General features: G+C 46.6%; 367 protein-coding genes, 3 tRNA genes and 1 CRISPR repeat array (1 of these 371 only partly in view). Of the genes, 185 read left to right on the plus strand and 185 right to left on the minus strand.

The annotated features are described in order from the left end of the window. Together MYF79_RS11295 and MYF79_RS11300 are read right to left on the minus strand one after the other, a co-directional pair. Positions 1 to 132 carry the 5' portion of a hypothetical protein gene (locus MYF79_RS11295; protein WP_247813978.1) on the minus strand. Its footprint begins 159 nt before the window's first position, so only the first 132 of its 291 coding nucleotides appear in the window; it begins with the start codon at positions 130 to 132; its stop codon lies beyond the left edge, outside the window. 77 nt (positions 133 to 209) lie between these two features. Further along, positions 210 to 848: a peroxiredoxin family protein gene (locus MYF79_RS11300; protein ID WP_247813979.1), complete on the minus strand. Its 639-nt coding sequence runs from the start codon at positions 846 to 848 to the stop codon at positions 210 to 212. A gap of 346 nt (positions 849 to 1,194) precedes the next feature. On the opposite strand from MYF79_RS11300, the gene MYF79_RS11305 reads away from it, so the two are divergent. Then, positions 1,195 to 2,061: a DUF1266 domain-containing protein gene (locus MYF79_RS11305; RefSeq protein ID WP_247813980.1), complete on the plus strand. Its 867-nt coding sequence runs from the start codon at positions 1,195 to 1,197 to the stop codon at positions 2,059 to 2,061. 211 nt (positions 2,062 to 2,272) lie between these two features. Here MYF79_RS11305 and MYF79_RS11310 read toward each other — a convergent pair whose 3' ends face one another. From MYF79_RS11310 to tssD (MYF79_RS11340), 7 genes are all read right to left on the minus strand, one after another. Beyond that, entirely contained in the window at positions 2,273 to 3,400 is a 1,128-nt protein-coding gene (locus tag MYF79_RS11310; RefSeq protein ID WP_247813981.1) for a hypothetical protein, read from the minus strand. An 11-nt stretch (positions 3,401 to 3,411) separates the two neighbouring features. Then, positions 3,412 to 7,539 carry a DUF6531 domain-containing protein gene (locus tag MYF79_RS11315; RefSeq protein WP_247813982.1) on the minus strand — a complete coding sequence of 1,376 codons (4,128 nt, stop codon included), beginning with the start codon at positions 7,537 to 7,539 and terminating at the stop codon, positions 3,412 to 3,414. A gap of 9 nt (positions 7,540 to 7,548) precedes the next feature. Further along, a complete protein-coding gene (locus MYF79_RS11320) occupies positions 7,549 to 8,928 on the minus strand; it encodes a hypothetical protein (protein ID WP_247813983.1) in 1,380 nt (459 codons plus the stop codon). Between the two features lie 9 nt (positions 8,929 to 8,937). Further along, positions 8,938 to 10,791 carry a type VI secretion system Vgr family protein gene (locus MYF79_RS11325; protein WP_247813984.1) on the minus strand — a complete coding sequence of 618 codons (1,854 nt, stop codon included), beginning with the start codon at positions 10,789 to 10,791 and terminating at the stop codon, positions 8,938 to 8,940. A 73-nt stretch (positions 10,792 to 10,864) separates the two neighbouring features. Beyond that, positions 10,865 to 11,674, minus strand: a complete 810-nt coding sequence (locus tag MYF79_RS11330; RefSeq protein ID WP_247813985.1) for a hypothetical protein — start codon at positions 11,672 to 11,674, stop codon at positions 10,865 to 10,867. Positions 11,675 to 11,682: 8 nt separating this feature from the next. Then, on the minus strand, positions 11,683 to 12,180 hold the full coding sequence (locus MYF79_RS11335) for a type VI secretion system amidase effector protein Tae4 (protein ID WP_199658205.1): 498 nt from the start codon (positions 12,178 to 12,180) through the stop codon (positions 11,683 to 11,685). Between the two features lie 83 nt (positions 12,181 to 12,263). Continuing rightward, a complete protein-coding gene (gene tssD, locus MYF79_RS11340; protein ID WP_247813986.1) occupies positions 12,264 to 12,656 on the minus strand; it encodes a type VI secretion system tube protein TssD in 393 nt (130 codons plus the stop codon). A gap of 826 nt (positions 12,657 to 13,482) precedes the next feature. Between tssD (MYF79_RS11340) and MYF79_RS11345 the strand changes: the two genes are divergently transcribed. The 5 genes from MYF79_RS11345 to MYF79_RS11365 all read left to right on the plus strand — a co-directional run bounded on the left by MYF79_RS11345 (position 13,483) and on the right by MYF79_RS11365 (position 19,860). After that, positions 13,483 to 15,936, plus strand: coding sequence for an AAA family ATPase (locus MYF79_RS11345; protein ID WP_247813987.1), 2,454 nt, complete (start codon positions 13,483 to 13,485; stop codon positions 15,934 to 15,936). A gap of 54 nt (positions 15,937 to 15,990) precedes the next feature. Further along, on the plus strand, positions 15,991 to 16,437 hold the full coding sequence (locus MYF79_RS11350; RefSeq protein ID WP_247813988.1) for a hypothetical protein: 447 nt from the start codon (positions 15,991 to 15,993) through the stop codon (positions 16,435 to 16,437). A gap of 24 nt (positions 16,438 to 16,461) precedes the next feature. Further along, positions 16,462 to 17,838, plus strand: a complete 1,377-nt coding sequence (locus MYF79_RS11355; protein ID WP_199658202.1) for a DUF5458 family protein — start codon at positions 16,462 to 16,464, stop codon at positions 17,836 to 17,838. 90 nt (positions 17,839 to 17,928) lie between these two features. Further along, the gene (locus MYF79_RS11360) at positions 17,929 to 18,798 is read left to right on the plus strand and encodes a hypothetical protein (RefSeq protein ID WP_247813989.1); all 870 of its coding nucleotides are present in this window, start codon (positions 17,929 to 17,931) and stop codon (positions 18,796 to 18,798) included. A 12-nt stretch (positions 18,799 to 18,810) separates the two neighbouring features. Beyond that, the gene (locus tag MYF79_RS11365; RefSeq protein WP_247813990.1) at positions 18,811 to 19,860 is read left to right on the plus strand and encodes a lytic transglycosylase domain-containing protein; all 1,050 of its coding nucleotides are present in this window, start codon (positions 18,811 to 18,813) and stop codon (positions 19,858 to 19,860) included. Between the two features lie 421 nt (positions 19,861 to 20,281). Here the strand turns inward: MYF79_RS11365 and MYF79_RS11370 are convergent, their stop codons facing one another. Genes MYF79_RS11370 through MYF79_RS11380 form a run of 3 tightly spaced genes read right to left on the minus strand, consistent with a single transcriptional unit; the run spans position 20,282 to position 23,607 of the window. Then, complete coding sequence (locus MYF79_RS11370; RefSeq protein WP_247813991.1) at positions 20,282 to 22,111, minus strand: hypothetical protein; 1,830 nt, start codon at positions 22,109 to 22,111, stop codon at positions 20,282 to 20,284. Between the two features lie 9 nt (positions 22,112 to 22,120). Further along, the gene (locus MYF79_RS11375) at positions 22,121 to 22,552 is read right to left on the minus strand and encodes a GPW/gp25 family protein (RefSeq protein WP_199658198.1); all 432 of its coding nucleotides are present in this window, start codon (positions 22,550 to 22,552) and stop codon (positions 22,121 to 22,123) included. A 17-nt stretch (positions 22,553 to 22,569) separates the two neighbouring features. Continuing rightward, positions 22,570 to 23,607 carry a PKD domain-containing protein gene (locus tag MYF79_RS11380; protein ID WP_199658197.1) on the minus strand — a complete coding sequence of 346 codons (1,038 nt, stop codon included), beginning with the start codon at positions 23,605 to 23,607 and terminating at the stop codon, positions 22,570 to 22,572. 182 nt (positions 23,608 to 23,789) lie between these two features. Between MYF79_RS11380 and MYF79_RS11385 the strand changes: the two genes are divergently transcribed. From MYF79_RS11385 to tssD (MYF79_RS11405), 5 genes are all read left to right on the plus strand, one after another. After that, positions 23,790 to 24,743, plus strand: a complete 954-nt coding sequence (locus tag MYF79_RS11385) for a type VI secretion system baseplate subunit TssG (RefSeq protein WP_247813992.1) — start codon at positions 23,790 to 23,792, stop codon at positions 24,741 to 24,743. A 74-nt stretch (positions 24,744 to 24,817) separates the two neighbouring features. After that, on the plus strand, positions 24,818 to 25,678 hold the full coding sequence (locus MYF79_RS11390; protein ID WP_247813993.1) for a TssN family type VI secretion system protein: 861 nt from the start codon (positions 24,818 to 24,820) through the stop codon (positions 25,676 to 25,678). Positions 25,679 to 25,756: 78 nt separating this feature from the next. Beyond that, the gene (locus tag MYF79_RS11395; RefSeq protein WP_247813994.1) at positions 25,757 to 26,932 is read left to right on the plus strand and encodes a hypothetical protein; all 1,176 of its coding nucleotides are present in this window, start codon (positions 25,757 to 25,759) and stop codon (positions 26,930 to 26,932) included. A 21-nt stretch (positions 26,933 to 26,953) separates the two neighbouring features. Beyond that, on the plus strand, positions 26,954 to 27,466 hold the full coding sequence (gene tssO / locus MYF79_RS11400; protein ID WP_247813995.1) for a type VI secretion system TssO: 513 nt from the start codon (positions 26,954 to 26,956) through the stop codon (positions 27,464 to 27,466). A gap of 115 nt (positions 27,467 to 27,581) precedes the next feature. After that, entirely contained in the window at positions 27,582 to 27,968 is a 387-nt protein-coding gene (tssD, locus tag MYF79_RS11405) for a type VI secretion system tube protein TssD (RefSeq protein WP_199658192.1), read from the plus strand. Between the two features lie 159 nt (positions 27,969 to 28,127). Here the strand turns inward: tssD (MYF79_RS11405) and MYF79_RS11410 are convergent, their stop codons facing one another. Both MYF79_RS11410 and MYF79_RS11415 read right to left on the minus strand, forming a co-directional pair. Then, the gene (locus MYF79_RS11410; RefSeq protein ID WP_247813996.1) at positions 28,128 to 28,523 is read right to left on the minus strand and encodes a DUF4407 domain-containing protein; all 396 of its coding nucleotides are present in this window, start codon (positions 28,521 to 28,523) and stop codon (positions 28,128 to 28,130) included. A gap of 8 nt (positions 28,524 to 28,531) precedes the next feature. Beyond that, positions 28,532 to 29,065, minus strand: a complete 534-nt coding sequence (locus MYF79_RS11415) for a YceI family protein (RefSeq protein ID WP_247813997.1) — start codon at positions 29,063 to 29,065, stop codon at positions 28,532 to 28,534. Positions 29,066 to 29,236: 171 nt separating this feature from the next. Between MYF79_RS11415 and MYF79_RS11420 the strand changes: the two genes are divergently transcribed. Further along, positions 29,237 to 29,686, plus strand: a complete 450-nt coding sequence (locus tag MYF79_RS11420; RefSeq protein ID WP_247813998.1) for a DoxX family protein — start codon at positions 29,237 to 29,239, stop codon at positions 29,684 to 29,686. Here the strand turns inward: MYF79_RS11420 and MYF79_RS11425 are convergent. From MYF79_RS11425 to MYF79_RS11440, 4 genes are all read right to left on the minus strand, one after another. Next, complete coding sequence (locus tag MYF79_RS11425) at positions 29,679 to 30,254, minus strand: Crp/Fnr family transcriptional regulator (protein WP_247813999.1); 576 nt, start codon at positions 30,252 to 30,254, stop codon at positions 29,679 to 29,681. The two genes, MYF79_RS11420 and MYF79_RS11425, sit on opposite strands and share 8 nt — an antisense overlap. 17 nt (positions 30,255 to 30,271) lie before the next feature. Continuing rightward, positions 30,272 to 31,213 (minus strand): type I pantothenate kinase, encoded by a 942-nt coding sequence (gene coaA, locus MYF79_RS11430; protein ID WP_247814000.1) that lies wholly within the window; start codon positions 31,211 to 31,213, stop codon positions 30,272 to 30,274. A 48-nt stretch (positions 31,214 to 31,261) separates the two neighbouring features. Continuing rightward, a complete protein-coding gene (locus tag MYF79_RS11435; protein WP_247814001.1) occupies positions 31,262 to 32,620 on the minus strand; it encodes an NAD-dependent succinate-semialdehyde dehydrogenase in 1,359 nt (452 codons plus the stop codon). Positions 32,621 to 32,726: 106 nt separating this feature from the next. Further along, positions 32,727 to 33,728, minus strand: a complete 1,002-nt coding sequence (locus tag MYF79_RS11440) for a helix-turn-helix transcriptional regulator (RefSeq protein WP_247814002.1) — start codon at positions 33,726 to 33,728, stop codon at positions 32,727 to 32,729. A 503-nt stretch (positions 33,729 to 34,231) separates the two neighbouring features. Between MYF79_RS11440 and MYF79_RS11445 the strand changes: the two genes are divergently transcribed. Beyond that, the gene (locus MYF79_RS11445; protein ID WP_247814003.1) at positions 34,232 to 37,078 is read left to right on the plus strand and encodes a TonB-dependent receptor domain-containing protein; all 2,847 of its coding nucleotides are present in this window, start codon (positions 34,232 to 34,234) and stop codon (positions 37,076 to 37,078) included. Positions 37,079 to 37,159: 81 nt separating this feature from the next. On the opposite strand, the gene pyk is transcribed toward MYF79_RS11445, so the two are convergent. Both pyk and pfkA read right to left on the minus strand, forming a co-directional pair. Continuing rightward, positions 37,160 to 38,650 (minus strand): pyruvate kinase, encoded by a 1,491-nt coding sequence (pyk, locus tag MYF79_RS11450; RefSeq protein WP_176842283.1) that lies wholly within the window; start codon positions 38,648 to 38,650, stop codon positions 37,160 to 37,162. Between the two features lie 11 nt (positions 38,651 to 38,661). Beyond that, complete coding sequence (pfkA, locus tag MYF79_RS11455) at positions 38,662 to 39,642, minus strand: 6-phosphofructokinase (protein ID WP_089832908.1); 981 nt, start codon at positions 39,640 to 39,642, stop codon at positions 38,662 to 38,664. Between the two features lie 402 nt (positions 39,643 to 40,044). On the opposite strand from pfkA, the gene MYF79_RS11460 reads away from it, so the two are divergent. Together MYF79_RS11460 and MYF79_RS11465 are read left to right on the plus strand one after the other, a co-directional pair. Continuing rightward, complete coding sequence (locus MYF79_RS11460) at positions 40,045 to 42,102, plus strand: prolyl oligopeptidase family serine peptidase (protein ID WP_247814004.1); 2,058 nt, start codon at positions 40,045 to 40,047, stop codon at positions 42,100 to 42,102. A 233-nt stretch (positions 42,103 to 42,335) separates the two neighbouring features. Continuing rightward, complete coding sequence (locus MYF79_RS11465) at positions 42,336 to 43,229, plus strand: SDR family oxidoreductase (RefSeq protein WP_247814005.1); 894 nt, start codon at positions 42,336 to 42,338, stop codon at positions 43,227 to 43,229. Positions 43,230 to 43,594: 365 nt separating this feature from the next. Here MYF79_RS11465 and MYF79_RS11470 read toward each other — a convergent pair whose 3' ends face one another. From MYF79_RS11470 to MYF79_RS11480, 3 genes are all read right to left on the minus strand, one after another. After that, positions 43,595 to 44,698, minus strand: a complete 1,104-nt coding sequence (locus MYF79_RS11470; RefSeq protein ID WP_247814006.1) for a hypothetical protein — start codon at positions 44,696 to 44,698, stop codon at positions 43,595 to 43,597. Positions 44,699 to 44,831: 133 nt separating this feature from the next. After that, positions 44,832 to 46,481, minus strand: coding sequence for a hypothetical protein (locus MYF79_RS11475; protein WP_247814007.1), 1,650 nt, complete (start codon positions 46,479 to 46,481; stop codon positions 44,832 to 44,834). 17 nt (positions 46,482 to 46,498) lie between these two features. After that, complete coding sequence (locus tag MYF79_RS11480; protein WP_247814008.1) at positions 46,499 to 49,570, minus strand: tetratricopeptide repeat protein; 3,072 nt, start codon at positions 49,568 to 49,570, stop codon at positions 46,499 to 46,501. A 534-nt stretch (positions 49,571 to 50,104) separates the two neighbouring features. Between MYF79_RS11480 and MYF79_RS11485 the strand changes: the two genes are divergently transcribed. The 4 genes from MYF79_RS11485 to MYF79_RS11500 all read left to right on the plus strand — a co-directional run bounded on the left by MYF79_RS11485 (position 50,105) and on the right by MYF79_RS11500 (position 53,732). After that, a complete protein-coding gene (locus MYF79_RS11485) occupies positions 50,105 to 50,512 on the plus strand; it encodes a DoxX family protein (protein ID WP_247814009.1) in 408 nt (135 codons plus the stop codon). A gap of 88 nt (positions 50,513 to 50,600) precedes the next feature. Then, the gene (locus MYF79_RS11490) at positions 50,601 to 51,020 is read left to right on the plus strand and encodes an acyl-CoA thioesterase (RefSeq protein WP_247814010.1); all 420 of its coding nucleotides are present in this window, start codon (positions 50,601 to 50,603) and stop codon (positions 51,018 to 51,020) included. 3 nt (positions 51,021 to 51,023) lie between these two features. After that, positions 51,024 to 52,280, plus strand: a complete 1,257-nt coding sequence (locus MYF79_RS11495) for a CinA family nicotinamide mononucleotide deamidase-related protein (protein WP_247814011.1) — start codon at positions 51,024 to 51,026, stop codon at positions 52,278 to 52,280. 42 nt (positions 52,281 to 52,322) lie between these two features. Further along, the gene (locus MYF79_RS11500; RefSeq protein WP_247814012.1) at positions 52,323 to 53,732 is read left to right on the plus strand and encodes a dihydrolipoamide acetyltransferase family protein; all 1,410 of its coding nucleotides are present in this window, start codon (positions 52,323 to 52,325) and stop codon (positions 53,730 to 53,732) included. A 445-nt stretch (positions 53,733 to 54,177) separates the two neighbouring features. Here the strand turns inward: MYF79_RS11500 and MYF79_RS11505 are convergent, their stop codons facing one another. Further along, complete coding sequence (locus tag MYF79_RS11505) at positions 54,178 to 54,504, minus strand: RNA recognition motif domain-containing protein (RefSeq protein ID WP_089832925.1); 327 nt, start codon at positions 54,502 to 54,504, stop codon at positions 54,178 to 54,180. Positions 54,505 to 54,695: 191 nt separating this feature from the next. Here MYF79_RS11505 and MYF79_RS11510 point away from each other — a divergent pair, with 191 nt between their 5' ends. After that, positions 54,696 to 55,415 (plus strand): hypothetical protein, encoded by a 720-nt coding sequence (locus MYF79_RS11510; RefSeq protein ID WP_199658175.1) that lies wholly within the window; start codon positions 54,696 to 54,698, stop codon positions 55,413 to 55,415. Between the two features lie 116 nt (positions 55,416 to 55,531). On the opposite strand, the gene MYF79_RS11515 is transcribed toward MYF79_RS11510, so the two are convergent. The 8 genes from MYF79_RS11515 to MYF79_RS11550 form a co-directional block, all read right to left on the minus strand. Beyond that, positions 55,532 to 56,146, minus strand: a complete 615-nt coding sequence (locus MYF79_RS11515; RefSeq protein WP_199658174.1) for a DUF4230 domain-containing protein — start codon at positions 56,144 to 56,146, stop codon at positions 55,532 to 55,534. Positions 56,147 to 56,386: 240 nt separating this feature from the next. Continuing rightward, positions 56,387 to 56,902, minus strand: coding sequence for a cupin domain-containing protein (locus MYF79_RS11520; protein ID WP_247814013.1), 516 nt, complete (start codon positions 56,900 to 56,902; stop codon positions 56,387 to 56,389). A gap of 95 nt (positions 56,903 to 56,997) precedes the next feature. After that, the gene (locus MYF79_RS11525; RefSeq protein WP_247814014.1) at positions 56,998 to 57,822 is read right to left on the minus strand and encodes a DUF6597 domain-containing transcriptional factor; all 825 of its coding nucleotides are present in this window, start codon (positions 57,820 to 57,822) and stop codon (positions 56,998 to 57,000) included. 411 nt (positions 57,823 to 58,233) lie between these two features. Beyond that, entirely contained in the window at positions 58,234 to 61,002 is a 2,769-nt protein-coding gene (locus tag MYF79_RS11530) for an alpha/beta hydrolase family protein (RefSeq protein WP_247814015.1), read from the minus strand. A 60-nt stretch (positions 61,003 to 61,062) separates the two neighbouring features. Then, positions 61,063 to 61,944 (minus strand): DMT family transporter, encoded by an 882-nt coding sequence (locus MYF79_RS11535; protein WP_247814016.1) that lies wholly within the window; start codon positions 61,942 to 61,944, stop codon positions 61,063 to 61,065. A 6-nt stretch (positions 61,945 to 61,950) separates the two neighbouring features. Beyond that, positions 61,951 to 62,697, minus strand: a complete 747-nt coding sequence (locus tag MYF79_RS11540; protein WP_247814017.1) for a polyprenol monophosphomannose synthase — start codon at positions 62,695 to 62,697, stop codon at positions 61,951 to 61,953. A 69-nt stretch (positions 62,698 to 62,766) separates the two neighbouring features. After that, on the minus strand, positions 62,767 to 63,540 hold the full coding sequence (locus MYF79_RS11545) for a 3'-5' exonuclease (protein ID WP_247814018.1): 774 nt from the start codon (positions 63,538 to 63,540) through the stop codon (positions 62,767 to 62,769). 9 nt (positions 63,541 to 63,549) lie between these two features. Further along, the gene (locus MYF79_RS11550) at positions 63,550 to 64,902 is read right to left on the minus strand and encodes a UDP-N-acetylmuramate--L-alanine ligase (RefSeq protein WP_247814019.1); all 1,353 of its coding nucleotides are present in this window, start codon (positions 64,900 to 64,902) and stop codon (positions 63,550 to 63,552) included. A 331-nt stretch (positions 64,903 to 65,233) separates the two neighbouring features. Here MYF79_RS11550 and ytxJ point away from each other — a divergent pair, with 331 nt between their 5' ends. From ytxJ to aroQ, 3 genes are all read left to right on the plus strand, one after another. Beyond that, positions 65,234 to 65,563: a bacillithiol system redox-active protein YtxJ gene (gene ytxJ / locus MYF79_RS11555; RefSeq protein ID WP_199658167.1), complete on the plus strand. Its 330-nt coding sequence runs from the start codon at positions 65,234 to 65,236 to the stop codon at positions 65,561 to 65,563. A 92-nt stretch (positions 65,564 to 65,655) separates the two neighbouring features. After that, on the plus strand, positions 65,656 to 66,225 hold the full coding sequence (locus tag MYF79_RS11560; protein WP_089832946.1) for a UbiX family flavin prenyltransferase: 570 nt from the start codon (positions 65,656 to 65,658) through the stop codon (positions 66,223 to 66,225). 52 nt (positions 66,226 to 66,277) lie between these two features. Continuing rightward, positions 66,278 to 66,691 (plus strand): type II 3-dehydroquinate dehydratase, encoded by a 414-nt coding sequence (aroQ, locus tag MYF79_RS11565; protein WP_247814020.1) that lies wholly within the window; start codon positions 66,278 to 66,280, stop codon positions 66,689 to 66,691. A 583-nt stretch (positions 66,692 to 67,274) separates the two neighbouring features. On the opposite strand, the gene bioB is transcribed toward aroQ, so the two are convergent. The 5 genes from bioB to MYF79_RS11590 all read right to left on the minus strand — a co-directional run bounded on the left by bioB (position 67,275) and on the right by MYF79_RS11590 (position 72,563). Then, a complete protein-coding gene (gene bioB, locus MYF79_RS11570) occupies positions 67,275 to 68,270 on the minus strand; it encodes a biotin synthase BioB (RefSeq protein ID WP_247814021.1) in 996 nt (331 codons plus the stop codon). 122 nt (positions 68,271 to 68,392) lie between these two features. Next, a complete protein-coding gene (locus tag MYF79_RS11575) occupies positions 68,393 to 69,493 on the minus strand; it encodes a M42 family metallopeptidase (protein ID WP_247814022.1) in 1,101 nt (366 codons plus the stop codon). 74 nt (positions 69,494 to 69,567) lie between these two features. After that, positions 69,568 to 70,410 (minus strand): UbiA family prenyltransferase, encoded by an 843-nt coding sequence (locus MYF79_RS11580; RefSeq protein ID WP_247814023.1) that lies wholly within the window; start codon positions 70,408 to 70,410, stop codon positions 69,568 to 69,570. A gap of 98 nt (positions 70,411 to 70,508) precedes the next feature. Further along, positions 70,509 to 72,047, minus strand: a complete 1,539-nt coding sequence (locus tag MYF79_RS11585; protein ID WP_247814024.1) for an acyl-CoA carboxylase subunit beta — start codon at positions 72,045 to 72,047, stop codon at positions 70,509 to 70,511. 69 nt (positions 72,048 to 72,116) lie between these two features. Continuing rightward, positions 72,117 to 72,563, minus strand: coding sequence for a hypothetical protein (locus MYF79_RS11590; RefSeq protein ID WP_247814025.1), 447 nt, complete (start codon positions 72,561 to 72,563; stop codon positions 72,117 to 72,119). Between the two features lie 130 nt (positions 72,564 to 72,693). Between MYF79_RS11590 and MYF79_RS11595 the strand changes: the two genes are divergently transcribed. Beyond that, positions 72,694 to 73,677 (plus strand): acyl transferase, encoded by a 984-nt coding sequence (locus tag MYF79_RS11595; protein WP_247814026.1) that lies wholly within the window; start codon positions 72,694 to 72,696, stop codon positions 73,675 to 73,677. Here MYF79_RS11595 and MYF79_RS11600 read toward each other — a convergent pair. From MYF79_RS11600 to MYF79_RS11610, 3 genes are all read right to left on the minus strand, one after another. After that, positions 73,674 to 73,841, minus strand: a complete 168-nt coding sequence (locus tag MYF79_RS11600; RefSeq protein WP_247814027.1) for a hypothetical protein — start codon at positions 73,839 to 73,841, stop codon at positions 73,674 to 73,676. The genes MYF79_RS11595 and MYF79_RS11600 overlap by 4 nt on opposite strands. Next, a complete protein-coding gene (locus tag MYF79_RS11605; RefSeq protein WP_247814028.1) occupies positions 73,810 to 74,910 on the minus strand; it encodes a hypothetical protein in 1,101 nt (366 codons plus the stop codon). The genes MYF79_RS11600 and MYF79_RS11605 overlap by 32 nt, the downstream gene beginning before the upstream one ends. A gap of 293 nt (positions 74,911 to 75,203) precedes the next feature. Beyond that, a complete protein-coding gene (locus MYF79_RS11610) occupies positions 75,204 to 75,905 on the minus strand; it encodes a hypothetical protein (RefSeq protein WP_247814029.1) in 702 nt (233 codons plus the stop codon). Between the two features lie 283 nt (positions 75,906 to 76,188). Between MYF79_RS11610 and MYF79_RS11615 the strand changes: the two genes are divergently transcribed. After that, on the plus strand, positions 76,189 to 76,392 hold the full coding sequence (locus MYF79_RS11615; protein ID WP_247814030.1) for a hypothetical protein: 204 nt from the start codon (positions 76,189 to 76,191) through the stop codon (positions 76,390 to 76,392). A gap of 406 nt (positions 76,393 to 76,798) precedes the next feature. Beyond that, the gene (locus MYF79_RS11620; protein ID WP_247814031.1) at positions 76,799 to 78,406 is read left to right on the plus strand and encodes a gliding motility-associated C-terminal domain-containing protein; all 1,608 of its coding nucleotides are present in this window, start codon (positions 76,799 to 76,801) and stop codon (positions 78,404 to 78,406) included. 72 nt (positions 78,407 to 78,478) lie between these two features. Here the strand turns inward: MYF79_RS11620 and MYF79_RS11625 are convergent, their stop codons facing one another. Together MYF79_RS11625 and MYF79_RS11630 are read right to left on the minus strand one after the other, a co-directional pair. Continuing rightward, the gene (locus tag MYF79_RS11625; protein WP_247814032.1) at positions 78,479 to 78,859 is read right to left on the minus strand and encodes a response regulator; all 381 of its coding nucleotides are present in this window, start codon (positions 78,857 to 78,859) and stop codon (positions 78,479 to 78,481) included. 2 nt (positions 78,860 to 78,861) lie between these two features. Beyond that, positions 78,862 to 79,596, minus strand: coding sequence for a sensor histidine kinase (locus MYF79_RS11630; protein ID WP_247814033.1), 735 nt, complete (start codon positions 79,594 to 79,596; stop codon positions 78,862 to 78,864). Between the two features lie 415 nt (positions 79,597 to 80,011). On the opposite strand from MYF79_RS11630, the gene MYF79_RS11635 reads away from it, so the two are divergent. From MYF79_RS11635 to MYF79_RS11755, 25 genes are all read left to right on the plus strand, one after another. Then, positions 80,012 to 80,716: a response regulator gene (locus MYF79_RS11635; protein ID WP_247814034.1), complete on the plus strand. Its 705-nt coding sequence runs from the start codon at positions 80,012 to 80,014 to the stop codon at positions 80,714 to 80,716. A gap of 338 nt (positions 80,717 to 81,054) precedes the next feature. Continuing rightward, the gene (locus MYF79_RS11640; protein WP_247815084.1) at positions 81,055 to 81,651 is read left to right on the plus strand and encodes a polysaccharide biosynthesis/export family protein; all 597 of its coding nucleotides are present in this window, start codon (positions 81,055 to 81,057) and stop codon (positions 81,649 to 81,651) included. Between the two features lie 47 nt (positions 81,652 to 81,698). Next, positions 81,699 to 84,086, plus strand: a complete 2,388-nt coding sequence (locus MYF79_RS11645) for a GumC family protein (protein WP_247814035.1) — start codon at positions 81,699 to 81,701, stop codon at positions 84,084 to 84,086. Between the two features lie 183 nt (positions 84,087 to 84,269). Next, positions 84,270 to 84,827 carry a UpxY family transcription antiterminator gene (locus tag MYF79_RS11650; protein WP_199658149.1) on the plus strand — a complete coding sequence of 186 codons (558 nt, stop codon included), beginning with the start codon at positions 84,270 to 84,272 and terminating at the stop codon, positions 84,825 to 84,827. 19 nt (positions 84,828 to 84,846) lie between these two features. Continuing rightward, the gene (locus MYF79_RS11655) at positions 84,847 to 85,866 is read left to right on the plus strand and encodes a mannose-1-phosphate guanylyltransferase (protein ID WP_247814036.1); all 1,020 of its coding nucleotides are present in this window, start codon (positions 84,847 to 84,849) and stop codon (positions 85,864 to 85,866) included. Between the two features lie 15 nt (positions 85,867 to 85,881). Next, a complete protein-coding gene (locus tag MYF79_RS11660) occupies positions 85,882 to 86,823 on the plus strand; it encodes a GDP-L-fucose synthase family protein (protein WP_247814037.1) in 942 nt (313 codons plus the stop codon). Positions 86,824 to 86,858: 35 nt separating this feature from the next. Then, complete coding sequence (locus MYF79_RS11665; RefSeq protein ID WP_247814038.1) at positions 86,859 to 88,205, plus strand: UDP-glucose dehydrogenase family protein; 1,347 nt, start codon at positions 86,859 to 86,861, stop codon at positions 88,203 to 88,205. Between the two features lie 36 nt (positions 88,206 to 88,241). Next, positions 88,242 to 89,339 carry a GDP-mannose 4,6-dehydratase gene (gene gmd / locus MYF79_RS11670; RefSeq protein WP_199658145.1) on the plus strand — a complete coding sequence of 366 codons (1,098 nt, stop codon included), beginning with the start codon at positions 88,242 to 88,244 and terminating at the stop codon, positions 89,337 to 89,339. 102 nt (positions 89,340 to 89,441) lie between these two features. Beyond that, positions 89,442 to 90,680: a polysaccharide biosynthesis protein gene (locus MYF79_RS11675; RefSeq protein WP_247814039.1), complete on the plus strand. Its 1,239-nt coding sequence runs from the start codon at positions 89,442 to 89,444 to the stop codon at positions 90,678 to 90,680. A 12-nt stretch (positions 90,681 to 90,692) separates the two neighbouring features. Further along, positions 90,693 to 91,703 carry a polysaccharide pyruvyl transferase family protein gene (locus MYF79_RS11680; protein ID WP_247814040.1) on the plus strand — a complete coding sequence of 337 codons (1,011 nt, stop codon included), beginning with the start codon at positions 90,693 to 90,695 and terminating at the stop codon, positions 91,701 to 91,703. Then, positions 91,660 to 92,781, plus strand: a complete 1,122-nt coding sequence (locus MYF79_RS11685; RefSeq protein ID WP_247814041.1) for a glycosyltransferase family 4 protein — start codon at positions 91,660 to 91,662, stop codon at positions 92,779 to 92,781. The genes MYF79_RS11680 and MYF79_RS11685 overlap by 44 nt, the downstream gene beginning before the upstream one ends. Position 92,782: 1 nt before the next feature. After that, complete coding sequence (locus MYF79_RS11690) at positions 92,783 to 94,012, plus strand: glycosyltransferase family 4 protein (RefSeq protein WP_247814042.1); 1,230 nt, start codon at positions 92,783 to 92,785, stop codon at positions 94,010 to 94,012. A 15-nt stretch (positions 94,013 to 94,027) separates the two neighbouring features. Continuing rightward, a complete protein-coding gene (locus tag MYF79_RS11695; RefSeq protein WP_247814043.1) occupies positions 94,028 to 95,221 on the plus strand; it encodes an acyltransferase family protein in 1,194 nt (397 codons plus the stop codon). Next, on the plus strand, positions 95,202 to 96,608 hold the full coding sequence (locus MYF79_RS11700; protein WP_247814044.1) for a hypothetical protein: 1,407 nt from the start codon (positions 95,202 to 95,204) through the stop codon (positions 96,606 to 96,608). The genes MYF79_RS11695 and MYF79_RS11700 overlap by 20 nt, the downstream gene beginning before the upstream one ends. Positions 96,609 to 96,655: 47 nt before the next feature. Next, positions 96,656 to 97,789 (plus strand): acyltransferase family protein, encoded by a 1,134-nt coding sequence (locus tag MYF79_RS11705; RefSeq protein WP_247814045.1) that lies wholly within the window; start codon positions 96,656 to 96,658, stop codon positions 97,787 to 97,789. A 9-nt stretch (positions 97,790 to 97,798) separates the two neighbouring features. Next, positions 97,799 to 98,836 carry an acyltransferase family protein gene (locus MYF79_RS11710; RefSeq protein WP_247814046.1) on the plus strand — a complete coding sequence of 346 codons (1,038 nt, stop codon included), beginning with the start codon at positions 97,799 to 97,801 and terminating at the stop codon, positions 98,834 to 98,836. 24 nt (positions 98,837 to 98,860) lie between these two features. Beyond that, positions 98,861 to 99,991, plus strand: coding sequence for a glycosyltransferase family 4 protein (locus MYF79_RS11715; RefSeq protein WP_247814047.1), 1,131 nt, complete (start codon positions 98,861 to 98,863; stop codon positions 99,989 to 99,991). Between the two features lie 11 nt (positions 99,992 to 100,002). Continuing rightward, complete coding sequence (locus MYF79_RS11720; protein ID WP_247814048.1) at positions 100,003 to 100,665, plus strand: acyltransferase; 663 nt, start codon at positions 100,003 to 100,005, stop codon at positions 100,663 to 100,665. A 46-nt stretch (positions 100,666 to 100,711) separates the two neighbouring features. After that, positions 100,712 to 101,839 carry an XrtY-associated glycosyltransferase XYAG1 gene (locus MYF79_RS11725; protein ID WP_247814049.1) on the plus strand — a complete coding sequence of 376 codons (1,128 nt, stop codon included), beginning with the start codon at positions 100,712 to 100,714 and terminating at the stop codon, positions 101,837 to 101,839. Positions 101,840 to 101,845: 6 nt separating this feature from the next. Beyond that, entirely contained in the window at positions 101,846 to 102,712 is an 867-nt protein-coding gene (locus tag MYF79_RS11730; protein ID WP_247814050.1) for a glycosyltransferase family 2 protein, read from the plus strand. A gap of 8 nt (positions 102,713 to 102,720) precedes the next feature. Next, the gene (locus tag MYF79_RS11735) at positions 102,721 to 103,176 is read left to right on the plus strand and encodes a VanZ family protein (RefSeq protein ID WP_247815085.1); all 456 of its coding nucleotides are present in this window, start codon (positions 102,721 to 102,723) and stop codon (positions 103,174 to 103,176) included. A gap of 5 nt (positions 103,177 to 103,181) precedes the next feature. Continuing rightward, on the plus strand, positions 103,182 to 103,748 hold the full coding sequence (locus MYF79_RS11740) for a WcaF family extracellular polysaccharide biosynthesis acetyltransferase (RefSeq protein WP_247814051.1): 567 nt from the start codon (positions 103,182 to 103,184) through the stop codon (positions 103,746 to 103,748). Positions 103,749 to 103,775: 27 nt separating this feature from the next. After that, on the plus strand, positions 103,776 to 105,026 hold the full coding sequence (locus MYF79_RS11745) for a WcaI family glycosyltransferase (protein ID WP_247814052.1): 1,251 nt from the start codon (positions 103,776 to 103,778) through the stop codon (positions 105,024 to 105,026). A gap of 21 nt (positions 105,027 to 105,047) precedes the next feature. Beyond that, positions 105,048 to 106,433: an undecaprenyl-phosphate glucose phosphotransferase gene (locus MYF79_RS11750; RefSeq protein WP_247814053.1), complete on the plus strand. Its 1,386-nt coding sequence runs from the start codon at positions 105,048 to 105,050 to the stop codon at positions 106,431 to 106,433. Positions 106,434 to 106,567: 134 nt separating this feature from the next. Then, the gene (locus MYF79_RS11755) at positions 106,568 to 107,254 is read left to right on the plus strand and encodes a hypothetical protein (protein WP_199658129.1); all 687 of its coding nucleotides are present in this window, start codon (positions 106,568 to 106,570) and stop codon (positions 107,252 to 107,254) included. 107 nt (positions 107,255 to 107,361) lie between these two features. Here MYF79_RS11755 and MYF79_RS11760 read toward each other — a convergent pair whose 3' ends face one another. From MYF79_RS11760 to nirB, 7 genes are all read right to left on the minus strand, one after another. Next, the gene (locus MYF79_RS11760; protein WP_247814054.1) at positions 107,362 to 108,798 is read right to left on the minus strand and encodes a malate:quinone oxidoreductase; all 1,437 of its coding nucleotides are present in this window, start codon (positions 108,796 to 108,798) and stop codon (positions 107,362 to 107,364) included. A gap of 206 nt (positions 108,799 to 109,004) precedes the next feature. After that, positions 109,005 to 110,486 carry a rubredoxin gene (locus MYF79_RS11765; protein WP_247814055.1) on the minus strand — a complete coding sequence of 494 codons (1,482 nt, stop codon included), beginning with the start codon at positions 110,484 to 110,486 and terminating at the stop codon, positions 109,005 to 109,007. A gap of 2 nt (positions 110,487 to 110,488) precedes the next feature. After that, positions 110,489 to 114,046, minus strand: a complete 3,558-nt coding sequence (locus tag MYF79_RS11770; protein ID WP_247814056.1) for a nitrate reductase — start codon at positions 114,044 to 114,046, stop codon at positions 110,489 to 110,491. Between the two features lie 2 nt (positions 114,047 to 114,048). Continuing rightward, positions 114,049 to 115,353 carry an MFS transporter gene (locus MYF79_RS11775; protein ID WP_247814057.1) on the minus strand — a complete coding sequence of 435 codons (1,305 nt, stop codon included), beginning with the start codon at positions 115,351 to 115,353 and terminating at the stop codon, positions 114,049 to 114,051. 31 nt (positions 115,354 to 115,384) lie between these two features. Further along, positions 115,385 to 116,740 (minus strand): alginate export family protein, encoded by a 1,356-nt coding sequence (locus tag MYF79_RS11780; RefSeq protein WP_247814058.1) that lies wholly within the window; start codon positions 116,738 to 116,740, stop codon positions 115,385 to 115,387. A gap of 55 nt (positions 116,741 to 116,795) precedes the next feature. Further along, positions 116,796 to 117,164: a nitrite reductase small subunit NirD gene (gene nirD / locus MYF79_RS11785; RefSeq protein ID WP_247814059.1), complete on the minus strand. Its 369-nt coding sequence runs from the start codon at positions 117,162 to 117,164 to the stop codon at positions 116,796 to 116,798. 44 nt (positions 117,165 to 117,208) lie between these two features. Further along, on the minus strand, positions 117,209 to 119,713 hold the full coding sequence (gene nirB / locus MYF79_RS11790; protein ID WP_247814060.1) for a nitrite reductase large subunit NirB: 2,505 nt from the start codon (positions 119,711 to 119,713) through the stop codon (positions 117,209 to 117,211). Between the two features lie 195 nt (positions 119,714 to 119,908). On the opposite strand from nirB, the gene cobA reads away from it, so the two are divergent. Both cobA and MYF79_RS11800 read left to right on the plus strand, forming a co-directional pair. Continuing rightward, positions 119,909 to 120,667 (plus strand): uroporphyrinogen-III C-methyltransferase, encoded by a 759-nt coding sequence (gene cobA, locus MYF79_RS11795; RefSeq protein WP_247814061.1) that lies wholly within the window; start codon positions 119,909 to 119,911, stop codon positions 120,665 to 120,667. Further along, positions 120,654 to 121,346, plus strand: coding sequence for a Crp/Fnr family transcriptional regulator (locus tag MYF79_RS11800; protein ID WP_247814062.1), 693 nt, complete (start codon positions 120,654 to 120,656; stop codon positions 121,344 to 121,346). Before cobA ends, MYF79_RS11800 begins: the two co-directional genes overlap by 14 nt. Here the strand turns inward: MYF79_RS11800 and MYF79_RS11805 are convergent. Beyond that, entirely contained in the window at positions 121,343 to 121,966 is a 624-nt protein-coding gene (locus MYF79_RS11805) for a response regulator transcription factor (RefSeq protein WP_089834170.1), read from the minus strand. The genes MYF79_RS11800 and MYF79_RS11805 overlap by 4 nt on opposite strands. A gap of 18 nt (positions 121,967 to 121,984) precedes the next feature. Beyond that, positions 121,985 to 123,958, minus strand: coding sequence for a sensor histidine kinase (locus tag MYF79_RS11810; RefSeq protein WP_247814063.1), 1,974 nt, complete (start codon positions 123,956 to 123,958; stop codon positions 121,985 to 121,987). Between the two features lie 493 nt (positions 123,959 to 124,451). On the opposite strand from MYF79_RS11810, the gene MYF79_RS11815 reads away from it, so the two are divergent. Both MYF79_RS11815 and MYF79_RS11820 read left to right on the plus strand, forming a co-directional pair. Then, positions 124,452 to 126,698, plus strand: a complete 2,247-nt coding sequence (locus MYF79_RS11815; protein ID WP_247814064.1) for a histidine kinase dimerization/phosphoacceptor domain -containing protein — start codon at positions 124,452 to 124,454, stop codon at positions 126,696 to 126,698. Then, the gene (locus MYF79_RS11820; protein WP_247814065.1) at positions 126,698 to 128,062 is read left to right on the plus strand and encodes a sigma-54-dependent transcriptional regulator; all 1,365 of its coding nucleotides are present in this window, start codon (positions 126,698 to 126,700) and stop codon (positions 128,060 to 128,062) included. Before MYF79_RS11815 ends, MYF79_RS11820 begins: the two co-directional genes overlap by 1 nt. Here MYF79_RS11820 and MYF79_RS11825 read toward each other — a convergent pair. Next, on the minus strand, positions 128,055 to 129,737 hold the full coding sequence (locus tag MYF79_RS11825; RefSeq protein ID WP_247814066.1) for a sigma 54-interacting transcriptional regulator: 1,683 nt from the start codon (positions 129,735 to 129,737) through the stop codon (positions 128,055 to 128,057). The two genes, MYF79_RS11820 and MYF79_RS11825, sit on opposite strands and share 8 nt — an antisense overlap. Before the next feature lie 211 nt (positions 129,738 to 129,948). Here MYF79_RS11825 and MYF79_RS11830 point away from each other — a divergent pair, with 211 nt between their 5' ends. Both MYF79_RS11830 and MYF79_RS11835 read left to right on the plus strand, forming a co-directional pair. After that, a complete protein-coding gene (locus tag MYF79_RS11830; RefSeq protein ID WP_247814067.1) occupies positions 129,949 to 130,641 on the plus strand; it encodes an alpha/beta hydrolase in 693 nt (230 codons plus the stop codon). Between the two features lie 359 nt (positions 130,642 to 131,000). After that, positions 131,001 to 133,427, plus strand: coding sequence for an ABC transporter permease (locus tag MYF79_RS11835; RefSeq protein WP_247814068.1), 2,427 nt, complete (start codon positions 131,001 to 131,003; stop codon positions 133,425 to 133,427). Between the two features lie 98 nt (positions 133,428 to 133,525). Here MYF79_RS11835 and MYF79_RS11840 read toward each other — a convergent pair whose 3' ends face one another. From MYF79_RS11840 to MYF79_RS11850, 3 genes are all read right to left on the minus strand, one after another. Next, the gene (locus MYF79_RS11840; protein ID WP_247814069.1) at positions 133,526 to 135,034 is read right to left on the minus strand and encodes an RICIN domain-containing protein; all 1,509 of its coding nucleotides are present in this window, start codon (positions 135,032 to 135,034) and stop codon (positions 133,526 to 133,528) included. A 74-nt stretch (positions 135,035 to 135,108) separates the two neighbouring features. Beyond that, positions 135,109 to 136,818, minus strand: coding sequence for an RICIN domain-containing protein (locus MYF79_RS11845; RefSeq protein ID WP_247814070.1), 1,710 nt, complete (start codon positions 136,816 to 136,818; stop codon positions 135,109 to 135,111). Positions 136,819 to 137,202: 384 nt separating this feature from the next. Beyond that, complete coding sequence (locus tag MYF79_RS11850; protein WP_247814071.1) at positions 137,203 to 137,619, minus strand: DUF983 domain-containing protein; 417 nt, start codon at positions 137,617 to 137,619, stop codon at positions 137,203 to 137,205. Between the two features lie 199 nt (positions 137,620 to 137,818). On the opposite strand from MYF79_RS11850, the gene MYF79_RS11855 reads away from it, so the two are divergent. The 6 genes from MYF79_RS11855 to MYF79_RS11880 all read left to right on the plus strand — a co-directional run bounded on the left by MYF79_RS11855 (position 137,819) and on the right by MYF79_RS11880 (position 148,186). Continuing rightward, on the plus strand, positions 137,819 to 141,034 hold the full coding sequence (locus MYF79_RS11855) for an AsmA-like C-terminal region-containing protein (protein WP_247814072.1): 3,216 nt from the start codon (positions 137,819 to 137,821) through the stop codon (positions 141,032 to 141,034). Positions 141,035 to 141,502: 468 nt separating this feature from the next. After that, a complete protein-coding gene (locus MYF79_RS11860; RefSeq protein ID WP_247814073.1) occupies positions 141,503 to 142,150 on the plus strand; it encodes a GNAT family N-acetyltransferase in 648 nt (215 codons plus the stop codon). A 33-nt stretch (positions 142,151 to 142,183) separates the two neighbouring features. Beyond that, the gene (locus MYF79_RS11865; protein ID WP_247814074.1) at positions 142,184 to 144,019 is read left to right on the plus strand and encodes an IucA/IucC family protein; all 1,836 of its coding nucleotides are present in this window, start codon (positions 142,184 to 142,186) and stop codon (positions 144,017 to 144,019) included. A 2-nt stretch (positions 144,020 to 144,021) separates the two neighbouring features. Beyond that, positions 144,022 to 145,521 (plus strand): pyridoxal phosphate-dependent decarboxylase family protein, encoded by a 1,500-nt coding sequence (locus MYF79_RS11870; RefSeq protein WP_247814075.1) that lies wholly within the window; start codon positions 144,022 to 144,024, stop codon positions 145,519 to 145,521. Between the two features lies 1 nt (position 145,522). Then, complete coding sequence (locus MYF79_RS11875) at positions 145,523 to 146,842, plus strand: lysine N(6)-hydroxylase/L-ornithine N(5)-oxygenase family protein (RefSeq protein WP_247814076.1); 1,320 nt, start codon at positions 145,523 to 145,525, stop codon at positions 146,840 to 146,842. Positions 146,843 to 146,953: 111 nt separating this feature from the next. Beyond that, a complete protein-coding gene (locus tag MYF79_RS11880) occupies positions 146,954 to 148,186 on the plus strand; it encodes a TCR/Tet family MFS transporter (RefSeq protein WP_247814077.1) in 1,233 nt (410 codons plus the stop codon). 164 nt (positions 148,187 to 148,350) lie between these two features. Here MYF79_RS11880 and MYF79_RS11885 read toward each other — a convergent pair whose 3' ends face one another. Next, positions 148,351 to 149,805 (minus strand): hypothetical protein, encoded by a 1,455-nt coding sequence (locus MYF79_RS11885; RefSeq protein ID WP_247814078.1) that lies wholly within the window; start codon positions 149,803 to 149,805, stop codon positions 148,351 to 148,353. A 196-nt stretch (positions 149,806 to 150,001) separates the two neighbouring features. Beyond that, on the minus strand, positions 150,002 to 150,997 hold the full coding sequence (locus MYF79_RS11890) for a hypothetical protein (protein WP_247814079.1): 996 nt from the start codon (positions 150,995 to 150,997) through the stop codon (positions 150,002 to 150,004). A gap of 694 nt (positions 150,998 to 151,691) precedes the next feature. Between MYF79_RS11890 and spt the strand changes: the two genes are divergently transcribed. Genes spt through MYF79_RS11940 form a run of 10 tightly spaced genes read left to right on the plus strand, consistent with a single transcriptional unit; the run spans position 151,692 to position 162,715 of the window. Beyond that, positions 151,692 to 152,897 (plus strand): serine palmitoyltransferase, encoded by a 1,206-nt coding sequence (spt, locus tag MYF79_RS11895; protein ID WP_247814080.1) that lies wholly within the window; start codon positions 151,692 to 151,694, stop codon positions 152,895 to 152,897. Continuing rightward, positions 152,898 to 154,082, plus strand: coding sequence for a hypothetical protein (locus tag MYF79_RS11900; RefSeq protein WP_247814081.1), 1,185 nt, complete (start codon positions 152,898 to 152,900; stop codon positions 154,080 to 154,082). Continuing rightward, entirely contained in the window at positions 154,079 to 155,062 is a 984-nt protein-coding gene (locus MYF79_RS11905; protein ID WP_247814082.1) for an NAD-dependent epimerase/dehydratase family protein, read from the plus strand. Before MYF79_RS11900 ends, MYF79_RS11905 begins: the two co-directional genes overlap by 4 nt. 32 nt (positions 155,063 to 155,094) lie before the next feature. Then, on the plus strand, positions 155,095 to 156,420 hold the full coding sequence (locus MYF79_RS11910) for an inositol-3-phosphate synthase (RefSeq protein WP_199658101.1): 1,326 nt from the start codon (positions 155,095 to 155,097) through the stop codon (positions 156,418 to 156,420). Next, positions 156,417 to 156,881, plus strand: coding sequence for a phosphatidylglycerophosphatase A (locus MYF79_RS11915; RefSeq protein ID WP_199658100.1), 465 nt, complete (start codon positions 156,417 to 156,419; stop codon positions 156,879 to 156,881). Before MYF79_RS11910 ends, MYF79_RS11915 begins: the two co-directional genes overlap by 4 nt. Next, positions 156,878 to 157,273, plus strand: a complete 396-nt coding sequence (locus MYF79_RS11920; protein WP_247814083.1) for a GtrA family protein — start codon at positions 156,878 to 156,880, stop codon at positions 157,271 to 157,273. Before MYF79_RS11915 ends, MYF79_RS11920 begins: the two co-directional genes overlap by 4 nt. A 1-nt stretch (position 157,274) precedes the next feature. Next, positions 157,275 to 159,818, plus strand: coding sequence for a DUF5686 and carboxypeptidase-like regulatory domain-containing protein (locus MYF79_RS11925; protein ID WP_247814084.1), 2,544 nt, complete (start codon positions 157,275 to 157,277; stop codon positions 159,816 to 159,818). Positions 159,819 to 159,836: 18 nt separating this feature from the next. Further along, positions 159,837 to 161,111: a DUF4833 domain-containing protein gene (locus MYF79_RS11930; RefSeq protein WP_199658097.1), complete on the plus strand. Its 1,275-nt coding sequence runs from the start codon at positions 159,837 to 159,839 to the stop codon at positions 161,109 to 161,111. A 26-nt stretch (positions 161,112 to 161,137) separates the two neighbouring features. Continuing rightward, positions 161,138 to 161,758 (plus strand): sterol desaturase family protein, encoded by a 621-nt coding sequence (locus tag MYF79_RS11935; protein ID WP_247814085.1) that lies wholly within the window; start codon positions 161,138 to 161,140, stop codon positions 161,756 to 161,758. A gap of 6 nt (positions 161,759 to 161,764) precedes the next feature. Continuing rightward, positions 161,765 to 162,715: a phosphatase PAP2 family protein gene (locus MYF79_RS11940; protein ID WP_247814086.1), complete on the plus strand. Its 951-nt coding sequence runs from the start codon at positions 161,765 to 161,767 to the stop codon at positions 162,713 to 162,715. Here MYF79_RS11940 and MYF79_RS11945 read toward each other — a convergent pair. Beyond that, positions 162,705 to 163,919 (minus strand): tetratricopeptide repeat protein, encoded by a 1,215-nt coding sequence (locus MYF79_RS11945; RefSeq protein WP_247814087.1) that lies wholly within the window; start codon positions 163,917 to 163,919, stop codon positions 162,705 to 162,707. The genes MYF79_RS11940 and MYF79_RS11945 overlap by 11 nt on opposite strands. A 199-nt stretch (positions 163,920 to 164,118) precedes the next feature. On the opposite strand from MYF79_RS11945, the gene MYF79_RS11950 reads away from it, so the two are divergent. Beyond that, positions 164,119 to 164,904, plus strand: coding sequence for a sulfite oxidase-like oxidoreductase (locus MYF79_RS11950; protein ID WP_247814088.1), 786 nt, complete (start codon positions 164,119 to 164,121; stop codon positions 164,902 to 164,904). 403 nt (positions 164,905 to 165,307) lie between these two features. Here MYF79_RS11950 and MYF79_RS11955 read toward each other — a convergent pair whose 3' ends face one another. The 3 genes from MYF79_RS11955 to MYF79_RS11965 form a co-directional block, all read right to left on the minus strand. Then, positions 165,308 to 166,903, minus strand: coding sequence for a hypothetical protein (locus MYF79_RS11955; RefSeq protein ID WP_247814089.1), 1,596 nt, complete (start codon positions 166,901 to 166,903; stop codon positions 165,308 to 165,310). Positions 166,904 to 166,965: 62 nt separating this feature from the next. Continuing rightward, positions 166,966 to 168,873 carry an AAA domain-containing protein gene (locus MYF79_RS11960; RefSeq protein WP_247814090.1) on the minus strand — a complete coding sequence of 636 codons (1,908 nt, stop codon included), beginning with the start codon at positions 168,871 to 168,873 and terminating at the stop codon, positions 166,966 to 166,968. A 73-nt stretch (positions 168,874 to 168,946) separates the two neighbouring features. Continuing rightward, positions 168,947 to 169,930 (minus strand): glycosyl hydrolase family 18 protein, encoded by a 984-nt coding sequence (locus MYF79_RS11965; RefSeq protein ID WP_247814091.1) that lies wholly within the window; start codon positions 169,928 to 169,930, stop codon positions 168,947 to 168,949. Between the two features lie 389 nt (positions 169,931 to 170,319). Between MYF79_RS11965 and MYF79_RS11970 the strand changes: the two genes are divergently transcribed. Both MYF79_RS11970 and MYF79_RS11975 read left to right on the plus strand, forming a co-directional pair. Beyond that, positions 170,320 to 170,916 carry an HD domain-containing protein gene (locus MYF79_RS11970; protein WP_247814092.1) on the plus strand — a complete coding sequence of 199 codons (597 nt, stop codon included), beginning with the start codon at positions 170,320 to 170,322 and terminating at the stop codon, positions 170,914 to 170,916. 117 nt (positions 170,917 to 171,033) lie between these two features. Next, positions 171,034 to 171,834 carry a phosphatase PAP2 family protein gene (locus MYF79_RS11975; protein WP_247814093.1) on the plus strand — a complete coding sequence of 267 codons (801 nt, stop codon included), beginning with the start codon at positions 171,034 to 171,036 and terminating at the stop codon, positions 171,832 to 171,834. A gap of 84 nt (positions 171,835 to 171,918) precedes the next feature. Here the strand turns inward: MYF79_RS11975 and MYF79_RS11980 are convergent, their stop codons facing one another. The 4 genes from MYF79_RS11980 to MYF79_RS11995 all read right to left on the minus strand — a co-directional run bounded on the left by MYF79_RS11980 (position 171,919) and on the right by MYF79_RS11995 (position 175,213). After that, positions 171,919 to 172,449: a hypothetical protein gene (locus MYF79_RS11980; RefSeq protein WP_247814094.1), complete on the minus strand. Its 531-nt coding sequence runs from the start codon at positions 172,447 to 172,449 to the stop codon at positions 171,919 to 171,921. 240 nt (positions 172,450 to 172,689) lie between these two features. Further along, on the minus strand, positions 172,690 to 173,376 hold the full coding sequence (rpiA, locus tag MYF79_RS11985; protein WP_247814095.1) for a ribose 5-phosphate isomerase A: 687 nt from the start codon (positions 173,374 to 173,376) through the stop codon (positions 172,690 to 172,692). A gap of 19 nt (positions 173,377 to 173,395) precedes the next feature. Next, entirely contained in the window at positions 173,396 to 174,622 is a 1,227-nt protein-coding gene (bioA, locus tag MYF79_RS11990) for an adenosylmethionine--8-amino-7-oxononanoate transaminase (protein ID WP_247814096.1), read from the minus strand. A 201-nt stretch (positions 174,623 to 174,823) separates the two neighbouring features. Next, a complete protein-coding gene (locus MYF79_RS11995; RefSeq protein WP_247814097.1) occupies positions 174,824 to 175,213 on the minus strand; it encodes a VOC family protein in 390 nt (129 codons plus the stop codon). A gap of 189 nt (positions 175,214 to 175,402) precedes the next feature. On the opposite strand from MYF79_RS11995, the gene MYF79_RS12000 reads away from it, so the two are divergent. Further along, complete coding sequence (locus tag MYF79_RS12000; protein WP_247814098.1) at positions 175,403 to 176,410, plus strand: RNA ligase (ATP); 1,008 nt, start codon at positions 175,403 to 175,405, stop codon at positions 176,408 to 176,410. A 104-nt stretch (positions 176,411 to 176,514) separates the two neighbouring features. Here the strand turns inward: MYF79_RS12000 and MYF79_RS12005 are convergent, their stop codons facing one another. The 5 genes from MYF79_RS12005 to MYF79_RS12025 form a co-directional block, all read right to left on the minus strand. Beyond that, entirely contained in the window at positions 176,515 to 177,219 is a 705-nt protein-coding gene (locus MYF79_RS12005) for an outer membrane beta-barrel protein (RefSeq protein WP_247814099.1), read from the minus strand. An 88-nt stretch (positions 177,220 to 177,307) separates the two neighbouring features. After that, positions 177,308 to 178,012: an outer membrane beta-barrel protein gene (locus tag MYF79_RS12010; protein WP_247814100.1), complete on the minus strand. Its 705-nt coding sequence runs from the start codon at positions 178,010 to 178,012 to the stop codon at positions 177,308 to 177,310. A gap of 68 nt (positions 178,013 to 178,080) precedes the next feature. Continuing rightward, entirely contained in the window at positions 178,081 to 178,596 is a 516-nt protein-coding gene (locus MYF79_RS12015) for a lipocalin-like domain-containing protein (protein ID WP_247814101.1), read from the minus strand. A gap of 127 nt (positions 178,597 to 178,723) precedes the next feature. Beyond that, on the minus strand, positions 178,724 to 179,128 hold the full coding sequence (locus tag MYF79_RS12020; protein WP_247814102.1) for a PKD domain-containing protein: 405 nt from the start codon (positions 179,126 to 179,128) through the stop codon (positions 178,724 to 178,726). A gap of 164 nt (positions 179,129 to 179,292) precedes the next feature. Continuing rightward, positions 179,293 to 180,021: a GntR family transcriptional regulator gene (locus MYF79_RS12025; RefSeq protein ID WP_247814103.1), complete on the minus strand. Its 729-nt coding sequence runs from the start codon at positions 180,019 to 180,021 to the stop codon at positions 179,293 to 179,295. 216 nt (positions 180,022 to 180,237) lie between these two features. Here MYF79_RS12025 and MYF79_RS12030 point away from each other — a divergent pair, with 216 nt between their 5' ends. Genes MYF79_RS12030 through MYF79_RS12045 form a run of 4 tightly spaced genes read left to right on the plus strand, consistent with a single transcriptional unit; the run spans position 180,238 to position 187,130 of the window. Further along, positions 180,238 to 183,114, plus strand: coding sequence for a glycoside hydrolase family 38 C-terminal domain-containing protein (locus MYF79_RS12030; protein ID WP_247814104.1), 2,877 nt, complete (start codon positions 180,238 to 180,240; stop codon positions 183,112 to 183,114). Positions 183,115 to 183,131: 17 nt separating this feature from the next. Next, entirely contained in the window at positions 183,132 to 184,982 is a 1,851-nt protein-coding gene (locus MYF79_RS12035; RefSeq protein WP_247814105.1) for a class I mannose-6-phosphate isomerase, read from the plus strand. Next, positions 184,966 to 186,282: an MFS transporter gene (locus tag MYF79_RS12040; protein WP_247814106.1), complete on the plus strand. Its 1,317-nt coding sequence runs from the start codon at positions 184,966 to 184,968 to the stop codon at positions 186,280 to 186,282. Before MYF79_RS12035 ends, MYF79_RS12040 begins: the two co-directional genes overlap by 17 nt. Next, entirely contained in the window at positions 186,279 to 187,130 is an 852-nt protein-coding gene (locus MYF79_RS12045; RefSeq protein WP_247814107.1) for an ROK family protein, read from the plus strand. Before MYF79_RS12040 ends, MYF79_RS12045 begins: the two co-directional genes overlap by 4 nt. Before the next feature lie 8 nt (positions 187,131 to 187,138). Here the strand turns inward: MYF79_RS12045 and MYF79_RS12050 are convergent, their stop codons facing one another. Further along, positions 187,139 to 187,705, minus strand: coding sequence for a dihydrofolate reductase family protein (locus tag MYF79_RS12050; RefSeq protein WP_247814108.1), 567 nt, complete (start codon positions 187,703 to 187,705; stop codon positions 187,139 to 187,141). A 143-nt stretch (positions 187,706 to 187,848) separates the two neighbouring features. Between MYF79_RS12050 and MYF79_RS12055 the strand changes: the two genes are divergently transcribed. Then, complete coding sequence (locus tag MYF79_RS12055; RefSeq protein ID WP_199658072.1) at positions 187,849 to 188,829, plus strand: GlxA family transcriptional regulator; 981 nt, start codon at positions 187,849 to 187,851, stop codon at positions 188,827 to 188,829. Here MYF79_RS12055 and poxB read toward each other — a convergent pair. Beyond that, positions 188,826 to 190,550 (minus strand): ubiquinone-dependent pyruvate dehydrogenase, encoded by a 1,725-nt coding sequence (gene poxB / locus MYF79_RS12060; protein ID WP_247814109.1) that lies wholly within the window; start codon positions 190,548 to 190,550, stop codon positions 188,826 to 188,828. The genes MYF79_RS12055 and poxB overlap by 4 nt on opposite strands. 161 nt (positions 190,551 to 190,711) lie before the next feature. On the opposite strand from poxB, the gene MYF79_RS12065 reads away from it, so the two are divergent. From MYF79_RS12065 to MYF79_RS12080, 4 genes are all read left to right on the plus strand, one after another. Further along, positions 190,712 to 191,164 carry a helix-turn-helix domain-containing protein gene (locus MYF79_RS12065; RefSeq protein WP_247814110.1) on the plus strand — a complete coding sequence of 151 codons (453 nt, stop codon included), beginning with the start codon at positions 190,712 to 190,714 and terminating at the stop codon, positions 191,162 to 191,164. Positions 191,165 to 191,260: 96 nt separating this feature from the next. Next, positions 191,261 to 192,028: an SDR family NAD(P)-dependent oxidoreductase gene (locus MYF79_RS12070; protein ID WP_247814111.1), complete on the plus strand. Its 768-nt coding sequence runs from the start codon at positions 191,261 to 191,263 to the stop codon at positions 192,026 to 192,028. A gap of 201 nt (positions 192,029 to 192,229) precedes the next feature. Beyond that, a complete protein-coding gene (locus MYF79_RS12075; protein ID WP_247814112.1) occupies positions 192,230 to 194,593 on the plus strand; it encodes an ABC transporter permease in 2,364 nt (787 codons plus the stop codon). A gap of 158 nt (positions 194,594 to 194,751) precedes the next feature. Next, entirely contained in the window at positions 194,752 to 197,154 is a 2,403-nt protein-coding gene (locus tag MYF79_RS12080) for an ABC transporter permease (protein ID WP_247814113.1), read from the plus strand. A 211-nt stretch (positions 197,155 to 197,365) separates the two neighbouring features. On the opposite strand, the gene MYF79_RS12085 is transcribed toward MYF79_RS12080, so the two are convergent. Both MYF79_RS12085 and MYF79_RS12090 read right to left on the minus strand, forming a co-directional pair. After that, positions 197,366 to 198,151, minus strand: coding sequence for a molybdopterin-dependent oxidoreductase (locus MYF79_RS12085; protein WP_247814114.1), 786 nt, complete (start codon positions 198,149 to 198,151; stop codon positions 197,366 to 197,368). Positions 198,152 to 198,161: 10 nt separating this feature from the next. After that, positions 198,162 to 198,815: a cytochrome b/b6 domain-containing protein gene (locus tag MYF79_RS12090; RefSeq protein ID WP_247814115.1), complete on the minus strand. Its 654-nt coding sequence runs from the start codon at positions 198,813 to 198,815 to the stop codon at positions 198,162 to 198,164. 323 nt (positions 198,816 to 199,138) lie between these two features. Here MYF79_RS12090 and MYF79_RS12095 point away from each other — a divergent pair, with 323 nt between their 5' ends. Continuing rightward, positions 199,139 to 199,357: a hypothetical protein gene (locus MYF79_RS12095; protein ID WP_247814116.1), complete on the plus strand. Its 219-nt coding sequence runs from the start codon at positions 199,139 to 199,141 to the stop codon at positions 199,355 to 199,357. 160 nt (positions 199,358 to 199,517) lie between these two features. Further along, positions 199,518 to 200,177 (plus strand): DUF4272 domain-containing protein, encoded by a 660-nt coding sequence (locus tag MYF79_RS12100; protein ID WP_247814117.1) that lies wholly within the window; start codon positions 199,518 to 199,520, stop codon positions 200,175 to 200,177. 2 nt (positions 200,178 to 200,179) lie between these two features. On the opposite strand, the gene MYF79_RS12105 is transcribed toward MYF79_RS12100, so the two are convergent. Both MYF79_RS12105 and MYF79_RS12110 read right to left on the minus strand, forming a co-directional pair. Beyond that, positions 200,180 to 200,422: a hypothetical protein gene (locus MYF79_RS12105; protein ID WP_247814118.1), complete on the minus strand. Its 243-nt coding sequence runs from the start codon at positions 200,420 to 200,422 to the stop codon at positions 200,180 to 200,182. Between the two features lie 9 nt (positions 200,423 to 200,431). Then, positions 200,432 to 201,907 (minus strand): S8 family serine peptidase, encoded by a 1,476-nt coding sequence (locus MYF79_RS12110; RefSeq protein WP_247814119.1) that lies wholly within the window; start codon positions 201,905 to 201,907, stop codon positions 200,432 to 200,434. Positions 201,908 to 202,014: 107 nt separating this feature from the next. Between MYF79_RS12110 and MYF79_RS12115 the strand changes: the two genes are divergently transcribed. The 3 genes from MYF79_RS12115 (at position 202,015) to MYF79_RS12125 (ending at position 204,294) form a co-directional block, all read left to right on the plus strand. Beyond that, positions 202,015 to 202,890: an alpha/beta hydrolase gene (locus MYF79_RS12115; protein ID WP_247814120.1), complete on the plus strand. Its 876-nt coding sequence runs from the start codon at positions 202,015 to 202,017 to the stop codon at positions 202,888 to 202,890. 408 nt (positions 202,891 to 203,298) lie between these two features. Further along, complete coding sequence (locus tag MYF79_RS12120) at positions 203,299 to 203,586, plus strand: ArsR/SmtB family transcription factor (RefSeq protein WP_247814121.1); 288 nt, start codon at positions 203,299 to 203,301, stop codon at positions 203,584 to 203,586. Positions 203,587 to 203,619: 33 nt separating this feature from the next. Next, positions 203,620 to 204,294 carry a GNAT family N-acetyltransferase gene (locus MYF79_RS12125; protein ID WP_247814122.1) on the plus strand — a complete coding sequence of 225 codons (675 nt, stop codon included), beginning with the start codon at positions 203,620 to 203,622 and terminating at the stop codon, positions 204,292 to 204,294. A 385-nt stretch (positions 204,295 to 204,679) separates the two neighbouring features. Here the strand turns inward: MYF79_RS12125 and MYF79_RS12130 are convergent, their stop codons facing one another. Both MYF79_RS12130 and MYF79_RS12135 read right to left on the minus strand, forming a co-directional pair. Continuing rightward, entirely contained in the window at positions 204,680 to 205,138 is a 459-nt protein-coding gene (locus MYF79_RS12130; protein WP_247814123.1) for a MaoC family dehydratase, read from the minus strand. Positions 205,139 to 205,486: 348 nt separating this feature from the next. After that, positions 205,487 to 205,723 carry a WGR domain-containing protein gene (locus tag MYF79_RS12135; protein ID WP_247814124.1) on the minus strand — a complete coding sequence of 79 codons (237 nt, stop codon included), beginning with the start codon at positions 205,721 to 205,723 and terminating at the stop codon, positions 205,487 to 205,489. 154 nt (positions 205,724 to 205,877) lie between these two features. Here MYF79_RS12135 and MYF79_RS12140 point away from each other — a divergent pair, with 154 nt between their 5' ends. Continuing rightward, positions 205,878 to 207,779: a hypothetical protein gene (locus tag MYF79_RS12140; protein ID WP_247814125.1), complete on the plus strand. Its 1,902-nt coding sequence runs from the start codon at positions 205,878 to 205,880 to the stop codon at positions 207,777 to 207,779. Positions 207,780 to 207,901: 122 nt separating this feature from the next. Here the strand turns inward: MYF79_RS12140 and MYF79_RS12145 are convergent, their stop codons facing one another. The 7 genes from MYF79_RS12145 to MYF79_RS12175 all read right to left on the minus strand — a co-directional run bounded on the left by MYF79_RS12145 (position 207,902) and on the right by MYF79_RS12175 (position 220,920). Further along, the gene (locus MYF79_RS12145) at positions 207,902 to 209,650 is read right to left on the minus strand and encodes a RagB/SusD family nutrient uptake outer membrane protein (RefSeq protein WP_247814126.1); all 1,749 of its coding nucleotides are present in this window, start codon (positions 209,648 to 209,650) and stop codon (positions 207,902 to 207,904) included. A 17-nt stretch (positions 209,651 to 209,667) separates the two neighbouring features. Continuing rightward, on the minus strand, positions 209,668 to 213,186 hold the full coding sequence (locus MYF79_RS12150) for a SusC/RagA family TonB-linked outer membrane protein (protein WP_247814127.1): 3,519 nt from the start codon (positions 213,184 to 213,186) through the stop codon (positions 209,668 to 209,670). 36 nt (positions 213,187 to 213,222) lie between these two features. After that, positions 213,223 to 214,269 carry a FecR family protein gene (locus MYF79_RS12155; protein WP_247814128.1) on the minus strand — a complete coding sequence of 349 codons (1,047 nt, stop codon included), beginning with the start codon at positions 214,267 to 214,269 and terminating at the stop codon, positions 213,223 to 213,225. 230 nt (positions 214,270 to 214,499) lie between these two features. Beyond that, positions 214,500 to 215,117, minus strand: coding sequence for an RNA polymerase sigma factor (locus MYF79_RS12160; protein ID WP_247814129.1), 618 nt, complete (start codon positions 215,115 to 215,117; stop codon positions 214,500 to 214,502). A gap of 108 nt (positions 215,118 to 215,225) precedes the next feature. Further along, a complete protein-coding gene (locus MYF79_RS12165) occupies positions 215,226 to 216,551 on the minus strand; it encodes an APC family permease (RefSeq protein ID WP_247814130.1) in 1,326 nt (441 codons plus the stop codon). Positions 216,552 to 216,709: 158 nt separating this feature from the next. After that, a complete protein-coding gene (locus MYF79_RS12170; protein WP_247814131.1) occupies positions 216,710 to 217,396 on the minus strand; it encodes a RibD family protein in 687 nt (228 codons plus the stop codon). 95 nt (positions 217,397 to 217,491) lie between these two features. Then, a complete protein-coding gene (locus MYF79_RS12175) occupies positions 217,492 to 220,920 on the minus strand; it encodes a PA14 domain-containing protein (RefSeq protein ID WP_247814132.1) in 3,429 nt (1,142 codons plus the stop codon). A 400-nt stretch (positions 220,921 to 221,320) separates the two neighbouring features. Here MYF79_RS12175 and MYF79_RS12180 point away from each other — a divergent pair. Both MYF79_RS12180 and MYF79_RS12185 read left to right on the plus strand, forming a co-directional pair. Next, a tRNA-Asp gene (locus MYF79_RS12180) sits at positions 221,321 to 221,392 on the plus strand. Between the two features lie 7 nt (positions 221,393 to 221,399). After that, positions 221,400 to 221,472 (plus strand) — tRNA-Ser (locus MYF79_RS12185). A 66-nt stretch (positions 221,473 to 221,538) separates the two neighbouring features. On the opposite strand, the gene MYF79_RS12190 is transcribed toward MYF79_RS12185, so the two are convergent. The 17 genes from MYF79_RS12190 to MYF79_RS12270 form a co-directional block, all read right to left on the minus strand. Continuing rightward, on the minus strand, positions 221,539 to 222,915 hold the full coding sequence (locus MYF79_RS12190; protein WP_247809391.1) for an IS110 family transposase: 1,377 nt from the start codon (positions 222,913 to 222,915) through the stop codon (positions 221,539 to 221,541). Between the two features lie 250 nt (positions 222,916 to 223,165). After that, the gene (locus tag MYF79_RS12195; protein WP_247814133.1) at positions 223,166 to 224,275 is read right to left on the minus strand and encodes a hypothetical protein; all 1,110 of its coding nucleotides are present in this window, start codon (positions 224,273 to 224,275) and stop codon (positions 223,166 to 223,168) included. Between the two features lie 44 nt (positions 224,276 to 224,319). Then, a complete protein-coding gene (locus MYF79_RS12200; RefSeq protein WP_247814134.1) occupies positions 224,320 to 225,777 on the minus strand; it encodes an SDR family NAD(P)-dependent oxidoreductase in 1,458 nt (485 codons plus the stop codon). 219 nt (positions 225,778 to 225,996) lie between these two features. Then, positions 225,997 to 227,436, minus strand: coding sequence for an NADH-quinone oxidoreductase subunit N (locus MYF79_RS12205; RefSeq protein WP_247814135.1), 1,440 nt, complete (start codon positions 227,434 to 227,436; stop codon positions 225,997 to 225,999). Further along, positions 227,429 to 228,898 carry a NuoM family protein gene (locus MYF79_RS12210; protein ID WP_247814136.1) on the minus strand — a complete coding sequence of 490 codons (1,470 nt, stop codon included), beginning with the start codon at positions 228,896 to 228,898 and terminating at the stop codon, positions 227,429 to 227,431. Before MYF79_RS12210 ends, MYF79_RS12205 begins: the two co-directional genes overlap by 8 nt. Then, positions 228,895 to 230,784 (minus strand): NADH-quinone oxidoreductase subunit L, encoded by a 1,890-nt coding sequence (gene nuoL, locus MYF79_RS12215; RefSeq protein WP_247814137.1) that lies wholly within the window; start codon positions 230,782 to 230,784, stop codon positions 228,895 to 228,897. The genes MYF79_RS12210 and nuoL overlap by 4 nt, the downstream gene beginning before the upstream one ends. Before the next feature lie 6 nt (positions 230,785 to 230,790). Then, positions 230,791 to 231,099: an NADH-quinone oxidoreductase subunit NuoK gene (gene nuoK, locus MYF79_RS12220; protein WP_199658041.1), complete on the minus strand. Its 309-nt coding sequence runs from the start codon at positions 231,097 to 231,099 to the stop codon at positions 230,791 to 230,793. Next, positions 231,099 to 231,632: an NADH-quinone oxidoreductase subunit J gene (gene nuoJ, locus MYF79_RS12225; RefSeq protein ID WP_247814138.1), complete on the minus strand. Its 534-nt coding sequence runs from the start codon at positions 231,630 to 231,632 to the stop codon at positions 231,099 to 231,101. Before nuoJ ends, nuoK begins: the two co-directional genes overlap by 1 nt. Before the next feature lie 12 nt (positions 231,633 to 231,644). Further along, a complete protein-coding gene (gene nuoI, locus MYF79_RS12230) occupies positions 231,645 to 232,160 on the minus strand; it encodes an NADH-quinone oxidoreductase subunit NuoI (protein WP_199658039.1) in 516 nt (171 codons plus the stop codon). A gap of 25 nt (positions 232,161 to 232,185) precedes the next feature. Next, positions 232,186 to 233,142, minus strand: a complete 957-nt coding sequence (gene nuoH / locus MYF79_RS12235) for an NADH-quinone oxidoreductase subunit NuoH (protein WP_247814139.1) — start codon at positions 233,140 to 233,142, stop codon at positions 232,186 to 232,188. Further along, on the minus strand, positions 233,139 to 235,847 hold the full coding sequence (gene nuoG / locus MYF79_RS12240) for an NADH-quinone oxidoreductase subunit NuoG (protein WP_247814140.1): 2,709 nt from the start codon (positions 235,845 to 235,847) through the stop codon (positions 233,139 to 233,141). The genes nuoH and nuoG overlap by 4 nt, the downstream gene beginning before the upstream one ends. Positions 235,848 to 235,875: 28 nt before the next feature. After that, positions 235,876 to 237,153: an NADH-quinone oxidoreductase subunit NuoF gene (gene nuoF / locus MYF79_RS12245; RefSeq protein ID WP_247814141.1), complete on the minus strand. Its 1,278-nt coding sequence runs from the start codon at positions 237,151 to 237,153 to the stop codon at positions 235,876 to 235,878. A 4-nt stretch (positions 237,154 to 237,157) separates the two neighbouring features. Continuing rightward, a complete protein-coding gene (gene nuoE / locus MYF79_RS12250) occupies positions 237,158 to 237,622 on the minus strand; it encodes an NADH-quinone oxidoreductase subunit NuoE (protein ID WP_247814142.1) in 465 nt (154 codons plus the stop codon). Between the two features lie 14 nt (positions 237,623 to 237,636). Further along, a complete protein-coding gene (nuoC, locus tag MYF79_RS12255; protein ID WP_247814143.1) occupies positions 237,637 to 239,379 on the minus strand; it encodes an NADH-quinone oxidoreductase subunit C/D in 1,743 nt (580 codons plus the stop codon). 12 nt (positions 239,380 to 239,391) lie between these two features. Further along, positions 239,392 to 240,030, minus strand: coding sequence for an NADH-quinone oxidoreductase subunit NuoB (gene nuoB / locus MYF79_RS12260; RefSeq protein ID WP_247814144.1), 639 nt, complete (start codon positions 240,028 to 240,030; stop codon positions 239,392 to 239,394). Next, complete coding sequence (locus tag MYF79_RS12265) at positions 240,011 to 240,448, minus strand: NADH-quinone oxidoreductase subunit A (protein ID WP_247814145.1); 438 nt, start codon at positions 240,446 to 240,448, stop codon at positions 240,011 to 240,013. The genes nuoB and MYF79_RS12265 overlap by 20 nt, the downstream gene beginning before the upstream one ends. A gap of 146 nt (positions 240,449 to 240,594) precedes the next feature. Next, positions 240,595 to 241,026: a CBS domain-containing protein gene (locus MYF79_RS12270; protein WP_199658031.1), complete on the minus strand. Its 432-nt coding sequence runs from the start codon at positions 241,024 to 241,026 to the stop codon at positions 240,595 to 240,597. Between the two features lie 559 nt (positions 241,027 to 241,585). Here MYF79_RS12270 and MYF79_RS12275 point away from each other — a divergent pair. Together MYF79_RS12275 and MYF79_RS12280 are read left to right on the plus strand one after the other, a co-directional pair. After that, positions 241,586 to 242,305, plus strand: coding sequence for a hypothetical protein (locus MYF79_RS12275; protein ID WP_247814146.1), 720 nt, complete (start codon positions 241,586 to 241,588; stop codon positions 242,303 to 242,305). A gap of 303 nt (positions 242,306 to 242,608) precedes the next feature. Further along, a complete protein-coding gene (locus MYF79_RS12280; protein WP_247814147.1) occupies positions 242,609 to 242,953 on the plus strand; it encodes a hypothetical protein in 345 nt (114 codons plus the stop codon). Positions 242,954 to 243,113: 160 nt separating this feature from the next. Here MYF79_RS12280 and MYF79_RS12285 read toward each other — a convergent pair whose 3' ends face one another. Then, entirely contained in the window at positions 243,114 to 244,112 is a 999-nt protein-coding gene (locus MYF79_RS12285; protein ID WP_247814148.1) for a hypothetical protein, read from the minus strand. 120 nt (positions 244,113 to 244,232) lie between these two features. On the opposite strand from MYF79_RS12285, the gene MYF79_RS12290 reads away from it, so the two are divergent. Beyond that, positions 244,233 to 244,817, plus strand: a complete 585-nt coding sequence (locus MYF79_RS12290; protein WP_247814149.1) for a hypothetical protein — start codon at positions 244,233 to 244,235, stop codon at positions 244,815 to 244,817. 16 nt (positions 244,818 to 244,833) lie between these two features. Here MYF79_RS12290 and MYF79_RS12295 read toward each other — a convergent pair whose 3' ends face one another. From MYF79_RS12295 to MYF79_RS12305, 3 genes are all read right to left on the minus strand, one after another. Beyond that, positions 244,834 to 245,601 (minus strand): rhomboid family intramembrane serine protease, encoded by a 768-nt coding sequence (locus tag MYF79_RS12295; RefSeq protein WP_247814150.1) that lies wholly within the window; start codon positions 245,599 to 245,601, stop codon positions 244,834 to 244,836. 64 nt (positions 245,602 to 245,665) lie between these two features. Continuing rightward, complete coding sequence (locus MYF79_RS12300) at positions 245,666 to 246,328, minus strand: NAD(P)H-dependent oxidoreductase (RefSeq protein WP_247814151.1); 663 nt, start codon at positions 246,326 to 246,328, stop codon at positions 245,666 to 245,668. A gap of 17 nt (positions 246,329 to 246,345) precedes the next feature. Continuing rightward, positions 246,346 to 246,621 carry a hypothetical protein gene (locus MYF79_RS12305; RefSeq protein WP_247814152.1) on the minus strand — a complete coding sequence of 92 codons (276 nt, stop codon included), beginning with the start codon at positions 246,619 to 246,621 and terminating at the stop codon, positions 246,346 to 246,348. 338 nt (positions 246,622 to 246,959) lie between these two features. Between MYF79_RS12305 and MYF79_RS12310 the strand changes: the two genes are divergently transcribed. The 9 genes from MYF79_RS12310 to MYF79_RS12350 all read left to right on the plus strand — a co-directional run bounded on the left by MYF79_RS12310 (position 246,960) and on the right by MYF79_RS12350 (position 264,484). Then, positions 246,960 to 250,040, plus strand: coding sequence for a SusC/RagA family TonB-linked outer membrane protein (locus MYF79_RS12310; RefSeq protein WP_247814153.1), 3,081 nt, complete (start codon positions 246,960 to 246,962; stop codon positions 250,038 to 250,040). Between the two features lie 11 nt (positions 250,041 to 250,051). Then, positions 250,052 to 251,515, plus strand: coding sequence for a RagB/SusD family nutrient uptake outer membrane protein (locus tag MYF79_RS12315; RefSeq protein ID WP_247814154.1), 1,464 nt, complete (start codon positions 250,052 to 250,054; stop codon positions 251,513 to 251,515). A 30-nt stretch (positions 251,516 to 251,545) separates the two neighbouring features. Beyond that, the gene (locus MYF79_RS12320) at positions 251,546 to 252,691 is read left to right on the plus strand and encodes a family 43 glycosylhydrolase (protein ID WP_247814155.1); all 1,146 of its coding nucleotides are present in this window, start codon (positions 251,546 to 251,548) and stop codon (positions 252,689 to 252,691) included. 3 nt (positions 252,692 to 252,694) lie between these two features. Continuing rightward, positions 252,695 to 253,855 carry a hypothetical protein gene (locus MYF79_RS12325; RefSeq protein WP_247814156.1) on the plus strand — a complete coding sequence of 387 codons (1,161 nt, stop codon included), beginning with the start codon at positions 252,695 to 252,697 and terminating at the stop codon, positions 253,853 to 253,855. Continuing rightward, positions 253,839 to 255,347 (plus strand): sulfatase-like hydrolase/transferase, encoded by a 1,509-nt coding sequence (locus MYF79_RS12330; protein WP_247814157.1) that lies wholly within the window; start codon positions 253,839 to 253,841, stop codon positions 255,345 to 255,347. Before MYF79_RS12325 ends, MYF79_RS12330 begins: the two co-directional genes overlap by 17 nt. Next, positions 255,344 to 257,029 (plus strand): arylsulfatase, encoded by a 1,686-nt coding sequence (locus tag MYF79_RS12335; RefSeq protein WP_247814158.1) that lies wholly within the window; start codon positions 255,344 to 255,346, stop codon positions 257,027 to 257,029. The genes MYF79_RS12330 and MYF79_RS12335 overlap by 4 nt, the downstream gene beginning before the upstream one ends. A 5-nt stretch (positions 257,030 to 257,034) precedes the next feature. Continuing rightward, positions 257,035 to 258,093, plus strand: a complete 1,059-nt coding sequence (locus MYF79_RS12340; RefSeq protein ID WP_247814159.1) for a glycoside hydrolase family 2 TIM barrel-domain containing protein — start codon at positions 257,035 to 257,037, stop codon at positions 258,091 to 258,093. Between the two features lie 51 nt (positions 258,094 to 258,144). Then, positions 258,145 to 262,152 carry a two-component regulator propeller domain-containing protein gene (locus tag MYF79_RS12345; protein WP_247814160.1) on the plus strand — a complete coding sequence of 1,336 codons (4,008 nt, stop codon included), beginning with the start codon at positions 258,145 to 258,147 and terminating at the stop codon, positions 262,150 to 262,152. 154 nt (positions 262,153 to 262,306) lie between these two features. After that, positions 262,307 to 264,484 (plus strand): glycosyl hydrolase family 18 protein, encoded by a 2,178-nt coding sequence (locus MYF79_RS12350; RefSeq protein ID WP_247814161.1) that lies wholly within the window; start codon positions 262,307 to 262,309, stop codon positions 264,482 to 264,484. A 133-nt stretch (positions 264,485 to 264,617) separates the two neighbouring features. Then, positions 264,618 to 267,157: direct repeats of the CRISPR family, unit length 30 nt; unit sequence GTTTCAATTCCTATACGGTACAATTCAAAC. Between the two features lie 209 nt (positions 267,158 to 267,366). Here the strand turns inward: MYF79_RS12350 and cas2 are convergent. From cas2 to cas6, 8 genes are read right to left on the minus strand one after another with little or no spacing between them, the layout of a single operon-like run. Then, positions 267,367 to 267,630, minus strand: coding sequence for a CRISPR-associated endonuclease Cas2 (gene cas2, locus MYF79_RS12355; RefSeq protein WP_247814162.1), 264 nt, complete (start codon positions 267,628 to 267,630; stop codon positions 267,367 to 267,369). A 3-nt stretch (positions 267,631 to 267,633) separates the two neighbouring features. After that, positions 267,634 to 268,638 carry a type I-B CRISPR-associated endonuclease Cas1b gene (gene cas1b, locus MYF79_RS12360; protein WP_247814163.1) on the minus strand — a complete coding sequence of 335 codons (1,005 nt, stop codon included), beginning with the start codon at positions 268,636 to 268,638 and terminating at the stop codon, positions 267,634 to 267,636. 11 nt (positions 268,639 to 268,649) lie between these two features. Beyond that, a complete protein-coding gene (cas4, locus tag MYF79_RS12365; RefSeq protein WP_247814164.1) occupies positions 268,650 to 269,153 on the minus strand; it encodes a CRISPR-associated protein Cas4 in 504 nt (167 codons plus the stop codon). 31 nt (positions 269,154 to 269,184) lie between these two features. Further along, positions 269,185 to 270,258 (minus strand): hypothetical protein, encoded by a 1,074-nt coding sequence (locus tag MYF79_RS12370; RefSeq protein WP_247814165.1) that lies wholly within the window; start codon positions 270,256 to 270,258, stop codon positions 269,185 to 269,187. Between the two features lie 5 nt (positions 270,259 to 270,263). Next, a complete protein-coding gene (locus MYF79_RS12375) occupies positions 270,264 to 271,583 on the minus strand; it encodes a hypothetical protein (protein ID WP_247814166.1) in 1,320 nt (439 codons plus the stop codon). Position 271,584: 1 nt separating this feature from the next. Further along, positions 271,585 to 273,747: a CRISPR-associated helicase Cas3' gene (cas3, locus tag MYF79_RS12380; protein WP_247814167.1), complete on the minus strand. Its 2,163-nt coding sequence runs from the start codon at positions 273,745 to 273,747 to the stop codon at positions 271,585 to 271,587. Further along, positions 273,719 to 274,327 carry a hypothetical protein gene (locus MYF79_RS12385; RefSeq protein ID WP_247814168.1) on the minus strand — a complete coding sequence of 203 codons (609 nt, stop codon included), beginning with the start codon at positions 274,325 to 274,327 and terminating at the stop codon, positions 273,719 to 273,721. The genes cas3 and MYF79_RS12385 overlap by 29 nt, the downstream gene beginning before the upstream one ends. Positions 274,328 to 274,333: 6 nt before the next feature. Beyond that, complete coding sequence (cas6, locus tag MYF79_RS12390) at positions 274,334 to 274,993, minus strand: CRISPR-associated endoribonuclease Cas6 (RefSeq protein ID WP_247814169.1); 660 nt, start codon at positions 274,991 to 274,993, stop codon at positions 274,334 to 274,336. A 169-nt stretch (positions 274,994 to 275,162) separates the two neighbouring features. Here cas6 and MYF79_RS12395 point away from each other — a divergent pair, with 169 nt between their 5' ends. The 4 genes from MYF79_RS12395 to MYF79_RS12410 all read left to right on the plus strand — a co-directional run bounded on the left by MYF79_RS12395 (position 275,163) and on the right by MYF79_RS12410 (position 278,499). After that, the gene (locus MYF79_RS12395; RefSeq protein WP_247814170.1) at positions 275,163 to 275,915 is read left to right on the plus strand and encodes a DUF72 domain-containing protein; all 753 of its coding nucleotides are present in this window, start codon (positions 275,163 to 275,165) and stop codon (positions 275,913 to 275,915) included. A 15-nt stretch (positions 275,916 to 275,930) separates the two neighbouring features. Next, on the plus strand, positions 275,931 to 276,848 hold the full coding sequence (locus MYF79_RS12400; RefSeq protein WP_247814171.1) for a bestrophin family protein: 918 nt from the start codon (positions 275,931 to 275,933) through the stop codon (positions 276,846 to 276,848). 207 nt (positions 276,849 to 277,055) lie between these two features. Further along, the gene (locus MYF79_RS12405; RefSeq protein WP_247814172.1) at positions 277,056 to 278,024 is read left to right on the plus strand and encodes a hypothetical protein; all 969 of its coding nucleotides are present in this window, start codon (positions 277,056 to 277,058) and stop codon (positions 278,022 to 278,024) included. Between the two features lie 109 nt (positions 278,025 to 278,133). Beyond that, the gene (locus MYF79_RS12410) at positions 278,134 to 278,499 is read left to right on the plus strand and encodes a SnoaL-like domain-containing protein (protein ID WP_247814173.1); all 366 of its coding nucleotides are present in this window, start codon (positions 278,134 to 278,136) and stop codon (positions 278,497 to 278,499) included. Between the two features lie 153 nt (positions 278,500 to 278,652). Here MYF79_RS12410 and MYF79_RS12415 read toward each other — a convergent pair whose 3' ends face one another. The 5 genes from MYF79_RS12415 to MYF79_RS12435 all read right to left on the minus strand — a co-directional run bounded on the left by MYF79_RS12415 (position 278,653) and on the right by MYF79_RS12435 (position 287,011). Continuing rightward, the gene (locus MYF79_RS12415) at positions 278,653 to 280,368 is read right to left on the minus strand and encodes a RagB/SusD family nutrient uptake outer membrane protein (protein WP_247814174.1); all 1,716 of its coding nucleotides are present in this window, start codon (positions 280,366 to 280,368) and stop codon (positions 278,653 to 278,655) included. A 19-nt stretch (positions 280,369 to 280,387) separates the two neighbouring features. Continuing rightward, positions 280,388 to 283,663, minus strand: coding sequence for a SusC/RagA family TonB-linked outer membrane protein (locus tag MYF79_RS12420; RefSeq protein ID WP_247814175.1), 3,276 nt, complete (start codon positions 283,661 to 283,663; stop codon positions 280,388 to 280,390). A gap of 212 nt (positions 283,664 to 283,875) precedes the next feature. Next, on the minus strand, positions 283,876 to 285,039 hold the full coding sequence (locus tag MYF79_RS12425; protein ID WP_247814176.1) for a FecR family protein: 1,164 nt from the start codon (positions 285,037 to 285,039) through the stop codon (positions 283,876 to 283,878). A 71-nt stretch (positions 285,040 to 285,110) separates the two neighbouring features. Then, a complete protein-coding gene (locus MYF79_RS12430) occupies positions 285,111 to 285,740 on the minus strand; it encodes an RNA polymerase sigma factor (RefSeq protein WP_247814177.1) in 630 nt (209 codons plus the stop codon). A gap of 263 nt (positions 285,741 to 286,003) precedes the next feature. Next, positions 286,004 to 287,011, minus strand: coding sequence for a lipase family protein (locus tag MYF79_RS12435; RefSeq protein WP_247814178.1), 1,008 nt, complete (start codon positions 287,009 to 287,011; stop codon positions 286,004 to 286,006). A gap of 337 nt (positions 287,012 to 287,348) precedes the next feature. Here MYF79_RS12435 and MYF79_RS12440 point away from each other — a divergent pair, with 337 nt between their 5' ends. The 3 genes from MYF79_RS12440 (at position 287,349) to MYF79_RS12450 (ending at position 290,526) form a co-directional block, all read left to right on the plus strand. Next, positions 287,349 to 287,894 (plus strand): DinB family protein, encoded by a 546-nt coding sequence (locus MYF79_RS12440; protein ID WP_247814179.1) that lies wholly within the window; start codon positions 287,349 to 287,351, stop codon positions 287,892 to 287,894. 75 nt (positions 287,895 to 287,969) lie between these two features. Next, positions 287,970 to 288,422 (plus strand): 6-pyruvoyl trahydropterin synthase family protein, encoded by a 453-nt coding sequence (locus tag MYF79_RS12445; RefSeq protein ID WP_247814180.1) that lies wholly within the window; start codon positions 287,970 to 287,972, stop codon positions 288,420 to 288,422. Between the two features lie 676 nt (positions 288,423 to 289,098). Then, a complete protein-coding gene (locus tag MYF79_RS12450) occupies positions 289,099 to 290,526 on the plus strand; it encodes an alpha-L-fucosidase (protein ID WP_247814181.1) in 1,428 nt (475 codons plus the stop codon). Positions 290,527 to 290,687: 161 nt separating this feature from the next. On the opposite strand, the gene MYF79_RS12455 is transcribed toward MYF79_RS12450, so the two are convergent. Next, complete coding sequence (locus MYF79_RS12455) at positions 290,688 to 292,145, minus strand: T9SS type A sorting domain-containing protein (RefSeq protein ID WP_247814182.1); 1,458 nt, start codon at positions 292,143 to 292,145, stop codon at positions 290,688 to 290,690. Between the two features lie 485 nt (positions 292,146 to 292,630). On the opposite strand from MYF79_RS12455, the gene MYF79_RS12460 reads away from it, so the two are divergent. The 13 genes from MYF79_RS12460 to MYF79_RS12520 all read left to right on the plus strand — a co-directional run bounded on the left by MYF79_RS12460 (position 292,631) and on the right by MYF79_RS12520 (position 306,844). Next, positions 292,631 to 295,024 (plus strand): outer membrane beta-barrel family protein, encoded by a 2,394-nt coding sequence (locus MYF79_RS12460; protein WP_247814183.1) that lies wholly within the window; start codon positions 292,631 to 292,633, stop codon positions 295,022 to 295,024. A 74-nt stretch (positions 295,025 to 295,098) separates the two neighbouring features. Beyond that, on the plus strand, positions 295,099 to 295,290 hold the full coding sequence (locus MYF79_RS12465; protein ID WP_199658000.1) for a hypothetical protein: 192 nt from the start codon (positions 295,099 to 295,101) through the stop codon (positions 295,288 to 295,290). Positions 295,291 to 295,447: 157 nt separating this feature from the next. After that, positions 295,448 to 295,648, plus strand: a complete 201-nt coding sequence (locus MYF79_RS12470; RefSeq protein ID WP_199657999.1) for a hypothetical protein — start codon at positions 295,448 to 295,450, stop codon at positions 295,646 to 295,648. Between the two features lie 175 nt (positions 295,649 to 295,823). Beyond that, on the plus strand, positions 295,824 to 297,149 hold the full coding sequence (locus tag MYF79_RS12475) for a radical SAM/SPASM domain-containing protein (protein ID WP_247814184.1): 1,326 nt from the start codon (positions 295,824 to 295,826) through the stop codon (positions 297,147 to 297,149). Continuing rightward, the gene (locus MYF79_RS12480; RefSeq protein WP_247814185.1) at positions 297,130 to 297,972 is read left to right on the plus strand and encodes a hypothetical protein; all 843 of its coding nucleotides are present in this window, start codon (positions 297,130 to 297,132) and stop codon (positions 297,970 to 297,972) included. The genes MYF79_RS12475 and MYF79_RS12480 overlap by 20 nt, the downstream gene beginning before the upstream one ends. 35 nt (positions 297,973 to 298,007) lie before the next feature. Continuing rightward, complete coding sequence (locus tag MYF79_RS12485; protein ID WP_247814186.1) at positions 298,008 to 298,211, plus strand: hypothetical protein; 204 nt, start codon at positions 298,008 to 298,010, stop codon at positions 298,209 to 298,211. Positions 298,212 to 298,218: 7 nt separating this feature from the next. Further along, on the plus strand, positions 298,219 to 298,434 hold the full coding sequence (locus MYF79_RS12490) for a hypothetical protein (protein ID WP_247814187.1): 216 nt from the start codon (positions 298,219 to 298,221) through the stop codon (positions 298,432 to 298,434). Positions 298,435 to 298,476: 42 nt separating this feature from the next. Beyond that, positions 298,477 to 300,777, plus strand: coding sequence for a peptidase domain-containing ABC transporter (locus MYF79_RS12495; RefSeq protein WP_247814188.1), 2,301 nt, complete (start codon positions 298,477 to 298,479; stop codon positions 300,775 to 300,777). Positions 300,778 to 300,788: 11 nt separating this feature from the next. Continuing rightward, complete coding sequence (locus tag MYF79_RS12500) at positions 300,789 to 301,523, plus strand: hypothetical protein (RefSeq protein WP_247814189.1); 735 nt, start codon at positions 300,789 to 300,791, stop codon at positions 301,521 to 301,523. 107 nt (positions 301,524 to 301,630) lie between these two features. Continuing rightward, complete coding sequence (locus MYF79_RS12505; protein WP_247814190.1) at positions 301,631 to 304,705, plus strand: lantibiotic dehydratase; 3,075 nt, start codon at positions 301,631 to 301,633, stop codon at positions 304,703 to 304,705. 286 nt (positions 304,706 to 304,991) lie between these two features. Beyond that, positions 304,992 to 305,795, plus strand: a complete 804-nt coding sequence (locus MYF79_RS12510; RefSeq protein WP_247814191.1) for a sensor histidine kinase — start codon at positions 304,992 to 304,994, stop codon at positions 305,793 to 305,795. 26 nt (positions 305,796 to 305,821) lie between these two features. Then, positions 305,822 to 306,553 (plus strand): LytR/AlgR family response regulator transcription factor, encoded by a 732-nt coding sequence (locus tag MYF79_RS12515; protein ID WP_247814192.1) that lies wholly within the window; start codon positions 305,822 to 305,824, stop codon positions 306,551 to 306,553. 141 nt (positions 306,554 to 306,694) lie between these two features. Then, positions 306,695 to 306,844 carry a hypothetical protein gene (locus MYF79_RS12520; RefSeq protein WP_247814193.1) on the plus strand — a complete coding sequence of 50 codons (150 nt, stop codon included), beginning with the start codon at positions 306,695 to 306,697 and terminating at the stop codon, positions 306,842 to 306,844. A gap of 341 nt (positions 306,845 to 307,185) precedes the next feature. Here the strand turns inward: MYF79_RS12520 and MYF79_RS12525 are convergent, their stop codons facing one another. The 3 genes from MYF79_RS12525 to MYF79_RS12535 all read right to left on the minus strand — a co-directional run bounded on the left by MYF79_RS12525 (position 307,186) and on the right by MYF79_RS12535 (position 308,232). Then, entirely contained in the window at positions 307,186 to 307,488 is a 303-nt protein-coding gene (locus tag MYF79_RS12525) for a hypothetical protein (RefSeq protein ID WP_247814194.1), read from the minus strand. 137 nt (positions 307,489 to 307,625) lie between these two features. After that, complete coding sequence (locus MYF79_RS12530; protein WP_247814195.1) at positions 307,626 to 307,895, minus strand: hypothetical protein; 270 nt, start codon at positions 307,893 to 307,895, stop codon at positions 307,626 to 307,628. A gap of 55 nt (positions 307,896 to 307,950) precedes the next feature. After that, a complete protein-coding gene (locus MYF79_RS12535; protein ID WP_247814196.1) occupies positions 307,951 to 308,232 on the minus strand; it encodes an RNA recognition motif domain-containing protein in 282 nt (93 codons plus the stop codon). Positions 308,233 to 308,514: 282 nt separating this feature from the next. Here MYF79_RS12535 and MYF79_RS12540 point away from each other — a divergent pair, with 282 nt between their 5' ends. Both MYF79_RS12540 and MYF79_RS12545 read left to right on the plus strand, forming a co-directional pair. Continuing rightward, positions 308,515 to 309,021: a hypothetical protein gene (locus tag MYF79_RS12540; protein WP_247814197.1), complete on the plus strand. Its 507-nt coding sequence runs from the start codon at positions 308,515 to 308,517 to the stop codon at positions 309,019 to 309,021. 181 nt (positions 309,022 to 309,202) lie between these two features. Beyond that, positions 309,203 to 309,487: a hypothetical protein gene (locus MYF79_RS12545; RefSeq protein ID WP_247814198.1), complete on the plus strand. Its 285-nt coding sequence runs from the start codon at positions 309,203 to 309,205 to the stop codon at positions 309,485 to 309,487. A 25-nt stretch (positions 309,488 to 309,512) separates the two neighbouring features. On the opposite strand, the gene MYF79_RS12550 is transcribed toward MYF79_RS12545, so the two are convergent. After that, a complete protein-coding gene (locus tag MYF79_RS12550) occupies positions 309,513 to 309,950 on the minus strand; it encodes a hypothetical protein (RefSeq protein WP_247814199.1) in 438 nt (145 codons plus the stop codon). 205 nt (positions 309,951 to 310,155) lie between these two features. On the opposite strand from MYF79_RS12550, the gene MYF79_RS12555 reads away from it, so the two are divergent. The 4 genes from MYF79_RS12555 (at position 310,156) to purE (ending at position 314,292) form a co-directional block, all read left to right on the plus strand. After that, entirely contained in the window at positions 310,156 to 311,136 is a 981-nt protein-coding gene (locus MYF79_RS12555) for an amidohydrolase family protein (RefSeq protein ID WP_247814200.1), read from the plus strand. A 28-nt stretch (positions 311,137 to 311,164) separates the two neighbouring features. Continuing rightward, positions 311,165 to 312,040: a helix-turn-helix domain-containing protein gene (locus tag MYF79_RS12560; protein WP_247814201.1), complete on the plus strand. Its 876-nt coding sequence runs from the start codon at positions 311,165 to 311,167 to the stop codon at positions 312,038 to 312,040. Between the two features lie 630 nt (positions 312,041 to 312,670). Beyond that, entirely contained in the window at positions 312,671 to 313,789 is a 1,119-nt protein-coding gene (locus MYF79_RS12565; protein ID WP_247814202.1) for a 5-(carboxyamino)imidazole ribonucleotide synthase, read from the plus strand. A gap of 5 nt (positions 313,790 to 313,794) precedes the next feature. Continuing rightward, positions 313,795 to 314,292 (plus strand): 5-(carboxyamino)imidazole ribonucleotide mutase, encoded by a 498-nt coding sequence (gene purE / locus MYF79_RS12570; RefSeq protein WP_247814203.1) that lies wholly within the window; start codon positions 313,795 to 313,797, stop codon positions 314,290 to 314,292. Between the two features lie 289 nt (positions 314,293 to 314,581). Here purE and MYF79_RS12575 read toward each other — a convergent pair whose 3' ends face one another. Next, a complete protein-coding gene (locus tag MYF79_RS12575) occupies positions 314,582 to 316,399 on the minus strand; it encodes a glycoside hydrolase family 2 protein (RefSeq protein ID WP_247814204.1) in 1,818 nt (605 codons plus the stop codon). Between the two features lie 463 nt (positions 316,400 to 316,862). Between MYF79_RS12575 and MYF79_RS12580 the strand changes: the two genes are divergently transcribed. After that, the gene (locus tag MYF79_RS12580) at positions 316,863 to 317,237 is read left to right on the plus strand and encodes a hypothetical protein (protein ID WP_247814205.1); all 375 of its coding nucleotides are present in this window, start codon (positions 316,863 to 316,865) and stop codon (positions 317,235 to 317,237) included. A 541-nt stretch (positions 317,238 to 317,778) separates the two neighbouring features. Further along, complete coding sequence (locus MYF79_RS12585; protein WP_247814206.1) at positions 317,779 to 318,213, plus strand: VOC family protein; 435 nt, start codon at positions 317,779 to 317,781, stop codon at positions 318,211 to 318,213. A gap of 311 nt (positions 318,214 to 318,524) precedes the next feature. On the opposite strand, the gene MYF79_RS12590 is transcribed toward MYF79_RS12585, so the two are convergent. Further along, positions 318,525 to 319,448, minus strand: coding sequence for a hypothetical protein (locus tag MYF79_RS12590; RefSeq protein ID WP_247814207.1), 924 nt, complete (start codon positions 319,446 to 319,448; stop codon positions 318,525 to 318,527). 279 nt (positions 319,449 to 319,727) lie between these two features. On the opposite strand from MYF79_RS12590, the gene MYF79_RS12595 reads away from it, so the two are divergent. Beyond that, positions 319,728 to 320,075 (plus strand): 4Fe-4S binding protein, encoded by a 348-nt coding sequence (locus MYF79_RS12595; protein WP_247814208.1) that lies wholly within the window; start codon positions 319,728 to 319,730, stop codon positions 320,073 to 320,075. A gap of 277 nt (positions 320,076 to 320,352) precedes the next feature. On the opposite strand, the gene MYF79_RS12600 is transcribed toward MYF79_RS12595, so the two are convergent. The 8 genes from MYF79_RS12600 to MYF79_RS12635 all read right to left on the minus strand — a co-directional run bounded on the left by MYF79_RS12600 (position 320,353) and on the right by MYF79_RS12635 (position 333,401). Beyond that, positions 320,353 to 321,903, minus strand: a complete 1,551-nt coding sequence (locus MYF79_RS12600; protein ID WP_247814209.1) for a RagB/SusD family nutrient uptake outer membrane protein — start codon at positions 321,901 to 321,903, stop codon at positions 320,353 to 320,355. Between the two features lie 10 nt (positions 321,904 to 321,913). Next, a complete protein-coding gene (locus MYF79_RS12605; RefSeq protein ID WP_247814210.1) occupies positions 321,914 to 324,976 on the minus strand; it encodes a SusC/RagA family TonB-linked outer membrane protein in 3,063 nt (1,020 codons plus the stop codon). Positions 324,977 to 325,339: 363 nt separating this feature from the next. Then, positions 325,340 to 325,567 (minus strand): hypothetical protein, encoded by a 228-nt coding sequence (locus MYF79_RS12610; protein WP_247814211.1) that lies wholly within the window; start codon positions 325,565 to 325,567, stop codon positions 325,340 to 325,342. A 417-nt stretch (positions 325,568 to 325,984) separates the two neighbouring features. Continuing rightward, complete coding sequence (locus tag MYF79_RS12615; protein WP_247814212.1) at positions 325,985 to 326,710, minus strand: LytR/AlgR family response regulator transcription factor; 726 nt, start codon at positions 326,708 to 326,710, stop codon at positions 325,985 to 325,987. Further along, on the minus strand, positions 326,707 to 327,747 hold the full coding sequence (locus MYF79_RS12620) for a sensor histidine kinase (RefSeq protein WP_247814213.1): 1,041 nt from the start codon (positions 327,745 to 327,747) through the stop codon (positions 326,707 to 326,709). The genes MYF79_RS12615 and MYF79_RS12620 overlap by 4 nt, the downstream gene beginning before the upstream one ends. Positions 327,748 to 327,808: 61 nt before the next feature. Next, positions 327,809 to 328,219, minus strand: a complete 411-nt coding sequence (locus MYF79_RS12625; protein ID WP_247814214.1) for a hypothetical protein — start codon at positions 328,217 to 328,219, stop codon at positions 327,809 to 327,811. Between the two features lie 429 nt (positions 328,220 to 328,648). Further along, positions 328,649 to 330,964, minus strand: a complete 2,316-nt coding sequence (locus tag MYF79_RS12630) for a sensor histidine kinase (RefSeq protein WP_247814215.1) — start codon at positions 330,962 to 330,964, stop codon at positions 328,649 to 328,651. Positions 330,965 to 332,180: 1,216 nt separating this feature from the next. Beyond that, positions 332,181 to 333,401, minus strand: a complete 1,221-nt coding sequence (locus MYF79_RS12635) for an IS256 family transposase (RefSeq protein ID WP_247814216.1) — start codon at positions 333,399 to 333,401, stop codon at positions 332,181 to 332,183. Positions 333,402 to 333,504: 103 nt separating this feature from the next. Here MYF79_RS12635 and MYF79_RS12640 point away from each other — a divergent pair, with 103 nt between their 5' ends. Further along, positions 333,505 to 333,783 carry a hypothetical protein gene (locus MYF79_RS12640; RefSeq protein ID WP_247814217.1) on the plus strand — a complete coding sequence of 93 codons (279 nt, stop codon included), beginning with the start codon at positions 333,505 to 333,507 and terminating at the stop codon, positions 333,781 to 333,783. Between the two features lie 478 nt (positions 333,784 to 334,261). Here the strand turns inward: MYF79_RS12640 and MYF79_RS12645 are convergent, their stop codons facing one another. Together MYF79_RS12645 and MYF79_RS12650 are read right to left on the minus strand one after the other, a co-directional pair. Then, positions 334,262 to 334,522, minus strand: coding sequence for a sigma factor-like helix-turn-helix DNA-binding protein (locus MYF79_RS12645; RefSeq protein ID WP_247814218.1), 261 nt, complete (start codon positions 334,520 to 334,522; stop codon positions 334,262 to 334,264). Between the two features lie 331 nt (positions 334,523 to 334,853). Continuing rightward, positions 334,854 to 336,512, minus strand: a complete 1,659-nt coding sequence (locus tag MYF79_RS12650) for an NACHT domain-containing protein (RefSeq protein ID WP_247814219.1) — start codon at positions 336,510 to 336,512, stop codon at positions 334,854 to 334,856. A 1,898-nt stretch (positions 336,513 to 338,410) separates the two neighbouring features. Between MYF79_RS12650 and MYF79_RS12655 the strand changes: the two genes are divergently transcribed. Both MYF79_RS12655 and MYF79_RS12660 read left to right on the plus strand, forming a co-directional pair. After that, entirely contained in the window at positions 338,411 to 338,686 is a 276-nt protein-coding gene (locus tag MYF79_RS12655) for a hypothetical protein (RefSeq protein ID WP_247814220.1), read from the plus strand. A gap of 1,060 nt (positions 338,687 to 339,746) precedes the next feature. Continuing rightward, positions 339,747 to 340,220 (plus strand): hypothetical protein, encoded by a 474-nt coding sequence (locus MYF79_RS12660; RefSeq protein WP_247814221.1) that lies wholly within the window; start codon positions 339,747 to 339,749, stop codon positions 340,218 to 340,220. Between the two features lie 517 nt (positions 340,221 to 340,737). Here the strand turns inward: MYF79_RS12660 and MYF79_RS12665 are convergent. The 3 genes from MYF79_RS12665 to treZ all read right to left on the minus strand — a co-directional run bounded on the left by MYF79_RS12665 (position 340,738) and on the right by treZ (position 345,381). After that, a tRNA-Leu gene (locus MYF79_RS12665) sits at positions 340,738 to 340,821 on the minus strand. A gap of 62 nt (positions 340,822 to 340,883) precedes the next feature. Beyond that, positions 340,884 to 343,520, minus strand: coding sequence for a malto-oligosyltrehalose synthase (treY, locus tag MYF79_RS12670; RefSeq protein ID WP_247814222.1), 2,637 nt, complete (start codon positions 343,518 to 343,520; stop codon positions 340,884 to 340,886). Beyond that, entirely contained in the window at positions 343,507 to 345,381 is a 1,875-nt protein-coding gene (gene treZ / locus MYF79_RS12675) for a malto-oligosyltrehalose trehalohydrolase (protein ID WP_247814223.1), read from the minus strand. The genes treY and treZ overlap by 14 nt, the downstream gene beginning before the upstream one ends. Positions 345,382 to 345,543: 162 nt before the next feature. On the opposite strand from treZ, the gene MYF79_RS12680 reads away from it, so the two are divergent. Both MYF79_RS12680 and glgX read left to right on the plus strand, forming a co-directional pair. Continuing rightward, a complete protein-coding gene (locus MYF79_RS12680; RefSeq protein WP_247814224.1) occupies positions 345,544 to 347,361 on the plus strand; it encodes a glycoside hydrolase family 13 protein in 1,818 nt (605 codons plus the stop codon). Between the two features lie 77 nt (positions 347,362 to 347,438). Beyond that, a complete protein-coding gene (gene glgX / locus MYF79_RS12685) occupies positions 347,439 to 349,571 on the plus strand; it encodes a glycogen debranching protein GlgX (RefSeq protein ID WP_247814225.1) in 2,133 nt (710 codons plus the stop codon). A 4-nt stretch (positions 349,572 to 349,575) separates the two neighbouring features. On the opposite strand, the gene MYF79_RS12690 is transcribed toward glgX, so the two are convergent. Further along, positions 349,576 to 350,079: a GNAT family N-acetyltransferase gene (locus tag MYF79_RS12690; RefSeq protein ID WP_199657361.1), complete on the minus strand. Its 504-nt coding sequence runs from the start codon at positions 350,077 to 350,079 to the stop codon at positions 349,576 to 349,578. Between the two features lie 61 nt (positions 350,080 to 350,140). Between MYF79_RS12690 and MYF79_RS12695 the strand changes: the two genes are divergently transcribed. The 5 genes from MYF79_RS12695 (at position 350,141) to MYF79_RS12715 (ending at position 355,723) form a co-directional block, all read left to right on the plus strand. Then, a complete protein-coding gene (locus MYF79_RS12695; protein WP_247814226.1) occupies positions 350,141 to 350,647 on the plus strand; it encodes a YdeI/OmpD-associated family protein in 507 nt (168 codons plus the stop codon). Between the two features lie 30 nt (positions 350,648 to 350,677). Then, positions 350,678 to 351,511, plus strand: a complete 834-nt coding sequence (locus tag MYF79_RS12700; RefSeq protein ID WP_247814227.1) for a S1 RNA-binding domain-containing protein — start codon at positions 350,678 to 350,680, stop codon at positions 351,509 to 351,511. 333 nt (positions 351,512 to 351,844) lie between these two features. Then, on the plus strand, positions 351,845 to 353,833 hold the full coding sequence (locus tag MYF79_RS12705) for a cellulase family glycosylhydrolase (RefSeq protein ID WP_247814228.1): 1,989 nt from the start codon (positions 351,845 to 351,847) through the stop codon (positions 353,831 to 353,833). 83 nt (positions 353,834 to 353,916) lie between these two features. After that, the gene (locus tag MYF79_RS12710) at positions 353,917 to 354,231 is read left to right on the plus strand and encodes a hypothetical protein (protein ID WP_247814229.1); all 315 of its coding nucleotides are present in this window, start codon (positions 353,917 to 353,919) and stop codon (positions 354,229 to 354,231) included. A 70-nt stretch (positions 354,232 to 354,301) separates the two neighbouring features. After that, positions 354,302 to 355,723 (plus strand): T9SS type A sorting domain-containing protein, encoded by a 1,422-nt coding sequence (locus MYF79_RS12715; protein ID WP_247814230.1) that lies wholly within the window; start codon positions 354,302 to 354,304, stop codon positions 355,721 to 355,723. 79 nt (positions 355,724 to 355,802) lie between these two features. Here the strand turns inward: MYF79_RS12715 and MYF79_RS12720 are convergent, their stop codons facing one another. The 8 genes from MYF79_RS12720 to MYF79_RS12755 form a co-directional block, all read right to left on the minus strand. After that, positions 355,803 to 356,930 (minus strand): efflux RND transporter periplasmic adaptor subunit, encoded by a 1,128-nt coding sequence (locus MYF79_RS12720; RefSeq protein WP_247814231.1) that lies wholly within the window; start codon positions 356,928 to 356,930, stop codon positions 355,803 to 355,805. A gap of 1 nt (position 356,931) precedes the next feature. Beyond that, a complete protein-coding gene (locus MYF79_RS12725; RefSeq protein WP_247814232.1) occupies positions 356,932 to 360,138 on the minus strand; it encodes an efflux RND transporter permease subunit in 3,207 nt (1,068 codons plus the stop codon). A gap of 4 nt (positions 360,139 to 360,142) precedes the next feature. Beyond that, positions 360,143 to 361,543 (minus strand): TolC family protein, encoded by a 1,401-nt coding sequence (locus tag MYF79_RS12730; protein WP_247814233.1) that lies wholly within the window; start codon positions 361,541 to 361,543, stop codon positions 360,143 to 360,145. Between the two features lie 596 nt (positions 361,544 to 362,139). After that, entirely contained in the window at positions 362,140 to 362,949 is an 810-nt protein-coding gene (locus MYF79_RS12735; protein WP_247814234.1) for an SDR family oxidoreductase, read from the minus strand. A gap of 404 nt (positions 362,950 to 363,353) precedes the next feature. Next, a complete protein-coding gene (locus tag MYF79_RS12740) occupies positions 363,354 to 365,312 on the minus strand; it encodes a gliding motility-associated C-terminal domain-containing protein (RefSeq protein WP_247814235.1) in 1,959 nt (652 codons plus the stop codon). A 32-nt stretch (positions 365,313 to 365,344) separates the two neighbouring features. Further along, on the minus strand, positions 365,345 to 367,789 hold the full coding sequence (locus MYF79_RS12745; protein ID WP_247814236.1) for a PKD domain-containing protein: 2,445 nt from the start codon (positions 367,787 to 367,789) through the stop codon (positions 365,345 to 365,347). A 282-nt stretch (positions 367,790 to 368,071) separates the two neighbouring features. Continuing rightward, entirely contained in the window at positions 368,072 to 368,371 is a 300-nt protein-coding gene (locus MYF79_RS12750) for a protease inhibitor I42 family protein (RefSeq protein WP_199657349.1), read from the minus strand. A 109-nt stretch (positions 368,372 to 368,480) separates the two neighbouring features. Continuing rightward, a complete protein-coding gene (locus MYF79_RS12755; RefSeq protein ID WP_247814237.1) occupies positions 368,481 to 370,148 on the minus strand; it encodes a C1 family peptidase in 1,668 nt (555 codons plus the stop codon). 617 nt (positions 370,149 to 370,765) lie between these two features. Here MYF79_RS12755 and MYF79_RS12760 point away from each other — a divergent pair. The 3 genes from MYF79_RS12760 to MYF79_RS12770 all read left to right on the plus strand — a co-directional run bounded on the left by MYF79_RS12760 (position 370,766) and on the right by MYF79_RS12770 (position 373,544). Further along, entirely contained in the window at positions 370,766 to 371,116 is a 351-nt protein-coding gene (locus tag MYF79_RS12760) for a hypothetical protein (protein WP_247814238.1), read from the plus strand. Between the two features lie 284 nt (positions 371,117 to 371,400). After that, entirely contained in the window at positions 371,401 to 372,378 is a 978-nt protein-coding gene (locus MYF79_RS12765; protein ID WP_247814239.1) for a DUF2157 domain-containing protein, read from the plus strand. Further along, positions 372,375 to 373,544 carry a hypothetical protein gene (locus tag MYF79_RS12770; RefSeq protein ID WP_247814240.1) on the plus strand — a complete coding sequence of 390 codons (1,170 nt, stop codon included), beginning with the start codon at positions 372,375 to 372,377 and terminating at the stop codon, positions 373,542 to 373,544. The genes MYF79_RS12765 and MYF79_RS12770 overlap by 4 nt, the downstream gene beginning before the upstream one ends. A gap of 151 nt (positions 373,545 to 373,695) precedes the next feature. On the opposite strand, the gene MYF79_RS12775 is transcribed toward MYF79_RS12770, so the two are convergent. The 3 genes from MYF79_RS12775 to MYF79_RS12785 all read right to left on the minus strand — a co-directional run bounded on the left by MYF79_RS12775 (position 373,696) and on the right by MYF79_RS12785 (position 377,659). Then, complete coding sequence (locus tag MYF79_RS12775; protein ID WP_247814241.1) at positions 373,696 to 375,369, minus strand: C25 family cysteine peptidase; 1,674 nt, start codon at positions 375,367 to 375,369, stop codon at positions 373,696 to 373,698. Between the two features lie 315 nt (positions 375,370 to 375,684). Further along, the gene (locus MYF79_RS12780; protein WP_247814242.1) at positions 375,685 to 376,695 is read right to left on the minus strand and encodes a fatty acid desaturase family protein; all 1,011 of its coding nucleotides are present in this window, start codon (positions 376,693 to 376,695) and stop codon (positions 375,685 to 375,687) included. A gap of 55 nt (positions 376,696 to 376,750) precedes the next feature. Continuing rightward, positions 376,751 to 377,659, minus strand: a complete 909-nt coding sequence (locus MYF79_RS12785) for a lysophospholipid acyltransferase family protein (protein WP_247814243.1) — start codon at positions 377,657 to 377,659, stop codon at positions 376,751 to 376,753. Between the two features lie 231 nt (positions 377,660 to 377,890). On the opposite strand from MYF79_RS12785, the gene MYF79_RS12790 reads away from it, so the two are divergent. The 3 genes from MYF79_RS12790 (at position 377,891) to MYF79_RS12800 (ending at position 381,237) form a co-directional block, all read left to right on the plus strand. Beyond that, entirely contained in the window at positions 377,891 to 379,234 is a 1,344-nt protein-coding gene (locus MYF79_RS12790) for an alpha-L-fucosidase (RefSeq protein ID WP_247814244.1), read from the plus strand. 357 nt (positions 379,235 to 379,591) lie between these two features. After that, positions 379,592 to 380,296 (plus strand): hypothetical protein, encoded by a 705-nt coding sequence (locus MYF79_RS12795; RefSeq protein ID WP_247814245.1) that lies wholly within the window; start codon positions 379,592 to 379,594, stop codon positions 380,294 to 380,296. A 17-nt stretch (positions 380,297 to 380,313) separates the two neighbouring features. Next, positions 380,314 to 381,237, plus strand: a complete 924-nt coding sequence (locus MYF79_RS12800; RefSeq protein ID WP_247814246.1) for a c-type cytochrome — start codon at positions 380,314 to 380,316, stop codon at positions 381,235 to 381,237. Between the two features lie 171 nt (positions 381,238 to 381,408). Here MYF79_RS12800 and MYF79_RS12805 read toward each other — a convergent pair whose 3' ends face one another. Beyond that, positions 381,409 to 382,059 carry a hypothetical protein gene (locus MYF79_RS12805; RefSeq protein WP_247814247.1) on the minus strand — a complete coding sequence of 217 codons (651 nt, stop codon included), beginning with the start codon at positions 382,057 to 382,059 and terminating at the stop codon, positions 381,409 to 381,411. 202 nt (positions 382,060 to 382,261) lie between these two features. On the opposite strand from MYF79_RS12805, the gene MYF79_RS12810 reads away from it, so the two are divergent. From MYF79_RS12810 to MYF79_RS12820, 3 genes are all read left to right on the plus strand, one after another. Continuing rightward, the gene (locus MYF79_RS12810; RefSeq protein WP_247814248.1) at positions 382,262 to 383,161 is read left to right on the plus strand and encodes a glycerophosphodiester phosphodiesterase family protein; all 900 of its coding nucleotides are present in this window, start codon (positions 382,262 to 382,264) and stop codon (positions 383,159 to 383,161) included. Positions 383,162 to 383,538: 377 nt separating this feature from the next. Then, positions 383,539 to 383,964, plus strand: coding sequence for a hypothetical protein (locus MYF79_RS12815; protein WP_247814249.1), 426 nt, complete (start codon positions 383,539 to 383,541; stop codon positions 383,962 to 383,964). A 63-nt stretch (positions 383,965 to 384,027) separates the two neighbouring features. Beyond that, positions 384,028 to 385,368: a DEAD/DEAH box helicase gene (locus tag MYF79_RS12820; RefSeq protein ID WP_247814250.1), complete on the plus strand. Its 1,341-nt coding sequence runs from the start codon at positions 384,028 to 384,030 to the stop codon at positions 385,366 to 385,368. Between the two features lie 118 nt (positions 385,369 to 385,486). On the opposite strand, the gene MYF79_RS12825 is transcribed toward MYF79_RS12820, so the two are convergent. Continuing rightward, a complete protein-coding gene (locus MYF79_RS12825) occupies positions 385,487 to 387,745 on the minus strand; it encodes a sugar-binding domain-containing protein (protein WP_247814251.1) in 2,259 nt (752 codons plus the stop codon). A 354-nt stretch (positions 387,746 to 388,099) separates the two neighbouring features. On the opposite strand from MYF79_RS12825, the gene MYF79_RS12830 reads away from it, so the two are divergent. The 3 genes from MYF79_RS12830 to MYF79_RS12840 all read left to right on the plus strand — a co-directional run bounded on the left by MYF79_RS12830 (position 388,100) and on the right by MYF79_RS12840 (position 391,093). Beyond that, the gene (locus MYF79_RS12830; RefSeq protein WP_247814252.1) at positions 388,100 to 388,630 is read left to right on the plus strand and encodes an isoprenylcysteine carboxyl methyltransferase family protein; all 531 of its coding nucleotides are present in this window, start codon (positions 388,100 to 388,102) and stop codon (positions 388,628 to 388,630) included. A gap of 115 nt (positions 388,631 to 388,745) precedes the next feature. Further along, positions 388,746 to 390,065, plus strand: coding sequence for a cytochrome ubiquinol oxidase subunit I (locus tag MYF79_RS12835; protein ID WP_247814253.1), 1,320 nt, complete (start codon positions 388,746 to 388,748; stop codon positions 390,063 to 390,065). Between the two features lie 11 nt (positions 390,066 to 390,076). Then, positions 390,077 to 391,093: a cytochrome d ubiquinol oxidase subunit II gene (locus tag MYF79_RS12840; RefSeq protein WP_247814254.1), complete on the plus strand. Its 1,017-nt coding sequence runs from the start codon at positions 390,077 to 390,079 to the stop codon at positions 391,091 to 391,093. A gap of 97 nt (positions 391,094 to 391,190) precedes the next feature. Here MYF79_RS12840 and MYF79_RS12845 read toward each other — a convergent pair whose 3' ends face one another. Further along, positions 391,191 to 391,610 (minus strand): immunity 22 family protein, encoded by a 420-nt coding sequence (locus tag MYF79_RS12845; RefSeq protein WP_247814255.1) that lies wholly within the window; start codon positions 391,608 to 391,610, stop codon positions 391,191 to 391,193. Positions 391,611 to 392,559: 949 nt separating this feature from the next. Between MYF79_RS12845 and MYF79_RS12850 the strand changes: the two genes are divergently transcribed. Beyond that, on the plus strand, positions 392,560 to 393,960 hold the full coding sequence (locus tag MYF79_RS12850; protein WP_247814256.1) for a right-handed parallel beta-helix repeat-containing protein: 1,401 nt from the start codon (positions 392,560 to 392,562) through the stop codon (positions 393,958 to 393,960). A gap of 96 nt (positions 393,961 to 394,056) precedes the next feature. Here MYF79_RS12850 and MYF79_RS12855 read toward each other — a convergent pair whose 3' ends face one another. From MYF79_RS12855 to MYF79_RS12875, 5 genes are all read right to left on the minus strand, one after another. Further along, the gene (locus tag MYF79_RS12855; RefSeq protein WP_247814257.1) at positions 394,057 to 395,406 is read right to left on the minus strand and encodes a DNA/RNA non-specific endonuclease; all 1,350 of its coding nucleotides are present in this window, start codon (positions 395,404 to 395,406) and stop codon (positions 394,057 to 394,059) included. Between the two features lie 437 nt (positions 395,407 to 395,843). After that, positions 395,844 to 400,379, minus strand: a complete 4,536-nt coding sequence (locus MYF79_RS12860) for a TonB-dependent receptor plug domain-containing protein (RefSeq protein ID WP_247814258.1) — start codon at positions 400,377 to 400,379, stop codon at positions 395,844 to 395,846. Between the two features lie 5 nt (positions 400,380 to 400,384). After that, a complete protein-coding gene (locus MYF79_RS12865) occupies positions 400,385 to 402,928 on the minus strand; it encodes a hypothetical protein (protein WP_247814259.1) in 2,544 nt (847 codons plus the stop codon). A 209-nt stretch (positions 402,929 to 403,137) separates the two neighbouring features. Further along, complete coding sequence (locus MYF79_RS12870) at positions 403,138 to 403,398, minus strand: hypothetical protein (protein ID WP_247814260.1); 261 nt, start codon at positions 403,396 to 403,398, stop codon at positions 403,138 to 403,140. A 170-nt stretch (positions 403,399 to 403,568) separates the two neighbouring features. After that, positions 403,569 to 404,423, minus strand: coding sequence for a DUF4349 domain-containing protein (locus MYF79_RS12875; RefSeq protein ID WP_247814261.1), 855 nt, complete (start codon positions 404,421 to 404,423; stop codon positions 403,569 to 403,571). Between the two features lie 126 nt (positions 404,424 to 404,549). Here MYF79_RS12875 and MYF79_RS12880 point away from each other — a divergent pair, with 126 nt between their 5' ends. Together MYF79_RS12880 and MYF79_RS12885 are read left to right on the plus strand one after the other, a co-directional pair. Continuing rightward, positions 404,550 to 404,723 (plus strand): hypothetical protein, encoded by a 174-nt coding sequence (locus MYF79_RS12880; protein ID WP_247814262.1) that lies wholly within the window; start codon positions 404,550 to 404,552, stop codon positions 404,721 to 404,723. A gap of 1 nt (position 404,724) precedes the next feature. Beyond that, positions 404,725 to 405,006 carry a hypothetical protein gene (locus MYF79_RS12885; RefSeq protein ID WP_247814263.1) on the plus strand — a complete coding sequence of 94 codons (282 nt, stop codon included), beginning with the start codon at positions 404,725 to 404,727 and terminating at the stop codon, positions 405,004 to 405,006. On the opposite strand, the gene MYF79_RS12890 is transcribed toward MYF79_RS12885, so the two are convergent. Then, positions 405,007 to 405,234, minus strand: coding sequence for a hypothetical protein (locus tag MYF79_RS12890; protein ID WP_247814264.1), 228 nt, complete (start codon positions 405,232 to 405,234; stop codon positions 405,007 to 405,009). A 67-nt stretch (positions 405,235 to 405,301) separates the two neighbouring features. Here MYF79_RS12890 and MYF79_RS12895 point away from each other — a divergent pair, with 67 nt between their 5' ends. Then, a complete protein-coding gene (locus tag MYF79_RS12895; protein ID WP_247814265.1) occupies positions 405,302 to 406,384 on the plus strand; it encodes a metallophosphoesterase in 1,083 nt (360 codons plus the stop codon). A 20-nt stretch (positions 406,385 to 406,404) separates the two neighbouring features. Here MYF79_RS12895 and MYF79_RS12900 read toward each other — a convergent pair whose 3' ends face one another. Both MYF79_RS12900 and MYF79_RS12905 read right to left on the minus strand, forming a co-directional pair. Then, on the minus strand, positions 406,405 to 408,570 hold the full coding sequence (locus tag MYF79_RS12900; RefSeq protein WP_247814266.1) for an outer membrane beta-barrel protein: 2,166 nt from the start codon (positions 408,568 to 408,570) through the stop codon (positions 406,405 to 406,407). Positions 408,571 to 408,707: 137 nt separating this feature from the next. Then, on the minus strand, positions 408,708 to 409,061 hold the full coding sequence (locus tag MYF79_RS12905; RefSeq protein WP_247814267.1) for a DUF6249 domain-containing protein: 354 nt from the start codon (positions 409,059 to 409,061) through the stop codon (positions 408,708 to 408,710). Positions 409,062 to 409,110: 49 nt separating this feature from the next. Here MYF79_RS12905 and MYF79_RS12910 point away from each other — a divergent pair, with 49 nt between their 5' ends. From MYF79_RS12910 to MYF79_RS12920, 3 genes are all read left to right on the plus strand, one after another. After that, positions 409,111 to 409,719, plus strand: coding sequence for an RNA polymerase sigma factor (locus tag MYF79_RS12910; protein ID WP_247814268.1), 609 nt, complete (start codon positions 409,111 to 409,113; stop codon positions 409,717 to 409,719). Beyond that, complete coding sequence (locus MYF79_RS12915; protein ID WP_247814269.1) at positions 409,716 to 410,135, plus strand: hypothetical protein; 420 nt, start codon at positions 409,716 to 409,718, stop codon at positions 410,133 to 410,135. Before MYF79_RS12910 ends, MYF79_RS12915 begins: the two co-directional genes overlap by 4 nt. Positions 410,136 to 410,525: 390 nt before the next feature. Then, entirely contained in the window at positions 410,526 to 411,542 is a 1,017-nt protein-coding gene (locus MYF79_RS12920) for a proline iminopeptidase-family hydrolase (protein ID WP_247814270.1), read from the plus strand. A gap of 229 nt (positions 411,543 to 411,771) precedes the next feature. Here the strand turns inward: MYF79_RS12920 and MYF79_RS12925 are convergent, their stop codons facing one another. Then, positions 411,772 to 412,500: a DUF4197 domain-containing protein gene (locus tag MYF79_RS12925; RefSeq protein WP_247814271.1), complete on the minus strand. Its 729-nt coding sequence runs from the start codon at positions 412,498 to 412,500 to the stop codon at positions 411,772 to 411,774. 259 nt (positions 412,501 to 412,759) lie between these two features. On the opposite strand from MYF79_RS12925, the gene MYF79_RS12930 reads away from it, so the two are divergent. Then, positions 412,760 to 413,596 (plus strand): DUF1266 domain-containing protein, encoded by an 837-nt coding sequence (locus MYF79_RS12930; RefSeq protein ID WP_247814272.1) that lies wholly within the window; start codon positions 412,760 to 412,762, stop codon positions 413,594 to 413,596. 68 nt (positions 413,597 to 413,664) lie between these two features. Here the strand turns inward: MYF79_RS12930 and MYF79_RS12935 are convergent, their stop codons facing one another. Beyond that, positions 413,665 to 415,638: a heavy metal translocating P-type ATPase gene (locus MYF79_RS12935; protein ID WP_247814273.1), complete on the minus strand. Its 1,974-nt coding sequence runs from the start codon at positions 415,636 to 415,638 to the stop codon at positions 413,665 to 413,667. 95 nt (positions 415,639 to 415,733) lie between these two features. Between MYF79_RS12935 and MYF79_RS12940 the strand changes: the two genes are divergently transcribed. Together MYF79_RS12940 and MYF79_RS12945 are read left to right on the plus strand one after the other, a co-directional pair. Continuing rightward, positions 415,734 to 416,099, plus strand: coding sequence for a VOC family protein (locus MYF79_RS12940; protein ID WP_247814274.1), 366 nt, complete (start codon positions 415,734 to 415,736; stop codon positions 416,097 to 416,099). A gap of 66 nt (positions 416,100 to 416,165) precedes the next feature. Continuing rightward, complete coding sequence (locus MYF79_RS12945; RefSeq protein ID WP_247814275.1) at positions 416,166 to 416,648, plus strand: hypothetical protein; 483 nt, start codon at positions 416,166 to 416,168, stop codon at positions 416,646 to 416,648. Positions 416,649 to 416,657: 9 nt separating this feature from the next. On the opposite strand, the gene MYF79_RS12950 is transcribed toward MYF79_RS12945, so the two are convergent. Further along, complete coding sequence (locus MYF79_RS12950) at positions 416,658 to 416,852, minus strand: hypothetical protein (protein ID WP_199657312.1); 195 nt, start codon at positions 416,850 to 416,852, stop codon at positions 416,658 to 416,660. A gap of 274 nt (positions 416,853 to 417,126) precedes the next feature. Between MYF79_RS12950 and MYF79_RS12955 the strand changes: the two genes are divergently transcribed. Continuing rightward, positions 417,127 to 417,651 carry a hypothetical protein gene (locus MYF79_RS12955; RefSeq protein ID WP_247814276.1) on the plus strand — a complete coding sequence of 175 codons (525 nt, stop codon included), beginning with the start codon at positions 417,127 to 417,129 and terminating at the stop codon, positions 417,649 to 417,651. On the opposite strand, the gene MYF79_RS12960 is transcribed toward MYF79_RS12955, so the two are convergent. The 5 genes from MYF79_RS12960 to MYF79_RS12980 form a co-directional block, all read right to left on the minus strand. After that, positions 417,641 to 418,321, minus strand: a complete 681-nt coding sequence (locus MYF79_RS12960) for a helix-turn-helix domain-containing protein (RefSeq protein WP_247814277.1) — start codon at positions 418,319 to 418,321, stop codon at positions 417,641 to 417,643. The two genes, MYF79_RS12955 and MYF79_RS12960, sit on opposite strands and share 11 nt — an antisense overlap. Positions 418,322 to 418,389: 68 nt before the next feature. After that, a complete protein-coding gene (locus MYF79_RS12965; protein ID WP_247814278.1) occupies positions 418,390 to 419,994 on the minus strand; it encodes a gliding motility-associated C-terminal domain-containing protein in 1,605 nt (534 codons plus the stop codon). Positions 419,995 to 420,102: 108 nt separating this feature from the next. After that, a complete protein-coding gene (locus MYF79_RS12970; RefSeq protein WP_247814279.1) occupies positions 420,103 to 420,858 on the minus strand; it encodes a class I SAM-dependent methyltransferase in 756 nt (251 codons plus the stop codon). Between the two features lie 165 nt (positions 420,859 to 421,023). After that, on the minus strand, positions 421,024 to 421,668 hold the full coding sequence (gene trhA / locus MYF79_RS12975) for a PAQR family membrane homeostasis protein TrhA (protein ID WP_199657307.1): 645 nt from the start codon (positions 421,666 to 421,668) through the stop codon (positions 421,024 to 421,026). A gap of 154 nt (positions 421,669 to 421,822) precedes the next feature. After that, a complete protein-coding gene (locus MYF79_RS12980) occupies positions 421,823 to 422,602 on the minus strand; it encodes a M15 family metallopeptidase (protein ID WP_247814280.1) in 780 nt (259 codons plus the stop codon). 221 nt (positions 422,603 to 422,823) lie between these two features. On the opposite strand from MYF79_RS12980, the gene MYF79_RS12985 reads away from it, so the two are divergent. The 3 genes from MYF79_RS12985 (at position 422,824) to MYF79_RS12995 (ending at position 427,139) form a co-directional block, all read left to right on the plus strand. Continuing rightward, positions 422,824 to 424,170, plus strand: coding sequence for a vanadium-dependent haloperoxidase (locus MYF79_RS12985; protein ID WP_247814281.1), 1,347 nt, complete (start codon positions 422,824 to 422,826; stop codon positions 424,168 to 424,170). Positions 424,171 to 424,311: 141 nt separating this feature from the next. Next, positions 424,312 to 425,244, plus strand: a complete 933-nt coding sequence (locus tag MYF79_RS12990) for a Nif3-like dinuclear metal center hexameric protein (RefSeq protein WP_247814282.1) — start codon at positions 424,312 to 424,314, stop codon at positions 425,242 to 425,244. 299 nt (positions 425,245 to 425,543) lie between these two features. Next, entirely contained in the window at positions 425,544 to 427,139 is a 1,596-nt protein-coding gene (locus tag MYF79_RS12995; RefSeq protein ID WP_247814283.1) for a glycoside hydrolase family 71/99-like protein, read from the plus strand. Positions 427,140 to 427,284: 145 nt separating this feature from the next. On the opposite strand, the gene MYF79_RS13000 is transcribed toward MYF79_RS12995, so the two are convergent. Then, positions 427,285 to 429,696: an ABC transporter permease gene (locus MYF79_RS13000; RefSeq protein ID WP_247814284.1), complete on the minus strand. Its 2,412-nt coding sequence runs from the start codon at positions 429,694 to 429,696 to the stop codon at positions 427,285 to 427,287. Positions 429,697 to 429,957: 261 nt separating this feature from the next. Here MYF79_RS13000 and MYF79_RS13005 point away from each other — a divergent pair, with 261 nt between their 5' ends. Together MYF79_RS13005 and MYF79_RS13010 are read left to right on the plus strand one after the other, a co-directional pair. Continuing rightward, complete coding sequence (locus MYF79_RS13005; protein WP_247814285.1) at positions 429,958 to 431,079, plus strand: Gfo/Idh/MocA family protein; 1,122 nt, start codon at positions 429,958 to 429,960, stop codon at positions 431,077 to 431,079. A gap of 176 nt (positions 431,080 to 431,255) precedes the next feature. Further along, on the plus strand, positions 431,256 to 431,801 hold the full coding sequence (locus MYF79_RS13010; RefSeq protein ID WP_247814286.1) for a hypothetical protein: 546 nt from the start codon (positions 431,256 to 431,258) through the stop codon (positions 431,799 to 431,801). Here MYF79_RS13010 and MYF79_RS13015 read toward each other — a convergent pair whose 3' ends face one another. Continuing rightward, on the minus strand, positions 431,802 to 432,062 hold the full coding sequence (locus tag MYF79_RS13015) for a DUF4342 domain-containing protein (protein WP_199657300.1): 261 nt from the start codon (positions 432,060 to 432,062) through the stop codon (positions 431,802 to 431,804). It lies immediately after the preceding gene. 110 nt (positions 432,063 to 432,172) lie between these two features. Between MYF79_RS13015 and MYF79_RS13020 the strand changes: the two genes are divergently transcribed. Beyond that, positions 432,173 to 432,472, plus strand: coding sequence for a hypothetical protein (locus MYF79_RS13020; RefSeq protein ID WP_247814287.1), 300 nt, complete (start codon positions 432,173 to 432,175; stop codon positions 432,470 to 432,472). 410 nt (positions 432,473 to 432,882) lie between these two features. Here MYF79_RS13020 and MYF79_RS13025 read toward each other — a convergent pair whose 3' ends face one another. Beyond that, on the minus strand, positions 432,883 to 434,799 hold the full coding sequence (locus MYF79_RS13025; RefSeq protein WP_247814288.1) for a glycosyl hydrolase family 8: 1,917 nt from the start codon (positions 434,797 to 434,799) through the stop codon (positions 432,883 to 432,885). A 250-nt stretch (positions 434,800 to 435,049) separates the two neighbouring features. Between MYF79_RS13025 and MYF79_RS13030 the strand changes: the two genes are divergently transcribed. Together MYF79_RS13030 and MYF79_RS13035 are read left to right on the plus strand one after the other, a co-directional pair. After that, positions 435,050 to 435,814, plus strand: coding sequence for an MBL fold metallo-hydrolase (locus MYF79_RS13030; protein WP_247814289.1), 765 nt, complete (start codon positions 435,050 to 435,052; stop codon positions 435,812 to 435,814). Positions 435,815 to 436,108: 294 nt separating this feature from the next. Next, the gene (locus MYF79_RS13035) at positions 436,109 to 436,894 is read left to right on the plus strand and encodes an alpha/beta hydrolase (protein ID WP_247814290.1); all 786 of its coding nucleotides are present in this window, start codon (positions 436,109 to 436,111) and stop codon (positions 436,892 to 436,894) included. A gap of 111 nt (positions 436,895 to 437,005) precedes the next feature. On the opposite strand, the gene MYF79_RS13040 is transcribed toward MYF79_RS13035, so the two are convergent. From MYF79_RS13040 to MYF79_RS13060, 5 genes are all read right to left on the minus strand, one after another. Beyond that, on the minus strand, positions 437,006 to 437,884 hold the full coding sequence (locus tag MYF79_RS13040) for a helix-turn-helix domain-containing protein (RefSeq protein WP_247814291.1): 879 nt from the start codon (positions 437,882 to 437,884) through the stop codon (positions 437,006 to 437,008). A 12-nt stretch (positions 437,885 to 437,896) separates the two neighbouring features. After that, positions 437,897 to 438,658 carry a LytR/AlgR family response regulator transcription factor gene (locus MYF79_RS13045; protein ID WP_247814292.1) on the minus strand — a complete coding sequence of 254 codons (762 nt, stop codon included), beginning with the start codon at positions 438,656 to 438,658 and terminating at the stop codon, positions 437,897 to 437,899. Continuing rightward, complete coding sequence (locus MYF79_RS13050; RefSeq protein ID WP_247814293.1) at positions 438,639 to 439,658, minus strand: sensor histidine kinase; 1,020 nt, start codon at positions 439,656 to 439,658, stop codon at positions 438,639 to 438,641. Before MYF79_RS13050 ends, MYF79_RS13045 begins: the two co-directional genes overlap by 20 nt. Before the next feature lie 243 nt (positions 439,659 to 439,901). Further along, the gene (locus MYF79_RS13055; RefSeq protein ID WP_247814294.1) at positions 439,902 to 441,056 is read right to left on the minus strand and encodes a DUF3095 domain-containing protein; all 1,155 of its coding nucleotides are present in this window, start codon (positions 441,054 to 441,056) and stop codon (positions 439,902 to 439,904) included. A 26-nt stretch (positions 441,057 to 441,082) separates the two neighbouring features. Continuing rightward, positions 441,083 to 441,796, minus strand: coding sequence for a hypothetical protein (locus tag MYF79_RS13060; RefSeq protein ID WP_247814295.1), 714 nt, complete (start codon positions 441,794 to 441,796; stop codon positions 441,083 to 441,085). 1,050 nt (positions 441,797 to 442,846) lie between these two features. Here MYF79_RS13060 and MYF79_RS13065 point away from each other — a divergent pair. Further along, on the plus strand, positions 442,847 to 443,359 hold the full coding sequence (locus tag MYF79_RS13065) for a RidA family protein (protein ID WP_247814296.1): 513 nt from the start codon (positions 442,847 to 442,849) through the stop codon (positions 443,357 to 443,359). Between the two features lie 155 nt (positions 443,360 to 443,514). Next, on the plus strand, positions 443,515 to 445,701 hold the full coding sequence (locus MYF79_RS13070; protein ID WP_247814297.1) for a beta-1,3-glucanase family protein: 2,187 nt from the start codon (positions 443,515 to 443,517) through the stop codon (positions 445,699 to 445,701). Between the two features lie 173 nt (positions 445,702 to 445,874). Here the strand turns inward: MYF79_RS13070 and MYF79_RS13075 are convergent, their stop codons facing one another. From MYF79_RS13075 to MYF79_RS13090, 4 genes are all read right to left on the minus strand, one after another. Further along, entirely contained in the window at positions 445,875 to 448,520 is a 2,646-nt protein-coding gene (locus MYF79_RS13075; RefSeq protein ID WP_247814298.1) for an alpha-L-arabinofuranosidase C-terminal domain-containing protein, read from the minus strand. Between the two features lie 72 nt (positions 448,521 to 448,592). After that, entirely contained in the window at positions 448,593 to 448,787 is a 195-nt protein-coding gene (locus tag MYF79_RS13080; RefSeq protein ID WP_247814299.1) for a hypothetical protein, read from the minus strand. A 210-nt stretch (positions 448,788 to 448,997) separates the two neighbouring features. After that, the gene (locus MYF79_RS13085) at positions 448,998 to 450,437 is read right to left on the minus strand and encodes an alpha/beta fold hydrolase (RefSeq protein WP_247814300.1); all 1,440 of its coding nucleotides are present in this window, start codon (positions 450,435 to 450,437) and stop codon (positions 448,998 to 449,000) included. Positions 450,438 to 450,500: 63 nt separating this feature from the next. Continuing rightward, entirely contained in the window at positions 450,501 to 451,307 is an 807-nt protein-coding gene (locus tag MYF79_RS13090; protein ID WP_247814301.1) for a helix-turn-helix domain-containing protein, read from the minus strand. 120 nt (positions 451,308 to 451,427) lie between these two features. On the opposite strand from MYF79_RS13090, the gene MYF79_RS13095 reads away from it, so the two are divergent. The 7 genes from MYF79_RS13095 to MYF79_RS13125 all read left to right on the plus strand — a co-directional run bounded on the left by MYF79_RS13095 (position 451,428) and on the right by MYF79_RS13125 (position 457,814). Further along, positions 451,428 to 452,486 carry a tellurite resistance/C4-dicarboxylate transporter family protein gene (locus MYF79_RS13095; RefSeq protein WP_247814302.1) on the plus strand — a complete coding sequence of 353 codons (1,059 nt, stop codon included), beginning with the start codon at positions 451,428 to 451,430 and terminating at the stop codon, positions 452,484 to 452,486. A 39-nt stretch (positions 452,487 to 452,525) separates the two neighbouring features. Beyond that, complete coding sequence (locus tag MYF79_RS13100; protein WP_247814303.1) at positions 452,526 to 453,590, plus strand: hypothetical protein; 1,065 nt, start codon at positions 452,526 to 452,528, stop codon at positions 453,588 to 453,590. Between the two features lie 36 nt (positions 453,591 to 453,626). Further along, positions 453,627 to 455,840: a molybdopterin oxidoreductase family protein gene (locus MYF79_RS13105; RefSeq protein WP_247814304.1), complete on the plus strand. Its 2,214-nt coding sequence runs from the start codon at positions 453,627 to 453,629 to the stop codon at positions 455,838 to 455,840. A gap of 21 nt (positions 455,841 to 455,861) precedes the next feature. Then, positions 455,862 to 456,431: a 4Fe-4S dicluster domain-containing protein gene (locus MYF79_RS13110; RefSeq protein WP_199657257.1), complete on the plus strand. Its 570-nt coding sequence runs from the start codon at positions 455,862 to 455,864 to the stop codon at positions 456,429 to 456,431. 10 nt (positions 456,432 to 456,441) lie between these two features. Further along, on the plus strand, positions 456,442 to 456,969 hold the full coding sequence (locus MYF79_RS13115) for a Rieske (2Fe-2S) protein (protein ID WP_247814306.1): 528 nt from the start codon (positions 456,442 to 456,444) through the stop codon (positions 456,967 to 456,969). Positions 456,970 to 456,986: 17 nt separating this feature from the next. Further along, positions 456,987 to 457,241, plus strand: a complete 255-nt coding sequence (locus MYF79_RS13120) for a DUF6755 family protein (protein WP_247814307.1) — start codon at positions 456,987 to 456,989, stop codon at positions 457,239 to 457,241. Positions 457,242 to 457,349: 108 nt separating this feature from the next. Beyond that, positions 457,350 to 457,814 (plus strand): GNAT family N-acetyltransferase, encoded by a 465-nt coding sequence (locus tag MYF79_RS13125; RefSeq protein WP_247814309.1) that lies wholly within the window; start codon positions 457,350 to 457,352, stop codon positions 457,812 to 457,814. 12 nt (positions 457,815 to 457,826) lie between these two features. Here MYF79_RS13125 and MYF79_RS13130 read toward each other — a convergent pair whose 3' ends face one another. The 3 genes from MYF79_RS13130 to MYF79_RS13140 form a co-directional block, all read right to left on the minus strand. Beyond that, complete coding sequence (locus tag MYF79_RS13130; RefSeq protein WP_247814311.1) at positions 457,827 to 459,023, minus strand: winged helix-turn-helix domain-containing protein; 1,197 nt, start codon at positions 459,021 to 459,023, stop codon at positions 457,827 to 457,829. 31 nt (positions 459,024 to 459,054) lie between these two features. Then, positions 459,055 to 460,083: an aldo/keto reductase gene (locus MYF79_RS13135; protein ID WP_247814313.1), complete on the minus strand. Its 1,029-nt coding sequence runs from the start codon at positions 460,081 to 460,083 to the stop codon at positions 459,055 to 459,057. Positions 460,084 to 460,191: 108 nt separating this feature from the next. Next, complete coding sequence (locus MYF79_RS13140) at positions 460,192 to 461,163, minus strand: hypothetical protein (RefSeq protein ID WP_247814315.1); 972 nt, start codon at positions 461,161 to 461,163, stop codon at positions 460,192 to 460,194. Between the last annotated feature and the right edge of the window lie 210 nt (positions 461,164 to 461,373).

The following is a 461,373-nucleotide window of genomic DNA, read 5'->3' on the forward strand; positions in this document are numbered from 1 at the left end:
TGCCTCTGAGAACTGGAGGAAGCGATAAACGGCAAAACTAAAGCCGATCAGGGCCACGACAGACATCCAGAGCACTGTTGTCCAGGAGGCGGGTTCTGTTCCGTTGGGAGTGGGTTCAGGGGGAATACGCATGTTAACAAGATACAAAATAAAACGCAAAACCCTGTCCGCCATTGACGAACAGGGTGTTGCGCTTTCTGATATGTATTCTATATGGCTATTCCATGTGATCCCTGGTGACTTGCTTCATACACTGCAGATAGCAGATCCCTTCTTTCCAGTGATTTTTCCAGCCACAGGTCTACTGAGCTGTAAACGATCTTCAGTGAAGGTGTCAGTACATAAATGGCCGGTACAGGCACATCTTCATTCACACCTGATATCCTGTCCCATATCGGATCGGTAGCAGAATAAAGGCCTGCTTTCGCAGCAATCTGGTTGTGCTGATCCCATATGCTGGCAAAAGGCAGCTGTAATGCTGATGTAGCTTCTTCGAAACGTTGCTGCTCATCAGTGGTTACCAGCAGCAGCTGGCCACCCATTACGCGGATATCTGCATAAATATCATTCAGCTCTTCCAGCAGCCTGGTACCATAACTATTCCAGTGAATGGAGTGGAAAGCCAGTACCAGCGGACGATCTATCAGTTGTGTAATGGACTGTAAGCCCTGCACAGACTTTAAGATATCTGAAGTGGCAATAATATTTTTCTTATTTATATGGAACGCAGGGAATGTAGCTCCTGCATGTAAAGGGCTGATCGGGGTCCTGGTCTTATAGGCTTTTTTCACGTTTTCAATCTCAAATTCAGGAGAAAGATCTGCATATCTGGCGAAGTTGTTAGACATAAAATAAATTTAAGGGATGGTTGGTAAACAGTGATTAAATAAATGGTTGTAATGATTTTTATGAAACGGTTGCCGGCAGATGATCCGCGGCAATGAGATATCAGCTACAACAACAGACGGCAGTGGTCTTCCTGTTTCTATATTGTGTTAATACTTTGAACTGAGGCATGTGAACTTGTATTTTGCGTGATTGCCTGTATTGACAAAGCAAATATAGGAAGAATTTTCTAATACCCTACAAGTTTTGTAGGGTATTTATTAAGTGGTTGATAATCATATACTATATTTTAAAGAATTTGAAAAGTTTTATATTTGACGCTTCTATGTTCATCAAAACAATAGCTACATGAAAGGAATCCAGTTAAATATCATCCCGGCCGTCTGTTTACTGGCAATCGGCCTGGCAGGATGTAACGGTAATAACAACAAGCCCGGCAAACAGGAAAAACAGGTACAGGTGGCTGCTACCAACGATGCGGCCATTATCAGGAATGATGAATTATATCCGTTCATGCTGGCAGGTGTATATTTTGTACACGGCTACGGCGGCCCGGAATCTACATTCGACAGGCTGATCAAACCCGCAGTACAGGGGGAGCCGGGCACCGAGGCTTTCTCAAAATCCCTGCAGGATGCCTATACCAGGTATTTTGTCTTCCCCTTTAAACCACAGGATGATAAAGGCGGTAAGGAAGCAAAAGCAACCCTGGCAGAATACTGGAATATCCACAATACCGCAGAGCTGGAAGAATCATTGACCTGGTTACTGGAAGAAGGACACCAGCTACAGTACGCAGCATACCGCAAAGTATTGGAGGAAAACGGTGGCGCCGGTGCGGATATCGCGGCTATTGACCTGGCTAAATATAAATTGTCAAAGACTGATATTCCCGGCATGGAATTTATCAAAACCCATTACACTGCATTCAGCAACGGGGGTATCAAGGCATGGGATATCGCGCGCTATGTTAACAACATCTGTGTTGCTTACCAGGCCGGCTATCTTAACAGGGGAGAAGCAATGGTATGGTTGAAGAAAGCGCCGCAGGTTGTACAATCACATTATAGCGACTGGAAAGCTTATTTTAATGATTTCCTGCTGGGCCGTCAGTTCTGGGGCGGTGCAGAGAGCGACAACGATCGTTTCAAAAGTGAAGTGGCAGGTATGCTGGAAGGAAAGTACAGCATCTATAATTATATGCCGGTGAAATAATTGACTGATGTAATAAATGAAGCGCCCGTCTCAATTACTGGGACGGGCGTTTTCGTGTACTATTTTGCTTGCCATAACTATTTACGTTACTGCGGATGATTGATCGCGCAGCATCTCTTCCGCTGTTATATAATGATCAGTTTTCACATGCTTCTCTTAACTATATATATTTTTGCGCATGTCAGATCGCGCAGTACCTCTTCCTTCCTGGTCAGATAGAATAATTATATATTGGCAGCAGGGTAGGCTGATTATCAGGTGTAATACCCTCAGGCAATAATCCTGCATGTAACATGGCATGTGTATGTATCTTCGATGCATATAATCTTTCCAGGCAATAACGCTGTACTTCGTTCAGTTCAGATACATCAAGTATCGCGCCCCTGTTCAGGAAATTCCTGAACAGGATGCTCGTAAGGTCTTCCGCCATGTATGGATACAGGGGGAAATCCATTTCCTGCTCTTCCTCCCCGAATTTTGCCTTCTGTTCTTCCAGTATCGGAAATATGCCATCCAATGCAGCTTTTAAGCGCCCGGCGTCCGACAGGTTGCCTATCAGTAAAGCATCTGTTGCTACGACAATAATAAATGCCTGCGCCCATTGTATTTCTATGTCTTCCTCCATATCCAGCAATTCCTGCAACTGCTGCTGTTCCACCGGGAAGCCGCTGATCCCGTTGTATACAGCGATATATGGCTCCAACGATTCATCTGCTGTTAATAACTGTGTAATTTCTTCAGGAAGACTTGTCCGTTCCCCTGTCACATAGTTAATCAGGGCAGCGCTGATCAGTGAATTTTTGATCAGGGCTGTATTATCACCGTTGCTTTTGATAATGTCGAAGATCCTGCTGACCTCTTCCTTTGCAGGGAACAACACGGCAGTATAATATATATCGGTGGACAGCAGTTCCTCATTGTCCGTCTTGTAAAAATGGTCCCTGATAAATGTCTTAAAGGATGTAAATCCTGCATCAGGTTGCTCTTCTTTCCTGCCAAAGCTATATCGTACAGGCATCGTCAGTATGGGTACTTCCGCTCTGATATCCATTGTATACACATAAGCCAGGAAGTCTGCCAATGTTGCACGATATGCAAAGTCTTCCTTACATAAACTATCAAATACCTGTATGACCGGCTCAATGATCTCAAACACATTATATCCCTGTTTTACATGGCTGAGCATTTCGCCAAATAACAACGAGAGTACCTCGTCTTCCTCTTCTGTATCACAAAGCGCTTCCAGTATGGGTGGTACTTCTTCTATCGAAGTGCTATACCCTCCGGGAAAGTTGCTCCATTCTATTTGCTGTATAAGTTCTTTTGTGTCTGGATACATAATTTTTTTAATTAAGGACAAGGATGAGGTGCACTGATATTTTGATGTTCCAATCCCGCCAGCGGGTATTTTACAGTAACGATATTCTTGGTCTTGACCTTGTTCTTGGTCGTAATTTTGGTATATGTATATGTGATCGTCATTTTATTGTCTACTGCAAAGTTATGCATCGCAGGATTACAAAAATCACATGGCGCTATTCCCGGTACCTGGAAGCCTTTTCCGTTGGGTAGTCTTATAAATGATGGCTTTGATTCAATTTCCAGGGTAGCACCGTGCAGTTTGTCCATCTGGTCCTCGAATCGTTCGCTCAGCTGGCGTAACAACTTCTGTTCTGCGTCATCTAAACGGCCTGCTACATTTTTTGCACCACTGGTTGCCCGTACGGTCTTCAATTGCTCCGGCGCCTGGCCTTTCAGGGTCAATACTGAATCGATGATGGTCAGACCAAGGAAGTCTATCTGGATATTGGTATCCCTAACATAACTGTAAAAGGTGGCATTAGTGCTGGCAAGCCGTATGGGATCCTGACTGATATAGACGCCTTCTTCCGGCAAATAATACCTGAACCGGTTGTAATATAACTCCGTTTCCATATCATGGTACTGTCCCTGATACCGGAAGGGTATGAAAGATAAGTCGCCCACCCGTTTGCGGGGCTTGCCATAGATGTCCAGCTCACAGGCCCATACCAGCGTACCTTCCGCATCATATGCCTGACAGGGTGTACCCAGATGATCTGTGATGACAGAATAAGCTTTATTTCCAACGATCTTCGCTGAAGGAACGCCCGCTCCTTCGAAGACCCAGGTGATCAGTGAAGCGTCCGGAACTGGTTCCGGAGGCTGTATCACATTACCTGTTTCATCCACTTCTGCCACTGGTCTCTGGCTGGCTTCATATGTCCATTCATGCAGGGGCGCATGTTCATCCCATATCCAGCGGGTGATCTGTTGCTTATGTATTTTGGCCGTTCTCCGGCCTAAGGCATCATATTCGAAACCGACAACGGTATTGTCAGGACGGATCACCTTTTTCAGCATACCGTTGCCATACCATTCATATTGCCATGTCTTGAAGTCAGCAGTGATCTTCCTGATGAGATTACCTTCTTCATCATATTCGAACCTTGCCTGTGCAGATGCCTTTAGTTGTCCGCCGGCATTGTATTTCCGATCGTTCCGCAGTTCTGTGCGGAACAGGTTGCCCAGTTTATCCGGCAACCTGAAATCATATTGCCCGTTCTCATACTGGGCCCAGGAGAGGTTGCCAAATTCATCGTGTCCGAACTTCGTCACTCCTTTGTCCAGTGCATTGACGATCTGGCGCAATCTGTCGTTCGGGTCCCATCGGTAGTATAAACTGCGGGTGATCTCATCGCCATGGTGTACGGTATGTGCTGATGGCATTCCCCCGGTATCGTAAGTCCATTTACTTTGGATATTGCCGGGAAGATAACGCGCTACTTCCAATCCCAGGTGATTGCACATGATCTCCGTTACCCAGGATGCTTTTGTTTCCTCATGGCGGGCGTTAATGCCTGTCACGGAGCCCATCCTGTCGTGCGTGAACGCTATCAGTGCTCCCAATGAACTTTTAATACTATCCCTGCGGCCATGTTTGTTATAGCTGCTCGTTACGGTATGTCCGTTTTGCTGCTCTTCTATCACACGTCCCAGGGAATCCCTTTTGAAAGTAACCGTATTGAATTCATTGACCGCTTCAATCAGCAATCCGTTACGATCGTAGGTATAAGTTTCCCAGCTGCCATCACTATATTCGGCGCGTGTGATCTGATGCCTGCTGTTATATTCAAAGGTGCTTTGTTTGCCGCCGGGACGGTGCATCGTGATCAGGTTACCGGTGGCATCCATGCTGTAACGGCGTATAATGCCATCAAAACTCCTGTCTTCGATGATCTCTCCGCGTGCGTTACGGACGAAACGGAAGCTGCTGCCATGTTGGTCAACAACAGTATTCAGCTGCTCTTCGGTATCGTACACAAAATGCATCTTCACACCATTTTCTTCCCGCAGTTTCACCTTACCCAATGGCGTATACTGGAACTTCACATCATTGTATTTATCTTTTGCCCGTATGACGTTGAGATAGGCGTTATATTGGAGTTGTACAACATTGCCGTCGGGCACATGGACTTCCGTTGCCCTCCCTAATTGATCATAACGAAAGGTTTGCCGCTGCTGTTGTGGATTGGTGGCGCTGAGGCATTGGCCCCAGTTATCATATTCCCAGCTGGCCACACCGCCATCCGGAAGTCGCAATGCTACCAGGTTATAATCTTCATCATAAGTGAAGTCAGTATCACCACTCAGGTGTTCCGCTATCCTGCTCAGCAGGTTTTGTTTGTTATAGGAAAATAGCTGCAGTGTACCATTGGCGTCACTGCGGCTATGCAGTAATCCGTTATCGTAATATACATAGGAAGTGCTGTTGCCCTGTGCATCAGTGGCCACGAGTAAATTTCCTTCTTCATCATAACTGTAATTCAATTGGCTCCCATCCGGATATACCACTGAAGTGCAGTTTCCCATCTCATCATAGATATAGCCTGTCATGTTCCCATCTTCATCGATCTGCCGGTAGATCTCAAAATCCGGCGTGTATTCTGTAAATGTGGAATACCCCAGCGGGTCTTTCACCTGGTAGACTACAAAATCGGGCGTATAGTAATAGGTAGTGGTTTGCCCCAGGGAATTGGTGACAAGGTTATATCCTTCCTTTGGATGATAGTCAATATATCCCTCCAGTAATCCGCCATCGCCCCAGGTATGTACGCAGCGGCCCTGTTTGTCGTACTCCCAGTAGAAAGACTGTCCGTTACGGTCAGTCTTTTTTACCATCAGGTGATTGCGGTATACCATGGAAGTGGTCTGTCCCAGCGCATCAGTGATGGCAATGAGGTCGCCCTCTTCATTGTAAGCATAGCTGATGAGCGGTCTTTCCCCGCCGCGGTGATGCGCTACAATGCCGGTAATACGTCCTGCCTTGTCGCTGCTCACATGCAGATGCCTGCCCACACTATCTATAATGCGCACGATCGCTCCACGGTTGTTATAGTGGAAGCTGATCATGAACTGTGCTTTATCGTGAATAGTGGAAAGATGATACTGTGTAGCCCCTGTATATGTTTTACGGAAGGTATAATAGAGGTTGTTGCCGTGGTTGTACAACTGGTATTCGTCAATATCAGTCCGCTTCAGCGTGAGTTTCTCATGCCGGTTATAATCGCTGTCGCCGCTGGCAGGCAATGCATCAAACACCGCACTGCGTCCATCTCCCAGTAATACTACCACCGCGCCATCGCTGAGAAACTCCTGGATGCGCATATCATAGCAAAGATGTGTACCATGTCCCAGTGCACCTTCAAAAGAGCTGTCACTGTTCCACGATCTTTCCCATTTCAGCGGAATAGGGCCTGGTAGTTCAAAGTCCAGACCATCATAGATCATGATGCCCTGTACCAGGTCTACCGGTTCAAAGCCTTTTTTACAGAGTTTATTACTCAGTTTATTGCTGCCGATCTTTCCTTTCAGTGCATGATTGAATTTGGTGAGTCCTTTCCGGCCGATCTTACCCAGTCCTTTCATCAATGCACCGAATCCGAAAGACATGACGAGGTTCAGCAATACCCCGGCCCAGTCAGGTACGTAGGGGCCGCCTACCATCACCGGTTTTCCGAACGACAGCGGGATGGTGAATGAAGTGGGCAGGTACATGCTGGGAATTGGCTTCAGCTTCTTTCCCGGTTGCAGGGAGAGGGGAATGCCAATATCGTTACAGGTCATCAGCATATGGCCCGTAGGGCTCAGCAACCTGCCTTCCGCCTTTACGGTCTTGCTGCCGAAGAAGTTGACAGAGTCATGGCCTATCATTGGCGCCAGCAACCATGGGCCACCCATGGGGAAGTGGAATAATATCACGATGATACCGCTTGTATCACTTACTCCTCTGGGTACGTGATTGACCTTGGTGCTGGCGCCCATATATGGAATATAATCCATCGGGTCCAGTACAAAACCAATGTAAGGATGGGGCAGGGGAATGGGAAATCCCAGCAGGATAACAATATGTATGTCGAGCCCTATAACGGGAATGAAATGTTTATTGCTGACCAGCATAAGCTTTATTTAAGAGGCTGAAGCGTTTTCGGATTGTTCCATTTCAAGCGGAAGGATCATCGGTTCACGGTTTTTCCGGACAGTGTCTACATCAGATTTCCAGTCCCTGCCAAACACTCTGCCCATTTTCTCGTCTATGGCCTGCACAATATCATGGTTGCGCTGTGCATGTGCATAGTCGTAGTAATCGCGCAGCAGGTAGATATAGATGGAGGCGCTGATCTCTTCATCTGTTAAGTGCAGGCCTGCTTTGTACCCTTTCTCCAGTATGTCGTAATACCTGCCGCTGTCCTTCCTTCTGCATAGCTCTGCTGCCTGGTACCAGGCATTCAGCGCCTGTTGTGAAAATTTATGTTGTTCGGCCAGTTCTGCCTGTTGGATGAACCAGTTGATAGCTTCTGTAAAACGGCGGCGTATCTGTGCATAGGCGCCATGATAGCCGTAGAATTGTACCAGCAACGGCAGGCATGCGCCGTCTCCCATTTGCACGCCCTGCTTGGCAATGCGTTGTCCGCGTTCCAGCAGCTCAGGTATTTTCGGGTCTTTTTTGAAATGGAATAACATACCCGCATACATAATATGGGCAGTGGCAAATAAGCCTTTATTGCCGCTCCGCTGTGTAGCGTCCAGCGCCTGCTGGCCCCAGCGGTGCATGCGTTTCACGTCCTTATCTTTCAGGGCGGCGCCCATTTCAAACACACATTTGCGCAACATGATCTCGGGATCATTAGGATTGCCACTGGTAGCCAGTTTCTGGATAGCCGCGTTCAGGTCCATTGGTACATGGATACTACAGATCATATCCGGGAACTGGCGGTCGTGAAAAGCAAAATGCTCTTCATTCACGTGGTCGATGACCAGCAACTTCACACCGGCAGGAATGCCTTTTTTCAGCAGGGTGGAGATCCAGTTCTTCATGTCTTTGGTACTACTCACCTGCCGGGGTATCAGTGCCAGAACAAGTTGTTTTTGCTGCTGAGGCAATGATTGCCGGAAGCTGCCCAGTAATGATAAGAGGGCGTCGTCCATCGGAGCGCCATTATTGCGCTCCAGCAATTGCTGGAAGGGCCGTGGGTCCCAGAGGAAGAACGACCGTTCATTCACCTGTTGCAGCAGGGCTGTACTTTTCTCATATGTGTCCAGCCAGTCTTTGATCAGGGCTGCACTGAAGGTATCTTCATCTTCAAAATTGGTGAGCTGGGTAACAAACACTTCCGGCAAACTTCCGTGTTCTGAGGATTCCAGTTTACAGAAACCTTCATAGACACGGGCTTCTTCCGGCCGGATGATGAACCGTACGAATCTGAGTGATGGTTTATTAGCAGTTTTCTCCATCCATTGTTTCTGGATGAGATTGACCAATTGTGCTATAGGATTATGCTCGTTCATAGGATGCGTTTAACAATTCAGATTGAGCATACCGCCTACTATGTCAGTAGTTGTATTCCCGTCAATTTTTACATTCCCTTTGGTGCTATCGATCTTCACTACCTGTTCACCGGTTGCGTAAAAGTTCTTGGAATCAACGTAGAGATTGGATTTGCTGGAAACCGTATTGGCGTCTTCTGCGGCAGATAGAATGGTCTTGGCGCCGCTTTCGATATTGTTGGCAGCATTATCCACCAATATGCTGGCATTCTGTTCACCAATAAATACTTTCTCCGACCCGATAAGATGGATCTCTTTGGACTTAAGTTCTATCTTGTTCGGTGCTTCCACTACAATATGATCTTCCGTCTTCACCGTGATCAATGTCTGGGAGCTGACGGTGATATTGCCTGCTCCATCCATCGCCATGCTGCTGCCGTTCTTGTCGGTCACGGTAATACTACCGGCGGCATCGTTGAGCAGGATCGTGTTACCGCTCCTTGTTTTCAGGGCCTTCATATCATTACCGGCGTTGCCATAACTGCTTTTAGCGCCGCCATTGTAGGTAGCGCCTATTACGAATGGTTGTTCAGGGTTGCCGCCTTCAAATTCTGTGATCACTTCTTCACCAACTTCCGGCATAATGAACATGCCTTTATCGCCACCGCCTGAAGCAGATACCACACGGATCCACGGGGTCTGCCCCTGTTGCATCCAGCGGAAACGTACACGGATCCGGCCCAGTCCCTTCGGGTCGTTGTTGTCTGTCACCACTGCCGACTGTGGCTCTGTATAAGGAATGTTGGTCAGGTCCACATGAGGAGCTGCCGCATCAGCAGGAATGCCTTCAAACATATTGTGATAGCTGCCATTGGCCCCACAGTAATGGCGGATATTGGTGATCATAAATTCGCCATGATGCTGTTCCTGTCCGAATGCGGATTCTTTAATGCTCACGGTATCGCCGATACGGAATGATGGATTGGTACTGCTTCCTTTAATTGTTACCATCTTTGCCAGCCTGCCTTTTTTCTGCAGGGTGGCCAGTTTGTCCATCTGCGATTTGGCGCTGCTGTTAAAAGGATAGTTCATTTTATACAATCCCTCGCGGTTATACAGCTTGCTGCTGATGTCGCTGGCATGTTGTGAATATGCATTGAGCTTGCCTGTTTCTTTGGATTGCGTGGTGTCTTCCACAACTTTATCCTGGCGGTAATCGTAGCCATTCAACTTGGCGTTGTTCGGCAATACAGACAATGCGATGTTAAAATCAAGCAGGTCTATCTGGTGCGTCAGTGTCACTTTCTGCGGAGAGAACTTGCCGAATACCTGCTGTTGTCCATCATAGAAGAACCATTCCCCATGACGTTCGGCCAGGCGGGTAATAAAGGCCTGTGAACTTTCCTTATACTGTACCACATATTTCTGCGTTTCTTTCGTTTCCGGGTTGATAGCTGTTTTCAGTACATTGGGAGGATAACTCTTGACAGTAGCGGAAACAATATCTGACAGCGACTTATTCTCATAAGCGGCAATATGCGGATCATCGTCCAGCAGAATGCTGGGACTATGCCCCCGGATGATGCAGTGTCCGTGTGTACCATCGCCCACCTTACCAGTTGTGATGTTTGTTACCAGTCCTTTGAAGATAAGATCTTTTACACCGGGCAGTTGTTCTGCAGGCGCTACGGTGATCTCCACTTCTTCGCCCAGGAATTTATTGGCAGCACCAGATATGCCGCCACCCAGTTTTTCAAACCAGTCGTAGCTCACGTATATTTCAAACTCGTGATGGTCGTTAATGTATTGTCTCAATTCGATCGTGTTAAAGGTCTCGAATTGTTGTCCGGCTATGGAAAATGAGGTCTTTGTATTCAGTGCCATTGGAAAAAAGTTAGGAATTACTAATGGGGCATATTGCCCGCTGCTGTGTTAAAAATTTCCTGATTCCTGAAGCTTAATATTTATTGGTCTTTTCTTTCAGTACAAGAGGTCTATTCAATGTGCCGGTTGCCTGTTCAGGTTGCAGGGAAATATTCTCTCCCTTGAAAGCGACATTGAAGCTGGAGATACCCGGATCTCCCTGTTGATCGGATGTGATCTGGAAGACATTGTTCGACGTAATGCTCCAGGCTTTATACCCCGGCAATCCCCGGATGGCGCCGCTGGAATCTGTCTTTACATTGTCGTACAACAAGGCGCCTTTATCATCGTAGATGTCAAACTGCTTTCCGCGGAAGTAATAGGCCAGGTAGTTGTTGGCGTGCATCCAGAGTGGTGCATTCCCGTCTTTTTCAGGTACGGGCGCCAGCTGTATAGAATCCTTTTTGCCATCTTCATATATCAGCCCCACCCAGAGATCCGTCCGGTCGTTGTTATGGCTGATCAGGCTGAAGTGTACGCTGTCGTATATGGCAGACTGGCCGCCGGTGAAAATGGGTTTATCCAGCAGCCATTCTTTGCGGGCGCCTGCGTGTTTTGTTCCTGTTACATTGATGGGAAAGTTCTCTGCACCATAAGTATACACACTGACCTGTTGCTGCTGGTTTGAATTGGCAATGCGCAGGGCGCTTACAGGACTGAGGTATTTTGTAAAGTCTACCGTCTTCCAGAATGTATCCTGCGGAGGATGTACTTTCCTGGCATCCAGGTAGGCTTTGGGCATCCACACTGCATCCTGCACAGCCACTTTATTGGCCTGGCGCTGAGCGCAGGCACTGGTGGCAGCGCATAACAGTGAGATACAAACGATGTGTAATATCTTCATACAGCTTTTTAATTTACTTCCCAGAACCATATCTGTTTTACGCGGCTATCGTTGGTATAATCGCCGGTGGCCGTTCTGATCTGTGTATTGACATGATACAGGAGATCAATGTGATCGCCTGTATTGTTGGTGCCATAAAAATCTTTAAAGAAAATGATGCCATTCTTTGACCAGTACTGGTTGGTGATGAAGGCATTCTTTTGAGCAGCATTGGTGCAATCTACCTGTAAGGGTACACCAAAATTACGCCAGATCCAGGTAGCGAGGCTTTCTGCTCCGCGTGCATAACCATGTTTGCATTTGGGATCTGTATAATTAGCGAGAGAAATACCGGCTTTGATGAGACAGTGCGACATGCGGATGGCACACTGGTTTTCGTAATGATAAAAACCATTCTTATCCTTTTCATCACAAGGCATAGCATGCGCGCTGCCGGGAGGCGCCTCTGAATCGTGTGGATAACTGGACCACAAAGTGCTGAAAGCAGGGAATTTTTTCAGGGCCATGGATACATGTGTTTAATAAAAATTACATGTTACATCGATGCATACAGCGCAGGAACGCTGTTGTGCGGAGCGTGACCAATATATCACGACTGCGGCCAGGGATTCTGGTAAGTAGAACTTCCCAGTTGTACTTCCCTGGCAGACAGCACAAGTCTGATCTGCATGGGAATATCGCCGGCTGCCCTGAAATGTTCCGCATATTCAACACAATAGGCGTCTGTAAATTTCAGTTCTTTCATTTTGGACATTGCGTCCCGGCGGTAGAAGACAATACTACCGCTCTTTGTCTGTGTATTGGAGATCATCCAGTCGAATAAGTTCGTATTTCCATCTGATTCCAGTAATACCGTCAGTGCTCCTCCCGTAGGACGGGCAGCTGGTTTTCCGTTGTGGTCTGTATGCTGAGCGAAAGAAAACTGGCAATCCAGCACATTGATTTCTTCACCATCTAAACGCAATACTGCTTTGAATGACATACCCTTGAGGTTTAGCTTGATAAATATGGTATTGTTAACAAATTTATTTACGACAGCAAATGAAGTATGTATATGGAAATTGGGGACAACGTGTATTCATTTCCAGTAGGTCCCGCTCGGATTAACTGCTTTTGTCAGCGGCAGGTTTTTCCATAGTTACTAAATTTCAAATGCCGGATTAACGAATATAACTACTCAATTAAAGATACATGGTCAGCACGAAAATAATTATTCTGAGACATATTGTAAATTATTTTATCAAAATCAGGAATAAAAAAGATGTTATTGTCCTGTTCGCTGATGTAACGAAGCAATGGCGTATTGCCGCTTCAATTCTCCGGCACGGGACCTGTGTTTGCCGGCTGTCGTTCGGGATGGCTCTGGTGTATAGTAGAAATATAGTGGAGACTATAACCTACAGGCAGTATAGTCCTACATTACACCTACATTTCTATAGCGTTTGCTATAGAAATGTGCCTATAATGCTATAGTAGAGAGCCTATAGGTTATAGCTCCCACCGAATCGCTATACTATCTCGAAGATATTGGCGCTTAATAAGGTGATATCTGTGTTATTTTTATCATTTGTTCACTGATCTTCTTATGTAATTATTCCCTGTTATAGCTGTATAAACTATGTATACACGATACTTACAAATAGTATAATATATTAATCCCTCTTTCCTGTGCGTAATAAATATTTCATATACATTTTCGCTGTATCTTTACTTCAATTAATTAAAACCCGATATTACATTTGAGTAACAGATCTATGTAATATTATGTAACCCTTAAACAGTTAACTGAAAAACCTGGAACGACCCAAATGACCCTGACTACGTATACCATATATGCTCCCGAGGTGCAGGCGGCAATACGCATTGCGCAGGCGCTGGCAAAAGAACATCACCATGTGAACTATACGCCCGCTCATCTGCTACTGGCATGTCTGCATAAAGAGACTGGTCTTGTGCCACAGCTGCAGGCTATGGATGTAGATACCTATTACCTGGAAGAATGGGCAGAGGTGAGGCTGGACAGCATACCCAAGGCTGGTCGTTCACCGGAGGAACCTGAAGCAGATGATTATGCTGCAAATGTATTGCAGGAAGCGGATGCAGTAAGGCTTGAATATGATCTTGATGCTGCGGATGCCTGGTGCCTGCTGATAGCTCTTAGTACGCCAGGTGTGGGCTTTTCATTTGAACAGTTGAAAACATTTCCCCTGCAGAGAGCACAATTGCTCACTCATTTTAATAAAAAAGATAATAATAGCACGGCGCCTAAAACAACGCTTGTTACAGGTAAAACTACCGCGCAGAAATATATATATCGTCTTACGGATCCGCAACGTTTGCAAACAAAACACGCACTTGCCGGACGTGATGCGGAGGTACGTTCCATGTTCGAGATACTGACCCGTAAAGGTCGTTCCAGCATCCTCGTAACAGGAGAAGGAGGTGTGGGTAAAACAGCCCTTGCTGATGCACTGGCCCTCGCTATTGTCAGTAAACAGGCGCCGCAGCAGTTACAGCAAACCGATATTTATGCATTGGATTATGGCGCCTTTATCGCAGGCGCTGCTTATAAAAACGAACTGGAAGACCGCCTGCAACAGATCATTTCACAATTGCAGGGTGCCGGTAGGCACGTGTTATTCATCGACAACCTGCACACCCTGCTGGATAAGCAACCCGGTTCCGCCGGTGGCATCGGTAATGTATTGAAGGCTGCCATGAATAAGGGGGATATCACCTTGATCGCTACCAGTACGCCGGAAGGTTATCGTAAACTGATAGAACCGGATGGCCTGCTGCGTCATTGCTTTGAGATCATACAATTATCCGAACCCGATGAACCGACGGCTGCACGTATGATACAGGCGGTGATGCCGGATTATGAAAGTTATTATAACCTGAAGGTGGCGCCCGATGTGATCACGGAATCCATTAAACTGTCACGCCGCTATCTCAAGGAGCGCAGTTTACCGGACAGTGCTGTTAATCTGCTGGACCGCACGCTGGCGGCCATACGTACCACCCAGGATACCGGTGCGCAAACGCTGGCAGACCTGCAGGTAAAGCTGCAGGCAGCGGGCGATAATAAAGAAGAATTACTGTGGTGGTACCAGCAATGTATGCGGCGTTTCAGCGCATTACTGACCACCCATTTACAAATAGAACAGGATGTGTATAAGATCGATGATGTGCCTGCATTGAAGGCCGTTTTGAACAATATTGCCGGGCAACTGGAACCCCTGGTGCAGACGCAGCATACAGCGGTTACAAAGACGGACCTGGCCACTATGATCGCTGAGAGCACAGGTATACCTCTGGGTAAGATCCAGTCGGGAGAACGGGAACGGCTGGTGAACATGGACCTCGAGTTGCGGAAGCGGGTAGTAGGGCAGGACCATGCGTTGAAGACGGTGGCCGACGCTATACTGGAATCGCGCTCCGGTCTCAGCAGGCCTGGTCAGCCGATAGGTTCATTCTTTTTCCTGGGGCCTACCGGTACCGGGAAAACGGAGCTGGCAAAATCTTTGGCAGACTTCTTGTTCCAGGATGAGCGGTGCATGATCAGGTTTGACATGTCCGAATTTAAAGAAGAACATTCGGCGGCATTACTATATGGCGCACCGCCGGGATATGTTGGATATGAAGAAGGGGGATTGCTGGTAAATAAGATCCGTCAGCAACCCTATGCCGTAGTCCTGTTTGATGAAATAGAAAAAGCACATCCATCAGTATTTGATATTTTCCTGCAGATAATGGATGAAGGTAAATTGCATGACCGCCTGGGTAAGACCGGCGATTTTTCAAATGCCCTGGTCCTGTTCACCTCCAATATCGGAAGTGATGTGATTGCCCAGTCGTTCAGACAGGGAGTAATACCATCCTCCCAGCAACTGATGGAGATCATGTCGCGGAATTTCAGACCCGAATTCCTTGGCAGGTTGACGGAGATCGTGCCATTCGGCCCTATTCAGCAGGAGAACGTTGTGAAGATATTTGATATTCATCTTAAACATCTGCTGCAGTTACTTGCGCAGCAACAGATCACGCTGGAAGTGTCTGCTGCTGCAAGAGAGCAACTGGCGGCAGAAGGATATTCGCCGCAATATGGCGCACGTCCATTGAAAGAAGTGATCCGTAGCAGGTTACGAAAGCCCTTATCCCGTATGATAATAGAAGGTAGCCTGCAACCCCACATGACTGTTAAGCTGGATGTAGACGCTGATGGTACGCTCCAATGGCATACCGGCGCTCAGGAAGTGTAAGCCGGGATAGGAAGAAGGACCATAGAACATTTATTGTTGTAAAAACCAATTGATATGAATGACAATTACGGTATTGGCGGTAACGAGGTGAAACTCGACGCCAATGAGGCCATTGTTGAGATCTCTCATAACCGGACCCTGTTTGCTGAAAAGTTAACCCAGCAAACACCTGTCAAACCGGAAATCGTGCAGGGACTAACTACTGTAGAAGCGGTGTTCGAACATTACAAGCCTGCTGTGAACATGCTGTTCCACGACGCGGAGGGACGTACTATTCCTGAGAACCTGGAGTTCCACAACCTGGGAGACTTCGGCGTAAAGGGTATTACCGCCCAGAGTGCTTTCCTGAATAACCTCGCTACTGAAAAGGAACAGTACCTCAAGATCATGAAACATCTGAAAACAAACAAAGTGCTGAAGACGGCCCTGGCTGATCCCGCTGCAAGACAGGCATTACTGGAATCGATCCGGGCACTGGTGGCAGACCTGAACACAAAGTAAATTGACAATTGACAACTTGTTCTTATGGCAGAATTACAAAAACAGCAGGAGCAGCCGGAAGAGCTGCAAACCGCGGCCGCGAAGCAGCAGCCCGTGTCCCTGCAGGAAAATATGGATATACTGGCCAAGTACGGCGGTTTCGACCTGCTGGAAGGCGCCATTGAAGGTGTACAGAACCTTAACCCCGAACGTAAAGCGCGTCGTAATATCTTCCTGACAGAAAGCACCAAAAAAGGTGAAAGGGAGAAACTGAAGAAAACCCTCGAACTCTGGGAGAAAGTGCTTACCGAAGCGCAGGACCTGCCGGATATGGTCAGCTTCTGTACAGAACATTCAGAACAGGCAGAAAGAGTGCTGAACAACAACCTGTCTGAAGCAGTGGAAGCTACACGCGAACTCGAGCAATCCTACCGTAACGTTGCACTGTTCTTCAAGAATACAGAATCAGATAAGGTAAAGAACGTTGCCTTCATCAACGTAGAGCTGGACCAGTTAAAAGACCTGGACAATACCCGCTTTATCGATGCCATTCACCAGGAGCTGGTCAGCAATTATGACCGTCTCGATCTGCGCGATAACTATAGCCTGCTGGTTGTTCCCGGTTATCTCGGCTCCAATAAGGTGTTGGAGAAATGGGCAAAGATCGCTTATGAAAATAAGGTCATGCTGCTAACAGATTTCTCTCATCTTGATGCACCTGACGATGTGATGGAAATGTTTGAACTGGCGAATCTCACCGGTGGAGAAGTACACCGTTCAAACGTGATCATGACCTGTAACTGGCTGGTAGGACGCGGCAAGTTCGACGAGATCAATGAACAGGATAACCTCTATGTTCCCCCATCCGGAGCATTGGCTGGTAAGATCTACAGAACGCTGATGTCGCAGGTAACCGCAGGTAAGAAATTCGGTGGTATGAATGAAGTGGATGGTGTAAAATTTGAACTGAAGAAGAGTGAAATAGCCAGCCTGGAAAAAATGGGGCTGATCCCTATGGTGAAGGAATATGGCAAGGTGATGGCATTCAGCGCCAAAACTTTATTCAATGGCGATAATATCGGTCTGCAGACCTACTCCGTAGTGCGTGTATTCGATTATGTTACCAAAGTGCTGATGGACTTCCTGAACCGCCGTGCTTTCGAGAACTTCAATGCGAATACCCGTAAAGACCTGATGAAACAGATCATTCGTTTCCTGGACAGCATTACGGGACCTGATAAACTGATCGAAGACTTTAATGTCCGTAAGTTTGAGCAGGACCCTATTCAGAAAGATCGTATTCACCTCAATATACATCTGAAACCATACTTCCCTGCCAAGAACTTCATGATCAAAATGGAGGGTCATAAAGGGGAAGATGCAACAGAATGGGATACCGAATATGAGCAGGATAAATCCTGATATGAAAAATAGTGAAGCTGAATGGCGTCGTCGTCTTCAGCTTCACTGTTTCTCATCATTTTAAAATTAAAGAAAGGAAAAGAATATCAGATGAAGTATGTCTTAACAGGCGTCTTCTGTTTTTTGTTGTCATGGTGCAATGCGCTCGGACAATCACAGACAGATAGCATTATTACAACTAAAGGCGCTGTCACCCTTATTACCTGTGGATCAGCAATCACTACATTCCAGATTGGAGATGGTAAAAATTCAGATTATGATTATCGCATAGTAGATGGTAACGTAGTATTTATACGGCCAACAGTGGCCAATCCTAAGCCTACTAACCTCGTGATCAGGGAAGGGAACAATATCCATTACCTGATACTGGCATTCCGTGATAAAGCAGAATTATCGCGCCTGAAATACAATCTTTCTGCAAGTAACAACAAGACAGTCGCCGGCAATTCCGGCGCGGGAAGTAATACAACTTCCCAACAAACTGAAGACAATTCCGCAGAGGATAACGACGCCGCTTTAGCCGCATCTGGTATTGACACGGTAACAGTTGGCAATATTGCAGAAGATTTCCGGAAGCAGCGAAAGGGTGGTCACCAGTATGAAACAACTGCCGACGGTATTACGCTCAGCTTTTCCCAGGCCATGAGCCTCAACAACCTGGCATATTTCAGCTTTCATATCAGGAACCGTTCCGGAAAAGCATACGAGATCAGGAAAGTAACACTGATGCACAAGACAAAGGCCGATACCGCCGCTTTATTCACAATGCCTGTGCTTTACAGGAAAGGAGTTGCCTCTGTTGCCGGTAAGGCAGATGAAAATATTGTATTTGTTGCTGCTGCGCGGGATTTTAAAAAGGATGATGAGATCATCCTGGTGATGTACAACAAGGCCACCGAGAACCAGGTAGTGCTGTATACACCCGCAGGCGCCTTGCCCAAATATATGATCAGCAAATAGTCATTCATTCACGTGCGTACGATTATTCACATATTGTTTGTTGGCTGTCTTTGCATGTTTGCGCTGACAGGCGCCGCGCAGGTTACTTTCTGCGGTGAGATAGTGCCTATGGAGCGCGACTTTGTTTCCTATAAGCTAATGGATGTTATCAAGGGACACCTGAAATACCGCAACTTTTTACCGGTGCTGAAAGCAAAGACTGATATTTACTTCCCGGTCATTATCCCCATTTTACATCAGTACAATATACCTGAAGATTTTAAATACCTGCCGGTTGTTGAAAGCGGTTTTACCAACGCCACCTCCGCAGTAGGGGCACAGGGCGTCTGGCAGTTTATGCCGGCTACAGCAGCGGCTATGGGACTGGAGGTACGATATGATAATGACGAACGCAATCACCTGCTGAAATCTACACATGCCGCCTGCCGTTATCTTCAGCAGCTATATGCACAGCTGCATTCATGGACGCTCGCTGCTGCCGCTTATAATGCTGGTGCAGGCAACATCTCCCGTAATATGAAAAGGCAGGGGAGCAGTGATTACTATCAGCTGGTGCTGAACAATGAAACCGCGCAATACATTTACAAGATCATCGCTATTAAGCAACTGTTCGAGAGTCCGGAGCTGTATATTCCCGGGTTCGGATATAATGTGTTCAACAAAGAGAATACGAATGTCTCTGTATTTGCAGGGCCTTCCTCTGGTATAGTACAGCCTGGACAGGCGAATAAAGATTTTAAATCGATCCGCATTACGGTGGATGTTAAATCAAGGACTAAGGCTCCTGTTGCTGCGGCGGTCTTTGCGGCGAGGTTACAGCGGAGTAATACCTTCGAAGATGGTCAGCTGGTGAGTGTTCTGCTGCTGGATGACCTGCAGGCAAATGGGGTGTATATCAGGAAGAACACGAAATTGTCGGGGCGGGGATGGATTGTGAGTGATCGGGTGTATGTGGATCTTGGTTTCGGGAATACGATTACACTGTGTGATGCGGGGGGAAGGAAGGGAGTGCCGGCGGCGTCATTGAAAGCAGGGGAGGATGTGCGGTTGTTGAAGATTTAGTCTTAATCTGCTTACCTGTTCTTTGAAGCTGCACTATTTTGACGTGGAATGTTGATTAGCTTTTGTTCCGCGTTCAGGTTTCGCTAGGTTTCAGGAGGGACCACTGGCTGTAGTTCTTTGAAGCTGCGTGCTATTGGACCTTTGGAATCGTGTCGGCGGTGGATGTCGATTTAACTCCCGTCAAGCGTGGCAGCTGGCTTCAAATAACTAAGGCCAGTAGTCTCCTCCTGAAACCGCCGCTACACGGGGCGTCCAATGAGGATAGCGTGGTGTGATTTTTATTGTCTTGTCTGTCTTTTTTGTCTTTTCTTTCTTTTCTTTCTTTTCTGTCTTTGCTTGTCTTGAACGCTTAAGAATTGGTCTTTGCTGTATGATACCCGCCCGCGTTTCTCTTCTAACGTGTACCGGCGCTAATCTATCCTCACATCAACACTTCATTCATAAATATCCTGTAAGGATAATTATTCGCTGAATGCTCCTTCAGTTGTGACAGTAATTCATCTTTGAGATAAACAAGATTTCCCAGGGCGTATGCACCGGAAGGCTTCGAAAGTGTCAGCCTGATATCTAAGGTACGGCTGTAACCTTCAGTAGCTCCGGGTAGTACCGACACGCCTTTGGATACTGTTACTTCCCGCAGTTCATTGCCGATCACGTAACGGCACAGTGCTTTGATATCTTCAGGTGTAACAATGCGATTGCGACTGAGCAGGTGATAGCGGTAAAGATTGATCTTCTCATCAATGCTGAGACGGTCCTTGCCACCCTGGGTGTTGGATAATAAAGTGATGGAGCCGGGCTGTAGCTGCACACTGCCATACTCTTGTAAGCGGCTGCCCATGCGTATATTGTTGGCAATACTACCGTTGGTAGTATAGAATTCTATGAAGAGGAAATCTGCGTCTTCCCTGGGCTTGATCATCAGGTAGGGAATGTTGCCCCGGTTGATGCCTGGCTGTAACTGCTCTTCGAGAGAGGCGATCAGCTGATGCAGTTCACGTATACGGCTGGCAACATAATCATTCCGCACTTCTTCAAAGAGGGAGCTTTCATCCCTGATCACTTCGATGAGGTAAGCAATGATCTCCTTGGCCTCACGTGAGTCAAATCTGCCGATACCACTGCTGCGTACTACCAATTCTCCTTCCTGCATCTCGCCGGTAGTAGTGAAGTTGCGAACATGATAGTCTGTTCCCGCTACATCATATACCCGTTTTATATCGAAGTAAATATCTGATGTATGCAGCGGCATGATGTTGAGATAACGGTTCAGTCGCTGGGACTGCTCATTGATACGTTTATTGACAACAGGGAAGCAGTTGATATTGCAGAACAGGTCTTCCAGCAAAGTGTGCCGGATGGCTTCCGGGAACTCTACCCTGATCCATTGTATATCTGGCTGGAGCTTTGTTAGTCCCTGTCCGAATACCTGTTGCAGGGCAGCAGGTAGGGTGGGCTGGGAGAGGAGTGATGCCGGCTTACTGATGGTGAGGAAGTGATGCCGGAAACGTTGTAATATCTGCTGGCTGTATCGTGTATTCGTATCAAAGGCCGGTTGCATGATATTGTCGAGCTCTTCGGAGGCAATATCGCGGCTGTGACTATAACCGTTCTTTACAGTAAGTTCCGTATTACCCAGGAAGAAACGGGCCAGGGGCAGGTAGTAATAGAACATTTCCTGCTGGTGGGCATTCCTGAGATCAAAGAAGAAGGACATTTCATCGAGGGAGGGGTTGCCTTCAAGGGAAAGGCCCAGCCACAGATGATTGGGAGGGGTGTCCGGCTGCAGGACGCCCTGTAGCACCTGTTCCTTGAACCAGTGCTCACGGGTCTCGAACAGTTTGTTGCCGAGGGCCATGTATTTTACCTGTCCGCGGAACAGGCGGTGCCTGGTCAGGGGCATGAAGAAGAGGTCTTTCGAATTGAAGCCGTTCCGCAATGTGTGGAAAAGTTGATGCTCTGCCGTAATAACGGTAGCCGGTTCATTGCTGGATGCATGCAGTATGCCGTAGGCCGGCTGACTGCTCGTAATAGGTTCCGGCATCATGATCTGGGCCAGTCTTTCCACCAGCCGGGCATGCGATACGTCTACCTCGCCCGATATCTTTTCGAGTTCACTGGCGCAGGCTTCCAGTAACAACTGCACAATGGGGTCAAAAGAAGATTCTACTTCTGCGTCGGGATAACCCCAAAGCCTGGCGGCTGTTTTCAGCATGCGGTCTTTTATCCGTTCTTTTTGTTCTCTGGGCATGGTATGGCTTTAATCGTACGACAGCGGGCTCACATAGAAGAAGCTGCTGTAGTGGAATGGTGTTTTATTGCGGGACAGGGTGCCGGTGATGGTCACTTTGATCTTCTTTTTGACCTTGCGTGAACTGAGGCCGGTGAGCTCTTCCTGGCTGACCACTGCCATTACCCTGATCTGTGTTAACCGCTGTTCATAGCGCGAGATGGAGGCTTTTACCGCCATCTCCACCTGCTCTTTCACTTCATTGTTGGAAGCCCGGATGTCGAAATCCGAGTCCCACAGTTTGCAGCCATACTGCGGATCGTCTTTATTCTCTCCCAGTACGGTAGTGATGAGCAGGTGTATATGCTGGGCCACGGACTCTTCCAGGCTGCAGTCCGGAAGGTCTTTCTTTTGCAGGATGCGGGAAAAGTCCAGTGGCAGTTTATAATACTGATTTTTCATACAGGCAGTGTAAATGATCAGAATATACCGAGGAATTTCTTGTCATATCTCACACGGATCTCTTTCACGCAACCGTTCTGATCTTTGATCAGGTTCACCAGTTCTATTTTGAATCGTTTTTTACCACGGATCCTGGAGCAGAAATGTGAAAAAGTATCAGTCTCTTTATCATTCAGCAGCACCCGTGCCCCGAGATTGTCGCACAGGTATTGTGAGAAATCGGAGGCATTTTTCTGCTTGTCGATCACCTGTGTCAGGAAGAACTTAAACTCATCGTCCGAAATAGCGGGTGTTTTAGGCTTTTCCGGCACCGCAGCAGCTCCGGCTGATGGATCAGCCGGTTTGGGCTCTTCAGGGAAAGGAATGGGCTCAAAATGGTCATTTGCAGGGCGCTGGGCAGGAGCAGGGAATACGGTGATGCGTTTGGTCACCATCTTACTGCTGTCTCCGTTCACGATCAGTGACAGGATACGTTCTCCCGGCGAACCGAAAGTATATTTCACTGAATTGCCGGAATGGGTATCTGCATTGGGCTGTAACAGTTGCCATGACCAGCTGGTGGCATTGGGCAGATGATTGGAGTAGGTAACAGATCGTCCGACAAACACTTCATCCGGGCCTTCTATGACCGGGTAAATGTCTCCCCTGGTGTCGGGTTCTTTTTCGGGTGGTGCATTCAATACAATTACTTCCTGGCGCCAGTCGCATTTACCGCGGCGTAAAGTAACGGTATAACTGCCTGCCTTGCTGAAGGCATGATATACCTGGAGGCCTGGTGCGGCGGCGGTGGAATCACCGAAGTCCCAGCTCAGTCCATCGTTGCTGCCACCTTTCAGATCTGCCCTGAACGTGATCACTTCACCGGCTGTAAATGAACTGGTTTTGCCGGCGTGCTGCTGGCTGGCCAGTACGATTGCGGCCTCACTGCAGGTTTCCCGGTTAGACGCCTGGAATGCCAGCAAAACTATGCTGATAGCCAATAATGACAGGAATGTATACAATACCATCGGGTCAATATGGCTTGTAATTTTGCTGAAGGGTCTGTACGAATTCACCTTTCGCTCATTTTGGGTCTTGCGCGGGGTCATGGGTTTTTCAATTTCTGCAATTTTAAATATTTTTTTAGATAAATGACTAAACAACCTACATTCGTAGTTGAAATTTTAATAACTGTTATATTGGCTGAAAGCCTGAAAATAAGACCCTGATTAATCGAAAAACCTAAATTAACCCGTTGATGGTAAATAATGCCCAAAAAGCCGCAGTGCTTGAAGAAGTCATTGATCATATCCAACGTCTGCATTATGACGTGCGCGCCGAAGTAGTGGTAGGTGAGCTGCTGGACAATGATGTGCAGGAAGCAGAAGTGGCAGTGCAAATGAAGAACGTTTTTACAAGAGCTTTTAATAAAGATATTTTAGATGCACAATTGGATGACTCACAACCCTATCATCCATTTATCACCCTGACGCTGTCGCGCGATGGCCTGTACGACCGCTTGCCTGAAGGGTTGTTTCATACCTTCTCGCCGCAGAAACAGCAGGAGGTAAGTGAAATGGTGGCGAACTATAAGAAACATCAGCAGGAAGAGCAGGAAGCCCGTAAATTCTTTCGTCCACTGGAACATGAATTTTTCCTGCAACGTGTATTCCTTGAACAAAGGGAGAAGCACCTTTTGTTTGATGCATTCGGGAAAGATGCGGATGCCTTGTTCCTTTCTTTCTGGGGTATTCCGCAGGGACTTCCCAGGGGGCCGCTTAATAAACTTATCAGGTTATTACCGTATATTCATCGTATAGCGGGCAATCTGCCATTGGTGCAATTATATTTACAGGCCATATTGGATGAACCGGTAGTGATCACCCTTGAAAATGGACCAGTGGCTGTATCCACCGGCAATCAGACCGGCCTGGGAGAATGCAGGCTGGGTGTAGATACGATGACTGGCAACCTGTTTTACACCGATATGCCGCGGGTACTTGTAAAAGTAGGTCCGCTGCAACATCGCCGGGTATACGATTTCCTTTCCTGGCAACCTTATGGTAAATTACTGGATACCTGCCTGGGCTTCCTGATGCCGGCAGATGTGGAAGCGGAAACCTTGCTGGAACCACATCCCGATGAAAAACAGGTAGTTGTGGCCGATAGCAGGTATAAAGAGGGAATTATGGGCTATAATTTTTTCCTGTAGCCTTAAATGGAACTATTTTTGCATGTAATGTTGGCGCCGTAAACTGTTTTAACCCTTTTCCCAATTGGAAAACTATGATACTTAAAGCGAAAATTTATCTTGTATTAGCCGCCATACTGGCCGTCGGATCTCTGATAGTCGGATTGCTGAGCCGTTATATTAAAAACTTTACCCTATATAAGAAAAAGGCATTGTGGTACCTGTTTTTGCTCACACTTGCATTTGCAGTTATCAGCTCCATTCCTTTCCTCTTCACACATCAGAACCTGGTCAGCCAGTATCTCTTCTACCAGGTATGGTTCCTCGGTCTTGGCATTGCCCATTGCCATATTATGTATACACGGTTCTGGGCCAATGAACGTACACTTGGTTCTGAACTGTCTTTCATAGTGGCCATCTGGTTGTTTGGCGGTATAGGCTTTATGCTTGTACAATTCCTTTTCACGAAAGGAGATTTCCTGTATTACCCGATGCTGACCTGTTTCCTTGCATTCGCATTGCCCACCTTTGTGTATAAGACCTTTGAAAAGATGATGGCTATACCGGCGAAAGTGCATAAGTGGTGGCAATACCCTGCCTATCATGAACAGCCGGAAGTGAATGAAGAAGATATGAGAGACCTGATCGTGATTGGATTCGAGCTGGAGAAGAACAGCAAAGACAGCGACCGTACCTATTTCAGGGCACGCACACCCATTAAGATGGACCTGGGCGACCTGTTCTATCATTTTGTGAATGACTACAACGACCGCTATCCAAATACACCGATAGATGTGATGGATCAGAACGGACAGCCTTACGGATGGGTGTTCCACCTCAAGTCAAGATGGCTGGGAATAGCCCGCACGCTGGATCCTGAGAAGCCGGTGTTCATGAATGGTATGCAGGAAAATAGTGTGATCATTTGTAACAGGATCGTGTTGAACAACAATTGAATCATTGACCGTAGTAGTTGACCTGCACAGTTGATCCCTTATATGTAAACAATCATTTCTTACGTAAACAATCATCCCATGGCAGAGCCGCTCAAACATTTTCCCGTTAACTGGGTGGATGGAATGAAAATAAAGAAGCAGCATTTCGTAGAAACAGAAAATGCGATGCTTGATCAGATCCGGGATGCTATTTCCAGCGGTTTGCATGCGCAGAACTTTGGACTATTGCCGGCTAAAGCAGAGAACAAGGAATCTCTTCGTTGCTGGTTTGTAACAGACAATCAGCATCAGTGGCGTATTAAGCTGACGGAATGCCGTGCTGTTACGCCAGGTGGCGCCCGGATAGAGATCCCTGAGCATACCGTGCATTCATTGAAATATGCAACGACATTCCCGGAAGCCACTTTCAGCTGGGACCCAAAACATACAGAGGGGGCTTACTATATCATGATCCAGGTGAATCCCTTCGACCGTCAGCCCAGCGGAGAACCGCTGCTGCATGAAGATCCGCCACGCCTTCCATATGCGACGCCTGAATACCAGTTGTTCGTGCAGCCGGCATCGCAGTTGCCGCAGGGGCAGCTGGGCAGCTACCAGATGGTGCTCGGCCGTATCACTGTTGCAGATGGCAGGCCTCAGCTGGATGATGATTATATACCGCCTACCAGTATTGTATCTGCTCACCCTTCATTGGCAGACCTGCACCAGGAGCTGGACCAGTTCCTTGGTCAGCTGGAGTTGCACGGTGTACAGATCGTACAGAAGATCTATGGCAGGAATCAGAACAATGATCTTGCACAGGTGGTATTGTACATCACAGAAAGGCTGGTGCAATATTTAGGCACCCGTATTTCACAGTTCCGCTGGTTAGGCATGTACCAGTCGCCCGCAGCCATGCTGGAAGTAGTGGCAGGCCTGGCGCGCACTATTAAAAATGCAGTTGACCTGCGTGCAGGCACAGGTAAAGAAGAGTTATTGAACTATTTCTCTGAGTGGTGCGAACTGCGGCAGGGAGAACTGGAATCGCTCATGGTCAATTGCGCCAATATCCGTTATAAACATATCGACGTGAGGGAATGCCTGCAACCTATGATCCCGTTTGTACGCGCAGTCAGCAAGCTGTTTGAAAGCCTGAGCAGGCTGGATTACATCGGACGTAAAACAGACAGCGGCATTTTTGTGAAAGAGGAATCTGCCGAAGATGCGGAATACCTGCGTAAACACAAGACCAAAAGATGGTTCTTCACAGATTGATTCATTCAAACAATATAATACATGCGTGTACTAAACAAACAGGAGAGAACATCCGCCTTCCTATGGTTCCTGCTTTTCTTCGTTATTACTGTAGGGCTTTTTGTGCTGGCCGTATTTTTTAACTTCCAGGTACCTTCACGGGAAAACGCAGCACTGCGCAAGCAATTGAGCGCTTTCCGCCAGGAGCAGGCTTTTCAGGGCGAGTTCCTGCAGAAGATGGAGAAGGTAAAGAATAATCTTGATTCTATTAATCTGCCTAATCAGAATGCCAATTATATGGACCAGGTAATTGCACAGGACCTGGTGAACATGCGTAATACTATCCCGAAAGAATCAGTAACGCACTACGGGCTGTACAATAATATTATTCAGAATTTATTGTCCATTCAACAGAGCAAACAACAAATGAGAGGTTTACAGAATGCACAACAGACTATTGCAGAACTGAAAGAGAAGATCGCAGATCTCAACAGGGAATTGGAAACGACGAGGAATGAACTTGATTATAACAGACAGATAATGAGATCAAGATGAGTTAAATTTTTGGTCGTATTAAAGGATTAATTTAAATTTGGAACATAGATAAATACATAAATAGTTAGCTTCATTTGTTAATTCTTTATTGCAAACCTTAAACATTTAACCCATCATGTCCTTCAAATCAGTCTTTGAAGTAGCTGGCAAAAAAATGGTAGTAAAACATTGCAGCTACGATCTCACACAGGAAGTAGACGCTACCGGCCGCCCCTCATCAATAACCCGTGGTGGTCGCATCCGTCTTGTTGTTGAATCAACAGGTGAAACAGACCTCTTTGAATGGATGGTGAACAACTTTGAAAGAAAAGATGGCACCGTTACATTCTTCAAGAGAGATTCTGATGCCGAGTTGAAAAAGCTCAATTTTAAAGAAGGTTATCTGGTGAAGTTTGAAGAGTCTTTTGACGCTGATGACAAGAGCCCGATGACCGTTGCATTCACCATTTCTGCCCGGGAATTGAGCATGGGCAGTGGCACCCATATCAACGAATGGGTATGAGTGGTATGATTTGTTAGCTTAACGAAATTATGCCAAAGCCCCCGCGGATAACGCGGGGGCTTTTTACAATCGGGCACAGACCATATGCTATATGAAACCGGAGTGGATGCGGGCAATAGTATGTCAATTATGCTATAAACACAGATATATAACCGCCAATCAATCGCGCGAATTGCTGAAGAAAGGTTTGAACGCAAACCAGGCCAGCACAGGAAACAACTGCATCGGCACAACAAGCCCCGGAAACAATTCCGGGTGGTCCACATCTAAAGGAAGACTGATCATAAAAGGAATAATAATGCTGACAAGTGTACCGCCGGCAAGCAGCAGGCTTGTTAAAGCCTCCATCTCTTTTTTAAAGAGCCGGTCTATGCAAAAAGAAAACAACGCGATCAACATACCGGCAAACAGGGAGGCGCTGAATATGCTGGCCGGCGACACAATACTGCCATAGGAAACTTCCAGCGCAGCAAGGTAGATGCGGGAATAAAAAAAGGCAGCAAGCCCTGAAAGAATGCCCGCTGCCAATCCGGTGAAGAAATATCTTTTAAACATGTAATTGTTTATTGGGTAACAGGAACGCTTACATTTAATTTGAACACGTCGTCAACCCTGCCTCCGGCTTCTCCGATACCAAAATCGACACGGTTTACATCGAAGTTGCCATTGAAAGTACCGCCGCTGCCGTTCCTGGTGAAAGTGAAAGGAACATTGAACGGTTTCTTTACACCATGCATTTCCAGTTCTCCCTGCGCTTCATAACCCGCTGCGGTCTTAGTCACTTTTGATGCAACAAAATGAATGGTGGGATATTTCGAAGCATCAAACCACTTACTGCCTTTTGCATGTGTATTCTTCAGGCCATTGCCGGTATTGATGGAAGTTACATCGATAGTCACATCAAATTTGGATGCGGCCAGGTTCTTTTCATCAAATATTACCTGCCCCTTCAGATCTTTAAAGATACCATTGGCGCCGGAGCCTGAAAATTTAATGGAATGCCCTTCTGCGATCTTCCAGTTCTGGGAAGATACAAAAGTGAAAGCGGATGCCAGCAGAATGATGGCAGCTGCAAATGGATAAAATGCCTTTTTCATTGTAGTGTTCATTAGTGATTGTGTGGTTCAAATGTAATCGGATAATTATTCTGCTGCAAAAACGATACCTATAAATAAATGTTAATAAGTGATGTCCTTCAGGCACAAAAGCTAACAAATGTTAGTCCGCCGGGAGCGGTTTTACAGCAACTTTGTATCAAAAATAAGATTATGGCATTCCTTTCGGGACTTTTATCAATAGGACTATTATTACTGCTGGCAGGCCATTTATTCCATATCCCCTGGTTGCAGCAGTGGCAGCATGATGCGCAGGTGGCCGCTGCGGTGATGTTTGTGTTGATAGGCTTCATGCACCTTGCCACGCCGCGCAAGCTGACATACATGATCGAGGGTTGGCTGCCATATGCATTAGAACTGGTACTGATCAGCGGTGTTCTCGAAATAATACTGGGAATTGGATTATTGATCCCCGGCCTTAGGGGCTATGCAGCCTGGGGACTGATCGTATTGCTGATCCTTATGTTCCCGGCGAATATCTATGTGGCGGTAAAACAATTACCTGCTCCCGGCGGACTACCGGCAAAACCCTGGTATACCTGGAGCCGGCTGGCCTTTCAGCCTGTTTATATGGCCTGGGTGTGGTGGTGTGCGTTTAAGTAAGCTCCCGCCTGATCCGGCTCAGGCTTTCAGGGGCTATACCCAGGTAAGAGGCAATATACTTTACGGGGATATGCTGTACTACCTGCGGATGCTCTGCCAGCAATTGCAGGTATCGCTCTCTGGCGCTGTACTGTAAAAAGGCCAGTTCCCGCTGATACTTACGGACGTACTGGTATTCTGCCAGTAAACGGCCGGTATGTTCTGCAGCATGACTCCTTTTGTACAATTCCTGGAGATCATCATGATAGAAGGCAAAGCCATTTACAGGCGTTATAGCCTGTAAAGAGACGACAGAAGGCTGCTGGGTAATGAATGAGGCATAGGCGGTCGAAAACTGCCCTGAAAATGCGAAATCGAGGGATACTTCCTTGTCCTGGTGTACCGTGAATACCCTTACAATACCCGAGGAGATAAAATAGATGGCGGACGAGACCCTGCCCATATGCGCAAGAAAAGAACCGGTACTGAACTCCACCGGCTGCAGTAAGGGCTCAAATAGGTGCCAGTTATCCGCCGAATGTTTGTCAAGCTGTAATAAGGCCTGTCTTACCTCGTTGATATCTGGCATTTGTCTGTATTTTAGAATCAGATCCTTCTTAGTTTCAGCGATTGTACAAAGTGGTGATTGCCCTTTTCCAGTATCAGGCTGGCGCGGAAGCGGGTAGGCATGATGTTCAGCTCCAGGTTGGGCTTATTGATCTCATTCCAGATATTGGTGGCAAATTCTTCTGATTCTGCATCAGATAAATGTGCATACCGGTGGAAATAGGAGTCCGGGTTCTGGAAGGCTGTTTGTCGCAGGGACTTGAACCTGGCAATGTACCATTGTTGCAGGTCATCCAGTTCAGCATCCACATAAATGGAAAAGTCAAAGAAGTCAGATACGAAGATAGTCGGCTCGCGTTGCTGCTGTCTCGGCCTTACCTGCAATACGTTCACGCCTTCAACGATCACGATATCGGGCGATTCGATCCATTGCAGCTGGTTGGGCAGGATATCGTATTCCAGGTGACTGTACACCGGCGCGGAAACCCGCTCCCTGGCAGATTTAACATTGGCGAGGAACTGTATCAGCCGGCGGATATCGTAGCTTTCAGGGAAGCCCTTGCGGTTCATGATCCCACGTTGTTCCAATACCCTGTTAGGATAAAGGAAGCCGTCTGTAGTGACCAGGTCAACCTTGGGATGGTTGGGCCACGCTGACAACAAACGTTGCAGTACGCGGGCTGTTGTGCTCTTGCCCACAGCCACACTACCGGCTATGCCGATAATAAAAGGCACTTTCAGGAACTGACTGCCCAGAAAGCTGTTTGTGGCAGCATGGAGCCGCTGAGCACTGCTCACATACAGGTTCAGCAGGCGGGAAAGCGGTACATATATCTGGGTGATCTCGTCCATTGTCAGCGGCTCGTTCAGCCCCTGCAGCGTGTCGATGTCGTTCAGTAGGTGTAACATAGGATCGTCACTCCTTTTTGCCCATTCTTCCCTGCTGATCGTAATATAGGGAGCATAATTATTCCTCGTCATGAAGATTTTGTTGCCAGTTTACGTGTTGTTACCTGTCTTTTCAGGCTGCTAAGCTATATAAACCGTTTTAACATTCAAAAATTCATGTGTGCCTTCGAGCGCCAGTTCCCTGCCATAACCGGACTGTTTCACGCCTCCGAAGGGCAGGCGCGCGTCTGAACGTACCATGGCATTGATGAACACGTTCCCGCTGTCTATCTGCCGGGCCAGTCGCCGGGCCTTATCAAGATCGGTGGTCCAGAGGGAGGAGCCCAGCCCGAAGGGTGTCTGGTTGGCCAGCTGGATGGCATGGTCTTCGTTGGCCGCTTTGATGATCACCGCCAGGGGGCCGAAGGTCTCCTCTTCGAAGGCCGTCATGCCGGGTTGTACGCCGGTAAGCAGGGTAGGAACGAAGTTGGCCTCCTGGTGCTGTCCGCCCAATGCCAGGCTGGCGCCCTGGGAGACAGTCTGCTTCAGTTGCTGGGCCAGTTCTGCGGCGAGGTCAGGCCGCGCCATAGGTCCCATATCGGTTTCCTCGCTGAAAGGGTCTCCCTGGCGCATATTGCCGAGAATGTTACTCACCTTGTCAGTAAAATCGCCCAGGACGGCTTCCTCCACAATCCAGCGTTTTGCCGCAATACAGGACTGTCCTGCGTTTTGCATACGCGCCTTTACTGCTGTTTTAGCGGCTTCATCCAGGTTGGCGTCTTTCAGCACAATGAACGGGTCGCTGCCGCCCAGCTCCAGGACGGATTTTTTGATGTATTTCCCTGCCAGGGCCCCGACGCTCATACCTGCAGCGGTACTACCTGTAAGGGTGACCCCCTGTACACGTGGATCTGCTATTACGGGTTCAATATTCTTCGAATTGATCAGCAATGCCTGGAAGGCCCCTTCAGGGAATCCTGCCTGCAGGAACAGGTCTTCCATAGCCAGTGCGCAACCGCTTACATTGCTGGCATGTTTCAGGAGGGCCGTATTGCCCGCCAGCAGGTTGGGAATGGCGAAACGGAACACCTGCCAGTAGGGGAAATTCCAGGGCATAATAGCCAGTATAATGCCTTTGGGATCATATGATATATAGCTTTGCTGCGCATCCGAGTGAATGAGTTTGGGTTGCAGCATTTCTGCGATATGTCCGACATAGTATTCTGCAGATGTGGCGCACTTCAATACCTCTGCCTTTGCTTCCCTGAGCGTTTTTCCCATTTCCCGGGTAATGAGGGCAGCATGTTTTTCTACATTCGTCTTCAACAAACCGGCCAGGGTCAGCATCCAGTTGCAACGTTCCTGCAGGCTGGTATGCGATAGATGACGGTAAGCCTGGTGGCCCCATGCAAGCCGTTGTTCAATATCAGCCTCCGTATGAGGGGCATATTCAGCTATTGTTTCCTGATTGTATGGATTGATACTTCTGAAGGTGCTCATATAAAACAATTTACACTATTGCAGACAACATATATGCCTGTCTGCAACAGTGTAAATGTAAGGTTTATACAGCATCTCCCGTGAAAGGGATGATGCGTGGAAATTATCAGGTATAACGGAACAGCAAAGGGCTGCAATTGAAATACTTTTTGAAGACAACAGCAAAAGATTTGAAGTCGCTGTAACCGGTCAACAAGGGAATGCTGTTCAATGGCATCTCCTGATCGGCCAGCAGCCCGGCGGCGCTTTCCATACGGTAAAGGTGGGCGAAATGATTGACCGAAACGCCATTCAGCTGATGGAAACCTTTTTCCAGGAAGTTAGCGCCGATATTGAATTGCTGACTCAGATGCTTAACAGTAAGCGACCTGTGTACATTCCATTTGATGTATTCTTTCACATAGTCCAGCATAATGATATCATGTGTTGTCAGTTCGATCTTCTTCTCCCTGGGCGGTAACAGCCGCCGTATGAAATGCTCCAGCATCAGCATCGCCTTTTTCTCCCGGTAACAGATGGCCGCTGCCTCGTTAAAACGGCAATGCCGGATGTCCTGTACCAGCATCATAAAATAGGCGTCCAGCATTACCTGGCGCGGCTCATTGATCATCCCGCCCTTGCTCTTTTCTGCCGCCCGTATCTTCTCCCTGATAGTATACAACAGCCGTTTAAACATGGGTTGCTTTAGCATCCGGAACAAGGTGTCATTTTTGAAACTGATATGGAAAAAACAATGCTTGCCTTTCGGAATAATTGCAACGTTGATCGCTTCCAGGTAAAAGAGGTTCACTTCTTCTTTCTTCAGCTCTACGCTTTCAGTACCGTTTACAAATGCATCTACATTATTATTGTCCAGTGATATATGCAGGTGAAGAGAGGGCTTCAATGGAGTAGGCAATACCTCTATTTCCTGTGCTTCACATATGACCTGGTGCTCAAATACTTCGAACAGACCCGCTGCCATCTTCTGCTGGAAAACCGTTTTCCGGGCATCGCCATGCAGCACCATAGTGGAATGTTTGATAACAGCGCCGGCAAATCTCCCGGGAACATCCGCAACGGAAAATATGTCTTTAAAGAATTCAAAGGATGGTGAAAGCAATAACATTTTTTGGTTGGTTTTGTGGATGATAAAATAGCGCAACATTCACCCGGCATTGCCGGTATGAACATTATCGGGATAGACATAACGTGTTATCAGTTGCAGCGTTAACAGCTATCTTGCAATGAAAAGGCGGTGGCAACCTCAGGATAACAAGACAGGTAAATCGTTATTTTGAACAGCGAACATTCACCATGACAAACAATAGCATTACATTATAATTTTAATGGCTATCTGATCATAAAATTATCCTTTTGTTCATTGCTAAAGGTTAATAACTCGTTAACGGATGAGGTATTGCGATTGGGGGGCACGATCCCAAAGCTGACCCTGGCAGGGTAGTACTAAACAAGTGCCGGAAAAATGTGTTAGTATTCAAGGCAAATCCATGATAATAGATGAGATATAAATGTTATAACATTCAGTAGTTAATACTTGAGTACAATAACGCTATTTTATCTATATGCCTGAAATAGGTTATATTTAACAATAACCCAAACTAAACACAAATGAAGTCAACCAGTAGTCTAATTCGTATTGTACTCTTATTATTATGCCTGTATGTACCATTAACGGCGGTGTATGCCCAGAAGCAAAGAATAACCGGTAAAGTCACGGATGCCACCACAGGAGTACCACTCGAAGGAATCACTGTGAGGGTGAAACAGGGCGCTTCCGGTACATTGACGGGCAAGGATGGGACCTTTTCCATTGAAGCAAAGTCAGATGATGTGCTGGAACTCAGTGCAATTGGTTTCAGGGCCTTATCTGTACCCATAAACGGCCGCACCACGGTGGATATTCAACTTGTGTCCACCGTATCGGAGCTGAGCCAGGTGGTGCTGGTAGGTACCCGTTCCGGAGGACGGGCAAAGATCGAGACCCCTGTTCCGGTGGATGTCATTTCCCTCAGTCAGGCGGCTTATCCTACTGCCAAGATGGACCTGACAGCACTGCTGAACGTGTCTGCACCTTCTTTTAACTATAACAAGCAAAGTGGTAGTGACGGCGCTGACCAGATAGACCTCGCCACACTCCGTGGCCTGGGGCCGGATCAGACCCTCGTGCTTGTGAACGGCAAACGCCGTCACCAGACAGCCTTTGTGGCCGTATACGGTACACGTGGGCGTGGTAATTCCGGGACTGACCTGAATGCCATTCCCGAGGCAGCGATTGACCGTGTAGAGATACTCCGCGACGGTGCTTCCGCTCAATATGGGTCAGACGCTATCGCCGGTGTGATCAACATCATTCTGAAGAAAGAGGTGAACCACCTGTATGTAAATGCCGGTTATGCCGGTTATTATGACCATAAATACAATACTTACTTTGGTAAGGAATTAAATCAATACAAGAACAACGGTGCGATAGACGGTAACGCAGTTTCTGTCGGACTAAGTTATGGTGTGCCTCTGGGCAAGAACGGCGGCTTCCTGAACTTCTCCGGTAACTTCCAGAAGCAGGGCAAAACCTTCCGCCAGGTGCTGGATACCAACCTGGCCCACGCCGATGCCTTGCCTGTTAACGTGGTAAGAAGGTCTTATGGCGATGCGTCCAAAACTACCGGTGGCGGCATGCTGAACCTGGAGTTGCCCTTCTCGGATGGCCGTACCACCTTTTATGCCTTCGGCGGATATAATCATAAGTTTTCCGATGCCTATGCTTATACCAGGCATTTCAACGGAAATAACCCCAGCTCCAGCGGGCATCCCGACCGTTTCCCGACAGACGCGAACGGGAAATTGATCTTCTACCAGGATATTATGTACCCGGTTACATCTCCCGGTGGTTTGCCTAACGACACAGTGTTTGATCCGCATATTCAGAACAAGATCGACGACTGGTCAGCAGCTGCTGGTATTAAAGGCGAATTTGGCAACGGCTGGACCTGGGATCTGAGCAATGTGCTGGGCCGCAATAATTTTCACTTCTTTGGCGATAAGACCTTTAATGCCTCCATGGGCGCTAACACGCCTACCCATTTTGACGATGGCGGATTTTCTTTCCTGCAGAATACAGCTAACCTGACCCTGGGTAAGGAGCTCCCTGGCGTAGCAGCAGGCTTGCACCTGGCCCTTGGCGCAGAGTACAGGTATGAGAATTATAAGATCTATGCAGGTGAGGAAGCTTCTTACAGAAACTATGATCCTACTTTCTTCAAGGCTACCGGCGCACAGGGTTTCCCTGGCTACCGCCCTTCCGATGAAGTGGATGCTAACCGTTCCAATATTGCCGGTTTTGTGGATGCGGAACTGGACGTAACAAAGAAATGGCTGATAGGGGCTGCTATACGTGCGGAGAACTATAGCGATTTTGGTTTTACCAGCAATTATAAGTTTGCCACCCGTTATAAAGTAACGTCCAATTTTAATCTCCGTGGTTCTGTCAGCACTGGTTTCCGTGCTCCTTCGCTACAGCAGATCAATTTTAGTTCCCAGTACACTAACGTACAAGGGGGAACTATTACTGAAGTAAAGATCGCTCCCAATACCAACAGTATTACCAGGGCGGCAGGTATTCCTGACCTGAAACAGGAAAAATCAGTGAACGCAAGCCTGGGCTTTACCTGGAAACCATTGAGCGCATTGTCAGTAACAGTGGATGGTTACCTTGTAAAGGTAAAAGACAGGATCGTGTTGTCTGGTCAGTTCAGCGCCGGCGATACTACCTTGTCCCAGGAACTGTACAATACGCTGAACCAGCTGCATATAGATAATGCACAGTTCTTTGCCAATGCGGTAAATACGACCAACACCGGTATAGACGTGGTGATCGACTATAACAAACGTTGGGCGAACCAGCGCTTCCGGGCATTGGTAGCGGCTAACTTCCAGCACATGAAGATCGATAAGATCAATGTACCGGAAAGACTGAATGACTCTTATCTGCATAGAAAATCTTTCTTCAGCGACCGTGAGGAGCGTTTTGTACTGGCATCTGCGCCTCCGGTAAAAATTGGCCTGAACCTCGACTATGGCATCGACAAGTTTGGTGTAAGCGCTCACGTGACCTATTTCGGTAAAGTAGAACTGTATGGTTATGGCTGGAGCGGAGACCTGGCTGGTACGGGTATTAATCCGGTTGTAGGCCTGGACAGCGATCCTGACAAACTCGTACCTGAGTTATTCAAATACAAAGGCAAGGCTGTAACAGACCTGGCTGTAAATTATAAATTCACCAAACAACTGAACTGGTTCATTGGTGCTGATAATATCTTCAATGTACACCCTTCACTGGGCGTTGTAAATGGAGCCAGGTTATCAGCTTACGACAGCGAGAGCGGTGGCGCATGGGATGCAGTGCAGATGGGCTTCAATGGTATCCGTCTCTTTACGCGTTTTGTGCTGACATTATAATGGATGATGTAAGTATAAATAAAAAGGTCTCGTGTAATACGAGACCTTTTTATTTATACTATAATGTTGTTCCACCCATGCTTATTCAGCAACAGTAGAGATCTTGATCGTGTTGGTAGGCAGGTGCTCTGCTACTGGCGTGCTGCCTGTGTTCACTACAATGTCAGCAGGTTTTACAAAGCCTCTTTCTTTCAGGATATTGATCTGGTCGGAGATGATGCCGTCCAGGCTTTCTTCGCCATCATAGAAGAAGGCGCGTACGCCCCAGCTCAGGCTCAGCTGATTTACCAGTGTTTTTTCCTTGGTGAAGATAAACAGCGGAGAACGCGGACGGTAGCTGCTCAGCATGAAACCGGTGTAACCGCTCTGGGTCATACCGATCAGCGCATCAGCATCCAGGTCTTCTGCCATCTTACAGGCGTTGTAACACAGTGCATCGCTCAGGAAGGTAGGAGAGTGACGGTGAGGGATCAGGTTACGGTTGTAGATGATGTCTTCTTTCTCAACTTCACCGATGATCTTTCTCATGGTCTGGATCACCAGCTCAGGGAACTGACCTGTTGCGGTTTCACCACTCAGCATTACGGCGTCAGCCCCTTCCAGTACCGCGTTAGCCACGTCAGTGATCTCACTACGGTTAGGACGGGTACGGTCTATCATGCTTTCCATCATCTGCGTAGCCACGATTACAGGCTTGGCACGGTGGATACATTTACGGATGATATCTTTCTGGATCATTGGGATCTGCTCTACAGGCAGTTCCACACCCAGGTCGCCACGGGCGATCATTACGCCGTCGCTTTCCCAGATAATTTCCTTCAGGTTAGCAATAGCTTCAGGTTTCTCGATCTTGGAGATCACCTTCATTTTGGAATTGCGTTCTTTCAGGCGTTTGCGGATCAGCTGGAGGTCATCTACGTGTCTAACGAAGGACAGGGCAACCCAGTCACATTCGTGATCGATGATGAATTCCAGGTCCACGATATCTTTTTCGGTCAGTGCCGGCAGGGAAACTTTGGTGTCTGGCAGGTTGAAGCCTTTCTTGGAAGACAATACACCTGGCAGGGTTACTTCAGCTTTGATCTCGCCTTCGGCAGTGATCTCTCTTACTACTGTTTCAATTTTACCGTCATCCAGGAGGATCTTCTGTCCTGGTTTAACGTCTTTATGCAGGTCTGCGTAGGATACATAGATCTTTACAGCGTTACCCACTACTTTCTCGTTCACGAAGGTCAGGATCTGACCAGCTACCAATGGTAATGCATTGTTCTCGATCTCACCAACACGCAGTTTAGGGCCTTGCAGGTCAGCCAGGATGGCTACGTTGTAAGGCTCAGTTTTGTTGATCTGACGGATATACTGGATAATACGCAGTTTATCCTCGTGAGAGCCATGTGAAAAGTTCAGACGGAACACGTTAACGCCGGCTCTTACTAATGCAAGTAAGCCTTCATAGGTATCGCAGGCAGGGCCGACAGTTGCTACGATTTTGGTTTTGTGCTGGGAATGCGCACGGGAAGCTTCATGATCCATCTGTTTGTGTACGTATTTTGATAAATCTTTTGTACTCATAGCTCTATTTTTTAACTCGCAAGTATTTTAACCATCTTTAACCATTCCGGATCAAGGTGCTCTTTGGCTTTGATAGCCTGTTCCAGAGGGGTATATTGGATTTTGTTGTTTACAATGCCTACCATAACATTAGAAGTACCGTTCAACAGTGCTTCTACTGCTGCATAACCCATACGGCTGGCCAGGATACGGTCCTGGCAGGAGGGAGAGCCACCACGCTGTATGTGCCCGAGGATACATACGCGGGTATCCAGCTGCGGGCAGCTGGCTTTTACCTGACGCGCTACTTCTTCAGCACCGCCGGCAATGGAACCTTCAGCAACGACAATGATATTCACCAGCTTCCTGCGGCGCTCGTTGGTCTGCAGGTCTTCAATGATGTCCTGTACGTCGATCAGGTGTTCCGGGGTCATGATGTGCTCGGCGCCAGTGGAAATGCCACTGTGCAGGGCAATATATCCTGCATCACGTCCCATTACTTCTATAACAAATAAGCGGTCGTGCGCATCAGCTGTATCGCGGATCTTGTCTATTGCATCCACAGCTGTGTTCACTGCCGTATCGAAACCAATGGTAAAATCAGTACCTGCAATGTCCTTATCAATAGTGCCAGGTAAACCGATGCATGGAATGTCGAATTCCTGGCTCATCTTATAAGCTCCGTTGAATGAACCGTCTCCCCCGATAACTACGATACCATCAATATTGTGTTTCTTGAGATTTTCGTAGGCTTTCTGTCTGCCTTCCGCTTCATAAAACTCTTTACAACGTGCGGTCTTTAAAATAGTACCCCCGCGCTGAATGATATTGGCAACAGATTTGGACTCCAAGGGAAATATTTCATTCTTCAGCATTCCCCTGTAGCCATACATAACACCATACACATTTAACTGATGGTAAATTCCGGTCCTTACAACTGCACGAACGGCGGCGTTCATGCCTGGCGCGTCTCCACCTGATGTAAGAACTGCGATGTTAGAAACTTTTTTCATAGTTATGTTTATTTCCCTCTCTACGTTTTTATGTTGGATTCAGGGAATCCGGTGTCTTTTTAGCTTCCTATACCTCAAAATACCCCTAACGTGTGATATTGCATCCCCTGTTTTCCAACCCCCTGCTTTTTACCTTTTTTCCTGAAAATCACGCTGCTTATGCATAAATTGCCAGGAAAATATCTAAGTGGCGCACAAAAATAACATTTTGCGTATTCTTTCTAATAGTATTCTGATGAATTACACGAAATTTTCATTTTTAATTAATCAACCAGACAATTTTTTTAAAAAATATACATAGATAAAATTTAAATGTAAACCCAAACACTTTACATGAAAACACGTAATCAGAGACGCCCTATCTTTACTTTTTTCTATTTATTTATGATAACTGGACCCGCAATGGCGCAACAGACCGGAATTATTTATCCGCAAACTAATAAAACAGACGTTACCGACAATTATCACGGTACTATCGTTGCAGATCCTTATCGCTGGCTGGAAGACGATAACAGCCCGGAAACAAAGGCATGGGTGAAGGCACAGAATGAGGTGACCAATGCTTACCTCGCTAAGATCCCTTTTCATGGAGCGGTAAAAAAGCGGCTCGAAGAACTGTGGAACTATCCTAAAATAGGTACACCGTTCAAAAAAGGAGACTATTACTACTTCTTTAAAAATGATGGTTTGCAAAACCAGGCTGTACTGTACCGTCAGCAATCGCTGACGGCTGCACCCGAGGTGTTCATCGATCCCAACAAATTCTCAGACGCCGGTACCGTAGCGCTGGGAAGCCTTTCCTTTTCGAAAGATGCCAAACATGTGGCCTACCAGATCGCCAAGGCGGGATCTGACTGGCAGCAGGCCTTCGTGATGGACGTGGAGAGCAAACAGCTGCTGAAAGATTCTATCGACTGGATCAAGTTCAGCAACATCTCCTGGAGAAAGGATGGCTTCTACTACAGCCGCTACGATAAGCCTACGGAAGAGAACAAGCTGTCTAAAAAGAACGAATTCCATAAGGTATATTACCACCGCCTGGGCACCTCCCAGGACCAGGATGAGCTGATCTACCAGGATAAGGAACATCCCCTGCGCAACCTGGGTGTGGATGTTACAGAAGATGAACGCTTCCTGATCCTGCATGAGACGGAAGGCACCTCGGGCAACCAGTTATCTTACTGGGACCTTCAGGACCCCGCTCAGAAGGAGTTTAAGCTGCTGGTGAAAGGTTTCGAGTCCGAGCCTAACGTGATCGACAATGACGGCGACAAGCTGCTGCTGCTCACCAACGAAGGCGCGCCCAACTATAAGGTAGAGCTCGTAGATCCGAAAAACCCTTCCAGCCGTAAGCTGATCATTCCTGAACAGCAGGAAGTATTGAAGGAAGTGAATACCGGTGGCAAAAGATTGTTTGCCATGTACCTGAAAGACGCCTCCTCCCGGGTGGCGCAATATACTTATGACGGTAAGCTGGAACGGCAGATTGCCCTTCCCGGCATCGGTACTGCCGCCGGTTTTGGCGCTGCTGCCAGGGATAAGGAGTTATTCTATTCCTTTACATCCTTTGTGGCCCCGGCAACTATCTACAGATATGACATTGCTACCGGTAAGTCAAGCCTCTTTGCCAAAACAGAAGTGAAGTTCCGCCAGGAGGACTATGAGACCAAACAAGTGTTCTTCACCAGTAAGGATGGTACTAAAGTACCGGTGTTCCTGTCTTACAGGAAAGGTATTCAGCTGAATGGGCAGAACCCGGTGCTGCTCTACGGCTATGGTGGTTTCAATATTCCCATGACGCCAGGGTTCAGCGTTTCCAACCTCTTTTTCATGGAACAGGGAGGCATTTATGCAGTAGTCTCCCTGAGAGGCGGTAATGAATACGGCGAGGCATGGCATAAAGCTGGTATGCTGGAAAAAAAGCAGAACGTATTTGACGACTTCATTTCGGCTGCAGAATTCCTGGTAAAATCAAAATATACCAGTCCTTCCAAACTGGCTATCCGTGGTGGTTCCAACGGCGGATTGCTGGTGGGCGCCTGTATGACACAACGCCCTGACCTGTTCAAGGTGGCATTGCCCGCAGTAGGAGTGATGGACATGCTGCGTTTCCAGAACTTCACCATCGGCTGGGCATGGGTAACGGAGTATGGTACAAGCGCTAAGGCAGAGCAATTCCCGTACCTTTACAAATACTCACCCTTACATAACCTGAAAGCAGGTACGCAGTATCCGGCTACCCTGATCACAACAGCCGATCACGACGACCGTGTAGTACCAGCGCACTCTTTCAAGTTTGCAGCTGCCCTGCAGGCAGCCAATACAGGCACTAACCCAACGCTTATACGTATAGAAACACAGGCAGGCCACGGAGCCGGTAAGCCGACTTCCAAACTGATCGAGGAAGCAGCCGATATCTGGTCGTTCACCATGTACAACCTGGGTATGAGCTTTAAATAAATATATATACCAATTAACGTCAAAGGCCGTATCACACCGATGCGGCCTTTTTTCATATAGCAGTGTTTAGGCCCTGGCCCATTGTTTACACTGCATTCGCAGGCCAGGTACCTGATGCCTGCTGCTTCAGCGCCCCGCTATTACAGATAAGAATGGATATAATCCCATTGTTCCGTAGTAATTGGTAATTCGGAATTGAATCTGAATTCGTAATTTTAGTAAAAGGCATAGAAATGAAGGTATTAATCACAGGAAGCAACGGATTATTGGGCCAGCACCTAATTCCAGTTTTTTTGGAGGATGGCCGGTATCAGGTAATAGCCAGCGGGAGAGGCCCTAACCGTCTGCCGATACAGGCGGGATATACCTACGAAGCTACCAATCTGCGGGATGCCACCAGTGTGCGGCACCTGCTGGAAAAGCATCAGCCGGATATAGTCATCCATGCTGCGGCTATGACCCAGGTCGATGACTGTGAACGTAATAAAGACCTTTGCTGGGATACCAACGTAGCAGCAACGCGTTATTTACTGCAGGCTGCCGAAAAGTACAACACCTTCTTCATCTTCCTGTCTACCGACTTTGTATTTGACGGTTTACAGGGGCCCTATGCAGAAGATGCTGCCGTCAACCCCATCAGCTATTATGGCTCCAGCAAGGTTGCCGCAGAGAGTATGGTCCGCAACAGTAAGCTGCCATGGGCTATCGTACGTACGGTACTGGTATATGGCGTGGCGGCAGATCCTAAGCGCAGTAACATTATTACCTGGGTAAAAAGCAACCTGGAGCAGGGTAAGAAACTGAAGGTCGTGGATGACCAGTGGCGTACCCCGACGCTCGTACAGGACCTCGCCGCAGGATGTAAACTGGTAGCGGATAAAAAAGCCACCGGCATATTCCACATCTCCGGCAAGGAAACACTGACCCCTTATCAGATGGCCGTACAAACTGCCGGTTATTTTAAACTGAACACACAGCTTCTTGAGAAAGTAGATGCCAAAAGCTTCACACAACCTGCCAAACGCCCCGCTAAAACAGGTTTTGTTATAGACAAGGCCGTGAAAGAGCTGGGTTTTGCCCCCCATAGTTTTGAAGAAGGACTGGAGATCGTTGCAAAAGAAATTTAGTGTATCTATAACTCCGGGTACACGTTTCCCCAATGTAATTCAGGATCAGTGCTGTAGTTTCCATCAAGAGACGTTTCGTCTTATGGATGGCTATTGCCTGGGAGATACTTCCGGGCTGAAGGTCCGTGTGTTTGGCAGATGTTAGTCCGTATTCAGCGCTTACTTTTCTATGGTCGTGGAGGATACCTTCCGGGCCAGGGCCCCGGGGCGCTACCTGCAGCGAAGTGGCTCCGGCGGCCGCTATTTGCATGGAAAGTTTGTAGGCTCCAGGCTATATATGAAAAGAAGGCGGGGTAGCGCTTCCGTCACTCCGGAAATGCTACCCCGCCTGTATGTTTACCCGACCGGATCATTTATGATCACTTTCAGGGCTTGCTCAGAAAGACTTTAGTTACGCCATACTTTTTGCCTACCGAATCCTTCATAGCTGTGGTATCGGATGAAGGAGTCCTGAAGTGTTCGCCCAGCATAAATTTGGAAGAATCTGCACTGGCTCTCAGCACTACCGGTTGCTTCCACGCATCTTTCCGCGTGTGGTACATCTTGTCGGCAGCCTTTTTATCTTTATATGTCTGGAAAATAACATCGTATTCCATCATAGCCGTTTCCGCAGGCGTTGCGGCAGCTGCATTGGAAGTACTATCCACTGCCGGAGTGGCTGGGGCAGGTACTGCCTCCACATGGGAAGGCGTTACGGCGCTCTCAGCTCTTGTGATCTCCGGTCTGTTCTTGTTGACAGAATACCATACAATAATAGCCGTCGCTACGGATGCCACAGGGATGGCAATCCACAGCCAGCGTAATTTGGAGGGTATTTCCCTGGCATATCCTTCATATTCGTAATCCTCCGTTGTAGCAGCAGTCGTTGCAGGTGGTTTAAGGCCCTGGTCGGAAGATGCTGAAGGGGAAGTTGATGAGGCGGACGAAGCGGATGATGGCGATGGCGAAGAAGATGACGATGGCGCAGAAGAAGAAGATGATGATGATGACGGTGATGCCGTCAGGTGATCTACCACCTGCTTATTCACTACTTCCTTCGTACCTACAGTTACCTTGTGACTGGCATCCTGCCTGATCACCGGGCTGACATGCAGCACATCCCTGGTAATGGCGGGTGGTTCCTGTTCAAAGGAGATCCTGCCTACTGTGTTGGCCAGCAGCTTCCCTACACCGGGTATTACAACGGGCTCGCCCTTCTTAAGGAGCTGCCTGAAATCATCTATATATTTCTCCATCTTCAGCTGCGCGATGGCTGGCACCAGCAGCTCTTTCTGCGAGATCCATTCCACCAGGCCTCCGTCGTTAGTCAATGTTTCCTCAAATGTGATGATCTCTCCCGGGGGGGATATTGTTTTATTGGTGACATCGTAACGTGCGGGGGTATGCGTCAGTTTGAACACGCCTAGTTGGGGCAGACAGCAGGTATGCTGCCTGAACAAAATTTCCTGTATGTATTGCTGTAGTACCAATTACGTAGATATTCCTATTTAATATAAAATGACTCTCTCGAACGAAATCCCGGTGCCAGGGATCAGGAATGGGGTAATATATTAGCTTAATTCCTGATCCTCAGACCTTGATTGTGACTGCAATTTTACGATTTTAAAATTTAATCATCACGCCTCCCAGTACATTCAGCCCATAAGTAGGGTATCCGTACCAGCGCTGGTATTTCGAATTAAACAGGTTATTGGCGTTCACCCAGATGTTGAAATTCCTGCCGATATCATAGTTGGCACCGGCACTCAGATCCCATTTACCCTTGGTTTTATTGAAGTCCTGCGTAGCAAATACCTGGTAATATGTACCGCCCAGGTAGTACAGGTTCGCATTCAGGTGTAGCTTTTTAGCAAGCGTGTACTGTGCAAAAGCATCTGCCTGGAAAGGGATCAGGCCCCAGGGCTTGATCTCCGTCTTCTGTTTGTTATAGTTGAACCAGTCGAACGATAATCTCATCTGGAATTTCTCTTCCTGTATATAGCCCACTTCTGCATGCAGATTGAAGGCTTTCAACTCTTCCTCGTTTTTGGTGTAGAAGGTCTTGCCATCAATGCTGTCATTCACAAACAGCGGCAGGTTATGCCAGGTAACAGCGGCAAACTTGGTATTGTAGTTGAAGTGGCTGCCTATCGTTCCTTTGATACCGGTATATTTCTCTTCTACTCTTGTATTCAGTACACCCGGACCATAGCTGCCGATGAATGGATTCTGGTTAGCCAGGTTACGGTAACTGTTCTTATTAACGTAAGAGATCCATCCACTGCTCAGGATCACTTTCTTGTAAATAATATGCGATTCGTTCACGATGTCTGGCAGCAGGTAGAACTTACTGTTGGTCCAGGTAGGGTTTACACCTGCATGTAATACGAAACGTGGCTTGATGATCTCCAGTGCAGGGTGAATGGCCACCACGTTGTTGTTGATCTGCTCATGATCATCTTCTTTGAAGGAAGACAGGTCAAAGATACCTTCTGCCCTGAGGTAAATATCCTCAAACAGCTGCTTGGATACGGGGATCTTCAGGATAGCGGTAGGCTCTTTCCGTTTATAGGAATCGCTGAAGTAGATGAACTTAGCGGAAGGCTCGAATTTAAATGCCCAGTCGTTCAGTGTCCTGTTCTTCACGCCTACCTGTGCCGTGAACTGGTTGAATGTCTGCCTGACATCATTTTTGGAGAATTCCAGTGTGGCATGATCATATCCATAATAATGCACCTGGTTGCGGTCGTACCCGATACTGCCGTTCACTTCCCAGAGCGGAGTGAAGTAGGTGCCTGAACCCAGCACATTGAGCGCGCTGTAGTCCTGGTTCTTGATATCTCCTTTGGACGATGTGTAGTTCACATACAATCCGAAGTTATATTTTTCCTGCCTGCCGGTACCAAAACCCGCCTGTATCAAAGGCGTGCTGAGGTTACCATAACCGGCTTTGATGAAGTTGTTCTGCAACTGGCTCAGAGAATCCTTACCCAGCGCCAGCGGTTTAAGCGGAACGGGCTGGTACATAAAGTAAAGGTTCAGGGCCGGTACCTGGTACTGCAAACGCGGACGGGTCGTATCAAAACCCGGCAGGGAAGCCGTCAGGTTCAGTTTAGCCGCATCCCGCAGTTTCGGGCGGTAATTGGAAATGATATCGATCGTTTCTTCTTTCAGGTTCTCCTGTGCGTAAGCCTGCTGGTGCAGCAGCATACCTGCTGCGCTGCAACCTGCTACTGCCAGGAACCGGTGAATATGTTTGATATAAGCGTTCATGCTAACGTAATTCGGAATTATTTATTGGATTTGATTTTAGAGGCAGCCTTTTCTTCTGCTTCTGCTTTCGCCAGTTTGTCCTTCGCTTCCTGTTTCAGCTCAGGTATCGGACAGTTCTCTGCAATGCTCTGGAAAGTAGCCTTTGCATTGAAATAGTCTTTCTGACGGGCGTATACATCACCCAGGAGGATGTAGGCTTTAGCCACCCACACTTCATATCCCGGTGTATTCTTTATTACATCAAAACCAGCTTTCTCTGCGCCTGCGAGGTCGTTTTTCTGCAGGAGGCAGTAGGCCAGGTTATAGCGGGCTTCAGCGCCTATCTCAGACTTGGTAAGCCCCGCGGCTATCTTATATTCCTTGATCGCTTCGTCATAGTTGCCCTGTTCCTGCTCTGCACGGCCCAGGTATGCATGACCGATGATCTGGTCGTCGGTACTGATATTACTGCTGGACAGCAGGATCTCAGCGTAGCTGTTCACTTCATCCCAGTGTTTCAGCAGATAATTGCTGCGCAATAATCCGCGGGTAGCAGTGAAGGTATTCTCTTTGGTGGTGGAAAGGTCCTGCAGCTGCAGATAGTAGGTGCGGGCTTTCTCATAATTCTTCACCTGGTAGAAGTTGATATTGGCAGCCTGTAAAGCGGCACGCTCTGCATACAGGCTGTTGTTCTTGGTCAGCACAAACTCGTAACCGGGCAATGCACCTGTATAATCTTTGGCGTTGTAAGCACATTCTGATTTATAAAAATTAGCCGGCAGCACAAATGCCCCGTTCGGGAAGCGCTGCAGGTAGCTGTTGAAGGCGATGGTAGCGCCGGCACAGTCGCCATTGCTGAACTTCGTTTCTGCTGCTGCATAGCTCAGGGAATCTTCTGCAGATGCACTTACCGACTGGCCTGTAGATCTCAGCAAAGCGATATACGCATCTGTTTTTCCCTGGCTCACATAAATATCTTTTACAGCGGCCAGTGCCTCATTGGCTTCAGGAGAGTTGGGATATTTCTCTACTACCTGGCGGTAGTAGGAGATAGCCTTGTCATCATTATCCTTGTTGAAATAACAGAGGCCCAGTTTCAGCAGTGCACGGGGTGCATTTGGTCCGTTAGGCTGTTTCTGCAATACATTTTCCAGGTAAGGGATGGCCTCATTATATTTCTCTTCCGCCAGGTAAGTATTGGCTATTTCCAGGTCGGCGTCATTACCGAAACCGGAAGAAGGATATTTGCTGCCCAGCTGTTTGAGGAGGGCTACTTTTTCATTTGTCTTACCCTGGATACCGAGAATGATACTTTTCTGGTAGGTAGCATAGTCAGATCCCGCCTGATTGCTGGCAATGATCTTGTCGTACAAGGCCATTGCCTTGCCGTAATCTTTCAGCATGTAGTAACAGTCCGCACTACGGAGGGCCGCATCAGCAGTGATACGGGCTGCATTCGGGCCGGTGGTGCGTTGTGCTGCTTCAAAATGCTGCAGGGCGCGGGTATAGTCTTCCTTCTTCAGCAGGCTGTAACCCATGTTATAGCTGGCTGTTTGTGCATTCGCTTCGCCGGAGGCAGGTACGCCGCCGGTGAGGTAAGCGTTCAGGTGGCCGATGGCCGCATCTGTTTTATTCTGTCGCATGGCAATTTCGGCTTTCCAGAAATGCGCCAGTTGCACCAGGTTCTTATCGTAAGGATTCTTCAGTGAGATGTCCAGCAGGCGGTCAGCTTCTGCCAGTTGCTGGTCGTTGATCAGTTCTGTGGCGCGGCCGTAGGCTACTTTCTGATAGGCCTTCAGGACAGTCGGCGACTTGTCGGGCATCGCTTCAATGATGGTCAGCGCGTCGTTATAGTTGTTGGTGTTCAGGAAGAGGTTCACCAGTATCTCGCGGGCCTCTTTATTGTAAGCGGACTGTGGATAGGAGCTTACAAAGCTGGTCAGCTCAGAGATAGCGGCATCCTGGTAGCCCAGTTCATAAGACAGTTTACCGTAGTTGAACCGGGAGATCTCCTGTTGCTGCGCATTGGTGCTGTTACGGGCGCAGAAGGCAAAGGCGTTGCGGGCATTCGCTTTCTGGTTGGTACGCAGGTAGCAATCGCCCAGCAGGTACATGGAGTTCTGCCCCAGGGAATCCTGTTCGCTGCTCAACTGTTTGAAGCCGTTGATGGCTTTACTGTAGTTACCGGTCTGGTAGTAACTGTAAGACAGTTGGTAAATGTCTTCTTTTCTTACTTCTTCAGCATTGTCCTGGAATTCCTGCAGATAAGGCAATGCTTTCTGGTAGTCTTTCCTTTCGAAATACGCCTGACCGAGTAATTGTTTCAGTTCTGCCTCGTAATAAAGTCCGCCTTTTTTAACAAGCGGTTCTGCGTAGCTGATCAACTGGTCCTTTTTATTCTGAAAGTAATAGATCTCCGCAATGTAATAAGGAACGATAGTGCTGTATTTAGGATCGTTCACCACGCGCTGGAAGCTGGTGAGTGCTTCATTGTACTGCCGGTTGTAATAGGCGATGAAGCCATAGTAGTAGTTGGCCGGCAGATAGTATTTGCCCGGTACCTCCCTGATGGAACCAAACAGTGGCTGTGCCTTCTGGAAGTCTTTTACATTAAAATAGCAGTAAGCCAGTTCGAACTTGGCCTCTGCGATCTCGCTGTTGGAAAGGTTCTCGATATTCGCTTTTTCATACAGGGGGATGGCTTCTTTCAGCTTATTCTGATGGAAGTAGTACTTGGCCAGCTGGTAACTGACAAGCTGCTCCCTCGCGCTGTTGTTGTAGAAGGCCAGGAAGTCCAGCGCCAGTTTTTCCGCGTTGGCCTGTCCCAGTTTCAATGCACAAACGGTATAATAATACTGGGCATCTGTCTTCACCAGGCTACGGCTGGTCTCCTGGAAATAGCTGATATTATCGATCGTTTGCCGGAACAATTGCATGGCCACCGCATATTTTTCCTGCTGGAAAAGTTGCTGGGCATCCTTGAAAACTTTATCCGGCTCGGTATAGACGCGCGTTTGCTGTGCTTTTGACACAGGCGCAGCCAGTATACAGAAAGACGCCAGGAATAAGTACCAATGTCCGGGAACAAGAAACTTTCTTATGAATTGCATGCTTTTAACCTGTTATATCTTAAATATGCGTTTAAAACGGATCCCCAACAGAAATTATTTTCTATTCAGAATCAATAATATATTGCTTTGAGGGAGACAAAAACAGCAACAAATATAGCTATTGCATTTAATTAAGCTATACGCCGTTCCGGGGGGAACATGGCGGGAACCGGATGACCGGCACCTGGTACGCGGAACCTGCTTTCGGATTTGCCTTTGCTGATCTGAAATTAAGGTGTTGACTTGCAAGAATTAAACCAACTTATCAGGGAAGCCGGCAATCATGGCGCTTGCCTTATCACCTTGGCTGGTTTTCAGGACTGTTCATACGAAAAATAATTGCCGGGGTCAATTACCGGAATGTATGTTAAATGCCGGAGAATGTCTGTATATAACAGGGTTTTAATTGTTTATTATTAATCATATTTTTGGCGCAATCTGTAAACAGTTCATTTAAATTTAAAAATGCGCCTGCATTATTCCTGTCGGCAAAACAGGAGGTAAACAGATCTGCAGGACTAAACCATTTTCTCTATGAGCAAACTATTTACATCACGTGTGAACACCGGGGCTGTCAACTTTGCTATGCTGGTATTGCGTGTGGTTTTTGGTGCATTGATGTTCACACATGGCTTGGCAAAACTAAAGGGCTTTTCCCAGATGGTGGGCAAATTCCCTGATCCGCTGCATGTAGGACAAACAATATCCCTGTCCCTGACCATTTTTGCAGAAACCCTCTGTGCGGCACTGGTAGCTGTCGGTTTACTGACCCGCCTTGCAGCTGTTCCGCTGGTCTTCTGTATGATCATCGTGGTTTTCATTGTCATGAAAAATGCACCTTTGTCGCAGAATGAAATGGGCATCCTGTTCCTGGCTGCCTTCACTGCAATATTATTCGCCGGGCCTGGCAAATACAGCCTGGACCACCTGATAGGAAAATAATTTACACCACTGGTGCCTGTGCGTTGCCGGGAAACGCGGAATGCGTTTTGCGGTAAATGCAGGCACCAGGCCTTATAAGACTGATATTATGTTTACACAGACGACACAGATACGCGTACGCTATGGAGAAACGGACCAGATGGGATATCTTTACTATGGCAACTATGCATTATATTATGAAGTAGGGCGTGCAGAAGCCATCCGGACGCTGGGTTTTACCTATGCCGAACTGGAAAAACAGGGTATCATTATGCCGGTGGCGGAGTTAAACTCGAAATACCTGCGCCCGGCCTACTACGATGATCTTATAACAGTGAAGACTATGTTGAAGGAATTGCCGGTCGATCATAAGATCCGGTTCCATTCCGAACTATATAATGAAAAGGGCGAGTTACTGAACGTAGGTGTCACTACCCTGGTATTCCTGCATGCAGATACCAAACAGCGGTACGGGATGCCCCCGATCATGATGGAACGCCTGGCTCCTTTTTTTGAGAAAAGCCTGTAAATCATGACAATACAAGCGGACAAGGTATTAGCAAGTATCATCACGATCGGAGATGAACTACTGATAGGACAAACGATAGACACCAATTCAGCCTGGATGGCCCAGCAACTGAATGCGATGGGAATATGGGTACACCGCCGTGTAGCCATTGGAGATGTGAGAGAAGCTATCCTGGAGGCTTTGGAAAAGGAAGGGACGGTATCGGACATTGTGCTGATCACGGGAGGACTGGGGCCTACGGCCGATGATATTACCAAACCCGTATTGTGCGAATATTTTGGAGGAAAGCTGGTAAGGGATGAAGCTACCTATGTACAGGTAATGGAATTCTTTGAAAGCAGGGGCCTGCCAACCCTGCAGCGTAATGTAGACCAGGCGCTGGTACCGGATGTGGCCACAGTGCTGCACAATACCAGGGGCACAGCGCCGGGTATGTGGTTTGAAAAGGAGGGAAAGATCTATGTTTCCATGCCGGGTGTGCCACACGAAATGAAAGGATTGATGTCCGATCATGTGTTGCCACGCTTACAGGAATATTTTCAGACGCCGGCCATTGTACACCAGACATTGCTGACTTCAGGCATGGGAGAGTCGTTCATAGCAGAGCGACTGACGCATTTTGAGACTTCGCTGCCCCCGCATATAAAGCTGGCCTACCTGCCGTCTTACGGCTTGCTGAAGCTGCGGCTCACGGCTTTCGGCACAGATAAGTTATCCACAGCCGCCGCATTGTCCATCTATTTTCACCAGATGAAAGAACTGCTGGCAGATATTGCTGTGGCAGACCAGGACTTTCCTATCGGAGAAGTGCTGGGCAGGCTGCTGAAGGAAAAAGGCAAAACAGTAGGCACAGCCGAGAGCTGTACAGGAGGGTTTATTGCCCACAACATCACCCTGGTGCCGGGAAGTTCCGCCTGGTACAAAGGCAGCATCGTTAGTTATTCCAATGAAATTAAAAGTGGTCTGCTGGGGGTAAAACAGGAAACACTACAGGCCAATGGTGCGGTGAGTGAGGCAGTGGTACGGGAAATGGCCAGAGGCGCCCTGCAGCAGTTAAAAACCGACTATATCATAGCGGTATCCGGCATTATGGGGCCAGACGGCGGTACTCCGGAAAAGCCGGTCGGCACCGTATGGATAGCTGCCGGCAGCGCCAAAGAGCTGGTGACAATGAAGCACCAGTTGCGCTACGACCGCCTGAATAACATACAGATGACAGCAACTTATGCAATGAATGAATTGAGGAAGTTGATAGTATAAACCTTACTTTTGTTTCCGTACCAAAACGCTAAACACAATTTTATGGCCATTGTAGAACTGGTAATGCCCAAAATGGGGGAAAGTATTATGGAAGCCACCATATTACGCTGGCATAAGAAGCCGGGAGATCATGTAAAAACTGATGAAACCGTGCTTGAAATTGCGACGGATAAGGTGGATAGCGAAGTACCTTCTATTGCCGATGGGGAAATTACCGAGATACTCTACGCGGAAAATGATGTAGTACCGGTGGGTACCGTCATCGCACGTATCAATACCGCTGTTGATGCCGGTTATGCGACAGCTGCTCCTGTAGCTCCGGTGGCTGTGCAGGAAGCGCCTGCTGCCACTGTAAGGGAAGAAGCGCCTGTTCCGCAACATGAAACGGTGAGTGCTCCTTACGAGGCACAGTTCGTGACAAGTGGGGCCCGTTTTTATTCCCCGCTGGTGCTGACCATTGCACAGCAGGAAGGTATCAGCTTTGCTGAACTGGAAAAAATTCCTGGTACCGGCAATGAAGGCCGTGTGACCAAAAAAGATATACTGAACTTTGTAGAGGCGAAAAGCAAGGGGCTTACGCCTGCAGCGGCGCCTGCGCCACAGCCACAGAGAACAGAAGCACCTGCACCTGCAGAACAAGCGGTAAGCCGCCCGGCCGCCGCTGTAACTCCGGCTGCTCCGGTCAGCAATGGAGTAGGTTCGGCATCTGCACCTGCTTCAGTTAGCAGTGGCAACTATGGCAATAATGTGGAGATCATTGAAATGGACCGTATGCGTAAGCTCATTGCCGAGCATATGACCCGTAGCAAACATACCAGCGCGCATGTTACCAGTTTCGCAGAGGCCGATGTGACCAATATGGTGAAATGGCGCGACCAGGTGAAAGCGGCCTTCGAGAAAAGGGAAGGAGAGAAGATCACCTTCACGCCGCTCTTCATTGAAGCAATGATAAAATGCATCAAACGTTACCCGCTGTTGAACAGCTCACTGGATGGCGATAAGATCATCGTCAAGAAGGATATCAATATCGGTATGGCAACTGCTTTGCCTTCAGGTAACCTGATCGTTCCGGTGATCCGCAATGCTGACATGCTGAACCTGGTTGGCCTGACCCGTCAGGTGAATCAGCTGGCCAATGCAGCCCGTCAGAACAGGCTGAAACCTGATGATACACAGAATGGCACTATCACCCTGACCAATGTAGGTACCTTTGGCAGCCTGGCTGGTACGCCCATCATCAATCAGCCACAGGTGGCTATCCTGGCAGTAGGCGCTATCAAAAAGCGTCCTGTTGTGATAGAATCGCCTTATGGTGATACCATCGCTATCCGTCACATGATGTACCTGTCACTGTCTTACGATCACCGTATCATAGATGGCGCCCTGGGGTCTACTTTCCTGAGTGCAGTAGCGCAGGAACTGGAGAATTTTGATGTGAACAGGGGATTTTAAAAAAAGCAGGGGTGCCGCGGCAATCCTGCATACCGGCGCTATTTCCCGTCAGCTGATAAGCACATTTAAATTAATATTCTTTCCGAATGATGAATACAGTAAGATCTGTCTTGGCTGTATTCATCATTCGTGTTTTGGGATAAGACATTATTTTGTGGCATTTTTCGGAAGGGATGTTGCCGGTGTACATTATCCGGCCGCTTGAAAAAAACGGGTGAAACATACTGAGATGATCGGAATACTGCCTGGAATAGATCTGTTGATCGCTCAGGGCTCATACTGACGGCTACCGGGTATCGACCCCGGCTTACGGTAACTATCGCGCTAAGCAGGGCCCATGCCTGTACAGGGAAAGAAGAACAACAAAAATATACGCGCATAAAAAAAGCTCCTTTGCAGGAGCTTTTTTCAATTTCTTGACCGTGATAAGCTTAGGCCAACAGAATTAATAACGACCACGACCGCCGCCGCCGCCGTATCCGCCGCCGCCACCGCGATTAAATCCACCACCTCTTGAGTTATTATTCGGTTGTTTAGGTCTTGCTTCGTTTACCATCAGTTGTTTGCCTTCGATTTCAGTACCGTTCAAACTATCCATAGCCTTGCTACCTTCTTCCTGGTTGGGCATTTCCACGAATCCGAAACCGCGTGAACGGCCAGTCTCGTGGTCCTTGATAATTTTAGCGGAAGTAACCTCTCCAAATTCGCTAAATATCTGGTGAAGGTCTTCATCGTTCAACCTGTAGTGCAGGTTGGCTACGTAAATGTTCATGACTAAAAAATTAAAAAAATGAAAAATAATATTGAAGATAAAGAAATAAGTTCAATAAATACACCGCGTCCTGAAATAATTTCATAAAGTAAATATACCGGTAACACTGGCCGGAATTACCACTTCCGTTTTATGGATAGTTGGCTGATTTTTTGTAAATTAATACATATAATCCATTAAAATATTTTGGTATGAGTGGCCTAAGCGAAACATGGTTTGCGGATGGTTATATCGATTTTGAGCAGAAAAAGTATACTTTATTGGCTTATCTGCAGCAAATAACCCGCTATTTCAATCAAAACAAGCTGTACCCGCAGCTGGGGGATGTTATCTTTCATTACAACAACCTGGTAGCTTTCAGGGAAAACAAACAGTTCCTGCAGCAGCAGTTTCCCAAGCGACTGACTGCCGTTAATATGGAACGCCTGCAACTGCTGTATGAACAGATGATCGCAGACGATGAACTGATGCAGGAGCTGGAAACCATTATCCAGTATGCTATCCAGAAGATGAACGGTGCTATCCGTGAAGGCACGGAGATCTATGAATTCGTGGAAGAAAGCCTGAATATCTCTCCCGTAGGACTGATACCGCTGGATTCGCAGGAGGGCTATTTGTTCCTGTGCGACGGTCGTTATGAGGATATCATGGTATACGAATACAGGTTGAGTATTTTCGAGCGTCATGACGAAAAATACCGTGGTATTCATACACAGTACCTCGATACCTATACCAAGGACCTGGTACATACCTGCGAGCACATCAAGATCAGCCTGATCCGGCAACGGAAAAAATTACCTACTCCGGCTGTATACCGTATCGATACAGACCTGGTATTTCCGGTGGCAGAGACCTTATTGCCCATTGCCAAGCGCTCTCTGGTAAAGTACATCGCCAATAATGCCGCTTAAATAAGGCCTGCATCCCAAAGGCAGGTGCGCTGATCAGCAACAGCTGATACGGGAAACTTATGGCCGCTCAGGCTCAGCCCGCATCGCCATTTGCGTTGACAGGGAAGAAATAACAACTAATTCAGCAATACCGGTGCACTGTTGCCAAAGGTGATCTCCAGTTCATGATCATGCAGGAAAGGCTCGTAGTATTGCCTGATGATCTTGGTGAGTTTCTCTTTAGACTGATTAATATACAGGTTATTGTTCTCCAGTTGTTCGCGGGAGGTCTGGTAGAGCTTTTTCTGTACGTCAGTATAGGTTTCATCGTCCTGGAACAGCAACCAGCCTTTCCGGTTGGATGTTTCCATTTTATCTACTTTCAGCTCATAACTGAGCAGTTTCGGTTGTGGCAGGTTGATAGCGATCTTCTTATCCGAAACGGTGATCCGGAAACTCTTCTCATCTGCATTGATACCATATTTGGCCAGGTAAGGGATGGATACCCAGATGGTATTCTCCAGGAATGCCTTTTTCAGATTGGTGGTCCATTCTCCATCGTCAGTGACATTACTGCGCTTGATAGTGGCATTGCCCTGCACCTCAAGGCTGGCCAGTTCTGCGATCTCGCGCACGATCTGACTATTGGAAAGAATACTCTGATTTACACTTTTACTGCCGAATTGTTTGCCTAACCAAAACAGTAGAACAGCCAGGGCCAGAAAAAAAACGAAACGAAAAAATCTTTTCATAACGGAAGAGATAGTTGCTGCGGACCACAGTCCATAGCTGAACAAAGGTCCATAGTGATCTTGTTTTTGTTGTTAGTAATGTATGCAAAAGTCTACAAACGCTGGGCCATAGCCCCGATATACAGTTGGTAGCTTGTTGTGCGTTTTAAATATAAGTTACAACTCCCAAATAGGGACCCCGACGACGTCAGCGAATATAATATTTATGGCTGATAGTCCATAATGATCCTGGTGGTATCATCAACCGTGCACCAGGGAGGCGATCAGTTCACTGTGCTGTGGGTATACCGCCTGCAGGCTTTCTTTCCCCGCCAGTTCAAAATCGGCGAAATCGAAGCCGGGTGCAACTGTGCAACCTACAAGGGCAAAACCGCCGGGCACCTCTGTACGGGAGGCAAACCAGTGTCCTGCTTTGATCACCAGCTGGGGTTGTTCGCCTTCTTCGATGTTGAGCCCCAGTTTGTGGACGGTTAGCTGCCCTTCAGGAGCAATATCGTAGATAGCCAGGGAATGGCCATCGTAGAAATGCCATACTTCATCCGATGCAATACGGTGAAAAGCGGAAAACTGTCCTTCTTCCAGCAGGAAATAGATAGCGGTAGAAGCGCTACGGCTGCCGTTCATGGCCGGTGGCAGTTCCGACTGCTTAAATTCCCAGGAGGAACGATAGGTTTCCCGGAATGAGCCTCCTTCTACATGGGACTGTAAGTTGAGATGTTCCCGCCAGTAGGCGGCATTGTGTCTTGGTTTTTGCATGATAATACAAAAGAAAGGAAAATAGATTGAAATGAAAAAGCCGTCCCGTGAACGAGGCGGCTCTCTTATTTTTCATTTTTCTAGTCTGAATCTTGTTACGCTACGGCTACAGGGCGTGCTACCGGCATCTGCGCAATAGCTGTTTCCTGGTTCAGTACCGGTGGCTCTCCTTTGAAGAAGAGGAAATCCTGTATGAATAAAGCCTGGTTGTAATAATCGTTGTTAGTGATAAACGCCTGCCACTCTTCTACATTCATCTGCTGCATGTTGCGCATAGCATCCCGGAAACGGAGCATACGTGCAAACAACTGTGGCGTCAGCCCGATCACCTCCATAAACTTCCTTTCCAGCGTGTGACGGGACATCTTAAATTTCTTCGTCAGCCACTCAACATTCGTATAGCCCTGGTGGTCAATGATGTAATCAGCAATTTCATCTACCTGTTTCAGGTTGTGTACCTGCGAGCACATCATGTTGGTAAATGCATCGTCCAGTACAGTGTCCAGTTTGGTGACATCCGTAGTGGCAGCAATTTTATTAGCCAGTTCCTTCCAGCACTCACGGTCCTGCTTCAGCAGATCACGGAAATAATTATTGAAGGCAGACATGTCCAGGCCCGCCAGCCTGTAACAACCATAAGCATTCAGCTGGATCACGGTCATTTTTACAGGACCTTTTACCCTGATCTGATGATGACAGGTAAAATGGCCTACAACGGAAGCCTCCGGTAAAGTAAAGGAAGCATGTTGGGTGGGCTGGAAGATCACTTCTCCTTCCTGCAGAAATACCATGTACAGGTCTCCCAGGGAGAACAGGTTCTGCGGCAGGTTGATCAATCCGCTATTAGAGGTTTGTAAATGATAATACTGCTTAACATACGGTGCCAGCGAAGTTGCCGGTTGGTAGATACGGAAATTCATAGGAATATGTATAAGGTTATCAGATATTCAAAACATCCACAGATCTGAATCAGGTCTTCAATTTCTTATACAAACTTATATGTTTGTAAGTATATAAAAAAATATAATTTGAGTAGCTTGAAAGACAAACTGTTGCAGCGGCTAAAACAGATAAATGCCTGTTGAGTATTGGTTTCCGGCGGAATTTGCTGGAATTTGTCTGTTTGAAGTGCCCTGCTTAAATCAGTACAGGCCCGCCGGACGGCATAGCGGAATGGAAAGCTGATCTTCTCTGCCTGTTCGCTTTGTTATTCTTTTTAAAAAGGACGAGAATTGCAAAATAAAATAGCATCCGGATATGTTCATCAATGCTCCGAATAAAAAGCGCCTGTATCACAATTTGTGATACAGGCGCTTTTTATTCGGTTAATGTTATTGCGCATTGCCAGCGGTTTCCCAACCCCAGTTCTTTCCTTTTTCTGTGGCGGGTACTCCCTTTTCCATCCACTCCGGAGCGGGGGCATTTTTCAGGAAATGATCGAAGAACTGCTGCTCACGGCGCTGGATATCCTTACGGTTCTGGCGGAGTACCAGGTTATGAGCTTCATTGTTGTAATTCAGCAGCCATACCTTTTTACCCAGACGGCGCAGGCCGGTGAACAACTCTATGCCCTGGTACCAGGGCACGGCGCCATCTGCATCATTGCTCATGATGGCCAGCGGCGTTGTAACCTTTGGCAGGTGGAAAAGCGGGGAGTTTTCCATATAAAGCTCCGGTTTTTCCCATAAGGTGGCCCCGATCCGGCTCTGGGAGCGCTCGTACTGGAATTGGCGGTTCATACCGGTTTCCCAGCGGATGCCACCATAGGCGCTGGTCATATTGGCTACAGGAGCGCCCGCCCAGGCGGCTTTGAAGAGGTGGGTACGGGTGATCAGGTAAGCCACCTGGTATCCGCCCCAGCTTTGTCCCTGTATACCCATATTCAGGCTGTCTGCCCAGGGATGTGCTGCCAGTGCACGGGCGCCGCTGACAACATAATCGTACGCTCCCTGTCCCGGATGACCGTTCTCATAGGTAATATCCGGCGCCAGTACCAGGTAGCCACGGCTCACAAAGAAGGGAATATTTAACCGGGAAGGAGTAGGGCTTGGCGGCTGATAATTATACAGGCCATCCGTCAGCTTCTCGTAGAAATACAGTATTACCGGGTACTTTTTAGTACTGTCAAAGTCTTCCGGTTTGTACAGGATTCCCTCCGCTGGTTTGCCATTGTAAGCCGTCCATTTGAACAGCTCTGCCGTACCCCAGTTGTATTGTTGCTGCTGTGGATTAATATGGCTGATCTGTGTGGCATTGGCCAGGGAAGTACCGGTATACACATCGGGCGACTGCACATAACTCGCTTTGGTAAAAATGTAATTTCCGGCGTTTTCAGCCTTTACAGGGTCGCCGAAGGTATATGGTCCCATGACCAGCAATCCGGGCTTTAAAGGGGCCTTTTTGAACGTACAGGGGGCTGTGTAGAAACCGTTCTCCTTGGTAGTTTCACTGAAGGTCTCCAGCAAAAGCAACTGCCCCGGTTTAAAGAACTTTTCTTCCTTCAGCACCTTTGCATAGCGGAAGCGCAGTTTCTGCTGACGTCCGTAGCCTGCGGTGATCATTTGCGGGGCGTTTTTTCCGGCAGGATCCACCTGCCAGATGTCATACCTGTCGTAAATGTATACAGCTTTATCATCTTCCAGCCATCCTGCCATGCCATAAGGGCCCGGCAGGTCGGGATGATCATCGTCTTCCTCAGAAAGTGAGACGGGGATCTTCTCGGTTATATTCCTGGTAATGCCGGTAGCTGTTTCATATGCAAACCATTGTTTCTGCTGCAGGTTGTACCAGGTGATATAGCGGCCGGCAGGGGAGATGCGGGCAACGCTGTCCATGTTTTGTTGTAAGAGTTTACGGTTGCCGTTTTCCAGGTTCACCAGGTAAGCAGTTTTCAGGGAATTCCCTGTCCATTGTACGACCACACGTTGTCCTCTGTCAGTATATCCCACGGCATACGGACTGTTACCTTCCCTGGCAAAGGAGATATTTTCCATATCCTTATCTGCCAGCTGGATGATCTGTTTGTTGCCGGGATAATACACAGCCTGGTAACTTCTTTTCAGTTCCTTATCTGCATTTTTCAGCTGCATGGGTTGCAGGTAATCATCCTGGTAATTCCAGATATCTACCTTCGCTACTTCAAAGTCTACGATGTTGGTATCTTTCGGCGGCCTTATGGGGGCGGTGCCGAAGAATAACCGCTGCCCGTTCTGACTGAACCATACTTTGCCATCAGGGCTTACTGACCAGTTGGCCGGGAATGCACGGGTATTCCTGTCGGCCGTAATTACACCACTATCCTGGCCGGGACGGTAATAATACAGGGCATAGAACTGCTGCAGGGCTTTGGCGCTGTCGCGGGAGCTGCACCAGGCGGCCTGTTCGCCTGCTTCGTCGAAGGCAAACTGGCTGCGCAGGGCGGTACCACGGCTCAGGGTGTCCGCCTTGCGGGCAGCTACATTCCAGAGCAATACTGCCGCCTGCGACAGGGAATCTTTTTTATCTGCCACTACTTCTGCCAGCAAACGGTTGCCGGGTTTGCTGAAAATATAGTCCTGTACGTTCCGGATAGTATCTGCGGATTTTTTATCGGGGTAGTAGATGACCAGATGGCCACTGGCGGTGTCCGTCTGGGGCTTTTCCTTCAGATAAGCCACTACGCCACTGCCTTTTTCAGGTGTTTTGAAAGATCTTACCGCAGGAACTTTGTAGACATCGTTGCTGCCCAGCATGACGATACCGAGGGAATCTTTGGGCATATCTGCCGGCTTTTTCTTTTTGATCTTCGCCTGCCGTACAACGGCAAAGGGTGCTTTGATAGAGAAGATAGCATAACGGCTGTCTTCCGTGATCACCGCATTGCTGCCACGGGGCACTTCCAGTCTTTGCCCGTTCTGGTTGTTGTAGATAAAAAGGGATGCGTCGCCTTCCTGTGGCGTAACGGTGTAGACGGTCCACTGACCGTTATTGCTGATGGCTTTACTGCCGATATTCTGCCAGCTGTCATACACTGAATGATCAAGTGGCTTTTTCGCGGGCTGTTGCGCGTAAGATAGTAAGGAGAGGCCGGTAAATGCGGCGGCACACATGATTTGCTTCATGTGGTCTAAAATATAAAAATCAGCCTTACCTGCATGCGAATTGCGGATAGACGGTCGAAATCAGGCATGAGTTTGCCTTGTATGCCGCGTTACCCTGGTCATTTGTAATGCTACAGACAATATGATGCAGGCAAGACCAAAGTAAAAAGCGTAGGTCAGTTCCCGGTTCTCGTGAAAGAGAATGAAGGCCATCACAATGCTGTACACCGGCTCCAGATTGAAGGAGAGGTTTACTGTAAAGGGAGAGATCTTTGTCAGGGCGCTCATCATCAGCATATATAAACACACTGTGCAGGCCCAGGCCAGGATCAGCAGGTAACTGAGATCTGTAAACGAAGGCAGGCTCAGAGGTTGCGGAAAGAAGTGCAGGTAAGCGGGCAGGAGCAGGGTAAGTGCCATCCAGCCTACAGACAGTTCATAAAAAGTGATGGTAGGCGTATCGTATTTAGCGATCAGGCGCTTGTTGAAGATAGTGAACAGTGCAGCAAACAGGGATGAGATAACACCCAGGATGATACCTGTACGGTATTGTACGTCGAAGTGAAAGATGAGGAAAATACCGCAAAGTGTGATACCGCTCAGTAAGAGCTCTGTTTTATCCACCCTGTACCGGTTTATCAGCGGATCGAGTGCCGCGGTGAACAGGCTGGTGAGCGCAAAACAAACCACACCGATGGAAACGTTCGAGTATTTGATGCTGGCATAGAAGAATAACCAGTGCAGCACGACAACCATGCCGGTAAGGCCAATAGGTACGATCTGTTTAAAGGAGAGTTTTGTAAGTAACTTTTTCCACCGGAAAATGACGTACAGGGTGATGACTGTGAACAGGAGCCTGTACCATACAAGCATTCCTTCATTGAGGGTGATCAGTTTTCCCAATATACCCGTAAAACCCGCCAGGAATACCGACAGGTGTAATTGTATCAGTGCTTTTTTCATTTCCGCTTATTCGCTGTTTCTTACGCGTCTTTCATACTTGCGGAACAGGCTTTCCCATTGAATTTTGAGTACTCCCAATATCCCTTCCTTAATAATTCCCTTACTCATTTTGGAATATCCTTCTTTACGGTCCTTAAAGGTGATAGGTACTTCTTTTATTTTGAAGCCCAGTTTCCAGGCCGTGAATTTCATTTCTATCTGGAAGGCGTATCCTACGAAACGGATCGCGTCCAGGTTAATAGCTTCCAGTACCTGCCTTTTGTAACAAACAAAGCCGGCAGTGGCATCTTTTACCCTGATCCAGGTAACCAGGCGCACATAGATGGAAGCGCCATAGGAGAGGATGGCCCTGTCCCAGGGCCAGTTTTCCGTTTTGCCACCCTTTACGTAGCGGGAACCTACGGAAACATCGCCACCTTCCTTTGCACATGCGTCATACAACCTCACGAGGTCGGCCGGGTTGTGGGAAAAGTCAGCATCCATTTCGAAGATATACTGATATCCTTTCTCCAGTGCCCATTTGAAACCAAAGATATAGGCGGTGCCTAATCCCTGTTTACCGCTTCTTTCAACCAGGAACAACTCGCCGGAGTGGGACTGCTGCATATTCCTTACAATATTACCGGTACCGTCGGGCGAACCGTCGTCCACGATCAGTACATGAAAGTTTTGTTGCAGGGCAAACACCGCGTCAATGATGTTACGGATATTATCCTTCTCATTGTACGTGGGAATGATGACGAGCTTTTCCAATCTAGCAAATGTTGTTTTAGGAGTGCGAAATTAGTCTAATCGCTAAATAAAGGAAGGATTTTATAAATATTAAATCTTTTTTAACATCATACTATGATATATTTCTGTGAGTTTCTGCTTGGTATTCAGCGGAAAATCAGCTTTCATCATCCAATCATAGTACTGAGGTTCTATTTTAAGCACTTCTCGTACAGGCCTTCCTTTATATTTACCAAAATTGAATACTTCAAGGCCATTCTGCATCACCATACGCCTTGCGAAGTCTACATAGTCGTCTTCTTTCGTGAATTCTGCCAGCGGGCCCACTTCAGCCTGCAGCTGCTCGTAGCGCGACAGCTGTGCTTCCAGTATTTCGTAGGTAGCCAGGGCGTCTGCTTCAGCGCTGTGCGCATTCTCCAGGTTCTTATCGCAATAGAACTTATAAGCAGCGCTGAGCGTGCGTTTTTCCATCAGGTGGAAGATCTTCTGCACATCAATGAATTTACGGTCTTTCACGTCAAATTCTAGGCCTGCGCGCAGGAATTCTTCTACCAGCAATGGTATGTCGAAACGGTTGGAATTATAACCGGCCAGGTCGCAGTTGTCCAGGTACTGGCGCAGTTCATTCGCACATTGTTTGAAATTGGGACAATCCTTCACATCGTCATCGCTGATACCGTGAATAGCGGTAGAGGATGCAGGAATAGGCATGCCGGGGTGAATTCTTTTCACCTTGGATTGGGTACTCTTGTCAGGGAATACCTTGATGATAGCAATTTCAATAATACGGTCCGTAGCCACATTGGTGCCGGTCGTCTCCAGATCAATTACGGCCAGGGGCCTTTTCAGTTGCAAAGAGGGCATGACTAATTTTTATAGATACTTTTTCAGCGAATTTACGTCCAATCCTTCATAATCACCCGAACTCATCATGAGCAGGTTGGCATTGTGGTAATCCTGCTTGTCGAGGAAGGCCTGCAGATGCTCCCTTTGGGTGAATATTTCAAGGTCATTGCGGCCAAAGCCCTGCGCCACCAGGTCGGGAGCGAGGTCAGGCATGCGTTTGATCTCCAGTGCGTGTTTACTGTAGAATACTACAGGCACGTCTGCTTTGTCCATTACACCCTGGTATTGTACCATAAAATCAGCGTTCAGGCTGCTATAGGTATGCAATTCCAGTACAGCTATCAGCCTGCGCTGCGGATATTGGGACTGCAGGGCATTGATAGTGGCCATTACTTTAGACGGTGCATGGGCAAAGTCGCGGTAAATAGCGCAATGATCATTTTTGCCCACCAGTTCCAGCCTTTTGGCTGCTCCTTTGAAGGTGGAGATAGCTTTCAGGAAGGTTTCGTCGCTGATGCCCAGTTGATTGCAAACAAGGCGTGCAGCGTGCATATTCAGCAGATTGTGGTCGCCGAACACTTCGAGAACGCTTTGTCCGCTGCCAAAGGTCACAGTGGTAGTACCATTGACGATCTGGTGTGGTGGTATATCGTACGGGACCAGTTTCAGGTGCAGACCTTCAGTCTTTACCAGCTTAACCAGTTCCGGATCGGTGCTGTTATAGATGAGGATATTGCCGGCCTTCATTGTGCGGAGGAAGATGGCAAACTGCTCCAGGTAGTTGTCGAAGGTGGGGAACACGTTGATATGATCCCAGGCAATACCGGTCAGTACAGCAATGTGCGGGTGCAGGAAATGGAATTTCGGCCGCTTTTCAATGACAGAAGCAGGGTATTCGTCTCCTTCACAAACGATGACAGGGGCATCGGTAATGTTGACAGACTGTGCAAAGCCGGCGAGGCGTGCGCCTACCAGGTAGTCGAATGCCTGTCCTGACTGCTGCAGTACATGCATGATCATGGCGGTGGTGGTGGTTTTACCATGGCTGCCGCCTACAACGACCCTTTTCTTTTGCTGGCTTTCCTGGTAGATATATTCCGGGAAAGAATAGATCTTCAACCCCAGTTCTTTGGCTTTGATCAGCTCGGGATTGTCTCCGCGGGCATGCATTCCCAGAATAACAGCGTCGAGGTCGGCCGTAATACGGCTGTCATCCCAGCCCATTGTGGCAGGCGCAATACCGGCCTGGCGCAGATTGCCGAGTGCTGGTTCGTAGATCTCGTCGTCACTGCCGGTTACCTGGTAACCCTTGTTTTTCAATGCGATAGCCAGCTGATGCATCACACTGCCACCCACAGCAATAAAATGTACTTTTGCCATATAATTTAAACCAGATACCTGCGTTTTATCGTTATATTTATATTCAGGGAAAAAGGAACGATATTATATCTAAAATCTTTAATATAAATTTTATATTTGCAAAGTAACGTCAAAAATTGGCGATTAAAAAAGTGATATCACCATTCCCTATGAAATTTCATTATTCAACAAAATATCCCTTTATGCAATCATCTTATCTGAAAGTTTTGGGCGGCGCCTGTCTAATCCTTATCTTTGCGGCTTTCTTAACTTCCTGTGCGTCACAGAACAAATTAGGTTGTCCGATGAAAATTGGTAAAGCAACGCACGGAGTAAATGCGAAGGATTGTTAATGAACTGGATACCACTTACTACAGAGCAACAGTTAACAGAGATCAGGGAGGCATCGGCAACGAAGCCGGTAGTAATTTTCAAACACAGCACACGCTGTTCCATTAGCGCCGTAGCCAAATCGAGGCTGGAAAGAGGAGCTGCTCCGCAGGAGATCTCATTTTATTATCTGGACCTGATCAGATTCAGGGACATTTCGAACAGGATTGCAGCGGATTTTGATGTACCGCATGAATCGCCACAGGTATTGCTGATCCGTAACGGGGAATGCATTTATGATGAAAGTCACAGCGGGATCACGATGGATGACCTGGTGAGTAAGTCAAACTGAGGAAGTAATTATTCTATTTATCCAAAGAATTTAGTACCGGCCTATGGCCGGTATTTTTTTTGACCTAGCTTTGTACTCTATTAATTGAGCGAATGAAACATCGTATAGTTGTAGCGGTTACGGGTGCCAGCGGTTCCATTTATGCCAGGCAGTTACTGAACAAATTGCAGGCGGCCTCCGCGCAGACAGACCAGATAGCCCTGGTCATGACCACCAATGCACGTACCGTATGGGAAACAGAGCTGGGCACTGACGACTACAAACAATTACCTTTCAAAACATATACACAACAGGACTTCCATGCACCTTTTGCTTCCGGCTCCGGCAGGTTCGATACGATGATCATCTGTCCCTGTTCCATGGGTACACTGGGACGTATAGCCACCGGTATTTCCAACGACCTGATCACCCGTGCAGCAGATGTTGTGCTGAAGGAGAGAAGAAAGCTGATATGTGTGGTAAGGGAGACGCCTTATAACCTGATGCATATCAAAAATATGCTGGCGGTAACAGAGGCCGGGGGTATTATCTGTCCGGCTACACCGTCCTTTTACAGCATCCCGAAAACACTGGAAGATGTAGCAGCTACTGTTGTAGACAGGGTGCTCGATCTTGCAGGAATAGAACAGGACACCTTCCGCTGGGGAAGTGAGGAAAAATAGGAACTGAAGCATTCACAGCTATGTTTATTGCCACAATAATATCAGGAATCATATGCAGATAGCGATCATCAACGGCCCTAACTTAAATCTCCTGGGAAAGCGGGAGCCAGGTATCTATGGAAATGAGTCTTTCGAGTCTTATTTCGAAAAGCTGAAAGCACAGTATCCCGATGTGCAGCTAACCTATTTTCAGAGCAATATTGAAGGGGAAATGATCAATCATCTGCATGAAATTGGTTTCTCCTATGATGGCATCCTGCTGAACGCCGGCGGTTACACCCATACATCCGTGGCGCTGCGCGATGCTATTTCCGCTATCAAGACCCCGGTTCTGGAAATACATATCAGCAATATCCACGCAAGGGAAGAGTTCCGTCACAAGAGCATGATAGCGCCCGCCTGTGTAGGTAGCATCTGCGGCCTGGGCATGAAGGGATATGCACTGGGAGTGGCGTATTTCCTTTAACAGACGCTCGTTGTTGTTAAAGGTCCATATGTCAAAGAACTGAAGCGCAATGCAATATTAGGAAACATGGAAATGCAATTTTGGAGAATGTCCACAGGGCGCAAAAACATGTGCACAGGACGCCAAATCATGGGCATCCGAAATGCAGCATCCTGAGATGTGAAATATTAACTACCTGCTAAGGTTGGCCTGTAATGCCAGCTTTGAACGGCTGCAATAACCTGTAAAGTTTTTTCCGTACTAAAGTTTTATGTTGATGTTCGATTGAGATTCGTTCCGATAGGCTTTGAGATAGCTTTATCTTACGTTCATTTCACGTCTTAAACGTAAGATGAACGTAAGATAAAGCTATCTCAAAGCCTATCGGAAGCCTATCGGATCGAACTCCAGGGAACCAACGGTACGATTCCGGTATCAAAGTGGTACTTATCCGGTAAATCGAAGCTAAAAAAAGAGGGTGCCAAAAATGAACAAAGCCTCCCGGGAATTGCTTATAAGCCCGCTGTTCTCCCTCAGATATTCGAAAAAAAAGAGCCCGTATCTTACTATTGATACGGGCTCTTTTTATTATTTCAGATGAATATTAGTTCAATGTTTCTGTTTCAACCGGCTGGTCTTTGAAAGCCTCTCTTGGTTTCAGACCTAACAGTTCAAACATCATATGATCTTCTTCGAAGGAAGGATTGCTGGTGGTCAGCAGTTTCTCACCGGTGAAGATAGAGTTGGCGCCTGCCATGAAGCAGAGGGCCTGTTCGGAAATGCTCATTTCAGCACGGCCGGCGCTGAGGCGTACCATTGCTTTAGGTATAACGATACGGGTGGTAGCGATCATACGTACCATGTCCCAGAAGGCAACCTTAGGCATGTGTTCCAGCGGAGTTCCTTTTACACGGGTCAGGGCGTTGATAGGAACGGAATCAGGATGGGTCGGCATATTGCTCAGCGTGTGCAGCATACCGATACGGTCTTCGTGGGACTCTCCCAGGCCGATGATACCACCGCAGCAAACGCTTACACCTGCTTTGCGGACGTTGTCCAGGGTACGCAGACGGTCATCGTAGGTACGGGTGGTAATGATGGATTCATAGTACTCACTGGAAGTGTCCAGGTTGTGGTTGTAGGCGTATAAACCTGCATCCGCCAGTTTCTGGGCCTGTTCTTCGGTCAGCATACCAAGGGTGGTGCAAACCTCCATGCCCAGCTCGTTTACGCCTTTTACCATATCCAATACACGGTCGAAGTCGCGGTTATCCCTGACTTCCCTCCAGGCAGCGCCCATACAGAAGCGGGTGGAACCAGCATCTTTCGCTTTCTGGGCGTATGCCAGTACCTCTTCTTTTTTCATGAGGCCATGTACTTTGATATCGGTGTTATAACGGGCAGCCTGAGGGCAATAAGCACAATCTTCCGAGCAACCGCCTGTTTTAATGGACAGCAGCGTACAAACCTGTACTTCTGCAGTGTCCTGCGTTTGTCTGTGTACGGAAGCAGCGCGGAAAACCAGTTCCAGCAAGGGCGTATTATAGATCTCTTTTATTTCTTCAATAGACCAGTCGTGACGGATCTGCACATCTTGCATAATAATCTAATTTGAGAGCAAACCTACAAATTAAAATTGAATTAGAAATCAGGAATTAAGAATGAGAAATTGCGCTCAATTGTGGCTTATTTTTAATTCTTATGGTCTGATTTTCAATCGGTTTACAGGTATTTGAAATTGGTTTTCGGTGTAATGTTCAGGAGTGTCTGGTAAATCAGCTGAATGGTGTTTTCCACATCATCTTTCTTGATCATTTCCACGGTTGTATGCATATAGCGCAGTGGAATGCTGATCAGTGCAGAAGGGGTACCATCATTGGAATAGGCAAAAGCATCCGTATCTGTACCGGTGCTGCGGCTTACCGCATGCAGCTGGTGAGGGATATCGTTCTTTTTGGCTGTTTTGATGATCAGATCACGGAGAATGTTGTGCACGGCAGGGCCATAGGTGATGCTCGGACCATTGCCGCAGCGGATCTCCCCTTCAATATTCTTGTTGATCATCGGGGTAGTGGTATCGTGCGTTACGTCCGTAATGATCGCCACATCCGGCTTGATCCTTTTGGCAATCATTTCCGCTCCGCGGAGCCCTACTTCTTCCTGTACGGCATTTACGATGTACAGGCCGAAGGGCAGTTGCTGTTTTTTCTCTTTCAGCATACGGGCTACTTCAGCGATCATAAAGCCGCCAATACGGTTATCAAAGGCGCGGCAGATGTAATAATCGTAGTTCAGTTCTTCAAAACCATCCTCAAATGTCACTACACAACCAACATGGATACCGAGGTCTTCCACTTCCTTACGGCTGCGGGCGCCACAATCCAGGAAAATGTTTTCCACCTTGGGCTGCGGATCTTTACCTTCTGTGCTGCGCAGACGGGTATGGATGGCTGGCCATCCGAACACGGCTTTAACAATACCGTTTTCAGTATGAATATTCACACGTTTGGAAGGCGCGATCTGCTGATCGGAGCCACCATTGCGGATCACATATATTAAACCTTCAGGAGAGACGTAATTGACAAACCACGATATTTCATCAGCATGTGCTTCGATCACCACTTTAAACGGGGCCTTCGGGTTGATAATGCCGACTGCCGAACCGTACGCGTCCACATAATACTCATCTATAAACGGCTGCAGGTACTCCAGCCACAATTTCTGTCCTTCTTTCTCAAACCCGGTAGGGGAGGGATTATTGAGATATTTACGCAGGAACGTAAGCGCCTCTTTACTGAGTATGGATTTTTGCTTTTTAGACATTGCTGTTAAGTTAGCTGTTAAGTTAATTGCTGCAAAAGTAAGTGTTTGCCGGTTTACAGCAAGCCAGGTGTTGGTTATGATAATGCTGCTATGATAAAATGGAGCAGCGCAGAAAGCATCACCATGCCATCCAGCACAAAATAGAAGAAATGGTCTGAGCGGTTACGGATGGCATATCGTGTAAGCAGCCCTGTTATCACCACCGGGGCCAGCAGGATGGTGGTCAGTATCCAGCCATCTACCGGGAAAAGCGCCAGTGCAAAGACCGTAGCGAGTACCAGGGAACTGATATATAGTTTTTTAAGGCCTGGAGCGCTCAGGTAGGTAATGAGAGAGCGGATACCTTCTTTTTTATCAGATTCAAGGTCGCGGTAATCGAACAGGATACAAATGGCATAGACCAGGAAAAAGCGGTGTAAGGTCAGTAACAATATAGTAGGTGAATAAGGCTGTTTTTCTATAAATACCGGCAGCAGGGTGGTGACGTAGATCCAGACCGCTGTCAGGAACAGGGTTTTGCCGATCGCAACTTTCCGCAGCCACACGAAGGCCTTATGTGGCACTTTCGGGGCGGAATACAGGAAAGTGAGCACGGCAGCGCCTGCCAGTGGCAGCCAGTGTTCCCTCAGTAACCAGAAGCCATAGGCCGCACCCAATGCCCCCAGCGCACAAAGCACCAGTTGCAGCGTTTTATGACGGGCGCCCCATAGAATGCGTTCGGAAGTGGAATAGTCTGCCGGGGTCAGGTACCAGTGAAAATTATAACTGCAGATGGTAGAGCAGAAGACAAAGAAGTAATAGGCCTTGTTAATGTCCCGGATATGCAGCAGTGTGTTTGTCTGCCATATCATAAGTATGGCGCAGCAGGCTACATAGAGAGAAGAAAATATGATGAAATTAAAAAGACCGCGTAGCATTAACAATCGGCATTAGGAAATTAAGAATCAGAAATTGGAATGCGAAATTAGGAATTATAGTTCCGAAGATTGCATTAATTCCTGATTCTTATGCTCAATTAAAGCGGGATATTACCATGTTTTTTCCGGGGCATCGTCACCACCTTATTCTCCAGCATGGCGTATCCTTTGATCAGTTTTATGCGGGCCTGGTCAGGAACAATGACTTCATCGATATATCCTTTTTCTGCTGCCAGGTATGGATTGGCGAAGCGTTCAGTATACTCTGCCACCAGCTCGTTGGTACGGGCTTCCGGATCGGAAGCGGCGTCTATTTCCTTTTTATAGATGATCTCTACAGCGCCTTTAGGTCCCATTACGGCTATTTCAGCCTGTGGGAAGGCAAAGTTGAGGTCTGCACCGATATGTTTTGAGTTCATCACGCAGTAAGCGCCGCCATAGGCCTTACGGGTGGTAACGGTGATCTTCGGAACTGTGGCCTCACTCAATGCGAAGAGCAGTTTAGCACCGTTGGTGATGATACCGTTCCATTCCTGGTCAGTACCCGGGAGGAAGCCTGGTACATCTACCAGTACCAGCAGCGGGATGTTAAATGCATCACAGAAGCGGGTAAAACGGGCGCCCTTTACAGAAGCATGGATATCCAGCACTCCTGCCAGGTGGGCAGGCTGATTGGCAACAATGCCGATACTTCTTCCGGCGATGCGGGCAAAGCCTACAATGATATTTTCAGCAAAGTCTTTATGCACTTCAAAGAAGCTTTCTGCGTCGGTCAGCTCACTGATCACCTCTTTCATATCGTATGGCTGATTGGAGCTGGGAGGTATGATCGTGTTCAGCGCAGGGCGGATCTCGTCAGCAGGTTCATATGGATAGACGGGAGCATCTTCTTCACAGTTCTGCGGCACATAACTTAGCAGTTGCCTTATATTATTGATACATTCCACCTCGTTGGTGCAGGAAAAGTGCGTCACACCGCTTTTCACAGCATGCGTGTGTGCGCCTCCCAGTTCTTCGGCCGTTACTTCTTCATGTGTAACAGTCTTAACAACGTTAGGACCGGTAACGAACATATAGGAAGTCTCTTCTACCATCAGTATGAAATCGGTGATGGCGGGGGAGTATACGGCGCCGCCGGCACAGGGGCCCATAATAGCGGAGATCTGCGGAATGACACCGGAGGCACGGGTATTACGGTAAAAGATATCCGCATAACCACCCAGGCTTACCACGCCTTCCTGTATGCGGGCGCCGCCACTATCGTTGAGGCCTATAACAGGAGCGCCGTTCTGCATGGCGAGGTCCATGATCTTACAGATCTTACGGGCATGGGGCTCTGAAAGGCTGCCACCGTAAACGGTAAAGTCCTGCGAAAAGACGTAGGTCAGGCGGCCGTTGATAGTACCATAGCCTGTTACGACGCCATCGCCGGGAAATTGTTCCTGGTCGGTGGTCATACCACGGTTACGGTTATGTACGAACATGTCCAGCTCTTCGAAAGAGCCTTCGTCCATCAGGAGTTGTAACCGTTCCCTGGCTGTAAGTTTTCCTTTTTTATGTTGGGAGGAGATGCGTGCTTCGCCGCCACCAAGGATGGCTGTAGCGATCTTGTTCCGGAGTTCGTGGAATTTGTCCATGGAACAAATATAATCAGGAATCAGGAATTGAACGCGTCTGTTGTGCATTCCTGATCCCTGACAAGTATTTTATTGGTAGAGTATCTCTACTTTGGGTGTTGCGATGGTATCGCTGATGTTACCGGCATCGTCAGTGATAAATACAAGATAATGCACGCTGTCCTTTGGAATACCGGTGGTATTTCCCGGGAAGTCTATCGGCTCGAGGCGCAGAATTACTTCTGCCGTCAGGTTTGTTCCCTTATGTGCATCCAGTTTGGGCATTTGCCTGGAAGCAAAAGCTGTATCGGGTTCGGGCTGTAAATCGTAAATGGCGGCGAAATTGAAGGTGTTTTCAATATCTCCGTCACCATCCTTCACCTGGAAGTGAACATCCAGTCCGTTGGAAGGTACCACGGGGTCGGAAGAGTAGGAGAGAAAACTGATCATTGGCTTAGTGCCTATGGAATCTTTCCCGCAGCCAGACCCGGATATAACTGCCAATGCGAACAGGGATAAAACGAGTATTTTCTTCATATAACAAACCTACATTATTTTTTTTACTATAGCTAATGTGCACAGGGTACGCCGGTCCACTGCCGTTATAACGTAAAATCTGGTTTGATTGTTACGTATCCCCTAAATTTGTGCGTTTAAAGCAAGCGACATGAGTGGCATTAATACGGCAGCCTTATTTACATTGCAGGAGCAGGATATGGAAGCGGCAGCCCTGGAGCTGTTCCATTACCAGTACAGGGAGAATACCCTTTACCGGGCTTATACGGATGCCCTGCGCAGACGGCCGTCGGATGTGCGCTCACTGGACCAGATCCCTTTCCTGCCCATCCAGTTCTTTAAAACGCATACCGTTACCTGTGGCAACTTTACGCCGGAACTGATCTTTGAGAGCAGCGGTACTACCCAGACCATTAACAGCCGCCACCTGGTAAAAGAAGCTGCCCTTTATGAACGCAGTTTCCTGGCCGGCTTTGAGCGCCTGTACGGTCCTGTTTCCGACTTCGTGATATTGGGACTGCTCCCTTCCTACCTGGAACGTCAGCATTCTTCCCTGGTATATATGGTGCAGGATATGGTAAAAAGAAGCGGGCATGCTGCCAGCGGGTTTTACCTGTATGAGCACGATAAATTGGCCGGCCGGCTCCGGGAGCTGGAAGCCAGCGGACAAAAAACGCTGCTGATCGGCGTTACCTTCGGTTTGCTGGATTTTGCGGAGCACTATTCCCTGCAACTGAAAAATACCGTTGTGATGGAAACAGGGGGAATGAAGGGGCGCCGGGAGGAATGGACCCGGCAACAGGTGCATGCCTATCTCAGGGAAAAATTAGGATGTGAACATATCCACGCGGAATACGGCATGACGGAATTATTGTCCCAGGCATATTCCCGGGGAGATGGATTATTTACGACGCCACCATGGATGAAAGTGTTGGTAAGGGATGAAAATGATCCTTTTCAGTTGTCAGCCGCTCATGCTTCGGGTGTGATCAACGTGGTAGATCTCGCCAATGTCTATTCCTGCGCGTTCATTGCAACAGAGGATATCGGGCGCCTGCATGAGGAAGGACGGTTTGAGGTGCTGGGGAGGCTGGATAATTCGGCGCTGAGAGGCTGTAGCCTGATGGTGAGTTAGGAGGAAATGAATCCTAACGAGCAATCCACATTCAGCAGATCTTCAAGTAAATAGCCGTTCTGCTCGATATTGCCTAGTCTGATCTCGTTCAGGATAAAGTATTCCTCGATACTTTTGCGGTCGGTAGTCGGTTTAGAGAGAAAGTCGATCAGTTCGTTGAGCATAAAGGTCAGATAATATTTGATTGCCCAATCTCAGATATCGAATAGCGGACTTAATTTTTTCTTTTGTTTCATTGATAATAAGAGGATCATTTAGAATTGCCGGAAGCTTTTTGGTGAATTCCCAGTAACGATCTTTTGTTACGCGATATTTGCCATCCAGGATGTTCATGTGATGTTGAAAATCCCCGCTTTGTGGCGATCGGGAATTTATCACCAGTACACGGTTGTGTATCTCCAGAAATTCATCTGACAGTCCAAGGTTGATTACATCCAGATATTCCGACAGCACACTTCTTGCCCTTTTTAAGGCAGCTAAATAATCGGTGGCTGTTACTTTACAATGGATGAATTTCCGGGCCTTGCCCGGGGTATTAAAAGAGGACAGTTCTTCCGCTTGGCGCATGCCGTCCAATTGGATATTATTGATGTTGTCAGATAATGAAAGTTTGGCGTCTGAAATTGAGATAGTGGATATGGCGTCGTAAACTTTATAAGTTGTATCAACTCTGAAGATGACGGTATAATCAATATCATTATCCAATATTCTTGTTTTAAAGCTTTGAAAGTGGTCATTAAAGATACTATCCGGGCCTAATGATTTAACGAATGTGCCGTATACTAACTTAAATAGGAATCCCTTTGAAAATCCGTTGTTGATCAATTCACTGAACAAAATATTCAATGTGTCATCCAGTTTTTCCAGTGCAGCAATGGTTGCATTATCAGCTGCTACAAGTAATTCCAGTTCGCTAATAACAGTTCTTAGATACAGCTCGTTTTCACTAAGAAGCATTTCAATACTGGAAATCACTTTCCTGTAATTGAACTCGTCAATTGTTCTAAGCAATAGTTCAAGATATCTCTGGGATATAGATTTAAAAGACAGGTAATGAGGTTTATCACCGCTTATTAGACTGATGGCCTCATCGACGGCAGCCTTCTTATCTTTTTCTTTGGCTTTAAGCGTATGGAAATGTTTAATGCGGCCTTTTTCATACTCCTGAAGGCAGTATTTTAACTCTTTTAAAATGGTTTTGGGATTATTGAGTTTCACTCTGTACGAGTCCATAGTTCCAAGAGATAATAACTCCAGTGATTTCTCAATAAGAAAGCGCTGACATATTGATAATGTGGAATTTTTATGAATTATTTTTTGCATACTCTCCTAAATGACCTTACCTTTACGGTAGAAAAAAGATATTCAAGAATAAAAAGGGAAGACTAGGTAGATGTGGATCTGGAGGCAATTCCGCGCATCTTCGCTGCTTCCTTGAATAAAAAGAGGGCACTTCATATGAAGTGCCCTTATTATTTGCAATTTTAAGAGAGTTCCTTTTAAAACCAATTGTTCATTTTGTTCATTTAGTACATCCTCGCTTTTTTCAGCAACTCCTCCATTCTCTCCGGATGCCCGCTCATTGCCATCAGATCTGGCATATACGGAAAACTAAAATGGTCCATGCCAAATTTCTTCATGAGGTAAGAATCCAGTGCTTCAACATGCTGTGGTTGTTCTAAAAAGCTACGCAGGAAATAGAGAAAAAGCTGTTGTTCTTTTTCTATCAGCAACGTCAACGCGATCTTTTCCTTTAATGGATTTTCCCCTTGTTGTTTAAACAGCTGCAAAGCCTTTGTAAACTGGTTTTCCGTCAGTTCATGATGATAGGCGGGCAGGAAGTCGAGGCAGAAATATTCTACGGCAAAATCATCCATAATACCTGCACTGAGCTGATCTTCCTCGATAGTATACCAGGTAGCCCAGTCGAGCAGTTCCTGCACGGTGATCTCTTCTTTCAGCAGTGCTTCGAGATGATGGATAAGACCTTTACGGGTAGGAACTGTACCGGAAGTATGTTGAATACTGTCTACGATGTCAGCATAAAAAGCGTCATTCATTTGGTGTGCAGCAGCAGTCAGTAACTGGCTGACCTCGTTATGAGCAGAAGGAGGAAGCAGGTCTGCCGTTTCCGCAAGTATTTCGGGCTTTGTTTTATGACCCTGAAGGTATGCTTTTATCAGGGCGGCGAAATAGGTTGAAGTGATATAAGGCAACTTGTCCTTCATACTTACAGGTTTTTTCTTTTGTTGACCAATAGCAGCATTTATATCGCTGGTATTAGCAGAGTCAGGCATAGGTATGTAAACGATCTGTTAATACAATTTACCACTAAAATCCGGGAAAAATAGTTAAACGCACAGAAATGATCAATCTGGTTATAAATTTTAAGAGATTTTTCACATATGAAAAGCATTGAGTATTATAGTAGTGCCTGCTCCTGCTGGCATGGTTTTGGGGCGCGAAGTAGTGTAAGTACATCTATTTTTTCATCATCAAAAATGTAGCACTATGGCAGTCAGGGATAGATCGATCGGCAGCACCGGTCTGGAACAGGGAGGTCCTAATCTGGGGAATGACTATAGTCGTGATATTACCCGTGAAAAGACCGCAGATGACACTATAAAAGTGATCTTACCAAAGGATAAAAAACATCCGTCTAAAAAAGATAAAAACAAGCGCGAACCACAAAGGCGCAACGGTGAAAACAGATGATAATGGGTTAAACTGTCATTGCTTGTTCCATAAAAAGGATAGTTTAAACATGTACTGGCAAGTCATCTGTACTAAATAAAGGCATAGAAGGATCTATGCCTTTATTCGTGCGGTAGAGGGCGCTACTTTATTGAGTATTAATTTACTAGATGTAATAAAAAATTATAGAGAGCGTTATATTAATGAAAAACATATTGTATCTTTAGCGAGTTATATCTTTGTTGGAACCGGAATTACATACAATAGCAAGCCAAATTTAAGTAACGGGGGATCCCCGATGTCCTCCTCACCGTACCTGTGAATTAAATCAGACACCATGCTGGGCTGGCTACATGAGTCCATTGGATTGCTAATCACAAAAAAAGACAGAATGATTTATTGACCGAACGACCTAACTATTGATCCTATGTTGCTAACTATCCAGGCCGACCACACACGGCTAAGGGGAATGCCATGTTGTTATCTCACATATCCTGCTGTAAGGATATGTGTATTTCTGACAATCCTGTTGCTTTGCTTTTTTGTGTTCAATGTGGCATCTGCACAGAATCTTGCTTTACAGAATTCTTCACTGGAGGGTAAACCCGGAGTGAGAGTTGCGCCGCCGGGCTGGCGTGTTGCTATCAATACACCTGACATATTACCGGGTGTGTATGGTTGTAATAAAGCCGCCAAAGCGGGTAAGACCTTTATTGGTCTTCAGGCAGGGCCTAGCTATAGAGAAGGGATTGAGCAGGAATTGTCTTCTCCGCTGCAGAGAGAGCGCTTGTATAATTTGTCTTTTGATCTTGCTTTCAGCAGGATCTATGGCCATGAACACTGTTATGGCAACCTTGCTATATTTGGCGGCGATACACCTGGTGATACATCGGAGTTGCTATGGACCTCCGGAAGTTTTACAGATACCATGTGGCATAGATGGACAGCGGAATTCAAGCCCCGTAAATCACATAAATACATTTCCTTTTATGCTTATCCCGAAGAAAAATGTACGCTGAACAGCTATGGTGTAGTGGTGTTCATGGATAACCTGTCGGTGATCCGGCAGATATTGAAAACAGAGCTGACAGCTACCGCGTCCTGTAACAATACAGCTACCGGTAGTGTAAGCGTACACGTGACAGGGGGCGCGGCGCCTTATACCTATCTGTGGACGCCCGGCAATTATCGAACACCACAGGTAACCAATCTGCCGGCCGGACTATATGAAGTGCAGGTCACTTCCGCGGATGGCGTTACCGCAAAAGGCGCTGTGACAGTGGGAGCGTCGGACCTGGCTGCGAACACCGATGTTACAATATCTGATTGTGCAGGTGATAATAAAAGCGCCATATCGCTGAATATTACAGGCGGTGTGCCACCATATGATCTGATCGTGAACGGGATTGAAAAGGAGGGGAACCGGTTTGAGAACCTGGTACCGGGTAAATATGTATTCATTGTAAAAGATAAACAGGTTTGCTCAGATACTTTAGATGTGCTTATAAAAGAACCGGATCCCCTGGTGATCAGGGAGACGAATGTAACATCCTGCAGCTGCAGCGAAGTGAGTGACGGCAGCATCAGGTGGGTAGTGGAAGGAGGAACACGTCCTTATAAATATCGCGTGGACGGAGATATGTGGCAGCCGGATAGCCTGCATCCAAATCTGAAAGCAGGTAATTACCGTTATGAAATAGAGGATGCCAATGGATGTGGTGAAGCAGGAACAGCGACTGTTACCTCTCCCTGGCAGAATTGCCTTGTTGTAATGCCCTCTGCATTTAGTCCCAATGGAGATGGCAATAATGATCTTTTCCGTCCAAGAGTATATGATGCAGTAACGAACTATCAGCTGAAGGTGTATAATCGCTGGGGAAGCCTTGTTTTTCAGACAAATGATCCGCGAAGCGGATGGGATGGTTATTGCAGTGGCATGCCACAGAGCTCACAGGCATTTTTATATGTATGCTCTTTTAAAACCAGCAGGAATGAGCTGAAGGAATACAAGGGGACGGTGATGCTGGTGAAATAAATCATGTAGCAGGCGGCCACCGGGAGCGTATACTGTCAGTGACGGCATTTTAATGCTGTGTGAATTATTCAGTTATGGCTGTTGATGCCTTTTCAATGCCTTTTTTATTTGTTCATGCAGGTGTGCAAAAACAAAAGGTTTGATGAGATATCCTGCCGCGCCTTTTTGCAGGGCGGTAGTTATTTCATCATCTTCTTTTTTGCCGCTGGTAATGAGTACGGGAATTTTGTGGAGGAGTGGATGTTCCCGAAATTGATCCAGCAATTCATAACCATTAATGAGGGGCATATAAATGTCACTGATCACAAGATCAGGCAAATACCGTATGGCCTTTGCAAAGCCTTCTTCTCCGTTGCTGGCAGTAATAACGGTATAGTCATGCAGTTCCAGCAGACTTTTAAGTGTATCCAGCAGACCGGCTTTGTCTTCAATCAAAAGAATCCTCGTGTTCATGTCTATATTTTACCGGCAGGTACAGGGTACCTGAAAACCAGTGTAAAAACCGTGCCTTTATCAGGCTCGCTGCTGACGGAAATTTCTCCGTCATTGGCAGTAACAAATGTTTTTACAATAGTAAGACCTAATCCGGTGCCGGCAATGCCATTTGTATTACTTCCTCTGTAATAGGGCTGAAATAAATGCGGAAGATCTTCTGCAGGGATGCCTATTCCATCGTCTGTAACGGTGATGACGAGCCTCTTTTCCTGGTAGGACAGGTGAACGGACGGCAGGTTTTCACGGGAAAATTTGAAGGCGTTACTGATAAGATTTGTAAATATTCTGGTGAGTTGAGCAGAATTGGCCGGTATTTTGCAGGGCGTACCCGACTTAGTGAGCTTAAACGTTTTACTATTGTCTGTGAATGAACGGAATTTCTCCTGTAAAGGCACAATCTGTTCTTCTACAAAAAGCAGTTCTTTCCTGGCTTCGAAGCTGCCGGACAGTATGTTGTTGATAGTCAGCATTTCATCGAGCATACTATTCAGGGAAAAGATCTCTGAAGTGATCCTGGACAGCTGTTGCTCATAGAATGGATTCATATAGCTGTCTGCCCGGAGCTTGGTGGAAAGTAGGTCGACGATAGATGCGATGGTGGTCAGTGGTGTTTTAAATTCATGAGCAGTAAAGGCTATTACATTACTGGCATTGTTCAGTAATGTGCTGCCCTCTGAAGTATGTGTGGATTCCATTGTTCTAACTTTTAATGATTGGCGGCTCATTCATCCCCAATTGTTTGAAGTACAACATGTGGAGAAGTTCCACATGTGTGATTACACGTTTCGCTGCCAATTGAAAGGCAAAATACTTAATAAAGGAGTAATAATCTACTGAGTATTTAAATTAAAAATGTATTTTTACATTAGTAGTGAACATGTGGTGATTATTCGGGAAAAGTTAACCAAAAGATCATATATAAATTAGCATTATAAGAGAGGAGGGACTAAGAGAGAACACGGCTTTATCTTTATTGTTTTAATATTCAATTACTTATGAATTTGCCTTATAAATTCTCGTTTTTGGAACTATTTTTGCAACCATAAGTATTTTTTATATGCCATATTTTTTTATTGAATCGATTATGAACCTTGCTAACTTTTTACCCCTATGATCAATATTGGAATTATAGAAGACAATTATTTCCAGTTGAACAATTACAAGGAGTTTTTAGAAGATTTTCAAGAATGTAAGGTCGTATTTGCTTGTAAGTCAATGGAGGAGTTCAGAGCCCTGCCATTTAAGGAGACTGAGGTAAACGTAATATTGCTGGACATTTCATTACCAGGGGAATCAGGCATACAAGGTATGCAGGAATTAAAAAGGGTTTACCCTGAAGCGAAACTTATTGTATTGTCGGGACACGATGGTAAACATTATGTAATTGAATCGATCCGCCAGGGAGCGAATGGTTATATTATTAAGACCAGCCGCCTGATGGAGATCTATCATTCAATAATGGATGCAGTCAGCGAAGGAGGCACTCTTTCCCCCAAAGCTGCTCATTTACTCATTAATTATATCGCCAAGGACCCCCTTGAGGATATAAAGCATAAACTGACCAAAAGAGAATATGAACTGCTTTCCCTGTTAAAAGAAGGCTACTCATATAAGGAAATGGCGGAGAAGCTTTTTGTGACGGTATTCACTGTGAACCAACATTTGAAGAAAATTTATCAAAAACTTAATGTTGCCACAAAATCAGAACTAATTTCGAAGATCTGGTCAAATAGTTTGTATTCTTTCTTTTTAATTACGAATTCTTGGATTTTTTTTCAAATGCTTTCGTTTAAAGATATGATACTATTTTCGTGACACTGTATACTTTAATCAGTAGGCACGTTTGTGTTATAGGGGTGTTTTTTACTGTATTAAGTAGTGGTTGTGGCGGCCCCGATAAACTAATATTGTACTACGGAAAGCGCGGAAGAAAAACCTTTAAATATTAAAACGGTAAGATGATTCTAAAGAAGGATTATTTGCGTCGTATCTTTGTTGTTCCGGTCCTTATCTGCTGTTTCTTTACATCTTGTGTCAGTACACAGAAATCAGTGTATTTTAAAAATCTTCCTGATACTGTTATTGCCCCCGTGAAAGGAAATTTTGAGCCGGTAATTCAGAAGAATGACGTGTTACAGATTATTGTGAGTAGCATGAACCCCGAGGATGTTATTGTATTTAACGCCCCAAGTATGGCATCACCCGGAACTGCGGGAGGTGGTCCTCAGGTAACAGGTTATCTCGTTAATGAACAGGGATTTATTGAGTACCCGGTACTGGGCCAGGTAAAGGCCGCCGGACTTACCAAAGAACAACTTACTACATACCTGCGGGATGAGTTGAACAACAGAAAGCTCATGAAAGATCCGGTGGTTAGTGTAAGATTCCTCAATTACCGCGTAACAGTGCTTGGCGAAGTAAGCCGTCCCGGTGTTTTCGCCATCAACAATGAAAGAATGTCGATAATGGAGGCTTTGGGTATTGCGGGCGATATTACTATCTACGGCAAAAAAGACAATGTACTGTTAATAAGAGAGGTAGACGGGCAAAGAACGATCAAACGTCTCAACCTGAACAGTGATGACATTTTATCATCTCCTTACTATTACCTGCAGTCTAATGATGTAGTGTATGTTGAACCAACTAAAGCAAGGGTAGCTAACGCAAGTGGCAACCGCCAGACGATCTCAATTATTCTGAGCAGTATTTCACTGTTTGTAATCATTCTGGATCGGTTGATATTGAACTAAGCTGGTGTTATTCTTTTAATTCATCCTACAAACTTGTGTTGAGAGCCATGCAACAGAAAGTAATAAATACGCGCACAAAACGAGAGGAACATACGGGCCTCCTGGAAATGATCAGGCATAAATATCAGCCTTACTGGCCTCTATTTGTGATTGCGTCTATAATTTCTTTCTCTATAGCATATGTTTATCTGAAATATGCAACTCCGCTCTATAAGATATCTTCTTCATTATTGATAAAAGAAGATGCCAGGGCTGTGGAAAGTTCTATCATAGAAATGATGGACCCCCTGGGATCAGGAAAGAAAATAGAAAACGAAATTGAAATACTGAAGTCCCGTACAATCGCGAAAGCTGTTGTAAGGAACCTTAACCTGTATGGAGAGATCTTCGAAAGAGGTACTATCAGGGATGTGTCTATGTATAAAAGAGCCCCTGTGCAGATCACCTTTCTCGACCCCGATCAGATCGATCCGATGGAAGGCTCTCTCCTGGATCTCAGGTATGACTATAATGGCCGTAAGCTCACGATGGGAGACAAAACATATCCCCTGAACGATACGGTAACTACCACCCGCTGGGGACGTATATTAATTAAGCCTACTCCGGGATTCAATCCTGCCAGTTTGCGCGATAAACAATTGTATATACGCATTGCCGGCGAGAAAGCATTGGCCGGTGTATTTCTTGGCAACCTGAAAATTGCAGCTGCCAATAAACAGTCAAACGTACTGCGGCTGGAGTATGTCGATGCGGTTCCTCAGAAAGGCATGGATATGCTGAATGAACTGATGAGGACCTACGACGCAGAATCTATCGAAGACAAGAACAAGACGGCGTCAAAGACAATGTCGTTTGTAGAAGACAGGCTGCGCATCATCACTGCAGAACTGAGCCAGGTAGAAGGTCAGATAGAACGCTATAAAACGGACGAAGGAATTGTTGATATCGGCGAGCAGGGCAAGATGTTCCTGGCATCTGTACAGGATAATGATGTTAAACTGAGTGAAGCTGATATGCAATTGTCAACACTGGAAGCTGTTGAACAATACGTAAAAAATAAGCATTCAGAAGACAACGTGGTACCTGCCACCATCGGTATTGCAGACCAGACATTGCTGACATTGCTGGGTAAACTGCAGGACATTGAATTACAGCAGGAAAAGATGCGTAAGACCACTGGCGAGAACAGTCCGGCGCTGGAAAGCCTGAATGCACAGGAAGAAAGAATAAGGCCTGCCATCATGGATAACATCCGCAGCTTACGCGCCAACCTGGAAGCAGGAAGAGCAAAGCTGGCAGCTCAGAATACACGCTTTATGGCACTGCTGAAAGGTGTGCCTAATAAGGAAAGGACCTTACTGGAAGTAAGCAGGCAGCAGGCGATCAAAAACAATATCTATACTTTCCTGCTCGAGAAGCGTGAAGAAACAGCATTGCAGTATGCAGCTGCTATCTCCGACAGCCGTATCGTAGATCTGGCTGAAGCAGATACTTTCCCTTTCAGCCCGAAGAAATCTATGGTGATGGCCCTGGCTATCCTGGCTGGTCTGGCCGCTGTAGCAGGTTTCATTGCAGTGAAAGACATGATGAACAATAAAGTGATGTTCCGGTCGGATATCGAAAAAGGTACTTCTGCACCGATCATTGCCGAGATCATGTTCGACAAGAGTGGTGGCATTGCTATCACGGAAGGAAGACGTACCCCTGTTGCAGAACAGTTCAGGGCACTCCGTACTACCTTGTCTTATATCGGTATCAATGGAGACAATAAAACCATCCTGGTAACATCTTCCATCTCCGGTGAAGGAAAGAGCTTTGTTGCAGTGAACCTGGGATTAAGCCTTTCACTGACCAAGAAGAAAGTAGTATTGCTGGAATTTGACCTCCGTAAACCGAAGGTAAGTAAGATCCTGAATGTGCCACATCACCCGGGTATCAGTAATTACCTGGCCGGCCATTCTTCACTGAGTGATATTTTAAAACAGCCAATAGAGAATAACGAGTATATGTACCTGCTTTCTGCAGGTGTAATACCACCGAATCCAACCGAGTTGATTTTGAATGGCAGACTTGAACATCTGCTGGCCACTTTAAGAGCATCTTTTGATTATATCATTATTGACACTGCTCCGATAGGACCTGTTACGGACGCACGTTTGCTGGCGCCTTATGCTGACGCTACGTTGTATGTGGTACGTCATGACCGGACACCGAAGTTCAATCTGAAAATGATAGAAGATCTGTACGAGCAGGGAGATCTTGGCAAGCTGAATATTGTATTCAATGGTCTGAAAATGCGTGGACTGCCCGGTTACGCATATGGCTATGGCGGAGGCTATGGTTATGGCAGCGGGCAGGGATACGGATACGGGTACACCGATGACCATAAGAACGGGGCTGTAAAAAAGGGACGTTTTACTAAAATTTTCAAATAACAAAATGTATTCTGCCGGTTCACCAAGCCGACAGAACTCATTGAAAACTATTACTATTGAAAACTACTCATGTGACTGAGGAGGCGAAGCTATGCCAATTTTCCTCCTCCTCGCTTCCCGCCTTTATACTTTCCACCTTATCTGAAAATCAGTCATGCTTTATTAACTTTTAAACCCACTGAAATGGAACAGAAGACACACACCTGGTATGCAGTCTACACTAAACCAAGATGGGAGAAAAAAGTGGCCGATGCACTTGTTCGTAAACAGATCGAAACGTACTGTCCACTGAACAGGGTAACGCATCAGTGGAGCGACAGAAAGAAGATCGTAGAGGAGCCCCTTTTTAAATCGTATGTGTTTGTGCGTATCCCGGAGGACAAAAAGACACTCGTTCGCGAAACAAGTGGTATTGTGAACTTCGTTTACTGGCTTGGTAAACCTGCCAGTATTCCTGATCATGAGATTGACCTGATCAAACGCTTCCTGCGTGAGTACCAGGATGTGGAAGTAGAACGTTTCCCGATCCACGAGGATGATCTGATCCGCATCACCGCAGGTCCTTTGATGCACCAGCATGGAAGGGTGGTGGAAACAGGCAAGAATACCGTTAAAGCTGTATTGTACAGCATGGGATTCTCGCTGATCGCTACCGTGAAAACAAGTGATCTCATGGTGCTTGGTAACAACAGTAAAGAGTATGCCGGCGCCGGGAAATTAGGCGTTGGAAATCCTATTTAAAATATTAACGCTGAACACTATGCTACACGTATTATTATGTGGAGGGTCAGGAACCCGTCTCTGGCCGCTATCCAATAAACAGACGCCAAAGCAGCTGCTGCCCCTGTTTGACGGACAGAGTTTATTACAGCTTACATGGGTGCGTAACAGTACTTTCTGTGATGGTGTGATGGCTGTCGTAAATGAACAGCAGTCTGAAATGGTGTCTAAGCAACTGGGAGAAGCAGGTGCTCAGCATGTACAGATGATGGAAGAACCGGTGGGACGTAATACTGCTGCTGCTATTGCACTGGCGGCATTCTCCGCAACACCTGAAACGATCCTCCTCATTACACCGGCAGACCATCTCATAGGTACGCCTGACCTCTATGAAGAGACGATAAAGAAAGCTGCTGAACTGGCGGCCGAGGGCCACCTTGTAACCATAGGGCTGCAACCTGCATATGCTGAAACAGGATACGGTTACATCCAGTATGCTGGTTACGATGTAGTACGCTTCACAGAAAAGCCGAATAAAGTTACTGCGGAAGCAATGCTGAAGAGTGGCGATTACCTGTGGAACAGTGGCATCTTCTGCGGTAAGGCCGGCGTATTGTTACAGCAATTGCTGGAACATGCACCTGAGATCTATGCAGCTGCATCGGAAGCCGCGCTTATCTGGAAAGAGACCGGTTCTATTCCAATGGCAGCCATGGAAGCCATTCCCTCAGACAGTATCGATTATGCTGTACTGGAGAAAAGTGATATTGTAAAGGTGGTGCCAAGCGCTATGCAATGGAGTGATGTGGGTGGTTATGAAGCCCTGGCGGAAGCCCTGGCAAGCCATTACCGCTATAGTAATCACCAGGCCGTATTTATAGAAAGCGATCCTGTGAACAGCATGGTAATAGGTAAGGACAAACTGGTAGCATTAGTAGGTGTGGAAAACGTGGTAGTGGTAAATACCCCGGAAGTGCTGCTGATATTACAGAAAGGAAAGGGACAGGAAGTAAAACAATTGCATCAGTGGGTAAAGGAAAACAGGCCTGAACTGCTATAAACAATATTCAACCTTATGCAACTTAACGATAAGATATATATAGCCGGTCACCGTGGTATGGTGGGCGGTGCGATCAGCAGAAGACTGAAAACGCTGGGATATGAGAACCTGGTAACGAGAAGCTCCGCTGAACTGGACCTTCGCTCGCAGGCAGCTGTAAATGAATTTTTCAGCAAGGAGAAACCTGACTACGTGTTCCTGGCTGCTGCCAAAGTAGGCGGCATCCATGCCAACAATACTTATCGTGCAGAATTCCTGTACGATAACCTCATGATGGAAACCAACATCATCCACGCTGCCTGGAAGCATGGCGTTAAAAAGCTGATGTTTCTCGGCAGCTCTTGTATCTATCCTAAAATGGCCCCGCAGCCATTACAGGAAGGTAGCTTGCTGACAGGCCCGCTGGAACCAACCAACGAACCTTATGCTATTGCCAAAATAGCGGGCATTAAATTATGTGAAGCATACCGCGACCAGTATGGTTGTAACTATATCAGTGTAATGCCAACCAACCTGTATGGTATCGGAGACAATTACCATCCTGAAAATTCACATGTGCTGCCGGCACTCATCCGCCGCTTTCATGAAGCGAAGGAAGCCCGGTCGCCCAGTGTGACCGTATGGGGAAGTGGTACGCCGAAGCGTGAATTCCTCTTTGCAGACGACCTGGCGGCTGCCTGCGTATTCCTGATGCTGCATTATGATGAGAAAGAACTGGTGAACATTGGTACCGGGGAAGACCTGAGTATACGTGAACTGGCAGAGACGGTGAAAGAGGTAGTATGTTATGAAGGGGATATTGTTTTTGATACTTCCAAACCCGATGGTACGCCGAGGAAGCTGATGGATGTATCAAAACTGCATAAACTCGGATGGAAGCACAGCGTAGAGCTGAAAGAGGGACTGGTACAGGCTTATGCCGATTTCCTTCATAAAAAGCACATGGTTGCATTGTAACAGTATTTTAAAAACAGCATCTCAATCTTATATACATGAAAGCGATCGTAATTGGAACAGGATATGTAGGGCTGGTTACCGGCGCCTGTCTTGCCGAAGTAGGTACACAGGTAGTATGTGTGGATGTTAATGCCGAAAAGATAAAAAACCTCCAGAAAGGTATTTTACCCATTTATGAACCGGGTCTCGAAGAGATCGTTACCCGCAACTACAACAATGGCCGTCTCTCTTTCAGCACCAGTCTTGCTGAAGTGATCCCCGGTGCAGATATCGCCTTCATAGCCGTAGGCACACCTCCGGGTGAAGATGGCAGCGCTGATCTGCAATATGTATTGCAGGTGGCGAAAGAGATCGGTACATATATGACCGATTACCTGGTAGTGGTAACAAAGAGCACCGTTCCCGTTGGTACTGCTGTAAAGGTGAACAGGGAGATCAAACAGGCTATGCTGAACAGGAATGCATTGATCGATTATGATGTGGCGTCCAACCCTGAGTTCCTGAAGGAAGGCGCTGCTGTACAGGACTTCCTGAAACCTGACCGTATTGTGGTAGGTGTGAATACAGACAGGGCAAAAGAAATGCTGGAGCGCCTGTATCACCCATTCCTGCTGAATGGCCGTCCTATCATTTTCATGGACATCGCTTCTGCAGAAATGACCAAGTATGCGGCAAACGCTATGCTGGCAACAAAAATTTCCTTCATCAATGATATAGCCAACCTGTGCGAACTGGTAGGCGCTGATGTGAATAAAGTACGTAAAGGCATCGGCAGCGACGCCAGGATCGGTAATGCCTTTATCTATCCGGGTATTGGCTATGGTGGTTCCTGCTTCCCTAAAGATGTAAAAGCATTGGTGCAGACAGGTAAGGAATACGGACATGGATTACGTATCCTGGAAGCGGTAGAAGCTGTGAACAACGATCAGAAGAAAGTATTGTTCTCGAAGATCAACCGGCACTTCGACGGTATGCTGAAAGGCAGGACCTTCGCGGTATGGGGTTTATCCTTCAAACCTGCTACAGACGATATGCGCGAGGCATCCAGTCTTGTATTGATAGAAGCGCTGCTGGAAGCGGGTGCACAGGTACAGGTGTTCGACCCTGTTGCAATGCATGAGGCGAAGAAAACGCTGGGAGATACAGTGAAATGGTGCAATGATATGTACGCCGCTGCAGAAGGTGCAGACGCTGTATTGCTGGTAACGGAATGGAATGAATTCCGTCTGCCTGACTGGACTCGTATTAAACAATTGTTGAAAGCTCCTGTTGTATTTGACGGCAGGAATATATATGATAACGCATATCTTGAGAAGAGCGGTTTCACCTGCTACAGCATAGGTGTATCTCAGCCTGCAATAAGCGTGCTCTCCGGAAGTTAATCATATTCCCCACTTATCTTAACTAAATTATTTTGTATGAAAGTTGCTTTAATCACCGGTGTAAATGGACAGGACGGAGCATACCTGTCAGAATTGCTGCTCGAAAAGGGGTATATGGTACATGGCATAAAACGTCGTGCCTCACTGTTGAATACTGACAGGATCGATCACCTCTATCAGGATCCTCATAGCGAAAATGTACGTTTCAAACTGCATTACGGCGATATGACCGACAGTACTAACCTGATCCGCATTATACAGGAAACGCAGCCTGACGAGATTTACAATCTGGCAGCGATGAGCCATGTAAAAGTGAGTTTCGATACACCGGAATATACTGCTAATGCAGACGGTATAGGCACCCTGCGTATACTGGAAGCATTACGTATCTTAAAGCTGGAAAAGAAGACAAGGGTATACCAGGCAAGTACTTCAGAACTGTATGGCCTTGTACAGGAAGTGCCACAAAGGGAAAGCACTCCTTTCTATCCGCGTAGTCCCTATGCTGTAGCAAAACTATATGCATACTGGATCACGGTGAACTACAGGGAAGCATATGGCATGTATGCCTGCAATGGTATCCTGTTCAACCATGAAAGCCCGCTGCGCGGCGAGACTTTCGTAACCCGTAAGATCACCCGGGCTGTTGCAGCCATCGCATTAGGTTTACAGGATAAACTGTACCTGGGTAACCTGGATGCACGTCGTGACTGGGGACATGCAAAAGATTATGTAGAGGCAATGTGGAGGATATTGCAACAGGATACACCGGAAGATTATGTAATTGCTACAGGTATTACTACGCCGGTGCGTGAGTTTGTGCGTATGGCGTTTAATGAACTGGGCATTGAACTGAAATTTGAAGGCACGGGTGTAGATGAAGTCGCATATGTGAGCGCCTGCCGCAATAAAGAATATATTCTGCCAATAGGCAAACAGGTATTAGCTGTAGATCCTGCTTACTTCCGTCCTACCGAGGTAGAACTGCTGATAGGCGATCCTACGAAATCAAAGACAAAATTAGGCTGGGAACCGAAGTATGATCTGCAGGAGCTGGTAAGTGAGATGGTAACCTGCGATGTGGAGTTATTCAGAAAGGACAGTAAAACACAGTGGGAACAACTGGCAGGATAAGGGCTTGCTTTGCCGAAATGCGTTATGCGAGTGAAAGTTTTTAATCAGTTATCTAGCAATCCGAAGTACACCAAGACGTTAGAATGGGTCAAACTGGTTACCATGACCGGTTTTGCCCAGGTTTTTGTACAGGGTATCAGTCTTATAAGTGGTATCCTGGTGATACGTATGCTGGAACCCGAAGAGTATGCATTGTATACCCTTGGCAATACGATGCTGGGCACAATGACCGTACTGGCTGACGGGGGTATTTCTACCGGAGTAATGTCGCAGGGAGGAAAGGTCTGGCTGGACCGTGTGAAATTGGGCACGGTCATGGCCACAGGGATGGACCTGAGACGGAAATTTGCCGTTGGCAGCTTACTGGTATCCGTACCGGTACTGCTGTACCTGATGCGACACCACAATGCCAGCTGGCTGATGTCGGTGCTGATCATCCTCTCGCTCATTCCGTCCTTCTTTATGGCATTGTCGGGCACCCTGCTGCAGGTGGCGCCCAAGCTGAGACAGGACATTGGCCCCCTTCAAAGGAACGCGGTCATACTGAACGTTGGCAGGCTCTTACTACTTGCATTGACCATTTTTATTTTCCCATGGGCGTTTGTAGCTATCCTGGCTGCCGGTCTTCCGCAGATATGGGGTAACTTCAATCTCCGGAAGATCTCCGCTGGCTATGCAGACTGGCATCAGAAGCCGGATCCGCAGGTTCGCAATGAGATCCTGAAAATGGTAAGACGGTTACTGCCGATGGGTATTTATACCTGTCTTTCGGGACAGATCACCATCTGGCTGATCTCCATTTTCGGAACGACAAGGGGAGTGGCCCAATTGGGTGCGCTGGACAGGTTGTCTATGGCGCTTAGCTTTATCACGATATTATTTGGTACCCTTATCTTACCGAGGTTTTCCCGGTTGCCGAATAACTCAGGTCTGTTATTACGGCGTTTCTTACAGATCCAGGCGGGGCTGCTGGTCATGAGTGCCTGCATCGTCCTGACGGTCTGGTTATTCTCCACACAGATCCTGATGATCCTTGGGCCCAATTATGCGGGGCTGACAAAAGAGGTAGTACTGAAGATCATTATCAGTTGCCTGGGGATTATCTCCGCTTCCACTTTTTCTCTGTTTACCAGCAGAAGCTGGGCTATCAATCCGTTCATTTCAATTCCTGTTAGTATCGCGTCAATAGCGCTGGGTGTTATGTTCATCGATGTGTCTTCCCTGAGAGGGGTATTGGGGCTTAACATCATGATACAACTGATCCAGGTAACGATGAACGTTACTTATACGCTGATCAAGATCCGCAGGACTAATCACTCAACATTACCTACAGAAATTTAACAAGGATATTATATGAATTATTACTATCAGGTAGAAGGATTACTTCGGAACAATATCGGAGACGTACTTCAGGGAATGGTCGCCAAAGACCTGTTGCCTGAGGGCGCGAAGGTAGCCGACAGGGAAGCGCTGGCTGACCTGGCAAGTAACGAAAAAGGAATGCTGATAGCCAATGGCTGGTACATGCACTCCTTTAAGAAGTTTCCTGCACCGGATAATATCACACCTGTATACGCAGCTGTACATATTGCTAATTCTGCCCTGCTGGCAGATGCCGGCGTAAGGGAACATTTCAGGAAACACGCGCCTATCGGCTGCCGTGATACCAAAACTTTACGCCTGCTCCTGGGCTGGGGCATCCCTGCTTATTATTCCAGCTGCCTGACCATTACCGCAAAAGCGCGTGGCCCGGTTACACACAATCCTGACGGAGATGTGCTGCTGGTAGATAACGTAGACCATCCGGTACCTGATGCAGTATTCAATAAGCTGGAAACATTACTGGGTAAGAAACTGGTTAGGATCTCCCACGATCCGCCAGATACAAGCGGCGATATCGAATCATACGCAAAGGTGTCTGAAAAGCATATGAACGATCTGCTGGCTACTTACTGTAAAGCATCGCTGGTACTGACCACCAAGATCCACTGTGCATTACCATGCCTGGGTATGGGGGCAAACGTGAAGCTGATCCACCCGAATCCATCTGATCCGCGTCTGGCAACAGTAGCGGAGTTCATCGATATTATTTCTTATAAGGAAATACTGGAAAGGACCAACATGGACAGCTCGCCTGTCAACAAAGAAGCGCTGGAAAAGAGACGTCAATTCCTGTTGGAGCTGGTGGCTGATTCAATACAGGAAGGCGCTAATGCTGTGCAGGCATCAGGTAAATTAAAATACCGCCTGATAAGGGCTAAAGCTGCGCTGATGGCAAAACTGTACCGCATGAGCGTAGTATTGTCTTACCGTGTGGGATTTGCAAAGGATAAGATTGAAAGAGTATATGGCGCAGGCTTCTGATAAAAAAAAGATACTGGTCTATACCACCCAGTTGATGGAAACAGGGGGCATAGAAAGTCATCTGCAGGAGTTTTGCAGGCAGATGGCAGCAGCAGGTAACGAAATAGACCTGGTGGTGCTGAATGCAGCTATGACGCCTGAAACAGAAGCGTTTTACAAACGTACATGCCGTTGGGTATACTTCGGAAAACATGGCCGTTCCTACAAGCGTTTGTTGTGGATGCTGCAGCTGGGCATTAAATTGCGCGGCACGCGCAAGTACGATGCTGTATATACCAACGGACAGGGGGAAAGCATCTGGTTATTTTCCCGTATGCTGCCTGCCTACAACAAGTGGGTACATCATCACCATACTTCCGGCGATGCGAAAGACCAGGCTACCTGGGGCGCTAAATACAGGAAGACATTGCAGCAGGCCAATACTATTATCGCCTGTTCCTACAGGAATGCTGGCGATATGAAGGAAGTATTGCAACGCCAGATAGATGTTATACCGGTATTTTCCCGGAATGTGGAAGTGCCTTTTACCGAAAGCCCGGCAGGCAAACTGCGTTTTGGATATTATGGCCGGCTGATCCCGGAAAAGGGCATAGACCTGATCTGCCGCATGAGTGAAGACGCTGACCTGAAAGAGATAGAGTTTCATCTCTGGGGAGAAGGAAAACAATATCCTGCCGGATATTTTGACCGTTATCCCAATATCCGTTTTCATGGTCCTTTTGCGGGTGAGGCAGGATTAAAAAAGGCTATTGCGCAACTGGATGCATATCTCCTGTTGTCCACCCATCCTGAAGGACTGCCTGTAAGCCTGCTGGAGGCAATGAGTGCAGGGCTTCCCTGGCTGGCTACCGACAGGGGCGGCATTCCGGACATCGCCTGCGATCCGCAGGCAACACGCGTGATACCGGCCGCTTCATCCTATGAGGAGGCAAAAGCGGCTGTGATGGCGTTTGCAAAGGATATCAGGAGCGGCCTGGTAACAAAAACGGCCCAGAAAGAACTGTATGCGAACAGGTTCTCTGCAGCAGCATTACGTTCAGCATGGGGCGATATACTTGGATTACATAAGCAAAACTAAGATGGTCATCATATCTCATCCTACAGGCAATGCGAACGTCAGAGCTGCAGTGGCAGGGCTGGCAGATGCAGATATCCTGTCGGAGTTTCATACGGCGATTGCTTCATTTCCCGGAAGTACCCTGGACCGCCTTGGCGGAATTGGGCCGCTGTCGGAGATCAGGCGTCGTGGTTTCGAAGCGCGCCTGCAGCCTTTTACCAGAACATGGCCCTGGTTTGAACTGGGGAGGCTGGTAGCGGCAAAAGCTGGGCTGAAAAGCCTGGTAAGGCATGAGAAAGGCATGTTCTCAGTAGATGCTGTATATCATAACATGGACAGAAGGCTGACGAGCCGCCTGAATAAAGTGGCCCGTAAAGTGAATGCAGTGTATGCCTATGAAGATGGCGCTATGTTCACTTTCCGCGAAGCGACCCGCCTGGGGCTGAAATGCCTGTACGACCTGCCTATTGGTTATTGGCGTACTTCCCGGCATCTGCTGGGCATTGAACGGGAACGCTGGCCCGAATGGAAGAACACCCTGATAGGGTTCAGCGCTTCACAGGCAAAACTGGACAGAAAGGACGAAGAGCTGAAACTGGCCAACAGGATCTTTGTGGCGAGCAGTTTCACAGCAAAGACATTGAACGATTATCCCGGCAAACTGGCGCCGGTAGATGTAATACCTTATGGTTTCCCCGCTGTGACGAGCAGCAGGGATTATGAAAAGATTGCAGGACGCCCGCTCAGGTTACTGTTCGTCGGAGGACTGTCGCAGCGTAAAGGCATTGCAGACCTGTTTGCTGCGGTAGAGCGCCTGGGAGATGCGGTAACACTGACCGTTGTGGGCAAAAAGGTAACGGAAGATTGCCCGCCGCTGGATGCGGCCCTTGCCAAACATACCTGGATACCCAGTATGCCGCACGCAGAGATCCTCAAAACAATGAGAGCACATGATGTATTGTTGTTCCCATCCCTGTTTGAAGGATTCGGCCTGGTGATCACAGAGGCAATGTCGCAGGGTACACCGGTGATCACGACAGACCGTACTGCAGGACCGGACCTGATCACGCACGGAAAGAACGGTTGGCTGGCAGAAGCCGGATCTACTGATGCTTTATACAATGCTATAGCAGCCCTGCTGGATCAGCCGGATATCATACCGGCAGCAGGACTGGCGGCAATGGAGAAAGCCCGCAGCAGACCATGGCAGGTTTATGGACAGGAACTGGCGACGGCAATCATACATGCATAAATGAGTTAACTAACTATGACAAAAAGGCCAAGACTTGAATTTCTCGACGGTATAAGGGGGCTTTGTGCGCTCTATGTAGCGTTGTATCATGCGGTGTTCTTTACCGGCAACGGTATTGAGAAAACACAGTTCACCGGCGTGCTTAAGCCGCTTACCGGCCTGCTGGAATTCGGTCACTATTCCGTTGCAGTGTTTATCGTATTGTCAGGGTTTTGCCTGACCATCCCGGTAGCGTTATCGGAGAACAGGGACCTGCGCGGAGGCTTCAAAACTTATATCAGAAGGCGTGCGCACAGAATATTGCCACCCTATTATTTCGCGTTATTACTTTCATTGCTGCTGATATGGGCATTGCCCCTGATGCAGACCCCGCACGATACTGCCTGGGACTCCAAACTGCCGGTGAACCTGGAAAGTATCGCGACACATCTTTTGCTGGTGCATAATATCCATACGCACTGGATCTTTAAAATAAACGGCCCGCTGTGGAGTGTGGCAACGGAATGGCAGATATATTTCACCTTCCCGGTATTGTTGCTGTTATGGCGCCGTTATGGCCTGGGCGCAGCCACTGCAGCAGCGGTGATCGTGGGTATCTTACCTGAACTGGTATTGCCTCACCGCGTCAGCTTCTGGTGGTTACACCCCTGGTACCTTGGCTTGTTTGGTATAGGTATGGCGGCCGCGATTATTGCTTTTGATACAAAAGGTACTACAGAAAAGGTGAAGCGTCTTTTGTCAAACGGTTGGGCAGTGAGTGGCCTGGTAGCGCTGGTAGTGGCTATACTGGCTGTAAGCAAGCCGTTGAAACTATCGCTGACCTTTACGGAGGTAATGGTAGGACTGGCAGTAAGCGCTGTGATTGTATATTACACGCTGAAGGAACATGCTATGCAGGGCCGTCCTTTGTTGTTACGCTTCCTGAACGGGAAGGTGGCTGTGGGGCTTGGTGCCTTTTCCTATAGCATTTACCTGATCCACAGCCCGATATTGGCTGCGATCAACCTGTATACACTGAATTTACAGATGACAGACAATGTACGTTTGCTATTCATGCTTTTAGTAGCCGTACCCGTATCTGTATTGTTGGCATATGTGTTTTATTTACTGGTGGAGCGCCGTTTCCTGAATATGCCGCCAAAGGCAGCAGCAACGCCCGCAACACCTGTTATAAATGTTTCCGGTAATTATGAATCAGTATCCCAATAAAGGTCAGATGGCGGCAGACCGCCTGGCAGAAATAGCAACCCTGCGCTATCAGCAGCTCACGGCTCTCAACTCACAGAAGTTGATGCTGCGGCTGAAGCAGGGGATATGGGCATACTTTCTACTGTTGTTGTTTGAAGGTGCTTTACGCCGCTGGATATTACCGTTCCTGGCTACGCCATTGCTGGTAGTACGCGACCCTGTGGCATTGTGGCTGATCGTAGTTTGTTTGCAGCGGAAGATACTCATCCCTGCCTATTCACTGACGCTCATGACGATCATCGGGGTGCTGGGGCTCATTGCCGCACTCACGGTAGGACATGGAAATCCCTTCGTTGCCGCTTATGGTGCGCGTATTCTCCTGATACACTTCCCGATGATGTTTGTTATAAGGAGCGTCTTTACCCGCAAGGATGTGGTACAACTGGGAAAGGCCATGGTGATGATAGCTATACCGATGGCGGTATTGATAGCCATACAATTTTATAGTCCGCAGACGGCCTGGGTGAACAAGGGGGTGGGCGATGCTGAAGGAGGCGCCGGGTTTAGCGGGGCTTTAGGCTTTTTCCGTCCACCGGCAACATTCTCTTTTACCAATGGCACTACTTTGTTCTTCAGCTTCCTGGCGCCTTTTGTCTTCTATTTCTGGCTGAGTAATGAAAAGGTCAATCGCTGGATATTGATCGGGGCCACCGGCGCCCTGTTGATGTCCATACCACTTTCCATCAGCCGTGCATTGCTTTTCCAGATCATTATTACGCTGATGTTCTGCCTGTATGCAGGCTCCAGCAATCCTAAATATGCCGGCAGAATGTTTGGCGCAGTACTGGGCCTGATCGTGCTGGTAGCACTGCTTAGCCAGACAAGCATTGTGGGGGGAGCCATTGAGGCATTTACGGCGCGTTTTGAGAATGCGAATGAGAGTGAAGGCGGGATGGAGGGCGTATTTCTTGACCGTTACCTGGGAGGGATGCTGGGCGCTTTCACTGCTACCTCCGATATGCCACTGTGGGGATATGGTATTGGAATGGGAACGAACGTAGGCGCTATGCTGCTGACAGGAGGGTTTACCTTCCTGATCGCAGAAGGCGAGTGGGGCAGGTCAGTGGGAGAACTGGGCCCTATTTTGGGATTAGGGCTGGTATTTATCCGTGTAGGATTAGCCATCAGCCTGGCATTTGAATCATTCAGAAAATTGCGCGCAGGAGACATCCTTCCCTGGATGATACTGAGCGACGGATTCCTGCTGGTAGCGCAGGGGGGATGGGGCCAACCTACCTCACTGGGATTTGCAACCCTGGTGGGAGGGCTTTTGATGGCATCATTGCGTGATGATGAAGAGGAAGAAGAACCGGAAACAGAAGAAGAAGTGGGAGAAATGGCAGTTTAGCATATTCCACATACACACACATAACCACAACAAAAACCGGATTCCTGATGAAACACGATGCCAACCCCGGAAGTGGCAGGATAATCGTGCTGGACAGCCTGCGAGGACTGGCCGCCATGATCGTTTGCCTGCATCACTTCCTATTTATTAACAGTGACCATGTTCAGGTATACAGGGGGCAAGCCTGGTATGATATTCTTTTCAGTATCTCTGAGTTTAATAAAGAAGCGGTGCTGTTCTTCTTTGTTTTATCCGGCTTCTCTATCGGGTTAAGCCTTAAAAACAAAACGCCTGACAGCCCTGAAACGATCAACGAATACATCTACCGCCGGTTTAAAAGAATATTGCCGGTCTATATCATCGCATTGCTTTTTACGCTGGTTTCCGGCTTTGTGATGCATCAGGCTCACCTGCCGAACTACAGCGCCTGGAATATGCTGGGAAACGTGCTTTTTCTGCAAACGGCAGATATAATAGAAGGTTCCTGGTTTATTCCTTATGGCTTTAACGGCCCCCTGTGGTCATTGTCGTTCGAGTTTTTCTTTTACTGCTTCTTTCCACTGGTATACCTTATCAACAGGAAATATTTAAGCAGGATCAATATACTGGTGAAATATGCTGTGCTGTTGTTCTTATCTGTTGCTGCATTTGCTGTCAACAAAATCTTCTTCGTACCATATTTTGCATTTTTCAGTTCATTCATCATCTGGTTGTCGGGTTACCTGGTATCCAGAACGTACCTGAAAGGAGAAACCTATCACCTGTTGTTTGCAGGCGCCTTTGCGTTTGGTATACTGTATCTCGCAGCGGGCAGGCATTTTCTCTCTTCCAATACACTGGTATTCATTTGTAAGGGCTTGCTGATGGCTGCGGTATTTTACCTGGTAGCCTTCCTTAGTAAATCGGAAAAGGCGCAGACTATTTTTAAATGGCCGGTATGGGTGCTGAATAAACTGTTCAACTATGTAGGTAAAGGCAGTTATGCTACCTATGCGCTACACTACCCGCTGATGCTGATGATGCGGTATTTTCATGTGAACCTGATGGTGCAGGTAGCAGTGGTGCTTCTTTTTGCAATCTTATGTACAACAATAGAAGAGAAAACGATCAGGTGGAAGCTCAATATGCTGCGGTTGAATTATACGTCATTTTTCTTCAGAAGGTTTAACATGGCCAGCTAAGCGGCCGCTATGCTACTTTACACCATGAGTAATACTATGAATACCTCCTCCCGGATCGGATGGATAGATACCTTAAAAGGCATTGGTATTTTGACCGTAGTGGCGGGGCATATATTCCCTAACAGCGTTGCCAGGTATCTGTTCCTTTTTCATATGCCATTGTTCTTTTTTATAGGCGGCTTTTTGTTTAAGCCTTCTGCCGACTGGAAAGAATACCTTACAAAAAAATCATTTCACTTATTGGTGCCTTATGTGGCATTCCTTTGCCTGATCTACGTGCCGTATGAAATCAGAGAGATACTGACCGGCAAGGAAACGATCGTCAAAGGTCTTGTAAGGCCTTTACTGGGAGGCCGCTTCCTGATAGGGTGGACAGCAGTGTTCTGGTATGTAACCTGTTTCTTCCTGGTGCAGCAGGTGATGAATTTCCTGGTAAACAAAGTGAGTAAAAGGGTCGTTGGTTTGTTGATGTTTGCCAGCCTTGTGATCAGCTATGCGCTCAATCGGTTCATGCCTCATTTCCCCGGACTTCCCTGGAATGCAGATGTTGTATTTGCCGCGCTGCCCATTTTTCACATGGGCTATCAGTATAAAGCGATGCAGGGCGAGCCCGGAAGATACAAGTGGGTATTCTTCACACTGCTGCCTGTAGTGATCGTGTTCACTTATTACAATACAGCCAATACTTACGATATGAAGACCGGTAGTTATGGTATTCCATTTGTAACCTTGTTTTCCAGCCTGGTGGTGGTATTGTGCCTGATAGAATTGGTGAAGCTTATAGCCAGGAGCCCTGCGGCCAGCAAGCCATTCAATGAGTTAGGAACAGCGTCTATGGTGATTATGTACCTGCATCAGCCGGTACAGTTCATTGCACTGGAACAATTTTCTATCGTGAATCCTCTGGCACGATTCTTTATAGCATTGGCCGTATCAATGGGAGGATACTATCTCCTGAACAGTTTCACCATAGGACGTGCGCTTTTTATGGGTTCTCTGCCTGACTTCAAAAAAGTTTTCAGACGAGAAAAATTAGCGACGGTATAGCAGATAAATATTCAGACGATATATATGCGAATTGTTTTAATAGGAAATTACCCGAAGGACAGGCAGGAGAGTATGGAACGTTTTGCCCGGATGCTGGAAAGTGGTTTACAGCAGGCAGGGCATACAACAGAGATCTGGCGGCCAACCGTTTTCTTCGGATCTTTTTTTAAAGCTACTTCCGGTGGAATGGGTAAGTGGTTCGGGTATGTGGACAAATGGATATTATTTCCTTTAGTACTTCGTTTAAAAAATGCCTTCAGGCCAAAGGATACGCAGTATCATATCTGCGATCATTCCAATGCTTTTTATCTCAAACATCTGCCAAAGCAGCGTACTATCATCACCTGTCATGATGTATTGGCCATCCGCGGAGCAAAGGGCCATGCAGACGCTTATTGCCCCGCGTCTTCTTTTGGTAAGGTAATGCAGGAATGGATACTGTCTAACCTGATCAGCGCAAAGAAGATTGCCTGTGTATCTCAGCTTACACTGAAGCAGCTGAAAGAACTGGCTGCAGGAAAAGGAAAGGATGAATCCAACTGGGAGGTTATCCATAATGGTTTTAATGGTGATTTCGCTCCCGTAGCCAAAGCAGAAAGTGAGGCTTTACTGAAAGACTTCGGACTAAGTGCAGATGAACCATACATATTACATATCGGTTCCAGGCTGCAGCGTAAGAACAGGAAAATGTTGCTGGACATGGTGCATGTACTGGGCGATAAGTACAAAGGCAAGATCTGTTATGCCGGTAACGAAATAGAAGAATCCTTATATGCACACGCAGTAAAACTGGGACTGCAGGACAGACTGGTGTCAGTAAAGAAGCCACCGCATGCCACATTAAAGGCACTGTACAGTTCCTGTTACGCATTTATTTTTCCTTCCTTCTCCGAGGGCTTTGGATGGCCGGTGATAGAGGCGCAGGCCTGCGGAGCAGCTGTTGTTGCCAGTAACATCGAACCTATGCCGGAAATAAGCGGGGGAGTGGCCTTACATGCCGATCCTCATCAGCCACAGGCATTTGCAGCTGAATTTCTCAAATTATCTGATAAAGCAATCAAAGACGCTATAATTAACCAGGGTTTTGTCAATGTAAAACGTTTCTCTCCTGATATCATGATTAAGGCGTATTTATCCATGTATTCAAAGAACTAATATATCAGCAGATGATCCTAAAACTGATTACAGTGTGTTTACCCTGGCGCCTGAAACGCCTGGCATTACAAAGCTGGTTTAAATATAAAATTCATCCCACCGCACGCATCGGACTGGCGTGGGTATTCCCCGGGAAGCTGGTCATGGAAAAGAACAGCCGTATTGATCATCTTACTGTGGCTGTGAACCTCGACCTGATGCAGATGGGCGAACATGCGAAAATAGGCAGGGGAAACTGGGTGACAGGATTTGCAACCAATACCAATTCCAAGCATTTCCGTCATCAGCCTGAGCGCAAAGCGGAACTGATCATGGGAGAGTGGGCAGCCATCACGAAGAACCATCATATAGACTGTACGAACTCCATTACGATAGGGAAGTACACTACTATTGCCGGATACCAGTCACAATTACTTACGCACTCCATTAACGTATATGAGAATCACCAGGATAGCGCACCTATCGTGATCGGCGAATACACTTTCGTGGGCACGAATGTGGTGATCCTTGGCGGAGCGGCCTTACCTGCTTATTCTGTGCTAGGGGCGAAGTCTTTACTGAATAAGCCATTCTACGAAGAGTGGAAATTATATGCCGGTGTTCCTGCAAAAGCAGTGAGTGATATTGACAAGGATGCGAAATACTTTAACAGAACAGACGGATTCGTCTATTGAGAAGTATTGTAACATTAACCGACAAATTGAAAAAAGCGCGTAAAAGATGAACATCCTTCATGTGATCCCTTCTTATAAACCTGCCTATGTATACGGCGGTCCTATCTATTCGAGTTCAGCGCTGTGCGAGCAGCTGGTGGCTGAAGGACATAAGGTGACCGTAGTGACTACCACTGCCAACGGAAAAGAGGAACTGAATGTGCAGGATGGCGTAGTGCAACAGGTGGACGGAGTGGATACGATCTACTTTAAACGTTTAACAAAAGACCATACACATTTCTCTCCGGGACTGATCCGTTACCTGTACAGGAACATCCGTAAATACGATGCCGTACATATCCACTCCTGGTGGAACCTGGTGAGCATCTTCACCCTGCTGGTGTGTTATGTGAGGAAGGTGCGGCCTGTTTTGTCTCCCAGGGGGATGCTGAGTGATTACATCCTGGAGACCAATCATAATTTCCAGAAGAAGATCATACAAAAGGTGGTGGGCGATCCGCTTTTATCTAAAGTGAAATTTCACGCTACTTCCCTTGCGGAAGTGCATGAGATAAAGAAGATGTATCCGGCATCGCAGGTAGCAGAGATCTTCAACTTTGTTACTGTACCTGATGGTCCGGTAGCGCCGAAGACCGTTCAGCAGAAGATCAGGTTTTTATTCCTGAGCAGGATCGATCCGAAGAAAGGACTGGAGCTGTTGTTTAAAGCGCTCAGCATGGTCTCATTCCCTTATGAACTGACCATAGCAGGCCCTTATAAGGAAGATTACCTGGAGCAGTTGAAAGCCCTGACACATGAATATGGCATTGCGCAGCATATCAGCTGGGTTGGCCCGGTATATGGAGATGCCAAATTCCGGCTGTTGCGTGAGCATGATGTAATGGTACTGACCTCTTACAATGAAAATTTCGCCAACATCGTCATAGAATCCCTTGCAATGGGCACACCTGTGCTGATCAGTAATATGGTGGGCTTAAGCACTTACATCAGTGATAATCAGCTGGGCTGGATCTCCGGTATCGATCCTGAAAACATAAAAGAAGTGCTGGAGCGGGTATATGCAGAAAGGGACAGGCTGCCTGCCATGTCTGCAGCTGCACCGGCACTGATGCAGCGTGACTTCGACCGGAGCCGGCTGGTGAACAAGTATATTGAATTGTATAAGTCAAAATAAATCAGGGTGTCTAATTCTTTAACAGTCATCATCCTCACTTATAACGAGGAAAAACATATTACCCGTTGTATTCAGAACCTGAAGCGCGTGTCAGATAATATCATCATCATCGATAGTATGTCTACCGACCGCACTGTTGAAATAGCAACTGCACTGGGCGCTACGGTTATTCAAAGACCCTGGCCGGGCAATCACTCTGACCAGTTCAACTGGGCGCTGGACAATTGCAACATCACCACGACCTGGACAATGCGCATGGATTGTGATGAATACCTGCTGGATGAACTGATAGATGAGATCAATACCAAACTGCCACAGACAAAGCCTGAGACAGGAGGATATATCATCAAACGCCGTGTGATATTCATGGATAAATGGATGAAACGTGGCGGCTTCTATCCGCACCGCCTGCTGCGCATCTGGCGCACGGGTACAGGGCGTCTTGAAGAGCGGGCGATGGATGAACATGTTGTACTGGAGAAAGGAGAAACAGCGGCTTTCCAGCACGATATGGTAGACCACAACCTGAATGACCTTACCTGGTGGACACATAAGCAGAACAACTATGCTTCGCGTGAAGTGAAGGACCTGCTGGATATAGAACGGGGAACAACATCTGAGAACAATGTGGACGTATCGTTGAGCGGGGAGCAGTCTTCCCGGAAGAGATGGATCAAAGAGAAGATATATAGCAGGATACCTTTGTTTGTACGTCCTTTCATTTATTTTATTTACCGCTACTTTATACGCCTGGGTTTTCTGGATGGAGGTGCAGGACTTGTATGGCATTTCCTGCAGGGCTTCTGGTACCGCTTCCTCGTAGATGCCAAGATGTATGAATTAAAACGCAATAACAGGTTAAAACAGGGATGATATTGAGAGTGAGAGTAAAGAGGCGTATGGTCGTAGTGACAATGATCATTTATATAGCAGCATTGCTGTATGTCGTTTTCCTGGAGCCAACAAGGAGTGCCGGCGAACACTATGCACCGCCGAGATGGATGCCGCTGAAGAGTACTTATGACTTCATTGTAGAAGCCGGTCATTCTGTGAGACACTGGCTTTTCTTCCTGCTGAATCTATTGGGCAATATTATATTGTTCATGCCATTCGGCTTCCTTGCAGATGCTTTGTCAGGAGCGCCTGCCAATAAATTTAGAGTAATAATCACTGCATTCTTTTTCAGTCTGTGTATTGAGTCTTTGCAGCTGGCTTTTATGATCGGTGTTTTCGATGCTGACGATATCCTGCTGAACACATTGGGTGCTTACCTGGGGCTTTACACATACCGTTTTCTGGCAAAAAGAGATGTAGTACTTGTTTATAATAATTCCTGATAGCAATGGATAATTTTTATCTGTCACAGGTCCGCTTAAAAGAGTTTAACGCGTCTGAAGGCCTGGACCGCGGCGCTGGTAAATTAAAGGAAACCTGCTGGTACCTTGTTAAAATGCTGTTCTTCCTGACAGCTTTTCCTGTGCCCTCCGGCGTTAAGGTCAGATTACTGCGCCTGTTCGGAGCGAAGGTAGGAAGTGGTGTGGTGATCAAACCAAGAGTGAACATTCATTTTCCCTGGAAGCTGGAGATCGGTAATGATGTATGGCTGGGAGAAGAAGCTTACCTGCTCAACTTTGAGCCTTTGGTGATAGGCAACAACGTGTGTATATCACAGCGTGCATTTCTCTGCGGAGGTAATCACAACTTCAGGCATCCTGCCATGCCATACCGCAATGCCCCTATTACACTGATGGATGGGTGCTGGGTAGGCGCCTGTGTATTCATCGGGCCTGGTGTTACTGTGGGTACTGATACAGTGATCACTGCAGGTTCTGTAGTAACTGCCTCAGTAGCGCAGAATGGTATATTCAAAGGCAATCCCCTGGCATTTGTGTCAGAGCGATGGAGATAATAAAAAAACAGAAATCTATATAGCGGTATGTCCAAGCGATTACTATTGATTGGAGGTAATTTCTCGCCCGAACCCACAGGGATTGGTAAGTATAATGGTGAAATGATCAAATGGCTGGCAGCCCAGGGATATGATTGTACCGTCATCACCAGTTATCCTTATTATCCGGAGTGGAAGGTGCAGCCTCCATATGACAAGCACAAGAACTGGTATAAGAAAGAAGTGATAGAAGAAAGTAACGGACAAGGAGGAAAGATCACTGTGTATCGTTGTCCGCAGTACGTGCCGGCAAAGCCATCCGGTAAGACGCGCATTATGCTGGACTTTTCTTTTGCAGTATCTGCCTTTTTCAAAATACTGCAATTACTGCCGCGTAAAAAGTTTGATGTGGTGATCACAGTGGTGCCACCCTTTCACCTGGGCTTACTGGCTGTACTGTACAAGAAGTTCAAAGGCGCCAAGTTCCTCTATCACATACAGGATATGCAGATAGAAGCAGCGCGCGACCTGAACATGATCAAATCCCCTAAGCTCATCAAAGCATTGTTCGGATTGGAGCGCTATATCTTCAAACATGCTGATATGGTGAGCAGCATATCTGATGGTATGATGCGTAAGATCCAGGAGAAAGCCGGCAAGGACATTTTCTTCTTCCCGAACTGGGTGGATGTGACCTTGTTCCATCCTATTGAAAACCGTGCAGCGCTGAAGACAGAATATGGATTTAATGTCAATGACAGGATCGTACTGTATTCAGGCGCCATAGGAGAGAAGCAGGGGCTGGAAGCTATTCTGAACACTGCTGAGACATTGAAAGAGGATAAACAACTGAAATTCCTCATCTGCGGCTCGGGCCCTTATAAGGAAAAGCTAAAGGCAGAGGCGGAGTCAAGAGGACTTAACAACGTTATCTTCTTCCCGCTGCAGCCGTTCGAGAAGTTCAATCATTTCCTCAATATGGCCGATGTACACCTGGTGATACAAAAGGGCAATGCAAGCGACCTGGTAATGCCGTCCAAACTGACCACTATCCTGTCAGTAGGAGGCCTGGCACTGATCACTGCAAATAGCGGCACCAGCCTGCACGAACTGGTAAGCAAACATAATATGGGCATACTGGTAAAGGCGGAAGATCAGCAGGCGCTCACTGATGGTATTGTCAGGGCTATGCAGGACAATGCCTCAGAAATAGCAAGGAATGGACGTGTGTATGCCGAAACACATTTGTCTGTAGGAAAAATAATGTCACGTTTTGAAGAAGCCGTAGTAGTTAGTTAACATCATTGAACCTTACTTTATATGTTGGACCGATATCTTAAAATATGCAGCATCCAGATCCTTGTGCTGGATTTCATCTGCCTCAATGCCTTCTTCTTTTTTACGCTTTACTGGCTGCAGCAGTATGGTGTGCCGGTAAGCGTGAACAGAGACACTTTCCTGCTGGCCTCAAATATCGCATGGATCGTTGCCCTGTATACAACAGGTATTTATTTTATGAGCCAGCAGATGTCTGTGGAAAGGATCATCAAAAAGCTGTTGCAGAGTATTATGCTGTACCTGCTGCTGATGCTGGCATTTGTATTCCTGAACAAAGAAGCCTTCAACAGGATCTTTATTATAACCTACATGACATTGTTCATGCTGGTGGTGCTGCTGGACAGGCTGTTCTTTTACATGCTCACCAACTATATCATTCATCGTAAGGAGATCGAGCGTAAAGTGGTGATCGTGGGCTATAATGAGCTGTCAAAACAGCTGGTGGACAATTTCATTGGCCGTAAGAGTAACCTGCGTTTTGAGGGGTATTTTGAAGAATACAGCAATGTGCATGAACTGTCTTTATACCCGGTGATAGGTACGCTGAAGGATTGTATTCCATATGCACAGTCGAACAATATCAGGGAGATCTATTCTACATTATCGCCTGAGCAGTTCCCGTACCTGTATACGCTGGCGCACGAAGCAGAGCGTCATTTTATCCGTTTTCGCTTTGTACCTGACTTCAAGATGTTCGTGAACCGGCAGATATATGTAGATTACCTGGATAATATTCCTATCATCTCATTGAGGGCGGAGCCACTGGATGACATTGCGAACAGATTAAGGAAACGTATTTTTGATATTGTGTTCAGCGGCGCTGTGATGCTTTTTATCCTTAGCTGGCTGATACCTTTGCTGGCATTGCTGGTGAAGCTGGAATCGAGAGGGCCGGTGTTCTTTATACAGCACCGTACGGGACGTAATAATGAGACCTTCCGTTGTCTGAAGTTCAGGAGTATGTATGTGAACAAAGATGCCAACTCCAAACAGGCCACGAGGAACGACCGTCGTTTTACGAAGATCGGGCGTATATTGCGTAAGACAAACCTGGATGAAATGCCGCAGTTCTTTAATGTGTTCATGGGCGATATGTCTATCGTAGGTCCACGTCCGCATATGCTGAAACATACGGAAGAATATTCTGCTATCATTCAGAAATATATGATCCGTCACTTCCTGAAACCTGGTATCACAGGCTGGGCGCAGGTGAACGGGTATCGCGGAGAGATCACTGATGAACTGCATTTGCGTAAGCGTATAGAACATGATATCTGGTACATGGAGAACTGGTCAGTGTATCTCGATCTGCGCATCATATTTTTAACTGTATTCAATACTATAAGAGGCGATAAGAACGCATTTTAACATTTCCTATAGCATATTTTACTCGTATTAGTAGGAATGTTAATGGAAAACAAATCGCCTTAAGTGTTATTTTTACACTCCGGTAGTCAGGGTACGCCGGGGTCAACTTCAGGGATGCCTGTAAACAGCGTTACATGAAAAGTTCTGTGTCAGCACAAAATTTCCTTGACGACAGCCGGCTAATAGAAGACATCTTTCACGAATTGAAATCTATTGTAGCAAGCATTCTTTCAAGTGTTGAACTCATAGTACTGTACGACGGGAAAGCGATGGGAAACAAGATCACCCGTCAGGCAGAATCGATTAAATCGCAGGTGATAGAGCTTGATTTCCAGCTGCAGAATATAAGGATCATACAGCATATGCTGGGCAAAACATTCCAGCTGAAGCGAAAGATGACCAACTTACTTTTCTTTTTGGGACAACTGGTACGTGAAGAGCCATACAACAATCTGCTGTCTCCCGCCGTTGAATTACAGCATAGTAAAATACCTGTGGAGGCCAACATTGACGAGTCCGTGATGCGGCAGTTGATCCTGAACCTTTTTTTCTGGATGAAGCGGCACTCAACCACCCATCAGATACCGAAGATGGTATTCAGTTTTGAGCCCGGATACTTTGAAATAAAGGGAACTTTTTATGCGAATTATATCTTTTCGTCTCCTTTCAAGTCATCTGAAAAAGGGGATAATGAAATATTTCACCAGCCGATATGTCATATGATGTCGTATTTCGCCGCCTTACAAGACGGCACTTTTGAAATAGTGGCTGAGCCGGAGAAGAATGTGGTGGTGCTGGTGAGAATACCCTGTAAGGCATAAGTCTTACAGCCTGAAACACGTCTCTTAGAAACAATAAGATAAGGTTAAAACAAAAGGGGATATTTCCATATCCCCTATTCTTTTTTTAGTCTGTATGTAATTTTTGCTTATTTCTTCAATTGCAGTACTGCGTTCGACCACGTTCTTACCTGCTCCAGCAGCGTAGCATCTTCAGCCAGTTTTTGCCCATAAGATGGGATCATTTGTTTCAGCTTGGACTGCCATTCAGGTGTGGCCAGTTTTTTAGGGAAGCAGCGTTGCAGTAATTCCAGCATAATGGATACCGCAGTGGAAGCTCCCGGAGAAGCGCCCAGCAGTGCCGCGATAGAACCGTCTGCCGCACTTACCACCTCAGTACCGAATTCCAGGATACCGCCATGCTCAGGATCTTTTTTAATCACCTGTACACGTTGTCCCGCTACTTCCAGTTCCCAGTCTTCCATCTTCGCTTCCGGCAGGAATGCCTGCAGGGCTTCCAGTCTTTCTTCGGGCGACTGACGCACCTGGTCTATCAGGTATTTGGTCAGCGGAAGATTATCCAGGCCTGCAGCCAGCATCGGACGGATGTTATTGAATTTGATGGACCTTGGCAGATCGAGCCAGGAACCATTTTTCAGGAACTTGGTAGAGAAGCCGGCATAAGGTCCGAACAGCAGGGCCTTTTTACCATCTATCATACGTGTATCCAGGTGAGGCACGGACATAGGAGGCGCTCCTACTGAAGCCTTACCATATACTTTCGCAGCATGTCTTTCAACTACTGCCGGGTTTTTGCAGACCAGCCACTGACCGCTTACAGGGAAGCCGCCAAAGCCTTTACCTTCAGGAATGTCTGACTTAACCAGCAGGGGCAGGGAACCACCACCGGCGCCTATGAATACAAATCTTGTATGCAGTTTTCTTTTCTTACCTGTTTCCAGGTTCTTCACTTTCAGATACCACCTGCCATCTTCTTCTCTGTCCAGATCGCGTACTTCGTGCTTCAGGTTTAGCGTTACACCCGGCTGCTCCTGCAGGTAGCTGATAAGTGCACGCGTAAGCGCTCCGAAGTTGATATCGGTACCGGCTTCCATACGGGTAGCGGCCACTTTTTCAGAAGGGTCTCTTCCTTCCATCACCAATGGGATCCATTGTTTCAGGACGGCAGGATCTTCTGAGTATTCCATACCCTTGAATAAATTATTGGCTTCCAGCAGTTGCTGGCGTTTTTTCAGATATTGGACATTGTTCTCACCCCATACAAAGCTCATGTGAGGCACACTCTGTATAAATGTCTCCGGTGATTTAACGCATCCTTCCTGAACGAGGAAAGACCAGAATTCCTTGGATACCTCAAAGGATTCGGCGATCTTGATCGCTTTACCGATCTCGATGCTGCCATTCTTTTCGGGGGTATAGTTGAGTTCGCAGAAAGCAGAATGTCCTGTACCTGCGTTATTCCATGCATCCGAACTTTCTCCTGCAATGATATCCAGTCTTTCGAATATCTCAATGGTCAGTTCTGGTTGTAATTCTTTCAACAGTACGCCTAGCGTTGCACTCATTATGCCCGCACCGATTAAAACGATGTCAGGCGCCGATTTAGGAGACATATTAGTTTATTTACGCGATTTGCGCTGCAAAAATAATACGAAAAAAGATAGTTCTATAACGTTTTAGTGTATGTATTATGGCTTTTTATGATAAAAAAACAGCAATTTTCACTGTAAGTACCTGCTGTCGTGCATATGCGAAAAATGTAAATGTATTGTTAATCCTGCGCGCCGGCCAGCCATCCCAGTGAGGTTGCTGTAACAGCGGTGAAGTCGGAGAGAGGCGCGTCGCAAAGTGAGCAGCAATATTGTTCCGGCAGGTCCTGAAAGAGGGTACCTGGCGCAATACCCTGGCCGGGATCGCCAATGGCTTCGTCATAAACAGTCAGGCAGCGGGTACACTGATGCACCTCTTTTTCCGGTTGTGTACTGCTGATAACCGTTTGCTGGCCAGCTACATAATTCACCAGGGGATCGGTAAGCGCACTGTTCTCATAGAACTCGCGGCAAAGAGATGTAATATAAGGTCCCAGGTGTTCTTTGGCCACTCCTGTCCGATAGGGTAATAAAGTGCCCGAATTGGGGTTAAAATCCTGCGTATACAGAATATCAAAACGCTGATGCCCTTTCAGGCGGCTTTTGGTCTTACTTTCCTGCTTGCTGATCACGATGGAACCAAAGCAGTTATTCCCGGGATTGATGCGGATGCTGAAACACAATCCATAGGTTCTGACATCGGCATTATCGAAATGACGGATGATGTGCCTTTTGATGATCAGGGCGTCTTCACTGTTGTCTTCTACATGCCAGTTCAGTTCGTTGGCTGCATGTCTTACATTGATCCCGTATTTGCCAAGGATATAGTCCCACAACCTTCTGTGCTCAGGTGCTATATTCCTGACGATGAGCGATTTCCATGAGGTAGCATACAGCTGTCCTGTCCGCGTTTCCAGGCATATATTACAGAGGTTCTGCAGGAATGCAAGGGGAAACTCTTCATCACGGCGATAAATGCCCAGCCAGTAATGATTCTCATGCCGGTTGAAACCTTCGTAATAAGGCAGGTGAAAAGGAGGCAGTTCCAGCTCGGCAGTTACCGGACGGCATGCATATTCCAGCTTGCTGTTAACAAGCGCATACAGCTCGTCATTGCTGATGAAGGGACGCTCATATACGACAGACTCTATACATTGACTTAGCTGCCCGATACTGTTCGTATAGACCAGGTCCGGCCACGCAAAAAGGCGGCTGCTTTTAGGAAAGCGGATAAACAGGTGCCAGTAATGTGCGGCTCCTGCCGCGATCCAGTTAATGTGTCCTGAGAAAAAAGGTGTGAAGGTCTGTTTGCTGTCGCAGATATTCACTTTCAGGGCAGGCGTATAATCAAATAATGCAAATACATCTTTATAGATACCCTCACTTAACCAGCTATCACTAATAAAAATGCCAGCTGCCGGATAGGAGCTGGTGATATTGGGTGCAGTGCCGTAAGCATGGAACACGATCTGCTGGCGGGCGCAATCTTCTTCAAATTGATCCCGGTATTTGCCGGGTACCTCTATCAGCAGTTGTTGCCGTAAGCCGAATTTTACCTGGGTTACCCTGGCGGCTGCCGCTATATCCAGGATAGTCAGCAGTTGCCCGGGAGATACGATCCCTCCTGTAAAATTGATGCTTACTGTCTGCGAATGTCTGATCATGATTAAACTGCTTGCATGATAAATACTGCCTCTTCCTTTTTACCGGAGGGCAGTTCCTTCTCCAATATGGCTTTTATCTCCGGACGGCAACTGCCGCATCCCATTCCGGCGCCCGAGGCCTGGCATACACTTTCCAGCGTGGTAGCGCCTTCTTTTATTTTCTCACAGATATTGCCTTCTCCCACACTTCCACAACTACATACAAGTTTGCCGATCACCGGCGTGGCTTTCTTACCTGAGCGCAATAGTTCCAGTCTTTTTTCAGATAACTCTATTTTGTTGGAGATCAGGTCCCTGAACTCCAGGAACTCCGATTTATCGCCGATCAGGATAGCGCCTACCAGGCGGTCGTTATGGATAACGCATTTCTTGTAGTACCGTTTTGATTTATCAATGAACACTACTTCTTCGTATGCAGGATCATCGGGTGTTTCTATCATACCCAGTGAGCACAGATCGGTACCATGCATCTTGAGGATATTCATAAACAAAGATCCTTCATAATAGCCTGTCAGATCGCCGGCCAGGTAGCGGGCTACTACAGCTGCCTGTTGCTCTGCCGCTGCAGTAATGCCGTAGAGGGTACCGTTGAACTCTGCAATTTCCCCGATAGCGAAGATGTTGGGATCACTCGTCTGCAGGTATTCATTTACCACCACGCCTCTTTTGCAAAGCAGGTGGGTGGCGCGTGCCAGTTCGATATTCGGCACAGTTCCTATGGACATAACGACGGCCTGGCAAGTTACATGCCTGCCGCTTTTCAGCTGTATGCCATCGAGTTTATTCAGGCCGGTGAAGCGCGCTATTTCATCGTTGTACAGGATCTCGATTCCACGGTCGGTCAGCTCTTCAAATAACAGCTGGCTGCCCAGGGCATCCAGCTGTCGGTCCATCAGTTTAGACGTGCGTTGTACAACGGCCACGTCTATATCCATTTCTCTTAGTGAAGCAGCTAATTCAATACCCAGCAATCCGCCACCAACGATCATCACTTTCCCCGCAGCCGGGTCAATATGCCTGACGAATGCATCTGCATCACGCCGGTTACGCATGGTAAATATGCCCTCCAGTGGAGGTGTATCTCTCAGGGTGGCCGCACGGCTGCCCATTGCCATGATCAATATGTCATATGTATGTATGTTGCCATTGCTGTCTGTTACTGTTTTCTGCTCCCGGTCTATCTCATTAACGCTCACACCTCTGTGCAGGGTAATATCCAGCATGTTTTCTTCTTCGTCTGTCATCTTCACCAGTTGCGCCCATTGCTGGGTGCCACTGATATAATCGGGTAACATCACCCGGTTGTAGAAAGGCTGATCTTCTTTACTGAATACCGTGATGGTATCAGTACTGTTTATTTCACGATAGGCCTTTACAAATCCACAGGCGCCCGCGCCTGCACCAATAATAACGATCTTCTGTACTGCCTTCTGGTACAGTTTTACCTGCACCGCGGTATACTTCAGGTCCGGTTGTTTGGATATCTTATCTACCAGCCGGTTGGTAAGATTGTTGGCCCTGTTCAGGTCATTGTCAAGTATTTTACCCCAGTGCATGGGAAGGAATACCACCCCTTTTTTGATGGATTTGCTTAATTGTGCTTTTACGCGCACAAGGCCATTCTCACTGAAGATCTCCACAATATCCCCTTCCCGGATATCTCTGTCTATAGCGTCTTCCGGATGGATCTCCAGCAGCGGCGCCGGGATATGTTGTTTCAGTTTGCTGACCTTACCGGTCTTGCTCATAGTATGCCACTGGTCGCGGATGCGGCCTGTAGTAAGGATGAGGGGCCACTGCGGATCAGTTGGCGCAGACCGGTTATCGTCCGGTACAGCATGAATGATCGCTTTCGCGGAGGCCGTATAAAATTTATGATCAGTAAATAGTCTTGGTGTACCCTGATCTGTGCCACCGGCTGGATATGGCCATTGCAAAGATCTTTTTTCCTTCAGCAGCTCATAGCTAACGCCGCTGACGTCGATATTGGTCCCGGCGGTGAGCCGGCAATGTTCTGCATATATTGCAGCAGGGTTATCGTAGTCAAATCCCTGATATCCCATTTTTCTTGCGAAGCGGCAGATGATCTCTGCATCAGGTAATGCTTCTCCCGGAGCATCGTTTATCTTTTGCAGATAAGTGATACGCCTTTCCGCATTGGTCATGGTGCCTTCCTTTTCTGTCCAGGCAGCTGCAGGAAGCACTACGTCTGCATAACGCAATGTTTCCGGTTTGGAAGATATTTCCTGTACCACAACAAACTTCGCTTTCTGTAAAGCTGCTTCCGCCATACGTGCGTCCGGAAGACTTACCAGCGGATTGGTACACATGATCCAGATAGCCTTCAGGCGCCCATCATTCAGGGCCTCAAACATTTCGACAGCGGTCAGTCCCGGCTTATCGGAGATAGTGGTGCCACCCCAGAATTCCTGTACTTCTTTGCGGTGTGCCGGATTGTCGAGCACACGATGCGCCGGCAGCATATTGGATAGTCCACCTACTTCCCGTCCGCCCATAGCATTGGGCTGGCCGGTCAGGGAGAATGGTCCGCAGCCGGGTTTCCCTATCTTGCCGGTGATGAGGTTGAGATTGATCAGGCTCAGGTTTTTGTTTACGCCTACGGCGCTCTGGTTCAATCCCATGGTCCACATGGTCATAAAGCCTTTTGACTGCCCGATCAGGGCGGCGGCTTCATAGATGAGGTCTTCCGAAATACCGCATACTGCAGCCGCGCTGCTAATGCTGCGCAGCATGACAGTATCACGGTATTTCGCAAAACCTTCTGTGTGTTGCTGAATAAAATTGTGATCGGTATGACCGGCTTCTATCAGCAGTCTGCCAATAGCATGATGCAGTACGATATCCGTACCCGGCATCAGTTGCAGGTGGACATCGGCTATGGCGCAGCTCTGCGTCACACGCGGATCGCTCACAATGATTTTCAGCGCCGGGTTCTTCGCCTTTGCGGCCTCTATCCGGCGCCACAGTATCGGGTGGCACCAGGCAGGATTAGCGCCGGCTACAAATATGCAATCTGTCTGTTCTATATCATCGTAATTTCCAGGCACGCTGTCTTCTCCCAGTGACAGTTTATAGGCAGCTACCGCGCTGCTCATACACAGGCGCGAGTTCGTGTCTATATTATTACTGCCAATGAATCCTTTGATCAGCTTATTCACCACATAGTATTCTTCTGTCAGGCATTGGCCGGAAGCGTAGAATGCTACAGATTCAGGTCCATACTGAGCTATCATCTGGCTGAACACTGCGGCAGTACGCTCCAGCGCCTGATCCCAGGAAACGCGCTGCCGTGGCATATGCCGGTGGTAGCGCATTTCCGGGTAATAAAGCCTGTCTGATGTGTCCATCACGGTGTAATGCAGGTTCATGCCTTTCGAGCAAAGCATGCCCTTGTTCACCGGATGGTCTTTATCTCCTTCCACGCTGAGTTTTCCCTGCCTGTCCCTGTGTACAATGATACCGCAACCTACGCCGCAATAGCAGCAGGTGCTACGGTAACTGCCCGCAGGGAGTTTACTATGTTGATGATTGCCTGTCATTGTTATTCTGCAAATGCTACGTTGCCGGCAGCTGAGGAGGCCGTTTCTGCAGCAGGTTTCTTAATGAATCTTGTGATCATTACGATGAATGATACAGCTATCACGATATAACCGATATAAGTAAACGCTTCCACATAAGTGATGCTTTCTGACTTGAACAGGAAACCGAACAGCATACCGCCCAGGTTACCGCCGGCACCCACGATACCGCTTACCAGGCCCACATTTTTTTCATTGATAAAAGGTACGATACCATAGGTAGCACCATTGGCCATTTTCAGGAACAATGCGAAGCTGAGCATGGATATAATGGCGAGCGCCAGGGAACCTGCCTGTGCAAACAACAGCAGCCCGATACCTTCCAGCAGCAAGACAATTGCCAGCAGGATACCCTTTCCTTTCATGCCTGCTTTGGCGCCTACTTTATCTGATACGATACCGCCCATAGCCCTTGCAAAAATGTTCATGAAGCCAAAGATGCCTGCCCAGAAGCCAGCGCTGCTTTGCGAGAGATGAAAGGTGTCTACGAAATGCAGGGATGCTACGTTATCGAATGTGATCTCCATACCGAAGCACATGCCATAAGCCATCGTCAGTGCCCATATACGCCAGTCGCCCAGTATTGTCCAGTCAGTTTTTGCTTTAACACTGTTACTGCGGTCAATCTCATCGAAATTACCGGCAGGGGTGTCTTTGGTAAAACGATGGTACATCCATGCCACTATCAGCATCATGATACCGGGTACGATCATCGCAAAACGCCATGCTTCCTGTTTGGTATATCCGAATCCGACAATGGCGGCAAAGATGAGCGGCATTACCATATTGGTCACACCACCACCGAGGTTTCCCCATCCGCCGGTAACGGCATTGGCAGTACCTTTTATGTTCGCTGCAAACATCATGGATGTATGAAACTGTGTTATGACGAAAGAAGCGCCTATTACGCCGATAGCAAGGCGAAATAAGAGGAACGTTGTATAGTCGTGGGCCAGTCCTACAAGAAATACCGGCAGGGAACCTGCTATCAATAGTCGTATAGCCGTCTTGCGAGGGCCCCAGGTATCGCACAGCTTACCGATGATCAGTCGTGCAATGATAGTGCTGGATACAGAGGCGATAATAATATTACCCACCTGCGATTTCGTCAGCCCAAGGTCTTCTCTGATAGTAGGCATCAGCGGCGCGAGGCCAAACCATCCGAAGAAACAGACGAAGAACATCAGCCAGGTGGTATGAAATGTACGCATCTGTACCGAGTTCAGAGAAAAGAGCGGAAGTTTATTGAGCGGTTGTTGAGTATTCATGTTGAAAAAGTTCCTGGTTGAACAATGTTGTTTACTTATTAAAGATCATCTCCGGTCTGATGTTGATGGACACATATGCCCAGTTACTGTTGCTTTGGGCATTGGAGATATTCTTAACTGCGGCTGAGGTCAGCGAAGCCGTATTCCAGAAGTGACTGTATCCTGCTTCAAAAGATATCACTTTTGTGAGGGCGTACATTGCCACCAGGTCCGCTTCAGTACCGAATTTCCGGCTGAGTGAAACCCCGTTCTGTATTACTTCACTTGCGCTGTAGAACTCATGCAGGTCTCCGGTCAGCAGAAACTTTGAACCCGCTTTATATTTTGTTTTCAGGTAATAATCCTGCAATCCACGGTTACCGAAGCCGCTGGCTACATAGAAGTAGTCCATGTATCCCCAGAACTTATGTGGAGTACCGTACAGCGGATCGAATGCGTGGCTCTTGCCTGCTGCATTCACGCCGCCTGTAGTATAATCTGTTCCCAGGCCTGCGCTGAAGGATTTACACAGCTGGTATTGAAAAGCGGCAGATAGTAATCCGGCGCTGAGCTTCTGTGCATTCGCATTCTTCCCAAACTGGTAGTATCCTGCAGCGGTAAGCGTCAGCTTATTGAAAGTGTTATTGAAATACATGCCCGTTGTCATACGTGTATGTGCGCCCTTGTCCCAGATCTTAACGCCGGTGCTGTCGGGATGGAACTTAGAAAACTGATCGGAGAGGAATAAGAAAGAGATGGTTCCTGCAGATAGTTTTCTTGAAGCGTACAGGTATTCCAGGCTTTTATACATAGTGCCGCCATTTGTGGTAGCGGTGTAGTTGCCAGGGGGAGTGGGGTTATAAACTGTACCGGCTGCATTTTCCTTATTCTGGTTGAAGGCGGCTCCCAGGTGTAAGGTATATGGTCCGGTTTCATACTTCAGCACCGCTGCATCATGCCGGCGGCCTTGTTGCGCCCAGTCGAGATTTCCCAGCAGGCGGCTGTCGTCATACATAATTTCCTGCCTGCCGATCTTGAGGCTGAGGTTCCTGTTCTTTACTACTGTGTCCAGCAGCATAATTTCAGCCCAGGCCTCGTGTACCAGCAGTCCATTGTTCTCCTGTGTAGTGACCTTGTTAATGGTAGATGCGTCCTGTCCCCATATCCGGACGTCCTGTACTGTCAATCCCAGTTTAAAGCGGTAGCCACTGAAGCCTGCATACAGGCGGCTGCGCTGGGAGGTAAAAAAGGCAGGGGAAGAACCTTGCGGTAGCGGCGCCCCCTGACCGTCCTTCAATTCGGTGCGCGTTCGGAGTTGTGCGCCCATCGTAAATTGTGCATGCGCTGACGGACGGAAAAAAAACATACAGAGCAGGTAAAAGAAACCCGCTGAGAATAAATGTTTCATGCAGTCTTTGGTTGATAATGTGAGCAATAAGAGATATTCCCGCTCTCTGCTGATATTATGCTTCCTGCATGATCCCTATGTACACCTTGTCGTTTTCAACCCTGACAGGGTAGGTGGTGAGGGAGCATTCTGTCTCGTCAGACAGGCAACGGCCGTCTTCGAGAGAGAATGTTTTTTTATGGAACGGACAGGCCACTTTCGGCTCGCCGTTGTGTGTGCCGGTCATGCCGCGGCTGAGCGCCATCTGCTGACGGTGAGGACACAGGTTCTGCGTAGCGTACCAGGCGTCGCGTCTGGCAAAGCGGAACAATGCAATCTGTACATCATCATACTTTACGCATACTCCTCCGTTTGGTGGAACGTCTATCACGTTACAGGCAAAGAACCATTCTACGGTTGTGTTTGTGCTAATGGCGGTGGACATAAGTTATCTGTTTATTGATGAATGTCTTTTAATGAGTTGGACGGTTATTTCCATTCTGCGGCCTTTTTCTGTTCCCGCAGTGTATCGAATTTTACAGTCGGATCTTTCGCACCCGGCGCATTCACAAAGTGATTGAAGCGCTTGCGCAGTTCAGGATTTTCAACTACTTCCTTCCACTCGCATTTATATTTATCTACAAGTGCCTGCATTTCTCTTTCCAGTTCTTCTGCTATTCCCAGGCTGTCATTTACTATTACGTTACGGAGATAGGTGATGCCACCATCCAGCTTGTTCAGCCATGTAGCGGTACGGGTCAGCGGATCAGCTGTCTTGATGTAGAACATCAGGAAGCGGTCTATATAGCGGATGCAGGTTTCACTATCCAGGTCTGCAGCCAGCAGGATGGCATGTTGTGGTTTGGAGCCTCCGTTACCACCTACATACAGGTTCCAGCCTTTTTCTGTAGCAATGATGCCAAAGTCTTTGGACTGCGCCTCTGCACATTCACGGATACAACCGGATACTGCGGATTTGATCTTGTGCGGAGCACGCAGACCACGGTAACGTTCTTCTATCTCTATGGCGAAGCTCACGCTGTCATGCAGCCCGAAACGGCACCAGGTGGAACCTACACAGCTTTTAACAGTACGAAGGGCCTTTCCGTATGCGTGCCCGCTTTCAAAACCAGCTGCGATCAGCTCTTCCCAGATATCCGGCAGGTCGCTGAGGTGAGCGCCGAAAAGATCGATGCGTTGTCCGCCGGTGATCTTGGTGTACAGGTTATATTTCAGGGCCACCTGTGCGATGACCAGTAGTTTTGCGGGAGTGATCTCTCCACCGGGGATGCGGGGAACAACAGAATAGGTACCACCCTTCTGGATATTGGCCAGGAAACGGTCATTGGAATCCTGCACAACATCATTCCCTTTATCCAGGATCATATCATTCCAGAGACTGGCCATGATAGAGGCTATCACCGGTTTACATATTTCGCAGCCATCGCCATGACCGTAGTGATCCAGCGCCTCATCGAAAGAGCGTACCTCTTTGATACGGATCAGGTCATAGAGTTCCTGGCGGGAATACGAGAAGTGCTCGCAGATCACATTACGGATATATTTACCCTGGGCCTTCATGGTGCCGGTAATGAGATCTTTCACCATAGGCGTACAGCCGCCGCAGCAGGTGCCGGCTTTGGTGCATTTCTTAACAGCGTCCAGCGTTTCATTGCCGGCTTCCACCGCTGCACAGATGTTGCCTTTGCTCACGCTTTCACAACTGCAGATGATGGCATCGTCCGGTAAACCCAGTACGCCCGGACCGGCCTCCTGGCTGCCACCACGGGCGCCCAGCAGTACATCTTCGGGGTTGGGAGGAAGGATCACTTTGTTTTTGGCCGTCTGTAACAACATATTGTAGGCGTCGGCATCTCCGATCAGGATACCCCCCAAGAGGTATTTTCCGTCATTGCTGATACTGATGCGTTTGTACACTCCTTTCATGGTATCTTCAAACACGATGCTCCTGCTGCTTTCTGCAGATACAAAAGGATCGCCGAAGCTGGCCACATCCACGCCGATCAGTTTCAGTTTGGTGCTCATATCAAAACCGGTGAAGGTTTTCTGCTGTGCCTCGCCGGCAATATGAGTGGCTACTACTTCCGCCATTTCATATCCTGGCGCTACCAGTCCGTAGATCATGCCATGATAGAGGGCACATTCGCCGATAGCATATATTTCAGGATCAGTGGTTTGTAAGTGTTCATTCACTACAATACCTCCCCGGTGACCAGTTTCCAGGCCGCTCAGTTTTGCCAGCTCGTCGCGTGGTTTAATACCGGCGGAGATCACCAGCATGTCAGCCTGTAGTATGCTCTCATCGGCAAACTGCAGTCCGGTAATGGTCTCGTCGCCCAGTACCTCGCTGGTATTTTTATTAGTATGTATCTGTAATCCGAGCTGCCTCAACTGCTGCTCCAGGATGCGGGAACCGTTCTCATCGATCTGCCGGGGCATTAGCCTTGGCGCGAATTCTATTACATGGGTATCGGAAATGCCCAGGTCCAGTAATGCCTTAGCGGCTTCCAGGCCCAACAGGCCGCCGCCGATCACTACCCCTCTTTTTGCTTTGGGGGCATAGTCGCGCATTAACTCCAGGTCTTCTATGGTACGATAAATAAATACCCCTTTTTTGTCCACGCCGGGGATAGGAGGTACAAAAGCGGAAGAGCCGGTAGCAATAACGAGATAGTCGTAAGCTTCGGTAATACCTTTAAATGAGTGAACTGTTTTAGTATTACGGTCAATCTGCTGAACAGGATCGCCGAGGTGAAGCGTAATATTATTGGAAGCATACCAGTCAGCGGGGGCCATAAGAAGGTCATCTGCAGTTTTGCCGGCAAAAAATTCACTTAAATGCACACGGTCGTAGGCAGGGCGGGGTTCTTCTCCGAAAACTACGATTTCAGTGGTCCCGGCCGGCAATTTGGAGATTATTTTCTCGCAAAACTTGTAGCTAACCATGCCATTGCCTATAATTACAATTTTCATTGGCAAAGATTTGAGTTGATAATTTTGAAACGGCACATATATGTTTAAATAATTAATATGATAACAATTTTCCTGATCGAGTCCTAAAATGTGCCGTTTTTTATGATCTGCATCATGAAATTAGCAATAAGAGTTCTAATTTTATAGTGGTTCGTATGATTTTACTCATATAAATATTTTTGTAATATATCTCGTATGGCATATTTATCTTTGGTGGGAGCAGGTCCAGGCGATCCGGAGCTGATCACTTTGAAAGCAGTGAACGTCATCCGGCAGGCGGATGTCATATTATATGATGCCCTGGTGAACGAGGCTTTATTGACCTATGCAAAACCCGGAGCCGTCGTTAAGTTTGTAGGCAAGCGCTACGGATGTCATTCGTTGTCTCAGCAGGAGATCAACCACCTGATCGTATCATATGCCCGGAGCCACGGGCACGTGGTAAGGCTAAAGGGTGGTGATCCATTTGTTTTTGGCAGGGCTACGGAAGAGATAGCTGCCGCAAAGGGGGCTGGCATCCCGGTGCAGGTCATTCCGGGGATCTCCAGTGCATTGGCTGCCCCTGCGGGTCAGATGATACCGCTTACTTCGAGGGGGATGACAGAGAGCTTCTGGGTTACCACGGGTACTACCCTGACAGGAGAGATCTCCGCAGACATTGACCTCGCGGCGCGCTCCACTGCCACTGTTATTATATTAATGGCAATGAGCAAGCTTGAGGCTATTATGGATATATTTGCAGGGTACGGTAAAAGTAATCTGCCTGTGGCTATCATTCAGAACAGTTCTACTGATCGGGAAAAGGTGGTTACAGGTACAGTAAAAGACATAGTATTTAAGGCGCAACATGCCGGCATGTCCAATCCGGCAGTAATAGTGGTAGGGAAAGTGGTCGAACTGAAGGACATGGCTGGCACGGTGCAGCAATTAATCGACAGGCATGAAGAAAGATAAACATGGTTGCGATCTGCAATCCTGTATGTTATGTAAGCTGTGTATTCCTGCGTGGAAACCCGCAATTGCGGCACACAGACAAAGTTTCACGTTAAAAAAAGGTCAGATGCTCTTCCGGGAAGGAGAGCCGGTGAATGGGATCTATTTCGTGAATGCAGGTAAAGTAAAGGTACACAAGCATTGGGGCGAAGAAAAGGAACTGATCGTCCGCTTTGCAGAAGAAGGCGACATTGTCGGTCATAGGGGAGTGGGCAGTGAAATGGTCTACCCCGTATCGGCAACCGCACTCGAAACAGTGGATCTCTGCTTTATAGACCTCGCTTTTTTCCAGGCCACACTCAAGGTCAATCATGAATTCCTGCATGCCCTGATGATGTTCTATGCAAGTGAGCTGCAGGAATCGGAAAAGAACATGCGTAATCTTGTGCATATGCCTGTAAAAGGCCGTATTGCGCATGCCCTGCTCTTCCTCCGGCAAAAGTTCGGTACGAACGGAGATGGTTATATCAATATGACACTCAGCCGGCAGGACCTCGCGTCTTATACCGGCACTACCTATGAAACTGCCTTTCGTATCATGAGTGAGCTGATACAGGAAGACATCATCGCCATTTCCGGCAAAAGTATCGCCGTAAAAGATCCTGCCAGACTTGCGCTCCTGGAAGTGGACGCCGGTTAAAGCAGTTTGTATTCCGAGGCCAGCTTCACAACGGAAGTGGTATTATTTACCCCGAATTTTTCCATCAGGTTCTTACGGTGACTTTCCACCGTATGGGTGCTGATGAATAACTGATCAGCTATCTGCATCGTGGTCAATCCCTTACCGATCAGCTGCAGGATCTCTTTTTCCCTGCGGGTAATGCGGGGGATGGCTTTCAGCAACTCCATATCGGCATTCTTCAGCGCTTCCTTGGTGCTGCTGCACAGGTATTCCTCTCCATCCATGATAGCATATATGGCCCGGATGATCTCATTGCCCAGTGCATTCTTCAGTACATAACCGCTTGCCCCGTTCTGCAGCATGCTGTGGATGACCGGTTGCTCATCATGTATGCTCAACGCAATGATCTTTACATCTTCATATTTCTTTTTCACTTCTCCGCAAAGGGTTACTCCACTGATGTCCGGAAGGTTTACGTCCATCAGTATTACATCGGGCTGCCCTTTTTCCAGCGCCTGTAACACACTCTTACCGTCTCCATAATCGCCGTTCAGCTCTATTCCTGCATCGCTCCGCAAGATGTTCTTCAGCCCTTCTACCATGATCGGGTGATCTTCCACCACTACTACTTTGATCATAACTGCTTTCAATTAAGTTTAACTAATGGATGTTGCGCATTCAATGGTAATAGCTGTACCGGTGCCGGGTTCTGACTGAATATCTATTTTACCACCCAGGAATTCCACGCGGGCTTCGATATTTGCCAGTCCGGCTCCTTTGAGCTTGTTACCTACTGTCGTATCAAATCCTTTCCCGTCATCTTCTACAGTGAGGAACAGGGTATTATCCGTTTGTTGTAACAGTACGAGTATCTGAGATGCCTCCGCATGTTTGATGGCATTGTTCACCAGCTCCTGCATGATCCGGTACAACACCACCTGCCGTGTATGTTCCATCGCCTCTGCCTGGAAATTGAATACCTGGCAAATGATATTGTCAGTGCCGGTCTTCTTCAATCCCCTGCAATATTCTACGGTTGCTTCACCCAGGCCATATTTAATGAGTATTTCCGGCATCATGCTGCGGGCTATACGGCGCAACTCGTCCATTGCTCCATCCAGCCGCTGTAAAGTGTTCTGTATCAGCGATTGCCTGTGTACAGTGGTCTGCGAAGGGGTTACGGTAGACAGTTCCAGTTTAATACCAGACAACAATCCACCCAGGCCGTCATGCAGGTCGCGCGCCAACCTAGTACGCTCTTTCTCCTGTCCTTCCAGCATCGCAGAGAGGAGGGAGATCTTATGTTCCTGGCGGATGCGCTCCACCTCAAATTGATGCAGCTGCCGCTGTTGCTCCAGCAGCTTGCGGCCATTGCGGTAAAACAGGTAACTGAGCGCCGCTACCACCAGCAACGATAATATGATCACCACCATCAGTGATATCAACAGGCGGTTCTTCTGCAATGCAAATTCCTGGCGTTCGTTCTCATGCTGTAACAGCTTGATGCGGTTCTCTTTTTCGGAAGACTGGTAATGGGCTTCCAGTTCATGAATCTTTTCCGTCACTTCCCGCTCCTGCAGGCTATCTGCAAGTATGATGTACTTCCGCAGATATTTATAGGCTTCATCAGGATAATGTTGTTTAAACGACAACTCGGCCATCAGGTCCAGGGCATGTAAACGGAAAGGGAAATCTTTCAGCGTATAGGACAGTCGCCCGTATTCATCCATCAGCTTCATTGCCTTGTCGTACTGACCCTGTTTTTCGAAGAGTTTCGCCAGCGAGTACAGGTTATTACAGATGGCCACATTGTAATTCAGCCTGCGGGCAATGGTCAGACCGCTGTAGAACATGGTGGCTGCATGATGGTACAACTGGTGCTTTATATCCAGCAGGCCTTCATGATAATAATAATCTGCCCATATATTAATGGAATCTACACCCGTTTTGTCCAGCTTTTCTTTGGCTTCCTGCAGATGCTGTTCCATCTTCTGGAGGCTGTCCAGGTGATACATACAGCTGGCCAGGCTGAGATGCCGGCTGGCTATCAGGTCGTAATAACGGGAAGGATCTTCGTAGCTGGTCAGACTTTTATAATAATAGGTGATGGCGGTCTTATACTGTGATTTACTAAAGAAAATATCTCCCAGGTCCTGGTAAGTGGCGTTCAGTTCCGGGATGGCATTCATTTTCTCCAGCAGGGGAATGGTTTGCAGGTATTCTTCTGTTTGTAACTGGGTTTGCCCCTTATTGCCCAGCACCTCTGCCAGGTTGGTCTTTATGTTGGCCAGCAGCATGCGGGCCTCCCGGCTGGTATCTTTCATGACGTCTTCCCGTGCAATGAGCAGGTGTTTTTCCGCCTCCTGGAAATTATTAATGGAATTGAACCAGGCGCCAATTGCCAGGTAGGTACGTGCAATACCGAGCTTATTCTCATTCTTTTGTTCCAGCTGCAATGCCTGCTGGAAATATTTCAGTGCCTGTACGGTGTCTCTCAGCGGCAGTTTCCTGGCCAGCCTGATATACAGGTCGGCAGATACTGCGTCGGATGCCCCACGCTGGCTGGTGGTTTTCTGCGCGTATAACCGGGTAGTTATACAAATTAGGACGATAAGTATAGGTATTCTCATGGCATAAATCAGGGCGGAAATATATAATTATTTGAGATACATATTCTTATTATTTTTCCATTGTAAAAATATCAATAGGACCTCCCTGGGAAAACCCCTGTTTTCCGGGATTTTTTTCCCTGACTTCGTGACTAATTTTGCATTGTGATTTTGAAAGCCCTTGAAGAAGAATGTTACAGGTATATATGGCTGCTTTAATTATCCATGAAGATTGTTTACAGACAATGTTTTATGTGGACCGGCAATGTATACTCCGACGATATCACGAAGCAAATTACAGGAATATTTTAACCGTCTTTATAGTATCAACATAGTATCAACACGAAGGAAATCGTGACCATTTTTGCAAGGCCCCAGATTGTATTTTTGTTGAAGAACCACGATGAAGGGCAGCGGGTGTGTGGACCCGCTGCCATCCACCATCGCCCTCCTTTTTAGCAACTCTTCCATTTTTCAGACTAAATTCGTGTCCGGCATCAACAGTGAACGGTTTATGAATAAATATATTTTTATTGCCTGCTTTATTGGGATCCTTTTGCTTACAACATGCATAGGATGTGAAGGGCGGCGTGATCATGGCAGGGATGCACTTCCCGATACCGTCATGATCGGGGAATTAATGCGGCATGCTGAACGCTGTCTGGAAAAGCCCGGATCTTTTAAGGAGGATATGGACAGTGCCATGAATATTGCCGGTGAAATAGAACGGATAAGCAAGCAGCAACAATATCAACGGGGTATCGGATTAAGCTGGCTATTGCGCGCAAAAACGCTGCGGGAAATGGGGCAGAGTGCAAAGGCGGGCGAACCGGCTGCGAAGGCCCTGGAAATACTCGGCCAGGCTGGTACCGCCAGGGAAAAAGCCCAGGCATTGATAGAGCTGGGAGGCACCTATGATAATGACGGGGATGACATGTCCCGTAAAATAGCACTTTATGAGCAGGGCATGCAAATCTATGCCGGCCTGGGAGAGAAACTGACAGAAGCACAGCTCAGGGAATTCATAGGTGATCTGTACCAGGTGAAACAGGACTATACCAATGCACTTAACAACCTGAATAAAGCGGTAAGCCTCTACCAGGAACTTGGTTATAAACGCCTGCAGGGCGTCTACGGACTTATAGGCGCTGTTTATGTAAAAATGGATAAATTCCAGGAATCGCTCCGCTACAATACGCTTGCCGTGAAGATCGGGGAAGAGCTGAAGGACAGCGGCTCGCTGATGGCCACCATTTACAACCGGTTGGGCGATTGTTACTGGTCTATCGAGAATCACCGGCAGGCGATGGCCTGTTACAACAAGGCCTTACCGATCGCCTACGCCAATAAAGACTCATTCGCGGTAATGAACATAGAGATCAACATTGCCCGCGTATTGGCAAAGAGGAAATCCTACAGACAGGCACTGGATTCATTAGATATAGGAATGGCGATAGCACCGGAGCTGGATGTATATGATGAAGGCCTTTTCAACATTTTGCGTATGCATATCTATATGGCGACAGACGATATGCAGCATGCGGAAATATATTTTCGTAAGCTGAAGGCGGTATATGATCAGGCAGATCTGCATGAAAACATGCGGCAGGCCTTGCGGTTTTCAATGGCTTCCTACCTGGTGAAAGCCGGCCGTTTTACAGAAGGGCGGCAATACCTGGACGCCATGTCCGGCATGCTGGACCGCTATCCGGTGATAAAATCCAAACGGGCTACAGCAGAATATCTCCATTACCAGATAGACTCAGCTGCCGGTAACCCTGGAATGGCATTAGCGCATTTCAGGAACTTTAAATCAATATCTGATTCCCTCCGGAATATGATACAGTCCAGGCAACTGGGAGAACTGCAGTTCCAGTTCGAAACGGAAAAGAAAGATAACGATATTAAATTGCTGGTGCAGAAAAGCAGGGCCCAGGCGATCTCCCTGCAGAAGGAAAAGATCATCAGGAATGTAACCATTGCGGGGGGCTTCCTGCTCATTGTTTTTCTGGGACTGATTTATAGCCGTTACCGGAACAAACAAATCATGAACGTCAGGCTTAAAACACAGCGGGATGAGATCAACAGGCAGAACGAGGACCTCCGGAGACTGGTAGACGACAAGGAATGGCTGCTGAAAGAGATCCATCACCGTGTGAAGAACAACCTGCAGGTTATTATCAGCCTGCTGAATACACAGTCCAGGTATCTTAACAATAAAGATGCAATTGATGCCATCAGGAACAGCCAGCAGCGCATGTATTCTATGTCGCTTATACATCAGCGGCTTTACCAGACAGACAATCTCAGTAAGATTGATATGCGCTGGTATATACCAGAGCTGATCGGTTATATGAAAGATGGACATGAAGCAGGAGATAACAAGGAATTTATTGTTGACTGTGAACATATAGAACTTGAAGTGGTACAGGCAGTACCACTGGGGCTCATTCTTAATGAGGCTATCAGTAACTCGCTGAAGTATGCATTCCCGAACGGAAAAAAAGGAACCATCACTGTATCTCTGAAAATGGGAGACGATAAAAATTGCCAGCTCTCCATCAGTGACAATGGTATCGGCATAGGCGATCTCAATGAAGCGCTGCAAAGCGATTCGCTGGGCATGCGTCTTATGCAGGGACTGAGCGAACAACTTGATGGCGTATTTTCGCTGGTGGATAATTGTCCGGGAGTACGTATCGGCGTGACCTTTCCGTACCATGAATTTGCACCGGAGAAGAGAAAATATATATTGAACTGATGACGACTAAAGGAAAAATACTGATCGTTGAAGACGAATTCATTGTTGCAAATGATCTGCAGCAAATGTTGCAGCGGGCAGGATATGTGGTTTGCGGCATTGCATCGTCTGTTCATAAAGCACGCATCCTGCTGCAACAGCATCAGCCGGATTGGGTGCTGATTGATATTATACTGAAGGGCGATTATTCAGGAATTGACCTTGGGAATGAACTGATGCAACAGCATATACCCTTCCTGTATATTTCAGCAAATACCAACCAGCGTACGCTGGAGGCAGCTAAACTTACCCGTCCGCACGGCTTCCTGGTAAAGCCTTTCCGGGAAAAGGACCTCTTCATTATGCTTGATATTGCCAGGTATAAACTACAAACAGAAGCCGGGCACGATGAACGCCCGGGGCCTGCGAAAGCCGGCAATATCCGCCTGCCGGTGGAGGATGCGGGGTCTCATACTGCAGAAACGCTGGAAAAGATCAGGATCGTTGCTCCTGCTGACACATCGGTATTGATCACCGGGGAAAGCGGTACAGGGAAAGAACTCGTGGCAAGAGCTATTCATAGATTATCGCGCCGCAGCGAGCTGCCGATGGTAGTGGTAGATTGTGCAGCGTTGCCAGTTGCACTCATCGAAACAGAACTATTTGGCCATGAAAAAGGTGCGTTCACAGGTGCAGACCAAAAGAGGATAGGGAAGTTCGAACAGGCGCATTACGGAACGATCTTCCTGGACGAGGTAGGAGAGCTGACACCCGATGCACAGGTTAAACTATTGCGGGTACTGCAGGAAAAGGAGGTTGTTCGTGTGGGCGGTGATGTACCGGTTAAAATAGATGTGCGCGTAATTGCCGCTACCAACAGGCAACTGGAGAAGGAGGTAGCTGAAGGGCGTTTCAGGCTGGACCTGTATTACCGGCTCAGTGTTTTTCCCATCGAGCTGGTGCCCTTACGTAAACGAAAGGGGGACATACCTTTGCTGGCAGACTATTTTATGAAGAAATATTCGGAGAAAAATAAGTCCGGCGTTGAAAAGATAACAGAAAGCGCCATGCGGCAGCTGGCATCATATGACTGGCCAGGTAATATCAGGGAATTAGAGCACCTGATAGAACGCCATGTACTCCTCGCAACGGGGAAAGAGATCGCTGTTTTTGACCTGCCCTCAGCGGTTACAGGGCCTGGTGGTGAAGAGGGGGGCAAACTTAAAACAATGGATGAAATGGAGCGTGATCATATTCTGACTGCATTAAAGGCCAGCAATGGCAAAGTATCGGGCCCCGGCGGTGCTGCCGAATTGTTGGGACTTCCTGCACAGACATTATATTCTAAAATAAAAAGACTGGGCATAAAGCAGGCGTTTAAATAGCAGTCATTTTCCTCAGGGACTGACGGATATTAAAATGCTCTTTTTTGATACCCAGTTTCTGCATACGGGAATTGAGGGTGGTAGACGGTAAGCGGAGCTTCGCGGCGGCGCCGTTAGGGCCGGCGATCCTTCCGTTGCAAAGCCTGACCACTTTAAGGATATATTCCCTTTCCATTGTTTCCAATGGTACGATACTGAATGCAGCTTCCTTGTCGGGAAGGGGCGCTTTATGAAGTGTGCCGGGGAGGTCTACCTGCAACACATTTCCTTTGCTAAGCAGCACCGAACGCTCGAGCAGGTGTTCCAGCTCCCTGACATTGCCCGGCCAGTCATGATGCATCAGGCTTTCCATTATTTTGTCTGGCACAACAGGCGCTTTTTTCCTGTTGGCAGCTGCATAACGCTGGAGGAAATGCGTTACGAGAACCGGAATATCCTCTTTCCGGTTACGTAGCGGAGGTACAGAGACTGGTACGACGTTCAGCCGGTAATACAGGTCAAGCCTGAAATTGCCAGCCTTCACTTCCTCTTCAAGATTACGGTTGGTAGCTGCGATAATGCGAACATTCACTTTGATAACGCCTTTTCCCCCTATCCGCTCTATCTCTTTTTCCTGGAGTACCCTTAATAGTTTCGCCTGGAACTCCAAAGGTATTTCTCCTATTTCGTCCAGGAACAGGGTACTGTTCTCCGCCAGTTCAAACTTGCCGATCCTGCGTTGCAAAGCGCCTGTGAAGGCGCCTTTCTCATGTCCGAAAAGCTCGCTTTCAAAAAGACTGTGAGGCAATGCCGCACAATTTATTTTTATCATCCTGTTATTCCTGCGCGGCGATGCGTCATGTATGGCGCCCGCAATTACTTCCTTACCGGTGCCCGTTTCACCCAGCAATAACACTGTCGAATCGGAGGGCGCTATACGTTCTATTACGGATACAATGTTTTGTATTCCGGAAGAAGTGCCGATAATACTTTTAAGCCCACTACACTGTCCGGCCTTTTCCTGTGATCCGGGTTCACTTTCTTCCGCTTGTCCTTTGTACTTCCTTATTTCCCGGAGTTGTTGCGCTATCTTCTCACCGAAAATGACATTACCGAATCCGGCTCCCAGTATATCAGCGATGCCTTTGAACAGTTTGAACTTTTCTGGTTGAAAAGAACCTTTTTTCTCTCCATACAGATACAGGACGCCTATAGGTATACCACCTCCTGTGATTTTCACCAGCAGCATTTCCCTGATACCTGCATTGAACCAGCGATAAACATACCGGGGAACAGTTTTTTCCTTCATGGCTGTTTGCAGCTCTATGAGTACCGGCTCTTCACTTGCAAGGGCCTTTTCAAAAATGCCGTCATTAATTGGATGACTGGATATGATGATGGGTGTTTCACCCCTGCCGGCTGGAATGCTGTTTTGCTCCGTATGCAGGAAAGGAGAGTGTGTTACGCCATCTTCGTTGATCAGGCAGAGTGTATAATATCTTCCTCCGAAAAGCTCGGGGAGCTGGTCGTTGATAACCATCCGGAGATCCTGCCTGTTCTTTGCCCCGGCAATGATGCTGCTTAATTCCAGCAGGGCTGCCTGTTCTCTTTTCTGTTGTTCAAGGCTTTCAATAAGAAAATGGCCATGCGGAGTATGAAGCCCGCCGGTCTGTTTGGGTGTACTTTCTATTTGCATATGCTCACTATGTTCCTGGACAAACATAATCACAACACAGAAGATCCTGCCGAAATCTTACGTTTCTCCGCAATTTTAGGTTCCTGCATAAATTCGCGAAATATCGTAAATAAAAGTTCGTGACTTTCCTGTGTTTTTGCTGATAATCAATTAGATAATATGGGTATGGCATTTGAACCGATCATTACCTCATTTAATAAAAACGATAAGAATGAAACAGTTGTCAGTTAAAAATGTGGTCATCGTTCATGGTGCATTTGCCGATGCTTCCGGATGGGAGCCTGCTTACCAGTTACTCCGTGCGCATGGCTTTAATGTGACGCTTGTCCAGAACCCCACCAGCACGCTACAGGCAGATGTAGATGCTACGGTTGCTGCGCTGGACCGGCAGGATGGTCCCGTAGTACTGGTAGGACATTCATGGGGTGGTACTGTTATCACACAGGCGGGAGTGCATGCTAAGGTAGACAGCCTGGTATATGTGGCAGCCTTTGTGCCCGATGCAGGCGAATCCACTCTCGATCTTGTACAATCAGCACCCATACTGGAAGTGAACGGTATACTTCCTCCCGATGAAAAGGGCCTGGTTTACCTGGACAAAGACAAGTTCAATGCAACGTTTGCAACGGGACAGACAAAAGCGAAATCAGACTTTATGTATGACTCGCAGATCCCGCTTACGGTGACTGCTTTTACCGATAAGGTAACAGTTGCTGCATGGCGTACTAAACCCTCTTACGCGATAATGCCTACAGATGATGGTACAGTAAATCCTGTGCTGGAACGTAAAATGTATGATCGGGCAAAATGTAATGTTACTGAGGTGACCGGTGGACATACCTTCTTTATGAATGATCCTGAAAGTGCAGTACGTGTTATTCTTACGGCTGCCGGAGCTATGTGATCTTTCTGATTAAAAACAAGAAGCCGTCTCAATAATACTTTTGAGACGGCTTCCTGTTTGTTTGAGATGATTGATGCGCAGTCTCTGCTTGAAATGATTTTGACTGTAACAGGTCCGGGGTCGTTGATTTTCTTAATCCATTTCATACAAGGATAGGCAACTGTATGATGCGTTGCATTGTCCGGTGCCGGACAAGAATTGGCCATTTACGGACAATTACAAGCTTATTTTTAAGCATAAACAGGCCGTTTCCGGATAGAAACGGCCTGTTTATGAGTTGGCACCGCCTTTGTACGATAAAATAGAAACTAATAACCTGAACCTACACGCAGGGCCGGGCCACTTTCAGCATAAAATCCATGATGATTCAGAATTATCTAAAAATCGCATTTCGGAATTTAAAACGTCAAAAAGTATCAACCAGTATTAATATAATTGGTTTAGCCATCGGACTGGCTACCTGCATACTGATCATGCTTTATGTACAGGATGAATTATCGTATGACCGCTATAATGAGAAGGCAGACCGAATTTTCCGGGTAGGACTCAATATGCGGTTAAACGGTGAGGACGTTAGTGGCCCCATATTAGGTCCGAATGCTGCCCGGGACTTACAACAGGAAATTCCGGAAATATTAAAAGCAACGCGCCTGCTAAGGGGAGGTGAGTTTGTTAGTAATGGCACCAGTTCATTTAAAGAGGACAATCTGCTGTATACCGACTCAAATTTTTGTGAGGTGTTCACCATCCCATTTCTGAAAGGGGATCCGAAGCAGGCACTGACCGAGCCAAACACGGTGGTATTGACAGAAGAAACTGCGCGGAAATACTTCGGCAATCAGAACCCGGTCGGGAAAGTCTTATTATTCAGCCGTGAAAAGACACCTCATCGAATTACAGGCGTGGTCAAAAATATACCCGCAAATTCTCATTTTCGGTTTGATATGCTGGTTTCTTCACCTGGTTATGATGAGCAGCATATAGGATGGATATATAGCATAAATTATTACACCTACGTGGTTCTGGCTGAGAAATACAATTATAAACAGTTAGCGGCTAAAATTAGCCGGCTCGCTGAAAAACAGATTGGCGGTGAACTGGAGGGATTTCTACACCTCACGCCGAAACAATTTCGTGAGAAGGGGGATGATTTCGGGGTTTTTCTTCAGCCACTCACCAGTATTCATTTATATTCCCCTTTCGGCGGAAATGAGTTAACCCCAGGGGGAAACATTCTATACGTATACGTGCTTATAGGTATTGCGGCCTTTATGTTGCTGATAGCTTGCGTGAACTTCATGAACCTGTCGACGGCAACTGCGGTACGGCGTTCACGCGAGATAGGGGTACGTAAAGTATTGGGTTCGGCAAAAGGGCAATTGCAACAACAGTTTTTGATCGAATCGGTTCTACTGGCCATTGCAGCACTGATGGTCGGATTGGTGATCGTAGGCTTGTCTTTGCCCTTCTTTAATCAGTTAACAGGCAAGATGCTTACGTTGAGTTTACTAACCAACGAATTCGCAGCCGCTGGTTTAATAGCAGGGACGGTGTTGGTAGGCCTCCTGGCAGGTAGCTATCCGGCTTTTTACCTGTCTTCGTTTAAGCCTGTCGTGGTGTTGAAAGGGAAGATGACAGCCGGACGCACAAACTTTAATCTGCGAAGTGGTTTGGTCGCGTTTCAATTTTTTATCACCATTTCGATGATCATTGCCACCATTACCGCAGATCGGCAACTACGTTACATGCAAAGGCAGAAAATTGGTTTCAATCGTGAACAGGTGCTGATCATCCATAATACACAAATGCTTAGCAATAAGGAAACCCTGTTTCGGGATAAGATTATCCAATCTCCGCTGGTAGTCACGGGAAGTATTTCGGGACAGGTTCCCATCGGAAATTCGGCCCATGATAACAGTCCCATAATGTCCAGAGAAAATCCTGATAAACTTGTAATGAGCCGATTCTATAAAGTAGATAATGATTATATTCCTACATTGGGGATGCACCTGGTACAGGGACGTAATTTTTCTAAAAATCTCTCTACCGATTCCTCAGCTGTTATTCTGAATGAAACGGCTGTACGGGCGTTAGGCTGGCAGCAGAACCCGATTGGAAGAGAGCTGATTGGTCACATTGATGATAACGGTGTAAAAACATATTATAGGGTCATTGGAGTCGTAAGCGACTTCCATTTCGAATCCCTACGGCAGAAAATAGGGCCTTTAGCCATGTTCCTGGGTGGGAATTCAGGCAATATTCTAGTGAAAACGCGTCCTGGTAACCTTCCACAGTTTCTCGCATCACTGAAACAGCAGTGGGAGTCATTTTCTCCGGCAGCCCCTTTCTCCTATTCGTTTTTAGATGACCGGTTTAAGCAGGTTTATGTCGGCGAGCAAAAAATAGAACAGGTATTGACGCTCTTTTCTGGCCTGACGATCTTTATTGCCTGCCTGGGGTTATTCGGATTGGCGACCTTCACTGCCGAACAGCGGACAAAAGAGATTGGCGTTCGGAAAGTATTGGGTGCATCTGGCGGTAGTGTTGTCGCTCTGCTTTCCCTGGATTTTCTAAAACCTATTGTGATAGCGCTGATGCTGGCTTCTCCAGCGGCCTGGTGGGGTATGAATCAATGGCTGAAGGAATTTGCCTATAAGGTTACGATTGACTGGTGGTTCTTTGCACTGGCAGGGTTACTGGCCATCGGGATTGCTTTGCTGACGGTGAGTTTTCAGAGTATCAAAGCCGCACTGACAAACCCCATAAAAAGCTTACGTAGTGAATAATACATTCATCTGGTAATCTCGTTTATACTGCATGAAAAGCAGAAGCCGTCCCAATTGCTTTTGAGACGGCTTCCTTGTTTACCAGTCGCTGTTATACATTAAATACGCTTAAATGCCCACAACTGATGATCCCCTCCATTGTTTGTATATTGTACTACGCGCGCGCCCGGCGTTGTTGATTGTGCTGTTATTTCCAGCACTTTACCACTTTGTACACCTGTAATGGTATAATAACCATTTTTCTGCGCTGTAATGATCCATTTTTGATTATCACCGCCATTATAGTCGTACAACTGCAGGCCGGCTCCATTTAAAACAGATTGCCCTGTAATATCCAGTGCCCGACCGCTTTGCACACCGCTTATCTGGTATTGGTTGTTGCCCAGATGTCTGACCTGCCAGCGCTGGTTGTCTCCATTGTTGGCTGTCCATTGCTGTACCGGTGTTTCGTTGGCGGTTGATTGTCCTGCGGCGTCAAGTGCTAAATTGCTGTTCTTATTGACGATGTTGTAAATTCCGTCGGGTATCGCCTGAATACCTCCTGCATATGGGGCCAGCACTTCTTTCAGCAGGGCGGCCGCTTTCATATGACCGGCTTCGCTGGGATGCAGATTATCCGGCAGGTAATCTGTTGTGGATGGTGTCAGCCATCCTTCCGTATTGATGTAATGCACTTTTTTATCGCCCGCAGTGATGCGGTTCTCTACCGCCGCTACAGTAGGTTGTGAACGTATGCCAAGAAAGGTACGCATGACAAACACCTCCGCCTGCGGAAATCTGGAACGGATACCCGCCAGCAGTCCTGTATACACCTTGCTGAATGTGCTGTCGGCATCTTCATAATCACTGTCGTTCGTTCCAAGGTTGAGCACAACTATTTGCGGTGTATACCTGGTGAAGTCCCATACAGGCGAGGATGGATAATTCGGTGGCTGCAAACGGAAATATTGTGCATCCATAGCAGTTCCATGTCGCTGACTGCTCACCAGTGCGATACCTGGATACGCGATCTGTGTATGTTCAGCTCCCAGGTCTTCCGAACAGATCCATGCATAGTCAGACACATTGGCCTGGTCGTTCAGGTATCCGGCCGTAATGGAATCCCCAATATATTCTATGAGATAAGAGCCGGTGGCAGGCTTGCTGGTAGCAGCTCCTGCGTCGAGTATCAGTCCCATGAAACTGAACACATAGTCATAGTCCCTGCCTTGCGCTACCGCCAGTGTATGTGTACCTCCTGAAAGCGGCATCGGCGTAAGGTCTATAACACCGCCTGCATTCTTATAAGAGACCCATGGGCCGTTGTCGATCCTGGCATAGAAATTACTGGTGTTGCCGGTCTTTAGTTTGACAGTGGTACCTGTAAAGTTGACTTTAAAATAAGCACCGCCCCAATAGCTTGTATAGCGACTATTATCAGTAAAATCCCAACGTCCGAAATACCTGATATTGGTATCGTCGGGAGTACCGCTGCCTGCCGCTGCCAGGGCATAGGCAATTTTATCAGGTGCAGTGATCATGGCATCCCTGCCGGCATCCTTCTTTGTGCAGGCATGCAGCATGAAGGAAAGTACCAGTATAAAATTTACACTTAATCTGCGTAACATGTTTTCCTGTTTTTATAATTACGATCTTCACAAACGATCATCTTCATAACGATCATTCTCACAAACGATCATCTTCACGGGGCGCTGATGATCCATTGCTGATTGGCGCCATTGTTAGAAGAATATTGTTCAATAAGCGTTCCCGCTGTTGTAGATAATGCAGGTACTTCTATCACTTTTCCGCTTTGCACACCCTGTATTGTATAATACCCACCTGCTACCGGCGTTATTACCCATTGCTGGTTAGCACCGTTGTTATAGTCGTAGAGCTGCACTTTAGCGCCATCATCAAGACTTTGTCCTGCAATATCGAGCGACTTACCACTCTGTAAACCAATGATCTTATAATGATCGCCACCAAGGCTGGTGATGGTCCATTGCTGGTTAGCGCCGCCGCCGTAAGCCCATTGTTGTACAGGCGTCTGATTCACCGTACCCTGTCCCTTTGCATCAAGTGCCAGGTTACTATTGCGGTTGATGATCCTGTAGGTGCCATCGGCCAGCGGGCCTTTTCCACCGATGATGTGTGGCGTAGGGTGAGTTGCCTGGTAAGGAATGATTCCCTTGATCATTTTACCTGCATCGTTGACGAGGCGCAGGTAGAAATCGGCCGATACAGCAACGCCGTCCTGGTCAAGATTAACGAATGTGGATCCCGCAGGGCTCTGTGACGCATTTTCTGCCACCTTAAAAATAGCAGTGCCTTCATTTACCTCATCAAACATGGCGATATAAAGGCTTTTCACTCCCACCTTTTTCATCACAGCCACCTGTGCCCACATAAAGTCTCCGTGGTTTCTTGGTATTTCATTGAAAGGGCTACCTGCATTGGTGTTATGAAAGGAGAATCCGGGATAGGCAATCGGCTGGTAATCTATACCATGAGACTCACAGTAATCGTAATCCCCCTGTATCCACGGCTGATAAGATGCCACCACCTGTGCCGCCACTGCCCACGGCGTCAGCATGTCAAAGGATTCATAGACCTTCATGAAGTTGGTGCGGGAAAATACATTAGGTGTACGCCAGTCCATTGGCACACTGCCAATTACATAACATCCCTGGCTCCTGAACCAGTTGATAACATCGATACATGCTGCAGAGTCGCCGCCACCAGGTTCTTTGGCGCCCTTATACCCCATGCCGAATATACAAACCACAGGTTTTCCGTTCTGCCGCGCATAAGCGGGTGAGGACAGCAGGTCCAGGCTTCCGGTAATGGTATTGACCCAGTCGGTTTTCAGGCGGCTCTGCATGTCGGCATCCCCTGATATATCGTACATGATATAGAATTTTCTGCCGCTGGCTTCAGCAGCTGCTCTTACTTTCCGGGCCATGCCATCCCTCTGCGACTTAAATGGCGGATCAGACAATTCGCCTGTGAACCGTTGCAGGGCGGCGCAGTCAATACCGTTTTCCTGCATCCATCTGAAATGAACATCAACGGTAGACTGATCATAAGAAGAGAACATCTTAGCAGGTTGCCCGTTTCCGAGCGCAGGGAAAGGCGTTTGATAAGTAACTGAATACTCTCTTGTATCCGGCCACATTTCCAGGTTCTGGTGCGTCCAGCGGTCAACGGCAGAGCCATCGCCCGGAGCAGTGAACCATCCCTGGTAACCGACAGTCACTTTTCCCACCACATCACCGATGGGCGAGCCTTTTAATGCTGCATCAGCAGCTAATGCCGCAGAAGCTGGTGTAGTGGCTGTGTCATTTTCTTTTTTTGTACAGGCAGATAGCATGGCTATCAATAAGCCTAAGGCAAGACAGGTTTTCTTCATAAGATAAACTGGTTACATGTAATGGTTATTGGTTTCCGGTATTCCGGGTTTTCGTTCCCCTCATGGCAAACCGCAGACCATGACACTAATGGCTTATTTATGAGAATATTCGCAGCGGAAGTGAAGAATTTATTTTACGGTATATCGTAGAAGCACGAATGTGATTATGAAGTGAAATAAAACAGGGGGCTACGCCCACCCACTTTTAAACATAGGGCAAAAACAATTTATACTGGCAGGCAAATTGGAGCATATGTAGTTGTGCAGGCAACATTCCTCAACCGGAAAGAGGCCATTTGTAAAGGTTTTTGGGGATCAGGTACCCAAACAAAAAGAGGGCGTATCATACTTTTGATACCCCCTCACACACAATCCAAGGCCAACTCAGGCCAGCGTCCGCGTCGCTGGCTTATACCTCACAAAGAACGCCAGCCATATTGTTCTCGACACCCGCATGATAGGCGGTTGTAATAATACCAGCAACACCGCATTTATTCCCAGCCACCAGAACATCCGGTTATCATATAAAGAAAATCCGATGATCACCCACCAGGCCACAAACGTTGCCACGCTGAATGCCACTGTCAGCGCATAGCTAACATACCCGGTCCCGTAATAAAATCCTATCTCACGTTCAAAATCCTCGCCACACACCGGACAGTGATCATTCATCTCGGTAAAGTGCTTCAGGTTATAAGCATTATCAGTTTTGTATATTTTCCCCTTGCGACAGGCAGGACACCTGTTCTGTAGTATGCTGCCCAGCAGGTTAGGCTTTTTGTCAAATTTTGCTGCACACATATGATATATGTTTTAACATATCAAAGGTACCTCAAGCCCTCCCTGCCGTTATGGTGGTATTCCGCTTAATTATGGTATTTTTTACTGATTCGTCGCAGGAAAAGGCTGGTACATATAAAATATTTTTATTTTATAGGGGTGCTTTCTATTTTTGTCGTTATAATCAATTAAGACAAGTCTCAACACCATGACGGGCAAGATGCGAAAGAGGATTCTCCGGATCGTTTTAATACCTATTGCTATCCTGATAATACTGGCCGGTATCGCGATAGGCGTACTATATTCCCAACAGCAACGCCTCATCAATCTGGCAATCAAAGAGTTAAATAAACAGCTGCCAGGCGAGCTGGTCATTGAAGGCAGTACCATCTCCCCATTTCAGAATTTTCCCTACATCTCCATAGGACTAAAGAACGTCCGGTTTTTCGCCACCAAGCAAAAGACCGGCAGACCCATGTACCAGCTCGAAAAGCTGTACGTGGGATTCAGCCTGCCAGATATACTCAGGCAGAAATACAACGTCAAAGTAATACTACTTAAAAAGGGACACCTCGACCTGGTACGGGACGTGAATGGTAACCTGAACATCGTAGAGGCAAACAGGATACAACAGGATACAATAGCAACGGCAGCAGCCGAATCAGCATCCCTCGACCTGGATATCAAAAAGATCGTGTTAAGAGACCTGGATGTTGATTTCTCTGATAAACAAAGCGGTCAGCATGTCAACACCCATATAGAGAAAGTGAAAACCGCCTTCCGCCTGGACAATGTTAACATCTTCGCTCACCTGGAAGGCGCAATGATAGCGGACTATACTACTCCGGCAGATACTTCCCTGTTCCGGCATAAACATGTGAAACTCGATCTCCGGCTGACATACGACCAGCGCCACGAGTTTGTCAGCCTGTCGGAAGGTGATCTGAAACTGGAAGATGCCAGTTTCAATGTAACCGGAACCGCAGACCTGAAACATGGGAATAATGTCAACTTCAAAGTGAAGGGAGACCGGCCCGATATCGGCCAGTTATTGTCCTTTGCACCCCAATCGGTCTCTGAGCAACTTAAGCAGTTCCGGTATGATGGTCGTCTTTATTTCGATGGTATCATTAAAGGAAAGCTTTCCGGCGATCAGTTGCCGCTTATAAAGATCAATTTCGGATGTGAGAACGGATGGTTACTGAATGCCACCGCCAATAAAAAGATCGATTCCCTGGGCTTCAAAGGCTTTTATACCAATGGTGCAGCACATTCGCTGAAAACTTCAGAGCTGCATCTGCTCAGTGTAAGCGCCCGTCCCGAGAAAGGTATTTTCAAGGCCAATTTCGTCATGAAAGACTTTACAGATCCGAAAATGATCATGCAGATCAATTCGGACCTGGAACTGGAATTTATAGGCGCATTTCTTGGTATTGCCGACCTGCAGCGTTTAACAGGGCACATCAACCTGAAGATGGATTTTAATGAGCTGGTGGATATGACCGTGCCTGAAATATCTATGGGAAAGCTGAAAGAAGGTATCCAGAGTGAGCTGAGCGTCAGCAACCTGACCTTCCGTATTCCTAATTATCCTCACATCATTCATAACCTGAACCTGCATGCAGATATGAAGGGCGGTTTCGTAAAGCTGGATACGCTGTCCTTCTACTTCGGTAACTCGGACTTTGCCATGAATGGTTCCCTGAGCGATCTGCCTGCGCTCTTTCACCAGCAGGAAAAGCCGGTACTGGTAAAATTCAATGCCCGTAGTAAGAAAATGATCTTGAAAGAGCTATTGTCATACGATTCTACGGTGGCTAAGAAAGCGAAAGAAGAGATCTACGGGTTCAATATCGGGCTATCGCTGGAGACCTCTGTAAAAGAACTGCAGCATCCGGCTCCATTGCCTAAGGGCAAATTTAAAATGGAGCAGTTATATGCCAGCTTCAAAGAGTATCCGCATGCTTTTCATGATTTCGGAGCAGAGCTTACTATCAACGATACGGCCTTATTGCTCCGCAATTTCGGCGGTATGATAGACAGCAGCGACATTCGTTTCAGCGGTCGTGTGATCAACTACCAGCTTTGGTTTGATAAGGTCATGCGTGGGAAGACACAGGTAGCGTTTGATCTGAAATCGCAGCACCTGGCAATGAAAGATGTGCTGGGGCCCATCAGCCGGAATTATGTTCCGAAAGACTATCAGCAGGAAGTGGCTTCCGGTATATGGCTGCGTGCAAAGGCAGACCTGCGTTATGATTCCATATTCAAATTCGCTAAAGTGAAGCTGGCGAATGTATCGGGCGAGTTGCAGGAACATAAGATCAGGGTGGATAGCATTAAGGGAACTGTGAAGGTAGGCGCTGATAATTTCCTGAAGCTTGATACGCTCACAGGCCGTATAGGTAAAACTGATTTTGATATCAGTATGCGCCTGTATATGGGAAAAGATACGGTGAGGCGCAAGAAGGAAAACTTCCTGCAGTTCACTTCCCGCAATCTTGATCTTGACCAGCTCACCAACTATAAACTGACGGCGAACGAAGACGAAGAGACCGTTGTTGCAGCACCTGCGGCAGGCCGCACTGTGATACAGGATACCACTCATTCCGCTGGCTTTAATATCTTCAAATTTCCATTCATTGATTTCCGTGCTACTGTCAATATCGGCAGGGTAAAATACCACCGGTTGTGGCTGAAGAATGTTACCAGCAATATCCGCATGCAAGCCAATCAGCACCTGTACCTGGATACGCTGGGAATGGGCATTGCGGAAGGGCAGATAGGCATGAGAGGTCATTTCAATGGTACTGATCCGAAAAAGATCTACTTCCGTAGCAGGATAAGGATATTTGATGTAAACATCGAAAAACTGATGTTAAAGCTCGATCATTTCGGACAGGATTATGTGATCAATAAGAATGTGAAAGGCCGCCTCAACGGACAGGTGAGGAGCCGCATACAGATGCATCCGGATCTCACACCGATCATCGATAACTGCGAAGCCCAGCTGGATGTTGACATCCGTAACGGCAGCCTGGTGAACTTTGCTCCCATGCAGGCAATGGCAGGTTATTTCAAAGACAAGAACCTGAACATGATCCGCTTTGATACATTGAAAAATAAACTGACGCTGAAGAATGGTGTGCTGGAAATTCCGAAGATGAATATCAACTCTTCCCTTGGCTTCATGGAAATATCAGGTAGGCAGTCGCTCGATATGAAGATGGAGTATTACATGCGGATACCATTCAAAATGGTGACACAGGTAGGTTTTCAGTCCCTTTTTGGCCGGAAAAAGGAAGAGGTGGACCCTGACCAGGTAGACGCCATTGAATACCGGGATAAGGAAAAAAAGGTCCGTTTTATGAATATCAAGGTAACAGGTACACCGGATAATTTTAAGGTTGGGTTAGGAAAGGCGAAAAAGGCGTAAATTAAATACAATACTATAGAAGGCCGCCCTGTTATACAACGCGGCTTTTTTTATTCAGAACCTCCAACATTCATAAATAACACACTGTATACATCGCTCCGTCAGGAGCGCCGTGTTTGTAGCCCCGGGTGATAACCCGGGGTCATGTGTATCACGGATACCTGGCGAACATGAGTATCGCGTGTGTCCGGTGAACATGCGAATCGATGTACCCGGGGCGTTACCGCATCGAACCTCTCCGGATATACGCATAAAAATCATAAACTCCGTCATACATTTGTTATTCCCGTTTGCGTAAATGAAATTCCCGCTTTGATCAACCACCCTTAGCTTTTTGAAATAGCTTCGCCAGTATCTAATAAAATAAAAGACACCTATTTAACCCGTTTTAAAACCATTTTAGCAGGCCGCAGTGCTTCATTCCTGCAGCCGTCTATAGCGGAAAAACCGATAGATACTATTTTGATTATGCAACAGAAGCGTAATAAATGTGGTGACCACATACCGGCCTTTCTATGCCCGGAAAGCGGCACCTGCTTTGATCGATTGATTCCTTCCTGCGGTCATTTTCATCTCCGGCCATTACAGCTGGATACAGATGTTCCGTTTATACATGAATGGGTGAATAAACCTTACGCAGTTTACTGGCAATTGCAGAACAGCACAGTAGAGAAAGTGAGGAATATGTATAGTGATCTTATCGGTACGGAACACATACAGCCCTTCATGGGATTTTACAATGATAAGCCAGCCTTCCTGGTGGAATTTTACTGGGCGTTTAAAGACAGGATAGGTGAATATTATGATGTGCAGACAGGCGATTACGGCTTTCATATCCTGATGGCGCCTGCTGATACGCCGGTCAGGAACTTTAGCTGGAACGTCTTTACAGTGCTGATGGACTTCATGTTCAGTGAAGAAAAAGTGGAGCGGCTTATTGTAGAACCAGACGCCAGAAATGAAAAGATCCACCTGCTCAATAAACGCGCAGGCTTCCGATATCATCACCTTATCAATCTTCCTGAGAAAACCGCGCACCTGGCCTTTTGTACCAGGGAACAATATATCACTGCATTGGAAAGAGAACGGCAATTACAAGCAGCCGGTACCATTTAACCGCAATTTTTAGGATATAATAAAAACTTTATAATGCATCCCTCATCAGCACTGTCTCCCGGGAGCGCAATCGCACACCTGCGCCCTGAAGTCTGGAGCAAAGCCAATGCTTTGCACTTACGTAAGATCATCAGCGAATTTGCCCACGAACTTTTAATACAGCCAAAGGAGCTGTTTTTAAAAGATGGCTGGGGCCATTATGTGCTCACGGCAGATATACCAGGTATTGAATACCGCTTCCGTGCAAAGATCCTGGGCCTCGACCACTGGTACATAGAAAACGGGTCAATAGAGAAACTGGAAGACGGTAAGAAAATGCCGCTTGATTCCGCCAGTTTCATTGCAGAATTCAGTGAGACGATCGGCATCCGTCCTGATATCCTTCCCAAATACCTGGAAGAGATCTGCAGCACCTTGTATGGCAGCGCCTATATGCGTGCCCAGGAAGGGCCGGGAGTGGAAGCACTGGCACAGGCAGACTACCAGGAAATAGAGCATGCCATGATGGAAGGGCATCCTTCTTTTGTGGCCAACAACGGACGTATCGGGTTTGATGCAGCAGACTACAGGGCTTATGCGCCGGAAGCGGCAGCGCCTGTTTCCCTGTTGTGGATCGCTGGTCATCATAGCAGAGCTACCTACACTGCTACGGCTGAATTGCCATATGAGACGCTGCTGGCGCAGGAACTGGACAGGGCCACTCTGGAGCGATTCAATAAGGTATTGCTCGACCAGGGATTAGCACCTGCCGACTACGTGTATTTTCCCGTACACCCCTGGCAGTGGTACAATAAAATGAACCACATCTTTGCGGGGGATATTGCCACCCGCAATATGGTCTTTCTCGGCACAAGCGATGACACTTACCTGGCGCAGCAATCTATCCGCACCTTCTTCAACATCAGCAGGCCGGAACGCTTCTATGTGAAAGTGGCCTTATCTATCCTGAATATGGGGTTCATGCGCGGACTGTCTCCTTATTACATGCGTACCACCCCTGGTATTACCCAGTGGGTGAGAGACGAACTGGGAGATGACAGCTACCTGCAGGAGAAAGGCTTCATCCTGCTGGGAGAAGTGGCTACCGTGGGCTACCGCAATTTGCTGTATGAAAAAGCGGAAAAGAATGATAGTCCCTACAAGAAAATGCTTGCAGCGCTCTGGAGAGAAAGCCCCGTTCCAATGCTGAAGAAAGGGCAAAGCCTGATGACGATGGCAGCGTTGCTGCACATCGATCGTGAAGGCAGGGCCCTGCTGCCTGAGCTGATCCGTACCTCCGGGCTCGATACAGCGTCCTGGCTGCAACGTTACCTGGATGCTTACCTGAGCCCCATTTTGCATTGTTTCTATTATCATGATATGGTGTTCATGCCGCATGGCGAAAACCTGATCCTTATCATGGAAAACAATGTGCCGGTGAGAGCGGTAATGAAAGACATCACAGAAGAAGTATGTGTGATCAACAAGGACAAAGTATTGCCCGATGAAGTGAAACGCTTATCCGTCGATATGCCGGAAGAAGTGAAGATCCTGTCCATTTTCACAGATGTCTTTGACTATATATTCCGCTACATTGCACATATACTGGTAGAACATAGCGCTTACCCTGAAGAACAGTTCTGGGAGCTGGTAGCGGATTGTATACTGGCTTACCAGGCATCCTTCCCTGCATTAAAAGACAAGTTCAGGCAACATGATCTTTTTGCGCCGGAGTTCATCCGTTCCTGTCTGAACCGTTTGCAGATCTGTAACAATGAACGTATGGTGGATCTGGCCGACCCTGTAGGCAGCCTGCAGTTCGTAGGAACACTCAAAAACCCGGTAGCAGCATTTGCGAAAAATTCCAAATTACCAATTTATCAACGATGACTATGAACCCATACAGTGACCTCTTTTATGAAGGCACTGCCAACGAATACAGCAAAGCCATACAACTGGCCAGCGGCTCAGTAGTAAGGTTTCTTGAAAAGAACAGGAAACCATTCAGCGGCATTACGCCTGCACAATTGAAAACTGCATTTGCAGAGGTAGATCTGAATGCGCCGCTGCCTGATTATGAAAGCCTGCTTTCGGAGGTGGAGCGCCTCTATTCCGATCACGCTATCACCTTCCACCTGCCACAATATATCGCCCACCTGAACTGCCCGGTGGTGATACCCGCCATTGCAGCAGAGGTGCTGATCTCTGCCATTAACTCCTCACTTGACACCTGGGATCAGAGTGCAGGTGGCACGCTGATAGAACAACGCCTCATAGAATGGACATGCAGTGAGATTGGTTTTGACAGCCACAGTGACGGTGTATTTACCAGTGGTGGTACACAGAGCAACCTGATGGGATTATTGCTTGCCAGGGATCATTATGCAAAGGAACGCCTGCGCTATAATATCAAACAGAAAGGACTACCGGCAGAATCTTCCCGCTTCAGGATATTTGTAGCAGCCACCGGGCATTTCAGTATCCAGAAGAATGCCGCTTTACTGGGACTGGGTGAACAATCGGTAGTCAGTATACCGGTGGAAGGTTATCGCATGAACGTGGCTCTACTGGAAGAAGCCATTCAGCAGGAGCTGGAGGAAGGTAATATTCCCATCGCTGTGGTAGGTACTGCAGGTACAACAGATTTTGGCAATGTGGATCCGCTTGAAGAAATAGGGCAACTGGCTGCCCGGTACAAATTATGGTTCCATGTAGATGCCGCTTATGGCTGCGGATTGCTGCTTACTTCCAAATACCGTCATCTGCTGAAGGGCATAGAACTGGCCAACTCTGTAACGGCGGATTATCATAAATCATTCTTCCAACCGGTCAGCAGCAGCGCCTTCCTGGTAAAGAACAAACGCTCACTGGACCTGCTGACCCATCATGCGGATTATCTCAATCCGAAGGAGCATGATGAAGACGGATTACCCAACCAGGTCAACAAATCTATCCAGACCACCCGGCGCTTTGATGCATTGAAGCTCTGGTTTACACTTCGCCTGATGGGCAAACAGAAACTGGGTAGTTACATGGAAACGATCATAGACACTACGGCTAAAGTAGCGGATATGATCAGCCAGGACGATGAACTGGAGCTGGTAAGTTACTCCGATATCAGTGCGCTGGTGTTCCGTTATTTCCCTGCAGGTCTTGATGAAGCAGATGTCACCGAAGTGAACCTGTATATCAAAAAAGAAATGCTGAAAGATGGTGCAGCATTGCTGGCAGGTACCCGTATCAATGGTGCTTTTTATCTCAAGTTCACTTTATTGAACCCGCTTACTACTACTGATGATGTGAATAAGCTGTTATCCATCATCAAACAGCATGGCGCCACTTACATGAGACAACACAGGAAAACCCTTTATGACAGAAGAGAAATTGCATAATATGAACACTCCGCATACATATGATATTATCGGCATCGGCATAGGCCCTTTCAATCTTGGTCTGGCAGCCCTGTTGCAGCCTGTTGGCAGGATCAGTGCCGTATTTTTTGATCAGGCGCCGGGCTTCGACTGGCATCCTGGACTGATGTTAAGTAATGCCACCCTGCAGGTGCCTTTCATGGCCGATCTTGTGACCATGGCAGATCCTACCAGTGAATACAGTTTCCTGAATTATCTGAAACAGTCAGGCCGTTTGTATAAATTCTATATCAGGGAAGACTTTTTTATCCTGAGAAAGGAATACAATGCCTACTGTAAATGGGTGGCGGAAAGGTTGCCGTCATGCCGTTTCTCGCATAAGGTCGTTGCGGTGCAATATGAAGCCGACAGGCAATTGTATGCAGTGAGCACAGAGCATACCCTTACAGGTAAAACAGCGCTGCACTATACCCGCAAACTGGTATTGGGCACAGGTACACAACCTTATATGCCCGCATTTGCAAAGAAGGGAATATTGCCCGATGTGATCCATACCTCAGCGTATCTTAACTATAAAGATAAAATAGGAGGAAAGCGTTCCGTAACGGTAATTGGTTCAGGCCAGAGCGCTGCGGAAGTGTTTGCCGACCTGTTGCCACTGGCAGCAGAAGGTATGCAGCTTAATTGGTTCACACGCCCGGACAGGTTTTTCCCGATGGAGTATTCAAAGCTGACATTGGAGCTGACCTCGCCGGAGTATGTGGATTACTTCTACAGCATACCTGCGGCAGGCAGGCAGGAACTGCTATCCAGGCAGAATCCGCTCTTCAAGGGTATTAACTATGATCTCATCAACCAGATCTTTGATACCCTCTATGAGATGAGTGTTGATAAAGATATCTCACATATAGAATTGCGCCCTAATGTACAGCTGAACGATATCAGGGCTAATGCCGGCAACAGTTACACACTCGATCTGACGCAGGTACAGCAGCAACGATCCTTTACCCGGGATACGGATTTCGTGATCCTGGCCACAGGTTACAAGTACCGGGAACCAGCTTTCCTCGAGGGTATCAGCGATCGTATTGTCAGGAGAGAAGACCAGTTGTTCGATGTACAGCGTAACTACGCCATCGACCTTCATGGTGATGAGATCTTCGTACAGAACGCGGAGCTGCACACTCATGGTTTTGTAACGCCGGACCTGGGGATGGGCGCTTACCGCAATTCCTGCATCATCAATACAATAGCAGGAGAGGAGATATACCATACGGAGCTACGTATTGCCTTCCAGCAATTTGGTGTAGAAACATCCATACCGGCTATCCCCGCTTTATAAATAACCAATGAGACACATTGTTCGGTGAAATGCAGGAGGCAGGGCGTCTGTTGGCGCTGTGTCTCCTGTTCACTTCAACAGGCTTTTCACACAAACGCTACAGCATCTGGTATGCAAAAAATAATCTCAGCGGCGCAATCCCGTTCCGCGCTCATTTTCATTTTTATTACACTGCTCATTGACGTAACGGGGCTGGGGATCATTATTCCTGTATTACCAAAACTGGTAGCGCAACTGATCCGTGGCAATATGGGAGAAGCAGCTGCTATTGGCGGCTGGCTGACGTTTGCCTATGCCCTGGTGCAGTTCATCTGTGCACCGGTACTGGGTAACCTGAGCGATCGTTATGGCAGGCGTCCTGTATTGTTGTTGTCGCTGCTGGGCTTTGGATTGGATTATTTCTTCATGGCATTTGCCCCTACCATCATATGGCTGTTTGCCGGCCGTATCATATCCGGTGTGATGGGGGCGAGTTTTACAACAGCAGCTGCTTATATTGCAGACGTCAGCACGCCAGAGAAGCGTACCCAGAACTTCGGTATTATCGGCGCGGCTTTTGGGCTGGGCTTTATACTGGGCCCGCTGATGGGAGGCCTTTTGGGACAATTTGGCGCCAGGGCGCCTTTTATAGCAGCAGGTATATTGAGCCTCCTGAATGTATTGTACGGCTACCTCGTACTGCCCGAGTCCCTGCCGGCAGCAAACAGACGGGCTTTTGAATGGAAACATGCCAATCCGGTAGGCTCGCTGGTGCAGATGAAGCAATATCCGGCTGTATACGGACTGATTGCTACCCTGGTGCTGATCTATATCGCCAACAACGGCGTTCAGACCACCTGGGCATTCTATGGTATGCAGAAGTTTAGCTGGGACGAGGCCTGGGTAGGTTATTCCCTCGGCTTTAGCGGCCTGTTGGTAGCTGTTGTACAACTGGGGCTGATCAGGCTGATCATCCCACGTATCGGTACAAGAAAAAGCCTGTATATCGGGCTGGCATTTTACAGCCTGGGTTTGTTGCTGTTTGCTTTTGCCAGCAGCGGATGGATGATGTTCGTGATACTGGTGCCTTATTCGTTGGGAAATATTGCCAGTCCTGCCCTGCAAAGCATTATTACCGGTCAGATATCCGCTTCGGAACAGGGCGCATTACAAGGGGGACTGACCAGTCTTATGAGTGTTACTACGATCATAGCGCCGCCCCTGATGGGGAGCCTTTTCGCCTGGTTTACGGGGAATAATGCGCCTTTCCTTTTTCCGGGGGCGCCCTTTTTTGTCAGTGGGCTGTTGGTGCTGATAAGTATTTTCCTGGCTGGCAGGGGGATGCAGAAACCCAAAGGTGGCTAATAGTTGGATCAGATTTCCATATCTCCATATTGCTTCGCTGTCATATGCTATATGAAATTCGACAGAGAAATGCCTGTAAAACGATATGGCAATGACGGCGAAGCAATATGGAAAGAATGGGAGAACATGCCATTGGTAAGCATGTTCTATCGAACTACTGCTTATTACATGCTTCTTGTGCGGCTGGCTCTTCCGGAATTTCCATTGGTCCTGCCACCTGATGAGTTATTGTTCCCGGAGTTGCCACGTGGACTTCCCTCGTTTCTGCCACCATTCTGTGAGTTGCCGCCCCAGGTACTGCCACGGGAGCCACCTTCATTTCTACCACCATTCTGTGAGTTACCGCCCCAGGTATTGCCACGTGAGCCACCTTCGTTTCTGCCACCATTCTGTGAGTTACCGCCCCAGGTATTGCCACGGGAGCTACCTTCGTTTCTGCCACCGTTCTGTGAGTTACCGCCCCAGGTATTGCCCTGATAATTTCCTGGCCTGCCGCCACCCTGGGGACGTCCATCCCTGCGATTGTCATCTGTCCGGCCGGGATATCGGTTGTCGTTGTAATATCCCTGACGTCCACCTGGTCTGTTGTTCCAGCCATAGTTATCCCTGCCGGGGCGATTGTCGCGGTAGCCGTTGTAGTAATTCCGGCCGCCGTTGTAATTGTAACCGTTCCCGTAATATCCATTGTATCTGCCACCATCATACCTGCCGGGAAAGTGGCCGCGGTCTGCTCTTGCGGAGCGGTAATTGGTCACTATTACACGGTTACGGTTGTAAACCATGCCTGAATAGGTCCGGATTGGATAATACATGCCACGGGCGGGCGCGATCCTTCTTACCGGAGCATATGTGTAACCATACCTGTAGTGGTGGCACACGGGGCGATAGGCATATACCGGCATCGGGCGCCATGGTCTCCACCATACCGGAGGGTTGATCCATGACCAGGGAGAGGTCCAAACCACATAAGCGGGGGCATATACCCGGCGTACGCAGGGCCAGAACCACACGTTCACAATCACACCTGCAGGAGCCATCCCGGGGATGCCGGCATCCGTCGCTGGGCCATGTGTACGGGGAGAGGTGTTATAGTCAAAGGAATTGTCTTCAGCAGAGTACAGGCTGTCGGACGTTTCCAGGGGTTCAGCCAGGGTTGTTTCGCCATAGAGGTCTTCGTCGCCGGCTATCTGGATAACGGCGGTATTCTCGCCGGTCTTTTCCAGTTCGATAACGGCCACATCCTGGCTTTCCTGGTTGGATACGAGCGCCTGTATGATAAAGAGCTGTACCTGGTTCTGCTTTTTATTGATCACCCGCAGATAATCGATATTGCCATCCCCGTTCAGGTCAAGGTTGTTGACCCTGTTATTTTCTGTATTCAGCAGCTTTTCGAATTCTTCCGGGCTGTTAGCCTGTTTAAAAAGAGTGAGTGCTCCCTGCAGGCTGAAATTATCGCCGGGTAACCCGGTTGAGTCCTGATCGGGAGGAGACCAGCTGGCATTATCCCATTCGTCGGGTTGCTCCTGTAATTGCTGCCGCGGATAGTAATCCTGAGCTTTGGCATGTAACACCGGTAACAGGGATATGAACAGTACAGGTAGGGATTGGCTGATCTTCATGACAAAAAAGTTTAGTATATAACTAATAAATGAAGTTGAATGTACGAATAGTTTAATAATGCAATATGTGTGCCGTAATTTAAGAGGGGGCGGGCATTGGCAAATGAATAAGGGCCTCCTGATATATTGTTGTGAAACAACATATTAGAAGGCCCCTTACTATGATGAGCAGTATCTTTACTGTTGGCACGGAAAGTTAATTTCCGCGGTCAGCCCGTTTGCGTTTACCGGCTGCCCTGCGTCCGGCCCTTTCTCCGGAGCGGTCGTTATTCCTTGTAGTTCTGTCCACTCTTGTACTTCTGTCCATTCTGGCGCCCCGGTCTGTTGCGTTGCCCCTGTCGGCTCTGGCGGGAGCGTATGACTGGTATTGTCTGCCGCCGCTGTAAGTCCTGTTGGGCGTATACCGGTCTGTTCTCCGGGTAGTACGATAGTTGTTCACTACCACCCGGTTACGGTTGATAACGGTCACGGAAGTGGTCCTTACAGGACGGTAGATAACCCGGGCAGGAGGGATCCTGTACACAGGCACGACAACATACCTGCGTGCATAGGCATAGCGTACCGGCCGGTATACATGCCAGGGAAGAGGGCGCCACGGACGATACCATACCGGGTGGCTGACCCAGGTCCAGGGAGAGACCCAGACAGTATATGCCGGGGCATATACAAAGCGTACACAGGGCCATAACCATACATTCACCACTATTCCTTCAGGCGAATATGCTGAAGGTCCGTGGGTGGCAGGTGTGTAATTAAATGCATTACCTTCTTCTGCTGCGGGTTCTGCAATAACGGACTCACCGTATATATCAGCATCACCAACGATCTGGATGATGGCGTTGTTATCGCCGTTCTTCTGTAATTCGATCACGGCTACATCCTGGCTTTCTGTTGAAGAAACCAGGGCCTGCAGGATGAACACCTGCACATCGTTGTCCTTTTTGTTGATGACGCGGATATAATCGGTGTTGCCATCTTCGTTGAGATCCAGGTTGTTGACCTTGCTGTCGGGAGAATTCAACAGCTTTTCAAATGCTTCGGGGGATGCAGATTGTTTAAACAGGTCGAGTGCGCCCTGCAGGCTGAAATTGTCGCCCGGCAGACCGGTTGAATCCTGTTCTGGCGTTTCCTGGGCGGATGCCGTCAGGGTCATGCCCAGGCACAGTAAAAATGCGGTAAAGTAGTGTCGCATATTCATTTATTTTGGTTTTTTGGGATACTCGCGGGTTCTCCTGATAATGGGGGAATACTGGTCCCCTTATCTTTGCAGTTACATCTGTGAGTATACTTAGGTAGACTGCCTGAAACGGGGATGGTTTAAAAGAGGGGACAAGCGGCCGCAGAAATAATAAATTGATCTTTATTTTTATGTCGAATTGTTTGGTTATAAATAGATTATATGGAGTAAGCGACCGCTGCTAATACAGATGATAAAATTATCACTTTGTTGTATATATGTAATATTTTGACGGTAACCCCTAATGTTTTTCGCTTTTAATTGAAATTTTTTCCTAATTTGGTGCCGTCATTCTGGTTTGACAATCAAAGAACCGGTGGATGATATACCTTAGACCACAACTGAATATACTGTTAAACCACCTTTATTCTTATCACCTATTGTTTAGTTACAACCCGTAGCTACATGTTTAAACCGCAACTTGCATACTGTTAGCGTTACGAATCCGTCGTATGCCGGTGTTCGTAATTGATTGAAATATTATTAAACACTGCTTGTTTGCGGGGGACTTTATCGCTTACCGTCACGATTCACTGCAAATTTTTAGTGTTCAATATATAAATTTGGGTCTGAAAACATTTTCAGAACACATAATCTTATACTTTCGCATAAAGTAGAAAGATTATACAACAGCTTAAGATATATCAGAATGAGCAAATTGTTACGTGCAAAGGAAGCCTCATTGGCCAGAGTTTACACTACCAAGGAAAAAGGGATCTACCCTTATTTTAGACCGATCTCTTCTTCTCAGGACACTGAAGTTGATATTGACGGTAAGAAAGTGTTAATGTTCGGATCAAACTCCTACCTGGGATTGACAAACCATCCCAAGGTGAAAGAGGCCGCCAAACGTGCCATTGACAAGTATGGTACGGGTTGTGCCGGATCCAGGTTCCTCAACGGTACCCTTGACCTTCACCTGGAGTTGGAGCGTCGTCTGGCGGAGTATGTGGGGAAAGAAGCCGCTCTGTGTTTCAGTACGGGGTTCCTGGCTAACCAGGGTGCGTTATCGAGCCTGACCGGCCGTAATGACTACATCATTCTGGATGAACTGGACCACGCTTCCATCATTGATGGCAGCCGACTGTCCTTTTCGAAAGTTATCAAGTACCGCCACAACAACATGGAGGACCTGGAGGCTAAACTGGCAGCCCTGCCACAGTCTTCGGTGCGCCTGATCGTTGTGGATGGCGTATTCAGTATGGAAGGCGACATTGCCCGCCTGCCGGAAATAGTGGCCCTGGCTGATACCTATGGCGCCAATATCATGGTGGACGATGCACATGGACTGGGTGTAGTGGGACTGAATGGCGCAGGTACAGCGTCTCATTTTAACCTGACTGACAAAGTAGACGTCATCATGGGTACTTTCAGCAAGTCTTTTGCGTCTCTGGGTGGCTTCATTGCCGGCGACAAGGACGTGATCGAATACCTGAAGCATGCTGCCCGTTCCCTGATCTTCAGCGCGAGCATGACGCCTGCAGCCGCAGCCAGCGTAATTGCCACCCTGGACATCATCCAGTCTGAGCCTGATCACATTCAGCGCCTGTGGGACAATACCAACTACGCACGCAACTTATTAAAGGAAGCAGGTTTCGATACCGGAAACGTATCAGAAACACCTGTTATACCGATCTATATCAGGAACGAAGAAAGCGTATTCCGCATCACCCGTATGCTGCAGGATGAAGGCGTATTCGTGAACCCGGTAGTGCCTCCGGCAGTTCAGCCAGACGCAACACTGATCAGGTTCTCCCTGATGTCGACGCACACCTTCGCCCAGATCGAAACGGCGATTGATAAACTGACGGAGACATTTACACGTGCGGGTATACCTTTAAAGCAAAAAATATAAATGGAAACATTGCAAACATCTCAGCAAACGGTACATGCTCCGCAACAAACCAACGGTTTGCCAAAGGTGACCATTCAGGCGGTTACCAGCAAGAAACAGTTGGCGCAGTTCATCGATTTCCCGCATGATCTGTACAAGGACGATGAAAACTATGTACCTGAGTTGTTTATTGCTCAACGTGACCTTCTGACTCCGGGAAAACATCCCTTCCATGAACATTCACAGCTGCAGGCATTCCTCGCATTCCGTGGATCCAAACTAGTGGGAAGGATAGCCGCTATCGATAATAAGAACCACAATATTTTCAATAAAACGAACGATGGCTTCTTTGGTTTCTTCGATTGTATCAATGACAGCGAAGTGAGCCAGGCCCTGTTCAGCGCAGCCACTAAATGGCTGAAAGACCGTAAGCTAAGCACCCTGATCGGTCCCGTTAACTTCTCTACCAACGAAACCTGCGGGTTGCTGATAGATGGGTTTGATGGTCCGCCGGTAGTGATGATGACTTACAATTATCCCTACTATATCAAGTTAATTGAGGAAGCAGGGCTGGGAACGAAGATCACCATGTTTGCCTGGAAGATCATTCCTGAGTACATGGAAGACCGGCCTTACCGTGTGATGGAAGTATTGAAAGAGCGACTCACCAGGCGTAATATCACCTTCCGCAAGGTGAACCTTAAAAAGTTTGATGAGGAAGTAAAAAACATCCATGCGATCTATAACAGTGCCTGGGACAAGAACCTTGGCTTTGTGCCGATGACTGAAAAGGAGTTCGAGTACCTGGCGAAAGACCTGAAAATGATCCTGGATCCTGATTTTGGTATTGTAGCAGAAGAGGATGGGAAAATGATCGGGTTTGCCCTGGCCATTCCGGATCTTAACCAGATCCTCAGAAAGATAAAAAGAGGTCGCTTGTTTCCGACTGGAATACTGAAACTGTTATTGGGTAAAAAGAAGATAAATGGTGTGAGAGTATTGGCATTGGGCGTATTGGAATCTCACCGTAAACTGGGAATTGATGCCTGTTTTTACGGTGAGTTAATGAAAGTGGGCAGGGCAAAAGGCGTTGCTTATGGTGAAGGGTCCTGGATCCTGGAAACAAATGAAATGATGAACGCCGCTATGCGGGGTATAAACGCAGATCCGTACAGGACCTACAGGATATACGAAAAAGAGATATGAAACCCCGGATACTGATAACAGGCGCCAGCGGTTTTGTAGGATATCATCTGGTAGAGACAGCGCTGGATGCAGGAATGGAGGTTTACGCCGCTGTACGTGCATCCAGTAATGTTTCCCACCTGAAACATTTGCCGGTAAATTTTGTTTATCCTGATTTCAGTAGTAAGGATGATCTGAAAGATCTGATCGTGAAGCATGGATTCGACTACATCATTCATGGAGCAGGTATAACGAAGGCAAAGTCCCTGGACGAATATAACAGGGTTAATGCAGGGTACACCCTCAACCTGGCAGTAGCAGCCGGAGAATCGAGGGTCCCCATTAAGAAGTTTGTATTTATTAGCAGTCTGGCGGCCGTAGGCCCCATCGCATATAATGCCAGCTGGCCTGTTCCGGACGTGGCGAAGCCCCAACCGGTGACCAGTTACGGAAAAAGTAAATTACTGGCTGAAGAATACCTGGGAGTTATTTCAGATGTCCCCTGGGTAGTATTAAGGCCCACAGCAGTGTATGGGCCAAGAGAACGGGATCTTTTCGTATTGTTCAAAACGTACAGACGGGGTTTGGAACCTTATATGGGCAAAGGCGCCCAATGGCTGAGTTTTGTCTACGTCAAGGATCTCGCACAAGCGGCATTGCTGGCACTGACGGCTCCTGTATCAGGAACTGTATATAACATTTCAGACGGTAACAGGTACGACCGTTACGCACTGGCCAATGTTATAAAGCAACATCTGAAGCTGCACACTTTTCGCGTTCACCTACCTCTGCCTGTTATTAAATCTGTTGCCACTATTATGGAAATGGTGAGCCGTGGGGCTCCCTTGCTGAATAGGGACAAACTGAATGAGCTGACGGCGGAGAACTGGGATTGTAACATAGAAAAGATACGGCAGGACCTGGGCTATCGCCCCGCATATGATCTTGAAAAAGGTATACGGGAAACGCTGGACTGGTACACCGCCAACAAATGGTTTTGATTAAAACAGTTAAATAAAAGTCTCACATTTTTATGAAACATCAAATTAAAGAAGCAAAAGGGAAACTGGGTGTCCTGATGCCGGGCCTTGGCGCGGTAGCCACGACATTCATTGCCGGAGTAGAATCAATTAAGAAAGGGCTGTCCAAGCCCATTGGCTCTGTTGCACAAATGGGCCATATCAGATTGGGAAAAAGAACGGAAAACAGGAATCCGCTGATCAAGGACTTCGTTCCTTTAGCCAGCCTGAATGACCTGGTATTCGGTGGTTGGGATGTGTATGAAGATAATGTGTATACCGCTGCAGTCAAAGCCGAAGTACTTGACAGGTTTATGCTGGAAGCCATCAGGCCCGAACTGGAATCTATCGTTCCAATGAAGGCGGCTTTCGATAAAAACTTTGTTAAAAATCTGGATGGTACACACGTAAAGGAGTACAAGACCCGTTATGACCTCGCACAGGCCGTAATAGAGGACATTAAGAATTTCCAGAAAGAAAAAGGTTGTGACCGCGTTGTAATGGTATGGTGCGGTTCTACCGAAATATATCACGAAGCTGCAGATGTTCACCAGTCATTAGCTGCATTTGAACAGGGGCTGAAAGATAATGATGCGCGTATTGCTCCAAGCATGATCTATGCATATGCGGCGCTGACGCTGGGCGTTCCTTTTGCGAACGGTGCACCTAACCTGACCTGCGACATACCTGCTCTTGTTGAATTGTCCAAAAAGACGAAGACCCCCATCGCCGGTAAAGACTTCAAAACGGGTCAGACCCTGATGAAGACCATCCTGGCCCCCGGTTTGCAGGCACGTGCGCTGGGTATGGAAGGCTGGTTCTCAACCAATATCCTGGGGAACCGTGATGGATGGGTACTGGACGATCCTGATAACTTTAAAACAAAAGAAGTATCCAAACTGGGAGTACTTGAAGATATCCTGATGCCGGACGAGAACCCTGAACTGTATGGTGATATGTACCATAAGATCAGGATCAACTATTATCCTCCGCGCAAGGACAACAAGGAAAGTTGGGATAACATTGACATATTTGGTTGGATGGGCTATAAAATGCAGATCAAGGTGAATTTCCTTTGCCGCGACTCTATCCTGGCTGCGCCGATCGTACTCGACCTCGCCTTGTTCATCGACTTTGCGAAGCGTGCCGGTATGAGCGGTATCCAGGAATGGCTGTCCTTCTATCTGAAATCGCCACAAACAGCACCAGGCCTGCGTCCTGAGCATGACATCTTCAAACAGCTGATCAAGTTGCAGAATACCCTGCGCTACCTGATGGGTGAAGATCTGATCACGCACCTGGGGCTGGATTATTACGAAGGAATTTTAAACGAAGGATGATCCGAATTCACAAAATAATCGCTACCAGCCTGGGCATAGGCTACATCGGTAAGGGAGGAGGCACGGTTGCTGCCGCCGTGACAGCTCTTTGCTGGTACCTTGCGCAGGCTGGTAGTAGCATATCTGCGATGTGGCCACTGGCATTTACCATTGCAGTTACGTTGCTGGGCATTTGGTCCGGTACGGAAGTTGAACCTTACTGGGGTAAGGATGATAAGAAAGTGGTGATAGATGAAGTGTCCGGTATGTGCTTCAGCCTGTTGTTCCTGCCGGTAACACCGGCTTACGTACTGGCGGGACTTGTATTGTTCAGATTCTTTGATATCCGCAAACCATTATTAATCCGCCGTACCGAGCAGTTGCCGGGAGGGCTTGGCGTAATGATGGATGACGTGGTAGCAGGAGTATACACCAACTTGTTACTGCAGATTGTTTATCACAGTAACGTTTTTGGAAGATGATGAAATTTTTGAAGGCTCAGGCTTCATCACTGATAGCGACAGGGCTGGATTTCCTGGTGGTCATCCTGCTGTCAACCGAGGCGGGAGCCTGGTATGTCGGTGCAAACATGGCCGGTACCTTTGCAGGTGGAGCCGCCAATTTTATGATTAACCGGCAGTGGGTCTTTAATAAGGAGAAAAGTGCGATAGGAGGACAGGCACTGCGCTATGGTATCACCTGGATGGGAAACATGCTGCTGAATGCGGCAGGAGTGTGGCTTATACTACATTTTACAGGATGGTACAGTCTTATAGACAGAGTAGCCATGGTTAAAATGGCAGTATCGCTGATAATTGGGTTTACTTATAGTTATATAATGCAGAAGCGGTTCGTTTTTAAAGATGTTAGATAGAATGAATGGTAGTAAAAATATTAGTTTAGGTCTTTTGTTATTGCTTACGCTCGGCTTTAGTTCAGTATTTGCACAAACGACGAAAGTAAAGGGTGTGGTTACAGACAAATCAGGTGCTCCGCTTCCCTTTGTAAGCGTTTTTGTGCCTGGTACTTCCTTTGGCATCGCTACTGATGCTGCAGGCCGGTACGAATTACAGTTTGATAGCCCAAAAGATAGTATACGCTTTTCCCTGATGGGGTACAAAGCTATTACAGTACGCATACAGAGAGGTAGCGAACAGGTCAGGAATGTGAGCCTTGAAAGTGGCGCAAAAACCCTGGGAGAAGTGGTGATCAGGCGTAAGAAAGAAAGATACCGTAACAAGGATAACCCGGCTGTAGAGTTGATCCGACTGGTCATTGATAATAAATCAAAGAACAGGATGGAGCATTATGACTATGCCAACTATAATCAGTACGAAAAACTGGAGTTTGCACTGAGTAATGTGTCTGAAAAGATCAGCAACAACCGTTTTACCCGGAAGTATAAATTCGTGTTCGATAACCAGGATACGACCAAGATGGCGGGGCGTTCGCTCCTCCCGATGTACCTGGAAGAAAGACTGGCAGATGTATACTACCGCAGGGATCCCGAAAAGAAGAAAACAATTGTCACTGCTGACAAGAAGGTCAGCTTTGAGAACTATATCGATAACCGCGGTCTGAGCGCTTATCTGAACCACATCTACCAGGACGTGGATATCTACGACAACAATATGATGTTGTTCACCAACCAGTTCCTGAGTCCCATTGCAGATGCGGGTCCAACTTTCTACAAGTATTACATTGCTGACACCATCAAAACGGCAGACAGTACAAAACTGATTGTCCTGGAATTCTACCCCAGGAACAAGGCAGACCGTTTACTGGAAGGTAAACTGTATATCACGCTGGATGGGAAATACGCTATTCAGAAGGCGGATATGACCGCCAATAAGGAGATCAACCTGAACTTTATCCGTGATTTCCATCTCTATATGGATTTCGAAAAAACAGCGGATGGCCGGTATTTCATGAACAAGAACACCCTGATGGCAGATTTTGGCCTCTTCAAAGGTAAGAGCGGTCTTTACGGGGAACGTACGGTGTCACTGAAGAATATGGTGATCAACAAGCCTATGCCGGACAAATTCTATGAAGGCAGCTCCTTCGTGGAAAATGAGGAAGAGGTGGTGAAGCCGGAGAGCTTCTGGGACCAGAACAGGCATGATACGCTGACTACAGCAGAATCGAAGGTGTACGCCAATATCGACAGCCTGCAGCATATGAAATCGTTCAGAAGGACGATGGACATTGCTACCCTGCTGCTGGCCGGCTGGAAAAGCGTAGGGCCCAAATTTGAGATTGGACCGGTGAACACCTTCTATAACTTCAACCCGGTAGAGGGCTTCCGCCTGAGGTTGGGTGGAAGGACCACTCCTAAGTTCAACAAGAGCATTTACCTGGAAGGCTACGGCGCTTACGGTTTCAAGGATGAGAAATGGAAATATTACTTCGGAGGCTCTTATGCCTTTAACCATAAGTCCATTTACGACTGGCCGGTGCGTGCCGTTAAGGCCAGCTACCAGCACGATACAAAGATCCCGGGCCAGGAATTGCAGTTCGTACAGGAAGATAACTTCCTGCTGTCATTCAAACGTGGTAACAACGATAAATGGCTGTACAACGACATCTACAGGGTGTATTACCTCCATGAGCTGTACAATCACTCTTCTTTCCAGGTAGGCTTCAAACACTGGCAGCAGACGCCCGCCGGTACCCTGTCTTACTATAAGGGCAACACTGCCGACAGTGTGAAGAAGATCACTACTTCCGAGCTGTCGCTGGAACTGCGTTGGGCGCCTCATGAGCAGTTCTACCAGGGAAAGAACTTCAGGATCCCCATCCCCAACAAATATCCTATCTTCACACTCAGAGCAATCGCGGGAGTGAAGGGGCTGTTCGGTAGCGGATATAACTACCAGAACATCACCCTGAATATTTATAAGATGGTATACCTTTCACAGCTTGGCTATAGTGAGGTTGTATTAGAGGGTGGTTACATCTTCGGACACATACCTTATCCGTTGTTGACCATCCACAGAGCGAACCAGACCTATGCTTACCAGTTACAGTCTTATAACCTGATGAACTTCCTGGAATTTGTGAGTGACCGCTATGCTGGTATAAATATTGACCATAGCTTTAACGGATTTATCTTCAATAAGATACCTTTGCTGAAAAAACTGAAACTCCGTGAGGTAGCAACCGTGAAGGTATTATACGGAGGATTGAGCAAAGGCAATGATCCAAGACAGGATCCAACGAAGATACAGTTCTCAAATTATGCAGATGGAGTACCGATCACCTATACACTTGGCAATACGCCATATGTGGAAGGCAGTGTTGGTATCGCCAATATATTCAAACTGCTCAGGTTAGACCTCGTAAAGAGGTTTACCTACCTGGATAACCCGTTGATTGCCAATTGGGGTATCAGGGGCAGGGTTAGATTTGATTTTTAATGTTTTTAATCGTAAACCATGAAAAAACGATTCAGAGATAAGCTGCAGCAAGCAATTTACGTGGTGATCAACCCTTTGGTAAAGGGGCTGATCAAGCTGGGGCTGACGCCTAACGCTGTCACCCTGATCGGATTCCTGCTGAATATAGGTGTAGTCGTGATATTTGTGACGGGAGTCGAGGAAGGCAACAGGGGAGACCTGTCCTATGTGGGATGGGCCGGCGCCCTGATCCTTTTTGCAGGACTATTTGATATGCTGGACGGGCAGGTAGCCCGCCTGGGAAATATGGGCTCGCGCTTCGGCGCCCTTTTCGATTCCGTACTGGACCGTTACAGTGAAATGGTCCTGTTCCTGGGGATCTGTTATTACCTGATCGGACATCACTATTTCCTGAGCTCCATATTTGCCTTCATTGCGCTGATCGGCTCTATGATGGTAAGCTATACCAGGGCGCGTGCTGAAGGCCTCGGTATTGAAAGTAAGGGAGGATTGATGCAACGCCCGGAAAGGATCGTGATCATTTCGGTATCTGCTATTGCCTGCGGTATCACCTCACACTTCATCGGGGGAGATTACAAACTGTTTATACCAGGCATTCCTTTCCATGTATTTGAGACCATTTCGATCTTTACCTTCCCGCTGTTCATCATGGCCATCATGACCAATATAACAGCAATAGGCCGCCTGAAAGATGCAAAGAAAGCAATAGACCAGCAGGACCAGGTAACCCGTGTTATCAGAAGCGCTACCACTACCCCGGTGATCGCCCTGCTTATCATGGTAATGCCTGTTATGGCTATGGCGAATGTACAGAAGGCGGGTACAGAACCGGTGTTCCCGGTGCCGCAGAATATTCCGCATATGCTGTTCTACATGCAGCGTACGCCGAATGCCAACACTATTATTTATGACCTGAACCTGCAGAAAGATGGCACCCTGGACGAAGATGATCCGGTGAATATTTACTGGATCAGGTACACGGAAAAAGGTGAAAAGAAAGGATTAAACTATATACAACGTAAATTTGCATACGGACTGAAGATAAAGCAGGTGGCGAAAGACAAATATGAATTGCGTTCCGTAGCCTATGATAAAAAAAAGATGTACCTGATGAAGTCCGCCGAGGGCGACTACCATATCTACACCCAGATTGGTAGCGTAATGGCGCAGCTGAACAGGATCTACCTGCAGATAGAAGGAGGCACCTTCTGGTTCCCGAACGTGGTATACATAGAAATGAAAGGAGTGGACCCTGCTACCGGCAAAGAAATAAAGGAGCAGTTCAAGCCATAAAAGGTTGATCGTTAAATTCAGAAAGAATGAGTAATAGACAGTACGTTTCCAACTCGCAAGAGTCTGTGCCTATGTTCAAGAACGGACTACTGGAAAGTTTATCTAAAGTGCATTTCAGCGTTCCGCTGTTCTTATACGTTCCTGTTATCGCCTATTGCTGCTGGACAGCACTGGTAACAGTGCATACAGGTGTACTGATATGGCTGCTCAGCGTACTGGCCGGTATCTTTATCTGGTCGCTGGTAGAATATATCATGCATCGTTTTGTATTCCATTTTGTACCGAAGTCTTCCTGGGGACTAAAGCTGCACTTCATTTTCCATGGTGTGCATCATGATTACCCTAACGACAGGTTGCGACTGGTATTGCCACCATCTGTGAGCATACCGCTGGCACTCGGCTTCTGGTTCCTGTACAAGAGTTTTATACCCGAAGTATATTTTTACGGATTTTATGCAGGCTTTATCGGCGGATATCTTTTCTACGATATCTCCCACTATGCCCTGCACCATTTCAATTTTAAGGCAAAGTTCTGGAAGAAGCTGAAGAAACACCACATGATGCACCACTATGCCGATGCTACCAAAGGATATGGTGTAAGTTCTTCATTCTGGGACAAGATCTTCGGATCAGATTTTCAAAAGTGAGATAAGATGGATGCACCGGTTCCTGCCAGGCCTACAACTGCTTTTTTTGATAGGCGATATATGCTGATCGTTACTGCGATCAGCATAGCTTATCTGTTGCTTTCCGCCTGGCTGGTTGGCTTTAAGACAGATCAGCTGTGGCTGACGGCTATTTTTAATGTTTGCTATTACGTATCAAGACCAACCCGGCGTTTTATACTGGGTTTTTCGATCTTCATTTTTTACTGGATCGTGTTCGACTATATGAAGGCATTCCCGAATTACCTGACGGGGCCTGTGCATATCAAGGACATTTACGAGACAGAAAAAGCATGGTTTGGCGTGATGATGGATGGAGTGAAGGTCACTCCGAACGAGTATTGGCTGCATCATACCCGGGTATGGCTGGATGTGCTGACAGGATCGTTCTATTTATGTTGGGTGCCGGTACCGCTGGCATTTGCCACTTACCTGTTCTATAAGGACAGGCTGACTTTCCTGCATTTTGCCTTTACCTTTATACTGGTTAACTGGCTGGGATATATTATTTACTATACCTATCCTGCCGCGCCACCATGGTATGTACAATTACACGGTTTTGATTTTATTGCCAGCACGCCCGGTAATACCGCCGGACTGGCCAGGTTCGATACCGCGCTGAACGTTAATATCTTCGGATCATTATATGCAAAAGGATCAAACGTATTTGCGGCAATGCCATCATTGCATTCCGCTTATCCGCTGATCGTATTCTTCTACGCAAGGAAGACCACTAATCTGTTCTTCACGACCATTTTCGGGATCATTGCTATCGGTATCTGGTTTGCAGCTGTCTATACCAGCCATCACTACGTGCTGGATGTATTGGCAGGCATTGCCTGTGCCAGTGTGGGTATTGCATTATACAGACTTGTGCTGATGAGAAGCGTGGCCTATAATGAGCGGATCAACAAGTACTATGCAGCCGTTACGAAGTAACTTTTTGTTTGTCCAGGCGGCGTAACAGTTCTTCCACTTCATTGCCATAATTACGTTTAAAGTGAAATCGTTGCGCCTTCAGGAGCATTTCCCTGGCAGTGTCTTCGTCCTGTTCTTTCAGGGCAAGCAATGCCAGGTTCCTATATGCATAGGCGTTACCTTTATTGAACTGCAGTGATTTAAGTATCAGTTCCCTGGCTGCCGCCGGAAATCCCAGGTGCATCAGCACATAGCCCTTATTGTTATACGCATAGGCGCATTCTTCATCATACGCGATGGCCTGATCAAAATAAGAGATCGCTTCCACGTACAATTCCAGCTTGATACATTCAAAGCCCAGACTGTTCAGCAGTTCGGAAGACCCCGGGTTCAGGGACAAGGCATGTGCATACAGGCGTTGCGCCCATGAATGATTGCCCAGTTCACTGTAACAATGCGCTACTTCTGCCAGCACCCCTGTATGTTGCGGGTGTTTCTTGTGTACCTTTTCATAAAAGGGAAGGGCCTTTTCAAAATTCCTTTCCACTCTCCAGGTCACCCCAGACAACCACAAGGCATTCACATGATCGGGTTGCATTTGCAGCACCAGGTGACAGAGCGTTCTGCACCTGTGGATATCGTTATACTGGAGGAGTGCCTGCGCCTCCCTGAAATATCTTTCTATAGCCATCTTCTTTTGCTGAGGGCCATAAAACAGCCGGATCAGCGGGTGAAAGAAGCTGATATGCGAAGTTTTGATGCGGGGGCTGCGGAAAGGAACATCGGTCTGTATATTCCTGAGCGCCAGGATCTGTTCCAGGTAGCCGTCGAAGATGATGCCAAGGGACTGGAATTTATACTGACAACGGTTTTCTATGCTGAGCAGTGAGAGAATGATGTGCTGCGGATGGAGTTGTTCGTCTCCCAGCTTTTTCTGGTAATAAGCTGCATTTTCCAGCATTCTTTCCGCCTCCGTCATAATGGGCACCTTGGGCCTGTTTCCCGTGGGAATGGGCGTGCCGGGACGTTGTTCCCAGTTGAGGGCATGCAGCCACTGGATGAGCTTTTCCCTGTCGGCAGTATCAATGGCGATATCGCTGGCATAAGAGTCCAGAATACCCAGCAGGATCATCTGGCTGTCTATGTAAAAAAGTTTCCTTTCCAGGCTAAAAGTCCTGGCATAGGCAAATGCTGTCTTCAGTTCATAGGAGGAAGTCAAAAGCATCAGCAATGGTTAAGTACAGTATCAAATTTATATTATTTATGGGTATCTGCCAGCGTTCAAATTACCAGAATTCAATGCGCCGATACCTCATTCCGGGGGCGTTTCCGGTGAATTATCACAAATGCAGCTCCTCCGTTAAAACAAGTATACCATTTTTCACTGCAATTGGATTGTGACTGAGGAGGTTATGCCAGGGAAAATGAAAAGAATGGTACAGGCCGTACAGGCGTTGACCATTTTAATGTTTGATATTCATATTTATGAATTTTTCAATAATCCCTACCTTCATCTTATGGAAGAATCAGAAAAGTTAAAAAGGGTGGTAGAAGCCCGTATGAAACTAAAGGCCCGTTTTGAGGACAAGATCAGGCAGACGCCTTCCGTTGCTGACAATAAGCCTATGGGTTCAGGTAAGCCTAACCGTCATGGGATGCCGCTGGTGCCGGTTGGCCAGATCATTACCCATAAGTGGCCTGTGCTGGATCTGGGAATTGAGCCTGACATTCCTCTTGATGAATGGAGACTTGTCATAGACGGAGCCGTAGAACACCCGGTAGAACTGACCTGGGACGATTTTATGGCCCTGCCGCAAACGGAAGATACTTCCGACTTCCATTGCGTCACCACCTGGTCCAAGCTGGATATGAACTGGAAGGGCGTACGCCTGCTGGATCTGGCAGCACTGGTACAACCTGTTGAAAATGCAACACATATCCTGTGTTACGGGTATGACGACTATACCACCAATGTATCGCTGGAAGAAGCCCTGAAACCGGATGTCCTGCTGGTGCATACCTATGAGGGAATGCCTTTGCCAAAAGAACACGGCGGACCGGTAAGGATGATCACACCTCAGTTATATGCCTGGAAAGGCTCCAAATGGATCCGCAGGATAGAATTCCTGACAAAGAATAAATTGGGTTTCTGGGAAGAACGGGGTTACTCCAACACCGCGTACCCCTGGAGGAACGACCGCTATAGCTGATCATCCGGTTTCCCCCGGCTGTAGCCGGGGGCCATAAATATAAAACCCCTTATAACCCTGTCCGGTTCCCCCCTAATTGTTTGATTTTTATCATTTTTACTTTGTTATGTGTAATTCTGTTGATATAACAGATCGTAGCTTTGTGATCTCAAAAAGTGAGTACTCCCCGTAAATAACATGGTCAGATCACTGAAATAGGGGAGTAATATAACCAGGTTTGGTAATTTTCAGCGAGCACAAATATCCTGAGCTTTGCATACTCATTCAGAATTACCGGCGCCGGAAATAACGGCGGCGTGTAAGGCCCCGCTGTCATGACAGTGACAGGAACTTATGTTACATGAACAGTGTAAACAGTTGTAGGTTTAGCAATGGCTGGAGTATTCCTACTTTAGCCTTTTTTTTATTCTTCCGGCGTCAGCCACACCAGCCTGGATTTCCTGTCCTTGCTGGTCATTTCCAGCTTCAGCGTTACATATGTGTTGGTAGCTTTGTTATAGTCTGAAAGATTGAAAACTGCCAGCGCATGTTTTTCTTCTTTCCTCAGCGGGCCAAAGAAAGGACGTCTTTCCGGTGCAGGGCTTCCTGCTACATAGGAAAATGCCTGTGCACTGGCCAGTGAACGCATTTGTACAATATTGCCTTTCTCCGGATGGGTGTTCTGTTCCGCGTCATTCAACAGCACATATAATTTGTTCTTCGTATGCAGGTAGGAAAAGGAGCGGTATTGTTCCGCCTGTATCAGCTGTTGGGCGGACAGTTTTCTTTGCGCGATATAGAATGCAGGATAGTCGGTATTTTTGAGATACTGTTTTTTAGGAATGAAGCTGGCGGACTGCATTTTGCCATTCGCATCAAAGGAGGCAACTGCTACGTTGTCCAGCATATAGTAAGTATAGGGTGTAGCATCCCGCGGTGTATGTTTTTCGCTGATCAGTTCTTCATAGATAACAGAAAAGCTGCCGTCGTCGTTAATGACAAGATCCTGCGGCATTCCTGTAAACGTTTCCCCGGCCCCATACAGCTTCTTTTTCTGTACATCGGCCTCGGTAGGATATATATTGATCTCCTGCTCAACTTTGGCCTTATAAGGGTCTATAACGAGCAAAAATCCTCCATATGGCTGTGGGTTGGCATCTTCTATATGAGCAGTGCCGAGCAGCATCAGCTTCCTTGTAACAGGGTTGAACCGCACAATGGCGCTATCAGCAATGCGGTTTTCAGAGAGGTCCAGCAGCTCGGAGCTCATACGCCTTCCGTTTTTAGGCAGCGTGATCATCACCAGTTGACCTTCCAGGTCGCCGGAGGCGATCTCGTTGTAGGCAAAACCCAGGATGCAAACCCTGTCGTCTTCCAATACAGCCATGTCCAGGTAATTGAGGGACGCATATTTAAAAGCCGGCTGGTAAAAAGCCCGGCTTATCTCCTGGTGATTCCCGTTATAGGCGATCACCTCCATCTGGTTTTTATCTGCCAGGTCGCTTTTATCGCGGCGGATGAATATTGCATAATTATCGCTGGCCGGGTCTTTACTGACAGAAAAAGAATTTACAGGGTCAAATTCAGGTATCCAGCGTACATCTTTGAACAGGTATTTGTTTGCTTCCGCGATCTTTTCTTCCCTCTCCAGGTTGCCGGTGGCGCCGTCAAACAGTAATCTATACAACACAGGTGTTCTTTCATGGACCTCGCTGATCAGGACAGCGATAGTATTGTTGGTTTCGAAAATGGCGTTGACGCGCGCTCCTTTCAGTTTCCCGAAAGCGGGATCATGATGTTTATACCCCGCCAGCTTATGTTCGGGGTTGTAAATGGTCACGTCTATTCCGTTTCTGGCGCTCAGGTGCACCACAACGGTGTTACCGTTTTTAAGCTGGAGCAGTTTTGCATGACCGGTTTCAGGTTCCTCAAATAAGGGAGTTTCAGCTACAGTTTTGAATTGCCCATAGGCAAATGCCTGCAATAGTGTCACCAGGCATAAGAGGGTGATGCTCTTCATAGGTTCAGGTTGTTAGAATGGATATAATGACAATTGGCAATAAAGGTATCAAAATTTCCGGCCTAGTTATCCATAAATTCCCAGGCGCTCTGGTAGGCGTTTTGCTGCTCTGCATAGGTGATAAACCCTGCGTAGAAGGGCAATTGGGACAGTGTAGCGCTGTCGCCGATGATTACCAGCTTCTTACGCGCCCTTGTCATGGCCACGTTCATACGGCGGATGTCCGAGAGGAAGCCGATCTTGTTATCATTATTGCTCCTGGTCATACTGATGTACACAATATCCCTTTCCTGCCCCTGGAAACTATCGATCGTATTCACGGAGATCTTATCCCCGTAGGATTGCAGCGCCGGGGAGTCCTGCAGCTGTTCCTTCAGGAGATGGATCTGCTGTTTATACGGCGAAATGATGGCGATAGAGGGGAAATCCTCCTGTTGATAGTGTGTGTGGAGCCCTGTTACAAACTGCGTGAGGTGTTTGAACAGGAAGGCCGCTTCCTCGGGGTTAGTGGTGCTGGTGCCTTCAGATTTTTCGTCAAACCCGCAGCCGGCAGTATCCACAAAGGAAAGAGGGACATCCTGTGGGAAAAGGGTATGCCCGGCTACTGAAGCATGGGCCTTCAGTTTATCTTCATAGAAGATCGCTGAGGAGTAGCCCATGATCATCTGGTGCATGCGGTACTGTTCTTCCAGCAGCACAACAGACTCCGGATGCCTGGCAATGCATTTTTCCAGCAGGGTGGTACTCAGCCCGTTCCTGGCGGCTTCGTCCGACTTCACCGTAGGGGACAGCTGGCAATGATCGCCGGCCAGCACTACTTTCTCTGCCTTCAGGATAGGGATCCAGCAGGCGGGTTCCAATGCCTGTCCGGCTTCGTCAATGACAACAGTATGGTATTTCAGCTGGCGTACGGTGTAGTGATTGGCGCCCACCAGGGTGGCCGTGATCACCTGGGCCTTTGTCAGCAGGTCGTCCATGATGTACTGTTCGGTATTTTCGACGGATTTCATGATACTGCGGGCCTCGTCAAACAGCGCCTTGCGTTGCTCTCTTTCAGCCTTTCCGAAGTTCCGCTTGTACTTGTGGGCCATGTCCCTGAACTCATTGGCCTGTTTCTTCAGGCGTTTGATCTCCTTCATGCTGTTGTGCTCAGCCATGCGGCTGTCCAGCGTCAGGGCCGACAGCCTTTCGGACACACGGGCGGGGTTACCCACACGCAGTACGTTCAGCCCTTCGTCAGCCAGTTTTTCGCTGAGCAGGTCCACAGCGGTATTGCTGGGCGCTACGACCAGTATCTGTTTATTATCCTGTTTTATCAGCGCTTTAATAGCCTGTACCAGGGTGGTGGTTTTCCCCGTGCCGGGAGGGCCGTGTACAATAGCCAGGTCATTGGCCGCCAGTATGCGGTTCACAGCTGCCTGCTGGGACTCGTTCAGGCGGGGAAGATGAAGTGGGGGAAGATCATCCCGGAAAGCAGGCGACTTCTCACCCGTCAGTATCCGGATAAGGCGATCATTCTCTTCCTTGCTGAGGCGTGTATCGGCCTGTTTAAGGGCATTCTGCATCTCATCGTAGCTGTTGTCGTCGAACAGCAGGTCAATGCCCAGCTTGCCGTTATTGGCCCATTCGGGCAGCTCATCCGTACGGAGTGTGATTTTCAGGCGGTTACCGCCCTGGTAGGAGATGGTGCCTTCTACCCGGTCGTTCTTAGGATCATGGTTGGAAAAAAGGACTGCTGATACGCCAAAACGGAGCTGGTGAACGATATCCTGGTGGGTGGTACGCTCCACCTCCACGGTAAGATAGTCTCCACGGCTCATTTCGGAACCCCTGATGGCAATAGGGTACCAGGTAAGTCCATTAGCCCTGCGTTCGGCCACAGACGTTGATGCTGTCATCTCCAGGTATGCGTTCCTGTCTACTTCCCGCTCAGTTTTCAGTAATTCAAGCAGCTTTTTGAAATAATCCATCCTGCAAAGGTAAGACGAATGGAAGATATTAGGGGAAACAGCCGGATAATGCCGCTTATCCGGCTGTTGGGGCTTATTTCTTCAGCCTTTGGATGATATTCGTTGTATAACTGATGTCTTTTGTGATATTTCCGCTCTGGTCCTTATTGTGATAGCTGCATCCAAAGATGAATTCCATCATGCCACTGCCTGGGGCGGAGATCTTCAATGTATCTGCTATTTTCAGTTCCTCGCCGGCTAAGGTGGCCTGGCCGGCATTGATGGCGCAGCCTGCGCCTACGCCGATCAATACGTTCTGACGATTGCCAATGCCATCTCCATAGGATTTTATCCATTTCATTACGTCTGTGGCTTTGTTCCAGTAGGACATGGTCATGACATAGTCAATGTATTGTCTGGATCTTTTGATCTGTTCCAGGTTGTAATTGTTATAGTCCACTACAGACAATATTCTGCCGGTCTTTGATACAGGGCCAACATATTTGCTGAGGGCTATAATGCCCGTGTCGATATTCGCTGTTCTGACATTACCATATTCCAGGTCAAGATCTATACCGTCAAATTTCCATTTGTCCAGGGAGTCTTTTACAACTTTCGCCATGGAGTCGGCTGCTGCTGCGGATAGTTTTACCAGTCCGCCGGCAAAGGAAGTGGCCACTATTCTGATGCCTCTCTTTTGCAGGGCATGCGCCTTTGTCAGCACATCGCTCCATTCATTCTGACCAGATACGCCCCGGTGTTCGAACTCCCAGCCACCAGCGGCTGTTCTGCCAATGCCCAGGGTGAAGATGTTGACCACGTCCACGCCATCCGGCATAGCATCCAGAGGGCCTACTGTTGACCTGTCGTAGCAACAGCCTCCCCAGTAGTCTACCATAATGGGCCTTTTAGTGAGCGGTTTGCCATAAAAGGGAGAAGTATCTTCGTGATGGGTGGTATCGGGGCCCGGCGGATTGTTACCATTGTCTTTCTTACAGGAATGGGATAAAGTCAGCATGGTACTCAAACATAACAGCAGGGCGGAAGTTTTTACGATAAAGTAGAATTTGGGCTTCATGTGTAACCGGATAAATTTTTAACGTTAAAAAGACTTTAGAATACAGACATCAGCAAGGCCAACACAGGCAATGGCACCCGTTAAGCAGGTATAATTTGAAACAATAAAACGGGTGATGAGAATGTTGTGAAAGCTTTGCGGATAGCAATAATAAACGCATGAATTGAGATATTCGTATAATCTGGAAAGTTTCTCCATAGTCAGACTATTCATACGATAATAAGGTCATGGGAATAATGTACCCTTATCGGTAGAGAAATCAAATGCTTTCATCTATAGGATGGAGGGTAATGGAGGTACCTTAAAACAAGGTGGGGAACAACAGAATTTTTACAGAATTGACCCCGATATTTGATAGAATAGATTCCGGTAATCAGATTTGAAGAACTATGGAACTAACACAAACGGAGTATCTCGCTGAAAAATACGTTGTAGATCTGTTTACCCGCCTGGCTTCCACTTATCTGGTATACCACAACCTTTCCCATACAGAACGTGTTGTAGTCCGCGCCATGGAGATCGCAGATCATTACGGGCTGGATGAAAAAGACAGGTTTGTTTTAACAATAGCGGCCTGGTTTCACGATACAGGTCATCTCATTGCCGATATAGCATTTCATGAGCAGGCAGGTGTGAGATTGATGAGGTCTTTTTTCATCGATAAGGAAATTGAAGAAACAATGATAGATAAGATCTCCGCATGTATAATGGCTACCAAATGGCCTGCGGTTCCTGCAACACTGCTGGAAGAAATTATCTGTGATGCTGATACCTATCACTTCGGGACAAAGGAATTTGAATTAACTGACGAGTTGGTGAAGAAGGAATTCCAACTGCGGACAAATAAGAATTATACTAACTGGTATTATGATACTTTGCAGCTATTGAAAACGCATCATTTCTTTACATCCTATTGCCGCAATAAACTGGATAAAGGGAAGGAAGCCAATATTGAGTACCTGCAAGCCAAAATAAGAGCCAATTAAACGCTGTTCGCCAGTTTCTCTACAGATTTCACACTTAAGTTTGTTTGTCAAACATTAAATTATATGAAAAATATATTTAAATTGTAGACACGTTTATTCCTACAACTGTTATACACCATGTGTAAGAAGATCTTATGCCTTTTGCTGCCATTAGTGGCGCTGCTCCCTCGTATCTTATTGGCACAACAACCGGACACTGTTGTGGCAGGGCCAACATTTCAATCAGATTCCGTTTTTCATCATCAGCCGGCAAATGTTAAAAGGCATTACAGGGGGCTGTTGTTAGTGCCGGCGACGTTTATCGTATACGGTGCGGCTTCTCTCGGCCTGCACGATTTGAAAACTGTAAATAATCACTTTAAAGAAGAGGTATACCTGGAAGGCGATGGCAAAATGCATCACATAGACAACTACCTGCAGTATGCGCCGGGATTGCTTGTGTATGGACTGAATCTCGCGGGCATCAAAGGAAAGAATAACTTCGTGGACCGTACCGCTATTTATGCGATGGCTAACATCATTATGGGAAGTACGGTAACAGTTACCAAACATCTTACCCATGAAACGCGGCCGGACGGATCAAATGATCTGTCCTTTCCCTCAGGGCATACGGCTACCGCATTTGCTGCTGCTGAATTCATGAGGAAGGAGTACCAGGATGTATCTGTCTGGTATGGCGTGGCTGGTTATGCAATGGCAGCAACTACAGGATATCTTCGTATGTCAAACAACAGGCACTGGTTTGGAGATATCGTAGCAGGAGCTGGTGTGGGAATTCTCTCAACAAACCTGGCTTACTATTTATATCCTTCGGTGAAAAGAATGTTCAGGAATAAGCAATCAGATATGGCAAATATGATATTGCCAACTTATCAGCAGGGCGCTTTTGGACTGAGTATGGTACATGCTTTTAAATAGTTAGGCTCATTGACAGGAGCGCACTTTATATCCACTTATTAGGGGATGCCATATCCCCGCATTTGGGGATATGGCTATCGCCTGTTATTTATTCACAACCGGCATTAGTCCGTTGAATTCTCCGGACACTTTGGCATCGCCATAGTCCAGTATATATGATATGCGGTATACTTCACCCGGATCTTTCTGGATGGTGATCCTGCCACTCTGCAGGTCAGTCAGCTGTTTGCCCGTACCCGGGGCAATGGCATTGTTAGCAAAATTGGCGCCCAATACCACATCAGCAGCGCTGAAATTCACACGTTTATCAAATCCTGCAGCACCAGCTGCTTTAAACGTATAGGTTTGCCCGTTCACAAATGTATCTACCTGGAACGATACACCGTCGATCTTGCCATTAAAGGCGACTGCATTGATATTCGCATTGGACATCAGCATTCTTCCACCTTCTTCTACACTCCATTGTACACGGAAACCGAAAGGTGTTGCTGTAGTTTGTTTGTCTTGTCCCTCAATGGTAAAAGCGCTTGCAGGAGTCGGGTTGTTGTTGTCATCTTTATTGCAGGCAGTAAGCAATGCTACAGCGGCAGCGACGCTGAAAAGTAGTCTTCTCATGGTTTGTGTTGTTTAATTGAATTCAGGTTCTTAATAAATGGTTGTATGTTTCATCGGAGAGGAAATGTTGTGTCTTAGTATTGCTCACTAGTGAATATACAAGAGCATATTTTTTGCGCATGATTCCTATTGACAAGAATAATGCCAGTTCATTTATGGGATAGCAGGAGAAGATCGTTTACTACGCGGGAAAATGTTTATTCAAGATTGACGGAAATGCCAGATATGGCATTGGGAACATTAAGCAGGATAGATATGCTGTATGCCATCGTCTCCTGATATAACCGCCTGATGTGCCATCCGGTAGAACAATGAATGCCCGACAATACCGGGGATCATTTTTACCTGTACATCCAGTTGCTCAAGGTCAGGAAATACATCAAAATATACATCGGCCAGCATATTGCCATTGTCAGATATCAGCGCGCCGTTCTTTTCAGTGCTCATGCGCTGGGCGAATTTCGTTCCGGGAAATAACAGGGATATCTTACTGCGCACTATTCCCAATGCCTGTGGTAAAAATTCAATTGCCAGCGGATATTTTGGATTCAATGTTGCCTCGAACTTACCGGTATCTCCCAGTAATATAAACCGGTCTGCCGCTGCTGCCAGCAGCTTTTCCATCACGTGGATGCCACCACCGCTCTTTAGTGCATTCAGTTGCCTGTCAAACACATCACAACCATCGAAGTATATATCCAGCCTGCTGATCAATGAAGGTGCCACCAGTTTAAATCCTTTGGCGTACAACAGTGCCGTGGTATCGAAAGAGGAAGAGGTGACCCTGAGCGACTGCATCAGCTGAGGATCGGCGGAGAGATGTTCGGCGAGAAAGGCAATTGTTTTCCCTGCTCCCAATCCAATTGTTTGTCCGGCACTGATCATTGTCGCTGCAGCTTTTGCTGCTGCTTGTTTATGGTCTGTCATCTGTCTTTGTTAAAGCATGTTATTTTATCTGTTGGATCCATTCCTTCATTACCTGTAAGATGGTCAGCAGTTCTTTCTCACTGATGATGTACGGCGGCATCAGGTATAGTACATTGCCGATAGGACGCAACCATACACCGTGTTGCTGCGAGAACTCCTTAAAACCGGAAAGACAGGGTGCGTCTTTCATTTCAAGGGCGCCAATTGCACCTATTGATCGCTTTGCCACAATAGCAGGAGATGTGAGCGTATCGAACTGCTCACGGATGATAGACTGGATCTTTTCTATTTTCTGCAGATAGTGTTCTTCTTCAATAATAGAGATACTCTGCAATGCCACAGCGCAGGCAAGGGGATTGGCCATAAAGGTAGGACCGTGCATCAGGGCCTTTTCATAGTTATCGCCCAGGAAGCTGTCGAATACCGCTGATGTAGCAAGTGTGGCCGCGTGCCCCATATAACCTGCCGTCAGTGCTTTACCGAGTATCATGATATCGGGTGTGATACCGGCATGTTCTGCAGCGAACATTTTACCTGTGCGGCCAAAACCTGTGGCTACTTCATCAAAAACCAGCAGCACATTATATTTTGTACAAAGCTCGCGGGCCAATTGCAGGTAGAGGGGGGAATAAATATTAAATCCACCGGCGCATTGAACAATAGGCTCAACAATAAAAGCCGCAATGTGCTGATGTTCCTGCTGCAACAGCGCTTCCAGTTCATCAGCCGCCTGTTTCACCACTGTGGCACCGGCATCAAATCCGCCTTCAGGAATATCGAGTATAAATCCTCTTTTCAGCACATCTGAAAAAGCACGTGTAAAATCGGAGTCATCGCTGACTTCCATTGCCTTGAAAGTATCGCCATGATAACCATTCCTCAGTGATATGATCTTGCTTTTACCCTGATAACCGATGTTCTTCCAGTATTGTATGCTCATTTTCAGGGCTACTTCCACGCCAATGGAACCACTGTCGGAAAAGAAGACGTGGTTAAGTCCTTCGGGTGTAATACTAACCAGCTTAGCGGCCAGGTCAAGGGCCGGATTGTGCGTCATGCCGCCCAGCATAACATGGGCAAACTTGTTTGCCTGCGTAAGTAAGGCGGCATTGAGCGCCGGATGATTATATCCGTGTATGACTGCCCACCAGGAAGAGATCCCGTCAATCAGTGAGCGGCCATCCTCCAGGTGCATGATCACACCCTCTCCGGATACCATTTTGGGCAACTCACTTATCTGTCTCATTTGTGTATACGGATACCACAGCATAGTCTGAAAAAATTCCCGGCAAAGATATTAAATCCGCTCAGAAGCGATAAATGTAATAATGTGCCAGGGCATATGCTGCCTGTTAGGGTATGCCGGCGGAAATATCATCCGTTGATAAACCCTCCGGGTAATGCAGGCGGGAATGGAAACCGGGGGCTTCACCTGTAAAGCGATATCTTAATGTTGTTCTGCCTGTAACACGGACAGGATATTTCCTGCGGGATCTTCGAACCAGGCTATCGATGGTCCGCCGCTTCGCCGGCAGATACCTTTCTCATCAGTTTTGATCGGCTCATTATATTGCAGAAAACGCACTCCCCTTGCTGTAAGACCATCTACAGCCTCTTCTATATTCTCTACGGGGAAATTGAGGATAGTAAAAGTAGCAGGCGTATGATTGCCTTTCTGATAGATCAGGATGCTTCCGCCGCCGTGAATATTGAGCTGTAACACATTCCCACCCATTATTTCCTCCACATCAAGCCCAAGTGTTTTGCTATAAAATTCCTTCGCTTTATTGATATCATTTACTGAAAATCCGCTGAATGCTTTAGTGTTTGTAAACATAACGTAAGGTTTGGTGAGTGATATTAAATTAGCATCAATAAGTGGACCGGAAGAGGAATACACTGACCGTTTTTTTGGCATGTAAGAAAAAGTACATATATTTGCGCCCCTTATCTATACACCTGGCCTCTATAGATGAAATAAACAACATTTGTAACCCAACGAAAAATCGCATTCAGCATTACAGCAATGGAAAGAAAATTGGTGTCCCCGGTTGTTATTGACGACATACAACCTATTGCCGGGGCAGACCTCATAGAAGTAGCCACCGTTAAGGGGTGGAAGCTGGTGGTCAAGAAAAATGAATTCAAAGTCGGCGATCATGCCGTGTATTGTGAAATAGATTCATTCCTGCCAGTCAGGGAAGAATTCGAATTCCTGCGGAAAAGTTCTTACCGGAAAATGGGAGAACAGGAAGGTTTCAGGCTGAAAACAATGAAGCTGCGGGGGCAGATCTCCCAGGGCTTATTGCTGCCTGTCAGCCTGCTGCAGGGATACACTTACCAGATCGGGGAAGATGTTTCTGCACGTTTAGGCATTATCAAATATGAACCGCCGATGCCGGCCGCATTGGGTGGTATTGCAAAGGGTTTATTCCCGTCTTTTATGCTTAAAACAGACGAAGAAAGGATACAGAACCTGAGTGGCCAGTATGAAGCGTTCAGGCAACATACTTTTTATGTAACGGAAAAGCTGGATGGTTCCTCCGTTACCTTTTACCTGAACGAAGGTGTGTTTGGCGTATGCTCGCGCAACCTCGATCTGGAGGAAACGGCAGATAACAGCTTCTGGAAAGTGGCAAGAGCGGAACGTATCGAAGAGAAGCTGGCGTCCCTAGGAAAGAATATCGCTATCCAGGGAGAACTGATCGGAGAAGGAGTACAGGGTAATGCCTACGGCCTCAGAGGACAGACAGTGCGATTTTTTAATGCCTTTGATATAGATCGCTATGAATACCTGGCCCTGGACGAATTTAAGGCGTTCATTGCATCGCTTGCATTGCAGACAGTACCTATACTGGACCTGCAGTATACCTTACCGGCATCACTGGATGAGCTGCTGACGATGGCCGATGGTGTGTCGGTGTTAAGTCCGCAGGGTAAAGCAGTGGAAAGGGAAGGATTAGTGATCCGTTCAACAGACAGAAAGATCTCATTTAAAGTGATATCAAATAAGTTCCTGCTGAACGAAAGGTGAGGAGATATCAAATATAAAGATAGCTCCGGGGAACGGCTTGGATCCCTGCCGGTATCTGAATAAACGGAGCATGTATCGCACAACTTTGATACATGCTCTTTTTATTAGCTGAATTTTTTGAAGAAGTAACCTACCGTGATACCTAAATAGCCGTTATAACTTTTGATGCTGTAGTTGCCTGTATTATTTGCTCCCAGGCTATAAATAACGTTGAAGAACAGGCCATTCTTCATTTCATAACCTCCGAGTAAGTTGATCCCTATATCATAAGGTTTTACATAAGTTACATTGGATGTAGTATAATTCGGATCGTATCCCGGATACTTACTTTTATATTTTATTACATTGTAATCACGAATATGCACCGGTACGTCCTGATCAACGTAGTGAACATCTACTCTTTCCCTGCCACTTATGCCACGGCCGATATAAGGACCTCCTCCCAGGATCAATTTACCATTACCGACCTTTGGTTTAAACAGGAAATGGGCTTGTAGTTCAAGATAGAGCAGGTGCCTTTTATATTCGTTTTGAGTATTAGGCGGTATATCGGAAGTATAGTCATAGTTATAACTCTTTTGATTAAATATCAATTGCGGTTGCAGATAAAAGTTCTTCCATAAACGCTGATCTGCTACCAGGCCGGCGCGCCATCCGGAACCCATGGATACCTTATAATCCAGAGCTTCCCAATTGATTTCAGGATAGACGAAGGATAAGTTATATCCGCCTGCAACACCTAAGGATGTCTGGGCATAGGCAGGCGCCAGGCCAATGGTCAGTAAAACAAGTAGTATGATCTTTTTCATGAATCCGGGTTATGTGAAATTGAGGTGGATGAGCCAGCAAACGCGAAATATTACATTCCTGTGAAATTGTAAGATCAATATTACGCTGTTAGCTAAATTTTCTTAGAAAGTAACCTGCAGTCAGACCGAAATAGGTATTTTTATTTTTGTAGTGCTTGTTAAAGCCGTTGTTATTTAATTCCAGGCTGTACACAACATTAAAAAAGAGACCGTTTTTCAATTCATAGCCTGCAAGCATATTGAATCCCATATCATAGGGTTTTATATGTACAATGTTGCCATAGACATAATCAGGGGCTTTACTCCTGTAGTTTACGACAGCGTAGTTAACGGATCGCGCCATGCTACCCATATTTGAATTGTAATAATCACTGTCCAGGATCTGTATGCCACTTATGCCACGGGCAATATAAGGACCTGCTCCGACAAGTATCTTACTATTGCCGATCTGTTGTTTAAACAGGAGATTGGCCTGTAATTCGAGATAGAGCAACCGTGTTTTGAGGTGAGTATTGCTATAACTAGGTGGTACATCCCATAGGTAGGTCGAATTGTAACCTTTTTCATTCAATAACAATTGTGGCTGAAGATAGAATTTCTTCCATAAACGTTTGTCTGCTACCAGTCCTGCGCGCCATCCTGATCTTGAGGATACATCATATCCCAATGCTTTCCATGTGGAATTGGGACGAATGGAATTCAAGTTATATCCTCCGATAATACCGACCGAGGTCTGGGCATAAGTTGGCGCCGTGCCAATTGCCAGTAGGGTGAATAATATGATCTTTTTCATAAAATGCCGGATGAGTTAAAACAAGGGAAGACCGGATGGAATGTGACTTTGTTGCAGCCCCGGCCATCCTATTTTAAGTTTTTGTTTTCGTTTGCCCCTGAAGCATACCTTTTCCATATCACCACAGCTGTAACAGCCCCGCCATTGGTGGTATTGGTTACCACGTACGTAAGCTGATCATTCTTAATGTTGAATGAACGTACCTGGGTAGTACCTTCCCAGTTGGGATAGAATGCATGTTCAATATTGAAGGTGATGGTATGCGCTTTATCATCGACAGTGTATTTGCCAAAGTGGGAATTACTTCCCTGTACCAACGCAGCATTTTCTTCTGTGGTTCCTTTATTTTTATCAGCGGCCGCAAATTTTGGGCGGGAAGGAATTGATCTCAGCATCTGCAGTGCATAATTGCCATTGTCGTCAAATATCAGCAGTCCTTTAGGATCAACACCATAGGGCTGTGTCTTACTGCCGTCAGGTAACTGGTTCTCTACGGCGACGAGCTCCCATGTACCCTTAATGGACTGTGCATGTATTATCGTAACGAAGAACATGAATAGAAATAGTGCGCATACTTTTTTCATATGAATGGTGATTTATGAATGTGTGAATGGAAAGTACAATATACTGATTCTATAATAGAGGAAGATATAAAAACAATCAGGAGAAGGATATGCTCCTCCTCCTGATATGCAACAATGCAGAACAGGATTACAAGGTGATCGTGACAGGTTTCACAATTACAAACGTTTCCCCTGTTACATAATGGAATGTCATGGTCACATTGAAGGTACCTGCCTGGGTATAAATGTGATTGGAAAGACCAGCGGTATTTAATGCCGGAGGGGTTCCATCGCCAAAGTCCCAGTCGACAGCACCGATAAGATCGTGCTCACCGGGGCCGGGTACAGATACAATGAATGAAACAAGTCTTGCGCCCGGATAAGGATTGCCTGCAGGACGGATGTAATAGATGAAATCAGGAGTAGGCAGGACATCTGCCGTGGATGCACTCAGCTTTGAAGCAGCATTACCGCCGGCTGGCTGAATGGAAGTGTTTGCGTACATGCTGATGCCTGCAAATACGAAAAGAGTGGCTAACAATGATCTTTTCATAGTAGAAGGGATTTGGGTAAACAAGAATAAAATATATCACAATGAAAGTAGAGCGTAAGGCATGATCCAAAATGTTAAAATACCACAGTTGAGTATATGTACTCAACAATATAAGCGCCGTTTGCCCGGGGCGAACGGCCTTGCTCAAAGATCGCTTATCAGATTTATCTCCTGCTTTCCACCGTATAAATAAAACTGTCGGACTTGTAATACCCTAAGTTCAGTTCTATGGGTTTTTCTGTCTGATCGTACACAAAACGTTTACGGAACAATATGGGACTGCCGGCATCAATTTCGAGTTTACCGGCAATGAAATTGTCTGCCGCTTTTGCACTGATCTCTTCTTTAGAAAGTGTGGCAATGACATTATAGTCCTGTTCCAGTATTTCGTATAAGGGGCGCTTGAAATCCTCCTCACCACTAAGGCCCATAGCCGGATGAAAATAAGATACGAAATATACGAACGGCCCTTCGGGACGTCCTCGCAGTCGCTCGAGTTTCAGCACCTTTTCCTCCGGTTTGATGCCAAAGAAATGTACGATCTCCTCGTTGGCCTTTACCCAGCTGATATGCAATTCGAAGTTCCTGATAGGAATACCCCTGGCCGCCATTTCCTGTGAGAAACTTTTCCAGTTCATGGATTTGGAACTGACGGTTTTTTCCGACACCCTGGTGCCGACCCCCTTCTTACGGATCAGTAATCCTTCGTATACGAGTTTATTCAGGGCCTGCCTGAGCGTAGTACGGGAGATCTCCAGTTGTTGGGACAACTCCACCTCATTGGGCAGGAACTTGCCATTCCTGAACTGCGGATCCTCAATCATTTTCCGCAATAGTTCCTCCGCCTGAATATGCAGGGGAACAGCACTGTTATGGTCGATAGAAAACTTCATATACTGAAAGAAAATGTCAAAAGTAATAGACTATACCCATAAAGACAGGAAAAAATATTTGCTTTCTATGATCAATGTCTATATGTTTGTACATATAAAAACGGTCGAAGTAGTTGAATTTACAAATAATTCAGGGAGGAAGCAACCAAATGAGCGGAAATGTATTAACATAATGTACATACATATAGTCGGACGATAAAACTATTCAACAGGAATATGACAAAATATTATCTGCTTTTGCTGGTATGGTGTTGCGTCCATACAACTGCAAAAGCGCAGGACAAAGAGCAGGCATTCACTTCAATAGAACTGAAACCTACTGTCGCTTATCTGAAGTACCAGGGCAGGGCCGCCAGGATGGTGCGCCTGCTGTTCCATGGCGGAAAGAATTACGCTGCCGCCACGGCGTTTATCAGCTTTAACGGGCTGCAGGACAGCATCAGGCTCGATGCCGGCGGAAATGGCATGGAGGTATATGAGCTTCCACTGCCAGGCGGCCCTGTACAGCAGGAAACACAGTTATATGTGAAGCTTGCCGCCGCGGGACGGGAATATACCGCCCGCTGCATGGTAGCGCCCGCGCCTGAGTGGAAGGTATACCTGCTGCCACACTCTCATGTGGATATCGGTTATACCAATGTGCAGGAGAAAGTGATGCGCCTGCATATGAATAATATCGATGAAGCTATTAAGATTGCCGAACGTACGCAGCATTACCCCGCAGATGCCCGTTATAAGTGGAATACAGAGGCTTTCTGGGTGGTGGATCACTATCTTGCTGCGGCAGACGAAGCAAAGAAAAACGCCTTCTGGAACGCTGTTAAAAAGGGCTGGATCAATATTGATGGCGCATATGCCAATATCAATACAAGTGTGACAGACTCCCGTCAGCTGATGCAGATGTTCCATACAGCGGTTAAAACAGCGAAAGCACAGGGACTAAGCATTAACACCATGTTCCAGGGCGATATACCCGGCGCTTCCTGGGGCCTCTCCAGTCAGTCGGCCATTACAGGCATCCGGTATTTCTGGGGCGCCCCCAATGCGGGCGACCGTATCGGCAACTCTCCCAAATGGCGCGACAGGCCCTTCTACTGGCAGTCGCCCGGTGGAGAGAAAATGCTCTACTGGCAAAGTGAACCTTACTCCATTGGTTATGCACTCAAAGGCAGTAAGATCCCTAACTTTTTTACCGTGGAAGACCCCGTGCCTTACTATACCGGCAAACCATCAGAGAACTTCCTCAACCCTTACCTGTTTGATTACCTCGCAGGACTGGAAAGGAAGAAGTTCCCTTACAACATGACCATCATGACATGGGCCATGAGCGATAATGCACCGATAGATCCGGAATTGCCCGATGCCGTGAAGGAATGGAATGAAAGGTTTGCTTCCCCCCGCCTGATCATTACCTCCGTAAAACAGTTCTTCGGAGATTTCGAAGCTGCTTACAGGGATAAGATCCCTGTTGTATCAGGCGACTATACCGAATTCTGGACAGATGGCATTGCTTCTGCTGCACGGGAGACAGGATATAACAGGAACGCTTCAGAAAGGCTGCAACAGGCTGATGCCATCTGGGCGCTGCGTAATAAGCAGGGCTATCCGGCAAAGGATTTTGATACTGCCTGGAATAATATCCTGCTGTTCAATGAACATACCTGGGGCGCTTACAACAGCATCTCCAATCCTGACGATCCTAAAGCCATTTCACAATGGGGATACAAGCGCTCCTTTGCATTGAAGGGCAAGGAACAATCTGCCGGTCTGCTTACCAAAGCGGCGGAGGGAGAGACGATTGCCAACGCGGTAGATGTATACAATACGATCGGAGCTACACGTTCCGAATTAGTGATCCTGTCTGCTGCACAAAGTGCAGCCGGCGACCTGGTGAAGGATGCGAATGGCAGGAATGTACCTTCCCAGCGATTGAGCACGGGTGAATTAGCTGTGCTGGTGCAACAGATCGCGCCTTTCTCCAAGCAACGTTTCACCATTCATGCAGGTAAGGCATTTACCAACATGAAGGCAAGCGTTACCACCACTACATTGCAGAATGGCTTATATAGAATAGTACTGGACGGGAAAACCGGCAATATCATCCGCCTGGAAAGAACGGGCATAGATCATAACCTGGCCGATTCAGGCGGCTTAAACCAATATTCTTACCTGCCTGGCGACTCTCTTGAAAAGATCCAATATGCAGGGCCGGCAAAGATCAGCATTAAAGAGAATGGTCCTCTCGTAGTAAGCCTGATCATCGAATCACCTGCTCCCGGTACAAACGCTTTAAGCAGTGAAATAAGACTGGTGGCGGGCGTAGACCGCGTGGAGATCATCAATACCATCGATAAGAAAGCCATCAGCGAAAAAGAAGGCGTACACTTCGCATTCCCTTTCAATGTAGCAGATGCACAGGTGAGATACAGCATCCCCTGGGGAAGCATTAACGTTGAAGCCGATCAGCTTCAATATGCCAACAGGAACTGGTATACTGTACAACGCTGGGTGGATGTATCCAACAAAGATTTCGGTGTTACCTGGTCAACACCTGATGCTCCCTTATTTGAAGTAGGTAGCGAGACAACAGCCGACCTGCTGGGTGGATTGTACGATTCTCCAAAGTGGATCAACTTCACAGAACAGCATCCTGCACTGTATTCATGGGTAATGAACAACCTGTGGCATACAAATTTCCGTCATGCACAGGAAGGCATTACTACATTCCGCTACTATCTGAAGGTACATAACGCTTATGATGCCTTTGCAGTGAATCAGACAGGACTGGCTAATCACCGCCCACTGATAGCTGCGCCTGCAGCAGGGAGCACCAGTGAATCCCTTTTCTTTAACATCGGATCTGATGCAGTATATATAGAAAGTATCAAACCGGCTGATGATGGAAAAGGAATAATACTGTGGCTGGTGAATGCATCGGCAACGGCGGCCCCTGTTACATTCACCGCAAAAGATAAAACAACCGGCCTGAATATATGGGAAAGTAACATGCTGGAAGAATATAAGCAGCAATTGAACAATAAAGTAACACTACCTGCAAAAGGCATTATGATGTTGCGTGTAGAAAAGAAATAACTGTAATAAGATTGGACATGTTGAATAAAACAAAGCCTGCTATCAGCGGTGTAAAAGAGAGCAATTATAATTGGCGTAGCAGCGGGCAGCAGCTGTTGCCGCTACAGCAGACAGCTGCTCCGGAAGCTTATAATATTTACCCGGCGCATGCTTTGGGAAGTGGTAAGATCAATGTCGGCTATGAAACGCTGGCTGCCTGGATCATTGCACAGCAACAGGTGCTGATAGATGGTTATACAGGCGTGCTGTGGAATGAGATACAGCATGCACTGGCCGAGATCTTCAGCAGGCAGTCATTAAAAGTGAAGTGGCATTTCACGGCAGATGCGCTGAAAGGAGAGGACATCATTGCGCAAATGGTCAGCCCTTTTGTTGGCGCAGCGGGAACGGTATGGGGCACACGCAGCTCCTTGCAGCTGAGCGACTTCTTCTACGAAGAAAAACTCGCAGCTATGCAGGCGGCAGGCGGATATGATCTGCATATCGTGATGGGTACAGGCGCAGGCCTGGTACAGGCAGATATTCCGCTTATCTATCTCGATATGCCCAAGAACGAGCTGCAATACCGTATGCGTGCAGGCGCCGTCACTAACCTGGGTAGCAGCAGAAAAGATACTGCAACAGAGATGTACAAACGCGCCTATTTCGTAGATTGGGTTGTGCTCAATAACTATAAACAGTCGCTGGTAAACAGGATCAACATATTTGCAGATACGCAGTGGGGGCGTACACTGACATGGATAAAAGCAAAAGACCTGCAGCTGGGCATTGAACAGATATGCCGGGATACTTTCCGTGTACGGCCCTGGTTTGAGCCCGGTGCATGGGGCGGTCAATGGATGAAAGAACATATTCCGCAGCTGCCACAGGAAGAGGTGAACCTTGCCTGGTCCTTTGAGATGATCGTACCGGAGAATGGCGTGCTCTTTGAAAGTGATACTTACCTTTTTGAAATTCCCTTTGAATGGCTGATGTTCCTGCAACATAATGCTGTGCTGGGAAAACATGCGGCTATCTTCCAATACGAATTCCCCATCCGTTTCGATTTCCTGGATACCTTTGACGGTGGCAACCTGTCTATCCAGTGTCATCCTGCATTGCCCTATATCAGGGAGCAGTTTGGCGAGACCATTACACAGGATGAAACGTATTACATCCTGGATTGTAAGGAAGATGCCAGTGTATACCTGGGCTTCACTGAAAATATTGATCCCCTGCAGTTCAGGGCTGCGCTGGAAAGCAGTCAGTCGGAGAACAGGCCGGTGCAGATCACTGACTATGTGCAGCAGCATAAGGCAAATAAACATGACCTGTTCCTGATCCCCAACTGCACGGTGCACAGCGCAGGTGCGAACAACCTGGTGCTGGAGATCAGCGCCACGCCCTACATCTTTACATTCAAGATGTACGACTGGCTGCGCCCCGGACTGGATGGAAAGCCAAGGCCGATCAATATTGATCATGCATTTAAGAACCTGGATTTCAGCAGGCAGGGCGCTGTGGTGAAGAAAGAGCTGATCTCGGCGCCTGTGCTGAAAGAAGAAGGCGCCGGCTGGCAGTTATGGCATCTGCCCACACATGAACAACATTTTTATGATGTACACCGCCTGGAAATAGATGACGCAGTTACCTTTGATACCGATGGCCTTTGCCTGGTGATGATGCTGGTGGAAGGATCGGTTATCGCGGTAAGAACGGCCAAGGGAAAGGAAACAATGTATCATTATGCAGAGACATTCGTGATCCCTGCAGCAGCAGAAAGTTACACCCTTATTAATAAAGGACCGGGAAAGGCAAAAGTGATAAAAGCCTTTATCAAACCAACACACCCGGTCTTCAGTACCATCAGTTATGAAAACAAGATCTGATTTTCTTCTCGTTATGACCACAGTGGTGGCCTCATTGGGAGGTTTCCTCTTTGGCTTTGATATGGCGGTGATCTCTGGTATACTGCCTTTTGTAAGACAACAATTTGCATTGTCTGCCTTACAGGAAGGATGGTTCGTATCATCTGCACTGGCAGGTTGCATTGTGGGCGTTATTATAGCTGGTAACCTGAGCGACCGCCTGGGCAGAAAGAAGCTGCTCTATATGGCTGCCTTGTTATTCTTACTGGCAGCATTGGGATGTGCTTTCTTCCACGATCTTTCCTGGATCATTTCAGCCCGTATTGGCGGTGGAGTGGCAGTTGGTATTGCTTCGAGCATCGTGCCCCTGTATCTGTCTGAAATTGCCCCGGACGATAAAAGAGGACGCCTGGTCACCTATTACCAGCTGGCTGTCACCATCGGCATCCTGGTAGCTTATTGCAGCAACGCGCAGTTGTTGTCGCATGCAGAGGCGCATCAGCATGATGCAGGCGGAGGACTGGCCCACTTCCTGTTTGTGCAGGAAGTATGGCGCGGCATGTTTGGTATTGGTATGCTGCCGGCTGCGCTATTCCTTTTCGGCCTGCTCTGGGTGCCTGAAAGCCCGCGCTGGCTGATGCAGCAGGGAAAGGCAACAGCTAAGGAAGGATACGGGCCCCTGTTCGGGCCTGCCATGCGCAGGGCTTTGCTGATAGGGATACTATTGCCGCTGTTCTCACAATTCAGTGGTATTAATGCCATCATCTATTACGGGCCTACTATCCTGAACAGTGCGGGTATTACATTGAGCAACTCATTCCTCAGCCAGATCATTTTCGGCGCTGCCAACGTGTTCTTTACCATCTTCGCTATCTGGAAAGTAGATAGCCTCGGCAGACGCCCGCTATACCTGTGGGGCACCGCAGGCGCTACTGTGAGCCTGATCATGACGGGTATCTGTTTTTATACCGGCGCCACAACAGGCATTGCTTTGCTCGTTTGTGTACTGGCTTTTCTCGCTTTCTTTGCATTTTCGATCGGACCACTGAAATTTGTGATCGCAGCAGAGATCTTTCCCGACAATATCCGGGCAAGGGCATTATCTTTAAGCATCATGGTAATGTGGGTGTCAGACACCATCGTCGGGCAGCTTACACCGGTATTGCTACGCAGCCTGGGTACTGCGCAGACCTTCTGGTTCTTTGCTGCATTCTGCCTTGGCGCATTCATCGCAGTATACCGGCTGTTGCCGGAAACGAAAGGACAATCTTTTGAACAGATAGAGCAATATTGGAAAAATACAACGAAACAAACAGCATGAAGGATACGCAGGTCTTAAGTGTGGATATAGGCGGCTCACATATTACAACCGCATTGGTAGATATGAATCGCAGAACTTTTCTGCCTCATTCCATCTATCGTGAACACATCGATTCACATGCCAGCGCGGAAGAGATCATCAGCAGATGGAGCTATGTGATGAAGAAAAGCATGCTGGCTGGCAGTGATGTGCATCGTATCGGGATTGCCATGCCCGGCCCTTTTGATTATGAAGAAGGGATCAGCCTTATCAAAGGACTGCATAAATATGAAGCCCTTTACGGCCTCAATGTGAAAGACCTGCTGCAGGAGCAGCTGGGCATAGACAAAAAGCATATCAGGATCATGAACGACGCATCCTGCTTCCTGCAGGGAGAACTGTTCAACGGTGCAGTGAAAGGGGAGAAGGACGTACTGGGATTAACGCTTGGTACAGGTTTCGGATCATCAGTGGCAGACAATGGCATCGCACAGGAAGGCAGCTTCTGGAAAACCCCCTTCCTCGATGCTACGGCAGAAGAATACTTTTCCACCCGCTGGTTCCTTCGCCGTTATGAAGAACTAAGCGGCGGGAGTATAAAAAGCGTAAAAGAGCTGGCGGCAATGGCGCAGCAATCATCCTATGCCTTTACGGTGTTCCAGGAGTTTGGTTATAACCTTGCCATGTTCCTGCTGGAGCAGCAGCCCATTCCTTCACTGGTAGTATTGGGCGGAAATATTGCCCAGGCATTTGACCTGTTCCGTTCCAACCTCGAGCATCATATGCAGGACACCCGTTTCGTTGTTTCGGAACTGGGAGAGGAGGCGATCCTCCTTGGGGCTGCCGGCTTCTGGGAAATACGAGAATAGCTGTTTTCTTATTGCTGCTGCAGTTTATAATACAGGATCACCACCCCCGATCTGAAGGTGCGGGCTTTCATGAATTGCAGGCGGATGTTTTCTTCCATATCCCGGAACAGCGGTACGCCATGCTGTATAAAAACGGGATGTACCCATATCTGGAATTCATCTATCAGGCCTTCCTGTACAAAAGATCTTACAATGCTGCCGCTACCGTAGATGATCATATCTTTCCCGGGCGACTGCTTCATTTTCAATACCTCTTCGCCGATATTTTCCCTTACCAGCCTGGTATTCCGCCAGGTGGTGTTTTCCAGTGTCTGGGAAAATACCACCTTGTTATGATTGTTCATCATATCCGCATATTCCAGCTCTATTCCTGTGAACGTCTTATTGTGCCAGTAGCGCGCCATTCTTTCATAGCTCACGCGGCCCAGCAGGATGGTATCTGTCCTGCCCAACTGATCGCAGAAATAGATGGACATTTCGTCATTCCACAAGGGGAAATGCCAGTCCAGCTCTCCATCAGTCCCTGCCATGAAACCATCAAGCGTGACATTCATGGATACGATTATCTTTCTCATTCAGTTAGAGTTTCTCAATTTCAAAGATACTGCGACAAGACAGGTTGGAGGGGGCGTGATCCGGACTTGTAACGGGGTTGTTTCTGACATCTAATTTTCCTTATTTTTGCCATGCAACCTGTTTATTAAACTGCTGATCCCAGATGAAACACATTTCAATCCTCGTGCCGGATGAGGCTGTATTAGGTACCATCTCTGATACACGTTACATGTTCACCACCCTGAACGAGTTCCTTGAATCAGATGGCAAGCCGGCAATGTTTAAAGTACAATTGGTGGGGCTGACCCGCGAAGTGCCTTTGAATCAGGGGCTTTTCTCCGTACATCCTGATGTGCTGATCCAGGATATTAAGGATACAGACCTGATTGTTATTCCTGCATTAAGCGGTAACCTGAAGGCCACCCTGGAAAGGAATAAGGCCTTCATTCCCTGGATCATTGATCACTATCATAAGGGGGCTGAAGTGGCCAGCCTGTGTATCGGTTCATTTATGCTGGCCGCTACCGGTTTGCTGGATGGAAAAGAGTGTTCCAGCCACTGGGCTTCCGCTGCTGAATTCAGGGCGATGTTTCCCGATGTGGACCTGATCGATGGCAGGATTATTACGGAGGAACAGGGTTTATATTCAAGCGGTGGCGCCTCTTCCTACTGGAACCTGCTGTTGCACATCGTTGAAAAATACACTGACCGTGCTTTGGCTATCAGGATAGCCAAGTTGTTTGCGCTGGAAATAGACAGGAAAACCCAGTCGCCTTTTGTCATGTTCAACGGTCAAAAGAAACATGAAGATGAACCCATTAAAAAAGCACAGGAGTTTATAGAGACCAACCTGACAGAAAGGATCTCGGTGGACGATCTGGCTTCTAAATTTGCGATAGGCAGAAGGCATTTTGACCGCCGTTTCAAGAAGGCGACCAACAATACACCCGCTGAATATATTCAACGGGTGAAGATTGAGGCCGCAAAGAAATGGCTGGAAAACAGCCATAAGAATGTGAATGAGGTCATGTATGAGGTAGGCTACAACGACACAAAATCTTTCAGGACTGTGTTCAAAAAGATCACCGGTCTATCGCCTATCGATTACAGGAACAAATACAATAAAGAAGCTGTGGTGGCTTAACCCAGGAAATTGGAGCTCAGGGTTTCCCATACTTCTTTTCCGTTACCGTTAAATACCTGTTTCAACGCATACAGTCCGAATCCTTTTGCCTGGGAGAATTCGATCTTCGGCGGCATGACCAGTACAGAGGGATTCACAACAGCATCGATCAGCACCGGCCCATCATGTGCAAATGCTTTTTCCAGGGCAGCGCTCACATTGGCCGGGTCTTCGAGGCGGATGCCTTTAATGCCTATTGCCTCTGCCATACGGGCGAAGTCAGGGTTTTTCAGATCAGTACCGTAAGGCGGCAGTCCTGCTACCTTCATTTCCATCGCCACAAAACCTAAAGAACTGTTGTTAAACACGATAATCTTCACCGGCAGGTTATATTGTGCAATGGTAAGAATATCACCCATCATCATGGCAAAACCTCCATCTCCGGAAAGCGATATTACCTGCCTGCCGGGATAGGTGAGCTGCGCGCCGATAGCCTGTGGCATAGCGCTGGCCATGGAACCATGATTGAAAGACCCCAGCAGGCGTTGTCCTTTCTTCATTCTCAGGTAACGGGCAGCCCATACCGTAGGTTCCCCCACATCCGTGGTAAAAACGGCATCATCTGCCGCCAGTTTGTCTATCATATGCGCCAGGTATTCCGGATGTATAGGTGCTTTGTCTGCTTTACCTGTGGCATGGCTTTCAAGCGATTCGCGGCTATTCCTGTAATGCTCCACACACCTGTCCAGGTAAGAACGGTCGGTCTTTCGTTTTACCAGGGGCAGCAGGCAATGCAGGGTTTCCTTCACATCTCCCACCAGGCCAAGGGTAATATTACAACGCCTGCCAAGGCGCTCGGCACGAATATCTACCTGTGCGATCTTTGCACGGGAAGGGAACCAGTCCTTGTAAGGAAAGTCAGTCCCCAGCATGATCACCAGGTCGCTGTTCTCCATGGCATGATAACCTGAAGAAAATCCTATCAGGCCCGTCATTCCGACGTCGAAGGGGTTGTCATATTCGACATGCTCTTTTCCCCTCAGGGCATGCACCATCGGAGAAAGGAGCTTTTCTCCCGCAGCGATCAGTTCATCATGTGCACCGGCGCAACCGCTACCGCAGAGCAGGGTGATCTTTTCGGACTGGTTGATGAGCTCTGCCAGTTTATGTAACTCGGTATCAGAAGGGCGGATGGTAGGACGGCTGATCATCAGGCTGTGTTCCAGGCCATTGCTTTCTATTGTCTGCATGGCAACATCTCCTGAGAGGGTAATTACAGCAACGCCACCGAGTCCGACAGCATGCTGCATGGCGATCTGCAGCACTCTTGGCATCTGACGGGCGGAAGCAATGGTTTCACAATAATGGCTGCATTCCCGGAAAAGGGCTTCCGGCCGTGTTTCCTGGAAATAGGAAGTGCCTATCTCCGTGCTGGGGATCTGGGCCGCAATTGCCAGTACCGGGGCCATGCTCCGGTGAGCATCGTACAGCCCGTTAATGAGATGCATATTACCGGGACCACAGCTCCCGGCGCAGACGGCCAGTTTCCCCGTTAGCTGTGCTTCTGCGCCCGCGGCGAAGGCTGCCGCTTCCTCATGGCGGTAATGTATCCATTCTATCTCCTTATGCTGGCGGATCTCGTCTGTAATACTGTTCAGGGAATCTCCCACCACGCCATGTACTCTTTTGACGCCGGCGGCTACCAGTTGTTCCACTATTTTTGCAGCGATCGTATTGGGCATAAAACAAGGTGTTATTTGTTTAAATTTACATTTAAAATCAATGTATTATGTTTTAGTAATGATTCTGCCAACAAGAACCATGATCTGTACAAAAAAACTGAAGCAGTCACCATTTTTTTGCCGGCAGATGTCTTATACTTGTTCTTTAAAACGTAGACGTCATGATCACTGTGTTATCAACTCCGGCCGGAAATAATGCCATTCTGAAGAGTATCTCAAAAGAAGAGGCAGCACAGCTCAAAATCCCCAAAAAATACATTAGCCGTAAGGAAGAGATCTACCGGGATTTTCTCCGGCTGCTGGATGAGCATCTGGCAGATATCGTAGCAGAGCGGACAGACAGTATGAAAGAGCTCAGGGACTTTGCCGAGGCACTGTTCATTCATCCCACACATCTCAGCAATGTCATCAAAGAACATACCGGCTATCACCCCTGTTACTTTTATGAAGAAAAACTGCTGAAGCTCGCTAAGGACCTGCTGCTGGATAACAAACGCTCAGTGGCTGACGTTGCTTACCTGCTTACTTACGATCCCTCCAACTTTACCAAATGGTTCAAATCATTTGAAGGAGTAACGCCCTCACAGTTCAGGCGTCTACATCAGCAGGCTTAAAAAATACTGAAGAGGGTACCATTTATACTGAAGAGGGTACCATTATTCTGAAGCCCCGGTGCGCCAACTTTGTATTGTAATCAAACACAGTACAAAATGAAAACAACGAAGAAAATAGCGCTTGTAACCGGCGGCAGCCGTGGATTAGGTAAGAACATGGTGATGGAACTGGCAAAGGACGGACATCATATTGTGTTCACCTATAACAGTAAAAAAGACGAGGCACTGCGTGTTGTTGCAGAAGTGGAAAAACTTAATGTGGAGGCGATAGCACTGCAATTAAATGTGGGCGACACAAAATCATTCCCCGCTTTTAAAGCCAGCCTGCTGCAGGCACTGAAGGAGAAATGGGATACTGCAAATATTGATTTCCTGGTGAATAATGCCGGTATTAACCGTCCCTCACTGTTCCCCGAAACAACCGAAGAAGACTTTGACGCTTTGATGAATACCCACTTCAAAGGAGCGTATTTCCTGACGCAGACATTGCTGAACGTGATTGCTGACGGTGGAAGGATCGTGAATATTTCCACTGGTCTGGCAAGGTTTGTAACGCCTGGCTATGCTGCATATTCTTCTATGAAAGCGGCTATATACAACTTCACAAAATACCTGGCAAAAGAATTAGGGCCCAGAAAGATCAATGCCAACGTGGTTGCTCCCGGTATTATCGAAACTGATTTTACCCGTGAGGCATTTGAAAATCAGCCCGGTGCGAAAGAGTATTTGTCAACACAGGTAATAGCCCTGGGACGTGTTGGCGTACCGGAGGATATTGGAGGTGTTGTTGCGTTCCTTTGTAGTGAAAGAGCAAGGTGGATCACTGCGCAGTGCATAGAAGCATCTGGCGGGATGTTTCTGTAAATGCCCGGAAGGGGCGCATACATGAAGGTTGTAAACGGTGGTTTGCAGCCTTCTTTTATTTTAGTCAATACCGGACAGGAAATGTCTCGAAAGTGGACATATGTGATTATGTGTAATGTATAGTCGTTTTTATAATAGTTGTCTGTAAATTGGCATCGGCTTGGCATATCCAATCTGCTAATAGCCTAACACACCCTGCCGATGCTTAAAAACTACATGAAGATAGCCTGGCGTAATCTCATGAAAGACCGCCAGTTTACCTTGCTTAACCTGGTTGGTTTGACTACCGGATTAACCTGCGCAATACTGATCTACCTCTGGATCAATGATGAGATACACGTCGATAAATTTCACGCAAAGGACAGTCAGCTGTACCAGGTAATGACCAATGTGGAGAACTCGGATGGCATACAGACAATGACTGCTACACCGGGTATCCTGGCAAGAACCCTGAAGGAAGATATGCCCGAGGTGGAATATGCCAGTGCGGTTATCTATCCTTACTGGGCGGGTGAGACAACATTGTCCGTGAAGGATGATAACCTGAATGCTGTCGGGTATTATGCAGAAAAGGATTATTTCAACATTTTTTCCTACCCGCTTTTACAGGGAAATAAAGACCAGGTTTTATCGGACAAGAACAATATTGTCATATCAAAGCAGCTGGCGCTGAAGCTGTTTCATACCACTGAGAATGTAGTAGGCCGCACTGTTGAATGGCAGCATGAAAAGCAATACCAGGTATCAGGTGTGTTTGATGATGTACCTGCCGGTTCCTCTGTAAAACATGATTATATCCTGCCTTTCGATGTATACCTGGAGCAATATTCTTTTCTGAAATCGTGGGGAAGCATTGATCCCTCTACTTACCTGGTGCTGAAGAAAGGCGCTGATATCAGCCAGTTCAATAAGAAAATCCTTGATTACACAAGAACGAAAGATAAGAATGCCGGCTACAAACTCTTTGCCCGCCGCTATTCATCAGGATACCTGTACAACCGGTATGAGAATGGTGTGCAGGCCGGGGGAAGAATAGAATACGTGCGCATGTTCTCCATTATTGCGCTTTTCATCCTGATCATTGCCAGTATCAATTTTATGAACCTGTCCACAGCAAAGGCCTCGAAGAGATTAAAAGAAGTGGGCATCCGGAAGGTGGTGGGTGCAGGCAGGAAGGTGCTTGTGTTACAGTACCTGGGTGAATCGGTGCTGATCACTTTTTTAGCTTTGGTTGCTACACTGGTACTGTTACCTTTCCTGTTGCCGGCGTTTAACCATATTACAGGCAAGCAGATCTTCCTACATGCCGATCCTGTACTATGGATGTCTGTATTGGGTATTACTCTTTTTACAGGTATCCTGGCCGGATTTTACCCCGCATTTTATCTTTCAGGCTTTAATCCCATTGCCATCCTGAAAGGCAAATTAAGGGCTTCTTTAGGGGAAATATGGGTGAGGAAAGGCCTGGTGATGTTCCAGTTCATTATTTCGGCGGTATTTATTATTGCGGTGCTGGTGGTGTACAAGCAGATCAGGTATATACAAACAAAAGATCCGGGTTATAATGTAGACAATATTATCAGTTTTCAACTTGGCTCAGAACTGGCAACCAGGACACCTGTTTTCGTGAATGCTATCAGGAACCTCCCCGGAGTAGCGGCGGCATCGAGCATTGACCATACCAGTATAGTGAACGACTATGGCAGTACTTCAGATATTCAATGGGAAGGGAAGCAGCGTGAGGATAAGACCAGCTTTGCCAACATTGGCGTGTATTATGGTGCTATTGAGACCCTGGGTATGACCATGAAAGAGGGCAGGAGTTTTAACAATAATGTGAGTGCCGATAGCACAGAGGTCATCTTCAATGAAGCAGCTATCAAAAGCATGGGGCTTGCTGATCCCGTTGGTAAGGTCGTAAAGATGTGGGGCGTGAACAGGAAAATAGCCGGGGTAGTAAAGGACTTTAATTTTGAATCGGTACATGAGCCTGTGAAGCCCTTTGCTATACGACTGGAACCGGCAGCCACTTACCGGATAATGGTCAGGATCAAAGCCGGTAAGAACCGGGAAACGATAGACCTGCTTCGCAAGGCTTATGAGAAGTTCGATCCGGGATTTCCCTTCGTTTATAAATTCGTTGATGGCGAGTACCAGGCGCAATATACTGCGGAAAGCCGTTTGGGCGCTTTATCTGCTTATGCTGCAGGACTGGCAATAGTGATATCCTGTCTTGGTTTATTCGGTCTGGCCGCTTTCACCGCACAAAGAAGAAGGAAGGAGATCGGCATCCGCAAAGTGTTGGGGGCATCAGAAAGAAGCGTGGTCGTGATGCTGTCGGCCGACTTCCTGAAGCTGGTGCTGATCGCTGTTTTTATCGCGTTCCCTTTGGCCTGGTGGATCATGGATAAATGGCTGGCAGGATTTGCCTATCGTACTGCTATCAGCGCGGATATATTTTTGATCGCCGGTGTTTCAACTGTTCTTATCACATTGACGATCGTAAGCTATCAGGGTATCAGGGCCTCGCTGACAGATCCTGTGAAGAGCCTGAAAGCAGAGTAGGTGTGGACAATCCGATGTCGGATCACGTTCACCAGCGGACATAAAAATACCGAAAGCGGACATTTTTATGTCCTTGTCTGCGCTGCAAATAATTAAAGCTGAATGCGTTACTTTTTTTGTATTGTTTTTGTAACAGGAACCCAATAATTCCTTCCAGTATGCTGAAAAACTATCTTAAAACTGCTTTCCGGAGCCTGTGGCGCAACAAGCGCTATGCCTTACTCAACGTCACCGGTCTTACCCTTGGCATCGCTGTTTGCCTCGTGATCTATGTGATCATTCAATACGAGCAAAGTTTTGATACCTTCCATACCAGGAAAGACCGCATCTACAGGGTGCTGACGGTAATGCCGGAAGAAAGTGGAAAGATCAATTATACACAAGCTGTACCTTTTCCTGTACCTACTGCGCTGCCAAACGATTTTTCGGGATTCGAGAAGGTAGCCGGCATTGTGCAAATGGGTAAAAGGCTGGTAACACTGGAGGACAGTAAGGGCAATATCCAGAAGAAATTCAAACCACTGGTGTATTTCCTGCAACCCTCATTCTTTGACATATTTGATTACAGGTGGCTGGCGGGCAATAGCGCGACTGCGCTAAACGACCCTAAATCCGCGGTGCTGGCCCGCTCTACTGCAGAGAAGTACTTTGGGGACTGGCACAGGGCCATGGGGCAGGTCATCAAACTTGATCAGCAGTTTGAACTGACAGTAACAGGCATACTGGATGATCCACCTAAGAATACCGAGTTCCAGTTTGATATGGTGGCAACTTACGCCTTACTTAAAATAAATGAGATTAAGGATTGGACAACGATAGACGATATTCATAACTGCTATGTGCTGTTGCGTCCCGGACAGGATGTGGCGCAGATCAACCGGCAATTGATCGCTTTCTCGAAAAAATACAAAGACCCAAAGAACAAGACAACGCATATGCTGCAGCCCCTGGCTGATGTACATTCAGATAAACGTACGGAGAACTTTATTGGCCGTGTGGCGTCTCCCGAACGGATAAGGATGTTGTGGATGATCGCCGCTTTTATTTTACTCATCGCCTGTGTTAATTTCATCAATCTGGCTACCGCACAGGCAGTGAACCGGGCGCGTGAGATCGGCGTGCGCAAGGTATTGGGCAGTAACCACTGGCAGCTGAAAATACAATTCCTTTCTGAAACTGCTATGTTGGTGCTGACGTCCCTGCTACTGGCCGTAGTATTGGCTTTATGTGTGCTTCCGTTTATCAGCCGGGTAATGGATCTTCCACTGGATGCAGGCATGTTGGCAGCCTATAATGTATATATCCTGTTGTTTGCCATCTTCCTGGGTGTTACCTTGCTGGCAGGTTTCTATCCTTCTATTGTGGTGTCGGCTTTCAATCCTATCAATGCATTAAAGAGCAGGATTGCAGCCAGCAGGAAAAGCAGTGGTATTTCCCTGCGCCGTGGCCTGGTGGTTTTCCAGTTCATTATCGCGCAGGCACTGATCATTGGTACACTGATCATCCTGCAGCAGATGAATTACTTTCACAAACAATCGATGGGCTTCACCCGGGACGCAATCGTGAATATACCTTTTCGTAACGATAGCGCAGGTAATGCAAAGATTGCCTACCTCCGTGACCAGCTGCAACGTATCAAAGGCATACAGGAGGTCAGCTTCTCCAGCGCGGCGCCTTCCAATAATGGTAACTGGTGGACTGGCTTTAGATTTGATCATCAGGCAGAGGAAACCAAATTTCCGTCCGTCACGCGCTGGGTAGATTATAACTTCCTCAATACCTACGATATTAAACTCATAAAGGGCCGTAACCTTACGCGTTCAGATTCTATAAGCGAATTCCTGGTCAATGAAACGCTGGTACAAAAACTAGGGTTGAAACCAGCAGATGTGCTCAATAAAAATATAGATGTTTGGAACGGGCAGATCAAAGGTATGATTGTAGGAGTGGTGAAGGATTTTGCCGCCGGGACGCTGAAAGAGGCGGTGGCGCCTGTATTCATGGGCAATATCAAACAGCGTTTCAGCAGTGTGGGCGTAAGATTGGCGGCCGGTGCAGATGTACAGGCTTCGCTGAAAGCTATTGAAGAGCTTTGGAACGCGAATTTTCCTGAACAACTTTTTGAATACCAGTTCCTGGACCAGCGGATAGCAGCATATTATAAGGAAGAACGTCAGCTGGCGGAGTTATACGAGATCTTTGCAGGTATCGCTATATTCCTCAGCTGCCTGGGCTTATACGGTCTGGCATCGTTTATGGCCATACAGCGTATCAAGGAAGTGGGGGTGCGCAAAGTGCTTGGGGCGACACCGGCTCATATTGTATACCTTTTCTCAAGAGAGTTTGTCCTGCTGATAGGTATTGCGTTTGTAGTAGCGACACCGCTGGTATGGTATTTCATGTATAACTGGCTCAATAACTTTGTGAACCGTATAGATATTAACTGGACTGTATTTCTGGCCGGAGGGATGGCAGCATTGGTCATAGCGCTGATAACCGTTAGCTCACAAGCTGTCAGGGCAGCCATGATGAATCCTATAGACAGTTTGAAAGTAGACTGATATAATAGTGAGTATATGTTGACATTGTTGAAGAAACAGCTGGATAAGAATATCCAGCTTTCATATCTCACGTTATGAAGAGACACGCTTATCGCATGTCTATCAGGTACGCAAGATAGTTACGCACTGTCGAATGACTTCTTAACGAGATGTTAAATACTCATTTTCAACAAGATTTCTTGCACTAACTGATCAAGTGAGAAGGACTGTATCACAAACCAGAGTAGTAATCATATCCCTGTTCCGCCCAATAATCCGGCGGGCGCTGATTGCCAAAAGTGATGGTACCGATACGTTTTAGGTTCTTGATACCATACTTTACAGGTATGATCAGTCTTAATGGCGCGCCATGTTCAGGTGTAATGGGTTGGCCGTTCATCTCATATGCCAGTAAGGTTTGCGGATGCAGCGCACTATCCATGTCCAGGCCCACGTAGTATGCTCCGTCGGGTGTTTGCATGCCTACGTATTGCATCTTCGCTTCTTCCTGCAGTTTATAATGTGCAATGAAGTCTGTGAATCGTACACCGGCCCAATGCTGGATCTGGTCCCATCCTTCCACGCATTTGAAATCGAAGACAATAGCTGTTTTTGGAAGCTGCCGGATGTCAACCATGTTTACTTTCAGTATTTCTTTTTTGCCGTTCAGAATAGAAAGGCGCCAGTTCTCCTGGTCAAAATCTTCATCCTCAATGCCAATATCGCCATTTACCCTTACATCGGCAGCAGCGCGTTCCGGTGCGTATGTTCTGGCAAGATGGTTATGACTGAACAGGTTTCGGAAGAATAATTCTGTTTTATTCAATGCACGGCGCAAAGGCTTACTGGCACCTGCTGTAACTCCTGGTGTCTCTTCAGGCGCCTGCAGTAACCACTTCCAGGCTCCGAAAGCAGCTCCTCCCAGTATAAAGAAGGTGAGGAAGGAAATGAAATTCCGGCGTTTGATCTTTTGTTCCGGCGTTAGTATTTTCCTGATCTTTTTTTTATGTGTTCTCATTGTAATGTTTTTATTTTTCCACTACTTCAAATCCGGCTACCATTGCCCTGAAATTGTTCCATCCGGCAATGATCACCTGTACAACATGAATGATGAAAAAGAGCACGTAGCCGATTGTCAGCGTAAAATGCAGTATCCTGGCAAAATGGTATCCTCCGCAAAGCCAGCATAGCCAGTAGAGCTGCACCGGTTTGTAAATAGCCAGGCCGGTGATGATGGAACCTGCACCCATGAGAATAATAGCTGTGTATGCTATTCGCTGGGCTGCATTATACTTTCCCTGGAAGGGCAGTGTTTTACGGATATGGAGATCATGCAGCAATACCTGCCAGGCGTCCCGGAAAGAATGCCGCTCCGGCAATAGTGACCGCCATTGCCCTGAGAACAGGGTATATCCTATATACAAGAGGCCATTGAGAAAGAAGAACCACATAAAGAAAAAGTGGAACGCCATACCCTCAGCCAGTCTTTGAGGGATATTCAACAGCGTATTGAACCAGTCGGGGAAGAAATGGATGATGCTATGTCCGGCAATTGTGATGGTATATACATCATTGGCCCAGTATATCAGCAGGCCGCTCCAGATCATGACGGCGAGCAATGGGAAGTTAACCCAATGGGTCCACCTTGTCAGCAGAGGATGCTTTTCTTTTATGATCTTCATATGGGTGATATTTAATGTACCTGATAAGTCAACAAATTAACCCCTCAGTCGGTTAAAATTTTATATCCTTATAAAAAATGAATATCTTTTGTAAAGATTTGATTGAAAGACCGACTAACCCCTTAAAATAAAGGCCCGGTGAAGGGATTGTTTTTTATGATCCCTGATAGTAGTAATACGGATCGATGCTAAAGGATGCGAAAGCCCTTGATCCGGTTCGATGGGCAGCGAAATATGCAGATTACCTGTTTACCTATGACATAACAAGGATGAATGACTACAAGTATGCCGTCAGATTAATTAATCCATAAAACACAATTACCATGAACTTCAAATCAGTATTTGCTAAAGGGTTTACTCTTGCAGTAATCACAGGTTTCCTGGCTGTAAATGTACAGGCGCAGGAGCCGGCTAAGAAAGACACTTCCAAAATGCACAAGATGGACAAGATGCATAAAATGGAGAAGATGGATAAGAAGATGGACAAAAAAATGGATAAGAAAATGGACAAAATGAAAAAAGATACGGTAAAAAAAATGTAGGGAAACCGGCCCTTTCAGGCAGCAGGGAGAGGAACTTTCCCTGCTGTCTTTTCTAAAACAGCATCGTGTTGCCTGAGATAAAACTTTATATATTGGGATAATTTGTATATTTATAGCCATAAAATCCTGTGAATAAATAAAGTAGAAGTTTAAAAGATAAATGCTAGCAACACGAATTACAAGAATTGAGGAACGGCTATCACTACATGGCATCAACAATTATCAGATCACTTATCCGGAATACCTGAATTTTGATCAGGAGCTTTTTGCCACACCAAGAGAGGTGGGATGCAGAGTGATGATCCTCACTGCCATTGCCTACACAATACAGGATGAGAGTAAAAAATACGGTATCATTAACTGGTTGAAGAACGAGAATATCTGGTCGCATGTCAGCGAAAAGGAAGCTGCCTACCTGAATAGCCGCACAACAAAGGAAGACGAGATATTAGACTTGTCCTGGAAGATAGAAGCAGCTTATATACTGGCCTGGGCGCTCGGGCTGGTGGACGATAAGCCAATGCCGGGAGAGGAAGCTACAGAGGCACAGATCAATAACATGATCCAGCAACTGCCGGCGCTGGGCGATCAGCTGGAATCTTTTCTGAGCAACCTGTCTTTCAGGGATGCGGTAGAGATCTACGACGAGAATATCTTTTATGAACTGACCACCACTCATTTCAGGGATACTTTGTTCAGTGGCGGAAAAAGCAGGGCAGACGTGCACGTACCGGCTTCATTTGAGCGGCACCTGGCGCTGAACTGGCTGAGACGCTTCATGAACATTCAAGACTGGGACGATACAGATACTTCCACCTGATATTATCCTTTCTTTATTTTTCGCCTGGTATCAGGCACGCGATACTCCTTTTCAGGGGTAAGTGACCATTCTGTCCCTAATTCCGGCCGTACTTTAGCTATATCGGTCCCTGCCAGTTCCAGCAGTATTGTTCTGGGGGAGAGACTGTCGTCTACAATACGCAGCTCACATCTATGTATGAGCGCATGCACCTGTTGTGCATCAGGTGTCCCATCCCCGATATATTGCAGAATATAGTTGCCCATATCAATCTTTTACTCGCTCAGGAGCATACCTTTCCCTTCAAAGATAGGCTTAAATCCCAGGGATCTGATCCTGGCCGACAAATATTTCAGCATCTCATCGGCCCTTGCCTGGGTACGTGGCATGGCCAGTATTTCCGGGGCGGCAGACAATAAACGGGCTGCCATTCCGGTGGCTGCCGGGCAGGCCATACTGGTACCATCCATGATGGCGTAGCGGTCTTCCGGGAAAGTGGAAATAATGCCAACTCCCGGCGCCGTCAGGTCTGTTTCCGGCCCGATGTTGGAGAAGTCAGCGATGAAATTGGCTTTGTCCTTTCCGTAAGGCGCTTTTATGATCGCAGTTTGCACCGTACGGGAAGGGAAGGTCTTCTTCCTGCCCATGGCCGATACGGCCACAGAAAGGCTGTAAGAGGCGGGAAAGCTTACCTTGTCGCGGTCGTCATTGCCATTGGCGCAAAAACAAAGCACGCCGGCATTATAGGCCTGTTTGATATAACTGATAATGCCCTCATCCTGTTCCGCTTCTCCCAGGCTCATGTTGATAAGATCACATTTATCGAGTATAGCCTGGTTGATCGCCTTCATGATGTAAAAGTTGGAGGCAGACTTTCCTACCGGAAATACCCGGTAACTAAAGATCTCTACACCTGCGGCCACTCCACGTATGCCGCCAGACGCCCCGATGATGCCTGCCACATGTGTACCATGGCCTTCGCCATTGTCTTTGTAATCTTTCGGATCTTCATCTTTTATACAATTCATTCCGCCGGATACTACCAGGTCTTTATGCGGCCCTACGCCTGTATCGATCACGGCCACCCGGATGCTGGCGGGAATTGAGGGCCAGCCGGCACTGGGATAAAAATGTCGCAGTACGTCTTTGTAATTGATGTCAATGGATGTCAGCGCGATATTGAGCGTAGCGGTAGCGGTAAAGCTGCTGCGATAATATCCCCAGTAACTATGGTCGGGATAAACATACATGCGCTGTATGCGTTTGCCCTTCAGGTTGAGTGTTACCCTCCCTTTGGTGCTGGTAGTTCCCGAATCGCCCAGCCTGTTTACAAAATCAGTGAAGGCAACGATGTAAATTCCCTTGAGGGGATTACCCGTTTTGTCTGTCACGGTGATCTGGAGCTTGTTATTGACCTGGCTTTTTTTTGCCTTTTTCTCTATTGCTTCGCGATAGATAATGGCTTTTTGGTAAAACTTCTCTTTGATGATCCTGAACCCCGGATAGGAAAAGCGGAAATCTGCCAGCTCATCGTCGCTTAGTGCTACCAGTTTGGCCCCGTCTTCCTGAATGGAGTCCAGCACCTTTACGGGAATCTTTTTCTCCTGCCTGGCAGGCATCCTGGCGTTTAGTTTCAGGGCCTCGCTTTTAACGGCAGGTTCGAGCACTGTGGTGAGAAAGTCTTTTACCTTCGGGTTGGTATCTTCGTTGGTCTGGGTTTGGGTGGCAGGCAGCAAGATGAAGTTTGCCATGGGATGTTAACTTTTATGGTGAAAAAAGTGCGTGGACAGTTGCACTTACTAATTTACTAATTTATACGGCTGGTAAACTATATCTTGTAAGTAAAACTACTTAGTCTATGCAACGCAGGTATGTTCTCCAGGCATTATTTCTCCTATTGCCATTTTCCACGATTATAGCCCAGGATACCGCTAAAACTTTTTATTTATGGCCCAACGGTGCCCCTGGTTACGAAAACCGTAAAAACGAGCCGGAAGAGGCCAAAGATTACTATGTAAAGAATATCCATAATCCCTCCGTCACGATCTATCTTCCTCCAAAGGAAAAAGCAACCGGCGCAGCTGTGGTGATCTGTCCCGGTGGTGGCTTCCGTCTGCTCGTCTACAATTCCGAGGGGCGTGATCCTGCCCGTTTCCTGAACAGCATAGGCGTGGCAGCCATCATCCTGAAATACCGCCTTTTCCGGGAAGAGAACTCCCCTTATACCCTGGAAAAGGAGATCAGGCAGGATGCCTACCGGGCCATGCGTTTCGTACGCAGCCATGCGGCAGAATGGAATATTGACACGAATCGTGTAGGCATCTGGGGCTTCTCTGCCGGTGGAGAAGTGGTGGCACAGGTGGCGTATGGTCCGGGATATGGCGATCCGAAGGCCAAGGACCCTATTGACCGCCTGAATGGCAAACCGGACTTCCAGATATTGGTTTATCCAGGTCCGCTGGGTATTCCTGAAAAAGTGCCTGCAGATGCGCCCAAAGCCTTCCTGATCGCCTCTAACGACGATGAATGTTGTTCTGCACCCATCGTTAGCCTCCTGGAACGTTACAGGCAGGCAAAAGTGCCTGTAGAAGCACATATTTTCGCCAATGGCAATCATGCCTTCAATATGGGGTATCGCTCCAATTTGCAATCTGTCCGGGCGTGGCCCCAGCTGCTCACCAACTGGATGACAGATTGTAAGCTTCTCTCGCCGGCGACTTCAGCCGCAAAATAAGCAAGTTTTAAAGTTTCAATACCCGCTTGGGAGTACGGCTCTGTCGTACTCCTATACCTGTTTTATTCCTATGCGTTCCCTGGTCTAACTCATCTATAAACTATTCTCTAACCATATATAACCCATATATAACCCATATCTCTTGAATATGGGTTATATATGGGTCATATATGGCTTATATATGGGTTATATATGGGTTATCTCTGGTAATGCACTACAGCAGCAGCTTTACAAGGATTATTTAAATACCTTATTATGTACTGGATTATAAGAGAATGTATTTCGTAGTATATAAAGACTTTATATCTGACTGGTTGCAGAAAAATATATCGATATTTGACATTTTAATGACAATATGAAAGCAGGCCTATACGTCCTTCAAGATGCATAATCGATAAATTTGCATCGATGAATAAGAAATTAGACATTAAAAGAATTGAAAAGATCTCCAAAGCACTTGGTGACCCGTATCGCATAAAAATTGTCGAAGCCATCAGGAAAGAACAGGACTGGGCCCCCTGTACTTTAATACTCGACATGCTCGACCTGGCGCAGTCCACTGTTTCCCATCACATTAAACAGCTGGTAGATGCTGATCTGCTGCTGGCTGAAAAAGAAGGCCGTAATACGAAATATAAGATCAATAAAGAAGTCTTTGAGGAATATGTAACATTCCTGTCGCTCTTCACTGCATAAGGCTTATTTCCAAAACAAGCATCAATTTGTACCATGCATAACTATGCTCCATTAGATAACCCGGTATGGCATGCCCTGCAAACAACACATAAAGCATTTGCACAGGGAACAGACCGCGTTCAGCGGTATCCTGCAGATACCCTGCAATTTGTAGGATGCGCAGACCCGCTACATGCCGACCTGAATGAAATATTGCCCTGGACAGCTGTGGGGGAGAAGATGCTTATGATAGGCGAGCTACCTGCCCTGCCTTCTAATTGGGCATTGGTAAGACAGTTGGATTGCATACAAATGGTATGCGATGAAAAGACACCCCTGGCCAGTCCCGATGTAGTTCCCCTGGAGAATGTAGAAGAAATGCTGACGCTTATAAATCTCGTACAGCCCGGATTCTTTTATAAGCATACGCCCTTACTTGGTGCTTACTATGGGATATACCAGGAAGGACAGCTGGTAGCTATCGCCGGTGAGCGTACGAAGATAAGCGGATTGATAGAAGTAAGCGCTGTATGTACACATCCGGCATTTACAGGAAGAGGGTATGCTCAACAGCTGGTCGCACATATTGTGAATAAGCAGGTGACTGCGGGAAATGCATTGTATTTACATTTTCTGACAAATAATGACCGGGCAAGGAAGGTGTATGAGCGGCTGGGGTTCAGAGATAGGAGAGCGATCGTGTTTTGGGAGATTGTGAGGAATATGTAGGACAAGATGTTTTGAAATTAGCTTAACGCCATCTGATCATCTTCCTATTATAGTCGAAACCTTGTACGGAAGCGGGCTTTGCAGCCATTTGCATCTTACCGGAAAAAAAAGCCCAAACGGCAGAAACCGAATGGGCTTTAAAATAAATAAAGTATGATGCTGAAATAAACAATTTCCGGCTCGCAGAGGGTCGGGTGTTACCATGAAAAGGTGTAAGCTACAACCCGGCGATATCATCCCGTTGATAAGAGCTGTTCTCAGATTTACATCGGGATCGAAGCCGGATATTATGGAAGATATGCTTGCGAAATAGCCACCAGACTGTAGAGAACGAAAGCAATCATTGTTTATCCGAATTTGATCAAATCAAGTTAATTCGCCTCAATTAATTGAAATGATACAGGAAGATCACATTTCCTGTATACACCGGTTTTGGATTGTCCCTGAGCATTAAAGTTGCTTCGATAACCGCTTTCACAGTTCCTCTGAGGTTTGTTATTGAAATTACTTTAGCCTGTAATTGGATCTCGCTATCCACCAACACCGGCTGACCGAACTTGAACTCTTCGATTCCATAATTGATCTCCAGCTTGACGTTCTGTACATCAGCAATCTGTTTCCAGAGATAAGGAATAAGAGACAGCGTCAGGTATCCGTGTGCAATGGTGGACTTAAAGGGGCCTTCATTTTCTGCCCGCTCTTTATCAACGTGTATCCATTGGTGGTCCAATGTGGCGTCAGCAAATTTATTGATCTGCTCCTGGCTGATTCTGTGCCAGTTCGAAACTCCTATAACTTTTCCCTCAAAAGATTTGTACTCTTCAAAACTGCTAATAATTACCATAATAGAATTTTATTAGGCAACACATGTCGTGTTGCAATATGCAAGTTTATAGATTGATGTGGTAATAGAATACTAATGATCGTTGTAATATTATGTAATAATATTAACAATTGTACGTTGTATCAAAGATTTCTGATTTCTCATCCCCTTTTTTAATGAATGGAGCAATCGGCCATAAAGCCGGTTCGCCCCCACTGCTGCAAAGTCCGAATAATGTTATCAATGGTTCCCTGAGTGGAAATATAGTAATTTATTATATAATATCCCGCATCAGGTTGCGCCTTCAATTCTGTGAAGGCCGTTTTTTATTTTTTCAATAAACCATGTACAAAGCATGTACCGGATAGGTTATTTGTCACCGAGATAAAAGTCCCCTAAATTAAAATAGAAGGGATCATCCTTTTTTTTCTGTGCTACCAACCTTTCATATTCCTGCGCAGCCGAAATAGCGTCCTGGAATACTTTCTCTATAATAGCACCATGTGTGCCTTTTTGTCCATAACGTGTTCTGATTACCCTATCTTCCAAAGTGATCTCACAAAAACAGGATACATGCTCGTCGCTGAATTCGAAATATTGCCTCATTTTCCAACTGATTTTATCTTCTTATTTTATATTTATGGGCTCTTATGTACCCTCAATAATGGCGATAAGGGATGGTGAAAATGAAAATCAGGTATCTACAAATGCTATACACTGACGCAGATGTTCTAACTACAAATACACTACAAGGGTTTATATGTTACACATAATCAATAAGATAGCCGTATCTGTTATATTCATCCTTCTGCAGTTTTTTGTTAGCAGCGCCCAAACACCAGCCGACTCACTCGGTGCTGTGCTGACAAGAAAAAATATTACGCGAGAGCAAAAGGTCAGCACGCTCAGCCTGCTGGCCGAAGCCAAATCCATTACAGAAACTGTTAATGCGATTCAAATAGGGCATAAGGCCGTTGAGCTAAGCCGTATGCTTCCGGATGCTCAGTATACAGCCATGGCATATGCCATATTGGCGCAGATATACCTGCAACACGACGATATTGGTAAATCCGCAGCGGCCGTTGACAGTGCCCTTCTTTATGCAGGCCGAACAGAAAGTCCGCTTGCAAAAGGAATAGCATGGTATAGGAAAAGTTGGATGGAAAACCTCAAAGGCAAACCACAGGAGGCGCTTATCAGCGCTCAGCGATCGTTAAGATACCTGGAGGGAACAGGCGCTGCTAAGTATCAATCTGCGGTATATTATATTATCGCCAGCATATATGCGAATCTTTATGATAGTCCTCTACATAAAAAATATGCACTACTATGTTTGCAAACGGCACTCAAAAGCATGGACTATGATAACATCCTGCTTGCGTACCAGACTTTGGGTACCTACTGGCAATACTATCATATGCAGCATGAAGAGGACCGGTCATCTCTGGACTCTGCATTTTATTATAACAAGATCGCGCTCAATACATTTCTCGCTAAGAAAGACCGCATGATCTTTCACAGTACAATGGCCATCATAGCACTTAACTTAGCAGATCTCTATGCACAAAACTTTCCCGCATCATATCGCGACACGGTTCTTCATTACCTTGACATGGCACAAAAGATAGGTTACGAAACCCATCACCTGGAAGTCATCGCGAACTGCTATGGTATGAAAAGCGATTACGAAGTAGCCGCCGGCAATTACGAAAAAGCAGAAGCCCTGTTGCTCAAAGGGCTGGAAGTGGTCAATACAGATAGTACTAAAAACCTCGCAACCAGGATTCAATTCATGACCGCTCTTTCCAATCTTTCGGAAAAGCGGGGGAATTACAGAGAAGCCCTTAAATATCAGAAGCAATATTCACTCTTATATACAGACCTCTACAACGAGGACAAAATGAATATTACTAAAGAACTGGAAGCTAAGTACCAGACAGAGAAAAATGCTACTGCACTTAAAACACTGCAACAAACAGCTATCCTACATAAAAGGCTGGGTTATCTCTATATCGGTCTTGCTCTGGCATCGATAGCTGCAGCCATCTTTTTGTTCCGCTCCTTGCGTTTCCGGCTCAAACTCGCTGAAAAGGAAAGGGAGGATGCCGCCCTGCTTACCCAACTCAAACAACAGGAAAATAAGCAGCTGGCCATGGAAAAACAGGAGGCAGTGCTACAGGCGCGCATCAGGGAAGAAGAAGCTAAGCGCCTCATTGCAGAACAACAACTGCTGCAGGAAAGACAGGAACGACTGCAAAAAGACCTGCTGGCAGGTACCTTGCTGGTTGAGCAAAAAACGGCCCTGCTGCAAACCCTGCGACGGAAAATAACAGAGAACAGGAACAACAAATTCGTATTGACACAACTTAACAGGATCATCGATCATGATAAGAAACTAGACGAATCATTTGCCGGCAATAAAGCTGATTTTGATAATATCAACCCTGAATTCCTGGAAAAACTGCAGGAAAGAGCTGCTCATTCATTGTCAAGACTGGATTTGAAACATTGCTCCTATATCTACCTTGGACTCACTAATAAAGAAATATCGCAAAGGCTGGGAATAGCGCCAAAAAGTATCCTGATGGCACGTTACCGCATTAAACTGAAACTCAGATTAGGGAAAGAAGAAGAGCTGGATGTATATATAAGATCGCTGTAGTGGTTGCTTGTCGGGCGGCCGCAGGATGAATGATTTGCGCATATAAGCGAAAGGCTTCCAGGCATACGCCCGAAAGCCTTTTCTCAGATTGTAAAGAGAGAGTACTCGCCAACCATATCCTGTCAATGGTACCCGTTATTTTGTTTCAGCGTACGCGTGCTTCCATTGGTTGAAAGATCGATCTGTCGCTGAGGAATAGCAAAATATTCATTCGTTCCTTTCACAAAACTGGCTCCCTGTATATCGAGGGTCAGTGCACCTTCAAAAGCAAAGAAGGCATTCAGTGCCTGGTCAGCTATGCCCCATCGCACCAGGTCGAAGAAGCGGTGACCTTCCATTGCCAGTTCCAGCTTACGTTCAAAATAAATGGCCTTTAGGGCGTAATTCTGTCCTTTGGCGGCAAAGCTGCCTGCAGGGTACACCCCGACCTTATAATTCGCCGCAGGCACGTTAGAAAAGCCATCCATAGGGGCATTGTTGTTCTTATACCTGTAAACAGCGCTGGCAGGTTGAGCTGCACGTTCCCGTACGATGTTCACATATGCTTCTGCTGCATCGAAGTTTTGCAGTTGTGCTTCACATTCCGCTGCCAGGAGTAATACGTCTGCATAGCGGATCAGGTTATAATTGATGGCATTGCCCGGCGCCCAACCGCGGGGATCGTAGTATTTGTCCTGTGTAGCCTGCCAGTAAATATTCTTTTTGGGAGAATAATGTCCTGCTGTCGATGCCTCCCTGATCCAGGTATCGCCGGGGTGTACCCCCCAGTCAAGATAGGGAATACCCTGGCGGCCTACCGTCCAGTCAAGACGGGGATCAACGGTCTCGGTATTTACATTGTGTGTGTTATAGCTGTCCAGGAAGGGCAGGCCCTGGGGGTCGGTAACATATGAGTTCACCAGGTCCTGCGTGGGCTGAAAAAAGCCACAGCAGCTGAATGGGCCGTTGTACGGATAGTTCAGCATCTGGCCCTGGTTAGCATTGGCGGAAGTGCCGGAATTGTCGTTCGCGTCAAACTGTATGGCGAAAACAGATTCAGAAGTGTTCTCAGTGGCGGCGTCGAAGTTATCTTCAAACCTGTCCCTCAGGGCATAGCGATCGCCACGGGATGTGACACCCTGTGTGGTGATCTGGTCGAACAGCGGTTTGGCGTCTGCGTATTTGTGTTCGAACATGTATGTCTTTGCCAGGTAACTGGCTGCTGCCCACTTATTAGGTCTTCCCACCGCTGTCTGGGTGAGCGCCAGGTTGTCCATGGCAAATTTAAAATCGGCTTCTATCTGGGGCCAGATGTCCTTATCGTTGGGCGTCTTCATGTCTGTGGTTGTTTCATCTATCCACGGCACCATATTGAACATCTTTTTCAGATCGGAGTAATAATGCCCCCGCAGGAAACGAGCTTCTGCGGCGACTTCTGTTTTTTCAGCTTCTGTCATATCAGTGACTTTCGGCAAGAGCTTCAATACGGAGTTACAGCGGGTCACACCTTCATAGTCCACCCGCCATTTATCGTTCAGAAAGCTGTTAGTAGCGCCGGCGCTGAAGCGTGCGAGATCGAGTGTAGGAGGGGAGTCGAAATGATCGCTGCCTTTGTGCGCATCGCCGCCACATACACTGCCATAGATCCAGTTGTCCGGCGATACCGCATAACCTGCGCCGCCGGAGAGGTTGGTCATGTCACCGTCGGTAAAGTCCTGCCCGTCGAGCGCTCCGTAAGCACCTACCAGTAAAGCATTGACACCTTTTTTATTTGCTACCAGTTCTTCTTTTAAAGAAGACGGTGGTACCCTGTCCAGGAATTTACTGCAGGAAGGCGTACATATGCCGATGCCGGTTATGAAAAGTATTGCTATGTGTTTATTCAGTTTCATGGTTTTCAAGTTTAACATCAGAATGTAAGATTAAGACCTGCCAGGAACTGGCGCTGACTGGGGTAGGTGCCTTCATCAATACCAAAGCTCCTTACATCATTGCCACCTATTTCCGGATCAATACCTGAATACTTTGTAATGGTGAACAGGTTAGCCGCCTGTATGTAAATGCGCAGTCTTTCTATATGCAGCCTGTTGCCTAACTGTTGCGGGAAGGTATATCCCAGCTGCATGTTCTTACAGCGCAGATAAGCGCCGTTTTCCACGTAATAGGAATTGGGAACGGCATTGGTACTGAAAGAGCCTTCGCCTTCCTGTATGGGCGCTTTGGCATTCATACGGTCAGGCAGCCAGGACTCATACAATGCTGTTTTGCTTTTGGCGCCATCAAATGAAGAGGAGAAGTCTGTCCACCATTTCACCTGGTTCCAGATCTCATTGCCATGTACACCGAAGAAGAATACACTGAAGTCAAATTGTTTGTAGGTCAGTCCCAGGTTAATACCATAAGACACCTTCGGATTCGGATTACCGAGGAATGTGCGGTCGTCAGCATTGATCACACCGTCCTTGTTAAGGTCTGCATACCTGAAACGGCCGGGGGCTGCATCTTCCTGGAAACTGGCTGAAGGATCGCCGGTAGCGGTCTGTGCCGACTGGTCAGCTTTATCTATTTCACTCTGACTATTCCAGAAGCCATTGATCTTATACCCATAGAAGCTGGAGATGGGCTGCCCTACTGCATTACGGATGATGTTCTCCGCAAAGTTGCGGGGCTGGCTGTCGAAGTAATCCACACCCTGTGCTATTTTCACGATCCTGTTCTTAAAGGTCGTGAAGGTAACAGTGGCATCAAACTTCAGGTCTTTGGCAATATCCGTATGGCTTGAAATGGTAAGATCCACACCTTTATTCTTCATGTTAGCCACATTGGAATACGGTGCTGGTGCGGTGCCATAAGTACCTGGCAGCTCACTGTTATAAAGCAGGTCTTTGATATTTTTCTGGTAATAATCTGCAGAGATCTCCAGCTTTCCGCCGAAGAGCGTGGCGTCTATACCAATGTTGGTATTGATATCGCTTTCCCATTTTGCATCCGGGTTGCCGATCTGTACCTGCTGGAAGCCCAGTACAATACTGTTGTTTGTTCCATAGAGATCATAGAAGGAGGTATTCTTGTTACCGCCATAAAGTGTAAAGGCATTTCCCGGAGTAAGGCTTAACTGGTTGCCCATGATGCCCCATCCCCCGCGGATCTTCAGGTCCGTGAGCCAGTGGATGCCTTTCATGAAAGGCTCCTGGGAAATACGCCATCCTGCGCTGGCCGCAGGGAAGAGACCATAACGATTGTTGATGCCGAATTTGGAAGAACCATCCCGGCGTAAAGTACCACTCAGGATATATTTATCCTTAAAACTATAGTCCACCCTGCCAATGAGCGACAGCAGGCCTGCAGAGTAACGTGTGGCCGTAATGACCTGGCCGCCGGAGCCTGTACCATTATCTACATAATCAGGGTCGAAAACAAAGAAGTCCTGGGTGGTACCAGCCTGCTGACGTGAACGTTCGTCATATGCTTCTGCGCCTACCAGCACATTGAGGGTATGTACAGTGTTAAAGCTATTGTGATAGTTCAATGTGTTGGTCCATGTCCAGTTATGTTCGAAGTTGCTGGATTCTGTATAAGAGTTCACACCTGCATTTTCTTTATTCTCATATTGGGGATACGTGAAGTTGTGCCGCCATCCGGAGTTCACTTCACCGCCAAAGCTGGTGTGGAATGTGAAGTGACGAAAGAAGTCGATATCTGCATAGATATTGCCGAACACCCTGTTCACCTGTCCGTGGTCATTCCTGGTGCGGTATTGCATAGCAACAGGATTCATGGCGTCTCCCAGTTCCAGTCCGTTGGAGCCTCCGAAATTCCCTTTGATATCGTATACAGGAATGATCGGCTGTTCGCGTAAGGCCATGCCTACGGCGCCGCTGGCAGTAAGCAGGTCTACTGTTGGATTGTCAGTAACCGAGAATGAAAGGTTTTCTCCGACGCGGATATTCTTACTGATGCTGAACTGGCTGTTTGAACGGATAATATATCGCTTCAGGTATGTGTTCATCAGTGTACCCTGCTGATTGAAATAGTTGAGCGAGAACAGGTAACTGCCTTTGTCAGTGCCACCGCTTACAGACAGGTTGTGACTGGTCATGGACGCGGGGTTGAAGATCTCATGGAACCAGTCCGTGCCTGCTTTATTTGCCTTGGTGATATAATAGAAACTATTATAGTCGTCCTGGTCAGTGTAGTTGGGATTTACATAATAGAGGTCCGGGTTCACCCGTGGATCTCCTTCTTTCAATCCGACAGGTTGTATATAATCCGGTAACACGGGCGTAGCGCCGTTGCCATACAGGGTATCACTGAGCGGCATACCGGTGTTCTTATAACGTAACCAGCGCAGGTTGGCCATCTCCTGTGAATTGAGCGTATGCCATACATTACCGCCTTTAGGATACTGACGGCCATAATATGCGTCATACCTGATCTTCACTTTGCCGCTGCCCTTTTTAGTGGTGATGATGATAACACCATTGGAAGCGCGTGAACCGTAGATGGAGGCAGCGCCTGCGTCCTTTAGTACCTGCATGGAAGCGACATCGTTGGGGTTGAGGTCATTGATACTTTGTGTGGGTACACCATCTACTACATAAAGTGGTGTGTTGTTATCAAAGGTGTTCACACCACGGATGCGCACCACAGGTTCCTGGCCTGGTTGTCCGGAGCCGATAACGGTTACGCCGGAGGCCTGTCCCTGCAGCTGGCTGGTAACCTGGCCGGAAGGCTGTTTTACCATCTCGCCTATGTCTATAACGGTGACAGCGCCGGTGAGGTCTTTTTTACGTTGTGCGGTATAACCGGTTACGATCACTTCGTTCAGGGTGCTGGTATTTTCTGATAGTGTGATGTTGATCTCGGATTGTACGCCGACAGGGATCTGCTGCGATTGGTAGCCGACGAATGTTACTTCGAGGATGTCATTGCCGGTACCGGGAATATTGACTGTATACGTACCATCAGCTGCTGTTACGGCGCCGGTGCTGGTACCTTTCACGCGAATGGTCACGCCGGGCAATGCTGCGCCTTTTGCATCAGTGACCTTTCCGCGCACCGGGCGTTGGGCGGCCATGGTGATGGTGACCGGCGCTGTCTCCTTTGCTTTTATGAGATAGAATTTGTCGCGTACTTTTTCAAAGGAGAGATTGAACGGGGCCAGCGTTTTTTCGAGCGCCTCTTCGGGCGATTTGCAGGAGGCAATGTCTACACTGTTTTTCTGATCTGTGATCAGTTCACTTTTATAGGCAATGGAAACACCGAATTTTATTTCCGTTTGCCGGAATAACTGCCTGATGGATATATTATCCTGCTGTTTCATCAAATGCAGGGCCGTTGCGGCATCTGGACTATAAGCCAGTGCATGCGAGCATAGGGCGCCTGACACAAGAGCATGCATCAGCAGCACACGTAAATGTGTTTTCATGTGCGATTTAATTTTGGTTAATAAAAAATCCGGGTATCAGTTTTCCCTTACGTGGTTTGTATCATCGCGTTTGCTAAAACGTACATTAAAGGCCTTTTCGAACTGCATCAGCATTGTGTCTGCATTGTAAATGATCGGCATAGATCCGGAAACACTATACCGCAACACTTTGGGATCTTTTACAGTAACATGCCTGTCGAACACCTGCTGCATAAATTGTATAGCATCGGCAACCGTATATTCATCCATTATTAATTGTCCGCGTGTCCAGGCAGTCACTTTTTCCGCATCAATTCTGCTCTTGGAATATTCGCCATCTGTTTTGTCATAGCGGAGCATTTCTCCCGGCCTGAGGTAAAGCTGTGTAATATGTTGTCCCTGTTGCTCCGCAATATTCAGTTTGATACTTCCTTCCTGTAATACGACTGCTATCTTATTTCCAAAGTTGTTCACATTGAATTGTGTACCCAGTACTTCAACTGATAAATGATCGTAAGTGTGCACAACAAAACTCCTGTTGTCTTTTTGGTGTTTTACATGAAACCAGGCTTCACCATCCAGCCACACCTCTCTTACAAGTGGCTCCTTCTGTGTATAGAGCAGGCGGGAACTTGCATTCAGCAGCACTTCGGAACTATCCGGCAATAGCAGCCTTTTCGTTTGTCCGGCCTGTGTGGCTACGCTGGCTGTGAGGGGATGAAAGGGTGGTGTTCTCATGAACAGCCAGAGCAGGCCGAGTACAATAAAGAGTAAAATGGCGGCTGCATACTTCCAGGAAAAGATCCTGAAACGGCTGGCTGCAGTAACGGGAACAGGGGAAGGCGCAGTTATATCATCCGCAGCAATACTGTCCCATATATTGTCCCATAGCGCTTCTTTCTGTGTGGCGGTCATCTGGTAGTCGCGAAAATGAATAGATCTCACCAGCTGGATAGCCGTATCAACAGCTTCTTTTTTTTCGGGATGCAGCTTCAGCCAGGTGTCCCAGTAATAGGTACTCTTTACATCCGGCTGTAACACCCATTCCTGGAAGTATTCATCCAGGGCAAAGTCACGGGCGGTATATAAATGATATTGCTGCAAATGGTCGCTTTTATATAAAGAGACAGGGACGTGGGGAATCTCATCACTTTCGGGAAACTTTTTTTAAAATATTTTCAGACGGAATTCCGGTCCGGTCAGCTGAGATGATATAAGACGAATGATATATGCATCACGGGCGCTTTGTTCTCATCCTTTCCACCCGGGGGGCGGGTCTTCAAATTTCTTCGGGGAGATATAAGGCAGCAGGGAACGATATCGGGGTGCAATGCTTATTTACCGGGTTGGATCAAAAGCAGTAATACGGCCGGCGGGAGCGTTTTCTTGAGCACACTGATGGCTTTGGAGATAATATTGTAGACGGAGTCGACCTTCATGGACATCATATCGGCCACTTCTTGATAAGATAGTTCATGGAAAAAGCGCAGGTAAATGGCTTCCCGCTGTCTGCGGGGCAGGGCATTGAGCGCAGCATGCAATTGCCTGGCCTGTTCCTGCTGCTTTTCATCCTGTATGATGGCGTGTTCCCGGCTGGGTATCAGTTCAAAATCGAAAGGGATCCCGGTTGTTTCGGCCCTGGAGCGCCGATCTCTTTCCAGGGTGCGCAGGAGGCGGCGGCGTAAGCTGCTGAGCAGGTAATAGCGGATATTGAGCAGTTGGTCTGCCAGGTGTTCCCGGCTTTGCCAGAGGTCATGGAAGAGCTCCTGGAGGCAATCTCTTACCAGTTCACTATCACCGCAAAGGTGAACACCGTAATGATAGAGATTGTCCACCTGATCCTGGTAGATGCGGGCAAAGGCATCACGGCTGCCTTGCCGGAAGCTGTTCCAAAGTTCTTCCTGGGGAGATACTGTATGGGAAGCAGTGACAGTTGTTTTTACTGCTTTCATGCTGGTCTTTTTGGTTGATCTATTCCTCTAGCCGGAATAAATGTAATCATTTTAAAATGATTTAGGAACCGCTTTCCTGCGGAAGTCACTCATACAGCTATTCAACTCTTATAACAAGCTTTTCTGCAGCCTTGATTTAATGATGTATACAATGATACCCGCGATTGTCACTGTGGCGCCAGCCAGCATCATGTGCAGGCCTGTGGAAATAAAGATGCCGATCCAGATCATAATAGCGAGGATCACAGGCATAGGGTATAATGGCATATGCCATTTGAAGAAGTTCCTTCCCTTTCTTTTACTGAGCAATATCAGGCCTACCGCCTGTGCAATGAATTGTATCATGATACGCATAGCCAGGATGGCATCGATCACTTCTTTGATCCTGAATAAAAGGCTGAATACAAAGGCGATAGCCCCTAAAAAGAGCAGGGAGACGTATGGGAAGTTCTTAGTAGGGTGGAGACGGGCAAATACTTTAAAGAAAGCGCCGTCCTGCGCAGCGGCGTAAGGGATACGGCTGTAACCAAGTGTGGCGGAGAACACAGAGGCGAAGGCTACCCAGAGTATCAGTACAGTAGCAACTTTGGCCGCGGTAGGACCGCCGAGTACTTCAATGAACTCACTCACGACGAAGGGACTATGCGCCACCCTGTCAAACGGCAGCACAGAGGCCACACTGATATTCATGCACAGGTACAGGACGGTAATACCTGTAATGGAGATCAGCATACTGCGGGGAATATTTTTTTCCGGCTGCCTTATTTCTCCGCCCAGGTGACAGACATTATAATAACCAAGATAGCTGTAAACGGTCTTTACGCTGGCAAAACCAAGTGCGGTGGCAAATGTATAATTGAGCTGCAGCCCGTCATTGATGTGTTTCACGGGTTCAAAGAAGTGGCCATGTGCAATCCCGCCGCCTATGATCCATGCCATGGTAACCAGTACGCCCATCCATAACAATACGCTGATCTTACCGATGGTCTCAATATTACGGTAAAGCAGGAAAACGATCAGGAGCACCATGCCTCCGCTCACCGCCTTTGTGCCCCAGAAACCCAGGGGAAAGATATATCCTGCATATGTAGAAAACCCAATGGCAGCAGAGGCGATCACTAAAGGGGCCTGGATCATGGTCTGCCATACGAAAAGAAAACTCATGAGCTTTCCTGTTTTAGGGCCGAAACCTTCTTTCAGGAAGTTATAGCTACCGCCGGCTTTCGGAAAGGTAGCACCCAGTTCACTCCATACCATAGCATCGATGAACGACAGCACCGCCCCCGCTACCCAGGCATACAGGAAGCCTGGACCATGCATCGTTTCAGCCACTACGCTCAATACTATAAATGGGCCTATGCCCACCATATCTGTCATATTAATAGCAGTAGCCTGTAACAGGCTAATGCGCCGGGATAGTTCTGGTTGCTTCATTGAGGCGTAAAAATAAATATTTTGCGTCGCAGAGAAGAATATTTATTGAAATTCGTCAATGTTTAGCAGAAGCTGGTCAAATTATTAAACGGAAGCGGCTCTATAGTAAAAAGCCGCTCCAGATTTGAAACGGCTTTTTACTATCAGTTGATCAAGTTTTACTTTAATACTTTGTATTTCATCCACACCACATCATCTGTCATCTGTTGGAGATGGACCAGTTTAAGATGTTTATATGGAATGCTTTCTATAGTAGCAAGTCCGGTATCATTGAACGTAGCTGTGTTCGTACCGTCCGCAACAGGGTAATACAGGATACTGAATTCGTCTATCAGGCCCGCTGCATGGAAAGAACCATTTACACCACCACCTCCTTCCAGCATGATCCTGTTGATATTGAAATGCTGTTGAAGTTTGGTGAGAATGAGGGACAGATCAACTATAGTTGCACCGCCAAACAGGTAAGAAATACCTTTCGACTGCAGATATCCCAGGTATGCGGGGGCTACCTGCTCTGTCAGTACAACAATCAGCCGGTCGCCATCCAGATCATTGGAGTCCCATCCGAGTTTACCGGCCGCATCGAGAGCTATTGCATATGACCCTGCTGCAGCATCGGCGATGAAATCTTTTTTATCCTGTATCTTTTCAAAGCCTGATAAGTCGGGCAGTTCTGCTGCAAAATGTTGCTCCATTGTCACTCTTCCGCAGAACCAGGCATTTGCCTGCTCATGTTTTCCTCCTGTCTGTTCATACAATTCAACTCCTTTGAACGGCTTCCAGTTTTCTGTAATGATCCTGCCGTCAATTGAACAAAGCATGTGACAAATAACGTATGGTTTCATATTACTCAGTGTTGCTTGTCGCAAAGATGGGACAAATTGACGAACAGGATCTAATGAAAAACAAAGTATAACTTACTAATTTCAAAGATAGCAACCTATTCAGCACTCTTCACCATGTGTTTCGTTGTCCTGGTTCCGTTAATATCTATCTGAATAAGATACACGCCCGGACGCAATTGCGCAGTGCTGATCTCCTGCCCCGGATAAACCAGCCTGGCTGGTGTAACTTGTCGCCCCAATGCATCATAGATAATAATCATCGCCTGTTTTGCATTAAACTTCAGCCTGACATGCGTGGCAGCAGGATTGGGATAAAGCACAACCTCTTTTCCTGCAATTGTTTGTTCACGGGTAGTAGCCAGGCTCCTATTCACAAGCGTCAACGGCGTTGCATATAACTGGTTTTTCGGGATAATCTCCTTACCCTGTGAAGCACTGGACCACGATAGTTTACAGTTGGCCCCGCCATTGTTTTCGAAATATTCCAGTTTGATATCGTACTGCTGGCCCGCTGTTAATGTGATGTTGCCTGAGTATTCAATATCCCAGTCATCCAGCCATTTGTCGATGATCAGCTGATTGTTCACCCATAAGCGCCTGCCATTGTCGCTCGTGATGTAAAAGGTATACTGGCCTGAATATCTCGGTTCTACTTTGCCTGTCCAGCGCACCGTATAAGCGTTGGTGTTAACACCCGTGCCCGGTGAGCCTTCGCCCCAGTCAAAATTGATGGTTGGGTCAAGGCGTGAGAAGATAAACGTTTCGAAGTTCATACCGTTATAGTAATTGCCCGTAAGACCATTACCATTGCCAACAGGGGGAACTGACAGTAACTGCCATCTGGCTGAAAGCTGGCCCGTACCGGTATGCTGTACTACTTTCGCTTCGGGCGCTGTACTTTCATTCAGGGTGGCAAGCACTTTTCCGCTTAGTACTGAAATGAATTTATAGTAACCGCTGTCTGCCTGTACGGCGATAAACTGCTGATTGGCTGCTTCCTGGCTGGTCCATTGCCAGAGGCTCACATCTTCATTCAGGCTTGACTGCGGAATGTCCAGGCATTTCGCGCTATGATAAGCGGTAATAGTATAGCGGCCATCGCCAAGATGCCTGAGTGTGAATGTCTGGTTGGCCGCACCTGTGCCATGCCATAGCTGTATCGGTGTTCCATCGCCTGTACCACCCAGGCCACCCCGGACGTCCAGGAACAGGCCACTGTTCACATTTTTAATAGTATAGGAACCTGCCAGGTTTAGAATGCCGTTGGCCAGTACTTTAATGGAACTGGCTTTGTCGTTCCAGGCAGTTCCCAGGTTTGCGCTGGAGGATGTCAGTACAATGGAATCGCCGGCAAAATTCTCGTGCTCAAACAATATGACCTTGTAACCTTCTGCGATCTTCACGGACGAGATATCATCGTTAAGTATGCCTTTCAGTTCCAGTCCTGCCAGCTTGTAAGCGCCGATAGGGAGGCCGGCATGGAAACCGTTGTATTGGGCATGTTCATAGACGGTAACAGGGCCGCTACTGGTATCAGGCCTGCTATAGAGCTGTGCTCTTGGTATTATCTGCCGTGACTGGGATGCGCTTTCCCATTGCAGATGACAAAAGGCGTCGCCATTGCCTTCTGCATATCGTAGTTCGATGTCGTATTTCTGACCGGCTGTTAATGTAATGGTGCCACTGCGGGTGTATGCGCCCTGTGTCTCAAAGTCGTTGATGATGGGCTGGCCATTTACCGTTAGTTTTACGCCGTCGTCGGAGTATACATAGAAGGTATATTGCTCGGAGTATAAGGGTTGTACCTGTCCTGACCATTTTACGGAGAACTGGTTGTTGCCCAGTTGGGCATGATCAGGAGAACCGGTTCCCCAGTCAAAATCTACATTGCCATCGGTCTGCTGGTATTTCAGATTGTCAAGATGATAACCACTGTAATATTCAGCTTTCAGACCATTACCTGTTCCGACAGGCAGTCCTTTCAGGTTTTTACGGATCAGCCACACAAATTCATCAGGCGCCACTACGCGTACATTAGGTCCCAGGCGGTTGATACAATCCTGTACATCGTCTACATCTCTTGACCAGATATGTACGGAAACAAGACTGTAGCCATCTGCCGAATAAATATTGGTAGATGCCTGGTTTAATTGATTGGCCAGTGATTGCGGAGAGGAAAGTGTTCCCCACAGCGTATACCTGCCGCCGATAGATGGCTTGTCTTTATACCAGTCGATCTGTCCATGCCTGCCGGTATAGTTAGCGCCATAGCTGTAATAGAAAAGGGCGTCAATATTATCCTGTTTCAGGTAAGCGCCTGGATCATTATCACTGTCGTCTGCATCAATGATGTTCACAATACGCAGGTCGGCCTGTTTCATGTACTTATTCAGCAGCGCAGTCTCAGTTTCAAGATCAGCATCAGGATAACGCCCAGGGAAATAGTAGCTTCTCCCTGAAGGACCGGCTATTAATACATTTCTGCCATCGGGTGTGGTCAGGCAGTTCTCTACATATTTCTCATATACGACTGGCGCCAGTTCAGAGAGGGAAGGAGAGATGGTCCAGCCCAGGTTCACATGAGCGCGGGCGGGATTGTTCCAGTTATTGATATTATCGTGAGAGCCTAAGAGCCATTGCACGTTATCACCGTCTGTAATAACAAAGCAAACCGTGTGTACGCCGGTTTTTACTTCAAAAGGTTTGATAGGATCTTTCTGTTTGAAGGTCTTCGACTTTGCAGGAATATTGCTGAGTGCAGACATATTGGGCGCCCAGTCGGAGGGCAGGATGCTCATGGACCTCAGCGACAATTGTTCCACTGTTTCATATTCCGCCGGTCCCCAGCCGAAAAAAGTAGCGCCTTTGTTCATGCGGTTATATACACTGGTGGCCAGTGTGCCGGAGGGAGAATTGTCCCAGAACTGGAATGCCTTTGTGTAGGTGCTGTAGTCTCCCAGGGAGAACACGCGGTCGTCGGAGCTCTGTTGATAAGATGCTATTTTCTGGCTGAAAAGATTACCATAGTTAGCCAAAGCCCAGGCTTCATCCCGGGTGCGTACATCGAGCAGGCGTGTCAGGCCGGCATTGATGGCAGTCTGTTCGATATCGGCCGGAATGGCTACGGCATTCATCACACCGGCCAGTGAGATAGCGACATTGGTTGATCTGTCTTTCTGGTTGCATAGAATGTAACCGGAAAGCCTGTTGGCAAAACGGTTAAGCAGACCGGGAAAGTTCGTGTAATACATGTCGTTGATCTTTACGCCTGCATTTTCCACCAATGTACGGTGACCGGAAAGGTCTCTGAGAATAGCGGGTTTGGTCTGGGCAATAACGCCCATCAGCGTTTGCAGCGCTATCTTTTCGGAAGCTGCATAATTCTCAGATGTGAGGAATAAAGTATCGGGTACGGCGGAAAGCGGAAACGGGCTTCCCGGCACCCTCGGCGCCTGTGTCTGTGCCTGGGCAGACAGTGCGGGCAGCCATACAACAAGAAGTGTGTAAAAGATTCTCTTTTTCATGATGGAATTGATTTGGTTACATGAGTACTACGTGAAATGGAATGTATTGTAAGTGGAGGGTTGGGATAGTTTTCAGCTATTGCGAGCTACAGGGCGGGTTACACGGATTAAATATAGTAACAGGAATGGTTATTTCATAATGTTAAATGATCTTTACGGGCTTTATCTTCGTTATGATCTTTTTCTTGCGTAGGGTGACGGGAAAGACGGGATTCGATATGTTGTGCAATTGGAACCAGGTAGAGGATTTTCCGGTGTCTATGCGGCTTTAACTTTTGCAGTGGGATGATATACAGAGGAGTGATAACATTCAGTTCGGTCTTACAGCTGAAATGAGCAAGCGAGGAAATTGATGGGGATAACTTGAATAGGTAAATTATTATATATTTGCGCCCGTAATGACGTTGTAGTTTAATTGGAAGAATGCTCGCCCGTCAGGCGAGAGGTGTAAGTTCGAGTCTTATCGCCGTCATTATATCTGGGGGATAATTTAATTGGAAAAATATCAGTCTGCTAGACTGAAGATGTAGGTTCGAATCCTTGCTCCTCCACAGCAACGGGAACAAAGCATAAAGTGCGTTGTTCCCGTCTTGTTTTGGGAAAGCCTGTCCCTGGCTTCTATACAACAATCGCTCTAAGTTGCTCCAACTTTTTCTCTAATCGACTTATTTTCAGTTCATTATTTCTTTTCTGATATTGTTCAAGCAAGGGTGGATTAAATTCGGTTTTGTATCTGACCATTTTATAGTAAATGGTAGCCAGTTTATTGGCGGTGGCGACAATAGCATATTTATTTCCACCCTTTGCTTTCATACGGCGAAAATAGTCTCCTAGCCAATGCTCACTTTTCTGAACAGAATTTGCGGCAAAGCGGAAAGCCTGCCCGGCTATAGAGGATGGTTTTTTCATTAAACGTGAACTTATTAGTTTGCCACCAGATATTTTATTGTTAGGACAAAGATTTAACCAGGAGACAAAATGTTTTTCTGTGGGCCATTTTGAAAGATCTGTCCCCGTCTCAGCTAGTAATTGAAGGCCTCCATTATCGCTTAAACCATATATGGCTAATACATCAACGCCTAAAATATGTTGCAAGTAGCTGCGGACATTAAAACGAGGATTATTTTTAGATTTGGTCTTAATATTTTGTCGTTGCGTCTGGTCCTGTTGCACGCTACAGGTTGTTACTATACCATCATTACATAGTGCCTCATACATAGATAGTTGTTCCTCAATCTTTTTATCGCAATTATTTATTCTGGACAGATATTCTTTATAGAGCTCATAACATTGACCGAGGGTAAACAGATGTTCATCCCTCCAATTGCCATGTAATGATTTTTCGATAGTATCTTTACTAGCCTTGATCCGAGAACCTACTAACGATAATAGATTGGAGGGGGTACGTTCTCCTTTAAGAATGGCTTCCACAATAGCGGATCCGGTCTGGCCAACTATATCGCTAATTACTGTATGCAGCTTTACATTCATCAGTTCCAGTGATTTTTGCATACGCAAAACACATTTACTCGCCTCGGACTGTAAAGTTCTACGGAAACGAACCAGTGTTCTTAAAGCTTCCTGCTCGTTTGAAGGCAGATAAGAACTGCTTAATAAGCCATAGCTGTGAAGCCTTTGTAACCAGGCGGCATCGCTCTCATCTGTCTTACGGCCGCTCACGTTTTTAACATTACGAGCATTTACCAGATATACTTCAAAGCCTTCCTTTATTAGCAATCCGAACAAAGGTTTCCAATATACTCCTGTACTCTCCATTGCTACTGTATTTATATTACATTCTTTAAGCCAACTGGCTATAGCTTCCAGGTCGCAAGTCATAGTAGAGAAGGTGCGAACTGGATCAGGGCATCTATCCGCAGAGACAGCTACAGCATGAATCTTATCTCCGATGTCAATTCCGGCAGCATAAGGATTAACAATAGAAAGAGAATTGACTTTCTTCTTGGGAAAAGAGCTTTTCTTTACATTTGCCATAATCTTAGTTTTAAAAGGCAAAAGTTCCTCAGCCTGCTGGATTACATTAGGTTTATTCTTCTATACGGTCTCCAACGACCAATTTGAAACTTAATTATCCTGCAGAACCAGACTATTTGATGGAGTAAGCATCCATTGCAAGGGACGGTTTTAGCTGCAAAGGACTTTTGCCTCTACAATTTAACCAACATTGCTCTTCTGTTGTTTTTAGCGAAACAGTGGTCAGACGCTCTGGGGACTATTTGATAACTTACCTGTAAACGCTTTTTATAGTCTTGCTGTCGGGATGTATATGATATACCTGTCTCCCCGGATGGCCATCCATGGTGATCGTATTTACGCCCCTTCTCTCCATTTCCTTTTTCAGCAATAGTTTATTCGCTTCAGGAAGATTTGTTCTGGTAAGGTCCAGGTTTTTCAACTGTACCTGTTCCATAAAATATTCAGTCAGCAGTTGTGCAGATGCGGCAGACAATTCATTGGCCTTTGCGCCTAACGCCCTGGTAGAAGGGGCATAACCGAGATCAAGGCTGCTGATACTTTTATTTGTTTTCAGTGTTGTAAAAAGATATTGCATACCTCTATCTGTAATGCCGCAACTGGCCAGGCTCAGGTCCTGCAGCGTAGTGTTCGTACCTAAGGCAGGCAACAGTGCTGCTACGCCTTCGTCTCCGATATTGTTCACACTCAGGTAGAGCGATTTCAAACATGTGTTCCGAAGCAGCATGTCATTTACCTGTTGCATAGCGGCGGCTGTCAGGTAGTTTCCGCTCAGATAAAACCTTTCTATGGTATTATTTTCTGCGAGATATTGGAGCAGTGTATGTAATTCCTCGCCTACGCAGGTATTGACAAGATCAAGTGTTCGGATATGTTTATTCTTTGACAACAACTTCACAAAAGAGGCCATGCTTTCCCCGCCGATTGGATTTCTTTTGAACCAGATGCTTTTTACGCTTGTATTCTCTTCCAATGCTTCGCAGATGGCTTTACAGCCGCTATGTTCGATGTAATTGCAACCCAGGTAAACGGTTTCAACCGTGTTGTTGGTCTTCAGTAGTTCTGCTACTGCAATGGCGCCGGGATTGCCGAAGGCATTTGTGCCCAGCAGGATATGTTTGATAACTGTGTTGTGCTTCAATGCAGCCGTTACCAGTTTAATGCCTGTTACACCCAGTTTTTGTTTACACATATCGAGGCGTCCGTCTGAGGTAACTGTTCCAACAGGAAAAGCCTGATCTGTAACTGGTAGTGGGGCATTGCTTGACAGAAAGTCAATAACCGGTTGCAGCTCCTGCATGGAAAAGGGAAAGTCAGTAACTACATTATCAACCGGGCATATTACCTGAGCTGTTTGCATATGAAAAGGGTTTATTGTTTTTATACGATAGTTGTTAGTGCTGTTTACCACTCATGTGGCAGATAGTCTTTGAGAAAATGGCCGAACAAAGGTAGTTCAGGTAAGGTGATGCCTCTTGCTATGGGATCATATATCCTTGCCATGCCGTCTGTTTCATCGAGAGGCGGAACGAAACCTTCTTCTTCAAACAAGCGTTCCTTTTTTGGATGAGGATTTTCCTGTGTGATCCAGCCTGTATCCACACTATTCATGAATATCTGCTCCTGTGCATATTCCTGCGCAGAAGTCCTCGTCATCATATTCAGGGCTGCTTTGGCCATATTGGTATGCGGATGAAAGGGTGTTTTGGATGTACGGTTGAATTGCCCTTCCATAGCGGAAACATTGACAATGAATCGTCTCTCGAAGGGTGAGCGTTTCATCATCTCTTTCAGCTGGCTGTTTAACATGAAGGGCGCGGTAACATTTACCAGTTGCGTTTCAAGCATCTCCCCGGGAGGAACGTCTTCCAGCCGCATGGTCCAGCTATTGCTTGTTCTGAGATCCACCTGCTGATTGTCTTTGTCGTACAGGTTCTCAGGAAACGCGGTAGCTGTTTCATAAGGCAGCAGCTGTTGTTCATGATTGCTGATCAGGAACTGAAAAGGTGTTGAGAAAGCAAGGCATTGCCTTACTGCCTCCGGCAGGCTGGCGGTGTCGCTTTCTTCAAAGTCGAACAAGTGCCGGTAAAAGGCTACTGGCCGTTTGATAGTTTGAGCAGCGTTATTAATGAGGATGTCCAGGTGTTTTTCCTGCGTTTGCAGGTATTGTATAAAATTATTCAGCTGTGACAGCTTGCGCAGGTCCAGCGCGACTATTTTCAGCCGGTGGCTCCATGCAGAAAAATCTGCCTCCTGGCTGAAACGCATGGCACAGTCTTTCGCGAAGCGGGTGGTGACCCATACTTTGGCCCCATCGCGCAACATACGAAGGGCCGTGAGGTAACCTATCTTTATTCTTCCCCCGGTGATCAGCGCTATTCTGCCTTCCAGGTTGGCACGCTGATGTCTGCGGGTATAGTTAATATCAGCACAGGAAGGGCACAGCATATGATAAAAGAAATGGACCTGCTTGTAGGAAGTTTTGCAGATATAGCATCGCTGGTACCTGGCAAGTTCCAGCGGCTCCTTTGTGTGCAATATTTCTTCCGTGTAGGGCAGTTCGTATTTACGATGCAGGGCGGTCTGTGCCAGCACCACTTTTTTATCATACTGTTTCAGTAAGCTTTGCCGCCGTGACAGCTTTTGCACTTTCTGCAAAGACAGCAGATGAGTGGATACGACAGGTTTGTTAATTTGTGCTTCAGCAGCCAGCTGTTTGTTATCTTTTTTGGCCCGTCTATAGAGTTTCGTTACGAGCCCTTTCAGGCTCATGGTGTCCAGTGATTTACCAGGATCCCGGGATAGCACCTGCAATACCTTGATACACGTTTCCCACTCTTCTTTTGTGAAATCATTCTTCATAGGAAGGGATCTTTAGATAGATAAAAATATGGCAAATTTCTGGTAAGTACCTACATGTTTTTGACGTAGAGGAACACCTGTTGCACAGTTCCCTGAAATCCGGGATGGTAATTTTTCCTGCATGGATAAGCCTGTTGGCCCTGATCCTGATCCTACGGTTTGTGTTTAAATTATAAGGCTTCCCGGCAAATATAATGGGTTGAGACCACCAACGTGATCTCAATGTAACATCAGGAAAGTCCGTATGCCCTGCAGCGTAAGACTGGGGAATATTCCCAGCCAGCATATCAGTCCTGCCATGATCACGAGGGTGATATAAGTGGATATATGGAAGAAGGGATGGACCGGCTTGGGGACCGCTTCTGCAGAAACAGTAGTAGAGAACAGCGTATTAATGACACGCAGATAGTAATACAGGCCGATCACACTACTGAGCACCAGTACGATCAATGGTAACCAGACAGACTGATGTACGCCGGCTGATAGTATGAAGAACTTCGCCAGGAAACCGGCGGTTAGGGGAATACCTGCGAGCGACAATAAGGAGATGGCCAGTATGGTACCCATAACAGGTCTTTTCCAGATCAACCCGTCATAGGTATGCAGCTCATCTGCCTCATGCTCCCTGGAAGATAAGAGGATGATGACCCCAAAGGCTGATAATAAGGTAATGGAATAAGCCGTCAGGTAAAAGATAGCAGCTTCCGTACCGGCATTGTTGCCTGGCAGAAATGCTACGAGCAGATAGCCAAAATGTGCAATAGACGAGTAGGCCAGCAGGCGTTTCAGGTTACGCTGTTGCAAAGCCAGTATATTCCCTGTTATCATAGAAGCAATGGCAATGACGGAGAAGATGGTGACTGCCAGCTGATATTGCTGCAGATGGATGCTCTGTGCGAAGCGCAGTAACACGGCAAATGTCCCTATCTTGGAAATAGTGGCAATGAACGCAGTAACGGGAGAGGGCGAACCCTGATAAACATCGGCCGCCCACAGATGGAATGGCACCAGGGCCAGTTTAAAGCCGATGGCAACGATAATAGTACCAAGCCCCATCAGGAATAATGGAGAAGATCCTACCGATGCCATTTTCTCTGCAATACCGGAAAATATCATACTGCCTGTTTCCATATAAATGAGCGCCATGCCAAACAGCAGGAAGGCTGAAGACAGCGCTGCCAGTACAAGATATTTCATGCCGGCTTCCACCGCATTGTTCCTGTTGCGCAGATAGGCAATCAATGCATATAAGCTGACACTTAGCAATTCCAGCCCGATGAACAGCGAAATAAAATGCTGGCTGATGGTCAGTATGGCGGCGCCCAGCGTGGCAAGGAACAGCAGTATATAATATTCTTTGGGGTTCTCTTCCCGCTCTTCAAAATAGATGAACGAGAACAAGCCGATCACCAACACAGAGAAGATGATCAGTCCTGTAAATACTGCCGCCTGTCCATCTACAATGAAGAGCGGCGGTATTTCCTGCGGCAGTGTGTCCCTGACATACCAGGTAGCGAATACGACCAGGCACATCATGAGGAAACCTACCACCTGGATGACAGTATGGCTTAAGCGAAAAGCGATCAGCAATATAACAACGACAGAGGCCATTGCCAGCACAATGAAAGGCAGCAGGGCTGATAGTTGTAGCTCATTCATGGAGTGACGGATGAATAGTAGATAAATGTTGTACCGTATCGATAACTGGTTGTGGGAATAATCCCAGCACGACGATGCTGATGCTCAGCGCAGCCATAATCACCAGTTCCCTGGCACTGATATCTTTTACAGGCCCGGTAAAATGCTGCTGTCCCATGAATACTTTCTGCAGCATGCGCAGGGAATATATCGCTGAAAGGATCAGTCCGAGGGTGGCGATAATGCTGAGTGTCGGGTGACTGCCAAATGCTCCCAGCAGGATAAAGAATTCAGCGATGAAATTGCCTAGTGCAGGAAGCCCGGCAGAGGCCATGGTAAACAGGATGGCGATGCCGCCCATAGCCGGCATGGAGGTCCAGAGGCCGCCCATCAGGTCTATATCCCTTGTATGTAGCCTTTCCTTCAGCATTCCTGCCATTACGAAGAGGGCGCCGGTGCTGAGGCCGTGTGTCAGGATCTGCATCACAACGCCCTGCATGGCGATGTTACTGAAGGAAAAGATACCTACCAGCACAAAGCCCATATGGCTCACAGAAGTATATGCGATCAGGCGTTTGAGGTCGGTTTGTGAAAAAGCGAGCAAGGCGCCATAGATAATGCCCGCCACGCCGAAGAGTATCATCACCGGGGCAATGGCCAGCGAACTTTCCGGGAAAAGCGGCAGCACAAAACGAATGATACCGTAGGCCCCTGTCTTGAGCAACAAACCGGCCAGCACAAGGCTACCCGCTGTGGGCGCTTCTCCATGCGCATCCGGTAGCCAGTTATGGAAAGGTACTACCGGTAGTTTAATAGCAAAAGCAATGAGGAAGCCCAGCATGATCCATTTTGCCGCTGCAGGATCAGTGGCTGTTTGCAGCAGGCTGAAATAGTCAAAGGTATATCTGCCTGTCTGGTCGCCGTGAATGAAATATAAAGCCAGTATAGACAATAGCATGAAAAGACTGCCTACCTGTGTAAAAATGAAGAACTTGTAACCGGCGTAACGGCGGCGGGCATCGCCCCATAAGATAATCAGGAAATACATCGGTATCAGCATCACCTCCCAGCAGAAGTAGAACAGTATCATGTCCATGGCAATGAATACGCCACTGATGCCTGCCAGTGTCCACAACAGGTTAAAGAAATAGAAGCCTGTTCTTTCTTTGATCTCCTTCCAGGAACAGAGTACTGCCAGGATGCCCAGGAAGAATGTAAGGAGCAGCATTACATGGCTGAATCCGTCCATCGCTACATGGAAGCCGATACCTAATGATGGTATCCAGTTTGCCTGGTAATTGATATACCAGGACGTATTATCGGGGAATGCCTTATAGACGCTGAAGAGCCAGCAGGCGACCAGCAGATCGATAGTGACGGTAAGCAGGGCGATCCATTTAGCCGCCAGGGGCGAGCTCCGCGCCACCAGCCAGCATAATATACCTCCTGCCAGCAATATGCATATCATCCATATCAGTATCATAACAGTAATTGTAAGGTGATGATAAACAGGATACCTATCAGCACACCGGTTACATACCATCTTAAGGAGCCATTCTGAGAAACGGAGAACAGCTTATTGAGATGCAGGTTGGCATCGGCGATGGCAGTATATAGTTTATCGGATACATCAGATTTATTAATGCGGGTAATGAAGAGGAAAGGTTTTACCAGCAGAATATCATAGAGCTGGTCAAATTTCCATCCTTTGAACAGGAAATGCCGTACGTTCATCAGTCCCTCAGATTGTTTCCACCGCAGCAGCAGTTCGCTTTGTCCGTAGTACAATACATAACCGGTGTAGATGCCAAGCGCAGAGACGCCTACGGCGATCAGCTGGAAGACGATCTCCGGCGGCAGATTGCTTTTCAGCGTTGTGGCAGGCAATGCCTGTTGTACTATTTCTGAGAAGAGAGCCACGTGCATGATATTGTGCGGCCATTCTATCCAGCCCACTGCTATGGAGAAGAAGGCCAGTACCACCAGGGGAAGCGTCATGGCGCGGCCCGGAAGATGCCCCGGTGTTGTTTTCATATCTCCCCAGAATACGACCAGTATCAGCCTGGTGGAATAGAATGCGGTAATGAATGCACCCAGCAGGGCTAAAGCCCAGAGTACAGGATGGCCGCCGTTGGCACTCCAGGCATACCAGAGGATCTGGTCCTTACTAAAGAAGCCTGCGGTTACCAATGGCAACGCTGCCAGTGCGGCTGCGCCAATTGTGAACGTATAAAAGATCACAGGCATTTTCTTTCTCAGCCCTCCCATTTTAAAGATGTCGTGCTCATGATGCAGTGTTTCAATCACCGCACCTGCTGCAAGGAACAAAAGAGCTTTGAAGAAAGCGTGTGTGAAGAAATGAAAGATCGCAGCGCTCCAGGCGCCTACACCCAGGGCCAGGAACATATAGCCGATCTGGCTGATGGTCGAGTAGGCAAGTACTCTCTTAATATCCGTCTGCACCATGGCGCTGCAGCCCGCAATAAACAGCGTTACAGCGCCGATGATGGCGGTGACCTGCATAGCGATGGGAGAGAGCTCAAATAAGGTATGCATTCTTGCGATGAGATAAACACCGGCTGTGACCATGGTGGCCGCATGGATCAATGCACTCACAGGAGATGGGCCGGCCATCGCATCGGGCAACCATGTCTGCAACGGCAGCTGGGCGGATTTGCCAATGCCACCTGACAACAATAACAAGGCGATCAGTGTAACGGTGCCGGAACCACTGCTGAATTGCTGTGAAGCTTTTGCCAGGATATCAGGGATATATAAGGTGCCCAGTTCTTTAAAAAGCAGAAAGAGCCCGATGATCATGGCCGTGTCGCCAATACGGGTGATCACGAAGGCTTTATTGGCGGCCCGGTAATTGGCCGGTGTTTCGTACCAGAAACCAATGAGCAGGTAACTGCACAAGCCAACGCCTTCCCATCCCAGGTACATCAATACCAGGTTATCGGCCATTACCAATGTCAGCATGGCGCAGACGAAGAGGTTCATACTTGCGAAGAAGCGGGCGTAATCCCTGTCCTCACGCATGAACGCAACCGAGTAAATATGGATAAGGGCTCCTATGAATGTGATGACGCAAATGAAGACGAGCGACAATGCGTCCATGCGCAGGCTGATATCGGCCGACAAGTGGCCGGCAATGAACCAATGCCATAATAGCTGTGTGTAAGCGCCTGTGGGGGGATGCGCCTGCAGGAAGCTGGCACTGGTGATGATTGCTATGAGTGCGGAAATGCAGATACTGCCGGCCCCGATACCTGCAATGAAGTTGCGGGACAGGTATTTCCCCGCCATTGACAACACCAGGAAACCCAGAAGGGGCAGGGTAGGTATCAGATACAGGTACTGTTGCATATAAACTTAATCTTTTAGTTCTTTGAGTTCTTCAACATCGAGTGTTTTATGCTGGTGCTGGATCTGTAATACCAGTGCCAGCGCAACAGACACTTCTGCTGCTGCCATGGCCAGTATGAACAGGTACATGACCTGCCCGTCCGGCTGCTGCCACCTGGAGCCGGCAGCTACAAAGGCCAGTCCGGCGGCATTGAGCATGATCTCAATAGAGAGCAGCATGAAGATGATATTCTTCCTTGTGAGTACACCTGCCAGTCCCAGTACGAACAGGATAGCGGCGACTATTAAGACCGTATGTGCTTGGACAGTTGACATCAGTTCAGGTTTGGATATGTTTGAAGGAACCTGTGCAGGCTTTTTTTCTTGTGTTTACCAATATGCGCTGCTCCCACAATTCCCGTCATCAGCAGGAAGCCTACCAGTTCTACGGCAATGATATATTCCCCATACAGCGACAACGACACCTGCTTCGGCGTAACAACAGCGGCAGGCATAGCGGTGGGCGCGTCCTGTAACAGCAATACCGCCATTTCGGCCAGCAATACCAGTGAGAGTATTGATGGCCCAAGCCATGCGCGCAATTGCAGCCATTCCTTCTCCTGCTGGGCCGTCTGCTTACCAAGGTTCAGCATCATCACCACGAAGATGAAAAGCACTACAATAGCGCCTGCATAAACGATCACCTGCAATGCGGCTGCAAAAGGAGCTCCCAGTGAAAGGAAGGTGACCGCCAGTGCCAGGAAAGATACTACCAGGTACAACAGCGCATGAATGGGCTGATAACGTGTGATCACCATAACAGTGGACAGGATCGCAATGAATGATGATATATAGAAGACCAGAGACATATCCTTATATTTTCAGGGTAATAAGCTTTTGATATCTACCGGGGTTTCTTCATCTTTCCCCTTACCTTTTTCTTTCACGCCTGCATCAAGGCCAGCTACGTTATAGAAGTTGTAACCGGGATATTTTCCCTGGCTGTTGATGAGCAGATCTTCCTTTTCGTATACCAGGTCCTGACGCTTGTATTCCGCCATCTCAAAATCGGGGATCAGTTGTATGGCGTAGGTTGGGCATGCTTCTTCACAGTATCCGCAGAAGATGCAGCGGGAGAAATTGATGCGGAAGAATTCCGGGTATCTGCGGCCTTCCTCATTTTCTGTAGCCTGCAGCGCGATACAATCCACTGGGCATGCCGCAGCACACAGATAACAACCTACACAGCGTTCACCACCATCCGGATCTTTTGTGAGCACGATACGTCCTCTCCATCGCGGATACATGGGTACCTTTTGTTCCGGATATTGTACGGTAACCTTCTTCCGGAAGATATGCCGGAAGACCAACCACATTGTACGCAGGTGACTAATCATTGTTATAAGTTTTAAGTTATCTCATTTAAGACCTGAGCCAGAGTGCTATTGCACCGGTAACTAAAAGATTGAGCAATACCAGCGGTAACAGCAGTTTCCATCCATAGCCCATCAGCTGATCGTAGCGGGGACGCGGCAGCGATGCACGCAGCAGTATAAAAAGCCCGATGAAGAAAAATGTTTTCAGGAAAAACCATACCACAGGAGGCAGAAAGCCTGGCCCCAGCCATCCGCCAAAGAACAGCGTGACAGTCATTGCAGAGATCAGTGATATACCCAGGTATTCACCAATAAAGAACATCCCGAATTTCATTCCGGAATATTCAGAGTGGAAACCGGCTATCAGCTCGCTTTCTGCTTCAGGAATATCAAAAGGCAGGCGGTGGGTTTCTGCAAGGCCCGCAATAAAGAAAACAACGAAACCAACGGGCTGTGTAACCACAAACCAAAGGTCCTTCTGTGCAGCTACAATAGCTGTCAGGTTGAAAGACTTGCTCAGCATCACTACTCCCATCAGGGAAAGCCCCATAAACACTTCATAGGCTATCATCTGGGAGGCGCCCCGCAAAGCGCCCAGCAGCGAGTACTTGTTGTTGGAAGCCCATCCTCCCAATACGATGCTATAAACACCCAGGGATGACATTGCCAGGAAGAACATGAGGCCAACATTCAGATCGGCTACCACAATGCCGGGTGCAAAAGGAATGATAGCAATACCCATCAGTACACTGGCTACAACAATAGCGGGGGCAAGAATGAATACCCACTTATCGGCAAACGGCGGGATCCAGTCTTCTTTAAAGAAGAGCTTCAGGGTGTCTGCAAGCACAATAAACAGGCCCAGTGGTCCTGCACGGTTGGGGCCCAGTCTGTCCTGCCACAGCGCCAGCAGCCTGCGTTCCACCCAGATGAGCCCTGCAGCGATGTTCAGGAATACGAAGAGTACCCCTAAGACGATCCATATGTGTTGCATTACAGTCATACGATTACAGTTGAGAGGTTTACCCATGCGCCCCAGCTGAGCGCTTCCATACCTGTCAGCCCCGCCGGCGCCAACATGATGCCATCGGGCAATGAATCATTTATGGAGAGTGGGAGTGTGTATGTTTTGCCATCGGTCTTCACGCTGACAGCATCCCCGTTCTTCAGCTGGGCCTGTTCTGCATCGTGCCTGGACAATGAGACATAAGGTTCAGGTGAAAGAGAAGCGATCCCTTTTGTGTAAACACTTAGTTCGCCGGAGCCAAAGATGTGGTACTGCGGCAGCAGCATCCATTTACCTGCACGGGGCGTAAATGCATCGGGAATGTCTTTTGAGAACACGGGTGGCGTGGTGGTTTGCTCAAACAAACGTATGCCGGGATCTCCACCTTTCAGCGCACCGCCCGCTTCTTCCTGGTATTTGGTTACCGACTGATTGGAGTTCCATCCCGGCGCCCAGAAGAAAGGAATAAGGGGAGATGGCGGCAAGCCCCTGTATCCTTCCATGGTATATGACAGCGATGAGTCGTCGTCCTGCAATGGTTTAGGCTCGCTCACGGTCAGGTTGGCCAGCATGGCTGTACGACCGCTGTAACGATGTGATTCGCGCGGTATACGGGCGCCATGGATACGGAAATCGTGTGGTGGTGCAACCCTGGATACTCCTGCGAATTGCGGGAACCTGTTTTCCAGTGCATGCAGCAGATCTTCCATATGCTTTCCGTGACCGTTGGAGGCCGTAGTTACCAGCGACTTTATATCGGCAAGCCATTTGAAGCTTTCCCTGATCTCGCTGTTGGCAGGCATAAATACCTGGCTGCTGCGCTGTGCACGGGCTTCGTTATTTACGAAAGTGCCATCGGCCTCCGCGAATGTAGCCGCCGGTATCAGCACATGTGCTTTTTCTGTAGTGCGATTGTGTAATGTATCGAGAACGATGACATGTTTACACTTACTGAAAAATGCATCTGCTTTGGCCGTCGGAACAGCACGGTAAAGATCATTTTCCAGGATGATAGCGGTAACGTTGGTGGTACGTTGCACGTGGGCAAGGGCTCTGTCGAAAGAGGAGGCACGCGTCATGGCAAGGCCCATGCTGTTGCAGTCCTGCATGACAAATGCCAGTCCGGCTTTCTTTTCATTCATATCCAGTGCAGCTGCAATATCAAATGCGGCCCTGATCAGCGCATTGTTCCAGCAGGAGGTGCCTGTAATGATCACAGGATGTTTTGCCTGCTGCAGTGCTTTACTGATCGCAGCGGCAGTGGCAAGCAGTTCTTCCGCTGCATTGGGCACTTCGGGCAGCGCCGGATTCAATATATGTGCTATCGCAAAACCCAGCCTGGCCATATCATCAGGCGTGGCCTTCATGGATGAGGAAGATATCTCGTCTAGCGGAGAAGGTAGCATGGTCACATTGGCGAGGAAGCCTTTATCTTCCTGCACCAGTTCCCTGATGGCCGCGTCGTGCCATGTGGGAATAGGCAGTTGTTCAGTAGTATGTGTGGCCGCTGTTTTCATGACCGACTGACGAACGGCCAAGGCCATGACAGGGGCAGTGTTCCAGATATCCTCGCCTAATACCAGCACGGCATCTGCCTGTTCGATCTCTTTCAGGGAAGGCGTGTGGATACAACCTGATTGCAGGATATCTATTATTTTCTGTTCAACATATACGAGGTCGTCCGGTACGCCCTGGTAGAAGTTTTCTTTGCCTACCAGTTCCAGCAGGGCGTAATTGCTTTCAAGGGAAGCCCTTGGAGAACCAATGCCGATCAGGTTATGCCCCGCTACCAATGCCCGCATATATTGCAGTACGGTATTGTGATCTGTAGCCTCTACCGGCTGGTTACGGATAAGCGGTTGTGTGATGCGGTTTTCACTGTTCACAAATTCATATCCGAAACGTCCTTTGTCGCACAGGAAATAGCCGTTCACCTCATGGTTGTACCGGTTTACGACATTGCGCAGCTGGCCGTAACGCTCGCCGGCAATCGTATTACACCCAAGGCTGCAATGCTGGCAAACGGAGGGCGCATTGGTGAGGTCCCATTTACGGGTATAATGTTCTTTTAAGGTTTTGTCGGTGAAAACGCCTGTAGGACATACTTCCACCAGGTTGCCGCTGAAGGGGCTTTCCAGTACACCGTCCTTTTCCCTACCGAAATAAACGTGGTTATGCGCTGCAAATACATTGAGATCTTTTCCTCCTGCATAATCATGGTAAAAACGTACACAGCGGTAACACTGGATACAGCGGTTCATCTCATGATTGATGAGAGGGCCCAGGTATTGATTAGGATAGGTGCGTTTCTTGAAATGGTAGTGCCGGTAGTTGTGTCCTGTCATGACAGTCATATCCTGCAGATGGCAGCAGCCGCCTTCATCGCATACGGGGCAGTCGTGCGGGTGATTGGTCATGAGCCATGCCACTACCTGCGAGCGGAAAGCTTTGGCTGTTTCATCATTTACAGAAATACGCATTCCGTCTTTTACACCTTCCATACAGCTCATGACCAGGCGGCCGCGGGAGTCTTCTTCATCTTTAAAGACCTTAATTGCACATTGACGGCATGCGCCGACACTGCCCATGGCAGGGTGCCAGCAGAAGTAGGGCAGATCAATTCCCAGGCTCAGACAGGCTTCCAGCAGGTTCTTACCTGCCTTTACATCAAAGGGTTTGTTATCAATATATATTGTAGGCATGTTGACGATGTATTTATACTATTCTGCATTAGTCATACGGACATTTCTTATGTTCAATATGTTTTTCGAAATCATCCCGGAAGTATTTCAATGCACTCTGCAATGGTTCCATGGCGCCGGGCGCCAGTGCGCAGAACGTGTTACCAGGACCAAGGAATTGTGCGTGCATATTCAGCAGTTCGAGATCTTCCGGTGTGCCATCTCCTTTTTCGAGGGAGAGCAGGATCTTTTCTACCCAGGGCAGGCCTTCGCGGCAGGGAGTGCACCAGCCGCAGCTTTCCTGTGCAAAGAAATGCTGGAGGTTGTGTACGAATCCCACGGGGCAGGTCTCACTGTCCATTACGATCATGGTACCTGTACCTAAGCGACTACCTGCTGCTGCAACGGATTTATAATCCATTTTGATGTCCAGGTGCTGTGTGGTGAGAAAGTCTGTAGAAGCGCCACCGGGCAATACACCTTTCAGCTGCACACCATTTTTCATACCGCCGGCATGCTCTTCGATCAGCTCGCGCATAGTAACGCCCATAGGCAGTTCCCAGGCGCCGGGCCGCTTCACTTTACCGCTTACACCGTATAGTTTAGTGCCGCCATCGTCGCTATAGCTAAGGCCTTTGAACCATTCAGCGCCGTTGTTGACGATATGAGGAACACAGCAAAGTGTTTCTACATTGTTTACAATAGTGGGTTTACCAAACAAACCGCTGATCTGGGGGAAGGGCGGTTTAGCCCTTGGTGTGGCGCGTTTCCCTTCCAGGGCGTTCAGTAATGCGGTTTCTTCGCCGCACATATAGCGGCCCACACCTGTATGTAGGTGCATGTCGAGGTGGAAATCACTTCCCAGGATATCTTTACCAAGGTAGCCGGCATCATAGGCCTCCTGGATGCTTTTACGAATGAGGTCTGCTGCCTTGTGGTAGGCCCATCGGAGGAACACATAAGCAACGTCTGCCTGGATAGCATACGCGGCCAGTATCATGCCTTCTATGAGCTGATGCGGATTGCCCTCCAGCAACAGCCTGTCTTTGAAGGTACCGGGCTCCATCTCGTCTGCATTGGCGATAAGGTATTTGGGATGAGGGGCCTGGTCGCCCATGGGGATGAGGCTCCATTTGATGCCGGTATTAAAGCCGGCGCCACCGCGTCCTTTCAGATTGCTGTCCTGTACCAGCTTTTGCAGTGCAGCTGGCGTCATTCCACCACCACATACCTTGCGCACAGCAGCATATCCGCCCGTCATTTCATATTCTTTCAGGTTAAGCGGCGGGCGGTCCGGATGAATGTTCCTGGTAAGTGGGCGTTCCATTGTATTATGTGTATTTTTTTAAGATATCGTCCAGCATTGCGGGTTCCAGATCACTATACAGGTCTTTGTCGATCATCAGCGCGGGAGCGTGGTCACAGCAACCAAGGCAGACATTGGGCAGCAATGTGAACCTTTGATCGGTACTTGTTTCTCCCATGCGGATATGCAGTTTTTCTTCGAGTGCTTTATGTAAGGAACGGTATCCCATTACATAACAGGAGATGCTGTCGCACAGCAAGATCACATGTCTGCCTACAGGCTTCCGGAAGATGAGATTATAGAAAGTAGCGACGCTGTCTACTTCTGCAGGGCTTATTTCCAGATAGGCTGCAATCGCTTCAACACTTTCGTCACTGATCCATCCACGATGCTGCTGTACGATTTTCAATGCCTCGATGACGGATGCCTTTTTGTGGGGCACCAGGCTTATTTCGTGATCTATAGCTTGTTTTTCTGTTGCAGTAAGCATAAAAAATGATTTCACTATCTGTCTATATCTGCCAGTACATAATCCACACTTCCCAGGATGGAGAGCAGGTCTGCCACTGTATAACCTTTACTGATGTATGGTATCATCTGCATATGTGCAAATGAGGGAGTGCGTATGCGCGTACGGTAGGATGAGGTGTTGCCATCGCTCACCAGGTAATAGCTGTTAGCTCCTTTTGTAGCTTCCACGCAGCTCATCGCTTCCCCGGGGGGAATAACAGGTCCCCAGCTCACATTCAGGAAGTGATTGATGAGGGTTTCAATGTCCTGCATGGTATGTTTTTTAATGGGAGGAGTGGTGAGCGGGTGGTCTGCCTTATAGTTTCCGGCGGGCATATTGTTAAGGCATTGTTCGACGATGCGAAGGCTTTGTCTCATTTCTTCCACTCTTACAAGAGAGCGGTCATAACAGTCGCCATTCTGGGCAATGGGGATATCGAAATCAAACATTTCGTAACCGGAGTAGGGCCTTTTTTTGCGGAAGTCCCATTCGAATCCGCAGGCCCTCAATCCCGGCCCGGTCACCCCCCATTCGATAGCCTCTTCCAATGTATAGACACCGATGCCTTTGGTACGGGCTTTTATGATGCTATTCCGCAGCACCATGTCATTGTATTCCTTTAGCTGTTTCGGGAAGTTGTCTACGAACTCACGCACGAGCTTATCCCATCCGGTGGGCAGGTCCTGCGCCACACCACCGATGCGGAACCAGTTAGGATGCATGCGGTCGCCGCAAACGGCTTCAATGATGTCGAAGATCTTTTCTCTTTGGGTGAACATATAGAACACGGGAGACAATTGTCCCAGGTCCTGCGCGAATGTTCCGAACCATACCAGGTGACTGTTGATGCGGAATAGTTCGCAGAGCATTACCCTGATCACTTTCACTCTTTCGGGCACTTTAATACCGGCCATTTCCTCTACTGCAAGCAGGTAGGCGAGATTGTTCATGACGCCACCGAGGTAATCCACACGGTCTGTATACGGTATGTATGTATGCCAGCTTTGGCGTTCGCCCATTTTCTCAGCGCCGCGGTGATGGAAGCCGATCTCGGGAACAGCGTCTACAATCTCTTCACCATCCAGTTGCAGGATGATGCGTAACACGCCGTGGGTGCCGGGGTGTTGCGGACCTATGTTCAGGAACATGAAATCGGAGTCTTCGCTATGCGCCTGCATACCCCATTCTTCCGGCTTGAAACGCAGGGCTTCCTGTTCCCTGTCCTGCTTTTCATCCCACAGGCGGAAGGGGCCCATTTCTGTTGCTCTTGCGGGGTATTCTTTACGGAGAGGATGGCCTTCCCAGGTGAGTGGCATCAGCAGGCGTTTCAGGTGAGGATGGCCTTCGAAGCGGATGCCAAACATGTCATATATTTCGCGTTCATACCAGTTGGCATTCTGAAAGATGGCAGTGATGGATGGGAGGGTAGGGTATTCGCCTGCCAGTGCTACCTTGATGCGGATGAACTCATTTTGTTTGAACGAGAACAGGTGATAAACAACCGTAAAATCAGCCACCGGTAATTTCTCTTTGCCGGCCCTGTCCCTTTCGTCTATCCCACATAGATCGTACAGGAACAGAAAGTGATTTGATTTCAGGTATTCAATAACGGATAGAATACTTCTCTTACTGGTCCATAGTGTAAGTATTCCGTCGGCAGTTATTTGTTCTTGAAATGTATCGGGGCCGAATCGTTGTATCAGTTGTCCGTGTATTAAATGTTCCGTCTCCAGCATATTTATCCGGTTTTATATTTCGTCTATTCCTCTGAAAGAGGTCATGTTAGTACGTATATCACGTCTGCTTTCTTTCATGGAAAGCATCTGTGGTTTGATCACACCCTGCTCACCGATGGTCCAGCTGAGAGGGCGGGCTTCTTTGCCAACTGCATCTGCAAGCAGCGTAAGCCCCTGCATAAAGGCATCGGGTCTCGGAGGGCAGCCGGGTACATATACATCGACGGGCAGGAATTTATCTACGCCCTGGACGACGCTGTATATATCATACATACCGCCGCTGTTGGCACAGCTGCCCATAGAAATTACCCACCGGGGTTCCATCATTTGTTCGTGGAGGCGTTTAATGATAGGGACCATTTTGATGAAGACGGTGCCTGCAATGACCATGACGTCTGCTTCGCGGGGAGTACCGCGGATCACTTCCGCACCGAATCTTGCCACGTCGTATTTGCTGGTGATGCTGGTTGCCATTTCAACGAAACAGCAACTCAGCCCGAAGTGAAATGGCCACATGGAATTTTTGCGTCCCCATGCCAGGAGATCCTGGACGGTGGTCAGCATAATACTTCTGCTGACAGCTTCTTCCATGCTGCCGTTTCCCGAGATATGGCCAGACTGATCGCCTGCTTTACTTAGCCACCATTTCATTTTGTTTCTGTTTTTGTTTGTAGACCCTTAATATTTTCTTAGCGTCAGCTCCGATATTAAGCGCGCCGATACCCCATTCGTATATTAATACGACTACGAGCTGCGCGATAAAAAGCGCCGCGCCGATATAACCGGGCCATCCGAGGTCATAGAAGCCAAGGGCCCAGAGCATGATGAAAACGGCCTCCACGTCGAAGATGACAAAGAGCATGGCGACCAGATAGAATTGTACAGAGAAACGAATGCGTGCAGAGCCGGTCTGCTCTATACCACCTTCATAAGGCTTGTTGGTGGCGCGGTCGTTGTGACGTTGTCCAAGTATGTAGGACAATGTAAGGATAGCGGCAAGTAATATTACTACCAGGCTGGAATAGAGCAATAGAGGCCATAAGGGAAGACCGTGAGTTTCGTTTCCCATAACGTAAAATTTTCCCTGAAGAGGAATACGGGGGTACTCTCTTCTTTTAATAAAAAAGAAAGATGGTCCTTGATCCGATTTGACATACCATATACCTGACTAACGAAAGCGCAGAAGTGGTACAGACAGTCTTACGTGCTTAGTACTTAGCTAATGATGTAATGTTCAAGATTCTGAATGATGAAGTCTTTGTTGCTGATGACATATTTCAGAATGTCACCGATGGAGATAAGGCCGGTCAGTTGATTGTTTTCGATAACGGGGAGATGGCGGATGAACTTATTCGTCATCAATTGCATGCAGTGTTCTACTTCTGTATCAGGTGTAACAAATACCGGACTATCGGTCATAATGTCCCTGACTAGTGTTTCTTTGGAGGAGCGTCCTTTCAGGATGACTTTGCGTGCGTAATCCCGTTCTGTGAATATTCCTATCAGTTGTCCACTTTCGTCCACTACTACCAGTGCGCCTAAATTTTTTTCTTCCAGTACTTCCAGTGCCTCGTACACGCTGCAGGTAGTGCAGATCGTGTAGACCATGTTTCCTTTTATTTGCAGGATATTTCTAACAGTATCCATAACAAAGAATTTAAGGAAGTGACTTTACTATTAAGTTAGGCTTTTTTTGAATAAAAACAACTTTAAATGTGGATTTTAAATTCATAAGGCGGATAAACGGCGTATGGACGGGAGCTGGAGCCGCTTTACAGTGGCGGGTTATAGGGGTATTAAGTTTAATATATCGTCAGGCATATGATAATAGTGTATTTATGGCGACTAATATGGATAAGTCTGTTGTTATGCTTTTTCTTAAAAATCTTTTTGCTGCTAATCTTGTCCAGATATGAAGGATGCATGAAAATAGCGTACCTTGCAGTCACATTCTCCTTAATAAACAACTCCAACACAGCAACAGGCTTATACCTGACAGACGGGATAGTACGCAATTATTGTTGAACGAGCACCAGCATTAAATAACCAATTTGTTACTATTGAGCAGATCCCTGTATTAGTAATACAATCCGCAGCAAAACAAAGCGGACAGTGAACTATTATGCTTCCGGCCGTAGCAGGGCTTATACGCCTTGTCTGCGTACCGGTGGTACTCTCCATCTTTTATCACCAAAAATCTTACACCATGAAAAAGGTTTTTCTCCTTTTCTTCCTCATTCCTTTGTTGGGAACAGCGCAAACGAAAACAGTACTTACAGCTAACCGCATATTTGCAAAAAATGACAAGGCGGTTCAATTTGAAAAAGCACTAGCCAGTCATGCCCAGAAATACCATACAGGTGATCTGAGCTGGCGCGTGTGGAGCATTGAATCAGGTCCTGACTTCGGCGGTTATCTTGTTACTGAAGGTCCCAATAACTGGGCGGCCCTGGATAGTCGCGGCGATATCAGCACTGCGCATACAGCAGACTGGAATATGAATGTAATGCCGCTTACCGACGGTCGTGGTGCGGGAGGATATTTTGTTTTCCAGGAAGATCTGAGCACTGTACAACTTACCGATTATGCCAACAAGATCGTTATCAACCATATGACGGCAAAGCCAGGTAAGATCGCAAATGTGCAGGAACTGATTAAGAAACTAAAGAAGGTATGGGAAGCAGACAAAGAATCAGTCGCGGTTTATTCTGTTGCCTTTTCCGGAGAACCAGGTTATATTACTGTATCACGGTTAAAAGAAGGATTGAAAGAATTAGCGGTTGACTACCGCAAACCATTGCCAGACAGGTTTGACGAGGTATATGGAAAAGGATCATTTGATACATGGTTGAAAGATTATGCAGATGCGGTACAATGCCGTTGGAGCGAACTACTCATCTTTAAGCCTGATCTGAGTTCGAAATAAATATTGATTGATATGGCGGGCCTGGGAATAGGCTCCGCCATATCAGTTGTACCCGCCACAATCTGAGCGGAACCTTTACCAGCAGTTGTCCTGCGGGGTAGTGCTATTATGCCTGCAATATCACTGGTGAAAGCGTCAACCTGATCTGGGATTGTCCTCCTGATAGTTGCTTTTCTCTATCTCCTATATATTTACCCGATGTACCAGGTATGCCTCCTGGTACGGGATTATTTTTGACCACAGCGATAGTTTTGCAATGTTTTGGATGAGCTTAGTATTTACCTGACATTAAAAGCCACTTTTATGAAAAAAGCCAAGATTGTTTTATCTACTATTTTGCTGCTGGCAGTGATGGGAATGGCATTAAGTGCTTTTGTAAGCAGACGTTTTACCGGTAATCCTTTCTATACCCTGACCTATTACTATTCAACGTATTCCACAATTTACTATCATCCGGTACCATTTATTGCCCCGCATCCATTTTTCTATGTAACGAATGTAGGTATTCCGGCCACCTATGCCGTTTATACAACAGGTGTTGAACCCGGTGCAGTAAGAACATTGACCCGGCTGGGTGGTTCAGAAGTTATCACGATCCCGGTGTGGCTGGGACCATCTTATCCTACTGCCACAACTTTCGCTTTTTAGTATCAGCTCCTGATCTCGCTTGTGGACCGGGAGTTTGCGCCTGCATACTGTGGAACAATGATCAGGATGTTGAGGTCATCGTATAACAATAAACCCCGGGACAACTCCCGGGGTTTATTGTTATACGATAACACAGGATGGTAGCTCCTGCTCAATAGCTTTACAATAATTGCTTGCTCTTACTGAACTTATGCTCTTTATATTCTGCCAGCCGTTTGTCGATGATCGCTTTTACTATTTGATAATTGCTGTCATTATAGGCGATTTCATTTAATTGTTTCGTTGCAGCTGCTCCGAAGTAGTTTTCCCTTAGTTCTGTGCTTTCCAGGAAGGCATATGCAACATCACGGGTATAAAGTATATCATGCCTTAGGTTCCTGAGATAAGCATGAATGAACGCTTGTTCAGCGGAAAAATCATCTTCCAGGATATATCCTCTTTTAAGGGCACATACCCACTCGGTAACAGGCTGTTTCCCTTCTTTAATATCTTTTGCCAGGGCTAACGTTTGTTCACCGGTTTTTACCAGATCATGCTCGATGGCCCATTGAAGGAACATCAGATGAGCGGTATTATAGAATTCCTTCGATGACAGGAACTTTTCAAAACGCTCATACAACCATTCATAGTAGAAATGGTAAAGAGGCCTGACGTAATTCAGTCCGAGGGAAAAATGCCCGATGGTTTGATCATCGGTAAACTCCAGGCCCCAGACAATATCTCCCCCGGCGTCTAAAGGTTTTTTCCATCTGTAGAAGCTTTCACTTCCATCGTCATTCAACCAGACAGGGGAAATCTCACTACTCTTTAATGTCGGCTCGCCCAGTTTCGATTTAATCGTTTCAAAATCGGCTTTGAAATCCAGTCCCAGGGGGAATTCCGTATTCGATTTATTACCATACCATCTTGCGCTGCTCAGAACAGGTACAAAAATTCCCTTTTTATCTCCCTGGATGAGGGGATAGTTGTCAAGGTAGGTCTTCGCTTCAAATAGCAGATCGATCTCCAGTTTTTTATTCTGCACCCAATAGGAGGTGTCAGTGCTGCGATTGGAAATAAAGGGTTTCTTCGGGTATTTAAATCCATTGTTCTCAATAAATGCTATGATCTTTTCGTCGTCGATCCGTAGTCCTGCCAGATCTTTAAGGGTATTGAACATTCTTTGCTTTTTTAAATTTCAGGTTGGGATACCAGATAGCAAAATAGAAAATAATTCCGATTTGCAAACGGGGAGAGAAACATTAGCTTTTGTATATTTATCAGCAAACAGGTAAGTCCTATGAAATGCTGCAGAATATTATCAACAGTCCTTTTGCTAACCCTGGTCTTCTGCTATTCCTGCTCATCTCATGTAGAGAACCAGCAACAAGCTGACAGTCAGGCAAATGTTGATATTGCTGGGAAGAATATAGTGCTTGACGGATTTTATACCGGACTTGAAGAGATGTGCTCCATGGATAGCACCGGAAGGAAAGAGTGTTACACTGATCCTGCAAGGCCGGAAAGAAAATGGTATCATGTGGGAATGCTGTTGATAAGGGGCGACAGTGTATTCCTGGACCAACGCCCCATTAGTATCGGGAATGAGAACGATACAGCCTGGTCGGCTTCAGATGGGGGATTTTATTTTTATAGTGGAACATTTGTCCGAACTGATACGGGTGTTGTGTTTAACCTGAAGGAAATATCCTGCGACTATTGTGCTACGGCTGTGAAAATGAGACGGGATGGTACAACCGAACCTGTAGAGAACACAAGACAATTGGCTGGTCGTATAATTGAAAAGGGATTTATCATCAAGGGTTATCATTATGTAAGAACAAAACAGGAAGATGCGCAGGATAAATTCATATTGATCCGGTAAGCCGGTATTCAGCTGTTTAACTATACCTCTTTGCAGATCGTGAGCGGAGCAACAGGAACTTCTTTGCAAATTTTTTCACCAGTAACAGTCCGAATATAAACCCGCCGATGTGTGCTGCGTATGCAACGTTTCCTGCTTCCTGTCCACCTAAAGCACCCAGTCCATTTACCAGCTGGAATATGAACCATAGCCCGACAACTATTAACGCAGGCACCGAAACAACGAAGAATAACAACAGAACAAAGACCTTTTTATGGGGAAATAATACCATATACCCTGCCAGTACGGCGGAGATGGCGCCCGAAGCGCCCATGACAGGGATCAGCAGATTTTGCCCGAGTATGAATGTGCTGCATACATGGGTGAACCCTGCCAGCATACCGCAAAGCAGGTAAAAAATGAGATAATTCCTGTGGCCCATGGCGTTTTCCACGTTGTCGCCAAAAATGGCCAGGAATAGCATATTACCTCCCAGGTGCGCCCATCCTCCATGCAGGAACATGGAAGTAAGTAGTGTGAAAAAGACAGGAATACCCGTTACCTGGAGGCCTGGCATGGGAAAGGCCTTCCCGGTATATGGATCGATCATTACTTGGTCTGGAGTTACAATATCCTGCCCTGTCAGTATTTCTGCCGGTACTGCAGCATATGAGAAAGTAAAATATGGATTGGCTCCTCCCTGCTGAAAGAAAATGAAGACCAGGATATTGAGCGCAATCAGCATGTAGTTCACTATCGGAATGATCGTCCTGTCCCTGTTGTCATCGCCTATCGGAAGTAACATGTTTTTTCTTTGAAAGTGTACAAATGTTGTTCCTGAAATATGAAGCTATTTAACCGGTTGCAGGCTATGGCAGAAATTTGGGTGAGCCCATGTCGAGCGGTCCTTTACCAGGCCAGGGGCCATCGGGAACAGTAAGTTCGGCATGTGGCCAGGCGATCCAGTTATTGCGTGGCATGCCCGCGGCCGTAGCCAGGTTTCGAAGGACGATAGAAAGATCGGCCATTCTCCACACATCTTCATTCAGATCATCCTGCTGCCCGGCAGAGGCAGCCATCGCTTCCTGCCCTGTTCGCGATAATACGATCACAGAACAGGGTGGGCTCCAGCAACCCAGGCCACCAAACACTGCCTGTAGTCTTGCCGCTACCTCTATACCGCCAACAGAATCCATCGTTACCGCACAGGCGAGCGGCTTACCGAAAAAAGCAGGCGTATTTTCAAAAGCAGTGCTTACTTCAATAAACTGCTGGAGAGGCGAGCTCCAGTTGTTCCAATAGACACCAGTTATCACCAGGAAGCCGTCGCAGATTGTCAGCAGGTCGTAAACCTCCCGGATGGTCGGCAGGGGATCGGTAAGGGTCAAATGGGCCACTTCCAGCTGAAGGTCATTTATCAGCACCTGTGCCGCCTGCTTTGCTACCGCTCCGGAATTACCGGCTGTTCCCCGGAGGGAGCCATTAATGATCAATATCTTTTTTGCTGTATGAGCTGTTGTATTCCGTACCAAGGTTCCCTTGTTTTGTGTTAAAACGATACTGCCCCAATATCACAAATGGATATTTTATCAGGGCTGCTGTCTGCTGCGCCAGCTAAACAAAGTGAAGATATATTAAATGATAATGAACCGACATATATTTTGATAATACTTAATGTCTTATCGGTAGGAAACTGCGGGACATAGTTTGAGGAGGCAGTTATGGTGAAGATGATCGGAGGATTATGCAGGGCATAATCACCCCATACATTAATTGGGGCTGCGATATCGATGAGGAAGGACGATACCATTTCCAGCATGAGCATTGCTACGTCGCTTGCTTATATATGTTGATAATCAATATATTGGCTGTTTGTTCACTTTCCTATCACTACAATTTTCTCATTTTTCGCTACAAAAGTTACAGCTCCGGCGAAGTAATGGTCGGTACTTTATACCGACAATACAAAATTCCACCATGAAGAAAGTATCACGTTATGTAAGCACGTAACAGGGCTTATGCGGCTGTTGCATTTCTTGTCCGGCCAACACCACCTGCGGCCATTTTAATTCAATTCCAGGAACTGAGCGACAATCCACCATCAATCCTCAGACTTCCAGTCTTGCATCCCGGTTTGCCATTACCCCCTTAAAACCAAATATCATGATGAACAAAATGCCAAAAATTACCGCATGTTTGCTGCTTATCCAGCTGCTCTTATTTTCCACATTTCTGGCCAATGCCCAGAGCCGCACTGTCAGGGGAAGGGTGGCGTCGGCCGACAAAAGTGCGCCGCTGGCCAATGTAACCGTATTATTAAAAGGGGCCAATACCAGGACTACTACTGATGCAAATGGTAACTTTTCTATCCCTGTACCAGGCAACAATGCCGTACTGCTGTTTTATTTAGTGGATTATACCACCCGGGAGATCCCCGTAGGAGACAAAAGCGCTTTGGATGTAGCCCTGGAACTTAAAAATGAAAACCTGGGCGAAGTTGTAGTGGTGGGATATGGAACGGTGAAAAAGTCGGACATTACCGGATCGGTCGTGTCGCTGAAATCGAAAGACCTCACTCCCGGGGCAAATATTAATGTTGAACAGACATTGATGGGGCGGGCCTCCGGTGTGCAGGTATACCAGAAAAGCGGTGAGCCCGGCAGTGCCATGAGTGTAAAGATCCGTGGGGCCAGCTCCATCACTGCGGGTAATGATCCTTTATATGTGATAGATGGAATGCCGGTCAACAACCTTGCTCCTGTAACCGGCAGTGGTTCCGGCTTCGTTGCTACCCCCAATCCAAGAAATCCGTTGAATAGTCTGAACCCGGCCGATATTGAATCCGTCGAGATATTGAAAGATGCTTCTGCCACGGCTATCTATGGTTCCCGCGGTTCCAATGGTGTGGTGATGATCACTACCAAAAAAGGCAAAAGCGGAAAGTTAAGTGTGAACTATAGCGCCTACTATGGTACACAGAAAGCATCCAACTCGCTCAGCATGTTGACCGGCCAGCAATATAAGTCCGTATTGAATGCAATTATTGATGCCGGAGGCGGTGTAGCCTCTGAAAGAGTCACCAACGACCCGGTAAATATAGACTGGCAGCAGGAACTCTACCGCTCCGCCAGTGTACAAAGCCATGACCTTTCTTTTTCCGGCGGAAAGGATAATACTCGTTTTTATGCATCCCTGGGCTATTTTAACCAGGAAGGCGTGCTGCAGAATTCTTCAGTGAAAAGGTACACCGCAAGGTTCAACCTGGAAAATAGTATTGCACAGAAATATGCGTTTGGTATCAATCTCAATACATCTTACATAAGGGACAATTTCAACTCCGTCGGTATTGGCGTGAATGAAAATGGCAGTGCATTGTACGCCGCTATTAATTACGATCCTTCCTACCCGGTATATAATGAAAATGGTGGCTATAACCGCTCGCCCTATATGACCACTATTGATCATCCGTTGATCCTGATAAACGGACAGTATGCAAACAGTGATGGTTTCAGGACTTTCGGTACGGTGTACGGTGAGTACTTCTTCGCACCAGGCCTTTCTCTTAAACTGAAAGGTGCAGGAGATGTCAACATCACCCAGCGGAATACCTGGCTGGATCCGTCTACAATACAAGGATCTCCTACAGGAGGCGTTGCTTCCATCAACACAGGCAACGTAAACTATTATATGGGTGAAGCTACGTTGAACTACAAGAAGGATTTTGGAAAAGACCATGTTATAAATGCAGTGGCAGGTAGCACATATGAACACTTTGGTTCTAATTCCTTTGGCGGCAATGGCCGTGGGTATGCATTGCCCGATCTTATCTATAATGCAATAGGTACCGGCAACAGCACCTTGAACCAGATCGGCAGCGGAAGGGCGTCTACGAAGATCGTTTCCTTCCTCGGGCGTGTAAACTATACCTTTAAGGATCGCTACCTGCTTACCGCCAGCTTCAGGGCTGATGGCTCTTCCAGGTTCGGTTCCAATCACAGGTTTGGCTATTTCCCATCCGCTGCTCTCGCATGGAAAATGCATGAAGAATCTTTCCTGAAGGGAGCGGGTTTTATTGATGAATTAAAGTTCAGGGTGAGTTATGGCGTGATCGGAAACCAGTCTATCGCCAACTATCTTTATATCACGACTTTCTCCGGTGGAGGAGATGCTATATTCGGCGGCAACCGTTATACGTCCCTGGCGCCATCCCGTGTAGCTAATCCTGACCTGAAATGGGAAGCAGCAAAACAGGCAGATATCGGTATCGACTTTGCATTGTTCAACAGTCGGCTTACTGGTTCCATTGAATATTACGACAGGCGTACCTCCGATCTGCTGCTGGATCTGCCACAACCGTTAAGCACTGGTTTTGGCGTAAAGACCCGGAATATCGGCCGTATGAAAAATACCGGTATCGATCTGCACCTTGCCGGTGATGTGCTGCGCAGCAGCCGCGGACTTAACTGGAATGTAGGTGCTGTGCTCTCCACGGTGAAGAACAAGGTGTTAAGCCTGGGGCCTTTATCGCAGATCCTTACCGGTGGTGCAGGTTTCATTGCCAATGCCAGTATCATCAGGCCAGGTGCATCCCTTGGGTCTTATTATGGATATGAAGTGCTGGGCGTGTGGCAGACGCATGACGACTTCTCCAATGCGCCTGCAGGAGTGAAGCCAGGTGATATGAAGTTCAGGGATGTGGACAATAACAAACAGATCAATGCGGACGACCGGGTGATCCTGGGCAAGTCATTGCCTGACTTCACCTATGGCATCACGAATACATTCGGATTCAGAAGATTTTCATTATCGGTATTCCTGGAAGGCTCTCAGGGCGCCAGTATATTGAATAATGCCGCTATCGACAGCTATTTCCCTGTCAGCTTCCGCAGAAATAAACTGGCTGAGCCCTATCTGAATCGCTGGACACCGGAGAACCCCACCAACAAATACCCGTCATTTATAAATCCCACTTCTCAGGGACAGCAAACGGTGAACTCAAGGACCGTGGAGGATGCGTCTTATCTGCGCCTGCAATCTGTGCGATTCAGTTACGACTTCAGGTTGCGCAATAAGGTGGTGAAAGGACTGCAGGCTTATGTGACGGGACAGAACCTGTTCACCATCACGAACTATTCAGGTATTGATCCGGCTGTGAACTCCATTGGAGATGATATCCTGAAAATAGATTACAGCTCTTATCCGATGACCCGCAGCTTTTTATTCGGGGTAAATGTTCAATTCTAAAAACGGTCTTTATGCAAAAATTTATCATACTGTCTTTTATTATTGTTTCACTGCTGGTGCAGACCGCATGTGAGAAAACACTGGATGTAACACCCCCGGGAGAGTTTGCACCGGGTAATGTGTTAACGACAGAAAAAGGAATCCGTTCTGTATTATTTTCTTCGTATGCAGGCATACAGAATCCAACGCCATCCCGTTATCTGATCAACAATGCTGAAGTAACTACAGATATAGGTTACAACACCGGTGGTGCAGAAAACCTGACCCTGGTACAACTGATCAATTTTACCTGGGATGCATCACTGGGCACTTTGCAGGCAGATGTATGGGCGCCCACCTACCGTGCCATACGTGACGCGAATATTGTGCTGGAGAATATCTCCAACGTCAATACGACGGATGTCAACAGGAAAATATATGCCGCTGAGGCCCGGTTCCTGAGAGCATATGCCTATGATCTGTTATATAAATGGTTTGGCCCCGTTCCGCTGCGTACCTCCACCAGCTCGGACGCCAGCCTGGCAAGAGCCACGGACGAGCAAATGAAGACCTTTATCGAAACAGAGCTGACAACAGCTATAGCCGATCTGCCGGAACCTGGCAAGGAAGAAGCTTTTGCAAGGGCTAACAAAGGTATGGCCTGGAGTGCACTGGCAAAGTTCTATCTCAATACCCGGCAATGGCAGAAGGCTGCCGATGCCTGTCAACAGGTGATAGGGTTCAGCTATTACCAGCTGTTCCCTGCCTATGAGAAGATGTTCAGGGTAGAAAATGAAGGAAACAAGGAAATGATCATGGTGCATCCATGCCGGAACCAGGACGGTTTTGGTAACTGGTATACAGCAGGCGCCCTGCCGCCAGGCTTTAAGACCTCAGACCAGGTTCCCGAGTATGTATGGACAACTTCGATGGCCAATTTTGCCACGCAGTACAGGATGCGTTCTGCATTCACCAATACACTCGATACTGTCAACGATCACCGGGCCATATTGCTGCTGCGCCACTACGTAAACACAAACAACCAATGGGTTAACCTGCTATCCACACCCGATAACGTGAGAAGCCTGAAATACTGGGATAATGCCACCGTAGGTAATCATAGCGGAAATGACGTTCCTGTTATCCGGTATGCAGATATTTTGCTGAGCCGTGCCGAGGCTTTGAATGAATTGACAGGTCCTGCACAGGAAGCGCTGGACCTGATCAACCAGGTTAGAAGGAGAGCAGGCATCAGCGATCTGACTTCGACAGAAGCTACCAGTAAGGAGGTGTTCAGAGACCTGATACTCCGTGAGAGGGCCTGGGAGTTTTACAGTGAAGGATTGAGAAGGGAAGACTTGCTGCGTCATGATAAATTCATTTCACTGGCAAAGGCAAGGGGTGTTAGCATTGCTGCCGACAAGCACAAATTGTTCCCGATACCACAGACGGAAATTGATGCGAACCCGGCATGTAAACAAAACCCGGAGTATTAACCGAATAGTAAGCTAAAGGAAGTATTATAAATGATAAAGTTAAGCATTGCAATTGCAGGACTCGCATGCCTGATTGCGCAAATATCCTATGGACAGTCTGGTAAGTACAGTCATCCGGCAGCGCCTGTCGGCAACCCTGCTTTAACGGTGCCACCATCTGTTGCACCTCTGATGGATCAGTGGATGCGCGATACCTACGTAATGACGGGCCCGGATGGATATTATTACATGACAGGTACTACAGCAACACCCGGCCGCGTATTTCCTGCCGGCCGGGTACATTGCTGGGATTATAATGACGGCCTGTACCTGTGGCGATCAAGAAACCTGCAGCAATGGGAGCCTATGGGCCTGATCTGGAGTTTTGGCAGGGACGCGGCAGCATGGCAGAAAGGGGGGAAGCCGCTGGAGCCGGCCGCAATGTCGCCCAACAGGGATGTATTGGATTCCTTTTATCGCGCTGTATGGGCGCCGGAATTACACTATATCCGCAGTAAAAGGAAATGGCTGCTGGTGGCCTGTATGAATGGGGGCGCCGGCTCTTTTGTACTGGAAAGTGTTTCAGGCAAGCCGGAAGGACCATACCGAAATATTAAAGGAAATGAACGTAAGGCTATATTTCCGGATATTGATCTCAGCCTCTTTGAGGATGATAAAGGACAGGTGTACCTGGTAGGGCATAATCATTTTATTGCCAGGATGAAAGATGATCTTAGCGATGTAGCGGAGCCATTCAGAAAACTGATAGAAATGCCTTACAACCCCGAGCCGTATATTGAAGGCGTATTTATTACCAAACATCATGGCAGGTACCAGTTGCTGCAAACCATTTGGTCTGTGAAGAAAGCAGATGGCACTTTTTCGTATCTGCGGAATGATAAGAACAGGCAGGATTCTTTGTACAGCTATGATGTGGTGGTGGCAGAAGCCGATAATATTTATGGCCCCTATGGTGCCCGTTATGCTGCCATATTACAGGGTGGTCATAACAATGTCTTCAAAGACAGACAAGGCAAATGGTGGTCAACGACCTTCTTTAACCCAAGAGGCATTATGGGCACCAGGTTTTCAGTAACATGCCGGCCCGGTTTGGTACCGGTAAAATGGGTGAATGGTAAATTAAGGCCGGACACAGCACGTGCCGCCGGTTTTTATGCCGCTTTAAAATCAAATTAAACCATGATCAGGAAAATATTTACTGCTATCATTGCGCTATTGCCTACTGTGATGTATGCTCAGGAAATAGGTGCTAATTTTAATCATGATCCTGAGATCATTGACTTTGTGTACCTGCGTAAAACGCCTGTGGAATGGATCCGCACTACTCCCTATATCTTTGAGTATATAAGAGGAGAAAAGGACCCTGCTACAGCACCTGGTTTACAAAAGGTGATCGATGCTAAAAAGGCCGGCTATAAAGTAGCATTCGGTTTTCGCTGGGACTTTAAAAAGTATAAACAGCGCATACCCGTGCCTGGTTCTGCAGAAGAGAAAAAGTATTTTGCAACAGCTACGGCAATATTGGATCGTGTGGGTGCTTACATAGATATATTTAAGTTAGGCAATGAGCCTAATCTTGAAACCATGGAGGCGGATTTACAGGTGAATGCGGAAGGAGTAGTGCCATTGGTACGATTCATGGAAAGACTATTAAATGAAGTGGTGGAGCCCTATTACAGGCAGCATAACGAACTTACACGGCCAGATGTCTACGTGGGCTCATTGCCCGCGCTATTCGAGGAAGAACAGCAGCAAAAACCGGGTGTGACGGGCTTGATACGGCTGGCGCAGGAGAACATTCGCATAAAAGGGCTGGCTATTCACCTGCATATCAGCGACTCACTCGACATGGAAAACGCTTTCAGATTTGTTCGCACTATTATGCCGGACAAGCCTGTCATTGTTCCTGAGTTCTCTCTCTTCCGGCTGTACAACCACTATTTATCAGACGAACTGGGGAGCACTGCAGCGGGTATCAGCTTTGCCCATAAATATCACTATCCGCCCGGCATGAAATTGTATGAATGGTACAGCAAGGCCAATACGGAAAAGGTCAGCAGCGATGAATGGGCCGATCTCTTCGCGTCGCGTTCCTGGTTCCCGCCGCATTTTATGCAGACCTATTACAGGTATTTCCGTAAGTATGGCGTAGTACTGGCAACCTACGGATACCTCAGCCAGTCTGCGCCTGCGAAGGTGGGCCCGGGAACCGCTATATGGTTTGTCAATCCGATATTTCCCATGAAAAGCCTGCAACCGCAGGCTGACGGGTCCTATACTCCCAATCCTTTATGGTTTAATGACTTTATAGACATTGTTAATCATGGAAAGAAAAAGTAAAGGTTTTATCCTGCTACTGCTTGCATGCTTCGTGACAGGATGGACAGCTGTGAAAGCCCAGTCAAGGCCCAACATCATTGTGCTATATGCCGATGATCTGGGTTATGGTGATGTGGGATGTTATGGCGCGTCGGCAGTTAAAACGCCTCATATTGACCGCCTGGCGGCTAAAGGCGTGCGGTTTACAGACGCACATTGTTCAGCAGCAACTTGTACACCCTCGAGGGTTTCGCTCCTCACAGGTATTTATGCCTTCAGAAAGAAGGCGGCGGTTCTGCCTGGAGATGCGCCACTCCTGATCCGGCCGGGGACTGTTACCTTACCCGGCATGTTGCAGCAGGCGGGGTATTCAACCGCTGTCATTGGTAAATGGCATCTTGGATTGGGAAATGGTGTGATCGGCTGGAACGGACATATAGCACCGGGGCCTAATGAGCTTGGGTTCGACTACTCATTTATTATCCCCGCCACTACAGACCGCGTACCCACAGTATTCGTGGAGAATGGGGGTGTTCCTGACCTCGATCCCAATGATCCCATTGCGGTGAGTTATACAGGAAGGATTGGTGATGAGCCTACAGGCTTGTCAGATCCGCAATTGCTGAAACAACGTGCAGATACACAGCATAGCAATACCATTGTCAACGGCATCAGCAGGATCGGTTTCATGTCGGGTGGAAAGCGTGCCAGGTGGGTGGACGAAGAGATTCCCATGGTGCTAAATGCAAAGGTAAAGGACTTTATTGCCAGCCACATGAATCAACCGTTCTTCCTTTATTATCCTTTCCCGAATATACATGTGCCCCGGGCGCCTAACAAACGCTTTGCGGGAAAAACAAAGCTGGGAGCGCGTGGAGATGTGATTGAAGAGATGGACTGGATGGTTGGTGAAGTAACCCGGTTGCTGGATTCATTGGGTATTGCGGAAAATACATTGATTATATTCAGCAGTGATAATGGTCCGGTATTGGACGACGGCTATGAAGATTTTGCCGTGAAGCTGAATAACGGTCATCAACCCGCAGGAATATTCAGAGGTGGAAAATACAGCGCTTTTGAGGCGGGAACCAGGGTGTCCACTATTACCTGCTGGCCAGGCACAATACAGCCCGGCGTTTCAGCGGCATTGTGTTCTCAGGTGGATCTGCTGGCTTCCCTGGCAGCGTTAACGGGACAACAATTGCCTGCCGGCGCTGCGCAGGACAGCCGGAATGAACTGGACGCCTGGCTGGGCAGGTCAAAGCAGGGACGGGAATATCTGCTGGAAGAGTCTTATACGCTTTCGCTTCGCAGGAATACGTGGAAGTACATCGCTCCGCAGCAGGTGCCGGTACCTGACTGGCTGAAGAATAAAAAAATAGAACCGGGGCTGGAACAGGTGCCGCAGCTGTATGATCTGAAAAAAGATCCCGGTGAAAAGCACAATTTGGCGGACCAGTATCCGGACATCGTAAAAGCATTGAAAGCAGAACTGGAAAAAATAATACTATGAAACCACTGGCTGTATTTTTATCATCGATCGTTTTATTATCCTGTGCAGGGAGTCGTAAAAACAACAAGACCCCGGGCAAGGACGAACGGCCCAATATTGTGCTGATACTGGCGGATGATCTTGGGTATTCTGACATTGGCTGTTATGGCGGTGAGATAGAAACGCCCAACCTTGATTACCTGGCTGCAAATGGTCTGCGATTCAGACGTTTCTATAATACTTCGCGATGTTGCCCTACCAGGGCCTCATTGCTTACCGGTTTATACAATCAGCAGGCAGGCATCGGCGAAATGACGACTGCAAGGAATGAGCAGGGTTATCGCGGTTACCTGACGGAGAATACCGTTACGCTGGCAGAAGTGCTGAAAGACGCAGGCTATCACACTGCTATGTCAGGCAAGTGGCATGTATCCAATACCGTTGAGCAAGCAACGCCGGAGGCACAGCTGAAGTGGTTGAACCATCAGGCATCTCATCCTTATTTCTCGCCGGTGGAGCAGTACCCGGTGAGCAGGGGATTTGAAAAGTATTATGGCAACATCTTCGGAGTAGTGGATTATTTTGATCCTTTCAGTCTCGTGAATGGTACGACGCCTGTTGACAAGGTACCTGAAGGCTATTATCATACGGACGCTATCAATGATACTGCCGTCAGCTATATCAAAACGCTCAGCAAAGAGGATAAACCTTTCTTCCTATATGTTGCGCAAACAGCGCCGCATTGGCCATTGCAGGCATTGCCGGAGGATATAAAAAAATATGAGCAGACCTATAAGGCAGGCTGGGATGCTATCCGGGAAGCGCGCTATAAAAAAATGGTGGCGCAGGGTCTGATCGATCCGGCCACGACGCCTTTATCGCCCCGCATGAACAAGGAACTGAGCTGGGAAAATAACCCGGACAAGGAATGGGATGCAAGGGCAATGGCGGTGCATGCAGCAATGATAGACAGGATGGATCAGGGCATAGGGCGTATTATTCAGGCCCTGAAGGAAAGCGGTAAGCTCGGCAACACGATCATCGTATTCCTGAGCGACAATGGTGCCAGTCCTGAAAACTGTATGCGGTATGGGCCCGGCTTTGACCGTCCGGGCCAGACCAGGGACGGAAAAGAGATACACTATCCGGTGAAAAAGGATGTACTTCCCGGTCCGCAGACCACTTTTGCGTCCATTGGTGAAAGATGGGCGAATGTAGCTAATACCCCTTATCAGTATGCCAAAGCGCAGTCTTATGAAGGTGGTGTACGCACACCTATGATCGTCTACTGGCCAAAGGGAGTAAATGCAAAAGGAGGATTTACTGATCATATGGGGCATGTAATGGATTTTATGCCCACTTTCCTGCAAGTGGCGAAAGCGCACTATCCCGATACATACAGAGGCCACAATATTACGCCTTATACAGGTGTGAGCCTGTTGCCTGCATTCGAAGGAAAGGAACGCCAGGGACACGATGCATTGTACAATGAGCATTTTAACGCCCGTTATGTACGCGAGGGTGAGTGGAAACTGGTATCGTTGGCCGGCGATACTACCTGGCGTTTGTATAGGATCAACCAGGACGAAACAGAGCTGAATGACCTGGCAGGACAGCATCCTGATATCGTATCCAAAATGGCCGCTCAATGGAGACAATGGGCCAATACGCATAATGTTTTTCCTAAACCCGGTAAAAAGTAAAATCTATGTTCACAAGAAGCGTAATGATGCTGATGGCCTGTGGTCTGTTAATGATCAACATGGCTTCAGCGCAAAAGAGATGGTCAGCCGAAAAGGCAAATGAATGGTATGCCAGGCAGGGATGGCTGAGAGGAAGTAATTTCCAACCCTCTACAGCTATCAACCAGCTCGAGATGTTCCAGGCGGAAACGTTTGATACCGCTACTATCGACCGTGAGCTTGGCTGGGCGGAAAACCTGGGGCTCAATGTGATGAGGGTTTACCTGCATCACCTGGTCTGGGCTGCTGATAAGGCAGGATTTAAGCAACGCCTGGATACCTACCTGGCAATCTCTTCCAGGCACCACATTAAAACCCTGTTCGTATTCTTTGACGATTGCTGGAATGATACGGCATGGCTGGGTAAACAGCCTGAGCCCAAAACAGGCGTGCACAACTCAGGCTGGGTAAGAGATCCCGGTACCATGATATACACGCATCCTGATACCATGAAAGTGCTTGAGGCCTATGTTAAAGATGTGCTGACAACTTTCAGGAATGACGACCGTATCCTGTTGTGGGATCTTTACAATGAACCGGGTAATAACAAGCAATTTGGCAAAAGCATGCCTTTATTGCAAAAAGTATTTCAATGGGCATGGGAAGTAAGGCCCTCACAGCCGGTAAGCTCAGGCGTATGGAACGACGGCCCCGCATTTAAAGAGCTGAATAAGTTCCAGCTGGAGAATTCCGATGTGACTACCTATCACAATTATGCGTACATTGATGATCACCGGCATACTGTAGATACATTGAGAAAGTATGGCAGACCCATGATCTGCACTGAGTATATGGCGAGGAGGAATGGCAGTTTATTCCAGCTGATCATGCCAATGCTGAAGGCAGAAAATGTAGGCGCTATCAACTGGGGATTTGTAAGCGGGAAAACCAATACGATTTACGCATGGGACACGCCGATGCCAGACGGAAAAGAACCACAGCTATGGTTCCATGATATTTACAGGAAAGATGGAACACCCTTCAGCAAAGAGGAAGAGGCCTTTATTAAAAAGCTGTGTAAATAAGACATTCATGTGAGGTTCCTTAAAGGGAATGCAAAGGATAAATATTAGTGGATGAAGAGCGTGATTTTTTACTGTTTGATTTTCCTATACCTGAAGGGCAGTGGGCAGCAGATACGCTTCCGGAATTATTCGGTGGCGGAAGGGCTGCCCTCCAGCACTGTGCGGGCAATTGCGCAGGATGACCAGGGCTACCTCTGGTTTGGTACCAAGAACGGGATCAGCCGTTTTGACGGGTATCAGTTCAGGAATTTCCAATATAAAAAGAATGACTCAACTTCCCTGGGCAATAACTTTATACATTGTATAGCCCGGGTAGACAGTATCCACCTGTGGATAGGGACGGAGAACGGCGTTTATATACTCGACCTGGAAAAAGAACAGTTCTCTCATTTTGGTTCAACAAATGAGAAAAGTGTCTTTGATATTATGCGCGATAAGGATGGTATCGTATGGTATACATCGCGGCTGAATGGGTTATACCGCTATGATCCGGTGAAAAGATCCTTGCGCAATTTCAAGGCAGGCAATTCAGGCTTGTCCAGCGACCAGGTTACCAGGATGGCGCAGGATGACGATGGCAATATCTGGATCGGCACTTATGGTAACGGTATTGACATTTATAATCCTGCCACGGGATCGTTTACCAACCTCCATTCTGGAACAAGTGGACTGAGCAACGACTTCATCAATACGATATATAAAGGGACGGATGGTGTCATGTGGGTAGGCACCATGAATGGCGGCCTGTGTAAATGGCAACCCCGGCAAAGAACATTCCGCGTTTACCGCAACGACAAAAGCGGTTCTTCTATTAACGACGATATTGTACGGGCTCTCTGCCAGGTATCGCCCGGCAGGATATATGTGGGTACTGAGAAAGGACTGAATGTGCTGGATATTGCAACGGATAAATTTACAGTATATACCAACCAGGGGAATGACCCTTTCAGCATCAGCGATAATGCCATTTATTCCCTGTTTCCTGACAAGGCAGGCACAATGTGGGTGGGGACTTTCTTTGGAGGGGCCAGTTACTTTAATGAGAAGGGCGCTGCTTTTGAGCTGTATTATCCGACAGGAGAACACGATGCTTTATCCGGCCGTGCTGTGAGTTGTTTTCTCGAAGATGGTCCCGGGAAATTATGGATTGGCACAGAAGATGGTGGCCTGCAATATTTCAATACCCTTACGCGCACTTTTCAGCAATATCCTTTTCTGCCTGGCCAGCAGAAACTTTCGTATCATAACATTCATACATTGGTAAGGGATAAAGATGGCAACATCTGGATCGGACTGTTTGCCGGCGGTGTGAATGTGCTTGATCCCCGGACGGGTAAGGTATCATATTACCAGCATCAGCCGGGAAATATCCACTCACTGAACAGTGACAACGTTTTCTGCATTTACCAGGACAGGGACAACAGGATATGGATAGGAACCGACAAGGGACTGGACCTGTATGATAGCGGTCGCCGTGATTTTACAAGAGTGTTGCAGGAGGGTGTGAGCAATACCATTATTTATGATATTTACGAAGACGCAAATAAGACACTCTGGTTTGCCACATACAATGATGGACTGATATGCTACAACAAGAAAACGGAACAGTGGGGTAAGGTAACAGCGGATGGCATGAATAAGCTGACCTGTCTGTATGATGATCACCAGGGCCACTTATGGATAGGCTCAGATGGCGGCGGCTTGCATATATATAATTTTAAGACGAAGCAGGCAGCACCCTACAATGACAAAGCGGGCATTAATGCCAATGTGGTGTATGGTATTCGTCAGGACGACGCCGGACAAATATGGATCACCACCAATGATGGCATTTATAGTATAGACCCGTCAAAAAGGAAGGCGAGACATTTTACGCCACAGGATAATCTGCAAAGCCGGCAGTTCAATTACAGGGCATTCTATAAAATGTCCGATGGTAAGCTATTTGCTGGTGGCATCAAGGGCTTTAATGCTTTTTATCCTGAGAAAGTATCTGCTGCTACAGATAAGATCCGTGTATCTTTTACCAATTTCCAGCTGTTCAACAGGCAGGTACCACTGGCAGCAGGCGGACCATTACAGAAACAGATCAATTATACGAACAAGCTGGTATTGCAGCACGATCAGTCAGTCATCAGTTTTGAATTTGCTGCACTCAATTTCAGCGCACCGGAGAAGCTGAGCTATGCCTATAAGATGGAGGGCTTTGACCCGGACTGGAACTATGTAGGTGACCAGCGAAAGGCAACCTATACGAATTTGTCGCCCGGCTCTTATACTTTCAGGGTAAAGGCTACGGCTGAAAGTAGCAACTGGGATGTGCCCGAATCTACGATGAGGTTGATCATACGACCACCATTCTACAGGACCACGGTAGCATATATTATTTTCACGCTGTTGGTATTGGTGGCGGCTTACTGCATATATCGGTATTTGTCCAATCGTATCCGAAGACAGAACCAGATCAGGATAGAACGTCTGAAGAACAAGGAAGAGCAGGAATTTTATGCCAGGAAGATCGAATTTTTTACGGTGATGGCACATGAAATAAGGACGCCCTTATCGTTGATCATTGCGCCATTGGAGAAACTGTTGTCTATGAGCAAGTGGCAGCATGAAGAAAAAGCGCAACTGGCTATTATGGATGAGAATGCAGAGCGGCTGATGGACCTGGTGAACCAGCTGCTTGATTTCCGGAGAATTGAAAGTGATGCTTATGAGATCAGGAAAGAGGAGGTAGAGATCATATCATTGGTGCAGTCTATCTATTCCCGTTTTTCTTCACTGCCTTATCAGAAAGATATTGAATTCACAATGAGCACCCGGGTGAGCCGTTTATTATTGCAGGCAGATCCTGAAGTGTTGAATAAGATATTGAGCAACCTCCTCATCAACGCGTTCAAGTTTGCGAAGAAGAAAGTGAATATCACCGTTTTTGATATGACAGGCGCTGATGGAGAAGACCCACGCCTGTGCATTAGCGTGGAGGATGATGGAATCGGCATTCCGGCGGCCGATATGAAGAACATCTTCAAACAATTCTTTACTACTGCCAGGGAACATCAGGAATACCGTAATATGGGCGGTACAGGCATTGGCCTGGCCCTGGCCAGTTCACTGTCTGAAAGGCATGGAGCAAAATTGCTGGTGGAAAGCAGGGAAGGAGAGAGGACGATCTTCACCCTGGAACTGCCGCTTGCCAAGCAACGGACGGCCAGGCAGGAATTCAACTATCAGGAAGGGATCATTGACGAAGAAAAACCATTGATCCTGGTGGTAGAGGACGAGGCATCAATTCAATCATTCCTGGCCGGAAGTTTTCATGAGAACGGATATAATGTTGTGACAGCCGCCAATGGGAAGGCTGCCATGCAGCTGATAGAGGTCCACTCCATAGACCTGGTGATATCGGATATTATGATGGCGGAGATGGACGGCCTGGAATTATGCCACCAGGTGAAAACGAATGTAGCGTACAGTCATATCCCATTCATATTGCTCACTGCAAAAGGCAATAGTGAATCGGAACTGAAGGGAATAGAAGCGGGAGCTGACGCATATATCATGAAGCCGTTCAAGTGGAAGCACATTGCAGCGATCGTAAAGAACCTGATCGCTTCCAGGGAGAAGCTGCGCCTGAAATATTCAGAGCAGCCTAACAGTGACGTGAGTGTGCTGGCCACCAACAGCAGGGATAAGGTGTTCATGGAAAAGGTAGTGAGTATTATCGAAGAGCGGATCATTGACCCGCAACTTTCCGTAGAGGAACTAAGCAGGAACATGGCCATGAGCCGCTCGAACCTGCATAAGAAACTGAAATCCCTTTCGGGATATGTACCCAATGAGCTGATAAAGCTGGTAAGGCTGAAGCATGCGGCAAGGCTGCTGCAGGCAGGGGCACATACGGTAACAGAAATAGCCTATATGACAGGGTTTAGTTCACCATCCTATTTTTCGAAGTGTTTTTTGCAACAGTTTAAGGTAACGCCAAAAGAATACGCAGACAATAAGACAAGGCCGGGAGCGCAGGATGTAGAAGACCTGATGAAGAAGGGCTAGGAAGTCGTGTTAGTTTTTTTTCTTCTCAATGGTACCATCCGGCTACCAGCACGACATCTTATAGACAATCCTATTAATAACCATTAGCTATCCTTGAAATTGCTTAAGCTACCCTTGTGTAGATCCTTAAGTATCAATCTTAAAACCCGAATCAATGAGAACAAAACAATGGATCAGGGCAGGCATGCTGGCCTGTGCTCTTCTAATTACGTCTTTATTGTCCTTTGCACAGTTTAGAGTGATCGGATACATGCCCTCCTGGTCGGGGGATGTAAATGCTGTGCAATACAGCAAGCTTACTCACATTAACTATGCGTTTGTATTACCTACGGCAACAGGAGGATTACAGGGCGTTGATAACCCTTCCAAACTGCAAAGCCTCGTTTCGCTGGCACATGCCAACGGCGTTAAAGTGCTGATCTCTATCGGCGGCTGGAACAATGGTGATGACAGCGGTTTTGAATCATTGGCAGGGAACAGTAGTTACCGTACCAATTTTACCAACAGCGTGATGAATTTTGTGAGCCAGTATAACCTGGATGGTGCTGATATTGACTGGGAGTATCCGGATCCGGGTGCTTCAGCCAACAACTACCTCGCGTTAATGACACAGCTGGCTACGGCTTTGCATGCACAGGGTAAACTGCTGACAGCCGCTGTAGTAGGTACCGGCGGTGAAGGTGTACTCAGTTCTGTGTTTTCACAGGTAGACTTCCTGAACCTGATGGCATATGACTATAACAACTATGATCACTCCACTTATGCATATGCATCACAATCTATATCTTACTGGAAGGGTAGGGGCTTACCTGCCAGCAAAACAGTACTGGGCGTACCTTTTTATGGCCGTCCGAGCTGGGAGAGTTATGCTGCGTTGATCGCAAGAGGAGCCAGTCCCTATTCAGACACCTACAACGGTGTCGGTTATAATGGCATCACTACTATTAAAAGTAAAACTGACCTGGCCTGGGATCAGGGAAGCGGCATTATGATGTGGGAACTTTCCCAGGATGCTGTGGGTGCTTATTCATTGCTTTCCGCTATTCATGATGAAGTGCTGGTGAAAGGCGGCGGCAACGGCGGTAATAAAGTGCCTGTAGTGAATATCACTTCTCCTGTAGGCGGTGCCACATTTAATGCGCCTGCTACTGTTACTATTACGGCATCTGCTTCTGATCCGGATGGTTCAGTTACCAAGGTAGAATTTTATAACGGCAGCGTTAAGCTGGGACAAGCTACATCCAGCCCTTATAGCTACACATGGACAAATGTAGCGACTGGCAATTATACGCTGAGCGCTAAGGCTACTGATAATGCCGGTGCAGTAACTACGGCAACTGTTTCAATTGTAGTAAATGGTACCGGTGGTAATTCCTGTGATGGCATTGCTGCATGGTCAGCCAGTGCTGTTTATACCGGCAATATGCAGGTTGTTTACAATAGCAAAATATACACCGCCAAATGGTGGACGCAGAATGAGCAGCCTGACACACACAGCGGAGATGGCCAGGTGTGGAAATATGAAAGAGATTGTGGTGGTGGTACTAATCCAGGCAACAACTCCCCGGTAGTAAGCATTACTTCTCCTGCAGGCGGCGCTTCATTTACTGCTCCGGCTTCTGTAACCATTACCGCTGCTGCAAGCGATGCAGACGGCAGCATTGCAAAAGTGGCCTTCTACAATGGCAGCGCGAAACTGGGTGAAGTGAGCAGCGCTCCTTATACCTATACCTGGAACAACGTAGCGGCAGGAACTTATACGCTTACTGCGGTTGCTACAGATAATGGCGGCGCGACCACTACCAGTGGCGGCGTGAATATCGCTGTCAATGGATCTACCGGAGGTGGTAACTGTGCAGGCGTACCTGCTTATGCACCATATCCTGCCGTGTATAATATGGGAGACAAGGTGGTGTATAATGGTAATCTGTATGAGTCGCTCGCTAACGGATTGTATAACGTTACCCCTGGAACAGCAGACTATTGGTGGAAGCCATTGGGCGCTTGCTCCGGTAGTGCAAAGCTGGCGGTAGCGGATGTGAAGGCTGTTAGTCCTACGGCTGCCGTTAAATCACTGGTTGTGTATCCGAATCCTGTGACTGGTTCAACTGTGCAGATCCAGGTGAACGCAGCGGCAGCTGAGAAGATATATGTAGAGGTATGGGGAATTAAAGGTGGAAAACCTGTGTTACGTAAGGAGTATGTGGGTAGCGGCAAAGGTCAGCAGTTGATCAGTGTTGATATTAGCAGCGTACCACAAGGTACGTGGATTATAAAGACTGTAAATGCGGCTGGTACGCGTAAAGAAAGTGCGAAGTTCATTCGCATGTAGTTTTAAATAGGTGAAATGAGAAGGGCCGTCTCGCGAGAGGCGGCCTTTTTTGGGGGTATAAGGTTTTTCGGGGCATTCCTGTGAGGTACAAATAGTCAGATCATGATACGGTAAAAGTCGCAGCGAGTTGGTTGTTTCAATTCCTGTGTGGTACAATTCAGACTGGGCTCACTTGCTAATTCTGTTGTCGGGCCATCTCGTTTCAATTCCTATACGGCACAATTCAAACGATCGGAGGCGCAGCCGTGGAAGGTTTTACACCAGAGTTTCAATTCCTATGCGGTACAATTCAAGCACTAACAAGATTACAACATATACCTACAATAACAAGTTTCAATTCCGATATGGTGCAATTCAAACTGAGGATGAATATCTATACACCGTTACCGCATCTACTGTTTCAATTCTTATACGGTACAATTCAAACACGGTAAGGCTGTACGTTGGTATATCCCTGGAAGAAATGTTTCAATTCCTATACGGTATAATTCAAGCTCAGCAAAATAAAATCCATCAGCATCTGGTGCTGTGTTTCAATTCCTATACGGTACAATTCAAACTTCGTGCAATCTTTTTACAATGGCGGCTTTAAATTCGTTTCAATTCCTATACGGTACAATTCAAACTGCACGGAGTTAGCCAGCAGCATTACCTGGCCCTCAAGTTTCAATTCCTGTACGGTACAATTCAAACCTCCCCTACAGCATTTGATAAAACTATAGCAGAACGGTTTCAATTCCCATACGGTACAATTCAAACCGCGCTGTTTGCGCTTATTTCGTTTATAACTCTCATGTTTCAATTCCTATACGGTACAATTCAACCTACCTCAACGGCAATTTTATCAGCTGTCTTTATCTCGTTTCAATTCCTATACGGTACAATTCAAACATAGTCACAATTTTGACAAAGCGAACTGGCTAGAAGAGTTTCAATTCCTATACGGTACAATTCAAACTCTCCTCGTGAATAAAACCATCTTCGACTGGAAGATGTTTCAATTCCTATACGGTACAATTCAAACATATAAGACATCTGATCAGTCAATATGGTATTATAAGTTTCAATTCCTATACGGTACAATTCAAACTATTAACAGGCGCTTTTGCGTGTAAAATTTTGATAGTTTCAATTCCTATACGGTACAATTCAAACCGTTCTATGATGCGAAAGAGGTGGTCCGGGAAAGTGGTTTCAATTCCTATACGGTACAATTCAAACAAGATCTTTCATGCGCAACATGACACCACATGATAAGTTTCAATTCCTATACGGTACAATTCAAACGGTGTGGGGATATTTGCCGAAAGGATATTTTTACTAGTTTCAATTCCTATACGGTACAATTCAAACATGCTGATCGAGTGAGCGCAGATATACAGAATATACCGTTTCAATTCCTATACGGTACAATTCAAACCTGATGGGAAAACTGACCCTTGCCAACATCCTGCGTTTGTTTCAATTCCTATACGGTACAATTCAAACGCAGGTCACGAGGATAAAGAGCTAACTAGCGTATAGTTTCAATTCCTATACGGTACAATTCAAACTTGATCAACAGACGTCTGAGTAGACAGAATGATATAGTTTCAATTCCTATACGGTACAATTCAAACATTTTCTGTTCAGGCATTGTCGTCTGTTTTAGTGTCGTTTCAATTCCTATACGGTACAATTCAAACAACATTCTGCCGCAGGGATACCAACATGTTATAATCGTTTCAATTCCTATACGGTACAATTCAAACCCTCCTCATCAGAGAATATAACCTCGAGCTTAAAGGGTTTCAATTCCTATACGGTACAATTCAAACAGACCACATTATTCGCATAAAATATCACATTCAAAAGTTTCAATTCCTATACGGTACAATTCAAACGCCGGCGAGAAAGAGACCTGCGAGACGCTATATAAGTTTCAATTCCTATACGGTACAATTCAAACTGTCCAACCTGATTTGTGCTGCCGTCATTTGGTTGAGTTTCAATTCCTATACGGTACAATTCAAACGAGTTTTTTCGTTAGTTCTATCGACCGGAAGAGCAGTTTCAATTCCTATACGGTACAATTCAAACTCTAGTAAAGATCTTTTCGAGCAGGAACGCGAAGCTAGTTTCAATTCCTATACGGTACAATTCAAACTAGCTCGATTTGATCAACAGTCAGCGTCTCTATTCGTTTCTATTCCTATACGGTACAATTCAAACCAACTACACTGTAGGTGATCCCGGAGCGCCTGCGGAGTTTCAATTCCTATACGGTACAATTCAAACCAAAGGCGGCTTTTGCATCGTCCTGGCATAGTCGTTTGTTTCAATTCCTATACGGTACAATTCAAACAGATATACACCGAGCCGGCAGATAGACAATAACATAGTTTCAATTCCTATACGGTACAATTCAAACTCGAAGGACCGGTATTACTTAGACCAGTCAGATGAGTTTCAATTCCTATACGGTACAATTCAAACCTTTGCTTTCTTTGAACTGCTGTTCTGTCCAGGTGGGTTTCAATTCCTATACGGTACAATTCAAACGAATACGTCATATGAAAATGGCGCCCGGGTAAAGAAGTTTCAATTCCTATACGGTACAATTCAAACAGTTCCTGCTTTTGTATTTTGCTAACTTTTGAATACGTTTCAATTCCTATACGGTACAATTCAAACCCGCCGAAAAGTATATATCAATCCTTTGGGTTCCAATAACTTAATTTAATTAAAATCACGTGATTTGTTCCTCCCAGGTCGTCTACCTATAAAAGTATAATTTCCCCTGGACATAGACGATGGGATTAATCTATTGGCAGTTAACGCATTACATGTTGTGGGCATAACTCTGGAAAGGCAAGATTTCCTAAAATCATTAACCTCGACGCCTACAAAACATTATCAATCTCATTCTTCTCTTTGCCAATGACCTGTTTCTCCAACCATTTTTCCTGACGGGTTTTAAAGATAATAAGGCTGTCTTTCCGGGCATCCATGATTAACTCAGCCTCAAAAATGAGTTCTTTTAATTGTACAGGACTTAATTCTCCTTCGAATACGCTGTTTTGAATCCAGTGTAGGTATCTTCTGCAAAGTTTAAGCATCTTGGATACCCGCTTTTCTTCAATATCATATACAAGTATAATATACATAGATTACCACCAGGCTTTAAATGGTTTATACTCTTCAATGTTCAGAATGTGCTTGGTTAATTTATAGCATTCCAGTTTGACAAGATGTTTGTAACTGACATTTCTGCCAAGAGACCGGTGTTTGATCGTTTCGTTGATTTTCTCGTCCCAGGATTTGACAATAATTTTTCTACCGCTTTCCTTTAACAAACAGCTATTTAATTTATGGTCGAAATCACTGGCCTGTATTTGCTTTTTGTTTAATAAGGAAAATATCAGGCGATCTACCAGTATTGGCTTAAAGATCTCTGACAGATCTAAGGCTAATGAATATCGTCGTTCACCTGGCTGATGTAGAAAGCTGATTGTAGGGTTAAGCTGTGTGTGGTAGATCATATCAAGGCAAAGTGTATAACAGAGGCTGTTAATAAATGAGATCATGGCGTTAATCTCATTTGAAGGAGGCCGCTTGCTGCGTTGTCCCATTTCAAAATCATTGATAATGATAGAGAATGCCTCATAGTAGCTTGACCTGATGTTTCCTTCTATTCCCATGAGCATATCAATATCGGTTGTTGATAATATGCTCTCCGTTAAAAACTCAATACGGCTAATCTGTTCAGAGGTGTCTTTTTGCCGGTTATTGTAATATCTGAGGTTCTTCAGCATATTGAAAGCGGCTCCTTCAGTTAGTTTCTGAGCGAGTGATAATCTTTCACGGAAGTTTGAATGGACATTTGTTTGAGCGATGATCATTTTTCCTGCCAATAGATAATCTTTGGGCATATAGGAACCCGTGTAATGTTCATAGTAATCGAAGAAGTGAACACTTATATGTTCTTTCCCAAGGAAGTTATACAGGGTGCTATTGGTGTCAAGGCTGCCAAAAACATATAGGTTGTCAACGGTTTCAACAGGGATGTACTTTGTAGAGGATTCATTCCCATTATCGTCTGTTACAGCGAATTTAAGCGTATTATCTTCCCGGCTCATCCGACCGGGGTTGAACAAATAGTATGATTTTTTCATCTGACGAGGTATTATTCAGAAGCGTAACAAAATTCATAGTAAGCGCATTTCTTACAGATTGAATTGTTCAAAAGTGGTGGACACATGAGATTTTGGACAATGTTAGTGATCTGTTCCATGCAAAGTTCCAGATACACACGATCGCTATCCGAGAAAGATACAGATTGCGTTTGCCGCAATTTAGGGTACTCGATAATGCCGGTGACGCCATTCACACCGTTCTGTTCCAGCAGCCAGATATAATATTTAACCTGCCATTCATGTGCCTCTTCCATACTGCCCGATTGCTTTATTTCGTGAATGATCTTATTCTTTGCGTCGTAGAAGTCAATTTTGCTTCCCCCTATTTCTATTTCCGTATATTTTGCGGCTCTCTGAGGATAACTGTTTTCTCCTGTTAATTTCCCTTCAGCGACCAGATCGGATGTGTGCTCAAGCGTAATGCCATTTGAGAATAACCATAGTTTCCGATGGCAGATGTGATAGTAGTTGATATGAGTTGCTGTTAAATTCATTCCTGCCGGTACAATTAACATCGGATAGAAATTAGTTCACCTGATGCTCAAAGTCAAACTGGCTGATCATTGCTGCCAATCTGTGCTCTGCCTTTTCCAGCGCATCGGCGCTGCCAACAGAACCAGCTATATGACTCGATGCAATCGGCGTGATAAACAATTCCGCTTGGGTTGATTCATCAATTTTAGGTACTGCCTGCGGACGTTCGGTGTCGTCTCTCAGATCCCCACGAATAGCATAGGCAATCTGGTTGGCATTATCACTTATAGCCAGGGCTACCGTTTCCATCAGGCTGAAAGTACGGGACTGGTTGGATGTTATTCTCCAGTTAATTAAAGCTTTTGCCAATGCAGGGATGATCTCATCTCTTTTTTCTTTCGGGCAGATCAGGCATTTGCCGAATATATTGGCCCCTTCCACCCATCCTTCAGACCGGAGCTTCTTTTCAACTTCCGGAAATAACTCCGGTTCAAGTTTATTGGTAGAAACGCAGAACAATGTGCGTAGGTCAATAGCTACATCATAGGCAAATAGCCCGCTCACGCGGGTCTGATCCTGTATAAATGCCCGGCTGGGTAAGGTTCTTTTGTTGCTTGTCAACCACTCATCCAGTTCCTCTTTTGAGAGTTGCGCCCCACGTTTTTTGTTGTCTAACCAGAACACCTTCACTTCGTGATGCTCCGGGTGAGAAGTCCTGTCGAAAGTGAGATTTTCCGTTGGGTATTCAATCCCTCCCAGCAGCGGATGCAAAGGACGCATGGCAGAAAAGGAGAGGGGACTTCTTCTTTTAACCCCGAAACTGCCGCTTTCCGCTTTCATATAACCTCCCAGCAGTTGGTCAGTGAAAGATGGATCGCAGGGAGAGTGAGGCTCCTTCTGGCTGGCCTTGTTGTCTTTTTTGTCGATCTCCCAGTTGAATGTCATGGCGGAGAAAGGCATGTTTAATGCTTCCAGAACGGAACGCTTCACCTGTTGCCCACTGGAATAGGCCATTTTTTTTCCAAATTGCGGGTCAACATAAAACTTTTGGCCATCGTTGACAGCAAATACTGTATGCTGTGCATGACGCAGGCCCCTCAGGTAAATGAATGGTGTATTTTTCATGTGTATTAATTATTATTTACTTTTTGATAAGCATATTCAAAACGGATCAGTGTTACAAAGAGCGGGAAGTTATCCGAAGGCATCCTGATAACCTGGTCGACTACATTACGGAAAACTTCCCTGTTGTCTGCTTCCAGTATTTGAGTAAGCCGGTCAATAAATGTCCGGATATTGGAAGCACTCCTGGTTTCTTCTGAAAGTGTATCCAGGTCTTTTTTCCCTCTGTTTGGTTTGCGTTCAAAGTCAAGCAATGATTTTGCGACCTCTGAAGCCAATTGATGCAGGTCTGTTTTGTTAAGCATAGCAATTATCCATAGTTTTAAAAGGTGATAATGAATGAATGATGTCTCGTCCGAAAATTTGAAGTCTTTTCCCTGGGCATAAGGAACAGATCCCTTAGGCATGAATTCCCTGAGTTTAGCCGGTTCCATCGCCTTCAGGCCGATACTTCCATTCTTACAGGCAGATTTAAAATTGTAGAATGTTTCAAGTGATTCTATTTGTTTATCATTTAATACAACACCCTCTTTATTAATAAAGATCTTATCCCTGAACTCGTACAAATGCCGGATGTCTGGGAGATATACCTTAATAAATCCGAGGGTCGTATTGGTTTGGGAGAGATTATAAGCATATATGACAATCTCCCTGGATGGATATCTTTTAGACAGCCGGAAAAATACTTTAGACCATTTCTGGGTGGGAATAGCCAGACCGCCAATCCCTTCAACAGCTTCAATGTTACTATAGTTAAAGTCTTCTTCGTTAAAGTCTTCCAATAAGGCCAGGTATAGCCACTGTCCATTCCACGTCTCGATTTGTTTGTCTTTTACATTCGGGGTTTGCTGGAGATATTTCCTGTAATGTTTCCAGCCACTGAACAGACTGAATAAGATCTCTTCTTCATCGATCAGCATCGCAAATCCGCCATTAACTCCTATGGCTAAGGCTTCTCCTATCCATGAGGCGTAGATCTCTTCTTCATCGATGTTGAAATCCATATTTGTTAACTGGCCGGAAGAGGTAGCCTGTATTTCCTCCGCTGCAAATCCTACATAGGTTGCTCCACTAGGAACGCCGTTGCGGATCTTGTTTTTAAGGTTCTGGAATTGCGCAAGAGACCTGCCGCCATATCTGGCAACATCTTCCTCCCTGGGCCTTTGAAAGAAAGGCGAGTTACCTACGTGCATCAGGTGTGATTCGTCCCGGAAAAACAGCGGAAAGAATTCTTCTTCGAAGAACTGTGCGGCTGAATAGGTCTCACTTTTGTTATGCCGTTTTCTGTAAAGGTGCAGGAATTTCTTTCCTATATAGCTTGTATACATTTTATAGAAAATTATCGTGTTCAGTTAATTGTAACCCATACATATTATACGCTTCGACTTGTTGGGGTATTACGAAAGGATATGAACCCACCTCTAACTGCTCATATTGTTTTTTATATCTCATGATAGTCTGGTATCTGATGGGGATCTCAAACTGCTGCCTGGTTTCCCAATCAGCATTTATATAAGTATCCCTGTCGCTTTCAAGGATGCAGGTAGCCCCTTCAATTTTCAGTGCATCTATCAGGATAGACTTTTTGTTATCGGTAAGTTCTTTAATAATATACCTGTCGTTTCTATAGATAAGGTGTATGTCGATCTCTTTGGTGTCAATATCCGGATAAACTGTGTCCAGTTTTTCCTGAAGGGAATTTTCTTTTAATAATCCAAAGTGCTCCGGTAGTTGATCAAAGCTGGCTTTGAGGATTTCCTGTTTGTATGGTAAAGGATTGTTTCCGGGGCTGATAACATGGATCGGTTTATATTTTCCTAATGTCTGCTCATTCCTTATCCTGTTTATCCGTCCAAAACGCTGTATCAGGCTGTCCAGGGGAGCGCATTCTGTGATCATCCTGTCAAAGCTTATATCAAGACTTACTTCTACTACCTGTGTGGAAACAACAAGACAAGGCCTTATTCCGGGGCTGCCATTGCCGGATGCATCGCCATTAAATTCCTTTTTTAGTTTTCTTTCCAGCTCCACCCTGTCCGCTCTTTTAAATCTACTGTGAATAAGCATTTTAGGGATGTCGGGAAAATCGTCCAGCAGTTGCTTAAATGTAGACTGCGCCTTCCTGATGGTATTAAATACCAGCAGGACTTTTTCTCCTTTAGCGAATGCTTCTGCGAGTATACCGTTGATCTGATCTTCATGCGCTATTTTATCAATGATATGCCTGTCGAATGTATCAAGCACAGGAGCGGGCAGCTTTACCTCATATATATTGTCTGTACCGCCTAAGATTTCGGACAGTTTTTTATAAAGCGTTGTGGGCATAGTTGCCGTGCCTATATGAACATTACAGTTTAATCTCACCAATGTTTTAACAAGATCTAATACCATTGCCATGGAAAAATCAGAGTAGGTATGGATCTCATCCAGGATAATATCAGTTTCCTGTAAATCCAGTAATATACTTTCGTGGCCCTTTATCCCAAATAAAACAGCAGCCAGTTGGTGAGGAGTGAGCACTTTTACCGCAGCACCAACCAATGGCTGCAGAATTTGCTCATCATTGTTGTCTTTCACGACGATCCTGGATGTTGCATGCAGCAGGCGGACGTCTTTATTGGGCACATTTTCCTTTATTCTTTCCCACATGGCATTGATAGAGGCCTGGAATGGCAATAAATAAAAGACCCTCCTGCTGCATCTTCTCAGGAGAAAGTCTGTTTTTCCTGCTCCTGTAGGTGCTACTACGAAGGTGTGTTTCCTGGTATTGTCAGATGGAAGTAATGATAGGGGATAGATACTGCTCTTTCTTTTTTCACTATGGTAGTATGTTAAATCTGGGATTTCGAACAGTGATCCTAGTTGCTGCTGTGTGTTATGCGTAAACGCTGATGCAAAATGATCTGCCGATTTTAACAAGCCCCGCAGAAGGGATACCCCGTTTTTCTTTTTATCGCAATGGCTGACTACATATTCCAGCGCTGCTTTGGCCTCTTCTCTGGGTATATCTTTAACGGAATACCCAAAATGCCGGATAATTTCCAGTCCGTGGATGTACCATTCCTCCCAGTCTTTCAGATGATTGTCGAGCGTATCGCGGAACCTTGTAAGGTCAAGAATACCTTTTTCTCCAGGGTCATTAATAATTGATTTGTGATGTGCAATGACGAGATCTGTCAGAATATCCCATTCAGATGCAGGAAAACAGGGGAGGAAGGCTAAGGATGAAATTTCATGCCTGTGAATAAAATCCCATTCAAGATTGTCCCGTAAAGATGTGCTTTTCTGGTGGTATATCTTTCGCTGGAAATGTGGATGCGCTTTGCCGAGATCATGTAAAACAGCCCCTTTCCTGGCTATTTCCGGATCTATATTCAAACCGGATCTTTTTGCAAATAGCGCCATTGCCAGCACTACATGCCGGGTGTGCTCCAAGAGGGATAAGTTTCCTTCAAGCGCACTTTTAGCCAGAATAGGACATGTCGTCTTCATACCGGGACCTGATGGGGTTTCCATATATTTTTAGCTCACCAAACATCTCAGCCGCGTTGTTAAAACGGTTGTACCCGACTTTGAAACCGGTTTCAGCCCTTGCTGGCAACAGTTCAAAGCCATCAATCTTCTCCAGCCTGTCTTCATTTGTTATAAATAGCTGTTCAGGGAAAAGCAGATCTTCATTCCTACATAAACAAATTGTCTGTTTCATTGCAGTATCAGCATCAGATTGCTCACCGAAAGCGAGATACAGGTTTGGATTAATTAATATTCCCCGGTTGATGATGCCAATATTGGTCTTATATTGATTCTTGTCTTTGTAGACGTTAATCCCACCTTTAGACCAGGTTCTTTCCTGTTGAATATCTATACCCTGGTAGTTGAGACGGTGCCGCTTAATTTTCAATATTCTTCCCAGGGTATCTTCATTTAATAACTCAGGGAATAACTTCTTCTCAATACCCTCAACTATCGAAGGTGTCAGGAATTGCTGACTGAAAGTTTCGCTGTCTCTGACAGCAGTCCAGGGTTTGATAAACCCAAAAGGGCCGGAATACTTTACTATATAATAATTCATGCTGTACTATTTTAATGCGCCAAAGCCAATGCCCGTACTATTGCCCACGCCTACATGCCAGGCAAATTCGATTTGTTCGGGACTGCCTTCTATAATGACGGGACAGATGTTGACCCTGTTCCCGATTTCTTTATACTTAACAATCTTTGTTCTCGGGCTGGGATAAGTCATATCAAAACCAATGCTGAGCCCTTCACCAGATAAACCGGCGATCGTCAGTTTTTTCTGCAATACTTCTGTCAGGTATTTGCCAGCGTGGGGATCATTATACTCAATGTGCTTTTCATTATTGTCTTGTCTCTTTTTTATAAGTATCGGACTGGCAGTACGAAAGATCTCCTTGTTGCTGAAGGCTGGTGGAGCTGTTATTTGTACGCCTGAAACTTTAATTCCGAACCCGATTACAGGGTCCTGCCTTATGCCATAGAGTATCTTTTTTATTAATTTGTCGTCATAGGCACTAATAAAAAAAGAAGATCTATCTGTCGTTCTGATGCCATCGGCATTGGTATTTACTTGTTGCAACCAGGAAAAGGAATAGAGACTGGTTTTGTCATGTATGTCATTTTCAGCGCCGATCCATTTATGGAGTGCCCCCGTCAGATAGTGTTGGTAATTGAAAGGCACCGTTTCAGTGCTCCTGGTGATCTGTAGGTATAATCTCATAGTTGAGCAATATTTATTGAACGTAAAAATGTCAACAGGTATGGGAATATCGCAGGGGCACGATATTACTAAATGAAGTGCTTGATTAAGTTAATTCCATGTTAATAGGGAAAAATCCCCCTGGCGTAATATTTGAACTATCCTCCAGTAACAATGCCTACAGATCAATATGAACCCGAAAAGTAAATGCTACGCAGGTACAAGCGGACTGGTGCTGCCCGTTGCCAATAAGCTGGCTTTCCCACCGGCTTATCAGGATAAAAGCAGGCTTTCATATTATGCCTCCTTGTTTAACAGTCTTGAGGTGAACAGCTCCTTTTATAAAGTCCCCATGGCGACGACTACAAAGCGCTGGGCAACAGAAGTGCCGGAAGGATTTAAGTTTACGTTTAAATTGTTCAGAGGAATTACGCACAACAAAGGACTTATTTTCGAGGATGAGCTGGTGCAAAAGTTTATGCATGTCATTGACCAGGTAGGGGACAAGAAAGGCGCCCTGTTGGTCCAGTTTCCGGCCAGTATTGTTTTTGACAGTGTGGCACAACTGGAACGCCTGCTGGCTGGTATCCAGCAGTACGATCCAAAGAAAACATGGCATTTAAGTATTGAGTTCAGGCATACGTCATGGTACCGGAAGGAGACATATAAGCTGTTAACCAAATATCATGCGGCCATGGTAATACACGATATGCCTAAATCCATTCCTCCTCCCTTAAGTTTCCGGCTTGATTTCGAATATGTGCGATTTCACGGGCCGGCGGGCGATTATAAAGGCGGGTATTCAGATGAAGTGTTACAGGGATATGCCGATAGGATCAATGCCTGGTTAAAAGAAGGGAAGACTGTTTATGTTTATTTCAATAATACCATTGGCGATGCGCTTAAAAACTTGATAAAACTCAATGAATCTATTTTAAAATAAGCGCACATTTGTAGTATGATCATCAGAAAAAGAGAAAACTGGTTCAGAATGTTATTTGTGTGGCACGGGTCGGTATTGCCCAAGCTACTGCCAAGACTGACACTCCTTTTTACTGTAGCCGTCGGAGTGGTCTATTTTCACGGAACATTCCTGACTTATAAAATCCCCCTCAACCCGGCGCCGTTCACCTTATTTGGGATAGCGCTGGCCCTCTTCCTGGGGTTCCGCAACAATGCCAGCTATGACCGCTTCTGGGAAGGGCGCAAGCTGTGGGGCTCCCTGTTGAACGACACCCGCTCTCTTGCCCGGCAGGCATTGTCTTTTACGAACTTTGCAGATGGCGACAAGTCGGCCCTTAGCTTTGTACAGCTGTTAATTGCCTGTGCTTATGCCCTGAAGCACCAGTTGAGAGGAACGGATGCAGCGGAGGACCTGAAGAAAAGACTGCCGGGATCACAATTCGAGCTCATTATGAACGCACGGTTCAAACCTGTCATTATCATGCGCCTGATGGCGGAATGGGTGCAGCGCTTGAAACTGGATGGAAAGATAGATACTATTCAGCAGGCCGCCATGGATCAGAACCTGGACAAAATTTCTGATATAGTGGGTGGTTGCGAGCGGATTGCCTCCACGCCTCTCCCTTACAGTTATCGTGTACTGCTGCACCGGACGGTGTATATCTATTGCTTTCTCCTGCCGTTTGGCTTAGTAGACAGCTTAAGCTGGTTCACACCATTTATCGTGACCTTTATCGCCTATACGTTTGTTGCGCTGGAGGCAATAGCAGATGAAATTGAAGATCCATTTGGAATAGAAGCCAATGACCTTGCCCTGAACGAAATGTGCCGGGTAATTGAAGGGACTTTGAAGGAGATGGCGGGAGAAACCTGGAATGGTAGTGAAGAGACGAGAGGGACGGTGATTGATTGATGCCTTGGAGCAAGCCAGGACAAGGTCAGATAATAGCGTTGAGACCAGCGAAATGATCCATATACCCGCTCACTGTATTTCGTTAATCCCATCGCCATGACGCGATATTTAGAGCGCTCAGTTATCCGATATTCCATTCAATGTATTGATTGTCAATTATTAATCCCGGTGGCATAGCTGTTGCTCGAAATAATGGAAACAAATGCCATGAATGTAGTAAACGTGGGATCAATACTGGATGACCTGCTTACGACAGTAAAAAAGGAAGCCATTCCGGAATATGTTTACCTGAACCGCTCGGCTACAGCTCCCCACAGGAATGCGTTAGGTATCAAGGAAGATACATTGCCTGAGCTGTTGCAGCTATTAGGTATTCGCAGTCTTATGATAAACAGCAGTTATGACCATACACCATTAAATGCATTACGCATTGACATTCCACAGGCAACCAGTGAAGAATATTTATGGCCTTACCTGAGAAAGGACAACGTGATCCGGGAATTACAGTCCTTATTCAGCAATTGCCTGATGGTAGGTTTTGATAACTGGTCTGCCATCTCAAGTGCTTCAAGTATATGGGATGGTTTGCTGAGCGATGTGATCAAACCCCTTGAAAGAAATGACATCGAGTTCCTGTTCTACCTTGGAGACCCCGTTGCAAAGTTATCTTTCCAGGTCGGCGAAGCACTGGATATTGTAAGCGACTTTTCACTACATGGTCAGGTGACTTTTGCCCTCGACGAAAGTGAGGCCATCAGCCTGTGGAAGATGCTGAATGGCGTCGGCAGGGACGTTTCGTTAGGGGAGCAGACCTACGTGGATCTGCAAAGGAAATACTATTCCATCTTCAGAACAATGGATATTGCCCGGGTGCTGATCTACTCCGCCTCTAATGCGCTGGTATTTACGGCGAAAGAACAGTTTGTGCTCACCCGCAAAATAGTAGACCATGAAATAGAAGCGGCCCCGGACGCACGCCTGAATTATATCGTTGGCTTTAGCACCGGCCTGGCTTTACATCTTAGTATGGCACACTGTATAGCACTGGGCCTGATCGTATTTGGCGCCCAGGGGGAAGTGAAGGCAAGCCCCGAAAAGAAAGACCTGGTGAGATATACGGAGGAATGGATCGCCGATCTGCAGAAAACCGCTACTATTCATCTGTATGGGGAATAACCCTGGTCATAGCCGGTAAAATAAAAATTTTGCAGCCCTGACAACCCTACTGACATAGGGTTGTCACTTCCCTGTTCCAACTTTGTCCTAAATACTAAAACGGACATATATGACTACACAGGAAGTTGCAAACAAGTATTATGAGCTGGCTTGCCAAAACGAATACATCCGGATACAGGATGAATATTATGCTGACAATGTCATCTCTGTGGAACCGGAACATGCAGCCGCAAGGGGTATGCAGGTTGTTACAAAAGGGAAACCAGCTGTTGTAGCCAAAGGCGTGGCTTTTCGTGAATCACGTGAAGAATTGCATAGTCAATCCTGTAGCGAGCCATTGGTTACGGTAGATTTCTTCAGTGTTATACTGAAAAGAGATATCACGTTTAAGAACAGAGGCCGCGTGCAACTGGAAGAGATTGGCATTTTCCAGGTAAAAGACGGGAAGATCATATTGGAACAGTTCTTTTATTAGACAGATTCCGGACAGGGGTAAAACAAAGAAGGCCGGAGAAATTACTCCGACCTTCTACCAGTGTACCTGGTAACGTGGGTTGAAACCTGCCAGATATGAAATCTGTAAAAAATATTCAGTGCCCGATGCATTGCTAAGATTGTCTCATGACAATCAATAGCCCGGATTCTGTTTCAATATTCTTGCGGCGTTCAGCACATTCTGACCTATAGGAAATATTGTTGTATGATCGTCTGCATCCGGTTGTTTGTCCCACCATGTACCTGTATGGAAAACACCCCAACGCACGAGATCAGTTCTCCTTCTGCCTTCTACCAGGAACTCACGGCCCCATTCATCCAGCATTTCCTGGTCTGTCAGCTGACTACCATTCGCGTTGTACAGGCTGGGTGAACCGGCAGGATAATTACGCGTACGCACTGCGTTTAACAAGGCTGCTGCGCCTGGCCTGTCTTCAGCTCTGTATTTGCATTCCGCAAGGGAATAATAGATCTCCGCCAGCCTTATTTCTGCATAGGCAGAACTTATTTTATTGTCATCATCGTTTGGATAATAGGGATATTTTATAGGGAATACGCCTGAGTTATGATCGCCATGATTCATATTTGACTCTTTGTCACTGATCTTAACGCCCGGTGGTGTATTCAGGAACATGCCTACCTGATCGCGCAGGAACAGCGCATAAGGCCCTTTGTTACCTCTTACGGTATCCGTCTTTCCATCTGCATTTACATATGGCAGGTAACCATAGAGGAACATGCCTTCGCGTTTGCTGTTGCCCAGGTTCTTGTATTTCTTAAGACGGTAGTCATCAGGATAACGCTGGAACTTCACAAAAGGCTTACCCATCGTGAAAGTATATTCTACGCTATCCACATCACGGCCTGGTTGTAAGGCATATTTCGGGTTGGCTTCGCCAAAATCAGTAAAGCCAAGATAGCGGGTGGCCTGATAAGGCATCATCCAGAAATACATATTGCTTGAATACTGCCAGTGGGTAAGTCCGAAACTTCCAGGGAAACCGAAAATGGTCTCGGCCGACTGACTGTTGTTATAGTCAAACGGTGCATCCCACCTGTTTTCCAAAGCATAAGTACCATATTTGCCATCAATGATGTCCTGACATACCGTAGCACAATCAGTAAACCTTTCCTTACCGGTATATACCTTGGCATTCAGATAAAGACGTACCAGCAGTGCTGCTGCACCGCCTTTTGTCCACCGGCCGATAGCATTGGCGCCCAGGTCCTGCCTGGTAGGTAGGGCAGGGATAGCCTCTTTCAATTCTTTTTCAATGAAGTCAAAAGCTTCCTGTGGCGTTACCTGCGGCCCGGATTGCGTTTCTCCCTTTACCTTGGTAACAATCACCATGTTCCTGTAAAGATCAAGTACGCGGATATTGAGCCAGGCCCGTAACGTTTTCAGTTCGGCGATGTAGTCGTCCAGCTCTGCCTGAGTGAGGTTGAATTTGCCCGGGTTCTGAATGCCCTGCAGGTCTTCCAGTGAGTTGGTGGCCAGGTTGATACCCTGATAGAGGGCATTCCAGGCGTCACTGGTGTAATTGTCGTTAGGCGTCCAGGTATGGTAATGCACCCGCTGGTATTGTGCGCCATCGTACCAGTCGCCCTGCCTGTTGAGGGTCATCAGTTCATCTGTACTGTTTTCCTGCAGCATGAAGGTAGCCCCTCCCTGTATGCTCCAGTAGGAGTGCTCGAAGGGCCGAAGGAAGTCGCGTATCACATCTGCCTTCGTTTGCAGAAAGTTATCGGAGGTGATCCTATCGTATAGTTTTTCATCGATATTAGTACAGCTGCCGCTTAACAGTAGGCCTGTCAGCAGGATAAAACAGCTTTTTATATTGCGTTTCATTTTCAGACGGAATTAGACTTTAGAAATTAAGTTGAGCACCAAAAAGCAGCTGGGTGGTGGCGGGATAGTAATTCAGACTGCTGTTAACGCCTGGATACAGACCATTCACCGGAACGAGATCAGGATCGCCCCCGGTAAATTTCGTGAAGGTGTACAGGTTCCTGGCGGTAACATAAACGCGCAGGGAACTGAGGTACCTGAACCGTACAGGCTGTGTGTATCCGAGCGACACATTATCTATCTTGACAAAACTGCCCGATTCCAGGAAATAGTCAGACAGGGCTGAACTGGTGGACGCACTGGTCAGCTTTGAATATTTACTGCCATCATAAGCGGTGGTCAGCACATTGGCGTCCGACTGTGTGGCTGGCGTACCAAGATAGAATGCTACAGTGTTGAAAACTTTATATCCAAAGGAGCCGCGCAGGAATATATTCAGGTCCCAGTGTTTGTAGGTAAATGAGTTGCCCATGCTGGCAGTAAACTGCGGAAGACCGTTGCCGATAAACTGCTTATCGTCATTATTGGCTTTGTCTGCCGTAACGATCTCGCCTTTTCTGTTGTATACCAGCAGTGCGCCATTCTCATTCACACCGGCCGATTTCAGTGCATAGAAACTACCGATACGTTTATCTTCCTGTAAACGCTGCAGGTTGCCTGGACTGCCCGGCGCCGGCATACCCACTACATCCAGGTATTTCTGTCCTTTGAAAAGATCATTGGAAAAGGAAACGAATTTGTTGCTGTTGCTGGCGCCCGCGAAGGAAATATTGTAATTAAAGTTCTTTTTCTTTATCACGTTGGCGTTCAGCTGTAACTCCAGGCCAGAGTTTTTCATGGTACCTACGTTTGCATAAGTCTGCCCCTGGATGTTGGGCGGATTTGATACAGCGTAATATCCCAGCAGGTCTTTGTTGGTGCGGATATAGTAGTTGATACTACCTGAAATGCGGCTGTCCAGTACTTCAAAATCGACGCCCAGGTTAAAGTTGAGCGCTTTTTCCCAGTGCAGGTTGTAGTTCGTATTCTGGCTGGGGCCCCATACCTGGTAGGTCACCCCGTTGAATACATAATAGCCATAACCGCTATAGGTATCGAGCGACAGGTAATTATCGAAGTCCTGGTTGCCGGTTTCTCCGTAGTCAGCCCTGATCTTCAGTTCATTCAACCAGGAAATGCCCTGCATGAATTTCTCCTGGCTGATCCTCCAGGCAGCTGATACCGCCGGGAAGTATCCCCATTTGTTATTGCGTCCGAATTTGGAAGACCCCTCTCTCCTGATGCTTGCTGCCAGGAAATATTTCTGGTCCAGGTCATAGTTCACACGACCGAAGAAAGCCACCAGCCGGGAGCTGTTCTTATACGAGCCTACGTTGTTCTGCCCTTCTTCCAGGTTCCAGAGGCCGGAGCCGAGGTTGTTCCAGGTCAGCACATCGGAAGGGAAGTTCTCGTTGGAGCCGGAGAGGCCGGAATAGGTGAACTGCTGGAAGGAATAACCGCCCAACAGCCGGATGGCATGCTTGCCAAAATCCAGGGAGTAGTTGCCGATCCATTCGAAACTCTTCTGGTCACTCTCATCATATTTCTGTGAGGCTGTGTTCCTGCCGGTTCCTCCGTTGATAGGAGCTACGTTGGTATTGGTGCTGGGCGTAAAATGCATTTCGCGGAAAACAGAATTCACCTGGCCTACCGTAAGGATTGTATTCAGGTTCTTCAACAGGTTGATCTTGAAGGAGCCGTTCATATCCAGGTATTTGATATCTTGTTGCGCTAATACGTTTTTGGCTGCTTCTACCGGGTTGTTGGAAAAGAAACCGGTCCTGATATAGGCATATTTGCCCGTACTGTCGTAGGGAGACAGCGTTGGGTTGAGCGTCAGAGCATAGTTGAAGCCGGAATAGTCAGCCATGTTGGTCTTTGCCATCCTGGGCGCTACGTTCAGATTCACGCTGTACAGGCCATTAGCAGAATTGTGGTTCAGGTTGACGCGTGCGCCGTATTCTTCTTTGGATGACCGGTAGTCAATACCATTGGCCTTGCGGTAGTCGGCAGACGCCATGAAATTGGTACGATCGGAGCCTCCGGAAAACTGCAGGGTATGTTTCTGCGACAGCGCAGGATTCCTGCTTACCGCCTTCAGCCAGTCGGTATTGCCGCCGTGGTCTACGCCGCGTTTGTGTGCGAGGAACTCGTCCCTGGAAAGTACGGACAATTTATTGGTGATGAAATCCATGCCCATGTAGCCGTCATAGAACAGGCGGGAATCGCCGGTGCCCTTCTTGGTAGTGATAACGATTACGCCATTGCTGCCGCGTGTACCATAGATAGCGGAAGCCGCGCCGCCTTTAAGCACATCTATAGACTCAATATCGTTCTGGTTCAGGTTATCTATATTCCCGCCCGGAACGCCATTGATCACGTACAAAGGCCCAAGTCCCGCATTACGGGAGGAAACACCACGCAGCTGTATGCTGGGCGTAGAATTCGGATCTGCCGCGGCGCTGTTGGCGATGGTAAGACCAGCCACTTTTCCCTGCATGGACATCAGTGCGCCGTTGCCACCTACTGACAACAGTTCTTTGGAGGAAAGATGGGTAATGGCACTGGACACTTCCTTCTTATTCAGGGTACCATAACCAACACTTATCACATTTACGCCGCCCAGCGTGGTTCCCGAGGCGGAAAGCGCTACTGTGATCTGGTTCCTGTTGCCCACTGCAATGGACCTTTCGGTATAACCGATGTATGAAACAATAACTGTGATATTGGCTGCTGCATGTTGCAGGGTGAATTCTCCCTTCTCATTGGTGATAGCACCATTGGTCGTGCCTTTGATGGCAACTGTAGCCCCTGCCAGCGGAACGCCGTTTTCGTCAGTTACCTTTCCACGCAGGAGAAAACTGGCGGGAGTGCTTGTGTCCCGCTGTTGCCGTTGATTAGCTTCGATCAGTACCACCTTTTCCCGGATAGTATAGGTAACCGGCAGGCCCTTCAGCGTTTCATTCAGGGCGGTGGCAAGGGAAGCATCTTTAATATCTATGCTGATAACAGTGGATTTGTCCAGCACTGTTTCATTCCAAAGGAATGAATAGTCAGTACGGGCCTCAAAGTACCTGAATACTTTCTCAAGCGTGATCTTTTTCGATGAGATGGTCAGGCTTTGAGAAAAGCCGGCAGCACATACATGCAATGATCCGAAAAGAAGCAGTGTAGCAGTGATCCTCATAATTAATAGCAATTTGGCAGGCAAACGCCTTCCCCTGGCGGGTACTTTGCCGCAAGCGAGTAGTTCCATACTTTTGTGAAAGTGGATTTAAAAGTTAAACAGTCAATTCGTACAATCTTGGTTGGATAACGAAGAATCCATTACCTGCGGGTCCTGACTGCAATCAGGATCCGCTTTCTGTTATTCTCCGTATGCTGGATAAAAAGTCGGCTAATAGTCCATACGTGGTTCAGTTTAATTGTGGAAAAAACATAATTCGTGGAAAAGTGGCCCTGTGGCCGCTATGGCAGTATTGTTATTGTTCTGTCGCTGATGCTGTAGTGTACACCGTTCGCTCCTAAAAATTCCATTACTATCGATAAGTTCACGTTCCTGTGCAGGGAGCCGCCGATGTGGATGTCGGGGACTTTTCCCTTATAAACTACGTCTACGTCATACCATCTGGATATCTGGCGCATCAGGTCTGCAAAATCAGTTTTATCAAAAGATAGCCTGTTCCTTGTCCATGCGGTGATCTGGTCAGTATCTACAGCCTTTGCTGACAGATGGCCGCTGTTCCTTTCCATACGTGCCTGCTGACCAGGTCTGAGCACCATTTCCTGTGCATCGGTGCGGAGTTTTACCGCGCCTTCCAGTAAGGTTGTTCTGGAATTATCTTCATCGCTGTAGTCAGTTACATTAAATTGTGTACCCAGTACCACCACTTCGGATTTGTTCAGTTGTATCACAAAGGGTGCATCTGCCGTCTGGGCCACCTCCAGGTATGCCTCGCCGGAAATCTCTACTCTTCTTTCGCTTCCTGCAAATACAGTTGGAAACCGGATACTGCTGCCGGCATTCAATAAGACCTGTGTACCGTCAGACAGCATCAGTTTGAACTGCCGTCCCCGCGGGGTGCTTACCATATTATATACAGGCGCGCCGCGTCCTACAACGCCATCTTTGTGATAATTGAGCCGTCCTTCTTCTTTCAGCAGCCGGGCGCTGCCCTGCTGTGCCAGCACCCCGTTAGATGAGCTGTCCAGCAATATCTGGCTGCCATTGGCGAGTGTCAATACAGCGCCATTCTTACCAGGCGGTGCATCAAAATTCCCCGCGGCTGTTACATTAATGGGAACGGGCTTACTACGCGGTTGCCGTGAAATGGTCACAAACAGGGTGATGACTGCTGCCGCGGCTGCCGTTACTGCTACTGCTTTCCACCAGCCGAATACAGGCTTTCTGTTGTCCAGCCTCGTTTCCAGCAAAGCAAAAACCTCCGCAGGATCGTAGTCCTTCGAATGAACGGCATATGCCGGATCCTGGAATGTTTCATCCAGCCACTGATCTATGACTTCCGGATAGTTACCTGCATGGATATAGGCATACAGCTTTTCCAGGTCTCCCTCCTGTAGCGTATTGTCCCGGTATTGTTTCAATAACTGTTCGAATTCCTCCTTGTTCATAGTAGTATATCAACAGGGTATGCCCCATCCGTAGTATAGACGGATGAGCAACAAAAAGGAAAACATGGTTTTCAGAAAAAATAAAAAAAAATATGTCCCAGGTGTAGAAGTCCTATGATAATTAAACTGTCCGCTTCCTTTACGAGTATTTTTCTCAATAACAGCAGGGCGCGCACCATATAGGTTTTGGAGGAAAGGGGAGAAATGTCCAGGCGCCCGGCAATCTCCTTGTGGCTCAGCCCTTCCAGCTGGCTAAGTGTGAATACCTGCTGCAGTTTGAGTGGCAGGCTGCTGATGGCAGCTTTGACCTTTTCGCTCAATTGTTTCTCCTCCAGTATTTCCTGTGGGGAAACCCCTTTGGCGGAAAAATAATGTAGCAGGAATTCCCGGTTAGATTCCCGGAATATGGCAGTTCTCAACTGGTCACGTACGAGGTTGCGTGCGATTGTATATATATAACTGTCAAAATTTCTGACAGCCGGCAGTTTTTGCCGGTGATCCCAGATCTTCAGAAAAATGTCCTGGGTCAGATCTTTGGCCTGCTCAGGAGACTTTGTCAGGTGGAGGCAGGCGCCGAACACCTGGCCCCAATATGTTTCAAATAAGTACTGATAGGCCTGCCTGTCGCCATCCGCCACAAGCTGCAACAACTCCTGATCTATATAATGCTTATTGTCCAATAGTACCCAAAAATAAGGCACTATATAGGGCTTTTTTTTACATTAGACAAGCAGGCCGGCAATTTAATGACCGCTGATGACTACCTTTTTATTCAGATAGACAGGCCTGACCGCTGCTGACAGCAGGAAATGCGCCAGGTCAGGTCCGTGAGATCTGAAGCAGATAATTGCCAAAACAAAAGGCCGGTCTACACAGACCAGCCCTGGTTCTTTTTATATAACTCTTATCCTGACGGCTTGTTTTCAAACCATCGTTTTTCTATTTACATTTTTAAATGATCAGATCAAACTGGCTGTAGCAATGGCTGTCTTGCCACTGATACAGGTAGTGTTACACCGAGGTAGTTCGCATAGTTGCTGAGTGCATGCTGGTCGCCCGCCTGGCCAAACCAATCCTGAACAGTGTTTTGATCATTGTCACCATACAGGTCGGTTTTAAAGATCGTGTAGTTATGTTGTGGTTGTTGGTATCCATAGAGGAGGAACACGCCTGCAAGCAGGAGGAAGGCTTCTCCGAGACTAACGGTTTGTCCCTGATAGGTAACTGTAATTTGAGCAGCTTCAGGCGGAGCGGCGTACAGCGTGGCAGTGTAAACGAGGCCGGCAAAAACAGGGAAATTAGGGACAATATCATTTGAATTCTGATAATGCCATGCGTTGGTTAATGGCAGCTTGGCATCGAGATCATTTGCAAAATCGCCGTTACCTGCAGCTGGTGCGGCAAAGGTGAAAAGAGAAATATTGTCGGCAGACAGTCCCTGTTGCTTCAGTGTGTCTACGTAAAAGGATGTATAAACATTGGCTATATTTCCGCCCAGGCTATGCCCGGCAATAATAAGCTGTTTGCCATTCCCGGTGGTATTCGCTAATAAATATTCGTTTATGGACAGGCCGGAACCGAGGGAATCCTGCATGAGCAACATGTTTGTGAAAGCAATATAAGCCCCCGTGCTGATCATGGGTTTTGGAGTACTGGCGTAAGGCCAGTGTGCCATTGTTACTACACCCAGATCTTCCAGAACCCAGTTTGCAAAGAGGTCCCAGTCACTAAAAATGCTGTGGGGTGGAACCGAGCCGCGTATGATCAACGCATAGTTGTTCCCCGTGGAGTCTACTGCAATAAATGCGTAATTCGCATCGATCGTCTGGATACCATTCCAGACTATTTTCCAGCCCAGCTTTTCCATGTCTCCATTGGGGTCTGTAGAGAAAGGGATGGCGCAAAGTTGTACGGCAATCTGGGCATTTGCTGTTTGATTACTGCCACTTGTGTTGCGGGTAATTGTTCCCATAGTTATGGTATTTTGAAGATGAAAAATGACGGGATTAAACTGGTTACTTTTATTGTGGTCTGTGGTTACTTTGAGTATCTAATTTAACGAGTTTAAATGAATTCCAAATAAAATATCGTCCCGTTAACAATTTTCTGTCAGTAGACCAGACACAGCAGCATGGCGCGTTTCCGAATAGAATATCATTGTTCAGGAAGCTTATTTTATCTTGATATATGGAAAAATATATCCGCAATTTTTTTCCTTTACTCACAGTATCCGTCGAGTATGCGGCTTGTTAGACGGATCGTTATATAGAGTATATTTGCTGCAACTTTAACCCTAAAAAAACGCACTTATGTACAGACTTATTTTCTTTCTTGGTCTTAGCTGCTTAAGCTTTCAACAACTCATTGCCCAGGTGAAGGAAAGCAAGACGCCAGCTACCCTGAAATCAGTGCTTCTGGCGCAATTTAAAACCACCTGGGACAAGCAGGAATGGTTTGTACCTGTTGCTAAAGGAATAGAAGGTATTACTGCTGAACAGGCCTCCTGGAAACCTTCAGATTCCAGCCACTCCGTTGGCGAACTGGCATACCACCTCCTGTTCTGGAATAAACGGCTGCTCAACGAATTCAATGGAAAGGCAAAAGATGCATTCAGTGGCAACAATAATGAGACCTTCGATGCTTTTACTGAAGCTACCTGGAATGCCACCGTGCAGCAATTGAAACAGGTAATGGAAGACTGGGAAAAGGCAATTGCAGCAGCCGATGATGCAAAGATTCAAAGCTGGTATGAGAGTATCGCGAATATGAATACGCATAATGCTTATCATACAGGGCAGATACTGTATATCCGCAAGCAGGCGGGGAACTGGAATTCGGAGAAAGGTGTTAAGTAAAATGACCCATATCATTCCTCCGTTTGACCAGGATCATGAACGGTCAGTCGCCGCGGTAGTACCTTAGCGGCGCTCATGAAACAGATAATACGCATTACGAAGATATTCAGATTTGAAATGGCCCATGCGCTTCCGGGATATAATGGACTTTGCAGGCATATTCACGGACATTCCTATCAATTGGAGGTAACCGCCAGCGGAGAGCCGGACAACAGGCCGGGGCATGGCGGCGAAGGGATGGTACTGGATTTTGCGGAATTGAAAGCCATTGTACAGCAGGAAGTCATTCAGCCACTGGACCATGCTTTGATGCTGAAAGAGGGCAGTATGGTATCCTTTATCGGAAATGACAGTGAATTGTTGGGGAAGATTGTATGGGTGCCCTGGCAACCTACCTGTGAGAATATGGTGCTGGATTTTTCAAGACGTATTAATGGCAAGCTGCCGGAACACGTGCAACTCTGTAGCTTGAAGTTGTATGAGACAGATACTTCCTATGCCGAATGGTATGCTAGTGATAATTTGTAAAGCATGATTCCTGCTCTTCCCTGAACTAAGCGAAGCGGGTAGCTATTTCAGGTAGGGTTATAACAAAGGGGCTGACCGAAAGGTCGGCCTTTTTCATTGCCGGGAAGCGCGCCACTGTAATTAATTGATGCGCTTATCTTGTTACCCGATCAGGCCGATATAATACTTTCCTGTTAAAAAAGAACCAGCTTTGGCGAAAATTGAATATTTAATATCATGGATTAATCCCTAATTTGAGTTTTAAATAAATCCACGTTTTTTTTGAAAAGTTATGCTAACGTTTGCATAAATAAATATTAACTCTCAAAACCCGGAATTTTTTCAGCGCATCAGGATCGAAAGAAGAGAAAGAAAAGCAGCAATAACCAGCGGCGATGCGCATCATCTGTATATGATTGTATTCAACTTGTTCAGCGCTGTTATCCTGGTGTGATCATCAGGAATAGCAGGCTGGTACAGGGAAAGGTTTGTACCTGCAACCGGTATTGATGCCTATTGTCATCAATACCGGGATAGATAGCCACTGTGTGAAATGACCTTGACTGATCACGATTCCGCTTGTGCGCAAGTTATGGATGCTTTCTGCGGGGAAAGTATAATTGTTAAGGTGTCGCAGCGGTATCGGTAATGTAACAGTTCAGAGATTTTTAACAACCTATAATAATTGATCGTAGAAATGAAAAAACTTGCTATCCTTTTATTTGCGTTAGCGCTGACACCCATGTTGCTTTCTGCCCAGCAGGATGCTGCTCATGACAAAAAAATGCAATGGTGGCGTGAAGCGCGTTTCGGTATGTTTATCCACTGGGGTGTGTATGCTGTACCCGCCGGTACCTATAAGGGACAGCGCATTAACCGTATTGGCGAATGGATTATGAATCGTGGTAAAATACCGGTGGCCGATTACCAGGAATTTGCTAAACAGTTTAATCCTGTGAAATATGACCCCGATGCATGGGTAAGGATGGCGAAAGATGCGGGAATGAAATATATTGTTATTACCGCCAAACATCACGACGGATTTGCTTTGTTCGATTCGAAAGCCAGTACCTGGGATATTGCGGATGCTACACCCTATCACAAAGACCTGCTGAAGCCACTGGCTGAAGCCTGCCGTAAATATGGTATCAAACTCGGTTTCTATTATTCGCAGGCGCAGGACTGGAACAATCCCGGTGGCGCCGCTTCGCGGAAGCTGACATCAGAAGGCTGGGCCAATCCGGATTCTGCCCGTATCGATGCTTACACCGCTGCTAATAATGGCCACTGGGATCCGGCTCAGACTACTAAATCCATGTCGCAATACATCAACGAGGTGGCAGTACCGCAGGTGAAGGAGCTGCTGACCAATTACGGCGATGTAGCCGTTCTCTGGTGGGACACGCCAACGAATATGACCGATGAATATGCAGAAAAGTTCAATGAGCTGTTAAAGCTGCAGCCCAATATCATTACCAACGACCGTCTCAAACGACCTAATTATCCTGGGGACTATAAAACACCTGAGCAGAGGATACCGGGCCTGGGTGAACTAGATGGCAAAGACTGGGAAACCTGTATGACGATGAATGAAACCTGGGGATATAAGAGCTACGCAAACAACTGGAAGAGCAGCGAAACCCTGGTGCGTAACCTGGTGGATATTGCCTCTAAGGGCGGTAACTATCTGTTGAACGTAGGTCCCAAAGCAGATGGTACCTTTCCACAGGAGAGTATTGACCTGCTCAAACAGGTAGGCGATTGGATGAAAGTGAATGGTGACGCCATCTATGATACAGAAGCAAGCCCCTTTGGTTTGTTTGCCTGGGGACGTTGTACCAAAAAGGAGAACGCTGGTAATACCACGCTTTATTTTTCGGTATTTGAGTGGCCGAAAGATGGTAAACTGGTGGTGCCTGGGTTAAAGAATAAAGTGACATCGGCTAAATTACTGGCTAATAATAAGGAGCTAAAAACAAATGCAGGTGATGAAGGACTGGTGATCGAAGTACCTGGCAATGGCTTAGATAAGATTGCCACGGTGATAAAAGTGCAGGTAAAGGGGAAGGTGGACAATACAGTGCCCCGGCAAAAGGAAAAAATGAAGGCGGGAGCGATTGACTAGGATAACCTTAATCCCGGGCTTTCATATTAGAGGCTGACCCGGTACTGAAGTGCTCCCAAAAGTTAAACACTTTTGACGGCACTTCAGTACCGGGTCAGCCTCTTTTTATCCTGGTACCAGGCGGAATCAGGGAGTCATTAAGGTTTTTGTAACCAACGGTTCTACTGTACAACAACAACCTGCTTAGCTGTCCATTGCTTTCCGTTAAAAATATGTACAATGTAACTGCCAGGTAAGATACCGGTCAGATCGAGCGTCGCTTTGTATGTACCAACTCCAAATCTCTCCGCCTTTATAATATTGCCTGTCTGTCCGATAATTCTTACTTCACGTATTTCTTCCGCAGATGCTTCCGGTTTAGCTGTTTTGGTAGCCTTTGGCTGAACTGCTGATATAGACAGTGCTCCTGTTGCAGGATTAGGAGAGATCATAAAATTGCTGGCTGCCTCCCGATCCCTGCAGCCGCCTGTTCTGGTAACACTGTTGCTTTGGGTGGAAGTGCCGCATTGATTAGTGACAGTGCAATAGACAGTTGCACTTGTCCTGCAGGGGAAATACCAACGGAAGGTATTACTGGTAGAGGTCTCTCTTAATGTTCCGGCTACATACCAGTTATAAGTGGCATTGCTTACTGCAGTGGCGGTGAACTGGTATTCGGTTGGCTCGTCTGGGCCGGAAACCAGGGTAGATGTAACTGTAGGTGCTGCCGGAGCTGCGTTGACTACATTTAAGGCCCTGGTTGCAACAGGTGTACTACAGCCACTAGCATATGTAGCACTTACATAAAGAGTAGCTGAGACACCATTCAGTGTACTGCTAAATGCTGATACAGTTACAGATGGCGTAGTGGTAGACAGCGGAGCACTGGCACTACTGTATGAACCGCTGTTTAGTTTCAGCACATTGGCCGGTACGGTATACCATTGGTAGGCAACCGGCGCTGGCGATAACGGATTTACTGCTACCGTTACGGGAGTAGTGGTGCAGAGACTCGCAGGACTTTCAGCAGTAAAGGTGAGTGCAGTCAGTGGATTTGACCTGGATACGGCAAAACGATCCGTATTCTGTGGATAATTAGCACAGCCATTATTGTATGTCAAAGCAGTTACCGTACCTGCATTGGCATTATTGATATTGTAATCAATAATATAGCCACCGGTACCACGGGGACCTCCGGCAACCGGCCAGCCTGCGTCATTGCTCCAGGTAACATTTTGGTCGGATTGGGGCACCTGCGGTAACTGGAAGGTGCGTACACCCTGAAAGTTACAGGGGATGTCTACCACTCCTCTGTTAATAGGGTCGTGCTGACCAATCACCACTACATCCAGCGTGGTTTCACCCAGGCCTGTGTTACATGTATAATTAGCAAATATCTTAAATGACCTTTCAGTGGTGGCCTTAGGAAAGGTTATATCTGCAAAAGTGCCTCCCCAGGTTCCGAGAGTTGCACCAATGACCTCCCATTTCGAGGCACTGCAATTGGTACCGCTGAACGTGTAACGGTATTTTACGCCTCCACATACCGTAGTTGGACCGCTGATACTTTGGGCTCGTAAAGAAGATTGAAATAATGTCGCAAACAGGAATAAAAATGAGTAACGAACAATAGTCTTCATGGTGGGTTTACATTTAAAGGTACTTAAGGGTTATAATTATCGCTTAAAGTAAATGAAAATAAATTCAAAATAACATTTATTGTAGCGGAAGTTTTTCGTATAAAAATTGCTGATATGATCATATATATGGTAACGCCTTCATTTACAACTACGCTTTTTATAATGATTGGATGGTAATGAAGAATATTTGTGTTAAAGTACCCTCGTTACCCGGGTATCACTTTGTCCAAAGTAGCTCCTGGAACACCCCGTTTCCTGTCTGATAAACTTTTCTCCGTAAATCTCCTTGAAATGTTGTTAATGTTTGATTATCAGTGATTATTGACTTGATTTCGCCCCCTCAAAACATAAGCTTGATCGAAGTACTACCCCTGCTCGTCGAAAAACCATATATGCTCATCGAAGTCGTTTTCTATTCATGAGAATGTTTTAGAAATTCAGTTCAGAAAATGGACAACTGCTTAGGAAGCCACAAATTTTATTTTATGAAAAGTATAGTCTTTTATCTGGTGAGTATGTTTTTTGTTATAGGGGCGAGTGCCCAGGCAGTTTCTGTTGCAGGGAAAGTTGCAGATGAAACCGGGCAGCCGGTTCCTTTTGCCTCTGTTGCTGTATTAAAGGGTACTTCTGTTGTTGGTGAAAAAATAGCCGCTGAAGACGGCAGCTTTAAAATAATGATAGACAGTAGCGGTAAATATGAATTGAAGATCCGTCATACATCTTACATAGATTTTTCAAAGGAAATAGAGCTACAAGCCCCACTTGATCTGGAAGCAATTGTGCTGAAGAAAAGTGAAAAACAATTACGCGAAGTAACAATAACAGCCAATAAACCCTTTGTGACCAGGAAGATAGACCGTGTTGTAATGAATGTGCAGGATAATGCCATTGCAACGGGAAAGTCTTCTATGGATCTGTTCCGCCTGGCTCCGGGAGTGTTCGTTAATAATGGCAATATTTCTATTAACGGCGTGTGGGGAACCCGCGTAATGGTTAATGGAAGAATGCTCAATCTGAAGGGGGATGATCTGAAAAACTACCTGGCTAACTTAAGATCAAGCGATATTAAATCCATAGAAATTATCGCGCATCCTCCCGCAGAATATGATGCAGAAGGGAGTGGTGGTATCATCAATATCGTGCTGAAGAAAAATCTGAATAGTGGCCTGAATGGCTATGTAGGTGCAGATTATTCTATCGGTATAGGAAAGTATCCTGCTTATCAGCCTTATCTGAGCCTCAACTACAGGAAGAAGAAAGTAGGGCTAAGCGGAAGTTATTCCTACGGAAGAGAGAAGAATTTCCAGGACATTACCCAGGACAGGACATTTACCGATAATGGACAGTATCATGCCACTACTTCTTCAACCGGGTGGAGAAACTCGAATAATGTAAAGCTGGGCGTTAGCTACGATATCAGCAACAGGGAATACATTGCCGTCGATTATACCGGTCAGTTTGGGTGGTATAAAGATACCAGCCATTCAGTAACAACCATCAACTATCCGAACCAGCAGAACAATACGCTTTCTGACGGAATATTCCCTTCCTATACCAAAACAAAGTTTTCGAATATAGGCCTGAACTATGGGATCACTACAGATTCTTTAGGCTCTAAATTTACCCTCGTGTCGGACTATACCTATAACGACAGAACCGGGATAAGTGGAACATACAGTAAAACGCTCGATTTTAAAAATGCCGTAATAGCAGACACTGTTTTTAACTTTTTATATCCCAGCATTGCGAAGATTTTTACAGCAGACGCCAAATACAACCAGGTGTTTAAGCATGGAAGATCCCTGTCTTTCGGAGGAAAGGCTACCGTCACTGATATTGATAATGACAATGCCTATGAGAACTACAATAACGGCGAATGGGGGCATATTCCCGGTCTTGGATTTAACTATAAATACAGTGAGAAGATCTATGCGGGCTTCGTTAATTTCAGCGGAAGCCTGGCAGGTGTAGAGTATAAATTGGGATTACGGGGTGAAAACAGTGATATTACCGGCACCTTAAAAGGGGGAGGGCAGGACACTGTTGTGAAAAGAAGTTATTTCAACCTCTTCCCCTCAGTCTTTTTGAAGAAGAACCTGAATCAGGACGAAAGCAGTGCCCTTACACTTTCCTATAACAGGAGAATTAAGCGTCCGTCTTACTTTGAGTTGAATCCATATAAATATTTTATTGATAACTACACTATACAAACGGGTAATCCCTTTTTAAATCCGCAATTCACCGATGCTGTAGAACTGGGTTATATTTTTGGCAGCCAGTATTATATCGGCATCAGCTATTCTCATACAAAGGATGTCATTAACCAGGTGATAGAGAATGATCCTGCGCTGAAGCAAATGACCATCTTGCGGAAGAATACAGGTAGTAATACGGTATACACCGGCACATTCAGCATTCCTGTTAAAATAACTGATTGGTGGAATACCAGTAACAACCTGCTGTTGACCTACACCGCATCTAAAGCGCCTGAATTTTCCATCAAAAAAGGATCGCTGGTGTTGCAGACAGAACAGGATATTAGTCTTACAAACGGATTTGGCTTAAACCTGAACGGCTTTTATACACCGAGGGTTGTTACCGGTAATATTGTTACGGGACACATTGCAAGTATCGACTTTGGTATACAGAAGAAACTCCTGAACAACAAGCTTACAGTAAAAGCATCTATCAGTGATATTTTTTACACCAACAACTTCAGGGCAACCAGCTATTATAATGAATCGGTGATCAGGATAAGACAGAAAGAGCAAAGCCGTATGCTTTCACTGTCAACGGTGTACAATTTTAATATGGGTAAAGCCTTTAAATCAAAAGAGATAAAAAGTAGCAATGCTGATGAGAAAAGCAGGCTAAAATAAAATATTGGTTGCAACAATATGGGGATGCCGAAAACCATTACAAAGAGTAGGCGCAACTTTTCAAATTTAAATCTATGTCTACAGAAAAAAAATCAGCTGCCGAGAAAGCTGCTAAAGCGCTTGAATTTGAAAAATTGAGCGAAAATGAGGCCGGTCAATTGGCCGGTGGCTTTTCAGAAGCTATCTCTGAAAGTGACGCCGATGATGGTGGTTTTGAAATCAATATTTCTAAATGCCACTGTACTTCTACCCCCGTTACAGACTGATCATATCAGTTAACGCTGTAGAAGCTATTAATTCAAAAGCGACAAGAGTCAGCAATGCTAAAGGAAAAGCAGGCTAAACTTACATGCTTGTTGCAACAATGTGGGGATGCCGAAAACCATTGTATAGAGTAGGCCCAAATTCTAAATTTTTAAAGCTATGTCCACACAAAAAAAATCATCTATTGAGAAAGCAGCCAAATCTCTGGAAGTTGAAAAACTGACTGAAAATGAAGCAGGTCAGTTAGCCGGTGGGTTTTCTGATGCTTTGGAAGCAGAAAACCTCGCTGAAGCAGGTGACATTAATATTTCTAAATGTCATTGTACTACCACTCCGACCAAGCCTGCTGAGCCTAAATAAGTATATAGTAGTAGGGATGCCTGGACAGGTTCCGGAAGGCATTTCCTACACTGGATAAATGAATAGCCTGTCGGATTAAGAACAGATAGGCTATTCATTTTAAGCTAAGATCTACTAATTGTCCGGCTACTGATCATCTTGTTTTATTTTTTTACTATACTTAAATGATTGTATTATGAAGAAGAGCCAGTTTAATACCAGTCTGGTCTATGAGAACAAAAATTATATTTATAATGCATTCAGCAATAAATTCATTGCACTAGACCCCACTATTGCTGAAATTTTAGCGACTATCAGAACGCCGGAGAATATAGAAGAACTTTCAGCATATCACCCAACGTTATATAGTTCGCTTTACAGGAACGGATTTTTTGTAGATGATGAAGTGGATGAGGTGGAAAAAGTGAAAGAACTGAGTGCTAAGGTCGATAAGAACGATACGCATTTTGAATTGATCGTGAATCCAACCATGAACTGCAATTTCAAATGCTGGTATTGTTACGAATCGCATGTTAAAGGATCGAAAATGAATAAAGAAACGGTTAATAAAACCTGTTCTTTGATCGCCAATATCATTGAGTCTAACCCCAATCTTAAATCTTTTCATATTTCCTGGTTTGGCGGAGAGCCACTCATGTATTATCGTGATGTGATCGAACCTATCATGGATTTTGCGGAAGATTTCTGTGCCATTCACAATATTTATCTTGACTGTCACTTTACTACCAATGGGTTCCTGCTGACAGACGAGATTATCCAATCATTGAAAAAATATACGATCACCGGTCTCCAGATCACGCTGGACGGCAATAAGGAAACACATAATACCGTAAGGTATGTCAGTGCTACAAGAGGTTCCTACGATACCATTGTCAGCAATATCGTGAAATTGTGTGAGAACGATTTTCACGTGGGTATAAGGGTGAATTATACCAGTACCAATATGGATGGTTTTGAAGAGGTTTTTGATGACCTGTGTGCTATTTCTAATGAGAAAAGGCACCTGGCCACCATCGCATTTCACAAAGTATGGCAGGTGAGTGAAGACCAGGTAATGGCCGACAGGGTAAGAAGCCTGATCCGCCTGGTGAGAGACATTGGCTTTGTGGCCGAAGAGGGCGCAGTTCCCGATAGTGTCAGGCATTCCTGCTATGCAGATAAAGTTAATAACGCTACAATAAACTATAACGGCGATATCTATAAATGTACTGCACGAAACTTTGCACCAGATGCCAGGGAAGGCGTGCTGAAAGATGATGGTAGCATAGAATGGAATTCAAAATTCCATAAGCGGATGGATATCAAATTCAAGAATAAACCCTGCCTGGAGTGCCCTATTATGCCACTGTGTAACGGCGGTTGCTCACAACACGCTTTGGAAAATGAAGGAAAAGATTATTGTGTATACGATTTTGATGAGGAGAAGAAGAAGGAAATAGTAATGAAAAAGTTAATGAATCTCATCGATAAAAGGAACAGCAATGAATACAGCCACTCATAGCATAGCCAACGACGACTTTTTTTCCGCCATATATTCCAGGGAGATCCTGGCAAAGGTTGCATGCGGGGAGGAACTATCGAAATACGATTATTATGAGTCGGTTTTTCAGAACGCTTTAAACCTGGCAAAGCGCAAACAACTGGAGGAGAGTATCAGGGTTTTTGAAGAGGGCGAGAGGATGCTAGAAAAGGAGGAGAAACGATCAGACCTGGGCGCTGTTCTATCAGATACTTTGTATCCCAAGAAAGCCTACCTGTATTATAAGTTAAAGCGCATGCCGCTTGCGCGGCTGCTTACCTATAAATCGATCATTACGAATGAGGGGCTGAAGCGATCCCGCGGATTTAATTTCCTGGTATTTATTCAGACACAACAATATCACAACATCGCCCGGATCTTTTTTGCTGAATCCAAATTAAAAGAGGGCATTCAGCTGAGTTACCGCTTGATATGGTTCCTGCTGACGAAAGAGTCGGCCGGAGTAAGATACCTGGATACAATTGAGCATCCGGTAGTGGAGGAAGAATCGCAGGTGAGGTGTGCTATGACCTACCAGGTGCTGTTTGAATTGTTAGGGATACTGGCCAGAATGAAGAATAATGTGGCGTTTTATGTGAAATCCCTGATCGTTTTCCTGAAAGAGATCATTCAGTATTTCGATGTGTGTAACGACAGGGAAGAAACACTTAAGAACTTTCTGATTGTATTATCAGGTATAGATCTTCATGACCGGAGCCATTATATCAACGCTGCCAATCATTTTTTACAGACTTCAAAGGATATGTTTCCTAATACTGAAAAGGTTATTAAGTTATTCTATTGATCAGGGTAATATTAACACAATAAATCAGTTGAAAAATGAAGAAGCTAAAAGATCTGTTTACTAAGAATACCACCCCGGCATTGGAGCAATGCACCGCTTTTGCGATAAAGAATGAAGAGTCGGATACGGTGTACGGAGGATTTAAGGAATATAAGCCTCCTATCTATGAGCAGGATGATACTACTAACTGTTCATACAAAACGAACGACTTGTTAATCGATATTAATCAAACTAAATAAGTGTGTCATGTCACAGAAGAAAAAAAACAAAAAAGACAAATCCAAAGACAAGAAGAGCCGCATCGTGGATATTGATAAGCTAAAGTCATTTGGCATTATTAAAGGTGAGGGTGAAGGCGAAGGTGATGAAAATATAGAGGAAATTGACGGGGATAATGTTACCGGTGGCAAAACCGATGATGATACCACAGTCGATACGCATTGGCCTACCGGCAGGGAGTAAGGAATGGCTGAATGCGGCAACTGATTTTAAAACTCCAATGCAATGGCTCTATTTAGTAAAAAATATAAGTTTTATAAACAGTTGGACTATATGGATTGTGGTCCGACCTGTTTACGTATGATTGCTGCCTATTACGGTGAAGAGTATTCACTGGATTACCTGCGTGCAAATTCATACATCACTAAGAACGGTGTCAGTTTACTGGGATTAAGTGAGGCTGCAGAGAAGATCGGGTTCAAAACGATGTCTGCAAAGTTAACTTATGATCAGCTAACCGGAAATGTGCCGCTGCCATGTGTGCTGCACTGGAACCAGGAGCATTACGTGGTATTGTATGCGGTGGAAAAGAAGAGTATTTTTCGCCCGGTAGAGCGGATCGTCATTGCAGATCCCGGCCATAACCTGGTAAGGGTAGACAGGGATGTGTTTGAAAAGTGCTGGATCAGTTCTGCCGACAAGAAAGGTATTGCCTTATTAATGGAGCCTACCCCGGAATTTTACCGGAACGCAGAGGAGGTACAAACTGTGAAGACCGGATTTGGTTTCCTGGTGGGCTATCTAAGGCCCTATAAGCGTTATTTTGTTCAGCTGATACTGGGAATGCTGCTGGCGAGCCTTATCAGTATGTGTTTTCCTTTCCTTACCCAAAGCCTGGTCGACTTTGGAGTGAGCCGTAAGAAGATGAACTTTATATACCTGATCCTGCTCTCCCAGTTGCTGCTTTTCCTCGGGGGAATAGCGGTAGACCTTATCAGGAACTGGATCCTCTTGCATATCAGCACCCGGATCAGTATCAGTATTATCTCGAATTTCCTGATCAAGCTGATGAAACTACCCATTAATTTTTTTGAGTCAAAAAATGTGGGAGACATTACGCAACGTATCAATGATCATAGAAGGATTGAATCTTTCCTGACAGGGTCCACGCTTAGCACGCTGTTCTCCATTATCAACCTGTTTGTGTTCTCTTTTGTCCTGTCCCTTTATAATACAAAATTGCTGTTGGTATTCGCGTTGGGAAGCGCCTTATCCATTTTTTGGATCTCCATTTTTCTTAAGAGAAGGAAGAATATCGATTATAATCGTTTTCAAAGAGCCAGGGAGAATCAGAACAGCTTGTTTGAAATTATAACAGGCATGCAGGAAATTAAGCTGTATAACAGCCAGAAAGCAAGGCGCTGGGAATGGGAGCGCATTCAGGCGAAACTGTTCAAAGTAAATATCAAGAGCCTCGCACTGGAACAATACCAGGGGATAGGCGCTTCTTTTTTCACGCAGCTTAAGAATATTGTCATCAGCTATTTGGCCGCCAGGCTGGTAATAGAGCAACAGATCACGCTGGGCGTGATGTTGAGTATTTCCTATATCGTAGGGCAGATGAATAGTCCGCTGGACCAGATCATTTCATTTATAAAGAATGTTCAGGATGCAAAAATAAGCCTGGACAGGCTGAATGAGATCCACAGCAAGCCCGAAGAAGAGACCAATGAGGACCTTATCGGGTACAATGAAAATAAGTGGCCGAGGGAACCTGTGAATAGCTCGGATGCGTTGTATTTAAGCCATGAGCTTTTTACCAGGAGCATCAGGAGGAACACCGGTGATGGCATTACTATTTCCAATGTTTCTTTCAGATATGGATCGCCTAAAAGTCCGCTTGTGCTGAAGAACGTCAGCATGCATATTCCAAAAGGAAAAGTTACGGCTATAGTGGGCGCAAGTGGCAGCGGGAAAACCACTTTACTGAAATTGCTGCTGAAATTTTATCCGCCTTCCGAAGGGCAGATCCTGGTCGATGAAGTTAATCTTCAGGATATATCCGCCCAGTTATGGCGTAATAACGTGGGAACGGTTATGCAGGATGGCTTTGTTTTTTCCGATTCCATTGCGCGGAATATCGCAGTGGATGGAGAGCGCATCCAGGAGGAGAAGCTGTACGAAGCGGTGAGGATAGCCAATATGCATGAGTTTATTGCGAAGCTGCCTTTAGGGTTCACAACAAGGATAGGTAACTCCGGATCTGGTTTGAGCGGCGGACAGAAGCAGCGTTTATTTATAGCCAGGGCTGTATATAAAGATGCGAAGTATTTATTTTTCGATGAAGCCACCAGTGCGCTTGATGCGAATAATGAAAAGGTCATTATGGAAAACCTGAACCAGTTTTATAAGGGCAGGACCGTGGTGGTAATAGCGCATAGGCTGAGCACTGTTAAAAATGCGGATCAGATCATAGTGATGAAAGATGGCGAGGTGGTGGAAGAAGGACATCATACAGAGTTGACCAGGACCAAAGGCTATTATTTTGAATTGGTTAAAAATCAATTGGAATTAGATGTAGCATAAATAGTAATAATATGCCAGAGAATAATCAATCTTTTGAGATCAGGAGTAATGAAATGGATGAAGTGGTGGGGAATATTCCCGGATGGATCATCCGTTGGGGGATCAGTGTTTTATTTGCTGTGGCTATACTGGGTTTACTGATAGCCAACCTGATACGTTACCCTGATATATTGCAGGCTACGGTGCTGATGCAGAGTGAAAACCAGCCAGGGAAGGTAACCATAAGAAGGACGGACGAAAATTCTAATTTTAAGTTTAACTACCTCGTGAAAAGTGGCGACGAGGTGACTCCTGGCGATACCCTGTTGACACGATATGATCCGAAGGAAGCTAAGAACTATTACACGATCACTCCTATGGCAGGTAAGATCTATATCACAAAGGGTATAGATGAAAAGAATACATTGGACCAGATCATATGGGTGGTACCTAAATCGTCCAAGGCTGAGATAAAGGTGAAGTATAACAGTAAGCGTGCGGGTAACGTCAAGGTAGGGCAGGCTGTTAAAATAGAGCTGTCTGACTTTCCAAGTAATGAGTATGGATTTTTGGAAGGAACTATTTCTTCCATTCTCCCTGTACAGATGGATGGCGAGCATCTGGCCTATGTAGAGCTGAACCAGCAAAAGATCGTTACTTCCGAGAAAAAAGAGATACCTATTTTACCGGTGATGGAAGGAAGTGCTGAAATAGTGCTGAGCGACAGGAGTATTTTTCAGAGAATTTTTGGAAGTATGTTTAATTGATCCCTGGTGTATCCTGTTTTTGAGAATTTATATTTATTGCATATATTGGTTACTGGTAACCCATTTCAACCATATATATTATCTGCAATCCAGTACTTAAGAATAATATGCAGGAAGGATCCTTTAAAGATTATGGTAAAGTTGTTGTAAGAACGCCACTATACTCCTACCGGCGTTTATTTGACGAGCAGCACAACACACTTGATCTTGACGGGCTTGTACTTACCATGTTGGGCGATCCTGTATTTGTTGAAGGCCTCTACTGGAGTTCCCCGCAACTGCATGAAACAGTGCTGGCGTTTAAAAATGGACATCTTGATACTTCCCGGCAACAGAAACTGATGCATACTTTAAAAAAGTATGCTATTCGTGCAAGTACACGGTCTACTCCTTATGGTATTTATGCAGGATGCGCCCTGGCCGGTTTGGACGGTCAAGAGGCTCCTGTCGATAATGCCAGTGTGCGAAAGGTGCGCATTGATATGGGCTTGCTTCAGCAGATAGTAAGGAAAATAGAAAAGCATCCCGACTTGTGGGTGCACCTTCGGTATAAGGTAAACGACTCTTTATACCGTATTGCCGGCCAGTACCGTTTTATAGAGGCCATTGAGGAAGAAGGCAAATTTCAGTATCAGATCAGTTCTGTTGACCAGACAGCGGTGCTGGAAGAGCTCATTGCTTTTGTACGCCAGCATGCGGCTGTTACTATTGGCGATATGTATGCTTTGTTTGGTGAAGACAATACCTATGAAGAGTTTGAATCGTTTGTGGGAGAGCTGATCGAAACGCAGCTATTGGTAAGTGAATTACAGTTAGGATTGACTGTTGAAAATGAGATAGGGCGTATCCGGGGCGTGCTGGAAAGAGTAGCGGAACAAGCTGTTACAACAGCCAGGGGCTTTATTGACTTGTTCGAAGAGATTCAAAAAATACTAAGCAGATTTGAGGACCTTCCCCTTGGTGTTTTACCGATCGATGATATCCATCATCTGGAAATGGTATTAAAGGGGTTAAATATAGAAGTGGCACAACGCCATATTTTCCATGCCGATCTTAAACAACCAGCCTCCGCTCCATTTACCCTCCCCGGCACCGGGTTAAGGGAAATCGAAAAAGCCATTTCCATATTAAGCAAGCTTTCGCATGCTGCATCTCCGGTGGAAGTGCAGCTGGAGCGTTTTAAAAAGAGGTTTGTCGAAAAGTATGAAACGCAGGAAGTGCCATTGGCTGAGGTATTAGATCCTGAATTCGGTATTGGATTTCCTGCTACTGACAACATTGGTAACGTGGCGCATAACTCCCTGGCGGAAAGGATGAATTTACCTGCTAAAAAAAAAGCGGGCAAAAGAGCCGGTGAGTGTAATGCCTGGCTGCAGGATAGGGTGGAATGTTGGGACAGAGAGACCTTGAGGAAAGGCATCCGGCTGCATGATAAGGATTTTGAAAAGCTGGAAGACAAATCATACCAGCTTGCCAATTACTTCACCGTAATGGGTACCTGCATTCCTTCCGGCGATGTGTTGTTGCAGCATATCGGAGGTGCACATTCGAATATACTATTGGGAAGATTTGCACACCTTGGCGAGGATATGAGCGCTTTTTGCAGCGCACTTGCCCGGGATGAAATGAAGGCCAATGAACACGTTATTTTTGCGGAGATCATACATATTCCTGAGGGTAGGGTAGGTAATGTAGCCAGAAGAGAACCTTTTTTCCATTATGAAATTCCGTTCCTGGGCGCCAGTGCTATGGAGAGCGACAGGCAGCTGACCATTGAGGACATGATGCTTTCTATTCAACGGGACGAGATTATTCTCCGCTCGCGCAAATGGAACAAGCGTATAGTGCCGCGACTGTCTAATGCCCATAATTATGCAAACAGTGCTGTTGCAGTATATAAATTTCTGGCAACGCTGCAGTACCAGGGAAAGTCCGGCTTCGAGATCAACTGGGGATCCTTGTCGCAGTATAAACGTTTTCTACCCCGTATCAGTTATAAGCAGTTCATTTTGCATCGTGCTACCTGGACCTTGCGGGAATCTGATATACGGGATATCCTGGATGCTGATGATCAACTGGCAGCACTCAGGCTGTTTTTATCCAGGTGGGAGGTAGCGAGATTTGTATGTTTCTGTGAGGGCGATAATGAGCTATTCATGGACATTGAGAATGATACTTATTTACAGGTACTGCTGAAAGAGATGCGGGGATGTAATACAGTAAAACTGGCGGAATGGTTATTTGATAATGAGGCATCTGAACAAAGCAGCAGTGGCGAGCCCTTTGCACAGCAGTTCATACTTCCCCTGGCAAAGCGGAAGCCGGTGAAAATACATTCATGCAGAAAGGATGGGGACGACAAAATACAACGTGCTTTCGAGCCGGGCAGCGAGTGGGTGTATTTTAAAATATTCTGTGGAGCGAAGGCATCGGATAGGATCTTATCGGAGGCGATAAAACCTGTTATCGATTTCCTATTGCAGGAGCAGGTGATCGACCAGGCTTTTTTCATTCGTTATACGGATCCGCATTATCACATCAGGTTCCGCCTGCACTTGAGGCATAATGAAGGGGGAGGGCAGTATGCTGCTGCCACAAAGTATATTTATAATATATTGCATCCGTATCTGGAAGACAAGCTGGTATGGAAGGTACAGCAGGACACTTATCAGCGGGAAATAGAAAGATACGGAGAGGGCGATATGTTGCTGACAGAAACGGTTTTTTTCCACGATAGCCTTTCGTTTCTTTCCTGTATAGGAGAGGAGGATTTTGAAGATGATCAGCAGATAAGGTTTCTGACATCCATTAAAAATATGGATAACTGGTTGTCTTTATATGGGATGTCAATACCCGAAAGGGTCGCTTTCTGTACTGAGATGTCTGAGGCTTTTGCCCATGAATTTGGACGGGATGTAAAACGGCAATTGAATGTGCAATATCAGGAATGGAGAAAGCCGATAGCGGAGTTTTTGAACGGGGAACGTTTTAACGGGGTATTTGCCGAAAGAGCTGCAAAGTTGAGGCATGTGAAATTGCCTTTAGACAATATTTCAAGTTACATACATATGAGTATGAACAGGTGGTTTGCTACCGAGCAACGCTTAATGGAATATATGGCATATTATTTTTGCGGAAAGTATTATAATCAAATCGTGCATCAGAAAAATGGAGCGCAGTAACGAGTTTTCAATATATCCGAATCAGTCAGCGAAGCAGCTATTGCATATTTTATACTGGGTGGTCATGTTATTTTTCATCATGGCTATTACGTCCTACTCTTTCAAAGCCAGTATGTTTAATACCGAAAGTATGCTCTTTTCCTGCAGTGTACTATGCAATACCATGTTGATCCATTATTTTGTTTGTTATTTCGGTTTCAGGCATGTCAGGAAAAAGCGATGGGCTTTAATTATAGTGGACATTCTGGCTATATATTTATTGTCTTTATTTATAACCACCTGTTCTTTGACCCTATTGAAGTATGTGCGCCCTGATAATACGGTTATTGCCCGGTTGTACAAGAACTTTGCGGTGAATAGTTTCGACAAGGTTTTTAATGGTGAATTGCTGCTGTGGATACTTTCATTAATAATATGGTTTAACACTGTTGGGATAATTATAAAAATAGTGAAGGATTTCCACGAGAGTTCCCTGGAAAAGCTGGCCATTGCCCAGGAGAAGAATTCTATGGAAATAAGCTTTCTGCGGGCGCAGATACAGCCGCATTTTTTATTTAATACCTTAAACAGCATATACGGGTTGATCATTCATAACGAGGAGGCGAGCAAGGTGGTCATCCAATTGTCCAATTTACTGCGTTTTTCCCTGTATGATAGTGCAAAGGAGCATATTACACTTAGAGAAGAAATTGAATTCCTGAGTAATTACCTCTTGCTTGAAAAAATGCGCTATAAGGAAAGCAGGGTGCAGATCGAGTACGATTTTGAGCGGATAGAGAACAAAGAAAAAATCATTAAACCCTTAATTTTAATTAACTTTATTGAAAATGCGTTTAAACATGGAATAAATGCTACCATAAAAAACGCATGGATAAAATTATCTATGACGGAGCAGGAAGGCATTTTGACCTTTCATTCTGCAAACAATAAACCCATTGCAGCCTCCGGCAAAAGGAATAATGAATCTGCCGGTGGTCTTGGACTTAAGAATGTGCGACGCAGACTGGAGTTGGAATATCAAACGCGCTACAGCCTGGATATAAAGGAAACGGAAGATGTTTATGAAGTGTCCCTGATCTTAAAGTTGTAACCTATACCCTTTTTTAGCCTTTTACAATGAAAGTCCTGATAGTTGATGATGAACCCATAGCCCAGCAAATACTGGAGAATCTGTCCAGGAAAGTAAGCTATTTAAACATTGTAGGTATTTGCGACAATGCGATCGTTGCATTGGAATCGATACAGGAGTTGCAACCGGACCTGATCTTTCTGGATATACAAATGCCGGAAATGACGGGACTGGAGATGTTGCGTATTCTCCGCCAGAAAAATATACTGGTTATATTTACAACCGCTTTTCATGAACATGCCCTTGAAAGTTATGAATTGGATGCGGTAGATTATCTGCTTAAACCTGTTGCATTTGAGCGCTTCCTCAAAGCAGTCACGAAGGCAAGTGAACTCTTTAAACTAAAGCAAATACAGCAGCAGCAGGTCATCAATGTTGCCAGAAATGGCGAGAGCAAAAACTATGTATGGGCAAAGGAAGGCCGTAAGCGAGTGCAGATATGTATAGAGGATATTATCCTGGTGCAGGCCTTAAAAGACTATATGGAGTTACAGTTGCCGACCGGGAAAGTTATTTTGAACATCACTATGAATAAAATAGAGGAATTGTTGCCTCCCCCTTTTTTTCTACGCGTTAACCGCTCCTGCATTGTTCGTAAAAGCGCTATTAAGTATATCCAGGACATGCATATAGAAATTAACCATCCCACGGTTAAAAGAATCCCCATTGGTCCTACTTATTGGGAGGATGTGAAAAAACATATCGTGGAGTTATTTTAAGTTGTGATCAGCAATTTAACATAATGAATTGTTACTCCTGCCTTTGTCGAAAAACAGTTGTGCTTGGTCGATTGGATTATGTATCTTTTTCATAAAAGCGAAACTTCGGATTAAATAATCATTAATCCTAAAACTAGCGCTATGTCAACCAAGAAACTCCAAATCAAAAAACGTGTCGTTTGTAAGTGCAAAGCAGAAGAACGGCCTGTACTTCCTAAAAACAACCGTGACGCTAAAACAGCTCCTGACACCACTGTTACTATTCCTCCTACTGGTTTTACTACTTTTTGATTGCTGAGTAGGCTGATATCTGCCTGACACTTATACGACTAGTTTGATGGCTATGATGCCGCATTTTTCCTCCAATTTTATCGCCTTACTTAGAAAGCAATTGAACAAAGCGCCGGGGACCATCTCCGGCCTTTGTTTTTATATAGAGAACTCCGGCCATCAAGGCTTTCGATTTGTAATGAATAAGTTGTTTGGATGGATCAGGATGCATCCTGACAGCGGTATGTGAGGCGAACCTGTTTATCCGGAACGCATTGATCTGTTGTGGTGAAAACGGATTTATACGGACGATTCGCCTGAGCTATATATTGGTCATTGCGCGGGTTCTGTGAAACCAGTATTTAAATGGTTTCCGTCCGCTGTAGAAAATCCTGGATGAAGCGCCTGATCATGTATACGATCTTCTTATGTAACCAGTCAATGGTCGGCAGATCCCTGTTCATTGAAATGTATTCCAGCGCTTTTCCTTCCAGTCTTTGCTTTAGCTTATCGGCATATCTTTGTATCCACAACTGGAAAATGTTCTCATTGCTCCGTCTGTCTACGTTTTTGACAGAAAAAGAGAATTCTACATATGTTGAGTTGACAAAAGCTAATGCCGTCTCGTCAAAATCAGTAAGGAGTGTTTCGCTTTGGCTATACATATACATATATTTTAATTTAATGATGAAGGACCGATATTTTGTGGTGGGCTGGAGGAATATTATTAACCGATTGGTAGTAGTATGTATTAGAAGAGGACGGGTACAATGGTGGAACCTGATACTGGTGAATGAATGGTCTATTGAAGGATCCACAACGGGGTGTCCTTGTTTTCACCATATAGCATGATCTCATCTTCATTCATTTCCAGGCGAAACAGGCTGTCGTTCACAATTTGCTTTAATGCCTGAAGATAGAAAACCCCATCTAACATATGAATGACAAAAGGAACATTTGCGCGGCGGTCTAAAAAAACATTGCTTTCGCAGAATCTGAATTTATGTTGCCCTGTTTTTTCATAATAGGACTTGCTGTATAGCTTTGTGTATATGTCGCTTACTGTCATCATTGAATATTTAGGTTATTGGAAAGGGGGGAGATATTCCCCCTTTCATTATTATAATTTACCAACGGTTGTTGTAAGAAGACCTGTTGTTTTTCTCCTCTCTGGGCCTGGCTTTACTAGCTGATATTGCTTTCCCGTCAAAGGACGTTCCATCCATTTCCTGAATAGCTTTTTCTGCTTCTGCATCGTTAGGCATGCTAACAAAAGCAAATCCTCTGCTGCGGTTCGTGAATTTATCCATGATCACATTTGCGGAACTAACGACGCCGAATTTGGAGAATTGATTCTTTAAATCCTCACTTACTACATAAGGACTCAGATTAGACACATAAATATCCATGTCTTTTAAGTTTTTTATTTGAAAAGAGTTCGATTGAGGTAACGCAGGTGGTAAAAAAGAAGGCTACGGAAGGAAACTTGCTTACTAAGTGCAGATAAACTCAAACATTGTATCCTATTAAAGGTATGGAATATTAGTATGGCATCCTAATTAATTATTTCTTTACCGTTGATTCGGAGGAATACAGGAACGGCTCTGCCGGCTCGTTGCCTGTACCTTACCATGACGCCGTTTTGCAGGGTTAACCCGGCTATTGTGACTTTGTATTCGTACCTTACGGATATGAAATGTAACGAAGAGGAAATGGCGGTCTTTAAAAAATGTATCGCTTTTCTTAATGATATAGGTGTCCAAACATCATTCAGGAGCATTGGTGACGATAGTTTCCTGCCAGGATTCCTGATCGAGAATGGTATGGTTGTTATTGATATGGATCTGCTGCAGTACCCGGGGGATATTCTGCATGAAGCCGGCCATATCGCAGTAGTGCCATTCGCGGACCGTTCACGTCTGAATGAGAAGGCCATCATTAAAAGGAGGGACAGGGAGGCGGAGGAGGTGATGGCAATAGCGTGGTCATATGCGGCATGTATACACCTGATGATAGATCCTTCATTTGTTTTTCATGAGGATGGTTACCGGGGCGGTAGCAATAGCATAATGGATAGTTGCAGCAGGAACGAATATATGGGAATGTTTATGTTACAAAGCCTGGGTATGGCCACAGATAACAAAGAGGCCGCTCGTGGCGCGTCGACTCCACGCATGATAAAATGGTTACGGGAATAACCGATCTGCGCCGGGCATAATGGTTTCCCGGGCGTTTGGAAATACATCCTGTAAAATTTCCGGCACATTTTCACGGTTTTAACTACTTTTACGGGCAAAGCGGACGCTGGTTCAGGAACATCAGTAAGGCGGATGTGCGCTGATGTCCCGAATGTTCGAAATTATATGCAAACCATTGATAATGAGAGCCAAAAAAGAGAATGTACGAGAGGTATTTCCTGCAACTATTGACAGACTGATAGAGCGGGCACAAGACGCCGGTAAAACCCTGACCGATACGGATATTGCGGCGGAACTAGGCCTTCCTATAGAAACATTTAAGATCTACTATCAGAAGGACAAGGCGCCAGCCGAAATTTTTGACCTGATGCGAAAGAAATTCAAACAGTTTATTGGCACACTATACATTGAACGTGTAGTGCTTACTGATGAATTTGTTGAAGATGATGTAGATGATGAGGATTAATAAAGTGAAAAGGGCGTAAGCCCGTCTATACAGATTTATTCCACTTGGGAGACACCCCGAAGATGTCCTGATGTTGCCCTAATATGTTCCGCTGTAAAACCTCAGGGCTGTCTGCATATCCGGTATCGATGGTGACGTACCAGTATATATCCAGGACTTCAATATTTTCCCTGATCATTTGTTTTTTCCAGGCAATATGTGCCGGTTTTTTACCAAACCTTTGGCCATTGATGATTTCATTTTTCAGGCCACTTAGCCCTTTCTCTCTGGGGGAGAAAGTACCATCTTTTTGAATTTTTCCCGAATGTCCAATGTAGATCAGCTCAATTCTCCCTCTTTTTAAGGCATAAACGACAAACACGCCCTCTTTATCCGCAGGTGCATTGCATTCTTTTTGCAGGTCCTGTTCCGGCTTAAGGAAGAAATGGTCCTGTACTTTGTATTTATCTAAAATGTCAAACATAGCATGAAAATATAGTATTTATCCGGACTATTTATACAGCAAGGTCCGTCTGGGGAGCAAATGTTGGCAGATAAACGATAGATCAACCCTTTTTTTTGAGTGCCGGAGAGGAGACATTACCTGAAATTGTGCTATCATTACCTGATTCTGTTTATTGATGATCCGGCTTTACTTTCATCTCTTTGCATTGATTAAAGACATTGAAATGAGAATAGTAACGTTAGAGGAACATGTATCATTCCCAGAAATGACAGCACTTTTGCCGGAAGGCATCCTGGAAAACAGGAAGCAATCGGCCGCCGCTTTGCATATGCAGCAACAACTGGCTGACGTCTCAGGTGAACGGCTCAAGTCGATGAAGGCGGCCGGTATATCCATGCAGGTGCTTTCGGTAGAGAACGTAGATGTTTACCTGTTGTGCGGCAATCAGGCGCGGGACTTCGCCGCAAAATATAATGATCTGCTGGCAGATCGGATCAAAGACTATCCCGAAGCATTTACGGCATTTGCACTGCTGCCAATGACGGCACCTGAAGCCGCGGCTGATGAATTGGAGCGTACTGTGAGAACATATGGCTTCCGCGGCGCGATGATCAGAGGACTCATAAATGGAGAATTCCTGGATGCACCCAAATTTGCTCCTGTTTTTGAACGGGCGGAAAAATTGGGTGTTCCCATTTATATTCATCCCGGTATCCCGCCGAATGACGTTATCAATGCTTATTACAGCAATATAGGCGATAGCATAGGACCTAATGAAGCTATTGCCTGCTATGGCTGGGGATGGCATTCGGAAACCGCGATACATATACTGCGTCTTTTACTTGCAGGCACTTTCGATACCTATCCGCAATTAAAAATGATCATCGGTCATATGGGTGAGATGTTGCCGGCGATGTGGGCGAGATCGGACCGTGCCTTTCGACCTGGCAATGGTGGAAAAAACAAAAGAACACTTATTGATACTTTCCGGGAGCAGCTTTATATCACTACCAGCGGTATGTTTACACAACCGCCCTTACAACTTGCCCTGGACACCCTCGGGATAGATAATATATTGTTTTCGGTAGATTATCCTTTCAGTAGTAACCAGATGGGGATAGACTTCTTGCATAACATTTCCCTTTCTGCCGACCAGGTAGCCCAAATAGCCCACGGAAATGCAGATAGATTACTGGGACTGTAATGTATAATGGAAGGGCTAATTTTGTAGTATGAAGCATGTTCCAGTACATAAATTGCGGGATAGAAGCAGCCTTGGGTTTCAACTGGCATTTTTCGACGAACAGTTTGATTACAGGCAATCCAGGGATTTAGGAGCGCATCGGGATGATCATTACATATTTTTCATTATGATGGATGGATCCGGATCTACTATTGTGGACTTCCAGGAAAAAATTGTTGGTGCCAGTCAACTTTTTTATATCCTGCCGGAACAAATACACTACAGGATCCGGTCGCATAAAGCTAAAGGATGGTTCATAGCGGCAGACCCGGCTTTAATAGATCCCGCATGCAGGAACGTTATTGAAAGCTGGTCAGGGTTCCAGGAGCCGATTACCCTGGCGCCTGATGAATTGAAGGATTATGATCTGCTGTTAAGTGTTTTGCATCGACAGACAAGCATGCAGCAACAGCAAGCCGGCAGGTTGTCAGTGCTTCATGCACTATTACGCTCATTCTTTGAAATGGCAGCCGGCACCATTCGCGAGCATTCTACAGTTGCAGCTCATAATTCAAGGCCTGCTATGTTATCCATGCAGTTTAAGAAACTGCTTAATGAAAATATAAGAAGGTATAAAAGTCCTGCCGATTATGCAGATATGCTCCATATTTCCGAGACCTATCTGAACGAATCATTAAAGAAAATTACAGGTTCCACTGTGTCGTTTTGGATAAAATTTGCTATTCTGACGGAGGCCAAAAGGTTATTGTATTTCACGCACCTAAACGTAAAACAGATAGCCGGTGAGCTGGGCTATGACAATCATTCTTACTTCTCCAGGTTGTTTTACAAGGAGACGGGGATGACACCGCTGACTTTTCGTAAAAAGATCAAAGGCGACGATAAACTGCTTTTCCCGCTGTAAAAACCCAAACCGGAATACTGCCTGGATCATTCTGGCTGTTAAAGCTTATCTATCAGCATTTGATAATGTTTCATGCGCCTGTCCCGGCCAACCTGTGACCGCAAAGGTAGAGTCGCCCGAACTTTATAGACCGTACCTGATGGTCTGCAAAGACGGTTACGCGGTCAATGCCAGTGCCCCGCTCAATACACCGTTCAGAGAGGAGTAATTATACTGCTTATGCTTCGCATGTTGTTGTTTGTCATGAAGCCTATGGACGGCAATTGATATCGTATTCATTACCTGGCCCATAAGAGATCATACAGTAGGATTGAGCTCGGCGGATGTTGGCAAGCCCCGCTCCGATAAACGCCCTGGCATTTTTGCCGGTGAGTGCTGCCGTAAGCGCTTGCGTAAATGGTATTTGGTTGATTGGTTATCAATGCATATGATATTATATTTTGTATTAATGATGCCGGGTTTGAGCTGCTATGATGACATACGATAAAATGGGGGAAGGGACTGCAGGCAGGGTATTGCCAGTCTCTTATTTTCCGGTGCAGGCGCTTTGCCAATGATACAAGGCCTTAGAGAACCGGGGATTGCGATCATTGGCAATAGTTTTATACCTTTGCATCCCAATTGAAGATTATGCTTGAAAATTTGAAAATAGGAATATTAGGAGGCGGTCAGCTGGGAGGTATGCTTATACGGCATGCCATTGATCTCGGTCTCAGCATTTCAGTAATGGATAAAGACGCCAATGCGCCTTGTGCACGTTATACTTCTTCTTTTTTCCAGGGCAGTCCCACATCTTATGAGGATGTATTGGCTTTCGGTAAGGACCTTGATGTTATTACGATAGAAATGGAGGCGGTAAATATTGACGCCTTACGCGAACTGGAAAAGCAGGGGAAAAAAGTTTTTCCTGCTCCTGATACTATTAAAGTGATCCAGGATAAGTATACTCAAAAACAATTTCTACTGTCGCACAATATACCCGTAGTTCCGGGCGAAGCTATTGAAGACAGAAATGACCTGTATAAACACGAGAATAAACTACCGGGTTGTCTTAAAAAACGGAGAAACGGGTATGATGGTTACGGCGTAATGGTGTTGAAGACAAGCGCAGATATTGCAGCTGCTTTTGATGAGCCATCTGTTCTCGAAGAGTTAGTGGATATAAAAAATGAAATTTCTGTAATCGTAGCAAGGAACGAGCAGGGTGATGTAAAATGCTATGATGCTGTAATGATGGTGTTTTCCGGAGAGAAGTTCGTACTTGATTTCCAGGAGGCCCCGGCTCAATTGGAGGAAGGAATACTAAAAGAGGCTACCATCCTCGCTGAAAAGATAGCGGATGCGCTTAAGCTTGTCGGTATTCTTGCCGTAGAGATGTTTGTTACAAAAGACAATAAGGTTTTAGTAAATGAACTGGCTCCAAGGCCACATAACAGCGGGCATCACACAATAGAAGCCAGCAATACATCTCAATACGAGCAATTGCTCCGGGCCATACTAGGCTTGCCACTGGGAGATACGAGCCTCCATTGTCCATCTTTGATGATCAATATACTGGAAACCGCTGCATTGATCTCGAACAGACAGGAGAAACTGCAGTCCTTGTTGGCTGTAGAAGGCGCACATCTTCACTGGTATGGTAAGAAAGGCAATAGAATAGGCAGGAAGATTGGTCATATCACCATCACTGGCAGCACAATGGAAGGCGTCATCTCCAAGGCTGCGACCATTCGGAAAATTTTAAATTAGAAAATATGAAACAGGTAGAAGTAGGCATTATTATGGGCAGTAGTTCCGATGCGCCTATCATGCGTCAGGCAATAGAGGTATTAAAGAGATTCGACATAGGCTACGAGTTTAGTGTTGTATCTGCACACCGCAGCCCTCAAAGAATGTTTGAATACGCAGCTGCTGCCGAGGGGCGTGGCCTGAAGATCATCATTGCGGGTGCTGGCGGTGCTGCCCATCTTCCAGGTATGGTTGCTGCTATTACCACTTTGCCTGTAATTGGCGTTCCAATCAAATCATCCAACTCCCTTGATGGTTGGGATTCCCTTCTCTCAATAGTGCAAATGCCCGGCGACATACCCGTAGCAACAGTAGGTGTGAATGGCGCCCGTAATGCCGGTTTACTGGCAGTACAGATCCTGGGTACCAGTAACAGTGAGCTCAGGCAAAAGCTGGCAGCATTAAAGAAGGAAAATAATGAAAAGGTCGCTAAACAGAATGAGACTTTAGATCAATTCGAATAGGAGGGGCCTGTTCTGTCTTATGCTAAGAATTATAAATATTTGGAGAGGCCTGCAGACACAGTGTATGCGGGCCTCTCTTTTTTATATGTTCAGTGCGCATTCAGGAAAGATTTCAGTCCCACCTGTCGGACTGAAACCTTTATAACTAATAGATCTTTACTAAGCGCTCCTTCGTGCAGTCATCTCCGGCCTTAGCCAGGTGTCGGGTAATGAGGCTGTCAAACCAACCGGTAAGATTATTAGTAAGCTGAAGATCGATGCATGGGCCAGCTGCTGAATAATTTGTCGATCATTTCTGATTTAACTCATTCCCGGCATTTATCACTGCTTCATTCACGGCTTTCACCCTTTTTATATCCATTTTTTCTACGGCCCTGTCATAAGTCAGTACACCATTCACCTCATGTTCAACATCCGTTGTCTGCGTATACACCGCAATGCTTAAACCCTGATATCGCATCAGCTGCTCCACCTGGTCCATCAGCAGTACGTACCTGTCGGTTAGTCTGTCGCTGGTAGCCTCATAGTCATAAGCATTATTCTCTACCGGCCACATATGACCCCGTACAAACAAGCCCACGCCGCCAAATTCACCAAGTGATGCAGCGCGTTTGCCATCGGGTTTTGATGCACCATAGGGTCCGACATATATATGCGTATCTACAAAATCCCCATTTCCGGGATCTCCGGCCGCCTTCTGATAGCCAGGATTATTGTTAAATCCTGAATTGCCGTTTACCAGTCTTGAGGGATCGAGCTGTTTCACCCAGTCAGTGATCTCTTTTACATCAAACGCGCCCCAGTTCTCATTGAACGGCACCCAGGTAATGATAGAAGGGGAATTATAAAGGTCATCGATCATGGTTTGTAATTCCTTCCGGAAAGCGCTTCTTACCTTTGCGGTGTCTTCATGTTGATACCAGATAGCCGGCATATCCTGCCATACCAGCAGACCAAGTTTATCCGCCCAATAATAGAAGCGTTTGGGCTCAGTCTTCATATGCTTTCTGATTAAATTGAACCCCGCTTTTTTGGTAAATGCGATGTCGTATTTTAAGGCCTCCTCCGTAGGTGGCGTGAGAATACCATCAGGCCAGTATCCCTGATCGAGTAATCCAAGCTGCATCACAAACTTATTATTTAACAAGGGTCTTATCACCCCGTTCACATTACCCAGTTTAATATCACGCATACCAAAGTAACTCCTGACCTCATCAGCGACATTGCCCCTGTTATCTTTCAGTGTGATGTTAAGATCATACAGAAATGGATTCTCCGGCGACCATAACTTCGGATCCTTTATCGGAATATATAATTTAGTTCCGGAGCGTCCTGAGGTCTCAGACACCATCTTTTTTCCATCAAATGCAGTAGCCTGTACTTGCGCGGCATCAGCATCTACAACTACTTCAAGTCTGTTGTTTACCAGATCAGGCAATAGCCGGATGTTTTTAATGTAATGCTCACTCACCGGCTCCAGCCATACACTTTGCCAGATGCCTGAAGTAAAGGTATAATCTCCCCGTGGACCATTCTTACCGGAGGGTGTCCTGCCGTCATTAGCATCATGTGCCGCAACGACGATGGTATTGGTGCCTGCTTTCAAAAACTTTGTGATGTTTATATGAAACGAAGTATAGCCACCGGAATGTGATCCGGCTTTTTCGCCATTGACGAATAAGGTCGCATCATGATCAACTGCTTCAAAATTAATAATGATCTGTTTACCCTTCCAGGCAGCAGGTATTTCGAATGTCCGGCGGTACCACATATTTATCTCCTGCTTACGCTCAATGCCTGAAAGGACTGACTCCGGACAATAAGGAACAAGTATCTTTTCTGTTTTATCACTAAAACTCACCGGTTTGATGGGATTCAAAGCGCTGGCAATATGTTCGCCGCCCATGTAATCCCATTTCCCATTTAGATTCATCCATTCTTTACGTTCCAACTGTGGACGGGGATATTCCGGAAAAGGAGTTGTGGATTCCATTGCAGCCTTCGTCCATTGTGTAGGTAGTTTTGGCTGTTGTGCTAAAGAAGTTTTGACTACGATACCGTGGAATAGCATGAGTCCCCAAAAAAGCAGGCATTTTTTTGCTGTCATTATAGAATATATTAGGTCAATGTTACGCTTGAAACAAAATACATTTTTTTCTTCAATACCCGGATACTTCTGCAAACTGCCAGGGGAACTGGAATATCTTCAGGCTGCCTGTGTTCGCGAAGGCGTCATCTTCCTACCTTCACCACCGTTAGTCGACAGGCAGCGTAAATGCCGGCGGATGACCTGCTGATTAGCGGCTCTTTATACTAGTACCCGGCCCTGAGATAAGGCGGCCATACACGCTCATGCCGGTGTATTTGGCTCTCCATATATCGGGCATCTTGTCTGGTTGCGTTCCCTCACGACACTGACGTGTACAATTTTGCGGTTCGTTTATTATTTTAGACACAAATTGACTGGCAGCATGCAGATCAGGAAAAGAATAAAATCTGATTATAGTTCTATCCTGAAGGCAAAAATTTATACGCTTTTAGCCAGGAGTATATGGATATACCTGATCTGTATGTTTGTAATCGCATCTGTCTTGCCTTTACCATCTGTTGGCATCCTGTTTTCAGGAATGATTTATTTCCTGGCATTGTTGATCCTGGTCATCCTTCCGGGGTATCATTTCAGTGCAGTCCGCCTCGCTAATACCCTGAACTTTGACGCGGATGCAGTGTTTAGCGAAACAGACATTGTGCTGCGACACCGGAATAAAGATATGGTGGAGACGAAGGATTGGGCCTGGATTTCAAAAATCGCCTTCACCCGGGCGGCGGTAGTACTGGAAACCAGACAATATCCTGGTTTTCTGATTTTTCTTCATAGAAGCGGCCTTACGGGGGAAGAAATGGCCTTTTTAAACCAAATGAATGTTCGGATTCGCCAAAAGTAAGGCATAATCATAACCGTTACCAATGGGCTGGTCTGGTTCATTCATTGCTATTGATATGTAATCAAGGAGCTCCTTCAATTATCAATTTATAGCATAGTTCATCTGACTGGCTAGGCTTTTAACGACTACGCCAGGTGGGAATCAGGCTACTATCGCGGATCAGGGTGAGGGGGAATGGGAAGTAGCTAGTTATTAATAATATTTACTATACTTTTGATCCTTATGAATACAATACCACGTACCCATATAGAAAAGAGAATAGCTACATATGCGATTGTTTTGGCAAGTATTCTTTTTGTCGGATTGGGAAGTGACCTTTAGTTTGGTGTTTTGTTAGTATTTTAGATAAATCCATTGAAGAGCGATATGAAGAGTGGGTAGGATTCTTTTTCTACATATGCCAGGACCTTTTTAATAAAATAATGCCCTTAGATATAATCGAAAGGCGACCGTCTTCATAAGTCAATTTTGGGCCGGTTATACGATCTGTTCGCGCTTCGTCGCAGATTTAATAGGAACACAATAACCAAAAATAAAATTCATGAGAGCAATTAATCCCTGGATCAACTTCAATGGCAATGCCGAAGAAGCATTCACTTTCTACAAATCAGTTTTCGGCGGCGAGTTTACAAAAATCACCCGCTTTAAAGACTTAGCAGGACCCGAGTTTCAGGTAGCCGAAGAAGAGGCGGATAAAATAATGTACATCGGCTTGCCGCTTGGCAAAAATAATGTGTTAATAGCCAATGATGTTCCGGCATTTTTAGGGCAGGTAAGCGAAAATGAAAACCGGTCTAAAATACACGTGAATGCCGAAAGCCGTGAAGAAGCAGATAAAATATTTAACGGGTTATCAGCAGGCGGAGAAGTGGAAGGGCCCATTGGAGATAGCCCATGGGGTACCTACGCCGGAATGTTCAGAGATAAATATGGTATTGAATGGATTGTAGAATTTGACCCTGGTTTTAACGGTTAGGTAAATACGAAAAATAAAACTGGTATGTAAATAAATATAGCTCTAATGAAAATATCCCAAACGATTGTTCTCTAAAGGCACCGACCTTAGCGTACAATCGTTTAAAACAGTGGTTATGTTTGATATTTTGTTGCCGCATCGCATTAAGGGCCATAAAACCCAACAGGTGGAGTGGCCGTTCGTCCCTTTCTACCCTCGTGCCCGGTATAGTAGGCTTTCGAACCAAATACTGTGGATGATTAGGAAGGTATCAATTGACGGTAATTATTACAGTACTGTTTGTAGATATTAACATCGGATTATAATGTAGCTTACTTAGGAATTTTAATGTATGCTATTTTTACAACGTCTGAATATACATTCCCAGCATCAACAAATGAAATGGCACTAATACTACCTTGCCCATTTTGGACGGCGTTGAAGTCATAAGCGCGCGAACTTCCGGGTGCTTCGCTAAATGTGCCTCCCGTTGCCATGGCTATATCAGGATTTATATACTGATACCAGAAGGGGTTAAAAATATTCATGGGAGCATATACCTGGTTTCTAATAGAAAGCCAGAAAAGGAATGATTTATCTAACGTACTTATATCCGCAACTGGTCCTTTATTGAAATGAACTGCTCTTTTAGTAGAAGTCACGTAAGTTACGGGGGGAGAGTTATTGATATGTGTATGATTGTAGCTTACATAGCTAACTGAGTCCAGACCAGTACTTCTGAAAAGCACAGTTTTTGTTAGTGTATCGCCGGTATACAGCCCTGTAAAAGTACCCCCATTTGAGACATAGCTGTAGGAACTTTTTATATGATTATTAGCATCATAGCTATACACGTTGTTGACGCGAAAGCCATCGCTATAGCCTACATCATTCATTAAAATGCTATCCAGTCGCCACGAGGTATTGTAATAAAAATAATAATCCTGTTTTGTATCCCAATACAGCCGACTACCTTTTACAGTTGCAATTGTTCCATTAACATTGTAGGTAAATATCCAGCTGGCCGTATCCGTAGTGGAACGATAGACCTGGCTTATTTTTTTAATTCTATGGTCTGCATTATAGTCGATAGAAATTATATCTGGTGCAGCAGATGTATCTCCCATTGTATAGTATAATGCTTTGGAGATGATTGCAATGGAGTCTTTAGTATCGTTTTCAGGGGATCTAAGAGAATCTTTTTTACAAGCTGTAAAAAGTATTGACAGAACAAAAAGCCAAAAAAAAAATTTCATATGTATATATTATTTATGCGTATGCAAATGTAATGCAATTTATATGAATAAAAGGCGTCCAAGCTTCACAATCTGAAGTCTTTATTTTTTGATAGGGGATATGCATGTTGATTTGGCAAATATTGTAATGAATTTTTAGCTGCAGCAATTGGCCACATCATTCAAAAGTGAGAGGGTAGGATCGTTTTTGAGGTGATAAACTATTTTTCTACTAATTTTATAACATTATTGGTTCTTGTTACATAATGAAGCATAGACAGCTTCCAAATTAAAATTACTATGGCTATTAAAATTACAGATGAATGTATTTTCTGCGGAGCTTGTGAATCAGAATGTCCAAATAACGCGATCTATGAGGGGGGCGTACAATGGGCAATTGCAGATGGCACAACGGTTAAAGGTGATTTTGTGTTGAAGGATGGATCTATTATTGATGCCAGCCAGCGCAATGCTCCCCTGGCTACCGATCTGTATTATATTGTTTCAGATAAGTGTACAGAGTGTCAGGGATTTCATGAGGAACCACAATGTGCAGTTGCTTGTCCGGTTGACTGTTGTGTACCTGACGAAATGTACCAGGAGTCTGAAGAAGAACTGTTGGCGAAGAAAGATAAGTTACATCGTTAATCAGAAACTATAAGGAATTATTAGTACTGTCGTCTGACTGAATCACTGACTGGCATGCAGAATCCATTTCAATGATAACTTCCTCCGACACAGAAAAAGACAAGCTGCTTAAAGTAGCTAAAACAAATTAATCTGACCAAGAATGTTTCTCCGGACAGTAAGTACTAGAGGCAAGGGTCGGAGAAACATCTCCGACCTTTCCGCTTTTATACCCGGTAAAGAATCATTTCCGAACCGGCTTCAGTTGACCTATGAAACTTTAGGTCCCCACTATCTCCTAATACCCATTATTCTGCGACAAACCAGGATTAATGTCGCGGTCTAATTGTGGTATCGGCAACAGCTCATCTTTATTTTTTGTGAAATGTGCAAATCCGGCGTCTCTGGCTGACAATTGAGCACTCAGGTCATTCCATCTCTGGAGATCTTCCCAGCGATGCCCTTCCCCGGCCAGCTCGGTGATCCGCTCATGTTTCAGTTGCCCGAGCAGCGCATCCTGGTTTAAGTCGGGCCTTATCAGAGATAATGGCGCCAATCCTGCACGCGCTCTTACCATATCTATCCACGGATAGGCCTGTGCGGTTTGTCCGGCGCCATTAAGTGCTTCTGCATATAGAAGGAGTATGTCCGCATAACGCAGGTATCTGTAATTATTGCCTGAATGGAAGACTTCACCAGGCATCGTAGCATCATTCAGTAATTTCCTGAAATAGACATCGTTTTGGTTGGGAACAGTGCCGGGATCACTGGGATAACCCAAAGATACAAATGTCCTGCCATAGACCATTGTAAATGTCGGTCCTCTTTCATCCGTTGAATCGTACAGGAAAGAAGCTGCCAGGCGTGGATCGCGTTGATTACCCATTGTTCGCTCTTGTTCAAATTCAAGCACCAGCCAGCGTCGCGCCTGACCATCTGTAAAGCCAAAGGGGCGGGGAGCGAAGAATGGTGGAATAGACGTACCGTAATTAAGGTTATCAGATCCAGGCTGGGTATCGTCATCGTGATTGTCCGTGGGATTTACGGCGTATTGTATCTCGAAAACTGACTCACTATTGTTTTCTGTAGCTTCAAGGAAATTGTTACGATAGTCACGCTGTAGACTATAGTTACTTTTCCCTTCTCCGGTAACCAGCCACTGAAGAGCAGTCACCGCCTGGGGATATTTATGCTGCTGCAGGAATGTCTTGCCGAGCATTCCGTATGCTGCGCCCTTTGTAGCGCGGCCGATGTTGGCAGCGTCATAGGATACAGGTAAGCCTGCAGCTGCTGTTGTAAAGTCCTTTTCGACCTGTGCAAATACAGCCTCCTGTGTGGATGTTGCCGGTTTATCTACAGAGGTGGAGGTATGCAGCTGTAAGGGCACATTGCCCCATAATGTAGCCAACGTATAGTAAAAGAATCCTCTCATGAAATAGGCTTCTGCCAGGAGTTGCTGTTTTTTGGTGTCGTCCATGGCAATGTTGGGTACGTTGTCCAGCACCTGGTTGGCCCTGTTGATCCCGATATATAAGTCCTGCCAGAGGTTAACAGTACTTGAATAATTATAGTCGGTTATATTAAAAGCGTCGTAGTTATTGACGATGTCAGAATTGGGGCTGCTACTGAAACCTTCATCTGACCTGATGACGGTGATGAAGAAGTACCAGCGGCAAAGCCCTGGGCGATGAAATGTGCTATATACCGCATTGATGCCGAGTTGTGCATCGCTGGCTGTTTTCCAGAAATTAGCCGTCGTAGGCGTGTTAGGATTGGAAATATCCAGCTCATTTTTACAGGCTGTTATTAGTAACGCCGATATCAGGACAATAAGTATTGTATTTTTCATAGCTGAAGAGTTAAAATTCACATGTGATGCCCGCTGTATAGAATCTGCTCGCAGGCCAGTTACCGTTATCAAAACCACGTTGTAAAATGCCATTACCCTGTACATCCGGGTCCAGTCCTTTGTAGGATGTGATGGTAAACAGATTCTGGCCACTTATGTAGATGCGGGCATTTGACAAACCGGCCCTGGATAAAAAGCCTTTTGAGACGTTATAAGCAAGCTCGATATTACGTAAGCGCAGATAAGTACCTTTTTCCAGCCACCTGTCGGTCTGCGCCATATTGTTAGCGGCAATAGCAGGATCGGAACCGGTGCTGACTGCAAGTCTCGGGTCAGTGCCTCCGGAGTTATTTTCTGACCATGGGTCAATGTCTTTTCTGAAGTTAGTCAGCTGGTAACTATCCAATACTCTTCTTACATCATTGTATAACTTGTTACCAAATACACCTACCCACTGCAGATTAAGTGTGAAGTTTTTGTAGAACGCATTGAACTGGAGGCCTGCCTGAACAGAAGGCCAGGGAGACCCCAGGAATTGCCTGTCGTCATTGTTGATAACGCCATCCCCGTTGGCGTCGATATACTTCACATCGCCAGGTTTGGCGTCAGGCTGTATCAGTCTTCCATTCTTATCAGTGTAAGCATTTACTTCTGCCGCTGAGTGGAAAATGCCGGCAGTCTTTATTACATACCATTCTCCGATGGCATGTCCCACCTGCGAGCGTAGAAAATTGGCCGGTTCGAGATAGTCAGCGCCACTGTTCTGATTGCCGACTGACAGTATCCGGTTTTTGATGGTAGTGATATTGCCGGATATATCCCAATGGAAAGGCGCGCTTTTACTTCTGTAGGTTGCTGTGAATTCAATACCCCTGTTACGTATAGAGGCAGCATTGATGGAGGGAGACCCGACGCCGCCAAGGTAATTGGCAATTGGAAGTTGCACCAGCACATCTTTGGATTTTGAATTGTAGGCGTCCAGGGAAAGCGACAGGCGGTTATCCCAGAAACCTGCATCTATTCCGATGTTTTGCTGGATACGTGTTTCCCAGTGCAGATCCTCGTTTACAAGGGCTGCCTGGTATTGTCCTACCGCAGGAGTTTGCCCTGTTCCGTAGATGGCGCGCGGGTTATTATTCAACACACCCAGGTAGTCCCAGGAGCCCAGTACATCACTAAACCCCAGCTTACCATAAGAGGCGCGTAATTTAAGGTCGCTGACAACAGGTACGTTGAAAAAGCTTTCCCTGTTTATCCGCCATGCCGCTGCGACCGATGGGAAGTAGCCCGTTCTGTAATCGGGACCAAACCGGGAATCCTGGTCTATACGCCCGGTTAAGGTCAACAGGTATCTATCGTCATAGGCGTAGTTGATGCGGCCCAGGTAACCATGTGCGCGCCACAGTAAAGAGGTTCCGCCGCCGGCAGCGGGAGCGCCAAGGGCAGAGCCGATAGTAGTGAAGAGTGTACCATTGACAGTCTGCAGGCCCGTGCGTCCGCCACTTGTGAACTCTGTCCGCTGTTGCGTTCTTGAAAAACCAAAGACGCCGTTAAGAGAATGCCGGCCGAAGGTTTTGTTGAAGTTCAGCGTATGCTCCATCAGGAAATTGGTGAACTGACTTCTGTTTTCATTAATACTGGTGGCAGCAGGCTGATTCGTATATCTCCAGATACCAGTATCCCTGACTTCACGATTATGGTCGAAGCTGGCTTCCACGCCTGTACTGAAACGGTAAATAAGCCAGTCAGTCAACTTAAATTCGACATATACATTGCCCAGTACTTTTACAAAGCTGTTTCTGATCTTATCAAGTGCATTGACAGCTGCATAATTGTTTGCGTAAGTAGGGATGTCTGTTGTCCCCATACCCCATCCACCTGGATTGTACTGTATCGACTTGTAATTTTCTGCCTGCACTGCTATTACCGGTAGCATCTGCGGCACTTCATAAAAGGCATTGATCCCGCCACCCGGATTAGCCCCATAGGATGTGCTTAGCATGAGATTTTCACCCAATGTAAGCCGCCCTTTTTTCGCTTCTGTATTGATACGCAAGCTGGCTCTTTCGAAGGAATTTCCGATCAGTACGCCGGTGTTTTTATAGTATCCGCCGGATATAAAGTAGTTTCCCGCTGCAGCACCTCCTGATGCACTTAAATAATAATCCTGGCTGTTACCAGTGCGAAAAATGGCATCCTGCCAATCGGTGTTGATCGTGTTGTTGTTAAGTCCACCGGGAAGTCCCAGCCCTGAGTTTTGATATTGTTGTTTCACTGTCTGGAGGTATTGTGCCGCATCCATCATGTTCCAGCGCTTGGGGATCTGCTGCACGCCATAGCGTGCTGATAGATTAAGCCGCGTTGGGCCTTCCCGGCCTCTTTTGGTAGTAATAATAATTACCCCGTTACCCGCCCTGGACCCATAAATAGCTGCCGCCGATGCATCTTTTAATACCTGAATGGATGCAATATCATCAGGATTAACAGTCACATTCGCATCTGCGAACATGCCGTCAATGACATACAGCGGATTGGAATTGCCGAAGTTGCTGACCCCTCTGATCTCCACGGCAGCATTGGTGCCAGGAGCTCCGGTATTTCTCACCGTTACCCCTGGTACCAGGCCCTGTATGGATTCCCCTACAGAAGCCGATGTAACACGGTTCACAGCTGTCATATCTACTACGCCCGTTGCCCCGGTCAGATCCTTTCTACGTACAGACTGATAACCGATGATCACAACTGAGTTAAGATCATTCGCTTTTGACTGTAACTGGATATTCAGAAATGGAGCACTACCGGCGCTTACTTCCTGACTGGCATATCCCAGGAAGCTAAGTTCGATCAAGACACTGGTATCTTTTACAGACAGGGTAAAAGAACCATCTTCTTTTGTAAGCGTACCGTTTGTCGTACCTTTCTCATGTACACTGACGTTGGCTAATGGCTCGTTCTGTGTCCCGCTGACCCGCCCTCGTATGGTATTGGTTTGGGCAACAGAGGATTGGGAAATAGCACATAGAAGCAAAATAATCGCGCAGGCATTATATGCCTGAAGCATTTTTCTTTTCATATGTTTGTATTTACTTATTAGTTTACATCAAGGTGATTTTCGAGGTGAGTCAGCGTTTGTTAAATGGCGGTCCCATGTTTGATGTAATAGGGGACAATTGGATATGTCCTTCGAAGAGTCAGTCTTTACATAACGTTTTGTGCAAAGGTTTATCCAGGGGTGTCAGATAATGTCACGCAAAAGATCATATTAGATTACGGCATACCGGATAAGGCCGGAAAAATCATGCCAGCGGACTGGCAGAGTGATTTTTATCGAGGTGGAGAGATAAGTGAGTACAAGTGGAATTATATTGCAGAATTTTTGATACACAGATTAGCCGCTGTCTACCTACAGATTCCTCGTAGTATGTAATGGGGGGCGTTAAAGGCATTCTTTACAGATCCGCCGTCCTACTTCGTCAATTAGTCCTTCTTCAATGATATTATCTTTGTAAATCGCCTGCAGGCAATCGTCTTCAGTAGAAAGGAATAGCAGCTCATGACCAGCGACGTTTGCTATGATCCTACAGTCATTGTTCTCGTGGGACAGTGTAACGGTCACTTCATAGTCCACTCCTTTATACGGTATTTGTAGTTTGTGAATGTCCATGGTAGGTTTGTTTTAATGGGCTGCTGGTAGTTTTTTATATGCCTGGCATCCGACTAATATAAGCCAATAAGTATGCCGTTGAATATGGCTGAATCTGCTGGTATTTATTGTTTTTTTACTACTCATTCATTATTCCGCCTTGTCAATTGCATCAACCGGATCGTGTTGTTATGATTACGGAAAAATTATCCTTTCACAGGCCATTTACTGCATAATTTCAGATGATTTCATGAAGCGTTGGACTCTTGATAAGCATTACTAATGAGATAGAATAAATCGGCAACATAATTATGTAACTAAACCGCTATAGATGGAAGGTAATTACAGCACTGAAAGCCATACGAGGCCACAGCTGGATATGATTAAAGGGGATCAGTCAAATCTGTTTTAAACGAACGCAGGAAATAAATGGGTATTTCATTCCCGTTTGGAAGAAAGCAACTTTGCATTCACCAGTTCAAAAAAATCCTTTTTATAGGCTTCTCCTATAACAATTGGCTTTGTTTCGTTCAGGATCCTCACCATATTACCTTCTATGGCAGTCAGATGACTGAGTGATATAATAAACGACTTATGTATGCGCACGAATCCCATCGTTGACAGGTGTTCAGCAAGTTCTTTCAGTTTCAGATACGCGGTGATCTTCCGCTGGTCGTCCATCTGAATGACAACATAATTGCCCAGACCCTCGATGTATGTGATCCTGCCGGAATCGATCTTCAGTAACTTACCTTTTTGTTCTGTTTTTACAAATACATAACTATCCTGGTCATTTTTCAATTGTGTGGCATTGTGAAAAGTCCACAGGCGATTAACAGCTTTCAGAAACCTGACAAATGCTATCGGTTTTAACAGATAGTCTACCACGGCGTGTTCAAAGCCTTCCAGTGCATATTCTTTATAGGCCGTTGTCATGATGATATAACTGTCCTTACCGACGAGATTTAGTATTTCTATACCGGTAAGATTTGGCATCTGCACATCCAGAAAGATGAGCCGTGGTCGTAGGTCTGTTATCATTGTAAGTCCTCTTACCGGATCTGTGGTAGTGCTCACTAAACGTAGAAAATGTACCTGATCTATATGTTCTTTGAGGAGATCGATAGCATGCTGCTCATCATCTATAATGATACAATCTATCATATGTTCCAGTTTATTTTTAATGATACACTAAAGAATTGTTCCTCATTCTGCAATATGAAACTGCAACGGTGTCCATAGGTCAGACTGAGTCGCTGGCTGATATTCTGAAGACCAACCCCATTAGACAACTCCTTAATACCTTTTCCTTTCTTATTTCTGATGTCAAAAGAAAACTCGTTTACATTGGTACATACTTTTATAAGCAGGGGATGAGCTGCGTTATGCAGATCGCCATGTTTAAAGGCATTTTCTACCAAAGTTATCAGTACTAATGGAATAATCCTGATCGACTGGTCATCGATCTGTTCTTCGTACTGAATATGTAACTGCCGGTTATGGCGGCGCTGATTAATTTCAACGACATTTTTCATATGCTCTAACTCATCCATTATACTCACCTGTCCGTCTGTTGCATCGCTTTTTCCCAGTGCATACCGCATAATGTTCGCCAGTATCAGTATCGAATCCGCAGTTTCCTTATTTAGTTTAATAACTTTTCCATAAATGAAACTTAACGAGTTAAACAGGAAATGAGGATTGATCTGGTGCTTTAACGCACTGAGTTCTGCTTCTGTTCTTTGTTTTTCCAACATGATACGTTCTTTCCCTTTTCGTACCCATTCCACTAACAGCGCTATTGAAAAACTTGTAATAAGATTAAATACGTACACTATCAGCAATAGCCAGCTCATACTGTTCAGAGATAACGAAGTTTTGGTGGAAACAACATTATGCTCCCGCTGGATCAAAAAGTAGCCATAGTTCAATATGAATTTGATGAGGAAAAGCAATATTGTGATCATCAGCAGTTTGCTGTACTTACGCTCCTTATGCATCGCAGGAATGATCACTTTAAATATCAGTATATAATGGGTAATAACTGATTCGACTACAAAAAGTAGCAGATTCCATGGATTGGTAAATTCTTTAGTGGTTCGACCGGGATCCACTACGTAGGACAGGAAGAAGAAAGCGCCATATATAAACAAGGAGAATAATGTCAGTAAAAGCAATCGCCTGTAATTTACTTTCAACATCTGGTGATGGTTTTTATAAAGAGGAATTGCGTAAGGGTACTTACGCAATTCCTTTATGGGTTTACTGATTGTACTTAATAAAGGTCGCAATTATCTTTGTTTCCTTAATATCCCTTGTTTGAGAGGATGAATTGGCTATTACCTTATCCTTCTTCGTTTTACTTGCAATGGCTGTGCCATTTTGCTGGGTAACGACCACCTCTTCCGTGAGCGTCATAATTACGCCATCTGCTCCTTTGGCTTTTCCCATTTCTATCACCTTTTGCTGAGTGGCTTCTATTGAACCAAATCCTTTCTCAATGGTGGTAGAACCCATGGTGGTATATTGCTTTCTGATGTCAGCCTTGTCGAGATATACGTCAACATTTGAAGTGGGTGGATATGTGGTTCCAAAATAAGATGGCTTGGCACATGCAGTCATCAACGTAATAAGCAGTATTCCAAATAACTGAATTAATGTTTCTTTTTTCATTTTAGATGTTTTAAATGTGTCAATTGCTGATTGCGCTATTTAGTGCGAAATCATGAGCAAATTTATCCTGACACACTTACCTCTAAAACTTTGTTATTTGAAATGGCGTTTACTGCATGTAAATGGGATTTATTTTCGCCATTCGGCTACATCGTCGGCCACAGCAATCGCTTCGATCTCTACCATGGCAGCAGGTGGATACTACTCATAACAATACTGCTTTATTGCCGGGCGTTAAATGAAATCTTAGGGAGTTAGCGAATCTTAAATAAGTTCCCTCATTAGGTTAGGCGATGGTTAATATCGCGTTAACTCTAATATCGATGTCCTGGTGATAGGGGAGTTGTCGGAAGTACAAAGGAATATTAAGCGAACAGGCAAAATCGGCCAATTATGGATATGGTGGTAAATAATGGGCTTTACTTTAATTTAGTTCGTCAGATATTTTGATACGGGCGGTAGCCCTCGTTTCCCTTCGACAATTGTTGTTGTATTGTAGACCTTGAAGGGAAATTTTAAAAGAATAGTCAAACCATGATCATTTTCGATGGAAAAAGTTCCTTCCAGTTGTGTAATCAGTCCTTCCAAAAGTCTGATCCCAAGTGTATTTGAAGTTGTGGGATTGAAATCTTTGGGCAATCCTACCCCGTTATCGCTGATTTTTATCTCTATGAAGGCTCCTGCGCGTTTAACAAGGATATTGATATGGCCCGTTTGATGATCAGGAAATGCATATTTCAGTGCGTTGGTCACAGTTTCATTTAAGATGATACCTACAGGTATCGCCTGGGAAACATCAAGGGTGATATCATCAATCTCACACGTTATCGCGACCTTGTTCATGCTGTAATTTAAAGAACTGTTTAATGAATGGACTAATTCTTTAATGTATAATGAAAGGTTGATCTCCGTCGTGTTATCCGTCTTGTATAATTGATCATGTATCAACGCGATTGCCTGCACGCGGTTCTGGCTTTCAAGTATCGCTTCCTGTGCTTTTTCGTTCTGTACATAGCCCGATTGCGTATCCAACAGGCTCATCACGATCTGCAGATTATTTTTGACACGGTGGTTCACTTCCTTGAGTAGCAGGTCTTTTTCCCCGATGAGCTGATTCTTGTCCGATACCAGATGCTGTAACGAAATATTTTGTTGGTCGATCTCAGATTTCTGAAGCAACAAAAGCGCATTGCTGCGTTGTTTTAACCTGTAACGGCTATAAATAAGTGCAGTAATGATCAGTAATAACACAATTCCGCCAATGGTCACCTTATGGAGAAGTTGGTTACGTTTCAATTTAATATCACTTATCAGCGCTTCCCTGGTAAGCGAGTCTATGTGCCTGTTTTTTTCCAGTGCCTCATTTTCAATATGAAGTAGGGAGATTTGATAGTTTCTTGCGATATTATCAATTGAATCTTTAATCTCCTTTTCTTTAAGAAAGTGCTTCATGGCAGACTTCGTATCTCCTTGTAAGGACACCAGCTTATAGTAACGGTATTCGGCCGTTCTGATACCCGCTGCATAATTTAGTTTGTGCGCCATGGTGGCATACAGCTCCGTATAGCGATACGCTTTTTTCACCTGTCCTATCTCTGAATAATACGAAGCAAGCGAGTTATAGGCGTTCATGAGTTCTTTGACGTTTTGACTGGAGATTGCCGGTAACAGACTTTTTACTTCCAGCACATATTTTTCGGCGTCTCCGAAGCGTTTTGCATAGATCAGATTATTTAAAAACTCCACTGTTATCGATAATTTTTCCAGGTTAGTAACAGCCCGGCTTTTCATTTCTTCGAGTACGGCTAAAGCTTTAGGGAGTTCGCCCGTGTGGGTGTAGGCTAATGCCAGTGTTGAAGATCCGGCATCCATAAAGCCCCGGTCATTGTAACGTTTTGCCAGTCTTAATTCCTCGATGGCATATGGAATCGTCTGCTTATAGTCTTGAAGTTTAACATAAGTAGAAGCGATAAGGTGGTTGATTAAACTGACCTGTAGCGTTGTATCTCGGACCTCTTTGGCAGTCTGAAGCGCCAGTAAATTATATTTTAAGGCGTTGCTATAATCACCTAAGTCATACGATATCCTCCCGATATTCCAGTAAATCCCCTCAACCGTCCGGCGACTTACTCCTTTCCCTAAATTTAAGGCTTCGAACAGTAATCTAAGTCCTTCGGTAATTCGATCTGCATTAAATAACAGATCAGCATTTGCCGTTAGCAAAAAGGAGAGCCAAAGGACATTTCCGTTTTTTCTGAATATGCTGATAGCCTTGTTAATATATAGTATCCTGTTTTGAAGCGAGACCGGATCAGAAGTGGAGTAGTACTGAGCGATAAGGTGATATGATCTTGCCTCCCCATCGCTGTTATTATGCATTTGAGAAAATGCAAGCGCATTTTTAGCAGTCTTTAGACCCGTTTCGCCGTCGCCTCGATTATAATAAGTTTCTGCACTAAGCAGCATGGCATTAATAATTCCAAAATGATAGTCGAGCCGGCGACTTAGTGCTGCAGCCTGTGTTGCTAATGAAACAGCTGAATCAATGTCTTTCCCGTCTTTGGTAGGTTTTAGAAGCATTAAATGTCCCAGGGCCAGTTGCACCTGGACCTTAGTTGTATCGTCGGCACTTGTTGCCAGTCTTTGCCGTAATTCCGTCAAAGGTAATTCATCCAAATTGCTGGTTTGTGCCAGTGATGGCATTGCAAAAAGAATCAGGAAAATGCCTAATAATGCGTTCTTCATAATTTGTGCGCTTCGAAATGTCAAAAGCTTCTATACCAGATATAACGCCGGTTGAGCCCCAAACTCCAATTTATACAAAACTACAATACCTGACTCAAAATAACCCTAAAGGCATTGCATACCTTCCCCAAAAACATTCTTAATGGCCAACCGATTAAACATATATATCATTAAATATTCATAGCATTTTGTTTTAAAGAGTTAACAGCCAACTTTGTAAGGTCTTGCAGATTCAAATGGCCGTTGATTAGCCATAAGAAAGCCAATTAAGTATAGCCTGCATTGAACTGGTTAACCGGCTTTCTGCTTCATTGCCTTCTGCCCGTCGTCTATGTATCACTGGCGTGTCTTTTAAATTCTGTCAGTTAACCAAATTTGCCATGTTATCCCCGATGAGAAATTTATAATCCGGACAGCGATTCTAATGATGTTAAACCGTATTAACATGCCAGACATGTTTCATTAATGGAGCTGGAATGTAATCCATACTATCATTGGATATAAATCTTTTTTAGTTTTTTAAGTTTCGTCGTTTCCCTACAGGAGGCAACTCTCTCCTGTTGCAGGTGCTGCGCCTTTGTTTGCGATTCATGACACAATATTAGGAAGGAATTTAAAGGACCTCAAAAAAAACTATACGAGAGCCCGAAAATGGCTCATAAGAGCCGAAAAACGCCTCATAAGAGCTGTCATTAAAACGCTATTAAATGACGCTCAAATCCTTTTTTGTAGCTTTTACGAGCGGAATGCTGCCTTTCTCACCTGTAAGGGTAATGTGATGATCCTTCATGCTTAACTGGTATGGCTATTAGATTCGTTCCGATAGGCTTTGAGAAAGCTTTATGCTACGTTCATTCCACGTCTTAAACGCAAGATGAACGTAGCATAAAGCTATCTCAAAGCCTATCGGAACGAATATGTATCGAACAGATCTCGTCATTCACCGATACACATACAAAGTGGTGATAATATTTTAAAAACAGTATTGTCCGACTAGAATAAAAGATAGCATACAAAAAGAAGGAATTCAACTCGATCCCTGATAAGCAGACCCAGAGCGGGCTCAGACGACTATAAAAAGCAAAAGGTCGGGATCTGTAAAATAAACTGTGTCAATAATATTTAAGTACTAGCCTCGTTATTGAATGATATTTTTTCTGTTGCAGTTGGTCTGTGATCCAAAGATGCAAAAAATATCATTCAGTAACGAGGTTTTTTATAGCTTCAATTTTGGCCTATCTGGAAATATAATAGAGAGCTGAGATACGGTGATACTCCAATTCTGCAGTGGTTGCGCCCATTTCTTTTGTATATTCTGAGTCGCCAGGTAGATGAGTTTTAGCAACGCCATGTCTGAGGTAAATGCCCCTTTTGTTTTCGTTACTTTACGAATCTGTCGATGAAAGCCTTCTATGGTATTGGTTGTATAGATTAGTTTTCGGATCGCGGACGGATATTTAAAAAATGTACTGAGCTTATCCCAATTACGATTCCAGGATTCAATGACTATAGGATACTTTTTACCCCATTTGCCCTCCAGTTCAACCAACTGTTGCTCTGCTTCATCTTTACTTATTGCTTGGTAAACAGGCTTCAGATCTGCCATAAATGCTTTTTGATCCTTGCTAGCTACATATTTAAGTGAATTTCGGATCTGATGCACGATACAGGTCTGGACTTCTGTATGGGGAAAGACCGTGGCTATTGCTTCTGCGAACCCCTTTAAGTTATCTATGCAGGCAATCAGTATATCACATATACCCCGCTGTTGCAGGTTTGTAAGCACACTCAGCCAGAAATTAGCACCTTCGCTTTCTGAAACATACATACCCAACAAATCTTTACGGCCTTCAGCATTTATTCCCAGAATATTGTAAACGCAGCGATTTATAACACGTCCATCTTCTTTAACCTTGTAGTACATAGCATCAAGCCAAACAATGCAGTAAATGGCTTCTAAAGGCCGGTTCTGCCACTCTTTTACCAGGGGAATAACCTTATCGGTTATAGCAGAAAGCGTAGCAGCAGAAATATCGGTATCATACATGTCTTTTATATGGGCTGAAATATCGCGGAAGCTCATCCCATGCCCATACATGCCAATAATTTTATGCTCAAGACTCTCCGCAAGGATGGTCTCTCGCTTTTTAACAATTTGCGGATCAAACGTCGAGGAACGATCACGGGGTGTTTCAATATTAATGGTACCGTCTGCTGTCTTAAGTCGTTTGGGAGTACGACCATTTTTACGGTTGCCAGCGTCACGTTGCGCATCATCCAGATGCTCATCCAGTTCAGCTTCCATTGCTGCTTCCAGAAACTCTTTCAGTAAGGGCGCAAAGGCGCCATCCTTGCCAAAAAGAGATTTTCCTGAGCGAAATTGCTCTAGGGCCTTTTTCTTGAGGCCGTCATAATCAAATTGATCATTGTTGCTCATAAAAAAAACTGTCTTAAAGGTCTGAAATAATTTTTAACCTTTGACACAGTCTATTTTACACTCTCCACTTTTCAAGAGAAATGCAATAAATCTGCGTTCTTTTTTGAAGTTTTATAACAATCCTGAGGTCATTAATTTTCGTTCGTTTACCGTAGGTCACATTACGATCAATCCTTTTGATAATTTAGTATTATGGCAACTGATATTGATTAAGCAGGTTATCGGTGATACGAAGTCATTTCAACAGGCGATCGCGAAACTTAGGTATGCCGATATTGTTATTGGCGATTTAGATCCCGAAAAGTTGCTCAGGAAGATAATTTTTACTGCAACAATTGCAGAGCACAGATACAGAACAGAAGCTAATTTACTCGATAGGTGATGAGGCGCATTTTTCTTTTACTGTAGACCATTCAAAAGCGGAGTACGGGGACGTGGATAATCTTAGTTATTTTATAAAAAAAAATAATGTAGTATTGCTTCATAAGCCGATTAATGAAACTAATGCAGTCGAACGTTATCTGATCCCGATGCTTAATCAGTTAGTATCAGAGCTGATTGAATTGAACCTACTATAGCCTTTTGCGATATGATAATAATGAATTGCACCTTATTCCAAGTTCAGCATTAATTCAAGTTCCGTCTCGTAATTAAAACATTAAATGTATGCGTATTTCACGTTGGGTTATTATCTGAGTCATCTTCTTTTGCATTCTAATACTTTCGCTCGGGCTTCCCCTCTATCATAGTGAATTTCCGATGGCATTCTCTAACGATCAAGCTCATTGGGGGGGCTTTTGGCGATAATACTAACATGTTACTTGGTGTAGTTAATATCACAATACTTACTTTAATAGGAGTCAGCGAAACATACCCTCCAGACACTGAAAGCGCGATTTCCCAACTGATGTTGGTTCCGGAAATATCTTTTCTAGGTCATGTTCCTCCATCGCTGCCAGCTGTTCCAATTCCAAGCCCTTCTGCTCTGCTAAGCGAATGTACTTTTTGACAGTGTTGCGAGAGACGTTCATTACGAGGGCAATGGCTTCCAGGGCCATGCCATTCCTGCGATGCAAAAAGATCTGTTTTAGTTTAGTCATGCTGATAGTTTCTCCGGCCATCTTCCGTGGAGTTTTGTATCCCAAAGCAAATAATCCCGGAAGAACTAGAGGTGGTCAATATGCCGTTCCGGCATGTTGACCACCTACCTTAATTAAATTTATGTCTTTCCGGCATATTGACCAGCGGTACTGGCTGATTATCAATTATTAATATGAGTAAAGGCCGGAAAGGTGGTCAAGATGAGCGTTAGGGGTGGTCAACATCAAGCGTAATACACATCTTGATGCAGTAATCAAGAATCATTTTTTTAGCGAGTCTGCTGGTAATTAATGAAGCGGCATGTAACTTTCTATATAGGTATGCTATATTTAACTTTGGTATTGGAACAAATCAAACAAATTCAATAAAATCACTTTGGTTCTGGGACATGTCGGATAAAACTTTTTTCAATTTATTTATTAAATCCTGTCCAACTTGCAGGAAGAAATCGGCAGCTTGGTTCCTATTAATGTTCGCGGCAAAATGGTCCAGGGAGCCGTACATCGTCGAAAAATTAAGATCACTTGATAATAGGTCTATCACTCCAACAATAAAACCATTAATATGGTCATGCATAGAAGAATAACTCATAGACTGTACATGGCTGTTTAATGTCAGATAGGTACTTTCAAATAGCGGTACGAGAAAATATTTATACATACAAAGGGTATCCATTTCCAACAAAAGCACCAGGAAATGATCAAATCTAGCTAGAGATTCCTGATTATTTCTTACAACCTCCAATAATTTTTCGTAGAATCTTTCTTTATTCTCTGGCATGAATTCAGTTACATGTTTTGATGCAAAGTATTCCTGAAGCGATCGGTGTGGAAAAGTGTATTCAATACCGTCAAGGGTGATCATTCCTATCCCTATTAATAGGTCGATAACCAGTTTTTCATTATCAAATGATAATAGCGCATTCTTCTTCTTAATCAGACTGAGCATTCCATCCAAGTAATCTTCGCCAAAGAGATACTTCGCTTCAAAGAAACTGATATAACACAAATGTTTTAAGACACTTTTGATCTGTTCTTTTGTTAGTCCCGAAACCTTTTCTCTAATAAATGCGTGTTTGGATGTAGTGTCATGGACCGAATACAACGCTTCAAATACTTGCCGATAATACTCACTTCGTCTTTCAGGTATCTCCGCCTGGAATCTGTAAGTCAATATAAACATCGATAATAGTAGTGGATTACTTAAGAAAGTCGAATACATTCCATCAGATTGTGCATTCACAACCTCAATTAACTTGTTAGTTATCTCATTATTTATATCAAAATTTTGCTTTTTGATAAATGAGACAATATTCCGATTTCCAAAAGGACAGACCTCGAAGTTGACATAGCGAGGTAGCAGCTCAATGCCGGTATAAAACCTGGATGTAATCAAAAAGATATTCTGGTTGTATCGTCCTGTAAATATTTCAATTTCATGTAGGGTCTTGGACTTTTTACTTTGTTTAACCTCGTCAAATCCATCAAACATAAACACAAAGTGGTTCTTTGACAACATTCTGTCTATTATGTCATGTGAAGTACCTAGTTTGTTATTGTGAAAAACCTCCTTGAACATGTAATCTGTCAATGAGTTCTCGTATTCATTTAGATAACGTAACTCAATCTTTATTGGTATTTTGTATTCCTCCAGAATACATTTAGTAAATAAATGCTTTACTATAAACGATTTACCGCTACCGGCATAGCCAAAGATCGTAGATGAACTGTAGGTTTCAAAGTATTGTTTTGCAGAATAAAGAGTTATCGCAATACTGTGGCAACTGTCCCGAGAACTCATCTTTTTTATTGTGAGCGGCTCATATATTTTGCTGAGCATTACTGGTTCTCCATTGTGTAGTAATGTTTTAACAAGAAAATTTCTTTCAAACTGTTCAATTTGATATTCAAATATTCGGTTGGCAAAAGCCTGCCTAAATTCTTCCCCAATTAAGTTCAGTAATCTTTCAAATGGAGATTTTAAAATGGAGATAATATCCTTTCTTTCCATTGTTATTGAATAAGTTAAAAAATCGAGAAATCTCGTAAGACAATATTGCACTGCTTTAGAAACAAGTTTCTTTAAGACCAAACAATGCCATTTAGATGTGCATATTGGTTAACCTGCTGTTAACATTCTCCCGTTAGAGGGCCCCAATATAATACGTGCCATTAAAAAGCATTTCTATTTAACGGAAACCACGGAGAACAGATTAATTTAACAGTATTTAACGATCGTCTTCTAAATGGGTTGCAAGCAAAAAACGACCACTATATCCCAGTGATGTCTATTGACAACGAGGGGCTCACGCATGCATTAACCAGCAAGCCTATAACAGTAATGATCACGGCTTGAGAAAAAGCATCTAACTATGCATTAATTATAATGGTTAGCATTAATATTATGTATTTTCAGTCAATATATATACACCATTTTTTACTAAATAGCTGGACGCATACCATGTTAAGGTAAAAGATAGATAACTTACTTGTATCGCTGGCCTTTGGTCGTATTAACCTCTACCAAATGTGGATACTGGTAATGCGTAGTTTATTTTCCGGTGGTTACAAGGGGGGCGGCGACTTGCTGGTGAAGATTCATAAAGTTGGATACACCCCATTTAGGATGCCACACGTGTTCCCATTCCATGACAAAACGATGTTGGTGGCTGTTCAGACAGCACAAGTGTGATAGATTTTGACCACAGAAAACTCTGGATATGTTGATACCAGAATCGAACTTCATAGCGCTGTTCGTTTCCATAAGGCAATCTAATTATTCCATCCGATATTGCCGTTGTAATATTATGCGAAACCTAATAACATCGCTAATCCAATGAGTTCCGAACGCGAGGAGGTCAGTATACATTTTCTTAAAAGACCCTTAATGTATGTTTATCAATCAGAGAAAGAGAAAATAGTTTCATTTATCACTGGTTTTGAAGTCGGATCAGGCGGGACTGTGGCTATCAGCGAGCAAGTGTCCAATTGGTTAAAAAATAAACATCGGATGACCCAAGAATAGTCCGGGATGGCCTGGGTAAATACAGGTGTATGCTGATCGCAAAGGCATCAGCTGGTTTGGTGCCTTTAGTGAAGTTGTTTCAACTATTCCGGACTGCAAAGCGCAATGAATGGCCTAATATTGTTTCCGCCTGCATGTAATAACATAGAATTGGTAATCGAACCCGTTTTGCTTTTAAAATCAACGAGTTATGGGAGATGGGAAATATCATTAAAATAGTAACCCCACTCGCAGAGCGGGGTTACTATTTTAAGTGCCCAGTAGCGAGTCATTTTCGATTGCGCTGTGCAAAGTCCATGAGGTGAGGATTTTTTTTAGATGAAACACCTCGAAATTATCCGACAGGTAGCCAATCCTGTCCGACAAGGTTTAGTCAATCATCGGAAGCGAGCCTTGCATAGTCGTCAGAGATGATGGCACGAAGCGTAGACAGCGACTGCTGAAGGTATGCAATTGAGCCTCGAAACGCTTCTGTATGTTGAAGCTTTAGCTGTCCGAAAAGCTAAGGCAACATCAAACCTACGTTATAGATAAGTGGGGGCGATTCGACCTGGCGATAAGAACATATCAAAGGCAGACTGGGGTGATACGGGAACACAGGAGAGCCTAATGTCTCCAAACGGCAGTCTCATTGGATTGACCGAACAAGAACAATCCGGCTTACAGGGTTTGTATTGTCACCTTGTTAAGCGCTAAGAAAAGGCGATATCTGGAGGTATCCTAAACGAGAGAAATTGAAGGTAAGGAGAAGGACGAAGACAGTCTTAGCATCCTCATAGTACCGTTAGAAGAGTGGGAAATCAGCTCTATGAAAGTCACTTAGTAGGGAAGGGGATGTCTGTTTACGGAACTAGCATCTTAGCAACACTAAATGTACCAGAGACATGAACGAAGTGTTAACAGTAGTGATGCAGATAGCGGCCCGGGCAAGGAAGCAACCGGGAGAAGCGCTGACTGACCTGCACGTGTTTATTGACATCGGACTATTGTATGACTGCTTTGACTCACTGAATAAGAAGGGTGCAAGTGCAGTAGATGCGGAGAAATGGATTGTCTGCAATTACCTCAAACGTATATGTAAGCGTATACCTGATGTTAAAAAGGGGGCACCGTATTTTTTACGTTTTTTGCCACTTCCATTAAAGGTACCATCGAATTGACTTCTTAATAAAGAGAAATCTCAGCTAAAGCAATATAAACATGGATGCAACAGAGGACATTCTGAACATTCAGCTTCCTTTCCCAATCATTTATTGCAGCTGATTGAAGATTTCAGAAGGGAAAAAATACAAACTAGTTGGTATTTTTTGCAATAGGACTTATGCTTAGATTACATTAAGGTGAATGCCATCGTAGCTTTAGGCAATGAGGTTTAATAATGCCTCTTGCAATATGCGACCGGGAATCATTTGCCCATTGTTTAGGGGCAGAAAAGATGATAACGCGGGTTTAGTATAGGCTAGCAACAGAGGTAGGAAAAACATAGCATAATCTAGAAATACGTATAACAAATAAGTTTTTATAGCAGCCCCATGGGAAAAAATAGCAATCGAAATGTCTATTGTAAATTTCACGCCTTCCCCAAATGGTTAAGACAGAATAATAATATCAGAGAGCCGAACAATTCCTCAGATATTTCACTCCGTAATATCAAGGACGAGTTTTTCTTATTGTCTTTTGTGATCGTATGCAGTGGGTTAATATTTATAGATGCCTACTTTCAAAGATTCGGTTTCAGATATCAACAACAAAATATATCTACTATGCATATAATCTATAAAGGCCTAACTATGGTAATTAATTCAAGGTTTATTATAACTCCCTATATTTTAACTATTCTTTTATCAATTTTTGAAGTATATGCAATTCAAAAAAAGATTAAATATTATCTACGTATCCGTACGCCATTTATTTATTTTTTCCTGTTTATTAATTTGATAATCATTTATCCTCTTTCCCAAAGGGCAGGTGCAAATCAGGCTATCTCGGATATTTATAAAGAAACAAGTAATCTCCCTAAAATAAAGACAATAATTTCTCCTGACATAATTATTAGATCCGACATAGATAATAAGACTTATCTCTTATTTTTAGTCGATAATGACTTTGTAACATTCTTTACACCTCTCAACAAGGATGAGAAAAACGCGTATCCGATTATAAAAAGGATTGCCAAACGTGATATAACGTTAATTGAAACATATTTTTAAATCTCAAGCCATGAAAAAAATACAATTTATACTGCTTTGCATATTCTCCTGTTTTATAGCGCGAGCCGATTATATTGACACAGGAGACAAGCAATTCTATGGGAAAATAATTTTTGTGAGTAAAGAAAAAATCATATTGAGGGATGATTGTAACGGTAATAGTAGGGAATTTAGATGGCTGCACATAAGAAGTATCAAATTTTCCGCCGATTGTCATCACCCTGGATGGGAGATGTCAACGTCTCCAGTTACAGCTGATATACAATGTTCCAAAGCCATGCTTTTTCAAATTTTTTTACCAACTCTTCAACGATTTACGTATGCGACAGAGTTCGTGATGAAAGAGGGGAAAGTTAGTATCATATATGCTAATGGAAAGGGTAGAAAGGATTTTTCGGCAGAAAATATAGATTCAATTTTAGGGCTCGCTATGTATTCAGAAGTTTGCCTATCTGATGTGCCGGCTGACTTTCCTACGCTGTAAGAGCTTCTTGTTCTCGCCAAGTTGAAACTTTCAGCCCTTGGTATCTCGGTTAGTACTATAGACTGTCTTTTTACAATATAAACCAATAGCAATGAATCAAGTGTTGTGAAATGAGATTGAATGAAATTAATCAATCTGTATTTTCCAACGATCTTGGAGGAACTAATGGGTTGCTAGTAGAGAACCGCGACAAAGTCTGTGTGTCATTCCGTGCATCAATTATGTGTCAATAATAGTTGTAGGATATATTATAATCGGTGAATTGTTGACGTTATGGTCAAAAGATCGTAAATCAATAACTTCATGGAGAACATTGCTAATCGCTATATTTCCGCTTCCCCAATAGGCAAAAAACAAATCATTGGTTCGATCTTCGCAGAAAAGCTGATTTTTTCAGAAAACAAATTTCGAACCACAGCACCAAACATCATCCTCGAGTTGATAAGCAGGCCCAGAGCGGGCTCAGACGACTATAAAAAGCAAAAGGTCGGAGAATACTCCGACCTTTCCGCTTTTGTGCCCAGAACTGGATTCGAACCAGCACACCCTTGCGAGCGCTGCGACCTGAACACAGTGCGTCTACCAATTTCGCCATCTGGGCATCTGTTTTCCGTGTCAGGGAGTGCAAATGTAGAAACTTTTTTAAAACCAACAAATTTTTTTTCAAATTTCATTTGTTAGCAGTCCCATTGGGAATGTTTTGAACACATCTGCGACTGATATTTCCCCTTTACTATCTAACATTTCACCCGTAAAAATGTTCCGCCATGGCCCCGAAGCGCCGGTGGGCAGAAGAACAGCGGCGGTCGTATCTGTCTCCCCCGGAAGCGGGGCAATAACGATCACCCATTGTTGCCGGTATACCCTGGCATATGCCACGATGTTGGTGGAACTGCATTGCAGGGGGATGTAATCACCCTCTGTGAAAAGGTCATTATGTGTACGACGGAAGTTCAATGCCTTCCATGTTACAAATAATTTCTCCAGGCCTTGCTGCCGGTGTTCCGAAAGATAGGAAAAGAAGTCAGGTGTCTTTTCCTTTGCAATGATTGTTTCCAGACATTGCCTGCGGAAGGTATAATCTATAGGCCGGCGGTTATCCGGATCTACGTAACTGTAGTCCCACAGTTCACAGCCCTGGTAAATATCCGGAATGCCGGGGGCGGTTATTTTGATCAATACCTGGGCCAGGGAGCTGATAAACGCATAATGATTGACCCTGTCAAGGAGGCTGCGCACACTTTCAAGAAATCCCGTTTCATCTGTAAGGATCTGCTTTATAAAATTGAGGCCATCGTTTTCATACGCTTCCACAGGCGCTGCCCATGTTGAATTGACCTTAGCCTCGCGGACAGCTTTGATGAAATATTGCTGTAAGCGCTCGATATAATCCGGCGTCACAATGCCGTCGGGAGGGAAGCCGGCTACGATGGACTGATAAATGAAATATTCATCAGCCGGCGTCAGTGTATTGACATAAGAACGGTTCAGTTCCCTCCACTGCGCCACCTGTTGCTGCCAGTCGTCGGGTATTAGCGAGAGTATATTGAGGCGTATACGGCCATCTTCTCCGCGCTTGGTGTCGTGTGTAGAGGTAGCATTCAGGGAACAGGCCGTATGCTGTTGCCTGGCTGTCATCCGCTGGTGGAATGTATTGATGGAAAAATCGGCTATCGTCGGACTATCACCTACTTCATTATGCGAAAGGAGGGCATTGTATACATAGAAGGTGGTATCTTCCACGCCTTTGGCCGTTACCGGACCGGTGAACTGCATTAACCTTTGCAGGAAGAGCAGTCTGTTGCGCGCTTTCTCTGCATCATGGATCTCCTCCCAGAGCGATTCCAGCAACGCTATCTCCGCTTCTGCAAGGCGGTTGACAGACCGCATTTTTGCAAAGGTATCCCCGATGATCTCCTGCGCATATTGATCCAGCGGCCATTGGGAAGGGTAGAGGCGGTATACCGGCAGGCAGGCAATAAACAGGGCCAGTGCTTCTTTCAGGTGTTCGCGGTTAGTGCGCGCATCTGCCAGTTTGAGGGCATAACAGTAACGGACAAGGTTCTCCCATTCCCCACCCATATATCGCTCCAGGATCAGCCTCTTTTTCTCATATACGATATCACTGTAATCGGCTGTATCAGGCAGCAGTTCATTGTAAAATGCACGTAGTTGTTGTTCGCCTGCAGCACTGGTCAGCAAATGATTGGTGAGCGACAGGAACTCGTATCCGCTGGTACCCTGTAAGGCCCAGTCAGATGGCAGTGTCTCCTCGTATTCCAGGATCTTTTCAGCAATAATGTAACAGTTACTGCCAAACAGCATCCGTAAACGTTCAATATAGGTAGCGGGGTCGCGCAAGCCGTCTATATGATCGATGCGGAGCCCCTGTATCAGTTCCTCCCGGTAAAGGCTATGCAGGAAAGTATGATATTCGTCAAATACCGCCGGCGATTCCATTCTCAGCGTGATCAGTTCATTCACAGTAAAGAAGCGCCGGTAATTGATCTGCCTGTCAGCTTCCTGCCAGTTGCACAGATGATAGTACTGCTGCCGCAGGAGTGTGGTCAACAGTTCCCTGTCCTTATTCACGCGGGCAACAATACCTTCCAGCAAAGCCTGGTTGACCGGTGTATACAACTGATGCTTTGCCTGTTGCCAGTCCTTCAGCGAGGCGCCGGAAGTGGCTTGCTGGTAGAGTGCATCTAATAATGCATGTACCGGCAAGGCATCACTGTCAGTTAACACGGATTGTAGCGCATCATAGGCCGAAATGGAAAAGGGGAATACCTGTTCAAAATAGCTGACCGCATATCCTTTATCTGTCAACACCAGTTTTATTTCACCATCAGCGATACATGTTTCCAGGTCTTTTCCCAGGAATGGCGCTATTACTTTGCCTGAGAGCTCAGGCGCAGAATGCTGCCAGTCTATATCGAAATATTCATAGTAAGGCGATAAAGGACCTCGTTCCATTACATCATACAAACGTGCATTGGAAGGATGAAAGGCCATGTGATTAGGTACGATATCCTGCAGCCAGTTCATATCCTTCTGCTGCAGTATTTTCCTTATTTCCCGCAATTGCTCAATACTGCCAATAGCAGGATTGATCTGATGAGGCTCTGTCACGTCATAGCCATGCATACTTCCCGGCGTCGCTGTAAATACAGGCGAGGCATACACCGTAGAAATACCAAGCAGATGGAGATAATCCAGGATCTCTTTTAATGCCTTAAAAGTAAAACCTGCATGTAGCTGCAAACGATAAGTTGCAGACGGCGGACTATATGATTTCATATACAATAGCTGAGTATGGTTGTAGCGAAATAGCTGCTGCTGATGTTACCTCGTCTGGCGCCTCACTGCCGGGACCATTCCAGACAGCTGCGGCGGAATCGAATTTCTTCTCCAGTGATCCTTCTCCGTCGTGCATATATTGAACGGGATGTTCGCTGAAATTGAAAAGCAATAATACCTTGTCATCCTTTCCTGCACGCTCCACTGCCAATAGATGCGTGGACGGTGTATATACTTTTACGCTGTTACGGGAGGTATGTTGCATGGCCTGTCTTGTTTTCCTGAAGGCGATGAGGAACCGGTATAGTTCCGTTAATGCGGTACCTGTAACGGACTTCGTTTCCCAGCTGAGTACACAATTATTAAATGTTTCCTCTGATTGCGGGTCTGGCACTTCGCCTTCCCATGCAAACGACGCAAACTCCTTTTTACGACCTTCCGTCACACCAGCTATCAGGTCTTTATCACTATGGCTGGTGAAGAACTGGAAAGGACGTGTTTCCCCGTATTCCTCTCCCATAAACAGCATGGGGATATGGGGAGATAACAATAACACAGCTGCTGCCAGTTTTTGTGCTTCAAAAGGCAGCAAACTGTTTAGGCGGTCGCCCAGCATGCGGTTACCGATCTGATCATGATTTTGTGCAAAAACAACAAACTGGTGATAGTCTCTTCCGGTAGGATACACCCCGAAATTCCTTTTACGTACCGATGAATATTGCCCTGTATACACATAAGAATCACGAAACGACTTCGCCAGCGGCGCAAGTCCGCCGAAGTCTGCGTAATAGCCGTTCAAATCTCCCGTCAGAAGACTGCGCAAGGCATGATGGAACTCATCTATCCACTGTGCATGCAGGCCATAGCCGCCTTCCTGTCTGGGAGCGATATATCGCGGACTGTTCAGATCCAGTTCAGCGATCAGCAGTTTCTTCTTATTCAGCGCCGCCTGTAATTCGTACACTTTTTCAGACAACTCAGCTGTAAAATGTTTCGCACTGCAATCCCAGATGGCATGTACCGCATCCATTCTCAGGCCATCGATATGGAACTCATCCAGCCACATGAGTGCATTCTGAATATAATATCCTCTCACGGCATCGCACCAGGCGTCATCAAAGTTGAGCGCCGGTCCCCAGGGTGTTTTATATTTATCCGTAAACCATGGACCATATTGTGAAAAGTAGTTGCCTTCCGGCCCCAGGTGATTATACACAACATCAAGTATTACAGCAATGCCATGCTGATGTGCTGCGTTGACAAGCTGTTTCAGTCCCTTTACGCCGCCATAGGAATCTTGTACAGCGAAAGGATACACACCATCATATCCCCAGTTGCGACTACCTGGGAATTGTGCAACAGGCATGATCTCTATTGCCGTAATGCCCAGGGAACGCAGATATTCCAGGCGCTCAATGACGCCCTGAAAATCATGTGAGGATGAGAAGGTGCCTGTATGCAGTTCATAAATGACCAGCTCCTGCAGGTCCAGTCCCTGCCATGTATCATCTGTCCAGTTAAAATGAGTATCTACTACTTCGGATGGTCCATGTACGCCTTCCGGTTGTGAACGGGAGGCCGGATCGGGCAGGGGAGGCCCGTCTTCGGGTATGTATTTATAACGCGTACCTGCCTGTATATTATCAACCTCAACATGCCAGTAGCCATGATCATCGCGTACCATGGGATATGAGGCCTGCTGAGGCTGTAAAACAGATAATACCATTTGCTTCCTGAAGGGCGCCCAAACACTGAATTTGCATATGCCGCCGGGCAGCAAAGCAGCCCCGGCAAAAGTATAGTTACTTGTCAATGTATCTTTTTTGCAGGTAAAGGGAAAATAATATGCCAGTGTAATCATGGCCAGATGCTTTCTAATACCTAACGCTGATAATGTGGAAATGATGCGGCGCTATTTCTACAGTCTGGTGTGTAAAAATGATTTCTTTTAATACCGGGGTGGCTGATTTGCGCTGTGCAGGGTTTTTGCAGCGTGTAATGTCATTAACCCGAAATGTGATCTATGTCGAACAAAGTAGTAAGGGACAAAAACTGGTGGAAGGAATCCATTATATATCAGATCTATCCATGGAGTTTTAAAGATAGCAATGGTGATGGTATAGGAGATCTGCAAGGCATCATATCTAAACTGGACTATATAAAAAGTCTTGGTATCGATATGGTCTGGTTAAACCCCATTTACAAGTCCCCCAATGACGACAATGGATATGATATCAGTGACTTTTACGATGTCATGGACGAGATGGGGACAATGGCGGATCTTGATGCATTGATTAAGGGATTGCACGACAGGAACATCCGCCTGATGCTGGATCTTATTGTCAATCATACCAGTGATGAGCATCCCTGGTTTGCGGATGCAAGACAATCACGGGAGAGCCCTTACTATAACTATTATCATTGGTGGCCGGCCGAGAAAGGAAAACCTCCTCACAGGTACAGCCACTTCGATCCTAAAGGAAATGCATGGACCTACAATAAGGCTACCGATTCCTATTATCTGCATTATTTCTCCGAGAAAATGCCGGATCTCAACTGGGAGAATCCGGCAGTACGCAAAGCTATTTATGATGTAATGCGCTTCTGGTTTGAGAAGGGGGTAGATGGATTCAGAATGGATGCTATCTGCTACATCTCAAAAGATACATCCTGGCCGGAAGTGGACAACATCGTGAAAGAGAAATTCAACTCTGACTGGGCAGGCTATTACTCGCACGGTCCCCATCTGCACGAGTACCTTCGGGAAATGCACCGTGAAACACTTGAAAGGCCCGATGTAGTAACACTTGCTGAAGCCTCCGGTATCACGAAAGATGAAGCCCTCGATTTTGTAAAGGAAGATCGTAAGGAACTGCATATGTTATATCACTTCGAAGGCGTGCAGCTCGGCTTTGCAAAGGAAGGATATAAACGCCTGGAACCCGGAGGGCTGAACCTGAAGAAATTAAAGCAACTATATACAGATTGGGATGCAGTATTTGCAACAGAAGGCTGGGGAACGATCTACCTCAGTAACCACGATCAGCCACGTATGGTAAGCCGTTGGGGAAATGATGAAGAGCCATTCCGGGAGGTTTCTGCCAAACTGCTGATCACCTTCCTGCTTACGATGCGTGCTACGCCTATCTTCTACCATGGAGATGAACTGGGTATGACGAACATCCGCTTTGAGAGAATAGAAGACTACAAGGATATTGAAACGATCAGCATGTACAAGTATGTGGAAAGTCAGGGCGGAGATACCGCGCGTTTCCTGGAAGATGCAAAGATAACAGGCAGGGATAATGGCCGTACGCCCTTTCAGTGGGATGGCTCTCCCAACGCCGGTTTCACCACCGGAAAGCCCTGGCTGAAGATCAACGATAACTATAAAATTATCAATGCCGCTAACCAGGACAAGGATGAAAGATCTATCCTGCAATATTTCCGCCAGCTGGTATTGCTGAGAAAACATAAACCAGTGCTGGTATATGGTGCATATGAACTATTGGATCCTGATCATCCACAGGTATATACTTATACACGTACACTGGATGAAGAAAAGCTATTGATCGTACTCAACTTTTCAAAAGAGGAGGTGTTGTATAAATTACCATTCGTGCTGGACGTCGGAACAGAACCTTTGGTAAACAACATGCTCTCATTCCGGCTTGAGAACAATGAAGTGACACTATCGCCTTATCAGGCATTGATCTTTGGCCCGCTGCCAACAGATCTGCCACCCCTGCAGGACGAAGCACAGGCTTTTACGGAAGAATTGCCTGCGGGGAAAATAAAAGAGCAAGACTCGAGCATGGAATCCAATGAGCTCACCATCTGACAATTGATTAAATCATAAATACTCCTGGCTTCCCTTCCTCAAAGCGGGAAGGGAACGCGGGAGGCCAATCATCCATTATGAACCAGACTGTTGTTTATCCTGGAAGTCCTTATCCGCTAGGGGCTACCTGGGACGGGAAAGGAGTAAATTTTGCGCTGTATGCAGACAATGCTACAGGGGTAGAATTATGTTTGTTTAACACTACTGCAGACGAGGTGGAAGCAGTGAAAATAAAGATCAGGGAGCGTTCCTACCAGGTATGGCATTGTTATCTCCCGGACGTAAAACCGGGGCAGCTGTACGGTTACCGGGTGCACGGCCCGTATGAACCACAGAACGGGCACCGTTTCAATCCGAAGAAGTTACTGATAGATCCTTACGCTAAGGCAATTGCCGGTACGATCAACTGGAGTGATGCCTTATTTGGCTATAAGATGAACGATCCCGAAGAAGACCTCAGCTTCAGTGATGTGGATAGTGTTCCGTTCATACCTAAATGTGTTGTTATAGATGACTATTTCGATTGGGAAGGAGATAAGCCTCCCAGGATAGCCTATAACGAGTCCATCATCTACGAAGCGCATGTGAAAGGATTTACCAAACAGCATCCTGACATACCCGAAGAGATCAGGGGTACCTACGCCGGAATGGCGCATCCCGTTACGATTAACTATTTGAAGGAATTAGGTATTACAGCTGTTGAACTGATGCCTGTACACCATTTTGTGGCAGACAGGCACCTGGTAGATAAAGGGCTGACCAATTACTGGGGATATAACACCATCGGTTTCTTTGCACCTGATGCCCGGTATGCTGCAAGTGGTGTACTGGGGCAACAGGTAACTGAATTCAAACAACTGGTGAAAGTCCTGCACCAGGCAGGTATAGAGGTGATCCTGGATGTAGTATATAATCATACAGGTGAAGGCAATCACCTGGGGCCTACGCTGTCCTTCCGGGGAATTGACAATGCATCTTACTACCGGCTTACGGACGACAAGCGCTTCTACATGGACTATACCGGTACTGGTAATACATTGAATGCCTATCTGCCCAATGTATTAAGGTTAATGATGGATAGCCTGCGCTACTGGATACTGGAAATGCATGTGGATGGTTTCCGCTTCGACCTGGCATCTGCGCTGGCACGCGAGCTGCATGAAGTGAACCGCCTGAGTGCTTTCTTTGATATCATTTACCAGGACCCCGTTATCTCGCAGGTAAAACTGATAGCGGAACCCTGGGATATTGGCGAAGGCGGTTACCAGGTCGGTAAGTTCCCGCCGGGATGGGCAGAATGGAATGGTAAATACAGGGACTGCATCCGCGATTACTGGCGAGGCGCTGACAGTATGCTGGGAGAGTTTGCGGAAAGGTTTACCGGCAGCTCAGACCTGTACAAGAATGACTATCGCAGCCCGACGGCCAGCATCAACTTTGTAACAGCCCATGATGGATTTACATTGCATGACCTGGTTTCCTACAATGAAAAGCATAATGAGGCAAACCAGGACAATAATACGGATGGTGAAGACCATAACCGCTCCTGGAATTGCGGGGCAGAAGGCCCTACTGATGATGAAGCAGTACTGGCACTGAGACGCCGCCAGCAACGTAATTTCTTTGCTACCCTGCTGCTGTCGCAGGGTGTTCCTATGATCCTCGCCGGAGATGAACTGGGTCGTACCCAGCGGGGCAACAATAATGGTTATTGCCAGGATAATGAGCTGTCCTGGGTTAACTGGCAGGAGGTCGACCATGACCTGCTCCAGTTCACCCGTCAGCTGATAGCCCTGCGGAAAGCACATCCTGCATTCTGCCGGAGACGCTGGTTCCAGGGGCAGCCTATTAAGGGGATCGGCCTGGAAGATATTGCCTGGTTCCTGCCGGACGGTTCTGAAATGTCAGACGAGCACTGGAGCCATGATTTTGCAAAGTCCATGGCCGTATTCTTCAATGGCAAGGGGCTGCATGCCTCCGGTGCGAAAGGGGAACAGATAGTGGACGACAGCTTCTATATTATTTTCAATGCCCATTACGAACCACTCGACTTCAGGCTGCCGCATGAGAAATATGGTCGCGACTGGACGAAGATGCTGGATACAAAGGATATGCATGTGACGGCCGGTGAAGAAACCTATTGCGGTGATGGCGTGATAAAAGTAGATGCACGGTCAGTCGTTGTGCTACGGCATAAGTTAATGCACTGACAGATCAGTTAATGAAATACATAAATTCCGTGCTGCTCCCCGGCAACTGTACCATCTTTTCATGATGCAGGCCTATCTTCTTAAGAAGGGTGATAGCATGTTCATTTTTCTCTGTTGTAATAGCTGCTACGCGGGGCAGTTGCAGGGTTGTTAAAGCGTAATGCTTTACGGCGCTGGCTGCCTCGAAAGCGTAGCCCTTGCCTGTATATTCAGGCAGGAAGGCAAAACCTATATCTACTTCTTCCAGCCCGTTCCTTTTGATCAGCCCCGTCATACCTACAGGCGTATGCTCGTCTTTCAGCGCTACGAGATACAAGCCAAATCCATAACGGTCATAACTTGCCAGCGGGCCATTCACCAGGTAGTTGCGCGCGTCATCTAATCCCCTGACATTCCTGTCGCCGATATACGACAGCCAGATGTCAGTGTTTAGCAAGCGGACAATAAAAGGCGCGTCGTCAATGGTAAAGCGGCGAACAATTAACCTGGATGTTTCACAGACAAGCATAATGCAATTCTATAATTGTTAAAATTCAGACCTATTAAGTAAGTTAGCAAAAAAAAGCAAGATGGTTAAGTATACTGCCACCATGTTGAAATTCGAGAAGCAGGGCGAAAAGACCGGATGGACATACATTGTTATTCCGGAAGATATTGCGCAGCAACTGAAGCCAGGGAACAGGAAGTCATTCCGGGTAAAGGGAAAGCTGGATAAGCATGCCATTGAGGCCGTTGCCGTGATGCCGATGGGCGACGGTTCCTTTATTCTGCCAGTGAATGCAGACATGCGCAGAGCTATCGCCAAAAGGGCCGGAGCACAGCTGGTAGTACAGATCGAAGAAGATGATAACCCCGAGCCTGTTTCTTCGCCCGAGCTGATGGAATGTTTGGAAGATGAGCCGGAGGCGCTGGCCTTCTTTAACAGCCTTGCAAAAGGGCACAGGAACTATTTCATGAAGTGGATCGAAAGTGCCAAAACCGAGCCTACGAAGGCCAAACGCATTGCACAGGCGGTCACTGCGCTGGCAAGGAAACAGGATTACCCCACCATGATGAGAGCGAACAAGGGAAAGTAATTGTACATTTGCGGGTAAATAAGAGATTACATGTATAAAGTCGGCGAATACAACCTGTTACGGGTTAAGAAAGAGAGTGAGTTTGGTCTGTTCCTGGACGGGGGTGAACAGGAGATCCTGATGCCTAAACGCTTCGTGCCGAAAGATGCAAAAAAAGGAGATGAACTGAGAGTATTCATCTATCATGATTCAGAGAACAGGCTGACAGCCACCAGCCAGGAGCCATATGGTATAGTGGGAGATATCGTGAACCTGAAGGCAACAGGCGTGACAGAACAGGGCGCCTTCCTGGACTGGGGACTGATGAAAGACCTGTTTGTACCAGCCTCCAAGCAGATCAGCAAAATGCACCCGGGACAGGATTACCTGGTAAAGATCTACCTGGATGAATTGACCGGCAGGGTAGCGGCAACAGAGAAAATAGATCCTTATCTGAGCAATGAAAACCTGACAGTAAAAGAGCTGGATGTTGTGGATATGATCGTATACCGCCGCTCCGAGATAGGCTTTGTAGTGATCATTAATAATAAACATACAGGTATCCTGCACTATAGTGAAGTATTTGGCCCCGTGGATATTGGCGATAAACTCAAAGGCTTCATCAAATCCATCAAAGGCGATAAAATAGACGTGGTGACCGGCAAGCCCGGTTATGACAGGGTCGAGAGTGAAGCAGATAAGATACTGCGCCTGCTGAAGGAAAACGATGGCTACCTGCCTTACCACGATAAGTCAGCTCCGGAGGAGATCTACGATTTCTTCAGTATGAGTAAGAAGACCTTTAAAATGACCACCGGCGCGCTATATAAACAACGTAAGATCATCTTTACGCAGACAGGCATCAAACTGATTGATGAAGATTAACTGCTGAGAATATATTTCACAGGTAATACAGCTCCTCCCCGCCTGACCATCATCAGTGCCGGAGGAGCTGTCCTTTTATCTTATTCCTTCCCGCCCTAACTACCCGTTATAACACCCATGTATCAGCTGAATGATTGTTTGTTGAACATCAGTTACTTATCCTCATTTGCAAAAAAAAGCAATCGTTTACGTGGTACCCAATCCTTTCTTGTGCGACATCTATGCGTAGCGTAGCTTACCTGGCCGGTAAGCAAGCCATTTTCGATATGAAAACCTTAAATACCCTCTATGAAGATCCATTACACAAACCGGTTGTGCGTCATTCCACGAAATATGCGTCAACTTAGACTATTTTGTTCACTGCTTTTGCTGGCCCTGTGCCTTGGGGCCGGGCAGGCATACTCCCAGCTGACCCGCCTGCGGGCCGACGGGAAACGTATTGTCAATGCCGATAACCAGGAAGTGATCCTGAAAGGGATCAACGTCGGTGGTTGGTTATTACAGGAAGGATATATGATGAAACCAGGTGGTGGCGGTACCCAATGGTCTGTTAAAAAAAGCTTGTACGATCAGGGACAGAGCGATGCTGCCGTCGAAGCCTTTTATCAGAGCTGGCGCGACAACTTCATCACAAAAGCTGATGTTGATTACATGGCTTCCCTTGGTTTCAACAGCATCCGCCTGCCATTGCATTATGATCTGTTCCTTACACCTGCGCAGCGTGCAGTCAGAAATGGCGTTGCACGCAACTCATCAACCTACAACAATTATGTTAATTCACTGACCTCCTGGTACAACAGCAACACCCTGTTCACTGATGCTAACCTGGAGGGTTTCCGCCTGACAGACAGTTTGCTGAAATGGGCTGCTGCCAACAAAATGTATGTTGTATTAGACCTGCATGCCGCTCCCGGTGCTGCCGGTACTGATGCAAACATTGCTGATGCATTTGTGGGCAACGACCTGTGGAACAGATCTATTTATCAGGACATCACCGTACGTTTATGGCAGCGTATCTCTGCCCGTTATATCAACGATGACAGGATCGCTTTCTATGACCTGATCAATGAGCCAAACAACGTACCTGCGAATCAGCAGATCCATGCACTCTTCGAAAGACTGATCAATGCCATCCGTGCACAGGGCGACACGCACCTGCTCATGATCGAGGGCAATGGCTGGGGTAACCAGTATAATTACCTGGAACCATTTACGTTCACCAACAGGAGTAACCTGGTGTATAATGCACATCGTTATGGTACCTCTACTTCTACAACCACTACCAATGGTGATGCAAACCAGATCAATGAACTGGGTAACATCAACAATTTCCGTAACACGCACAATGTGCCTGTAGTGGTTGGGGAAACCGGTGAGAACAGCGCCGACTGGCTTCGGGCTAACATCGCTGCTATGAATGCTGCCGGAGTAGGTTGGTTCCACTGGACTTACAAACGTTTTGATGCGGGCGAGAATGCTGCACTCCTGCGCATTCCTCCTCCCTACCTGGTAGACGGCGCCGGCAACATGAGTGCTGTATTGAACAATATCAAATTTGCCAACAATGTAAAGAACGTGAATACCATCGCCGCGGTTGCTCCCGGTAAAAGTTCTGCCAATGCACCCATCGGCAAAACGGTTTGGCTGCAGGGCTTCAATGGTAAGTACGTTACATCGAAGAATGGCGTAGGCGCTATGTGGTGCGATGCCAATACTCCTCAGGCATGGGAATTCTTCCAGGTAGTAGATGCCGGTAATGGTAAGATCGCGCTGAAAGGTAATACCGGTAACTATGTTTCTTCTGAGAACGGAGAACAGGCCATTACCTGTAACAGGCCAACTGTTCAGGGCTGGGAGATGTTCGACTGGATAGAAACTGCTGATGGTAAAGTAGCGCTCAGAGGCAACAATGGCTTATATGTTTCTTCTGAGAACGGTCAGCAGGCCATGACCTGTACAAGACAAACCGTACAGGGATGGGAAGCATTTACTTTCGGTATCGTTAGTGCTGCAGCAGCTAAAACAATAGCAGCAGTACAGCCGGCAGACAAGACCGACCTGAGTGTTGAAGCGAATGGCAGCCTCCTGGTATATCCTAACCCGGTTGCAAAAGGAAGCACCCTGGTCGTAAATGTGAAAAAATACAATGCATCTGCCCCGGTAAATGTGGCGGTTGTTGATGTGAACAGGAAAGTGGTGGTTTATAAGAAAGCCAATGCCCCTGTTGTGAACATCTCAACTGGCAACATAGCCAGCGGATTTTATATACTGTCAGTAACCAATGGTAAAGACACTTATACCAGCAAAGTACTGATCCAATAAATTATTTATAGAGAAGGGCTACCGTAGTGGCAGTCCTTCTTTTTGTAAGTTTTTTCTTTTCCCTCATGATAACCATTAACAGAATGCGAAACCTCTGCATCCTCGCACTCTTGGCCGGTAGCCTGACGCTCCACCCTCATGGGGCGCAGGCGCTACCGCCGGTCAACTGGCATACCCTTGCTACACAGGAAAACACCCTTCCGGTGAAGCTGGCCGCATACGGCATAAACGCTCCTGTGAATATTTTCCGGTTGGATGTAAACAGCATCGCAGTGGTTTATAAGAAAGTTAATGCATCCTGCGTTTCTTTCAGCACCGGTAGTAAGGCCGGCGGTATTTACATACCGACAGTAACAAACGGTAAGAAGTATTACAGCAGGAAAATAGTTATACAATAAGTCCTTTTTATTCATATAACGCTACCGGGCGATGGTCCGGTAGTTTTTTTCTCACATTCAACCCGTTTTTATGCAAAAGTTCTACGCATTGGTACTCCTGGCCAGCCTGGCATTTCCCGTTATCCAGGTAAAGGCACAAACGACTCCTGCTACCTGGCAGGAGCACTGGTTTGAACACAACCAGATTGTTTCCCGCGTGTTCCTCGACAATGATCTGGCCCTTTATTTCGACAGTGACGTCAGCAGCGCTGTCACCTGGCCCCGCCAGTATCTGGGTGATGTATGGCGTTATACCAAGAAAACCTATGGCTCTTTTGGTACGGAACCACAGCTGTATGCTATCCTGCATACAGGAAAGTATAGTGGTGGGCACCCTTCCACTTATTTTGACGCCAGCCATGACAACAGGAATGTGATCGATGCCGGCGCCGGTCCCTGGACGGGCGCTACGCAGGGCGATTACAACCTGCTTACGCATGAAGTGGCCCATATTGTTGAATTAGGAGGCAAGAACATGCATAATTCTCCCGCCTTCGGCATATGGGGAGACAGTAAATGGGCAGAGATCTTCATTTACGACGTCTACAAAGGCTTGGGGCTGGAAAGCAGGGCTACTTCCGCCTATAATGAGTTCACTGCCGCCCGCGACGGTTTCCCAAGGGCCAACACGGCCTGGTTCAGGGACTGGTTCTATCCCATTTACAGCCAGTATGGCGGCTCACAGGTATTGAACCGCTATTTTACACAGTTATCCCTGTATTTTTCAAGATCCGGTACTAACTACAACAGCATGAACATGGGCGAGTTTGTGCATTTCTGGAGCGCCGCTGCAGGTGTGAACCTGAAACAACTGGCTACAAACGCTTTTGGCTGGACAAGCCAGTATGAATCCCAGTTTGTACAGGCACAGCAAACCTATCCTTTCACTTATTCCACACCAGCGCCAATAGCTGTGAGCCTTTTCCAGGACTATAACTATGGTGGTTATGGCATATACCTGCCCGTGGGTACCTACAACCTGGCCAAGTTAAAGGCCTATGGTGCGCGTAATGATGATATTACTTCCCTGAAGGTAGCACCGGGGTATAAGATCGTATTGTATGCGGATGATAACTTCTCCGGCGCCAGCACTACTATTACATCAGACGTTCCTTTACTGGATGTTGCAACCTGGAATGACAAGGTGTCTTCTGTGATCATTTCAGCGCTGTCTCCCGCAGAAACTGTTGCAGCGCATGAAGAAAGCACCGGTATCAATGTATTTCCCAACCCGTCTGTGAGCGGAGGTACGCTGACTGTACAGGTAGAGAAATATGATCCGTCAAAACCGGTACAGGTACAGTTACTGGATGTGAATAAGAAGGTGGCGGCATATAAGAAAACAAATACACAACGTGTATCGCTTGCCACCGGCAATATCGCCAGCGGTTTTTATGTCCTGGTGGTAACAAATGGTGCGAAGGTCTATACAAAGAAAGTATTGATCCAATAATCATTCGGCTCCCTATATATATGTAAAAAGGCTGTTCCGCCGTGGGCGGACAGCCTTTTTCGCTGAATTACATCCTTTCTTACTTGCCTATTTTAACGTGCTTAAGGTCTGCGCCGTCTCTTAACTCTTCCGTGGCGGCAGTTACGATGGTGTCGCCCTCGTTGAGATCAGTTCCATATATTTCAATTTTTCCGTCTGCTTCGCGTCCGGTCTGTACCTGTACCCTTTCCGCCTTACCATTTACAACCTTCACCACAAATACATTCACAGTAGAATTAACAACCGCCGTCTTTGGTACGAGGAACGCGCTGTCTGCACTGTTCATGGGAATGTTCACTTCTGCGATCATGCCGGGAAGCAGCTTTTTATCATTGTTAATCACATCCATTTCGATACGCTGTGAACGCAGTCTGCTGTCCAGGGCCCCGGAAAGACGGTTTACCTTCGCGGTGAATGATTTACCGGTAAAAGCCTTCACATTGAAATTGACCTCACTGTTGTTGGCCAGGTAACTGGTATATGCTTCCGGAACGGAGATCACAAGACGCAGTTTCTTTTGTTCCTGGAGGGTAAATAAGGGGAATTCAGAGCCTTTCCCGGTCGGACCGACATAGGCGCCCGCACTCACATTTCTTGCGCTTATAACGCCTGAAAATGGCGCTCTGATCTCCAGGTAGTTCCTGGTATCGCTGATCTCCCTGTAAGATGCCCTGGCGGCATCCAGTTGTGCTTTATCTGCGTTCTGGCGGGCCAGCGCTATGTCAAGATCATTCTTAGACACGGTGCCCGGCGTCAGGCTGGTATTGTACAAACGGTCGTAGTTCGCTTTGCTGGCCAGGTATATAGCTTCCTGTGCCTTTAACCTGGATTCTGCACCAGCCAGCTGGGAACTGATCTCAGGTGCTTCCATAGTGGCCAGCAGCTGGCCGGTGCTCACTTCAGCCCCTACATCCACATGCAGCTTTCTTACAAAGCTGCTCACCTTCGCATAGATGTCCACCTGCTGGTAGGCAATGAGCTCACCGGGTATCTGTAATGAGGAAGACAATTTACCTTTCTGCAGGGACAGGGCAGATACGGCAGCCTCCTCTGGCGCAGCGGCTTCCTTTGTTTCTGATTTACCTTCCGTATGGCTGCAGCTGCTGAGCAGCATCGTAGCAGGTAAACTGCATATTATCGTGATAGCAAGTGCTTTTAGACTGTTCATATTATTCGTGTAAGGATGGTACATAGTTTTTACTTTCTTTATCTTCCGGATCGAGTGACACTGATTGTGTAGTTGTCTTACCCTGCGCCCATGCAAATACCAGCGGTAAAATGAAGAGGGTGCTGAAGGTAGAGGCGATCAGCCCTCCGATCACCGCACGTCCCAGCGGAGATGTCTGGTCGCCGGATTCTCCCAGGCCGCTTGCCATCGGGATCATACCTGCCACCATCGCAAGGCTGGTCATGAGGATAGGACGGAAACGTAATGCTACGGCTTCTTTTGCAGAAAGCAAAGCATTGGCATTTCCCAGGCGCAGCTGCTCTGCATTGGTGATCAGCAGTACGGCGTTTGATATAGATACGCCCACCGACATGATGATACCCATATAAGACTGCAGGTTCAATGTAGACCCGGTAATAAGCAGCAATGTCAGTGAACCGATCAGTACCGCCGGTACCGATGCCAGTACCACCAGCGATACCTTGAAGGACTGGAAGTTAGCTGCCAGCATCAGGAATATCACCACTACCGCTACAATCAACCCGGATTGCAGGCTGTCCAGCGTTTCCGTAAGCGTTGAGCTCAGACCGATCAGTTCCACGTTCAGGCCACGTGGCAGCTCACCGATGGATGCAATGGCTTTGTTTACATCTTCCGTAGCGGTACCCAAATCTATATTATTCGTGTTTGCTGTAACGGAGAGCGAAGGAATGGCGCCCAGGTTGTCTGCTTCGCCATACGTTGTATCCCTGGTAATGGTGGCCACATCTCCCAGTACCGGCCTGCTGGCATTTCTCAGCAGCGGAATTTCTGCGATGTCCTCAACAGCCGTCATTTTATTTTCAGGCACCTGTACCTGCACGCTGTAACTGAGATTTGATTTCTCATCTATCCAGATGTTCTTCTCTGTATAACGGGAAGAAGATGTGGACGCGATCAGCGAGCGGGAAATATCACTTACATCTACGCCCAGCTGAGCGGCGCGTACACGGTCTATCGTGATCTTCAATGAGGGATATTTTGTAGACTGTCCAAGCTGTACATCGCGCAGATAAGGGATCTTTTTCAGTTGTGCGATCACCTTTTCCGCATACTGCTCATTGAGTTGCTTATTCCTGCCGGAAAGCCTTATTTCTATCGGTGTAGGAGAGCCCTGGCTCAGGATCTTATCTGTCAGTTCTATCGGTTCAAAAGATGGCAGGACACCCGGCAGTTCTGCCTTCATCTTTTCCCTGATCTTATCTTTCAGTTCGTCCATATTCACCTTATAATCTTCTTTCAGTGCAACCTGTATCACCGCTTCCTGTGGGCCGGGCATGAACAGGTAAATGGGACTGATAGAGAATTGTCCGGGATGTTGGCCTACATAAGAAGATGAAATAGCTACATTTTCCGGGCCTACAATGCTTTTGATAGCCTGTACCGTTTTGATGGTGATCTCTTCCGTTCTTTCAGCACGCGTTCCCTGCGGCGCACGCAATCTCAGCTGGAACTGGCTGCCGTTGCCGCGTGGCAATACGTCCCTGCCTATCGTGTTCAGCAACAGTACCACCAATCCGATTCCCGCTATGATGTATACCGATACGATCACTTTACGGGCAGGCATGATCCGCTCTATGAAACGCATAAAACGATTGCGTACCTTTTCGAAGAAGGAAAGCTTACCGTTGTTGTTCATATCTGCCTTTTCTGCCAGTTCCTTCTTGCTCATGATATGATCCGGCCCATGTGGATGCGCCTTCATCAGCCAATTGGCCATGATAGGTACGAAGGTCTGTGCCAGGAAGTAAGAAATGATCATGGCAAAACCAATGGCCAATGCCAGCGGCAGGAACAATGATCCCGGAATGCCACCCATGGTGAATGCCGGTGCAAATACTGCCAGTATACAGAACAGGATGAGCAGTTTTGGGAAGGCAATTTCCTTACATGCATCCCAGATAGCCAGTCCTTTCGGCTTACCCATATCCAGGTGCTGGTGTATGTTTTCTATCGTCACCGTACTCTCGTCCACCAGGATGCCAATGGCCAGCGCCAGCCCGCTCAGTGTCATAATGTTGATGGTCTGTCCTGCTATTTTCAGACAGAGCACGGCGGCAATGATAGATGTCGGGATGGTCAGTATCACGATCAGCGCACCTCTTGGGTCGCCGAGGAAGATCAGTACCATCAGACCCGTAAGGATCGCACCAATGGTACCCTCACTGATCAGGCTTTTTACAGCGTTGATCACATATACGGACTGGTCAAATTCATATGTCAGTTTTACATCTTCGGGCAACAGCGCCTGGAATTTCGGCAATGCCTTTTTCAGTTTCTGCACTACTTCCCAGGTAGATGCATCACCGGCTTTGGCCACACTCAGGTATACGGAACGGCGTCCGTTCACCAGTGCATAACCGGCGGTAATATCGGCGCCATCTTCCACCGTTGCTACATCGCGGAGATAAAGGTTTTGTACACCGCCCTTGAAAAGCGGAATGTTCTCAAAGTCTTTTACTGTACGGATGGCGGTGTTGGCCGGCGTGATAAAGTTGATATCGCCGATACGTACGTTACCTGAAGGAGAGGTCTGATTGTTGATACGCAGGGCCTCTACCAGCTGGTCGGGCGTCATATTGTGAGAACGCAGCAGTTCAGGATCCGCCTTGATCACTATCGTACGCAGGTTACCACCAAAGGGCGGTGCAGACACCAGGCCGGGAATGGAGGTGAAGGAAGAACGTACATAAGTGTTGGCCAGGTCCAGCAGCTCATTATTGTTACGTTTTTCGCTGCTTAATACCAGCTCGCCAACAGGCAGGGTAGAAGCGTCGAAACGGATAATGAAGGGCGGTTGAGAGCCTGGCGGGAAAATGGCCTGTATACGGTTACAGAAGGCGCTTAGCTCTGCCTGCGCCTGTGCCATATTCGTACCGGGATAAAAACTCACCTTGAGAAGGCTGAGGCCTTGTATATTTTTTGTTTCAATGGTTTTGATACCGTTCACGTAAAGCAGGACGTTGATATACTGCTTACCGAAATATGCCTCCATCTGGGTAGGCGTATATCCACCAAATGGGTGGGCAATGTACATCACCGGCAGGTCCAGCTTGGGGAAGATGTCTACCTTGATCGTTCTTACAGCGCCTACGCCGAAGAAGAAGAGGGCAGCCACTATTACCAGTATGGATATTGGTTTGCGTAATGCTGATCTTATCAGGTTCATTTAATTAGAATTCATTGATGAATAGAGAGAAATTGCCGGTGGCAGCTGCTTTCAGAAGCAAGGCCTGCCATACGTTGGTATAGGCAATATCACGATCTGTTTCTGCACGGTTCAGTGTGTAAAAAACCTGTGTTACGTCCACTATTGTATTCAGCCCGTTCTTATATAGCACCGTTCTTTGCTGATAAGCTTCAGTTGCTGCATTGACCTGTATAGGCGCTTCTGCATAGTTGACCAGCGCGTTTTTGATCCTGGTATCAGACAGTGATAACTGTGCTGTCAGCTGCTGGCGTACCAGTTCATATTCATCCTGCAGGCCTTTTGATATGAATTTCTGAGAGGCTGCCTGGTGTTTTACTCTCAGCGGAGAAGTAATGTTCCAGGTCACGCCTACGCCCAGCAGGTAGTTGCTGCGGTCGGGTTTTACACCATCCCAGTAACCTTTGTTGTATGCTGTCTGATCTGCAGCATAGCCGGCGTCGAAACCGGAACCTCTTGTCTGCATGACCCCGAAAACAGAAAATGCAGGGAAGTTCAGGGTATGTATATAACGGGCCTGTTCATCGCTTAACCTGATCCGGTTCTCATAATATTTCAGTAAAGGATGGCCCTGTACTGCTGTATTAATACTATCTGTCAGCGCTGCGGGAATACGGTTAATGAACACCGTATCGAGTATGAACTCGGCCGGAGGTACGCCCATGAGTACCGCCAGCTGATTGGCTTGTGTCTGTTCTGCATCCTTTGCTTTTGTATAGGCGATCTTTGCATTGGAAACTTCTGCATTGGCCAGTGTAGAATCCACACCGGGAATCAGCCCGTTCTTCGCTCTCGTCACTACCACCGCGCGGAAAGTATCTGCACGTTCCAGGTTATTCCACCATGACCTGGTGAGGCGTTGCGCCGCCAGCAGGTTCAGATATGCGCCGGCTACCCTTACAGATTGCTGGAACTGTTCCTGTTCCCAGTCTGCCTGATCCCTGGCTACTGCTGCCTGTGCTGTCTTAATCTTCTCCTTGGCGCGGCCAAAGGCAAAGAAGTCCCAGTTGACGTTGGCGAGGTATAGTCCGCCGAAAGCAGCATTCCAGTTCTGTGAAGGCAGGGTAGGACCCGCTGATGATACCCCAAGGCCATTCAGGCCATAAGAAGGCCCGAATTGCCCGTTAACAGTACCGTAATCCTGCTGGGCAGACAGGTTAAGGTTGGGAAGATAATCCCGCTTTGCCTGGGTAACGGTTGACCTGGAGGCGTTCAGGTAATTAGCCTTGGCCTTGATCGACCCATAGTTAGCAAGTGCAGTCTGTACCGCGTCTTTCAGCGTCAGTACCTGTTGTGCGTGTAATACTTCCATCGATCCGTGCCATAAAAGCAGGAACAGGATCACGACGATTCTTTTTGTTTGCATGATTATACTTGAACATTAGACCATAAGCACTAATGTTGTCTTTCAGGAAATAATGCGTTGGCGTCTTCCTTCTGTAACATTGTGCTCCCTGTTGATTCCTCGAAAATTATCTGGCATGCCTTCCGCTGGCATAGTCCTGTTACATCGTAAATATTGAAACGAACCCTGTTTATTATGTGCCTCATTGCCGGCACAACTCATTTCGCAGCGGTGGCCTTTCTTTAGGAACATTACGGATGTTGCCGGCCAGCTCCATAACATCTTCATATCAATTGCATGATTCGTTTTAAAAGTTTGAAGAGAACCCCGAAGCAGTAATTTTATCATGTCTTATAAAAAAAGAACCACTCGGCATACGTGGTTCTTTTTACTGTCTTTTCGTCCGTTGAGTACCTTCAAAATTCGAATGTAAAGGTGGAAAGAATCCTGTTCGTTTTATTGTTTCATTCAAATGAATAGTTGTAAAAATCAAAGTTTTTTATGGCCGGGGCTGCCTGACAGGTACAAACATGAAAAAGGGCTGATTAAAGCACAATTGGCTATTAATCAACCCTATACAAAATATGGCAGTCTTGAGTGATGTGATGGTCGTTCTCTTACTTTATGCCGTAGTGGTCGTTCATCAGTTTGGTGAACAGCCTGCCGGGAAGGATGGCTTTCAGCGTCGGTACAATGGTCTGTCCCAGGGCGCCCACCAGGTAATTGTGTGCAGGACTGGATTTGGAAATGATCCTGGAAATCTTCCTGGCTACAACATCCGGATCACTGCCGTTTTGCTCGTCTCTTCCCATATTACTAACAGCGGTATCGAAGTCTTTATTCAGCTTCTCGTCTACAATAGGGAAAGGTAACTTTTCACGGTTGTCTGTGAAAGCTGTCTTGAAATCACCCGGATTGACAACCGCCACTTTCACGCCGGTGTACAGTAATTCCATACGGAGGCTCTGTGAATAGCCTTCCACCGCAAATTTGGATGCACAGTACATACCCTGGTAAGGCAGCCCGAACAAGCCTCCCAATGAGCTCACCTGTACGATCAGGCCTTTCTTACGCCCGATCATTCCGGGAAGGACAGCGCTGTTCACACGTACCATTCCAAAGAAATTCACTTCGAATTGTCTTTTGGCCTGTTCTACAGGCATGGCATACAGTGGGCCGACGATGCCATTCCCTGCATTGTTGACAACAACGTCAATATAGCCCTCATTTTTAATGATCGTGGCTATGGCGCTATTTACTGACGCATCATCAGTAATATCCATTTGCAGCGGCTTAAAGGGAACGTCTTTAATGCGTTTGATGTCCCGGCTGGTGCCATAAACAGTATGACCTTCTGCGGTAAGTGCCTTGGCAGTAGCTAGTCCCAGCCCCGTGGAGGCGCCGGTTACGAGAATTACTTTTTTCATTGTCAGATCCGAAACTTTTGATTGTTTATAGAAGACATCTGTAAAGGGATGGCTCTTTAATGTACCTTTTAATGTTGTGTTTATGCTTTATTGCCCGCCACTGTGGCCCTTATCAGGGCTTCCCGAACAAACCCGGCGCCGCAAAGATGGACAGAAAACAGGTATATCACTGTTAAATATTTCGTGCGGAAGTTACTATCTTTTTTGGTAGTAAAGGAGGAAGCATAAAAGAAGGGGACGTACCGAAAGTTGAATGAGCCCTCCTCAGAATAGGCTGAAAGCCTGCCCGGCTTCATCAGGTATGCAAATAAAAAAACTGTAGCGTCATGAGGTGCTTCAAAAGTGTTTAACTTTTTGGGCACCTCATGACGCTACAGGGCTGAATAAAACGGGTCTTCGCAGGTTTATCTCAGGAGATTGATCGATCCCTTTCTTGTCAGCTCGGTCTTGTTATTCAATGTGATCCTTACAGTGTAAGTATACACTCCTGTGGGCTGCAGTTTACCATTATAAGTGCCATTCCAGCCTGTCAGCTGATTGGTCCGGTAGATCAGTTCTCCCCACTGGTTGAACACCTTCATGTCAATAGCCGAAATAGTAGTGCCTTCCGGTTTGAAATAGTCATTCTTACCGTCGCCATTTGGTGTAAATGCATTCGGGATAAAGATCTCTCCCGGTTTCGGCTTGGCCGAAGCCAGGCCCGGTAAGCTGTTCTGACAACTAATTGGGCCAAGTGCAATTACTTTGATCGAGATGGACTCCTGGTTGGTGATGCCTGTTACTACATGCGAAGTACCGGTATTGCCGGAGCTCGGCGTAATATAGGCGCCTCCATCCACAGAAACAATATACCCCGTTGCGCCAGGGACAGGATCCCAGGTGAAGGTTACACCACTTGTCGTGATGTCTCCGGCCTTTACTACAGGCGTAATGGCCCGGTCATAAGGCGTAACGGTCACCGCTGTTCTGTCGCTGCTGCAAGGACCGTTCACCGCCTCTACATACCAGGTGGTTTCGGTACTTACGGCAGGTGTGGTATAAGTAGCTCCCTGACCTTCTACATCGCCACCGGAAGGATAAGTATACCAGTTGTAAGTGAAGGGTGTGGTAGCGTTATCTATTTTCAGGACCGCTGTACTGTCCGGACAGATGCTTTGCGCCGATACAAGTGGTGCGGCTGGCTTTTTGGTAACGGTCACTTTGATACTGTCTATTACATGACAGCCATTCTGATCTTCACCGGTCAGTTTGAATGTTGTGGTGGTGTCAGGTGCAACGGTAAAACTGGAGTCGGTGATATTGCCGGGTTCCCAGGTATAACTCCGCATACTGCCACCTGTAGGGATGGCGTACAGTTTGGTGTTGGTGCCTGAACAGATGTCGCCTGGTTTGGCCAGCGCCTTCAGGAGGATCATGGATTCCTCGCTGATGTCTGCCGAAAAATCCGAGGGACAACCATTGGCATCTGTCACCGTACAGGTATAGCTGCCTGCCGGCAGATCAGTAGCTGTCTCTGTGGTCTGTACCGGGGTGGTATTCCAGGAATAGGTGAGCGGAAATGCACCACCCGTAGCTGTGATGCTGATACTACCGTCGCTGTTGCCGCAGGTAGCTTTCGTTACATCAGAAGTTACGGTAACAGGAACATAAGCCTGCCCTGACACTGCGAGGAAAACCGCTCTGGATACGCCACTGGGTGCACCGCTTGCCAGGTATTCTATCGTGATGGATGCTATCTCCTTTGACTGGTTCTCACAGGCAGGAGCAATGTCAATGCTATAGATACGCGGATCATTGCTGCTGAGTCCTTCCACATTGTATGGACCGGCCGGCAGCCTTTGAATACGGCCGTAACTGTCGAATACAGGATCGATGCCGCCAAACCAGTCAAGTATGCTGGCAACGATCTGCGCCGATGTTGTACCATCTGTATAGTTGAAAGTGATGCCTAATGTGCTGCCCTGTTCAGTAGAGAAGCACAACAGGCTGATCTTACTGTATGCACCTGGTGTGGTAAATGTCAGCGTGCCGGTGCCCACTGTGTTGGTCACGCTTCCCAGTTTAGACATATAGAGCACATTGTTGGCTGTATAATCATTCATCTGATAGGTACGTAGCCCTGTGGTAAAAAGACCATCGTTCGGTACACCGGCCTGCAGGCCGTTCGCGGCTGCAAAGTCAAATGTGTAGAGTATTTTCTGCTGGATGTCTAGTCCGGTAGTGGTCACAGCCTCGGCATTGATGCCTGTTTCAGCAACTCCATCATTGTTGAAACCTGTTACGGCAATGGGCGTATAGGTTTGAGCGTATAACCTGCAGGCGCATATTACCAGCATGGAGGCAACAATAAGAACACGTTTCATTCAATTGTATTTTTGGTTGATACTAAATTTTATTATCGTAGCAGCGCCACCCATCCTGTGTAGGGTTTTTCATCTGCTGATGTTTTGATGACATAATAGTAGGTGCCTGTGGGCAATGATCTTCCGCCACGGGTGCCGTCCCAGGGAGCATAACCGATACCGGTGAACACGATTTGTCCCCAGCGGTTATAGATCTCTGTCTTTGCAGCGGGCCTTGCTTTTAGTCCGTCTATGCTCCAGCGGTCATTGATCCCATCTCCGTTCGGACTAAATACATTCGGTATTTCCAACACCAGGTCGGGCACTACGATATACCATGCATGACTGATGCTATCAACACAGCCAATATCATTCTTTGCATACAGGATGACCCTGTAGCTGCCGGGCAGTTCATACTTGTGCTGCGGATCTTCCAGGCTGGAGAGGGTACCGTCTCCAAAGTCCCAGTTATATTCCATAGCAAACTGTGAAGTGTTGTTGAAAGTGAAAGTGCCGTTCTTGAACTCTACCGGGTTATTTGCTCCCGGTGCAGCACTGAATGCAGCAAGGGGAGGAGCAACTATATTGATCAGCGCAGTTTTGGTAATGGTCGTAGCACACTGTCCTTGCGATATAGCCTTTAATGTAACCGTGTAGGCACCAGGAGTGCTGTAGCTGTATACCGGTTCGGCCTGGGTGGTCTGGTAGCCGTTTCCCAGCGACCATTCATACGTATCCGCAAGCTGTGAAAGGTTATCAAAGCTGATAACAGCAGGGGCGCAGCCTGTGGTCAGGTCTGTTGTGAAATCGGCTACCGGCATGGGAATAGCGGTTACCGTAACAGGAACAGCTGTATCGGCGCATATATTATCCTGTATGATCAGGCCGATCGAGCCGCTTTGCTGATACTTAACCGTATAGGGGCCAAAGCCGCTGCCACTCTGCACAACGCCACCACCCCAGTTCCATACGGGAGTAGCATTGCCTGCATAGGCGCCTGTGAAAGTGATGGTAGTGCTTTCTCCTGCACATACAGGTGTTTTGCTGACAGTGAAACTGGCTGTTGGCGGCTGTGACACGGTAATGTTGTGTGTGGCAGTATTAGATACACAGCCATCTTCGGTAACCTGCAGCTGTACAGTATATGTGTTTGCTGTGTTAAAGCGTATGTCGTAAGGGCCCGCGCCGGAACCACTTTGTATAACAGCACCTGAAAAATTGTGCCAGTCGTAGGTGGCAGCAGTTCCCGCCGTACCTGTAAAAGTCAATGTATGGTTCGCGCCCAGGCATACCACATCGGGCAGTGCAGAGAAATCTGCAACAGGTGTAGGTTTAACGGCAACGTCCACCGTATCTTTCAGCAGGCAGCCGAAGGCGTCTTGCGCAGTAACGATATAGGATGTAGTATCTGTGGGGCTAACGGAAATGCTATTACCGGTAGCAGTTCCCGGCGTCCAGGAATAATTGGTTGCAGTGCCACCGCTTGCTGTGACCGAAAGCGTAGCGGTTTGCCCGGCGCAGATACTGGCAGGGCTGGCGCTTGCAGTGAGTGTTACGAGCGATAATTTCTTGATAGTATCAGTAACAGTGGTGATGCAATTGTTGCCATCTTTAATGGACAGGGTGTAAAAACCTGCTGCCAGTCCTGTAGCAGTAGGCGTAGTCTGAACAGGCGTCGTATTCCAGGAATAGCTTAAAGGCGCAGTACCGCCGCTTGCAGTTACTGCTATGCTGCCGTTCGCGCCTCCGCAGATGGCGTCTGTAACAGTATGTGTATACGTAAGCGGTGTGTATTGTACACCGGAAAGCGCCATGATGAGTGCCCTGGAGCTGATATTTGGACCTTGTACATATAGAAAGGAAACAGACCTGATCAGCTTTGACTGATCAGCGCAGGGGATATTAAAGTCGAATGCATACATCCTGGGATTGCTGGGAAGTCCATCTACAGTGGGGAAGGACGTGGTACGGGTCAGCCTGCCCATACCACTGAATATGAACGGTGTTCCGAAGAACCAGTCTTTGATCTGAAGGGTGCCCGCATTGGCAGACGTACCATCGGTATAGTTCAGCGTCACGATCACGGTACTGTTATTTTCTGTACCGAATGCCAGTATGCTCAATTTGCTGAAACTGGCGGGTGTGGCGAGGTTAAGGGTGCCTGCAGGCAATGAGTTAGCAACGTTTCCGCCGGCGGAAAGATATAATGCATTAGGGCCTGTATAAGGATTCATCTGGTAAGTACGGGTACCGCTTACAAAGGTGCCCGAGTTAATGATACCTCCGCCGATGCCATTGGCAGCTGCAAAAGCCTGGGTATGCAGGATGTGGTTACTACCGTCTATTACGGTGGATGTGACAGCAACGGCGTTGGTGCCCGCCTCAGCTACAATGTCGGCATTGAACCCGGTAACAGGTACCGGTGTATAGGTTTGCGCAGACAATAACTGTATGCCGGTATGGATGAACAATAGGGTAATTGTAAAGATACGCTTCATGAACGGTCATTATAGATTTCGGTCTTTTTATGATTTTACTAAGCTCTATGAATTGGCAGGGTATAGGCTTACGCCATGCACAATGCCGGAGGCCCCTGAAGGAAGCTTCCGCCAGCAACAGTTAACTTTCACCAGTAAATACTTGTGGAGAAGAAAAAAGGGTGGGTAGCTGGATATATATTTTTTATTTCAATAATTAAAACACGTAAAGGATAGACTGTTTTTACAGCTATCGGGTGCTGAAGAGGTACATTTTTAAGGCAAATTGAATTTCGAAAATGGTCAGGTAACAGTTATTTCTAACCTTCTTGCATTAATAGCCTGACCTTCTTTTTCCCAGATACGTCTTTGCTCGAAGGTGACGCTGGCATGTCCCGGTGACTTTCCGTTGATGATAAATGCCTCTTCATTACTCGTGCCCACATCCTGCCGGAAGGTATCAACAGCATGATCGTAAGGTCTTACATCAACACATGCGGCATTGCTGACCTGGTAGAACCATTGGAATCCTGCGGTTCCAAGACCAGGGAGGACTACAGTTAGGGATGTCCCTGCTTTTATTTCTTTAACCTCGCTTTCCATAGTTTTGGGTTTTATTAAAATGCGAATTACAGTTACTATACTAAACCTCCGGCAATCATCAGGCCAGAAGAGGAGATAGTGAACCGTAATTCGCAACTATGACTGCTATTTATACGTACCACTTATGGTACATAGCTGAATCGGTGCCTTGCACAAAGCAGTCGAGTCGTCCGGCTGCCCATGAAGATACGCCTACATCGGAAGAGAGAATACCTCCCAGGTTTTCGTCTCCGCTCCATTTGGCGCCATCCCACCATTTGTGCATCATGTTGTAGGTCTGGCCGGGGAAGAATACATCGATCCTGTTTGCACCCCATGATACGGCAGCAGGATTACCAAACATATTGGACTGCAGGTCTTCCCATCCGCTCCATTTGGTGTCAAACCATTTATGCCACAGGTGGTTGTTCAGGCCGCGTGCGAAACAATCCAGTCTGCCCGGCGCCCATGAAGATACTGCCGGTGCTGAATTGATAACGCCTCCGAGGTCTTCCCATCCATGCCATGCGCCATTCCACCAGAGATGCCACATAGAAGAGTTCATGCCCCTGGCAAAGATATCTATGCGGTTTGGTCCCCAGCTTACGCAGGCAGGTTCTGATGATAATAATCCGCCCAGATCTTCCCATCCGCTCCAGCCGCCCTGGTACCATTTGTGATACAGGTGATGGTTGAGCCCCAGGGCGAAGATGTCCAGTCGTCCGGATGCCCATGAGCAGATAGCAGGAGCACCCTGGATCTGTCCACCGAGCGATTCCCAGCCGTTCCAGGAAGAACCGTTCCACCATTTGTGATAAACAGCAGAGTCCATACCGCGTACAACAACGTCTATGCGGTTAGGTCCCCATGAAACTGCATTTGGCCTGGATGATAGTAAACCGCCCAGATTTTCCCATCCATGCCATCCGGTTTGCTGTGGAAGTTTGACGCCGCTGGCAGTCCAGAACGGGAATTCTGTATCTATACCAGCCTGTCCGTATGCGATCTTAAAGAAGCCTCCTTTGCCCCATCCGGTGCCCCAGGAGTTCTTACAGATCCAGCAGTGTTCTGTTTCTGAATAACCGATCACTGTTACGCAGTGCAGACCATAATCAGAGCCGCTGACATGTTTGTACACGCCATCAGCATAAGAGAAGAAGTCTTCATACACATGCATAACAGCAGAGCAGGGGCCGTTGTTGGAAAGGTAGTTCTTCCTTTCAGTGATGTTTGCAATGGTAGTAGAGTTGGTGATCTTTACTGCCCTTGCATCACGGTTAGGCCCTACTTTACAGGTAGGAGGTTGTTTCCAGATATTGTTTTCCGGAAAAGCTGTTTCATAAGGGAAGCATGCTTCATCAGGAATGCCTCTTGATTTGATCTGGCTGAAAGCATCAGTAGGCCACCATCCTCCGCAGTTTGCACCATGCGAAGAGCAGAAATGGAGGTCTGCTTCCGAGAGATTGAGCAATTGTCCTTTTTCAATAGAAGCCATTGCTTCGGTAACTGAGGTAGTGCAGAACGAAACGCAGGAACCGCATCCACCCTGATCTTTCACGGGTGTGATATGGTTGCCATTACGGTTGCGCCAGTCCACCTCCTGAGCAAAATTGGCTACCGGAGCAGTAGCTGCCCGCTTGTTCATCACAGCGGCAAGTTCCTCAGTGTTTACAATGACACCCAATAAAGCTTTTTGCTGTGGATCAGGCAACTGGGAAACAGGTGTTTCTCTTGCCTGCCACTGGGTATCGGCCTTCTGAAGGTCGGCTACCAGTTCTGAGATCTTGATCTTAGACATTTGAATGGTATTGTTTTGGAGTGAACAGAATAACGATCCGAAATTCAATGCTGAATCAGAAGTAAGTAACGGTGCTAAAGAAATGCACGTGCAGGATTTACTGTCGATGTTGTTACATCATCATTGTCACAAAAGATACTTTAAGTGTGATGCCTGTCTGGTGGTCCCGATAGTGAAAGGAAATAAGGTTCGTGAGGTGCTTTTTACGTAATAAAGTGGAATACTTCCATGCTTGTGAAAGCAAATCTATATGAATGTCAGAAGTTTAAAAAATAAATTTTAATGTGCTAACGATTGCAAACGAATAAAAAAATATTTCCTGTATAAACATGTGGGAGGATTAAAAGAACATACAGAAAACGCATGATATAGATCAAATCCATGTATATAAAAAAAATAGCTACTTATTAACTTCCAATTAACCAAATCCTATAGATTGTTTCCTAAACTTGTGTACCGTTGCATTGTACTGATACACATTAATACCATTGTTTGTAAGATGAAAAACTGCCATTGTACCCGGATTTCTTCTTACATCTTATCATATTCCTGAACAGTTTGTTGACCACAGGTACAGCTGTTCAATGTTCATGCATGTTGAAATAAAAACTATACATATGAAGAATGCATTAGTAAAAAAGAAAGCAGGCGCACGTAAACGCAAACGCAAACAGGTCTATCTTTTTTCACCCAAGGTGATAGAAGGAAAAGACAGGCAGTATGTATTTAATTTTCCATTGCTTTCCATTATGGGAAAAGAAAATGGTCACTACGTGATAGAGAACAGCATGCTTTCTATATTCGGTGTTGGCAGAACCCGGTCAGAAGCCATGCGGGACTTTGCCGAGGTATTTGACGAAGCTTACAAATGGTATAATGAGCTTCCCGAAGACACACTCACTCCCAAAATGCAGCGGCTGAAAACAATGCTGAACAGTACCGTGAAAGGTATCGTCGTTACGGCCTGACACGGTCAGCTTCTCCGGCGCATGTCCTGCCCTTCGTCCAGCTCCGCGGTACAGATGAATTAAAGGACGGCGTACCATTGACAGCCAGCTCAATCCCCCTGTTACTCACTTCACCGGCATGGGAAACGGTGTGTTTCCGTCTCCTATGACGGACCGCGGTGAATGAGGCCGGGGTATAAGTGTGGCATTGATTGAACAGTTTATAGCTGAAAACAGCCATTTTGTTATTTATAGCTTGTTGATGTGAACTTATTGTTATACTTTTTCGCATCATTTCGAATGTTATGGATATTGATTTGTTTGAACAACTTCAAAAAGAGGGGACTATTTCCGCTGCATCAGCAGAAAAAGTACGCACCATCACAGCAAAAAGGCTTTTCTCTGTCCACTGGGAGCTCAAGACCATCCTGTACCTGGGCGTTTTATTACTAAGCGGAGGCCTGGGGATACTGGTATATAAGAATATCGATACAATAGGCCACCAGGTCATTCTGCTGGCGATCGCATTAGCTTGTGGCGGTTGCTTTTATTATAGTTTCCGTCACAAGTTACCTTTCTCAGCAGAGAAAGTACCTGCGCCGAACAGCTTTTTCGATTATATCCTGCTGCTGGGATGTTTGCTGCTGATCACCTTCATCACTTACCTCCAGGTGCAATACAATGTATTCGGTACCAGGTATGGCGCCGCCACTTTCATCCCGATGCTGGTATTGTTTTTTTCCGCTTATTACTTTGATCACCTGGGTGTATTGAGTATGGCAGTGACCAATCTGGCCGCCTGGATGGGAGTAACGGTAACGCCGCTTCAGTTGTTAAGCGCCAACGATTTCTCCAGCTATACACTTATATACACAGGACTGGTGCTGGGTGCTTTACTGATAGTAGCCGCTCTGCTGAGTAGCCGTTTACGGTTCAAAGCGCATTTTGCATTTACCTACAGTAACTTTGGTACACATATTTTTCTCATCGCTAACCTTGCTGGCATGTTTGCCGCATACGACGGGCAATATGGATTATGGTTCCTCTTGCTCATTGCTGCAACTGTGTTCTTTTACAGCCAGGCTATGAAGCAGAGATCTTTCTATTTCATATTGATCATTACACTATATGCATACATAGGACTGAGCTTTATGGTGGTCAGATTGTTGATGGATACACGATCAGAAGGTGGAATATACGCCGGACTATTGTATTTTATCATGTCTGGCATCGGCGCTATTGTACTGTTGATTAACCTTAACAAAAAACTGAAAAAAGCATGATCGCATATAATAGTCAGTCATTGGACAACCTGTATATCCAGGAGCAGGCGGAAATGGCACAGGAGGCAGATTGTATTACCGCTGAGGAGTATAATGCTATTACTGCGGCCCACCCGGTGAATCTTTATACGCCTAATCCCTATATGCGTATCGGCATTTTTATCCTGACAGTCATTATCCTGTTGTTTTCTTTCGGTTTTTTCTGCCTCTTATCTATGTCAGGAGGAGAGAGTGCATTTACCGTCCTGTGTTTACTTTTTGGCGGCGGGTCTTATGCGCTGGCTGAATATATGATACGTGAAAAGAGACACTACAAATCGGGAGCTGATGCAGCTTTGATATGGGGAGCGGGTATTTTTTTACTTACGGCACTAGGCATTGCAACCGACGCAGACGCGCCTCTCTGGGTATGGTGCTTCGCCGCGCTCATATTGTCGCTCTTTTTTGTATTGCGCTTCGCGGATGTCAGTATGAGTATTGTAGCGCATTTATCGCTACTGGGTCTTCTTTTTTCCGGCGCTGTGCAAATGGGTAACATAGCAAAGCTGATCATTCCTTTTATCATCATGCTGGCTTCGGCAGGTGTGTATTTTCTTTCAGTAAAACTTATTGCGGTACGTACTTACCGGCATTATAAAAAATGCCTGCAGATGCTGCAGGTCTGTGCCCTGATCACACTGTACCTGGGAGGGAATTATTTCGTAGTGAGAGAAGTAAGTAATGAAATGTTCGGGCTGGACCTGCAGGCAGGCCAGGATATTCCGGGAGGATGGTTCTTCTGGATACTGACCGTCACATTACCATTGCTATACATCTATGCAGGTATCCGGAAGAAAGACAGGATATTGATCTGTGTAGGACTTTTGCTGATTGCCGGTATCGTGTATACCATTCGTTATTATCACAGTGTGGCGCCGCTTGAAGTAGCGATGACACTGGGAGGCCTTGTGATGATAGGCATTGCTTACGCATTGATCCGTTATCTTAAAACACCGCGTCATGGTTTCACAGCGGCATCATCTGATGAAAGACATGCTATGGAAGCTATACAGATAGAATCACTGATCATTGCGCAAACCATGAGCCATGCTGCTGCTCCCCGGCCGGATCAGCTGGAGTTTGGCGGTGGCTCAGGTGGTGGCGGTGGCGCTTCGGGCGATTTTTAAAAAGATATCGAATGAAATAAGGGTGTATCAAAGTGCAATACACCCTCATTTTTCTGGGTACCTGATTGAATCAGGTAGTCATTTAAACGATGTTCAGCGCTTATTTTTACTTTGGAGTTTTCCCGATGCTTATGTGTTTTGTGGTGTATCGTCAGACGGTGAACCGGAAATAAGACCATTCAGACCAGGAGCAATAGCGGTCGCCTACTTTGGCCCTCACCCGCCAACGCCCTGGTTGTGCACCTACGGAATTGTGATTGAAGGAGGTGCCTGTAATGTTGTGGTATACGCTTAAGCTGCGGAATGATTCAGCTGCCCATTGGCCGCCAGTAATAGCGCCAAAGGCGTCTACTTCCAGTGAGTAGGTTACTCCCGGTATATTTACCGGCGCCCAGCGGAAGGTCATGGTGCGTGGATAGTGATTGAACACTGCTCCATCAGCAGGGTCCTGTAATCCAGGTACTGCGCCTTTCCACCAGGCGAGGGTAGGATCTCCCAGAATACTTATACCATAGAACCACTGTCTTTCACCCAGGTCGTGATCCGCACCCCGGGCCTGCCACCACTGTGTGAGCGCTGCACCTATGCAGCTACCTTTGCCGATAGGCTCATAGAAGTCTGCAAAGAACAGCATAGAGCCTGTTTTAGTGCTGCCAATTACCGTTAGCCCCATGTTCGTTTCTCCGCCCTTCTTGTCAAAGATGTACCATCCGCCGAGGTAATCATTTTCTGTGAAGCGCGCAGTGCTGCAGCAGAACAGGTTAAAGAAATTGGCGTTCGGACAATGTTCATCCCTGAAATAGGACCTGTCGATCCATTCTGTAGTACCTGCCGCGGGAACACGGAAGGAATGTACATAGGGAGAGGAATGGGAGCATAACTGTACAAAGGAACGGGTCTTGTTGATCTCTGTTTTGTACAGGTCAGCATCTGTAATGTCGGGATTGGTGTATTTGGTGATATAGGCAGAAGGAGTCATCAGGTCCATCTCACAATCATCAAACCCTGTCCAGTCGTCTTCCACATATGCCAGCGCGGAGCGGGAATGCCCCAGGGCGCCCATACGAAACAGGTGATTGCGGTCAAAGTAGTTGTTGATCAGCGCCACATCATTACCGCCGGCGGTAGGCGTCCAGATACGTCCTACCCAGATCTCGGGTGTAACATTGCCGCTTACTGCATTATACCTGCCATTTCCGTCAGGATCTGTCCAGGTACCATTGGTGTCCATGTAGAACAAATCGCAGGGGAATTCAGCATGTGCGCCATAGAAATCGTCATCCATTTCAAACCATGCCACCGGAATAGCGCCTACCATTACGACGCCTGTAGGGGCTTTATCGCGGATGTAGTTCCTGATATAGGCGGGTTTACCTCCCTGTACCACGTGAATAGTGGCCCAGAAGCCGTCCCTGCCCAGGTCCAGCACATAGCGGTGAATGCGGTCCTGTACCTTTTCGAAGATATCAGCATGTACCATCACCAGTACCTTGCCGTGGGTATAACGAACTTTATTATAGCTATTCAGGTAGCTTTCTCCCGCCGGGTAGGAAGGCCGGGGCTTTTCCTCAATAAGGGGTTTCAGCTCCAGGAAATGCTTGTAGCGCGACAGGTAGTCGTTGTAGGTTTGTAGTTGTATGTTGTCTTTGTCAGTCAGTCGCAGGTTCCGGACACTTTTATACGCCTGCCCGAGTTTATACTTACGGCCTACTGCTTCAAGGTTGAAAATGGTCCTGTCCTGTACGACCTGCGTACGGATATGTTGCAGCTCCGCAAGTGCCCGCCTTTCATCTGCTGATGCCTGGTTTTTCTTTTCTTTTGACATTTTGGGGTGCTTTGGGGTGTTAACGATGAAGACAAAGGTAAGATGCTGAAATGTAAGCTGTTGGGTAGAAAATACCTGATTTCAGCGTATTTATACGCGAATTGAAATTGAACTGCAGACGTTGAGGGAAGCCAAATAGCCAATATCCTCCCGGCACCAGTCCGGTATCACTATAGTACCAATGGCCTAAACTTACGTACATCTTACGTCCTGAACGTAAGATGTACGTAAGTTTAGGCCATTGTCAGGCCATTGGTACCGAATACATACACTATTGAAACCCTATCGCGGATAGCTGTTTCATAAAAAATGTCATCAGACAGCCATTGCGCGCACAGGCGCAGGTCGCATTTTTAACTGCCTGATGGTGATCATTTTATTGACCTCAGGGCTCCAGATCTTCAGTTTCAGGCATGCTGCAATAGCCCTGGGCGACAGTGAAGTGGTTTTGGCCTGTTGTAGTTCGGGAATAGCCGCCATTGCCTCCGGCAGGCGGTAAAAAGGTATACGGGAATTCAGGTGGTGAATATGATGATAGCCAATATTGCCGGTTACCCAATTCCAGAAAGGGCTCATCAGCATATAGCTGGAAGACGCCATAGCAGCAGTGTCATGACACCATCCTTCCTTGTCCCGGAAGGTTACGCCGGGAAAATTATGCTGTGCGTAAAATAGGTAAGCGCCAATAGCACAGGCGATGAAAAATGGTATGATAAGCAGCAGGAGCAGGCTGAGCCAGCCCATAAAAATAAACAGCAGCGTACCGGCAGCGAAATGCAATACCAGGGCCAGCAGGGAATCCATATGCCGGGAAGGGCTGCTGGTAAAGGAACGCAGGCTCATACCCACCATGAACATGCTGATATATCCGAACAGGATGGTGACCGGGTGGCGGGCAGCCAGGTAAGAACGTCTTTCTGCAGGAGTCGATTCCAGGAATTTCTGCTGTGTCATGATCGGAAAGGAACCAATGCTGGCCGTGAACAGCTTGGAATTGTGCGCATGATGATAGTCGTGCGAGCGCTTCCAGATGCTGGCAGGAGCCAGTATAAACACGCCAAAGGCGCTGAACAGCAATTTGGCTGCCCTTGATTGATAAAGAATAGTGTGATGCTGGTAGTCATGATAGATCACGAACATCCGGACGATCACCAACCCGGACAGTATACTGCAAAGAATGCGTAAAAACAGCCAGGGAAGGAAGGCAGTGCCTGCAAAAAGTCCGGCCAGTATCACCGCGGTGGAAAGGGTATAATACCAGCTTTTCCAGCGGGTCTCTTTCGCATATGGTTTTGTGGCAAGGATCAGTTGTTTTCCTGTTAGCATTGGTTCTGTAAGTAATATGTGTAGGTGTAATAAGGTATAGGATAGGTTTTGTCTGTCAGGCGGTGGCTATCTGCTGCTCAGCAGGTTGTTTTGCCGCCTCTGGCCGTCTATGTTTCCATCTTCTGTGACTCCAGAGCCAGAACTCGGGATGAGCGCAGATATCATGTTCCAATGCCTGGGTATGAGCTGTGGTGATCTCTCCGTCTTTGGTAGCCGCCGGCTGGTCAAAGAGCGTACGTGCGGAGATCTCGTAATAACCGCGTTTTACGCGCTGTACCCGCACATACACTACCGGATAGTTCATTTTACGGGCAATCTTCTCGGTGCCCTGGAAAACAGGTGTATCCTGGTGCAGGAAATTGGTCCAGTAAGCGCTGTTTGGTGCAGGTGTCTGGTCGGCTATAAAAGCAGTAGCATCCAGTTCGCTTTTGTGCGCTACCATATCGCGGAAAGTATCTTTCATACTAATGAGGCCTGTACCGAAACGGGTACGCATGCGGTACATCAGTCCGTTGAAATATTTATTGCTGAGGGGGTGGTATACCACATAGAGGTGGTGTTTCCCCTGGAGGCTGAAAGTATTACCTGCCCACTCCCAGTTGCCATAATGCCCCATCACGATCATAATGCTTTTGTTTTCGGCTGCATAGCGGTCAAACAGGGCCTGTGCTTCCGGTGTGAGTTTGCAGCGCCTGATGGCGGCGGCACGGGAAATGGTCAGTGTCTTGAACGTTTCCAGCAGCAGATCGCAGAAATAACGGTAAAACCGGCGGCGGATCTTTTCAATCTCCTGCGGAGACTTATCCGGGAAAGCGTTTTGCAGGTTTTGAAGTACTACCTTCTTACGGTAACCAATTACATAATACAGCAAAAGGAACATCACATCACAAACACCGTAAAATAACGGGAATGGTAACAGGGATATAAGATAGATAAACGGTAGTACGATATAATAAGTCAGCATTGGTTCAAAATTACAAATTAAAAATTAATATAAAACAATGCATTTTAGTTGTATATGCAGTAAAAATGAGTGTCAATTATACCGAAACTGAGTTTCAATTGTATCGGAACCAGGTTTCAATTGTATCATTGACGAATATTCCCGTCCCGACCCCTATCCGCATACCCGATTTTGCTTGTATTTGCTGGCATTTCTCTGTATTATTATCGCTCACGCAAATGCGACCAAAATATGTTGAGACGAATTTTACTGGCAGTGTTCGGCCTGGCCATGTGTATCAGTGCCAGCGCACAAAAAACGGCCAATGATCCTGCGAAAGAGAAATGGTTTATGGACCTCGGACTGGGAATGTTCATTCACTGGAGCGTGGACGTACAGGTAGGCGCTGTGATCAGCCATTCCATGGCGGGTGCTTCCGACGATTACCTGGAGCGTTTTACCACGGAACTGCCCAAAACATTCAATCCGCATAAGTTCAACCCGGACGACTGGGCAGTACTGGCTAAGCTGGCAGGCATGAAGTATATTGTTTTCACAGCTAAACATCATGCCGGCTTCTGTATGTGGGATACCAAAACGACGCCTTTCAACATCATGAACACCCCTTTCAAAAAAGATGCGACCCGCGCCATCTTTGATGCCTTCCGCAAACAGGGGATCGCTATTGGCGTCTATTTCTCGCCCGAAGACTTCTATTACCTCTACAAGCATAAGATACCTATCGGCAGAATGCAGTTACCACAGCATTTCCCGGAAAAGAACCCCGGTCTGATGGCCTACGACAAGTCGCAACTGAAAGAGTTGCTGACCAATTACGGGAAGATCGATTTTATCTTCTTTGACGGTCCGGCAGAAGGACTGAAAGAATACGCCTGGGAACTGCAGCCGGATATTGTGGTGACCCGCGGACAAATGAACACGCCGGAGCAGGAGCTGCCGGATGCCATTATGCCCGGCCCCTGGGAGGCCTGTTTTACAATGGGGACCGACTGGCAGTACAAACCGACCAATGATCCGCAGAAATCAGGAACAGAAATGATCAATATGCTGATAGAGACCCGCGCCAAGGGAGGGAACCTATTGCTGAATGTGGGGCCCAAACCCGATGGAGAGATCCAGATAGAACAGGAGGCCCTGCTGCGCGAACTGGCACTCTGGAACCTGGCTAACGGAGAGGCGGTACAGGGGGTAAGACCCTGGCATATTGCAAGGGAAGGCAATATATGGTTCACCCGCGGAAAGGATACCAGTACCGTGTACGCGTTTGTACCGGGAGGCAAAGACTGGAAATACGGGGAAAGAAAGGACCTGGTGATCCGTACACTGGAGGGTACACCCCAGACCAAAGTGTCCATCCTTGGGTATGCCAGTGAGCTGGTGGAGTATAAGGAAGGCTTTGATGCAGGCATTTATTCCCAGTCAACACCAGTGGGGCTGCTGATCAGCGCTGTGAACGGACAACGTTTCTATACTGACAGGAAGTGGCCAAACCCCGTGGTGATAAAGATCGAAAATGTAAAATACCGGCCGGTGACGGCGAGCTATAAACAGAGCACAATTGATGGTGCTAAATAGCAAAAGGCATATTCCCGCAGGACTACATTTACAAGTCTGTAGTCCTGCGGGGAATTCCTGCAACTATCTGTATAGCGTATACGCGGTGTACCGGGGGCATTGATCAGTCTCTTCAGTTTGGCCATGACATATAGTTGTTGAGGTAATCTCTCAAAGGATACAGCTGGCGGACTTGATCCGGCTTGCCAAAATATTTTTAGTTTACTCAAAGTTCCCTACTTTTGTCTTAACTGATAATCACATCTATCCTGACACTTCACATGTAACCAACCGTATTTCAGAAAAGCAATGTAGCCTGTACCCCAAGCAGCTATGTTATCGTTTTGCCACAACAGGAGTTATCTAAATGCTGATGATATGGAAAACACAGACAAAGCGCTGTTCACGAACCGTCGTGACTTTCTGGGTAAAATGATGCTGGGTGCAACTGCATTAAGTTTACCATCATTAGGGGCCTTACCGCTGTATGCGGCAACGCCGGCAAGCCCTGTTACATTGGGTGGCGAGGATCCGGAAGCCTGGATCAACAAGATCAAGGGAAAACATCGCCTCGTACTGGATGTGCCGGAGCCACATGAAATATTCCCGTTCGCATGGGCGAAGGTATTCCTGTTAACGAATGAGGCAACAGGTGTACCTGAAAAAGACTGTGGCGTGGTGGTCGTATTACGGCACAATGCTATTCCTTACGCCATGAAAGATGAACTGTGGGCGAAGTATAAGTTCGGCGAAGTATTCAAGGCGCAGGATCCGCTCACGAAAGCTCCTGCAACAAGGAATCCCTTCTGGCAGCCGAAAGCAGGCGATTTTAGCGTTCCCGGCATCGGGAATGTGGCTATCGGGATTAACGAATTGCAGGATAGTGGTGTAATGTTTGGCGTCTGCAATATGGCGCTGACAGTCTACAGCGCTATTGTAGCACAACAAACGGGCGGGCAGGCGGAAGAAATTAAAAAAGAATGGATCGGAGGTCTCTTACCTGGTATACAGATAGTACCATCCGGCATATGGGCCATCAGCCGCGCACAGGAAAAGAACTGCGCATATTGTTTCGCCGGTTGATCCGTTAATCATCACCTATGCGACTTGTTGTGATGATGCTGTTCATCTTCTGGACAGTAACGGTGGTTCTTATGCCCATAGCCTGCAGGAATGATAAGGCATATTGGACACCTCCCGATACTGCAGACATTTCTCATACCGCTGCGGGTGAGCTGGTATTATATGGCCGGGAACTCATAGCCCGTACTGCTGTTTACCTGGGGCCGGAAGGCAAGATCGCCAATATCAGTAATGGCATGAATTGCCAGAATTGTCACCTTGAAGCAGGTACTAAATTTCTCGGGAATAACTATGCAGCGGCAGCAGCAAATTATCCCCGTTTCAGGGAACGTAGCGGAATGGTAGAGTCGCTGGAAAAAAAGATCAATGATTGCCTGATCAGAAGCCTGAATGGCACTGCATTGGATAGCAACAGCCGCGAAATGAGGGCGATGATAGCCTATATAAAATGGGTCGGAAAGGATATCGCCAAAGGGCATAGGCCTCCCGGCAGTGGCATTAAGGAATTACCATACCTGCCAAGGGCGGCTGATACAATAAAGGGCAAAATGATCTTTGAACGCGAATGTGTGCAATGTCATGGCCGCGACGGAAGTGGAAAATATGATTCATCCGGTATAAATTATTTGTATCCGCCTTTGTGGGGAATACATAGCTATAATACGGGCGCGGGCATTTTCAGGCTGACAAAATTAGCAGGATTTGTCAAGGCAAATATGCCTTTCGGAAATGCATATCTTAGTGAAGAGGAAGCCTGGGATGTAGCGGCGTATGTAAATTCGCAGTTGAGGCCGGTGAAGGCATTTGAAGGTGACTGGCCACTGTTATCAACTAAACCTGTGGATGTGGCGACAGGGCCTTTCCCTGATACGTTTTCTGTTATACAGCATAAGTATGGGCCATTTGGGCCGATTGTACAGAGCAGGAAGAAAAAGAAATAACCGCTTAAGTACGGTTATTTCTTTCCTGTTCCTCCATTTGCTCGAGTATAATGTCATAAAAAGGCTTGGGTTGGAACTTATCTTCTACAATCCCCCATGGATACATTTTAGCTCGTATGCAATCTACTGGTATCATGTCTCTTGGATGTACTCCTCCTGGAAAGCCATATTTCAGATGATCGACCAGGACATCATCGATTTCCTTGTATTTTGGTTTTCTCTTCCACCACATATATGATTGGTTTTAGTAAAACTACTTAAATTATTAATTGCTTCTTTTTTAAGAATGGTCTTTTTTTCAGAATTTATTTCCATCCAAATGCAGTGCAGGTAAGGGATGCAAGCCATGATTGCAAACCGGAACGCCCAATTGTAGAATGATGTTTTGCGATTCAGTTTTAACCTGCTTGCAACAACGGCTTTTTCAAGTTCCATGATGTAATAGGTTTTTATGATGGTGTCAGTTTGAATAGAGGGAATGCCCTTTTTTTCAAATATTTGCTTAATCCTTGTATAATATACACTAGGGGCAATTAGAACATACAACGCTTCCGGTGATAAAAGCAGAACTGAATTAACAACGGAAACACCGGAAAGAACACAGAACAAATAAAATGAGCAATAGTATGACCAGTGATATTGCTCCGTGCTAAAAAATAAAGTCTGAATGATCGGTACCAGGAAAATGCAAAATGCAGAATAGATCACAAGTAGTGTCGTAAAGCGATCGACACTCTTCTGGTGAAGATTTGCATACTGCTCCAGCCGTTGTTCATTGATCTCAATAATATAGTCGAGATCATAAAAAGATTTATTCCCCATTACAAGAAAATTAACAATCAATAAATGTTCGACAGGGGAATTGAAGAGAAAGTGTGCTATAAAAAAATAGCGGACTCAAAAATAAGGATATTTTATATGCCAAAATAAGCCCACAGAAAATTATCTTAGAATTCTCTTAACATTAAGATAATTTCGGTTTTCTTCTTTTAAATACCAACTTGCCTTGCATAACAGGATTATAATGAAACGTACTTTTCTTTTACAGATAGCAATGATAATAGTTGCTGCACATGCTTGCGCCCAGCAGAAAACAGATGTACAGGCACATCGGGGTGGAAGAGGTTTAATGCCGGAGAATACTATTCCCGCCATGCTGCACGCCGTTGATCTTGGTGTAAGAACATTGGAACTGGACTGTGTGATCTCTTCAGATAACAAGGTGGTCGTGTCTCACGATGTGTACATGTCTGCTGCATTTATCCGGAAACCTGACGGTACTGATATTACGAAGGAGGAGGAGAAGCAGTATGCATTGTACACGATGACCTATGATAGCATCCGTAAATTTGACGTCGGTACAAAACCATACCCGCAATTTCCGGAGCAGGCAAAGATGAAAGTATACAAGCCGCTGCTGGCAGATCTGATCGATAGCGTGGAAGCCTATGTGAAAAAGCATCACCTGAAGCCGGTATATTACAATATTGAAACAAAATGTTCCCCTGATGGCGATGACAAATACCATCCTAAGCCAGACGTGTTTGCCCGAATGGTCATGGATGTGATCAAGAAAAAGAAGATCGCTGACAGGGTAACCATACAATCTTTCGACGTACGTACGTTGCAGGTGATCCACAAGACAGACCCGAAACAAACGCTGGCGCTACTGATCATGAATAAGGAAACTTTTGCCGCTAACCTGGAGAAACTCGGATTTACACCTGCTGTTTATAGTCCTTATTATCTGTTGGTTACACCCGAGCTGGTAAAGGAGGCTCATGATAAAAAAGTGCAGGTTTTACCGTGGACGGTGAATGAAGTAAGCGATATGGAAAAGATGATGTCCCTCCAGGTAGATGGGATTATTTCCGATTATCCCGACAGACTGGTAAAGGTGGCGGGAAGTTATCAGCAGAAATAAATCTTAAAGAGAATACATTAACATAACACTTTCTGAAAGCCCCTGGCGTCGGCAAGGTATCCGGATAAAAGCGCCTGTATCCAAGGTGAATGGCCATAAAAGCGTCTGACTTGGGGCCATTTCACTTTGATACAGGCGCTTTTTACATGAAAGACCAGGGTAAATAATTGATTTTCATGCTTTATATATTGTTTCCACAAAAAAGGTGAGTTGGCGGCCGACAATCGGGATAAATTCTGCATAACTAAAGGATGGATGGGGTACATATATATCTTTAAGTTTATATATTTGTATTAAATAATTCTTTAATGGCATTCCGCGGGTTTCTTCCTTATATCGGCATTGTTGTGTGTTTTGGCGTAATCTACTGGTTAACAATGATGATTCCCAACAATATCTTATACTTAGGTTTCAAGAGCAGTCTGCTGGAGGCAGACAGGAAAACTATTTACCAGGAACACATTTTCACCTATGGTCTCAGCCTGGTATTGTTGGTGCTGAACCTTGCGGAGCTGCTGTCCTCCAAAGAAGACCATTACTGGCTGCGGTTCATCAAATCGGTGCTTACAGTGATCTTTGCCTATGCAGCAGGCGCAGTGGTATTTCTGCTGATGAATACGCAGGAATGGAATATGTATCTCTATGCCAGGGAAATACCTGCCTGGCTATTCTGTGGCATTACCCTGGCTATGACAATTGGCCTCCTCCTGGTTTTGCAGATATTAAGCCCTATGCTCCGCGCCAAAGCGGGGACGGCCTTCCTGGAAGATTACCTCCCTTCCTGGCTCCGTTTTGACAGATAATGCCCGCCCAATAATGAATGTGCAGGATTAGCAGTACCTTTGCCGTTCATTTTTATCTGAATTATGACTTTTGACGAATTAAACCTGAGCAGACCTTTATTGAACGCGTTGAGTGATCTGGGGTATACAACGCCTACCGTCATCCAACAGAAGGTGTTTTCAGTGGTGATGTCTGGGAAGGATGTATGTGGAATAGCCCAGACCGGTACAGGGAAAACTTTTGCGTACCTGCTGCCCTGCCTGCGACAGTTTAAATTTTCCAAAGAACGTTTTCCGCAACTCCTGATCGTGGTGCCTACCCGTGAGCTGGTAGTGCAGGTGGTAGACGCTGTAAAACAGCTGACGCCCTATATGAGTGTGGAAGTTGCGGGCTTTTACGGAGGCGTGAATATGAATCCGCAGATGGAAATTGCGGCTGGTAAACTGGATGTGGTCGTAGCTACGCCAGGGCGCCTGGTGGATATTGTATTGAGTGGTACGCTAAAACTAAAGGCCATCAAGCGGGTTGTGATAGATGAAATGGATGAGATGCTGAACCTGGGCTTCCGTCCGCAGATCCAGCATATACTTGACCTGCTGCCGGTAAAGCGGCAGAATTTACTATTCTCAGCCACTATTACCGAGGAAGTGGAGCAGTTGATCGAGACCAATTTTAATTTCCCGGTGACCGTAGAAGCGGCCCCTGTAGGTACTCCGCTGAAAAACATCAGCCAGACAGGCTACCACGTTCCCAATTTCTATACAAAAGTGAACCTGCTGGAGCTATTGCTGGAAAGGGACAGTTCTATGACGAAAGTGCTGATATTCGTAGCTACAAAGGAAATGGCCAATGAGCTCTATGAACAGCTGGAAGCCAAATATCCTGAAAAGGCGGGTGTGATCCACTCCAATAAAGAACAGAACCATCGTTTTAACACGGTGAAAAAGTTCAAAGACGGCACCTACAGGTTTATCATTGCTACAGATATTATCGCCAGGGGGCTTGACATTGCGGAAGTATCGCACGTTATCAATTTTGATACGCCGGAAATACCCGAAAGCTATTTGCATCGTATCGGTAGAACGGGCCGCGCTGATAAAGACGGTAACGCTATCATCTTCATTGCAGACAGGGAAAGAGAACGCCAGGAAAAGATAGAGGCGTTGATGAATTACCAGATCCCTATATTACCCCTGCCGGAAGACCTCGTGATCTCTGATGTACTGACAGATGATGAAAAGCCGGAAGTGAAGATGAAGAACTTCCTGATAAAACTGCCTTCCAGGGAAGAAGCCGGACCGGCCTTCCACGAGAAGTTGGCGAAGAACAAAAAGGTAAACGTGAAGATCTCTCACGCAGATAAAATGAAGCTGAAGTATGGCAAGCCCAAAACGAGAGGAGCGAAGCCTAAACGGAAAAGATAAAAACAGGATGTGAACGTCCTTATAAGCGCATAAAGGATTCCTAATACATCAGGAACCCGGGAAAAAAGGGCCTGTCTATACAACGGACAGGCCCTTTCTTATAGTGAATTGGTGTATGTTATGGCCACGTATTTTCGCCTTTCTGCATTTTATCCATTACCACCTGGTAGTCGGGTTGTTCACTTTCAGGCGCCAGTACAACTGCCTTATCCATCCATTTCAATGCCTCTTCCCGCTTACCCAGTTTGTATAATAGGTTTGCATAAGTACTCATCGTAAAGGAATTTCTTTCCATGTCCACCGCTTTTTCCATCCATTTTAACGCCTGCTGCAGCAGGCTCGTATCATTCGTTCCTTCAAAAACCTTCTTTGCTATGCTGCTGATCTTTGCCGGTGAGAAGCTGGTGCCGCCTTTACTGAGGTAATCGCTCAGGGTATCGGTCAGTGCCTGATAGTTCCCTGTCTTCTTTACATCGGCATCCATTTCCAGTAACGCCAGGAATTGCCGGCGATGTGGATCTGGGATGGACGTCGTATCTGCATTTTTTAATGCAAGGGCAGGCAGCAGCATTTTACTGCGTTCCTGGGCCGTAAAAGGGGCATGGATCCGGCGTAAGGTTTCGAGGGGCACCTTTATGACTTCCCTGTCGTAGGTGATCAGGCCGTTTTCTTCTATCTCCACATCAAATGGTTCGGTGTAAATGGAGCCAGACTGTCCGGCAGTTTCGTAGGTCTTGAGACGTTTCACCATGGAAGTGTACTTGTCGATCATCTCGGAAGGGGTGATTTTGACATAGCCCCATCCTGCGGCTGCATTCCATTGATGTCCTTTTACAGGAACCCCTACACCGCCCCATTCTCCAAGCACCCTGGCTTTGCCCGGCAGGGCCGGGGCGATTCCCGGACCGGGATAATCGTGTATATCGGCAAGGTCGCTGTTGGCCCATTTGCCGGCAAGGTCCTGCGGACCGTCCTTGCCATAGTTCTCACCGGTATGGCCGTTGATAAGCCGTGTATGGTCCCTTTCCTGTAACCATTGTGTAAGACGGGACTGATCATAAGTATACCATCCTTCATTGAACAATACCCAGCAAATGATAGAAGGATGGTTGTACAGCTGGTCCACATTGGCCTGGTTTTCAGTTTCAAAAGCTGCCCTGGCATCGGGTTCCAGGCTGGCGCAGGTGACCATGTCCTGCCATACCAGCATCCCCAGCTTGTCTGCATGGTAGTACCAGCGGGCCGGTTCTATTTTGATATGCTTGCGGATAGTATTAAACCCCATTCCTTTGATGGCCGCAATGTCAAAGCGGAGGGCTTCATCGGTAGGGGCAGTATAGATCCCGTCCGGCCAGAATCCCTGGTCCAGCACACCGAGATTGTAGGTGTATTTGTTGTTAAGGAAAATGCGTTCCTGTCCTGTGTCGTCCTTCTTTACTTCAATTTTGCGCATACCGAAATAGGATGACACTTTATCTTTTACTGCTCCGTTTTTCACCAGTTTAACAGAGAGATCATAGAGAAAGGGATCTTCCGGGCTCCAGAGGTGCGCATTACGCAGCGGAAGTTTCAATGGCTGATTAGCAGGGCCTTTTACAGAACCTGCCATTTTACCAGCGGTACCGGCTATAGTTTCGATTGTATAATCTGTATCGCCTGAGGTGTTAACAGTAAGCGACAGGTATCCTTCATCCACTTCCGGAGTGATCACCAGGCCGGTGATGGCAACAGCCGGAACGGTTTCCAGCCATACCGTCTGCCAGATGCCGGTAGTGGCTGTATAGCGGATGCCTTTGGGAGCAAGTACCTGTTTCCCGTGGGGATTAGGCCCCTGATCAGTAGGATCGTAGACGGCTGCGACCAGTTCATTCCGGCCACTGACGAGCAGGGGAGTGATGTCGAAGGAGAAGTGCTGGTATCCGCCGGTATGCCGGCCTGCTTCTTTGCCGTTCACATATACCTTCGTTTGCCAGTCCACTGCGCCGAAATGTAGCAATACCCTTTCTCCTTCTTTGGTGGCAGGGCGCTCGAAGCTGCGTTTGTACCAGAGCCGCTGATTGGGTAAAACGGGCTTTTTGACGCCTGATAAGGCCGATTCTACGGGAAAGGGAACAAGGATCTCACCATCAAAGGAGGAAGGTTGTTGTGCCGCCTGGTCAGTAATGGCATATTGCCATAAACCATTCAGGTTAACCCATTGTTCACGCACCATCTGTGGACGGGGATATTCAGGTAATACTTTCGCAGGATTGACCTGACTGGCCCAGCGGGTCTGTATGGCTACGGGCTGCATTTTCCAGGAGGACTGGCCATGACTGCCGGCATAAAGTAAGCAGGAGAGGCCTGATAGCAAAAGGGTTTTTCCGAAACGTTTCATTATAAAGTGCAGGTGGTTTAAGTCAGGCAATATAACTGACCATGCGGCAATGCTGCCGCAGTGCAGGTGTTATATTGGCCGGTCAGAATATCCCGTGGTTGCACTGGCCATTAAATGGTAACACTATTCCCTCCCGAATATGATCTCTCCTTAATCTGTTCATTGAGAACGCAGGTCCTTCAGATGCCATATGCATACTTGCCAGGCAAGGCGTTTGCGATAAACGGTAACATACCTGAAATGCGCTGGTGCTGATAGTACGGATATCATCCCTGAGGGCGCCGGTATAGATGAATCAGCCTGCTTGTTTCTGCGGAATTATACTAATTTGCAATATAAAAGTATAAGTTACTCATGAAGACCATTATCCTGACCGTATTTTTTCTAACCGTGCTTTTACGTCTTATCAGCAGTGTCATTTCCGGTATTAACGAGCGCAAGCTCAAAAAAATGGGCGCTGTGGAGTATGGCAAGCGGAATTCCCTGCTGCTGATAGTTGCGCACGTGCTGTTTTACCTGGCCTGTATTACCGAAGGCACTATGAAAGGCGCATTCTTTTACGACGGTATCAGTTATCTGGGATTGGCAGTCTTTGCAGCGGCTGTTGTTGTTCTGTATTATGTGATCTATTCTTTACGGCATATCTGGACACTGAAACTGATCATTGCACCGGCGGATTATCATACCATCAACAAGTCGGCCTTATTCAGGCTGGTGAGGCATCCTAACTATTATCTCAGTGTGTTGCCCGAGCTGGTGGGCTTTGCATTGCTCTTTCATGCGTGGATAACATTGGTAATTGGAATGGCCATTTACCTGGTCCCCCTGCTTACCAGGATACGGGAAGAAGAGAAGGTAATGAAGTTGCAGTTTAACGATTATTAATATAAAGGCGCTGATGCAAACAGCGCCTTTTTTATGTCTGTTTATGACGAAATGATATTTGTCATAGTCGCCTGTTCTGTATTTAGTAGTTTTGAGGCGTAAATTGAATGTACTGATGGATGATTTTATAGCTGCCAGGTCGCAGATGGCGTTATCATTAGGGTTTCATATCGTATTCTCCTGTATAGGGATGGTGATGCCCTTTTTCATGGCCGTTGCGCATTTTTACTGGCTCAGGACCAACGATGTTGTATACAGGAATATCACGAAGGCATGGAGTAAGGGAGTGGCTATCTTTTTTGCCACGGGAGCGGTATCGGGTACGGTGCTTTCTTTTGAACTGGGCCTGTTATGGCCGGAGTTCATGAAGCATGCAGGGCCGATATTTGGTATGCCGTTTTCGCTGGAGGGAACGGCTTTTTTCATTGAGGCGATCGCGTTAGGTTTTTTCCTGTATGGGTGGGGACGGTTCAATAAATGGTTCCACTGGTTCACCGGTGTGGTAGTAGGTGTGAGCGGGCTGGTATCCGGCATACTGGTCGTTGCAGCCAATGCATGGATGAACAGTCCGGCTGGCTTCGATTATGTAAACGGGCAATACCTGAACATAGATCCGATCAGGGCCATGTTTAATGATGCCTGGTTCTCGCAGGCGCTGCATATGTGTATTGCTGCCTTTGCGGCCACGGGGTTTGCTGTAGCAGGTATTCATGCGCTGATGATCCTCAGGAAAAAGAATGTGCGTTTTCATATGCAATCGTTCAGGATAGCGGCTGTTTTCGCCTGCGTGGCTGCCTTGTTGCAACCTCTTAGCGGAGATATTTCTGCAAAGGATGTGGCTAAGAGGCAACCAGCCAAGCTGGCCGCCATGGAGGCGCATTTTCATACAGAGGCAGCTGCACCGCTCATTGTAGGTGGTATACCTGACAGTAAGGCGAAGGAAGTTAAATACGCACTTAAACTACCTGGTATGCTCAGTTTCATGGTGCATAGCGACTTCCGGACACCTGTTACTGGACTGGACAAAATTCCCGAACAGGATCAGCCGCCGGTAGCCATTACGCACTATGCTTTCCAGGTGATGGTAGGTTTAGGTATGCTGATGCTGGCCATATCCCTGTGTTATTTTGTGGCGATCTGGAAAAAGCGCAGCTGGCTGCGGCATAACTGGTTGTTACGCCTGTTTGTGCTGGCAACACCGATGGGATTTATTGCCGTGGAAGCAGGATGGACAGTAACGGAGGTGGGACGTCAACCCTGGATCATTAATGGTATCATGCGAACCGCAGATGCGGTAACGCCAATGCCAGGCATTGTGTACTCCTTCTATATATTCACAGCAGTGTATATTTCGCTGTCGCTGATCGTAACATTCCTGCTGTACCGGCAGATAAAAATGGTGGATAAGTTGTATGATGTTTCACCCTCAGTTTAAAATTCAGTGTCATGATTTACGTAGTGATCGCATTTTTATGGGCAGCCATTTTATTATACATATTACTGGGTGGTGCAGACTTTGGAGCAGGTATTATTGAATTATTTACATCCAGCAAGAACAAGCAATATACGCGTACCACCATGTACCAGGCCATAGGCCCGGTATGGGAGGCCAACCACATGTGGCTGATCATCGCTATCGTGGTGTTGTTTGTAGGTTTTCCGGAAATATATACCACGGTGTCCACGCATCTGCATATTCCGCTGGTCATCATGTTATTTGGTATCATCGCCAGGGGAACGGCTTTTACTTTCAGGCACTATGATGCTGTGGTAGACAATATGCAAAAGGTATATAACAGGATCTTTGTGTATTCCAGCTTTGTGACGCCATTCTTCCTGGGAGTGATTGCAGCGAGTGCCGTATCTGGCAGGATAGATACAGGAGCGGCGGATTTTCTTTCGGCTTATATCTTCAGCTGGTTAAACTGGTTTTCGGTAATGGTGGGCTTTTTTACAGTAGCTATTTGCGGTTACCTGGCAGCTATCTTCATCATAGGTGAAACAAGAGATGATGCCAGCCGTATCCGTTTTATACGCAAGGCCAAACAGATGAATGTAGCAGCTGTAGTATTCGGTGCATTGGTGTTCTGGGCTGCGCATGCAGAAGACATCCCGCTGGACGAATGGCTCTTTGACAATGCCGTAGGCGTGGCGGCGCTGACCGCGGCAATACTCTCACTGATATTGTTGTGGTACCTGCTGTTAAAGAAGGGGAAGGTCTATATTATCCGCGTATTGGCAGGGTTCCAGGTTACCATGATCCTGTTGGCTATCACCCTGCGTCATTACCCTAATATCGTGATCCTGAAAGGAGGGCAGTATCTTTCCCTGATGGAACATGCAGGGCAGGAGAAAACGATATGGTCTTTGGGTATGGCTTTGTTGCTGGGCAGTGTGTTTATCCTGCCGGCCCTGTTTTACCTGATCTATAGTTTCCAGAAGAATAAAGGAGAATGGCATTAGTTTCGGTCCCGGATAGGTGACTTGTCACCATCAAAATAAAGAGAGCCTGTATCAATAGATGCAGGCTCTCTTGCTATTACCGTCTTTTACAACCAGCTTACTGGTTTTCGATCTCAAACTTTACAGTACCAATAAAACTGAAGGGCAACTGCTTGCGTGGCATGTTGACCAGGGAGAATATATGCTCGTTGATAGTGCCGTATATATCCTGTTTGCCATACAGGAATATAATTGTATTGTGCGCCGATAATGAATCATGATTGATCAATGGTGTGAGATCGTGTTTAAAGTATTCACTGAACGAAACACCACTGATGATCTCTTCAGGTTTCATTGTATGGGTAAAAGAGGCATGCTCCAGGAAGTCGCTGTCGAAATCCAGGCCTACAGCGTTGCCGAATCCCGATTGACTGTTGCCGTCTTCATCATACGTCACTTCCAGGTAATTATGCAGTTCTTTCTCATGGTTAAAATTAGCCAGCCAAACTGCAACAACATATTGTGCTTTCGTAGTCATAATAAATATGTTTTGCCTTGTTAAAAAGATATTAAAAAACAGCTTCATTGCCGGTTATATTGTAGTGCTTGCAAAAACGGTTCCAGATGTGTTAGCTGTTCTTTACCAGTGCTTTATGTGTTGCAGGGAACCGGTACATTAAACGTGTTTTTACAGTGGGATGGGGCAATGAACATGCAAGAATGTAAATATTGCTGCCGCTTACTGCAGATAAATGAGCAGTTGGATATGAGATAAACAGTAAACCAATGTGGGCATTCTCCGCATAGCAGGTTTCCTGAGGCTCCGTTAGGAGCCACCGCGTTTGTAGCGCGGGTTGACAACCCCGGGACGCGTTTGTAGCGCGGGAGAATGTCGCTGCGGGGCGTGTTTGCAGCCGGAGGCAACAACCCCGGGAAAATGAATATTCGGGGAATACAAGTACCCCGTAGTGACTTATATATGGATCTTAGTTATGCATTAAATATTTCTATTGTATATTCTTTACCGTTAGAAGAAAGCGTGATTAATGAGGCACTTTGCCGTTAGAAAAAGGCTGATTTTAAATATATTCTTGCCCGTTATAAACTGACCGGTCTATTTTTTATCAGCCAGATTTATTTTATAATAAATTAACACATTAAGAAAATTTACGTATATTTATTTTGTATATTAGATATTGATAGTCTGGCTTTTGAGGCGAAAAAAAAGTTTTATTACACGTATAATATTTTAACTTCGCCCTCGTTTTGGAGAAAGTACTTTTGCTTGTTTTTTGAAAACTTTTAAAAAAAAAGGGGGTATTGTTATAAGTTAAATGCATTGCAGAGAAGAATTGCCAATTTTTAGAGAAAATCCAGAGTAAAACAACATTAAGGGAAATTTTAATATTTAAACCATATCGCTAGGCCGCTTGCAGGGGGAATATGCAAGAACGCGGCTTGCATGACCATAACATTATAGAAAAACCATGAAAATCAGACATGACTACCGCCGGCATACGCTTATTGCCGCAGCAGCACTCCTTTCGTTTATTGTAGGATGTAAGAAAGAAGCAGATGAAAGCATTGATAAGACGATCGGGAATTCAGCAACAAGTGTCACCACCACAACAGGAAGGACATTTACATTAGTACCGGATGCATACGGAAGATTGGTTATAAACAATTCGACAGGAACTTATAAACCAGGTGACGTTATCATTTTGAAGGGGACCTTTAAAGCGGTTTTCATTTCTAACATGAGCGGAACAGCATCTGCTCCTATTACTTTCCAGAACCCATCAGGCTCCGTTTCCTATTTTGGGGATCCTGCCTGGGCAGGAGGAGGTTATCCATGTGCATTTGATTTTTCTAATTGCCATTACATTAAACTGGGTAGTCCGAATGGTAAAGCTTATTTTGTGATCAATGGTTCTACCACGACTGCAAGAGAGGCCTATTTCAACATTCACCTGGGCAATCATACTGACAACTTCGAGATCTACAACCTGAGCATCAACAATGGTGGTACCGGTATCGTAGCGAAGACAGAGCCTGTTAGTACTGATGCATTATCTGTATATCCTAATTCTACCATGTATAACCTGAGCATTCATGGTATTTCCATCAACAATACCAGGAATGAAGCGATGTACCTGGGGCATACTGCCACCTATTGGGACCTTACAGCCGGTGTGCCTTACTATGGTACTACATCAGGTATGGTTGCTGGTCACAAGTATGTACAGCCAATCAAATGGAATGGTGTAAAGATTTACAGCAACATTGTATCCAACAGTGGTCTGGATGGTATTCAGACAGCTGCGATGGACAACGTGGAGATCTATTCCAACACGGTGACCAACTGGGCTACACAGCACAATTCTGCACACAATGGCGGTATCCTGATCGGAGGACGTACAATGGGCACTTACACACACGACAACATTGTTCGCAATGGCTGGGGTGAATTGTGCCAGTTCTACGGTTCCGGCACCAATCACATTATCAAAAACAACCTGTTTGCTGATAACATAGGTGATGGTGTGAGTATGAGAGGAGCTGCAGGTGCTGCTGTACAATTCCTGAACAACACAGTGGCCAACACAGGTGGTAACAACCTGCGTATCAATGGCTATACTGGTCAGACAGGCAAGAACATTGTAAACGGTAACGTGTTCATTGCTCCGCTGAAAGGCGTTGGCACAATCTATCCTAAGTATTATATCTATCTGGAGAATGGTGCGGTAGTGTCTGAAGGCACGGGCACACTGGCAAACTTTAAGTTCGCTACTGTAGCGGCTTCCGGTACCACTGCTACTAACTATTACCAGATCACCAACAAGACGCTCACAAGTGGTTACACATCCGGGTATGTGAAATTATACTAGAGTGCACAATTACGGATTAGCATCATGATTGAAGTGCTGCGGGAAATAGTCCCTGCCATGTTCTCCATGATGCTAATCCGTATTTTTTTCCTGTTATTATTGGTTGTCTACCTGTGCTTCCACTACCTGCTGGATGCTGGCGGGCACGTTAGACAAGAGATCATAGCCGGTTGCGGCTTCTATCGCATCTACACTGGTACGGTAGTTTTTCCAGTCTGTTCCTATGCTGTTGATGTTGGGCGTATTTACCGCGATCACCCGTGTAGAAGAGCTGATACGGCTAAGGTCATTATTGCCGTTCGCGATAACGACAATTACTTTCCAGACATTGGATGGTACTGTTACATGACCATTGTCTATAGTGGTTGTTGTACCACCGTTACTCCCGGTACCACCGGTGCCATAGCTCCCCATTATTACATATACTTCATTGCCTGCTGTTACGAGCGAGCGGGTATAGATTTCCAGGTTATTCCATGTCTGCTGATTATTCTGTGGCGCCTGTGGGATCATGTTGGTCATCAGGAAGGTGGAAGAATTGGCTGTAACGGTCGATGTTCTGTCGCCCGACGGACAATTATGCCCCCTGTCAAAACCACTGCCCGAATAACTGGTGGCGCCTACCTGGTACCATCCCGAAGGCAGGCTGGTATTAGCTCTGAAATCGTCCTGGCGTGGCGCACTTCCCAGATCGGAACTGCTGATATGCCAGCTTACCCAATTAGGGGTTCCTCTGACACTATTGTATGACTCTATGTAATATGTCTGATCCATCAGGTAGTTGGTAGAGTAGGAGGTACTGCTCACAGCTCCACTCGGATTGCCGAGCAACAGGTGACTGTCGTCGCCTGGCGTGCCACCACCACCGGAAGTGCCCGTACTGATGCTAATGTTGTCAATGTTGATACGGTTGCTGCCACCGGATACTTTACGGATGGATAAGCGGATGTTGCCTGTTACACTGAGGGTGAAGGTTGCCGTTTGCAGGCTTGTCGAAGATGTTGTAACGGTGCTGCCTGTCTGTGTGTAAGTGCTGCCACCATCAGTGGAGATCCACAGCTGCCAGGTACTGCTTCCGTCAGTGCCAAATACCGCGTGCGAAATGGTGATGGTGTTGGCGCCGGAGGCATTGAAGTTCATGGTGAGAGATCCGGTATTTCGGATACGGGCAGCAGCTGCGCCGGTTTTTACATCTGTTGACAGATTGCCGATAAGCGCATCATTGAAATACCAGCTACCGCTACCAAGGATTACGTTGGCGGCAGCGTACGCAGTTTTAGTGCCCGATTCAAAATCTTCAGAGAGAGACACAGTCGCCGCAGTTACCTCATTTACCACACCTTTTACGGGTGGCGCCGGACGTGGCGTGATCTCTTCTTTTGTACAGGATGCAATAGTGAAGGAAATGACTGCTATCAATAGCAGCCGCGGGGAAAGGGTTTTCATGGTGATTTGAGTTTTGTGACTGTTCTAAAGGTAGATATACTGCCGGCAATAGGGATCAGTTTTGTATTAGTTTTCAATAAAATAATATTAGACGGAAGTTGCTCAAACGTTTACTAACCGTGCTCATTAAAACAACCCGGGCTTATAACAAAATTTTAGCATTTGGCCTGGCGAGGTGAGCGGGAAACTTATATAATTCAGCTATATATGTAAGGAACGATTGACGTGTGTGGAGCAGGCACATTTTCCGTTAGTGTGCGCTTCCTGTTGAATAAGCAGGAGACCGGACCCGGCCCGACCTTCCTGGCATATACGATTTTAATAGTGCCAATGTAGACATTTCCGCAGTTATTGTGAACAAACTTGCCTGGTAAAAAAATAAGAGAGGCTGTTCGCCGGAGCAGAACAGCCTCTTGCCATCAATCACGCCAGATAGATTATTGCGTTATTGTTATCTCAGTTCCCTGATTCCAGTGCTTGTATTCTGGCATATAATACAGGTAGGTGGTGCTCGCTTTTCCCCTGTATTTACCAGCAATTTCAGCCTTGAGATCAAGATTGATCTCTTTGGTTTCTTCCGCTGCAAATCCCATCCAGTACAACACCAGGTAATTGTCAAAGATCTCATAATAGGCCACCCGGTTTTTTTCCATGATCTCTTTTAACTGCCAGGGCTGTACGGTTAATCCGCCCGGTATCCCGATCTTGGCTATGCTCATGGGTTGCAGATAGTCTTTGATGTTCTTTACCTCCACTTGTAGTCTTACGGTTTCACCTACTCTGGTACTGGCAGTAGACAGGCGCGTAGATAGTTTCAGCTCTGCTTCAGGATTATCCGGTGGCAGCAAAGTATAATAAGCCAGTTCCAGCTGATACGGGATCGCCTCTTTTTCATCCGTGTATCTTACAGAGAAAGTATTGTCCCCTTCTTTAATGTTGGTGATGATATTCCTGCCTGCAGGGGTTGCCTCATTATTAACTTTTATTTCCATTTTTGATGCAGCTGATATCTCACCCATCAGTCGTCTGTATTCAACAATGGCCTGCAGCGCAAGTATCGTGGCCTGTGTAGAGCCATATCCATAGTAGCTCTTTTCAGCCAGTATGCGGGATATTATATTGGCAATAGCGCCGAGGTCGGGAGATTTTTCTCTCGCAAGCGCAAGGGCATACAGCGACATTGTCTCTACCCGCAGCGATGCCGCTCTTGAATTCGTTACACTGGTTTCTGACTGGAGCTTCGTTTCCTGTAATGCTCTCATCAATTGAGAAAAATCTTTTTCATGCTTCATATTGCTGGCAGCAAGCGCCATCATGGCCAGCTGATAGGCATCTTTACTGTTCAAAGCCTGTTTAACAGCCGTTTCATATTCCAGTTGTATCTCGCTTCCGATACCGGCCTGCGTAAGTGCATATACAATATAGATGTTGGCGATCTTATCGGGTACTGCGGCAAAGGCGTCGTACCCGTTTTTAGCAATGGTGAATGTACCTTTGCCATCCCTGCGGTTTAACAGGAAGCTCTTTGTACGGTCCAGCATTTTTTTATCGACCTTAATGAACTCCTGCATGTCGGTGAATTCCAGCAGTCCGTAAGCAGTGAGCGCCTCGTGTGCGGGTGTTTTACCAAACCATTCAAATCCATTTTCAGCTGTTTCAAATCCAATCAGGCGCTGGTACCCATTTTTGATATAGGTCAGTGCCTTGTTCTCCACTTCAGGGTTGCTTTTATTAAAAGAACGAAGATATTTCAGGATGTAAATATTCGGATAGGTGCTGGAAGAAGTCTGCTCAAAGCAACCGCGGGGCTCTCTTAGCATAGATTCTATATCATTCAGCAGCTGTCCTTCGAAATTGTTGAACACTTTTAATTCTGTTGCCAGGCTACCGGCCATCATGTTGCTGATCGTGAAGTTGGTGCTGGTAACTTTATTCCCCGAAATGGTAGTAATGACGGGGAAGCCATTACTGTTCACTGTTACCGGCAGAGACAACTTTTCTGTGGTCGTTGCTGTAGTAACAATAAACGTGATGTCTCCTTTTACGACATCTGTGGCTTTGACAGGAATGAGCACCTGCATGGCGCTGTCAGCAGGAACCTTGACGGTACTGTCATACTTACCTGCCACCATATTGCCCGGCAGCACCATACTGATACTGGCAGCCATGTCCTTGCTACTGCTGTTCCTGATAACGAGCGGAATAAGTGCATTGTCTCCAACGGTCATATAAGGAGGTATTTTGGCATCTACACTCATCGGTGGTTGCACGGCATATGTCATTTCTGTTCTGCCAGGCTTACCGTTATAACCAATGCCTTCGGCGATAGCGCGGAAAGTGGTAGTAGCGTCCGAATTATAGAACTCTATTTTTGCATCTCCGTTCCTGTCTGTCTGCACCACAGGATTCCAGTAAATTGTTTCCCTGAAATCATCCCTTTGCGTTGTTTCAGGAGAATAGTATTTGGGTGCATAGAAGCGTCTTGCTATAGTATAGGCATCATTCTTCACCTGTACAGATTGTGAGGCATAATAGTAGGTGCGATCCAGGTTGATAATGGTTCTTGGATTTTTGGCGTTCCTGGTAGTGACGAGAACCACGCCATTAGATCCTCTGCTGCCAAATATGGCAGTGGCATCAGCCCCTTTGAGTACGTCTATGCTTTCAACATCAACAGCGGTGACAGCATCATCCAGGTTAGCGACAGGAATACCATTTACGACGTACAAGGGCTGATCTGATCCGGAAATGGAGTTGAGGCCCCTGATCTTTACCTGGGGCGCATTACCAGCGGCTCCGGTGGCGCCGGTGATGAGTAAGCCGGCTACCCTGCCCTGCAATTGGGTGAGTGGATTGGCCGCGCTTATCTCCTCTGCTTTTATTGTTACAACAGATCCTGTGTTCAGGCGTTTCGTTTCGTTGAAGTAACCGACAACCACGACTTCCTGCAGCGCTTTATCACCGTCAAGCGCGAGGGGATTATCAAATTTGTTGACCGCTTTGTTACGTGGCGCATCTTTCCGTTCAGGCATGCCATTTATTGCCAGTAAGGGTGGAGGCAGGCGGTCGTCATCGTCAAAAGGATCTTTTGTCTTCCTGGCGGGCAAGGGTGCATAACCGGTGCCCTGTTCCAGTATCTTGATGGTAATGGGCTCTTTCTTACGGGCAGAACGGGCTATGAGGTGGTAGTTCAGGGCCGGCGTAATATCCGTAAAGAAAAACAAACCATCATCACCTGTAGTTTGTTGTACCGCATTGCCATTGGCATAAAGGTTTTTATCTATACCACTGACAAGATATACCGTTGCCTTTGCCGGATGGCCATTTTTATCCACGATCACGCCGCTGAGTACATTGTTCAGGTCAGGATTATATTTTGGCTTACCTGTTTTCTCGATATAATCAATATAGTCGAAGTAGCGGTAGCCATGTGTCAGCATGACGAGGTCCAGTGAAGGTATGGCCGCCTTTTCTTCTTCTTTGAAATAGAACTGCGGTTCCTCTATCTTACCATGCAGCTCGGAGCTCATCAGCAACCAGGAGAGGATATGGTCCTGTTTATCGTCGGCGAGCGACCATAACTTATCGTCTATTACCGAGAGTGAGAAATTGGATGCTACAGGTTTCCCGTTTTCATCCAGCGTTTTAAGACGAAGGGTCACCTTTTCACGGGGGAGATATTTACTCTTGTCGGCAGTCATTTTTACCTGCAGTATCCTGTTGGGATGCAGGAATACTATTCTCTCTGCAAGTGGGATACGTTGTTCATTCGTAATGGTGAACCTTGCAATACCAGTGGGGAAATCCACCGGGTCTACATCGATCAGCTGTTCTCCCTTTTTAAGTGAGATCTCCTTACGATAATATACATCGTCCCTGCTCTGGCCGATCAGCCTTATTTTCATGTCCTGCGTGGCATTTATTTTGAACTGTAACAGTTTTTCCTTTCTGTCGATGTTCATCACGAGGCCTTTTTTTGCAGCGGCCGGAAGGTCAAAAGGCTGTTTTATTCCCGAAGGGGAAATAACCTTTGCACTGTAGGTCTTACCTGCCTGCGGGGTGAAAGCGAATTGCCCCATGCCATCGTGATAGCTGTCAAATGTAGCGGCTACATTTCCCTGGTTGTCGAGCACTTCACCTTTTACGTCGGCCGGTTTACCAAACTCATTGACTGCTCTGAAGGCAATATTGGTGGGGATGTTTTCAATGAAAGTACCTCCCTCCGGCATAAACTGCAGGTCGATCTTATTCAGCGTAATAGGAATGCTTCTTGAAATGGCTTCTGTATAGGCGCCATAGTTGACGGTAATGTTCAGCATACCATCACTTGTATTCAGATCGGCCGGTAGTTTGAAGATGATGTTTGCCCTTCCTGCTGCATCAGTTTTAGCCTTTGCATTTTCAATGCTTTTTCCCCCGACAGATACGGTGTATTTTATTTCATAGTTCGGAATGACTTTGCCGTATAGATCGCGGATGGAATAAGCAGCAGTCACTTCATCACCGGGGCCATAGCCTTTTTTTGGGAAGTCCAGTTTCATCAGTACCCGGGGAGAGATCACTTTTTGCAGGGTGAGCTCTTTAGTGAACCAGGTCGATTCCTTTTCGTTCCGCATCCAGTTGGTATAAGCTCTAATCTTATACACGCCACCGGTGGCCGACGGGCCAAATGCATAATGTCCTTCTGCATATCCTTCCTCTACCCTGATGTTCAGCTTCTCCAATATACTGCCTGAAGGTCCCACTATCTCCACGTACACAACACTACTGATCACAGACACCAGCTGGTTCTTCGCATTTACCAGGTAGACCTTAAAGAACAGGTCATCACCGGGTTTAAAAAACACATGGTTGGTCTGTATGTAGATCTTCTCTTTATTGTCATTATATGCGGCCAGTTGCGCATTCCCTTTGCTCATGAAGGCAAGCAGGAACAGCATCAATAAGGTATAAGTCTTTTTATAGTGCTTCATGGGTCTTAGAATTGGAGGGTGACATTAAATCCATACGTTTTTACAGCAGGCAGGTTAAAGAAATCCAGGCCTGTTGTATTGGGTTGGTCAAGCAGCAGCTGATCCGGATCTGCTCCTTTATAGGCTGACCACAGCAGGATATTGTTCACATAAGTGGATAAGGTGAACAACTGTTTATTGCGATGAAGACTGAATCTGTAAGTCAGAATAACGTTATTAAGTCGCAGGTAATCCGTTTTTTGCACATATGCTGCTGCTACACCTGACAATCCATACCTGGTCCAGCGGTTCTTTTCCACTGGCTGGGAAGCATCATAGAAGTTGACGGGTATATCATTTACATGACCGTTTTGCTGTACGCCCTGGAATACATAGTTAGTAATACCTCTCTCCGCGCCGCTAAGAGCAGATCTTCCATAGTAATCAAGGGCTGCCTGTGTGCCATTCCAGGTCTCACCACCTTTCTTCCATTCCCAGTTGGCCTGCAGTGTGAATTTCTTCCAGCTCAGGCTATTATTAAATTTGACTACAAAATCCGGTATAGGATTACCAATGACCTGTGGTGTAGGATCTACAAGAGGAAAGCCGTCATCCCCGATCACTGTCTTGCCGGAAGCGTCTTTTAAGTAAGTGCTGCCAACGATTACCCCTAGTGGTTGTCCCTGTACAAGTGCTTTATGAACATTACTGAATCCGGCAATTGGCGTGAAATTGCCTCCCTCATTCACACGTGTTACAATGGTATTGTATGCAAAGAAAGACAGTCCGCCGGAGAGACCAATGGTTCTTCTGAAACTGTTGTTATTGGCGCGTATCGAGACTTCGATTCCTTTATTTCTCAGGTCTGCCATGTTCTTCAGTTGGAGCATTCCATTGCTGTAAACAGGGAAAACATCGTTACGGGTATTTTTAATATAAACGTTGGCGTACATCTGTAGCACATATTCGTAATCCAGGCTAATGCCTCCGGTCCATTCCCTCCGGTTGACAGGCGTAAGCCCTTTATAGCCGGCGGCCTCTGTAACAGGTCGATAGCTAAATACCTTTTCCGTAGAATATTGCAGCAGATTGGTATACGCCAGCGATCTGTCGATAGCCAGTTCACTACTGACTTCATGATAGGAGGATGAAATATTCAGATTGACGCTGGGTAGTACAGAGAATATTGTTATGGCCGCGTCTAAGGCAGGCAGGACAAAGTCAGGCTTTGATGCCGTATTGGAAAGATAGAATTTATTTCCGGCGTTTACTTTTAATTCAATGCCATCCGCCGAGTGAAAGGTGTTGTTAAGCGTAAAAAAGACATCGTGCGATGAACGTTGATAATTATATCGTATATCGTCTGGCGTATACCTGATATGGGTATTCGCATTGCCATAAGTGTAATATAGCCCCAGCAGGGAGTTAAATTCATCATTATTATATTGGATATTGTAGACCCCCTGTGACTGCAGCAGGTAGTTCAGGTCTCTTTTGTTCCTGTCTGTATACATACCACTGGCCCAGTCCGTAGTACCTGGCTTATAGCTTTCCGCTGTGTTTTCCAGTACATGCTGAAGGGATTGGGTAAGTTTAACATCAAACCGGGGCGTCCGCAGGCCTAAAATAAGGCCCCCGTTCTGCTCTGTGAAACGGTAACGATTGTTGTTATCTTCCATCAGATACCATGGATTATCAGCCTTGTTACTATAACTACGTTGTGCATCTCCAAGCGCAGTACCTTGTATGTTACTGAAAGATGCAGGTGTAAGCAACGCGTTCTGATAAGCCCTGTTCAGGAAGCCTGTTCTGTTACCGTTCGAAAGATGGTCATGGTTGTACAGATAGGTCGCTTTGATGTTCAACCATTTAATGCTGGTTCCGACATCTGCTGCCAGTGCCTGTGAGATCTTGTTATGTTCTTTAATGATCGTGTTCTCATTCGCCTGTCCCAGTTTCAGACCGAAGTTCCAGGTACGTTTACCATACCTGAACAATTCTCCCGATAGCTTCAGCTGATGGGAATGGGCAACGGCTGTTCTGAAGATGCTGTTATTATATGCAGTAGCAGGCTTCCCGTTCCCTGTGCTCTGCGCAACAAGTTTACCACCCTGGTCATAGGGGTAATTGCTGCCGTCAAATTCAAGTGTATGGATACCGGGGCCATAACTGAACATTTCTCCCGTTTCTGGTCCTCTCCAGGTGGCAGATCCATTAAGGGAACGCCCCTGGACATAATCTGTTTGCAGTTCCGGTAGCCGGTTATGGGCTTTGACCTCTACAGTTCCGCTATATTTGGTTGAAATGGAAAGATAGCGTGTATACTGTGGTAATATCTGCAGATGGTTATCAGACAGTTTTATACGCCTGACGGGAAAGTTAGGGGAGAAGGGGCCTTTCAGCTTCAGAAGGGTATTTCTACTATTACTGATTGAGTCCACAGGGTCAATGCTACCTCTGAGTTTTCTTACCTGCTCCATATAGTCCCGGGATATAATGGGTTCCACACTGCTTTTTACCTGCGCGGCTGCAAGGGAGGGAAATAAAAGAAGGAGTAAAGTAAATTTCAAGGTATCAGTTTTTAGGTGATATAAATATAGTGATTCCGGTGGTCCATGTTCCGGCTGTATGATGCGGAGGAAAACCGGATTCCATAAAACGGGGGAAAAAATATAAAAGAATGGTTATTAGGGCATAGGAGGATGCCCTGCCGAAAAGCCAATAACTTTAAGGCAGGGCATTCAATATTTATATCCGACGGCAGGTAAATTACACCTGTTTACTTGACTGGATAAATGCTTACTTTGCCGGTATCCGTGTTCATGCAGTCGCAGTATGCTTTCATTGCCTGCACCCGTTGTGCTTCCTGTATCAATGCCTGTCTTTTTGCGGGGGCGTCTGTCTTGTTAACTTTGGAAAAGAAGTCGGGCAATTGCAGCCCTGCAATCTGTCCTTGAATATCATTTTCAGATAGCGTATCCAATGTGAGGCTTATGGCCTGGCTCTCCGATGTAATGAAGCTGGTACGGGCAAAATACAATTGCGGGCTGCTTTTATTCTCTCCGATAGCAACAATATATGCCCTGACATTTGACAGTTAGTTTGCTGGGCCTCACGCCTTCGGCCATTCCTAACAGCATATCTATATTATGCCATCCGAAGGTATTGATGTCTATTGTATACAGGACACTTTCCTCATTGAAAGCAACCTTAATTTTTTACAAGCATTTTCCTGTAACCAAACCAGCCTGCAATGATCACAATGATGAATGGCCAGCAGGTAAGCAGGAATACGAAAAGATTGCTGAGCGTTTCTGCACCTGTAGCCAGGGCTGTCAGTATCCTTGTGCCAAAGCCGGCACGGGTAGCTTTCTCCGGATTAACGATAACCTGTATATCTGCCTGTTGTGGCTGAAACAGCTGCACAGAGAAGGTGGCATAATGTACATCATCAAGGATTGCCAGGTTGGCAATTCTACGGTCTGTGGCAGCGTCCTGGCGCTGGTCCTGGTAAGTGGCCACATCCAGGGTAGTACCTTTTGCTGCAGGCTTTAATGCAGCAGCTTGGGGTGCATCGTTCTTTAATGAATTGGAAAGATACAGCAGTGTTTTGTCCTCATCTTTCAGCGTCCGATAATCGATGAAGGTAGCCATGGCCGTCAATGTATGCACGACAGAATCGAGGCTGGCCGCGGGTACACGTAAAGTGAGATTGGCCGTAGGCGTGTACAGTTGTATACGCTTTAAAGAATCTGCAGAATAAGGTACGTCCTGCGTCATAGCTACATCATTGTGCATGGTGCTTTCAGCAATCATACCGTTTACGCCTGTGACGGTATGCTCCAGCACTGACAAAGAGTTGAAAACATTGCTGACACGGCATCGTACATCGGCTGTCCGCACCCTTTTCCGGGAGGGTGAATCGAGTGCGGTAATGTCATTGGATAGACCAGTGGAATCGGCCGTCGCTACAAAAGATTCTTCCTCTTTTGAAAGACCTGAGGGCGCGCTTGAACATGCAGCGGCCAGCATGACTGGCGCCACTAAATATAGGGGAATACGCATAAATGGTGTTTACATTTTATACGCTAAAAGGGCAAAGGTAACCCGTGAAAGAAATGTTAAAGTGAAAGAAACAGTACGTATGAATTGGAACCCTTTTTGTGATGATAGACCAATAAACCTTTTAAGATGACAGATAATAAATCAAAACAGGAAGAGCAGAAACCTGTACAGCCGGATACCGGAACGCAACAGCCTATCGATGAACAGGCGGAAAGATATATAAAAGAACCAGTCCGTATAGAAGATGTGCCTACTGCCGAAGAGCAAAAAGAGGCGGAAGATAAAATAAAAAAGAGCTGATATGGTGAGAGTGTTCTTTAATCCTGATTATACCCTGGATTCTCCATTGATCGGTGATGAAGTGAAGATTGAGAACCTGCAGCATATTGCAGATGTGGATGTCAACAGCCTGCAGGAAGCATTTGAGATCTGTCAGAATGCTGACCAATTCTGGACCGGCAGGGCTGAGGTGAAGCCGGATCCAATTGTAGCAGATGGTACCCGGTCTGTAGCGCCGGGAGATGTGCTGGAATTTGAAGGAGAATGGTACCTGGTAGGACCGGCCGATTTCCAGCGGATCTGACTACATTGTTTCCAGTTCTATTAATTCTCCGATCTCTTTTGCCCGTGGGGTGAGTTGCTCTCCTTCATACCAGTTTTCATTGCCATTCTCATCGGTCTTAATACTGATATTCAGGTGACCGTCCTCCCCGGCTACATATACCAGGAATGCCCGCTGTTTCCCGGTATCCTCTACATCTACCCGGGTTTCCTCCCCCTTATAGGTGATATAAAATGTTTTGCCGTTCATCGTTTTATCCTTTACTTAGTTGCCGGAAAAACTATGCCAGAACGGTAAGCAATCTTAGCCATTACACATGAGGAAATTTATAAGAAACATCATCGTCAGGTTGTCAAACTCGGTGTCATCAAAGCCCGATAAGCAACTGGTATTCGATTCTTTGTCGCAGTTGTATAAGCACATATGCGATGGAAAGAAGGACAAGGGACTTATATTGACATGTGATTATGAGAAGATGTCCATGATCATTTTTTCAGATCAGCATAAGGGCGGTAAAGACGGATCGGATGATTTTATGCTGGCGGAAGCATCCTACCTTACTGCCTTACGTTATTATTACGAGAAGGGATTTACATTGGTGAACCTGGGAGATTGTGAAGAGCTGTGGGAGAATAAGCCATCCGTAGTACTGGAAAAGAACAGGGTGTCCCTGCTGGAAGAAGCGCGTTTTCTGCAGCAGGGGCGTTACTACAGGATAGTAGGTAACCATGACCTGGAATGGAACTACCAGGTGCCCAAAGATATGTTCCTGAAACCCTTGTTCGGGAAGGACCTTAAAGTGTATGAAGGCCTGGTGCTGAAGATGAAATATAAGGACGCTGATGAGACAATATTCCTGGCCCACGGGCATCAGGGCGATCTCAGAAGTGACGGGAACGCCTTCAGTAAATGGTTTGTAGCGGCTATATGGACGCCTATACAGCGCTGGTTTGATGTCAGGCTGGATACCCTTTCAGACAATTTTGACCTGGTGGATGAGCATAACGTTGTCATGTACGAATGGAGCCAGCAGTATAAAAAGACATTGTTGATATCAGGACATACACATAAACCGGTATTTGCTTCCATGGACCATATAGACCGGCTCACGAAGCAGCTGATGAAGGCAACGGCGCAACATGATGAGGAACGTATAAAGGCCTTGCAGGATGCATTGGAAAAGAGAAAAGCCGAATATGCGGGAAAGCATTTTGTGAAGACGATGGTGAGCCCCAGTTATTTTAATACGGGTTGCTGCTGTTTCAGTGATGGCGATATTACCGGCATTGAGATCGCCGAAGGTTTTATCCGTCTTATCAAATGGGAACAGGAGGGAAAGAACATCAACAGGATCGTACTGGAAGAGGCGCCGCTGGATTACCTGTTTGACCAGTTATAAACAACGGCGCTTTGTCAGTCCTAGTTACCATCGTCATTTTTGATGCCCCTTTTATTCTTTTTAATATCCTGCCTGAGTTTACCGAAGTTATAATTGATGCTCATATTCACGGTGCGAAAGTATTCCTGCGTGTGATTATCTTGTGTGAACAGATCACCTTTCGTTGTTGTATGGTTATTACGGTACTGCGTGCACGGATTATTGATAGTGCCCGAACAGGATAGCTTGTCTTTAATCAGCTCTTTGTTAAACCCGAAAGAGGTGCTGATCATGGCATTGGCATAGGCCTGTAGCGACACCTGGTTACGTCCGATATAATTCATAGAAGCATTCAGTCGCCAGCCTTTGTTCAGCCGCACAGCAGCAGCCGTGTTCAGGGCATATATCCATGTGTGCAGCCTGACAGTTGTTTCATCTGACCCGCCCTTAACAGAGATGTAGACGGCATTGCCGTTGATGTTCAGGTTCAGCCAGCGCAGGATGGGATAGTTGATACTGTAGTTCAGCGCCAGACCGCCTCCTCTTACATTATTCTGAATGGCAGTACGGGTGATGTAACGGGTAGTATCAAAAGACGTTATTTCCATGAACATATGCTTGTTGTAGGAATAGCTGATTCCGGCATTGACAGACATCTTTTTTGACCAGTTATAACTGAGCTGGAGATCTGTGATGGAGCTGGGCCGCAACGCGGGATTCCCGGTTGATTCACTGGAAGGATTGGACCGGTCCGTAAATGGATTGAGCCGGTAGATATTAGGCCGTTTCAGGCGCCGGCTGATGCCCAGGTTTAGTGAACTGTTACTATTCAGTTTCCGGTTGATGATGAGGGAAGGGAGAACATTGAGGAACTGTTGATCCACGTGCATAGAATCGCTCTGAAATGCAGCGCTCATAAATGTCTGCTCAACGCGTACACCTCCTTTCAGATCCCATTTTTTTGTGGAGAAGGTATAGGAATTATATACACTGAAAATGTCCTGGTTACCATTGAAGCGGTTGGAGGAAGGATCCGGCTCAAACTTGCCGGAAGATGGCTGATAGTATTCATACCTGAAATCGCTGTTGTTGTTACGCCATATTCCTTTCACACCTGCTTCCATACTGAATTGCTTAAAGGTACGGACATAATCTGCCTGAAGGGCATGCTCGCGGAAGGTTTCATTGTCGTGCTGCCGGTAGCCGGGAATGGAATAATTGATGGTATCTGTAAAGATTTGTTCATAGCCCTGTTTCCTGCCATTGGTCATATAGCGGTAGGAAAAGGTGAGCAGGTTATTTTTATTCTTCCTGGATGTGATCTGGTAATTGATACCGGCGTCCATACTGTTGCCGTTGCCATCATCTGCGCTGTTGAGGTAGTAACGTTGAAGGGTTGCAAGGGGATTGCTAAGGTTGGACTGCAGGAACCCCTTACCATCGGAATGGTTGCCGCTGATGTTGAACTGGGCGGTAAGGAGGTGTACACTATCGGCCTCGAAGCTGATCTCTGTGCCCAGGTAAGCTGATCTGCGGCCTGTACGTTTATCGCCTTGCTGTTCGAGGTATGCCGGCCATTCCCCTGCTGAATGGCGCTGCATATCGTTTCGTGCGTGTGGCTGGTCAGACCTGTTGGCGCCACCGAACGCGGAGATTCCCAGTTGCCCGCTTTTCAGGGCGAAGGAAGCGCCTGCTCCCGGGCCATTGGCAGGGAACTTTTCACTGGCATTAACAGTGCCGTTATAGCCGTCTGCTTTTCTTTTAATGGTGATGATGTTAATGATGCCGGTCAGTCCTTCGCCATCATATTTGGCAGGCGGGGTGGTAATGACCTCTATCTGCTGAATAGTGGAGGCGGGAATGGTACGGAGCAGCTGGGACGGATCTCTTTCCAGCAGGGCGGAAGGCTTACCGTTGATCAGTATACGGTAACTGTTGTTGCCTTTCAGGAGAATGTTGCCGGCCGCGTCGAGCGAGAGATAAGGTACTTTGCGCATGATCTCCAGGACATTACTGCCTTTACTATCCGGATCGGCCTGGAAGTCATAGATAAGCCGGTCTGCCTCCTGGCGGATCAACGGCTTTTGCCCTGTTACGGTGACCGCTTTCAGTGCTTTTATGCGGGATGAATCGGGCGCCTGCGCCATTGCTGTCAGGCTGCCGGTTAGCAGGAGGACGATGCATATGGGAAGTAATTGCTTTTTCATGATGATTGATTTTTATGGCATGGCAATTCCCCTTAAAGCACGGAGGCTTTAAAAAAGGGATTGCAATATGTGAATATCAATAGCCGGCCTTGTGTAGGTACAGGCAACAGGTAGTGCCGGTGGGAGGAGGGAGCGGATTAATCCTGGTGCTGTTTGTTCCTGACGATATAGAAGTATACAAGGAAGCCGATGGCGATGAATACGGTTTCAATACCATAGGGAAGTGTAGAGTGTTCTACATTGTAAGGAATATACTCCAGCACGATCAGGCCCAGGCCGGCAAAAAGGAGGATAATGCCCCATTTCAGCATTTCAGTGTTCAGCCGGGGAAAGGCCGGTACCAGTTTCAGGGCGTTTTCGTCTACCGGACCAGCGTCGAGAATGCGCTTTTTCAGCCGGTAATTGAGAAATGCATTAATGACAGCAGCAATGATCGCAAAGACGGAAATGATCATAATAAAACTCCCAAGTGTTTCGACAATAGCAAACATAATTAGCGGTTTTTCTCAGTAGACAAGGCGAAATTCGAAAATGTTGCAAATGTCTCATAATTTTTGCAACATTTATTACCAAACCGTTGTCTACTTTGACATGATTGATGAAAAGGAATTACTTCCCCGTATCCTACACGGAGATCTTAAAGCCTTTGAGGTATTGGTAAAGCAATACCAGGGATTGGTGTTCCATGTAGTCAACAGGATCATCAATACAAAGGAGGACAAGGAAGACATCTGCCAGGAGGTTTTTATGAAGGTACACCAGCACCTGCACCGTTTTGAGTATAAGTCGCGCTTATCTACCTGGATTGCGCGGATTGCTTATGTCACCGCGATCAATTATGGAAAGAAGCACAACAGCAGTAATACGGTAGCCCATCCGGCCGATATTGAGAATTACAGTTTTGCGGAAGATCATCCGGGGCAGCAGCTGGATAAAAAGGATGTAACGGCGTATATTAACAGGCTGATCGCACAGATGCCCGAGCAATACAGAACGGTATTGACATTATTTCATCTGAATGAGTTCTCCTACCGGGAGATTGAAGAAATAACCGGGATGCCGGAAGGAACAGTGAAGAGTTACCTGTTCCGTGGAAGAAAACTATTGAAGGAGAAATTAAGTGTTTATCTTAAAAATGAGCTGTCATGAAGGAGATGGATGATAAAAGACTACAGGAATTACTGGAAAAGGGCCTGGCGGGTCAAAAGGCTGGTTTGTCGCCGGAGGAAGGAGAGGAACTGGAAGTATACAGCATGTTGTTCGAGGCATTGGGCAATGCGCCTGCATCAGATCTGCCTCCCGATTTTGCCCTGAAGGTGGCCACTAAACTGAGATCGCGGAAGCAGCGTATGGCGGAGACAAGGGTTAACCTGATCATTATCTTCTGTTGCCTGTTTGCGGGGGCAAGTGCCCTGGCGGCGCTGGTACATTTCGGGGGAGGGGAGGTGATCATGCATTTTATTTCCCGTTATGGAACCATATTTATATTAGGTACTGTCATTTTATTACTGATACAATACCTTGACCAGAAGTTGGTGAAACAGCCCTTGCTGAAGGGGCGATAGTGTTGCTGCTATGTTACTATCTGCATACTGGTTCCCGGAGCAGTTATTCCTATGGGGAGCATTGCGCTGCCGGCATTGCCGGTATCCTGTATACAGGTACACAAAACAGCCATTCTTAAAGGAAAGATAATGCTGCCGATAGACTGCTAGTCTGCATATTGTTATTGGGATTAAGCCCCTGTGGCTATCTGGCAACACCGTCGGAAAGCGCGCAGTAGCCTTAATCCTTTTTATGTCTTTACTTGTGTGAACTGTTGGGATACATCTTTGTTAGCATTAAAAGCGAAAAATGGGTGACAAGGCTCCCCTGATTTGGGGATAGGGCGCCCGCATATTTCATTTTATTTTCGCGGTCTCTCAATACACAACGCTAAATCTAAAAAGTACCCAATGAGAAATTTTATTGTCCTGTTCTTAATAGTCTTTACAGCATGTAATCAGCAGCATGGTGTTGACTATCAACAGTATTTTATGCCACAAGATTCCGGTGTTCAGACGGGTGGTGTGAAAATGGTGGAGATAGCAACGCCGAAGGGTAAATTTCATGTGTGGACCAAACGAATCGGTAACAACCCGCGGATGAAGATCTTACTCCTGCATGGAGGCCCAGGCGCAACACATGAATTCTTTGAATGTTTCGAAAGCTTTTTACCTAAAGAAGGTATTGAACTGATAGAATATGACCAGCTGGAATCTTACTACAGCGAGCAGCCCAACGATAGCAGCTTTTGGACAATGGAACATTATGTAGAGGAAGTAGAACAGGTACGCCAGGCATTACAACTTGACAGTACCAACTTCTACCTGCTGGGACATAGCTGGGGTGGTATGCTGGCCATAGATTATGCATTGAAGTATCAGCAACATATCAAAGGACTTATTATTTCGGATATGATGGCAAGCATGACCAGTTATGCGGCATACAATAAAACGCTGAGAGCACAAATGAGAAAGTCACTGGTCGATTCGCTGGAAGCATACGAGAACAATGGCCAATATGGCGACAGTACCTACCAGGCGCTCGTCATGAATGAATACTATAAAAAACATATCTGTGTATTGCCGGAATGGCCCGAAGCAGTCAACAGGTGTTTCAAACATCTTAACCCGGCTGTTTATGTTACCATGCAGGGGCCCAGTGAATTCAAGCCAGGTGGCCGGCTCATTAACTGGGACCGTACGGGCGACCTTCCCAGGATCAAGGTGCCAACATTGACCATAGGCGCAAAGTTTGATACAATGGACCCTGAGCATATGAAGTGGATGAGTACACAGGTACAGAACGGAAGTAATGTATACTGTCCGGAAGGCAGTCATTTCAGTTGCTGGGATGATCAAAAGCATTATTTCCCCGGGCTAATTGCGTTTATGAAACGTGTGGATGAGGAGAGATCCGGAAAGAATTAAACGCTCTGAAACAATGATGCTGCATCCGGCGCCTTAGGATAAATCTGCTTGTTGCCAGTGGTATAGCGGCTGCTTAGCTGCCTTAGCCATGGATTTGAAGTGGACTTGCGCCGGACTTAATGAGAATATGAGCAGTCAATATTATATCAAAGGGCTGAGCGAAAAGCGTAAGGAATCTTTTCGGTCAGCCCTTTTTTGTTGTATTGCTCGTCGCCAACGGCGACAATTGTTATTTTGATTGTTGCTGTGCCTGCGGACTTCCGAACACTGTTTTCAGCAGATCGGTTACACGGGCGGCAGGGTCCTGCCTGATCTTCTGCTCTTCGAGCGCAACTTCCTGGAAGATACCGGCAATCGCTTTTTCGGTTACATAAGCGGTAAGGTCAGTATTCACCGGCGTAGAAGAGAACTTGTTATATACGGAGAACAGGTCTGACCAGTATTTGGTAGCGTCCACTTTCTTCAGGGCATCGCCGATAACCGGTTTGAAGGCACTGGTAAGTGCAGCGGTGGTCTTGTCCTTGAAGTAGTTGGTGGCGGCATTGTTACCTCCTTTCAGGATGCCCAGGGCATCAGTGATTGTCATTTGTTTGATCGCGTTTACGAAGATAGGAGTGGCGGATTTTGCAGCTTCTTCCGCACCTCTGTTCATGGAAAGGATCGCCTTATCCACTACACTACCCAGGCCCACACTACGCAGGGTGCTTTCTACTTTCTGGGCCTCAGGAGGCATCAGGATCTTCAATGCAGCGTTGGCAAAAAAGCCGTTGGCGGCAGAAAGCTTGTTTGCACTGTTCTGGGTTCCGATAGTAAGTGCTTCTTTCAGCGCGGCAGCAATCTGTGCGGAGCTCAGACCCCCGGCAGTGGGCAGGTTATTCAGGATCTGTTGTGAGGTTTCACAACCAGTGCTGGTTAAAAGCAGTGCGGCTAAAATACATGCAAAAAATCCTTGTTTCATAATAGATTGTATTACATTGATAAATGTTAGAGAAGGCAAAGATAGATTTTTCTTTTTAATAGAATATTCCCTTTAAAATACGATATTGCATGAGGAGAAAAACAATAATCCCTTACAGTCAGGAACACTACTAAACTATACAGCGAAGCAGGATATTTCCGAGCCAAAGAGAGAGAAAAAAACAGCTTTAAAACTGAGTCAGTAACCGAGCGCGCAGCCTGGATTTCATTTTTCAGTATGCGGTATTTAAAGATTCCACATGAAAACGATCATTATCATTGTAGGCGTAACTGCCCTTTACATTCTATTTGTTGTTATCAAACTGATCAAACTGAATCGCAGGGCGAAAGAGATCGCTCTCAGAGCGAAACAGGACCGCGCCATGCAACCTGAAGAAGAGGAGGCTCCCGATCTGAACGATGATGACACACTTTCCCTGCATGACAGGCAATATATAGCCTGCGGAGCTAACCTGGCCTACCTGCATGGAGACCGCATGGATACACTGGAAACAGACAGCGACCAGGAAGAGATCCGGGCCATGCTGAAAAGAGAATGGCATATCAATACCAGGGACAAACTGCTGAACAATATTGACTGGCTGGTAAACCATGGCCACCGCGTCTATTTCAAACCTATCTGGAATATACTGACCACTTTACCCGTAAGAGAAAGAGCGGTAGAGCTGGAAAAACTGCAGTCCGAATTTACTGCGAAAGGCGACGAAATATCCGTAGATCTGTATGCTTCCAATATATCCGAAGGTTATAAACACCTCCGTGAGGAAGCGGGCTGTTTTGAAGGCAAAAAATGTAAACTGGATGCCCTCACCTGGGACCTCGGCCGTGCTATCAATCTTTGCCGCTGGGGCTATGATGCCGGTTTCCTGTCGAGAGATGAAGCACTTGGCTATATCCGCAAGTTCGGAAAGGACCTGTTGCACAACTATACCACCTGGACCAACCTGGGCGAAAATTACCTGATGGGATTTGCCATGTGGAGCGGCGATCTGCAGGAGCTGGATGAGGCCTACGGCGCTCATTGCGACCTGCTCTCTGAAGACAGCAGTCCCTGGGTACAGCTGGAAAGCCGCTAGTACAGGGAGCGCTTATCTTCCGTGGTTTTATTTTTAAACGAAATGCTTGTTTCGATACAAGTGGGGCTTTAATTTTTCCCACTTTGATCTTTATACACCAGTAACCTCAATGCATTAAATACTACCAGCAAGGTAGATCCCTCATGCGCTATAATGGCCGGACCGATAGAAGCGATGCCCAGCATGGTAAGCGGGATCAGCACAGCTACCATTCCGAGACTGAATACAAGGTTCTGGCGGATGATGCTCTTTGCCTGCCTGCTTAAACGGATCGCAAAAGGCAGGAGGGACAGTTTATCGCCCATCAGGGCTATATCTGCCGTTTCAAGCGCTACATCACTACCCGCAGCACCCATTGCAATACCTACCGTACTGTTTGCCATGGCCGGGGCATCATTTACACCGTCGCCTATCATGGCTACTTTATTTTCATCCTGTTTTAATTTTTTGATAGCTGCTACTTTCTCTTCCGGAAGGAGGTCGCCCCAGGCTTCTGTAAGTCCCGTCTGAGCGGCTACAGCATCAGCTACCTGCTGATTATCGCCTGTCAGCATGATCATTCTCCTGATGCCCGCAGCGCGCAGTTCCTGTAACACTTGCCTGGCTTCCTCTCTGGGGGTATCCATCACAGCTATAAGACCGATATAGTCCTCATTCCTGCGAACGATCATGCTCGTGTTCCCGCTTTCCTGTAATCTGGCCACTTTCTCAGCCAGTTCCTGCGGCAGCTGCTCTTTTTCAAACAAGGCAGGGTTGCCGATCACAATCGTATCATTGCCGGCTTTTGCGCTGATCCCTTTCCCCGCTATTGAGCGGAGGTCGCTGACAGCAGGAAGCACAGCGTTATGCAATCTGGTTTTACTATCTTTTACAATGGCTTTGCCCAGGGGATGATCGCTCAGGGATTCAACCGCCACCGTTAGTTGCAGCAGCTCTTCTTCACTGGCGCCATTAAGGGAAATAATATTGGTGAGTTTTGGTCTTCCTTCCGTGAGCGTACCTGTTTTATCGAACGCTAAGGCAGTCAGTGTACCCAGGTCTTCCAAAGGTCTTCCGCCTTTGATGAGCACACCCGATCTGGCTGCCCTTGCTACGCCGCTTAACACAGCGCTGGGAGTAGCTATTGCCAGTGCACAGGGACTTGCAGCCACCAGTACAGACATGGCGCGGTAGAAACTTTTGCTGAATGGTTCGTCTATTACCAGGAAGGCAAAGCATAAAGCAGTTACGAGGATCAGCACGGCTGGCACATAATATTGCTGTACCTTGTCTGTGAACCGCTGCGAAGGCGATTTCCCCGACTGGGCTTCATTCACCAGCTTTATGAGGCGGGCGATGGTAGAACCCGAAGACAGGCGTGAAACCATTACTTCCAGCGATCCGTTGCCATTGATAGTGCCTGCGAAGACCCTGTATCTGGCCTCCAGTTTATCGGCTTTTTCTGGTGTTATTTGCGGATCAGCAAGCGCCTGCTTTTCTACCGGTATACTTTCTCCTGTGATAGGCGCCTGGTTTACACTGCTGTTGCCTGCTATAATGATACCATCCGCAGGGATCTTTGTATCTGGTTTTATAAGGATGATATCGCCTGTCTTCAGTGTTTCCACATCTACCTCCTGTCCTGATTTCAGGAGGGCTGTTTTAGGCGTCAGTTCGGCCAGTGCAGCAATAGATCTCTTTGCCTTACCCATGGCATAATGTTCCAGTGCATGACCAAGGCTGAACAGGGACAATAGCAATGCACCTTCTGCCCAGTCGCCCAGGATGCCTGCTCCAGCAGCTGCTACGAGCATCAGGAAATCAATTTCAAATTCACCTTTGCCGATAGCTGTAACAGCTTCTTTGGCGGTAAAAAATCCACCGAAAAAATAAGCCGCGATATAACATATCAGTGGAACAACAGCAGGCAATGTTTCTATGAAATGAAGCCCAAAACCGATGCCCAGGCAAATGCCGCAGATAATGCTAAAGATCAGCTCCGTATTGTGACCGAAAATACCTCCATGAGCGTGTGAATGTCCTTGCTTGCTATGTTGTTCCATGGGGATAAATTAAGAAAATGATTTGAAACAATGCTACTTTAGTGAAAAGGAATATACCCCTACAGAATTACCTCATCTGCAAAAACATAGCAAATATGGAACATCCTACCTACGGTAACGGCAAGATCTGTTATATCGAAATTCCTGCGAAAGATGTAAAGCGATCAGCCGCTTTTTATGAAAGCGTATTTGGATGGAAGATCAGAACGCGGGGTGACGGTTCAATTGCTTTTGATGATACTGTTGAAGAAGTGAGCGGCACTTTTGTAAAAGGACGTGAAGCACATGGGGATAAAGGTCTGTGTATTCACCTGATGGTATTTGATATGCGCGCTACACTGAAACTGATCACTGACAAGGGCGGAACAATTGTAGAAGATATGAATGATGCAGCCACGGAGGTCACTGCAAAGTTCAGTGATCCTGCAGGGAATGTATTCGGCTTATACCAGCAGTCCTGATGCAGGCAGGCGCATGTGTGCAGGCGTGGCATGTTTTTTTCACCAGCTTAGGTAAAAACATATCACATGAAAATCTATCCGCATAAAAAGAATTCAGCTATGGCTGACTTAGGTACTGCCATAGGAGTGGGGTTGCTGGCCGGCCTGGCAGGAACGGCAGCTATTACTGTTTCTCAGATGATAGAAATGAAGATCACAAAGCGTAAACCCAGCAATGCGCCTGTGGATGTAGTGTCGAAAGTGCTCGATGTGACTGCTGTCAGCGAAGAAAAGAAGCCGAAAGTATCGCAGGAAGTTCACTGGGCATATGGTACGACATGGGGAGTAGCGAGGGGCATACTCTCTCTTGCCGGACTCAAAGGATGGACCGCTGATCTTGCACATTTTGCAAGCGTATGGGGAGCTGCTCTTGTGATGTTGCCCCGCCTCAAGGTGGCTCCTCCCATTCAGAAAGAAGACCCCAAAACGATCGGAACGGATATATTACACCATGCTGTATATGCTGTTGCTACAGGGCTTGTGTATGATATGATCACCAGGAAAAAATGAAAGCCGGTATCAATACCGCTTCTTTTGCTGACCTGGTGCATATGGCCTGGCCGACTTGGAGCCTGTTAACTTTTTAGCTTGTCCCGGTGGTAAGCCATGAGGATTGCCGGGCGGAGGTGCAACGCGGTAAGTACATGCGCTGATAGTGCAGCAAATGAAAAAGGAAAACAGCAGCGACAGTATGAGTATCGGTCTTACGAACATGAAATAAATACTTTATGGTAAATGAAAGACAAATATAATACCAGAATTTAATACCTGAGTATTCAGTAAGTAGCTGAATGCTTCAGAGCCGGGTTAATCTTGTAAACCGGGCGAGGTATTAGTGATATTTTAAATTTTCATATGTATATTTGTACTGCTTAAGCGGGGGATTCTACCGCCGGAAGATGCCTATGACCGATATTGGTGCCGACGTATGAAGCAGGCGGGTTGCAGCAGCTGCAACGATATTTGTGTATCCCTTACAAATTGTCATATGAAACAGCATTCAGGAAGGTTATTGTTGACGTTATGTTTTTTGTCATTCTCCATGACAGTTCTCTCCTGCGGGAAGGCCAGACATAAAATGCATGTGGTAACCAACGGATCTGAGGACGCCACGAAAGCGCAGACAGACAGGGTCTACCCCACCTATAATGCCGACTCTGCTGATACAAAGGATAATCAAAACCGTTTTAAGGAACATCTGCAGATCGAGTTGACGAATGATGTGAAAGATCTTTATACCTACGGCGATTTTATGGCTATTGACTATTCTGTGCTGATGTCTTTTAGCTGCGATCAGTCAACGATCGACAGGATCATTGAGCAGAACGGGCTTCAGTTGTCCACAGAAAACAATATGCGCGCCATTTCCTTCCCGGGGAAATTCCGCTGGTGGAAACAGGAAGAAATAGATCAGCTGATCCCCTACAGAGCGGGAGAAGAAGACGAATTCTGGCAGTACCTGTGGTACAATCCTGCTACCAGGCAGGCATTTTACGAGGAGTTCAGTATGTAGTCTTTTTCGGGGCTTTATTCTTTTTCCGGAGATCCATGGGGTAAATACCGTATATATTCCTGAACGTACGGGAGAAATTATAATCGTTACTATATCCTAATTCTTCTGCTATATCTGCTACAGTCTTCTGGGTATTTTCCAGCAGGTACCGGGCCCGCTGCATCACCTGTTCCAGTATAAAATCGCTGATCTTTATCCCGAATGTTTTGGTAAATGCCCTGCTCAGTGTTTTTTCATTAATGAAGTGTTTTTTAGCAAGTACCCGCAGGCTGTGTTCGTGAATATTGGGGTTGAGCATCACCTCGTTCCGGATGAGCATCATGGTCGTTGACAGGGCCGTTTCTGTATGCACCTGGGGCGCCTGCTTTTCCTGGTATTCCGTGAGCAGTTCTACCGTAATATTGCCCAGTTCATAACCGTTTGTGCCGTTTTCCTGCATGGTGCCTGACAGATGATCGAGATAGCGCGTCATACTGGAGCTGACCACTATCTGCGGCAGGGGCGGGGGAGAAGAGCTGCCTGCATGGATCTGTAAGGACTGCAAGCCGGCGCCCTGCTGTGATCTGATCATGTCGAGCAATATTTGCAAAGGGGGACTGCCACTGGCGGTCTCCCCTGCAGACCGGGCATTTAGCTCAAAATGAAGTGCTGCGAATACTACCAGTTCCATATAGCTAAGAGATTAACTCTTATCAAGTTACGCTATTTAAACGCAATCCGGAGCACATTCGTTTTATTTTATCTGAACATGGTGATGGTGCCCTGCTGCTTCATCGGTTGTTTGTTGCTGGCGGTATAGGTAGCTACCCAGATATAGGTGCCGGGAGGGAGGTCCAGTCCTTTTTGCTTTCCATCCCATCCTGTTTCAGGATCAGTAGTCTCGAAAATAAGCTGTCCCCAGCGGCCATAAACGGCCAATCTGTACTCAGTTATATCATCCTGCAGCTTCGCCTTAAAAACGTCGTTTTTACCGTCTCCATTAGGGCTGAATGCAGTGGGCATGTATATGGCACAATCCCTCCACTCTTTCTCTATGGTGGCATTCCCTTCCAGGGCGCAATTATGATCGTCAATCACCGTGTAGTGATAGCTGCCTGCATCGAGGTGGCGGAACCTGTTCTCCAGCTGGAAAGTATCTGCAAGTTTGTAATGATAAGGTGGAGTACCTCCGGAAGGTGTGAAGATGAGCTGACCGTCCTGTACACTGCTGCAGGATACCGGTCTCGCTATCAGGTCTTTCATCTGTAAAAGACCGGGATTGTCGACCGCGATCCCCACCATTTTATAGCAGCCCATACTATCGGTCACCTTCAGTGTATAATAGTCGGCCGCCAGGTTATAGAAGCCGGGTACATCCTGATCCGTGCGCTCGTTTATCAGCGTGTATCTATAAGGGCTCAAACTGCCGCTTGCATTTACATAAATGCTTGCATCCGATTCGCCAAAACAGCTGATGCCTGATACTGTTGCATCGATCCTGATATCCCATTGTTTTACCAGGATGCTTTCAGATCTTGAATTGCCTTTATTATTGCTTGTTACAGTGACGGTGTATTTGCCTGCGGGAAGATGAGATACTTCAGGTGTAGTATACCCGCCTGGTTCCCAGCGGAAGCTGTAAGTATCTTTATCAAGGCTATGCATGGTAACAGCTACTTTACCATTGCTCTCACCATAACAGGTATTTTCTGCACTTACATCGAAGTTGAGTGTTTCTTCGATCATCGAAATATTGTCGAGGAAAGTGACTACATAACAGGTGTCGTCGTAGTCAGTAACGTAGGGCTCAAAACGAAGGTGTGTATAGTTCTTTTTAGGTTTCAGCACAGCTGTGAACCTGTTCCATTTTCTTTCGTAGTAGATGTCCGAATACCAGATCCTTTCTCCTATATCCGCTTCTGAAGTACTGCCAAGGATGGCTAATGCAGTAGATGTTGCGGCTGTATTGTCACTGTGATCTTCTTCAGGCATCAATGCCATATCAAAGGAGATGAGGTATGCTTTACCTGCTTCGATCGGTTTTGACAGTTGCTGTCCGATAGATGTCCATACAGCATGTCCGGCGGAAGTATTGTTTTCAGATGCAGCCAGTAATGCGGCATATGTTTTTCCATCTGACGGGGCTATCTCATTTGTACTGCCAAGTGGTAAAGTGTATGCTATCAGATTGACCGATCGCTGGTACCATGGAGCAGGAATTCCATTCATTGTCGGTGTTCCTTCAAAAGATGGATTTTCAAGGTAGATAGGTATCGTTTGTGACCTGGCTGTAAAAGGAAGCATGATCAATAAGGATACGGTGATGGTTTTCAGTATGTTGAATAGTACACTGAAGGTCTTCATAGATTATATTACGGGTATAGGTAATACAAAGCTACGTAAATACCATGAGAATACAGCCTGATCAGGGTATAAATCGGGGTTTTTCAGCAATAAAAAATCCTGTTTTTTTTATGGGTTCTTTTCCCACACTGTGACAAAACTTCCAGTCAGTTGATAAGGAAGGACTTCCGCAATTGCGCCATCCCACTTCTGCAGAATTTTGATCTTTTTGGTGAAGAAAGAAAATGGAAAAACATCGTCAATAAAGTTGGTTTTTCCGAAACTGATGATCTTAAACCGTGTTTTTCTGGCTAAGTTCTCGAGAGAATGTTTGCTGAAGAACTGTACATGCGTCAGATCATCCGCATCTGATTGAACAGTAGTGCCTTTATAGCCAAGCATGGACTTTACTTTCAGTATACAGCGCCATACCCAGTTATCTTTCTTTTGTAAGGCAATAACAGGCTTGGTGATCAGTACTTCCCTGGGGCCCATGCCATTAGGTACGGTAACGATCAACACACCATCATCAGCAAGCGACTGATACAATACATTCAGCAGTTTTTCCGGTTGATTCAGATGCTCCAGCACCTCACTGCAGATGATAGCATGATATTTTCTGCCATCAGCTACCAGTTCTTCTGCACTGATCACATCAAAGCTGACATTAGGAAAATCAGTGAGCGCCCTTGCCTTTTCAATTGCTTTCGAACTGACATCAATGCCATACACGTTAAATCCTTCACTGCCAAGATGCCGGGCAATAATACCGTTGCCACAACCCACGTCAAGTACAACGGAGCCGGTAGGGAGATGTTGCTTCAGACTGTCGATGATAAATTGTAAACGCTTGATATCAGCGATCCTGTTGTATTCCATCTGCATAGTACTTAATGATTATATTATTTGTTCGCATTTGGGGGGAAGTGTGTTGAGGCATAATTTGTTACTATCGAATTTCGTATGAGGATTGTAAACTACCACCTCATTTACGGAAATACTGACCCTCATTTGCGGACAAAATAAGCTATGCATTATGCAACGGATGAGCTACATCGATAACAGGATCGCTACGAAATGACAGATAGCGGCAGCAAGTACAAAGGAATGCCATACAGCATGTGTGAACGTGCGCCTGTCCCTGATGTAAAAGAACACGCCGGCAGTATATAAGGCGCCTCCTATGCAAAGCAGTATCAGTACAGATAAAGGAAGTTCTGTAAAGAACCTGCGGCCGCCGGCTACAAGTATCCAGCCCATCAGTAAATAAATGATGGTGGAAATGATATCATATTTTCCCGTGAACCATGTCTTGAAGAAAATGCCTGCCAGTGTAAGTCCCCACAACACCGACAGCAAGGTGATGCCAAAGGCATTGTTCATATATACGAGCAGAAAAGGCGTGTATGTTCCTGCTATCAGGAAGTAGATACTGATATGATCGAGAATAAGGAATAGTCGTTTGATGGCCGGTTCGAGTGAGAGATGATATACCGTTGAGCAGGTAAATAGTAACAGGAAACAGAAACTGTAAATAGCTGCGCCCACAATGCCCGCTGTGTTGTTGTGCGTTGCCGCGATACCTGTCAGCATAGGCAATGCGCTAATGCCGAACAGTATGCCCGCGCCATGAATAATTCCGTTTACGATCTCCTGTCTGCGGTTGTATTTTGTCTGTAATACTTCTTGTGCCATCTGTATACGTTTGGCATAAAAGTAACCACAATCTGCCGGCCGCGTAAATAGAAAGTATCTATAATAGGATTTGTCTATAAGTGATAGCATCACTTACATAGGAAGTGATGTAAATGCCGGACCAGTCTGCATAAACGGCCCGGCATACCTTGCATTATTTTATCTGCGCTACTTCAAAGTGCATTCCGTCTTTACGGGAGAAATGTCCGCCCCAGTAGAAACCATTTAAATTGGCTATCTGCACCAGCTCTCTCACCGATCCTTTCTGACCTACCAATGCCGGTATGGCGCCCAGCGGATTCCATGCTACGTTGATGTCGAATGCTGAACCAAAAGAATGATTGCTTAATGTTGTGCGGCTGCCCCTGATGAACCTTGGTACATAAGAGCCGCCCCAGGTGAGCACCAATGGCAGCAGGCCTGCTTTTTCCCAGTCGGCCCACATTTTCACAAGCTGATTGGCGGCTATCCTATGGAACTGTACCCTGTCAGATCCCTTGATGTTGACCAGCTGCGGTACAGACACCGTTACAATATTCTGGCTTGCCCAGTTGTCGGTCACTTTGATGTTTTCCGGATTGCCCGGAATTGGTTGGGATACATAAGAGAATTTACCAAAGACCTTCGCCCGCTCTTCATTGGACACCAATGGCTGAAAGGAGGGTGGTTTAGGGTAATCTGCTCCCGATTTGTCGGTCCGGTCGTCAATGATGCCGTCAAAGCCCAGCTGCATGGCAATGCCATACGTTTTATTGCCTACCACACCGTCGGGCTGGAGGTGGTTTCTACGCTGGAATTCGATCGTTGCATTCAGTACTTCCCTTGAAAAAATGCCATCAGCGACGCCTTCGTACAGGTGCTGACCGATTAAAAAGAATTGCCAGCTTGTAACCAGTGCGCCCTGGCTGTTGATCCGGATAAGTTTAAGTTCCATAAATGTTGGGGGATGATTTGGTTAAACAATTGGGGGATATTGAGATTCATGCGTATTTAGGGGTAATGATTTGAGGTAAAAACAATGGTACCGAAGATACATGCTTTTTCTGTAAAGCCTGTATAAAATGCCAGGTATTTCCGCAACTTTTCATGTGAATGACTGCAGGCACATTGCTACCGGTCATGTTTATATTACTCCTTCCTAAAAAACTCAATATTATGACCATTTACTCCGTACGTTCGTGGTGCATCTATCTCTCTATGATCCTTGTTATTGCTGCGTGTAGCAAGGAAGACCAGGCACCCCCAAAAACCACTATTGCTGCTGCCGAATTCACGCCCCAAAGTAATGCAGCTGCTGCTGTACCAGTTTCCTGGTACCAGCTTGAATTCAAGTTGATCAGAGAAACGCCGGGATTCAGTCCGCCGGTAGCTGCCAGAGCGCTTGCCTATACAGGCGTTGCGCTGCATGAGGCAGTGGTATGGAGTGACAGGTATGGTCATTCCCTTAGTGGCCAGCTGAATGGCCTGAGCAATGTGCCCCGCCCTGAATGGGGAAAAAGATATAACTGGGAGCTCGCTGCCAACAGTGCGATGGCAGACATCATCAGGAACCTGTATCCCAATGCCAGCGCAGCCAACCAGGCCCTCATTACTGCGCTTGACAGTACCAACAAAGCCGCAGCTTCCGGTAGCTGCGGCGCCGATGAGATCAACCGCTCCGTTAATTTCGGTAAACAGGTGGCTGCGGCTATTTACACCTGGTCGACTACCGATGGTGGGAAGGACGGTTATCTGAATAACTTCCCTACCGACTACGTACCGCCTGTTGGCCCTGCGTTCTGGGTGCCTACGCCGCCAGCCTTTCAGCGGGCCATGTTGCCTTATTGGGGCAATAATCGCCTGATGGTAAGACCTGCCAGTCTGGAGACCGCCGGTATTGCCCATCCTGCCTTCTCCACCGATACGGCTTCTGCGTTCTATAAGGCCGCTTATTTCGTTTATAACAAGGTGAATACACTCACGCCTGAAGAAACGACTATTGCCCGTTATTGGGCCGATGGTGGTGGTACTTTCACTCCGCCGGGACATATGCTGGCCATCACCGCCCAGCTGATCACCGACAATGGGCTTAGCCTGACCGAAGCGGCGAAGCTCTTCGCACAGGCGGGTATTGGTGAAAATGATGCGGCGATCGTGTGCTGGAAGTACAAGTACAAATACAACCTGCTCCGGCCTGTTACCTACATACAGACGTACATAGCCGCTGGGTGGAATTCACTGATCGGTACACCACCGTTTCCTTCTTATACATCAGGGCATGCGACCTTTACCAGTGCTGCGGGAAACATCCTGGCGGATTATTTTGGTAGCGGGTTTTCGTTCACTGATAATCAAAAAGTGGCGGAGGGTTTTACACCGCGGGCTTTTAATGGGTTTCAGCAGATGATAGATGAGGCGTCTATATCGAGGGTTTATGGCGGGATTCATTATCAGTTCGATAGCCAGGTAGGGGCGCAGACGGGACGGGATATTGCTTTGCGGGTGTTGGCGCTGAGGTATTGATTATGTTGCTTCCTGTCAGGCGAATAGCTTTTTCACGCTAAGTAGTTTTCACGAGCCTTTAGCTGAGAGCCTGCCCTCCTTTTTGACGGGCAGGCTCTTTTTCCTGAAAAACGCTATATTTATCTGGTTAATCAGTCTTTTATGCCACGTGAGAACAATACATCCATTAATAGAAGGAAATTCATTGCACAGGTAGCGACAGCTGCGGGATCAGCTGTGGTACTGGCTTCTCCCTTTGCCGGTTTTGCTGCGGGTTTCAGTGCAGGGACCATGCCGGTACAGGAACGGATCACTGTGGGGCAGATAATGGACCTCTTTATAAAACAGGCGCCCGGCGCTCCTTTCTCCAATACTGTTGATACTTTAAAATCAGGAAGCAGGGATGTGGTGGTAACAGGCATCGTAACTACAATGTTCGCTACCGTCGAGGTGATCAGAAAGGCAATTGCACTGAACGCGAATTTTATCATTGCACACGAACCCACGTTCTATAATCATACTGATGAAACAGCATGGCTCGAAAAGGATGATGTGTACCGGTATAAAGCTGCCCTCTTAAAGAAGCACAACATTGTTGTATGGCGCAATCATGACTACATACACGGCGTAAAGCCTGATGGCGTGCGTAAAGGACTGGTAGACCAGCTGGGCTGGCAGCGTTTTGAAGATAGTAATCATGTTATCTATAACCTGTCGCCTGCTATGACACTGAAGGCATTGATAGGGAATCTGAAACAGAAACTGAATATTGAAGCCGTTCGGTATATTGGCGATCCTGAACAACAATGCAAAAAGGTATTGTTGCTACCCGGCGCCTATGGTGGCAAGAACCAGATACAAAGTATTGGCAATACGCAGCCGGATGTACTGGTATGTGGTGAAGTATCCGAGTGGGAGACCGCCGAATATGTACGTGATGCCCGGGCTGCCGGTAAACAATTGTCATTGATCGTACTTGGCCATATCGTGAGTGAGGAACCAGGATCCGAATTCATGGCCAAATGGCTGCAGGAAAAATTCCCTGCCATCAAAACGACGCATATCCCAACGGGTAGTTCCCTCTCATTTTTGTAATGGATACGTCTATATTTTTTTTAATAGCGGCCTGTTTTAACGGGTTGGTTATCATATTGTTTATAATTTTGAAGCTTGCTATTTCTTCTATATTCGAAGTATATAATTAGGCGGGTTAATGTCCGGTGATTATTTTCGATGCGGAAAAGCCATATCACGTATTCTCAAAAGAACCATTATTTATTCATCAAATCGTTTATTCATTACATCGTTTCACTTATTCATTCATTAAACCGCGTATTCACTTTATTACTTAGACTGTTTATTCATTAATCATTTATCATTAAATCTCCCTCAAAATGAGAACTCTATTATGGGCCTGTTGCGCCCTGTTCCTGTTTGCGTGTAACAAATCGTCGCTCGAACCACAGGAACACTTATCTGCCCATCTGAACACCAAAGCTGCGGTGGCAGTCAGCAAATCCACGAGCAAAAAGATCTTTATCCATTGGATGCCCTGGTTTGAAACACCGGCATCCAGGGGGGCCTGGGGGTATCACTGGAAAATGAATACCCAGAACCCGGATATCATCGTTAATGGCAAAAGACAGATCGCCGCTTACTTTTATCCTAAAACAGGGCCATACGCTTCCGGCGATCCGGATATTGTCGAATATCAGTTGCTGTTGATGAAGTACGCCGGTGCAGATGGCGTATTCATAGACTGGCCGGGCACCCGCCAACGGTACGACTATCCCGATAACCTGAGCAATTCCAATGCCCTGATCAGTAAACTGAATGCCGTAGGGCTGCAATTCTCCATTGTACATGAGGACCGTAACTGGGACCCTGGTATGGCTTCCGGTGCCAACGGCGATTTTGTTTACATGCAGAACAACTATTTTAACCAGGGGAATTACCTGAGAAATGCTTCCAATGAACCTGTGGTATTGAATTTCGGCCCCATCACTTTTCATCAGCCTTCAGAATGGAATACGATCCTGAATGGTAATAACCCACGTCCGAAGATCATTCCGCTCTACGGATTCACAAACGAAGTAGGTGCTAACAACGCAGGTGGCGAATTCCCATGGATATACCAGGAACATCCCGGTGTGGTAGACCGTTACTATACGCAGGCAGCCGGTTTTCCGCTGTCTATAGGTGTGGTATATCCCGGTTTCCGGTCTTTCTACGCTGCCGGCGGCGCAGATGGCCCTACCTGGCAGATCGCGTATAACGGCACTGCTACCTTCTCTGCCATGCTGGACAAAGCGCTGAGCTCCAGTGTAAACATCATCCAGTTTGCGACCTGGAACGATTATGGCGAAGGCACTATGATTGAACCGACAGATGAATTTGGTTACTCCTTTCTGACCACCATGCAGCAGAAATTAGGCGTTCCCTATGGGCAGCACGAACTTGAGCTGATTGCCCGTTTATATGGCTTCAGAAAGCAGTATGCAGGCAATGGTACGGTACAGCAGCAACTGAACCAGGTATTCACTTACCTCGCCAATTTGCAGGTAAGCAATGCCGAGAACCTGTTGAACAGTATCGGGGGCCCTGTTAATCCGGGAACCGGCGTCCTTATCAAAAACAAATGGTTAAATACATACCTGTATGAAGAGAACGGACAGGTGAAGTACAACGGCAACAGCAGCGGTAACCAATACAGATGGGTACAGGAAACGGTGAACGGACATACCCGGTTTAAGAACCTGGCCACCGGTCATTACCTGAATATCGAACACCTGTACAACTATGTGGAGAGCACGGATGTTCCCAATACCTTCTACAGTAGCTATTGGTTACTGGAAAGCTATAACGGTTACACCCGTTTGAAGAACGAGTGGCAGAATACTTACCTGAACCTCGAAAATCAGAGCGGACTGGCACAATGTACCAACGTACCGGCTTACTTTGAAAGCAGCCAGTGGACATTACAGAACTAGGTCTTGCATAAACAGGAAAGCGCCTGTCTTGCCATTGGGCAAACAGGCGCTTTCTGTTCCTTTATCCGGCAACTTTTGAAGAAGGCTTTCAGCTAAGGATCAGGTGCTCATTTATTTCGCGTTGTCCCTCCCCCGGATCTTTTTATCATTCAGATCTTAAACTCCTTACAGGATTGACCAGGGCTGCTCTGATGGCTTTGAAGCTGATGGTTAGCATAGTGATGACCGCCATCAGGAAGATAGAAACCGCAAATACTGCCCAACTGATATTGACGCGGTATGCAAAATTCTGCAGCCATTTGTTCATGAGCAGCCAGGCCAGTGGCGTAGCAATGACGGCTGCGAGTGCGATCAGCTTCAGGAAATCTGCCGACAGCATCGCCACAATACCAGATACCGATGCGCCCAATACTTTGCGGATACCGATCTCTTTGGTACGTTGCTCTGCCGCATAGGTAATAAGTCCGAATACGCCCAGGGACGCGATCAGGATGGCCAGTACTGCAAAGGAGATAAAGAGCTTGCCTGTGCGTTCTTCTGCCTGGTATAACCTGTTAAAGCTATCGTCCAGGAAGGTATATCTGAAAGGCTGTCCCTGCATAGCCGGCCGGGCATGATACAACTCACCGATCCTGCTGATGATCTGCTGGATATTTTTCGTGTTGATGCGGAATGCCATGGTGCCTGTATAGTTACCTAATGTGAATACCGCCGGTGCAATCTTGCTGCGTAGAGAACCCGAATTAAAATCTTTTACTATCCCGATGATCTTCATTTTCTGGTCGCCACGATAGAGATATTTGTCAGTGATATCCGTAAATCCAAACAGGCGTGCTGCTGTTTCATTGATAATAAGCGCTGACCCGGTATCGGTAGGCATATCCGGCGAAAAGTTCCTGCCTTGCGCCATCTGCATGCCTAGTGTGGGAATATAATCGGCATCTACATACCATTCGGCAATACCGGTTACCTGCCCCGGGCTCCGGGCGGCATCTTTGGAGAAGATATTCGTGCTCATGTTAATGTCGGTAGGCAATGTGTTTGTCATGGTGCCTGCCCTTACTCCGGGTAGCTTCAATACGTCATCTCTGAACCCTTTGGCGTGTACCCAGAGTGCCTGGGTGTTTTCTATGACCAGCACCTGTTGCCGGTTATAGCCCAGCTGTTTATTGTGTATATAACTCAACTGATTGTAGATAACCAGTGTGCCAACAATAAGCAGGATAGCCGCGGCAAACTGGAAGATGACCAGGCTGTTCCTGAGCCAGCTGCTTTTAAAGCCGTTAGAGAGTTTCCCTTTCAATACTTTCACCGGTTCAAAGGAGGAAAGGAAGAAGGCGGGATAACTGCCGGCTATTAGTCCTACGACGATCACTATCAGCAACAATACAGGAATGATCCATGTCAGGGATGTCACATTGATGCTGAGCGATTTTCCTGATAATTCATTCAGATAGGGTATCAGTAAGGCTGTCAGGACTATTGCAATGAGCATAGCGCAGCAGCTGGTGAGGATGGATTCTGCCAGGAACTGTATTATCAGGCTGCTTTTCTGTGAGCCCATTACCTTGCGTAACCCTACTTCCTTGGCCCTCCCTGCAGAGCGAGCGGTAGAGAGGTTCATAAAGTTTACACAGGCGATCAGCAGGATGATAACGGCAGTGATGATGAAAATGTAAACGTATTGTATGTTCCCTGAAGGTTCTGCTTCATTGGTCAGGTCGGAGTAGAGATGGATCTTCTTGAGTGGAATGGATTTGTACCTGAAATGTCCTCCTTTCTTTTCCAGGTCTGCAAGGTCGCTCCCGGTCAGTTTTTTAAGATCATTCTCCATATACTTTTTGGTCGCCTGCTGCAGGTACTTGTCCAGTTGTGCCTGGGTGGTGCCCGGGCGTAGCTGGACATATGTTACGAAATTGTCCGCCATCCATTCCGGTTGCCTGCTGAATTCCTCCTGTGCCATCGCCCTGATGAAATCAAAATGCAGATGGGATTGTGGCGGAACATCTTTGATCACACCTGTGATCGTATACTGGTTGATATTGTCCGTATGCAATATTTTGCCAACAACATCCGTACTGTTGAAATATTTCTTCGCCATGCTCTCCGAAATGACCATTGAGAAGGGCGTGCGCAATGCTGTAATTGGGTTGCCGGCAATCATATGCAGGCTGAAGATGTCAAATACGGAGGAATCGGCAAAGCAGGCATTGTTCTCCATCAAGGTCTCTTCTCCCTTTTTAACGAGTATATGTTGCTGCTGAAGAAAGCGTACGTAATTTTCAATCTGCGGATAATCCTGTTGCAGCATAGGGCCCAGCAGGGATGGTGTGTTCCTCTCCTTAAATGCGCTGCCATTCACGAGGAAGTCGGCATCTATGCGGTAAATGCGGTCAGCCTTTTTATTGAAATACTCATACCTCAACTCATCCGTTACAAATAAAGTGATTAATAAGCAGGTAGCCAGTCCTATGGCTAACCCGAATATGGTAATGGCAGAAAAGCCTTTATTCCGCCAGAGGTTGCGGATGGCGATCTTATAATAGTACCTGAACATTGAATGACATTTAGGTCTTGGCAATACGAAATATACGATAGTGGCGGCTCCAAGAGGGTGCCAATTTGTAATTGTACTGATAATGAGTTGTTTAGCTGCTTGTTCCTTCCCTCAAGTGTCCGGTTTTGATATAGAGGTGTTCGCTTTTAGCGGTTGGATAAGGTACGAAAATTGCGGAGTCACATTTACATGAACGGGTTGCAGGAGCCCGTTTTTATGAATATCTTACCTGTATGCTCAAATTGTTATAAAACCCTTGTTATGAAGAATACTAGAAGACACTTCCTACAAAATTTTGCTGTTTCTGCTATTGGATTGACTGTTCTTCCCCGCCTGGGACTGGCCGGGAAACCTGATCTATATGAGCAGCCGTATGATGGTCCCGTACTGCGGGTGGCTATTATGGGACTTGGCAGTTATGGCTCCCGGGTGGCGGAAGCGATGCAGTCCTGTAAGAAAGCCAAACTGGTAGGTGTGATCAGTGGTACACCTTCCAAGATCAAAGACTGGCAGGGGAAATATAATATTCCGGAGAAGAACTGTTACAATTACGGGAACTTTGATAAGATCAAGGACAACCCGGATATTGATGCTGTATATGTCATCACACCCAATGCCCTGCATCATGACCAGGTGATCCGTGTGGCAAAGGCGGGCAAACACGTGATCTGTGAAAAGCCGATGGCATTGAATGCAAAAGAAGGACAGGAAATGGTGGATGCCTGTCGCAAGGCAAACGTAAAACTGCTGGTAGGTTACCGTATGCACTTCGAGCCACACACGCTGGAAGTGATCCGTATGCGGAATGCCGGAGAGTTTGGGAAAGTGCTCTTCTTCCAGGGATTGTGCGGGTTTAAGATAGGTGATCCTACCCAATGGCGTTTGAATAAACAACTGGCCGGTGGTGGTTCATTAATGGACATCGGTATTTATGCCGTGAACGGTGCGCGTTACATGGTAGGAGAAGAACCTGTATGGGTAACCGCACAGGAGACTAAAACCGACCATGAGAAGTTCAAACCCGGTGTCGATGAAACCATCCAGTTCCAGCTGGGCTTCCCCAGCGGCGTGACTGCTTCCTGCCTGTCTACCTACAGTATGAACAACCTGGACAAATTCTTCCTGAACGGTGAAAAGGGATTTGCAGAGATGCAGCCGTCTACCGGTTACGGGCCTATCAAGGGCCGTACGCATAAAGGGGAATTGAATCAGCCTGTCGTGGTGCATCAGACAGTACAGATGGAAGAAATGTCTGATATTATCCTCAATGGTAAACAGCCTGTGGTGCCTGTAAACGGGGAGGAAGGGGTGAAAGACCTGAAGATCATGGATGCGATCTACCAGGCTGCGAAGACGGGTGAGAAAGTAAGTTTGAAATTATAAAAATAAAGGGGATGTATTAACATTTGAAGTGACTCCGGAAGCATCTGGCTTTTTGGGGTACTTCAGATGTTAATACGTTCCCTTTTTATTTCCGCCCCGACAGGCGTCCGCTAGGTATGCCTGGAACTTTCATGATGTTTGAGTGCCGCTATATTTATTATGGATATATTTGTACCATGAAAATTGGAAGACAGTTTAATACCCTAAACCTGAAGGAATACCTTTTCTTCATCGATAATTATAAGAAATACACTGATTTCAATACCTTGGGCCTTTACCGATCAATTGTAGAAAACAATAAATTAACGATCGAAGATAAGATCGTGGTAAGGGAATACGCCCATCGGGTATTCAAGAAATCATTTGATTTCCTGCAGATCAAGGATCCGCAAACTTACATTGATGTACTCACGCTTGGACAGGAACCGGGCAAGGTAGAGACAAGAACGATCTGGGACAATATCGAAAGATACCAGAAGTTGACGATCCGGAAAAAGCGTTTCGGGCACAGAAACTTTGGGGTTCATTCCAAACATTCCTGTGGTTATGATACCTGTCATTTAAATGGTGTCATGACAAAACAGGGATCTTCAATATCCTATGGGGAAATCGGCTTCGCATCGGATAGAAACAGGTACGCCGTGCAGGACAAATCTAATGTACGCAGAAAGGAGCGGAAGAGCGCACAACAGATCATCCGCCGGATACTGGAAGATGAATGATCATTCCTGTTTCGGCGCTTCCTCCTCCTCTCTTTCCACCGTGATAGTACATTCTCCCACCAGCGCTGCCAATGCGCCTACAGCTGCCAGTACGGGTGCTAACAATACGCCTACTACGCCAATTGTCAGGGGAAATGACATCAGTTCCTTACCTGATTTATCCGTAATAGTGATCTTTCTTACATTACCTTCTGCAATGAGTTCTTTTACCTTTTTTAGCAGGTGCTCGCCGTGCAGTGAGAAGGATTCTTTAGTTGCCATGGGTGTAGGATTATAGGTGAATAATCTGGGTATGGGAAGTTACGATATTTTGGATAATAAAAGTATCCCTTATTGCTTATAATAGTTACCTTGAGTATTATTTCGAACCTATGAAATCAGATATCACCGCTTCAAAAAACAAGGCATTAGTTTTTACACCCGCCACTATTCTGGCCATGATATATTTGATGATGCTCATTTGTATGCTTCTCCTGATGGTGCTTGGTGAAGAAATGGGAGATACGTTTTATGCATTGCTGCTGTTCATGCCTTGTGTCATTTGTTCTTTATTGTTGGATGTCTTTTTACGGATATTATTCCGGAAGGACGTGAAATATAAAGCACTATATGTCTGGCTGATAGAAATAGCGGCGATGGTGATTGGTATTCGCCTTTTCCTGCTGGCATAATGATCCCGATTAGTTTGGTTTAAATCAATACCTGTGAATGTGTAACACTTCTCCTAAAAATAACCGGGCATATATTTTTTCACCCTGCGTCATTCTGGCTATTATATCTCTGGTGATTGTCTGCTTTTATATGCTGGTCCCAACGGAACGTAGTGAAGAAGGAGCTTATATGATCCTGGCGACCCTGTTCCTGTTGCCCTGTTTAATTATTTCGTTATTAATAGATCTCATAGTCAGGTTTTGCCTGAAGGAGGTGAAAAAGAAAGCGCAGTACATCTGGGGGATAGAAGCGATAGTGATCGTCTTTGTATTTGGGCTTTTTATTTTTTGGGTGACTTTGTAAAAGCATCAATTTATAAAGAAAGCCGGCTCGTGTTAATTGAGCCGGCTTTTTTCGTTTTTGTTGACGATTAGTTTTTGATGACCTTCTTCGTCGTTACGATTCCGTTATGGATCAGTTTAACAATATACACGCCTGCAGGCAGATGACTTGCAGAGAATGACCTGGTATAGCTGCCCGTGGAAAGATTTTCCCTGAATATCGCTGCTACCTGTTTACCATTGATGTCATAAACCGTCAGCGCTGTTACGCCTGCATCTTTTAGTGTAAATGCAACACTGGCATTGGTAGAGAATGGTGCAGGGTAGATGCTGAACTGTGTATTGGATGGCTTTTCAGGCGCAAGCGCTGCTAGTTTCGCTGCAGACTGACTGGTCCTTACCTTTATTTCGGTAATACTGTTCCATGCATTCACGGTGTTGCCATGTCCTACGATCCTCACATATTTGGCAGAACTGGCAGTGAATGTAAAGGTTTCCAGCGCAGTTGTAGTACCACTGCTACGCAGGCCGGTTGCAGCTGATGTCCATGCGCTGCCGTCGGTGCTGGTGAGAATGTCAAACAGTGCACTTCTGGTGTTACCATTGTAGAAGGCAATATCTACCCCGCTGACGGTCGTGGCAGTACCAAGACACAGTTGTATGTACTGACCATCGCCGTTGGCTGACCAACGGGTGGCAAAGTTATTGTCCAGTACATTGGCTGCTACGTTACCATCGTCGCTGCTGGCAACTGCGGGTTCACAGGTGGGTGGTGGGGGAGTAGTACCTGCTTCCGGTTTCCACCAGTTGCCAGAGATGAACAACTGGCATAGCAGGCTGTAAGTATCGCTGTAATAGCCTGATTTTGCTGTCTTGAGGAAATTCCATCCGCTGTTCACGAAAGCCTGGTTGTTGCTGTTCACCACTGCTGCTGCAACAAACGGCGCTACGAATACAGCCTCCGGATCACTGCCGGACACTGTGCCATTCAGCTGATAACCGTCTTTCACATTTGCGGGATTACCACCCGTTTTACCAATGATCCAGGTAGCGATCTTGTTGGAAATGCTCTGCGCAGTTGTATTGCCATACAGGGCATAGTCCATTACCACACGTAAAGGCACGCGGCAGGCATTATAGTTATATTCGTTTGTTTGCGGACCTTCATCAATAAAGTTTTTAGGCGCCGGCTCCGGAGGGTTCTTCACCACAAAATCGGAAATAAGACCGGTAGAAGGAGAGTAGGTAGTACTGAACTGGTTGTACACCGCATACAGGTTGTTGATGAGGTTCAGCCAGGTGGCATCGCCTGTTTCCTGGTAGAATGCACGCAGGTGGCTCAGCATCCAGTCGGAAGGACGGGTGTTCAATGCACTCTTGCTATCCCAGTCGCCCAGGTTCAGGCGGTTGGTAGTAGTAACATTGGCCGCTTTTAAGCCATTGGTGATCATCTTCTTTGCTTCATTGAGATAGTTGATAGTACCGTTGGATCCCCACTGATAGTGGGCCAGGATCAGTGAATAGGCAATGTCAATATCGCCATCGGTAGCGGAATCAAAATGTCCCTGGGCGCCGCTGGCATCTGCCACTACCCATCCCATCAGGTTGGTGTTGATACTGCTGTGGAAGGCTCGGGCAGTTTTGTACAATCCGTCATAAATAGTTTTTGCGTTAGGGTCATAGCCGGCCATCAGGGCGGTGATCACCATGCCATAGCCGTGTCCTTCAGAGGTGCCTAATGGTACAAACCCTTCAGCATCCCCGCTGATCTCCCCTCTTACGTAATAACCGCCGGGAAGAGAGGCAAGATTGTTTTTCAGGTACTTTGATTTCCAGTAATCATAGTAACTGGCCACACTGGCATTCATCGCCGCCTGCGTAACATTGTTGGGTTTGATACAGTTGGGATAGGTGACTGCCTGTGGAAAAGGCTTGTTCTGCGCCTGCACAAGAAGGCTGGTAACACACAAGGTGCTGGTTACCAGTAATGAATAGAATTTAGTCATATACGGTCAATTTTAAGGGTGCGGTTTTTCCTGGTTTACAGGTTATTTTGAGTTTTTGTAATGGCTATGCAAACGATTGCTAAAGTAAGGATAAGTACGATATAAATGAGCAAAATTATTTAAGTCAGTAGCCTGCTGCCTGCGGTGTCCCTGCTCTCTTTTTCCTTAGTGAGCATGACCTTGTTTGCTAACCTGTTGATAAAGACTAAATTTATTGTCAGAAAGCTATCTTATTATCCATCCAATTATTATGACCATGAGATCCGGTATACTATTACTATGCTTTGCCGCCCTTGCAGGCAGCCTGAAGGCCCAGATCAGTGCGCCCGATACTTTAAAGACAGCAAAAGGGAACCTGGTGATACAGCCGGTAGAACATGCCAGCCTGGTACTCTCGATAGGCGGTACTGTTATTTACGCAGATCCTGCCGGTAAAACAAGCCATTTTAAGGGCCTTCCTGCGCCTGATATCATCCTCATTACAGATATACATGGCGACCACTTCGATTCCGCTGCTATTGGTTCCCTGAAGACCAGCAATACCCGCCTGATCGTGCCGCAGGCAGTGGCCGACAAATTGCCGGCATCTTATAAGCCGCAGGTGACCGTATTAAAGAATTTCGGAGTAACTACCCAGAATGGTATTACAATCAATGCTATCCCCATGTATAACCTGCCGGAAACACCCGATTCCAAACATCCCAAAGGCCGGGGAAACGGGTATATCGTGACTGCCGGCGGCACCCGTATCTACATATCGGGCGATACGCAGGGTATCCCTGAAATGCGCTCCCTAAGAAATATCAATGTGGCCTTCGTATGTATGAACCTGCCTTATACCATGGACGTGGCAGAAGCAGCAGACGCTGTACTGGCCTTTAAACCACGGATCGTTTATCCCTATCACTACCGTGGTGCAAAGGGCTTAAGCGATGTGAATGCCTTTAAAGGAAAAGTGAATGCCGGGAACAAGAACATAGAAGTACGCCTGCGTAACTGGTATCCGCAGCCCTAGGGGTATTTGAAATGATTATTTAAGGAGCATGTAATAAAAAGCAAATGCAGCTCCCGCGGCTTACTTAAAAAGCTGCTGCAATGATCTGATAGAAGCGTGCGTACCAGGTGTGAATTGCACTCAAAGTGTCTGACTTTGAGGTAGTTCACACCCGGTACGCTCGCTTTTTTTATGCCCTCAGGGAAAATTGTCCATCAGGTTGGGAAATACCGTCATTCTCCACGGTGCTATTTTGAACCATCTTTGTATCACAAAACGAAACAAACACAAAAACAACTCAAAAATATACACACAATGAAAACAAGATCGACTTCAAAATGGCAATTAAAGAGCGCTTTGTTTACAGTATTGGCACTGATCCTGAGCCTCGTTTCCGTATCATCTTTTGCGCAGAACAAGACTGCCAAGAACATTGTACTTGTTCATGGTGCATTCGTAGATGGCTCCGGCTGGAAAAAAGTGCATGACATCTTAGTGAAGAAAGGATATAAAGTGACCATCGTGCAGTATCCGCTCACTTCCCTGGCAGATGACGTTGCAGCTACCAAACGTATACTGGACAGGCAGGATGGTCCTACCGTGCTGGTTGGTCATTCCTGGGGTGGCACCATCATCACCGAAGCCGGTACCCATCCGAATGTAGCATCTCTGGTATATGTGGCGGCTTTCCAGCCTGACAAAGGTGAAAATACGCTCCAGTGGGCAACTTCATTACCTGGTGCTCCTGAAGCAGGTATTCTGCCTCCGGATGAAAAAGGATTTCTGTACTATGATATCGCGAAGTTCCATGCTGGTTTCGCAGCAGATCTGAGCAAATCAGAAGCAGACTTTATGGCTGCATCACAGGCGCCCATCTTCGGTGCAAGTTTTACAACGCCGGTAGCTGATGCCGCATGGAAAACAAAACCAGCCTATGCAGTGGTTGCTACAGAAGATAAAGCCATTGTTCCCGGCATTCAACGTAACATGTACAAACGTGCAGGCGATAAAGTAACGGAAGTAAAGGGTAGTCACGCAGTATTCATTTCACAGCCCGAAGCAGTTGCAAAAGTGATCATAGCCGCGGCTGAAGGAAAATAGTTTTGGAAGACCAGACCGATGATAACCAGTGTGGACAACAAAAAACAGGGCCTTCATTGGCCCTGTTCTTTTATTGTTAATAAGTCAGCGGAAATTAGTGGATGTCATCAATCAGTTCCATGCTTTTTTCAGGGAATTCCTGTAAGCCTGCGGTGAAGTATTGATGGCATTCTTAAAATACCTGCTAAAATGATATTCATCTTTAAACCCAAGATCATACGCGATCTCTTTAATGGGCTTGGAGGTCAGGTACAGGTCCCGCTTTGCTTCCACGATGATCCTTTCTGTGATCATGTCGGTCGGGGTCCTGCCATAATATTCCTTCACGATTTTTCCCAGGTTTTTAACGGTCATATTCAGCAGGTCAGCATATTCGCCGGCACTGTGTTTCTCCCGGAAGTGTTTATCAACATAGGCTTTGAACTGCAGCAGTGCGTCCGGCTCGCCCGCTTGTTCAGTAACAGGCGGCTTCACGTCGTGCTGCGATACCTTTATCCGCGTTACATTGATCAGCAATATCTTCAGATAAGAGATCAGCAGGTCATGCTGGGCAAGCCCTGCTACCTGCAGCTCATTCTCCACCTGTGTGATCAGCAGCCTGATCATCGGCGCTTCCTCCGCAGGAATATTTACCAGCGGTGTCTGGTTAATATTATTAAACAGGATGCCATCGCACGCTACTTCCTTATGATGTTTGATAACACAAAAAAAGTCGTGGTGGAAATTCAGCATCACGCCTTTCATGTGTGCTCCACTGATCATAAATGGTTGGCCGGGGGCAAAGAAAAGCATCGATCCTTTGGAGATATTGTACTCCGCGAAATCGGCTTTCAGCTGCCCTTCTCCTTCAGAAAACCATATAATGGAGAAATATCCAACCCGTTGCAGTTCCTTAAAATATGCGTTGTCTTCAAAATGTATCATTCTGAAACCCATGCTGCCGTCAACAGGGTTTTTGATCTCAAGCGCTGGTGTTGTTGTAGTTGCCATATGCAGTAAAGCTTACCTGTTCTCGAGCCAGGACAGGAACATCTGTACTTTTTCTTTGTTGATTAATAATTTTTCGGGAGTTGGAATGACCAGGTTAACGAGCAGTTTCCTGGCGAAATAATGTTCCACGTCCTTTATTGCCTTGAAATTGACCAGGTACTGCCGGTTAAGACGGAAGAACTGATCGGGCGATAACATACTATACACCTGGTCAAGCGACTGATTGATGCTATATTCCTCCTGGTTGAAGGTCTTGATGATCGTTGCCTCATGCTTGATGTAGAAGAAAGCAATGGCTTCTGTAGAGATATTGACGTACTTGTTATTTTTGAAGACCAGGAAGTTCTTCTTGCCTGCCGGCGCCGATACCTTTGCCAGCAGATCGTTCAGCTGGGGAACCGTATGCTGTTGGAAAAAGTTCTTCAACTCATCTACTTTTTTGAAAGCCCCGATGATGTCATCTTTGGAAAACGGCTTTAGTACATAGTCAACGCCATTCGCTTTGAATGCATCCAGTGTATAGTCTTCGAACGCTGTGCAAAATACCACAGGGCATGCAATCTTAACTGCCTTAAAGATATTAAAACAGAGCCCGTCAGACAGCTGGATATCCATAAAGATCAGGTCCGGCTGTTCATTTTCAGAAAGGTATTTCACGCTGGATGAGACGCTTTGCAGCTGTGACACTATTTTTGCTTCCGGTCTGATCTTCACGATCAATGCCGCCAGCGAAGCTGCCGCCTTGATCTCGTCTTCAATAATGAGTATATTCATGGATCACTGGTAGTTTTACCTTAAATATTTTTTCGTCAGCTTCAATGATGATCTCTTTTTCCAGAAGATGATTATATCTTTCGCTGATGTTGTTCAATCCTACTTTCATGGAAGTTTCCGGGTCCATTTTAAGCTGTACATCGTTCTCCACGATAATCATATCCTTTTCAGAATAGATCCTGATCTCCAGCGGCTGCTCCAGCGATACGATATTATGCTTGATGCAATTCTCCACCAGGAGCTGCAAGGTGAAGGGCGGGATCAGCGACTGCAGATGAGCAGGATCAACGGTATTGCTAAGATGAATACCATCCTCAAACCGCGCTTTCAGCAGGAACATATATGCAGACAAGATATTCAATTCTTCCGACAGATGAATCAGGTCCAGTTTACGGCTTTCCAGTGTGAAGCGGTAAAACTCAGACAGCTTTAACACGAAATCGACCGACTGTTTATCGTTGGTCTCGATCATCGTTTTCAGTGTATTGAGACTGTTGAACAGGAAATGAGGATTGATCTGTTGCTTGAGCAGTTCATACTGGGCGCCGAGATTGTCTGACTTTGTACGCTCCAGTTCTATGCTGACCTGCTGGTTCTGATAGTTCTGGTACAGCAGGTGCAGGATCATATAAAACCCAAGATTGATCATGATACCCCTTACCTCCACCATCAGCATCACCGGACCGAAATTAATATGGGAAAGCAACCACTGTTGACAATAAGCCAGCAGTAACATAATACCGATCCCAAATACAAGACTGGTGAGCAGCCGGCGTACTGACAGCCCCTTGTTGATATCCCGCCTGGAATAGGTGGGCAGGGTATAGATATTGTAATACCATACGAGTACGGAGAAGATAAAAGTGATCCCGGAATTGACCAGGGCTTCCGCTAAGTTAAATGGCCGCTCCGCAATTTTAGGTACGGAGGCAATGATGCCCAGGAACAGTGAACTGCACCAGATGATCCAGGGTGATACTTTGAATGTTTTCTTGTTCATTACAGTTAATGCTTTATAGAATGCAGGCCATTGGGCCAAAGATAGAGTTAATTCTCGCTGATTGCTATACAAATTATATATCCGTTGATGTATCGAATCACGTTTCTGTTGACTTTTTTATCGTTGGTGGCAGGGAGTACCGGCTGATAAAATTATAACGATGTTAACTGCGGGAACAGGAGGAACAGGGGGAAGCAGGCAGATTAAGGTGGGAAGTGGACAATCAGGTCCTTTAAAAAAGGCTTATGCTTTCCGGCATTTCAGTTTCAGCACCCCGGCGGCATTTGTATAACCACCGCCGGCGCCGTCTACAAAGTGGATATGCCCGTCTTTCATATCGCGGACATAACAGGACATCACCGATTCTTTACTGACATAACAGGCATAGAAGATCTCTCCGGCCTGTTCCAGCCTGTTCAGTTTTTCTTCCAGGGACTGGCGTTGTTGCGCTGTGCCGGCAATGACGGTATTGATCTTACCATCTATCACCAGTGTATCAGACATTTCCACCAGTCGTGTGAGATAAGATCTGCCTGTTTTGGTCTGGAAGTAGATGTAACCAAACACGGTGGTGAACCAGCTCTGAATGAGTGAAAAGACCTTCATGCCACCAAACCTGGCGCGTATTTCAGAGCCCAGTTTTGTAAAGGAAGCTTTGAGCCTGAGTTTAGCTATCGAGATAGGTTGCCTTTTCTCGGGAGCGCCATAGATTTCGTCGATATAGGAAATGACTTTCTGAAAGGCGCTTGACTGCTGAAGGTTGTCGGTGGCAAGGACAATCAGGCTGACTACTTCATAGTTGTTTGCCGGTGGTTTGATCCTGTCCCAGCGGCATTGCATGCCGCTAAGGTCCAGTTCATGCCCCTGAGGCGCCTGAGGGAGGAACAGGTAATCGTTTCCTTTAATGATTTTTTCAGCATAACTCAGGCCACTTCCCAGCAATATTGGAATGGTGAAATTGCCGGAGCTGGTGAATTTGGTGATCCTGAGTGCATGTCCGCGGGCGTAGATCTCACTGACGTCTATAGTGCCCGCCCGCAGTTCGATGTTGAAGTTCTCCAGAGTATTATGCCTGTACAACAAAAGCGCTGCCATAGCGGCGTCTTTCACCGATGGCGGAACAATAAAAGAAGCACCGTCCCCTCCAAAGAAGAAAGGGACGGTGATATTTGCTTTAAAACAGATGTTCAATACTGCAACAATGCTTCCGGTAGCAATCAGGTTGACGGTTTCGTGCAATCCTTTTTGTACGACGGCCGTAGAGCCTTTAATATCTGTTACAATAACGTGCCAGGTATCGGGGACCTGGTAAAATAAGTGCGCTTCCGTCAACAGTTCACTGAGAGGAATACGATTGACCGGTAATCTGGAATAGAACAGATCGTTGTTTGCTGACATAGTCCATTTACACCCTTTGGCGGGAATTAGAAATGTAGCCTGAACTCAATATTCAGCGCCGGACCAGACTTGTTGTCTTTTACTTTGGAGCCGGGGATGCCATCGCCGTTGTTACCATGCACCGTTGTTGTCTGCTGCAGGGATGATACGAGGATCTGTGCACCGAAGCTTGCTTTTTCCGGTATTACTTCAAAGAAGGGGCCGATACCTGCCAGTTCGCAGAAAGCATGCCCTTTTATTTTGACATATTCTTCCGGGGCACCTGGCTGGGATACCATCGATTTTACGCTGATAGGGCCCCAGGTAGCGCCTACTATTGGCGCCAGGAAAACTGTTTTGGAGACAGGGATCATGTACTGCACAATAGGGCCCACCAGCATACTGATACCGCGGGTATAGATACCTTTGCTCTTCTTGTCAGAAATGCTGATCCCTGCAGTTAAGCTAACCCCTACAGAGAACTTGTCAAAAAAGTGATATCCCCCTTTAGCAGACAGCTGTGCCGCTGTGCCGATGTATTGACCCATGGGCGCCACAGAACCGGTGAGGCCGAGACCGCCGCCGATCCAATAGTCACCTTTGTTGATCTTTAGCGTATAGGCCTTCTTTTTAGCCGGCGTCAGGGACGCGTCGAGCGTTTGCGCAGAGCAGGTAATTAAAGGCATCAGGGCGATCATCAGAGGTACCAGGAAAAAAAGCAATACGGCTTTTGCAGGTATTAGTCGTTGTTTGTTTTTCATGCAGGAAGTTTGTTTGGTTGTAAAAATGCGAGACATATACTGTTCTTTGTCATTAGAGAAAATACCGTTGGTGAAGCAGTTGTAGTTTTACATCATAGCATATCATTCACGTATATCTTGATATTTATTAATGTGAATAAAGTGGTGTTAAGGGACGTGATAGCATGAACTTCACATGATTTTAGTATTTGGTTGATAACTGACGGCCTGGGGCTTGATTTTTATTAACTCCTTGTTTGCTACCCTACTGTAAGCAAATGTACAGTACTTCCAGGGAAAAGTAAAGTCTTTTCAGTACAAGATAATGGAAAATCTGCTGCGGCCCCGGCAGATCGGAAAAGTATGAAATATTCCGGAATTATCTGCTGCGGAATAATGAAATTACAATGACCTGTAAAGTTAATACTGCACCGTCGCAACAAATTGTAAAGCTTTTTCTGTACGGCGCCCAGGTATTGCTTTTTTTACCGCTTTGATACCGCTTTAATACCGCTAATCTTACGTTAATCTTACGTCCCCGAACGTAGAATTAACGTAAGATTAGCGGTATTAAAGCGGTATCTGCAAGGTACCTGAAATAGATTTACACCTAAAAAAAGTGTAAACCTATTTCAGGATCTGACACGGCATCAAAGCGATATCGAAGTGGGGAAAAAGCAGAGAAATTTCCGGTTCATATCCGGTAGAGGTTCGGTGGAGGTACACTCAAAGTGTGAATATGCCAGGATTTGATAAAGTGTAACTATGCGCTTTTGCGGCGCCCCGATACGCGTGGCTGCAGTTCGTCCCCTCATTTTTGCGGTTTGTATACATGATTTTGCGTCTTGTATACACGCTGCCAAACTGCTTTGGAATCTTTTCTAATATTGCACTATAAAACAGGAAGGATGGAGGAAATATCCATCACAAAGCGTCAAAATGCCATTTTGCAGCTTCCTGTTATATTATACTTTTGTAGCATTCAATAAGACTCATAATATGAGCAACGTTGTACTGTTATAGTTAGTAGTAAGACGATCAATCATTGTTCAAACTTTAATCATTAAACGTATGAAAGTATTGCTGTTATTTATGTCGCTGCTGGTAAGTGCTGCTGTATTTGCACAGACACCGGAACAAAAGCTGGCAGAGCTAAAGATCGCGCTGCCGGAAGTGCCGCCCGCCATTGGCAGTTATGTGGATGTCAGGAGAGTAGGCAACCTGCTTTACTTATCCGGTAAAGGGCCCCGTAATGCCAACGGTGAATACATTATTGGCAAGCTGGGACAAGAGCTCAGTGTACAACAGGGTTATGAAGCTGCAAAGCTAACGGCCATGAACCAACTGGCAGTGCTGAAAAAGGAACTGGGTAGCCTGGGGAAGGTGAAACAGATTGTAAAGGTAAATGGTTATGTGAATTGTACCGCAGCCTTTTCTGATCAGCCTAAAGTAATGAATGGCTTTTCGGATCTGTTGATACAGGTGTTCGGAGAAAAAGGCCGGCATGCACGCACAGCGCTGGGAACGAATGCCCTGCCAATGAATATGGCAGTGGAGGTGGAGATGATCGTAGAAGTGGAGTAGGGCAGTAGAAAACAATGCCTGAGTAGATTGAGAAAGGTTTTGCATTGTTTGTGAAGCAATAAGGCGGGCTTTATGAGTAGAGTGTTGTGCAGAGGGCAACTTACCGGATAATTAAGTTAAATTTGTATAACACCGTTAATATAAAACCCATAACTATGAAAACCAGATCTTTCTTTTCCCTCGTCGGGATGTTGTGTCTACGCACCACCCTCCTGCTGACATTAACATTTGCAACTGCGGACGCAGTGCAGGCTCAGGCCACAGTACCCTTCACATTACAAAACAACTCATCGTACGCCGATGGTAATATTTATGTCGCCGTTGTGGGAATTGTCAACGGCAATTTTGTATGGATCAATCCGAAAACCAGTGCCGTCAACCTGATGAGCGTGTCCAACAACACAGTGCCCGGACCGGTCATCAACGGTAATATGGGACCGGGAAACAACGGGTTGTATGCTAATTGCTTTGCAAAGCTGAGCGAGATCCCTAACAAGATCATCAACATTCCAGGCATCGCAGGATGTCGTATTCTCATCTCCTTCAATTCACAGCTGTATCTCTATTTCTTCGGTGCTTCCGGTGCACCGAGTGGTTATGCAGCACCGAACCTGTCCAATCCGACAGATCCTAACCAGGGCATCCGGTTTGAGACAATTGAACTGACCAATGCCTCCAATGGCCTCTGGGTGAACACGACCCGTGTTGATGGGTATCAATACCCAATGGGCCTTGAAGCCTGGGGCAATGGCGGCTTCTATCAGAAAGTGGGAGAAGTGATGACGCATTCCCAGATCCTCGCACAGTGGCAGTCTACAGCGCCTGCTGATTTTGCTGCCTGCTATGACGCTACGAACGGCATCATCAAATTCCCTTCAAAAACGCCGGCCTTCCAGCCCGGAGGCGCTCAGGCAAATTATTTCGGTTCCTATGTAGATGCTATCTGGTCGAAGTACAGCACTGGCAACCTGGTATTCAACGCAGGCGATGCGGGTACCTGGAGCGGCCGTGTGTCGGGAGATGTATTCACCTTTACAAGGACTTCCGATGGCAAAGTAGGCACTATTGCCCGTAAACCTACCAATACGGAAGTGATGGAAGGCAGCGGCGTAATGGCTTCCGGCGGAGAATTTGATAAAGTGGTGCAGGCACAGATCTGCGCTGCCATCAATCGCCACGCTATTAACCTGAACCTGGCTACCGGCGCTACGCAGGATTTTGCCAGTGCCTCAGGGTATTACCAGACTACTCCCTACAACTGGTACAGCAAATTCTGGCACCGCAGCGATATCAGCCTGAACAGCCTGACCTATGCGTTCTGTTATGATGATGTGTTCAATCATTCATCCACCATCAACGCGCCTTCGCCACAGCGGGTAACTGTTGCTATCGGCGGTTATGCAGGACAGACGCCAAGTGGTGCAGCTATTGTGTACAAAGATTGTAACTACGGAGGCTATGCCGTGGGCCTCACTCCAGGCAACTATACTACCGCTCAGCTGAGCGCACTGGGTATCCTGAACAACGATATCTCTTCTCTGAAGGTAACATCAGGATATAAAGTGACCCTTTACCAGGATGATAATTTCAGCGGTGCAACACTGGTGCTGACAGGCGATGACGAATGCCTGGTAGACAATGGCTGGAATGATGTGGTATCTTCCCTGAAAGTGGAATCTAATACCACTTCCACTTCCACCGTTATCCAGGCGGAGAGCTATAACTACATGTCCGGTATCGATGTAGAAGCTACTACTGACGCAGGCGGTGGTCAGAATGTAGGATGGATAGATGCGGGCGACTGGATGTCTTATGCCGTGAATATTCCTGTAACAGGTACTTACCGGATCAGTTATCGCGTAGCCAGTCCTAATGCCAATAGTTCCCTGCGCCTTGAAAAGGACGCCGGCGCTACGCAACTGGGCTCCGTTGTGATACCTAATACCGGTGGCTGGCAGAACTGGACCGATGTATCGCATACCGTATCATTGCCTGCCGGAAGCTATAATATCGGCATTGCTACATCAACCGGTGGATTTAACCTGAACTACCTGACCATCACCAATCTTTCTTCCGCCAGGGTAGCAATGCAGCAACAACAGCCTGCAGCAGCGCAGACTACGCTTGTACTGTCGCCCAACCCGGTAAGAGACCAGCTCTCCATCCGTGGTAATGACAAAGTAAGCACACTGCGTATCTATGATATCAGCGGACGTGAAGTGATGAGGGTGAAAAATCCCGGCAGCACAATCAGTGTATCATCTTTGAATGGAGGTGTGCATATTGTTGTGATAGAGCGTAAGGACGGTACGCAGCAACAGGTGAAGATATTGAAGCAATAAACATTTAAACAAGGCACATTCCCTGCTGCCTTATATAGAAAATACCCTGCATTTCCTGTCAAAGGGAGATGCAGGGTATTTGTTTTGTTGATCCGCCTTCCCCTGATATCTGGTAGGGAGAGCGTAACTAGCACCAATGAAGAAACCTCGTAGCATTCCAGAGAGGCGCCGGCTTATTTCATCTTAACCGTTATAACCGTAAACGAATAGGCCGGCAATTCAGTATTGAACTTCTCCGAAACGGGGTAGTCGGACACAAGCGGTCTTGCGTCTTTGCTATCCGGCCGGCCCTGTAGTACCGTCTTTATTGCAGTACCTTCGGCAATGCCAAGGCCACTAAGATCAATGCCAGATTGAACCGCTGCAGGCAGCAGGTTGACAAGCTTTATGATCACCGTATTGGATTTGGTATCCTTTACAATAGAAAAAGCGACTCTTTCTTTCACACCGTCGATGCTAATTTCCTTGCCTTCTTCATTGGAGAGGCTGATGGTACCCGGCAGGTACGTGTCGCCGCTGTTGGTGCCATAAAGTTGCTGTACGTAATAGTTGACAGTAGGCTTTACACTGGTATTGTTAAAGTAGATCAGGTCTGGTGTCCACTGCGTATGTTTTTCCTTCGCCAGCAGCGGCGCGTAGGATGCCATGCTAACAACATCGCCATTGCGCTCAAGGGCGGTGAGATAGAGCGCCTCCGCTAAGGCAGTTTCAATGTTGCTGGGGCGGCCAGGCAGGTGCGCTGCGTATTCACCAAGATATACCTTCGATTTTGAACGATCGTATTTATCGTAGAAGTCCTGGTTGTTGATGAACCAGCCCGGCGATACGTAGTAGTGCTCATCGATCATAGGCACCTTTAGTTTGTTGGCGATGTCCCAGCCTTCTTCGTAGTCAGTGCCTTCAAAGAACGGACCGGCAGTGCCGATGACGGTGATCTCAGGATGTTGTTTTTTTACAGCGTTGAAGATCATGGTGAACCTTTCTTCAAAGATGTCGGTGATCAGGTCTTCATTGCCGATACCAATATATTTCAGGTGGAAAGGTTCGGGATGCCCCGCTGCTGCACGTTTTTGTCCCCAGGTAGTGTGGATGTCCCCATTGGCATATTCTATCAGATCGAGTATGTCCTGTACATATTCATCCATTTCATTCATAGGAATGCCACCTTGCTGGCCACCGCCTTTGGGGGAAGGACCGGAGTTCTGACAGGGAACGCCTGCCGCTACTACCGGTACAGGTTCGGCACCGATATCTTCACAGAAACGGAAGTATTCAAAGTAGCCAAGACCGGCCGATTGGTGATAGCCCCAGAGATTACGTTGCGGTGTACGCGTTTCCAGCGGACCGATGGTGTTTTTCCAGCGGTAGATATTATTAAGTCCGTCGCCATGAGCAACACAGCCGCCGGGGAAACGTACGAAGCGGGGATGGATGTCGGCAATCACCTGCGCGAGGTCTGCTCTCAAACCATTCTTCCTGCCTTTGAATGTTGCCTGCGGAAAGAGGGAGATCATGTCCAGCGCCAGACGACCTGCAGTGAGTGGTTGTAGTTCCAGTTGCGCACTGTCTGCATCTGCTGTAGCAGTAAGTACTGCCTGGGCTTTCTTCCAGGAATTGCCGGAGAAGGTGATGGTAGTTTGTGCAATTACATTGTTTGACTGAGCAGGGCTCACCAAACGGACCAATACCTTTCCGCTTTTTCCACTCAGTTGATTGGCAAAAAGTGAGAGCTCGTATTTGTCGCCCTTCTTTACCGGGATCCCGTCGTAACCGCTGTTTACCAGCGCAGCACCAGGTGCTTTGGTATCCAGCACGGCGTAATGCCGGTTGTTTGGATGGATGGGTGCTGTTGTATCGATGGCGAAGGTGCTTTGCGCTCCACGTAACGTCCAGGAGTGATAGCTGTTCCAATTAGGATCATGTCCATCTTTGTCGCTTAATGCATATTCAAAGTCGCGGTTCTGCACCAGTTCAGCGTAGAGACCACCATCTGCCGCGTAGTTAATGTCCTCGAAGAAGATACCCAGCAGCAGCTTGCTGATAGGTTTGGCTTTCTCCGGTTGCAGGGTGATGCTGGCCCGTAACGGCGATTGCAAGGTCCTGAAACGCTCAGCGTCCTGCAGGGACGATGCTGACTCCTGCCGCCATTTGTATTGGGCCACTTGCTGGGTTTTGATCAGCCGGTCTACGACTTCCCAGGATACCCGGTGTACCTGGCCGGTAGCTGTGCCTGCCGGCAGTGCAACAGTAACACCGGCGTCTGCATAATGAGGTGCGTTGACTGCTGTGGCGGGGCGGTATGTTTTGAAGTCGGCAGTAGTGGTCCGGAATTGTTTCCCGTCTGCGTCGGTGTAAGTGATGGCATAAGCACCTTGCCCGGCATCATATTGCACTGCAGGGCGCAGAAAATTCCGGCCGGCACTGATGTCGGGGTAACTCTGGCGCTTCCAGTTCACCAGGTCGGCCGATGCTGCATGCGCAAAAAGATGATCCCGTTCATTCAGGCTCCATATACAGTGCCATATGCCATCAGGTCCCTGTATCAGCCAGGGGCTGATCATCCGCTTTTCTGATCCCCAGCGGCCATAGTCACTTCTTAGAAAAACAAAACCGTTTCCGATAACATGCCATTGCTGTTTGTCCTGGCTCCAGGCAAACTGAAGCCCGCCCCGGTCGTTGTTCTTGTCTGTACTGTAAGAAAAGAGATAGACGGAATCGGGAGCATGGCCAGCGGCAATTACCGGTTGCGCTGCCAGGTACATTACTATAAATAACGATGACCAGTGTTTTATTAATAAAAATGACCAGTGTTTCATCATATGGAATTAATTACTTGTTGTGTTAACGCGGAAATTCTTCCCAAAATAACAATAAAAGTGTTATTCTGACATTTAAAATGCCAGGAATTGTGTGCCTGCATCCGGGAATCCTTCACCACCGCCTTTGCCGGCCGCCTTATTGCTGTAACCAGATTCTGTAGGAGATGAGCTGCGTGTAAATGTGAAGGCGCCTTTGCAGGGTGCGTAGATCACTGGATTGTCCAGGTGGTACAATAATGGGTGTGCAACAGGTAAAAAGTGCTTCACAGACAGGGGCTGTATGTATTGTTTTTCTGACCCCGTCAGGGTTTAGTATTCCTGATGAGGTATGACTGATTCTCGTCAGTAAGTGTAGCCGCGACTGAAATAAACGATACATTCGCGTCATGCTTCATTGATGAATGCGGCAGAGGCGTCTTTCTGTTGATTGCTGACCATTATGTGCAGGCAACAGGTGGAGGAATGGCGAAGCATGCTTTAGTACACAATTATATTTTGCTTGTCCGATATCAGTCTTTCATAGGGATGGTCAAGGAAGTGTATCAGGAAAGGTTGTAATTGCCCTCCTCCTATGCCATGAGACCGCTGTGTAAAGAGTAGACGCTGACTGTTCGGCATATAGTGATGGATCATATCAATGTACAAGGGACGGCAGGCATTATCCATTTCACCGTCGGCCAGTAAAGCTGGTTTGGGAGAGTAAAAGGGTTGTTTGGTAGCAGGGATGACAGGTGTATATGTCCAGCAATCGCACATAGCATTGTAAACATCGTTGATATGATAACCTTCCATGTAGGGATAGGCATTGTATAGCTGCCGGAGAACATTTTCATGGTGATATGCGGCCTGGTCGGCACAGTATACGGAGATCCGCATACCGGAGGGGCCGCGGTAGCCGCTGAAAATATCGTCCAGCAATGCAGTTACATAGGCGCGATGGTTGCCTTTGATCAGTTCTTTGATAACATGAGGTATTGCGGATGGATTGGAAAAGTAGTTCTGGATAATATCGAAGAGATCATTCCTGGTATATTGTACGCGGATGGAATCTGTCGTACCCTTTTCCAGGTAAGAGATATAAAAAGGTGTCTGGCCTATGGCGGTGAAGTATTGGACGAACTGCGCTTTAAGGTTGCCATATGTTGCCTTGTCAGTAGAATCTTTTTCAACGTGCTCAAACAATATGTTCAGTGCTTCATTAAAGTTGGCAGGTTCGTCTTCGTCGATAGGAACGAAGGTTGGTAATGGGGAGTCTAGTATCAGTGTCCTGATACGGGAAGGATCGCGCTGTAAAACCGCCTGCATGAGACCTCCGCTGTAGGAGATGCCCATCAGGTTAACAGAATCGATCTGCAGGGCATACAGCAGATCATGGATGTCGGATACTGTCTCGTCTGTATTATAGGCTGAAAGGTCAATGCCACGGGCTTCCAATCCCTTGCGGAGTTGTTTTACACCTTCGATCACCATGCTGTCCTTATTGAGGTTCTTTTGATAGGACGCTTTGATGGCGGCGCCCAGTTCCGGGCCGGACAGACCGGGTAAGGAATAGCCTGCGCCCCGCTGTTCGAAGGCGATACAGTCCCTGTCATTAATGACCTGGCTGGCCGCAGCGCCTCTTGCCCATCCCAGGGAGCCGGCGCCTGGCCCTCCGCCTGTGAAAAGAAGCGGATCTTGCTGCTTATTGGGGTTCTTGCTTTCAACAATGATGAATGGCAGCTTAACGGTTTTGCCGTTGTTCTTTTTCCTGTTCTCCGGCACTACAAGATAGGCGCAGCGGGTTTTGAAGCTGCTGTCTATTTTGACAGGGCATGCACATGGTTCTATAATAGGCTGATAGTTGCGTTTCTCCTGCGGGTAAGCAACAGCAGGCAGGAAAACGATGGTGACCAGGGTTAATAAGAACGCTTTCTTCATGAATGGCTTTTTATCAAAAATAGTACGGCTTGCATCAGCAGTCCAGGTAAAAAACGGACATTTTTACTGTTGCACTGCCAGGCGCCGGCCCGTGAAGCTGATCACTTCCTTATAGAAATGGCTCATATCGTGATAGCCGTGGTGGCAGGGAGAGAAAGTTTCCCTGGCAGCTACATAGGCAGTCAGGGCCGCTCTTGCCCGCAGGATGGAGAAATACTTTTTGGGACTGAGGCCAACAACGTTATGGAAGTAACGGTTGATGGTTTTAGAGCTGACAAATAATCTTTCTGCTATCTCGCTGGTGTTGTACTGCATACGGTTGGATGCATACAGGTCAATGCTGTTCTTTACAAGATGGATATAGTGGTCTTTCTTTTGTTGCCTGGAAAGCTGCAATAAAAAGAAGTGCTGCAACAGTGTCATTCTTTCTTCAAAGGATGCTGCGGTTTTAACGTGGTGAAGAAGCATAGCTGGTAGTATATCCTTTAATGCGACCACTGTGTTGATGAACTGTGCCTGGTTGATGCCCAGTATGGCTTCCAGTCCGCCGGGGAAAAACTTTACGGTGAAGATATAATCTGCCGGCAGGTTCTGACGTTCCGTGACCGAATCCCTTAAAACAAGCACATCATCGGCAGCGCCGATATGATAATTGTTTTTAGCCGTTATAAGGCGATAGGAAGCGCCCAGGTTGATCCACATAGTAGGCGTCCAGCTGGGGAACATTTTTACGGTAAAAGAGCTGTTATTCGCATGTAATGCAGTTTCTTCGAAAGAGGATTCGGAAATGAATTCGATATACGCTTCCAGTTCAGGACAGGGAGCGCTGAAGTTGTAGAGTTGCCTGATATTATCGAAGATTTCTACCATACGGGAACTAAGTTAAGGATTAATCCGGCATGTTACAGGGAGTTGCTCCGCTTGTGCTGCCGCTTCGTCTAATTCCCTATTTTTATATGCCGTTAAGATTCGTTGTATAAAACCCATATCATGTCTCAATCCACACTCGCACATCCTGGTCAGCCCGTTATGGCCACATCGCTGGAAAACTTCTTTCCCGGTTATTTTGCGCTGGTAATGGCCACGGGTATTGTGTCCATTGGTTTGTTCCTGTGGAAGTATACCCTCTTAGCCGGTATCTTCCTTGGCCTGAATGTGGTTTTCTATGCCGGGCTCTGGGTCATCCTTATTCTCCGCATCGTGAAATACCCGGTTATTGTGTGGAATGATCTTCATCATCCGGCCAGGGGCGTAACATTTCTGACGCTGGTAGCGGGCAACAATGTGCTGGGAAGCCAGGTGGCTATCATTGCAGGGCGTATGGATATAGCGCTGATCATATGGATTGTGGGGTTTGCGCTTTGGGCACTTATACTATACACGTTTTTCCTGGTGAACATTCTCAAGGAACCGAAGCCGGAGCTGCAGCAGAGCATTAGTGGCGCGTGGCTGCTGATAGTGGTCTCTACAGAATCGGTGGCAGTGCTGGGAGCTGTTATTGCCAACAGTAGTCCTTTTCACTGGCTGATCGCGTTTATCTCACTCTGTTCCTATATGACAGGCGGCATGTTCTATTTTGTGCTGATCGGGCTGATCCTTTATCGCTGGCTTTTTTTCAGTATGAAAGCAGAGACGCTTACACCTCCGTACTGGATCAATATGGGTGCTGTAGCTATTATATCGCTGGCGGGTTCCCGCCTCGTGATGTATGCCAGGACGCATGAGGAGCTGAGCCAGTGGGCAAATTTCATACAGGCCTTTACCATGTTCTTCTGGGCTTTTGCAAGCTGGTGGATCCCTTTGTTGTTCCTGATGTTTGCATATCGTCATTTCATTGCCCGGGTGCCGTTGAAGTACGATCCGCAATACTGGTCCATGGTGTTCCCGCTGGGGATGTATGGCGTATGTACTTTTAACTATGCATTGATTACAGGTTTTACCTTCATTAAACCCATTTCGGCATTATTTGTTATATTAGCTTTAATGACCTGGGTGATCGTGCTGATAGGCCTGTTCATCGATCTGTTCCCAACTGCAAAGAAACCGTAACCTCATTGTTTTGTTCCTGATAACCATAAAAGGATGTTTATGCGTTTCTCTCTCAATAAAAAAGCCGCCGTCATCTCGATCATTGTGACACTTGCCTGTGTGCTAGTATCATTCTATGGCTCGAGGAAACTACAGAATTTTGATCCGGCGCTTATTGCCTATTTATTTGGGACCCTCTTTGCCCTGTTTGGCGTTGTGTACCGTTACTGTGTATGGCTGCAAAGACCGCCTACCCGGATGTATTTCAAACGTACGTGGCAACTGGTGTTCACCCGCAGCTTTTTCATACATGTATATACGCTGCTGAAAGATTCCGTTAAAAACCTGTTGTTCCAGCAATTCATTTACCCCAGAGGGAGGAAGCGGTGGATCGCGCATTTTATGCTGGCTGCGGGTTGCCTTGCCGCCTTCGCGATCACCGTTCCGCTTACGCTGGGATGGATCAACTTTACACTGGACCCTGCCACTGCGCTGGACCCGGGTATGACTAAACTATATAATGCCAATTTCTTCGGCTTTAAAGTGATGAGCTTTAAACTGGGATCTGTGCTGGCATTTCTGATCTTCCATGCCCTGACATGGTGCTCCTGGCTGGTAATTGCCGGCGCTGTTATCTTTCTTGTCAGAAGACTGACCAATGCAGGTCTGATCGCTTCACAAACTTTTGAAGGCGATCTGCTGCCGCTGATCCTGCTCATTATTATATCCCTGACAGGATTGGGGCTCAATTTCAGCTATGCGTTTATGAAGGGAATTGCCTACGATTTTATGTCGGTAACGCATGCCATTGCAGTGATCCTCTTCCTGGTATGGATTCCCTTTGGTAAATTCTTTCATATCATTCAGCGGCCTGCACAAATAGGTGCGCATATCTATAAACAGGAGGGTAAAAAAAGAGGGATGGCCGTGTGCCCGCATACGGGTAAAGAATTTACCACGCAATTACATGTAGACGATCTGAAAATAGTGACGAAGGAAGTGGGATTTGATTTTACACTGGAAGATGGCACCTCGCATCTTGACTATAGTCCCGAAGGTAAACGTTCACTCCTGGCTAAAGCGCATCTGAAAGCAAGGCAGGAGGGAGGAACTTTTTTTGGATAAGCAATGGCACTGAGGCCGGCACTAAATACATTCAGCATGGCAAAACTACCTGTATCTCCCGAAAAGATCATTACTCATTTTGGCCCTCATCTCAACTTTGCGCCACAGGAAGGGTATGTGGGAAGAGACGAACCGGATGCTACCGTGAAAACGCATTGCTGCTTTTGCGGTATGCAATGCGGCATACAACTGCTGGTCAGGAATAATAAAGTAGTAGGGTTCGAACCCTGGATGGAATTTCCTTTCAATGAAGGACGGCTATGCCCGAAGGGCGTACAACGTTATCTGCAGAATAATCACCCGGACCGTTTGCTGGAACCTTTGGAGAGAGTGGAGGGAGAGGGATTTAAACCCCTTCCCTGGGATAGTGCCCTGGACAGGGTCAGCGCAGAGATCAAACGGATACAGGCTGCTTACGGGAAGGATGCATTCGCACTTTTATCGGGTGTATCGCTCACCAATGAAAAGAGTTACCTGATAGGCAAGTTTGCCCGGGTGGCGGTGAAAACTGCCAATCTCGACTACAATGGCAGGTTGTGCATGGTGAGCGCCGGCGCGGGCAATAAGAAGGCCTTTGGACTGGACCGTTCTTCCAACAACTATGCTGACCTTGAGCATGCAGAAGTGATCATTGTGACGGGCGCCAATGTGAGCGAGACTTTTCCCACCCTTACGCATTGGCTCTGGCGGGCCAGGGATAACGGCGCAAAGCTTATCGTCATAGATCCGCGGATCATTCCCCTGGCCAGAACCGCAGATATACACCTGCCTGTAAAACCAGGAACGGATTCCGCTTTGTATGGCGCCATGCTTAAATACCTGGCAGACCATGATATGCTGGACCATGAGTTCATCAACAATCATACAACCGGCTTCGAAGACGCCCTTGCGGCGGTAAAGGATTATACGCTTGAATGGGCGGAAGCCGTTACGGGCATAGATAAGGAAAAGATACGTCTGGCAGCAGAACTATGGGGCAGGGCCAAGACGAGCTTTTTGTTGCATGCCCGTGGCATAGAGCATCACTCCAAAGGTGTGGACAATGTGCTGGGGTGCATTAACCTGGTACTTGCCACGGGGCGCATCGGCCGGCCGTATTGCGGTTATGGCACCATTACAGGGCAGGGGAATGGTCAGGGAGGCCGGGAGCATGGTCATAAATGCGATCAGTTACCGGGCAACCGTGATATTACCAACCCGGAGCACCGGAAATATATTGCAGATGTATGGGGCATCCCGGAAGCAGAAATGCCAGGGAAAGGGCTTACCGCCTGGGAGCTGATAGAAGCCATACACCGGGGAGAAGTAAAAGGCCTGTTGTCCATCTGCTTTAACCCGCTTGTATCATTACCTAACAATAACTATGTAAGGGAGGCGCTGGAAAAACTTGAGTTCTTCGTCTGCATCGATTTCTTTTTAAGTGAAACGGCCCGGCATGCTGATCTTGTACTGGCCGGATCGCTGCATGAAGAGGAGGAAGGAACGGTAACGACAGCAGAAGGCAGGGTAGTGCGCATCCGCAGGGCTGTTACGCCTCCCGGGAATGCCCGTACTGATACAGCTATCATCCTGGATATTGCTGCAAGGCTTGGAGCGGCAGATAAATTTGACTATGCCGATGCAGAAGCTATTTTCAATGAACTGCGTGTTGCTTCGAAAGGAGGAACGGCAGATTACTATGGCATCACCTACAAAAAGATCGAAGATAATATGGGTGTTTTCTGGCCCTGTCCTTCAGAAGATCATCCTGGTACACCCAGGTTGTGGGAAGACAGAAAATTTGCCACAGCAGATGGTAAAGCCCATTTTAACCCGGTGAAATTCCGGGAGCCGGCTGAAGTAACGGACACCGAATATCCGGTGGTGCTCACTACCGGCCGCGTAGTATCTCAATACCTCAGTGGTACACAAACAAGGCGTATCGGGAAACTGGTAGGAATTATGCCGGAACCATTACTGGAAATACATCCTGAACTGGCGCAGCGTTATGGTATACGGCAACGTGAAACTGTACGGGTGACTACCCGACGCGGCACTGCAGATTTTGCTGCCAATATCGTAGAAACGATCAGGAAAGATACCGTGTTCATTCCTTATCACTGGCCAGGCCGAAAATCGGCCAACCAGCTTACGATAGGCACGCTTGACCCTGTGTCCAAAATACCGGAATTCAAGGTGTGCGCCTGCAGGCTGGAGCCCCTGGGCGTATTTACCAAAGCCGGCGAAACAAATGCATATGATAGTATCTGATTCACATTAAATACACCGACAATGGAAGTTACTGCCTACAAAACGAATATGGAGTTCTTCGTAGATATGCAACGTTGCATTGGATGCAGGGCCTGTGAAATGGCTTGCGCCGAATGTGAGACCAATGGCCAGGAAAGTATGATCCATGTCAATTATGTGGAGCGCGCCGTTACTATTCAAACCACTGTGCAGGTATGTATGCACTGCGATGATCCGGTTTGTGCGGAGGTATGCCCGGCAGATGCTATTACGAAAGATGAATTTGCTGTAGTGCACAGCGCGAATACCGCCCGTTGCATCGGCTGTTCCAACTGCGTGATGGCATGCCCTTTTGGCGTACCGATAAAAGAAGAGAAGTATGACATGATGATGAAGTGCAACATGTGCTACGACCGTACCAGCGCAGGCAAGAAGCCGATGTGTGCTACTGTATGTCCCAGTCAGGCCCTGTTTTATGGAACACGCGAAGAGATCAGCCGGATGCGTCCAAACAGTACACCTGTCAATACATTCATCTTTGGAAAGCAGGAGGTTACTACCAAAGTAAATATCATGATGCCGAAAGGAAGCACTCACCTGAAGATCCATTAAACTAAAAGATATGTCTGATCAAAATGAAAAGGAGCCTAACTGGAAGCGGGATTTTCCAATAGAAAGAACAGCGGCAACGAAGGTGAGCCGGCGGGACTTTGCCCGCTTTCTATGCCTGGTGTCCGGCGGACTGGCAACCGGGAGCGCCTACGTAGCCGTGAAAGCGAATTTCTTTCCGCAGGAAGCGGTAAAGGGTGAACATTTTGTTTGCAAGGCAACTGGGGTTCCCCGCGGAGGTACGCGTTCTTTCGTTATAGAAGGCAGCAGTATCCCTTATATTCTCATACACCTGGAAGATGGTAGCTGGAGGGCTTATGAACAAAAGTGTACGCACCTGTCGTGTGCAGTGTATTATAAACCTGGCAGCGGACAGATCGTATGCCCATGCCATGAGGGCTTCTTCGATGCCCTGACGGGCGAAGTACTGGCTGGCCCTCCGCCAAGGCCATTGCCTGCACTGGAAGTAGTACTGAATGGAGAGGATGTATTTGTAAGGGCTGGTAACAGCGAACCCGATCAAAAAGCCAGCCGTACCTGAATATTCAAATTAAGACAATGAGCAGCTTCAAAGACGCGCAGAATAAAGCGCACCCGAATAAGACAAATACACTGATGTCTGCATTGATCGTGATCCTCATACTGAACATCAGCATACAGATATGGCTCTTGTATACCGGCCTCAATAATGCACTCGGAAAGAATAAGGATGTTGCCTTACCCGCATTCATTGCCTCGCTGGTCTTATTCCTGATCGGATTTTTCTGGTTATACTTTTTGCCAATGGGCTACCGGCGAAAAAATAATAAATAAGCCATTGCGGATTTTAATAGCTTTGATAACTTCATCTGTGCCGACATGGATGAATGAACATCTTTTTTATTAACCGCGAACTGAATTCGTATCTTAAGCCTGCATAGTATGGATGGTATAAAAACAAGAAGAGCCACAACAGATGACCTGCCTGTACTCGATAATTTCCTCCAGCTGCTGGTGGACGCAGAAAGACCTTTTGATGAAACCATCAAAGAGGGGAAGGCTATCTATTATGATCTTAGGATGCTGATAGAAAGTGACGATGCGGAGCTGCTGGTATTAGACAAAGATGGTACGCTGGTAGGATGCGGGTATGCGCTTATCCAAAAGGCGAAATCATATTTAAAGTACCGGGAATATGCGCATTTGGGATTTATGTATGTAGTGCCCGAATACAGGGGCATGGGCCTGAACCAACGGTTAATCGATGGCCTCAAACAATGGGTCCTGTCAAAAGGTGTCAGAGAGGTACGGCTGGAAGTGTATGAAGACAACACAGCTGCAGTAAAGGCCTATGAAAAAGCAGGTTTCAAAAAACTGCTTTCAACGATGCGTTATGAGATAAGGTAAAGGAACGACCAGCTACGCCAGTCCCTCCTTTATTGCCTTGATATACTTTTTATTGTTCGATTTTGTAATGACGATATCTCTGCATTGGTTGAAGTCCGCAAATGTTTTGATAGCTGCTGTGAGTTTGCTGATCATCTCTTCGTTTAATGTTACTGCTTCGAAATGAAGATTGTGGATGATCAGTGTTCTCTTTTTCCTGTCGGCCTTCGAATCCATCCTGGCTACAAAGGTATCTCCGATCAATACAGGCAATGAAAAATAGCCGTATTTGCGTTTGGGCTCCGGAACAAAACATTCTATCTGGTAATCGAAGTTAAAGAAGTCCCTCAGGCGATGTCTGAACACGTTCAGTACGTCGAAAGGGGAAAGAATGAAGGCATCATCCGACAAAACGATCTTCTTATTTTTATATGAAGGCAGCATATAGAGGGGCGCGCTTTTAAGTCCCTCAATACTTACCTGGCAGACTTCACCCTCCGCTACAAGTTGCTGCAGCACCTGTTTCACCAGGTGATCCTTTACACGACGGGCACGCCAGGCTATTTCTTTTACATAGGCAATGCCCAGTGCCTGTAATGTGCGCAGGATAACATGCCGGGCAAACTCCTCCGGCGACGGGGTGGTAGTATCTACGTCTGCCGGGAGGATATTGATGGGCAGATCATATAGTTTATGAAAGTCTTTATTCCGTGTGCACATCAATCTCCCGTCCATATACAGGCGCTCAAGTGCGATCTTCGATGGCCGCCAGTCCCACCAGCCGGAACTGGCCTCCTGCCGGTCGTTATCAAAATCTTTTACCGTCAGGGGCCCTTCCCGTTCAATCCTGTCCAGTACTTTTTTCATGAGATTCATCTCTGGCTGTGTAAGCGGCTTCCCATTGGCCGCATAGCTTTCCTTTACCGGTAGGGAAAAACGAAAGTCATGCATTGGCATGTAGCTTGAGTCGGAGATGAAGTATTCAAAGATCCTCCCATCCTCCTGCAGGTGGTCCAGCCATTCCGGTTTGTAGTCGGGCACACGCGATACAATAGTATGATGATGCGCGCGCTCGACAACATAGTTGGTATCGATCTGGACAAAACCAAGGTGGTCGATTAGCTTATAGACGGCCTCCGGGCCTTTTCCAAACTGCGCCCGTCTGGAAAGTCCTGCCGCATGGAGAATGATCTTCCTGGCTTGTGAAGGAGAGAGGATCTGTTGATTCATAGATGTGAAGTAAGTTAAAAAACGGCCGCTTTTACTTTGTTCCCAGTATTTCTTTATGTTTCGGGTCTGCCAGATTCTGCACAAACCAATGAGGGTATGAAATGCCTGGCTGTGTGAGTTGATCCAGGGTTTTCATCTCTGCCTCACTTAGTTCCACCTCTACGGCTTTCAGGTTGTTTTCCAGCTGCTGCAGCTTGCTGGCGCCAACAAGGATGCTGGATACTACCGGTTTGTTAAGCAACCATGACAATGCTACCTGTGCGGGAGATGCATTGTGTGCGGCGGCGATCTCCTTCAGCACATCCACGACGTCGTAGCCTTTTTCCTTGTCGAAAGGTAAGATGTCGAATCCGGATAGGCGGTTATCCTGGTCTTTCGCGCCTTCCCGTGTATACTTACCGCTGAGGAAACCACCGGCCAGGGGGCTCCAGACAGTCATGCCAATGCCTGCGTGCTGCATGAAGGGAACGATATCATGTTCTACATCCCGTCCCAGGAGGGAGTAATACATCTGTCCATTAGAGAAGGTGGCCCAGCCGCGTTCCTTTTGCATCTGGTAGGCGATGGCCGCTTTCCATACCGTCCAGTTGGAAAAGCCGATATACCGCACCTTGCCCGCACGCACCAGCATATCCAGCGTTTCGAGTGTCTCTTCCAATGGCGTATAAGGGTCTTCCTTATGCACGATATACAGGTCTATATAATCTGTGTTCAGCCTTTTTAGGCTTTGCTCGCAGGAGAAAAGGATATGACGTCTTGAAAGACCAGCCTGTGTAACGGGCTCGCCTGTCCTGAAACCTACTTTTGTAGCAATGACTACATCCTGGCGGCGTTTGGACAGGGTCTTGCCTAACATTACTTCTGACTGACCGCCGGAGTAACCATCCGCAGTATCAAAGAAATTAATGCCTGCATCCAGTGCCTTGTCGACCATTAATTGTGCGTCTTCCTGTGTCACTTTGTACACTGCCGTAATGGAAGGATCGTTACCAAAGGTCATAGAGCCGAAAGAGAGCCTGGATACCACCAGGCCGGTATTGCCGAGTTGACTGTACTTCATACACGCGTTTTTATAATAGCTAAAAGATGTGACAGGTTATTACAATGCCGGGTAAAATTAGTATAACCGGACATGGATCACAAAAGAAAGTTATGCACCCTCTATGGCCTATATCTTTTTGATATCCAGCAGGGGCCCTTTGCCGCCATTCTTCTTTTCAAGATGCTCGATCAGCACTGTATCGCCGGGACGAAATGTAGTTAGCTGATGTTGTTCCACTGTGCCATTCCCAAGCCTGTACCAGGTATGTTTTGACATGCTTTTGCCAGACCTGGCCATGGCCTCGAGTTTCTCGGTGACGGTAGTAGTAATACAGATCTTGTTGCTACCTCTCATAATGCCGATGATACGGGGCAGGGTTACACAGGCAATGATGACAAGGATGAGCAGGAACAGCAGTCCGATAAAGAGCCATACCTCTTTTTTGAATCCGGCGATCATGGCCGCTATCACTCCCATAACGGCCAGTATGGCAAAAATGATCTTCAGTTCTGTTACGAAGTTATCCAGTTGCCGTTGTTTGTCATCTTCCTGCAATGGACGCACTGTTGCCTGGTAGCGCGATGGCTTGTAGTGAGACTGTAAGAGCAGTTCAACGCCTGGCTCGATGGGTACCAGGTGAAGGGATGTATTTGTATTGAGCAAGGCCGCCGCTGAAACGAAAGGTCTTTTATATTCTGTTTTTGCCAGGTATACCGGTAGGGGAACATATACAAGGAAAGAAGAACCGCCTATCGTATAGCGCAGGTACTTTTTGTCTATCGTCTCGAGTTGCTGCAGGATGCCACTAATAATTCTTTTGTTTTGTATAGGGCCAAATTGTCTTTTTGTTTTACGGTAGATCCTGATGGACCTGTATAACAGCAACAACCCCACGCAGAACAGTACCAGGAAAAATGTAAGTAACATCCCGACGGCGGGGGGATCGTTTTCGGACATCATAATGCCGGCAATACCGCATGACAGCAGGATGAGAACAATGCCAACACCGGCAACGAGGTAGATCTCGAGGTTGGCAGCCCGGCGGAGGGATGACAGCAATTGCCGGTCATCCGCAGATAAGGGAACTTGCGAATACATACAGGTAAAAATAATGCAGATAAAGCATTCTCTCTGAAATTTGTCCAATGCAGCTGCCGACCATGTGTTGTTGTCTGTTAGGGTGAGGCCGGTCATCATTGCGATAGCGCCCTTTTTCTTTTTTTACTTACGAGGTTTTTTTATACCGGAAAAATGCCTAAATTCATTCCGTAAATAGTAACCCAAAATCAAAATAACCAGATAGTCGAG

It is taken from the genome of Chitinophaga filiformis (genome assembly GCF_023100805.1).
In the GTDB taxonomy this organism is placed as follows: domain Bacteria; phylum Bacteroidota; class Bacteroidia; order Chitinophagales; family Chitinophagaceae; genus Chitinophaga; species Chitinophaga filiformis_B.

What these genes read in the sequence shown, in the direction of transcription:
- MYF79_RS11300 (WP_247813979.1), bottom strand. Translation starts at nt 848, where the DNA reads ATGTCTAACAACTTCGCCAGATATGCAGATCTTTCTCCTGAATTTGAG.
- MYF79_RS11305 (WP_247813980.1), top strand. Translation starts at nt 1,195, where the DNA reads ATGAAAGGAATCCAGTTAAATATCATCCCGGCCGTCTGTTTACTGGCA.
- MYF79_RS11310 (WP_247813981.1), bottom strand. Translation starts at nt 3,400, where the DNA reads ATGTATCCAGACACAAAAGAACTTATACAGCAAATAGAATGGAGCAAC.
- MYF79_RS11315 (WP_247813982.1), bottom strand. Translation starts at nt 7,539, where the DNA reads ATGCTGGTCAGCAATAAACATTTCATTCCCGTTATAGGGCTCGACATA.
- MYF79_RS11320 (WP_247813983.1), bottom strand. Translation starts at nt 8,928, where the DNA reads ATGAACGAGCATAATCCTATAGCACAATTGGTCAATCTCATCCAGAAA.
- MYF79_RS11325 (WP_247813984.1), bottom strand. Translation starts at nt 10,791, where the DNA reads ATGGCACTGAATACAAAGACCTCATTTTCCATAGCCGGACAACAATTC.
- MYF79_RS11330 (WP_247813985.1), bottom strand. Translation starts at nt 11,674, where the DNA reads ATGAAGATATTACACATCGTTTGTATCTCACTGTTATGCGCTGCCACC.
- MYF79_RS11335 (WP_199658205.1), bottom strand. Translation starts at nt 12,180, where the DNA reads ATGGCCCTGAAAAAATTCCCTGCTTTCAGCACTTTGTGGTCCAGTTAT.
- tssD (WP_247813986.1), bottom strand. Translation starts at nt 12,656, where the DNA reads ATGTCATTCAAAGCAGTATTGCGTTTAGATGGTGAAGAAATCAATGTG.
- MYF79_RS11345 (WP_247813987.1), top strand. Translation starts at nt 13,483, where the DNA reads ATGACCCTGACTACGTATACCATATATGCTCCCGAGGTGCAGGCGGCA.
- MYF79_RS11350 (WP_247813988.1), top strand. Translation starts at nt 15,991, where the DNA reads ATGAATGACAATTACGGTATTGGCGGTAACGAGGTGAAACTCGACGCC.
- MYF79_RS11355 (WP_199658202.1), top strand. Translation starts at nt 16,462, where the DNA reads ATGGCAGAATTACAAAAACAGCAGGAGCAGCCGGAAGAGCTGCAAACC.
- MYF79_RS11360 (WP_247813989.1), top strand. Translation starts at nt 17,929, where the DNA reads ATGAAGTATGTCTTAACAGGCGTCTTCTGTTTTTTGTTGTCATGGTGC.
- MYF79_RS11370 (WP_247813991.1), bottom strand. Translation starts at nt 22,111, where the DNA reads ATGCCCAGAGAACAAAAAGAACGGATAAAAGACCGCATGCTGAAAACA.
- MYF79_RS11375 (WP_199658198.1), bottom strand. Translation starts at nt 22,552, where the DNA reads ATGAAAAATCAGTATTATAAACTGCCACTGGACTTTTCCCGCATCCTG.
- MYF79_RS11385 (WP_247813992.1), top strand. Translation starts at nt 23,790, where the DNA reads ATGGTAAATAATGCCCAAAAAGCCGCAGTGCTTGAAGAAGTCATTGAT.
- MYF79_RS11390 (WP_247813993.1), top strand. Translation starts at nt 24,818, where the DNA reads ATGATACTTAAAGCGAAAATTTATCTTGTATTAGCCGCCATACTGGCC.
- MYF79_RS11395 (WP_247813994.1), top strand. Translation starts at nt 25,757, where the DNA reads ATGGCAGAGCCGCTCAAACATTTTCCCGTTAACTGGGTGGATGGAATG.
- tssO (WP_247813995.1), top strand. Translation starts at nt 26,954, where the DNA reads ATGCGTGTACTAAACAAACAGGAGAGAACATCCGCCTTCCTATGGTTC.
- tssD (WP_199658192.1), top strand. Translation starts at nt 27,582, where the DNA reads ATGTCCTTCAAATCAGTCTTTGAAGTAGCTGGCAAAAAAATGGTAGTA.
- MYF79_RS11410 (WP_247813996.1), bottom strand. Translation starts at nt 28,523, where the DNA reads ATGTTTAAAAGATATTTCTTCACCGGATTGGCAGCGGGCATTCTTTCA.
- MYF79_RS11415 (WP_247813997.1), bottom strand. Translation starts at nt 29,065, where the DNA reads ATGAAAAAGGCATTTTATCCATTTGCAGCTGCCATCATTCTGCTGGCA.
- MYF79_RS11420 (WP_247813998.1), top strand. Translation starts at nt 29,237, where the DNA reads ATGGCATTCCTTTCGGGACTTTTATCAATAGGACTATTATTACTGCTG.
- MYF79_RS11425 (WP_247813999.1), bottom strand. Translation starts at nt 30,254, where the DNA reads ATGCCAGATATCAACGAGGTAAGACAGGCCTTATTACAGCTTGACAAA.
- coaA (WP_247814000.1), bottom strand. Translation starts at nt 31,213, where the DNA reads ATGACGAGGAATAATTATGCTCCCTATATTACGATCAGCAGGGAAGAA.
- MYF79_RS11435 (WP_247814001.1), bottom strand. Translation starts at nt 32,620, where the DNA reads ATGAGCACCTTCAGAAGTATCAATCCATACAATCAGGAAACAATAGCT.
- MYF79_RS11440 (WP_247814002.1), bottom strand. Translation starts at nt 33,728, where the DNA reads ATGTTATTGCTTTCACCATCCTTTGAATTCTTTAAAGACATATTTTCC.
- MYF79_RS11445 (WP_247814003.1), top strand. Translation starts at nt 34,232, where the DNA reads ATGAAGTCAACCAGTAGTCTAATTCGTATTGTACTCTTATTATTATGC.
- pyk (WP_176842283.1), bottom strand. Translation starts at nt 38,650, where the DNA reads ATGAGTACAAAAGATTTATCAAAATACGTACACAAACAGATGGATCAT.
- pfkA (WP_089832908.1), bottom strand. Translation starts at nt 39,642, where the DNA reads ATGAAAAAAGTTTCTAACATCGCAGTTCTTACATCAGGTGGAGACGCG.
- MYF79_RS11460 (WP_247814004.1), top strand. Translation starts at nt 40,045, where the DNA reads ATGGCGCAACAGACCGGAATTATTTATCCGCAAACTAATAAAACAGAC.
- MYF79_RS11465 (WP_247814005.1), top strand. Translation starts at nt 42,336, where the DNA reads ATGAAGGTATTAATCACAGGAAGCAACGGATTATTGGGCCAGCACCTA.
- MYF79_RS11475 (WP_247814007.1), bottom strand. Translation starts at nt 46,481, where the DNA reads ATGAACGCTTATATCAAACATATTCACCGGTTCCTGGCAGTAGCAGGT.
- MYF79_RS11480 (WP_247814008.1), bottom strand. Translation starts at nt 49,570, where the DNA reads ATGCAATTCATAAGAAAGTTTCTTGTTCCCGGACATTGGTACTTATTC.
- MYF79_RS11485 (WP_247814009.1), top strand. Translation starts at nt 50,105, where the DNA reads ATGAGCAAACTATTTACATCACGTGTGAACACCGGGGCTGTCAACTTT.
- MYF79_RS11490 (WP_247814010.1), top strand. Translation starts at nt 50,601, where the DNA reads ATGTTTACACAGACGACACAGATACGCGTACGCTATGGAGAAACGGAC.
- MYF79_RS11495 (WP_247814011.1), top strand. Translation starts at nt 51,024, where the DNA reads ATGACAATACAAGCGGACAAGGTATTAGCAAGTATCATCACGATCGGA.
- MYF79_RS11500 (WP_247814012.1), top strand. Translation starts at nt 52,323, where the DNA reads ATGGCCATTGTAGAACTGGTAATGCCCAAAATGGGGGAAAGTATTATG.
- MYF79_RS11505 (WP_089832925.1), bottom strand. Translation starts at nt 54,504, where the DNA reads ATGAACATTTACGTAGCCAACCTGCACTACAGGTTGAACGATGAAGAC.
- MYF79_RS11510 (WP_199658175.1), top strand. Translation starts at nt 54,696, where the DNA reads ATGAGTGGCCTAAGCGAAACATGGTTTGCGGATGGTTATATCGATTTT.
- MYF79_RS11515 (WP_199658174.1), bottom strand. Translation starts at nt 56,146, where the DNA reads ATGAAAAGATTTTTTCGTTTCGTTTTTTTTCTGGCCCTGGCTGTTCTA.
- MYF79_RS11520 (WP_247814013.1), bottom strand. Translation starts at nt 56,902, where the DNA reads ATGCAAAAACCAAGACACAATGCCGCCTACTGGCGGGAACATCTCAAC.
- MYF79_RS11525 (WP_247814014.1), bottom strand. Translation starts at nt 57,822, where the DNA reads ATGAATTTCCGTATCTACCAACCGGCAACTTCGCTGGCACCGTATGTT.
- MYF79_RS11530 (WP_247814015.1), bottom strand. Translation starts at nt 61,002, where the DNA reads ATGAAGCAAATCATGTGTGCCGCCGCATTTACCGGCCTCTCCTTACTA.
- MYF79_RS11535 (WP_247814016.1), bottom strand. Translation starts at nt 61,944, where the DNA reads ATGAAAAAAGCACTGATACAATTACACCTGTCGGTATTCCTGGCGGGT.
- MYF79_RS11545 (WP_247814018.1), bottom strand. Translation starts at nt 63,540, where the DNA reads ATGCCCTCTTTGCAACTGAAAAGGCCCCTGGCCGTAATTGATCTGGAG.
- MYF79_RS11550 (WP_247814019.1), bottom strand. Translation starts at nt 64,902, where the DNA reads ATGGCAAAAGTACATTTTATTGCTGTGGGTGGCAGTGTGATGCATCAG.
- ytxJ (WP_199658167.1), top strand. Translation starts at nt 65,234, where the DNA reads ATGAACTGGATACCACTTACTACAGAGCAACAGTTAACAGAGATCAGG.
- MYF79_RS11560 (WP_089832946.1), top strand. Translation starts at nt 65,656, where the DNA reads ATGAAACATCGTATAGTTGTAGCGGTTACGGGTGCCAGCGGTTCCATT.
- aroQ (WP_247814020.1), top strand. Translation starts at nt 66,278, where the DNA reads ATGCAGATAGCGATCATCAACGGCCCTAACTTAAATCTCCTGGGAAAG.
- bioB (WP_247814021.1), bottom strand. Translation starts at nt 68,270, where the DNA reads ATGCAAGATGTGCAGATCCGTCACGACTGGTCTATTGAAGAAATAAAA.
- MYF79_RS11575 (WP_247814022.1), bottom strand. Translation starts at nt 69,493, where the DNA reads ATGTCTAAAAAGCAAAAATCCATACTCAGTAAAGAGGCGCTTACGTTC.
- MYF79_RS11580 (WP_247814023.1), bottom strand. Translation starts at nt 70,410, where the DNA reads ATGCTACGCGGTCTTTTTAATTTCATCATATTTTCTTCTCTCTATGTA.
- MYF79_RS11585 (WP_247814024.1), bottom strand. Translation starts at nt 72,047, where the DNA reads ATGGACAAATTCCACGAACTCCGGAACAAGATCGCTACAGCCATCCTT.
- MYF79_RS11590 (WP_247814025.1), bottom strand. Translation starts at nt 72,563, where the DNA reads ATGAAGAAAATACTCGTTTTATCCCTGTTCGCATTGGCAGTTATATCC.
- MYF79_RS11595 (WP_247814026.1), top strand. Translation starts at nt 72,694, where the DNA reads ATGAGTGGCATTAATACGGCAGCCTTATTTACATTGCAGGAGCAGGAT.
- MYF79_RS11600 (WP_247814027.1), bottom strand. Translation starts at nt 73,841, where the DNA reads ATGCTCAACGAACTGATCGACTTTCTCTCTAAACCGACTACCGACCGC.
- MYF79_RS11605 (WP_247814028.1), bottom strand. Translation starts at nt 74,910, where the DNA reads ATGGACTCGTACAGAGTGAAACTCAATAATCCCAAAACCATTTTAAAA.
- MYF79_RS11610 (WP_247814029.1), bottom strand. Translation starts at nt 75,905, where the DNA reads ATGAAGGACAAGTTGCCTTATATCACTTCAACCTATTTCGCCGCCCTG.
- MYF79_RS11615 (WP_247814030.1), top strand. Translation starts at nt 76,189, where the DNA reads ATGGCAGTCAGGGATAGATCGATCGGCAGCACCGGTCTGGAACAGGGA.
- MYF79_RS11620 (WP_247814031.1), top strand. Translation starts at nt 76,799, where the DNA reads ATGTTGCTAACTATCCAGGCCGACCACACACGGCTAAGGGGAATGCCA.
- MYF79_RS11625 (WP_247814032.1), bottom strand. Translation starts at nt 78,859, where the DNA reads ATGAACACGAGGATTCTTTTGATTGAAGACAAAGCCGGTCTGCTGGAT.
- MYF79_RS11630 (WP_247814033.1), bottom strand. Translation starts at nt 79,596, where the DNA reads ATGGAATCCACACATACTTCAGAGGGCAGCACATTACTGAACAATGCC.
- MYF79_RS11635 (WP_247814034.1), top strand. Translation starts at nt 80,012, where the DNA reads ATGATCAATATTGGAATTATAGAAGACAATTATTTCCAGTTGAACAAT.
- MYF79_RS11640 (WP_247815084.1), top strand. Translation starts at nt 81,055, where the DNA reads ATGAACCCCGAGGATGTTATTGTATTTAACGCCCCAAGTATGGCATCA.
- MYF79_RS11645 (WP_247814035.1), top strand. Translation starts at nt 81,699, where the DNA reads ATGCAACAGAAAGTAATAAATACGCGCACAAAACGAGAGGAACATACG.
- MYF79_RS11650 (WP_199658149.1), top strand. Translation starts at nt 84,270, where the DNA reads ATGGAACAGAAGACACACACCTGGTATGCAGTCTACACTAAACCAAGA.
- MYF79_RS11655 (WP_247814036.1), top strand. Translation starts at nt 84,847, where the DNA reads ATGCTACACGTATTATTATGTGGAGGGTCAGGAACCCGTCTCTGGCCG.
- MYF79_RS11660 (WP_247814037.1), top strand. Translation starts at nt 85,882, where the DNA reads ATGCAACTTAACGATAAGATATATATAGCCGGTCACCGTGGTATGGTG.
- MYF79_RS11665 (WP_247814038.1), top strand. Translation starts at nt 86,859, where the DNA reads ATGAAAGCGATCGTAATTGGAACAGGATATGTAGGGCTGGTTACCGGC.
- gmd (WP_199658145.1), top strand. Translation starts at nt 88,242, where the DNA reads ATGAAAGTTGCTTTAATCACCGGTGTAAATGGACAGGACGGAGCATAC.
- MYF79_RS11675 (WP_247814039.1), top strand. Translation starts at nt 89,442, where the DNA reads ATGACCGGTTTTGCCCAGGTTTTTGTACAGGGTATCAGTCTTATAAGT.
- MYF79_RS11680 (WP_247814040.1), top strand. Translation starts at nt 90,693, where the DNA reads ATGAATTATTACTATCAGGTAGAAGGATTACTTCGGAACAATATCGGA.
- MYF79_RS11690 (WP_247814042.1), top strand. Translation starts at nt 92,783, where the DNA reads ATGGTCATCATATCTCATCCTACAGGCAATGCGAACGTCAGAGCTGCA.
- MYF79_RS11695 (WP_247814043.1), top strand. Translation starts at nt 94,028, where the DNA reads ATGACAAAAAGGCCAAGACTTGAATTTCTCGACGGTATAAGGGGGCTT.
- MYF79_RS11700 (WP_247814044.1), top strand. Translation starts at nt 95,202, where the DNA reads ATGAATCAGTATCCCAATAAAGGTCAGATGGCGGCAGACCGCCTGGCA.
- MYF79_RS11705 (WP_247814045.1), top strand. Translation starts at nt 96,656, where the DNA reads ATGAAACACGATGCCAACCCCGGAAGTGGCAGGATAATCGTGCTGGAC.
- MYF79_RS11710 (WP_247814046.1), top strand. Translation starts at nt 97,799, where the DNA reads ATGCTACTTTACACCATGAGTAATACTATGAATACCTCCTCCCGGATC.
- MYF79_RS11715 (WP_247814047.1), top strand. Translation starts at nt 98,861, where the DNA reads ATGCGAATTGTTTTAATAGGAAATTACCCGAAGGACAGGCAGGAGAGT.
- MYF79_RS11720 (WP_247814048.1), top strand. Translation starts at nt 100,003, where the DNA reads ATGATCCTAAAACTGATTACAGTGTGTTTACCCTGGCGCCTGAAACGC.
- MYF79_RS11725 (WP_247814049.1), top strand. Translation starts at nt 100,712, where the DNA reads ATGAACATCCTTCATGTGATCCCTTCTTATAAACCTGCCTATGTATAC.
- MYF79_RS11740 (WP_247814051.1), top strand. Translation starts at nt 103,182, where the DNA reads ATGGATAATTTTTATCTGTCACAGGTCCGCTTAAAAGAGTTTAACGCG.
- MYF79_RS11745 (WP_247814052.1), top strand. Translation starts at nt 103,776, where the DNA reads ATGTCCAAGCGATTACTATTGATTGGAGGTAATTTCTCGCCCGAACCC.
- MYF79_RS11750 (WP_247814053.1), top strand. Translation starts at nt 105,048, where the DNA reads ATGTTGGACCGATATCTTAAAATATGCAGCATCCAGATCCTTGTGCTG.
- MYF79_RS11755 (WP_199658129.1), top strand. Translation starts at nt 106,568, where the DNA reads ATGAAAAGTTCTGTGTCAGCACAAAATTTCCTTGACGACAGCCGGCTA.
- MYF79_RS11760 (WP_247814054.1), bottom strand. Translation starts at nt 108,798, where the DNA reads ATGAGTGCAACGCTAGGCGTACTGTTGAAAGAATTACAACCAGAACTG.
- MYF79_RS11765 (WP_247814055.1), bottom strand. Translation starts at nt 110,486, where the DNA reads ATGATCAGACATTCGCAGACAGTAAGCATCAATTTTACAGGAGGGATC.
- MYF79_RS11770 (WP_247814056.1), bottom strand. Translation starts at nt 114,046, where the DNA reads ATGACAGGCAATCATCAACATAGTAAACTCCCTGCGGGCAGTTACCGT.
- MYF79_RS11775 (WP_247814057.1), bottom strand. Translation starts at nt 115,353, where the DNA reads ATGAATACTCAACAACCGCTCAATAAACTTCCGCTCTTTTCTCTGAAC.
- MYF79_RS11780 (WP_247814058.1), bottom strand. Translation starts at nt 116,740, where the DNA reads ATGAAACATTTATTCTCAGCGGGTTTCTTTTACCTGCTCTGTATGTTT.
- nirD (WP_247814059.1), bottom strand. Translation starts at nt 117,164, where the DNA reads ATGTCCACCGCCATTAGCACAAACACAACCGTAGAATGGTTCTTTGCC.
- nirB (WP_247814060.1), bottom strand. Translation starts at nt 119,713, where the DNA reads ATGAAAATTGTAATTATAGGCAATGGCATGGTTAGCTACAAGTTTTGC.
- cobA (WP_247814061.1), top strand. Translation starts at nt 119,909, where the DNA reads ATGGCATATTTATCTTTGGTGGGAGCAGGTCCAGGCGATCCGGAGCTG.
- MYF79_RS11800 (WP_247814062.1), top strand. Translation starts at nt 120,654, where the DNA reads ATGAAGAAAGATAAACATGGTTGCGATCTGCAATCCTGTATGTTATGT.
- MYF79_RS11805 (WP_089834170.1), bottom strand. Translation starts at nt 121,966, where the DNA reads ATGATCAAAGTAGTAGTGGTGGAAGATCACCCGATCATGGTAGAAGGG.
- MYF79_RS11810 (WP_247814063.1), bottom strand. Translation starts at nt 123,958, where the DNA reads ATGAGAATACCTATACTTATCGTCCTAATTTGTATAACTACCCGGTTA.
- MYF79_RS11815 (WP_247814064.1), top strand. Translation starts at nt 124,452, where the DNA reads ATGAATAAATATATTTTTATTGCCTGCTTTATTGGGATCCTTTTGCTT.
- MYF79_RS11820 (WP_247814065.1), top strand. Translation starts at nt 126,698, where the DNA reads ATGACGACTAAAGGAAAAATACTGATCGTTGAAGACGAATTCATTGTT.
- MYF79_RS11825 (WP_247814066.1), bottom strand. Translation starts at nt 129,737, where the DNA reads ATGCAAATAGAAAGTACACCCAAACAGACCGGCGGGCTTCATACTCCG.
- MYF79_RS11830 (WP_247814067.1), top strand. Translation starts at nt 129,949, where the DNA reads ATGAAACAGTTGTCAGTTAAAAATGTGGTCATCGTTCATGGTGCATTT.
- MYF79_RS11835 (WP_247814068.1), top strand. Translation starts at nt 131,001, where the DNA reads ATGATGATTCAGAATTATCTAAAAATCGCATTTCGGAATTTAAAACGT.
- MYF79_RS11840 (WP_247814069.1), bottom strand. Translation starts at nt 135,034, where the DNA reads ATGTTACGCAGATTAAGTGTAAATTTTATACTGGTACTTTCCTTCATG.
- MYF79_RS11845 (WP_247814070.1), bottom strand. Translation starts at nt 136,818, where the DNA reads ATGAAGAAAACCTGTCTTGCCTTAGGCTTATTGATAGCCATGCTATCT.
- MYF79_RS11850 (WP_247814071.1), bottom strand. Translation starts at nt 137,619, where the DNA reads ATGTGTGCAGCAAAATTTGACAAAAAGCCTAACCTGCTGGGCAGCATA.
- MYF79_RS11855 (WP_247814072.1), top strand. Translation starts at nt 137,819, where the DNA reads ATGCGAAAGAGGATTCTCCGGATCGTTTTAATACCTATTGCTATCCTG.
- MYF79_RS11860 (WP_247814073.1), top strand. Translation starts at nt 141,503, where the DNA reads ATGCAACAGAAGCGTAATAAATGTGGTGACCACATACCGGCCTTTCTA.
- MYF79_RS11865 (WP_247814074.1), top strand. Translation starts at nt 142,184, where the DNA reads ATGCATCCCTCATCAGCACTGTCTCCCGGGAGCGCAATCGCACACCTG.
- MYF79_RS11870 (WP_247814075.1), top strand. Translation starts at nt 144,022, where the DNA reads ATGAACCCATACAGTGACCTCTTTTATGAAGGCACTGCCAACGAATAC.
- MYF79_RS11875 (WP_247814076.1), top strand. Translation starts at nt 145,523, where the DNA reads ATGAACACTCCGCATACATATGATATTATCGGCATCGGCATAGGCCCT.
- MYF79_RS11880 (WP_247814077.1), top strand. Translation starts at nt 146,954, where the DNA reads ATGCAAAAAATAATCTCAGCGGCGCAATCCCGTTCCGCGCTCATTTTC.
- MYF79_RS11885 (WP_247814078.1), bottom strand. Translation starts at nt 149,805, where the DNA reads ATGAAGATCAGCCAATCCCTACCTGTACTGTTCATATCCCTGTTACCG.
- MYF79_RS11890 (WP_247814079.1), bottom strand. Translation starts at nt 150,997, where the DNA reads ATGCGACACTACTTTACCGCATTTTTACTGTGCCTGGGCATGACCCTG.
- spt (WP_247814080.1), top strand. Translation starts at nt 151,692, where the DNA reads ATGAGCAAATTGTTACGTGCAAAGGAAGCCTCATTGGCCAGAGTTTAC.
- MYF79_RS11900 (WP_247814081.1), top strand. Translation starts at nt 152,898, where the DNA reads ATGGAAACATTGCAAACATCTCAGCAAACGGTACATGCTCCGCAACAA.
- MYF79_RS11905 (WP_247814082.1), top strand. Translation starts at nt 154,079, where the DNA reads ATGAAACCCCGGATACTGATAACAGGCGCCAGCGGTTTTGTAGGATAT.
- MYF79_RS11910 (WP_199658101.1), top strand. Translation starts at nt 155,095, where the DNA reads ATGAAACATCAAATTAAAGAAGCAAAAGGGAAACTGGGTGTCCTGATG.
- MYF79_RS11915 (WP_199658100.1), top strand. Translation starts at nt 156,417, where the DNA reads ATGATCCGAATTCACAAAATAATCGCTACCAGCCTGGGCATAGGCTAC.
- MYF79_RS11920 (WP_247814083.1), top strand. Translation starts at nt 156,878, where the DNA reads ATGATGAAATTTTTGAAGGCTCAGGCTTCATCACTGATAGCGACAGGG.
- MYF79_RS11925 (WP_247814084.1), top strand. Translation starts at nt 157,275, where the DNA reads ATGAATGGTAGTAAAAATATTAGTTTAGGTCTTTTGTTATTGCTTACG.
- MYF79_RS11930 (WP_199658097.1), top strand. Translation starts at nt 159,837, where the DNA reads ATGAAAAAACGATTCAGAGATAAGCTGCAGCAAGCAATTTACGTGGTG.
- MYF79_RS11935 (WP_247814085.1), top strand. Translation starts at nt 161,138, where the DNA reads ATGAGTAATAGACAGTACGTTTCCAACTCGCAAGAGTCTGTGCCTATG.
- MYF79_RS11940 (WP_247814086.1), top strand. Translation starts at nt 161,765, where the DNA reads ATGGATGCACCGGTTCCTGCCAGGCCTACAACTGCTTTTTTTGATAGG.
- MYF79_RS11945 (WP_247814087.1), bottom strand. Translation starts at nt 163,919, where the DNA reads ATGCTTTTGACTTCCTCCTATGAACTGAAGACAGCATTTGCCTATGCC.
- MYF79_RS11950 (WP_247814088.1), top strand. Translation starts at nt 164,119, where the DNA reads ATGAAAAGAATGGTACAGGCCGTACAGGCGTTGACCATTTTAATGTTT.
- MYF79_RS11955 (WP_247814089.1), bottom strand. Translation starts at nt 166,903, where the DNA reads ATGAAGAGCATCACCCTCTTATGCCTGGTGACACTATTGCAGGCATTT.
- MYF79_RS11960 (WP_247814090.1), bottom strand. Translation starts at nt 168,873, where the DNA reads ATGGATTATTTCAAAAAGCTGCTTGAATTACTGAAAACTGAGCGGGAA.
- MYF79_RS11965 (WP_247814091.1), bottom strand. Translation starts at nt 169,930, where the DNA reads ATGAAGCCCAAATTCTACTTTATCGTAAAAACTTCCGCCCTGCTGTTA.
- MYF79_RS11970 (WP_247814092.1), top strand. Translation starts at nt 170,320, where the DNA reads ATGGAACTAACACAAACGGAGTATCTCGCTGAAAAATACGTTGTAGAT.
- MYF79_RS11975 (WP_247814093.1), top strand. Translation starts at nt 171,034, where the DNA reads ATGTGTAAGAAGATCTTATGCCTTTTGCTGCCATTAGTGGCGCTGCTC.
- MYF79_RS11980 (WP_247814094.1), bottom strand. Translation starts at nt 172,449, where the DNA reads ATGAGAAGACTACTTTTCAGCGTCGCTGCCGCTGTAGCATTGCTTACT.
- rpiA (WP_247814095.1), bottom strand. Translation starts at nt 173,376, where the DNA reads ATGACAGACCATAAACAAGCAGCAGCAAAAGCTGCAGCGACAATGATC.
- bioA (WP_247814096.1), bottom strand. Translation starts at nt 174,622, where the DNA reads ATGAGACAGATAAGTGAGTTGCCCAAAATGGTATCCGGAGAGGGTGTG.
- MYF79_RS11995 (WP_247814097.1), bottom strand. Translation starts at nt 175,213, where the DNA reads ATGTTTACAAACACTAAAGCATTCAGCGGATTTTCAGTAAATGATATC.
- MYF79_RS12000 (WP_247814098.1), top strand. Translation starts at nt 175,403, where the DNA reads ATGGAAAGAAAATTGGTGTCCCCGGTTGTTATTGACGACATACAACCT.
- MYF79_RS12005 (WP_247814099.1), bottom strand. Translation starts at nt 177,219, where the DNA reads ATGAAAAAGATCATACTACTTGTTTTACTGACCATTGGCCTGGCGCCT.
- MYF79_RS12010 (WP_247814100.1), bottom strand. Translation starts at nt 178,012, where the DNA reads ATGAAAAAGATCATATTATTCACCCTACTGGCAATTGGCACGGCGCCA.
- MYF79_RS12015 (WP_247814101.1), bottom strand. Translation starts at nt 178,596, where the DNA reads ATGAAAAAAGTATGCGCACTATTTCTATTCATGTTCTTCGTTACGATA.
- MYF79_RS12020 (WP_247814102.1), bottom strand. Translation starts at nt 179,128, where the DNA reads ATGAAAAGATCATTGTTAGCCACTCTTTTCGTATTTGCAGGCATCAGC.
- MYF79_RS12025 (WP_247814103.1), bottom strand. Translation starts at nt 180,021, where the DNA reads ATGAAGTTTTCTATCGACCATAACAGTGCTGTTCCCCTGCATATTCAG.
- MYF79_RS12030 (WP_247814104.1), top strand. Translation starts at nt 180,238, where the DNA reads ATGACAAAATATTATCTGCTTTTGCTGGTATGGTGTTGCGTCCATACA.
- MYF79_RS12035 (WP_247814105.1), top strand. Translation starts at nt 183,132, where the DNA reads ATGTTGAATAAAACAAAGCCTGCTATCAGCGGTGTAAAAGAGAGCAAT.
- MYF79_RS12040 (WP_247814106.1), top strand. Translation starts at nt 184,966, where the DNA reads ATGAAAACAAGATCTGATTTTCTTCTCGTTATGACCACAGTGGTGGCC.
- MYF79_RS12045 (WP_247814107.1), top strand. Translation starts at nt 186,279, where the DNA reads ATGAAGGATACGCAGGTCTTAAGTGTGGATATAGGCGGCTCACATATT.
- MYF79_RS12050 (WP_247814108.1), bottom strand. Translation starts at nt 187,705, where the DNA reads ATGAGAAAGATAATCGTATCCATGAATGTCACGCTTGATGGTTTCATG.
- MYF79_RS12055 (WP_199658072.1), top strand. Translation starts at nt 187,849, where the DNA reads ATGAAACACATTTCAATCCTCGTGCCGGATGAGGCTGTATTAGGTACC.
- poxB (WP_247814109.1), bottom strand. Translation starts at nt 190,550, where the DNA reads ATGCCCAATACGATCGCTGCAAAAATAGTGGAACAACTGGTAGCCGCC.
- MYF79_RS12065 (WP_247814110.1), top strand. Translation starts at nt 190,712, where the DNA reads ATGATCACTGTGTTATCAACTCCGGCCGGAAATAATGCCATTCTGAAG.
- MYF79_RS12070 (WP_247814111.1), top strand. Translation starts at nt 191,261, where the DNA reads ATGAAAACAACGAAGAAAATAGCGCTTGTAACCGGCGGCAGCCGTGGA.
- MYF79_RS12075 (WP_247814112.1), top strand. Translation starts at nt 192,230, where the DNA reads ATGCTTAAAAACTACATGAAGATAGCCTGGCGTAATCTCATGAAAGAC.
- MYF79_RS12080 (WP_247814113.1), top strand. Translation starts at nt 194,752, where the DNA reads ATGCTGAAAAACTATCTTAAAACTGCTTTCCGGAGCCTGTGGCGCAAC.
- MYF79_RS12085 (WP_247814114.1), bottom strand. Translation starts at nt 198,151, where the DNA reads ATGAGAACACATAAAAAAAAGATCAGGAAAATACTAACGCCGGAACAA.
- MYF79_RS12090 (WP_247814115.1), bottom strand. Translation starts at nt 198,815, where the DNA reads ATGAAGATCATAAAAGAAAAGCATCCTCTGCTGACAAGGTGGACCCAT.
- MYF79_RS12095 (WP_247814116.1), top strand. Translation starts at nt 199,139, where the DNA reads ATGAACTTCAAATCAGTATTTGCTAAAGGGTTTACTCTTGCAGTAATC.
- MYF79_RS12100 (WP_247814117.1), top strand. Translation starts at nt 199,518, where the DNA reads ATGCTAGCAACACGAATTACAAGAATTGAGGAACGGCTATCACTACAT.
- MYF79_RS12105 (WP_247814118.1), bottom strand. Translation starts at nt 200,422, where the DNA reads ATGGGCAACTATATTCTGCAATATATCGGGGATGGGACACCTGATGCA.
- MYF79_RS12110 (WP_247814119.1), bottom strand. Translation starts at nt 201,907, where the DNA reads ATGGCAAACTTCATCTTGCTGCCTGCCACCCAAACCCAGACCAACGAA.
- MYF79_RS12115 (WP_247814120.1), top strand. Translation starts at nt 202,015, where the DNA reads ATGCAACGCAGGTATGTTCTCCAGGCATTATTTCTCCTATTGCCATTT.
- MYF79_RS12120 (WP_247814121.1), top strand. Translation starts at nt 203,299, where the DNA reads ATGAATAAGAAATTAGACATTAAAAGAATTGAAAAGATCTCCAAAGCA.
- MYF79_RS12125 (WP_247814122.1), top strand. Translation starts at nt 203,620, where the DNA reads ATGCATAACTATGCTCCATTAGATAACCCGGTATGGCATGCCCTGCAA.
- MYF79_RS12130 (WP_247814123.1), bottom strand. Translation starts at nt 205,138, where the DNA reads ATGGTAATTATTAGCAGTTTTGAAGAGTACAAATCTTTTGAGGGAAAA.
- MYF79_RS12135 (WP_247814124.1), bottom strand. Translation starts at nt 205,723, where the DNA reads ATGAGGCAATATTTCGAATTCAGCGACGAGCATGTATCCTGTTTTTGT.
- MYF79_RS12140 (WP_247814125.1), top strand. Translation starts at nt 205,878, where the DNA reads ATGTTACACATAATCAATAAGATAGCCGTATCTGTTATATTCATCCTT.
- MYF79_RS12145 (WP_247814126.1), bottom strand. Translation starts at nt 209,650, where the DNA reads ATGAAACTGAATAAACACATAGCAATACTTTTCATAACCGGCATCGGC.
- MYF79_RS12150 (WP_247814127.1), bottom strand. Translation starts at nt 213,186, where the DNA reads ATGAAAACACATTTACGTGTGCTGCTGATGCATGCTCTTGTGTCAGGC.
- MYF79_RS12160 (WP_247814129.1), bottom strand. Translation starts at nt 215,117, where the DNA reads ATGAAAGCAGTAAAAACAACTGTCACTGCTTCCCATACAGTATCTCCC.
- MYF79_RS12165 (WP_247814130.1), bottom strand. Translation starts at nt 216,551, where the DNA reads ATGAAGCAACCAGAACTATCCCGGCGCATTAGCCTGTTACAGGCTACT.
- MYF79_RS12170 (WP_247814131.1), bottom strand. Translation starts at nt 217,396, where the DNA reads ATGAAACCATACGTTATTTGTCACATGCTTTGTTCAATTGACGGCAGG.
- MYF79_RS12175 (WP_247814132.1), bottom strand. Translation starts at nt 220,920, where the DNA reads ATGAAAAAGAGAATCTTTTACACACTTCTTGTTGTATGGCTGCCCGCA.
- MYF79_RS12190 (WP_247809391.1), bottom strand. Translation starts at nt 222,915, where the DNA reads ATGGCAAATGTAAAGAAAAGCTCTTTTCCCAAGAAGAAAGTCAATTCT.
- MYF79_RS12195 (WP_247814133.1), bottom strand. Translation starts at nt 224,275, where the DNA reads ATGCAAACAGCTCAGGTAATATGCCCGGTTGATAATGTAGTTACTGAC.
- MYF79_RS12200 (WP_247814134.1), bottom strand. Translation starts at nt 225,777, where the DNA reads ATGAAGAATGATTTCACAAAAGAAGAGTGGGAAACGTGTATCAAGGTA.
- MYF79_RS12205 (WP_247814135.1), bottom strand. Translation starts at nt 227,436, where the DNA reads ATGAATGAGCTACAACTATCAGCCCTGCTGCCTTTCATTGTGCTGGCA.
- MYF79_RS12210 (WP_247814136.1), bottom strand. Translation starts at nt 228,898, where the DNA reads ATGATACTGATATGGATGATATGCATATTGCTGGCAGGAGGTATATTA.
- nuoL (WP_247814137.1), bottom strand. Translation starts at nt 230,784, where the DNA reads ATGCAACAGTACCTGTATCTGATACCTACCCTGCCCCTTCTGGGTTTC.
- nuoK (WP_199658041.1), bottom strand. Translation starts at nt 231,099, where the DNA reads ATGTCAACTGTCCAAGCACATACGGTCTTAATAGTCGCCGCTATCCTG.
- nuoJ (WP_247814138.1), bottom strand. Translation starts at nt 231,632, where the DNA reads ATGTCTCTGGTCTTCTATATATCATCATTCATTGCGATCCTGTCCACT.
- nuoI (WP_199658039.1), bottom strand. Translation starts at nt 232,160, where the DNA reads ATGATTAGTCACCTGCGTACAATGTGGTTGGTCTTCCGGCATATCTTC.
- nuoH (WP_247814139.1), bottom strand. Translation starts at nt 233,142, where the DNA reads ATGACTGTAATGCAACACATATGGATCGTCTTAGGGGTACTCTTCGTA.
- nuoG (WP_247814140.1), bottom strand. Translation starts at nt 235,847, where the DNA reads ATGCCTACAATATATATTGATAACAAACCCTTTGATGTAAAGGCAGGT.
- nuoF (WP_247814141.1), bottom strand. Translation starts at nt 237,153, where the DNA reads ATGGAACGCCCACTTACCAGGAACATTCATCCGGACCGCCCGCCGCTT.
- nuoE (WP_247814142.1), bottom strand. Translation starts at nt 237,622, where the DNA reads ATGCTTACTGCAACAGAAAAACAAGCTATAGATCACGAAATAAGCCTG.
- nuoC (WP_247814143.1), bottom strand. Translation starts at nt 239,379, where the DNA reads ATGCTGGAGACGGAACATTTAATACACGGACAACTGATACAACGATTC.
- nuoB (WP_247814144.1), bottom strand. Translation starts at nt 240,030, where the DNA reads ATGAAATGGTGGCTAAGTAAAGCAGGCGATCAGTCTGGCCATATCTCG.
- MYF79_RS12265 (WP_247814145.1), bottom strand. Translation starts at nt 240,448, where the DNA reads ATGGGAAACGAAACTCACGGTCTTCCCTTATGGCCTCTATTGCTCTAT.
- MYF79_RS12270 (WP_199658031.1), bottom strand. Translation starts at nt 241,026, where the DNA reads ATGGATACTGTTAGAAATATCCTGCAAATAAAAGGAAACATGGTCTAC.
- MYF79_RS12275 (WP_247814146.1), top strand. Translation starts at nt 241,586, where the DNA reads ATGAAAAAGGTTTTTCTCCTTTTCTTCCTCATTCCTTTGTTGGGAACA.
- MYF79_RS12280 (WP_247814147.1), top strand. Translation starts at nt 242,609, where the DNA reads ATGAAAAAAGCCAAGATTGTTTTATCTACTATTTTGCTGCTGGCAGTG.
- MYF79_RS12285 (WP_247814148.1), bottom strand. Translation starts at nt 244,112, where the DNA reads ATGTTCAATACCCTTAAAGATCTGGCAGGACTACGGATCGACGACGAA.
- MYF79_RS12290 (WP_247814149.1), top strand. Translation starts at nt 244,233, where the DNA reads ATGAAATGCTGCAGAATATTATCAACAGTCCTTTTGCTAACCCTGGTC.
- MYF79_RS12295 (WP_247814150.1), bottom strand. Translation starts at nt 245,601, where the DNA reads ATGTTACTTCCGATAGGCGATGACAACAGGGACAGGACGATCATTCCG.
- MYF79_RS12305 (WP_247814152.1), bottom strand. Translation starts at nt 246,621, where the DNA reads ATGCTCATGCTGGAAATGGTATCGTCCTTCCTCATCGATATCGCAGCC.
- MYF79_RS12310 (WP_247814153.1), top strand. Translation starts at nt 246,960, where the DNA reads ATGATGAACAAAATGCCAAAAATTACCGCATGTTTGCTGCTTATCCAG.
- MYF79_RS12315 (WP_247814154.1), top strand. Translation starts at nt 250,052, where the DNA reads ATGCAAAAATTTATCATACTGTCTTTTATTATTGTTTCACTGCTGGTG.
- MYF79_RS12320 (WP_247814155.1), top strand. Translation starts at nt 251,546, where the DNA reads ATGATAAAGTTAAGCATTGCAATTGCAGGACTCGCATGCCTGATTGCG.
- MYF79_RS12325 (WP_247814156.1), top strand. Translation starts at nt 252,695, where the DNA reads ATGATCAGGAAAATATTTACTGCTATCATTGCGCTATTGCCTACTGTG.
- MYF79_RS12330 (WP_247814157.1), top strand. Translation starts at nt 253,839, where the DNA reads ATGGAAAGAAAAAGTAAAGGTTTTATCCTGCTACTGCTTGCATGCTTC.
- MYF79_RS12335 (WP_247814158.1), top strand. Translation starts at nt 255,344, where the DNA reads ATGAAACCACTGGCTGTATTTTTATCATCGATCGTTTTATTATCCTGT.
- MYF79_RS12340 (WP_247814159.1), top strand. Translation starts at nt 257,035, where the DNA reads ATGTTCACAAGAAGCGTAATGATGCTGATGGCCTGTGGTCTGTTAATG.
- MYF79_RS12345 (WP_247814160.1), top strand. Translation starts at nt 258,145, where the DNA reads ATGAAGAGCGTGATTTTTTACTGTTTGATTTTCCTATACCTGAAGGGC.
- MYF79_RS12350 (WP_247814161.1), top strand. Translation starts at nt 262,307, where the DNA reads ATGAGAACAAAACAATGGATCAGGGCAGGCATGCTGGCCTGTGCTCTT.
- cas2 (WP_247814162.1), bottom strand. Translation starts at nt 267,630, where the DNA reads ATGTATATTATACTTGTATATGATATTGAAGAAAAGCGGGTATCCAAG.
- cas1b (WP_247814163.1), bottom strand. Translation starts at nt 268,638, where the DNA reads ATGAAAAAATCATACTATTTGTTCAACCCCGGTCGGATGAGCCGGGAA.
- cas4 (WP_247814164.1), bottom strand. Translation starts at nt 269,153, where the DNA reads ATGAATTTAACAGCAACTCATATCAACTACTATCACATCTGCCATCGG.
- MYF79_RS12370 (WP_247814165.1), bottom strand. Translation starts at nt 270,258, where the DNA reads ATGAAAAATACACCATTCATTTACCTGAGGGGCCTGCGTCATGCACAG.
- MYF79_RS12375 (WP_247814166.1), bottom strand. Translation starts at nt 271,583, where the DNA reads ATGTATACAAGCTATATAGGAAAGAAATTCCTGCACCTTTACAGAAAA.
- cas3 (WP_247814167.1), bottom strand. Translation starts at nt 273,747, where the DNA reads ATGAAGACGACATGTCCTATTCTGGCTAAAAGTGCGCTTGAAGGAAAC.
- MYF79_RS12385 (WP_247814168.1), bottom strand. Translation starts at nt 274,327, where the DNA reads ATGAATTATTATATAGTAAAGTATTCCGGCCCTTTTGGGTTTATCAAA.
- cas6 (WP_247814169.1), bottom strand. Translation starts at nt 274,993, where the DNA reads ATGAGATTATACCTACAGATCACCAGGAGCACTGAAACGGTGCCTTTC.
- MYF79_RS12395 (WP_247814170.1), top strand. Translation starts at nt 275,163, where the DNA reads ATGAACCCGAAAAGTAAATGCTACGCAGGTACAAGCGGACTGGTGCTG.
- MYF79_RS12400 (WP_247814171.1), top strand. Translation starts at nt 275,931, where the DNA reads ATGATCATCAGAAAAAGAGAAAACTGGTTCAGAATGTTATTTGTGTGG.
- MYF79_RS12405 (WP_247814172.1), top strand. Translation starts at nt 277,056, where the DNA reads ATGAATGTAGTAAACGTGGGATCAATACTGGATGACCTGCTTACGACA.
- MYF79_RS12410 (WP_247814173.1), top strand. Translation starts at nt 278,134, where the DNA reads ATGACTACACAGGAAGTTGCAAACAAGTATTATGAGCTGGCTTGCCAA.
- MYF79_RS12415 (WP_247814174.1), bottom strand. Translation starts at nt 280,368, where the DNA reads ATGAAACGCAATATAAAAAGCTGTTTTATCCTGCTGACAGGCCTACTG.
- MYF79_RS12420 (WP_247814175.1), bottom strand. Translation starts at nt 283,663, where the DNA reads ATGGAACTACTCGCTTGCGGCAAAGTACCCGCCAGGGGAAGGCGTTTG.
- MYF79_RS12425 (WP_247814176.1), bottom strand. Translation starts at nt 285,039, where the DNA reads ATGAACAAGGAGGAATTCGAACAGTTATTGAAACAATACCGGGACAAT.
- MYF79_RS12435 (WP_247814178.1), bottom strand. Translation starts at nt 287,011, where the DNA reads ATGGGAACAATTACCCGCAACACAAGTGGCAGTAATCAAACAGCAAAT.
- MYF79_RS12440 (WP_247814179.1), top strand. Translation starts at nt 287,349, where the DNA reads ATGTACAGACTTATTTTCTTTCTTGGTCTTAGCTGCTTAAGCTTTCAA.
- MYF79_RS12445 (WP_247814180.1), top strand. Translation starts at nt 287,970, where the DNA reads ATGAAACAGATAATACGCATTACGAAGATATTCAGATTTGAAATGGCC.
- MYF79_RS12450 (WP_247814181.1), top strand. Translation starts at nt 289,099, where the DNA reads ATGAAAAAACTTGCTATCCTTTTATTTGCGTTAGCGCTGACACCCATG.
- MYF79_RS12455 (WP_247814182.1), bottom strand. Translation starts at nt 292,145, where the DNA reads ATGAAGACTATTGTTCGTTACTCATTTTTATTCCTGTTTGCGACATTA.
- MYF79_RS12460 (WP_247814183.1), top strand. Translation starts at nt 292,631, where the DNA reads ATGAAAAGTATAGTCTTTTATCTGGTGAGTATGTTTTTTGTTATAGGG.
- MYF79_RS12465 (WP_199658000.1), top strand. Translation starts at nt 295,099, where the DNA reads ATGTCTACAGAAAAAAAATCAGCTGCCGAGAAAGCTGCTAAAGCGCTT.
- MYF79_RS12470 (WP_199657999.1), top strand. Translation starts at nt 295,448, where the DNA reads ATGTCCACACAAAAAAAATCATCTATTGAGAAAGCAGCCAAATCTCTG.
- MYF79_RS12475 (WP_247814184.1), top strand. Translation starts at nt 295,824, where the DNA reads ATGAAGAAGAGCCAGTTTAATACCAGTCTGGTCTATGAGAACAAAAAT.
- MYF79_RS12480 (WP_247814185.1), top strand. Translation starts at nt 297,130, where the DNA reads ATGAATACAGCCACTCATAGCATAGCCAACGACGACTTTTTTTCCGCC.
- MYF79_RS12485 (WP_247814186.1), top strand. Translation starts at nt 298,008, where the DNA reads ATGAAGAAGCTAAAAGATCTGTTTACTAAGAATACCACCCCGGCATTG.
- MYF79_RS12490 (WP_247814187.1), top strand. Translation starts at nt 298,219, where the DNA reads ATGTCACAGAAGAAAAAAAACAAAAAAGACAAATCCAAAGACAAGAAG.
- MYF79_RS12495 (WP_247814188.1), top strand. Translation starts at nt 298,477, where the DNA reads ATGGCTCTATTTAGTAAAAAATATAAGTTTTATAAACAGTTGGACTAT.
- MYF79_RS12500 (WP_247814189.1), top strand. Translation starts at nt 300,789, where the DNA reads ATGCCAGAGAATAATCAATCTTTTGAGATCAGGAGTAATGAAATGGAT.
- MYF79_RS12505 (WP_247814190.1), top strand. Translation starts at nt 301,631, where the DNA reads ATGCAGGAAGGATCCTTTAAAGATTATGGTAAAGTTGTTGTAAGAACG.
- MYF79_RS12515 (WP_247814192.1), top strand. Translation starts at nt 305,822, where the DNA reads ATGAAAGTCCTGATAGTTGATGATGAACCCATAGCCCAGCAAATACTG.
- MYF79_RS12520 (WP_247814193.1), top strand. Translation starts at nt 306,695, where the DNA reads ATGTCAACCAAGAAACTCCAAATCAAAAAACGTGTCGTTTGTAAGTGC.
- MYF79_RS12525 (WP_247814194.1), bottom strand. Translation starts at nt 307,488, where the DNA reads ATGTATAGCCAAAGCGAAACACTCCTTACTGATTTTGACGAGACGGCA.
- MYF79_RS12530 (WP_247814195.1), bottom strand. Translation starts at nt 307,895, where the DNA reads ATGATGACAGTAAGCGACATATACACAAAGCTATACAGCAAGTCCTAT.
- MYF79_RS12535 (WP_247814196.1), bottom strand. Translation starts at nt 308,232, where the DNA reads ATGGATATTTATGTGTCTAATCTGAGTCCTTATGTAGTAAGTGAGGAT.
- MYF79_RS12540 (WP_247814197.1), top strand. Translation starts at nt 308,515, where the DNA reads ATGAAATGTAACGAAGAGGAAATGGCGGTCTTTAAAAAATGTATCGCT.
- MYF79_RS12545 (WP_247814198.1), top strand. Translation starts at nt 309,203, where the DNA reads ATGAGAGCCAAAAAAGAGAATGTACGAGAGGTATTTCCTGCAACTATT.
- MYF79_RS12550 (WP_247814199.1), bottom strand. Translation starts at nt 309,950, where the DNA reads ATGTTTGACATTTTAGATAAATACAAAGTACAGGACCATTTCTTCCTT.
- MYF79_RS12555 (WP_247814200.1), top strand. Translation starts at nt 310,156, where the DNA reads ATGAGAATAGTAACGTTAGAGGAACATGTATCATTCCCAGAAATGACA.
- MYF79_RS12560 (WP_247814201.1), top strand. Translation starts at nt 311,165, where the DNA reads ATGAAGCATGTTCCAGTACATAAATTGCGGGATAGAAGCAGCCTTGGG.
- MYF79_RS12565 (WP_247814202.1), top strand. Translation starts at nt 312,671, where the DNA reads ATGCTTGAAAATTTGAAAATAGGAATATTAGGAGGCGGTCAGCTGGGA.
- purE (WP_247814203.1), top strand. Translation starts at nt 313,795, where the DNA reads ATGAAACAGGTAGAAGTAGGCATTATTATGGGCAGTAGTTCCGATGCG.
- MYF79_RS12575 (WP_247814204.1), bottom strand. Translation starts at nt 316,399, where the DNA reads ATGACAGCAAAAAAATGCCTGCTTTTTTGGGGACTCATGCTATTCCAC.
- MYF79_RS12580 (WP_247814205.1), top strand. Translation starts at nt 316,863, where the DNA reads ATGTTTGTAATCGCATCTGTCTTGCCTTTACCATCTGTTGGCATCCTG.
- MYF79_RS12585 (WP_247814206.1), top strand. Translation starts at nt 317,779, where the DNA reads ATGAGAGCAATTAATCCCTGGATCAACTTCAATGGCAATGCCGAAGAA.
- MYF79_RS12590 (WP_247814207.1), bottom strand. Translation starts at nt 319,448, where the DNA reads ATGAAATTTTTTTTTTGGCTTTTTGTTCTGTCAATACTTTTTACAGCT.
- MYF79_RS12595 (WP_247814208.1), top strand. Translation starts at nt 319,728, where the DNA reads ATGGCTATTAAAATTACAGATGAATGTATTTTCTGCGGAGCTTGTGAA.
- MYF79_RS12600 (WP_247814209.1), bottom strand. Translation starts at nt 321,903, where the DNA reads ATGAAAAATACAATACTTATTGTCCTGATATCGGCGTTACTAATAACA.
- MYF79_RS12605 (WP_247814210.1), bottom strand. Translation starts at nt 324,976, where the DNA reads ATGAAAAGAAAAATGCTTCAGGCATATAATGCCTGCGCGATTATTTTG.
- MYF79_RS12610 (WP_247814211.1), bottom strand. Translation starts at nt 325,567, where the DNA reads ATGGACATTCACAAACTACAAATACCGTATAAAGGAGTGGACTATGAA.
- MYF79_RS12615 (WP_247814212.1), bottom strand. Translation starts at nt 326,710, where the DNA reads ATGATAGATTGTATCATTATAGATGATGAGCAGCATGCTATCGATCTC.
- MYF79_RS12620 (WP_247814213.1), bottom strand. Translation starts at nt 327,747, where the DNA reads ATGTTGAAAGTAAATTACAGGCGATTGCTTTTACTGACATTATTCTCC.
- MYF79_RS12625 (WP_247814214.1), bottom strand. Translation starts at nt 328,219, where the DNA reads ATGAAAAAAGAAACATTAATTCAGTTATTTGGAATACTGCTTATTACG.
- MYF79_RS12630 (WP_247814215.1), bottom strand. Translation starts at nt 330,964, where the DNA reads ATGAAGAACGCATTATTAGGCATTTTCCTGATTCTTTTTGCAATGCCA.
- MYF79_RS12635 (WP_247814216.1), bottom strand. Translation starts at nt 333,401, where the DNA reads ATGAGCAACAATGATCAATTTGATTATGACGGCCTCAAGAAAAAGGCC.
- MYF79_RS12645 (WP_247814218.1), bottom strand. Translation starts at nt 334,522, where the DNA reads ATGGCCGGAGAAACTATCAGCATGACTAAACTAAAACAGATCTTTTTG.
- MYF79_RS12650 (WP_247814219.1), bottom strand. Translation starts at nt 336,512, where the DNA reads ATGGAAAGAAAGGATATTATCTCCATTTTAAAATCTCCATTTGAAAGA.
- MYF79_RS12655 (WP_247814220.1), top strand. Translation starts at nt 338,411, where the DNA reads ATGAACGAAGTGTTAACAGTAGTGATGCAGATAGCGGCCCGGGCAAGG.
- MYF79_RS12660 (WP_247814221.1), top strand. Translation starts at nt 339,747, where the DNA reads ATGAAAAAAATACAATTTATACTGCTTTGCATATTCTCCTGTTTTATA.
- treY (WP_247814222.1), bottom strand. Translation starts at nt 343,520, where the DNA reads ATGAAATCATATAGTCCGCCGTCTGCAACTTATCGTTTGCAGCTACAT.
- treZ (WP_247814223.1), bottom strand. Translation starts at nt 345,381, where the DNA reads ATGATTACACTGGCATATTATTTTCCCTTTACCTGCAAAAAAGATACA.
- MYF79_RS12680 (WP_247814224.1), top strand. Translation starts at nt 345,544, where the DNA reads ATGTCGAACAAAGTAGTAAGGGACAAAAACTGGTGGAAGGAATCCATT.
- glgX (WP_247814225.1), top strand. Translation starts at nt 347,439, where the DNA reads ATGAACCAGACTGTTGTTTATCCTGGAAGTCCTTATCCGCTAGGGGCT.
- MYF79_RS12690 (WP_199657361.1), bottom strand. Translation starts at nt 350,079, where the DNA reads ATGCTTGTCTGTGAAACATCCAGGTTAATTGTTCGCCGCTTTACCATT.
- MYF79_RS12695 (WP_247814226.1), top strand. Translation starts at nt 350,141, where the DNA reads ATGGTTAAGTATACTGCCACCATGTTGAAATTCGAGAAGCAGGGCGAA.
- MYF79_RS12700 (WP_247814227.1), top strand. Translation starts at nt 350,678, where the DNA reads ATGTATAAAGTCGGCGAATACAACCTGTTACGGGTTAAGAAAGAGAGT.
- MYF79_RS12705 (WP_247814228.1), top strand. Translation starts at nt 351,845, where the DNA reads ATGCGTCAACTTAGACTATTTTGTTCACTGCTTTTGCTGGCCCTGTGC.
- MYF79_RS12710 (WP_247814229.1), top strand. Translation starts at nt 353,917, where the DNA reads ATGCGAAACCTCTGCATCCTCGCACTCTTGGCCGGTAGCCTGACGCTC.
- MYF79_RS12715 (WP_247814230.1), top strand. Translation starts at nt 354,302, where the DNA reads ATGCAAAAGTTCTACGCATTGGTACTCCTGGCCAGCCTGGCATTTCCC.
- MYF79_RS12720 (WP_247814231.1), bottom strand. Translation starts at nt 356,930, where the DNA reads ATGAACAGTCTAAAAGCACTTGCTATCACGATAATATGCAGTTTACCT.
- MYF79_RS12725 (WP_247814232.1), bottom strand. Translation starts at nt 360,138, where the DNA reads ATGAACCTGATAAGATCAGCATTACGCAAACCAATATCCATACTGGTA.
- MYF79_RS12730 (WP_247814233.1), bottom strand. Translation starts at nt 361,543, where the DNA reads ATGCAAACAAAAAGAATCGTCGTGATCCTGTTCCTGCTTTTATGGCAC.
- MYF79_RS12735 (WP_247814234.1), bottom strand. Translation starts at nt 362,949, where the DNA reads ATGAAAAAAGTAATTCTCGTAACCGGCGCCTCCACGGGGCTGGGACTA.
- MYF79_RS12740 (WP_247814235.1), bottom strand. Translation starts at nt 365,312, where the DNA reads ATGAAACGTGTTCTTATTGTTGCCTCCATGCTGGTAATATGCGCCTGC.
- MYF79_RS12745 (WP_247814236.1), bottom strand. Translation starts at nt 367,789, where the DNA reads ATGAAGCGTATCTTTACAATTACCCTATTGTTCATCCATACCGGCATA.
- MYF79_RS12750 (WP_199657349.1), bottom strand. Translation starts at nt 368,371, where the DNA reads ATGGAAAGCGAGGTTAAAGAAATAAAAGCAGGGACATCCCTAACTGTA.
- MYF79_RS12755 (WP_247814237.1), bottom strand. Translation starts at nt 370,148, where the DNA reads ATGTCTAAGATCAAGATCTCAGAACTGGTAGCCGACCTTCAGAAGGCC.
- MYF79_RS12760 (WP_247814238.1), top strand. Translation starts at nt 370,766, where the DNA reads ATGAAGAATGCATTAGTAAAAAAGAAAGCAGGCGCACGTAAACGCAAA.
- MYF79_RS12765 (WP_247814239.1), top strand. Translation starts at nt 371,401, where the DNA reads ATGGATATTGATTTGTTTGAACAACTTCAAAAAGAGGGGACTATTTCC.
- MYF79_RS12770 (WP_247814240.1), top strand. Translation starts at nt 372,375, where the DNA reads ATGATCGCATATAATAGTCAGTCATTGGACAACCTGTATATCCAGGAG.
- MYF79_RS12775 (WP_247814241.1), bottom strand. Translation starts at nt 375,369, where the DNA reads ATGTCAAAAGAAAAGAAAAACCAGGCATCAGCAGATGAAAGGCGGGCA.
- MYF79_RS12780 (WP_247814242.1), bottom strand. Translation starts at nt 376,695, where the DNA reads ATGCTAACAGGAAAACAACTGATCCTTGCCACAAAACCATATGCGAAA.
- MYF79_RS12785 (WP_247814243.1), bottom strand. Translation starts at nt 377,659, where the DNA reads ATGCTGACTTATTATATCGTACTACCGTTTATCTATCTTATATCCCTG.
- MYF79_RS12790 (WP_247814244.1), top strand. Translation starts at nt 377,891, where the DNA reads ATGTTGAGACGAATTTTACTGGCAGTGTTCGGCCTGGCCATGTGTATC.
- MYF79_RS12795 (WP_247814245.1), top strand. Translation starts at nt 379,592, where the DNA reads ATGGAAAACACAGACAAAGCGCTGTTCACGAACCGTCGTGACTTTCTG.
- MYF79_RS12800 (WP_247814246.1), top strand. Translation starts at nt 380,314, where the DNA reads ATGCGACTTGTTGTGATGATGCTGTTCATCTTCTGGACAGTAACGGTG.
- MYF79_RS12805 (WP_247814247.1), bottom strand. Translation starts at nt 382,059, where the DNA reads ATGGGGAATAAATCTTTTTATGATCTCGACTATATTATTGAGATCAAT.
- MYF79_RS12810 (WP_247814248.1), top strand. Translation starts at nt 382,262, where the DNA reads ATGAAACGTACTTTTCTTTTACAGATAGCAATGATAATAGTTGCTGCA.
- MYF79_RS12815 (WP_247814249.1), top strand. Translation starts at nt 383,539, where the DNA reads ATGATGATTCCCAACAATATCTTATACTTAGGTTTCAAGAGCAGTCTG.
- MYF79_RS12820 (WP_247814250.1), top strand. Translation starts at nt 384,028, where the DNA reads ATGACTTTTGACGAATTAAACCTGAGCAGACCTTTATTGAACGCGTTG.
- MYF79_RS12825 (WP_247814251.1), bottom strand. Translation starts at nt 387,745, where the DNA reads ATGAAACGTTTCGGAAAAACCCTTTTGCTATCAGGCCTCTCCTGCTTA.
- MYF79_RS12830 (WP_247814252.1), top strand. Translation starts at nt 388,100, where the DNA reads ATGAAGACCATTATCCTGACCGTATTTTTTCTAACCGTGCTTTTACGT.
- MYF79_RS12835 (WP_247814253.1), top strand. Translation starts at nt 388,746, where the DNA reads ATGGATGATTTTATAGCTGCCAGGTCGCAGATGGCGTTATCATTAGGG.
- MYF79_RS12840 (WP_247814254.1), top strand. Translation starts at nt 390,077, where the DNA reads ATGATTTACGTAGTGATCGCATTTTTATGGGCAGCCATTTTATTATAC.
- MYF79_RS12845 (WP_247814255.1), bottom strand. Translation starts at nt 391,610, where the DNA reads ATGACTACGAAAGCACAATATGTTGTTGCAGTTTGGCTGGCTAATTTT.
- MYF79_RS12850 (WP_247814256.1), top strand. Translation starts at nt 392,560, where the DNA reads ATGAAAATCAGACATGACTACCGCCGGCATACGCTTATTGCCGCAGCA.
- MYF79_RS12855 (WP_247814257.1), bottom strand. Translation starts at nt 395,406, where the DNA reads ATGAAAACCCTTTCCCCGCGGCTGCTATTGATAGCAGTCATTTCCTTC.
- MYF79_RS12860 (WP_247814258.1), bottom strand. Translation starts at nt 400,379, where the DNA reads ATGAAGCACTATAAAAAGACTTATACCTTATTGATGCTGTTCCTGCTT.
- MYF79_RS12875 (WP_247814261.1), bottom strand. Translation starts at nt 404,423, where the DNA reads ATGCGTATTCCCCTATATTTAGTGGCGCCAGTCATGCTGGCCGCTGCA.
- MYF79_RS12880 (WP_247814262.1), top strand. Translation starts at nt 404,550, where the DNA reads ATGACAGATAATAAATCAAAACAGGAAGAGCAGAAACCTGTACAGCCG.
- MYF79_RS12885 (WP_247814263.1), top strand. Translation starts at nt 404,725, where the DNA reads ATGGTGAGAGTGTTCTTTAATCCTGATTATACCCTGGATTCTCCATTG.
- MYF79_RS12890 (WP_247814264.1), bottom strand. Translation starts at nt 405,234, where the DNA reads ATGAACGGCAAAACATTTTATATCACCTATAAGGGGGAGGAAACCCGG.
- MYF79_RS12895 (WP_247814265.1), top strand. Translation starts at nt 405,302, where the DNA reads ATGAGGAAATTTATAAGAAACATCATCGTCAGGTTGTCAAACTCGGTG.
- MYF79_RS12900 (WP_247814266.1), bottom strand. Translation starts at nt 408,570, where the DNA reads ATGAAAAAGCAATTACTTCCCATATGCATCGTCCTCCTGCTAACCGGC.
- MYF79_RS12905 (WP_247814267.1), bottom strand. Translation starts at nt 409,061, where the DNA reads ATGTTTGCTATTGTCGAAACACTTGGGAGTTTTATTATGATCATTTCC.
- MYF79_RS12910 (WP_247814268.1), top strand. Translation starts at nt 409,111, where the DNA reads ATGTCTCATAATTTTTGCAACATTTATTACCAAACCGTTGTCTACTTT.
- MYF79_RS12915 (WP_247814269.1), top strand. Translation starts at nt 409,716, where the DNA reads ATGAAGGAGATGGATGATAAAAGACTACAGGAATTACTGGAAAAGGGC.
- MYF79_RS12920 (WP_247814270.1), top strand. Translation starts at nt 410,526, where the DNA reads ATGAGAAATTTTATTGTCCTGTTCTTAATAGTCTTTACAGCATGTAAT.
- MYF79_RS12925 (WP_247814271.1), bottom strand. Translation starts at nt 412,500, where the DNA reads ATGAAACAAGGATTTTTTGCATGTATTTTAGCCGCACTGCTTTTAACC.
- MYF79_RS12930 (WP_247814272.1), top strand. Translation starts at nt 412,760, where the DNA reads ATGAAAACGATCATTATCATTGTAGGCGTAACTGCCCTTTACATTCTA.
- MYF79_RS12935 (WP_247814273.1), bottom strand. Translation starts at nt 415,638, where the DNA reads ATGGAACAACATAGCAAGCAAGGACATTCACACGCTCATGGAGGTATT.
- MYF79_RS12940 (WP_247814274.1), top strand. Translation starts at nt 415,734, where the DNA reads ATGGAACATCCTACCTACGGTAACGGCAAGATCTGTTATATCGAAATT.
- MYF79_RS12945 (WP_247814275.1), top strand. Translation starts at nt 416,166, where the DNA reads ATGAAAATCTATCCGCATAAAAAGAATTCAGCTATGGCTGACTTAGGT.
- MYF79_RS12950 (WP_199657312.1), bottom strand. Translation starts at nt 416,852, where the DNA reads ATGTTCGTAAGACCGATACTCATACTGTCGCTGCTGTTTTCCTTTTTC.
- MYF79_RS12955 (WP_247814276.1), top strand. Translation starts at nt 417,127, where the DNA reads ATGAAACAGCATTCAGGAAGGTTATTGTTGACGTTATGTTTTTTGTCA.
- MYF79_RS12960 (WP_247814277.1), bottom strand. Translation starts at nt 418,321, where the DNA reads ATGGAACTGGTAGTATTCGCAGCACTTCATTTTGAGCTAAATGCCCGG.
- MYF79_RS12965 (WP_247814278.1), bottom strand. Translation starts at nt 419,994, where the DNA reads ATGAAGACCTTCAGTGTACTATTCAACATACTGAAAACCATCACCGTA.
- MYF79_RS12970 (WP_247814279.1), bottom strand. Translation starts at nt 420,858, where the DNA reads ATGCAGATGGAATACAACAGGATCGCTGATATCAAGCGTTTACAATTT.
- trhA (WP_199657307.1), bottom strand. Translation starts at nt 421,668, where the DNA reads ATGGCACAAGAAGTATTACAGACAAAATACAACCGCAGACAGGAGATC.
- MYF79_RS12980 (WP_247814280.1), bottom strand. Translation starts at nt 422,602, where the DNA reads ATGGAACTTAAACTTATCCGGATCAACAGCCAGGGCGCACTGGTTACA.
- MYF79_RS12985 (WP_247814281.1), top strand. Translation starts at nt 422,824, where the DNA reads ATGACCATTTACTCCGTACGTTCGTGGTGCATCTATCTCTCTATGATC.
- MYF79_RS12990 (WP_247814282.1), top strand. Translation starts at nt 424,312, where the DNA reads ATGCCACGTGAGAACAATACATCCATTAATAGAAGGAAATTCATTGCA.
- MYF79_RS12995 (WP_247814283.1), top strand. Translation starts at nt 425,544, where the DNA reads ATGAGAACTCTATTATGGGCCTGTTGCGCCCTGTTCCTGTTTGCGTGT.
- MYF79_RS13000 (WP_247814284.1), bottom strand. Translation starts at nt 429,696, where the DNA reads ATGTTCAGGTACTATTATAAGATCGCCATCCGCAACCTCTGGCGGAAT.
- MYF79_RS13005 (WP_247814285.1), top strand. Translation starts at nt 429,958, where the DNA reads ATGAAGAATACTAGAAGACACTTCCTACAAAATTTTGCTGTTTCTGCT.
- MYF79_RS13010 (WP_247814286.1), top strand. Translation starts at nt 431,256, where the DNA reads ATGAAAATTGGAAGACAGTTTAATACCCTAAACCTGAAGGAATACCTT.
- MYF79_RS13015 (WP_199657300.1), bottom strand. Translation starts at nt 432,062, where the DNA reads ATGGCAACTAAAGAATCCTTCTCACTGCACGGCGAGCACCTGCTAAAA.
- MYF79_RS13020 (WP_247814287.1), top strand. Translation starts at nt 432,173, where the DNA reads ATGAAATCAGATATCACCGCTTCAAAAAACAAGGCATTAGTTTTTACA.
- MYF79_RS13025 (WP_247814288.1), bottom strand. Translation starts at nt 434,799, where the DNA reads ATGACTAAATTCTATTCATTACTGGTAACCAGCACCTTGTGTGTTACC.
- MYF79_RS13030 (WP_247814289.1), top strand. Translation starts at nt 435,050, where the DNA reads ATGACCATGAGATCCGGTATACTATTACTATGCTTTGCCGCCCTTGCA.
- MYF79_RS13035 (WP_247814290.1), top strand. Translation starts at nt 436,109, where the DNA reads ATGAAAACAAGATCGACTTCAAAATGGCAATTAAAGAGCGCTTTGTTT.
- MYF79_RS13040 (WP_247814291.1), bottom strand. Translation starts at nt 437,884, where the DNA reads ATGGCAACTACAACAACACCAGCGCTTGAGATCAAAAACCCTGTTGAC.
- MYF79_RS13045 (WP_247814292.1), bottom strand. Translation starts at nt 438,658, where the DNA reads ATGAATATACTCATTATTGAAGACGAGATCAAGGCGGCAGCTTCGCTG.
- MYF79_RS13050 (WP_247814293.1), bottom strand. Translation starts at nt 439,658, where the DNA reads ATGAACAAGAAAACATTCAAAGTATCACCCTGGATCATCTGGTGCAGT.
- MYF79_RS13055 (WP_247814294.1), bottom strand. Translation starts at nt 441,056, where the DNA reads ATGTCAGCAAACAACGATCTGTTCTATTCCAGATTACCGGTCAATCGT.
- MYF79_RS13060 (WP_247814295.1), bottom strand. Translation starts at nt 441,796, where the DNA reads ATGAAAAACAAACAACGACTAATACCTGCAAAAGCCGTATTGCTTTTT.
- MYF79_RS13065 (WP_247814296.1), top strand. Translation starts at nt 442,847, where the DNA reads ATGAAAGTATTGCTGTTATTTATGTCGCTGCTGGTAAGTGCTGCTGTA.
- MYF79_RS13070 (WP_247814297.1), top strand. Translation starts at nt 443,515, where the DNA reads ATGAAAACCAGATCTTTCTTTTCCCTCGTCGGGATGTTGTGTCTACGC.
- MYF79_RS13075 (WP_247814298.1), bottom strand. Translation starts at nt 448,520, where the DNA reads ATGATGAAACACTGGTCATTTTTATTAATAAAACACTGGTCATCGTTA.
- MYF79_RS13085 (WP_247814300.1), bottom strand. Translation starts at nt 450,437, where the DNA reads ATGAAGAAAGCGTTCTTATTAACCCTGGTCACCATCGTTTTCCTGCCT.
- MYF79_RS13090 (WP_247814301.1), bottom strand. Translation starts at nt 451,307, where the DNA reads ATGGTAGAAATCTTCGATAATATCAGGCAACTCTACAACTTCAGCGCT.
- MYF79_RS13095 (WP_247814302.1), top strand. Translation starts at nt 451,428, where the DNA reads ATGTCTCAATCCACACTCGCACATCCTGGTCAGCCCGTTATGGCCACA.
- MYF79_RS13100 (WP_247814303.1), top strand. Translation starts at nt 452,526, where the DNA reads ATGCGTTTCTCTCTCAATAAAAAAGCCGCCGTCATCTCGATCATTGTG.
- MYF79_RS13105 (WP_247814304.1), top strand. Translation starts at nt 453,627, where the DNA reads ATGGCAAAACTACCTGTATCTCCCGAAAAGATCATTACTCATTTTGGC.
- MYF79_RS13110 (WP_199657257.1), top strand. Translation starts at nt 455,862, where the DNA reads ATGGAAGTTACTGCCTACAAAACGAATATGGAGTTCTTCGTAGATATG.
- MYF79_RS13115 (WP_247814306.1), top strand. Translation starts at nt 456,442, where the DNA reads ATGTCTGATCAAAATGAAAAGGAGCCTAACTGGAAGCGGGATTTTCCA.
- MYF79_RS13120 (WP_247814307.1), top strand. Translation starts at nt 456,987, where the DNA reads ATGAGCAGCTTCAAAGACGCGCAGAATAAAGCGCACCCGAATAAGACA.
- MYF79_RS13125 (WP_247814309.1), top strand. Translation starts at nt 457,350, where the DNA reads ATGGATGGTATAAAAACAAGAAGAGCCACAACAGATGACCTGCCTGTA.
- MYF79_RS13130 (WP_247814311.1), bottom strand. Translation starts at nt 459,023, where the DNA reads ATGAATCAACAGATCCTCTCTCCTTCACAAGCCAGGAAGATCATTCTC.
- MYF79_RS13135 (WP_247814313.1), bottom strand. Translation starts at nt 460,083, where the DNA reads ATGAAGTACAGTCAACTCGGCAATACCGGCCTGGTGGTATCCAGGCTC.
- MYF79_RS13140 (WP_247814315.1), bottom strand. Translation starts at nt 461,163, where the DNA reads ATGTATTCGCAAGTTCCCTTATCTGCGGATGACCGGCAATTGCTGTCA.